Raw genomic sequence first — 443801 nt, forward strand, 5'->3', positions numbered from 1 at the left:
AAGAAAAGTAAAGGAATTAAGCTAAGAGATTCCTAATTAGATAATGTTATTTTTGTTACATATATAACTATATTAGTTAAAAAAACTATAAATAACCCTTTTTTTAAGAAAATAAGAATGGTAAACTTTAAGTAGTGTTATTCAGTTTGATTGATTTGGAAACGATTACTTTTAAATTTCAAACAAAAAAAGCGCCGAAACAGCGCCACTTTACAGTTGATTACGGTTGAAACCTTATTTTAACTTGCTATGTTGTTTAGAATAGTCCCAAAAGAACTTAACTAAATTATAGCATAGAATAAAAATCATTCAAGTAGTAATTTAAAAAAAGGAGTGGAAATAAAATGAAGAAAGATTACGTTATTGGTCTGGATATAGGAACTAATTCTGTCGGCTGGGCAGTTATGACAGAAGACTATCAGTTGGTGAAGAAAAAAATGCCTATTTATGGAAATACTGAAAAAAAGAAAATCAAGAAAAATTTTTGGGGTGTGCGTTTATTTGAAGAAGGGCATACAGCCGAAGATCGCCGATTAAAAAGAACAGCACGACGAAGAATTAGTCGTCGACGGAATCGTTTACGCTACTTACAAGCTTTTTTTGAAGAAGCGATGACAGCTTTGGATGAAAACTTTTTTGCTCGTTTACAAGAGAGTTTTTTAGTGCCTGAAGATAAGAAGTGGCACAGACATCCGATTTTTGCTAAGTTGGAAGATGAAGTAGCTTACCATGAAACGTATCCGACAATCTACCATTTACGTAAAAAATTAGCAGATTCATCTGAGCAAGCAGATTTACGACTAATTTATTTGGCGTTGGCCCATATTGTCAAATATCGTGGACATTTTTTAATTGAAGGAAAATTAAGTACAGAAAATATTTCTGTTAAAGACCAATTTCAACAATTTATGGTCATTTATAACCAAACCTTTGTGAATGGGGAGAGTCGCTTAGTTAGTGCGCCTTTACCTGAATCTGTCTTGATTGAGGAAGAGTTGACTGAAAAAGCTTCTCGGACTAAAAAATCTGAAAAAGTCTTACAACAATTTCCTCAAGAAAAAGCTAATGGCTTATTTGGTCAGTTCTTAAAGCTAATGGTAGGGAATAAAGCTGACTTTAAAAAAGTTTTTGGTTTGGAAGAAGAAGCCAAAATAACTTACGCTAGTGAAAGCTATGAAGAAGATTTAGAAGGCATTTTAGCAAAGGTTGGGGATGAATATAGTGACGTGTTTTTAGCTGCTAAAAATGTGTACGATGCAGTTGAATTATCAACGATTTTAGCAGATTCGGATAAAAAAAGTCACGCGAAATTATCTTCTAGCATGATTGTCCGTTTTACAGAACATCAAGAAGATTTAAAAAATTTCAAACGATTTATTCGTGAAAATTGTCCAGACGAATATGATAATCTCTTTAAAAATGAACAGAAAGACGGCTATGCAGGCTACATTGCACACGCGGGTAAGGTTTCACAGCTTAAATTTTACCAGTATGTTAAGAAAATCATTCAAGATATTGCTGGAGCAGAATATTTTTTAGAAAAAATTGCGCAAGAAAACTTTTTAAGAAAGCAACGGACCTTTGATAATGGGGTGATTCCTCATCAAATTCATTTGGCTGAGTTACAAGCAATCATTCATCGTCAAGCGGCCTATTATCCATTTTTAAAAGAAAATCAAAAAAAAATTGAACAACTGGTTACATTTCGAATTCCTTATTATGTCGGACCATTATCAAAAGGAGATGCAAGTACCTTCGCTTGGTTAAAACGTCAAAGTGAGGAACCAATTCGTCCTTGGAACCTTCAAGAAACCGTTGATTTGGACCAATCAGCGACAGCCTTTATTGAACGAATGACCAATTTTGATACGTATTTACCTTCTGAAAAAGTTTTACCGAAACATAGTTTGTTATATGAAAAGTTTATGGTATTTAATGAATTGACCAAGATTTCTTATACGGATGATCGAGGAATCAAAGCCAATTTTTCAGGTAAGGAAAAAGAAAAAATCTTTGATTATCTGTTTAAGACGCGTCGAAAAGTTAAGAAAAAGGATATAATTCAATTCTATCGAAACGAATATAATACGGAGATTGTCACGCTTAGTGGACTTGAAGAAGACCAATTTAATGCTAGTTTTAGCACGTATCAGGATTTACTGAAATGTGGTTTGACAAGAGCAGAATTAGACCACCCAGATAATGCCGAAAAATTGGAAGATATCATAAAAATTTTAACTATTTTTGAAGATCGGCAACGAATTCGGACTCAACTTTCCACATTCAAAGGGCAGTTCTCAGCAGAAGTACTAAAAAAATTAGAACGCAAGCACTACACTGGCTGGGGAAGATTGTCGAAGAAATTAATCAATGGTATCTACGATAAAGAATCGGGTAAAACAATTTTGGACTATTTAATTAAAGATGACGGGGTCTCAAAACACTATAATCGCAATTTTATGCAACTGATTAATGATTCACAATTATCTTTTAAAAATGCGATTCAAAAAGCACAGTCCAGTGAACATGAAGAAACATTAAGTGAAACTGTCAATGAATTAGCTGGTAGCCCAGCAATAAAAAAAGGAATTTATCAAAGTTTAAAAATTGTCGATGAACTAGTCGCGATTATGGGTTATGCGCCTAAGCGGATTGTTGTCGAAATGGCACGTGAAAATCAAACGACTAGCACTGGCAAAAGAAGATCCATCCAACGCTTGAAAATAGTTGAAAAAGCAATGGCCGAAATCGGCAGCAATTTATTAAAAGAACAACCAACGACTAATGAACAGTTACGAGATACCCGTCTTTTCCTTTACTATATGCAAAATGGTAAAGATATGTACACGGGAGATGAATTATCGCTTCATCGTTTATCTCACTATGATATTGATCATATTATCCCACAAAGTTTTATGAAAGACGATTCATTGGATAACCTAGTTTTAGTGGGCTCTACTGAAAATCGAGGGAAATCCGATGATGTACCTAGCAAGGAAGTTGTTAAGAAGATGAAAGCTTATTGGGAGAAATTATATGCTGCTGGCTTAATTAGTCAACGGAAATTCCAACGTCTGACCAAGGGGGAGCAAGGTGGCTTGACTCTCGAAGACAAAGCGCATTTTATCCAACGACAATTAGTAGAAACTCGTCAAATTACCAAAAATGTTGCAGGGATCTTAGATCAACGCTACAATGCCAAGTCAAAAGAGAAAAAAGTCCAAATCATCACCTTGAAAGCTAGTTTAACGAGCCAATTTCGTTCGATTTTTGGCTTGTATAAAGTTCGTGAAGTGAATGATTATCACCATGGACAAGATGCTTATTTAAACTGTGTGGTCGCAACCACGTTATTAAAAGTTTACCCTAATTTAGCACCAGAATTTGTTTATGGAGAATATCCTAAGTTCCAGGCCTTTAAAGAAAATAAAGCCATGGCGAAGGCTATAATTTATACAAATTTGCTGCGCTTTTTCACGGAAGATGAACCACGGTTCACGAAGGATGGCGAAATTCTTTGGAGTAACAGTTATTTGAAAACTATCAAAAAAGAATTAAATTACCATCAAATGAATATTGTCAAAAAAGTAGAAGTGCAAAAAGGCGGTTTTTCAAAAGAGTCGATTAAACCCAAAGGACCATCGAATAAATTGATTCCTGTCAAAAATGGTTTGGATCCCCAAAAATATGGCGGTTTTGATAGTCCTGTGGTTGCTTATACAGTGTTATTCACGCATGAAAAAGGTAAAAAACCTCTTATTAAACAGGAGATACTGGGCATTACGATTATGGAAAAAACAAGGTTTGAACAAAATCCTATTCTTTTTTTAGAGGAGAAAGGCTTCCTGCGGCCTCGTGTATTAATGAAATTGCCTAAGTATACACTGTATGAATTTCCAGAGGGGCGCCGGCGCTTATTAGCTAGCGCTAAAGAAGCGCAAAAAGGGAACCAGATGGTTTTACCTGAACGTTTACTTACATTACTGTACCATGCGAAACAATGTTTATTACCAAATCAATCAGAAAGTTTGGCTTATGTAGAACAACATCAACCAGAATTTCAAGAGATTTTAGAGAGAGTGGTTGACTTTGCTGAAGTGCATACATTAGCCAAGTCAAAAGTCCAGCAAATTGTGAAACTTTTTGAAGCAAATCAAACAGCAGATGTGAAAGAGATTGCGGCATCCTTTATCCAACTTATGCAGTTTAATGCGATGGGCGCACCAAGTACGTTTAAATTTTTCCAAAAAGATATTGAGCGAGCACGCTACACGTCAATCAAAGAAATTTTTGATGCCACTATCATTTACCAATCGACTACGGGCCTGTATGAAACACGCAGAAAGGTTGTCGACTAGATGGGCTGGCGAACGGTAGTGGTTAATAAGCATTCAAAATTATCCTATAAAAACAATCATCTTGTTTTTAAAGCAATTGATCACCAAGAATTAATTCATTTGTCTGAAATTGATGTTTTGTTGTTGGAAACAACGGACATTTCGTTAACCACGATGCTATTAAAACGATTAATTGATGAAAAAATATTAGTGTTATTTTGCGATGATAAGCGTTTGCCAATTGGTAAAATTTTGCCCTTTTATGGACGGCATGATAGTAGCTTGCAATTGACACGTCAGTTGGCTTGGACGGAAGAACGAAAAGGTCAAGTTTGGACAGCGATTATTGCACAAAAAATCACCAATCAGAGTTTACACTTAGTGCAACGAGACTATAGCCAAAAGGCTGCTGCTTTGTTAGCTATGCGCGCTGAATTACGTCTGTTTGATCCAGCCAATCGAGAAGGTCATGCAGCTCGAAGTTACTTTAATACTCTCTTCGGCAATGATTTTACACGTGAACAAGAAAATGACATTAATGCTGGTTTAAACTATGGTTATACGTTGTTATTAAGTATTTTTGCTCGAGAGTTAGTCCAGACAGGTTGTTTTACACAACTAGGACTAAAACATGCCAACCAATTTAATGACTTTAACTTAGCAAGTGATCTTATGGAGCCTTTTCGTCCATTGGTAGATCAAATCATTTATGAGAATAGAAAAGAAGCCTTTCCGATAATGAAACGTAAGTTATTTGCTTTGTTTATGAATACGTATATGTACAAGAAAAAACAAATGTTTTTAACCAATATTGCTACCGATTATACAAAACATGTAGTAAAAGTTCTGAATCAAGAGGAGGAAGGAGTTCCAGAGTTTGGGATATGAGTTATCGATATATGCGTCTATTATTAATGTTTGATATGCCAACGGACACAGCCAGTGACCGGAAAGCGTATCGGAAGTTCCGGAAATTTTTGATTAATGAAGGATTTATTATGCATCAATTTTCGGTTTACAGCAAAATTTTGTTGAATGATACTGCTAATAAAGCAATGTTGGCTCGCTTAAAGCAGAATAATCCGCAAAGAGGACTAATTACACTATTAAATGTAACAGAAAAACAATTTTCTCGAATGATTTATTTGCATGGAGAACAAGACAATCGAGTTGCTAATTCAGATGAACGGATTGTCTTTTTAGGAGAAGAATAGATGAGAGTTAATTTTTCTTTATTGGAAGAACCCATTGAAATTGAAAAAGCCACCTTTTTAACGATTAAAGACGTTCAAACCTTTGCTCATCTAGTGAAGTTAATTTATCAATATGATGGGGAAAATGAGTTGAAACTATTTGATGCGCAACAAAAAGGGCTGAAACCAACAGAATTATTTGTTGTTACGGATATTTTAGGCTATGACGTTAATTCGGCTGCCACGCTGAAATTAATCTATGGGGATTTAGAAGCACAATTAAATGATAAACCAGAAGTCAAATCAATGATTGAGAAGTTAACTGGAACAATTAGTCAATTAATTGGCTATGAATTGTTGGAACATGAAATGGATTTGGAAGAAGATGGCATCACTGTGCAGGAACTTTTCAAAGCTCTTGGAATCAAAATCGAAACAACGAGTGATACGATTTTTGAAAAAGTTATGGAAATTACACAAGTACATCGTTATTTATCAAAGAAAAAATTATTGATTTTTATTAATGCGTGTACGTATTTAACAGAGGATGAAGTGCAACAAGTGGTAGAATATATCTCTTTAAATAATGTGGATGTCCTGTTTTTAGAACAAAGGGTGGTCCAGAACAGATTCCAATATATTTTGGACGAAAACTTTTATTTGAGTTATGAAAAAGCTTAAATTGTTATTGATTAGTGGTTCATTCTAAACTGAAATCTAGCTATGGATAAGTGATGCGAGTACGGAACTTTGGAGAAAAAATAATTCTCCGAGGTTTTAGAGTCATGTTGTTTAGAATGGTACCAAAACATCATCTTCTGCAAACACTTGTTCATATTCGTTTTAGAGTCATGTTGTTTAGAATGGTACCAAAACAAATGGTAGAATTTTAAGCATTCCTCATTTGTTTTAGAGTCATGTTGTTTAGAATGGTACCAAAACCTTGCAAGCTGATGCATCCCTTTATTAGTTGTTTTAGAGTCATGTTGTTTAGAATGGTACCAAAACTGGATCACCTAGTTTGTATTCGCCAGTTTAGTTTTAGAGTCATGTTGTTTAGAATGGTACCAAAACTGTTGCTCGTGTCACTACGCAAAATGCAAAGTTTTAGAGTCATGTTGTTTAGAATGGTACCAAAACCTAGCCGAATCCACACTGGATAGCAATACTGTTTTAGAGTCATGTTGTTTAGAATGGTACCAAAACCTTGCTGCTAGATGTCGTGTTGGCCAGCCAGTTTTAGAGTCATGTTGTTTAGAATGGTACCAAAACTTGCGGTATTATTCGTAGGTTTGCTTTTTTGTTTTAGAATCATGTTGTTTAGTTTTCGCAAATACGATATGATTGATGTAAAAATATCGTTAATATGTATAAATGTGATTGTTATATAAAAAATATAAGTAATAAATTGAAGCTTTGCTAGAGCAAGTGATGCGATTACGAAATTATTTAATTTTAGAGTCACGTTATTTATTACTTTACGAATAGAGAGTACGATTAGTTAAATATTTAGTTTTACAGCTATGTTGTTATTATATGTGTTGAACGAAGTTATTGATTTTAAAAGTAGTTGTTCCTCCTTTTTTTATATGCTACAATTTTTCTATATTAATCATTAGTTAAATATTTAAGGAGGTGATTATAATAAGAAGGAAAGGATTTAACAAAATAAAAAAAGAAATGGAATATGTTAAAGTAGTTACGAATTTACTAATGGTATCAAAATTTTTTACGCTACAGTCCGATGAAGATTTACATACATTAACTCTGTTTGGAACATTACTTATTTATATTTATAGACGCTTTTTAATGAATGCGCTTTCTACGAAACTGGATAATAAAAATTGGCATTTTTCAAATGCTACTTTATGTAGTTTACTTTTTTATAGTGGCTATATATGTTCGCATTTATTTCTTTTGAATAAAAATCACTTATCTATAAATCAAGAATTAATCCCCAATTTATTGAAAATGACACTCCCTGTTTTATTAATATTTCATGCTTTTGTTGTACTATTTGATGATACAAAAAAGTAAAACTGAGGACCCAATTAAAGTCAAGTTAACCACATTGAAAGATAAACCTTTCAATGTGGTTAAAGATGCTTAATGAGATTCATGAAACATAGAAAGCGGATTAATTTTCTATGCTCTTTATTTGTATATTTTCTTGGGAATCATTATTGATTGTGGATTAAAAAGATAATCCGCTCCCCGTTTCACCACAGGCATATTCGTAATAGCTAAAATGAAGAGGGCTAAGAAGAAAAGTGCCAGGATTCGGAAAGTAAACCATTCTTTAAAGAGTGTGTCTAATTGTAAACCACTTTCCAACAGAATAATTAAGGGCATATGCAAGAGATAAGGGTAAAGGGTATCTTTTCCGAGGGCGCTTAAAGGTAACTTTCGTTTCGGCAATAATGCAAACCAAGAAAGAGACACCAATGCTGCAGCAACGTAAAAGAACAGCTGAATGAAACTACTGTATTCAAAGGCCGGACTAATTTCAGCGTAGGAAGCCCAACCAGTTAAGAAGCCCCAAAATTTCGTTGCCAATGACCATTGACTATTTACAAATAAAAAGGAGCTTAAAATTACACCTATCGCTGCCCATTTGACTTTGCGATGATCTAAAAAGGTTTGCAGCTTTTGAATATCCATTAAGTAGCCACAATAGAAGAAAGGGAAGAAGCCCAGAGTCCGTCCTAAAGACAAGAAACCTTCCACAGGTAAATAGCCTGAGGCGCAGCCGATAACAACGATAATTGGCAACATGATTTTCGGCTGAACGCGCTGAAGAAAGATGGTAATTAAGTAGAAACTTGCTAAGGAAAGTAAGTACCAAGGAACGCCCGTTTCGTTCAGTAAATCAAAATTCATTTTATTTGCAAAGGCGAAATTAGCAAGCGTAATCAACAACTTCGCTAAGAGATAAAGCCAAACAAAGGAAAGTAAACGGAGATATTTTCGTTGTTTAATGGCATGTTTACTGAAGAGTCCAGAGACAAAAATAAAGGCTGGCATATGGAATGAATAGATCCAAAAGTTGATCGTTTCCATGAGTCGTGAAGGAGAAGCTTCACGATCTAAAATATGCCCAAAAATCACTAAGAAAATTAAAAAAAGTTTCACGTTGTCCCATTTATAAATTCGCTTGTCGTTTTCCATAACGATCACTCCTTTTAGTAGAAAACAGTTCACTTTTGTTTAAGGCAGAAGAGGACAATTTTTCCATTCATTGAGTAGATAATTGTAGATACGAACCGGCAGCCGTTAAATGAGCCCCACATACTTGCGCTTAAAACAAAAAATTAGGCAGGATGTTAGTCTTAAATTATACTGAAAGAGTGACGATCCTCCAAAGATTTTGTTTATTAAGAAGTGAAAGATGCGGTGAAAATAAATGATAAAATTTCAAAATGTTTCAAAAGTATATCAAGAAAATGCTGTTTTGTCCGATGTGAATTTAACAATCCAACAAGGCGAATTTTTTGTATTAGTAGGGCCGAGTGGTAGTGGAAAAACGACGACTTTGAAAATGATTAATCGGCTCATTGAGCCAACGACAGGTGAAGTGGCTCTCAATGAACAAGCGGTAACCAATTATCCTTTACGTGAATTACGACTAAAAATTGGCTATGTTCTTCAGCAAATTGCCTTATTTCCTAACTTAACCGTGGCGGAAAATATTGAGTTGATTCCTGAAATGAAAAAATGGCCCAAAGAGCAACGCAGAGAGCGAACCATTGAACTATTGAAAAAAGTTCAGCTGGATCCTGAGGAATATCTGCATCGTAAGCCAGCAGCGCTTTCAGGAGGCGAACAACAACGTATCGGGATTTTACGCGCCATTGCAGCCGAACCAGAAGTGATTTTAATGGATGAACCTTTTAGCGCGCTAGATCCGATTTCAAGACATCATCTTCAACGTTTGGTGAAAGAACTTCATCAGGAATTAGCGAGTACCATTGTTTTTGTAACCCATGATATGAATGAAGCTTTATTGTTAGGGGAGCGCATCTGTATTATGGACGCTGGTAAAATTATTCAAGTCGATACGCCAGAAGCCATTCAAAAACATCCGAAAAATAACTTTGTCGGTCAATTTTTCAAACAATCTTCGCCAGAACTAGCGAACTATTGTGGCGCTGACTTGACTGCATTTTTAGAAGCCGCAGATGAGACGATTGAGCCAGTGCCGACTGTTTTCATGGAAACCAATTTAAAAGAGATTGTCCAACTCATTAATGCGCAAGAGAAAGCAAATTTAGTAGAAAAACAACAAGTTTTAGGGTGTATCACCTCAAAAACGATTACTCGTTTTATGGAACAGCTGTTGGAAAGCGAGGGACAGTAGATGCAAGCACTGATTGAAACTTTTTTCGCTCGAAAAGAAGAATATCTGCAAGCGTTAATCGAGCATATGCAATTGTCCTTTATTTCGTTATTATTCGCTGCATTGATTGCAATTCCTTTAGCCATTTATTTAACGAGTCATCGCAAGTTAGCGGAAAGTCTGTTACAAGTGACTGGGATTTTCCAAACCATCCCTTCTTTAGCCTTGCTAGGCTTACTGATTCCGTTAATTGGTATTGGTCGACCACCGGCAATTGTTGCGCTAGTGATTTATGCCTTATTCCCAATTTTACAAAACACCTATACTGGTTTGACGGAAATTGATCCTTCGTTAGAAGAAGCCGCAGAAGCATTTGGTATGAGTAAAAAAGAAAAATTGTTTAAGTTTGAGATACAAATGGCGTTACCATTTATTATTTCTGGGATTCGAACGGCTACCGTTTTAATTATTGGTACGGCCACATTGGCAGCGTTAATTGGAGCAGGCGGTTTAGGGACCTTCATTTTATTAGGAATTGATCGAAATAATTTATCGTTGATTTTTATTGGAGCTCTTTCATCAGCTGCACTAGCAGTCTTATTTAATTATGGAATTCATTGGTTGGAAAAAGCGAATGGGCGGCGACTAATCATTGGCGGTACTATTTTAGGCCTTTTGTTAGGTGGTTCATTTTTCTGGAATCAACAAACTTCTTCAAAGGAAAAACAGCTGACAATTGCTGGCAAATTAGGAGCGGAACCAGATATTATTATTAATATGTATAAAGCCTTAATTGAAGAAAATAGCGACATTCAGGTGACGTTAAAGCCAAACTTTGGCAAGACTACTTTTTTATATAATGCCTTGAAATCAGATGAAATCGATCTTTATCCAGAATTTACAGGAACAGTGATCGAGACCTTTTTAAAAAATCCTCCTCAGCTAGACAATCAACCTCAAGTAGTCTATGAAGCGGCACGCGCTGGCTTGAAAAAACAAGAAAACCTTACTTTGCTGAAACCGATGCGCTATGAAAATACGTATGCCGTCGCAGTTAAGCGCTCATTTGCAAAAGCGCATCAATTAAAAACGATTAGTGATTTACAGAAAATTAGCAATCAGTTGAAAGCAGGTTTTACGTTAGAATTTATTGATCGGCAAGATGGTTATAAGGGATTACAAGAAAAATATCATTTAAATCTGAATGTCCAATCGATGGAACCGGCGTTACGCTATCAAGCGATTAATAATGGTGAGGTAAATGTGATTGATGCCTATTCAACGGATAGTGAATTGAGACAATACGATTTAGTAACGTTAGAAGATGATCAAGCGCTATTTCCGCCTTATCAAGGAGCACCACTTATTAAAACAGCAACGTTGGAAAAATATCCAGAATTAGCAGAAATATTGAATAAATTGGCAGGAAAAATTAGCGAAGAAGAAATGAGTGAAATGAATTATCAAGTCAATGTGGAGGGGCAAGACCCTAGCATAGTGGCGAAAGACTATTTAAAAGAAAAGAATCTTCTTAAATAAGTATTTTTTACTGAAAAAGACTGGTATATAAACATTTATCCAGTCTTTTTCAGATAAATAAAGAGTTTAATGTGAAAAGTACCTGTATTTTTGCTCATTTTTGGATATAATAAAAGAAATGAATGGAGAGGAGTGGTCTATATGAAAAAAGCAGAACGTCAACGTTTGATTAAACAATTAATTATGCAACAAGAAATTGAAACACAAGATGAATTAATCACTCGTTTGGAAGAACTTGGCGTCCGAGCCACTCAAGCGACTGTTTCAAGAGATATCCGTGAAATGAGTATTGTTAAAACACATGGTGCAGATGGTCGTGTCAAATATGCAATTTTTTCTCAAGCACAAGGCACAAGCAGTGAAGAGAAATTACGAGAATCAGTAAAAGATTCAGTTGTTCGAATGGAGCGAGTACAATTTATTGTCATCTTGCATACAGAGATGGGAAATGCCGATGTGGTGAGTAACTTTTTAGATGAAGTAGCTTATCCAGAAGTGGCTGGTACAGTGGCTGGTGCGGATACGATTATTGTGATTACACGTTCAGAAGAGGATGCGGAACACTTTATCGAACGCATCGAAAATATGATTTTTTAAAATTGAAAGCATCAATAGAAGGGAGTTTTTTTCTTGGTAGAATTGAAAGCGCTACAAAATGGTTCGGATATTCGGGGAATTGCTTTGGATACGGAAGAGCAAACTGCAACATTAACCGCAACAGCAGTAGCCGAGATTGCGGTGGGCGTGGTTCGTTGGTTACAGGACAAAAAACAGCTGCCACGAAAGGCACAACAGCGCCTGACAATTGCAATCGGACATGATAGTCGTCTAACGGCGGAGCCGATTAAGCAAGCATTAGTAGATACGTTTCTTTCATTAGGTATTCAGGTGATTGACGTTGGTTTAGCTACGACGCCTGCTATGTTTATGGCTACTCAATTTCCAACGCTTCAATGTGATGCAGCGATTATGATTACAGCTAGCCATTTGCCTTATTACTTTAATGGCTTGAAGTTCTTCACAGCAGAAGGTGGAGCAGAGAAAGAAGATATTCGGTATATTTTATCTCATACTGATCCGCTGACGGCCAATGAAAATGGCACACTGATGAAGCAAGAGTTACTGCCAATTTATGCGGAGCATTTGGTGGAAAAAATCCGCCAAGGAATTCATTCGCCAGAAGAGAAACCTTTACAGGGCTTTCGAATTATCGTTGATGCGGGTAATGGGGCTGGGGGCTTCTTTGCGGAGCAGGTTCTTCAAGTTTTGGGCGCTGATACGACGGGATCACAGTTTTTAGAACCAGATGGGCATTTTCCTAATCATGTACCTAATCCAGATAATTCTGAAGCAATGAAAAGTATTCAAACAGCTGTTTTAGCTAATCAGGCAGATTTGGGCATTATTTTTGATACAGATGTAGATCGTTCGGCTGTGGTGGACCAATCAGGTGAGGTACTAAACCGAAATAATTTAATTGCTGTTTTAGCGGCAATTGTTTTAAAAGAAGCGCCTGGTAGTTATATTGTGACAAATTCGCCAACCTCAAGTCATTTAAAAACATTTATTGAAGAAAAAGGCGGCCAACAGATTCGTTATATTTCTGGTTACCGAAATGTCATTAATAAAATGATTGAATTGAATCATGGGGGCTTTCAGACACCGTTAGCCATTGAAACCAGTGGTCATGCAGCGTTTCAAGAAAACTACAATCTGGATGATGGTGCATATGTCGTGGCAAAAATTTTAATGTTGTTACCAGAATTGAAACAAAACAATCAAACGTTAGGTGATCTGATTGCTACATTGAAGCAACCGGCAGAAACCAACGAATTTCGCTTCAAAATTACTGCGGAGGATGTTACTTGTTATGGGCAACAAGTCTTGCGAGACTTTGAATTGTTTGTAGAAAATCAAGCAGACTTTGCTGTGGACCGTGAAAACCAAGAAGGTGTTCGGGGAAACGTGTCTGGTCAATATGGCAGTGGTTGGTTTTTGCTACGCTTAAGTCTGCATGAACCGTTGCTTGTTCTTCAGGTAGAGAATGACCAAAGCGATAAAAATGCGTGTGTCATCGAAAAAATTGCCACTTTTTTACAAAAATATGAGGAAATAGATAGTCAGCAAATAGAAAAATAATCTAGGAAATTAAAGGTGTTCTTATGGAAAATGTCTTAAAAGGAAAACACATTGGCTTTTCTCATTTTAGAGAAGAATATATCGAACATATTGCAAAACAGCAATGGGATAATGAATTGCTTCGGCATTTGAGCTGGGATGCTTTACATCCGTGGGGGCTTGAAGAATGGAAAGATTTCACGATTAATAAAGGAGAAGATGATCGATTTCTATTTGCTATTTTAGAAAATACGACAGAGAAATTTATTGGTTGGGTCTCGTTGTCTGATGTACAGTTGAAAAATAGAGGGGCCAATTTAGGGATTGCTATTTTACAAAAAGAGCAATGAGGTCAAGGATATGGCTTTGAGGCGGTGTCTTTAATTTGTAAATTTGCTTTTTATGAATTGGGCTTGCACAAAATCAGATTAGCTGTCAATAGTAACAATCAAAAAGCGATTCATGTTTATGAAAAAGTAGGCTTCAAAAAAGAAGGAATTGATAGAGAAGCGTTATTTCAAGATGGCCAATGGCTGGATATCTACAATTACGGAATTTTACAAAAAGAGTGGCTACAAATGATTAAGGCTGAGAGTTAGCTCAGGAACTGTTTAACACCAAGACACTGAGCAAACGCAGATATACCGTTCTCAGCAGTGAATGTGCGGTAAAATAAAAAAAACAGAAGAAATCGGCGGTTACCGTCCGATTTCTTCTGTTTTTTTTACCATAGGCCAGGCGCTGCAGTCACAACGATTTGTTTTTTTGTAAACGGATGGAGTAAATGAAGTTGTGAAGCATGGAGCATTAAACGAGCTGCCTGCGATTTTGGGTTGTATAACGGATCACCAATAATTGGATGCCCTTCGCTAGCTAAATGGACCCGAATTTGGTGCGTCCGACCTGTTTCTAAAACACAGGTAACTGCGGTTTGATTATTAGAAAGAGCTTTGACCACTTGGACATGTGTAATCGCTGAATCCCCTTTTTGAGGATCAATCCGTCGTTTCCGGCGATCATGCCGATCACGACCAATCGGCTGATTGATTGTCTGCTCTTTTTGGTTAAAGTGACCAGCTACAATCGCTTGATATTGGCGGTAAATTTGTTTTGTTTCTAATAAACGCCCTAAAATAGGTAAGACAAAAGGATTTTTAGCAAAGACAATCGCACCACTGGTTTCTTTATCTAATCGATGAACGACATAAGGGACCTGATTTTTCTCAGCTAAATAGGCAGCAACATGATTTAACAAGGTGTTTGTTTCCTGTGGCTGATTTGGATGGGTTTTAATGCCATAAGGTTTATTTACAATCATTAAATGTTCGTCTTCATATAAAACCTTCACACGCGTTGCGTCACCCAAATGAATAGTGGGACGCACATAATCGGTTTCTTCAAACGTTAAGGTGACACAATCGCCAGCTTGGACTGGAAAATGAAAAGCAGCTGTTTCTCCGTTGATTTTGACATTTTTTCGCGTGCGTAAAAAATGGCGCACTTTTCGAGGGACTAGCCACTCATTTTCTAATAGTTCTTTTACAGTCATTGTTGAAAAATTTTCAGGTAATCTCATTGAATATTCCACCAAATCCCACCTTTCACTGATTCGCTATTTAGTGTAACAAAGCTACTCAAAAGGTCAAGTCAGAACGGAAAAAAAGCTGAAATTTGTTAGAAAGGCAGTTCCTTGAGAGATTCTTAAACAAATTTACATAAAAAACGAAGAAAAGCATGATAGAATAGAGGCTAAATAAAGACTCGTTTCTAAGCGTAAGCAATTATTTACCTCTAGTGAAGGCCATATTTCCTTTGCTACAGCGAAAAGACCATTGAAATTGTTTTTCAAGAATTTTTCATGCTTTAGACCTAGGTCGTACCCACAAGAATATGGTAGACTTAGCCAAGAAACGTAAACAGAGGGAGTACTATGGATAATCTTAAACAATTTTTTAGTAAAGTCGGTGTCGGATTACGTCATTTTTGGACGTGGATAAAGCCTTATTTAATACAATTCCATCAAGCCAGAAAGCGGATTTGGAAAAAGTATCAAATCAATAAAATTTTCTTGTTAATTGGTTTGGTAGTCGCTTTAGGTGCCAGTATTTATTTATTTTACTTAGCCAAGTCCGCAAACGTTGAGACCCTAAAATCGGGGCTAAGTGAATCAACACGCGTTTATGATGAATCAGGAAAAGAAGTCGGAAAATTATTCGGACAAAAAGGGACTTTTGTGGAACTGGATAATATTTCTCCTTATATTCAAGATGCGGTTATTTCAACTGAAGATCGCGGGTTTTATCAACATAAAGGGTATTCCATTAAAGGGATTGCTCGTGCGGTTGTTGGAAAATTGACCTTCGGGAAAATCGGTGGCGGTGGTGGCGGAAGTACAATTACGCAACAATTAGCCAAAAATGCTTACTTAACGCAAGAGCAAACGTTAGATAGGAAAGCCAGAGAATTATTTTTAGCGATTGAAATCGAAAAGAAATATTCGAAAAAAGATATCTTAGCAATGTATTTAAATAATTCTTATTTTGGTAATGGTGTCTGGGGCGTGCAAGATGCAGCTCGTAAATATTTTGGCGTGGATGCGTCCCAAGTTACAGTGGGGGAAGCCGCAACGCTAGCGGGCATGTTAAAAGGGCCAGGAATCTATAACCCAATTGATTACATTGACAATGCCACAGCGCGACGGAATACCGTTTTACAACTTATGGTCGACAATAAAAAACTGTCTCAAGAAGAAGCCAATCAAGAAGCGAGTGTTAACTTAGCGAGTCTATTAAATGACACCTATGTTGGCGACGAAAATAGTTACAAATATCCATATTATTTTGATGCGGTAATTGATGAAGCGGTCAATCGTTATAAATTTAAAGAAGAAGATATTTTAAATAAAGGCTACAAGATTTACACTTCTTTAAATCAGGGGTATCAAGATGCGATGGATGCAACTTATAAAAATGATGCACTATTTCCACCCAATGCAGAAGATGGTGCCATGGTTCAAAGTGGCTCTGTAGCCATTGATCCGAAAACCGGCGGCGTGCAAGCACTGGTGGGCGGTCGAGGGGAACACGTTTATCGAGGCTTTAACTTTGCAACGCAAACAAAACGTTCACCAGGCTCGTCCTTAAAACCAATTTCTGTCTATACACCAGCTTTAGAGGCTGGCTATAAACCAGACTCTGTTTTAGAAGATAAACCACAAGATTATTATCCAGCGCAAAACTATAGCCGCACGTACAGTGGAGAAGTTCCTATGTACCAAGCCTTAGGAGAAAGCTTAAATTTACCAGCGGTATGGTTATTACATCAAATTGGTTTAGATAAAGGCTATGAAAAAACAGAGAAATTTGGCATTCCATTATCAGAAAAAGATCGGTACTATGGTTTAGCCCTTGGGGGATTACAAACGGGTGTTTCGCCACTAACTATGGCGGGAGCTTATAGTGCCTTTGCCAATGAAGGCTATAAAACTGAAACGCATTTAATTACAAAAATCGTCGACTCAACTGGCGCAATTGTAGTTGATAATACTAAAGTCAAGAAAGAACAAGTCATTACCAAAGATGTTGCAGACGGGATTACAAGTATGCTGCTAGGGGTCTTTAGTTCTGGAAGCGGGGTCAACGCACAACCAGCAGGCTACGTAATGGCTGGTAAAACAGGTACGACAGAAACCAACTTCGATAGTAGTAAAACGAACGATCAGTGGGTGATTGGTTATACACCAGAAGTTGTCATTGCTACTTGGCTAGGCTTCCAAGAAACCAGTAAAACCCATTATCTGGAAGGTAGTAGCGCCACATATGCTTCTCAGGTGTTCAACAGTCAAGCCAGTGGCATCTTGCCACAAGTCAAACAAGCACAATTTCCTGTCGCGGATGCTTATGCCACAGGTGGGAAAGTTGTTGATAGCAACGATAGTTTAACTGGTGGTGCCAATTCTAATTGGCGGGATAACTTAAAAGACTTTGGAAATTCTGTTCAAGACGGCGCTAGCAATTTCGGAGATACATTGAATGAAGTTGGGGGACAAATTAAAGACGGCGCGAAAAAAGTCAAAGACAAGATTGAAGGAATTTTCGGAGGCTTATTAGGAAATTAGTTGGGAAAACCTAAGAGAAATGGTACAATAAAGATGAAACTATTGAGAAAAGAGGGATTCCATTGAGTAACATTTATGATACAGCCAATCAGATTGAACGTGAACTACGTGAGTTAGACGAATTTAAAGCATTACAAGCAGCGTATGAAGAAGTAAAAGCAGACGAAGCAGCTTACACATTGTTTAAAGAATTCCAAGGATTCCAACAAGGACTTCAAGAAAAACAAATGCGCGGCGAAGAATTCACGGATGAAGATGCTGAAAAAGCACAAAGCATTGCAACGAAAGTGCAAGAAACAGCAGTTATCAACGAATTAATGCAAAAAGAACAAGCGTTTAGCTTAGTTGTCAATGATTTAAACCGAATTATCATGACTCCTGTGCGTGATATGTATAACGATTAATAATAAACCCCCAGATAAGCAAGTGCTTCTCTGGGGGTTTATTATTATTTAATTTTGTGAATAGCTAGCTACTCTTGGTAATTTTGAATCGATAATTCTATAAAGTTTGTTAGCCAGTTTCCAAAATTTAAAATGTAAGCATGAGGGCCAATTAAGGTAATTCTAACAAGGTTTCTAGGCAAAAGCTGATATTCAAAACTTTTGTTTTGCTGATTACTACCGTAAACAGAGTTGAAATGTTTTAGTATTTTATTTTTAACGAATTCAATATCACTTTCTGTGTTAAGTGAGAAAGTCAATGTTACAAGGCCTTCATTGTTTTGTGGAACATCTTTTACATAAGATTCGATAGCGGTGTTCTTTACAATGATATCATCTGATTTTCCTAAAAAATCATAAATATCTCGTTCTGAGAAACGCCATTGTCCACCAATTTTTGTTCCTTTTATTTTTCCTTCTTTCAAATAATTTCGAATGGTTCTTGTGGTCACATTTAATTCTTGGGCTAATTGTTCTACAGACAACATATTTAGAAGTCTCCTTTAAATATTTATAATTTTATTAGCGTATTGACTATTTTTTTTATCGTGAGAGGTAAAGATGAATATTTTATCTTTGACACATTCTAATAATGTTTCAAAGATTGCTTGACTGGATTCTTCATCAATATTACTGGTACTCTCGTCTAAAATATAAACATCGGCATCCGCTAAAATAAGTCTTGCGACTGCAATTCTTTGTTTTTCTCCACCAGATAAATTACTACCGTTTTCAGTTAAAACAGTTTCCCAGTCCTTAGTTTTCAAAATAGGATTAAGAATGCCTGTATTTAAAATAAGTTGTTTTTGTTCATAGGATAGAGGCGTTCCCATACCAATATTTTTTTCTAAAGTTTCTGTGAGTATTGTTGGTTCTTGTGCCAAATAGGCAATTTTGTTTCTCAAACTTTTATTATTTATTGCATTGATTGGTAAATCGTTAATCATAATTCCTGCTGATTCTCGAAACTTTAGTAATAGTTTTAATAAAGATGATTTACCACTTCCAGATTTTCCCGTTAAATAAACTCGATCCCCATTTTGTAGGTTTTCTTGGATCCTGTATTGAAATTGGTTGCCGTCTATCTCGAATGTTGGAAAAAATAACTGGATGCTTGCAATAGCATCTATATCTATGTCACCATCTCTTTCTATATTTTTGTCTAAACTATCTTTTATAAATGTATTTGCTGTTGTTAAAGTATTTAAATCGATAGTAACTTTAGATAATTCACTCAAAGAGGAAAAAAACAAAGGCAAAAGGATACTTAATATAATTAGACTGGAAATGGGCAAGTTATCTGCCGCAATTAACATACTTGTTCGAATATAAACAAAAGTTTGGAAACTTTGATTAATAAAAGCAACAATACTACTAGTGCTTTGAGCGAATTTATTAGTACTAGCTACGGATTGATACATTAAATTGATTTTTTCGTAGAGTAAATTTTCTAATATTTCAGCTGAAATACCGGCTTTAACAGCATCTTGATTTGATAACGTAGAAATTAAATTTTTGTTTGCAACAGCTGCATTTTTTTGCATGTTTTCCATTCGAACTTTTAATTTTTTATTTATATACTTAAATCCAAAATAGTTTAAAGGAATCAATAAAACCATGAATAAAACAATTTCAATAGAAAGATAACTGACCATAAGTAAAGATAAAAGGATAGTGAAAATTGATTTAATTGTCACACTGAAGCTAGATATCAAAAATAAATAAAGTGCATCCACAGCACTAAAAATACGATTAATCAAATAGGTTGGCTCAAGAGTAATGTAAGAGTCATACTTAAGGTGTATCATTTTATTAATTAGAGTAAATAAGTAATTGGAATTGAATCTTGCAGCAAAATTTTCTTTATAAACCATGATAACTAATTGTATTACTAAAGACAATAACATGGCTAAGAAAATATAGATCATTGCCTGTGAATTAAGGTTTTTTTTATTTGTTAGATATTGAATGATAATTGGTGCAATTAAAGAGGTTAATGTGGTGACTATAGCAGTCAAACTAACTAGAAAAACAAATTTTTTATTTTTTTTCATAATCTTTTCCATGATTTGCAACTCCCCTTTCGTACTTAAACACATTGTATATAATTTCATAATAGATATCAATATTTTCGCTTTTTTTCCTAAATTATATTGAATAAAGAGGAAAATATTTGACCTTATGAGGAAAAGCATGTATTATTTGAAATATATTTAAGGAGCTGATTATTTAGGAGAGGAGGAATTTTCTATGAAATTTAATAAACCAGAATTGAAAAAAATTGGCAAAACAATTCAATTAGGCTGTATGTGTGGAATCCTTGTAGGTACTGGAACTTAAAAAACAATTTTGAATAAAGAAATGTAACTTAATCAAATTTTTCATTTAATATTACGAAACGATAAATCTTAGCTCCTTAAATTTTCTATCTTTAATTAATAATGTACGCTTAAGTTTAAATGCTCTCAGGTATACAAAGAAGGGAAGGATAATTTTTGTTAAAATTTTATTTTTATAGAAACAAGGTTATAGTACATAATCCAATTATTAGTAGTTGGATTGGTATAGAAGAAAATGAACTTCCTATTCTCGAAAAATATCTAAAAACTAGAGATAGACATGATATCTCAAAAGACTTATTAAGAAAAATAGAATTGTATAGAATCTTTGATTTCACTGACTTGGAAGTAGAGGAGAATTTTCATAAATTAATAGAAAATTTCTCTATTCCACGCACGGTATATATTGTTGTAACCGAAGAATGTAATTTAAAATGTACCTATTGTTATGCTGAAGCAGGTCCAGGTAAAAAGCTACGTAGAGAATTAGATTACGAAGAGTATGATAAGATTTTTAAACAGTTAAAGGTAGCTGGAGTAAAAAAAATTGTTTTTACAGGTGGAGAAGTTGGTTTAAAAAAGAACTTCTATAAGATATTAGATAATGCATATAAAAAAGGATTTATCTGCAACTTAATATCCAATGGTAGAGTAGCCTATAACATCAAACAAGCTAAGTTTTTATCTGAACGTTGTTACAAAATTACAATCAGTTTAGACTCTTTAAATGAAAATAACAATGATGACAATAGAGGAAGAGGATGCTTTAAAGTTGCTACAAAGGCTTTAGAGAATCTAATAAAACTTAACTTTAAAAATTTAGCCATTAATCAAACAATTACTAAAAATAATATTGCTGACATTGATACAATGGTTACCTTTGCAAAATCTCATAAAATAAACTTAAATATTGGAACTTTTTGTAAATTGGGTAGAGGATTTGACGATATTTCTCTTACAAAAGATGAAAGAAAAGAGATTGATCGGATTGCGATGAAATACAAGAAAGCTTTAAATCCATTTACAATTAAAGTTCATTGTGGTCAAGGTATCGGAGAATTTTCAATTGATCCCATGGGAAATGTCTATACTTGTAAGTTATTGGATCAAAAAGATTTTTACTTAGGGAATGTTAGAGTCGAACCGCTAGACTATATTTTTAAGAATAAAAAAATTGATCACTTCTCTTATTCGTCCCTTGGTATGGAGCCGTGTAAAAATTGTTCATTCAAACTGCTTTGTGGAGGCTCGTGTAGAGCAAATCATTATTATTCAAAGTCAAAGGATGATTCTTCGAATGTAATCAATAATGAGGAATGCAAAATAATCAAAGGAATGATTTTGGAACAAATGTATCAATTTGTATATGGAGGTAAAGAGCATGCTTAGTATTAATGAAAAAATTAATTATGAAGACAAAGGAGAGTTTTTAGTTATATCATTAAATGAGGATGGCTTTATGCTTGAAGATAAAACTTCAATATTTATTTTTCATAGAATCGAAGCTAAAAAATTTAAGAATATTGATGAAGCTGTGTCTAGGTTATCTAAAGAATTTGATACAGATAATCAAAATATGTATATAGTAAGAGAACAAATTAAGGCATTTATAGAAGAGCTATTGAAATATGATGTGGTGGTGATGAGGCAATGAGGTTTGTTGCAGAAGGAGTATCTATGTTGCCAACATATAAAGAGGGAGATATTTTAGTAGCACAATGTAGTAACTTTGAAATAAGTACAGGTAAAATTGTTGTAATAAAAAGTCTATACAACAACTTTTTTGCACATAGAGTAGTCAGTATAGGAGAAGGTCTAGCCATATGTAAAGGAGATAATTTTAAATATTTTGATCCCCCTGTAAGAACTAATTCAATTGTAGGCGTGATAGAGGATCAGGCAGATGACAGCTATGTGAAAGAGAAGATAAAAATAAGAGCAATATATAGTAATGAAAAAATTAGTGACAATTTTAATATCTTGGTTCTTTCTAAAAATCTATTGAGAGAGATACATTTAGAAAATTTGGTGAACTTTGAGGTACCTGTTGATTCAGAAGAATTCTGTATTTATTATAGATATTTAAGCAATAATTTACCTAAAAACCAAAATGATTTTTTTAATAAATTTGATTCAATATTCAGTATTTGAACTTATAGAAAGGACTACTTTAGTACCTGTTTTTAGAGTAATCCTAAATTTGAAATCATTTATAAAAATTTTCACTTATTATTCTTACCAATTATAGCTATTTTACTTTTATAAATATAAGAAGAAACGGACAATCTAAATACTTGCTTTTTCGACAGAATCAGTTAACCTGATTCTTTTTTTATTGAAAAAACGAACAAATTTTCGTATGTTTTTACTGACCAAGCTGGCAGAAAATGATATGATAAAGGAAGGAGAAAAGGAGGGGAAACGATGAAACTATTGCATACAGCTGATTTACACATGGATCGGTCTTTTGAAGGGTTAACTGGGATCCCGACAGCCTTAGCGAAGCGCTTAAGAGAAGCTAATCAACAATTGTTAATGAATATCGTAACAGTTGCTATTCGAGAAGCGGTGGACTTGGTTATTTTTGCAGGAGATACGTTTCATCAAAGTCAGACCTCTATTTCAATGCAAGCCCAATTGATGGCTGCATTAGAACAGTTGAAACAAGCAGAAATCCCTGTGATTCTAACATTTGGGAATCATGATTACTATAAAAAAGACCGCTATTGGTTTTCTTTTCCAGACAATGTTTTTTTATTTGAAAAAGAAATAGTTGAGACACTGTATTTTGAAACGAAAGCGGGCGAACAAGTGGCTGTTTCAGGGTTTAGTTATGAGCATCCCTGGATTGATGAAAATAAAGCACTAGAATTTCCTATCAAACAAGCAGAATCTGACATTCATATTGGGATTTATCATGGAGACACCAGTCGGAAAGCGCAACAAAATTATGCTCCGTTTACATGGAAGGATTTAAAAGCCACTGGCTATAATTATTGGGCATTGGGCCACATTCATCAGCCGCAAATTGTTAGTGAACAACCGCTAATTGTTTATCCTGGAACACCTCAAGGACACACGAAAAAAGAACAGTCTTTACAAGGTGTTGCAGTGGTCACACTTTCCCAAAATCAAGCGACTGTTCAATTTGAAAAAGTCGCAGAAATAGATTGGACGAATGAAGAAGTATCTCTGGCGCAATGCCGTGACACCCAAAGCGTTTTGTCTTATCTTGAAACCAGTTTGCTGACGAAGTGGCATGCGCATCAGCAACAGCAATTGATGGCGTTGACACTGAAAGAAACGCAACATTTGGATGTGACCGTGGTGCAAGCCATTGTCAATGGTGAACTATTAAGCTACTTACAGCAGCAGCTTTTACAAAAAACGCAAGGTGATTTTTTTGTTTATCGCCTAATATTGCAAGCAGAGGAACCAACGAAAGAACCAATCTATTTAGCCGCTAGTCCCAACTTATTAACGGCATTAGAAAAAACATACTTAGATCCAGTTATTTTTGAAGATACCACCAAGGAATTGTTACGTTATCCAGAATTTGCTGGAATTTTTTCAATGGATGAGCAGTGGCGATTAGAGAGCTTGCGCCTAGCACATGAGCAAATTAATAAAGACTTTACTATTCAGGAGGACCCACTATGAAATTACTCGCAGTAGAGATTGTGGGCTTTGGAAAATGGCAACAACAGAAAATTACATTTGAATCTGGTAATCAATTGCTGTACGGCGCAAATGAAGTTGGCAAGTCCACATTGTATCAATTCATTCAAGCAATGCTGTTTGGGTTTCCCACAAAGGGCAAAAGAAAACGCGATTACGCACCTAAAAATGGTGGCTCGTATGGTGGTCGTTTGTGGTTGGCACATCCTGTGTTTGGGGAAGTTCAAGTCGAGCGTTTTAAAGAAAAAAATAAAGGGCAAGCAATCATTTATTATCAACAACAAATGGGGGATGAAAAAACCTTACAGCAAATGTTACATCCGCTAACGAAAAAGTTATTTCAAGAGGTTTTTACTTTCCAACAAGAACAATTAATTACGAGTGACAAGTTGACAGAAGAGGAACTGCAAACATCCTTGTTAGCCATTGGTGTTTCTGGTAGTCAACAACTTTTGACTTACCGAAATGCGTACTTTAAAGAAGCACAAAAAATCTTTAAAGGCAAAGGGCAGCAGCCATTACTCAATCAGAAGTTGGCGGCTTATCAAGAACTAAAAGAGCAAATTCAAGAGAAAGAAGCGCAGCAACAAACTTTTCAACAATTAGAAGAAACGATTCGCGAAACAGAACAACAGCGAGTGACACTGCAACAGCAATTAAAAGAAACGCAACAGGACTTGTTACAGGTTGCGGAACAGCAACGTCACTTTCCCTTGTACGAAGAATGGCAGTCGCTACCTGAAGAAACAGAGAACGTTGTTTTAGTAAAAGAAGACCAAGTTCAATTAGAAGAAACCTTTCAAGAATATATGTACCTAGACAAAGAACGACAACGTTTGACCAAAGAGTTATCTCTTCAGTCAGAAGCGCTCGATGTTCCAGAAGGCTATGCTTTTTACCTAGAACAAGAAGCATTGATTCAACAATTGTTGAATCAACGCTATAATATGCAACAATTGATGACGGAATCGGAATGGATGACCCAAACCTTTGATCAAAATCGTCAAGAAATGGTCCTTTTAGAGAACGAATGGTCATGGTCGCCTGAACGACCACCACAGCTTTTTTATGACAACGAAACCGTTCAAAAGTGGCGCCAACAACAAGTTGCGTATACGCAAGCTCTTCAAAAAGGACAAGAACAGAAAGCATTCTTGGCTTCTCAAATTGAAAATCTGGAAGACCAGTTAACGGATTTTGAAAAAGCGCATGCCGCATTTTTTGGTGAAGCGACGCGTGCCCAAAAAGCGCAGAAAACAAGTCAACCACTTTGGTTATTGCTAGGAAGTATCCTTGCATTACTCGGTTTCTTTTTGCCAAGCCCTTTAAAATGGGGCCTAGTTCTCGTGGGAGTTAGTCTTATCGCAAAAGAAGTGCTTAGCTACGCCACTAGAAAAGAAGCGTCCTCAGATGAAGTGAAAGAAGAATGGCAGACGAAACTTTCGCAACTAGATTATTTAAATGAACAGTTCCAACAAGCGTTGAATCAAGAACGTGAGGCACAACTGCAAGTGGAACAACTTGAACAAGCAGTAGCGGAGCAAGCCCAACTTCATCAATTAGGAAAAATGAATCAAATTGATACTTTAATGAATCAGCGGGAATTGATTACGCGCTATTTATTGCTTGTTCAAACAAATGAAGAACTCATGAGTCAATTGAAGGAAAATCAACAAAAACGCCAAGTATTTGAAGAACAAATCTTCCCATTGATGACGCATTTACCCTTGCAAGGAAAGAGCCTTTCCGAAAAGTTACACTTTTTAGAAGGATTTGCTGAAGAAATGGAGAAAGTTCGCTTTGCTCAAGAGTATCAAGCAGATGGCTATCTCAAACAGCAGTTACGAGAGTTGAAAACTAAACAGCAAGAAGCGTTAACACGAATTCAGCCTTTACTAATTCGTTATCGGATTCTATCAATCACTGATGTTCCAAGTAGAATTCAACAGCTGACCACTCAGCAAGCTCAAGTTGGTCGTGGGCAAGAATTAGCGACACAATTAGGCAATCTGTTTCCAGAAGCGGTAACAGAGGCAACGTTAAAAGACCGTTCTTTACAACTGGCGCAGCAACAAGCACTGGAAGAAAGCAAGTTAGATAAAATACAAGAACAGTATCAAGCGCTGATTTATGAAAAACAACAATTAATGACGGATGGTACCTTAGATGAGTTGTATCAACGCCAAGCAATTTTAAAAGCGGAAATCAAAGAACTAGCTCAACGTTGGTCTGGGTATCAACTGGCGGGGCAACTGTTAATGGACCTATTAACAGAGCTTTCGGAACAACAATTGCCCAGCTTATTACAGTATGCATCAAGCTACTTTGCACTTTTAACAAATCAGCGTTATCAATCAATCCAAGTAGCCGAAGGTCAACTAGTTGCGGTGACGAAAGAACAAGAAATGTTTTATTTACATGAATTATCAACTGGCACTAAAGATCAATTGATGATGGCTGTTCGTTTTGCCTTTTTAGCAGTCCAAGGCGAGCAACTGATTTGTCCAATTATCATTGATGATGGCTGGTTACACTATGATCATCAAAGAAAAGCCCAATTAGCTGAATTATTTACTAAGTTTGGTCAAAAACAGCAAGTCATTTGTTTTTCTTCTGACCAAGAAATGGTAAGCTATTATCAGGACTTACAACAAAGAGTAATTGCGTTAGAAGGAGGAAGCGTCAAGTGAAAAAATTACGTGAATTAACAGTAGAAGAACTTTTTGAATCATTTGTTCTAATTAAAAATGCCGATGTACGTGTAGCTAAAAATGGGAAAAAGTTTATTGCCTTTACCTTTCAAGACACATCTGGCACGATTGACGGAAAATATTGGGACGCCTCTGAGGATGAAATTACACGATTTACTGCGGGAAACGTTGTTTTACTGAATGGGAAACGAGAAGTTTATCAAAATAAACCCCAAGTAAAAATTTTACACATGCGTTTAGCGACAGCAGAGGAACCAAGCCAGCCAAGTTTATATATGGAACGAGCGCCTTTGAAAAAAGAAGAGATGGTTGAGGAAATCAATCAAGTGATTTTTGAAATTACCAATGCTCATTGGAATCGTATTGTGCGCTATCTCATGACGAAATACCAACAAGAATTTTATGAATTTCCTGCAGCCAAACGGAACCATCATGCTTTTGCGAATGGCTTAGCTTACCATACTGTCTCAATGTTGCGCCTAGGCAAAGCAATTGCTAAGGAATATCCTGAAATTAACACGTCACTATTATATGCGGGGATTATTTTACATGACTTAGGAAAAGTTTTAGAGTTATCTGGCGCTATTACGACAGAATATACGGTGGCAGGGAACTTAATTGGTCATTTAGTTTTGGTGGATGAGGAAATTACCAAGGCGTGTTTCGCTTTGAAAATTGATGATCGAGAAGAAGACGTTGTCGTTCTTCGGCACATGGTCTTAGCCCACCATGGACTGTTGGAATATGGCTCACCTGTGCGACCAAGAATTATGGAAGCGGAAATCTTACATCAAATTGATACCATGGATGCGTCCATTCAAATGATGCTAGGGGCCATTCGTCAAACACAGCCTGGGGAGTATACGGAACGAATCTTTGGTTTAGATAACCGCAGTTTCTATGTTCCAAAAGATAAATAAAAAAAGGGAGTGGTCAATCGACCACTCTCTTTTTTATGCTTATTTAGAAGAAGATTCTGTTGTTTTGCTTGAAGAATCTGTTGCTTTTTCAGAGTCGCTTGTTTTGGTATCGCTTGTTTTAGAATCACTTGATTTTGATTCTTTTTTCTCTGAAGAAGCGCTTGAAGATTCAGTTTGCATGTAGCCTGCTAAAGCGTTCTTGAAGGCATCATCTTTAATTTTCACATTGGCCGCTTTTAATTCGTCACTAATGACTTTCGAAACAAATGTTTGATCGGCTAATTTTGTTTCTTCAGCAATTTTCTTGATCTCTTTTTCATAAGGTTTCATGTCATTGCCTTTTGCTTTGTTTTTCGTCATTTTCACTACATAGTAGGTTGTTTGGTAGGTTTGCATATTTGTTGCAGCAATTGGTTCTGACACTTCGCCATCTTTTAATTTGAAGGCAGCTTCTTTAACTTCGGCAGGAACAGTTGTTGCTTGTGAATCAAATTTAATTTTACCGCCATCTTTTTTCGTAGCAGCATCTGTTGATTTTTCTTTAGCAATTTTTGTGAAATCGCCGCCGTCAGTGATTTCTTTCTTGACAGCTTTGGCATCATCTTCTGAAGCAACTTGGATAATTTGTGCTTCTACTTCTGGATGGAAACTTGCCCAAGCTGTTTTTAAGTCTTCATCTGTAATTTTTAAGTGGGCTTTTAGACCTGCATCATAGGCTGCTCTTTGTTTTAACTGTTTCTTGAATGTTTTTTCAGTTAAACCAGCTTGTTTTAATGCATCAGAGAACTTTCCGCCTTGTGCTTCTACTTGTTCTTTGGCTTCGTCAAAGTTTTTTTGAATATCTTTGTCAGTTACTTTGTCGCCATATTTTTCTTCAAAGACTTTATAAATAACCATTTGGCTAAACGCTTGTTGGCTAGTGCTTTGTTCTTTAATTTGGTTATAAAAATCATCAACAGTAATTGTTGAACCTTTCATTGTTGCGATATCTTTTGAACCGCTTGAACACGCTGCTAAACTAAAAACGGCCATTGCGCCCGCTGCAGCTAAGATTAGTTTTTTCTTCATTCTCTTATGCACTCCTGTTTTTTTTAGTTTTATTTCTGTTATAACTATACCATACCTCATTTTGAAAAAGAAAGAGTCTCAGGCATAGTTTCAAACAAAATTCGTATTTACGTCACACTTTTTATTTTTTTAATAACAAAAGAAATAATTAACATCAAAGACTTTACTTTTGCTTGTTAGTTTGTGTGTCAGGTAATTCAGCCGTGATTTTAGCAATTTGTTCTTTAATTTGAGCAATCCGAGGTTCCGCTTGGAATTTGAAATCAGTGATTTCTTGTTGCAGGTCTTTTGAAAATTCAGTTGCCAGTGGAACGTTTTCTTCGACAACTACCAAATTTCGTTGCACCTGATCCCAGTCATTCGTGACTTGATTTTTCAGTGAACGATAGTCCTCTAGCTCATTGATTAAATGTTGGCGTGTTTCTTTCCCGCTTCTTGGAGCAGCCAACAAGCCGCCAATGGTACCGGCAGCTGCGCCAAAAAAGAGACCTTTAATAAATTTTTTCATTTAGTTCACCTGCTTTGCAATGGTCTCAGCAATTTCTTGCATCGCTTCGGCGGAATAGTCCTCTTGATGGTTGCCAAAATGAATAGAGAAATCATCTTCTTTTGAATAACGGGGAATCAAATGAACGTGGGAATGGAAAACGGATTGATAAGCCACTTCCTTATTGTTATTTAAAATGTTTAATCCTTCCATTTCTGGAAAAGCTTTTTCTAATGCTCGTGCTACTTTAGGAATACGAGCAAAGACGTCACTTGCTAAAACGTCATTATATTCAAAAATATCAGCAACGTGTTGTTTTGGAATCATTAAGGTATGTCCTTTGGTCACTTGTGTGATGTCTAAAAACGCGTAGACTTTCTCGTCTTCATAGACTTTATAACTTGGGATTTCGCCGTTGATAATTTTACAAAAAATACAATCATTCATGAAAAATTCCTCTTTTCTCTAGGTTCTTTCCTTTACTTTACCACAAGTTGATTTCTCTGTGGATGAAAAAGTACGTGAGTTCGCTAAAAAGTTCGTTTCATTTCGTGTATAATAAGAGAAAGAAAAAAATCCATTTAATTAAGGGAGTAATTTTTGAATTCTTGGTTCGCTTAGGGTTTAATAATGGTAGAGAGAAAAGGTTGGAGGCAAAAGAAATGAGCTTAACAATTGAACATTTAACAGGAGGTTACGGCCATATTCCTGTCTTAAAAGATATTAATTTTGACGTCAAGTCTGGTGAAATGGTTGGTTTAATCGGCTTGAATGGTGCGGGGAAAAGTACCACCATCAAAAATATTATTGGGTTACTTACGCCGCAAAAAGGCAAAATTATGATTGACGGGGAAACATTGCAACAAGCCCCTGAAGAATATCGTAAAAAAATCGGGTATATTCCGGAAACACCTTCTTTATATGAAGAATTAACATTGAAAGAGCATATCGAAGTAACGGCCTTGGCTTATGATATTCCATTAGAAGAAGCATTCAAACGAGCAGAACCATTACTAAAAACGTTCCGTTTAGACAATAAATTGGAATGGTTTCCTGCTAATTTTTCAAAAGGCATGAAACAAAAAGTCATGGTACTTTGTGCATTCTTAATTGAACCGAGTTTATATATTATTGATGAACCTTTTCTAGGCTTAGATCCTTTAGCAATTCATGCTTTATTAGAATTAATGGATACGATGCGTAAGCAAGGGGCAGCGATTTTAATGTCCACGCATATTTTAGCAACAGCTGAAAAATATTGTGATCGTTTTGTGGTACTACACGAAGGGAAATTACGGGCAAACGGTACAATGGCTGAATTACGTGCAGAATTTAATTTACCAGAGTCTTCTTTAGATGATATTTATCTTGCCTTGACGAAGGAAGAAAAGGTGGGGTAACATGGGCGAATTTTTTAGTCAACGTTTGTCACGGCATTTCAAAAAAATGTCCAAGTACTTGCGCTATATTTTAAATGATCATTTTGTTTTAGTCTGTATGTTTTTATTAGGCGGATTAGGTCTGTACTATTCCCAGTTGTTAAAAGAATTACCTCGTGATTTTGTTTGGGGCAGACCGTTAATTCTATTGGGCTGGCTGCTACTCATTCAAGTTGGTAAGTTGGCTACTTTGACAGAAGAGCCAGACAAGGTTTTTTTATTACCAAAAGAAAAACAATTCGCTGCTTATCTGAAACGGGCGCTGCGCTACTCTTTAATTTTACCGATTGTGGTCAGCTTTCTAGGAAGTGGCCTATTGATGCCGTTGATTGTAGTCACAACAGGTTGGTCGTTTCAAACCTTCTTTTTATTTTTGGTCATGCTAGTTTGTATGATTTATACACATCTTAGTTTACAAAGCTATGGGCTCTATCATCTTTCGTCAACCACTTACCGTAGTTGGTGGTTCGTTTGGTTGATCAGTAGTCTCTTGATTATGACGGGAGCCATTTACTGGACGCCTTGGGTTGGTGTGATTGGTGGTATCATTCTGGCCGTTTGTTTATCGAGTATTTGGCAAAATAAGATGAAAAAGAGTTTCTTGGATTGGGAAAAAATGATCCAAAAAGAACAAAACAGAATGCATAGAATTTATAAATTCATTCAGCTGTTTACAGATATTCCTGAAGTGAGTAGTACAGTAAAACGTCGTAAATACTTAGATCCTCTCCTCGGAGTAGTCAAAAAAACATCTGAGAACACGTATGCTTACTTATTCATTCGGAGCTTTTTACGAGGTAGCGAATATAGCGGCTTATTGTTTCGTTTGATTTTGGTTGGTGGCGTGCTACTCTTCTTTTTACAAGAATTCTGGATTGCGTTGGTAGTTGCTTTATTGTTTGTTTATTTAATCGGGTTCCAGTTGATTCCCATGTACACGCAATTTGATTATATGGTGATGACACAGCTATATCCAATTTCAATAGAAAAAAAACAAGCAGCAATTCGCCGGTTAATTGGCGGCGCATTGTCTGTTGCGGCCATTATTTTTGGTGGGATTGTCTGCCTTCGTTTAGGCAGTTTGCAAAATAGCTTGCTCATTCTGGGTGCCTTAATTGTAGAAGTTGTGATTTTCACTAAAATGTATGTTCCAATGCGCTTGAATAAGTTATAAAGATGAGAAAACCCAGCAAAATTTACAAAAGAACCACATAGAAGCTTGACGAAGCAAGGTTTGGCGACTAAAATGGTAATTGCTGTAAAAATTGCAATAAAATTGTGTTGAGATAGGAGATAATTTCCATGGAATTTCAGTTGGATAAAGACTGGCGTCTGCAGCCGATAAAGGGCGCAACTGGTCAAACATACATGGGAATAAAAGAAACAGAGAAAGTGTTCATTAAACGAAACACTTCTCCACTTCTTGCAGCATTGTCTAAAGAAGGGTTAGCCCCGAAGATGATTTGGACAAAGCGGACAGCGAATGGCGACGTACTAACAGCCCAAGAATGGCTGGAAGGACGTTTATTACATGCGGACGAAATTGGCAAACGCAATGACGTGATTGACGTGTTATACCAATTGCATCATTCCAATTTGCTGAAAGACATGTTGAAAAAAATTGGTGGCGAAGTTTGTACCCCGCTAACAATGTTGAAAGAGTATAAGCGTCAACTACCTAAAGAATTAAAACGAAACAGTTATTTAAAAGAAGTAATCACTTATTTATATAATCATTTACCAGAATATCCAGAGACTAGTTATGTAGCTGTCCACGGCGATGTGAATCATCGGAATTGGTTAGTCTCGAATAATTATCTCTATTTAGTAGATTGGGATTCTGTGATGGTCGCGGACCCAGCGGTAGATTTAGGAATGATTTTGAGTCATTATGTGCCTCGTTCCGGTTGGAATCAATGGTTACTATCTTATGGTTTAATCCCAAATGAAAGTACAGTTCAACGAATTTATTGGTATGGTTTATTTAGCTTTTTACAAGAGATTGTTCGTCATCACCAAGAAGGCGAAAGAAGAGCAATGACTGCAGAAATTTTACAATTAAAACGAATGTTTAGTAGTTAAACTAATTCATTTAACATCCACACAGGCTGGCGAATTTCACCAGTCTGTTTTTAAAAGAAAGGAATTTTAAATATGCGTGTAAGAAATAGACCCGGAGCAGCAGAATATATGGCAAAATATCCACAATATGTGGTAGAAGGTCCTGAAAAATGGCAAGGGAAATGGCAAGAACGTTTTGGCAATAATCATCCCATCCACATTGAAATTGGTTCAGGTAAAGGTCGTTTTATTTATGAAATGGCTAAAGCACATCCTGAAATTAATTATATTGGTATCGATATGCAATTAAGTATTTTATCGATTGCATTAGATAAGCTAGTGGCCGATCCGTTACCTAATCTACAGTTATTGCGAGTAGACGGCGAAGCATTAACAGAATATTTTGCTGAAAATGAAGTAGATTTAATCTATTTAAATTTTTCAGATCCTTGGCCAAAGAAAAAACATGAAAAACGTCGTTTAACGTATAAAAACTTTTTAGCAACAGATGAAATTATTTTAAAACCAAATGGAGAAATTCATTTTAAAACGGATAATCAAGGGCTCTTCGAATACTCATTAAGTAGCTTTTCTAAATATGGCATGATTATTGAACGTGTATGGCTAGATTTGCATAATAGCGAGTTTGAAGGCAACATTATGACAGAATACGAAGAAAAATTTTCTAGTCGTGGTCAACGAATTTATCGAGTAGAAGCACGTTTTGTTGCAAAATAAAAACAAGCATTCCTTTATTTTAAGTGAAGGAATGCTTGTTTTTTATTATTTAAGAAAGCCTAAGTTGTCGTTCTTAAAGCATAGGCGTCCAATAAAATTCTGGCCAGAATGGATAATGGTAACCGTGAACGCACTTCATAATCGGGGAAAAAGGAGCCTTCTGATTTGAAGCCTACGAACGGAATTTCAATGTATTTCATTAAACTAGAGTGTTTGCTTGCAGTTAAAAGGATAGTCCCAATTTCTGAGTCGTAACAGTTTTTACCAGCGACAACTAATTCTTGGGTTTCTCCGTTTAAAGAAACAAAAAGAGCCACATCTTTTTTTGATAACTTTTTACTAATATTTTTAATAATTTCTGGGTCCGTATGCAGTTCACAGTATTTGCCAGCCAATTGAAACTTAACCATCATTTCCTGAGCAATTAATTCTGAAAAACCTCTAGCAAAGATAATAATCCGTCGAGAAGCTTTGATTTTTTGGATTGCATCTTCTATATTACCAATTTCAATCATGTTAATCGTGCGAGTTACTTCTTCTTCATTCTTTAAAATGGCCGTCCGAATTCCTCGGTCTACTTTTTCTAATGCTGAAAAATTTATATTTTGGTTTTCTTTATCTTTCAAGTGATGCTTGAAGGATGTGAAACCTTCATAGCCTTTCTTTTTCATGGTTCTTACAATCGTCGCAGTTGATACGTTGGCTCGTTCGCTTAATTTTACAATGGAATAATCAGGGATTTCTAAAATATGTGTTTCGATAAAATGCCAGAGATATTGCTCTGACTCACTCAATTTTTGTTCCATAATGGCCAGCCCTTCTTTCTTTCGCTAAAAAACATTTATAAGCCTATTTTTAATGAAAAAAAATAAAAAAGCTAGAGAAATTATGAAATTGTAAATGTTTTCTATACTTTTGCGAAAGAATGAAAACCTTTACATGGTATTTTGAGACATAATAAAGAGGAGAAAGGAGGAACTACAGTGACTATTTATACATGTACATTAAATTTAGCCATTGATTTATTTATCGAAACAGAAGTGCTAGTTCCTTTTGTCGTGAATCGCACGAAGGAAGATGATATTCAAGCAAACGGGAAAGGAGTCAATGTTTCCCTAATTTTAAAGATGTTAGGGATTGATAATACCGCTTTGGGAGTCAAAGCTGGTTTCACTGGGAACTATGTCGAGGATTATTTAAAAGAAAAAGAGATAACCACTGATTTTATCGAAGTCGCTGGCACAACGAGAATTAATGTGTTTACAAAAGTTACCCAAGATCAAAAGGAATACAAATTAGTCAATAAGGGACCAAAATTATCTGAAGAACATGTACAACGTTTTTTGAAAAAAATTTCAGAGTTACGTAAAGGGGATTATTTGTGCGTATCAGGAAGTTTACCACAAGGGGTTTCGCCAAGTATTTTGATTGAAATTAGCCGAATTTGTTTTGAAAAGCAGGTGTTCTTAATTTTAGACAGTAGTTATGAAGAAATTTTAGATTGTTTGCCTTATCAACCATTTTTATTGAAACCAAATGAAGAAGAACTTCAAGAGTGGTTTCATACAGAAGTGCAGACTAAGGACGATTACATTTTTTATGGACAAGAATTACTGAAGCGGGGAGCCAAAAATATTTTACTTTCTTTAGGTAGTGAAGGGGCTTTATTTATGAACAATGAAAAGGTTCTTTCAGGTAATTCACCAACTGGAATGGTTGTAAATACAGCTTGTTCAGGGGATGCAATGTTAGGTACCTTTTTAGCTGGCTGGCATCAAGGACTTTCATTGGAAAAAAATTTAAAAAGAAGTATTGCAGCAGGTAGTTCAACAGCATTTCGCAAAGGATTGACAGATTTTTCAGATGTTCAGGAGTTAGAGCAACAAATAAAGATTCAAGAGGAGGAATAAACAGATGGCTACGTATCAATTAATAGCTGCTACAGGTTGTCCGACGGGAATAGCGCACACGTATATGGCACAGGAGGCATTGGAACAAGCTGCAAAACGTAAAGGTATTACGATTAAGGTTGAAACACATGGTCAGATTGGCATAGAAAACGAGTTAACACCTGCAGAAATCCAAGGAGCGGAGGCAGTCATTATTGCCGCCGACAAAGACGTTCAAGCAGAACGTTTTGCTGGGAAACGAATCATTGATGTCCCTGTCAGTGTGGGGATTAAAGAAGCAGATCGCTTAATTGAAGAAGCACTCGCAGGCAAAGGATCGATTGCAGCCGAAAACCAAGCAGTGGACGAACTTGAACAGGAGACACAAATTTCTTCAGGAAATGTTGGACATAGTATTTATAAAAACTTAATGAATGGCGTCTCTCACATGTTGCCGTTTGTAGTAGCAGGCGGCGTTTTAATTGCTCTTTCTTTTGCTATTTGGGGCATTTATTCATTTGATCCAGAAAGTAGTCAGTATAATGCTACCGCTGCTATGTTAAAAAGTATTGGTGATGCCTCAATGGGCATGATGGTGCCAATCTTATCTGCGTATATCGCAGAGGGGATTGCCAAACGACCTGGTTTGGTTGTGGGCTTTGTCGGTGGTTTGATTGCTAACACTGGTGGTACTGGCTTTTTAGGAGGGATATTATCTGGTTTCCTTGCTGGGTATTTCATTCTTTTATTACAAAGAGTATTTAAAGGTTTGCCTAAATCATTAGATGGTTTAAAAGCAATTTTCCTTTATCCAGTCATTGGCGTTGCAGTTATTGGTATCACTATGTCTTTACTAGCAGATCCGATGAAAGCTGTTAACGAAGGAATGATGAGCTTTTTAGCTAGTTTCCAAAACTCCAGTCCGTTGGTTTTAGGAATTATTGTGGGTTGTATGTGTGCCTTTGATATGGGAGGTCCAGTTAATAAAGCGGCCTATGTTACTGGGACGGCACTCTTAGCTCAAGGAAATACTTCTTTTATGGCAGGAGTTTCTGCTGCTTGCATAGCGCCACCTTTAATTACAGGCTTTGCTACATTATTCTTTGGAAAATACTTTGACACAAATGAACGCAATGCGGGGCTAGTGAACTTTATTTTAGGCTCCACACATATTACAGAAGGCGCTATTCCGTTTGCGGCAAAAGACCCATTAAAGGTTTTACCAATTATGATGCTCGGATCTTCAATTGCGGCAGTCCTAACGTATATGTTTGGGGTACAAGTGCCAGCACCTCATGGAGGATTTCTTGTTTTACCAGTTGTTACTCACGCTGTTCAATGGGTTCTGGCAATTTTAGCTGGTTCATTGGTAGGCGGTTTATTGCTAGGTTTTGTACAAAAAAGTAGAATCGCCAAACAAGAGCAATCGTTATCAAAAAAATGAAATAACAGGAATTAGGAGTGGATGGAATGGCTTTTATTAAAGAAAATCATATTTTTTTAAATCAACAGTTACAAACGCAAGAGGATGTTTTTCACTTTTTAGCAAAAAAATCAACAGAATTGGAAGTTGCTCAGGACGCACAGGAAGTTTTCGATAAACTGAACGAGCGAGAACAAGAAGGAACAACGGGGATGATGAATGGATTTGCGATACCTCATGCAAAAGCAGCAACGATTCAACAAGCGGCCATTATCATCGTTACCTTGGACCAAGGTGTTGAGTGGCAGAGCCTTGACAACCAATTAACGGAGTTTGTGATTGCGCTGTTTATTCCAGATGCCGAAGCTGGCACGACACATTTGAAATTACTCTCTTCCGTTGCGCGCCTCCTATTAAGAGAAGAAGTTACTTCTGGACTGAAACAAGCAAGTTCGCCAGCTGAAATTGCTACGTTACTAAATAATCAATTAAGTGAGGGAACAGAATGAAAAAAATTAGTGAACAAAAACGTAAACATTTAGAAAATCTGGTAGATGATCAAGGGATTATTGGCGCACTAGCCATTGATCAACGTGGGGCCTTAAAACGCATGATGGGAAAATACAAAGAGGTGACTGCGCAAGAAATCAGTGACTTTAAAGTATTAGTATCTCGTTGCTTAACACCAGAGACTTCAGCAATTTTGTTGGATCCAGAATATGGCCTAGCTGCTGCTGAAAATCGAGCACAGACTTCAGGTTTGTTACTTGCGTATGAAAAAACGGGCTACGATGCTTCGACACCAGGACGGTTACCCGATAGTCTTGATGTTTGGTCGGTTAAGCGTTTAAAAGAAGCGGGCGCAGACGCGTGTAAATTTTTACTTTATTACGATGTTGACGAAAGTGAAGCAATCAATGAACGAAAGAAAGCTTATATAGAACGGATTGGTTCAGAGTGTTTAGCCGAAGAAATTCCATTCTTTTTAGAAATTGTCTCTTATGATGCAAACAATTCGGATAGTGCTTCAAAAGAATACGCTAAAGTAAAACCGCACAAAGTAATTGAAGCGATGAAAGAATTTTCAAAGGATCGCTATAATGTTGATGTTTTAAAAGTAGAAGTCCCTGTGAATATGAATTTTGTAGAAGGTTTTGGCACTGAAAGTCTTTATAGCCAAGATGAAGCGCAGGCTTTTTTCAACATGCAAAGTGAAGCAACACAACTTCCATTTATTTTCTTGAGTGCAGGGGTTAGTGCTACGATGTTTCAGGAAACATTGAAATTTGCAAAAAAAGCAGGTTCCTCGTTTAATGGAGTCTTATGTGGTCGCGCAACTTGGGCAGACGGCGTGCTTCCATTTGTTCAACAAGGTGCTGAAGCAGCCGTTGCGTGGCTTGAAACAACTGGTAAAACAAATGTTGACGAATTAAATCAGGTTTTAAGAGAGAGCGCAGTATCAGTCTTTGAAAAAATCCAGTAATTAAGCTGAAAATACTTACTGAATTTGAACTAATTGGTCATCTGAATTAAATTTTTTCAGAAATCGTCTTCTTTAAGTGAACTCAATGTACGCAAACTCAAAAGATATGATATAATTATTTCGATATCGATGTATGAACACCCAAAAAGTAACAGTGCTTTACTTTATTTGGGGAAAGTTGGGGGGATTATGGGAATTCCTAAAGAAGGCGAGTTTGTAACCATTCAGAGTTATAAACATGACGGACATTTACATCGAACGTGGCGTGATACGATGGTACTAAAAACGAGCGAGTATTCTTTAATTGGTGTGAACGATCACACGTTAGTAACGGAATCCGACGGACGTCGGTGGGTGACTCGTGAACCAGCCATTGTTTATTTTCACAAGAAATATTGGTTCAATATAATAGCAATGATTAGAGAAAAGGGGGTTTCGTATTACTGCAATCTGGCTTCGCCATATGTTTTAGATGACGAAGCGTTGAAGTATATTGATTATGATTTAGATATCAAGGTTTTTCCAGATGGTGAAAAACGTTTACTAGACGTTGATGAATATGAATTTCATAGCAAACTAATGGATTATCCAGAAGATATTGACTTCATTTTAAAAGAAAATGTCAAGACTTTAGTGGATTGGATTAATAACGAAAAAGGCCCCTTCTCGCCCGAATATGTAGATATCTGGTATCAACGTTATCAACAGCTATCCAAAAAATAGCCGATGTAAACAGCCCACAAAAGGAGCTTGGAGCATTAGCCAAAATGGCTAATGCTCCAAGCTCTAAATTTTCCGATTTAATTGGTGTTATAGTTCTTTATTCATTTCGTAGTGTTCAATGCCAGCATCCATAAAAGGTGCTCCTGTTTTTTGATAACCTAAACGTTCATAGAAGCCTACAGCGGTGACTTGTGCTCCTAGAGTAATCTTGTGGTAGCCTTGTTCTTTGGCAAAATTTTCCGCCGCTTCCATAATCACTCGTCCATAGTCGGCGCCACGGTAAGCTTTTTCAACGGCCATTCGTTGTAATTTCATAACGCCATTTTCTAGTGGAAGCAAGCGACAAGTTGCGACAGCTACATGATCCGTGTACAAAACAAAGTGAATACAATGTGCTTCATATTCATCGATTTCCATCTCTTCTGGTACCCCTTGTTCCGCTACGAATACGCGTTGACGAAGCCGGACAGCATCTAAATAAAGATCACTCATGGTATCTTTTGTTTGAGCTACATGCATAGAAAAACCCCCAAGTTCAGAATCTGTTTCTATTTTATTATACCACGAAAAAGTTCTAGCAATGAAGTATTCTCAATGACTGAGGGGGGAAGGTGTGATAAAATAAAACAGCAACAATTGAATAAAAATAAAGGAGGAGCCGCTGTGATTAATCGATTTAAAGAATCGAAATTATTTTTCTGGTCAGTTGAATTACTTGTCGTGGCCATGCTATTATTTATTGCTTCGAAAATTAATTTCTTATTTGCACCGATTGGGACATTCTTTTCAACGTTGTTTGCCCCAGTCTTAGTAGCAGGCTTTTTGTATTATTTACTAAATCCTGTGGTCAATCTACTAATGAAGACGAAAATGAAACGAATTTATGCCGTCTTACTGGTATTTTTATTACTAATCATCGCATTAGTTCTGATCTTATTAACAATTATCCCTAAGTTGGCAGATCAGCTAGCTAGTTTAGCATCAAGTATGCCGGATTTCTTTAAACAAGTGGAGACCTGGATTTATGAGATTGCGGAGTTACCTATTTTTAAACAAATTGATTTAACAAGCTATATTGAAAAAATGGATATTTCTTATGCAAATATTATCCAACAATTTTTAAGTAGTTTATCAAGTAGCTTAGGTTCAATCGTATCAACGGTGGCGTCAACCACCATTGTTTTGGTCACTGCGCCATTTATTTTATTTTATATGTTAAAAGATGGAGACAAGCTAGTACCAGCGATTCAACGTTTTTTACCTGAGAAAAGAAAAGATGATATTGTGGATCTTTTAGGACAATTGAACCAAACCTTATCCAGTTATATTAGTGGACAAGCGATTGAATGTTTATTTGTCGGTACATTTACGATTATTGGGTATTCATTGCTTGGCGTTCGTTATGCCTTTTTATTTGGTGTCATTGCCGGCTTTACGAATTTAATTCCCTATCTAGGCCCTTATCTAGGATTAGCGCCTGCTGTCTTAGTGACCATCTTTAATGAACCCGTTAAAGCAGCCTTATGTTGTTTAGTGGTGCTAGTGGTTCAACAATTGGACGGAAATATTATTTATCCAAACGTTATCGGAAAATCTCTAAAAATCCATCCATTAACGATTATTTTAATTTTATTGGTAGCAGGAAATTTAGCAGGTTTGCTAGGTATTTTCCTCGGCGTCCCATTTTACGCAATCTGCCGGACCATTATCTACTATGTTATTGATATGGTCAAAGCGGGTCGTAGTGAAAAAGTTACCAATGCCGTTCTTTTAGGGAATGAAACAAATACGAAAGAAAATAACGGTTAATGATTGAATCCGCTAATCTTTCGTGCTATGATTTTATGGATTAGGATAGAAAATAACCTGTCATAATACTGATTGTGTCTGTTTCTAAGCCTAACCATAAAAAGAGGAAGAACGTTAAAAGAGTACGAAAGTACAGCCTCGGAATTATCAACAATTAAGGAGAGAGAGAACATTATGAATAATGCTGACCCTGAGAGTCAGTCGCTAATTGCGCAACTTCTATTATTAGTCGTGTTGACGTTTATCAATGCCTTTTTGGCAGCGGCGGAAATTGCAGTCGTATCTGTTAACAAGAATCGTGTGGAACAAAAAGCGGAAGACGGCGACGCAAAAGCTCAAAAATTGCTTAAGGTATTGCAAGACCCCAATAACTTTTTATCCACAATCCAAGTAGGAATTACTTTGGTTAATATCCTATCTGGTGCTTCATTAGCAGAGACTTTATCTAGTCGTTTGGCCCCTGTATTAGGTGGCGGCGCCGCAGCTAAGAGTCTTGCCAGTATCATTATCTTAGCATTGTTAACGTACGTTTCTATTGTATTTGGTGAATTATACCCTAAACGAATTGCTATGAATAAATCAGAAGAAGTCGCTCAATTGACTTCTGGTGCAGTTCGCTTTTTAGGAGTTATCGCGCGTCCCTTCGTTTGGTTGCTATCGGCTTCGACCGATTTATTATCCAAAATCACACCAATGACTTTCGATGATGCTGATTCGAAGATGACACGAGATGAAATGCGCTATATGCTTGAAACAGAAGGTGTTTTGGAAAACGAAGAACTAGAAATGCTACAAGGTGTCTTTTCATTAGATACAAAAGTGGCACGAGAAGTAATGGTTCCTCGGACAGACGCATTCATGGTTGACATCCAAGATGATGTCCAAGAAAACATCAATTTAATTTTAGGAGAAAATTATTCTCGGATTCCTGTTTATAGTGAAGACAAAGATAAAATTGTTGGTATTTTACATACCAAAACGTTACTAAAAGCTGCACGTAATTTAGGCTTTGAAAACATTGAATTAGGCGCGATTATCCAAGAACCATTATTTGTCCCAGAAACCATTTTTATTGATGATTTACTTTATGAGTTAAAACGAACACAAAACCAAATGGCGATTTTACTAGATGAATATGGCGGTGTTGTCGGTTTAGCAACACTGGAAGATTTACTAGAAGAAATCGTTGGTGAAATTGACGATGAAACAGATGAAGTAGAAAATTTATATACACAAGTGGCTGACAATGAATATTTGGTTCAAGGACGCATGTTAATTGACGAATTTAATGAAGTATTTGAAACAGATTTACACATGAGCGATGTTGATACAATGGCAGGTTACTTAATTACAGCATTAGGAACCATTCCTGATGAAGGGGAAAAACCTTCTTTTGAAGTGGGCAATATTAAGTTAACTGCTGAAGAAATGGAAGGCACACGTTTGCTAGTCTTACGCGTTCATTTCTACGATGAAGAAACTGTCGATGAAGAACCAGAAGAAAATCGTCGTTTTTTCCGTAAAGAAATGGAAGATGACGAACCAAGACGTTAAAAATAACCTGTGACATCAGTCGTTTTGACTAATGTCGCAGGTTTTCCTTTTAAAAAACAGCTAACAGCAGCTCTTTATTCTCAAGGCTTGACATGATATACTAGCAAAGGTTAATCAAAAATTATGCTGAAGAAAATAAATAAATAAACATCACAAGTGATAAGGAGATTTTTATGACGATCAATCAAAAAGAAGCAGTCGATAGTCGCCGTACGTTTGCGATTATTTCCCATCCGGATGCTGGGAAAACAACGATTACTGAACAATTATTATTATTTGGGGGCGCCATCCGCCAAGCTGGAACCGTCAAAGGGAAAAAAACAGGGAACTTTGCCAAATCTGACTGGATGGAAATTGAAAAACAACGGGGAATTTCGGTAACGAGTTCTGTGATGCAATTTGACTATCAAGATAAACGGATTAATATCTTGGACACCCCAGGGCATGAGGATTTCTCAGAGGATACGTATCGGACATTGATGGCCGTAGATAGTGCTGTGATGGTTATTGACAGTGCCAAAGGGATTGAAGCACAAACGAAAAAACTTTTCCAAGTTGTTAAAAAACGTGGTATTCCAATTTTTACTTTTATTAACAAATTGGACCGTGACGGACGGGAACCATTGGAACTTTTAGAAGAATTGGAAGAACTATTGGATATTGAATCTTATCCAATGAACTGGCCAATTGGTATGGGAAAAGGCCTAGAAGGTCTATACGATATTTATAATGAACGTGTGGAATTATATCGTCCAGAAAATAATGGCGGGGAGCGTTTTATTCCTTTAAAAGATGGCGATATCCCAAGCGATTTACCATTGCACAATAACAGCGTTTATCAACAAGTGTTGGAAGATGTTGAGTTATTGGTAGAAGCAGGCGATGAATTTAGCGAGGAAAAAATCGCTCGTGGTGATCAAACGCCAGTCTTCTTCGGTTCTGCTTTGACAAACTTTGGGGTTCAAACATTTTTAGAAACCTTCTTACAATTCGCGCCTGCGCCACATGCGCATAAAACAGAAGAGGGTGGCGAAGTAAGTCCTTATGAAAAAGAATTTTCAGGCTTTGTCTTTAAAATTCAAGCGAATATGAACCCAGCCCATCGTGATCGAATTGCCTTTGTTCGAATTTGTTCAGGTGTTTTTGAAAGAGGCATGGACGTGACCTTAGGTAGAACAGGTAAAAAAGTCAAATTAAGCAACGTGACACAATTTATGGCGGATGCCCGCGAAAACGTCACAGAAGCTGTTGCAGGCGATATTATCGGCGTGTATGACACAGGAAATTACCAAATTGGCGATACTTTGTATGAAGGGAAAATGAATGTTCAATACGAAGAGTTGCCGTCATTTACCCCTGAATTATTCATGAAAGTGACTGCCAAAAACGTGATGAAACAAAAATCTTTCCATAAAGGAATTTACCAACTGGTTCAAGAAGGAGCCATTCAATTATATAAAACATATTTAACAGAAGAATATATCATTGGCGCCGTAGGTCAATTGCAGTTTGAAGTTTTCCAATACCGAATGTCCAATGAATACAATGCTGAAGTAGTAATGACGCCAATGGGTTCTAAAATTGCCCGCTGGATTAATCCAGAAGATTTAGATGAACGCATGAGCTCTAGCCGAAACATTTTGGCACGGGACCGTTTCGACCAACCATTGTTCTTATTTGAAAACCAATTTGCGGAACGCTGGTTTGCGGATAAGTATCCAGATGTTGAACTGAAAAGTTTGATGTAAAATTAATTTGTAATCAATTAGTAGCTGAATCTTTAGAAGATTGAAGCTCGGCGCAGTCATTCTCAAGATGATTGCGCTGAGCTTTTCTTGTTATAAGGTATTAAAGCAGGCGTGATTGTTTTTTTTGAGATAGAATACTTACTATAACGAACCTATCAAGGAGTGGACAAGAACATGAATTTTTATGGCATCGAGTATTTAAAAAGCCAATCTAATTTAAATGATTACTTAAAGTATTTTTTTATTTTTGCTTTGTTAATCGGGCTAGTCATTGTGTTTAGTTTTTATGTGCGACATCAAATTCAAACGAAATATCGTGAATTAAGTATTATTATTTTTTTATCATTATTATTTGTTTTAGGGGTTCAATATTCCAATTATCAACTGAACCAAAATCAGCATTCACAATCTTCACAAATGGTACATTTTGTCGAACAAGTGGCACAGGAAAAAAAGGTTTCTCCAGAAAAAGTTTATGTCAATGGTACACAATTGGCTGACGGAACCATAGTTAAAATTGACGAAGTCTTTTATAAAATGAGTTTAAGTACGGATCAGCAGTCTTATACGTTACAAGAAACGTATTTATTAACACCAACGATTGAAATCATAAAGTAAAGTGAGGGAAAATTAATGCAGTTTTATAGTCCAATTATTATTAAATTTGCTTTAGGTATTATTTGTTTAATTGTCCAAATTAATTTGATGGGAAAAGGCAATTTGGCGCCCACATCGGCCATGGACCAAGTGCAAAACTATGTATTGGGGGGCATTATTGGTGGTGTTATTTATAATGATTCAATTACGGTGCTCCAATTTGTATTAGTGTTAATTTTGTGGACATTATTAGTCTTAATTTTAAAATTTGCAAAAGAACACAATCGCTATGTGAAGCAAATTGTGGATGGTAAACCCATTACTTTAATCAAGGATGGACAGGTTGTGGTGAAGGAATGTTTGAAAAATGGTATTTCTGCAAATGATCTGATGTTTAAATTACGAGCAAATGGTATTTATGAAGTCCAGCTTGTTAAACGGGCGGTTTTAGAACAAAATGGTCAATTAACAATCGTCGAATATGGCGATGAAAGTATTCGTTATCCGATTATTGTGGACGGTCAAGCCAACATGGATGTCCTAGAGTTAATCAAAAAAGATGAGCACTGGCTGTTAACGCAAATCCAAGAACAAGGCTTCCAAAGATTACAGGAAATCTATCTAGGTGAGTATTTATCTGGACAGTTAAGTTTATCGCCATATGAAGAAAAAACGATTTCTTAGCTATACTTTTCATCCTACTTATATTAAAATTAAATGGTAATTCAATGAGTTTCAAAAGGAGGAAAAATGAAAACTAAAAAGATAGTTGTCGGGTTATTTTGTTCAATGATTATTTTAATGGGGTGCCAACCAGATCAACGAACTGAAAAAATGAAAGAAAGTACTGAAGCAGAAGCAGTCCAAGTAACGAGTGGTGCCTCGGCAGCCACTAATGCCACTTCTGTAAAGCAGGAGGAGCAGACAAACACGAATGATCAACCGAAGGAGAGTGCTGCCAAAGTGAGTTATGAGCGTAATGGACATACCTTTGAAGTTGATGCTGTTTCTGGCGCTACAGTAGAAGCTAATAATGGACAATCAGGAATTAGTCCAGAAGAAAAAGCCCAGAAGATGTATTGGTCAGGTCGTCCAGAAATCGGAGAAGTTCAAGGGGATTATTATCATCATGAAGTCGTGTTTGATGGCGGCTATACGGCTTTAATTGATGTCGTTGTTAAGGATCAACAAATTCAGTTAGTGGAATTTGATGAACGTGGACCTAAAAACTATTATTCTGAAGAATGGGCAGGAGTGACAAAACGTTTATCCGGCTATGCAAATTTTCAAGCGAACAACGCCCGAACTAATCAATCGTTAGTGACCGTTGTTAATACGATGACTTTTCTAGAAAATCAAATGGTTGCTGAAAATCGCCTAGATGGCGCATTCCAGACAGCCAAAGGTCAATCCAATAGCGCTAATAATGGTTATCTTCCTGCTGCTAGGGCTTTAGCCAAGGAAATCAAAGAACCTTCAAAAGAACATTATACAAGTCTAACAGAAGATTTTGGAGAGGGGCTTTCTGGACGTTTAACGGTTATTACGTTAAAAGATTCAGGAAAAATAACCGATCTTCGTTATGATGAATATTTTGCAGATACAGAAGAAGAGATTAAAGATGCGAAACTGAAGGCTTATTCTCGCCAATCAAAATATTTTTCTAAAGATTATGCTCAAAAATCGGGGGAAAATTTCAAAAAAGAAGTAGATGACTTAAGAAAAAAAGCAATCGAGGAAAATAAATTAGTCAGTCCGACAAATGAGGAAGCCTGGTCGGAAAATTATCAAAGGCTTGTAAAAAAAATAACGTCACAATAAATTAAAAAAACTGCCGAAGTGGGGAAACTTCGGCAGTTTTTTTAGTTTTCCATGAGGGAAACTTTTAATGGAACAGACACTTCGGTCACATGGTTTAACTCAATGATAGAAATTTCATCTGGGTCATAAGCCTCTTTAGGTAATCGTTTTAACAGTTTTGCTAAAATTTCTTTTACTTCTGTCGGACGAATGCGACGATTTTTATTCATAATCAGAACTTCCACATGGTGAGCTGCTTCTGAATAGACAGCGGTCGTGTTTCCTGCTGAGTAGACTTTTACAAAGTAAGCATCCGTGTTTTCCAATTGTTTATTTACTAATTGTTTGTAGCTATTGGTCACATTCACTAATTTCATTTTATCACCTCATTATAGTTGTGTGCTGCAAAAGAGCGTTTCCAATTATGTACAGGAGTTCCAGATTGAATTTTTTCTATGAGGAACAAGTATACGAATATCTTTCTTCTATTATAGTTTTTTTTGATGAAAATAAAAAGTGAAAAGCATAAAAAAATCCGCACGCATTGTTATTAATGCGTGTGGATTTTTGATTATTCTGCTTGGTCAGATGTTGAAGTTTCTGTTTTAGTCACTTCTTGTGCGCCAGTTACGATAATTTTACCTTCGTTATCTAACGCTGCGACTAATTGATGATTTTCAGGATGATCTAGATAGTATTCAGCAATGCCGTCTTCAATTTGTTCTTGAATTGTTCGACGTAAAGGACGAGCGCCCATTGCAGGATCATAACCTAAATCAACGAGTTTCTCTTTGACTTCTGTTGGAACCTCAATGTGTAATTTTTGTTTAGCTAATAAGCCATTTACTTCTTCTAACATCAAGCTGACAATGTTCATCAGGTTTTCTTTGCTTAATGCTTTGAATTCGATAATACCATCGAAACGGTTAAGGAATTCGGGGGTGAAGAAGTTGTTCAATTGACCTAAAACAGATTTAGTCACACCTTCACGGGCAGCGCCAAAGCCAACGTTGGCTTCCACAGCTCCTGTTCCAGCATTACTTGTCATGATAATGATGGTGTCTTTAAAGCTGACCGTACGACCTTGTGCATCTGTTAAACGACCATCGTCGAGAATTTGTAAAAACATGTGTAAAACATCAGGATGCGCTTTTTCAATTTCATCCAATAAAATTAAACTATAAGGATTACGACGGACTTTTTCTGTGAGTTGTCCAGCTTCGTCATACCCAACATAGCCTGGAGGAGAACCAATCAGTTTAGAAACACTGTGTTTTTCCATATACTCACTCATATCAAAACGAACCATCGAATCTTCTGAACCGAATAGCTCAAAGGCTAATTGTTTTGCTAATTCTGTTTTACCAACGCCTGTTGGCCCTACAAATAAGAAGGAACCAATTGGGCGGTTTTGTTTGCCTAGGCCTACACGATTGCGACGAATCGCTTTAGCTACTTTATCGACGGCATCATCTTGTCCGACAACATGAGCTTTTAAGTCAACAGCTAAATTTTTCAATTGGGTTTGTTCTTTTTCTTTTAAGTCACCGACAGGAATGCCAGTTTTTTGTTCCACAATGGCTTCAATATCTTTTTCAGTGATGACGGGTGTTTCTTCATCGCTGATTTGTTTTTCTTTCATTGCTTGTAATTTATTGATTTGATCACGATAATAAGCCGCTTTTTCAAAATCTTCTTCTGCGGAAGCTTGTTGTTTTTGTTGTTCCGCTTCTGCTAATTTTTTATCAATTGTTTTTGGATCGACGAGTTGGATAGTTAGATTCATTTTTGAACCAGATTCATCTAACAAGTCAATCGCTTTATCTGGTAAAAAGCGATCTTGAATGTAACGATTGGATAAGTTTGCTGCTGCGTTAATCGCTTCATCTGTATATTTAACATGATGATAATCTTCATAACGTTTTTGCAAACCATGTAAAATCGTTATGGTTTCGTCAACGGTTGGCTCATCTACTTGGACTGGTTGCATCCGACGTTCTAAGGCAGCATCTTTTTCAATAATACGGTACTCATTTAAAGTTGTGGCACCGACTAATTGTAATTCACCACGTGCTAAGGCTGGTTTTAAAATATTGCCAGCATCCATATTGCCATCACCAGCAGCACCAGCACCCACAATTTCATGGACTTCATCAATAAATAAAATGACATTTTCAGCTTCAGTGATTTCTTCAATCAATTTTTGCATCCGTTCTTCAAATTGTCCGCGAATACCAGTTCCTTGAACAAGTGAAACCACATCTAAACGAATGACTTCTTTGTCCAATAATTTTTGGGGCACATCGCCATCGACAATTTTTTGGGCTAAACCTTCGACAACGGCTGTTTTACCAACACCTGGTTCACCGATTAAAACGGGGTTGTTTTTTGTGCGGCGATTTAAGATTTCAATGACACGCTTAATTTCTTGGTCACGTCCTACCACAGGATCGATATCTCCTTGGCGTGCCGCTTCGGTGATGTTAATCCCATACTCGCCTAGTAAACCTTGACCAGCGCCAGCGCCTCCGCGAGGGGGTTGACCTCCATTACCACCATCACCAAATTGAGTGGGTGGTGTTTGTTGTTCATAAGGATTACCTTGTTGCATTTGGCGAGAAAGAGAACGATATAAATCGTCTAAACTCCCAAAGCCAAAAGGGTCTTGTCCCATATTTTGAGGGGAATTATTTGCTTGATTTTTTAATTTTTGATAGCAGCTTTGGCAATAGTCCAGTTGTTTTCTTTGACCATTCACATTTGCATATAAATGAATTGTTGCTTCATTTTGTTGACAATTTTGACAAATCATTGAATGAAACACATCCTTTCAAAATAACTGAGGCCAGAAAAATAGCTGTTTGCTCTATTATTTCTAGTAAACAGACCATTTTTCCTCAAACCAGCCAAGTACTAGATAGCAAGAATAAATTCTGTCTATAAAACCACTTGACCATTTTTGACCTTTGAGGTTATTATAGCATTTTTTGTAAGAGAATCAAGTAAAAGACCTTGTTTAAAAAAAGGCAAAGATTCGATTTTTTTACAGACAATTGCGCCATTTTCAAGTAAACTATAAGAGTTGATATTTAAGAGAAAGAGTGGTGAAATCAATGGCTGAAAATCCTTTTGTAGAAAAAATTGCTTCATTAAAAGCTGGAGAAATCTCTGAATTAATCGTGGAGCAAAATGAATTTTTCCAATTTCGTGATGCTTGGATTTCTTTGCCTGACCGCGCGGAAATTGTTGGAGAAGCGGGGTTAAATGGACGAATCATTTATCGTTACCAAAAAGAGGAAGAATAGTCAGTGCAAAACATCACGAAATTTAAGCAAAAAGTGTTGTGTAAGATAGAAAAAAATGGTAATCTTAGAAACTGAAAGGGTCTTTTTTCGAGTAGACGTTTGATTTTAGCGTATCAAGAAAGGAAAACCCTAACATAAAAATTTTTTATTTACGAAGGAGACCGATTTATATGGAAAAGAAAGAATTTCACATTGTAGCAGAAACAGGAATTCACGCACGTCCAGCTACTTTATTAGTACAAACTGCAAGCAAATTTAACTCAGATATTAACTTAGAATACAAAGGTAAATCTGTTAACTTAAAATCAATCATGGGCGTTATGTCTTTAGGCGTTGGTCAAGGTTCTGACGTAACAATCACTGTTGATGGTGCTGACGAAGCTGAAGGAATGGCAGCAATCGTTGAAACATTACAAAAAGAAGGATTGGCTGAATAATGTCTGAGATGCTAAAAGGGATTGCCGCAAGTGATGGCGTTGCTGTTGCTAAAGCTTACCTGCTAGTTCAACCTGACTTGTCTTTCAACAAAACTTCCGTAGAAGATACTGATGCAGAAGCAACTCGCTTAGACGATGCTTTAGCAAAATCTACTGAAGAGTTGCAAGCAATTCGCGACAAAGCAGCTCAAAGCCTTGGTGAAGCAGAAGCGCAAGTTTTCGATGCTCATTTAATGGTTTTATCTGACCCAGAAATGGTTGGTCAAATCAAACAAAATATCCAAGACAACAAAGTCAATGCAGAAGCTGCCTTGAAAGAAGTTACGGATATGTATATTGGTATGTTTGAAGCAATGGACGATAATGCTTACATGCAAGAGCGTGCAGCAGATATTCGTGACGTTGCCAAACGTATCTTAGCACATTTATTAGGTGTGACTCTTCCAAATCCTTCAATGATTAACGAAGAAGTAATCGTGGTTGCCCACGACTTAACACCTAGTGATACTGCACAATTAGACCGTACGTATGTTAAAGCCTTTGTGACAGACATCGGCGGACGTACTTCTCACTCAGCAATCATGGCTCGTTCGTTAGAAATCCCTGCAATCGTTGGTACAAAAGAAATTACTGACAAAGTAAAAGCAGGCGATATTTTAGCAGTGAACGGAATCATTGGGGATGTTATTATTGACCCAACAGATGCTGAAAAATCTGAATTTGAAGCAGAAGCAAAAGCTTATGCAGATCAAAAAGCAGAATGGGATAAACTAAAAAATGCAGAAACAGTGACAGCTGACGGCAAACATGTTGAGTTAGCTGCAAACATTGGTACACCAAAAGATTTAGAAGGCGTACACAAAAACGGCGGCGAAGCTGTTGGTTTATATCGTACAGAATTCTTATACATGGATTCATCTGACTTTCCAACTGAAGAGGACCAATACCAAGCGTATAAAGCAGTTCTTGAAGGAATGGAAGGAAAACCCGTTGTGGTTCGTACAATGGATATTGGTGGGGACAAAGAGCTTCCTTACCTAACATTACCACACGAAATGAACCCATTCTTAGGTTACCGTGCATTACGTATTAGCTTATCAGAACTAGGTGACGGCATGTTCCGTACACAAATGCGTGCATTATTACGCGCGTCTGTTCATGGTAACTTACGTATCATGTTCCCAATGGTTGCTACTTTGAAAGAATTTAGAGCAGCGAAAGCAATCTTTGAAGACGAAAAACAAAAATTAGTCAACGAAGGTGTTGAAGTTTCAAACGATATCCAAGTAGGTATTATGATTGAAATTCCAGCAGCTGCCGTATTAGCTGATAAATTTGCCAAAGAAGTAGACTTCTTTAGTGTTGGAACCAACGACTTAATCCAATACACAATGGCTGCAGACCGTATGAACGAACGCGTTTCTTACTTATACCAACCATACAACCCATCAATCTTACGTTTAATTAAAAATGTAATTGATGCAGCACACGCTGAAGGTAAATGGGCTGGTATGTGTGGTGAAATGGCGGGCGATCAAACAGCTGTTCCATTACTATTGGGTATGGGCTTAGATGAGTTCTCAATGAGTGCTACATCTATCCTTAAAACACGTAGCTTGATGAAACGTCTAGACACAATTAAAATGGCTGAACTTGCTGACCGCGCATTAAAAGAATGCGACACGATGGAAGAAGTCGTTGCATTAGTTGAAGAATATACAAAATAATTAAGCAACTGCAAAAAAACACCTCAATCTTTGATTGAGGTGTTTTTTAATACCTATTATAAGAAAATTGAATTTTTATTTTTTGATTAAATATATTTGGTTTCAAATATATTTAATCATTTTTTTACTGAATACTTGGGAAGAAAATAGCTGTTTTAAAAGCTATTTTAAAAATGGTTTTTTTTAGAAAAATTATTTTATTTAGATGGGTGTTATTATTAAGTTACTTTATCCTGTTGAATATTTTATTTTATAAAAAAAATATTTACAGATAAATTTAAAACAAGTATAATTGCTTTAAGGTTAAAGAAAGGAGTGTTTATGATGAAGAAAAAATTAGTTTTGTTGTTTGTTGCAGGAATGTTTTTGATCGGAAGTGCTTCAGCACTAGCAATGTCCTATAATACATTTTTTGGTGGAGTAACAGGAATGCCTGGTCGAGGAACGACCTATGCTCAATATTTACCAAGAGGTAAGCGAGCGTATGTTACAGCTTCTGGTAAAACTAAACTTACTCGTTATGCATATTCTGGAGGCAACGCTTCTGCAACAGTCTCTAGAGCATTTAGTGGCAATAAAGCATGGTGGGGCGTTTGGTAGTTTGATTGTAGGTTAATTTAATGAAAGTAGCTAAGGAAGCTTAGCTACTTTCATTTATTTGAAAAGGATAAACTAATGAAAAAAATATATAGGATACTTTTAATTATTTCTACTGTTTGCTTTTTATATACGTTATCAACTTTTATGATAGAAACGATTGATTTGGTTGTTCCAGATACAAAAACTACTGTTATAGTAGAAAACTGGGATAAAAAACGTACCTCCAATAAGATTTTTAAAGAGATAAAAAGCTATGCTCAGCAAAACCAGATTGATATTCATAAAATTAATTTTAGTGTCAATAACAAAGGTCAAACAGAGAAAAATATTTTTACGTTCTCACAAGGAAAAACAACTGAATTTTATTATGATAGTCAGCGTTTTCCTACCAAAACAAATTTTTATGATAGTAGCAAATTAACGAATGAAAATGTGTTAGGAATATATGTTTTAACAAGCATACCGCCTATTTCTATTAATCAGACCTTTGAAGAACTAGGCTTAGATGTTTCTATAGAACAATCTAATACAATCAAACTTTTATTTGGGATTTTAACAGATAACATAGGAATATTGTCCAGTGTTTTATTTTTATGTACAGCTTTATCAATTTTGGTTTATTATATCACTCAAATGAAAAAGGCAGGAATTTATCTGATTCATGGGCAAAGTATGTGGAAACATTTATTGAACAATTATTTTGTGGATATAGTTCTGACCACTATTGTCGTGAGTTTGTTTGTGATTCTTTATAACGTTCTATGGAAGTACTATTTGTTTGTTTGGCTTTTTATAGCATTGTTTTTATTTTTTATTTTGCTATTTGGCCATCTGTTTATTCAGACATCGTCGACTATTATGGAAAAATTAAAGGGAAAAAAACCATATCATTTGTTGTTAAATAGTAATTATATTTTAAAATTTTTACTTGTCTGTTTATTTGTAATATTGTTATTTACTTTGTTAAATGAACGAGAAACAGTAAAAGAACTACAAACAAGTTTGTCTAGATGGACACAAGTTGATGACTATTATACATTGACGATTGGAGCAGATAGTGACCTTTTACCAGGTAAACTGTTAACGCCAGAAAAGCAAAAACGTAAATCTCAAGAAATTAATCGACGAATGAAGCCTTTTATTGATTTTCTGGAAAATCATCAGGCTATTTTAGTTAATAATAATGAATGGCTACTGAAAGAAGGTTCGGGTGGTTCAGATTTATATCTAGATAAGGTTCCTTTTTTAGTGGTGAATAGTCATTTTCTAGATGTTGTAGAAGTAAAAGGTGACAAACATCAGCCAATTCAAAAATTATCTCAGGATAAAAATTATTTACTTGTCCCAGAGAACAGGAAGAATGAATTAGCTGTGATTCAATCAGAAGCAAAGGAACGAGTAGCTTTTTATCAAAACAAGAAGGTAGATTCGCTAAATGAAATAACAATCGAACAGCTCTTTTTGGCGAATAATCAAAAACTATTTAATTTTAATAGCTTAGAGCCTGAAGATACGTTATCTAAAAATCCAATTATTTTAGTTTTATCGCTTAAACAGTTAGGAGATGAATTGGATGTACTAATTTCGGAAATTTCGCAAGGACATTATCTATTTAAAGAACCTAAGTTAGTGAATCAAGAAATTAATTATCAAGGATTAACAAATGAATTTTCAGGTATTATTGCTTCTAAGGACACGGGCTTAGAAAAATTACAAAAGACTCAGTCGCAGATGCAGATTTTATCACTTTCATTAATAATACTAAGTATAGTCTTTGTTATTGTTGTTTTTTATACAAGTTTTACTTATCTAGAAGTAAATAAAAAGAAATTATTCTTACAGTACATTTTTGGGAAGTCTTTTGTTGAAAGGCATGGGCTTTATTTATTGGGGATGATATTAATTTCTTTTATTGCAATGATGATGATTACTTTTACTAATTTTCAAGTAATAAAAATTATTCCTTTCGTTTTATTTTTTGAATTGCTTTTTTTATTTCTTATTATTACAAGTGTCGAAAAAACAATTCGTCTAACGATTATAAAAAAGGAGAATTAATTTATGGAAATTCAAGCAACTAATATTAGTAAAAGATACAATCAATCTTGGGTTTTTGAATCGTTATCCTTTACAATATTTTCAGGTGAGATGGTCGCAATTGTTGGAGAAAGTGGTAGTGGAAAAACAACATTATTAAATTGTTTAGGTCAACTTGAAGAACTTTCTACCGGTGAACTATTAATTAATCGTGGAAAATTAACTAAGAAAAAGCGCCGTTATTTTTTTCAAAAGGATGCTGGTTTTTTATTTCAAAATTTTGCACTTATTGATAATGAAACAGTAAAAGAAAATTTGTATTTAGTGACGCAAGATGATGTAGCTATCGAAGAAGCATTAGAACAATTTAATATTGCTTCTTTACTCAATGAAAAAGTGTACACACTTAGTGGTGGTGAACAACAGAGAGTGGCTTTGGTTCGCCTTTTATTGAAACAACCTAAGATTATTTTTGCTGATGAACCAACAGCATCTTTAGATAAAGAGAATGGTATTTTAGTGATGAAAGCTTTAAAAGAGTTGAATAAACAAGGTAAGACAGTAATTGTTGTAACCCATGATCAAAATTTGCTAACTTATTTTGATCGTGTCCTTTATTTAACAGAATTAAAAAAACTTTGAGTTAGAAAATTTCAACTTTCAGCGCTTCTTCCCGCCTTAAATATTTACTTTTCCCCACAGATAGTGTACTATTTAAAGGTATGCATAAATAAAGTTTGATGTATAAAATTAAATGTTATTCGGAGGGAAACAAATGTCTGCGAAATGGGAAAAAAAAGGCACTAATGATGGTGTATTAACTTTTTCAATCGAACAAGCAGTAATCGAAAAAGGATTAACGCAAGCGTTCAATAAAGTGAAAAAAAACTTAAACGTACCTGGTTTCCGTAAAGGAAAAGTATCACGTACTGTTTTTAACCGTATGTATGGAGAAGAAGCGTTATACGAAGATGCGTTAAACGCTGTTTTACCAGAAGCATATGAAGCGGCTGTATTAGAAGCAGGAATTGAACCAGTAGCACAACCAAAAATTGATGTTGAAAGCATGAATAAAGGGGAAGACTGGGTTATCACTGCTGAAGTAACTGTAAAACCTGAAGTAAAATTAGGCGAATACAAAAACTTAACAGTGTCTAAACAAGACCGTGAAGTAACAGATGCAGACGTGGAAGCACGTTTGAAACGCGAACAAGAATCTCAAGCTGAATTAGTAATCAAAGAAGATGCCGCTGCTGAAAATGGCGACACTGTAGTTATCGACTTTGAAGGCTTCTTAGGCGACGAAGCATTTGAAGGCGGCAAAGGCGAAAATTACTCATTAGAATTAGGTTCTAATTCATTTATTCCAGGCTTTGAAGACCAATTAGTTGGCAAAAAAGCTGGCGAAGAAGTAGAAGTAAACGTTACTTTCCCTGAAGATTACCAAGCAGAAGATTTAGCTGGTAAAGAAGCAGTCTTCAAAGTAACTGTTCATGAAGTAAAAGCAAAAGAATTACCAGAATTGGATGATGAATTTGCAAAAGACGTTGACGATTCAGTAGAATCATTAGACGAATTAAAAGAAAAATTCCGTAAAGAATTGACAGAAGCAAAAGAAGCAGCAGCTGAAGAAGCAAAAGACGAAGAAGCAATTCGTTTAGCTGTTGAAAATGCTGAAATCGTTGAATTACCACACGTAATGGTTCACGACGAAGTTCACCGTTCAATGGATGAATTCTTAAACAACATGCAACGCCAAGGAATTTCTCCTGAAATGTACTACCAATTAACTGGTTCTACAGAAGAAGATTTACACAAACAATTTGAAGGCGAAGCAGAAACACGCACAAAAACAAACTTAGTGATTGAAGCAGTTGCCAAAGCTGAAAACATCGAAGTAACACAAGAAGACATCGATGCTGAAGTGAAAGATTTAGCAGAACAATACAACATGCCTGAAGCGCAAGTACGTAAAGTATTAAACAACGACATGTTAGAACACGATATTCGTATGAAACGTGCTGTTGAAACAATTACTGAAACAGCTGTTGAAAAATAAACATTTTTAATAAGCTCTTCATTCGATAGAGTTTTCTAAAACTGTAGATGGAAGGTGTCTTTCATCTACAGTTTTTTTCATATAAAATAACTTTTGAAAGGGTGTGTCAAAATGGATAAAAATTATTCGAAAATTAAATATGGATTAGTGGTGTTTGGCATCTTATGCTTGACGTACAATCTCTGGGAATTTTTTACGGCTAAGTATTCAACAAAACAAGGTGTGACGTTTGTTATCGAATGTTTACTTGGAATTGGGCTGATCTTTTTACCGGATCTTGTCAATAAATTTTTAAAAATTATTATGCCACCGACTATCGTTTATTTTTACTGGTTTTTCTTGTTTATTTCAGTATTCCTAGGAACCTCGTTGCATATGATTTCAATCATTTCGTTCTGGGATAAAATTTTACACTTTGTTAGTCCGATGCTGTTAACTGCTGTGGGTTATGGTATTGCTGGTTTCCTATTGAAGAAAACGAAGTACGCCGATGTTTCCCCGTGGTTGTTTTTATTATTTGGGTTTGCATTTGCAGGGCTTTGTGGCGTCTTCTGGGAATTCTGGGAATTTATCTGCGATTCACTAGGGAACATGAACTTACAACGCTATAATATGTCCAACGGCCAACCATTTATTGGGCGTGCTGCTTTGATGGATACGATGGGGGATTTATTTACCAATACCCTTGGGGCCTTTGTGATGGGCGTGTACACGTATATCAGAAGCAAAGGAAATCCTGAGTATTTAGAAAATTATGCGATAAAGAGAAAATAATATAGGGAAGTAAAAAAACAAGTTCTTTTAAAAGAGCTTGTTTTTTTGTATTAAATTATTAAGAATATGCGAATTTGCATTTTTAACTAATAAAATAGTTTGGTAAAATTAGAATATAATGGTTATGTAATGATTTTTTTATGTGGATGCACCCCAGTGATATGTTCTAAATACTTATCAAAAGAACAAGTAACTAGAAAGATCAATACTTTGATGACTTATTATTCTTTAATACTATAAAATTGGAAGGGAGGAAGATTAGGGAAAATAACTGCCAAAGACAACGCAACGGGGAAGTGATAAAAAAACAAAATTGGTGTATTTAAGAAAGTGAAAAAAGCATCGTCTTATGAAAAATTGTATCTTAAAAATAATCTATTTGATTACATATACTTTTAATTTTTCAATGAGATACTTTACGAAAAAAAGAAGTGGAGTGTAGGTTGTATATGAAAGAAACTGTGAAAAAAGCAAAACAAGAAATGAAAGATAGAAGTAGACCGTATCAGATGTATGGGTTTTATTTAGCAATTCCAATAATCCTTATGGTCATTTTTATTTTTGGATTTTTAGGAGTTGAAACCAATAAATCGTGGGGCTCGGTCTTATTTGTTACTACACTTATTGCGAACATGGGAGTGAGCAAGTTAGAAAAATTACCTAAAAGAAAATATGTTGCACCTGTACTAGTCTATGTAACGGAGGCAATAGCTGTATTCCTTTTACTTGTTTTCTTTGGTGCAATTATAGCTGGAGGGGCAAATTTTGTGATAATTGAATTAATTTTGTATGTTGTATTAGTATTAAGGATTATTACAATCATTTTTTTCTTTATTACTGCTAATGATATAAGAAAAGTTTATCCAACCATGAAACAAGAGGCCAAAGATTCACGAGCAGAATATCTAAGAGTAAAGAAGTTAGCTCAAAAAAGAATATAGTATAGTTAGTAATTCTATAATAAAAAGCGATTCAACCATGGTTGAATCGCTTTTTTGCTGTTTTTTTAAGCAGGTACTTCGACAGGTTTTTTCAAAAGTCCGTAGACAATTCCTGAAATAATCGCCCCAATTAAGATGAACAATAGATATAGTAATGGATTACTTAATAGGAAGACGACGAAGATTCCTCCATGTGGTGCCAATAATTTGATACCAAACGCACCAACCAACGCACCAGTAAAGGCAGAACCTACCACGAAACTTGGAATCACACGTAATGGGTCAGCTGCTGCAAAAGGAATTGCCCCTTCAGTGACAAAAGAAAGGCCCATTACAATATTGGTTAAGCCGGCATCTTGTTGATCTTTTGTAAATTTATTTTTAAATAAACGAGTTGCTACGAAAATTGCTAATGGAGGAACCATTCCGCCAGCCATTACAGAAGCCATGACCACGCTGCCACCTTCTGCAACAGTACTTGCTAGCGTAGCTGTACCGAAAACATAAGCAGCTTTGTTAACTGGTCCACCTAAGTCGATGGCCATCATACCAGCTAATAAAGCACCAAGTAAAGCTGCATTTGTGCCATCTAAGCCAAGTAGGAAATGATTTAACGCATCATTAATTGCTTTCATTGGGATGTTAATGACTAACATTAATAAGCCCGTAATAATCAAACCAAAAACTGGATAGAATAAAATGGTTTTAATTCCATCTAATGATTTTGGCAAGCCTTTGAAGACTTTACGTAAAAGAACCACTACATAACCAGCTAAGAAACCACCGATTAGGGCCCCAAGGAACCCAGCGCCTCCAGCGTTTGCTAACGCACCAGCGGCGAAACCAGCAACTAAGCCTGGACGATCCCCAATACTAGAAGCAATAAAACCAGCTAAGACAGGTAACATAAAGCCAAATGCTGCGCCACCAATTTGGTTAAACCAGCTAGCTACGTCATTGTAATTCCCTAAATTGGCTAATTGATCTTGAGGAACTCCGATAAATTGATCAATCATAAAGGAAAGAGCAATGGCAATTCCGCCACCAATAACGAAAGGTAACATATGAGAAACACCATTCATTAAATCTTTATAGATACGAGAACCGATTGAACCTTCCGCTGAATCCTCTTGGTCGCTTGCAGCCGAGTCACTGCCATGGAAAGTAGGAGCTTCACCACTAATGGCTAAGTTAATTAGTTCTTCGGTTTTACGAATTCCATCACTGACGGGACGATTGACTAATTTTTTACCATCAAAACGATTCATTTCTACTTTTTTATCGGCTGCGACAATTACGCCATCAGCACGAGCAATATCTTCAGCAGTCAAACGATTTTTAATTCCTTCTGAACCGTTTGTTTCTACTTTAATGTCTACGCCCATTTCTTTTGCTTTTTTCTTCAGTGCATCTTCAGCCATGTAAGTGTGAGCAATTCCTGTAGGACAAGCAGTCACAGCAATAATATATTTACGATTGCTTTCTGGTGCTGGCGTTGTTTGTTCTTGTTCTGCTTTTTCTTCCGCTTCTTTTTGATCTTCTGCTGCTTGGAAAAGAGCTTGGACTGCTTCTGGAGTTTCCGCTTCTTTCAATTTGCCAACAAAGTCTGGATCGATAAGTAATCGAGAAAGGGCCGCAAGTGCTTGGAGATGTGTATCATTGGCGCCTTCTGGAGCAGCAATCATGAAGAATAGATAAGTAGGTTGTCCATCTAGTGCTTCATAATCAACCCCTTTTTTACTTTTAGCGAAAAGAACTGTCGGTTCTTTTACGGCACTATTTTTTGCGTGAGGCATAGCGATGCCGTCGCCTAAACCAGTCGATGTTTGTGCTTCGCGTTTTAAAATTCCTTCTTTGTAAGTGTCAATGTCAGAGATGCGGCCACCATCGTATAATTTTTGGACCATTTCATCAATCGCGCCTTTTTTATCAGTAGCTTGTAAATCCATAATCATGACATCTTTTATTAATAAATCATTAATGTTCACTCTATTTTCCTCCCTTAGTGGATTTATTCTGAAATTTTTTCAATTGTTACTTCGTGAATAAGTTCTTGGATAAAATCTTCTGAGGCTAAATCATCAGAAAATGCGGTCGCGCTACCGCAAGCGACACCCCATTTGAAAGCCTCTAAAGGATCTTGTGTTTTTGAAAAGTTGCCAATAAAACCAGCAATCATTGAGTCGCCAGCGCCGACAGAATTTTTCAGTGGACGTTTTAAAACGTTGGAACGATAAACACCTTCTGTTGTGAAAAGTAATGCACCATCACCAGCCATTGAGATAATTACGTGTTGCGCTCCTTCTTCTAGTAACCGATGTCCATAAGGTAAAATGTCTTCAACACTTGTAAAGGTTGTATGATATAATTCTGCCAACTCATGATTATTTGGCTTGACCAATAAAGGCTTTTGTGACAAAGCGTTCATTAAATCTTCACCTGTTGTATCAATAACAAATTCTGCGCCTTTTTCCTTCACAATTTGGATTAACTCTTCGTAAAATCCTTTGCGTAGAGAAGCAGGTGTACTTCCTGAAAGAACAACAATATCACCAGCCTGAACACGACTAACTGCTTGTTTTAGTTCTTGAATTTCTTCGTTTGTTAGAGCAGGTCCTAAGCCGTTAATTTCTGTTTCAGTATCTGATTTCAATTTAATGTTGATTCGTGTATCAGCAGACACGGGAGTGAAATTCGTTTGGATTTCTTCTTTTTTCAACCAATCAGCAATGAATGAGCCTGTAAAACCACCTAAAAAACCTAAGGCAGTGGATTCTGTCTCCATACGTTTTAAAATACGTGAAACGTTGATTCCTTTGCCGCCAGGTAATTTAAAATCATTCGTCATCCGATTTAAATCACCAATTTGTAGATGATCGACATGAACGATAAAGTCGATAGAAGGGTTTAAAGTCACTGTGTAAATCATTTGTTTGCCTCCATTAAAATAGTTTTTTGCTGGAATCCTTGAAGTGATTCAGCAGGGCAGTAGTCAGTTAGTAAAGTAACTGACTCTAATTCTTCCACTTTGGTAAACGTTACTTCATTAAATTTTGTATGATCCAGTAAAACATAGGCTGTTTCTGCTTGATGAATAGCCAAGGCTTTTAGCGCTGCTTCTTCGGGATCAGGCGTCGTTAAACCAAACTCTAAATGTGCGCCGTTAGTTCCTAAAAAAGCTTTGTTAAAACGAAAATGTTGTAGCTGTTCCATACTAGTGGCACCAATGATTGCTTTAGTGGAGAGCTTCAAAGTACCACCAAGCATAATAGTGGGAATTTCCATATCGCTAAGTTTTGCAGCATGATGTACGGAATTCGTCACTACATGGATTTGTTTCCCAACTAAAAAAGGGATCATTTCTAACGTGGTTGAACCAGCATCTAAATAGATCATATCGCCATCTTGTACACAACTAGCGGCTAAAGAAGCAATCTTTTGCTTTTCGTGCGTGTTTTTGATTGATTTTTCCGTCATGTTTTGTTCAAAGCCTAAATTAAGAATACGCTTAGCGCCGCCGTGAATGCGTTCTAACAAATTGGCGTCTTCTAATTCTTGTAAATCGCGGCGGATTGTGGATTCTGAAGCATTGAACAAGCTAGCAAGTTCTTGCGATTTGACGACTGATTTTTGATCTAACAATTGTAAAATTTTTTGATGTCGTTCTTCCGTAAGCATTTTCATCCCTCATTTCATGGATATAATAGCACAAATGAAAACGCTAATCAATCTAAAACGGTCAAAAACATTCAAAAAAATTAAAAAACAGTCATAAGAAAAAAAGAAAGCTGCTGAACTCAGGTTCAGCAGCTTTCTTTAATTCACTAAATCATTCGGTAAAGTTTTTTGATAAATCTCTTTTTTGACTTGGTAAGCGAGTTTTTCATCGGTCAAAATAATGAGCACATCGCCAACATGCATAACAGTATCACCATGTGTTAAAATTTCCGATTCACCACGGCGAATGGAAGTGAGCAACATTTGTTTAGGCCAGACAAAATCACGTACCATCGTATCATCTAAGGAACTTTCTGCAGTGATAGGTAATTCAATAATCGTTTTGTGGCCACGAATATTACTTACTTTAGAAGGAACCAAACGTTCTAATAAGCTTTCATAAATTGGCTTGCCGCCAAGACTATCGATGGTAATATAACTAACTAAAGCGACAACCCCTAAAGACATTAAATGAGAAAAATTGCCGACCATTTCTGTTACTAAAATAATTGCTGTTAACGGTGCTTTACCAATCGCAGTAAAATAACCAGCCATGGCAAAAATTAAAAAGTTTTTCACAAAAATTGGATCCATCCCTACGTATTGGACAAGTAGACTGCCATACAATGTTCCGATAATGGCACCTAAAGTTAGAATAGGCAAGAAAATACCACCAGGGAGATTCGAACCGTAAGAAACCATTGAAAAAACAAAACGTAAAACCAGTAAGCCGACTAAAGCCCAAATCGTGGCCGGTTGATTGCCTAAAGCTAAAACAATTTGATTCCCACCGCCAAGTAAATGTGGAAAGAAATAACCAATCGGTAAAATCAAAATAAAAGGAATAAAACCATAATAATTAGAAGAAAGGCCTTTGATTTTTCCATATACTTTTGGTAAGGACAACAATGTTTTTTGATATATCCAACCTAATAATCCTAGCAAAACGCCCAGCAGGACTAATGTCCAATAGTACTCTAAAGGCAAAGATTTAACGGGACCAATATAAAGAACTGGCTGCAATCCGAAGAAATGCAAAGAAACAAAGTTAGCGGAAATGGCCGCAGAAAAAGAGGTTAACCAAACTAAAGGTGAAAAGGAATGGTGAACCTCTTCTAGAACAAATAAAAGTCCTGCGATTGGTGCATTAAAAGCGGCGGCTAAACCAGCACTGGCACCACTACTGATTAAAATTTTTTCTTCAGACTTGGTGCTTTGCCGCCATTGACTATAGCCTTGTCCAACCACTGCACCTAGTTGAATTGAAGGACCTTCACGTCCCAAAAATAGCCCAGGACTAATCGCTAAGATCCCACCGATAAATTTTTTCCAAAGCACTGGAAACCAATGAATTTCTAATTGACCTTGAAGTTGTCCCTCCACTTGGGGAATGCCACTGCCTTTAATTGCTGGTTCGCTTTTGATCAGTCGTCCTAATAAATAAGCAAGCACGAGAGAAAATAAGAACCAAGGAATCATCCAAAAGGGTTTTTCGTGAAACGTTTGATACAGATGCACGACTTGTTCGCCAATTTTTTCAATGCCTAAGCGAAATAAGCTGACAACAAAGCCGACCAAAATTCCGACGACGATGCCTTTAAGGATAAAGCCGATTCGGGTACCATCTAATTGTTTAATTTCATGTACATCATTATTCATTTCATTTTTAGCCTCCATCACTACTTACTAATGTACTGCGGTTTGACTTGATTTACAAGAAAATTTCATATAAAAAGAAAAAGATTTTTTGTTCTTTTCTAAAGAACTTCAAAGGGATTTTTGGTATACTGTATAAGATTGAAAAAAGAGAGAGGACGTTTAATATGACACAAAAACATGCCTTGGTTCAGGGAATGAATCCTCGACAAGAAGAAGCCGTTTTGCATACAGAAGGACCACTGTTAGTCATGGCTGGTGCTGGTAGTGGAAAAACGCGGGTTTTAACACATCGAATTGCCTATCTAATTGAGGAAAAAGAAGTAAATCCATGGAATATTTTGGCGATTACGTTTACCAATAAAGCTGCTAAAGAAATGAAAGAGCGTGTAAATAAATTACTGGAAACGGGTGGCGAAGATGTATGGGTCTCCACTTTTCACTCCATGTGTGTAAGAATTTTACGTCGTGATGTGGATCAGATTGGTTACAACCGTAATTTTACAATCATTGACCCATCGGAACAAAAAACATTAATGAAACGCATCTTAAATGACTTAAATATTGATTCAAAAAAATATGATCCTCGCTCAATTTTAGGTACGATTAGCAATGCTAAAAATGAATTACAAACGCCTGAAAAAGTTGCTGAAATGCAAGGTTCCTTATATGAAGAAATTGTCGCAAAATGCTATGAAGCCTATCAAAAAGAATTACGCAAAAACCAATGTATGGATTTTGATGATTTGATTATGAATACGATTCGTTTATTCAATGAACAACCAGATACGTTAGCTTTCTACCAAAATAAATTTCACTATATTCATGTGGATGAATACCAAGATACCAATCATGCACAATATACCTTAGTCAATTTATTGGCTGCACGTTTCAAAAATCTGTGTGTCGTAGGTGATGCCGACCAAAGTATCTATGGTTGGCGCGGGGCGGATATGCAAAATATCTTGGATTTTGAAAAAGATTATCCAGATGCCAGTGTAATTTTGCTAGAACAAAATTATCGATCCACCAAAAACATTTTGGCGGCTGCGAATGATGTCATCAAAAATAACCGTAACCGCCGCGAGAAAGAACTGTGGACAGAAAATATAGACGGTGAAAAGATTGTCTATTATCGTGGAGACACAGAACGGGATGAAACACAATTTATTGTGAGCCAAATCCAAAAAGAAATGCGGGAAAATGACCGAATTTATGGTGATTTTGCGGTATTATATCGGACCAATGCCCAATCCCGTGTAGTGGAAGAAATGCTCTTGAAATCTAATATTCCGTATACCATGGTGGGCGGACATAAATTCTACGACCGTAAAGAAATTAAAGATATTTTGGCTTATTTAAGTTTGATTGCCAATCCAGATGATTCGATTAGTTTTGAACGAATTGTCAATGAACCAAAACGAGGAATCGGTAAAAGTTCAATTGAAAAATTACGACTATTTGCGGATACGCATGGTTGGGCTTTGCTGGAAGCTGCCCAAAATGTTGATTTGGCAAATATTTCAGGAAAAGCGGGTAAAGAGCTTGGTAATTTTGGCATGATGATTCAAGACTTAACGAAAACAGTGCCCTATTTAACGATTACAGAATTGGTGAAAGAAACTTTACAACGTAGTGGTTATCGGGAAGCTTTGATGGCGCAAAATAATTTAGAGTCTCAAGCTCGCTTAGAAAACTTGGACGAATTTTTATCTGTGACACAAGAATTTGATAAACGTTTTGAAGCGCAAAACAACGACGATCCAAATGGCGAAGAAACAAAATTGGCGGATTTTTTAACAGATTTAGCCTTGGTTTCTGATTTAGATAATTTAGAAGAGAGCTCTTCGCAGGTAACCTTAATGACGTTGCATGCGGCCAAAGGGCTGGAATTTCCAGTGGTCTTTTTAATGGGCTTAGAAGAAGGGGTTTTCCCATTATCACGTGCCATGCTAGAAGAAAGTGAACTGGAAGAAGAACGGCGCTTGGCTTATGTTGGTATCACCCGAGCGGAAGAAGCCCTGTTTTTAACGAATGCTTATTCGAGAACATTATATGGTCGCACGCAATATAATCGACCAAGTCGCTTTTTAGAAGAAATTGAGGCGGAGCGTTTAATGAAACAAGGGGCGGCGGCCAATTTACAGAAAGCTCCAGCGCGCACCTTTGATCCTAAAGTATTTAAGCCCAGCGCAAGTAAACCAGCTTATACACAACCAGCTACAAAATCAGTTAGCAACAAAGTGGCAAGTGGTGGCGAAAAAGTTTCTTGGCAAGCAGGTGATAAGGTCCAACATAAAGCATGGGGCGTTGGTACAGTCGTTCGTGTAGGCGGTTCGGCCAAAGACTTAGAGTTGGACATTGCTTTCCCAGAAAAAGGCATAAAACGGTTGTTAGCGGCATTTGCACCAATTGAAAAAATTTAACATGCAAAATAGGTCAGTGATTTAATGAGAAATCATCATTAGATAAATTCTTTTTATTTTCTATCTTAGTGTAAATGTGTTAAAAAGACGATAAGAGCATTACACTTATGAGGAGGAGTTCTACGATGGAACAACAACCATTAACATTAACGGCGGCGACAACTCGTGCGCAAGAATTAAGAAAACAACTCAATCAATATTCCCATGAATATTATGTCAAAGATCAACCATCCGTAGAAGATTATGTTTACGATCGTTTGTATAAAGAGTTAGTCGATATTGAAACGGAGTTTCCTGATTTAATCACGCCAGATTCGCCGACACAACGTGTAGGTGGCAAAGTTTTATCTGGTTTTGAAAAAGCTCCGCATGACATTCCAATGTATAGTTTAAATGATGGGTTTAGCAAGGAAGACATTTTTGCTTTTGATGAACGTGTTCGTAAGGCGATTGGTAAACCCGTTGCTTACTGTTGCGAGTTAAAAATTGATGGGTTAGCAATTTCATTACGTTATGAAAACGGGGTGTTTGTACGCGGAGCAACACGAGGCGATGGAACGGTTGGTGAAAACATTACAGAGAACTTACGAACGGTTCGCTCTGTACCGATGCGTTTAACGGAGCCCATTTCAGTGGAAGTTCGTGGCGAGTGCTACATGCCTAAACAATCCTTTGTCGCATTGAATGAAGAACGTGAAGAAAATGGCCAAGATATTTTTGCCAATCCTCGGAATGCAGCGGCGGGAAGCTTGCGCCAATTAGATACAAAAATTGTGGCGAAACGGAACTTAAATACGTTTTTATACACAGTTGCTGACTTTGGACCAATGAAAGCGAAGACGCAGTTTGAGGCATTAGAAGAGCTTTCTGCAATTGGTTTTAGAACCAATCCTGAACGTCAATTATGTCAGTCAATCGATGAAGTTTGGGCCTACATTGAAGAATACCATGAAAAGCGGAGCACTTTGCCATACGAAATCGATGGAATTGTGATTAAAGTGAACGAATTTGCGTTGCAAGATGAATTAGGTTTCACTGTCAAAGCACCTCGCTGGGCGATTGCCTACAAATTTCCACCAGAAGAAGCAGAAACAGTAGTGGAAGATATTGAATGGACAATTGGGCGCACGGGGGTGGTCACTCCTACTGCGGTCATGGCTCCTGTACGAGTCGCGGGAACCACGGTTAGTCGGGCAAGTTTGCATAATGCAGATTTTATTCAAATGAAAGATATCCGTTTAAATGATCATGTTATTATTTACAAAGCCGGCGATATTATCCCAGAAGTAGCGCAAGTCCTAGTTGAAAAACGTGCAGCCGATAGTCAGCCTTATGAAATGCCGACACATTGTCCAATTTGTCATAGTGAGTTGGTGCATTTAGATGAGGAAGTGGCGTTACGTTGTATTAATCCAAAATGCCCTGCGCAAATTAAAGAAGGGCTGAATCACTTTGTCTCACGAAACGCAATGAACATTGATGGCTTGGGGCCAAGAGTGTTAGCACAAATGTATGACAAAGGATTAGTGAAAGACGTAGCGGATCTGTATTTCTTAACAGAAGAACAATTAATGACTTTGGATAAAATCAAAGAAAAATCAGCAAACAACATTTATACTGCCATTCAAGGGAGTAAAGAAAACTCTGTAGAGCGTTTGATTTTTGGCTTAGGGATTCGCCATGTGGGTGCGAAAGCGGCGAAAATTTTAGCGGAGCATTTTGGTGATTTATCAACCTTAAGTCGAGCAACTGCGGAAGAAATTGTGGCTTTGGATTCAATTGGCGAAACAATCGCAGACAGCGTTGTGACGTATTTTGAAAATGAGGAAGTTCATGAATTAATGGCTGAACTGGAAAAAGCCCAAGTGAACTTGACATATAAAGGTCTCCGGACAGAACAATTAGCAGAAGTGGAGTCACCTTTCAAAGACAAAACAGTTGTTTTAACAGGAAAATTAACGCAGTACACTCGCGAAGAAGCCAAAGAAAAAATTGAAAATCTTGGTGGAAAAGTTACAGGGAGTGTTTCGAAAAAAACTGACATTGTGGTTGCTGGCGAAGATGCTGGCAGTAAATTAACCAAAGCTGAAAGCTTAGGCGTGACCGTTTGGAATGAACAAGAAATGGTCGATGCGTTAGATGCAAGTCATTTTTAAGAAGAAAAATTAACGTTGTCAGATTTTATGTAGTAATTTGATGGTATGCTTATTTTAGTCATAAAAGTTATATGAACGAGGACTTTCTGAGTTGAGAAAGGAGGTTGATGCTTATGCGCAATTCTTCTTACTTTAACGAAAGGAGCAATGTTTTTGTCCGTTGAAGCAGCGCTAGGACTGATGATTGGTTTTGCAACACTTGTTGTGACCATTATCTTCGGTATCTTAGCGCTTGTCTTAGACAACAAAAATAACCGTTCATAAGCTTTGAGGAGCTGAACGGTTAAGCGTTTGAAATAAAACCAATAACTCAGTAAGCCGCTAGTTCTTATAACTAGTAGTGGCTACTAGAGAGGTATGTTCCTGCATATCTCTCTTTTCATTTTCATAATAACATGTTTCCATCATTTTTGCGAGCGACAAATTATCAATGAAATTCAAGGTTTCATCTAAAATATCCGACCATTTTATGGTAGAATAGGAACAGAGTGAACAGCTGTGCTAAGCTGTTTAAAGAAATACAATCCAATTGATTAATCTGAAAATGAAAATTTCAGTAAATGATAGAAAGAAGGGTATCTATGGCAATTACAGAAGAACAAGTCAAACATGTCGCTAAATTATCAAAATTATCTTTCTCCGAAGAAGAATTAGCGGACTTTACCAATCAACTAGATAAAATTATTGATATGGTGGAATTACTAGAAGAAGTAGATACAACAGGGGTTCCTTTTACTTCAAATGTGAATGAATCAATCAATGTCATGCGTGAAGACGTAGCGACACCAGGAATGGACCGTAAAGAATTAATGCGGAATGTTCCGGAATCAGAGAATGGTTACATTAAAGTGCCTGCAATTATGGATAACGGGGAGGCAGGAGCCTAATGGAAAAATTATACGACAAATCGTTAACAGAGTTACATGATTTATTGGTTTCAAAAGAAATCACAGCAGTTGATTTAACCGAAGAAACATTAAATCGTATTCAAGATACAGAAGAACAACTAGGTTCTTTTATCACAGTTAGTGAAGAAAAAGCAATGGCATTAGCCAAAGCGATTGACTTAAAAGGCATCACTGAAAGTAATCCATTAGCTGGGATTCCAATTGGGATTAAAGACAACATTGTCACAAAAGATATTTTAACAACAGCTGGCTCAAAAATGTTACACAATTTTGACCCAATTTATGATGCGACCGTGATGGATAAAGTCTATCAAGCAGATATGATTCCAGTCGGAAAATTGAACATGGATGAATTTGCCATGGGCGGAAGTACGGAAACGTCTTACTTCAAGAAAACAAAAAATGCTTGGGATCAAACCAAAGTTCCTGGCGGTTCTTCTGGTGGTTCAGCTTCTGCTGTCGCAGCCGGACAAGTCCCAGTTTCTTTAGGGAGCGATACAGGTGGTAGTATCCGCCAACCAGCCGCATTCAATGGTATTGTGGGCTTGAAACCAACGTATGGACGTGTGTCTCGTTTTGGTTTGATTGCTTTTGCTTCAAGTTTAGACCAAATTGGTCCATTGACACGAAATGTTAAAGACAATGCCTTAGCTTTAAATGCAATTAGTGGTTATGACGAAAAAGACGGTACTTCTGCAGGTGTTTCTGTTCCTGATTTTACGGCAGATTTAACTGGCGACATCAAAGGCATGAAAATTGCTTTGCCAAAAGAATACTTAGGTGAAGGGGTACAACCGGATGTTCGTGAAGCGGTATTAAAAGCAGCAGAAACATTTAAATCTTTAGGAGCAACGGTGGAAGAAGTTAGTTTGCCACATTCTAAGTACGGCGTAGCGGTTTATTATATTATTGCCTCTTCAGAAGCAAGTTCAAACTTACAACGCTTTGATGGCATTCGTTACGGGTACCGTTCAGACAATGTACAAAACTTAGAAGATGTCTATGTTAATTCACGTTCTGAAGGTTTCGGAACAGAAGTTAAACGTCGGATTATGTTAGGAACCTTCTCTTTAAGTGCTGGTTATTATGATGCGCACTTTAAAAAGGCTGGTCAAGTCCGTACACTAATCAAACAAGATTTTGAGAATGTCTTTGCGGATTATGACTTAATCATTGGCCCATCCACACCAACAGTTGCCTTTGGTCTAGGGGAAAACATCAATGATCCAATCACAATGTATATGAATGATATTTTAACCATTCCTGTCAACTTAGCAGGACTACCAGGCATGTCCATTCCAGCAGGCTTCTCAGAAGGCTTGCCAGTTGGTTTACAAATTATTGGAAAACATTTTGACGAACATACAATGTATAAAGCAGCCTATGCTTTTGAACAAGCGACAGATTTCCATACGAAAAAACCAGTCATTTTAGGGGGGAACGATTAATGAACTTTGAAACTGTCATTGGATTAGAAGTCCACGTAGAATTGAAAACCAACTCTAAAATTTTCTCCTCTGCGCCAGCGCATTTCGGAGCAGAACCAAACAGCAACACAAATGTGGTTGACTGGAGTTACCCAGGTGTTTTGCCTGTCATGAATAAAGGTGCCTTAGAATTTGGCATGAAAGCAGCACTTGCCTTGAACTGTGAAATTTCAAAAGAAACTCATTTTGATCGTAAAAACTATTTTTACCCAGATAACCCGAAAGCATACCAAATTTCTCAATTTGATCAACCAATCGGACATGATGGTTGGATTGAAATTGAAGTCGAAGGCAAAAAGAAAAAAATTCGCATTGAACGTGTACATTTAGAAGAAGATGCTGGGAAAAATATTCACGGCACAGATGGCTATTCTTATGTAGACTTGAATCGTCAAGGCACGCCTTTAATTGAAATCGTTTCTGAAGCAGACATGCGTTCACCAGAAGAAGCGTATGCTTATTTAGAAGCGTTGCGTTCAATTATCCAATTTACAGAAGTTTCTGATGTGAAAATGGAAGAAGGTTCTATGCGTTGTGATGCCAATATTTCTTTACGTCCGTATGGTCAAGAAGAATTTGGTACTAAAGCGGAATTAAAGAACTTGAACTCTATGAACTTTGTAAAAAAAGGTTTAGCTTATGAAGAAAAACGCCAAGCCAAAGTCCTATTATCTGGTGGCGAAATTCAACAAGAAACACGCCGCTTTGATGAAGCAACTAGTACAACGTTGCTTATGCGTGTTAAAGAAGGCTCAAGTGACTACCGTTACTTCCCAGAGCCAGATGTTCCTCGTTTTTCAATTGATGATGAATGGATTGAAAAAGTTCGCGCTAGTTTGCCAGAAATGCCAGCCTCACGTCGTGCCCGTTATATCAGTGAATTAGGGTTACCTGAATACGACGCAATGGTCTTGACTTTAACGAAAGAAATGTCAGATTTCTTTGAAGCAACTTTAGCAAACGGTGCAGATGCGAAACAAGCATCAAACTGGTTAATGGGCGAAGTTTCTGCTTACTTAAACAGTGAAAAAGTTGAATTAGCCGATACTAAACTGACACCAGAAAATCTAGCGGGTATGATTACTTTGATTAACGATGGCACAATCAGCTCGAAAATTGCGAAGAAAGTGTTCAAAGAGTTAATTGAAAACGGTGGAGATGCTAAAGAAGTTGTCGAAGCAAAAGGCCTTGTTCAATTATCTGATCCAGCGCAATTATTACCAATGATTAACGAAGTATTAGACAACAACCAACAATCAATTGATGACTTTAAAAACGGAAAAGACCGTGCAGTTGGTTTCCTTGTTGGACAAATTATGAAAGCAACTCGTGGACAAGCAAACCCAGGTGTGGTTAACAAGTTATTGCAAGAAGAGCTTTCAAAACGATAAGAAAGTAGCAGGCAAACCATGAAAAAAGCTAGAGTGATTTATAATCCAACGTCAGGAAAAGAGTTAATCAAAAAGAACTTAGCCGATATTTTATCTATTTTAGAAGAATGTGGTTATGAAGCCAGTGCATTTGCGACCACACCAGAAGAAAATTCAGCACGCAATGAAGCACATCGTGCTGCGCGTGCAGGATTTGATTTACTAGTAGCAGCAGGTGGAGATGGGACCATTAATGAAGTCGTGAATGGGATTGCTCCGTTGAAGTGGCGCCCTAAAATGGCCATTATTCCTGCTGGAACGACGAATGACTATGCACGGGCATTGAAGATTCCTCGTGATAATATCGTTAAGGCAGCAGAAGTGATTAAAAAAAATCAAACTGTCAAAATGGATATTGGCCAAGCCGGCAAAAATTACTTTATCAATATTGCGGCGGGTGGTCATTTAACGGAACTGACTTATGAAGTTCCATCAGAGTTGAAAAGTATTTTTGGTTACTTAGCGTACTTAGCCAAAGGAGCCGAAATGTTGCCGCGAGTGAAGCCGATTAAAATGCGCATGACGTATGATGAAGGTGTGTACGAAGGCAACGCATCAATGTTTTTCCTAGGGCTGACTAACTCGGTGGGTGGTTTCGAGCAAATCGTACCAGACGCTAAATTAGATGATGGTAAGTTTTCATTAATCATTGTAAAAACAGCCAATATTTTTGAGATTCTTCATTTAGTTGCGTTAATGTTAAATGGTGGAAAGCATGTTGAAGATCATCGACTAATCTATACAAAGACCAGCTATTTACATGCAGAAACGTTAGAAAAGAACAATAAAATGATGATTAATTTAGATGGTGAATATGGAGGCGATGCTCCAATGACCTTTAAAAATATGCATCAACACATTGAAATTTTTGCAAATGGTGATGCACTGCCGTCCAATGCAATTATGGGTTCTGTCTTAACTGGTAGCGATGAGATTGTCGTAGAATCAGAAGACGAAGAGGAAGAAGCATATAACGAAGCTAGCAAAGAATTTGTCAAAGAAGTTGAACGACTAACAGACGAAGATATTGATGGCGATGGAAAGATTGCCGAAAAAGAAAAGCACTAGGTAGTCCGTGAATAGCTAATGAAAGATTTAGTTGATAAGATCTTTCATTGGCTATTTTTTGACTAAGGGAAAGGGTCTCATTCTTTTATTTACCTAAAAAGTTTAAACGGAATTGCTAAATCGCCATGAAAATTCGTTGTTGCTTTTCTTAGGTATTTTCATTAGAATGAGTGAAGTGTATAAAAAGAAGGAGCGACTTATGAAAAATTATCCAGTAAAGAAAAATGACGTCATTGAAGTAGAAATCATTGACTTGACGCATGAAGGTTTAGGCGTGGCAAAAGTGGACCATTATCCATTGTTTATTGAAAATGCCTTACCAGGTGAAAAACTTGAAATCAAAGTCTTAAAAACAGGCAAAAGTTTTGGTTATGGGAAAGTATTGACTGTCCTAAAAAGCAGTGAACAGCGTGTTCCCGTGAAAGATGAAAACTTTACAAAAGTCGGGATTAGTCCGTTGCAACATTTGGCGTACGGCGCCCAACTATCATTTAAAACGCAACAAGTCGAAAATGTTATGCAACGTGTCGCTAAATTGCCAGAAGTCCCTGTTTTACCAACAATTGGGATGAACGATCCGTGGCATTACCGGAACAAAGCACAAATTCCCGTGCGTAAAATTGACAACCAACTACAAACAGGTTTTTTCCGGAAAAATAGCCATGATTTAATTCCAATGGAACATTTTTATATTCAAGACCCAGAAATTGATACAGCAATTGTTAAAATCCGTGACATTATGCGTAAATATAGCGTAAAACCTTATAACGAATCTGATAATACAGGGAACTTACGCCATATTGTCGTTCGTCGTGGCTACCATACTGGGGAGATGATGGTTGTTCTAATTACGAGAACACCGAAATTATTCCCAATTAGTAAAATTGTGCCAGATATTTTGGAAGCTATTCCGGAAGTAGTCAGCATTGTACAAAATGTAAATCCAAAACGAACCAATGTCATTTTTGGCGACGAAACCATCTTATTACATGGGTCTGAAAAAATTACAGATACTATTTTTGATTTGAAATTTGAAATTTCCGCGCGTTCATTTTATCAAGTAAATCCACAACAAACAGAAGTGATGTATCAAAAAGTTAAAGAGTATGCGGCTTTAACAGGCAATGAAATTGTGGTGGATGCCTATTGCGGGATTGGAACGATTGGCTTAACTTTAGCCCAAGATGCAAAGCAAGTTTACGGTATTGAAGTAATTGAAGAAGCGGTCAAAGATGCAGAAAATAATGCTAAATTAAACAACATTGAGAATGCCACTTTCACGGCTGGTTTAGCGGAAGAATTATTGCCAAAATTAGTTGAAAATGGCTTGCAACCAGATGTTGTGGTGGTGGATCCACCACGGAAAGGGTTAGACGGTCAATTAGTAAACACATTAATTGAAACGCAACCTGAACGAATTGTTTATGTCAGCTGTAATCCAGCCACACTCGCTCGCGACATTGCATTATTAACAGAAGGTGGCTATGAAGCAAAAGAAATTCAACCGGTGGATAATTTCCCACAAACGACCCACATTGAATCTGTCACGTTATTAACAAAGGCGGTGGATTAAATGAATGAAAAAGAAAAAATGTTAGAATTAATTAAAAAGAAACAAGGTGGTGGCCGTTCTAAAAAAATGGAAACTCCCAAAAATGATCGTAAAAACATGCGCAAAGGGCCTAAAATTTTTAATAAATAAGCGGTTATCAGTAAAAAGTTGTCTCCCATTAATGAAATGGGCGACAACTTTTTTGTTAAAGCATTCCTAGCCAAACAAATAAGTTGTTATTTTGCTAGTAAATCTGTTATTTTAGACAAAAGACAAGGAGGGCTATTCAGTGGAATATGTAACAACATTAGAAGAATTAGAAGAAAAAATTACAGACAATCGTCTACAAGCCGTCTTTTTGACAGCAAAAAATTGTAGTGTTTGTACAGTTGATAAACCGATTGTCGAAAAAATTGCAACAAAATATGAATTTCCTACATACATTGCAGAAGCTGATAAAAGTCCAGAAATAATTGGACAATTAAATGCTTTTTCTGCACCGACCATTATCTTATACTATGAAGGAAAAGAAATTCATCGCCAAGCTAAAATTATTAACTTTCAAGAAATTGAAAAGCGAGTTCGACAAGTACAAGAAAATAGTTAATCAAAAAGGAAGCCACCGATCACGGAGACTTCCTTTTTAATTATCTCGCTAAATGTTCAGTTTGTTGTTGAGAAAAAAGTTGATAACTGACAAAAACTTCTGCTCTTTTGTTTACTTCTAATTTAACGAAAATATTGTGGATATGTGTTTTTACTGTCCCGATTGATAGGAATAGTTCGTTGGCTATATCTTGATTTGTTTTGCACTCTAAAAGTAACGAAAGCACTTCTCGTTCTCGCTGCGTTAATTGATAGGCATCACAAAAAGGCGCCAAAAGTACGGGTTCATCTGATTGATTTTCTTCCAATTTAGCAGCGTCTTTTTCAAGAACCGACAGAGGAAAATCACGATTACAGAAGTAGATAATGGCGATCGAGAGAATGATTGTATAAATATCTTCAGAAACGTTTCGGTTGTTAATTTTAAAGACAATATCAGAATATTGGTCAATGTTAAAAATAACGAAGGTATCTTCCAAAAGAATCGCCACACCGAAACCAATGCTTAGCCAACCAATAAAACGAAGATATTTTTTCGCAAGGGCTGATAAAGGATCTGTTCGTAATTGATAGAGCGCATAGAAACCAAGGTAAATTAAAAATAACTGATTGGGTAAATAGTACAACCAAACTTTTAAGGCGGAATTTTGTGAAAATGGAATAGCTAGCATCCATAAACCAATTAAAAATAACCAGACAAATTGATAATTTTTAAAAGGACGCCCACTAATAGTATTGATAATAGCCAGATAGGCAAAATTACAACAAATAAAAATGATGGTCTTTAAAAAAGGTGCGGTCATAAAGATCTGATTATATTCGGTTGCAAACGAATTAATGAACTCAGTCATATAAACAATCACATTGTCACAAATAAAAATAACCATTAAAAAGAGAAGCAATAAAAAAATCGGTTGTTTATTTTTCAAGTAAAGATTTAAGGTAAAGGTTGAAGTAAACGAATATAAAATAATCAACAAGATGTTATAAATAAAAACAAATGTCACGATTGGAAACCCCTTTCATCTTTTATTTTAAGTGAATGATTTTTCAAAATAATTATACCATTTTCAAATCTATGATTGGTCAGAAATTAGAGAGAAATCCGCCTAAACTTTTATAAACCCCTGGTGTACCAACGGTTTATAACCATAAATAAACTTTTTTTAATGAAAAATCACGCCAAAAAAGAAAGCGTTTTCTAACTTTTGGCGGATAGTAAACTCTTCGCTAAACTTGGTAAAGTCAATGTGTAAACAAAAACAACTTTAGGAGGAACACATCATGAAAAGAGATTACGTTACAACAGAAACATATACGAAAGAGGAAATGCATTACTTAGTCGATTTATCATTAAAAATTAAAGAAGCGATTAAAAATGGGTATTATCCGCAACTGTTAAAAAACAAATCTTTAGGAATGATTTTCCAACAATCTTCAACTCGAACACGAGTATCTTTTGAAACTGCAATGGAACAATTAGGTGGACATGGCGAATATTTAGCACCTGGTCAAATTCAATTAGGGGGACATGAAACGATTGAAGATACCAGCCGCGTATTGTCACGTTTAGTAGATATTTTGATGGCTCGTGTGGAACGTCACCATAGTATTGTTGATTTAGCTAATTGTGCTACCATCCCAGTCATTAACGGTATGTCTGATTACAATCATCCAACCCAAGAATTAGGTGATTTGTGTACCATGGTTGAGCATTTACCAGAAGGCAAAAAATTAGAAGATTGTAAAGTTGTCTTTGTCGGAGATGCGACACAAGTTTGTTTTTCTTTAGGATTAATCACAACAAAAATGGGCATGAATTTTGTTCACTTCGGTCCAGAAGGTTTCCAATTAAATGAAGAGCATCAAGCGAAATTAGCAAAAAATTGTGAAGTTTCAGGCGGTAGCTTTTTGGTCACAGATGATGCAAGTTCTGTTGAAGGCGCTGATTTCTTGTACACGGATGTTTGGTATGGCTTGTACGAAGCGGAATTATCTGAAGAAGAACGTATGAAGGTTTTCTATCCAAAATATCAAGTGAATCAAGAAATGATGGATCGGGCAGGTGCCAATTGTAAATTCATGCACTGTTTACCAGCAACACGTGGGGAAGAAGTAACTGATGAAGTGATTGACGGTAAAAATTCTATTTGTTTCGATGAAGCAGAAAACCGTTTAACATCTATTCGTGGCTTATTAGTATATCTTATGAATGATTATGAAGCAAAAAATCCTTATGATTTAATCAAGCAAGCAGAAGCGAAAAAAGAACTAGAAGTTTTCTTAGACACTCAAAGCATTTAACGGCCAACTGTCCACTGATTGAAAAAATGAATCAGTGGACAGTTTATAAAGAGAGGAAGAGTCTTCATGGAGGGGAAAAAGAAATTTAGTTTAACGAGTGCCATTTTATCAGTCATCTGTGTGGTTTTCGTTGCTGAAGCAGCGGCGCCTGTTGCTGCAATTGGTAATTCTCAGTTTTTTTGGTGGATTTTCTTATTAATTGCATTCCTATTGCCATATGGGTTAATTTCATCAGAATTAGGAACAACTTATATTGGTGAAGGGGGCATCTATGATTGGGTGACCAAAGCATATGGTCATCGTTGGGGTGCCAGAGTTTCTTGGTATTATTGGATTAATTATCCATTGTGGCTAGCTTCATTAGCCGTTATGACGCCAGAACTATTAACGACAATTACAGGTATTAAGTTTTCAACACCGATGATGATTATTGTTGAATTAATTTTTACTTGGATTGTGGTTTGGATTAGTTTTTATCCAGTCAGCGACAGTATCTGGATTCTAAATGGAGCTGCCGTAATCAAGATGGTTTTAGCTGTCTTAATTGGTGGGCTAGGATTGTATGTAGCCTTGACGAAAGGTGTTGCCAATGAATTTACCTTGAAATCAATGCTGCCAACGTTTGACTTAAGGAGTTTATCTTTTATTTCTGTAATCATTTTTAATTTGTTAGGGTTTGAAGTCATCTGTACGTTTGCAGATGATATGGAAAATCCTAAGAAGCAAATTCCACAAGCTATTGTAGCAGCGGGGTTAGTCATTGCGGCCATTTATATTTTTTCAGCCTTTGGAATTGGGGTAGCGATTCCCACCGATCAAATTAGTACCGGCAGTGGTATGATGGATAGCTTTAAACTATTGACAGGCTCGACAGAAGGTTGGTTCATTATGTTGATGGCTTTCCTATTCCTTCTTACGTTGTTCGGCAACATGATTTCTTGGTCATTAGGAGTCAATAATACAGCTTGTTATGCTGCTGAAAATGATGACATGCCTAAATTTTTTGAAAAACGTAGTAAGAAAAATGACATGCCAATTGGGGCTGCTTTGATGAATGGCATTGTGGCATCGGTGGTCATTGTATTAGCACCAATTTTACCTAATCAAGATTTATTCTGGGCCTTTTTCTCCTTGAATGTCGTCCTATTCTTGTTATCGTATATCCCAGTTTTCCCAGCTTTTTATAAGCTTAGAAAAATTGATCCCGATACACCACGTCCGTTTAAAGTTAACGGAAAACCAGGATTTTTAAAAGTTTTAGTGGTTTTACCAATGATTATGATTATTATTTCACTGATTTTCACAGCAGTACCTTTAGATTTTAGTCCCGCAGCATTAAATGAAAAATTACCAATCACAATTGGGGCAATCATTTTTATTCTGTTTGGTGAAGTAATTATTTACGTGAAAAAAATTAAGAAGGGAACGAAAGAAAATGGCTAAACGAATTGTAGGAAGTACCCCTAAACAAGATGGCTTTAGAATGCCAGGAGAATTTGAACCACAAGAGAAAGTTTGGATGATTTGGCCAGAAAGACCGGATAATTGGCGTGATGGTGGTAAACCTGTCCAAGAAGCTTTTACTAATGTGGCCAAAGCAATTAGTCAGTTTACACCGATGAATGTGGTGGTTTCTCAACAACAATTTCAAAATTGCCGTCGCCAATTGCCGCCAGAAATTACGGTTTACGAAATGTCAAACAATGATGCCTGGGTCCGTGATTGTGGACCATCATTTGTCATTAACGACCATGGAGAAATCCGTGGTGTGGATTGGACATTCAATGCTTGGGGGGGATTAGTAGATGGATTATATTTCCCTTGGGATCAAGACGATTTGGTTGCACAAAAAATTTGTGAAATTGAGCATGTAGATTCTTATCGTACAGATGATTTTGTTTTAGAAGGCGGTTCATTCCACGTAGATGGACAAGGAACAGTCTTGACTACAGAAATGTGCTTATTAAGTGAAGGTCGAAATCCACAACTTTCAAAAGAAGCAATCGAACAAAAATTATGCGACTATTTAAATGTTGAAAAAGTTCTTTGGCTAGGTGATGGAATTGACCCAGAAGAAACCAATGGTCACGTGGATGATGTAGCTTGTTTTATTGCACCTGGTGAAGTGGCTTGTATTTACACCGAAAATCAAAATAGCCCATTTTATGAAGCGGCACAAGATGCGTATCAACGTTTGCTTAAAATGACTGATGCTAAAGGACGCCAATTAAAAGTCCACAAATTATGCTGTCCTGTCAAAAATGTAACCATTCAAGGCTCCTTCAAAATTGATTTCGTGGAAGGAACCATGCCACGAGAAGACGGCGATATTTGTATCGCATCCTATATGAACTTTTTAATTACAAATGATGGCGTGATTGTGCCACAGTATGGTGATGAAAATGATCGTTTGGCTTTAGAGCAAGTTCAAACGATGTTCCCAGATAAAAAAATTGTCGGCGTTAATACGGTAGAAGTTGTTTATGGGGGCGGCAATATTCACTGTATCACACAACAAGAACCAAAGCGCTAGGAGGGAAACAGATGTCAAAAATAGTGATTGCATTAGGTGGAAATGCGTTAGGAAATTCTTCGAAAGAACAATTGGTAAAAGCACAAACCGCTGCAAAATCCATTGTTGATTTAATTGAACAAGGCCATCAAGTGGTGATTGCTCATGGCAACGGGCCACAAGTTGGCAAAATTCGCTTAGCTTTTGAGGAAACGAGTCAATCTCCAGAAGATGTCGTGCCGTTTCCTGAATGCACAGCAATGAGCCAAGGCTATATTGGCTATCATTTACAACAAGCAATTGATGAAGAACTAGTAGCCAGAAATTTAGGGGAACAACCAGTTGTTACGTTAATTACACAAGTCGTGGTGGATCCAAAAGACCCAGCGTTTACAAAACCAACAAAACCAATTGGTGGTTATTATGACGAAGAAACAGCCAAGCAGTTGATGGCGAAAACTGGGAACGTCTATCAAGAAGATGCGGGTCGAGGCTGGCGACGGGTAGTTCCTTCGCCAAAACCAGTTGATATTTACGAAAAAGTTAGCTTGCGAACACTTGTTGATGCAGGACAAATCGTAATTGCTTGTGGTGGTGGCGGGGTTCCTATTGCCTATGATGGTCCAGTCTATCATGGTGTAGATGCAGTCATTGATAAAGACTTTGCGGCAGCAAAAATGGCTGAACTCATTGAAGCAGATGTTTTTGTGGTATTAACTGCAGTGGAACATGTTTTTGTTAACTTTGGTCAAGCAAATCAACAAGCTTTGACCGATGTTACGGTTACGGCAATGCAACAATATATAGAAGAAAATCAATTTGCGCCAGGTAGTATGTTACCTAAGGTGGAAGCGGCCATCAGTTTTGCAGAAAGTAAACCAAACCGCCAGGCGATTATCGGGCTTTTAGAATTAGCTTCGGAAGCAATCAAAGGAGAAAGTGGTACACGAATTACACAATAAATTCTCAGTATTTAACTTTCACAAAAGACTAAAACATACGCATTTAGCGGACTAACTTAATCGTTAGAGAGTAGGACATCGGTCGTTTTGACGGATGTCCTACTCTCTATTTTGTCTTTTTAACGAACAAAACTGTTAGTTGTCATGCAAAAATAAACATAGTAAGATAATCTTTAAATGGTATAGGAGGATAAAAATGTCTAAATTTTTTAAAGTAATCGGAATAATTGCTGTTTTGTTAGTCATAATAGGCGCTGCAGCGTATTGGTTTATACTCAAAAAGTTCACTCCTGAGGCAGAAACCCCAGCAATGTACAATCAAGAGAGAATCGTTAAAACGATTGAAGACCAATTAAAAGAAACAGATGTACAAAAAGCTCGTACCAAAGCACCGTTGATTATTGAAAAAAATATCACTGAATTACAGCAAGCGATTGCCAACGGAACATTGACCTATGAAGAACTTACGGCGTTTTATTTGGACCGTATTTTACAGTTCGATCAAATAGATAATGGTATGAACAGCATCTCTGAAATCAATCCGCAAGCAATTAAGGAAGCAAAGGCATTTGACCAGCAAACCTCTCAAACACCGAAGAAGCCTTTGTATGGTATTCCTGTGACTTTGAAAGAAAATATAAATACGACCAACATGATTTCAAGTGCAGGAGCTTATGCCTTACGTACGTTCAAGCCTAAGGAAGATGCGGAAGTAGTTAAGAAGTTAACAGAGGCGCAAGCTTTGATTTTAGGAAAAGTAAACTTATCTGAACTAGCGAATTATATGTCAATGAAAGCACCAAGTGGCTATAGTTCCAAACATGGACAAACACTTAATCCTTATGGGCCACTCAAAATAACACCTTCAGGTTCAAGTTCTGGGAGTGCGGCCAGTGTGACGATGAATATCGGCGCCTTCTCTTTAGGCACTGAGACGATGGGATCGATTGTTTCCCCCGCTTCTCATCAATCAGTGGTTGGTTTTAAACCGACCCACAGTTCAGTAAGTGGCGAAGGTGTTTTGCCATTGGCACCGTCATTAGATACAGTTGGCCCGATTGCCCGAAGTGTCGTTGATGCTGCGCAAGGCTATAATGCGTTTAAGAAAGACACGGTTCCGAGGATTGATTCAACGAAATTTACTAAAAATAACTTACAAGGTCAACGCATTGGGTTGCTAGAAATGCCAAGTGCTGAAGAAGAATTTACGGCTGCTAAAAAGGCCCTCCAAAAAGCTGGAGCAGAAGTGATTCCGGTAACACCAGACATGGAAGGGATTGATGGCGGGAAAGTTATTTCCAATGAATTTAAGTTTGCATTGGAAGAATTTGCGAAACGGTATGACTTACCATTTAAAACACTGGAGGAACTAATTGCGTATAATCAACAAGATAAAAAGGTTCGTGCCAAGTATGGGCAAGATTTATTAGAAGCAGATGTTAAAAAGAAACAACTAGATAAAGAAATCATTCAAACAACCATTAAAAAAGCACAGCAAACGTTTGATGCGTTGCTAAAAAAACAACAATTAGACGGATATGCCTTTATTGATTCTGAAGGTACGGGTTTAAGTGCTGTGGCAGAATATCCTGAATTGACTGTTCCTTTGGCGAAAAACAGTGAAGGACAACCTTATGGGCTGACTTTTACACAAACTGCCAATAAAGAGCAAACGTTATTTGAGCAAGCTTACAGCTTTGAACAAAGTACCAAAGGACGGATAGTGCTTTCAGACAACGAGCTATTGGCAAACAGTAAAAAAATAAGTAGTGATGAGCAGTAAAGGGAAACTAGGAATGGCGAAACATCCGTATCAAACCTAATAAAGATAATCGACCTACAAATGAAAGGAATTGTTTGTAGGTCGATTATTTAGGTTAGTCGTTTTTTTTTTGCTTTTTTAGGCGAATGTTTTCATGTAATAAGTTAATAAGTGGCCAGATTCGAGAAATAAGGCCATCAATTTTTAAGCATTTCAATAAAAAGAGTGAACGATGGCTGTGTTTGAAGCATGAATATGTGTGGTTGCTTCCGCTTTCGCAACATTAATTTGGAGCGCTACCGTCGTAAAGGGTTCTGCCGCAGGAATCATTAGATGGAAACAAATCCATGAATACATAGAAGATTAAAGCAAGATGAAGAAAATATTGTGGCAATAAAGGATATCAGAAAGCTTGCGAAATAACTATATGTAGTATTTTATTATTTTACTAATCAATATATAGTATTAAAATCTTCTTTTTATTCCGAAATCTGATTGACTTGTTTTTTAAAACGGAGTACTCTTATTGAGACGTCAACAGATAAAAGTTTGGTTTTAGGAAGGTCGGAAATTTGTTGTGAATAAGAATTTTTTGGTGAATGATTTTAAAGGTTGGGAAACGAGAAGTTACTTGTTTTTAGCTTTGATGGTGGGGGTACAGTTGATTGCATTTGCTATCAATCCATCGAATTGGATTACGTTAGTAGGTGGTTTAGCCGGCATCATTTGTGTGAATTTAATTGCCCAAGGAAAAGTCAGCAATTACATTTTTGGGTTAATCAGTGCAGTGATTATTGGCTATTTTGGGTTAGTGACACGGGTATATGCCGAAGTTCTTTTACAAAGCTTCTATATTATTATGGACATTACAGGGCTTTATGCTTGGCTTCGGGCTAGCGAGGATGGCTCGGGTCAAGTAACCGACGTAAAAGTTTTAAAAGGTATTCAGTGGTTGTATGCCTTTTTCACGTGGCTGCTCATTGGCGTAGCTGCATATATTTTGTTAGGTTTTGTAAATGATGCGCAACAAACATTAGATGCAATCACGTTCAGTGTTTCAGCGACAGGGATGTTATTGATGATTAAACGTTATCAATCGCAATTCGTGTTTTGGCTACTAGGAAATATTTTTTCAATTTTGTTATGGTTCCGAGCAGGGACGCACGCTGGTGGTGATTATGCGATATTTGTTATGTATTGTATGTATACTTTTAACTCAATTTTTGGTATGTTTAATTGGTTGAAGATAAAAAATAAAATGGAAAAAAATAGGTAGGGAGTTCGATGGCAGTGATTGTTTTAGCAGGTACGATTGGCGCTGGTAAATCTAGTTTAACAGCTTTAATTGCAAACCGTTTAGGTTCAGAAGCCTTTTACGAATCAGTTGATGATAATGAGGTATTACCTTTATTTTATGCGGAACCGGAAAAGTACGCATTTTTATTACAAATTTATTTTTTAAATAAACGTTTTGATAGTATTAAACAAGCATTAACGCATGAAAATAATGTATTGGATCGCTCGATTTATGAAGATTCATTACTTTTTCATTTAAATGCAGATTTAGGTCGTGCCAACGAAACAGAGGTCAAAGTGTACGATGACTTATTACAAAACATGCTCCAAGAATTGCCTTATGCTGCGCATAAAAAAAGACCTGATTTGTTAGTTCACATTCGTATTTCATTTCCCAAAATGTTAGAACGCATCAAAAAACGTGGCCGTCCTTATGAACAAATTGAGACAGATCCAACGTTGTATGATTACTATCAAATGTTGAACGAGCGTTATGATCAATGGTACGAAGACTATGATGAAAGTCCTAAAATTCAAATTGATGGCGATAAATATGATTTTGTCGAAGATCCTGAAGCGTGTCAATATGTCTTGGCATTAATTGAGAAGAAAATTGAAGAATTAGAAAGATAAATAAAAAGAAGCAAGTCCGGACTTGCTTCTTTTTGACTTAAAATGTGGATAGATAGGCTAAAGTTGCTACTAAATAAAGGAGTGTAGTGCTAAATTATAGAATCGGATTTTAACCTTCCCCTAAGTTAAAATCGGATAATCTATCTATCGACAGTTTAAGTTTGTATAAAATAGCGGTAGCTATTATCAACGAAGTCATTCATCGGTTGACCTGACTTCTCTAGAAGTATACCATCGAAAATAACCGACAGTTGTTCAAAATTTGGACTTAGTAAGTGTAAATTTTGATTGAAAGTTTCTGTAAATCAATCATTTATTCAAAAAATAATGCTCGAAAGAAGGAAGATAAATGAGCCAAATTTGGTTTGAACGCATTCTACGTTGGCGCAAAAAAGCGCAACGATTTTTACAAGGACGTTATGCCCGGTTCGATGAATTGAATCGAACGCTGTTGCTAACAAGTGTCGTGCTGGCGCTCATCAATATTTTTACTGGCTATCTTTGGGTTCGATTATTGATTTTAATCACAGTCGCCTACGTGTATTATCGCTTTTTTTCAAAACATATTCACCCGCGATTGAATGAAAATCAACGGTTTATTCTTCGAAAACAACGCCTAATGCAAAAGGTTCATGCTTTTCGCAAGCGACACATGACTCAGAAAGGATATCGTTATTTTAAATGTCCAAAATGTCAGCAGTCATTACGTGCGCCGAAAGGACGAGGAACAATCAAAGTCACTTGTTCAAAATGCCAAAATCAATTTATCAAAAAAGTCTGATCTTCTGTGTTTTTTGGTCTAGGCAACTTTTGGACTTGTGGTATACTTGAGAAAAGAAACCATTGGATATTCTAAAAGGGGAATATCTTGTTAAAAAAGGAGAGAAAAAACAATGGAAATTAAACGCCAACAAGAAATTGTTGAAGCGTATCACTATGATATGCGAGTACCTGATTCAGAAGTAGAGACAGATTTACGTGTCAGTTTTTCACCAATTGAAGTAGAAGAAGAAAATTATCCAGAAAATAGCTCAGCACTTGTTGCTCGCTTAGAATTTCGAATTGTCTTTGACGAATTTGTTTTATCAGGGGCGATTAGTCAAATTAATCACATTATTGATCGTAAAATTGAAAAACAAGAAGATATTTCGCAAGAAGAAGTCGATGAACTTGTGCGTCCTTTATTTAGCATCGTCGAACGTTTATCTTATGAAGTAACTGAAATTGCTCTGGATCGTCCAGGTGTTCAATTGAATTTTCAACAATCAGAAGAAGCTTAACCTTTAAAAACAGCGTTTGTAACGGATTCCGTTACAAACGCTGTTTTTATTCTTGTGAAGATTTAGCAACCAAAGCTTTTTTAAACTGTTCATAATTTTTTGTAGCGATATCTACATAAGCAATCGGCTGACCAACTTTGGTTATTTTTTCGGGAAGATAGGGAGCGAGCATTTCATTGTACAAAATGAACGCAGCTTCTGGTACTTCCTCTGAAAGAACATCATAACTGATAAAGTCAATTTCATAGGTTGGTTGAAAAAAGGCTTTGATGTTTTGCTGCTCTTTATTTGAAAAGAGCCAAGGACCCGCATTTGCAGGGCTTCCCACGAATAACGTCGCTCCATCACGGTTGACAGAAAGGATCCAACAAATTTTTTGCATACGCTTACACCTCCTAGAACTAAGTATACCACGTCAGCTTAAAAGAAAGAGGACAAAAAACAAATTATTTTTACAGTGACTAGTAAAACAACGCTTGGTGATAGTTTTAAACTATCGCAACGGTTATTTTCTATCAAAAAGTAAGCAAATTATCCCACTATTTGCTATAAAATAAGGTACAATAGAACTATCACTGGAAACAGTCTGCTGTTTTCAGGGTATTTACTGGAGAGTGAGTACCGGGAACCTTTACTTCCTTTGATGTACTTGTCATTAAAAACATAGGGAGGAACTAAAATGACAACATTCATCACTGTATTAGTGATCCTTGCATTTATTGCTGTGTTATTCGGTTTCTACCAAATGCAAAAGAAACATTTAAAATTCTCAACACGTGTCTTTTCAGCATTGGGCGTGGGGATTGTTTTAGGTGCAATTATTCAATTTGCTTTTGGTACAGACAGTAAAATTACTACGCAATCAATGGAATGGATCGGAATTGTAGGTAATGGTTATGTAGCGTTTCTACAAATGCTCGTAATTCCGTTAGTATTTGTATCTATCGTAGGTGCATTTACAAAAATGAAAGAATCCAATAAATTAGGAAAAATTAGCTTTAATGTGTTAGCCACCTTACTAGGAACAACAGCAGTAGCTGCCTTGGTGGGGATTGGAACAACCTTAGCGTTTGGCCTTCAAGGGGCAAAATTCACGCAAGGTGCTGCAGAAACGTCAAGAATTGCCGAGTTAGCGACGCGTCAAGATGCGATTCAAGATTTGACAATTCCCCAACAAATCGTTTCATTTATTCCTAAAAATGTCTTTGCTGACTTTGCGGGAACACGACCAATGAGTACCATTGGGGTGGTAATCTTTGCTGCGTTTGTTGGTGTCGCTTATTTAGGCGTTCGTCGTAAAGCGCCAAAAGAAGCTGAATTTTTTGCAAATTTAATTGATAGTTTATATAAAATTACCATGCGAATTGTTACCTTAGTTTTACGCTTAACCCCTTATGGCGTGTTAGCGTTAATGATTAATGTTGTAGCAACAAGTGATTTTGTTGCGATTATTAACTTAGGTAAATTTGTGTTGGCATCGTATGTGGCCTTAATTATTGTTTTTGCCATTCATATGTTGATTTTAATTACTTTAAAAGTCAATCCAGTTACGTATCTAAAAAAAGTTTTTCCAGTCTTGAGCTTTGCTTTTACTTCTCGTTCAAGTGCAGGAGCTTTACCATTAAATATTGAAACACAAACCAAAGCACTAGGTGTCGATGATGCCACAGCAAACTTTGCTGGTAGTTTCGGTTTATCTATTGGACAAAATGGTTGTGCCGGCGTTTATCCAGCTATGTTAGCAACCATCGTTGCACCAACTGTTGGAATTGATGTCTTTAGTTTACAATTTATTTTAATGTTAGTAGCAGTTGTCACAATCAGTTCATTTGGCGTAGCCGGTGTCGGCGGCGGAGCAACCTTTGCTTCTCTAATCGTTTTAGGCGCAATGAACTTGCCAGTTGCAATTGTTGGTTTGGTAATTTCGGTTGAACCACTTATTGACATGGCGCGGACAGCTGTTAACGTTAACGATAGTATGGTTGCAGGTGTGTTAACAAGTGCTCGTATTCATGAGTTAGATCGTGATGTCTTAAATGATCGCGACGTTGTCTTAGATGCAAATATCTAAATCAATAAAACGAAAAGTGTTTGAGCAATGTCTTGCTCAAACACTTTTTTTGGATTTTAAGCGAAAGTGCAGTAATTATTTAAAAGAACGTATATAATAAGTTGTTAACTAAATTCAAAAGGACGTGAAGGAATGTTTTCAAACCAAGTAAAGATTATGTTATATGTGAATAATGTTGAGGAATCTAGTCAATTTTGGCAAACGTTTGGCTTTGTTGAAAAGGAAAGAGAGGAAGTTGACGGCACATTGGTGGTAGAAATTGCACCAAGTGAATCAGCAGAAGCGATTATTGTTTTATATGATTTGGCCTTTATTCAAAAGCATTCACCAGAAGTGGCGGGGAATACCCCTTCTCTAATGTTTGCTAGCGATGATATCATTGGTCTCTATAAAAAAATGCAAGAGGCTGGGGTTACTGTTGGTGAAATGGTTCAATTGCCAACAGGCTTAGTTTTTAATTTTGCAGATAACGATGATAATTACTTTGCTGTGATGGGGCAAGAAAGTAAATAAAAAACAGCTTGGCACCAGAATCAATCTAGATTCTGGTGCCAAGCTGTTTTTTATAAAAGTTGAAAGTTTTATAAATTTTACTAAAATCTGTAATTTTCATGAAAATATAGCGTATGATAATGCTGTTAATAGAATAGGCGGAGGTAAGCGGTATGCGTAAACGACATGCAAAGAAAAGACATGGAGGAGTGAATTGGCTTTTTATAGTATGTTTGTTGGTGGTGATTGGTGGTAGTGGTTATTTAATAAAAACGTTCTTTTTCACTAGAGATTCACAAGTTAGTCAAGAATCGAAAGTGGTCTTGGAAGAAGATCGCCGAAGTGATAATTATGCGAATTTAACGAAAGAAATAGTTGCACCAGATAGTGGCGAACTTGATCAAAAAATTCAAGAAACAAATTATATTGGTTCGGCTTTGATCATTAAAGATGATCAGGTTTTAGTAAATAAAGGATATGGCTTTGCCAATTTTGAAAAGCAACAAGCCAATACGCCAAACACAAGGTTTCAGATTGGCTCAATTCAAAAATCTTTTACCACAACCTTGATCTTAAAAGCGATTGAAGAAGGTAAACTTACATTAGATACAAAACTCGCTACGTTTTATCCGCAAGTACAAGGTGCTGAGGACATTACGATTAGCGATATGTTGAATATGACAAGCGGTTTAAAGTTATCAGCAATGCCTAATAATATCGTTACCGATGAAGAAATTATTCAATTTGTTAAACAAAATACCATTCAAGTCAATAAAGGAAAATACAATTATTCCCCAGTAAATTTTGTCCTTTTAGCAGGAATGTTAGAGAAAATGTATCAACGTACCTATCAAGAATTATTTAATAATCTTTATCACAAAACGGCTGGTTTAAAGAATTTTGGCTTCTATGAAACCTTATTGGAACAACCCAATAATTCAACAAGTTATAAATGGACAGAAGACAATTCGTATAATCAAGTGCTCTCAATTCCCGCAGCTAGTTTTGCCCATGAATTTGGGACTGGGAATGTGGATATGACGACAGGTGATTTGTATTGGTACTTACATCAATTAATGAGTGGACACTTAGTTTCCACCGCACTTTTGCAAAAATTATGGACGTCTTCTCAGCAAAGTTCTTATCATGGCGGCATCTATGTTCATGATAATTATTTACGCTTACACGGCGTTGAAGCGGGTCAACAAGCCCTGGTTTTATTTTCAAAAGATATGAAAACCGGGGTCATATTGCTAACTAATTGTGTGAATCCAGCGAAATACAAAGAATTAATTGGTTCGTTGTTCCATGATGTAACCAATTTAACTGTTAAATTTTAAAGCAGAAGCAACAACGATCACTCCCAAAGCCTTTTTAGGTTTCTTCTGAGAGACTTTATATTAAAATAAAGGGAAAAACAATCAAAGGGAGTGACGAAGATGAAGCGATCAAAAAATAAACAAGTTGTTATTGGTGAATCAACGAAAAAAAACATTTATCTTCAAGATATAGAACAGGAAACGCAAGCTTTTATTCTCCAAAACAATCCACAATTGACAGCTGAATCGATGATTACATTGGCGGAGTTACTTAATTATCGTTTGGATTACATGAAACAATTGGTCGCAAATGATTCTGAAAAAATCCAACAACTGAATGAATTGGTGGTTCAACATATCAAAGAAGATAAGCTGATTTCCAATAATATGAATGAAAAGATGGAAAAGAAATTAACCTTTGGCCAACGAGCAGCGGATACCATTGCTAAATTTGGCGGTAGCTGGGTGTTTATTGGCTTCTTTTGCTTCGTGTTGATTGCTTGGATCGTGATTAACTCTACCACTTTATTGGGACAACCATTTGACAAATATCCTTATATTTTGCTAAATCTCGCCTTATCTTGTTTAGCAGCTATCCAAGCACCGATTATTATGATGAGTCAAAACAGACAAGAAGCCCGTGATAGAGAACAAGCGAATAATGATTATAAAATTAACTTAAAAGCAGAAGTAGAAATTAATTTATTACATGAGAAAATGGATTATATTATCAATAATCAACTAGAAAATTTGGTAAAAATCCAAAATATTCAAATTGAACTTTTAGGTGAATTGCAAGAACAACTCGCCGCGACTTCTGAAAAGGAGTAGTATAAAAAAGTAGCTCGTTGTTGCGTAATAATTATTACGCAACAACGAGCTACTTTTTTATTGTGTGTAAATACACAAGCAAAATAATCGCTTTCCCTTTTTTATTCACCGTATAATGGGATAGAATGACTTTATACAAAAGGGGAAAACAAGATGAAATACCAAGTATTACTTTATTACAAATATACAACAATTGAAGATCCAGAAGCTTTTGCGAAAGAGCATCTAGCTTTTTGCAAATCATTAAATTTAAAAGGCCGTATTTTAGTAGCGACAGAAGGGATTAACGGAACGTTATCTGGTACTGTCGAAGAAACAGAAAAGTACATGGAAGCAATGCAAGCAGATGAGCGCTTTAAGGATACATTCTTTAAAATTGATCCAGCAGAAGAAATGGCGTTCCGCAAAATGTTTGTTCGCCCACGTTCTGAATTAGTGGCGTTGAACTTAGAAGAAGACGTTGATCCATTAGAAACGACGGGGAAATATTTGGAACCTGCAGAATTTAAAGAAGCCTTACTAGACGAAGACACTGTTGTAATCGATGCTCGTAACGATTATGAATATGATTTAGGTCATTTCCGTGGTGCCGTGCGCCCAGATATCCGTAGCTTCCGTGAGTTACCACAATGGATTCGCGAGAACAAAGAACAATTTATGGATAAAAAAATTGTTACCTATTGTACTGGCGGGATTCGCTGTGAAAAATTTTCTGGCTGGTTATTAAAAGAAGGATTTGAAGATGTTGCTCAATTGCATGGTGGTATCGCCAACTATGGAAAAAATCCAGAAACACGTGGCGAACTTTGGGACGGCAAAATGTATGTCTTTGATGACCGAATCAGTGTCGAAATTAATCATGTTGATAAAAAAGTTATTGGGAAAGACTGGTTTGATGGGACACCTTGCGAACGCTACATTAACTGTGCAAACCCAGAATGTAATCGTCAAATCTTAACTTCAGAAGAAAATGAACATAAACATTTAGGCGGCTGCTCATTAGAATGTAGCCAGCATCCTGCCAACCGTTATGTAAAAAAATATAATTTAACAGAAGCAGAAGTTGCTGAACGTTTAGCTTTGTTAGAAGCGGTTGAAGTATAAAAATAATAAAAAAATAAACAAAAAAACTTCGAAAATTATTTTTTGAAGTTTTTTTGTTTATTTTTTTGTCTTTAAAAGTGTTGATTTTAAAGCTTTCTTAGCTGAAACCATTTTATTTTTTAAAAGCGTCTGAAAAAAATAAAAAAATCTAATAAATATTTCTTTTATATAATGTTTATTGGCTGGGCCAGTCAATGTTGAAAATGGGGAAGGAGGAATTCAGATGAAAATCATAAAAAGGTTTAGTTTGGTATGTTTAGGGCTATTGATCATTGGGTTGCAAACAAAAAGCGTTATGGCTGAAGAAAATAATTATGAATCAAATGGTCAAGCAAGCTTCTATGGCACCTACGTTTATGAGAATGAAAAAGAGTCAAATGACATAGCGGATACCCAACAATCAGAAGAACAGGGAAGAAACAATTTAACTGCTTCTGGACAAGCAGTTTTACCTAAAACAGGCGAGTCTGAAAATCCGCTGTATTCCTTGATAGGAGTTAATTTGTTGGGGGGAGTCATTTATTTAATTAATAAAATGAAACGAGAGAAGGAGCTTATTTAATGAAAAAAACTGTTTTACTTACATCGGCAACCATACTTTTAGGCGTAGGGTTTCAAGCAATAAACGCATCAGCAGCAGAAACTTTTCCGAAAGAATACAATACGGAAGGCACAATTACTTTTGAAGCAGGCGATAACGAAATCACACCGCCAGTTGATCCAGAAAATCCCGATCCTACTGATCCAGTAGACCCAATTGATCCTCCAGGGCCAGGAACGGGTGGTGCCTTATCAATTGATTATGGGTCAAAATTTAAATTTGGTACACAAAAGATTTCTACGGCAGATCAAACGTATTATGCTGCGCCAGATGAAATGAAAGATGGTTCAAAAAAACCAACCTATGTACAAGTAACTGATAAAAGAGGAACGTTAGCAGGATGGAAACTAACGCTTTCCCAACCTGAACAATTTAAAACAGCTACTGGAGAGGAACTAGTCGGCGCTCAATTAACGTTTACAAAGGCAGAAGCTGCCTCAATGGTGGATGAAAAATATAAACCTACTGAAGTCAGTAGTACTATTTCCTTAACACCTGGTGTAAATAATAATCTAGCGATGAACGCTAAAAAAGAAACAGGTGTTGGGACTTGGGTTTATCGCTTTGGTTCAAATGAAGCAACAAATAAAGAAGCTGTCCAATTATTCGTTCCCGGAAAATCTGTAAAGCTTGCACAACAATATTCAACGAAGTTAGTTTGGGCATTAGAAGATACTCCCGTTAATAATTAAATAAAGGAGAAAAGCAATGAAAAAACAATTCACAGGAATCGTTCTATGCAGTACATTTGCAGTTGCTGGTTGGTCCTTACAAGCGAAGGCAGAGGAGCCAAAAGAGTATCGTTCGAATGGTTTAGTAGAATTTATTCCGAACGTAGATCCGACAGAGCCGGTTGATCCAGAAAATCCCGATCCAGAAAAGCCAGTCAAACCAATTGATCCAACAGACCCAGAAGGTCCCAATCCTGGTACCCAAGGACCACTGTCTATTGATTATGCTTCAAGTTTTGACTTTGGGAAAAATCGTATTTCGAATAAAGACCAAGTATATTTTGCAAGAGCACAGCAATATCAAGAAAATCAAAAAGAAACACCAAATTTTGTGCAAATTTCTGATAATAGAGGAACCAATAGTGGTTGGTCTTTAACGGTTACGCAAAAGGAGCAATTTAAAGCAACAAAGGCGACTTTAAATAGTCAGTTGACAGGTGCGCAAATTTCTTTAGCTAACCCGACTGTTAATAGTAATGCGCAAAATGTTGTGAAACCAGAGGCAACAAATAAGATTGCCCTTGTTCCAGGGACCGCATCGCTAGTGGCAGCTGCGAAGCAAGGAACCGGTGCAGGAACTTGGGCTACTTATTGGGGCAAAGTAGAAGTGGTTGCAGAACGCGATGAAACCAATACGGTACACAATGTTAATGTTACAAAAGATGTTGCGCTATCAGTACCAGGGTCAACCCCTAAAGATGCCGTGAAATATCAAACAAAATTATTGTGGACGTTGACGGATGTACCAGGAATTTAAAAAGTAGAGGTGAAGAGAGATGCGAAACAAACAAAGCCTAGTCTTTTTGGCAAGTAGTTTATTCTTACTACTCCTTGCGCCTATTACTAGCGAAGCGATTAGTAATCCTTCGACAAATATCAACGAAGTCAATCGGGAAATAGTGGAGGAATCGGCCAATGATCAGGCAACTAGCGCTCCTTCTCACTCGGAAACATTAGAGCAAGAACCTTCCCTAGAAACGACAACAACAACCGATAATCATCCAGCAGAAACAGACCAATCAACGGCTACTTTAGAACCTAGCGAACAACAAAAGGATGACGATAACAGTGCAACGGAATCGGCGATAGTTGAACCACAGCCGCGCATGTTGGCTGCGCCATACGCTACTTCATTGCCGGATGATCCTAATATCATTCCAATCGACAAGGTGTTTCAAGAGCCAATTGGAAATGCAACAAGTATTTTAGAAGGTGGGAAGTTATTACAACTAAACCCAGCTGTTAAATCACAAAAAGGCGCTATTTGGTCAAAAAAACCAATCAGTTTATTGTCGGATTTTACCTTTAAAAGTTATTTGTATTTAGGAAACGAGTATGCAAATGCTGGTGATGGTATGACCTTTACCTTAACGAATGATCCTAGAATGTCCACAACGCCTCAAGAAGTCATTGGTTCACCTGGGATGGGAATCGGTGCATACTCCACGAAAGCTGGTCAACCTTATGTTAGAAATGCCTTATCGATTGAGTTTGATACCTATAAAAATACTGGTAGTTCCAACCGAATGGACCGAGAAATTTCACAAGATAAGGGAAATGGGCATTTAGCTTTTGTCACTCCGAAAGCTAATAACAACAGCTATACAGGGGAGCATTCAGGCGTCACCGTTGCGCCAACCTATCTATCTAATGGAACCTGGCGCATGTTGACTGTTCATTGGAATGCCGCAGCCAAAGCATTAACATATGATTTAGAAGGTGTGGGCACGAATACGTATGTAGTTTCAGATTTAAATGCACAATTTGGCGCAACAACGGTTTATTGGGGCTTTACATCTTCCACAGGTGGCAAATACCAAGAGAATGCTTTAGCAATGACACAAATTCCTACCAACGTTACGTCACAAGCAGCCCTTAGCGTGAACGGTCAGGAGTTTAGCTCAGCTGTTGAAGCAGTGAAAAATGATCAGGTGATACTACGGAATACATTGAATATTGACAATGACTTTATCGAAGATCGTCAACCGCAAGTAAGCATTGACTTACCTGATGAATTAGCATATGAAGAAAATTCATTAACGATTGATGGTAAAAAGGTAGCAGCCAAAGATCTGACACAAACAGGGAATCACTTAACAGTTGCTTTAAATGACTACCTAGTTTTAAAGAAGGACATGATGATTGAATTAAAAACAACCCTTCAAGATAATACGCCCGAAAAAGTTTTAACTATGAACTTTGACTATTATGAAGAAGGAACCTTACTGCAAAAGTCAAATAATGTAACGATTACTATTCCTAAACCAACAGAAAAAACAGTAACCGTTTTTTATAAAGACGCGGAAGGTAAAGATATTGCTCCACCTAAAAGTGTAACAGGGAAAATTGGTGCACCCTATCAAGAAAAACCCCTAGATATTTCTGGCTATGTTTTTACAAAAGACTCAGGCAATGCGGAAGGAACAATGACAGAGGAAACAAAAGATATTTATTTTTACTATCGTTTAGGGGAACTATATTTTAAAGAGGCACCAAAACAGATTACTTTTGGTACGGAAAAGATACGTAATCAACCACTAATTAAACTTGGGCATCCCACCGAAGGACTCAAAGTCGTGGATGAACGTAACGCAAATAATTGGCGCTTGCAACTAAAGCAAACGCAACCGTTAACAAATGATTCAATTGTAATGCCAGATGTTTTTTCTTTCGTTTCAACTGCTGGAAGCTCTCAGATTACAAATGAGGCAATTACGCTTTTAGAAAGTAATCAGAAAGGTGAAACAGATTTAACAGCATTACTTGATGAATCAAAACAACAAGGAATTCAAATCAATGTTCCTGTAGCTTATCAAAGAGTTGGAACATTTAAAGCTCGTTTATCTTGGGCGTTAGAAGACGTACCAGGAAATTAAAGAAAAGAATGGAGAAAAGAAAATGAAAAAAGTAACAACAGTATGTTTATCCACATTTATTTTAGGGAGCTTAGGCATGACTTCTCAAGCCTTTGCAGAAGATGGCGGTAGTTATACATCTAATGGTATCGTAGAATTTACACCAAGTGAAGATCCAACTAATCCGGTTGACCCAACGGATCCAACTAATCCAGTTGATCCTATTGACCCAACAGATCCTGAAGGTCCTAATCCAGGAACAAACGGTCCGTTGTCAATTGATTATGCGTCAAGTCTAGACTTCGGTGTTCAAAAAATCACGTCGAAGGATCAGACTTATTTTGCTGCTACCCAAAAATACAAGACGGTAGGCGCAACCGATGAAGTCAAAGAAGGGCCTAACTATGTCCAAGTAACAGATAACCGTGGAACCGAAGCTGGCTGGTCATTAAAAGTGAAACAAGAAGGACAATTTAAATCAACTTCTGGTAAAGAATTGACTGGGGCAGCTATCACGTTTAAAAACGGAAATGTAGTGACTGCTTCAGATTCAGGCAAACCAACAGGCCCAGCCACAATCACGCTAAATTCAGATGGTAGTCAATCAGATGTAATGAGTGCAGCGAAAGGAAACGGTGCAGGAACTTATTTATTTGATTGGGGAACCGATGCAACTACAGCTGCTAAAAGTATTGAGTTAACTGTTCCAGGTTCTACAACCAAATACGCTGAAAAATACGCCACAAAATTAACATGGACGTTGACAGACGCTCCAGGAAATTAAACGAGTTTTAAAAGAAGAATAGCGGGGAACATGGTTACCTGCTATTCACTACATATAGAAAAGGAGTAAATAATTTGAACAGAAAAAAACAACGATTTCTTTTTTTTCCGATACTACTAATTCTTTTAGCGTTAGTACCTAGCAATGGTTTTGCCAGTGAATTTAATTTTGCGGTTACGCCTATTCCATCAGAAAAACAAGTAGATAAAGAAAAAACTTACTTTGATTTATTACTAGAACCAAATGAAGAAACTGAGTTGAAAGTGAACTTACGCAATGATACAGATAAAGAAGTAAAGGTAGGTATTTCCATCAATAGTGCCATTACCAATTCAAATGTAATCGTGGAGTATGGTGAAAATAAGGGAAAAAAAGATCAAAGTTTAGCGTTTGATATAAAAGACTATGTTCAATACCCTAGCTCAGTTCGTTTAAAACCGAAAAGTGAACAAACGGTTTCTATTAACGTCAAAATGCCTAATACACCCTTTGATGGAGTGTTAGCTAGTGGTATCACTTTTAAAGAAGAAATGTCGGATGAAGGCAAACGTCAAGACGATAAAAGTCAGGGGTTATCCATTAAAAATGAGTATTCGTATGTCGTCGCATTATTGATGCAACAAAACAAAAAAAAGGTTGAGCCAAATTTACTTTTGAAAAAAGTCTCACCAGGACAGATTAATGCTAGAAATGTGATTTTAGTCAATCTACAAAATGATCAAAAAACATATATTAACCAAGTTGCCTTTTCGGCAGAGATTACCAAAAAGGGGCATGAAGAAGTTTTATATAAAGAGGAAAAAGCAAACATGCAAATTGCACCAAATACCAATTTTTCTGTTCCCATTGCGCTAAAAGGGCAACCGCTTAAGCCAGGAGATTATCATTTGTCTATGACCGTTGTTGGGAATAAAGATGCTGCAGGCTCATTTAAAAAATCAATAAACAATGAATCGATATCTTTTAGAAATCAATGGCAATTTGAAAAAGACTTTACAATTAATGGCGAAGTTGCCAAAGAATTAAATGAAAAAGATGTGACCTTAAAAGAAAATCATTCAAATTTATATTTGCTGATTGGCTTACTACTATTATTGATAGTGATTTTAATCATTGCCTGGTTGATTTGGCGAAAAAAGAAACAGGAAAAAAACGAAAGAGAAATATAAAGAGTAGTTAATTTTTGATTTGATTATCGGCAACGTTTTTGTTTGTTTTTGCTTATCAAACATGCAGTTTATTCAACAAACCTAACTCAAAAAAAGAAATAATAAGAAGGAGTATTGTTAAATATCGTCTGATACCACTTTACTAGTTATATTTTTTGTTTTGTTATGTAGCTAAAGTATTTGGCAATATATGTGAGAAAAATGGATAAATACAAACATTTACTATTATGGAGTACATTGTTACTCTCGTTTTTTCAAGTAACCACTGTGCAAGCAGCAGAAGAACGGAATCCAATTTATAATCCGACCAATCCAACAGAAGAAATTTATCCGATTGAGAATACTGGCACACCAGAAAAAATGGAAGAAACAAATGAAAGTACTATTACTAGCGAAACGCAAGCGGAAGAAAGTAGCGAAGACGTTAGTAAAAAAGAAGTGACAACCAATAATCCAAAAACAAATGAAGAAAGGCCTTCTTCCAAGAAAAGTCAGCATCAAGTATTTTTCACGGATGAATTATTTGATGCTAGCCATATCACCATTGTACCAAATAGCACAGGCGGTGCTGGAACGGAGGGGCAAAACACTTTTTACTTGAATTTCATACGGGAATTAGTAGGAACGGCTATTTATGGGAGAAAGAACTGATAAATGATGAATTATGAAATTTTTTTAAATAAAGAAGATCAACGAAGTTATTCCTTGCTAAGGCATTTAGAAGAAAGTCCCACGCTATCAGGTACTTTTATTGCACTTCGCGAAGAATTATCAATGTCGAATTTTTTAGTCAAAAAAACATTAGAAAAATTAAAAGCAGATATTGACAATCTAAAGTTAAGCGACAGCTTAACTTTAGTCGTTTCTGATGTAGATGTTACACTTGAAATTGATGGAAACTATTCAAGTAAACTTTTGCTCACGAAATACTTAACAGAATCGCTCTCTTTTAAATTAGTGTTGTCTTACTTTAGAGGGAATTATAGTTTGACAAAGTTTGCTGAATGTAATCATGTCAGCACCTCTGTGGCGTATAGTACCTTACAGCGGCTAAAAAAAGCCTTAAAGGAGTATCAGATCTATTTTAGTAAGCGGGAAATTGTCGGCAATCAAAAAGCAATTTCATTTTTTTTGTATAAATTGTTCACGCTTTCCAATCAACCAATTTCCGAACTATATTCGGTAAAAGTTTATAATGAAGCGAAACGTGTATTACAGTCTGTTGAGTTAAACTATACTTTCACCACCTATGAGCGACGCAATTTTTTCCATTATTTAGCTATTATGATTAACAACGAAGGACGTGCGGTGGAAGGGATCGATACGCGTGCACTGAATACATTTTCAGAGGAACTAATAAAAAAATCGCAAGTGGCATGGGCATTGGCCTCAAAATCATTAACGTATACGATTGTTTTTTTCTTATATTTGCATGGCAAACTAGAGAAAAAATATGTCATTCACGAAGATCCTACGATTGAAAGCCTAACTCGTGTTTTCATTGGAAGTTTTGAAAAAGCATTTAATTGTTTAGAGGAGTCAACAAGGAATACTCTAGAAGAAGGGTTAGCAATTATTCATTTCAATGTTATTTACTTTCCGATTAATATGTTTGACGATTTTGAAATGGATTTACAGTTTTTTAAGCAAACATATCCGGAATTTTATTTTTATTTAATTGAATATATTCGTTGGTTAACAGCAAAACATAAAAAAATTGCGAAAGCCAATCACTGTTTGTTTTTTAACTATCTATTGTTGCTAATTAATCATGTTCCGGTTCATTTAATTGCAGAGCCAGCCAAGGTCCTAATTGATTTTTCTTATGGAAAAGAGTATAACCAATTCATCAAAAAAAATTTATCCGTCTATGTGAATTTGAATGTAGAAATTATTGACCCGTTATCAGATACCTTACCAGATGTGGTGATTACCAATTTAAATAACTTGTATCAAGAAGAACAGAGTAAAGTTATGGTTTGGCTGGATCCACCTCGTTCGATTGATTGGGTCAATTTAACGCAATCATTATTGACTATTCAAGAAGAAAAATATCAACAACAAAAAGAATCGACAAAGACAAGCGGTGATCCTATTGAATAGAATCATCGCTTGTCTTTGTGTTTAAGTCTTTACAAAACCACCCAAGTGTTTTATAATATGAATATACATTCATATGAATAGAAAAACATTAATGAGGAGGCGCATAACAATGTCAAAACAAACAGGTGCACACACACATGAAGAAAAAGGTAAAAACGTTCCAGTTATTCTCTTTTTTACAGGATTGGCTCTTTTCTTTATCGGTTTATTTTTAGGGAACATGCTCTTAATGAAAAATATTCTTTTCTCATTAGCTGCTATTTTAGCTGGTTATCATATTATTGGGGAAGGCTTTGGAGATACGTATCGGGATACGAAAAACAATCGAAAGTTTTCGCCTAATATTCATTTGTTAATGACCTTAGCTGCAGTTGGTTCAGCATTAATGGGAAGTTTTGAAGAATCAGCATTGTTGATTTTGATTTTTGCGGCGGCGCATTTCCTTGAAGATTATGCCCAAGGCAAAAGTCAACGTGAAATTACAAAACTATTAAATTTAAATCCAACAGAAGCTCGCCTGATAACAGACGACGGCTCAATTCAAACTGTGTCAGTTGAACAATTGAAGATTGGTGACCGCGTGCAAGTCCTCAATGGTGCGCAAATTCCGACAGATGGCGTCGTGATTGAAGGAAGTACCGCTGTGGATGAATCATCTATTAATGGGGAAAGTATTCCCAAAGAAAAAAATAGTGGGGACCCAGTTTTTGGTAGTACCATGAACGGTTCAGGCACAATTGTTGTTGAAGTAACGAAAGATAGTTCAGAAACAGTTTTTGCGAAAATCGTACAGCTCGTGAACCAATCACAAGAAAATCAATCGGAAATTGCAAGCAAAATTAAACGATTTGAACCAAAATATGTCACACTAGTTTTAGCAGTTTTTCCACTAATTGTTTTAGGTGGCGCATTACTTTTCCAATTGACTTGGGCTGAAAGTTTTTACAGAGGCTTGGTCTTCTTAATTGCTGCCTCCCCTTGTGCTTTAGCAGCGAGTGCCGTTCCGGCAACTTTATCAGGAATTTCCAATTTAGCGAAACAAGGCGTTTTGTTTAAAGGTGGCTCATTCTTATCAAATTTAGCTGAAGTGAAAGCACTCGCTTTTGATAAAACAGGCACACTAACAAAAGGCAAACCTGAGGTCACAGATTATCTTTTTGTTGATGGCTTAGAAGCTCGCCAAGACGAATTAGTAGCTGTTTTAACAAATATGGAGAAAAAATCCAATCATCCATTGGCGACGGCGATTGTTAATCGCTTTGAAGCAGAAACAACGGCTTTAAATTTAGAAGTAGAAAATATTGTCGGGGTGGGTTTAGTAACGACCATTGCAGACACAACTTTTAGAATTGGTAAACCATCTAGTTTCGAACAAGTACCAACAATCATTGAGAAACAAACAACGAAATTAGCGAGTGAAGGCAAAACGGTAGTGTACTTTGCCGAAAATGAACAAGTGATTGGTTTAGTGGCATTGATGGATGTTCCTAATGAAGAAGCAATGAACGCCATTCACTATTTCAAGTCACAAAATATTGAAACAACAATGATTACAGGAGATGCAAAACTTACTGGTGAAGCAGTTGGTCGCTTAGTAGGCGTGGACCAAGTTTTTGCTAATGTTTTACCTGAGGAAAAATCAGCGATTGTTGATCAATTAAAACGCGAAGTAGGAATGACAGGGATGGTTGGTGATGGCATTAACGATGCGCCCGCTTTAGTGAATGCTGACATCGGAGTGGCGATGGGGGATGGTACAGACATTGCTATCGATGTTGCAGACGTGGTAGTGATGAAAAATGATCTTTCTAAATTAGGCTATGCTCACCGTGTCTCAAAACGCTTGAATAAAATTGTGCAGCAAAATATTATTTTTTCAATGTTAGTGGTAGCAACGTTAATTATCTTGAACTTTTTAGGTATTGCGAATATCGCATTTAGCGTACTTATTCATGAAGGAAGTACCTTAGTGGTCATTTTTAATGGCTTGCGTTTATTAGTTAATACAAAATAAGTCAAATAGTCATTTGCAAGAAAGGAGAGAAAGCGATGAATTCTTTAAAAATGATTGAACTTTCTCTCACCGACGTTGTCATTCGGATGGCTCTAGCCGTGGTTTTTGGAGCTTTGATTGGGTTAGAAAGAAGTATTAAAAGAAAAGGCTTCGGTATCAGTAGTAATGCCATTTTATGTTTGGCCTCCTGTACGATTTCCATTTTACAGATTCAATCGGTGGATATTTTAGTCGATGTGGTGAAACAAAATAGCCCCTTGGCGTCCATTATTTCTATGGATATTACACGATATGGCGCCCAAGTGATTAGTGGTGTAGGCTTTCTCGGTGCGGGGATTATCGTTTTTAGAGAAAGGAAAGTTTCTGGGTTAACGACAGCAGTAATGATGTGGAATGTTACTATTATTGGTTTAGTCATTGGGATGGGCTTTTTAACCATTGCGTTTATCAATCTCGTGGCGACTTTGCTAGTATTAGCTCTGGCCCATTTTAAACGAAAAACTCCTTTAAAAAGATTGCAGCTTATCGTAAAAATGAAGGAACCCATGATTAAAGAAAGCCGACTGCATGAACAACTTCAAGCTTCTTTAGAAAAAGGGGAGCGCTTAGTAGAATTGACTTTGGAATCAGAACAAGAGGCAGTGACAGCAAAGATTTCTTATGTAGGCAAAGAAGATTTCTGGCATTCCAACTTGCACCATCTCTTAAAAGAAAAAGGGCACGTTCAATCTGTCTCTGTCACGGAAACAATTTAACCATAAAATAAAGCACTTGGGCGCTAGCGCGCGCCAAGTGCTTTTGTTTAAATATTTAATACTTTATCTAAGAAATCTTTTGTTCGAGGGTTTTGAGGATTTTCAAAGACTTGCTCTGGCGAACCATCTTCTAGGAAGTTACCGCCATCAATGAACATTACTCGGTTAGCCACTTCTTTTGCAAAGCCCATTTCGTGAGTAACGATGACCATTGTCATTCCTTGTTTTGCTAAATCTTTCATTACACCAAGAACGTCGCCAACCATTTCTGGATCAAGGGCTGATGTTGGCTCATCGAAAAGCATAATATCAGGATTCATCGCTAACGCACGTGCAATTGCGACACGTTGTTTTTGACCACCAGATAAAGAATCTGGATAGGCATCTTTTTTATCTGCCAACCCAACACGTTCTAAAAGTTCTAACGCTTTTTTCTCCGCTTCGTCTTTTGACAAGCGACCTAAATCGGTTGGTGCTAAAACAATATTTTCTAAAATAGATAAATGTGGAAACAAATTGAAATGTTGGAAAACCATGCCGATATGTTGACGGACTTGGTTGATGTCCGTATTTTTATCTGTCAAGTTCGCACCATCAATAATAATGTCTCCGCTAGAAGCTTCTTCTAATTGATTCAAGCAACGTAAAAAAGTACTTTTACCAGAACCAGAAGGACCGATGACGCAGACTACGTCGCCTTCGTTAATAGAAACATTAATGTCGTTTAAGACCGTGTTGTCACCATATTTTTTTACTAAATGTTCAACTAAGATTTTTTCAGTCATATTAGTTCACCTTCTTTTCAAGGTTTTTCGCTAATTTAGTTAAGCTAGTAATTAAAATTAAGTAGATTAACGCAATAACGAAGTAAACCATTGTACTTTGTAATGTCCGAGCAACAATAATTTTTCCTGTTTGTAGTAGTTCGATTAAGCCAATTGCTGAAAGGATAGTTGTATCTTTCAATGAAATAACAAATTGGTTAATGAATGAAGGAATCATAATGCGAATCGCTTGTGGTAAAATAATTTTTTGCATTGTCCGATTATAGGAAAGACCTAAACTTCTTGAAGCTTCCATTTGGCCAACTGGAACAGCTTTGATTCCGCCGCGCACAATTTCAGAAATATAGGCACTGGCATTTAAAGTTAATGTGATAATCCCAGCAATGAAGACCGGGATATTAAAGCCCAGCACACCAGGTAATCCGAAATAGATGAAGAACGCTAAGACCATTAAAGGAATTCCACGAATTAAATCAACATAAATGGTTGAAAGTACACGTAATGCTTTGATTGGTGAAACGCTGAATAATCCGAAAATAACGCCGACAATTAAAGCAAGTACGAAGGAAATCAACGTTAATAGAATCGTCATCCATAAACCGTGTAACAATTGTTTCCAGTTGTTTTGCATGAAGCCAACAAACGTAGATTCGTCAGCTGTTTCTTCTTTGGCTTCGTTGCCATCTTTCACGTAAGTGCCGATAATTTTATCGTATTCACCTGTACGTTTCATTTCTTTTAAGCCTTCGTTAAACATTTCAAGTAGTTCAGGATTTTGCCCTTTTTTGACAGCAAAACCGTAAGAACCACCTTTTTCACGAGGAATTGGTGTCGCTAGTGGTTGATTTTGCGCAACCCCGTAGCCAATGACAGGATAATCATCCATCATGGCATCAACTTCGCCAATTTCTAATGCACTGTATAATGCATCAGTTGTGTCTAAATACTTAATTGAGTAATCATATTTCTTTTTATTTTTTTCTAAGAAATCAGCACTTTCAGTACCAATTTTTACGCCGACTTTTTTGCCTTTTAAATCATCATACGATTTAATTTTGTCATTGCCTTTTTTGACCGCAATTTGAATACCGCTATCAAAGTAAGGAACAGAGAAGTCGAAGGCTTTTTTACGATCATCCGTAATCGTCATGCCTGCAACCATCCCATCTGCTTGACCAGATTCAACAGCTTGGACAGCAGAACTAAAACCAATAAATTTAAATTCAACAGTAAAACCTTGCAATTCAGCTGCACGTTTGACTAAATCTACATCAATTCCGACATAATCGCCTTGGGCATTTTGAAACTCAAACGGAGCAAATGTAGAATCACTAGCAATCACATATTTCTCTTTTTTAGGAGTGATTTTTTTCATCTGTTCGCCAGCGTCTTGTGTGTTTGTTTCATCGCCTGTCGCTAAGTAGTTGTTTAAAATTTTATCATAAGTACCATTGTCTTTAAGATTTTTCAAACCAGCGTTGAACTTTTTGATTAATTCAGGGTTTTGACCTTTTTTCACTGCGAAACCATAAGAACTGCCTGTTTCTTTATCGCCAACTAATTGCAATTTTTGGCCATTTTTCACTGCGTAGCCCAATACAGGATAATCATCAACGATTGCATCTGCTTCACCGTTTTCTAAGGCTTTATAAAGACCCGTTGCATCGTCAAAATTTTTGATGGTATAGTCATATTTCTCTTTATTTTTTTCAAGGAAATTGGCACTTTCAGTTCCAACTTTAGCCGCAACCGTTTTGCCTTTTAAATCATCATATGATTTAATTTTGTCGTTTCCTTTTTTAACCGCTAATTGTAAACCGCTATCGAAGTATGGATCTGAAAAATCAAAGGATTTTTTTCGCTCATCCGTAATACTCATTCCAGCAATCATGCCATCAATTTGTTTAGACTGAATCGCTTGGACTGCACTATCGAAGCCTAATGGTTTTAAATCCACTTCAAAACCTTGATCTTTGGCAATCGCATCTAATAAATCAACGTCAATACCAATGTATTTTCCTTTTGAGTCTTGGAATTCAAAAGGGGCGAATGTTAAATCCGTTCCAATTGTATATTTCTTTCCTTCTGCATGTGCTGAAGTGCCACTAATGAATGTTAGCAGAGTTACCATCATCACAAAGAAAGAAAGTAAAAAGTGTTTCCTTTTCATAAAATACCTCCTAGTTTTGCATATTGAATAATTATATAGTAAGAAATAGGAAGCTGACAAGTATTTGAACGCTAAAAAGAGAAAAAAACTCTAATTTCCTTACATTACATGTTATAAAATGTGACATAGAAATTAAGAACAAAAGATTAAGATCAGTTGAAGTTCGAAACAGCAAAAGTGGCGAAAATATGTTCGGTATGTTAAACTAATAAGTGGACATTCTGCCAGAATGGGCCGATAATTTAAGAGAAATTAGACACTTTGAGGGGGAGTTATAAATGATCGAAAGAGAAACTTCCAATACCTTTCATTTGGCTTCTAAATATGAGCCTGCCGGAGATCAGCCAGCCGCTATTGCTGAACTAGTTGACGGTGTCAAAGGTGGAGAAAAAGCTCAAATTTTACTTGGAGCGACCGGAACAGGTAAAACATTTACAATCTCTAATGTGATTCAAGAAGTGAACAAACCAACATTAGTGATTGCACATAATAAAACACTAGCTGGACAATTATACGGGGAATTTAAAGAATTTTTCCCAGATAATGCGGTCGAGTATTTCGTCAGTTACTATGATTATTATCAACCAGAAGCATATGTACCCTCAAGTGATACATATATTGAAAAAGATTCCAGTATTAATGATGAAATTGATAAACTACGCCATTCAGCGACAAGTTCTTTATTGGAACGAAACGATGTCATCGTGGTAGCATCAGTTTCTTGTATTTTTGGTTTAGGGGATCCGCGGGAATACAGCCAACAAGTTGTTTCATTACGTGTGGGAATGGAAATGGATCGTAATGAGTTACTAAAAAGTTTAGTCGATATTCAATTCGAACGAAATGATATTGATTTTCAACGGGGGCGTTTTCGTGTCCGCGGTGATGTGGTTGAGATATTCCCAGCTTCACGGGATGAGCATGCGCTACGTGTTGAATTTTTCGGAGACGAAATTGATCGAATTCGTGAAGTAGATGCGTTAACTGGTGAAATTGTCGGCGAAACAGAGCATGTCGCTATTTTTCCGGCAACACACTTTGTGACGAACGAAGAACATATGGAACATGCCATATCGCAGATCCAAGAAGAATTAGAAGCACGTTTGAAAGTGCTTCGCAGTGAAAACAAATTATTGGAAGCCCAACGTTTGGAACAGCGAACCAACTATGATATTGAGATGATGAGAGAGATGGGCTATACGTCAGGGATTGAGAATTACTCTCGACATATGGATGGTCGCCAAGAAGGGGAGCCGCCATATACGCTGTTGGACTTTTTCCCAGATGACTTCTTACTTGTAATCGATGAGTCTCATGTAACAATGCCGCAAATTAGAGGAATGTATAATGGCGACCGAGCACGGAAACAAATGTTAGTGGACTATGGTTTCCGTTTACCAAGTGCACTTGATAACCGACCGCTTCGTTTAGAAGAATTTGAACAACATGTAAACCAAATTGTTTATGTATCGGCAACACCAGGCCCTTATGAAATGGAACAAACAGAGACGGTTGTTCAACAAATCATTCGACCAACAGGTTTACTAGATCCAGAAGTAGAAATCCGCCCAATTATGGGTCAAATTGATGACTTGGTGGGCGAAATTCATGAACGGATCGAAAAAGATCAGCGGGTGTTTGTCACAACCTTAACGAAGAAAATGGCCGAAGATTTAACCGACTATTTCAAAGAATTAGGCTTAAAAGTTAAATATTTGCATAGTGATATAAAAACACTGGAAAGAACGGAGATCATTCGCGATTTACGATTAGGCGAATTTGATATTCTAATAGGTATTAACTTATTACGTGAAGGAATCGATGTGCCAGAAGTTTCCTTAATTGCGATTCTAGATGCGGATAAAGAAGGCTTCTTACGTAGTGAACGCTCGTTAGTGCAAACGATGGGACGGGCTGCCCGGAACGCCGAAGGAAAAGTCATTATGTATGCAGATAAAATCACCGATTCGATGCAACGAGCTATGGATGAAACGGCACGACGTCGGGCAATCCAAGAAGCATATAATGAAGAACATGGCATTGAACCAAAAACAATTATTAAAGAAATTCGTGATTTGATTTCTATTTCCAAAACAGCTGATAAAGATGAAACAGTGGTTCAATTGGATAAATCATATGAAGATTTATCAAGACAAGAAAAAGCTGATTTATTAATGAAACTTGAAAGAGAAATGAAAGATGCGGCCAAAGCATTAGACTTCGAAACTGCAGCCACATTACGAGATACCATTCTTGAATTGAAAGCTGCCAAATAAGTCAACCAACGGATTAAGTAAAAGATACGATGAACCATCGTATCTTTTACTAATCTTTTCTCTATAGAATGACTTGAAATGATTTGACGTAAGAGATTTAGTAAAAGGAGAACATATATGGCAAATGATAAAATTGTGATTCATGGTGCACGCGCCCATAACTTAAAAAATATTGATGTCACGATTCCTCGTGACAAAATGGTTGTTGTAACTGGACTATCTGGTTCTGGTAAAAGTTCATTAGCATTTGATACGCTTTACGCAGAAGGGCAACGACGTTATGTAGAGAGTCTCTCTGCTTATGCGCGACAATTTTTGGGACAGATGGATAAACCAGATGTTGACAGCATCGATGGTTTAAGTCCAGCTATTTCAATTGATCAAAAGACGACAAGTAAGAACCCACGCTCAACAGTAGGGACGGTCACAGAAATCAATGATTATTTACGATTGTTATTTGCTCGGGTAGGTCATCCAATTTGTCCTAACGATCATATTGAAATTACCAGTCAGTCTGTTGAACAGATGGTTGATAAAGTCTTAGAGCTACCAGAGCGAACAAAAATTCAAATTTTGGCGCCTGTTGTGGTCAAGAAAAAAGGCCAACATAAAAAAGTGTTTGAAATGATCCAACGTGAAGGGTATGTCAGAATGCGGGTGGATGGTGAAACCTATGATGTTAGTGAGGCACCAGAACTTGAAAAAAATAAAAAACATGATATTGCGATTGTGATTGACCGTATCGTTGTGAAAGAAGGCATTCGCTCTCGCTTGTTTGATTCGTTTGAAGCGGCTTTGCGTTTAGCTGAAGGTTACGCAATTGTTGATGTGATTGGTCAAGAAGAAATGTTGTTTAGTGAACATTATGCTTGTCCTTATTGTGGGTTTACAGTCGGTGAATTGGAACCGCGCTTGTTTTCATTTAATGCACCATTTGGCGCTTGTCCCGATTGTGATGGTTTAGGTGTTAAATTAGAAGTGGACAAAGACTTAGTGATTCCAGATCCTACTAAAACCTTGAGAGAAGGAGCCATCGTTCCGTGGAACCCTATTAGTTCCCAATATTATCCACAAATGTTGGAGCAAGCAGCCACCAGTTTTGGGATTGATATGGATACGCCGTTTGAAGAATTACCTGCAGACCAACAAGAAATTATTTTAAATGGTTCTGGCGAGAAAAACTTTCATTTTCATTATGAAAATGACTTTGGTGGTGTTCGTGATGTGGAAGTGCCATTTGAAGGGATTTTAAAAAATATTAAACGACGTTATCATGAAACAAATAGCGATTTTACACGAGATCAAATGCGGTTATACATGACAGAATTGACTTGTCGAAGCTGTCAAGGGTATCGTTTGAATCCACAAGCTTTAGCTGTAAAAATCAATGGCACGCACATTGGTGAAGTCAGTGAATTAGCAATAAAAAATGCGGTCCAATTTTTTGAAGGTGTGTCTTTATCTGAACAAGAAACAACGATTGCTCGGCCAATTTTAAAAGAAGTCGAAGATCGGTTAACCTTCTTAAAAAATGTCGGGTTAGATTACTTAACCTTAAGTCGAGCTGCTGGTACACTTTCTGGCGGAGAAGCACAAAGAATTCGCTTAGCAACACAAATTGGATCAAACTTATCAGGCGTCCTTTACATTTTAGATGAACCATCAATTGGTTTGCATCAACGAGATAACGACCGCTTGATTGACTCATTGAAAAAAATGCGGGACTTAGGCAATACATTAATTGTGGTGGAACACGATGAAGATACAATGATGGCTTCGGATTACTTGATTGATGTGGGACCTGGCGCTGGACATCTGGGCGGTGAAATTGTAGCCGCTGGTACGCCGGAAGAGGTTGCTAAAAATCCGCATTCATTGACCGGACAATATCTTTCTGGGAAAAAAGTGATTCCTGTACCAAAAGAACGTCGCAAAGGTAATGGCAAAGCGATCAAAGTCACTGGTGCCAGTGAAAATAATTTAAAAAATGTCAGTGTTGAATTTCCGCTAGGTGAATTTGTTGCTGTCACAGGTGTTTCAGGTTCAGGGAAAAGTACTTTAGTCAATCAAATTTTGAAAAAAGCGCTGGCCCAAAAATTAAATCGTAATTCCAATAAACCTGGGAAACACAAAAGTATCACTGGTTATGAAGCCATTGAAAAGATTGTTGACATTGATCAAAGTCCGATTGGTCGAACACCAAGAAGTAATCCAGCGACTTATACTAGTGTTTTTGATGACATTCGCGATTTGTTTGCCCAAACAAATGAAGCCAAGGTTCGTGGTTATAAAAAAGGCCGCTTTAGTTTTAACGTCAAAGGTGGCCGTTGTGAAGCTTGTCGCGGGGATGGTATCATCAAAATTGAAATGCACTTTTTACCTGATGTCTATGTGCCTTGCGAAGTTTGTCATGGCAAACGTTATAATTCTGAGACGTTAGAAGTTCATTATAAAGGCAAAAACATTTCTGATATTTTAGATATGACGGTGGAAGATGCCGTAGAATTTTTCAAACATATCCCTAAAATTCATCGTAAATTGCAAACAATTGTGGATGTAGGCTTAGGCTATGTGACATTGGGGCAGCCAGCAACTACTTTATCTGGTGGAGAAGCACAGCGGATGAAGCTAGCGAGTGAACTTCATAAAAATTCTAATGGGAAAAACTTTTATATTCTGGATGAACCAACAACAGGCTTGCATACCGATGATATTGCGCGATTGCTTCTAGTATTAGAGCGTTTAGTGGAAGCGGGCAATACCGTTTTAGTGATTGAACATAACTTGGATGTCATCAAATCTGCGGATCATGTGATTGATCTAGGGCCAGAAGGTGGCGACGGTGGTGGGACGATCGTGGCGACAGGAACACCAGAAGAAGTTGCTAAAGTCAAAGACAGTTACACAGGATATTATTTAAAACGTGTTCTGAAATAAACATTAATGATTAGATAAAGAACCTTGTTTTTATGGGAAACAAGGTTCTTTTATTATAAAATAACAAATATTTTTTAATTAAAATTAAAAATAAATGTTGACTTAATGTGTAATTAAAAGATATACTATGTTTGTTAACAAAATAACAATGAACACGAAGGGAAGTCTTAAATGAAAAACAAAAAAATAACAACAAGTTTATTAACAGCAGGAATGGTCTTAGCTATCGGAATCACACCTTTTGTACATAGTAACACAATGGAAGCAGCTACTTTAATTTCACAATCAGACCATGAAAAAGTAATGAGTTTTACCAAGAAAGACTTAAAAGAAGCAACGGGCATTCAATTGGAGCCGGCGACAGTACAAGCCGTTCATCAGGAATTAAAGCAACAAATCACCTGGGAAACATTAGGCTATTCCACAATTGATGCGCAAAATATTGCGACACGTTTTACACAAAATACATATCAGGCTCTGGGGATTTTAACAGATATCGCCAACCATTCAGACCTTCAATTGAAAGTCATTACCATTAATAATCCATATCTAGCAACAGCTAAAATTGGTACCTTTAAGTGGGAAACCGTAACTCCTGAAGTTGGCGGGGACCATGAAACAGCAGACAATGAACTAACCACACCGACACCGACTGTTGCCAGTCTTCAAGAGATTGACGTAGAAATCGAATACGATGAAAATGAAATTGAGTTCACCTATGAAATAAAATCGAACGGAACAATTGAAGCAACGTATGAAGATGAATTTGCTGATTTAGAATTAGAAGGTAAGGCAGCACAAGACAAAATCATGACTCTTTTAGATGGATTGTCAATCAAAACAGCTACAAATGAACAAATTAAAGAACACATTACGAAAAAGTTAGCCGTGAATGAACAAGTAAAACAATTTGATTTTGAAGCTAATTTTACTGATAAAACAGAAATTGAGTTTGTATTAAAATAACACAGAATTATATAGTATAATTCAGCAATTAAAACAGCATTGACAAAAATGTCAATGCTGTTTTTCTATGAAAGAATAGAAATCTTTATAAGAATGATTGAAAAGCTTTCTTTGATACGCCCGGGGTGTTATAATATAGTGATGCAAGTGAAGGGAGTGTTGAATATGCCAGAAAATTTACAACTGGTTATTATTACAGGAATGAGTGGCGCTGGAAAAACAGTCGCTGTTCAAAGCTTTGAAGACATGGGCTATTTCTGTATCGACAATTTACCACCAAGCTTAATCCCAAAATTTTGGGAATTAATTAAAGAATCTGGAAAAGTTACCAAGATTGCGTTAGTGATCGATTTACGTTCACGGACCTTCTTTAGAGAAATTCAGGATATGTTAGTCGAACTTGAAAATACTAATTTTATTGATACAACGATTTTATTTTTAGATGCCACCGATGAAGAGTTGGTTTCTCGTTATAAAGAGACCCGGCGTGCGCATCCAATGGCGATGGATGGTTTAGTGACAGAAGGTATTCGTAAAGAACGTGCAATGCTGGAAGAAATCAAGGCGGATGCTCAGTTGGTCATTGACACCACGGACTTGTCCCCTCGTCAATTGCGGGAACGTTTGAATAAAGAACTAGCAACGAGAGAGACACACGAATTTCGAGTGGAAATGGTGTCCTTCGGCTTTAAATATGGGTTGCCGATTGATGCAGATATCGTTATGGATGTTCGCTTTTTACCTAACCCCCATTATATTGATGAACTACGACCGTTAACTGGAATGGATCAACCTGTTTATGATTATGTGATGGGCTTCCCAGAAACAGATGAATTTTATACCAAATTTATCGATTTACTGCGAACAGTCTTACCTGGATATAAAAAAGAAGGTAAAAGTAGCGTCACCATTGCAATTGGCTGTACTGGCGGACAACATCGCTCTGTTGCATTGACAGAACGTGTTGGTGCTGAATTAAAAGAGGAAGATTACCATGTAAATATTACCCACCGCGACCGCTTAAAAAGAAAAGAAACGGTTAATCGCTCTTAATGAAAACCTATCGAATTCGTAAACCGAAGATCGTGGTTGTTGGTGGTGGAACAGGCTTGCCAGTAATTTTGAAAAGTTTAAGAAATCAAAGTGTTGATATTACTGCCGTCGTAACGGTCGCTGATGATGGCGGTAGTAGTGGCGAGCTTCGTTCCTCTATTAATAACATGACACCTCCGGGAGATTTAAGAAATGTTTTAGTGGCATTGTCAGATATGCCACAATTATATGAAGATATTTTTCAATATCGTTTTGATAAATCAGATAGTCATTTTGCCAATCATGCAATCGGTAATTTAATCATTGCTGCTGTCTCAGAAATGAGAGGAAGTACGTATGAAGCGATTCAATTGCTTTCAAAAATGATGCATGTTGATGGACGGATTTATCCATCATCAGAACGGCCATTAACGTTACATGCCGTATTTAAGGATGGCTCAGTGGCGGTGGGAGAATCAAAAATTGCACTGGATCGCAAGACGATTGACCATGTGTTTGTAACAAATACACACGGAGAAGAACAGCCAAGAGCTGCGCGTAAAGTCGTCAAAGCAATTGAAGAAGCAGACATGGTCGTGTTAGGGCCAGGGAGTCTTTTTACAAGTATTTTACCTAATTTAGTTATTACAGAAATTGGTGAAGCCATCAAACAAACGGCAGCCGAAGTAGTCTATATTTGTAACATCATGACCCAAAAAGGGGAAACGGAACATTTTACGGATGCCGATCATGTTCGTGTCTTAAACGAGCATCTACAAGCGCAGTTTGTTGATACAGTACTGGTTAACACAGAAAAAGTACCAGAAAATTACATGGATCCTGAAATTTATGATGAATATTTAGTTCAAGTAAAGCATGATTTTCAAGGATTACGTGAAGAAGGATGCCGAGTCATTTCGACAGACTTTTTAGAATTAAGAGATGGCGGAGTTTTTCATGATGGGGAAAAAGTTGTTGAAGAACTTTTCCGTATCGTATTTGGAACGAAATATTAATTAATCAAAAGAATCAAGAGAGGAGGAGCTTAGATGTCTTTTGCCTCGGATGTCAAAAAAGAGTTAACTGGTTTAGAAGTCCATCGAGAACACGCGAAAGCAGAATTAGCAGCATTAATTCGGATGAACGGCTCACTTAGCTTAGTTAATCAACAGTTTGTCTTGAATGTACAAACGGAAAATGCTGCAATTGCTCGTCGAATGTATTCATTGCTGAAAGATCATTACCATGCACAAGCAGAATTATTAGTTCGTAAAAAAATGAAACTAAAGAAAAATAATGTTTACATTGTGCGTCTAAAACAAGATACACAAAAAATTCTAGCTGATTTGGATATTATGGATGGGGTCGTTTTTAATGGCAATGTGTCAAATGAAATCATGGGTAACGCGCAAAAAATGCGTTCCTATTTACGCGGGGCCTTTATGGCTTCTGGCTCAGTTAATAATCCGGAAACAAGTCGCTATCATTTAGAAATTTTTTCAATTTATGAAGAACACAATAATGATATTTGTAAGATGTTGAATTACTATGACTTAAACGCTCGAACATTGGGACGCCGAAATGGATATATTTGTTATTTAAAAGGTGCTGAAAAAATTGCCGACTTTTTAACGTTAATTGGTGCCACGAACTCTATGTTGAAATTTGAAGATGTCCGGATTGTCCGTGATATGCGGAATTCAGTAAATCGTTTAGTGAATTGCGAAACAGCGAATTTAAATAAAACTATTGATGCGGCTTCAAAACAAATTGAAAATATTCAATTTATTGAAAGTACAGTAGGGCTGACGTCATTACCGGAGAAACTTCAGGAAATCGCAGAATTACGGTTAGAGTATCCGGAAGTTAGTCTCAAAGAACTAGGGGAAATGATTCCTTCAGGAGCTATTTCTAAGTCAGGTATTAATCATCGTATTCGAAAAATTAATGAATTTGCAGAAAAATTACGAGAAAAAAGTGCGTAACTTTTCTGCTCCAGAAGTGAAGAATAACATTTCCGTTTGAAGTGCTATCCTTCACTTTTTCTTTAAGCGTGTAAAAAAAATTAAAGTGTGCAAAAAGTGTGTAGCACTGAAATGTAGTGTTGACCTGTGGTTTAAAGAAACGACGTTGGCACGAATGTTGCATGTAATAAAATGCAAGCGATTACTTATTGCTGTTTTTAACTAAAAGATTAAAAACTATTGGAGGGGTCAAAATGGTTCAACGATTAATTAGTGCAAATGCATCAGAAATCAAACGGATGTCAAAAGAAGAGCTGTTTCAGAGTATTAAAGCGAGCGAAGGGCGCGTAATTTTATCGGAAAATGTGGTAGTTCATCCATCCGTAGCAGGTGATATCACTTGTGCGGAAATGTCAAAAGCATATGGCGCAGACATGATTTTATTGAATGTTTTCGATGTTAATCAACCGATTGTAGTAGCCGCTTATGAAGGGCAATATACTGCGGAAACATGTGTCCCTAATGATGAGGTTGTTCATCGTTTGAAAGAACTAGTCGGTTTACCGATTGGCATGAATGTCGAACCTGTTGATGAAAATTTAGACTTAGCTTCAACGAGAGTTTCGATTGAACCAGGTAGAAAAGCATCAGCAGCTACTTTCAAAAAAGCCAATGAACTGGGTTTGGATTTTATCTTATTGACAGGTAATCCAGGAACTGGCGTGACCAACGACTTGATTGCTGAGAACGTGGCCTTAGCCAAAAAACATTTTGATGGCATCATTATTGCCGGAAAAATGCACAGTTCAGGCGTAGATGAACCAGTGGTCAGTTTAAAATCAGCTGAACAATTTATTGAAGCGGGCGCTGATATTGTCTTAGTCCCAGCAGTCGGCACGGTTTGGGGCATTGATGATCAACAAGTCAAAGAAGTTGTGGATTTTGCACATTCAAAAGGAAAATTAGTTATGAGTGCCATTGGAACTTCACAAGAAAGTGCTCAACCTGAAGTTATCCAAGCAATCGGCATTAGAAATAAAATTTTAGGCGTAGATATTCAACATATTGGCGATGCCAATATGGGCTTAGTTGGTATTGAAAATATTAAAGAGCTTTCTGATGCGATACGTGGGAAAAGACATACTGTTGCTAGAATGGCTCGTTCGATTAATCGTTAAAAAAGTGAACAGAGGCACGAATTCAGAAAATTTGAATTCGTGTCTTATGATTTTTTTATTGAAAAACGGTATACTAAAAGAGAAATAAAGGTTTGAAAGGATGAGGTTTTTTATGGATATTTCAGTAATTGATGCAACAAAAGTTAACACAGAAACAGGGCTTCATATTGGTGAGCGCAATGCCCCTGTCAAAATGATAGAATTTATCAATGTTCGCTGTCCTTATTGCAGAAAATGGTTTGAAGAGTCTGAGGAACTGTTAGCACAATTTGTCAAAAGTGGTAAAGTTGAACGTATCATTAAGCTGTTTGATAAAGAAAAAGAAAGTTTACAACGCGGCAATGTGATGCATCACTACATTGACTATTCAGCGCCTGAACAAGCACTGTCAGCATTGCATAAAATGTTTGCTACGCAAGATGAATGGGGAAACTTAACCTTAGAAGAAGTAGCGACGTATGCTGAAAAAAATCTGGGCTTAAAAGAACAAACAGATGCAACGCTTGTTTCCGCCGTGATTGCTGAAGCCAATGCGGCGCACATTCAATTTGTACCAACGATCATCATTGGTGAGCATATCTTTGACGAAAGTGTCACTGAAGAAGAATTACGAGGATACATTGAAAAATAAAAAAATGGAAACAGCGACCGTCGCTGTTTCCATTTTTTATTTTTAATTTAAGGCGCTACTATTTTCCATTACTTCATCGATTAAACCATATTCTTTTGCTTGTTCGGCAGTCATATAGTTATCACGATCGGTATCACGTTCAATCACTTCAATTGGTTGGCCAGTTCGTTCAGCTAAAATTGAATTTAAACGTTGACGAGTGTCTAAAATGTGACGAGCAGCAATTTCAATTTCTGTTGCTTGCCCTTGAGCGCCACCAAGTGGTTGGTGAATCATGATTTCCGCATTTGGTAAAGCGAAACGTTTGCCTTTTTGACCAGCTGTTAATAAGAAGCTACCCATAGAAGCCGCCATTCCTAATACGATCGTTTGGACATCCGCTTTAACGAAATTCATGGTATCGAAAATCGCTAAACCTGCAGAAACGCTACCACCAGGAGAGTTAATGTACAAGTAAATGTCTTTTTCTGAATCTTGGGCATCTAAGAATAATAACTGTGCAATCACTGAGTTTGCCACGTTATCATCGATAGGGCCGCTTAGCATAATGATGCGGTCTTTTAATAAACGAGAATAAATGTCATAAGCACGTTCACCGCGAGATGATTGTTCAATAACTGTTGGAATTAAATTCATAAGTAAATCCTCCTATATAAAGAAACTTTTAAAGTCATTCTATCACAAAGCACTTTGAATGCCTATGAAAAGTATACCTCTTTGGTCAATAAAGGTCAACGAAGTCGCTTGAAAAATTTTGTATCATTTTTTATCCGAAACTTTTGGATTATGTTATACTAAAATGGAAAATTAGAAAAGAGCGAGGGGAAAAATATGTTTGTTTTTATCGCCGGAATGGTAGGTGTAATCGTCGGTGCGCTAATAGTCACAGCAAGTGCCGCCTTACATTCATCTTACAAAGAGCGAAAAGAAGTACGTTATCGTGAACTAGAACATTTGGTTAAAGAAATTGAATCATTGAATTTATTAAATAAAAAAGTCAAAGAAATTTTACAAAAGCGTGAATTATATATAGACAGATCAATTGAATACTTATCGATGGATGATTGTTTCATCAGCATCGATGATTTTATTTATTTGGAATCATTTTCTGCTCAAAATAATTTTTACTTACCGACGTACTTAATTGAAGAATTTTTCAAAAAAATTGCGCATCGTAAAGTCATTTTGACGGCCAGCGAAGTTGCTGAAATGGGTGGTCACACCTATAAAGGCGGCCGTGTTATTTTAGAAAATTTTTCAGACGAGATTTTAGCAATTATTGAAGATAAAAAACGTAAAATGCAGCGTTTGTCTAACGAACCACTTCATTATTTTAAAGCGATTAAATAAAAAAAGAACCAGCGTACCCGCTAATTTTTTGGGGTATCTGGTTCTTTTTCTTGTTGTTCCATATCGGTCATAGTGTCTTCAATTTCTTTATGTAAGAAATAAGAAATAACTGTACGGATGATCACCAAGGTTGCCAATTTCAAAATATCTTGAAAAGTTGGTTTGACAATGGATTCAATAATATCAGCAGCAATTAAAATTTCTAAACTTAACAGAATGTAGCTGCCAAGGAAGTTTTTGATGAACGTATTCATTTTGGTTAAGGTAAAGCGGCTTTGATTTTGTCGTTCACTTTTAATGAAGTCTTTTCCTGCTAAACAAACACCCCAAACTAAAACAATAATCGAAAAAACATTCAGTCCTAAAATACATAGCTCAAAAAGTGGGGTTAAAAGCGTCATTAACTGATGGGGCCACTCATTCATCGTATTCACTCCTACCAAAAAGCCTTTTCTTTAACTATAACGAAACGGCTGACTAACGTCAAATATTGTTGAAATAAACGGGCTAAACTATTTAGCTTATAGAACAAAACTAAGAAAATTATGAATAGCATCTAACAATTAAGTAAAAGGACTGTAAAGGTTCTTTTACTTTTTTTGTGTAAAAAAAGACTTTTAAAAGGAATCAGGTGTCAAAAAGTAAGTGAAAACCAACTTTGTCAGTGGATAGTCTTTTCATTAATTTTTAAAAGACAAATTTTACGTTTTCAAGAGCCGAATACTGCCAAGTTTTAGCCTATAAAGGTGATAGAATCAGAAATTGAGTAAGAGATGTGTCACAAAAACAAGGGGACACATCGACTTGATGAAAGATTTAAGGAGCTGTAGTTGAAGTAAAGAGAAGCAAGTGTCCCAAACACTAGCGAAAGAAAATAGGGAGGATTAAAATGTTTAAGAAAGCAACGAAATTATTATCGACAATGGTGATTGTCGCTGGAACAGTTGTGGGAAATTTCAGTCCCACAATGGCTTTAGCCGAAGGAGTGGTTAAAGCAGGAGATACAGAAGGAATGACCAATACGGTGAAAGTGAAAGACGACAGTCTAGCTGATTGTAAACGGATATTGGAGGGACAAGCTACTTTCCCAGTTCAAGCGGGTGAAACGGAACCGGTTGATTTAGTGGTTGTTGAAGATGCCAGTGGTAGTTTTTCAGATAATTTTCCACATGTAAGACAAGCGATTGATGAAGTGGTTCAAGGATTATCTGATCAAGACCGCGTGATGCTGGCTTCGTATCGTGGCGGAAAACAATTTATATTTCCTGATGGAAAAGTAAAAATTAATTCAGCTGATTATGATATGAATGTGCGTGTTGATACTCAATTAACCCATGATAAAAGCCAATTTGTTTCTGGCTTTGGAGATGTTCGGACGTATGGTGGTACACCAACTGCCTCAGGATTGAAACTTGCTTTAGATACGTACAATCAAACACACGGAGATTTAACGAATCGAAAAACATATTTCTTATTAGTGACAGATGGGGTCGCTAATACACGTTTAGATGGTTACTTGCATAAAACCAACACCAATGATTCAATCAATGAATATCCAGATCCAAGACATCCTTTTCAAGTTTCGGTTGAGTATAGTAATGACTATCAAGGTGCAGCAGCAGAAGTTTTAGCGTTAAACCAAGAAATTACTAACCAAGGCTATGAAATGATTAATGCGTATTGGGAAAGTGTTGAATCTTTAAGTTCAGTAAATTCATATTTTGATAAATATAAAACAGAAGTGGGTCCTTTTGTAAAACAAGAGTTGCAACAAGGATCTAGCACACCAGAAGATTTTATTACAAGCCAATCTATTGATGATTTTACAACCCAATTAAAACAAATTGTCAAAGATCGTCTGGCGCAATCGACACCAGCAACAGCTTCATTAACAATTGCTGATCAATTTGACATTCAATCGGCGACCGCTACGGACGATGCTGGAAATGATGTGCCTGTTCAAATTAACGGACAAACCATTTCAGCAACTAGTACAGAAGGTTACGTAGGAAACATCACGATTCACTACGAAGTCAAAGAAAATACAGCGATTGATGCAGCAACCCTTGTAAGTAGTGGGACAATGAATCAAGGAACAATTGCTAAGGAATTTCCAGAAGCGACGATTCCTAAAAATGACAATGCGCATGCGTGTGACGTGACGCCAGAAGATCCAACGATTACAAAAGATATCGAAAATCAAGAGCACTTAGATTTAACCAATCGTGAAGATAGTTTCGATTGGCATGTCAAAACAGCCTTTGGTAACGAAACAAGTACTTGGCAACAAGCCAGTTTAGTGGATAACGTCAACCAATTATTAGATATCCAAAAAGTCGTTGTTACTGATGAAAATGGCAAAGATGTTACAGCCAATGGCACAGTAACACAAGCAAATAACAAAGTAACTTTTGAAATGAACAAACAAGCAGACAGCTATGACTATTTGAGTGGTCATACGTACACAATGACTATTACCACAACAATCAAAGCTAGCGCAACGGACGAAGAATTAGCGCCTTATATTGAACAAGGTGGAATTCCTAATCAAGCCGACTTGAACTTTGGTAACGAAGGGGACGTGTTGCATTCCAACAAGCCAACAGTGACACCGCCGCCAGTAGATCCAAACATCACTAAAGACGTAGAAGGTCAAGAACATTTAGATTTAACCAACCGCGATCAAGAATTTAAATGGAACGTCAAAACAGCTTTCGGTAACGAAACAAGCACTTGGACCCAAGCCAGCATGGTGGATGACATTAATAAAGTGTTAGACATCACAGACGTGAAAGTCACAGATGAAAATGGCAAAGATGTTACAGCTAACGGCACAGTAACACAAGAAAATAACAAAGTAACTTTTGAAATGAACAAAAAAGATGACAGCTATGACTATTTAAGTGGTCATACGTATACAATGACTATCACCACTAAAATTAAAGCTGACGCAACGGACGAAGAATTAGCGCCTTATATTGAACAAGGCGGGATTCCCAACCAAGCGGACTTGAACTTTGGCAACGAAGGGGACGTGTTACATTCCAACAAGCCAACCGTAACACCGCCTGCACCAACGCCAGAAGATCCAACGATTACAAAAGATATCGAAGGCCAAGAACATTTAGATTTAACCAACCGTGACCAAGAATTTAAATGGAATGTTAAAACAGCCTTTGGTAACGAAACAAGCACTTGGACCCAAGCTAGTTTAGTGGATAACGTCAACCAATTATTAGATATCCAAAAAGTCGTTATCACTGATGAAAATGGTAAAGATGTTACAGCTAACGGCACAGTAACACAAGAAAATAACAAAGTAACTTTTGAAATGAACAAACAAGCAGACAGCTACTCATACTTAGCTGGACATACGTACACAATGACTATTACCACTAAAATTAAAGACGGCGCAACCGATGAAGAATTAGCACCTTATATTGAACAAGGTGGCATTCCCAACCAAGCCGACTTAAACTTTGGCAATGAAGGTGACGTGTTACATTCCAACAAACCAACCGTAACACCGCCACCTGTAGATCCAAACATCACTAAAGACGTAGAAGGTCAAGAACATTTAGATTTAACCAACCGCGACCAAGAATTTAAATGGAACGTCAAAACAGCTTTCGGTAACGAAACAAGCACTTGGACCCAAGCTAGCATGGTGGATGACATTAATAAAGTGTTAGACATCACAGACGTGAAAGTCACAGATGAAAATGGCAAAGATGTTACAGCTAACGGCACAGTAACACAAGAAAATAACAAAGTAACTTTTGAAATGAACAAAAAAGATGACAGCTATGACTATTTAAGTGGTCATACGTATACAATGACTATCACCACTAAAATTAAAGCTGACGCAACGGACGAAGAATTAGCGCCTTATATTGAACAAGGCGGGATTCCCAACCAAGCGGACTTGAACTTTGGCAACGAAGGGGACGTGTTACATTCCAACAAGCCAACCGTAACACCGCCTGCACCAACGCCAGAAGATCCAACGATTACAAAAGATATCGAAGGCCAAGAACATTTAGATTTAACCAACCGTGACCAAGAATTTAAATGGAATGTTAAAACAGCCTTTGGTAACGAAACAAGCACTTGGACCCAAGCTAGTTTAGTGGATAACGTCAACCAATTATTAGATATCCAAAAAGTCGTTATCACTGATGAAAATGGTAAAGATGTTACAGCTAACGGCACAGTAACACAAGAAAATAACAAAGTAACCTTTACTATGAACAAAAAAGATGACAGCTACTCTTACTTAGCTGGTCATACATACACAATGACTATTACCACTAAAATTAAAGACGGCGCAACCGATGAAGAATTAGCACCTTATATTGAACAAGGCGGCATTCCCAACCAAGCGGACTTAAACTTTGGCAACGAAGGGGACGTGTTGCATTCCAACAAGCCAACCGTAACACCGCCTGCACCAACGCCAGAAGATCCAAAAAAACCTGAACCTAAACAACCGCTAAAACCGAAAAAACCGTTGACGCCTACAAATCATCAAGCACCAACGAACCCAGTCAATTTTGGGAAATCAGCAAGTAAAGGAATTCATTTACCAATGACTAATACAACAGTAAATCCACTTTACATGATCGCAGGTTTAATTATCCTTATAGTGGCTATTAGCTTTGGTATAACAAAAAATAAAAAAAGAAAAAATTAGACAAACTAAAAAGGAAGAAAAAACATGAATAAAAAAATTTCGTTCAGTCTGTTAATTTTGTTACTTAGTTTGTTGGTAGGTTTTACATTTATTCCGCATAAAAAGGAATTAAGTTTCAATGAGTATCAAGAAAAAAAACACTCTGGCGAAACATTTTATGTTGTTTTAAAAAAGAAAAACTGTTCAGATTGTCAGGATTTCGAGAAACTATTACAAGCACCTAAACAGGTTTACTATGTAGAATTAACCAACAAAGAGACCATGAAGGAATGGTCAACATTTATCCGAGAAAATAAAGTTTTACATGTGCCATCTATGTTTAAAATAGATAACGGCCATCTCAAGAAAATTGATGGAGAAGGAGATGCGAATCAATTATTCGCAAACTATCAAAAAATAACGAAGTAAAAAGAATAAAAAGACAAGACAAGTTTCCTAAATAAAGGAAACTTGTCTTGTCTTTTTTCTAGTAATAGTCGTTTATTAAATAACATGTGAAATGTTTTACAAATCCATTTTGGTTTGATAAAATAAACGCGAACATATGAATTTGTTTTCATTTGTTTTGGAAGGAGGAACGAATGATTGAATTGATTTTACTTTTGTCGGTGATTCTTTTAGGTTTATTGATTGGAAATAAAAGAGTTGATAAGTGGCTTTTTCTTAAGGCATTACTTTTGTTTTCTGTTATGCTAAGTGTGAGCATCTTAATTTCGGTAGCTATGTATTTATTATTAACAATAGGCGTTGCAAAAGTAATAGGAGAGCAGTTAGAGTCGTTATTTCTTTTAGGGATAGTCGTTATCATCAGTACGAGTCTTTTATTATATTTTTTATTGAATTTAACGACGAAAAAAATTGTTTTACCCATCGCTTTAATGAAAATAATTGAATATTATATTCAATGGGTATTGATTTATGTTACTATTTATCAAGTGATTTTTGATCAGTTTATTGTTTCTTCAGAAGTAAAAAATACGTTACAAGGGACTATTGATGAGCCAGTCGCAATCATTATTGTTATTTTGCCATCATTTATTTCAATTTGGATTGCCGTTGTTTTATTTAGGATTCGTATGGAAGAACTTTAATCAGATACTTTTAGAATGGAGGAGTTTGTATGTCTGCTTGGCAAACATTTAAAAATGGAACAAGGCAATTTTTTAAAGACATCTTGCAGTACTTATGGTTATTTTTTACTTTAAATGTTTTATTATTATTGGTGGGTGGGGCTTTTAGTTGGGCTACTTCCAACGCACTAAAAACTCAAGGTATTCCTTATCTTTCGTTTAATAACCTGAATTTATTGTTAGAAAAGCCGCTTGCTCTGGTGTTATTAATTCTCTTGTTGTTACTTTTTTTAGGTGCAGTTTTTTATCAGTTTACCTTTTTATTATTAGGGATTTTTCAAATACGGCAAGACCATCGCTTTCATTTTAAAGGAGTTACCAAGGCATCTTTTAAGGTTCTTAAAAAGCAAGGTGCCCGTTCGTGGTTATTCTTTTTCGGTTATTTTGTTGTCATTGTCCCTTTTGGTAACCTGATTTTCCAAAGTAATCTATTGACGAAATTTGTGATTCCAGATTTTATTGTTGAATTTTTGTCCCAACGAATTCCTTACTTGGTTGGGTTACTGGCCTTTGGGTTATTAGTCTGGTATTTAGCTATTCGTTTCATTTACACGCTTCCATTAATGATTCTGGAGAGAAAAAAAGCGGGCGAGGCAGTTAAGGCTAGTTGGTCAATGACAAACAAACGATTATGGTTCATTATTCGTAATATTGCATTTGTGACGATCGCGGTATTTGTTTCAACGTATGTTATTTATGTGTTACTTTATCTTCTACAGTTGAAGTTAGATACCTTGAGCGATACCATTAGCTTGCTAGGTGGGATTTTAAATTTAACGGTTGTCCAATTTTTACAGTTTGTCTCTAATGCTTGGCTTTCAGTATTACTGATTAATTTCTTATATACACAATTAAATGTTCAAGCAGAAACGACGAAAAAAGTTGCCTTTGACAAAGAAACGAAACGTAATAAATTAGTGACTATCGGAATGGGCCTAGGACTATTCACCATTTTTGGCGGCTATATAATTTTCAATGCTGTTTACTTAACAGGGCTATTAGAATCAAAACCTTTGATTATTTCGCATCGAGGGGTCACCAATAGTAATGGCGTACAAAATACCATTCCTGCTATGGAAAGAACCATTAAATTTAAACCAGATTATATTGAAATTGATGTTCAAGAAACCAAAGACCATCAATTTGTTGTGATGCATGATGCAAACCTTCAAGAACTCGCCGGCGTTGATGGCACGCCGCAAGAATTTACGTTGGCTGAATTAACAAAAATGACCGTTAAAGAAAATGGCCAAGAAGCACCAATTGCCAGTTTTGATGATTATTTAGCGAAAGCAAACCAAGTCAAACAAAAATTACTAGTAGAAATTAAAACGTCTAAACAAGATAGTCAAGGTGCGCTTTCTAACTTTATTGAAAAATATGAACATCCTCTGATAAAGAATAACCATCAGGTTCAATCTCTCGACTACAATGTGATCAAAGCGTTTAAAAAAGCCAAATCAAAAGTAAAAGTTAGTTTTATTTTGCCTTATAATTTCACTTTTCCAGAAACACAAGCTGATTTGTATACAATGGAAGCTACCACGTTGAACGATACCTTCATTTTAAAAGCTGACCAACAGAAAAAAGCAGTTTATGCTTGGACAGTTAATGACTCAGAGGTATTAAGTAAAATGCTCTTTATGGACGTTGCTGGAGTGATTACCGATGATTTGGAGTTAGTCAATGAAGAAGTCAATGACTTTGAAAAAAATCCATCGTACGCGGATCGTATTTTGCATTATATTTTTATGCTGCCAAGTGTGGCTTCTCAATAAAAAATGAAGAAGAGGGTTAAACGAAATGAAAAAAGAATTTTCGCGAGTACTTCTTAAAAATCAATCAGATGAAATTCTTATTTTAAAAGATCGGCCAGACACTTGGAATTTCCCTGGCGGAAAACAAGAACTTGGCGAATCAGCGCTGGAATGTGCGATTCGTGAAATGAAAGAAGAATTAGCAGTGGAAATTACTGAACTTGAAGAAATTTTTACTGGACCACTCGTTTTTGATTCAATCGTTTGGCAAGGACATTTTTATTTTGCTAAACAAGCCCAAGGAAAAGTTACGCTGAACGAACCAAATAAAATTAAAGGCGTACAATTTATTAAGCGGTTTGAGGAAGTAAATTTTTCACCAGGATTAGCTCCGCTATTTGATTATTTGGCGCGTAGCGATTATTTAAAGTTAAACAAAACTAACTGGAAATAGAAAGAATAGGAGTGTTTTTTGCTAGGGCTTTGTCAAGCGCATCTTTGATTATTTTAGAAAGTCCAAGGAAAAGTCGTGGGCATTGTTTATTTCTAATAAATATGTTATAGTAATTAAGTAATCAATTTTGATAAGTAATTTGAGTTATATATTTAAAAACTATACTTCTCCTTTTGCCACTCAACATTTTTTGCAATAACTTGCATATTTTTATGCACTAGGAGGAAATATATATGAACAACGGTACAGTAAAATGGTTTAACGCAGACAAAGGTTTTGGATTTATTACAGGTGAAGATGGCAATGATGTATTTGCACATTTTTCAGCTATTCAATCAGATGGATTTAAAACTTTAGACGAAGGCCAAGCAGTAACTTTTGATACTGAAGAAGGTCCACGCGGCTTACAAGCAACGAACATCGTAAAAGCTTAATAATGAATGAAAACGGACCACGTGTTGGTCCGTTTTTTTGATAGCTGTTGTCTGATCTCGCCATTAATTACATAGCAAAACAAAGCAGAGGCCATTTAAAGGAGGAGAATCTGAAAATGACCTTAACTGAACTGTTACTTGTAAGTGGATTATTTTGGCTAGTAATCATAATTGGTGTGATTGCGGGTAGCATATTTCTAATTAAGTATTTTAGAGGTCGGAGCTGAACGGTTCTGTTCCCGCCAATTATCAGGTTTTAAGCCTGGGACAAAAATCCAAAGTGATTTTTGCCCCAGGTTCTTTATTTAATTAGGGTATCAAGTTTTAGGTAAAATAATTAACAAATTAAAAGCAATTTACTATATAATCAGAAAGGGATCTTTAAGAGAGAAGCAGGTGTTTACTTGTCGTAATACTTTGTTTAGCAGATAGAAAAAGGAAACGTTATGCGTTACAATAGGAACGGAGGAATTTTAACCTTATTGGATTTGTAGCTGAAGCAGAACAAATGTTGTCGCGTTAAGTGCGATTGAGCTTGCCACAAGCAACATTTGAAAAAACTACGGATAGAAAAATCATTCCTAAACAAGAAAAAAACACTCTTTAGATAATAAAGAGTGTCCAGAAACGTTGATAAATCAACATATTTAAATAACGCGCCCTGAGGGAATCGAACCCCCGTCTCAAGAACCGGAATCTTACGTGATATCCACTACACTAAGGGCGCGGCACGAATACTAGTTTAGCTGATATTGACAAAAATTACAAGAGGGAGGACGAAAATAATGAAATTTGAGCAACGAATGTCCCAACAACAAAAACAAGTCCAGAAGTTGGCCATGACTCAACAGCTTCAACAATCTATTCAAATTTTACAATTTAATACGGAAGAACTCGCTGCCTTTGTTGAAGCGAAAGCACTAGAGAATCCATTAATTGATTTACAAGTAGACACGCAGTACACCACAGATTTTCCGATAACTAGTCGTTCTTACACCAACCAAGACGAAGAAAATAATTATATGAATCAAATTCCAGACTATCATTTATCATTATTTGAGTCTTTAATTGATCAAATTCATTTGAATTACCGCGATACATACTTGCGAACATTGGTATTGTTTTTAGTAGAATATATAGACGTGAATGGTTATTTAACGATTTCGTTAGAAGAAGCGGCAGAGAAAACCGAAGCAAGCGCCATTCAAATGCTAGATGCATTAACTTTGTTACAACAGCTAGATCCAGCAGGTGTGGGGGCACGCAATTTACAAGAATGCTTGATGCTACAAACAGAACGAGACGATACCGCGCCTAATTTAGCGTATATTTTATTGGAGGAAGAGTTTGATGCCTTAGTGAGTCGTAAATGGGGCCCGTTAGCTAAAAAATTTGGGATTGAATTAGCAGAAATTCAATTGATTTTTGATTATATACAAACGTTATCGCCAGCGCCAGGGAATATTTTTGATGCGACCGAGGAATTGTATATTCGACCAGATTTAACTGTCCGAATCAAGGAAGATCGAATAGTGGTGATTTCCAACAAAGCTGGTCGACCGACATTAAATTTTCAAGAAAATTATTTCAAACGAATGCAAGAGACTGACGACAAAGAAGTCCAAGAATATATTAAGGATAAGAAAAACGAATTTGAATGGTTAGAGCGCGCAGTGAATCAGCGGGGGGATACAATTTTACGTGTAGGGCAAGAAATTGTGCGCCGTCAAGAAGCCTTCTTTTTAGAAGCAGATCGGCCATTAAAACCAATGACTTTAAAAGAAATTGCGGATGCTTTGTCTATTCATGAATCGACAGTTAGTCGTGCGGTCAATGGAAAATATCTAGAAACCACGTTTGGTGTCTTTGAATTGCGCTCATTCTTCTCCACAAGTATTCTTTCATCAGAAGAAGATGGCGAGGATGTCTCAACAACGATGGTTAAAAAGCAACTACAAAAATTAATTGATCAAGAAGTAAAAAGTAAACCGTTATCTGATCAAAAATTAGTCGAGCGATTAAAAGATTCAGGCATGGAAATATCCCGGCGAACGGTGGCAAAATATCGTGAAGCCCTAGGGATTCCATCTTCATCTAAACGAAAACGATATGAGTAAACAACCAAAGCTTATGAGTGATTTTCATAAGCTTTGGTTGTTTTTTTGTGATTTAAAAAATGTTGGTTTTTTGAATTGTAAAAAAAGCCTAAAGGAGGCAAAGTTTGCTTGCCATTTCCTAGGAAAAAACGTATATTAAAGTTACTTGCTTCTTTAAATAAAGGAAAAGAATAATTTTATAGAAAAGTTGGAAAGCACAAATGAATCAGACAGCAAATAGCAAGAAAAAACGCTATATTACAGGTTTTGATGGCATTCGAACAATCGCTGTAATTGGCGTGATTTTGTATCACCTTTTTCCCCAAGTCATGCGAGGTGGCTACTTAGGTGTTCCGATTTTCTTTGTTGTTTCAGGTTATCTTATTAACGACTTGTTGCGGCAAGAATGGGCAGAAAATCAGACCATTGATTTAAAAGGATTTTATGTGCGAAGGATGAAACGGCTGTATCCAGCATTAATTGTGATGCTTTTAAGTGCAGTTAGTTATATTACACTCTTTCAGCAGGATTTATTAAACAATATTCGCAGCGTTGTCGCTAGTAGTGTTTTTTATTACAACAACTGGTGGCAAATTTTTAAAGGGTTTTCTTATTTTGATGGATTTGCGACACAATCGCCATTTGTACATATTTGGTCATTGGCAGTTGAAGCGCAAAATTATTTAATTTGGCCATTACTTTTTATTCTTCTGGAACGCTTTGTTCGTAAACGCGGTCGAATTTTCAGTTTAGTTTTAATCGGCGCCTTAATTTCGGTGACGCTGATGGCCGTTTTATATGTTCCTGGCGCAGATCCTACACGTGTCTATTATGGAACAGACACACGTGTTTTTTCTATTTTACTAGGTAGTGCATTGGCGTATGTTTGGCCAAGCACACGTTTGAAAGAAGAAATTCCAGAAGCCTCTAAAAAAATCTTAAATGGCGCTGGGTTAAGTGCCTTAGTTCTTTTAGTATTAGCCTTTTTAACATTATCAGATCATACAAATTTTGTTTATTATGGCGGCATGTTTTTAATCAGTTTGGCAGCCACTGTCTTAGTGGCCGTCACTGCACATCCAGGGGCAGATATGAATCGTTGGTTAACAAATCCAGTCTTTACGTGGATAGGTAAACGGAGTTATGGCATTTACTTGTATCAATTCCCCATCATGATTTTTTATGAGGCCAAAATTAAGACCTTATCGGACCATGTTTTTCTACATTCATTGGTTGAAATAGCATTAATTTTAGTAGTGAGCGAATTGTCTTATCGTTTTATCGAACATCCACTGACACGATTGTCTTATAAGGATGTCTGGACTCAATTCACTGAGTTCTTACGGAAACCGTGGGACCTTCGTGAAAAAGGGACAATGGCCTTTATGACAGTGATTAGCGTGATTGCAGTATTCGGTTTAATTGTGGCCCCAGCAAACGCTAAAAGTGCGCAACAAGAGCAACTAGAAAAAAATATTGCGAAAAATCAGCAAAAAATTGAAGAACGTAAAAAAGAAGTTCAAGAAAGTGGCACGAAAAATAGTAGCACGTCCACAGAAAGTAGTACAAAACCGAGTGAAAGCCAAGACGTTCTACCCACACAACTCACACCAGAGCAAGTAAAAAAAGCGCAGAATTTAGAAATCACAACTATTGGTGATTCTGTTATTCTAGATGGTGCTAGCGGGTTACAAGATATTTTCCCTAAAATGATTATCGATGGGGAAGTGGGCCGTCAATTGTATAGTAGCATTTCACTAATTGGTGAACTAGACAAAAAGAAAATGCTCAAAGATACTGTTTTAGTGAGTTTAGGTACGAATGGTCCTTTTACAGAGGCACAATTTGATGAATTTATGAAAGCGTTAGGTAATCGAAAAGTTTATTGGATTAATGTTCGCGTCCCAACTAGAAGATGGCAAAATCAAGTGAATAGTTTACTTAGTCAAATGGACAAAAAATACGATAACTTAACGGTCATTGACTGGTTTAATTATAGTAACGCCCATGATGATTGGTTTTATGATGACCGAGTTCATCCAAATGTGGCAGGTGGCGAGCAATATACACACTTTATAGCAGAGAAAATTTTACAGTAGCAAGAAACTTCCAGCTCAGATGAAAGGGGCTGGAAGTTTTTTGTTATAGGAAAAGCAAATATAGGTAATTTAATGATTTTCTTGAAAACCTAAGCTTTTTTTTTAGATATCTGGTATACTGTTTTTGTTACAAGTTCCCGAAAGGATTTAGCAAGTAATTGTCGTTACTTACTAAAGATGCCTTGTAACCGAAACTATTTAGGGGGAATAACATTATGACAGAAAGACATTTATTTACATCAGAATCCGTTTCAGAAGGACATCCAGATAAGGTAGCTGACCAAGTCAGTGATGCAATTTTAGATGCGATTTTGGAGAAAGATCCGATGGCCCGCGTGGCATGTGAAACATCCGTAACAACTGGTTTAGTCCTAGTATTTGGAGAAATTTCTACAACAGCTTATGTAGATATCCAAAAAATTGTTCGTCAAACTGTGAAAGATATTGGTTATACACGAGCAAAATATGGATTTGATGGAGAGACTGTCGCAGTTCTTGTAGCAATCGATGAGCAATCACCTGATATCGCTCAAGGGGTTGACGCAGCCTTAGAAGTGCGTGATCAAGATGAAAAAGACGATATTGGCGCTGGTGACCAAGGCTTAATGTTTGGTTTTGCCGTTGACGAAACACCGGAATTAATGCCATTACCGATCGCGTTAAGTCATCGTTTGGTTCGCCGTTTAGCAGAATTGCGGAAGGAAAAAGTCTTACCTTACTTACGTCCTGATGCAAAATCTCAAGTAACAGTGGAATATGATGATCAAGGTCAACCACAACGTGTGGATACGATCGTCATCAGTACACAACATGATGATGAAACAACCTTAGAACAAATCGAAAAAGACATTAAAGAACAAGTAATCAATGAGGTGATTCCTCATGAACTTTTAGATGATGAAACAAAATACTTTATCAACCCAACTGGTCGCTTTGTAATCGGTGGCCCTCAAGGAGATGCCGGCTTAACTGGTCGTAAAATTATCGTTGATACTTATGGCGGTTATGCTCGTCATGGCGGCGGTGCTTTTTCTGGAAAAGATGCAACCAAAGTTGACCGCTCTGCTAGTTATGCTGCGCGTTATATCGCGAAAAACATTGTTGCTGCTGGTTTGGCGAAAAAAGTAGAAGTCCAATTAGCTTATGCAATTGGTGTGGCGCAACCAGTGTCTATTTCTATTAATACGTTTGGTACGAGTGATCTTCCAGAAAGTAAATTAATCGAAGCAGTTCGTAAAAACTTTGATTTACGTCCAGCAGGTATTATTGAAATGCTAGATTTACGTCGCCCAATTTATAAACAAACTGCGGCTTATGGTCATTTTGGTCGAACAGATATTGATTTACCTTGGGAACAAACAGATAAAGTTGAAGCGTTAAAAGCTAGTTTAGCTGAATAATTAAATAAAAAAAACAAGAAGTCAGCCAAGTATTGGCTGACTTCTTGTTTTTTTTGCAATAATTTTTTTATGAAAAAGCATTTTTTTAAGACATTTTGTTCTTTTTTGTATAGAATAGCTATGGAGCAATTTAGAAAATTGACAATTGAATAGAAAAGGATGTGAACAAATGGCAAAAGAAACAAATGTTAAGTTAGTCACGGTGAGTGTTTTTGTGGCAACATTTATGACAGCCATTGAAGGGACCATTGTGTCTACTGCGATGCCAACGATTGTCGGCTCGTTACATGGCATGGAAATTATGAACTGGGTATTTTCAATTTATTTATTAACGAATGCGATGTTAACACCGATTTATGGGAAACTTGCGGATAAAATTGGTCGTAAACCTGTCTTCATGATTGGCATTATCATTTTTATTTTGGGCTCCTCGTTGTGTGGCTTTGCTCAAGATATGTTGACCTTAATTATTGCCCGCGCAATTCAAGGTGTGGGGGCAGGCGCAATTTTACCAGTTGCGTTAACGATTATTGCCGATATGTATTCATTGGACAAGCGAGCGAAAATTTTAGGTTTAAACAGTGCCGCCTGGGGAATTGCTAGTATTTTTGGTCCGTTAGCAGGTGGTTTTATTGTAGATACAGTCGGTTGGCATTGGATTTTCTTCATTAATGTTCCTATTGGACTTGTTTTATTGGGCTTGATTAGTATTTTCTTAGTTGAACCAAAGCGGGAACGGACCAAGATGCCAATGGATATTTTGGGCAGCGTTACTTTGATGGCCGTGTTGCTAACGTTATTGCTAGGTTTTCAAATGATTAGCGATAATGGTTTTACACTAGTAACATTTGGTTGTTTGAGTTTAAGTGTGCTCTTTTTTGTAGCGTTTGTGATGATAGAAAAACGCGCGCAAGACCCAGTGATTGATTTGCATTTATTTAATCAACCAACGTTTGTTTTAGTAAATCTTATTGCGGCGCTTATTAGCGGTTTCTTAATGGGGATTGATGTCTATATTCCGATGTGGATGCAAGGTGTCTTAGGAAAAAGTGCAGGAATTGGTGGCTTAGTTTTAGCGCCTATGTCGTTACTTTGGATGGCTGGATCATTTATAGCAAGTAGCTTTATGGAAAAATATGCTATGAAAAAAGTCTTAACGATTGGGTTATCGATTCTATTAGTCGGGGCCATCTTTTTAGTGGTAATGCCAATGGCCGTTCCGTTTTGGCTTTTCTTTGTAGTGTCTTCTGTCTTAGGAGTTGGTTTTGGGATTACTATCACAACGACTACGGTGACAGCACAAAGTACAGTGGATCCTGAAAAAATGGGGGTTGCAACATCGTTTAATACGTTGGTGCGTACAATTGGGCAGACTGTGATGGTGTCAATTTTTGGTGTGATTTTAAATGCAGGAATGTTTGCGAAATTGGAAGCGAGCGCGTTAAACGTCGATGCAGATGTCATGAATCAATTAGTGAATCCACATACTGCAAATTTAATTCCAGCTGCGTTGTTAAAACCATTACGCGGTATCCTCTATGCAGGTCTGCATAATGTTTACTTAGTCGGTGCGGGCTTAGTTGTTGTCGCTCTTTTGTTAAATATTTTCGCAAAAGCGCAACGAGCGAAGGTTTAGTGGTACACTAATAGAAAGAGTATTGGAGGGAAAAGTAGATGGCCTTTTTACAAGCAAATATTTATTCAAATGTATTGGAAATGGAAGTGAATGTGAACGTAATTTTACCACAAGAAACGGTAAAAAAAGTGGGCACAAGTACCCAAGCAGCATTGACAGATATTCCCGTGTTGTATTTATTACATGGGATGGGAGGGAATCACAGCGTCTGGGCTCGCAGAACCTCTATTGAGCGGTATGTCGCTGATTTGGGGATTGCTGTCATTATGCCGTCCACGGATTTAGCTTGGTATACGGACACGCAATACGATATGAACTATTGGACGTTTATCTCAGAAGAATTACCGAAAATTTGTCATCAACTCTTTCCACAGTTAAGTACAAAACGAGAAAAAACCTTTGCCGCTGGTTTGTCAATGGGTGGTTATGGCGCCTTGAAATTAGGATTAGCGAAACCAGAATCTTTTGCAGCCGTTGCTTCTTTGTCTGGGGCAGTCAGTTTATCATCCACTAGTTTTGGGGAATTATTAAAAGTCCGTAAGCGAAGCTATTGGGAAGGTATTTTTGGCCCGTTAGATCAAATTGAAGGTTCTATTCACGATCCGCTGTATTTACTACAACAATTAGTAGAAAGCCAAACAGAAATGCCCCAATTTTACCTTTGTTGTGGGGAGCAAGATATGTTACTTTCTGCTAATCAACAGATGGCTCAAGCGTTGGAACAGGCACAGGCAAGTTACACTTTTGAAACTGGACCAGGAGAACATGACTGGGTGTTCTGGGATGAATGGATTCAAAAAGCCTTGGCTTGGCTACCAATACCAAAATAGAGAAAGTAGTTTTCAATATTTATTTTAAAAGTTAACCCTTGGTCCGTCAGTCGAAATGACTGACGGACCAAGGGCTTTTTTTATTTAGATGAAGATGTGTTGTCTGCTTGCAACCCATCTAAGTAGGTTTTAACGGCTTGAATAAAGGCGGATTTTTGGTGGATGGAGCGCCGAAATTGAATGCTTTCTTCCATGTATGTTAACTCATTGTCAGAGACATATTGTTTCATGTGCAGCACTTGTTCTTTTAAATAGTCATCTCCGTTCAACACTTGCGAAACGAGCTGTTTTTCCTCCGTTGCGTCCATAATCATCCCAAACAAAAGATGTTGTAAAGACGTTACTGCTAAATGAGTCATTTCTGGTGAAAAACCTGCTTCTCTTAAAATGCCCATCATTTGATTCAAATGGCGTAATCGTTGGGGATAGGCAGGAACGGTTTGGATTTCGATGGCTACGGCACAGGGAAATTGTTGATAGAGATCATAATAGTTTTCCATGAAGGCCAGTAAGTCAGAATACCATTCACCACATAATACAGGTTCTTGAAAGTGCTCTTCAATCGCTTCAGCCATACTTTGAAGTAAGGCTTGCTTATTTTTAAAATACCAATAAATTGCAGGCGCCTGTACACCAAGCTGTTTGGCGACTTTACGCATAGAAAGTTGTTCTAAAGTAGGACTTTTTTCTAACAAAGAAAATGCGGCTGCAATAATCGTGTCTTTTGATAATTTCGGTTCCATGATTTTAGCTCCTATTAAACGTTATCTTCGTAAGTTTATCAAAAAGAAGGTACACTTTATGATAGGAAAAACTTGTGAAAAATTAACTTGTTCGCTTGTATTTTACCACTAAAAATGGTAAATTATGAATCGGCCTTATTTTACAGTGTTAAATTGGTGAAGTCAATGAGCAAATTGATTTTTTTGTAATGGGGAAGAATTCGCAGACCAACACTGAAGAAGCAGGGAACTATTTTAAGAAAGTAGGGATAAGATGGACCTTATTATTCAACACGCCAAAAAATACAAAGGCTCGGTAGTTATTGCCTTGTTGGCGGTGATCGTAATGGTTGTCTCAGCACTTTGGCAACCAAAATTGTTACAACAAGTGTTGGAAGCAATTATGAATGACGATAGCGACAAAATGAAAAACTTAGGGATTCAATTAATTGCCATTGCAGGATTAGGACTCGTTGCAGGGGTTATTAATACAATTTTTTCTGCCAAAGTTGCCCAAGGTGTCAGTGCTGACATTCGTGAAGCAACTTTCCGCAAAATCCAAACCTTTTCATTTGGCAATATCGAAAAATTTTCAGCAGGTAACTTAGTTGTTCGTTTAACAAATGACGTTACTCAAATTCAAAATGTCATTATGATTGCGTTGCAGACACTTTTTAGAATTCCTTTTTTATTTATCGGGAGTTTTATTTTAGCGATGCTAACCTTGCCACAACTATGGTGGGTGATTGTTGCACTTGTCATCGCAGTTATTTTGATTTCTATGCTGTCCTTTTCGCAAATGGGCAAGCATTTCATGATTATTCAAAACTTGATTGATAAGATTAATGGTATTGCAAAAGAAAATTTGTTAGGCATTCGTGTCGTCAAATCATTTGTTCAAGAAAAAAATCAATTGTCACGTTTTACAAAAGTGAGTGAAGAATTAACCACCCATAACTTAATCGTAGGTAGCTTATTTGCTGTGATGATTCCAGCGTTTATGTTGGTGGCGAACTTAGCCGTTGTAGGCTCGATTTTCTTTGTGAGTAACTTAGTCAAGGATGATCCAACTTTAATCGGTGGTGTCGCTTCCTTTATGAACTATTTAATGCAAATCATGATGGCGATTATTATCGGCGGAATGATGATGATGATGACTTCTCGTGCCGCTGTTTCCATTAAGCGGATTAAAGAAGTGATGGAAACAGAACCAGATGTTACCTACAAAAAAGTCCCAGAACAAGAGTTAATTGGTAGTGTTGAGTTTGATCACGTATCTTTCCGTTATCCTGGGGATGAAGAAGATACCTTGAAAGACATCTCTTTCTCTATTCAGCCAGGTGAAATGATTGGGATTGTGGGCGCAACTGGTGCTGGTAAATCTACGTTGGCACAATTAATTCCACGTTTGTTTGATCCGACAGAAGGAAAGATTGAAGTTGGTGGTGTCGATTTACGAGAAGTGAACGAACACAGTTTACGAAAAACAGTTTCCTTTGTGTTGCAAAAAGCAATCCTGTTCTCTGGAACGATTGCGCAAAATCTACGCCATGGTAAACGTGACGCTTCTGAAGCGGACATGGAACGGGCTTCAGGCATCGCCCAAGCCAAGGAATTTATTGAAAAATTGGCTGAAGGTTATGATGCACCCGTCGAAGAACGAAGTAATAACTTTTCTGGTGGACAAAAACAACGGTTATCAATTACTAGAGGTGTGATTGGTGAACCTAAAATTTTGATTTTAGATGATAGCACCAGCGCGTTGGATGCTCGTTCGGAGCGGTTAGTCCGAGAAGCGTTGGATAAAGAGTTAAAAGAGACTACCACGATCGTTATTGCCCAAAAAATTTCTTCTGTTGTCCATGCAGATCGTATTTTAGTATTGGATAATGGACGTTTAGTCGGGGAAGGCACGCATGAAGAATTAGCAGCTACGAACCCCGTGTATCAAGAAATTTATGAAACTCAAAAAGGAAAGGAGGAAGCTTAATGACTGATTTAATAAAAGCTAGTAAATTTTTCTATCATTATTTAAAACGTTACAAAGTTTCTTTCCTCTTTATTTTCTTAGCAATTTTCGCAGCGACTTATTTACAAGTCAAAGCGCCGCAATTCGTTGGGGAAGCTATTCAGGAATTAGCGAAATATGCGGTTAATGTGATGCAAGGAAAAGACGATAAAAGTGCGTTCGTTTCTGTCATTTGGAAACTGCTCATTTTTTATGTCTTAACTAGTGCCGCTAGTTTCATTTATAGTATTCTCTTTACACAAGTCGTGGGAAAATCGACAAACCGCATGCGGATTGGTTTGTTTAATAAATTAGAAAAATTGACGATTCGTTTCTTTGATTCTCATCAAGATGGTGAAATTTTAAGTCGTTTTACTAGTGACTTAGACAACATCCAAAACAGTTTAAACCAAGCGTTGCTACAAGTATTAACCAATATTGCCTTATTGGTTGGTGTCTTAATCATGATGTTCCGTCAAAATGTGGAACTGGCATGGGCCACAATTGCTTCTACGCCGATTGCGATTTTAATTGCGGTCTTTGTGATTAGCAAGGCGCGCAAATATGTCGATTTACAGCAAGATGAAGTGGGTAAATTAAATGGCTATATGGATGAAAAAATTAGTGGGCAACGTGTGATCATCACTAATGGCTTACAAGAAGAAACCATTGACGGCTTTTTAGAGCAAAATGAAAAAGTCCGTGCAGCTACGTATAAAGGTCAAGTGTATTCAGGATTACTTTTCCCAATGATGCAAGGAATGTCATTAGTCAATACGGCAATTGTTATTTTCTTTGGTGGTTGGTTAGCAATCAATGGCTCTGTTGATCGTGCCGCTGCGTTAGGTTTAGTCGTTATGTTTGTCCAATATTCTCAACAATATTATCAACCATTAATGCAAATTTCTTCAGGTTATAGCATGATTCAATTAGCTGTTACAGGCGCTCGTCGTTTAAATGAGATGTTTGATGAACCAGATGAAATTCGTCCCGAAAATGGCGAAAAATTAGAAGAGATTAACAAAGCTGTGGCTTTAAATCATGTTGTTTTTGGCTATAATCCAGAAACGCCTGTGTTGAAAGATGTTTCTATTCATGTGGATAAAGGTGAAATGGTCGCTTTAGTCGGACCGACAGGCTCAGGAAAAACAACGATTATGAATTTAATGAATCGCTTTTATGATGTGAATGAAGGCGCCGTGACGTTTGATGGTGTGGACATTCGTGAAATGGATTTAGATAGCTTGCGTTCACATGTAGGCATTGTTTTGCAAGAGTCCGTTCTATTTTCAGGAACAATTCGTGAGAATATTGCTTTTGGTAAGCCAGAGGCCACGGATGAAGAAATTGTTCAAGCAGCGAAACAAGCGAATATCCATGAATTTATTGTAAATCTTGAGCAAGGCTACGATACTGAGATTACGGAAGAGAATAACCTTTTCAGTACGGGGCAAAAGCAATTAGTAAGTATTGCACGAACGATTATTACCAATCCAGAATTATTAATTTTGGATGAAGCAACAAGTAATGTTGATACAGTAACAGAAGCTAAAATCCAAAAAGCGATGGACGAAGCAATTAAAGGGCGCACCAGTTTTGTGATTGCCCATCGTTTGAAAACGATTCTAAATGCGGATCGGATTATTGTTTTACGAGACGGTGAAGTCATTGAAGAAGGCAACCACCATGAACTAGTTGAACAAGATGGATTCTATGCGGAACTTTATAAAAATCAATTTGTTTTTGAATAAGTTGAAAAAGAAGCAAAATGAGTCATTCTCATTTGCTTCTTTTTTTGCTATGCTAAATAGAAAAAGGAGAAATGTCAATGGAAAAAATGAGGAATGTACGGCAATTACGGCGCACGTTTTTGGTGCTAAATACTTTATTTGTACTGAGTGTATTCAGAGAGAATCGATGGATAAAATCGGCACTACTTTTTTGGTTGTTGGCTAATAGTTTTTTATCTGGAATGCAGTGGTTGATTTATCTTGGGGGCGAAAAAGGCTGGTTGACACATTTGCAGCGGTGGTATTATTGCGCGATTCTTCTCCAAATAGCAGGCACATTGATTGTATATTTTTCGTTTTTTGTATAAAGGTCTCTCGTTTCTTGCCGGAGAATATGCTAAAATAAAAAGCAGCAGGGGGCGAGAAAACCATGGAAAAGCCAAATAAACGCAAAGCTGATTTAGAACGTACACGGCAAATTATTTTGTCTGTCGCTTCTGAATTATTCATGACAAAGGGGTTCAAAAATACCTCCACTCGTGAAATTGCTTTAAAAGCGAACATTACCCAACCGAATCTCTATCACCATTTTAAAAATAAAAAAGAACTGTATTTAGCTGTGATTGAAGAATTAACGTCCCGTGTTCAGGAAGAATTAGTCCCAATTGTTTCTGGAAATGCATCAGTAGAAGAAAAACTTTATCAATTAATCAAAGTTTTGTTAGATGAACATCCGACCAATCTTTTCTTAATGTTGAACGACATGTTTCAAGAAATGGGCCCTGATTACAATCGTACGCTGTATCAAATTTTCAAAAAAACCTATATCAATAATATTGCGGCTATTTTTGAAAGTGAACCTGAAACCAATTGCTTACAAGAGGGCATCAGTGTAGATGATGCAACTCGGTTTATTTTATATAACGTTAGTGCATTATTAAGTATTGAAAAAACGTACCAGCGAAAAACAGTGGATGACGATGTCAAAAAATTTATTCAATTTATGCTACATGGCGTTTTGAAAAGTCACAAATAAAAAATAGAGAAGCCCTGTTGAAAAACAGACTTCTCTATTTTTTTGTAAAATTCACTTATCAATCGATAAATAATTATTGATTTATCGATTGATAAGTGATATAGTTTATTTCGAAAAGAAGAAAGAGGTGAACCATTCATGTTTTTAGGATTTAATGAAATGAAGTATTCAAAAGGACGGTACGTCCTTGTAGTCTTAGTAATGGTCTTGATTGCTTGGTTAATTTTTATTTTGTCAGGTTTAGCGAACGGTTTAGCTCAAGGAAATCGTTTAGCGGTAGATCAATGGCAAGCGAATCAAGTGGTTTTATCAAAAGAGGCCAATAGTAATTTAAATGTATCAGTGTTAGATGAAAACGTGAAAGAAACGATTTCAGGAGGCAAAATTGCACCGATTGGTCAACAGTCGTTAGCTATCCGCCCAGCAGATGACAAAAAGGCTGAATTAACGAATGTTAGCTTATTTGGGATTGAAAAAGAAAGTTTTTTAATGCCAAAAGTGATTGAAGGAAACGCATTTACTGATAAAAATCAAGTGATTGCTTCAGAAACATTGAAAAATCAAGGATTTAAAATTGGCGACAAATTAACTGCAGGGAAATATGATGAGCAATTAGAAATTGCCGGCTTTATTTCTAAAAGTAGCTATAACATTGTGCCGGTTATTTACACTTCTCTGGATACTTGGCGGTCAATTAAATATGGTGACAATCCAGCAATGGCCAAAATGGTTAATGGTTTCATTGTTCGCAGCAAGGACAACGCGGAAGTTAAAACGACTAATAAAGACAGCCAAGTTCTTTCAATTTCAGATTTTATTGAAAAACTGCCAGGATACAGCGCTCAAAACTTGACCTTGGATGGCATGATTTATTTCTTGATTGTGATTGCAGCGTTCATTATCGGTATTTTTATCTTTGTGATGACTTTACAGAAAACAGCAATGTTCGGTGTCTTAAAAGTTCAAGGGGTGCCGACTAGTTTCTTAGCAAAGGCAGTCATGCTACAAACCGCTTTATTGGCTGTTCTAGGAGTGGCGATTGGTCTTGCTTTAACGGGAATTACCGTGCTCTTTTTACCAGAAGCGATGCCTTATGCAACTAATGGACCACGCATGATTTTGTTTAGTGTACTATTGATTTTATCTGCATTAATTGGCGGGGCATTTTCAATTCGAACGATTGCTAAAATTGATCCGTTAATCGCGATTGGAGGTTAGAGACATGGCAAATGTTTTAGAAATGAAAAATATTTATAAAAAATATGGTGAAAAACATACAGAAGTGATCGCGTTAAAAGAATTATCTTTTGCGGTTCAGCCAGGTGAATTTGTCGCAGTAATTGGTCCTTCTGGTTCTGGTAAAAGTACCTTTTTAACGATTGCAGCTGGCTTACAGGCACCGACAAGTGGTGAAGTCATTGTTGGCGGGCAATCACTAAATAAGTTAACGAAAAAGCAACGTTTGGCGCAACGTTTTCAAAAAATCGGCTTTATTTTACAAAGCTCTAATTTGGTGCCATTTTTAACAGTGGAAGATCAATTTCACTTAATTGAAAAAGTTGATAAGTCACGTAAAAATAGTGAATTAAAAGAGCAATTGTTAGAGACGTTGGGGTTAAAAGAATTACGAAATAGTTATCCTCGTGATCTCTCTGGTGGGGAAAGACAACGGGTAGCCATTGCGTGTGCATTGTATCATGAGCCAGACGTAATTTTGGCAGATGAACCTACGGCTAGTTTAGATACAGAAAAGGCGTTTGATGTTGTCCAATTACTAGCGAAAGAGGCTAAAGAGAAAGATAAAGGAATTATCATGGTGACACATGATGAGCGTTTGTTGAAATACTGTGATCGAGTGGTTCGTATTCGTGATGGTGAATTGACAGAGTAACAAAACAAATAAAAGAGAACATGGTCGGATTGCTAGAGACAATCCGATCATGTTCTCTTATTTCTTTTCAATACAGAAAAGAACAGGTGGCTGATTTTTTTGATTGATAAACTCATAACGTAAGACACTGTATACATCTTGTGGTAAGGCTTGCGTGTAATTCGTGACCAAATCAAGTTCCTCTGAACCACCTTCGTGGCCATAATAAACGACTAAAATAATGCGACTTCCTTTTACCAAATGAGGCAGTAACCCATCTAACGCCTGTTTAGTCGTAGCGGGTTTTGTAATAATTTCCTTATTACTTTTAGGTAAATAGCCTAAGTTAAAAATAGCGGCAGTGATTTCTGTTTCTTCATCTAGGACAGCATGAAGATGTTCATGTCCTAATGGAAATAACGTAGTTTGTGGGAGTAAATTAAGTTCTGTTAACTTTTGTTCTGTATTGATCAACGCTTCTTTTTGGATATCAAAGGCGAAAACTTCACCAGAAGGGCCAACCAGCTCTGCTAAGAATGCTGTATCATGACCATTTCCCATTGTTGCATCAATGACGAAGTCGCCAGGTTCCACCACTTCTTTTAAAAGTTGGTGACTAAAATGTAGGGCTGTTTGTAGCATTAATTGAAAACTTCCTTTCCTGAAATGACAGTATATTTTCCTTGATAACTGTTGCGGCGTTTCATTTCCGCATCAATCGCATTGAGAACTTCCCATTTTTTCAAGCTCCACATCGGTCCGATAATTGTTTCAAAGGGAGCATCGCCTGTCAAGCGATGAATAACAATTTCGGGTGGAATCATTTCTAACTGATCACAAATCACTGAAACATAGGCTTCTTTGCTCATCAATTGTAAGCGTCCTTCATTATAATCCCGCATCATTTTGGTATTTGTCATTAAATGAAGTAAGTGCAGTTTAATCCCTTGGATATCTGAATCCTGAATAGTTCGCCGCACATTTTCGCGCATCATGGCAGGTGTTTCCCCAGGTAGCCCGTTAATTAAATGTGTACAGACCCGAATCCCGTGTTTCCGTAATTTAGCCACACCATCTAGATATGTTTGATAATCATGAGCACGATTAATGGCAGCGCTAGTTTCCTCAAACGTGGTTTGCAAACCCAACTCTACCCATAAATAAAAGCGTTCATTTAATTCGGCTAAATAGTTCACTACCTCATCAGGCAAACAATCAGGACGGGTACCAATGGATAAACCAACGACACCTTTTTCATTGACTACTTGTTCAAACCGATGACGAATAACGTCAACGGGCGCATGTGTATTGGTGAAATTTTGGAAGTAAACAATGTATTGATCGACAGTTGGCCATTTTTGATGCATCAATTGGATTTCTTTTTGAAATTGAAGCGGCAGGGGATCGCTAGGTGCAACAATCATGTCGCCTGAGCCAGAAACACTACAGAACGTACAACCACCTTTGGCAACCGTCCCATCACGATTGGGGCAATCAAAGCCACCATCAATTGGCACTTTAAAAATCTTTTCACCAAACTGTTGACGAAGTGCATAGTTCCAAGTGTGATAGCGTTTATTTGGATCATCTGAATAAGGAAAAATTTGCATAATCAAGACTTCTTTCTAGCGTTGTTTGCTTTGAAATCGCCAAACAAAGCGTTTTTCTAAATAAATAGGGTAACTTAATAACAACCAAGCTAAACCAAGACAAAAACCACCTAAGATATCGCTAGGGAAATGGACACCTAAATAGATTCGACTAACCCCAATCATGAAAATCCCAATACCTAGTAAAATTTGCACACAAAGGCGGACCGTTTTATTTTTAATGAAAATTGGCAGAATCAATAAAATAGTGCCGTAGAACAAGGTACTTCCTACAGCATGTCCGCTAGGAAAACTATACGTATGTTCAGTTACTAAATGCTCCAAAGTAGGACGTTGGCGCATAAAGAATAATTTTAATAAAGAATTACCTACGCCAGCAATTAAGGCAGTATTAATAAAGAGCCATAATGCTTCAGCATAATATTTCCAAACAATAAACAGAGCAATGACAACGATTGCTAAGATGATAATCGTCAATGAATTGGCAAATTTGGTGTACCAAATAAAAAAGTTATTTAGCTGTGGAAAAGGACGACGAACAAAGGAAGTAATCGTTTGATCAAAGCCTTTGAGCCAGGTTGGATAAAAACGAACAACGTAGCCTAAAAACATAAATACTAAAAGAAAACAACTACCTGCAAATTGATAATAAAGTTTGTTTTTCATAAAAAATCCTTTCAAAATTTAATCGCAACAATCCGTATTATACCATCAAAAGGGTAAAAAATTAAAAGATAATTTCATTGCCTGATTTGGAGGGGATACAGATATTAAAAAAGTTCTGGCAGCACAATCTCTCATTGTGGTGCCAGAACTTTTTTAAATGGCCATGTTTATTGATTATCATCATCAGGAGTATCAACGGTAATATCGCCGAATTCGCTAGAAAGGTTAAACTCTGTATCCGCACGACCATTCTTATAAGATGTTCGCTCTTTGTTTAAAAGTTGAACATCGCCTAATTTTGATTCCCCTTTGATTGAAATGTTACGCAAAATTTCTCCAGAATTTACATAAATATCTCCATGGACAAGAGCGACAGTTAATTTTTTAGGCACAGCAGGCATGTCTAAAGAAAAATCACCATTTTCACTTGAAAAGTTAGCTTCTCCTTTGAAATCATAGACGCTAATATCGCCATCTGTCGTTGTTGCTTGGATGTTTCCACGAGCATTTTGCACTCGAATATCACCAGAAATAGTAGTATTTTTGATTTCATCGAAATAGGCTGAATCCAACGTTATATCGCCGTCAGTGGTTTCAACTGTTGCTTTTTTAGCGGAAGTATCCGCTGAAAGGTAGATACCATCTGAAGAGTTAAGCGTCATTTTTTTGGCTTTAACACCCGATAGACTAACATAAGAATTTGGTAGATTAGTTGTTAATTCGTCTACGTTAAAAGCATTCAATGAAACTTGTGAATGGGTTGAGCCATCAATTACTAACTTTTTCACATTATTAGGAATCTGGACACTCACGTTCGGTGTGAAGTCACTAAAAATACCAATATTAAAGAATGACAATTCGGGTTGGTTTTGTGTGCGAGTGGTATTGATGGTTGCTGTTATTTTATTTTTTTCTTCTTTGACATCTAAGGTGCCTTCAGCTTTTGAATAAAAGGCATTATTCGGTGATCGTAATCCCATTTTGTTACTATCAGTTTTATAAATGGTATAAGGGCCTTTGCCTTTTAAGGATAAGTGAAGTTCTTCGCCTGCTTGTTTATTTTTTAGTGTATAACTTTCTTTTAGCGGTGTGACTGATTTTTCCGCTTGCTTGTAATAATAGACGGCGCCAGATCCACCAATTAGCATCGCTAAGACAGCAATGGATAAGAGAATCCCTGTTGTTTTTTTCATTAGATATCACCTCGTAAAACAGCAATGTTCCATTGGAAATAACGCTTAAAGACATGTGCTGAAAATTTTAAAATTGGTAGAAACAGTAACCAACCAATGATTGATGCACCAAATAAAAAGAGACTCATAGATAATTGGAAAAAGGAAGCGGCATTTGCTTGGGTAATAACACTATAAATACCATAAATTGGTGAAAATAAAGTTGCAGCTCCGGCAATACCACAACCGACGTACATTAAGGCAATCCCTAAAATAACCCAAAACATGAAGAAAAAATTTAAACAGAAAATACCAAGCACTTGGAAAAATCGGGTTAGTGGCCGATGCTGTGGTCGTTGATAGTATGGAGAATCATTATCATAGTAAAATTCAGATTCTTCTTCATAGGGATGATCATAAGCAGGTGTAGACGCTGGAATTTCTTGCCAGCCATTATTTTCAATTTTTCGTTCCGTCAATTCGATGCCTTGTTCTTTTAAAATTTCTTCTGCGATAACCCGTGGTTTCCCCAATGATTTTGCCACTTGTTCTTCTGTTTCGCCTTCCGCAACACGAGCATCAAATAACGCCTTGTATTTCGCAAGAATAATAGCTTGATCTTTTGGATTTAATGCTTTTAAATAAATTTTCAGCTCAATAATAAAATGTTCTTTATTCATTCCGCTCCCTCTTTCTACACGATTCATTTCTCATCTTAAACTATAATTTCTTTTTGAGCGAATAACAAGAGGAATTAAAAAAATCAGACTAAGGTAAAGAAGCGTCTACAACTAAAGTCGCAGTTTTTTTCCGAGTAGTAACAAGAGAGGAAATCCATGTTAAAAAACATTACTTCTTTACAATCTAGTTACAGTAATATGAAATTTTGTTGAAGTGTTTTTAATTCGCCAGAAAAAAAGGTATACTTGTTATAATAACAAAACTAAAAAATTACATTTACATATAAGTTAAAAAAGGAAAGTTGGGGACGTATCAATGAAGAAAGAATCAATGTCACGTATCGAAAGAAGGAAAGCACAACAAAGAAAGAAAACGCCAGTACAATGGAAGAAGAGCACTACTTTATTCAGCTCGGCGTTAATTGTTTCATCTGTAGGAACGCCCGTTGCGTTACTACCAGTGACTGCTGAGGCAACAGAAGAGCAGCCAACAAATGCGGAAGTTGCCCAAGCACCTACTACGGAAACTGGCTTAGTAGAGACACCAACAACAGAAACTACGCCAGGAACTACGGAACAACCGACAACGGATTCGTCAACAACGACTGAATCGACAACTGAATCATCAAAAGAAACACCAACAACACCAAGTACCGAGCAACCAACAGCTGATTCAACTACACCTGTGGAATCAGGAACGACTGATTCTTCAGTAGCAGAAATTACGCCAGTAGCTCCTTCAGCAACCGAGTCTGAAGCAGCGCCTGCGGTTACACCCGATGATGAAGTAAAAGTACCAGAAGCTAGAGTAGCTTCTGCGCAAACTTTTTCAGCGTTATCACCGACGCAAAGTCCTTCAGAATTTATTGCCGAGTTAGCTCGTTGTGCACAACCTATTGCGCAAGCCAATGATTTATATGCATCAGTGATGATGGCTCAAGCAATCGTTGAAAGTGGTTGGGGAGCAAGTACGCTATCTAAGGCACCAAACTATAACTTATTTGGGATTAAAGGCAGCTACAATGGACAATCTGTCTATATGGATACATGGGAATATTTAAACGGTAAATGGTTAGTGAAAAAAGAACCTTTCCGTAAATATCCTTCTTACATGGAATCATTCCAAGATAATGCGCACGTGCTAAAAACAACTTCTTTCCAAGCGGGCGTTTACTATTATGCTGGGGCTTGGAAAAGCAATACAAGTTCGTACCGCGATGCAACTGCTTGGTTAACAGGTCGTTATGCGACAGATCCTAGCTACAATGCTAAATTAAATAATGTCATTACCGCATATAACTTAACTCAATATGATACACCATCTTCTGGTGGAAATACTGGGGGCGGAACAGTTAATCCAGGAACAGGCGGCTCGAACAATCAATCAGGAACGAACACGTACTATACTGTAAAATCAGGAGATACCTTGAATAAAATTGCCGCGCAATATGGTGTGAGCGTTGCTAATTTACGCTCATGGAATGGCATCTCTGGCGATTTAATTTTCGTTGGTCAAAAGCTCATCGTGAAAAAAGGTGCTTCAGGTAACACTGGTGGCTCAGGCAACGGTGGTTCTAACAATAATCAATCAGGAACGAACACGTACTATACTGTAAAATCAGGGGATACCTTGAATAAAATTGCCGCGCAATATGGCGTGAGCGTTGCTAATTTACGCTCATGGAATGGCATCTCTGGCGATTTAATTTTCGTTGGTCAAAAGCTCATCGTGAAAAAAGGTGCTTCAGGTAACACTGGTGGCTCAGGCAGCGGTGGTTCTAACAATAATCAATCAGGAACGAATACGTATTACACAATTAAATCAGGCGATACCTTGAACAAAATTGCCGCGCAATATGGTGTGAGCGTTGCTAATTTACGTTCATGGAACGGCATCTCTGGCGATTTAATCTTCGCTGGTCAAAAAATTATTGTGAAAAAAGGTACTTCAGGTAACACCGGCGGCTCAAGCAATGGTGGTTCTAACAATAATCAATCAGGAACGAATACGTACTACACGATTAAATCAGGGGATACCTTGAACAAAATTTCTGCACAATTCGGTGTTAGTGTGGCTAACTTACAAGCCTGGAATAACATCAGCGGTAGTTTGATTTTTGCTGGTCAAAAGATTATCGTGAAAAAAGGCGCTAACTCAGGTTCAACGAATACGAACAAGCCTACGAATAATGGTGGCGGTGCGACAACATCTTACACGATTAAATCAGGCGATACGTTGAATAAAATTTCTGCACAGTTTGGCGTGAGTGTTGCTAATCTACGTTCATGGAACGGGATCAAAGGCGATTTAATTTTTGCTGGTCAAACAATCATCGTGAAAAAAGGCGCTTCTGCAGGTGGCAATGCTTCTTCAACAAATAGTGCATCAGGCAAACGCCATACAGTTAAAAGCGGTGATTCACTTTGGGGCTTATCAATGCAATACGGAATCAGCATCCAAAAAATCAAACAATTAAATGGCTTAAGCGGGGATACAATTTATATTGGTCAAACTTTAAAAGTTGGTTAATTTAAGATTGAAAAAAATAGCTATCTTTGGTAACATGAGTCTTGTAATAGAAAAAAACAATGAGAAGGAATAGTAGAAAGAACCATGTGATAGAGAGCGTATGGCTGGTGGAAATACGTACAGAAGCTTTTGAACTCGCCTTTAAGTTACTTTTTTGAACAAACCAAGTAGGAAAAGTCGGTGACGATCGTTAAGACGTTTGAGGTTAAGGTGACGGTGACTGACCGTTTCTTTGACGAATTTAGGTGGTACCACGTTGCATTTGTATGTTCACGTCCTATAGGAATTTTTCCTATAGGACTTTTTTTTATCACTAAGTGGCTAGTTTAAGTCAGAATAGTGACAATGGCTGCAGGTGGCAAATTTTAAGAATGAAAAATTTTATATTACTAGGAGGAATAACATGAGCTACAATCACAAAGAGATTGAGAAAAAATGGCAAAAATATTGGGCTAAGAACAATTGTTTCAATACATTGGACGACCCAAATAAAGAAAAATTTTATGCACTAGATATGTTTCCCTATCCATCTGGACAAGGCTTACACGTAGGTCACCCGGAAGGCTATACAGCAACCGATATTCTTTCACGTATGAAACGTGCGCAAGGCTATAATGTTTTGCATCCAATGGGCTGGGATGCGTTTGGTTTGCCAGCAGAGCAATATGCGTTAGACACAGGGAATGACCCAGCTGAATTTACTAAGAAAAATATCGAAACATTCCGTCGCCAAATTAATTCACTAGGATTCAGCTATGATTGGAATCGTGAAATTAATACCACTGACCCTGAATATTACAAATGGACACAATGGATATTTACAAAATTATATGAAAAAGGGTTAGCTTATGAAGCAGAAGTTGCGGTTAACTGGGTACCTGAACTAGGAACTGTTATTTCAAATGAAGAAGTCATTGATGGAAAAAGTGAACGTGGCGGTTATGACGTGGTTCGCCGACCAATGCGTCAATGGATGCTGAAAATTACTGCTTATGCAGATCGCTTATTAGAAGATTTAGAGCTTGTTGATTGGCCAGAAAGTATTAAAGATATGCAACGAAATTGGATTGGACGTTCTGAAGGAGCCAATGTGACCTTTAAAGTCGCTGGTACAGAAGAAAGTTTCACGGTGTTTACAACCCGTCCTGATACCTTGTTCGGTGCAACCTATACTGTTCTAGCTCCTGAACTAGAACTAGTGAAAAAAATTACGACACCTGAACAAACAGCAGCTGTAGAAGCATATATTGAAGAAACCTCAAAAAAATCTGATCTAAATAGAACGGATTTAGCAAAAGAAAAAACAGGTATTTTCACAGGTGCGTATGCTATAAACCCGGTCAATGGCCAAGAAATTCCAATTTGGATTGGCGATTATGTTTTAGCAAGCTATGGCACAGGCGCAATCATGGCGGTCCCAGCGCATGATGAACGGGATTACGAATTTGCGAAAACATTTGGCATTGATATCCTACCAGTAATCGCAGGTGGCGACATTACAACAGAAGCCTATACAGGGGATGGACCGCATATCAATTCTGATTTCTTAAATGGATTAAACAAAGCAGAAGCCATCGCTAAAATGAATGAGTGGCTAGAAGAAAATCACGTAGGGAAAAAAGAAGTATCTTATCGTTTACGTGACTGGTTATTCTCTCGTCAACGCTACTGGGGTGAACCAATTCCTGTGATCCATTGGGAAGATGGAACAACCACAACGGTTCCTGAATCTGAGTTACCTCTACGTTTACCAGTAACATCGGATATTCGCCCAAGTGGAACTGGGGAATCGCCATTAGCAAACATTGATGAATGGGTCAATGTCGTCGACCCTGAAACTGGTATGAAGGGAAAACGTGAAACGAATACTATGCCACAATGGGCTGGAAGCTCTTGGTATTACTTACGATTCATTGATCCTCATAATAAAAATGAAATTGCTGATTTTGAAAAATTAAAACGTTGGTTACCAGTTGATATCTATATTGGTGGTGCCGAACATGCGGTGTTGCATTTACTTTATGCTCGTTTTTGGCATAAATTCTTATATGATATTGGTGTGGTTCCTACCAAAGAACCTTTCCAAAAATTATACAACCAAGGTATGATTTTAGGAGAAAACAACGAAAAAATGTCTAAATCACGTGGCAATGTTGTAAATCCCGATGATGTGGTGGCTAAATATGGTGCGGATACGTTACGTCTTTATGAAATGTTCATGGGCCCATTAGATGCTTCCATTGCTTGGAATGAAAATGGCTTAGAAGGAAGTCGTAAATTCTTAGATCGCGTTTGGCGTCTGATTGTTGATGAAGAAGGCAAAATGCGTGACCGAATTACCACAATTAATGATGGCCGTTTAACGAAAGTTTATCACCAAACGGTTAAAAAAGTGACAGAAGATATGGCAAACTTGCACTTTAATACAGCGATTTCTCAATTAATGGTTTTTGTGAATGAAGCCAATAAAGTGGATGCCTTACCTTATGAATATGTGGAAGGATTTGTCCAATTACTTGCGCCAATCGCGCCACATATTGGTGAAGAACTATGGCAAATTTTAGGTAACGAGGAAAGTTTAACTTATGTCCCTTGGCCAACCTATGATGAAGCAGCCTTAGTAGAAGATGAAGTGGAAGTAGTTTTCCAAGTGAACGGAAAATTACGTGGCAAACAAAATGTCGCTCGTGGGTTAAGCAAAGAAGAATTAGAACAAATTGCAATGAACCATGAAGCTGTTAAAGAATTTATTGAAGGAAAAACAGTGCGCAAAGTGATTGCTGTTCCAGATAAATTAGTAAATATTGTTGCAAATTAAGTTATATGTTTTTATTAAAAAAAGAGCCGGACGTATCAAAACGTCAGGCTCTTTTTAAGGTTGTTTTGTTTTACCTTTTTGATTCATATGTTCTTTACATGTGATTGTTATAACCGAAAGCAAGGCGATGAAGAGAAAAAAGTAACCAAGCGGCGTACAGAAAAAGGCGGGTTCTTTTAAAAGTCCATCGCTAGATAATGTTGATCCAACTAAAATAGAGATCATAAATAATAAAAGACTAATCAAGCCAAGAAATAAGCTAATACGATATTTTTTCAACTTCAGTTCCTCCTTTAATGAACTATCACTAAGATAAATCAAAAAGGTTAACTTTTTTTTAGGCAACTGTTAAAACTTAGATAAGAAATCTATTTTCTAAGTTTGTCGTTGTTGGTAATTGGTTAAGATCATACGTGAAAAGGGACCGACAATCAGCAATTGATAAGGAAGGGCAACAATAAAGTTCAGGCCCCAAGCTTGGAAATACGCACTTAGTGACAACGTCTGGCCTTCCATTAATAAGCCAAATAAAGACATACAAGTCACCATGCCGATAATCATGAAACTCGAAATGGTCAAAATAAGTAATAGCCGTTTTTCTTTATTAAAGGGTAAAGAAAAAGCGATTTTCTTAGCTAAGACACCAACGATGAAAACGTCTAAAATAAAAGCAACGATAAATCCAGGAAGCAAACCTTTTGATAAGGCGTACAATGAAAATTCTCCATGCAATAATAAATTATAGGTGCTCATTCCGAAAACCATCAGAAAGCACATTAACGTAGTAAAAAGCATTCCTTCTTTTTTATTAGTAGGCATTTTTTTCTCCTTTCATTTATTGAGAGTAATGATTGTTCTAGGCAGAAAAGGACAAATTCTCTCGACTTTTACTAGTGTAGCAAAAATAAAAGTTCTTCATAAGTTAGAATTTGCTAAGAATTTGATTCAAATAAAAAGGTGTACTAAGTCAGCAGTACACCTTTTTATTCGTTATTTAGTTTATTTTTGTGTTATTTGTAACGTCCTCTCCAAACCATTTTTGAGAAATTTTACTAAGGGTGCCATCTTTTCGTAACGTTTCAAAGGCAGTATTGATTTTTTTGACTAATTGATTGTCTGATTTGCGGACGCCCACAGCAAAATCTTCATTGTCATAGCCGACATGAGAAATAGTATAGTTTTTTAAATTATCTTCGTGGGAAAGATAGTAGTTGGCGTAGACGCGATCAATTAGGAGCCCATCAATTCGGCCAGATTTTAAATCTAAGAAAGCTTCATTAAACCCGTCATATAAAATAGGCGTTTGGTCTTTAACAAATTTTTTCAAAACGTCAGGCTGACTTTCGAAGCCATCATAGCCAGAAGAGCCATTTTGAACCCCTAAAATTTTGCCTTGCATGTCGCTCGCTGTTGCAATGTTTTTTTCTTTTAAAGAAACAAGTACTTGGTCGTTCGTCATGTAAGGTTGTGTGAATTGAACTTTTTCGGCCCGTTCGCTCGTTTTAGTGTAGCCATTCCAAATAAGATCAATGGTTTGATTTTGTAATTCTGTTTCTTTCATAGACCAATCAATCGGTTGGAAGTCAACGGAAATGCCATAAAGTTTAAAAACCGCTTTGGCTAAGTCGACATCAAAGCCGACAATTTTGCCTGATTTATCTTGAAAACCCATGGGCACAAAGGAGTCATCTAAGCCAATAATAATCCGTTTTTCTTCGTTAATCCGTGTCCATTGATCTTCGTTGCTTTTTCTTTTACCACAACCTGCAAATAGGAGTAAACTACAACAGATAACCAGCAAGGCTAAAGAATATTTCTTTTTCATCATAAACTCCTTTCTATTGGACGGGGGCAACCGTCAAAAGATTGTCTGCAATTTTTTCAGCGAAAGCCATATCGTGGGTCACGACAATCTGTGTCATGCCTTGTTTCCGTAAATCTAAAATAACTTCTTCCACTTGTTGGCGTAAAGCTGGATCTAGCGCGCTCGTTGGTTCATCGTACCCAAGAACTTTTGGCTTCATTGCTAAGGCACGAGCAAGTGCAACTCGTTGTTTTTGTCCACCGGAAAGTTGATATGGATAGAGTTTTTCTTTACCAGCCAAGCCCAATTTTTCCAGTAATTCTAAAGCTTCTTGCTGACTTTTTGCTTTTTCTTCTTTTAGTACTAATGTAGGTGCTAAGGTAATGTTTTCTAAAACTGATAAGTGAGGGAAAAGTTGGAAGTCCTGGAAAACGACCCCAACCACTTGATCGGCATTGTCCATTTCAGCAGGATTGAAAGGAACACCATCCAACAAAAGCTCACCAGAATCAATGGTTTCTAAACCAGCCAAACAACGAAGTAAAGTGGTTTTTCCGCCGCCTGAAGGACCAACAATCGTTAAAATTTTACCATCTGGAATTTCTAAATTTAAGTGATCAATGATGGTCCGGTTATCAAAATGTTTGGTTAAATTTTTAATAGTTAACATGGTAGAGTCCTCCTATTTATAATATTGATAGAATTTTTCAATTTTCTTAGAAGCAACAGTCAAAATTGCCGTAAAGAGTAAATAAATCACTCCCACTAAAGCTAATGGCACTAATGTAACATCGCGGCTCATCGCAATTTTACCAGCACGTAAAAGATCGCCTAAGCCAAGAACATAAATAAGAGAAGTATCCTTGACCAAATTGATAATTTCATTTCCTACGGAAGGCAGCACGATTTTAACAACTTGTGGCAAAATAATCCGCGTGACTGTTTGAAAACGTGTTAAACGTAAAACCTTAGCAGCTTCATATTGACCTTGGGGAATTGCTTGAATCCCCCCGCGGAAAATTTCAGCAAAGTACGCAGCATAATTTAAAATAAATGCGAATAAGGCCGCATCGTAACGTTCAAAGACAATACCAATTAATGGTAAGCCGTAAAAAACAAAAATTAATTGTAACAATAGCGGAGTGCCGCGCATTAACCAAATGTAGAGGTTAATTAAGTAACGTAAAGGTTTAAACGAACTTTGTAAAATAAAGGCAATGATAATCCCCAGTGGAATCGAGCCAAGGAGCGTAAAGAAAAAGACTTTCAGTGTCATGCCAGCTCCGCTAACTAAAGCAGGTAAAATTTCTAAAATATAATCCATCATTTTTTCCTCCAACAATTTTTATTAAAAAACAAAAAAGCCTCTTGGCTGTGAGCCAAGAGGACGAATCGCATTCGTGGTGCCACCTCAATTTACTTATCTTTCACAAGATAAGCCTTATGTAGTTGCGTTGACAACTACTCTCTGTTAACGATAGAGTCACCGGTTTTTCTTACTAAAGGATTCAGAAAAACATCTTTTAGGTGTGAGTAAAGAAGAATCCATCTTTTTCTTTCAGCCAATGAAAAAGTCTCTGTAAAGGAAGAGCTAAATTACTATGTCCTAAGCCTTGATTGTAAGTATGAAATTGTTCGAACGGAACAGAAAACCTGTTGCTTTTCTAGCTTATCCCATTAAGGATATGGAAAAGAGGACAACAGACTTGAGCAGTTGAGGCACTCTCTCAGGTTGAAAAGCGCATCTAAAAAACAAAAAAGTCCTTTGGCTGAATAGCCAAAGGACGAATAATCAATTATCGTGGTTCCACCTTAGTTTATTCGTGTTTCGCAACACGAACCTTATGAAGTTCATAACTTCGCCTGTTAACGAGTGGTCCCGGACTTTCCTACTAAGGGTTCAAAAAGTCAACTCCCAGATGTGGTTCGCTGTTTCTTTACGTCTTTTTCCACCAACCAAAGACTCTCTTCACTAAAGGAAACAGTTACTCTTCTGTTCTCTGTTTTTCAATACTGTACCACCAGAAAAAATATCTGTCAACTCTTATTCTTAAAAAAATATTTTTCTTTCAAAAAGTAAGTGCTGAAAAAGGACAAATGTATGGAAAATCATGTAAAATGTAGGTAAGTTGTTTGAACAGAAGGAGGAGTTTTGGTATGAAACAGAAAAAGTGGTTAATCGGACTTGTTGCACTGGGCTTGGTTTTAGCAGCATGTGGAAGTGGCGGTTCGAAAACAACCTCGAACGAACCAATTACACAGAAAATTAACGTCGCATCTGGTGGTGAACTCTCGACATTAGACAGCGCTCATTATACAGATGTCTATAGTTCCGATATGATTGGTCAAGTAGTTGAAGGCTTGTATCGACAAGATAAAAACGGAGATCCTGAGCTAGCTATGGCGAAAGCAGAGCCACAAGTTAGTGAAGACGGGTTAGTCTATACATTCAAGTTACGAGAAGCAAAATGGACAAACGGGGATCCAGTTAAAGCAGGGGATTTTGTAGTTGCGTTTAGAAACGTGGTCGATCCAGCGTATGGTTCAAGTAGCAGTAATCAAATGGATATTTTTAAAAATGGGCGTGCGGTGCGGGAAGGACAAGCCACGATGGAAGAATTTGGTGTCAAAGCAATCGATGACCAGACACTAGAACTAACATTAGAAAATCCAATTCCTTATTTAGCCCAAGTCTTAGTTGGAACACCTTTTATGCCTAAAAATGAAGCCTTTGCCAAAGAAAAAGGTACTGCCTATGGGACTTCTGCAGATAATTTTGTTGGCAATGGACCGTTTGTAATTTCAGGCTGGGATGGCAATTCCGAAACTTGGAAATTGAAGAAGAATGATCATTATTGGGATAAAGAACACGTAAAATTGAATGAAATTGATGTTCAAGTAGTGAAAGAAATTGGCACAGGAGCCAATCTTTTTGATAATGGCGATTTAGATTACACTGTTTTAGCAGATACTTATGCACTTCAGTATAAAGAGTCAAAACAAGCGCATTTTGTTCCTAAAGCCATGGTGGGTTATTTAAGCCCAAATCATCGCCGTGAAATTACCGGCAACGAACATGTTCGAAAAGCTTTTTTACAAGCGATTGACAAAGAAACTTTTGCAAAAGAAATTTTAGGAGATGGCTCGACAGCTTTAAATGGTTTTGTACCAGCTAATTTTGCAAAAAATCCAGACACAGGTGAAGATTTCCGCAAAGAAAATGGTGATTTGTTGCCATATAATATTAAAGAAGCCCAAGCTAACTGGACCAAAGCGAAAGAAGAGTTGGGCAAAGATAAAATTGAATTGGAACTAATCTCAGCGGACTCAGCGATTGCCAAGAAAACCATTGAATTTGTTCAAGGGCAATTGCAACAAAATTTACCAGGTTTAACAATCAAATTAAAATCATTGCCTTTGCAAAATCGTTTGGATTTACAAACAGCAGGTAATTACGATTTAGCCTTTGGAACATGGACACCTGACTATGCTGATCCCATTAATTTTTTAGAATTTTATGACTCGAAAAGTGGCTTGAATACTTCTGGTTATAACGATTCGGCGTATGATGCGGGTCTCCAAAAAGTTAGAAAAGATTACGCTAATGAACCTGAAAAACGCTGGAATGAATTACTAAGTTTAGAAAAAACATTAATTGAAAAAGATGCCGGTGTTTTACCATTATTCCAAGGAGCCATTGGTTACTTGAAATCAGATCGATTACAAGGCTTGCAAGTATTTTCTTTTGGTCGCACAGTATCCTATCGTTTAGCTTATGTAGAAGAATAAATTGACTTCTGAAAAGTCCTATCTTTTGAAAAAGTCTGCTTTCTGTTTTATCCTTAAAGTAGGAAAATTAACTAAAAAAATCAACTATGAAAGGTAGGTTTTTCAAATGTTTAGCTTTCTATGGGCATTAATTGTCGGAGGAATTATTGGCGCAATTGCTGGCGCAATTTTAGGAAAAGACGTGCCAGGTGGCATTATTGGAAATATTATCGTGGGCTTTTTAGGAAGTTGGGTAGCATCACTCTTGTTGCCTTCTTTAGGACCAGTCATCGGCGGTTTTCCAATTATCTCAGCGTTGCTAGGAGCGATTATCTGTATCGCTATTTACTCTTTTATTGTAAACCGCAAGGCGTAAAATTGTATCAAAATGATATCTTGAAAAGCATCATAAAACTTGTGAAGGTTAATCAGACCATTACTTTTGATGTCTTTTCTCTCATATTTTAAGTCTATGACAAAAATCTCTTTGGATTTTTGTCATAGACTCTTTTTTTTAAAATATTTATTATGAGAATTTCCTGCGTTAGACTGCTTATTTTTCATTTATTATTCATTTTTGATAAAGGAAGTTTTGTTGGATAAAGTGAATAGCTCAAGGCTCAACAAAAATAAAGAAAAAATTAATATGTTAAGTTTGGGGAAGGTGAAATGCTGCTCTCATAATATGCCGTTTTATTCATTAAACGATAGTTGAAAAAAATAAGTGCCCTTGTTATTCTTTGAATTAAACTAATGGAGGCGAAAAGCATGGAATCGTTAAAAAGTAATCTTTTTTTGACCAGAGAAGCATATTTGGAAGCTTTTGAAACAATCATGACACCTTTAAAAACGGCTATTTTAACATCAGAAAAACCTGGTGTAAATTTTGGGTCCAGTGGTGCTGTCTATGATCAGCAACATGCTGAAATGGAAGCGCTCATTCGACCATTATGGGGAATTGGACCGTATTGGGTTGCTTGTAAAGATGATGTTTTAAGAGATGCTTATGTGGAAAAATTAATCGCAGGAACTGATCCGTCATCCCCAGATTATTGGGGCGATATTGTTGATTATGATCAATATATTGTGGAAGCAGCAGCATTATCTTTAACTTTATTGCTTCATAAGACATATTTTTGGTCCTGTTTTTCTGAGAAACAGCAAGAAAATATCATGGTTTGGTTAAATAAAGCACTTGGGTGTAAAATTCCTAAAAATAATTGGACGTTTTTCAAAGTGCTCATTCGTTTGGCACTCGAGGGATGTGGACAAGTGATTAACCAAGCGGAACTAGAGGAAGAATTGGCGTTGATTGAACGCATGTATTTAGGTGATGGTTGGTATATGGATGGTAAAACTACGCAAAGAGATTATTATATTTCGTTTGCTTTTCATTATTATAGTTTGATTTGTGTCAAATTTATGCGAGAAAGAGATCCTATTCGTGCGAAACGTTTTACAGAACGAGCCGTTATGTTTGCTCAGGACTATCTGTACTATTTTGATGAGGAGGGCGAAGCGTTACCTTACGGACGTAGTCAAACGTATCGGTTTGCTCAAGGAGCGTTTTTCGCAGCTTTGATATTTGCAGAAGTAGAGGCGTTACCTTGGGGACAAATAAAAACGCTGTTAGCAAAACATTTACACTGTTGGATGCAACAGACTATTTTCACTTATGATGGTCGGTTGTCCATTGGCTATCATTACGAAAATTTAGTAATGGCAGAAGGTTATAACGCACCAGGCTCTCCGTATTGGGCTTTTAAAACATTTTTGTTGCTCGCAGTGGATCAAGACCATCCGTTTTGGCGTGCTGAACCGCTGGCTATAAAACGAGAAGAAAAGCGTTTGATAGAAAAGGGAAACATGTTATTAATCCATCCTAAAATGAAAACGCATGTCCTCGGCTATCCTGCAGGACTATGGCTTGAAAATCAAGCACATGCTGCGGCTAAATATAGTAAATTTGTCTATTCTAGCCGCTTTGGTTTTAGCGTTCCCAAAGCTGGCGCGTGTTATGAGGAGGGAGCTTTTGATAACGTATTGGCTGTTTCTCGTGATGGTGAATATTTTCGTGTTAAAGGGAAAATTCATGATTTTTATTTAACAGAGGAGCAAGTTTATTATAAATGGCTACCTTTTCAAGAAGTAGAAATTGAAACAACCATTTATCCTTTTGGAGAATGGCATGTTAGAGTACATGAAATAGTGACATCGGTTCCATTAAAAGTGCGCGAAGGAGGATTCAGTCTACCGTTACTTGGAAAATTTTCAGAAAAAGAACTTGGTAAAGAGTGGGCTAGAGTCGATTCAGGAGAATTGTGTTCGCAAATAGTTGCAATTGAAGGGTATGACCACGCAGGTATTCTTCAACCTGAACCCAATACATCGTTGTTTTTCCCAAGAACAAGTTTACCTTATTTGCAAAAAGAGCTACCAATAGGAACGCATCGCCTGATTTGTTTGGTAGGTGGTGTGACAAGGGAGGAATAAAAAATGATAAAAATCGAATTGAAAAATAAAGACAATCAGATTATTACTGGCCGAATCGATCACGAGAAGCCAGAAGCGCCATTCATGGCGGAGGGAGACACGTTAGCGGTATTAGCAATTAAACAGTACCTTTATCAAGTTGGCGATAAAATTGTAGTGACTTATACAGGGGCTACCCCTTATTTGATGGTTCAATTAGATGAAACTTTGGCTCCTTCATTGATTTATTTGAAAGAAAAAGTTTGGGAATATCAAATTCCATTAGAAGAATCTGCTCGAAAAGCTTTTGTTGAGACGGCCTTTCATTCAGCAAGGCACCAAATAATGGTTCGACAAGCGCACACGTTTGAAAAAGACAATTATCAAAATCTTTCTATGAATACACATGACCAAAAAGAATATTCAGGAGCCTATCCTCATGCGTATGCAAACGTTGAAACGAGAGACGATGCTGTTTTCTTTGCGAAAAATGCTATTGATTCTAAGTTTGGTAACCTTTCTCATGGCTCGTATCCATTTGCTTCTTGGGGAATTAACCAACAAAAGGAGGCACAGTTAACGATTGACTTTGGCAGGCCTGTAGAAACGGACTGGATCCGCTTGTTATTTCGGGCGGATTACCCACATGATAGCTATTGGGAGGAAGTCACTTTAGCCTTTTCAGATGGAGAGGAACGAGTAGTTGCCACAACGAATACCGCCTGTTTTCAAGAAATAAAGTTCCCAATGAAAACAACACAAACTTTGACATTAAAATGCTTACGAAAAGCGCTGGACTCTTCTCCGTTTCCAGCGTTGACCCAAATTGAAGTATTCGGTCGGAATAAATAACAAGAGGTCGGGACAGAACCGTTTAGCTCCGAGAAATAAGAAGAAATTTCCGAAAATTGATCTTTGATTTTTGGAGAATTTCGGCTTATTTCCGAAGGAGTTGGTTCTGTTCCCGCCGTTTATCAGTTTTTGAGCGTGGAGCAAAAATCCAAAGTGATTTTTGTCCCACGCTCTTGTTTTTAAGAGAAATAATCAAGAAAGGTCGCTTTTTATTTTCTTTTACGTTATAATACAATAAGTTAATATGTTAACAAGTTAAGGAGTGATGGAGATGTGTAGTCAAGAAAATAAACAAAGACTGATCTCTCTAGGAGAAAATGTCACAGATGAATGGATTCAAACGCAATTAAATGAATGCGTTTCAAAAATTGCTAAAAATATGCAGCGTTTCGGAACACAGTTTCCTTCAGCTTGTGCTACGAATGGTCGATATCGTCTCAAAGCTAACGATGATTGGACCAATGGCTTTTGGACAGGCATGCTTTGGCTGGCATATGAGTGGTCTCACCAAGAAAAATTTCGTTTACTGGCAATGGAAAATATTGACAGCTTTCAACAACGATTAGAAGAGCATTTTGTTTTGGACCACCATGACATTGGTTTTTTATATAGTCTATCGGCGGGTGCTGGGTATAAAATTACCGGTGATGAGCGCTGTAAACAAGAAGTGATAGCTGCCGCTGAAGTATTGTCAGCACGATTCCAAGAAAATGGCTCCTTCATCCAAGCGTGGGGCCATTATGGTGATCCCAAAGAATATCGATTAATTATCGACTCATTAATGAATTTACCGCTTTTATTTGAAGCAACTAAATTATCTGGAAATAGGTTTTATGAGGAAATTGCCTCACGTCACTATCATACGTTAATGAAAACGGTGATTAAATCCGATGCGACAACTTATCATACCTATTATTTTGATCCAGAAACAGGCAAACCAAAACATGGAGCTACGCATCAAGGACATAGTGATACTTCCATTTGGGCACGAGGCCAAAGTTGGGCAATTTTAGGGATTCCCCTAAACGAAACATTTCTCCATTCCCAACCATTTCCAGAAATTTATCCACAAATAGTGGAGGTTTTTCTAGCTCATTTGCCAGCAGATTTAATTCCCTATTGGGATTTTGATTTTAATGACCAAATGCCATCTGACAAAGATAGCTCGGCGCTGGCAATTGCGGCATGTGGTTTATTGGAAGCAGACAAACTACAGGCTTTTCCTCAAGCGAAAGAGCTTGCCAAAGGAATGATTTATCAATTAGGAGAATATTATCGTACGCAAAATGATTCCGAAAATGAAGGACTGCTACTCCATGGTGTTTACGCACATGCAGAAGGAAAAGGGATTGATGAACCCAATTTATGGGGCGATTATTTTTACATGGAAGCCTTAATGCGTTTAGCAAAACCATCATGGCAAAGATACTGGTAAAGGGGAAAAAAGATGCAAACGTTTGAGATTAAAGAAGACTTTTTATTAAATGGACAACCAATAAAAATTATTAGCGGGGCGATTCATTACTTTCGAATGACACCTAGCCAATGGGAAGATAGCCTCTATAATCTGAAAGCTTTAGGAGCTAATACAGTAGAAACCTACATTCCTTGGAATATTCATGAACCAGAAGAAGGCGTATACGATTTTGAAGGAATGAAAAACATTGAAGCATTTGTCCGCTTGGCAGAAAAACTGAATTTACTAGTTATTCTGCGTCCTTCGGCTTATATTTGTGCAGAATGGGAGTTTGGTGGCTTACCCGCATGGCTTTTGAAAGAAAAAGGCGTGCGATTACGTTCGACAGATCCTATTTTTATGACTAAAGTTCGTAACTATTTTCAAGTATTATTGCCTAAACTAGCACCACTGCAGATAACACAAGGTGGACCAGTGATCATGATGCAGGTTGAAAATGAATATGGGTCCTATGGCATGGAGAAAGCGTACTTGCGACAAACCAAGCAGATAATGGAAGAACTGGGGATTGAGGTTCCTCTTTTTACATCTGATGGCGCTTGGGAAGCGGTTTTGGATGCGGGGACGTTAATTGAAGAGGATGTTTTTGTGACAGGAAATTTTGGTAGTCATTCGAAAGAAAATGCTGCCGTTTTGAAAAAATTTATGACTCGTCATGGTAAAAAATGGCCGTTGATGTGCATGGAATACTGGGATGGGTGGTTCAATCGTTGGGGTGAACCAGTGATTCAGCGAGAAGGTACCGACTTGGCGAAGGAAGTAAAAGATATGCTGGCAGTGGGTTCTTTAAATCTCTATATGTTTCATGGAGGAACAAATTTCGGCTTTTATAATGGGTGTTCGGCGCGAGGTGCAAAAGATTTACCTCAAGTCACTAGCTATGATTATGATGCTTTATTAACAGAAGCAGGAGAACCAACAGAAAAATATTATGCCGTTCAAAAAGCAATTAAAGAAGTATGTCCAGAAGTTTGGCAAGCACAACCACGCACGAAAAAACTGGGGAATTTAGGAAGCTTTCCAGTAACTGCTAGCGTATCCTTATTCGCAGTAAAAGATCAAATGATGACACCGAAGACCACCGCGTATCCATTAAGTATGGAAGAAGCTGGCTCAGGCTATGGCTACTTGCTTTATTCGTTTGATTTAAAAAATTATCATCATGAAAATAAACTAAAAGTGGTCGAGGCCAGTGATCGTTTACACATTTATGTAGATGAAGATTTAGCTGCTACCCAATATCAAGAGACAGTGGGAGAAGAGCTACTCGTTTCAGGACAAACTGAAAAAGACACACTTGCGTTAGATATCTTAGTGGAAAACTTAGGTCGCGTTAATTATGGCTTTAAATTAAATAATCCCACACAAAGTAAAGGAATTCGAGGTGGAGTGATGCAAGACATTCATTTTCACCAAGGCTATCAACACTATCCCTTAACTTTTTCACAAGAGCAATTAGCCAAGATTGATTACACAGCTGGAAAAAATCCATTGCAGCCTTCGTTTTATCAAGTAACATTTGAATTAGAACAGCTAGCAGACACGTATATTGACTGTCGAGGCTACGGCAAAGGATTCGTTGTGGTCAATGGCCATCATCTAGGTCGTTATTGGGAAATAGGACCCATTCATTCGCTGTATTGTCCCAAAGAATTTTTACAGCAAGGACAAAATGAAGTAGTAATTTTTGAAACAGAAGGAATTAACATTGAGTACTTGAAATTTACGAATCAAGTAATCATAGACTAAAATAATAGAAGTAGAAGCTGAAATTTATTCGGCTTCTACTTCTATTTTGGTTTTGAAATATTTCCAATGTTTATAACTAATAATATATTCAGCAACACTACCATCTGCGAGATAGGAATGTTTAACTTGTTTAACAGCGGGTTCACGAAAACTTAATTGAAGTAAATTCAATAACTCAGCATCTTCGGGAAAGACAATTTCATTTGTTTCTACAGAAGCCAACGAGAAGAGGTCTACTGAAAAATCTTTACGGACTCGTTCATACACACTTGCATAAGCTGTGAGGTCCTTTGAGAGCGGCTCTTTAACAAGCTTTTTGGGAAGATGTGTGATATGTACGAGAAAGGGTGTATCTTCAGAATAGCGTACACGCTTGATTCTATAATAAGAAGCGTTAGCTGGTAAGCCTAATTCCTTTAAAATTTCGGCTTGATTTTCTTCTTCAATTGAAAGGACTTTAACTTTTTCAGAGTCTAAAGAATGCAACTCGATATCAGAAAATTTTACATTTTGAGAAACTTTTGATTTCGAAACAAAGGTCCCTTTTCCTTGGATACGATACAAGTAACCTGCACTGGTTAGCTCATTCAGTGCTTTGACAGCTGTGATAGAACTAACAGCATATTTTCGTTTAATATCGGCTTCAGAATAAAATTTATCACCAGGAATAAAGGTATGATTTTTTATTTCACGTAAAAGGTCTTGTTTAATTTGTTCATATTTAGGTAACATGCGATTGCCTCCATTCTAGTAATCGAATGAATTAAGCATAACATGTTAACTAGCCTTTAGCAAACACTTTGAAAAAGAGGAAAGACAATTTTTATTTAAAGAATTCAAAAAAATAAATTCAATATATTAAGATATTAGGTTTACGGATAACTTAGTATGTGTTATAGTAAGTTCGTAGAGAACATAACATGTTAAGTAGGGTCACCTACATCTAGGGAGGGAAACTCGTGGAAAACATTGTACTAATTAGTCATGGTAGCATGGCTGAAGGCGTCAAAGTTAGCTTAGAAATGATTGTTGGTCGGCAAGAACACGTGCATACAGTCTCATTACGACCAGATAGTGACAATCTTCAATTTGAGAAAGAGCTAAATGAAAAAATGAAAGCCCTTAACGGTACGACACTGATTATTGCTGATTTACTAGGAGGAACGCCATGTAACGTGGCAACAAAGAATTATTTGAACGTTGACGGAGTGGAAATTATTGCAGGGATGACGCTCTCTGTTGTGATTGAAGCAGTGGTTAATCAACAGGCTTCGATTAAAGAATTAGTTTGTTTAGCACAAGAAAATATTGTTGATGTAAAGGCTGGAATGAATCAAGCAGAACAAGAGATTTCAGAAGCCAGCAAAGAAAAAGAATTAAGTAACTATAGTCAATATGTTGGAAAAGAAAATATTGTAAACACACGGATTGATGAACGGTTAATTCATGGACAAGTAGCGGGAATTTGGTCGACAAGTCTTAGTACACAGCGAATAATTGTAGCCAATGATGAGGCGGCTACAGATCCTTTACAAAAATCATCTTTGAGAATGGCAGCGCCTTCTTCGATGCGTTTATCTGTTCTTGGAGTAGAGGCTGCCGCTAAAAATATTCAATCAGGAAAATATGGTAAACAGCGTTTATTTTTATTATTTAAAAATCCGAAAGATGTGCTCCGCTTTATCGAAGCGCAAGGACCTATCAAAACTGTAAATGTTGGGAATATGAGTTACAAAGAAGGAGCACGCGAAGTAACAAAAAGTATTCAAGTTTTACCAGAAGAAGAACAAATTTTTGAAACAATCGCTTCAAAAGGCGTCACTGTGACAGCCCAATTAGTTCCAAACGATCCAGTCGTTGATTTTATGAAAAAATTACGCGGCTAAAACAGTCAGACTAAGAAAGAATATTTTTAAATTTAGGAGGAAATTTCAATGCATTTAGCAGCGTATCAAATTATTTTAATTACTATTTATGCGTTTATTGCTATTAATGACTCACTTATTTCAAATACGTTGACGCAACCAGCTATTGCTGGAATGATTTCTGGAATGATTATGGGAGATTTAAAAACTGGTTTAATGGTTGGCGGCACTCTTCAATTAATGCGTTTAGGAATTGCTGCTTTTGGTGGAGCATCGGTACCTGATTATTTCACAGGGGCTGTTTTAGGAACCGCTTTCGCTGTAATCTCTGGAAAAGGAGCGGAGTATGGCATTGGTTTAGCTGTTCCTGTTTCTCTGTTGATGTTGCAACTAGATGTAGTGGCCCGTTTTTGTAATGTCTTTTTACTTCATAGTGTCGATAAAGCGATTGATAAGATGCAAGTAAAACGGATTCCACGTTTAGTTTTATCTGGTTCTGTTCTATGGGGACTGTCTCGTGCCATTCCGATTTTATTAATGTTATTAGCGGGGGATGCTGTAGTAACAACGATTACCGATAACATGCCAGAATGGCTAATGACGGGCTTAAAAACAGCTGGAGGAGTATTACCTGTTGTCGGTGTAGGGATTTTATTACGTTACTTGCCAACGAAGCAATATATCCCCTATTTACTATTAGGCTTTTTCTTAGCGGCTTATTTAAAAGTTCCAATGTTAGGTGTTTCGATAGTTGGGATGGTAGCAGCGATGCTTGTATTTAAACGTGATGGGGCAAAAAGCACGACACAAGCAACAACAGGAAATGGTGATTTTGAAGGAGGATATGACGGCGATGAGTAAGCATAAACTGACAAAAAAAGAATTAAATGCAATTAGCTGGCGTTATATTTTAGGAAGCCAATTAAACTGGAACTATGAACGTATGATGAGTTCAGGATATTTATACGGCATCTTACCTGTTTTAAAAAAATTCTATGGTCATGATGAAGCACAATTTCAAGATATGATGCGCACACACAATCAATTTTTTAACACCAATGCTATTTTTGGGAATTTAATTATGGGGATTGATGTTGCGATTGAAGAGCAAGATGGCTATAAAGCGAAAGAAACAATTATTGCGCTAAAAACAGCTCTGATGGGTTCTTTGGCAGGCGTGGGTGACTCTTTATTCCACGTTATTTGGGGGACGATTTTCGGCTCTGTTGCAGGGACACTGGCTCAAAATGGTTCGGTGGTGGGCTGTGTTATTTGGATTATTGCAAATATTGCACTATTGTTTGGTCGGGCCGCGCTCTTACCACTTGGTTATAAGCAAGGGGTCAAACTAGTGACGACCTTAAAAGACAAGTTATCTGCCTTTACGAATGCAGCAACTGTTCTTGGTGTGACTGTGATTGGTGCCTTAATTCCTTCAGTTATCAAGGCGACAGTTCCTTTTGTTTATAAAAAGAACGGGGTCGAATTAGTTATTCAAGATACGTTAGATGCGATTTTGCCTTCCTTAGTTCCAATCTTACTTGTTCTTTTAACTTATTGGATGTTAGGTCAAAAGAAATTAAATTCCACACGAGTGATTTGGATTATTTTAATTTTATCGATTGTTTTGAGTGCCTTTGGTATTTTGGCGTAAAAAGTATATTAAGTGATTTTCAGAGAGTCGGAGAGTGTAGAAAGTATTTTTCTTCACTCTTTTTCTCTAATTCGGATGTAAGCGTTTTACGATAATTTTTTAGGAGGAGAAAGAATGAAAAACAGGAAAATATGGGTAATGCTGGTCGGACTGTTTACTGCTTTGACGAGTGGATTTATGGGAACCACCCTTACTTTTGCAGAAGAAAACGAAGCGAGCCAAACGATTGAGCAACCCTCTTACATTTCAGATTTCCCCAATCAAGTTGGGCATTGGCAAGATTTGGTGGGAACAGCAGAAAAAAAGAATGATTCTGCTGGTTTATGGATCGCAAACACGAAGCAAGGGACAAACCTAGAATCTGTCTCTATCAATCTTGATGCACGCGAACAATCTTCAGGAGATCTTGAACTAACCTTTTTATATGAAGGACAAAGTAACTTCGGATTGGTTTTTCGCGGAGATAAACAAAAGACGAGTCAATGGCAATCTTTTGCTTATAATCGTGACGGCCGCTGGCAATTAGGACAACCAGGCGGTAAATGGCTAACTAATATTCCGGGACCAACATTACTAAGTGGCCAACAATATAAACTGCTGGTTCGCTATGACGGGAAAAAAATTCAAACATTCCTGAATGATCAATTATTTTATGAAAATGAAGAGGTTCATTATCCTGATGGTACGTCCATTAATGATGACTGGACGGGCGCTATAGGAATTAGACTATTTGGTAATCTATCAAAGCTGAATATCATTTCTATGAAAAGTGGCTCCGTTGGTAGCATTCCTGTTATCGATTCATCTGCAGAATACCGAGAATTAAAAGAAAAATGGCGAAATCAGCTTGTTTCAAAAGAATATGATTCAACTAACCAAGCGCTTGTAGACTACGTCCAAAAAATCTCCAATGAAGCAACAGAACTCGATCAAACGATGAATAAAGAGCCGAACCGCAGCTATTTATGGCCACTAGAGCCTGGCAATACGCCATCGGCTGATTTAACGACTCAATTTACCAAATTGCAAAAATTAGCGTTAGCCTATGGAACGAAGGGGAGTACGCTTTACCAAGATGACAAATTGGCAGCAACCATTATTGATGGCTTAGATTTTATGGTAACGCAAAAAGGGTATGATGGGAAAAAGTACCACGGAAATTGGTGGGACTGGCAAATTGGTGTGCCACAGAAGTTTCTTAATATTCTAATGATTTTAGAGGATAAAGTTTCTCCAGAAAAGCAACAAATCTATACAAATGCGCTGAGCAGTTATGTCCCAGATCCGTTTAAACAGTTGTATACAAAACCACAAGGAACGTTTGTGGATTTAGCTTTTATCCCAAATTTTGTGACATCAGGAGCGAACCGCACGGACTTAGCTTTAACTGTTTTGGGGTTAGGAATTTTACAAAAGGATAGCGGGAAAATTAACCAAGCATCCAGTAGTATCGTCGATGTATTTAAATTAGTCACAAAAGGTGATGGTTTTTACCAAGATGGTTCTTTTATCCAGCACAATAACATTCCTTATACAGGTTCGTATGGCAATGTTTTGGTGAAAGGGGTTGGACAAATTTTGGCCATTACAGCAGATTCATCTTTTCAAATGGATGCAACTCTTGTGACAGAATTTGTTGAAAATGTTGATCGTGCCTTTCTTCCTTTGATTTATAAAGGTGAAATGCTACCAACTGTGAATGGCCGTTCCATCTCAAGAGCCCCAGCAGTTGGAAAAACAGGCTATGGCTCAACTACCATGTATAATTTATTAATTGTGGCTAAATTTGCTCCTAATAATTATCAAAAGAAATTTCAAGAAGCCGTTAAATATTGGATGAAGGAGAACCCAGATTATTATTTGACAAATGCTCGTGATTTTAATGATTTACAGATGACTATGCAACTTTTAACTAATCCAGAAATTACGGGAGGGCAACTTCCTTTTACAGGCACGAAACTTTATGCTTCGATGGATCGATTTGTCCAACGCACACCTAGTTATATGTTTGGGCTAGGCTTGTATTCAAAGCGCACTGCATCTTTTGAAGCAGGGAATAAAGAAAATAAACGTGGCTGGCACACTGGTGACGGAATGATGTACGTATATAATGATGACGAGGTTCAATTTAATTCCAGCTATTGGCCAACTGTAGATCCCTATCGACTACCAGGAACAACTGTAGATACCATTTCTTTGGCAGATGAAGTTTCAGCATTTACAACAATCACATCGAAAGAGCAATGGGTTGGTGGAGTAACGTCAGAAAATCAGGCAGTAGTAGGGATGGCTCTTAATAAAGACGGGACCAAAAATAATGGGAAACTTTTACCTATGAACCTACAAGCTAAAAAATCTTGGTTTGTATTAAATGGGCAAATTATCGCATTAGGCGCAGGAATTAAAGGGGATACAGAAGCTTCGATTGAGACAGTTGTTGATAATCGTTTGTTAAATGATGCCTATCAGTATCAAGTGCTATCAAATATTGGGGAGATTCATGAGAAAAATGAAACGAGTAAAAAACAATGGTTATTACTAAAGTCGGATCATTCCAATGCTAATATGGGTTATTATTTTCCAGAAGAAACAACGGTAAATGTTAAAAGTGAAACTAGAAAAGGAACCTATAAAGCAATTAATGAAGCATTTCCAAGTGATAAAGAATATGTAGGTGATTATCGAACATTTACGATTCAACATGGTCAACACCCAACGAACGAGCATTATGCTTATGTAGTTTTACCAGGAATCGATGAAACTGATTTAAAAACATATGCTGCCAAAAAAACAGTAGAAGTTCTCTCAAATACAGAAGAAATTCAAGCAGTTAAGCAAGAAGAAGAAGGCTATCTTGGGGTTAACATTTGGTCAGAAACTGGCGGTACAATAGCAGGGATTACCTCAAATAAAGCTATTTCTTTAATGAGAAAGACACAACAACACCAAAAAACGTATACTTTCTCTGATCCCACACAAACAACTAAGACACTGACTTTAAAAATACCAAAAGATTACAGCACAGTAATTAGTCAAAGTGACGGAATCACTTATGATGATGCAACAGAAACCTTTACTATTAATTTTGAAAATGCTGCAGGAAGTAGTAAACAAATTATTGTAGAATAACTAAAAGAAATTAAAGTAGCCTCAAATTCCAGTTTAATCGGAATTTGAGGCTACTTTGTTGAAATTATTTAAGATTCTAACATTTCTGCAGGTAATAAAATCGTTTCACGATGGCCATCATCAAAAGCAAAAATTCGCGACGGATATGCCGTAGAATAACTAAATGGTAAGTCGATGGCCATTTCTACTGAACTATTTTCTTGAGAAAAATGGACAGTCACTTTGCCATTATTGTTCAACAAATCAAAGTGAAGTAAGTCGTTTAAAGGGATAACCCCTTTTAGATTTAAGTCAATAATCAACCAAATACTATCAATTAAGCCACTAGGTAAGCTGGAAACAACACCTAATGAAGCATAGCGGCTACGGTCACTATCAAAACGTTCAAACATATGGATGACCTCCTTTTTGTTTACTTACTTTTAGTATACTGCAAATTTAAAAAAAAGAAATTGTTTCGTTTGAAAATATTGCGTAGATTAGCAAAAATTTAATATTCCTCTGTAGCTTCCTAGCTTTGCAGGTGTCATCATTTATGTGAAGAAATCAAGACATGCAGTAAAAAGAAAATGGGACGTACGTTGTTTCAACGTACATCCCATTTCTAAAACTTAAGAGAATCAGCTGAACAAAAGTGTACTCTTTATTCGGCTAATTCTGGTTCAGTCGTTTCAGCAGCTGTTCCTTCTTCTTCTTCAGGAGCAGTTTGTGCTTCAACAATAGCAACTAGTTGTTCTTCTGGATCAGTTAAAATTTCATAGTCTTTGTGTTCAGGTAAATCAGCGATTGTAAGAGCATCACCAATTTCTAAGTTTGTAATATCTACTTCAATTGATTCTGGCAATTTATCTGGTGTGGCTGCCACTAAAACAGTGTACAAGTTTTGAGCTAAGGTACCCCCAGCTTTCACACCTGCAGATTCACCAATTAATTGAACTTCTGCTTCGACTTCTGTTGTTTCTTTCATATTTACAGATAAGAATTCAACATGAAGCATTTGACCAGTAAAGGTATCTAATTGTGCTTTCGACATTAATGTGTTGATGTTTTTGCCATCAACTGTCATTTTAATAACGGTGTTAGCACCATGTTCGCGTAAAATTTTTGATAAGTCTTTTTCTTCAAAATAGATTGGTGTACTTTCAATTTGGTAACCGTAAACAATGGCAGGTACTTTCCCTTCGTGACGTAGCTGATTTCTTAGTGAACGTGGACGGATAGCTCTTTCTTTAACTTCTAATTGTACTGACATAACCTAATTCCTCCTTGAAATAATGAGTGATTTGGTTAAACTCAGAAACAAAACATAATGGAAAAAAGAAACTCTTTTTTCAGTTGTTCTTGTCTAGAAAAATGCTAACAATAATCAAAAAATCCCCACAAATATTGCCAGGCAACACTCATGGGAATGGTTCATTGTTATCGTTGTTCTCTCCCAGGTCATTACGCTGTTTTTGAGAAACCTTTATTTACTTTACTTATTAACCGTAACACTTATATTTTTATACGTCAAGGAATTACCTTTTTCCACTTTTCATCTTTAACGGATTCCACTATACTAATACCAGAATGGAGCGGAACAATGCGATTAGATAAATTACTAGAAGAACTTCAGTTTGGATCACGCAAAACGGTGAAACGATTAATTAAAGGCAAGCAGGTCACTGTGGATGGCATCGTGACTTTAAATGAAAGCCAAAATGTCGATGCGCAATTACAAATGATTAAAGTAAAAGGACAATTAATTTCGCATAAGACCCATGTGTACTACATGTTGAATAAGCCAAAAGGTGTGGTTAGCGCTGTCTCAGATGCATCTAAGAAAACAGTCATTGATTTGATTGCGCCGCAAGACAGACGCCCTGGTCTTTATCCAGTGGGCAGACTCGATGGCGATACGGAAGGGTTACTTCTATTAACAGATAATGGACAATTAGGGTATCAATTAATTCGGCCAAATAAAGAAGTAGCGAAATGTTATGAAGTGAAAGTCAATGGTTTGGTCTCTGCAGAAGATTGTGCTAAATTTAAAGATGGGATTGTTTTGCAAGGAGGCATTCAATGTAAGCCAGCAAAAATAACTGTTCTTGCAGCGACTGAAACGGAGAGTCATGTTTTCCTGACTATTCAAGAAGGAAAATTTCACCAAGTGAAAAAAATGTTTTTATCTGTGGGGAAAAAAGTGACTGCTTTAAAACGCCAAACTATGGGGCCGTTGCGGCTAGATCCGCAATTACCTTTAGGTGCTTATCGTTCATTAACAAGAGAAGAGTTACAATTGCTATTGCCTTATTTTTTTATTGAAAAACAACAAACAAGCAAAGCGTTACCGAGTAATTTGAAAAGAGAAGAGGAACGGAAATGAAAACATTGCTTTTTGATGTTGATGATACATTGTTAGATTTTAAATTGGCTGAAAAGAAGGCGCTCCATGCCTTATTTGAAGAAGAAAATGTACCATTTACATCTGAAGTCGAGTCAACATACCACCGAATTAATCAAGGATTATGGCGTTCATTTGAAGAAGGAAAAATAACAAAAGATGTTCTCCTTGATACACGGTTTGGTTTATTATTTGACGCGTTTAATCGAGAAGTTGATAGCGTTAAAATGGGAGAAAACTACCGAGAATATTTAAGTCAAGGACATGACTTGCTTGGCAATAGTCAACGTATCTTGGAAAAATTAGCACCCCATTATGATTTATATATTGTGACAAATGGAGTGGCAAAAACACAGTATCGTCGGTTGGAAGATTCGAAATTAATGCCTTATTTTAAAGATATTTTTGTTTCAGAAGAAGTGGGTTATCAAAAACCAATGAAAGAGTATTTTGATTTTGTTTTTGAACGGATTCCTAATTTTAGTCGAGAAAAAACAATGATTATTGGCGATTCTTTGCATTCAGATATTCAAGGAGGCCAACAAGCGAAAATTCAAACTGTTTGGCTCAATCCGACCTCCGCTCCAGCAACACCAACCATTCAACCCAATTATACGATTCAACAGCTAGATGAGTTGTTACCAATTCTTGGGCATTAAAAAGAGCGTGGGACAAAAATCACTTTGGATTTTTGCTCCACGCTCAAAAACTGATAAACGGCGGGAACAGAACCAACTCCTTCGGAAATAAGCCGAAATTCTCCAAAAATTAAAGAGCAATTTTCGGAAATTTCTTCTTATTTCTCGGAGCTAAACGGTTCTGTCCCGACCTCTTTTTAACTTAAATGTAACCGTAAGCGAACCATATCCTTTAAAGGCAAGCCGTTTTCTATAATAGGCTCATCATAATGATGGATAAAAAAATCTGGTTCAATATGTGTCATTCGAAAACCGACTTTTTGGTAGAGATATAGCTGTTGAAAGCCTGTGCTCCCAGTCCCAATCTCCAAGGAATCATACTTTTCTTTTTTGGCAAAATCAATGGCAAAATGTAATAATTCTTGCCCGATGCCCCGCCCTCGGCTTTCTTCTGAGACAGCGATGTTTACGATTTCCAATGTCCGTGGGTGAGTCGGCAACAGGACTAAAATTCCTTGAAGTTCTTCAGTCTGATAGTCAAAGCAAATGCCGCGGGTAATGTAATCTGCCACCATTTTTTTTGAGGGATCTGCCTCATAAAGAAGAGCGTAATGCGCCGTTGTAAGTGCTTCTTTTTTGACTTTTTTAATCATAGGTAGGATTCTCCTTTTATTGATAAGTATACTGTAATTGAAAGAAGTGTGGGCAGATTTTTCATAAGAAGATAAAAATCACATGAAAAGTCTTGGAAAAGGTCTGGCATTCTTCAGAGTTTTCATTATAATAGTAAAAGACAATGAAGTTTTTGAAAAGAAAGAGGTTTATACATGAAAGATAGTCAGCCAATTATCATTGGTGTTACTGGCGGATCAGGAAGCGGAAAAACCAGTGTTAGCCGTGCGATTTTTAATAATTTTCCCGATCATTCAATTATGATGTTAGAACAGGATTCTTATTATAAAGATCAGAGCCATTTGAGTTTTGAAGAACGTTTAAATACCAATTATGATCATCCTTTTGCGTTTGATACAGATTTATTGATTCAACATGTTGAACAACTGTTAAACTATCAAGCCATTGAAAAGCCAGTTTATGACTACGTTGCGCATACAAGAAGTACAGAAACGGTGATCCAAGAACCGAAAGAAGTAATTATTCTTGAAGGGATTTTAATTTTAGAAGATCGCCGCTTAAGGGATTTAATGGATATTAAAGTGTATGTGGATACAGATGATGACATCCGCATTATTCGTCGAATCAAGCGTGATATGGAAGAACGTGGCCGTACTTTGGATTCTGTGATTGAACAATATTTGACAGTCGTCAAGCCCATGTATCACCAATTTATTGAACCTACGAAACGTTATGCAGATATCATTGTGCCAGAAGGTGGCGAAAACCACGTTGCTATTGATTTAATTAATACAAAAGTGGATAGTATTTTAACAAAAATGTAATAGTTAGCTTAAATAGCCGTCTCTATATCAGAGTCGACTGTTTAAGCTTTTTTTGACTTTTAAAGGGTGGTTTTATCAAATATTTTAAGGGATAGCTAAAAAGTTGAAAATATTGCAAGAAACAATATGCTATAATTTTTTAAAGGAAAAGGAGGGAAGGGAATCTGAATGATAAAAAGAGGTGAGGTTTTTTATGCGAATCTCTCACCAGTTGTTGGTTCTGAACAAGGTGGGATTCGACCTGTCCTGATTATTCAAAATAACAAAGGCAACTTATTTAGTCCAACGTTGATTGTTGCACCGATTACCCGTAACGTAAGCAAGCGGCTGCAACCAACGCAAGTCCTCATCGAAATTCCCCATAACGAGTGCAGGACGCCATCACTTATTTTGTTAGAACAAATTCGAACATTGGATAAAGAACGAATGCTACACAAGGTTTGTCAACTTTCTCGTGAAGAGATGGAACAGGTCAATCAAGCTTTAAAAGTTAGCGTTGGTATCCGTTAATTTACATATAAAGAAATCGTTTTGGGGAAACGGTTTCTTTTTTTTTGTTGAAATGGTTTCCAAATATTTGTTTTTCTCGTATAGTGAAAGAGGAGGCGATCACATGGATAAAATTCGTTATGGAATTATGAGTACTGCCCAAATTGTCCCAAGATTTGTAGCAGGGCTTCGAGAAAGCGCGCAAGCTGAAGTGCGCGGGATTGCATCAAGGCGTTTAGAGAATGCTCAAAAAATGGCTAAAGAATTAGCGATTCCGGTGGCTTATGGCAGTTATGAAGAGTTATGTAAGGATGAAACAATTGATATTATTTATATTCCCACCTACAATCAAGGACATTACTCAGCAGCTAAGCTTGCGTTATCACAAGGAAAACCCGTCCTACTGGAAAAACCATTTACATTAAATGCTGCTGAAGCAGAAGAACTCTTCGCAATCGCACAGGAGCAAGGGGTTTTTCTAATGGAAGCTCAGAAGTCTGTCTTTTTACCAATTACCCAAAAAGTAAAGGCGACAATTCAAGAAGGGAGATTGGGAGAGATTTTATGGGTTCAGTCAGTTACTGCCTATCCCAATGTGGACCATATTCCCTGGTTTTACTCGAGAGAAGCGGGTGGTGGAGCGCTTCATGGCTCAGGAAGTTATCCATTACAATACTTACAATACGTACTAGGGAAAGAGATTCAAGAGGTTACGGGAACCGCAACGTATCAGCAAGGGGCGACGGATAGTCAATGTAATTTAGCTTTGAAATTTGCTGAAGGGACGCTGGGCAATATTTTTATTAATGTTGGTTTAAAGATACCTAGTGAAATGACCATTTGTGGGACAAAAGGGCAAATCGTTATTCCTAATTTCTGGAAAACAGATTGTGCTTATTATACAGATGCTCACGGCAACACTGTCAAATGGTCTGAACAATTCACTAGTGAATTTACCTATGAAATCAATCATGTGAATCAATGTTTACAAGACAAAAAGTTAACTAGCCCCGTAATGACGAAAGAATTAACGATAGCAACCGTTAAAATTGTTGAAAGTTTTTATCAAGAATGGTTTGATAACGAATAATTACCCCCACTTGCTATCCAAACTATTCTGTGTTAAAGTGTGTTTTATGCGACGAGTTGACTCAATCAGATAGCTTCGGCTATTCCGTTTTGACGGCTAGTGATTGTCAAACACAACGACACCAGATAGTACGGCTATCAGTTACCGGATTTGTAACGTGTCGGACAGAATACTTTTGTGGAGAAGGTTTCTGTCTATTTATGCAAATAAATAGTGTGGTATCCCTTAACAGTTACTACTGTTAAGGGATTTTTTTGTATGAAAAGAGAAGTGTTGCACTTTTATAAGTGCAACTTTTTTGTGTTGTGGAACAGATAAAATAACGCTATAGTTTTAAGTGTAAAGGGAAAAGAAAAGAGGTGACAAGGCATGACCGTGTTGTTGTCCAAAAGAGCGATAAATATTTTATTGATGCTTTTGGATTTGGAAGGGAGCATTACCACGCAAGAATTAGCTGAGAACTTTACTGTCAGCGTTCGAACAATTAAGTATGATTTAGAAGATATTCGTGCTTGGTTTGAACAGCACGATGAGACACTTTATTCAAAACGAAATAAGGGAATATGGCTAGATTTACCTGACTCTAAACGCTTACTGTTAAAAAATGAAATTATCGATGTCGATCGATTTGAAACCTATCCTGATCAAAAAAGACGAGTCAATGTATTGATTTTTCAATTATTGTCAGTCAAAGGGTACTTAACGGCACAGCAGCTAGCAGATGAATTATTAGTGAGTCGAAACACAATTGTCAGTGATTTGGAACAGGTCGAACGGTTGCTGCAAGCATATGATTTAACCTTAATTCGCCAAGCACGGCAAGGATTTACAATTAGTGGTGAAGAAAGCAATGTACGCTTACTGATGGAATTTATCACTCAAAAAGAACTTACAGAATACGATATTTACCAAATTATGAACTATGTGACAAAGACAAAAGGGGCTGAAAAGATCCCTAAAATTAAATTTGGGTCAGGGACATTGTTTCAAGGTTGTTATCGTAGTGCATTGAAAAAAATGCGAAATTTAATTAATCCACTCGATCAAAATCAATTTGATTATGCCGAAATATTATCTATTACGTTGAGAGTGGCAATTGCCGCAGCACGTATGCAGATGGCACATACAATTGGGACTTACCGAGTGTTATCGCAAAAAACACGCTTTGAACAACGGAACGAAGTACCACTTTTACTTTTACAAGAGGTGTTTGAAAGGTATGACTTGCCTTTATTAGCGGATGAATATTTTTATATTTATAGTGATTTATTCGGAACCCATCAACGGCAAGATATGGTTCAATTAACAAAGCAAGTGATTGAAAGCGTTTCAAAAGAGCTGAATTATCCTTTTGTAAATGATCGCCAATTATTTACGAACTTGTTTGCACACCTTTCCTTACGTTTTACAAAGAAACATTTATTTATTAATGAATACAATCCGTTTTCTGAAGAAATCAAAGGAAAACACCCAGCGTTATTTTTAGCTATTCAAAGTGCCTGTAAACAATTAATTCAACGTTCTGTTTTGTTAGTCAACGATTCTTTCTGCGCATATATTGCGTTGCATTTTTTGGCAGCTCAGGAACGACAACAGCAGGAAGCTAAAGTTGTTAGGATTGTGTATGTTTGCTCGACGGGCTTAGGTGTGACCAGTTTAATTGAACAAAAAATTTTAGAGGAAGTACCAAACGTTGAACTCGCAGGATTTGCTTCTGTTTTAAATGCAACTGAAGTGATTCAAGCAGAAAAGCCCGATTTGGTATTGAGTATTTTCCCAATTGAAGAAATGACATACCCATTTATTAAAGTTAGTCCATTGTTGACGGACACAGACTTAAGTTTGATTCGGGAAGAGGTCGATAAAATTTTATTAGGGAAACGTCAAGGAAAAGGTACTGCTCGCTCCACGAAATCTGATGTAATTGAAAAAAATGAACGGATACAAAGCCAAGATTTATTAGTAAAAGCGTATATTATTTATGAAGAGTTAAAACGAATGTTTCAAACAAAGTTACTGAGCGAATATCAAGAAGCCTTTTTACTTCACGTTTTATTAATGACACATCGGATTACGTTTAATAAACAATACGAAGAGATTCCTTGTAATAGAGAAGTATCTCATGAACGGCAAGAAGAAATTCGGCAAATTGAATGTTTATTTGCTAAAAATGAGTTACCTGTCAATCATGCTGAAATTTCAGCATTACTTAATTATTTAGAACAACCAAAGGAGGAAGAGGATGGAACTAGCAATGGAAGCACAGGAGATCATTCGACAAAGTGCTGAACCAGAAAAGCTACAATCGATTATCAAACAAACCAGTGCGCGATTAGCAGAAGCACAAATTGAACCAACGGAATTACAGTGGACGATTTTGATTAACCATCTCAATGAGATGCTGAATCGTTCAAGAGAAGGAACGACATTAGCTGGTGTTGATCGGACGTTATTTACGGAACTAACACCAGAAACGTTGAAAATTGCACAAGAAACAACAGAAGCAATTGGTCAGTTATCAGAAGATGAATGGTATGTTTTAGCTGTTCATTTTGAAGTTGCTAAACAAAACAATTAATAGGAGGAAAAGTTATGATTACAGTAGTTATCGCAGATCGTTTAGGAAAAGGACAAAATGTTGCAAAAGGAGTGGAGCAAGCCGGTGGTCGCGCGGTTGTTGTTCCAGGAATGGGCGCTGATATGCGTTTAGGAGATGTGATGCAACAAGAAAAGGCAGATTTAGGCATTTCTTTCTGTGGCAGTGGTGGTGCAGGGGCGTTAACGGCTGCTACTAAATACGGGTATCCCGAAAGACATGGCATGCGATCAATCGAAGAAGGGGTAACAGCAATTAACGATGGGAAAACTGTTCTTGGATTTGGTTTTATGGATCAGGAAGAACTTGGTAAACGAGTAACTGAAGCATTTATTAAGAAACACGGAGCATAGAAAGTAGTAACTTAGAAAGGAGCGGTAATTATGGATGCCACAAAACGGTCAACACAAACCGTGATTGTTTCTGGAAAAGGTAATAAGAAGAATGAAGCTTTTGCAAGTGCGTTGAATGATGTTTCAAAAAAAGTATTAAAAGAAACAACAGAGGTCCTCATCCGGATTGAACCGAAAGAAGTAACTATTCGTCAGGCAAAAGAACAAGTTTATACAGAAAAATTTCTGTTCTTCTTCTTTCCTAGAAAGAGAGTGATTTATCATGTCGAACTAGCTGTAGAAGTGGAAATCCAAGCCATTGCAGTCGAAGAAGTTGATTTTTTAACGGAAACAATTAAAGAACCGAACGCAGTAGTAGTTCCGTTTCTTTCAAAAAGAGGCGTATAAAGGGAGGAAGAAGGAATGGAATTTGTAATCATTTTGCTGAAGTCATTGCTTATTGGTGGTTTACTAGGTTTTGCAGCTGGCGCAGGCGCTGCTCGGATGTTTCATGCACCGCAAACGCAAGGGTTAGGGGCATTTAGAACATTAGGAGAAATGAACGCGGCACAAGGAGATCCAGCATCACACTTTTCTTTTGGTTTAGGTTTTTTCTTTAATGCTTGGGCTTCGGCCGTGGGAGCAGGGGCCTTTACACAAGATGTGACCCACCGGATTGTGCCTAACTGGGCTGCAGCAATTTTATTGGTAAAGGATAAAGATGTCACTAAAACGATGCATAATCCCAAAAAAATGGGGATTGTCGGGGCCTTTGTAGGAATGGCGACTGTGGCTTTCTTAAATAGTACAGCTGCAGCAATTCCAGAATCGCTACAAGTAACAGCAGTTGCGGTGTTGGTACCTGCAGCAACGATTTTAATCAATACTGTGATGCCCGTTTTATTCTGGCTAGCGGCTTTAGATGCAGGAAAACGGACGGGTTTTTGGGGAACGTTATTTGGCGGATTATCTCAATTAGTCATGGGCAATGCTGTCCCAGGAGTTGTATTAGGGATCTTAATCGGTAAAGGTGTCGATGATTTAGGTTGGACCCGAATGACACGCGGCATGCTTGGTGCCATTATCTTATTATTTATTTTAAGTGGCTTCTTCCGAGGGTTCGACTTAGAAATGATCGAAAGTTTCCGCTTGTCTATTCCTCAATGGTTAAATAATTTACACAATGTCTTCACCGTTAAATAGAAAAAAGGAGGTCTCATAGATGGAACAGCAAGAAAAAAATGAATGGGCACAACAAGAACAAGAAATTCAAGAAGGTTTAAAAGGCAAAAGTTTTTGGTATGCTGATTGGGGCTTTCCCATTTTAGTCGGGATTATGTCAGCGGCAATTTTTGCAGGAACACATATGTATGTAGTTTATGGTGTGGGCGCCTTTAATGAAGTTTCAATTGTTGCGATGCTAAAAGCTGGTTTAGATGGTGGTTCTTATGGCGCTGCCGCAGCATTTGGTGCAAGTTTCCTGTTTGCACGAATTTTAGAAGGTTCTTTAGTCGGGATTTTAGATTTAGGTGGCTCAATTTTAACGGGGATTGGGATTGGCGTACCTGCAATTTTCCTCAGCATGGGTATTAAAGCACCTGTAGAAAACTTTGGCTTAGCACTTTTAACAGGTGCGCTACTAGGGTTAGCAGTTGGTGGCGTAATTGTGTTGATTCGGAAATTTACTATCAATCAAGGAAATTCCACTTTTGGTGCGGATGTGATGATGGGGGCTGGTAATGCCTCAGGACGTTTCTTAGGCCCATTAATTATTTTGAGTGCGGCGGGAGCTTCGATTCCTATTGGGATTGGTGCCACATTAGGAGCTTTAGGCTTTTACATTTGGAAAAAACCAATCGCTGGGGGCGCAATTTTAGGCGCAATGATTTTTGGTGCAATATTCCCGGTTTCTTTATAATCAGAAAAAGCCTTTTGTTTTGCACTTTCTCTGTCACAAATAAGAATAAGCGTTTACATTATAATGTTACTATGTTATTATAAATGCGAAATAATTATTATTTTTATTAGTTGAACGGAGGAATTAACAAATGAATGGTTTTGTACAGTGGATGGAAGTTAAGTTAATGCCGATTGCGAATAAATTTGGTTCGCAACGCCATATGACAGCGATTAGAAAAGGATTAATTGCAACGATGCCTTTAACAATTGTGGGCTCATTCTTTACAATTTTTCAAAATATTCCAATTGAGGCATACACAAAATTGATTGAACCTTATCAAGCAATTTTAGATATTCCTTCCCGCTATACGATGGGGTTACTTGCACTTTATGCAACATTTGGGATTGCTTCATCATTGGCCAAAAGTTATAAGCTTGACTCTTTGACGTGCGGAATTTTAGCATTAATGGCCTTTTTAGTAACAGCGGCACCACCAACACGTGTCTTTGAAGATGTTGACAACGTCATTACAGCAGGGCGCTATATTAATTTAGCAAATTTAGGTTCAGCTTCTTTATTTGGTGCGATTGTAACAGCGCTGTTATCTGTTGAAATTTATCGCTTCTTTATTGAAAAAGATATTATGATTAAGATGCCAGATGGCGTACCGCCTGAAGTGTCAAATTCATTTATTGCGTTAATTCCAGGAGCAGTTATTCTTTTATTATTCTGGGTTATTCGCCACGTAATTGGTTTTGATTTGAATGGTTTCTTGAGTACGTTATTAATGCCACTTAAAGGTATCCTTGCTGGTAACAGTTTATTTGGCGGCTTACTAACAGTCTTCTTAATCTGTTTCTTCTGGGTTTTAGGGATTCATGGTCCAGCGATTATGGGCCCAGTTATTCGTCCTTTCTGGGATATGTCGATTGCAGAAAACCTTGAAGCTTTTACCAATGGTGCAAACGTTCATCAGTTACCTAATATTTTTACAGAACAGTTTTTACAATGGTTTATCTGGATTGGTGGCGCTGGAACTACGCTTTCTTTAGTTGTTTTAATGATGTTTTCTAAATCAACGTATCTGAAAAGTCTTGGCCGTTTATCGTTCTTACCAGGCTTGTTTAATATTAATGAACCAGTTATTTTCGGAACGCCGATCGTAATGAATCCTATTTTAGGTATTCCGTTTATCGTGGCACCGTTAATTACCACAACGTTATCTTATTTCTTAACAGTCGCTAATATAATTCCGATGATGGCTGCACGCTTAGCGTTTGCAATTCCAGCACCAATTGCTGCTTGGATGAGTACCAATTGGAGTTTCTCGGCCGCAGTATTAGTGATTGTTAACTTCTTAATTACAATGGCTATCTACTATCCATTTTTCAAAGTTTATGAAAAACAGCAATTGGATAAAGAAGCAGAAGAATTAGCAGCTGAACAAGCAGCAAAAAATTAAAAAATGTTAGGGCGGGTGTTCTGATATGAATATCCTGCCCCTTCTAAGTCAGAGAAGAAAGTCAGGAGCGTATAAGATGATTATTTGGTTCATTTTCTTTTTTATCGTTAGTCAAATTATTATAGAAAAAGGGCAGTTGCCTACTGTTGTTTATCAACTTGGTTTAGTAAAGACGTTGGTTTTTACGGCAGTTTGTATTACTCTTTCCATGATAATTGACGGATTTCTAAATCAACCAGTATTGCTCGTTGGCTCTACAACAATCCTGTGTAGCTCGGTGATTGCTTGGAAATTTCGAAATAAATTTGAAAATAGCGGAGTGTGAGAACGAAGATGAAAAGAGCATTAGGTGTATCAGTTTATCCAGATCATAGTGATATCAATCAAGATAAAGCGTATTTAAAAAAAGCCAGCGAATGTGGGTTTACTCGAATTTTTATGAGTATGTTAGAAGTGACCGATGGCAAAGAAGCGGTTCAGAAAAAATTTAAAGAATTAATTAGTTATGCGAAAAATTTAGGATTTGAAACAATTTTAGATGTCGTTCCAAGTATCTTTGATGAATTGGAAATTTCATATGATGATTTGACTTTTTTCAGCGAATTAGGAGCTGATGGGATTCGATTGGATACAGGGTTTGATGGAAATAAAGAAGCCATGTTGACGTTTAATCCATTCGGCGTGGCTATTGAGTTGAATATGAGTAATGATGTCGCTTATCTTGATAACATTTTGACGTATGAAGCAAATCGACCTTTCTTATATGGTTGTCATAACTTTTATCCACAAGCGGGAACTGCATTGCCGTATGATTTCTTTGAAAAATGTAGCATCCGTTTTAAAAAGGAAGGTATTCGGACAGCTACTTTTATTTCATCACAGGTAGGTGAAATTGGTCCTTGGGATGTGAATGATGGGCTACCTACTTTAGAAATGCATAGACAGTTGCCAGTCACTGTTCAAGCTAAACATTTATTTGCAACAAATTTAATTGATGATGTTGTTATTGGAAATGCTTATGCTTCCAACGAAGAATTAGAAGCATTGGGTCAGTTGAATCGTTATCAAACAGAATTGACCATTGTTTTTGAAGAAGCGACTTCTGAAATTGAAAAAGAAATCGTAACAAAAAATCAACATTTTCGCCGTGGAGATATCACTCAGCAGATGATTCGTTCCACAGAAGTGCGTAAAAAATATAAAAATGAAGCTAATCCCCCACATGATAATCAAGCAATGCTACAACCTGGAGATGTTGTTGTGGGAAATGATGCATTTGGAAAATACAAAAATGAATTACAAGTCGTTTTAGAACCACATCAAGACTCACGCAAAAATCGAGTAGGGCGTATTATAGAAGAAGAACTTGTATTATTAGAATTCATTAAGCCTTGGACAAAATTTAGATTTATAGAAAAGTAGGGAAGAATATGGACTACGATTTACTTATAAAAAATGGACAGACAGTAGATGGTATGCCTGTTGAAATTGCAATTAAAGAGAAAAAAATAGCTGCTGTTGCAGCAACTATTTCAGGTTCTGCAAAAGAAACTATCCACTTAGAACCAGGTACTTATGTATCCGCAGGCTGGATAGATGATCACGTTCATTGTTTTGAAAAAATGGCTCTTTATTATGATTATCCAGATGAAATTGGGGTCAAAAAGGGTGTTACGACAGTGATTGATGCTGGGACAACAGGTGCTGAAAACATTCATGAATTTTATGACTTAGCGCAACAAGCAAAAACAAATGTTTTTGGATTAGTCAATATTTCTAAATGGGGCATCGTTGCTCAGGACGAACTCGCAGATTTAAGTAAAGTACAAGCGAGTTTAGTCAAAAAAGCGATCCAAGAATTACCAGATTTTGTTGTAGGGATTAAAGCCCGTATGAGTAGGACCGTTATTGGCGATAACGGCATTACGCCTTTAGAATTGGCCAAACAGATTCAGCAAGAAAACCAAGAAATTCCCTTAATGGTTCACATTGGATCAGCACCACCTCATCTAGATGAAATTTTAGCCTTGATGGAAAAAGGGGATGTCCTAACCCATTGTTTTAATGGGAAAGAAAATGGCATCTTAGACCAAGCAACGGATAAAATAAAAGACTTCGCTTGGCAAGCGTACAACAAAGGGGTCGTATTTGATATCGGGCATGGTACGGATAGTTTCAATTTTCACGTAGCTGAAACAGCGTTGCGCGAGGGAATGAAAGCTGCATCAATTAGCACAGATATTTACATTCGTAACCGAGAAAATGGTCCTGTTTATGATTTAGCCACAACGATGGAAAAACTCCGTGTGGTCGGCTATGATTGGCCAGAAATTATTGAAAAGGTAACCAAGGCTCCTGCTGAGAATTTCCATTTAACGCAAAAAGGCACGTTGGAAATAGGTAAAGATGCTGATTTAACGATTTTCACGATTCAAGCAGAAGAAAAAACATTGACTGATTCTAATGGATTGACACGAGTAGCCAAAGAGCAAATTCGCCCAATCAAAACAATTATTGGAGGACAAATCTATGACAATTAGTTACGAAAAATTCCACTTAAAAGAAGTCATTAATGCTTCTGGCAAAATGACCATTCTAGGTGTCTCCAAAGTTTCGGAGGCAGTCCTCGCGGCTCAACGATTCGGCGGCGAACATTTCTTTGAAATGAGTGAACTTAGTGTGCAAACAGGGGCCTTTTTAGCCAACTTGTTGAAGGTAGAAGATGCCCAAATCGTTTCCTCGGCTTCGGCGGGGATTGCCCAATCGGTGGCTGCCTTGATTGGAAAAGGCAGCTTGTACCACGCGTATCATCCCTATACAGAAAAGATCGAACAGCGAGAGATTGTTTTACCTAAAGGGCACAACGTGGACTACGGCACGCCTGTAGAAGTCATGGTAGCACAAGGCGGCGGCCAAGTGGTGGAAGCTGGCTACGCCAACATGTGCAGTCCAGAACACGTGGAAATGATGATTTCTGAAAAAACAGCGGCCATTCTATACATCAAAAGCCATCATACCGTGCAAAAAAGTATGCTGACGGTGGCCGAAGCGGCCAAAGTGGCGCAACGCCACAAGGTGCCGCTAATTGTTGACGCGGCAGCAGAAGAAGATCTTTTCAAATACACTGAAGCAGGCGCTGATTTGGTGATTTACAGCGGCGCCAAAGCCATTGAAGGGCCAAGTGCCGGTTTAGTGGTCGGGAAAAAAGAATACATTGACTGGGTGCGCCTACAAGGTAAAGGCATTGGTCGAGCAATGAAAATTGGCAAAGACAATATCCTGGGCTTTACGCAAGCAGTGGAAGAATACTTGGCGCATGGCAGTGAATCAGGGGCTTCGATGCAAGAACGCTTAAAACCGTTTGTTGAAGCCATCAACAACTTGTCAGATTTAACCGCTAAAATCGTCCAAGATGGCGCTGGACGAGACATTTATCGCGCCAGTGTCAAAGTAGACGGCAGAAAAACCGCTAAGGAAGTCATCCAAGCATTAAAAGCAGAAAGTCCAGCCATTTATACGCGTGAATATCAAGCCAACAATGGCATCATTGAATTTGACATTCGTTCTGTCAATCAAGAAGAAATGAACAAAATCGTGCAACGATTACAAGAAATTATGGACACAAAGGAGAAATAAGTCATGTCATTAAAACCTAATTATTTAGAAGAACGCATTTGTTTAAACGTCTTAGCCAATTCAGTAGAAAATGCCCAAGCCTGTTATGAAGCAGCAGAAGGGCATGTTGTGTTAGGCGTCCTTTCAAAAAACTATGAAACCGATGAAGCAGCCATTGACGATATGAAAAAATACCAAGCAGCAACCAACAACGCTTTATCTGTCGGCTTAGGGGCTGGCGATCCTAATCAAAGTCAAATGGTGGCTCGCTTATCAGAAGTTTTACAACCGCAACACGTGAACCAAGTCTTCACAGGTGTCGGCGCTTCGCGGGCCTTACTTCGTCAAGACGAAACAGTGATTAATGGCTTGGTTTCACCCACAGGCAAAGTTGGCTATGTCAACATTGCGACAGGTCCGTTAAGCTCTGGTGCGCCAGCGGCGGAAGTACCTATCGAAACCGCCATCAAATTGTTGAAAGACATGGGGGGCAGTTCCATTAAATATTTCCCGATGAAAGGCTTGGCTCACAAAGAAGAATACCAAGCAGTAGCAGCAGCTTGTGCCAAGTATGACTTTTATTTAGAGCCAACAGGGGGCATTGATTTAGAAAACTTTGAAGAAATTGTTCAAATTGCGGTGGATGCCGGCGTTAAAAAAATCATTCCTCATGTTTACAGCTCAATTATCGATCAAGAAACAGGGGACACTAGAACAGAAGACGTGAAAACGTTACTAACTATGATGAAAAACACATTGAATAAGTAGGTGGCAAAGATGAAAATTGCTGCGTTTGGTGAAGTCATGCTTCGTTTCACTCCGCCAGAGTATCTAATGTTAGAACAAACAGAGCAGTTAAGAATGAACTTTGTAGGGACTGGCGTAAATCTCTTAGCAAATTTGGCTCATTTTCAACTAGAAACAGCATTGATTACGAAATTACCTGCCAATCGTCTTGGTGAAGCTGGCAAAGCAGCGTTAAGGAAGTTAGGAATTTCAGATCAATGGGTAGGAGAAAAGGGCGATCATATTGGTAGTTTTTTTGCAGAAATGGGTTATGGAATCCGACCCACACAAGTAACTTATCAAAATCGCCATCAGAGTGCTTTTGGCATCAGCGAGGCGAAGGACTACGATTTTGAGGCCTTTTTAGCGGAAGTAGATATGGTGCATATTTGTGGTATTTCGTTAAGTTTAACTGAAAAAACTCGTGATGCTGCTTTGATACTTGCTCAAAAGGCGCATGCCTGTCAAAAGAAAGTTTGTTTTGACTTTAATTATCGACCTAGTTTGAATACAGCAAATAGCGCACTCTTTATGCGTCAACAGTACGAACGCATTTTACCTTATTGTGATATTGTTTTTGGCAGTCGTCGTGATTTGGTCGAGCTATTAGGTTTCATTCCGCGAGAAGATTTAGAAGGTGAGGCACAAGAAACTGAACTGATTCAGCGTTTCATGTCTCAATACAATTTGGAATGGTTTGCTGGGACAACGAGAAGTCATTCCCAAAATCAAAACTACTTAAGTGGGTATTTATATACCCAAAATGAGTACCAACAGAGTGAAAAAAGACCGCTTCTTAATCTTGATCGAATTGGCGCTGGCGATGCTTATGCGGCGGGAATTTTATATGGCTATAGCCAAAATTGGTCGTTAGAAAAGGCAGTTACCTTTGCCACAGTCAATGGGGTCCTTGCACATACGATTCAAGGAGATATTCCTTTGACAACGGTCAAACAAGTGAATCACGTTCTTGAGCATCCGAATATTGATTTAATTCGTTAAAGAAGAAAACCAGAAGAAAAGTCGTGTGTGGCTTTTCTTCTGGTCTTTTTTTCATTATAATTAAAAGAAACAGATTGCAAAGGAGGCAGCAGGATGAGTGTTGCACATCTTTTAACAGTTTTAGAAAATGATGAATTTATTGAACGGATTCAAAAACGACCAGAAGCGTTCATTGGAACGACTGGCTTAGTCGGCTTAGAGAATTTACTTGTTCAGACAATTAACGGTTTATTAGAGTTTTTCATTGAAAAGAATCAAGGGAAAATTGCTATACAGTTATCACGTCAACAAATCTCTTTTCAGGTATCTTCCACACGACCGCTTGTTTTTGAACAAAAGCAAGTCGATTTAGAACCACCTTTTCTGTATTTATCTGTTTTACAAGCCTTCTCAAAACAAGTAGGAATCAGTATCGATCAAGAAAAACAGCGGACTATTTTTATTTACCATCAAGGGCAATTGAAAAAACGATTATTATTACCTATTGAAGAAACCCAGGAACGAATTGAAGTCTTGTTTTGGCCAGATACGCAAATTTTTGGTACAGAATCGCTTTCTTATATGCGTGTTTTACAACAATGTCAACAGATTGCCATGTTGAATCCAGGCTTAAAGATTCTCTTAACACAAGAAGAGGAACAAAAAAATCTTTGTTATTACCCTAAAGGTTTAAGTAATTATTTATTTGAAAAAGATAACCCATTAACTAGAAAAGCTGCACCGATTATTCAAGCCAAGCAAACAGAATTGGCCCTTGTTCAATTTATTTTGAGTAAAAATCATGCGCCGCAAGTGCAAAAAACATTTGTTAATGGGCATTATCCCAGTCTTGGTGGAACCCACTATGAGGGTTTTCTTGCTGGCGTAGTGGCCGCCTTTAATCAATTTTTAGAGGAGCAACATTACTCATTATCTGTGACAGCAGATAGTTTTTTAGCAGAATTTGATTTTGTTTTAGCCATTACGATACCAAAGCCCCGCTACACGGATGCAACGAAAACCATTTTAAGAAATACAGAGTTATATGAAGTGGTTAAAGAAGTCGTTTTTGACGAATTACAACACTACTTTCAACGTCATCCCAAATGGTTAGAGCAAGGAAGAATCGAGGGAAATGAATGAAAATTTTTGTCGATGGCGATGGTTCACCTGTGAAAGAGACGGTTATTGAAGTCGCTGTAGAGAAAGCTTTGGATGTGGTGATTGTTACTAGTGTAGATCATTATTCCTTAAAAGATTATCCAGAAAATGTCTCTTTTGTGTATGTTGATAAAGGAGCGGATGCTGCTGATTTTAAAATTGTGCAGTTAATAAAAAAAGGGGATCTTTTAATTACACAAGATTATGGCTTAGCTTCCTTGGTCTTGCCAAAGGGAGTGTCAGTTTTACATCAACTGGGTTATCAATATACGAAAGAAAATATTGATGGATTGTTAGAACAACGCTATTTTAGTGGCCAAATTCGGCGAAAAGGTGGCCGAACGAAAGGACCTAAACCTTTTACAGACCAAGATAGAATAACGTTTAAACAAGCCCTTATTGAGCTGGTGGAACGGAGTCTTTAGCAAGGAAAAGGCAAGCAAAGAATTTTGCCTTCACTAAATTTGCTTCTATTATGAAACTGGGTTTTATGCTAAAATAAGTAAGGATAATTTGAAAAATAATTTTTTCTAAAAGACAGGAAAGAAACTAGGAGGACAAGCATTTGAAGATTATTTTGTTGTATGGCGGCAGAAGTGAAGAGCACGATGTGTCTGTTTTGTCTGCATATTCCGTTTTAAATGCAATCTATTATAAATATTATCAAGTACAGTTAGTCTTTATTAGTAAAGATGGTCAATGGGTAAAAGGCCCTCTCTTATCTGAACGACCACAAAATAAAGAAGTTTTACATTTAACTTGGGCACAAACACCTGAAGAAACAGGCGAATTTTCAGGAAAACGAATCAGTCCTTCGGAAATTTATGAAGAAGAAGCGATTGTTTTCCCTGTTTTACATGGGCCAAATGGCGAAGATGGAACAATTCAAGGATTCATGGAAACCATTAATATGCCTTATGTGGGCGCAGGTGTCTTAGCTAGTGCTAACGCAATGGACAAAATCATGACGAAATATCTTTTACAAACTGTTGGCATTCCACAAGTACCATTCGTGCCAGTTTTAAGAAGTGACTGGAAAGGAAATCCAAAAGAAGTCTTTGAAAAATGTGAAGGTTCTTTAATCTATCCGGTCTTTGTTAAACCTGCCAATATGGGTTCTAGTGTCGGAATTAGCAAAGCGGAAAATCGTGAAGAATTGCAAGAAGCATTGGAAGAAGCTTTCCGTTATGATGCCCGAGCAATTGTTGAACAAGGGATTGAAGCACGTGAAATTGAAGTAGCCATTTTAGGAAATGAAGATGTCCGTACGACTTTACCTGGTGAAGTGGTGAAAGATGTCGCTTTCTATGATTATGATGCAAAATACATCAATAACACGATTGAAATGCAAATCCCAGCGCATGTTCCAGAAGAAGTAGCCCATCAAGCGCAAGAATATGCTAAAAAAGCGTATATTATGTTAGATGGAAGTGGCTTAAGTCGCTGTGATTTCTTCTTAACAAGCAAAAACGAATTATTCCTGAATGAATTGAACACCATGCCTGGTTTTACTGACTTTAGTATGTACCCTTTACTATGGGAAAATATGGGCTTGAAATACAGTGATTTAATTGAGGAATTGATTCAGTTAGCTTTGAATCGTTTTAAACAACGCCAAGAATTTTATAATAACTAAGAAGAAAAAATCACACAAGACTGGGACATGACAAGACTTTGGCATGTCCCAGTCCCTGTGTCAGAGGAGCAAAACATAATGAAATTAACCTTCTGGGAAGTAGCGCAAGCGGTTGAAGCCAGTAATGATTGGCAACAATGGCCTGATTTTCCTTTAACAGGCATTGAATTTGATAGTCGTAAAATTGTGAAAGGAAATCTCTTTGTTCCTTTACAAGGTGAAAATGATGGTCATCGTTTTATTGAGAGTGCCATGGCTAATGGCTGTCAGGCCGCTTTTTGGGGACAGGATTTAGTCGATGCACCGCAACAATTGCCTGTTTTGCATGTTACTGATCCACTGGTGGCTATGCAAAAATTAGCTACCTATTATTTAAATAAAATGCAACCGAATGTCATCGCTGTGACTGGCAGTAATGGAAAAACCACCACTAAAGATTTAATTGCTGCTGTGTTATCTGAAAAGTTTGTGACTTACAAAACGCAAGGCAATTACAATAATCAAATTGGCTTACCCTATACTATTTTACACATGCCTGATGAAACAGAAAAACTGATTTTAGAAATGGGTATGGATCACGCTCAGGAAATTTCTTTCCTTTCCAATCTGGCTCAGCCAGAAGTTGCCGCCATCACAATGATTGGCGAAGCCCATGTGGAAAATTTAGGCTCACGAGCAGGCATTGCACAAGCAAAAATGGAAATCGTAGATGGTTTAGCCAAAGACGGTAGTTTATTTGTGCCAAGCGATGAACCTTTGCTAGAACCATTGGTGGAAAAAGTCACGCAACAAGTGATTACTTTTGGTTTTAGCCAGGAAAGTCAACTTCAAGGAATCGTCACAAATGAAGCCAAAGAGCAAACCTCATTCAAAATCAGTGATACACAAATGACGTTTACGATTCCAGTGCCAGGAACCTATAATGTCACCAATGCATTAATCGCAATTGGCATTGGTCGGTATTTCCAATTAACGGATAGTGAGATTCAAAAAGGGTTGGCTACAGCGGAACTAACAAAGAATCGGACAGAATGGCTGAAAGCAGCGAATGGTGCCGAAATTTTAAGTGACGTGTACAATGCCAATCCGACAGCTATGGGTCTTGTTCTGGACAGTTTTAGCAAAATGTCCAAAGTAGGAAAACGAATTGCTGTTTTAGGAGACATGCTGGAATTAGGTCCTGATTCTGCTGCCATGCATCAAGCAATGGCGCAGCATTTAGCCCCAGATGCGATTGAAGAAGTCTTTTTATATGGTTCTGAAATGGCTTATTTAGCTGATAAATTGCAAGAAACCTATGCACCAGCTAACATTCATTCTTTTAAAAAAGAAGAAAAAAATGAGTTGATTGAAGCTGTCAAAAAAGTTTTACAGCCAGAAGACATGGTGGTTTTAAAGGGAAGTAACGGGATGGGACTTCGTGAAGTCATCGATGCACTTTTGGAAAAGTAAATAAGTTTCATAAAACTTGCTGAAAATGGGATTCTATGATAGAATGACCTATTGCCGGAAGATGACGAGAAAAATTGAATCGTAGTAAATAAAATAGATCTATTTCTATGTTTAATAATAAATGTGAAGCTGAACGACCACGTTTGGCTTTTCTAATGCCATAAGGTGAATTTTTCGGTGAAATCAGGAAAGAAGAAATAGTTGGCACACTATAATGGATTTCTTTTTAACAACTGAAAGTGAAGACACCTGAAACTAGGAAGAAATCGTTCTTTCCGAAACAAAATCTAGGAGGATATCATTTGAAATTTAAAGAACTTGGTTTAGCGCCAGAATTATTATCAGCGGTAGAACGCGCAGGCTTCGAGGAAGCAACCCCTATTCAATCAGAAACAATTCCGTTAGCGTTAGCAGGAAAAGACGTAATCGGACAAGCACAAACAGGAACAGGGAAAACCGCTGCTTTTGGCTTACCAATGCTTAACAAAATTGACGCAGACAACCGCGTTATTCAAGGATTAGTCATTGCACCAACCCGTGAGTTGGCTATCCAAACACAAGAAGAGTTATTCCGTTTAGGCCGCGATAAAAAGATTCGCGTCCAAGCCGTTTACGGTGGGGCTGATATCGGTCGCCAAATCCGTGGACTAAAAGATCGTCCACATATCGTTGTAGGTACACCAGGACGTTTACTAGACCATATTAACCGTCGTACCTTGAAATTAGAAACTGTTGAAACATTAGTTTTAGACGAAGCAGATGAAATGTTAAACATGGGCTTCTTGGAAGACATTGAAAAAATCATCTCACAAGTGCCAGAACAACGTCAAACACTTCTATTTTCAGCAACTATGCCGCCAGCAATCAAGAATATTGGCGTGAAATTCATGAAACAACCAGAACATGTGAAGATTAAAGCCAAAGAAATGACGGCTGATTTAATTGATCAATATTATGTACGTTCAAAAGACTTTGAAAAATTTGACATTATGACACGTTTACTAGACGTGCAAACCCCAGAATTGACCATTGTCTTTGGTCGGACAAAACGCCGTGTTGATGAACTTGCCCGCGGGTTAGAAGCGCGTGGTTACAAAGCAGAAGGCATCCATGGCGACCTATCACAACAAAAACGGATGAGCGTTTTACGTTCATTCAAAAATGGTAACTTAGATATCTTAGTGGCAACAGATGTAGCAGCACGTGGGTTAGATATTTCAGGTGTCACCCATGTCTATAACTACGATATTCCACAAGATCCAGAAAGTTATGTTCACCGTATTGGTCGGACAGGTCGTGCTGGTAAAGGCGGTATGTCTGTGACGTTTGTAACACCAAACGAAATGGGTTACTTACATGTCATCGAAAACCTAACGAAAAAACGGATGACACCATTACGTCCACCAACCGAAAAAGAAGCATTTAAAGGACAATTAAGTGCAGCTGTTGAAACCATCGAAAGTGATCTAGAAGAAAATGGTTTAGACAAATATCTAGAATCTGCTGAAGCGTTATTAGAAAAATATTCAGCGACAGACTTAGCTGCGTTATTATTAAAAACAGTAGCGAAAGATCCAGCAGATGCGGTTCCTGTAAAAATTACCCCAGAACGTCCATTGCCTTCAAATAAAAAAGGCTTTAACAAAAATGGCCGTGGTGGTGGCGGTGGGAACAACCGTAATCGCAACCGTGGTGGCAATGGTAAAGGTGGCAGCTATCGTGGCAACAAAAACCATAAAGATGGCGACCGTAATTACAAAAATAGCGACCGCAAAAATAAAGATCAACGTGGCGGCAAACGTCATAACGATAAAAAACGTGGTTTCGTCATTCGCGAAAACGCTAAATAATCAGAAGAGCGAGTGTTCCGTCTATGAACGGAACACTCGCTCTTTTTTGGTAGATAATCGTTAAATAGAAAAACTTAAAAAAAGTAAAAAAGGCATCAAAATGATATAGAAAAAGAAAAACGCCAAAATTATCCAAGTTTTCAACGAGGAAGTTAGATTGAAGAGTTTCAGTTTTTGTTGTAGCAAATGAATGGTTATAATCCAAACCAGTTGCAAGAAAAAAAATAGGCTGGGATTTTTAAAGAAGATTGGAAATATGTAGAGCAACAAAGTAAAAATAAACAGGGCGCAACGAAGTAACTTTTTTTGCCGAGAAGTTAAAGTCATACGTTTTTCTCCTTTTTCTTTTTATTCTCCCATAAGTAGCCAAAATTTGCTATAAAATATTAAAACATCCGCTTAGTTTCCTGATTTTTTTCCGATACTTCTTAGTTGTTGTCTTACTTTTATAAAAATTCAGAAAAATTTTATAAAAATGTAAATAGGAAGAAAACGTATGGTACTTCAATTTGTGTGAGATCTTGTAAAACATTCTTTATTTTTTTAGCGAATCAGTGGAAAAATTTTGAAATTTTGTTAAAATGAAAGGTAATTCGGAGTAACTATATTAAATAGGAAGTAAGGCGGAAAATGATAAAGGGAATTGGTATTGACGCAGTAGAATTAAGTCGGATAAAACCGATTGTTGAAAAACAAGGATCATTTATTCAACGGGTTTTAACACCTAACGAATTGACCCTTTTTGAAAAGTTATCTACAAAACGTCAAATAGAATTTTTAGCTGGTCGTTTTGCTTGTAAAGAAGCGTTCTCTAAAGCATGGGGCACAGGGATTGGTAAAGTTGGTTTACAAGATATTGAGGTGCTGACTGAAAAAACAGGTGCACCATACGTAGCAAACTCGCCCCATAATGGTAAAGTGTTTGTCTCGATTACGCACACAGATACTATGGCGATTGCACAAATTGTTTTAGAAAGCGAATAATAGAAGCAACGAAGAAAGAAGGATGTACAATGGTCGTTGGATGGCATCGTCCTACACGGTTACATATCGATACGCAAGCAATTACTGAAAATGTCCAAAAGGAATGTCAACGTTTGCCAGAAGGAACCGCTTTATTTGCGGTTGTAAAAGCGAACGGCTATGGGCATGGCGCCGTAGAATCCGCTAAAGCGGCGAAAAAAGGTGGCGCGACAGGTTTTTGTGTCGCCTTATTGGATGAAGCAATTGAATTGAGAGAAGCAGGTGTTCAGGACCCCATTTTAATTTTGAGTGTGGTAGACTTAGCTTATGTGCCTTTGTTGATTCAATATGATTTATCTGTAACGGTAGCTACACAAGAATGGTTAGAAGCTGCTCTTCAACAACTAACGCCTGAGAGTAACACGCCATTACGTGTTCACTTAAAAGTCGATACTGGCATGGGACGGATTGGCTTTTTAACCCCAGAAGAGACTAAGCAAGCAGTGCGGTTTGTTCAATCCCACAAAGAATTTTTATGGGAAGGGATTTTCACTCATTTTTCAACAGCTGATGAAATCGATACAAGCTATTTTGAAAAACAAGCAGGGCGTTTTAAGGCTGTTCTAGCAGTTTTAGAAGAGTTACCTCGGTATGTCCATGTTAGCAATAGTGCGACAGCGTTATGGCATCCTGATGTGTCAGGAAACATGATTCGCTATGGTGTAGCCATGTATGGTTTGAACCCTTCAGGTAATAAGCTGGCCCCAAGCTATGCGTTAAAGCCGGCCTTGCGGTTGACCAGTGAACTCATCCATGTAAAACGCTTAGCGGCTGGCGAAGGAATTGGCTATGGCGAAACCTACGTGACTGAATCCGAAGAGTGGATTGGGACAGTGCCAATCGGCTATGCAGATGGCTGGTTGCGTCATCTCCAAGGATTTACAGTGCTCGTGAATGGTAAGCGTTGCGAAATCGTCGGACGAGTGTGTATGGATCAATGTATGATTCGTTTAGCAGAAGAAGTTCCTGTCGGCTCAGTCGTTACATTAGTTGGAAAAGATGGCAATGAAGAAAATACGTTACAAATGGTAGCCGAAAAATTAGAAACCATTCATTATGAAGTTGCATGTACTTTCTCACAAAGAATCCCCAGAGAATATAACTAGATAGGAGGTTCCACTATGGTCAAACGCGGAGATATTTATTTTGCAGACCTTTCCCCAGTAGTGGGCTCGGAACAAGGTGGCGTCAGACCTGTCCTTGTTGTCCAAAATAACTTAGGTAATCATTTTAGCCCAACGATTATCGTTGCGGCGATCACAGCCAAAATGGCAAAGCCAAAATTGCCAACACATATCGGGATTAATTCTGATGAAACGGGCATTGAAAAAGATTCAGTGATTCTTTTAGAGCAGATTCGAACAATCGATAAGGGTCGCTTGAAAGAAAAAGTTTGTCATTTGAGACTTGATATTATGGAAGAAGTTGATCGTGCCTTAGGCATCAGTGTTGGACTTAGTAGCGATTCAGCCCCAGCAAAAGCAAATTCAGCTACATAAAGAACGATAGCTACTATGAAATCAACAAAGACTAATTGGATTTTTTTAAAAGCGACTGATCTAGTTCGGTTCGTTAAACATAGTTTGAGTAAAAGCGAGAGAGATAGCCAAGTGGCATCTCTCTTGTTTTTTTGTTTTGTATTTAAAAAATTAAAATATAAATATAAAATTCAAATTTTTATCATCTTATTTTAAATAAAGTTGTTGGCAAGGCTCAAACGGAATGTTACAATCAATACTATATAGAGTTTTTAAAGAGCGTAACAGGTGATTTTACAAGTTTTGATTGTCGAGTGATGACATAAAGGAGATTATATTTGTATGATGATTGTTGTACTTTTAATGAGTAGTTGCTTATTTTTATTTGTAAGCTATCAATTGTATTTGCGATTACTTGTCGAAAAACTGGATTCAGAGGACCGGACATTAAAGAGGAAAATAAATTTCTATAAGTATCAGAAAAATAGCCGTTTAATGATTTATTTATTGTTTAGTGTTTGTCTACTTAGCGTATTATTGTTAGGAATTGTTTATACATATTATCAATTAAATCAACGAAATATCCGCATGGAACAGCGGATCGAGCGTTTGGCACAAGGCCAAGCTGCTCAAGGTGACAAAATAAAAAAACAAGCGATTAAAAAAACAGCCTTAAATCAGTTTCCCTGGAAGCAAGCTGTTTCGGCAGAATCGGCCGCTGTCTTGACGAATTATGAATTACAATTAGCGCGTGAATGGCGTCCTTACCTCGGAGAGACGAGTATCACAATGATTAGAAGTGAAAAAACACAAACCTTGACACTGTCTGTTTTTTCAGTTGGCTTAAGTTACCATGAATTTCAAACAGGTCAAGACAATATTGTAGCACTGATTGCAGCGTTGAATTCAGTTAAAGAAATTACCATGATTGATTTTAATTTTACTTATCGAGATCAAGAGCAAACCCTTGTCAAATCCATTGATACGTATGCTCGTGAGACGTTGGAAACAAATTTGGAGCCTGTCGTGATTAGTTAAAAGGACGAGAGAAAGGACATATAGATGACAAAAAGACGTTTAATCAAAAAAATTAAAGATATTTCGGATGATACGCTTGAAAAAGAAGTCTTTTTTCAGCCAGGATTCGAACCAGAAAAAATAATTAGCGGAATCAAACCAGAACAACAGGAAAAAGAAATGGCGACGTTAAGAGAAAGGCTCACCTACTATCAGAAAAAAGAAACAGCCTTTAAAAAACTTCAAGAAGAAAATGAGCAATTAAAGAACCAACAAGAAACGGAAAAACAAGCATTAGAAGAAAAAAACCAGTCATTACTTGAAATACTAAATCAAAAAGAACATGAAATTTTTGAATTGGAAGAGCAACTGGAAACGAACAGTGAAACCACGACAGAGGCTACCACTCTTCAAACAAATCTGCAAAACGCAGAAAAACAATTAACCACTGTACATAATCAAATGGAACGTTTAGAAAGTGAATTAACGCAGCAAGTGGCAGAATTAGAAAAAGAATCGGCTGAACAGCAACAACATATCCAGACATTACACAACCAGTTAGCAGAAGAAAAAGGAAAGTTGGAGAAAAAAGGGGATATTACAGGAATGGAAAAGCAAGTAGAAACGTTAACGACAGAATTAGAAGAAAGCACAACGACTCAACAAGCATTGCAGGAACAAATTGAAAAACTAACTGTACAATTACAAAAAGTAGAAGCCGAAAAACAAGCCTTACAAGAGGCTGTCCAACAAGAAGTGATTGTGAAACAACGCATGGAGGAGTTAAAGAATGAGCTTCAAAATAGTTTACAGCAAAAAAATGAAGCAGAAGTAAAATTAGGGCGACTGCAAGGTGTCAATGACAAACATCTTGCTGAAAAGCAAGTTTACGAAGGGGAATTAGCTGCTCTAAGAAAAGAAGTAGAGGCCAAAGAAGACAATTTAGAACAAGTTCAAAAAGAATTGAAGACACTACAAGCCGTTTCAAAAAATATTGAACCGAGTAGTGAGCAGTTAACAGAACTGCTACGCGCAAAACAGCAAATTAACGATTTATTAATGAAAAATCAGCAATTACAAGAAGAGGCTTTAAAATCGCAACAAGAAATTGGCGAAGTGATGGTTTCTGCCAAAAAAGAAGCCAATCGGATTGTTAATGAAGCGAAAGTAGAAGCAAAACACCTAATCAATTCTGCAGAATTAGAAATGTTAAATATTGGTAATCGAGCGAAAAGTATTTCGAATGAAGTCGAAGCGTCAAAAGTAGAAGTACTTGAGATTTATCGCGAATTAGAGGAACGCTTAACTAAACTGACACGTCTTGAACAAGATAACTATTAATAAAATGGTCAGTAAAAAGTTAACGGGAGCAAGGAAACTACATTGTCTTGGGGTCCTTTTTTTAGCTGTTACACTAAGTGGCTCTGCAGAACGATTACAGGCTGCTGTTGTCTCAAAGAAAGAGCAGCCGCTAAGGCAACCGCTTATCAGGAAAAACATAGTAACAGAGAAGAGCGAATATCTTGTAGAAGCAAATCAAAGTATCTGGGAGCTGGCACAAGATGCGCAGAAACCACTGAATCAGTTTATGAAGGAGAACCAGTTACGTAGTAGTTATATAAAAAAAGGAACGCAATTAGTCAAATAGAAAAAAGGAGTAAAGAAAGGAAAAGTTTATTTAAGGAGCTTTTCCTTTTAAGAAAACGATGGAAGAATGGATAAAGCCAGTTATGCGAACAATTCGCCACATTAAGCGCGCCTTCTTGAAGCAAAAGTTGCCTGCGACATATCAGCTAAAAAAGCAAAAGGCTAACACAGCAATGGAATATTTGCTTGAGCAAACAGATAACCATCGATCAATAAGAGGCCCACAAAGAAAAATGACCGCTGAAGAGATTAAAAAAAAGCGGCAAGCCTACCAAAAGAAACAACGCATCCAAGTCGTTAAATTTTTTATGCCAGCTATTCTTTTCGCCATTTTTGTGTTCTTTTTTGTGTTAAAGACATCTAGCTACCCAATTGCTGGGCAATCCATGAAGCCGACACTTAACGCAGGGGAACGAGTCTTAGTACAACGGACGAAGCAAGTAACAAGGTACGATGTGATTGCATTTAAAGCACCGCTAGCTAGCAAAGGTACGTACGTCAAGCGAATTATCGGGGTTCCTGGTGATCGAATTTGGGTAAATGAGGGAAAACTTTATCTTTCAGAAGAACCTATAGCAAGCGATAATGAGGCACTGCCTGAGAATGCCAGTCGTTTTGACTTATCAGAAGAAGCGGCAGCCCAACTTCGCCTGTTTCAGAAGATTCCAGCTGGTCATTACTTTGTCTTAGGGGACAATCGTACGCATTCAAGTGATAGTCGTACGTTCGGCTTTGTCGAGATACAAGCGATTGAAGGAATCGTGGTGTTTAAAATGGCGCCGTTTAAGGAAATAGGGAAAGTAAAATAAAAAGCTTAAGTCAGCCATTTAAGAGTAGGGCACTTAAGCTTTTCTTTTTAGAGATTATTTGCCCAATAACAATTGAATGATTTTTTCAATTGATTGTAGGTCGTAACGATTACTAATATCCGAAAAAATATAGTAATGGTCATACTGGGCAACGAGCTGTTCATTATTGGTATTCATTAAAAGCAAATCATAATGGTTTTCTACGTTGTAAGGCTCAATTTTCAGCGGATATTTTCCAGCGATACTCTGTTGTATTTTTTGTGCTACCAACTCGCTATAGGCACTGCTCAGTGAGTGATAAACGCCAATGGTGATTTTTTTTTCATTCAATTCAGCAATGTGATTCAAAATAAGCGTATAATTAATTTCAGTAAATTGATTTTGGTACTTAGAAGTAGTGGCTTCTGTGGCAAAGTTCGTTGTAGCAATTTCCACTAATTCGTAAACTTCACTTTCACTAAAAGGATGACGTAAGACTTTCAAAAGTGACTGAATCGTCCAATAATCAAAGGGTAAAATAAATCCTGAAAAATAGTAGAGTTGCGCATGTAATTGGAAAAGTAAATTTTCAATATAAAGTAGCCGAATAGGCAGCACGTAATGGGATAAATAACCACGTGCTTTAAGGTACGTTAAAATGACCCGGTTCATTTCGTTAAGATACGTTTTTTCAATTCGTTGTTGTTTTGCTAAACGAAAGGCGAAAGCAGCATTCGCAGAATAATTATGCATGGAACAAAAAAAGTCATAAAACATATAGGCTTCATTGATTGTATATGGACGGTCGATTCTTTTCATATATGTATGTATAGATAATTTAATTTCTTCAAATAAAGGTCGATCGAGTTGGACATCATGTGGACTAATCGTTGGCAGGGGTTCTAAAACCATGCGACGAAAAGAAATTTTCATCCAAAGTTTAATTTGGAGAATTTCTGTATGGTCAAAGGTAATTCTGGGGATTTCTTGTAATATCTCGATTAATCCTAGGTATTGATTGGCCAGTTCTTTTTCTAAATCTGTTTTTTCTTCAAAGATAAACCAGAAAAAATTAAAAAAGAAAAAGCGAATTTGTTTTTCTTCGCCGATAAGTTTTCCTCGTTTGATACATAAATTAAACTCATTGAGTAAGTCATTTAATTCAACAATTTTTCGATAATAGGTAGCAGAGCTGATGGCATAATTCTGTTGAAAATACCCGCCATTTATTTTATTTTTATGAAAGAGTTGCTGAACCATGTGAAACTTAATAGATTTATTCAAGAACAACATGATCATTGCTTTCATGGAAAAGGTTGGCGCTTTATTTAGATAAAGGGTATCACCTAGTACAGTCATGGTGAGGCTTTCTTGGAGTTGCTCTTCTTTCAAAAATTGTTCTAAAAAAGAAAGATATTCATTCAATGTTGGTAAACTAATATTGAAAAAATCTACTAATTCATTTCGTGTCGCTTGGCCTTTATTATTATATAGGAACAATAGAATATCATTCATATAATCATACGGTTTTTCTAAAAAATCTCGTTTTAACATCGTTGCTCACCTCTCTTTTAAGAATACTGCATCTATGATAAAATGGCAATAAACAACTGATAAAAAGATTGTTTTTTGAAGTGTTTTTTATTATCATTGAGAAAAAGAAATAAAAAGAAAAAACAAAGTATTTAAATGACAACAAAATAATTAAAATGAAGGAGCGACAGAATATGAACAGCGTAGTGAATTTTAGAGATATCGGAGGATTTCCAACGCAACAAGGCACATCCGTCAAGACAGGGCATTTTTTTCGGAGTGGGGAACTCGTTAATGTTGCACAAGAGGATCAACAGATGCTAGTAGAGGATTATCAAATTAAACGGATTTATGATTTTAGAAGTGCAGCAGAAACGCAAGAACGACCAGATGATTCAATTCAAGGAACCAACTATTTACATATAGATATTTTGGCCGATATTCAGGCACAGACCGCTTCATTAGAAGGAATGCTTAAAACGGTTGGTTCACCCGATGCAGCAATGGACATGGCTTATAAAGAGATGGTTCTTTCCAATTCGGGCCGCAAAGGTTACCAAACATTTTTTGAAAACTTTTTAAGTTATCCACAGGAAGCTATTTTATTTCATTGTTTCGCAGGAAAAGATCGAACAGGAATCGGCGCAGCCTTGATATTAAGTGCTTTAGGTGTGGAACATTCTTATATTTTAGAAGATTATTTAAAGACGAACGAGCAAAGAAAAGCTGCTAACGAGCAAATTATTGCACAGTACCAAGCAAATGGAACACCTCCAGCAGAAATTCAACAATTAGAAACGCTGCTTTATGTGAAAAAAGAGTACTTAGCGACCGCTTTACAGGCGATTGAAAAAGAATTTGGTTCGGTAGAGGGCTATTTAAAAGAGGGACTCGGCTTACCTTTATCCGCCAAAAAAGACATGCTAAGTCTGTATACAAAATCATAGATCCTAAAAAAAGGACTATCCTTTCTAAAAAAGAAGTTTTATAATAGAAAAGAATCTGTTTGTAAGGAGGGATAGGGAATGAAAGAAGGACAAGAACAATTCTTAACGTTCATACTAGATCGAACAAAAGAAGATAAAAAAGAAAAAATGCAAGCGCTACTTGCAGAAATGTTTGAACGCCAACAAACAGGCAAATTAGATAAAATGTACTTGATGACAAAAGCACCAAAACTTTTGGCTTATTTAAAACCAGAAGCCATTGATGAAGTTAAACAAGTCGTTTCGGAATTTTCTAAAAATATGAAATAAACAAACTTAGCTTGAACTTACGACATTTTAAAAATGTGTCGTAACATTCAAGCTTTTGTTTGTTATTCTCTTGTATTTTATGCTAAAGTTATTCAGGCACAAAAAAAAGCAGGTGATTTTATGAAACATATAAAAAATACATGGGAACTATTTATTTTAGATTGGAAAAGAATTTTTAAAAACCCAGTAGCAACATTTTTGATTGTTGCCTTAATGATTATTCCATCATTATATGCATGGTTTAACATTAAAGCACTATGGGATCCGTATTCAAATACAGGAGAGTTACCAATAGCGGTCTATAGTGATGACCAAACAGCAACTTTTCAAGATAAATCGGTCAATATTGGTGATGAAGTCTTGAAAAACTTGAAGAAAAACAAGCAATTAGGTTGGCGTTTTGTTGATTCGAAAAAGGAATTAGACAAAGGGGTCCAATCAGGAAAATATTTTGCCGGGATTTATTTACCTAAAGATTTTTCCAAGGATTTGCTAAGTTTTACTTCTGGTGATATCAATAAACCTAAAATTGAATACTCAATTAACGAAAAAATTAATGCAATTGCGCCGAAAATTACGTCAAAAGGCGCTTCTTCCATTCAGTCACAAATTTCGGAAGAATTCATTAAAACGGCAAGTAGTACGTTAATCAAAACATTCAATGATATTGGCTATGATATTGATAAAAACATGGTCAGCATTCAAAAAGTTAAGAGCATGATTTTAGATACAGATGCCAACATTGGAACCATTGATACGTATGCAAAACAAGTCACAGACTTACATGGTAAGATGCCAGAGCTAAAAGAAAAATTAGCGAAAGCCAACGATGCGATGAAATATTTACCTGAAGTTGATGCTTTAGGAGAGAAGATTGTTGAGCTAAATGGCAAAATGCCAAGCATCAAAGAACAAGCTAGTGTTATTTTGACGTTACAAGAAAAAATTCCAGAAATTCAAAACGCTGGCCGACAAATTGCTATGATTGATGAAGACTTTGCCTCTGTGGAACAAACAATGAGCGAAGGAATCCAAGAAGCAAAACAAGGATTAGAAATCATTCAACAAGTCCAAACGGCGTTACCAGATATTCGTAAACTAGGTGATCAAGCCAATGATTTAGGGAATGTCACATTAGATGGCGCCAATAAATTGCAAGAGGCGTTACCCAGCATTACGAATAGCGTTGAAGTGACTTTGAAATCTATCCAGCAAGTTGCTACAACAACAACTTCTGTAGTCGCGACTATTCGTCAAGCGTTAGATGATGGACAGTTAACGCCAGAAGAAAAACAACATATTAATGAAGTAGTACAAGATTTCACAACTAATATCCAACGGCAACAGCAAGCAATTAGTAATCTTATAGAATTTATGCAAAAGATTCAAGAAAATGCCGGTAATCATGACTTAGATGAGACTATTCGTCAACTTACTAATTTAAGTACTTTATTAGGAGATTTTAGTAATCGATTAAATGAACTAAATAACTATGTACAGAATAATGATTTACAAAGTGCAAAGAAATTGCTAGACGAAATTGATGCAGCAGCGAAAAATATTGCTGGGATAGCTGGAGCAATTAAAGCAGATGAAATTAGTAACACTGTTAATACAGTCACAAGTAAATTAATTGCTACCATCCAAAACGCTCAAGGTCAACTAAACAAAGCGCAACAAATTGACTTTGAAGGGTTATTGAGCTCAACAAGTCAAACGGTCACTAATGCGATTTCTTTATTAGAAAAATATCAAGCTGAAATGCCAGCAATTAAACAAGAAATTCATGATGCGAATACGATGTTGAATGGCAATATGGAAACCATTGTCAATGGCATTAATCGTGGTGCTGATTTGTATAAAAACGATTTACCAGTCATTCAAGACAAAGTCAGCAAAGCGGCAGCCTTTATGCAAAATGACTATCCAGGTATCCGAAAAGATTTAACGAATACCTTGAAAACAGTCAATGAGAAAATGCCAGATGTTGAAGCGGCCTTAGACAAAGCCAACGAACTAATTATTAATGATTGGCCAAATATCAAAACAGGATTACACAAAGCAGCGAATGCAATCCGTAAAGGTGAAAAAGAAGTTGATTTAGGTGAAATTCTTAAATTACTAAAATTAGATGCCAATAAAGAAAGTGACTTCTTTACGCAACCAGTTGAAGTCAAAGAACATGCTGTTTATCCGATTGCTAATAATGGTTCGGCAAGTACCCCATTCTATACAGCTTTGTGTTTATGGGTTGGTGCTGTATTATTCTCAAGTGTTGCGACAACGGATGTTTATCTTGAAGGAAAAGATAAAAAACGCTTCTCTAAACGGGAACAATTTTCAGCGCGGATGTTTACCTTCATTGTCATGGGGGTTGGTCAAGCACTGATTGTAACCTTAGGTAATTACTTTGCGTTAGGCGTAGATGTTCGTAATCCAGCGTATAGTGTCTGGTTTGCGGTATTGATTGCCATTACGTTTATGATAATGGTTTATGTGCTCGTTGCTCTCTTTGGCAATGTAGGGAAAGGAATTGCGATAATAATCTTGGTACTATCCATCTCTGGTGGGGGTGGGAACTACCCAATTCAAGTCTCAGGTAAATTCTTCCAAATGATTAATCCGTTCTTGCCGTTTACGCATGCCGTGAACTTGCTAAGGGAATCAGCAGGAGGCATTTACTGGCCAAATGCTTGGTTTGCCATTTGGATTATGGTGGGGATTTCAGTCGTCTTTAGTATTGGCGGTGCAATTCTTTATCCACATCTGGAACACAGATCGAAAAAATTTGCGGCTTTAGCACAAAAGAGCCATTTATTCCATTAAAAAACAAAAAGCTGAAAACGTCTCTAGCGTTTTCGGCTTTTTGTTTTTCTTTATTTTCAAGGCAACCCTAACAAAGAAGTTTTGGGGGCTCTTGCTTTTGACTTTTTGGCAATGCTAAATAATAAAATCTCCCTCAGAAAGTGAGGTTTTTTGTGTACAAATGTATAAAAAGGTTTTATAGTATTTTTTTAAGAAATAAAAAGTGGGTAGGGGTTGTAAAATGATTCAAGCATTGCTTCAACGATATGAGAAAAAAATTGAACGTCGTAAATTGGAAAAACGAACAGCATTCGGTGCTTTTGCCGGGCGGATTGGGCTTGTTTCTAATTTATTTTTATTCGTTAGTAAATTTATGATTGGCTTGCTTTCAGGTAGTGTTTCAATCATGGCAGATGCCATTAATAGCTTGTCCGATACTATTTCTTCAGTTTTAACATTAGTCGGTTTTTATATTGCTGGTAAGCCAGCGGATAAAGAACATCCCTATGGCCATGAACGTTTTGAATATATTAGTGGAATGCTTGTATCATTAGTGATTACGTTTATTGGGTTTGAGTTTCTAACGACCTCCGTGGATCGCATCCTGCATCCAGAATCAATCAAGGTGACACCCATTTTATTTGCTGTTTTAGCTTTATCAATTGGGATTAAAATTTGGCAAGGGCTGTTTTACAAAAAAGTATCAGCAAAAATTGATTCTCAAGCATTAGTTGCTTCTGCTAAGGACAGCTTCAATGATGTTTATACTACATTAGCTGTTTTGGTTTCTGCATTTATTGAAGGCGTCACTGGTTTGCGAATTGATGGATATATTGGTTTTTTAATTGCTGCATATATTATTTATAGTGGCTTGCAGTTAATTCGCGAATTTATTAATGAGTTGATGGGCATGCGTCCGAGCCAAACAGAAATTGATGAAATGAAAAATGTCTTATCAAAAATGGAAACAATCGTAGGATATCACGATTTACTGATTCATAATTATGGTCCCAGCCAAACGTTTGCGTCTGTTCACATTGAAATTGATGATCGCTGGGATTTAAATAAGGCCCATCAGACAATCGATGCGATTGAAGCGAAGTTTAAAGAAGAGTTGGATGTTAATCTTGTTTGTCATATTGATCCAGTGAATTTATATGACCCAACACAACAATTTGTTCATCAAACAATCAAAAAGATTATTCGTTCTTTTGATGCGTCTTTAAAAGTCCATGATATCCGCTTAGTTACCCATGGTGAAGAGCCGAAGATTTTGTTCGACTTGGTTTTGCCTACAGAATCAAAATTATCTGAATTTGAACTGGGTGTGGAAATTCAGCGGCAAGTTTATGAAAAAATTGGTCGTTATAAAGTGGAAATTACTTTCGATCATACGTACTTGTTACAATAAAAGGGAATAATTACCTAAGTTTTTAAGCGTGAGCCAAAAGGTCAAATAGACTTTTAGCTCTCGCTTTTTTGTTTAGAAAATGCAAATTCTTTTGTTATCTGGATTCTCTTGATAAGATAAAGAAAGCGGGGGACTGTAAATGAGTGTCTGATTAAAAAAAGATGGTGATTTTTTTATCTTTTTCAGTAACAAAAATCAATTGACTTTTCATTGTGAGAAGCGTAGCATATGGATTTGTTTGATAAAAAATAATGAAAAAAGTGAGCGGGTCACTCTAGAGAAAAGGAGTAGAAAAAAATGGCGGATTTAAAACGACTGTTCATTGGGAAACCATTGAAATCAGCCGAAAATGATGAACATAAATTAAGCAGATTTGCAGCGCTTGCGTTGTTATCTTCTGATGCACTTTCATCCATTGCGTATGGTACAGAACAAATAGTGGTGGTTCTGGTTACTTTGTCGGCGGCTGCGATTTGGTATTCATTGCCAATTGCTGCATTTGTTATTATTTTACTTATTTCTTTAACATTGTCGTACCGACAAATTATTCATGCATATCCGCATGGCGGCGGCGCATACGTTGTTAGTAGTGAAAACCTCGGCAGAAATGCCGGTTTATTGGCTGGTGGTTCGTTGTTAGTCGATTATATGCTAACAGTAGCCGTTTCAGTTTCAGCGGGCGCAGAGGCGATTATATCGGCGATTCCAGCGTTATATGGTCATCAAGTAGCAATTTCTATTGGGATTGTGATATTGATCACCTTAATGAACTTGAGAGGCCTGCGAGAATCTGCCTCGTTCTTAATGTTGCCAGTGTATAGTTTTATCGCAATTATTACCTTACTGATTGTTGTTGGGCTATTTAAAATTGTGACTGGCGCACAGCCATTGAATGCGACAGCTTTACCAGGAGCCGTGGTTCCAGGAATTTCTATTGCTTTGGTTTTACGGGCGTTTTCATCTGGTTCTTCTTCCTTAACAGGGGTTGAAGCAATCAGTAATGCAGTGCCATTCTTTAAGAAACCACGAGCAAAAAATGCTGCTGGGACGTTAGCGTTAATGGCAACGATTTTAGGGTTCTTCTTCGTGGGGATTACGTTTATTAACTATTGGTATGGGATTGTGCCAAAAGAAGAAGTGACAGTTCTTTCACAAATTGGGAAAGCGGTCTTTGGTCAAAATATTTTATATTATTTATTACAGTTTGCGACAGCCTTAATTTTAGCGGTTGCCGCTAACACAGGATTCTCAGCCTTTCCAGTTTTGGCTTATAACTTAGCCAAAGATAAGTTTATGCCGCATATGTATATGGATCGTGGCGACCGTTTAGGCTATTCAAATGGTATTTTAACTTTAGCTGCTGGTTCGATTGTTTTATTATTGATTTTCCAAGGTTCCACAGAACGTTTAATCCCATTGTATTCCATTGGTGTGTTTATTCCGTTTGCTTTGTCTCAATCGGGCATGGTTGTAAAATGGCGAAAAGAAACTAAAAATTGGTTGCCAAAATCAATTGCTAACATTGTCGGCGCCTTTATCTCTTTCGCGATTATCGCCATTTTGTTTATTTATCGATTAGGGGACATCTGGCCGTTCTTTATTATTATGCCGGTGTTGATTTATGCATTTTATCGAGTCAATACTCACTATAAGAATGTGGCGGAACAGCTACGTTTAGAAGATGGGGCACAGTTGCATGAGTTTGATGGGAATACAGTTATTGTTCTAGTAGGGAACGTAACCAAGGCAAATGTCGGCGCCTTGAACTATGCGCGTTCCATTGGTGATTATGTTGTTGCCATGCATGTCTCAATGGATGAAAACGTTGAGAAGGAAAAAGAAATCCAGGAAGAGTTTAAAAAACACTTCCCGGACGTTCGTCTATCAATTGTCCATTCTTCGTATCGCTCACTGCAAAACCCTATCTTACGTTATGTTGATTTGGTTAGTAAAAATGCCACGAAGCATAACTACAGTACAACGGTTTTAGTACCACAATTTGTACCAAATAAACGTTGGCAAAATATTTTGCATAACCAAACAAGTTTACGTTTGCGGATTCGTTTAGCGTGGCGGGAAAATATTATTGTGGCTACCTATAGTTATCACTTGAAAAAATAAATAAAAAAATCTGCCATCTTTTGATGGCAGATTTTTTTATTGACGTAATTGTTTTTGATAAATTCTAGCGCAAGACTGCTCTTCAGTGGTTACCATTGTCAAAAATTCCCAGTTATATCTTTCATAAAAAGTAGTATGGTCTGTGAGCAAATAAAGCTTTTTAAATCCAGAATTAGCAAGAAAATCACCAACTGTTGTTAAAAGAATTCCTGCTAAGCCTTGGTGACGAAATGTTGGTTCGACATACAATGCACAAAGGTTTGGCGTAAGGTCTGCACGATTGTGGAAGTCATTATCAATTACGCCCACGCCTGCAACGATGTCCTGCTGTTTATTCAAGCAGACCCACCAATGTGGTACGTGGTTTTCGCTAGTTAGCATTTCCTGCATACTTGCTTGATACGCTTCAGCGGGGATTTGCCACTTTTGGCTAAACCATTGAGCAGCTGACGGAATTAAGTGTGGTTGTTGGTTTAAATCGATAATAGTATAGTTAGACATTATTAATCTCCTAGATAAAAGAACAGATCCCATTGAAAAGAAACAATGTTGGATCTGCTCTGCATTTTTTATTAATTGGAATGTTTGCTAGCTGGGTCTAAACGCCGTTCAATAATCCCTAGAACCCAATCTGTGATAATCGCCATAAAGGCCGTTGGTAAGGCACCGACTAAAATGATAGAAGCACCATCTGTGGCATTGGTTCCACGAATAATAATATCCCCTAAACCACCAGCACCAACGAAAGCACCAATCGCAGTAATCCCGATTGCGACGACTAACGCATTTCGAATACCTGCCATGATTACTGAAACAGATAAAGGTAACTCGACCATATAAAGAAGTTGTACTTTTGTCATACCCATTCCTTTACCAACATCTAAAATATTGCGATCCACTTGAATCATGCCAGTGTACGTATTCTTGATAATTGGTAGGAGAGAATAAAGGAAGACTGTTACAACCACCGTGTTGACACCTAAGCCCATCCCCAACATTAAAATCGAAAGCATTGCCAAAGCTGGTACTGTTTGGATAATGTTCGCTAAACGGATAATCCAGTTGGCTAAGCTACGTTTACGTGAAATCATAATCCCGATAGGAATCCCGACAATTGCAGCAAAGATTACGCCATAAATCGAAATTAAAAAGTGACGTAAAAATTGTTGAAAGACGTAGCCGCCATTTTGTTGGAAATAGTAGATAAATTGTTGGAATAAATTCATATTATTCATCTGTTACTCCCCCTCAAAATAGTTATTTTCTTTTAAGAAACGTTCGGCTACGACTGCAGGTTCAATTAAATCATTATCTGCTTGATAGTTCAATTCTTGCATTTTTTTGGTAGAAATTTTACCATCTAAGCGATTTAAGACATCTTTAATTTCCGGCGTTTCTTTTAATAATTTGTCACTAACCACAGGAGCGGCATCATAAGGCGGGAAGAAGCGCTTGTCATCTTTTAACATGACTAAATCGTAACTACCAATCCGGCCATCTGTTGAGTAACCTAAGATGACGTCCATTTTTCCAGCGTTGACTGCATCGTACACCAAGCCAATTTGCATTGGTAAAATAGATTTAAATTGGAAGTTGTATTCCTTTTTAAAGCCTTCATAACCGTCGCCTTCACGTGTGATCCACGCAGTATCGACACCAGCAACTAATTTGTCTGCGACTTTCCCTAAATCACTGACTGTTTTTAAATTGTATTTCTCAGCCGTTTCTTTTGTAACTAAGAATACATAAGTATTTTCAAATCCATATGAAGGGAACCAAGTTTGTTGATAACGTTTTTCAAATTCTGATTGAACTAGATTGAATGCTTTTTTAGGGTCTTTTTCCGCTGGCAAACCAAGCGTAGTAGTCACGTCAGTACCAGTATAACGAGCAGCAGAAATTGAGGCATCTCCGTTTATCATTGCTTGGTGATTGATGGTAGTAGTGGCTAAGTTGTTAATCACATTTGTTTTTTTATCTGTGTAATGCTCAACCATATCCGCTACAATGCTCCCTAAAATCTGCGCTTCTGAAGTAATCCCACCTGTAATGGCAACAGTGTTATCATCAGAAGTTGAAGCGAGACCAGGTAAAGAACAACCTGCCAATAAAAGTAAACTGCTTAAGAAGAGTAAGCTTAACTTGAGTTTCTTTTTCATCATTATTCGCCCTCCCTTAAAGCTTTTGGCGTTAAACGATTTTCTAATAATCCAAGAAGAACATCTGCTAAAAGTGCTAAAATAGTTACTGGAATAGTCCCGCCAAAGATTAATTCTGGCTGATAGTTATTTAATCCACTGAAAATCATATCACCAAGACCACCTGCACCAATATAAGAAGCCAGTGTAGCCCAAGCAATGACATAGACAGCAGCTAAACGAATGCCGGCCATAATTGTTGGCATGGCAATGGGTAATTCAACACTAAAAATAGACTGTAAATTGGTCATGCCCATGCCTTTAGCAACATCTCGGTAATTTTCATCGACATTTTTCATTCCGATATACGTGTTTCTTAAAATAGGTAAAAGGGAATAGATGAATAGCGCGATAATAGCGGGTGTTTTACCGACACCAAAAATTGGAATCATCAAAGCTAATAAAGCTAACGAAGGAACCGTTTGTAAGGCACTTGTTAAACCAATGACAATATTGGCTACTTTGGGCAAACGTGTTAACCAAACGCCAACGGGCACAGCGATAGCGACCCCTAATAAAAGTGCAAAGAATGAAATATAAATATGTTCAATACTTTTTGAAATCATTTCTGATCCATATTCTTGAAAGAAGCTACTCATTGCTTACGCCTCCTCTTTATCAGTTTCGGACTCGCTTTGTTTTGCTTCTACAGCTTCACTAATCGTTGTTTCATCGCCCCAGATAACATCATAAACAATGTCAACAAGGGAAGCACGTGTTAAGATGCCCACCACTCGTTTTTGTTCATCAACGACTGGCACATATTTTAAGCCGCGTTTTAAGATTCTTTGTAAAGCATCACGTAAAAGAGCGGTTTTTTGAACAAAGAAGACATTTTTATTCAAGATATCACCGACACTAGAAGCTTTGCCACGTTGCTGATCTAATGTTTCAACATCGATAAAGCCTTTAAGCACATGGGAATTATCAACAACTAATAAGGTATCAACCCGTTTTTCACGCATCAATTTAATCGCTTCTTGTAAAGATTTTTCCGGCGTGATAGTAATAGCTGAATTTAACATGACTTCATCAACAGTGGTGAAATCAGGTTTGGCTTGTAATAAGCGATCTTCTCCGATGAGTTCTTCTACAAATTCATTGGCTGGATGACGTAAAATATTATCTGGTGTGTCAAATTGAATTACTTTGCCTTCGCTCATAATGGCAATTTTATTTGCTAATTTCAACGCTTCATCCATATCATGAGTAACAAAGACGATAGTTTTTCCTAAACGTTCTTGCAAATCTTTCACTAAATCTTGTAATGAATCACGGGTGATAGGATCTAAAGCACCAAAAGGTTCATCCATTAGAATAATATCTTGATTGGCAGCTAAAGCCCGCACAACGCCGATTCTTTGTTGTTGTCCCCCAGAAAGTTCATTGGGATAGCGGTCCAACATTTCTCGTGGTAACTCAACCAAATCAATCATTTTTTCGGCTATCTTATTGCGTTCTTCCACAGGTACTTTTAATAATTTAGGCACTAAAACGATATTTTCACGAATGGTCATGTGAGGCATCAAGCCGATATTTTGAATGACATAGCCAATTTGGCGACGTAGCTCTACAGGATTGATTTTTTGAATATCTTGGCCATCAATTAAAATTTTTCCTTTTGAAGGGTCGGTCATGCGGTTAAGCATCCGCATTGATGTTGTTTTTCCACTACCACTTGTTCCGATGAAGCAGATAAATTCACCTTTATCGAAAGACAAATTAATGTCATCAACGGCGACTTTTCCACCTTTATAAAATTTTGATACATGCTGAAATTCTATCAACTTACTCACCTCAACTAAATATTTTGAAAATGTATCTTATTACTAGTATGCTATAAAAATGCGATTTCGACAAATGTAATCTATTTTTAATGGGAAAAAGAAGGCGGTAAATTTTTTTTAATTCGTTCTAAAAAAAAGAAAAGATAACTATTGTTTAGTAAAAGTTATCTGAACGAAACAAGATGTTAAAAAGAGTATTCTGAGAAGGGGGGAAAGCCGCTATAACAAAGAAAAGTGTCCTTTGTAGCAAGTTGACGGGAGCTGAGTTTTTCATTAGAATGGAAAGAGAACAAGGGAATAAAATAAAAAAAGGCGCTTCATGATTTAGCGGCAACTAAATCACGAAGCCTTGAATAGTCACCTGTGCAAGTGGACCATCAAGTTGCCCGTTCAATCAATGGAAACCATTGATCACTTTTATTTTACTGAATTTTTGAAAAAATTACCAGTTTTTTTAAGAAGTAAGAAGTGGAAGAACGAAGGATGCTTTTTATGGAATGTGCAATGACGTTCAGAAAAATCTGAAGGTCATTTTTTATTCTCTTGTTCAAACATTCAAACATAGGGGAAGAGAGACGGACGTAATTTTGTCACCGATTATTACGTCCGTCTTCCGTTGTTTTCTAAAGCGTTGGTTACATGTCTTTGTAGAGGTTGGCTTCAATTGCAGTCCGTTTTGGTTCTAAAAAAGGCGGTAAAGCCAATGTTTCCCCTAAATGTTCCAGAGGCTCATCCAATGTAAAGCCAGGAGTCAAAGTAGCAAATTCAACCCGATTCCCGCCTGGTTCACGAATGTATAAACTTTTAAAATATCCACGACTTACATACATTTCAATTTCCCAGCCTTGTGCTAAAGCGCGCGTGTGTAGTTCTTGTAATGCTTCATCATCAGCCACAGAAAAAGCAATATGATCCATACTGCCACGCCCCATTCGGCTTGTTTTATCCGACGTTGTTTGATGAACAGAAAAGCTTTCCGTCTCACTTAAAATAATCGTATTGCCAACTGCTTGCCAACCAAGAAATGTTTCAAAAAAGGCCAAGGTTTTTTCAGAATCTGGCACATGAAATTCAGTAGAGGCCAAACCGATAATTTGAACCGCTGCTGGAATGTCGTTAGAAACAACGAGTGTTTCTTTTAATGGATTTTCAGGAACTTCTGTCAGGATAATATGCGTATCATCTGGATCACTGAAATGTAGGCTCTTTTCTTTTTTGTTAAATGGAATTTTGTTTTCTGTTAAACGTTGTTCCCAAAAGGAAAGGCTATTTTGGGGAATTTTTAAGCCAATCGTGGCTAAATAATTTTTTTCTTCATAGCGGTTGCCTAATAAGGGCACGATAAAAAAAGTTACTAAGCTTCCCGGTGTGCCTTGATAATCGCCATAAAAATAATGAGGCATGCGATTGTTGTCTTGATTTACGGTATTTTTGACAAAACGTAAGCCTAACAATTTTGTATAGAATGATTGGTTTTCTTGACCATGACGCGCTAATAGTGAAACATGATGAAATTGAGCATGCATTTTGAGTTCCTCCTTTAAATAACTATGTATACTTACTTAAAGTAAGTATAGTGCTTCTGACATTTTTTGACAACTATTTAGTTTGATTTAGAAGGCTGACATAGCCAGAAACAAGAAAAAGTGTTAGAATAACCAAGATAAAAACTAGTAGAAAGAGTGACGGAAATGCTAAGTACAGAAGATTTTGATTTTGATTTACCAGAAGAATTAATTGCTCAAACCCCACTAAAAGATCGCGCTAGTTCACGATTATTAGTTGTAAATAAAGAAACAGGGGACATGGAGGATAAACATTTCCATGATATTCTTGATGAATTACAGCCTGGGGATGCATTAGTCATGAATAATACACGGGTACTGCCGGCCCGTTTATATGGAGAAAAAACTGAAACAGGCGGTCATTTGGAAGTTTTACTTTTAACAAATACAGAAGGCGATACATGGGAAACCTTGATTAAACCCGCGAAACGTGCAAAAGTCGGCACGGAAATTCAATTTGGCGATGGTCGCCTAAAAGCGGTGGTTAAAGAAGAGTTGGAACATGGTGGTCGAATCATTGAATTTAAATATGATGGTATTTTCTTAGAAATTTTAGAATCGTTAGGAGAAATGCCATTGCCGCCATATATCAAAGAACGTCTAGATGACCCAGATCGTTATCAAACGGTTTATGCTGAAGAAAATGGTTCAGCTGCAGCACCAACAGCGGGTTTGCATTTTACAAAAGAACTATTAGAAGAGATCAAAGCAAAAGGTGTTCATCTCGTTTATTTAACTTTACATGTCGGTTTAGGAACATTCCGTCCCGTGAGCGTTGATAATATAGAAGAACATCATATGCATAGCGAATTCTATCGTTTAACTGAAGAAGCGGCTAAGCAATTAAATGAAGTACGCCAAGCAGGCGGTCGGATTGTTGCGGTTGGAACAACTTCTATTCGTACGTTGGAAACAATTGGCACAAAATTTAATGGTGAAATCCAGGCTGACAGTGGCTGGACCGATATTTTTATCACACCAGGGTATCAATTTAAAGTCGTAGAGGCTTTTTCAACGAACTTCCATTTACCAAAATCTACGTTAGTGATGCTTGTGAGTGCCTTTGCAGGAAAAGACTTAACATTGGCTGCTTACCAACATGCAATTGAGGAAAAATATCGTTTCTTTAGTTTTGGCGATGCAATGTTTATTAAATAAGCGACACTTTGTGAGCAGAATACTTGGGATTGAAACAAAAATATATTATGATAAACACGTGATTTTTGGAATCACAGTAAAGGTGTGCTTTATTTTTTCTTCCCCTGTAAATAATAAAGTTAGAAACCAAAACGCTACTAGAGTAAAAATGCTTAGTAGACAATCTTAGAATAAAAAGAACGACGCAACCAAGGTTGCGCCGTTCTTTTTTTATGTAAGAAAAGATTAATTATTGAAACAACAATACGAAGAAGTGCTTTCTTCGTATTGCCGGTACTAAGTTGTACCTCGGCAACTCCAAGTACAATCAGAAAAATTGTCTTGTTAAGTACAGCTTATACTGTTTAGGCTTCTTGTTCTACATCGTCATTCAGTGTTTCTTTGAAGGTGAACACATCATCAATGGTTACGCCAAAGACGTTCGCGATGTCATGCGCAAGAAGTAATGAAGGATTGTACTTGTTTCGTTCCAGTTGAATAATTGTTTGTCGAGAGACACCGACTCGATTGGCCAAATCTTGCTGGGTCATACGAGCCATAGCACGATAAACATGAATTGAACTTTCAAACGAAGATTTTTTCTTTTTTCGCATAGCATTCCCTCCTTTAAAAGAAGATAAAATAGAATGTGCACCTTGAATATAACACATATGATTATTTGATACAAATATATTTTATTGCCTGAAAGAAAAAACCGAGCTTAAATTTAAGCTCGGCCTTGTTAACGGGAAGACATCAATTGGTTGAATAAGTGTTTACATTTCGCGATACATGTAAAGCAAAAGGTGAACGTGATGTGGTGAAACTAAAACCTTGTTTTCATACAGTTTCGACGCTTGGATGGTGGATAACTTGCGTTAGGTGATAACAGATAGGGTAAATGCTTTATAGAAACTCCATCCTTCTATAACCTTTCCCTATTTTCCGATACGAGTTATCACTAACAATTACTCTACACGTATTGTTTACAGGTGAATCTTGCAATTCTAACAACTTTGAGTTTACCGATTTTTATCTACTGAGAAAATCTTCAACCAATTGATTTGCATGTCCTCCTTACACTTAAATAATAGCACCTTTTGGAAGCGCTTGCAAGTTATAACGCTTATTAATAAGATTAAATATAATATTTTTCTGGTTATTTTATAACATGTAAAATAAATAATCGTGCGAACCAAATAACATTGTATTTTTTGTTGTTTTTGTGTTGAATATATAGAAATAAACTATTTTTTTATCAGACAAAATGAAAAAAATGTCCATTGCTTTTTGGCTGAATTCGTTTCTTTTTTCATAAAATTCCCATAATCAAATAGAAACATTGCTGTAGCAACAACGAAAATACCAGTTTTTTCTGGACATATGAGAGAACGCTAAGCCAAAGATGAAAAAAGTTGCGTGTTCAAAAAAAATCATGTTATATTTAATAGAGACACTATTATATAGGAAGAAAAAATTAGAGGGGGAATAGGATGGAAGCTTACAAGCAAACTGTCGATACTGTCACAAAAGAAGTTTCAGTCAATACTGAAACTGGTTTAACACAACAAGAGGCCCAACAACGGCTGAAAGAAAATGGCCGCAATCAATTTGAAGAGGCTAAGAAGGATTCTGTGTTAAAGAAATTTATTCACAGTTTATCTGATTTTACAACGATTATTTTATTAGTTGCTGCGGCAATTTCGTTTTATACAGCAATCGTAACAGAACATGGCGAATATTTTGAAGGAATCTTAATTATTGCAATTGTGATTATCAATGCTGTTTTGGCCATTGTTCAAGAAGGAAATGCTGAAAAATCTCTGGCGGCTTTACAAGACATGAACAAGCAAAGTAGTGCAGTCTTACGAGATGGCAAGGTAATCGAAGTCGATGCTGAAGAACTAGTAGTAGGAGATGTTCTAGTTCTTGAAGCTGGTTCAATGATTACAGCCGATGCACGACTTATTCAAGCTTCTCAAATGCGCGTAGAAGAGTCAGCACTAACAGGTGAAAGTGAACCTGTTGAAAAAGATCCTACATACGTGGGGCATGACGATGATGGCTTAGGAGATCAAATAAATATGATTTTCAAAGGCTGTACCGTTGTGAATGGCCGCGGACGAGCAGTAGTAACTGCAACAGGAATGAATACGGAAATGGGTAAAATTGCTGGGTTACTGAATAACAGCGATCAGCAAAAAACACCATTACAAAAACGCTTGAATCAATTAGGCAAACGTATTAGTTTGTTAGCCTTAGGGGCTGCGGCAATTGTTTTCATTATTGGTGAACTGCAAGGAGAACCGCTTCTTGAAATGTTTATGACAGCCGTTTCCTTAGCGGTGGCAGCTGTACCAGAAACACTAACCGTGATTGTAACGTTAACCTTAGCATATGGTGTTCAAAAAATGGCTAAGAAACATGCGATTATTCGTCGATTGCCAGCAGTAGAAACGCTAGGAACTGCGAATGTTATCTGTTCTGATAAGACAGGAACACTGACACAAAATAAAATGCGCGTCCGCCGAGTATGGCATCGTGGTGATGAAGTAACGGATACGGAAGATGCCATGACCGATGAAGCCATGGAAGTATTGAAAATGGCTGCTTTATGTACAGATGTCATTGTGGAAAAAGAAGGCGATGAACTAACTGTTACAGGGAATCCGACAGAAGCGGCAATTGTTCGTGCTGTCGAAGAAAATTATCATACTAAAGAAGAACTTGAAGAAAAATATCCTCGTATTGGTGAAATTCCCTTTGATTCAGAACGAAAAATGATGACTACGGTCCATCAATGGGGGAAAAAGTACATCTCAATTACTAAAGGAGCCTTTGATGTGTTACTACCACGTTTTGGTTTCGGAGATGTCGATCAAGCGGCTATTGTTAATGATCGTTTCGGAAAACGAGCGTTACGAGTTATTGCTGTCGGTTATGCCGTATATGATGAACCACCCAAGGAAATTACATCAGAGGCTTTAGAAAAAAATCTTCGCTTGTTAGGCTTAATTGGCATGATTGATCCACCACGTCCAGAAAGTAAGGGCGCCATTGCTCGTGCGAAAAAAGCTGGAATTAAAACAGTCATGATTACTGGTGATCACGTGGTAACAGCCAGTGCAATTGCTAAAGAATTAGGAATTTTAAAAGATAAAAGTGAAGCCTTATCTGGTTCAGAACTGAAAAAAATGAGTGATGAAGAATTAGATAAACGTGTTAAAGATTTATCCGTTTATGCACGTGTAACCCCTGAAGATAAAATTCGAATTGTTCAATCATGGCAACGTTCTGGCGCTGTTGTAGCAATGACCGGAGATGGCGTGAATGATGCGCCAGCCTTGAAAGCTAGTGATGTCGGTTGCGCAATGGGGATTACTGGAACAGATGTGGCCCAAGGCGCTTCAGATATGATTTTGACGGACGATAACTTTGCAACTATTGTTGATGCGGTTGCACAAGGACGTGCCGTGTACCGAAATATTCGTAAAGCCATTAACTTCTTGTTAAGCTGTAATATTTCTGAGATTTTTATTGTTTTAATTGCCATGTTACTTGGTTGGGGTGCGCCATTTACTGCAGTTCAACTGTTGTTTGTTAACGTGGTCGCAGATGGGTTACCTGGTTTTGCATTAGGAAAAGAACCAGCGGAAAAAGGAATTATGGATGAGGCACCAATCCCTAAAAACGAAGGGATTTTTGCACGAGGCTTATGGCAAAAGATTGGGATTAATGCAGCAGTGTTCACAGTCATTACTTTGTTTGGTTTTTACCTAGGTGCTTTTGTACCAGGTGTTTCAGCCTATGTTTCAAACAGCTATGAAGTTGGACAAACAGTGGCATTTTTAATCTTAGCTTATTCCTCTATCTTACATGTCTTTAATGTTCGTAGTGCGAACTCTGTTTTCCGTGTAAAATTATCAAGCAACAAGTCGCTCTTTGAAATGGTCGTTTTAGCATTACTAATTACCACAACCATTGCTTTATTACCATTCACACAAGAACTATTTGGATTAGTGCATATTAGTTTAAATCATTGGATGTTAGCAATTTTCCTATCCTTTGTGCCAATTTTCGTCAATGAAATGATTAAGTTCCATTTCTCTGAAGTTGAAGAGGAAGAAGAAGTGATTTAAATTTAACAGGAATAAAAGAAGCTACTTTTGTTCAGAAAATTATCTTAATAGTTAGCAAGTGGGGCAGCAGTCGTTTCGACTGCTGCCCCACTTATTTTTGATTTTCCTTTTTTCAAAATAGGTGGGTTTCTTATCTAAGATGAACATTCTCTAATAAAAAGACTTGCTAAACGATTTAAAACGTATTATAGTGAGTAGCATCGTTAGTCAAAAAGCGCTTTTTGACTAATGAAAAAGATATATAAAACGTTATATAATAAAGAGTTTTAAAAGTTTTTATGGAGCTGTTGGTTAAACTAAACGAAGTCATTTCTTTTGTAGGAGGAAAGTATTGTGTTACACAAAGCAGAGGGGTTTGATCGTCGGAAATTTACGATGGCAGGGATCTTAGTTGCCATGGGCGTTGTCTATGGAGATATTGGAACGAGCCCTTTATATGTAATGAAAGCCATTGTAGGAGATAATGGTGGCTTGGCACGGGTTTCTGAATCGTTTATTTTAGGTTCGGTCTCGTTAATTTTTTGGACATTGACTATCTTAACCACGATTAAATATGTTGTTATTGCTTTAAATGCTGATAACCATGGAGAAGGTGGGATTTTCTCTCTTTATACATTGGTTCGTAAAAAAAGTAAGTATTTGATTATTCCCGCAATGATTGGCGGCGCCGCTTTACTGGCTGATGGCGTTTTGACCCCGGCTGTGACAGTGACGACAGCGATTGAAGGCTTACGGGGGATTCCAGCATTTTTTGAACGTTTTGGCAATGACCAAACGATTATAGTGGTTATTACGTTGACGATTATTTTAATTCTTTTTTCTGTTCAACGATTTGGAACAGAATTGGTCGGGAAAGCTTTTGGGCCGATTATGTTCTTGTGGTTTACTTTTTTAGGCATCATTGGTTTAATGAATTTTAGCCAAGATTGGACGGTTATTCGTGCATTAAATCCATATTATGCTTTGCAATTACTAGTCAGTCCAGAAAATAAATTAGGTCTATTTATTTTAGGGAATATTTTCTTGGCTACAACTGGTGCTGAAGCTTTATATTCTGATTTAGGGCATGTAGGAAAAATGAATATCCGCATTAGCTGGCCGTATATTAAGATTTGTTTGATTCTTAATTATTTAGGGCAAGCTGCGTGGTTGTTAACGGTCAAAGAAAACCCTGAAATGCAGGCATTAGCTGAAATTAACCCATTTTTCCAAATGATTCCACGAGGTATTCTCGTATTTGGCGTTGTTTTTGCAACAATCGCCGCAGTGATTGCTTCGCAAGCGTTAATATCAGGTTCGTATACTTTAGTTTCTGAAGCGATTAAATTGAAGTTATTACCAAGACTTAAAATTATTTATCCTGGGAGCAATATCGGTCAAATGTATATTCCAGCGGTAAATTTAATTTTGTGGTTAGCTTGTTCAGCAATCGTGCTGGCTTTTAGAACATCGACACACATGGAAGCTGCGTATGGTCTATCGATTACGATTACGATGTTAATGACAACCATTTTATTGTTGTTTTATCTTTTGGATAAAATTCCAGCTTGGTCTGCGTATCTAATTTCCTTGTTCTTTGCTGCCATTGAAGTTGTCTTTTTCTTTTCAAGTGCTGCGAAGTTTTTCCATGGTGGATATGTTGCTGTGGGAATGGCAGTCTTCTTGTTATGCATCATGATTATTTGGGAACGCGGCAACGAGATTAAAGAAGCAACGGCGGAACAAGTGTCGTTGGAAAAATATGTACCACAACTTAAAGCTTTGAAAGAAGATACATCTGTACCAATGTATCAAACCAACGTGGTCTTTTTAACCTCCGATCGAGTGGATGGCGAAATTAATCGTAATATTATTTATTCGATTTTGGACAAACAACCAAAACGAGCGAATGTTTATTGGTTTGTTAATGTTCAGGTAACAGATGAACCCTTTACTCAAGAATATTCTGTTGATATGTTAGGGACTGATTTTATTGTGCAAGTTCAGCTATATTTAGGCTTCCATATTTCTCAAGAAGTGAATGTATATTTAAGACAAATTGTTCATGACTTGATGAAAACAGGCCGCTTGCCAAAACAGCCACAACGTTATTCATTAACGCCAGGAAGAGAAGTTGGCGATTTCCAATTTGTATTAATTCAAGAAGAATTATCTAACGTTTCTGAACTGAAAAAATGGGATCGACAAATTATGCAGGCAAAATTAGCTATCAAAAACTTAACTACCTCTCCTGAAAGTTGGTTTGGCTTGGAATACAGTGAAGTCAAATATGAATCCGTTCCTTTAATCATTGGTCCACAACGGAAAACGCACTTAGTTGAACGAAAGAATCGTTCATAAATAGAAGAAATTTAACTAAAAGATTGAGCCTAAGTCCTTGAGATACATGGCTCAATCTTTTTTGTAGAATCAGAGTAAATACTGTAATTCCACAAAGAATTCATTTAAAAGTGTTTGGTCTTTAAAGGAATTCATTCGCTTAAAGATGGCCAGTAAGACTTCTTTTTGTGGTTCAGTTAATTGATCTACTTTTAACAAAGGAAGAAAAGCGATAATCAGAGAATAATCCAATTCTGGATTTTGAGAATGTGTAAATAATTCATGGAGTTCTGACAAAATAAACGGATGATAATAAGATTGGTCAGACTGTTCTTCTGCAGTTGTTGGTTCATAAATAGAAATACTCTCTTGGGAATGAGAGGGGGCTTCTACTGTTAAAGGAAAAGCATAAAAGGACTGCTGTAACTTTTGCGCTTGAATCATAATTTTTAATGAATCGTGATAGGATAGATGTTCTTCAGATAAACGTACCATCAACTGAGTAAAAAAAGGTGGTTTTAGTAGTTGTTTATTTTGAAAATTTTCTTTTAATAGCTGGCGCACAAATCGATCAAAATCACCATAAAGTAGCCAATCTACTGTTGTGTCACAGGCTTTAGCGATTTTTTTTAAGTATCGTTTATTGGGTAAATTCAAACCTAATTCCCAGTTACTAATTGTACTTCCACTAGATAAACCAATTTTATTGGCTAAATAACGTAAAGTGTACTTCTTCTTTTTTCGAGCTTCACGCATGCGTGCCCCGACTTGCTTTGTAGTAATTTTCATTGAAACACTCCTTTTGTAATAAATATGAGGATAAGGTGTTCTTAAAATATACATACGCAAAATTCAGCTCTTTTTTTTTCTAAACTAAAAAAAGTAATTATTTCTAACAATTTTCATCTTGTGCTATGCTTAAGATGAAAATACTTAAGAAGAGAAGGGATCATATGTCAGCAAAACATAATCATGAACAACATCAGGAAAAACAGCCAACAATGTCCCACGATAAAATGAATCACATGAATCATGACATGGCGCATGAACAAATGGCTATGTCACACCAACATGAAGGAATGAAGGGAATGGACCATTCAATGCATATGGGGAATTTTAAACAAAAATTCTGGCTGTCATTGATTTTAGCTATTCCGATTATTGTTCTTTCACCAATGATGGGTTTTCAATTACCTTTTCAATTTACTTTTCCAGGTTCTGATTGGTTGGTCTTAATTTTAGCAACTGTGCTATTTTTTTATGGTGGACAACCATTTTTAAGTGGCGCTAAAATGGAATTACAGCAAAAGAGTCCAGCAATGATGACGTTAATTGCGATGGGGATTTCGGTATCATATTTTTACAGCTTATATGCGTTTTACATGAATCATTTTACGAATCAGGCCCACGTGATGGACTTTTTCTGGGAATTAGCCACTCTGATTGTTATTATGCTTTTAGGTCATTGGATTGAAATGAATGCTATTTCTAATGCTGGTGATGCCTTGAAAAAAATGGCTGAACTGTTGCCTGACACAGTCAAGCGAATGACTGAACATGGGGAAGAAGAAATTCCTTTGCAAGATGTCCAAGAAGGCGATCGCTTGATTGTTCGTTCGGGAGATAAAATTCCGACAGATGGTAAAATTTTGAAAGGAAGTACAACAGTCGACGAATCGATGGTTACAGGGGAATCAAAAACAGTAGAAAAAAACATTGGTGACTCCGTGATTGGTGGAGCTGTCAATGGCAACGGAATGATTGAAATTTCGGTAACTGGCACGGGTGAAAATAGTTACCTGTCAAAAGTTATGGAGATGGTTAAACAAGCGCAATCGGAAAAATCAAAACTAGAATCCATTTCAGACCGTGTAGCCAAGTGGTTATTCTATATTGCCTTATTCGTAGGTGTGTTAGCATTTATCGGTTGGTTACTCGTAACGAAAGATTTGTCTCTAGCATTTGAACGAATGGTTACAGTTTTTATTATTGCCTGTCCCCATGCGTTAGGCTTAGCAATTCCTTTAGTGATTGCTAGAAGTACCTCCATTGCTGCTAAAAATGGCTTACTTTTAAAAAATCGGAATTCATTAGAACAAGCCAATAAGGTTGAATATGTGTTGCTGGATAAAACTGGAACTTTAACAGAAGGACAATTTACAGTTACTGGCTTAGAATTAATGAGTAAGCAGTTTACTAGAGAAGAAGCACTTAAATATATTGGGGCATTGGAAAAAAATGCAAATCATCCGTTGGCAATTGGAATCATGAACTATTTAAATAAACAAGCCGTTCAACCTTATGAAGCCCATAATCTGCAAGCTTTATCAGGCGTAGGACTGGTTGCTACTGTTCAAAACCAAGAAGTCAAAATAGTCAATGAAAAAGAAGTTGCACGGTTACAGTTAACCTTCGATGAAACAATTAAAACAAACTATCAAGAGCAAGGAAATACCTTGAGCTATTTAATCATCGCTGGTCAATTAGTCGCACTGCTTGCTTTAGGAGATAAAGTCAAACCAGAAGCTAAAACATTTATTGCAGAGTTACAAGCGCAAGGAATTACGCCAGTCATGTTAACAGGGGATAATCAAACAGCTGCCAGTGCAGTTGCTAATTATTTAGGAATGAAGGAATACTACGCAGAGCTCTTACCAGAAGATAAAGAAAAAATTGTGCAACAGTATCTTACTGAGGGGCATCAGGTCATGATGGTAGGAGACGGTATTAACGATGCACCAAGTTTAGCCCGTGCTTCAATCGGCATTGCGATAGGCGCTGGTACAGATGTAGCGATTGATTCGGCAGATGTTGTACTGACGGATAGTGATCCTAAAGATATTTTAAGGTTCTTAGATTTAGCCAAACAAACACGACGTAAAATGATCCAAAATCTTTGGTGGGGAGCTGGGTACAATATTGTCGCCATTCCTTTAGCGGCTGGGGTTCTTGCACCAATTGGGATTGTTTTAAATCCAGCTGTAGGTGCTGTCTTGATGTCATTAAGTACAATTATTGTAGCAGCAAATGCTATGACACTGCATATTTCAAAAAAATAATTCGATATAATTGTAGAGAGCGGAAAGTAATCAATACTTTTTGTTCTCTATTTTTTTCTTCTTAAAAAAATTTTTGCCTTATTTGACGTATTCTTATAACAAGGGAGTGAAAGGGGACGATATATGGATTTCAAGGAATTATTGTCTTTTGAACATAAAAATATGTTGGAATTGTTGGATTTACTGCAACAAGAGCAGACATTTTCTGTTTTGATGGCTGCAGAAAAACTAAAGGTGAGCGACAAAACCATCCATTGTTACATTCAACGTTTTGAAAAAAAGCAGGAAACGTTTAAGATAGAAGGGCTTTGTAAGATTTATACAACGACCAAAGGAATTGTAAAATATCGTGAATTATGCGTTTGTGGCTTGGCTCGATTTAGACAAAAATTTTGTTATTTTATTCCCGAATTTTATATTTTACGTTGTCTAATTGAAGAGCGAATCAATTATGCGCAATTGACCCAGGTATTGGGATTACAGGAATCAACTCTTCGGAAGAAACTTTCTAATATTCGACGTTGGCTAGTTAATTTTGATATTATTGTACGTCAAAAACATTACGATTTAACTGGCAATGAATGGCAAATTCGACAGTTAATCCTTTGTTTTTATTTGTTTTTTCAAGAAAGCTGTCTGGAAGAAAACAGAGAAATGACTCGGAAAATCATTACCTTTTTTGAGTTGGATTTAAATGTAGCACAACAGAATCATCTTAGTTGGCTAATTTATATTTGGGAGAAACGATATAGAGGCGGGCATGAAATTTCAGTGCCAAATGCTAATTTATTTCAACAAACAAGTGCTTTTTTTTATTTATTTCGTGTGGAAGTGTTGAGCACTTCTTTTATGTCTCTTAAAGAACAAAAAGCGTTATTTGTGATTCTTGAAGCACATTTTGGTGGTTGTTTTGGCAAGAGAGCGCGAAAGTATTTTATTCATGAGCAAATGAAAATAGAAAGTTTATGCTTAAAAACAGCTATTTTTATTATGAAAGAAATTAGGAGAAATTTTACACAACATCATTTTAATTATCAAGAAATTCATTTATGTCGATTTTTAAGTACGCATATGAATAGTTTATTAGACGGACAAGCATGGTTGCCAGCTCATAAACAGGAACAAACACTTGCTGCTCGTTATCAACAAACCTGGCACAGATTACAAAAACTTATTAGGCTTTTAAAACGCCTATATCCAGTCTTTACTTCAGTAAAAGAACGGGAATTGACGAGTTGCTATTTTTATCACATCCTAGATTTATTTGACCCGATTTTATATGAAAAAAAATATATTATTTGCCTATTGACGGACTTTCCTCCAGAAAAGGAACAAGCGTTGGGACAATCTATAAAAAGCTATTTCAGTGAAAAAAAGAATATTACAATTATTTATGGAAAACCAACGTATCAACTTCACCAAGCACATCTAGTAATCGTCAATCATTTGTTTCAGATGAACGTAGCGCTTTCTTCTGAGACAGTTGTTTATTTGCCAGAGGAATTATCTCCTGCTTTTTTTGAAAAAGTCGAAGCGAATCTATCGTAAGAAGTCCAATTTTGTCTAAATAGTGTTAAAATGAAGAAGTAAGAGGAATGGATGAGGAGGATATTAAAATGAAACAACTGCAATTTGGTACAAGTGACGAAACAGTTTCTTCGGTTATCTTAGGATGTATGCGCTTAAATGGTGCTGAAAATCCTCAACAGGTAATTGAAACTGCTTATGATCATGGCATTACATTTTTTGATCACGCCGACATTTATGGTGGCGGCGACTGCGAAACCATTTTTGGTAAGGCCTTAAAAGAAAGTACCATTCGTCGTGAAGATATTTTTATACAAACAAAATGTGGGATTCGTCAAGGCTTTTTTGACTTTTCAAAAGCTCATATTTTAGAAGCGGTCGAAGGGAGTTTACAGCGTTTAGGTGTAGATTCAGTCGATGCATTATTATTGCATCGTCCAGATACTTTAGTGGAACCAGAAGAAGTAGCTGAGGCTTTTCATTTATTAGAAAAACAAGGGAAAGTTCGCTATTTTGGTGTAAGTAACCAAACGCCAGGACAAATTGAACTTTTAAAAACAGCTGTTAAACAACCATTATTAGCCAATCAATTACAATTTGGCATCAAGCATACTGGCATGGTGGATCAAGGCTTACAAACAAATATGGAAATATCAGGAAGCATTGATTATGATCATGGTATTTTAGATTATTCACGGTTGAAACAAATGACTATTCAAGCATGGTCACCGTACCAATATGGTTATTTTGAAGGTGTCTTTATTGGAAATGAAAAATTCCCTGAGTTAAATCAAAAATTAAGCGAATTGGCTGAAAAATATCAAACAACGCCAACTGGCTTAGCCACCAGCTGGATTCTGCGCCACCCTGCTAATATGCAAGTCATCGCAGGAAGTATGAATCTTGGTAGAATTGAAGAAATTGCTAAAGCAGCAGACATTGTGATTAGTCGCGAAGATTGGTACGATATTTATCGTGCAGCGGGAAATGTTTTGCCGTAAAAAAGATTCTCATACTTGTGAAGATCCAGCGTGTATTGCTGATTGATTTTGGTATTTGATATAGTTGTCACTAAGGAACTATGTCAAATACCTTTTTCTTTCATTCTGCAATCGCCGTCTACTGCAAATTCTGTAGTTTTTTGTTAAAATAGAAAGGAAACTAGTTTGCTAAAGATGAGGGGAAAAAAATGACCAAAAAAAAATTATTACTCGTTGATGGAAACAGTGTAGCCTTTCGTGCATTTTTTGCGCTACATAACTCATTAGAACGATTCAAAAATAAGAACGGCTTGCATACAAATGCTATTTATGCATTTAACAATATGTTTGAAAATGTAATGCAAAAAGAAATGCCTACTCATGTTTTAGTCGCTTTTGATGCAGGGAAAACCACATTCAGAACAGAATTTTATTCAGAATATAAAGCCGGACGTTCAAAAACACCGGGGGAATTTAAAGAACAAATGCCGTATATTCGTGAACTTTTAGAAGGTTTAGGCGTAAAATATTATGAACTACCTAACTATGAAGCAGATGATATTATTGGTACATTAGCCAACAAAGTTGATAAAGATGAATTTGATGTTGTCGTGTTATCAGGGGACCGAGATTTGACACAATTAGCGACGGACACTGTCAAAGTAGATATCACTGTTAAAGGAGTTAGCGATATTGAATCATATACGCCTGAGCATATTGCTGAAAAATATGATGGGTTAACGCCTAAGCAAATTATTGATATGAAAGGGTTGGCTGGCGACACGTCGGATAACATTCCAGGTGTAACGAAAATCGGTGAGAAAACCGCGATTAAGCTGTTAAAACAATATGGCTCAGTTGAAGGGGTTTATGAGAATATCGATGAAATGAAAAAAAGCAAAATGAAAGAAAACTTGATTAATGATAAAGAGCAAGCCTTTCTTTCTAAACGTTTAGCGACAATTGAAGTCAATGCACCAGTCGAAGTCAATGTGGAAGACTTGGCATATGAAGGGAAGAACTTAGAAAAATTGGTTCCTTTTTATAAAGAAATGGACTTTAAACAATTTTTAGCTAAGTTGGACATTACAGAAGAACCTGTTGAAATGGAAGATATTTTATTTGAAGTAGTTGAAGATCAGTTAACCAATGAAATGTTTACAGACGATATGGCTCTTTATGTTGAGATGATGGCAGATAACTATCATACGTCACCGATTGTCGGCCTTGCTTGGGGCAATAACAAGAAGATTTATACCACGAATAATTTAGCTGTTTTTGAAAGTCAGCCATTTATCGACTGGTTGATGGATGAGACACGTAAAAAAAATGTCTATGATGCAAAACGGACGTACGTTGCACTAAATCGCTATGTAGGAAAAATGACAGGAATTGCCTTTGATGTTTTATTGGCTGCTTATTTACTTGATACCAATGACAATAACGCTGATATTGAAGGCGTAGCACAACATTACGGATATGATGCGATTCAATCTGATGAAGCGATTTATGGAAAAGGGGCCAAAAAAGGCTTGCCAGAGGACGAAGAAGTTTTCTTTGGTCATTTAGCACGTAAGATTAAAGCAATTCAATTTTTAACAAGCAAATTAGATAGCGAATTAACAGAAAAGAATCAAGCTGATTTATTCTATAAAATGGAATTACCACTTTCTCGTATTTTAGGCGATATGGAAATAACTGGTATCCGTGTTGATGCCACGCGCTTAAAAGAAATGCAAGTAGAATTTTCAGAACGTCTGAAAGAAATCGAAGAAAAAATCTATGCAGAAGCTGGCGAAGAATTTAATTTGAATTCACCTAAACAATTAGGCGTTATTTTATTTGAAAAAATGGGCTTACCTGTGATCAAAAAGACGAAAACCGGCTATTCAACAGCGGTAGATGTTTTAGAACAACTAAAAGAACAAGCACCAATTGTGGCAGATATTTTAACTTATCGTCAAATTGCCAAAATTCAATCGACCTATGTTGAAGGACTCTTAAAAGTAATTCAGCCAGATAATAAAATTCATACTCGGTATGTACAAACACTGACACAAACAGGACGATTAAGCTCAGTAGATCCCAATTTACAAAACATTCCTATCCGTTTAGAAGAAGGCCGGAAAATTAGAGAAGCCTTCGTACCAAGAGAGGATAATTGGTTGATTTTCTCTTCTGATTACTCTCAAATTGAGTTACGTGTGCTCGCACATATTTCTAATGATGAGCATTTAAAAGAAGCGTTTGTGGAAGGACAAGATATCCATGCCAGCACTGCAATGCGAGTTTTCGGTGTTGAAAAAGCAGAAGATGTCACACCTAACATGCGTCGTCAAGCTAAAGCAGTGAATTTTGGAATTGTCTATGGTATCAGTGATTATGGCTTGTCCCAAAACTTAGGCATTACTAGGAAGCAAGCACAACAATATATTGACACCTATTTTGAAAAATATCCAGGCGTGAAGCAGTATATGGAAGAGATAGTCCGCGATGCCAAAGACAAAGGCTATGTGGAAACATTGTATCATCGCCGTCGTTATTTAAGTGATATTAATTCAAGAAACTTTAATCTACGTTCGTTCGCTGAACGTACAGCGATTAATACACCGATTCAGGGAAGTGCCGCAGATATTTTAAAAATTGCGATGATTGAAATGGCGCGTCGTTTAAAAGAAGAAAAATTACAAGCGACAATGTTATTACAAGTGCACGATGAATTAGTTTTTGAAGTACCAGAATCAGAATTAGAACAATTAAATCAACTCGTCAAAGAAGTGATGGAGCACGCAGTTTCCTTACATGTGCCACTTATCACCGATAGCAGTTGGGGAAAAACATGGTATGAAGCAAAATAATAGCTTACCCATTAAGAACGATGAATAAAATAAGGATAAGTAGGATCTGGACGTTGATATCTAAGCGTTCAGACCTCTTTATATAAAGGAGCAAAAATAATGCCAGAATTACCAGAAGTAGAAACAGTGCGAAAAGGACTTGAAAAACTTGTTGTAGGAAAAACCATTCAAGAAGTCATTGTTTTTTGGCCAAGAATTATTGAATCACCAGAAGTTGATGTATTTCAAGGTCAATTAGCTGGTCAAACGATTGAAGGGATTGAGCGAAGAGGAAAATTTCTGATTTTTAAATTGTCTGATAATGATATGATTTCTCACTTACGGATGGAAGGAAAATATGAGTTTCATCAGGCTGATGATGAAATTGCCAAACATACCCATGTAATGTTTACTTTTACAGATGGCACGCAATTACGTTATTTAGATGTACGGAAATTTGGCCGTATGACATTGGTTCCTAAGAATCAAGGTCATCAATATAAAGGGATTTTAGCTTTGGGCCCAGAGCCAACACCAGACGTTTTCCAATTAGCTACTTTTCAACAAGGCTTGAAAAAGCATCATAAAGCAATTAAGCCATTGCTGTTAGATCAAAAGCTAGTGACGGGCTTGGGGAATATTTATGTAGATGAAGCACTTTGGCAAGCGCAAATCCATCCAGAACAACCAGCAGATTCCTTAAAACCTGCGGAAGTTGCTACGTTGTATCAAGCAATCATTGACGTCTTGGCACGCGCTGTTGAAGCAGGTGGAACCACCATCCGCACCTATCTAAACGCGTTAGGAGAAGCAGGGACTTTTCAAGTAGCGTTGAATGTCTATGGGCAAACAGGCTTACCTTGCAATCGTTGTGGTACGCCAATTGTTAAAACAAAAGTGGCACAACGTGGTACGCATTATTGTCCACAATGCCAACAATTGAAAGGTCGTCGATTGAAATGACAAAAGTTTTAGGCATTACAGGAGGGATTGCGACAGGTAAAAGTACGGTTGTTGCTCTTTTTAAAAAAGCGGGTTATCCAATTGTTGACGGCGACATTATCGCCCGAGAAATTGTTGCAAAAGGGCAACCAGCCTTAGCCGCAATCGTTGAAACTTTCGGACCAGAAATAGTATTAACAACTGGTGAATTGGATCGGAAAAAGTTAGGACAATTAATTTTCGCTAGTCCTCAAAAAAGAGAGCTGTTAAATGAAACGCTGAAACCTTTTTTAAGAAAAGAAATTTTACGTCAAATTGAAGAAGCTAAAAAGAAAGCCGCCCTGGTTATTGTTGATATTCCTCTGCTTTATGAAGCTCATTATGAGGCGATCATGGATCAAGTTGCTGTGGTATATGTACCAGAAAAGATTCAAAAAGAGCGTCTGATGGCCCGAAACCAATTAACAGAAGAAGAAGCGCAACAACGAATTGCTAGCCAATGGCCGATTGAAATGAAAAAAGAACGAGCAGATATCGTGTTTGATAACCAAGGAACTAGAGAAGAAACGGAACAGCAAGTGAAGAAGTGGCTAGAGAAACAAACTGGAAAGAAGTGAATATTTTTTAAATGGCGTAAAATGTTTTGAAAATTTCAGAAAAAACAGTGAAAGTCTTTGTTTTTATTAAAGAATGGCAAAGATTCAACTAAGAACCAGTTCTAAAGACCTAGTAATAGCGCAATTTCATGTTATAATATAGGCAACAAAAATTATACAGAATAGAAGAGGTGAACGTTATGCGTTGTCCAAGATGTCATCATAATAATTCCCGTGTTATTGATAGCCGTCAAGCAGATGATGGACGTGCAATTCGCCGTCGTCGTGAATGTGAAAATTGCAGTTATCGGTTCACTACATTTGAAAGAATTGAAGCGGCGCCATTACTTGTAATCAAGAAAAATGGGGATCGTGAAGAATTTAATCGTGATAAAATTTTGCGTGGGCTCATTCGCTCTGCGGAAAAAAGACCTGTTGCTATGGAACAAATGGTTCAAATTGTCGATAATGTTGAAAATCGAGTGCGTAGTTTAGGGGAAAATGAAGTCTCTACAACGCTTATCGGTGAATATGTGATGGAAGATTTAGTCAATCTAGATGAAATTGCCTACATCCGCTTTGCGAGTGTTTATCGACAATTCAAAGATATGAGCGTGTTTTTGAAAGAGTTACAGGACATTGTCGACAAAGCAAAATCTTCTTCTCCTGACTCAGAAAATTAAAAAGGAGGTCTTTCTTTGAAAGGAAATCGGCAAAGAATCCAACCAAAAAATATTTTTCAAGCGGTTATTGATTCACCGCTTTCTGATCAAGAGAAAGAGGTTTTAACCTTTTTATATCAACCAATTGTCGGCGCCAATGCGTTTAGTTTATATTGGCTTTTGTTATCTGAAACAACAGATTCAGAGGAGAATGGCTCGCTGTTTCATGCAGATTTAATTAGTTTGCTGGACTTGAGTTGTCAACAATTAGAAGAAGCTTGCTACAAATTAGAAGGCATTGGGTTGCTAGAAACGTATAAAAAAACAGATCGGGAATTAGGAGATTGTTATTTATATTATTTAAAAGCACCTGAAACAGCCGCTCGTTTTTTTAAAGATGAAGTGTTAGCTTTAGTGTTATTTAATCGGGTTGGACAACGGAAATTTGATCAATTAGTGCAAAAGTTCCAACCGCATCCTACCAAAACAGAGGGCTATCAAAATGTTTCCGCTAGCTTTCAAGAGGTTTATGCCTTTAAAGAAGAACAAATTGTTTCCGAAGCGAACCGATTGACAACGATTCAAGAAACTTTTTCTCAACAAGAAAAAGCGAAGAAAATTTCTGTATCAACAGATTCTTTTGATTGGCACTATTTTGTGGAAGGTTTGCACCGCTTAGGTTTACAATTGCCTGAAGATGAGGCTAGTTTTCAAGAAGAAGTCTATGTTTTTCATCAATTATATGGCATCAATGAGTTAGATATGGTAGACTTTGCTTCGAAATCATTTGACTATTATACAAGTCGAATTTTGCCTAAGGAATTAGTGCGAACGATTCATCAAGCGTTTGATCCTGATAAAAAACCACAACCAACAAACATAGTGACAAACAAGCAAGTACAATTGACGGTGGAAGAGCAACAAACGTATCGATATAACGCATTAAAAATGAATGGTTTTTCTGAACTGGATATTCAAATGATTATGGATAGTGAAAAGAATCCGCCTATTCAATATTTAGAAGCTTTAAAAAATAGTCGAGGCGGCTATACGACACCACAAGAACGTTCATTAGTGAAATATTTGGTTGCTAAATCAGGCTTACCGACTAGTGTGATTAATATTTTGATTAACTATGTTTACAATATTCAACAACAACCGACTTTAAAAGCGGAGTATGTGAATCGAATTGCGAATGAATGGGGACAAAGTGGCATTCATTCACCAGAAAAAGCAATTGAACATGTCAGAGAATTGGCTAAACAAAGCCAAAACAAACAAAAACAGCGACAACAAAATTATTCAGGGAAACGCCAAACTGTTCGACAAGAGCGATTGCCAGAATGGGCCGATCAGCCAAACGATGAAACAAAACTTTCCCCAGAAGAACAAGCCGAGTTAGATCGACAAATTCAAGAATTTTTAAACCAAGGAGGTGACCAATGATGGAAGACGTAGGAAAAGAAATGTCAAAAATTATCCAGAAGCGTGACATCAATGAACGATATGAAGAGCTAGTTAACGAAGTATTGAAAGATCAAGATGTTCAAGCCTTTATACAAGCAAACCGAGAGCGTTTAACCGATGAAGATATTCGTAAAAGTTATGCTAAGCTGTATGAATTTGTTCAAGAAAAAAAGAAATTTCAATTAAACGATCCGGCAATGATTGCCCCCGGCTATGAGCCAAGATTAATGTTGAATTTTCATTACATTGATGTAACATATGTCCCAACGGCTGATTTAATCGCCCGTCAGAAGGAAGAAGAAATTCGTAATCGAGTAAGGGCAATGGACATGCCAAAAGATGTCCGAGAAGCAAATTTACGAGATTTCGATCCATCTTCTCAAGGTCGAGCCAAAGCGTTAGCAGAAGCAATGCAATTTTTAAGAGAATATCCTGCGACACCAAAAGAATTTCATAAAGGGCTCTATTTACAAGGCCCCTTCGGTGTAGGAAAATCTTTCTTATTAGGTGCGATGGCTAATGCTTTAGCAGAACGTGGATTTACTACGACAATTGTTCATTTTCCAACATTTACAGTAGAAATGAAGCAAGCCATTGGTCGCGATCAAGTTGGTGAAAAGCTCGATGCAGTAAAAAAATCCCCTATATTAATGATTGATGACATTGGTGCGGAATCCATGACTAGTTGGATTCGTGACGACGTTTTAAGCGTAATCTTGCAATACCGAATGCAAGAACAATTAGTTACTTTTTTCTCTTCCAATCTAGATTTAAAAGCTTTAGAAGAGCATTTAACCGTGACGCAACGAGGAGAACAAGAGCCGCTAAAAGCCAGACGAATTATGGAACGTGTGCGTTATCTGTCAAAAGAGATTACGATGACAGGAAATGATCGACGAAACGGTTAAAGCAATCCTTTTATTTTTATGGATTGCTTTTTTTCTTGCGCTTGAAGAGGTAGCGTAAGTTTCGCAAAAACAAGTACTTTTGTGTACACTGACAATAAAGAAGTGAGGAAAAGAGGCGTAACAATGAAGAGAAAACTTTGGATTTTTATTGGGGTATTCGTGGTGCTTCTGGGAGGATATTTTCTTTTGTTTAGAGAAAAATCCTATAAAGTAGAGGTGGAAAAAGTGAATCCAAAAATTCAACGCTTAATGTCGACAGACAAACAACATTTTTTAACAAAACATGAATTTCACACAAAAGAAACCGCTGAACGCAAAGATTTGTTGAAGTTTTTTATTGAAACCCGGCTCAAAACAGACGGCGGCTTTTTAACCAATTATTTACCAGATGCTGAACGCAAAGATGTCGCCACAGGACATGAGTTGCTAAGTGAGTCTTCGGGTCTATATTTGCGTAATTTAGCTTTTGATACGCAGGGACGTTTTGATAATTTTTACAAGCAGACGAAAGACACCTTTTACGACGGCGTCCAATTTAGTTACCGAATTGACGAGCAAGGCAATAAATACAGTGTCAATGCCTCGATTGATGATTTACGGATCATTCGTTCATTAATTGAAGCAGGGGGGCATTTTAAAACAGATCAGTATGATCAAGAAATTAAAAAATTAGGCAAGAGTTTTATGGAAACCTCTATGAAAGATAATATTCTAATTGATTTTTACGATAGTAAATCAAAACAACAGTCTTCAGAAACTTCTTTGTTTTATATTGACTTAATTACGCTGGGTTATCTATACAAAGAATTTGGGATTTCAGCAGACTACTTGCAGTATCATTACCAATTAATAGACGATGGCTATATTTCTGATGATTTACCTCTTTATCAAACGAAGTTTAATCATCAAACAAATAAATACGAAAACAACGGAACACTTAATATTATTGAATCTTTATTAACGATTGTCCATTTAAGTGAAGTGGGTATGGCGAAGCAGACTAGTATTGATTTTGTGCGAAAACAAGTTCAGCAAGGAACGCTTTTTAACTCGTATGATTTAAATGGATCGCCCGTGGATAAAAATCAATCTGCAGCTAGTTATGCGATAGCGGCTTTAATTGGTGTTGCCGAAAATGACAAAGAGTTGTATCGTGCGGCAATTACAGTACTTAATAATTTTCAAATTATGGATTCAAGCAGTCCGATTTATGGAGGATTTGGTGATAAAGTTACGAAACAAGTCTATTCCTATAATAACTTAATGGCTCTTTTGGCCTATGATTTCTAGATGAGGTGAAAGCATGGAAAAGATCAAAAAACACATGAACTCGGCTTTTAAATGGTTGAGTCGTTATATTTCTCCAAGTCTTTTGGCCGTTTTAGGGATTGGGTTAGTGACAAGCATTTTGTTATTTGTTTATCCGATTAATGGCTTGGGAGATAATGGCGAGTATTTTCGTGTGTTAAATTCAAATAGTCTTTATCGTGTCAATGGTGATAGCTACGACAATGTGGCCTATTTTGTTAAAGACTTTTCAATTATGCGTTATTTTAATGAAACAACGACGCACTTTGTTTCCACTCAACAATTTTTCATCACCATTGCCATTTGGCTTAATAAACTTTTTTATAGTCAAACACTTTTCGATATTCGTTTCTTAGGTTTCGTTTATCTTAGTTGTTTTTTAGTGTCAATTTATATTCTGGTACGAGGCTTAACCGAAGGCGTATCTTTGAAAAAAAGTTATCTTATCTCCTTGTTGGTTATTTTCATCTTGGGGGATACCTCCTATACGATTTATTTTAATTCCTTTTATACAGAAGCGACGAGTTTTTTACTTTCTGTGAGTGTCTTAGCATTTTCAGTCTATTTTTATCGGGTGACGAAACCACGAACTTGGCTTAGAAGAATAGTTTTAGTTATCTTGGCACAAGCAGTAGTACTTTTAATAGGGACAACACGCCAAGAATATTTGCTGATTATTGGCGTAATTATTGCTGGATTAGGATTTTTTGTCTACTTGTCACAACGTTACCAACGATTGTCAATGACGGCCTTTTTAATTGCGTTGATTGGTTTTACAACGTTAGCAGCTTTTATCGTTCCTAACGATATCTATGAACGTGATGTCTACCACAGTATGACGCGCGGTGTAATGAAGGATAGTAAGGTTCCAGATAAACGGATGTCAGAGGGCGGAATCAACCCGCAATATGGGTTGCAAAAGGGACGTTCCTACTTTGAAGAATACAGTCCTGTATCACCAACTTCTGAACAAATGAAAAAAGATTTTTTTGATAAAACGAGTTTTGGATGGGTGTTATTGAATTATTTAAATTATCCATCTGAATTATGGCAAGGACTGAATTCAGCGGTCCCAAATGTTTACTTAGTAAAGCCGAATAATGTGGGGAATTTTGAGAAAACGACGGGGCGTGCACCGCTGGAACAATCTAAATTTTTTATGGTGTATAACCGTATTAAAGCCAGTTTTTTTCCTAAAAACTTTGCTTTCTATCTGTTATTAGGCGTGATTCTGTTTGGTTTATATGGCGTTGGTTTATACAGAGGACTCAAGAGAAACGAACCCAGATTAGTTTTTCGCTTCTTTTTAATGACAGGAATTTATCTAAATTTATTAGTTGTTTTCATTTCAACAATTATTATTGATGGGGATAGTGACTTAGTACGTCATTTGTTTTTAGTCTCAGTATTTTTAGATTTTCTCTTGTTACAAATTGTTTCTGATGTTATTGGTAAACGAATGTGGCAAGATACAGCACCACAAGTCATTGGGGAGGTAGAGGGAATTGAAAAATAAACAATATCTTATTGGCTGGGTGTGTTTCTTACTCTTTTTCGTTTTTTGTGGCTTTGCCAAACCGACGCTGGCTGCACCAAGTAAACATGTCTTACTTGTCTATGACAGCTTGAATATTGCTGGGAAAAAAGAAAATGATGTGGATGCTTTACAACGAGTGTTGACGAGTTTTGGAGTAGAAGTTCAGAGTGTGGCGGTATCAGATTATGTGCCTGGCGAATTGCTAAATGATGGCTATGACAGTTTGATTTCTATGGTGAATTGGCCTGAACAAGCCGGCGTTATTGCCTCTGATTTTCTAGCAGATCGAGTTCATTTTAAAGGTAAACAATTACACATTGGTCGAAACATGCGTGACGATGAAAAACAATATTTTAGCGGTACATGGAAAGAATTAAGTCATCGTCAATATCGGTTAGAAGATGAAAAAAACCGCTTTTCTCAAGTATTGCCTTTTCAAGATCAATCAGTTGTGCTGGAAAATACGCAAGGTCAGACAGTTGGTCGATTAAAAACACAAGAATTAGCACCAGAAGAATATCCATTTGGTGTAATTGAGAATGGGCATGCTTTTCTCCCAATGTTTGAACGCAAAGGCGCTGTTTTTTTAGAAAGCTTGGACGTAATTAGTCAATGGCTGGAAAGTGAAAAAATGTCACGGCCGTTTTTGACGATTTCTGATTTTAACCCGTTAAGAGATATGTCCGTCGCAACCTATTTGCAAGAAGAATTAGTTAAAACCACGTATCCTTATATTTTATCCAGTACGAGCGTTTCACAAAACAATACGATTTTACCTTATAAACTATTTACGAATGCGTTACGTGCGTTTGCTTCGACGGGGGTTATTTTCTTAGAAACACCGGTCGTTAACAATGTTGATTTAAATGACCAACGTGCTTTGAAACAATTGATGGAGCAGCAGATTAGTTTATTGGTCGACAGACATGTCTATCCAGTAGGCATTTCTGCTCCAGGATACTGGAATCAAGACCTTCAATACCAAGAGGATGGTCTAGCAATTAGTGATACAGTGATTCTAAGAGAAAATCCGCCGATTGAACGCGTTTTTTATCGAAACCAAACGGGAGAATCAATCACTTATAAGAATGCTTTGTTTGATTTACCCTATGATTATTTATCGGGGATTGAATGGACGGATAAAGATAATCCGAATGACTATCGATTTCCAATGCCGACCACCATTAGTTTTTCATTTCCAAATTCTAAAAAAGAAGTGGATCATCTAATTCAAGAAGTCAAGGAAGCACCAATAGTGTTTAGTGTTTCAGAAGCGGATCAACATTTCACTGTTCAAACACAAACGCAGAAAATCGAATTTCGGAATAATCGGTTCTTCTTAAACAATCAAATTGTCAATGGTTTGGCTGATACAGGGGCCTCAACAGTTGAAAAACAACGATTTACAGGCTTATTTTCATTCTTTTTCAGTATTACAAACAATATTTTGATTGGCGTTGTCACGCTGACTTTAATCATCCTGATTATTTTGTTTATGATTGGACGAAAGAATTATCGGTCGAAATATATTAATAAGGAGGAAGACAAATGACCATTGCTGACATTGTAATGTTAACAGCAACTATCATTATTTGGAGTCTACTAATTGTAAATATTCTCTTAGTTATTTTTGGCTATGTTTATTATTTAAAAACAGATCCTGTCGCACCGCCACCTGTAGAGGACGAAGACGCGCCGTTTGTTTCAATTATGGTGCCGGCCCATAATGAAGGAATTGTCATTGTGCGGACAGTTGAAGCGTTATTGAATTTTAATTATCCGCAAGATCGCTATGAAATTATTGTGATTAATGACAACTCAAGTGATAATAGTGCTGAGCTTTTAGCGAATGTCCAAAAAAAGGCGATTAATCGAAATTTGCAGATTATTAATACAGACAATATAACAGGTGGGAAAGGTAAGTCTAATGCCTTAAACATTGGTTTCAAGCAAGCCAAGGGGGACGTGATTGCCATTTATGATGCAGACAATACACCTGAACCGAATGCACTCCGTTATTTAGTTGGAGAGTTAATCGCTAGTGAGGAATACGGCGCGGTTATTGGTAAATTTAGAACGAGAAATCGCAATGCAAGCCTGTTGACACGCTTTATTAATATCGAAACACTGGCCTTTCAATGGATGGCACAAGCCGGTCGTTTTCAATTATTTAAGTTATGCACGATTCCTGGCACAAATTTCATTGTTCGTCGCAGTATTATTGAAGCCATTGGCGGCTGGGATGACAAAGCGTTAGCCGAAGATACAGAAATCAGCTTTCGCATCTATATGATGGGCTATAAAATTAAGTTTCAACCAAAAGCAGTGACGTGGGAGCAAGAGCCGCAAACTTTGTCAGTTTGGTTCCGACAACGGACGCGATGGGTTAAAGGCAATATTTATGTCATTGTTAAAAATGCTAAATTATTGTTTAATCCTAAAGCGAGTCGGATCCGTTTTGATATTTTATATTTCTTGTCCATTTATTTTCTCTTAATGACATCGCTCGTTTTGTCAGACATCATGTTAGTTTTATCAATGTCTGGTTACTTAACAACGACCCTGCAAGGATTTAGCAATTCCTTATGGTTGTTAGCGATTTTGTTATTTATTTTCAGTACTTTTGTCAGTATTACGACCGAAAAAGGCGAAATGACTTTAGAGAATATCTTAATTATTGCCTTGATGTATATTACATACAGTCAGATGTGGCTAGTAGTCGCCGCTTATGGCATGGTGATGTATATTAAAGAAAATGTTTTTCATAAACAAACACAAACAAAATGGTACAAAACTGAACGATTTAAATAAGGAGGAAACGTGCAATGAAACAAAAAACAGTCACTTTAATAGGGTTGTTCTTTCTGGCAATTCTGATTGGTGTCGCAAGTCCGACCGTATACGCCGAAAACAAAGAACAAGACAACCATACCTTTACACAACCTTTTCAAAATAAAACAATCTCTTTAACAGGTACTTCTGTCCGTAGCACCATGTATTTTACAAAAATTGATTATTGGGACGTAAAAAAAGCATCATTCAATATGACCTACCAAATCACACAATTAAAAAATAATCAGACCTCAGATTTAACTGTGGCAGTTAATGGTGTGAAGTTTTATTCTTGGCGTCCTGAAAATACGACTGGTATTCAACAAAAGACGATTGAAATCCCTTTGGAACTGATTAAAGAGACAAATACATTGACTGTTGAGGGCCAAATTATTAATCAGGCAGGAAACGACATGTATAATTTAATTGAAACTCCGGCAAATTGGTTAACGATGTATGAAGGATCTAACGTAAACTTCCAATACGATTTACAATTACCAGAGAATACAATTCATTCTTTTTATAATCATTTTGTGGGAGCAGACACGATTGCGAATAAACACAGTGTTATTTTGACACCAGAAAATGCATCGGAAAAAGAATTAGCTGCAGCGACCCATGCGTTAGCTGGTGCTGCTCGTTTGATTACTACCTCAGAAGAATTGTTGCCAATGGCTTCTTTGAACAAAGAACAGTCAGCACCCTATCAGTTGATTATTGCCAGCTATGATAAATTACCAGATCAGTATAAAAGTCAAATTGATAGCAAACGCGTGGAGGACCAGGCTGTCTTAAAATTTTTCAATCAACCAGATAAGCATGTTTTAGTAGCTACTTCTAAAGATGAGGACTTACTTGTTCGTGCGGGACGTTATTTAGCCAATTATGAATTAATGACCCAAACAGATAAAGAAGAGACAACAGTTGATGAGAATACCGATACATTTAGTTCAACTTTAGAATTTGATGGTAATTATCCATTAACCTCAACGGGGGACAAGCTAGAAGGGGCCTATCACCAAGAACAAACGTACTTTGTCAATTTACCAGTGGATCGAAACAATGCCAATGGCAGTCGCGTGCATTTACATTTTAAATACGCTGAAAACTTAGATTTTGATTCTTCTTTAGTGACGGTTTACGCCAATGATAAACCAATTGGCAGCAAGAAATTAACCGCTGCTCGTGCGAACGGTGATGAATTAAATCTCGAATTTCCAAAGAACTTAGAAATTGCTGATAGTTTTGTTTTAAAAGTTGCTTTTGATTTGAATGTTAAATCACCAGAAGTTTTACGAAATGGTCAGACTCCATGGGCCTTTATTGAAAATAATTCGAATGCATTTATTCAAACAGAAGAACTGAATGACATATTATTTAACAACTATCCGAACATTTTTATCAGAAGCCGTTCTTTTGCTGATTTAGCGATTTTATTACCAGAAAAAATGGACGACAACTATTTTAAAGTGTTGACCAATTTATTTAACTTAATTGGTAATTATGCCGAAAGTAATGTCGGTGAGATTACGTATTATAAAAAAGCGCCTAAAAATGCGGCATTAGAAAATCATAACTTGATTATTTTTGGTACGCCTAAGGATAATCCGATGATTCGTAAGTTAAACGATCAGTTGTATTTCCATTATGATAAGGACTTCACACGTTTTGTTTCAAACGAGAAACTGAGTATCGAAAAAGATTATGGTAAACAAATCGGTACGGCGCAGCTAATGTTTTCTCCATATAATGCGAAAGCCGCGGCGTTAATCTTAACAGGAGCTAAATCACAAGGTGTCTTTTTAGCCTCTACACAAGTGAATACAGAGAAGAATACTTCTATGTACAAAGGAGATGCCATTGTGGTCGATCCGAACTATCGTCGCTATGATTATCGTTTCAAAAAACGTGTAAGCAACGTTAGCAACGAATCATTAGGTAAACGAATTGTCAATAATCATAAATTAATGATTTATCTATTTGTCTTCTTAATTGGTATGACCATTATTGGATTAAGTGCGTTCTTCATCGTGAAGAAGAATTTGAAAGGTGGGGAATAGAGTGAATCAAAAACGAGTGACCTTACTTTTGGATTTAACTTTGTTGGTAGGAATTGTTTTGGTTGTCGGCACAACCATCTTTATGGCCTTAGGAACGAATGATTTCTTTGTGGACTTAAGTTGTCTATTAATTTCAGTTATCTTAATTATTGTTACCTATTTTGTAGGAATTACAGCGGGGTTAACATTTTCGCTTATATTTATTTTTCTACAATTGACTTATGTTGTATATCAGTATGTCTATCATGATTTGTTTAGCTATGGCTCATTATTTTGGCTAATCATGCCGCCACTCTACTGTTTAACAATCTATGCAGTGACTTATCAAATTCGTACGATTGAAGAAGAAAATATTCGCTTACGTAAAGAAACTTCACGGTTAAATGCGTTAGATGCAGTAACTAATTTAAGAACAGCAAAAATGTACGAGGAAGGATTCGATTTATTTTCTGATATTTCTACACGTTATGAAGCGCCGTTATATTTAGTCGTAATCCGAGTGGCCTATTGGGAAAGTATTCGTAACTTATTAAGTCCTGAACAAAAGAATGAATTGCTACAAATCGTGACAGCGGCGATTAAAGAGACAACGGATGATCGCTTCTTACCATACTTTATCGACGGCACACCGCCGACTTGGGCGTTATTAATTTTCCGCGATGGGGATGACGGATACACTACTAGAAAAGAATTCAAACAACAAGCTCAAGAGAAATTTGCCCATTCTGAAACCTTAAGAAATATTACTTTGACATTACAAGTTTCCTATACCAAATATGATCCTGCCGAATTTAACAACGCTTCAGAATTTTTAGGGGATGGAATTAATTCTCTTCAATATGATGTTTAAAAAGGAGGCAAACAAATGACTGAAAAAATTGCTGTTTTTACAGGGAAATTAGCAGAGGCTGGTGTGTTAAATGAGACGCAGCCATTGTCAATGCGATTACATTTAGAAAATATCCAAGCAGAAAGTGATCCAGAATCCATTGTTCCCTTATTTTCTCATGGGGTAATTTTAAACATACTTGTTGAACAGTTAGAGGAAAGTATCCCACTGTCTCACTTGAAAAAAGGAACCAAAGTCCGTTTCACAGTCGTGGGCTTGCCACCGATGACTATGTCGATTCCACCGCATGTTGGTGGGCAAGCGATTGAATTGATAGAAGAAATCTAAAAAGCTTCTGCATTAGCTATGATTATTAGCTAATGCAGAAGCTTTTTTATTCAAAGGTCATTCTTTCAATTCGATCGAACGCTTCCTTTAATAAATCTAAATTTTGTGTTGCGGCTAAGCGAATGTACTCATCGCCCGTTGTTTCACCAAATGCTTTTCCAGGAATCACTAATACCTGTGTCTCTTTTAAAAGCTTTTCCACAAAAGGGACGGAAGTTAGTCCAGTTTTTTGAATATTAATGAAGGCGTAAATACTTCCTTTGACTGGATGAAGCGAAAGGAAAGGGATCTTTGCTACTCGTTGGGCCACATACTCTAAACGTGTTTGGAACACTTCAACGATTGGGTCTACAAATTCGTCAAAATGTTGTAACGCATAGATTCCTGCTTGCTGTGACAACGTAGGCGCAGAATACGTAACGCCTTCATTAATTAATTTGGCTACTTCGTTAATATAGTCTGGGGCAATCATATAACCAATACGCCAACCAGTCATTGCAAAGGCTTTTGAAAAGCTACCAAAAGTGATAGTATTTTCTGGAGCAAACGTAGCCATGGGAGTAAACGTTTCTTGGAAACAAAAGGCTTCATAAACTTCATCTGAAAGAATGTATAAGTTGTGTTCAATCGCTACCTGTGCAATTTCTCTGAAAGTTTCTTCAGAGAAAACAGCGCCTGTCGGGTTATTCGGTGAATTAAGAATAATCGCTTTGGTTTTAGGCGTGATTTTTTCTTTCAAAAGAGCTACATCAATTTGGAAACCATCTTCTTCATAGGTTGGCAAAAAGACCGTAACGCCATCTGCTAAAAGAACTTGGTCTTTATAAGGAGAGAAGTAAGGTTCATGAATAATCACTTCATCTCCAGGATTTAGAATCACTTGTAAGGCAAGGTACATTCCATGCAGAGCGCCAACTGTGGCCCGGACTTGATTCGGTTGAAAAGATAATTGATAATGTGACTGATAAAACTGAATGACCGCCTCAATGAATGCCTCGCTACCATCAGAAGCGGTATATTTTGTATGCCCGTTTTTGGCATCGTTAGCTGCTTGTTCGATAATCCGCTCATCGGTAATTAAGTCAGGGTCGCCAATCGATAAATCGATTAAATTTGGGGTCTTTTTCGCCAATGTTGCAATATCCATGAGTAAATTTTCAGTAGGTTGTTGGTAACGTGTTGCGATATTCTTGCGATCCATACCAGGTGCTCCTTTTTATAAAACTTTTCTTAGAAAATCTTGTGTTCTTGGGTTTTGTGGCGCATCAAAAATTTCTTCAGGTGTGCCTTCTTCTTGAATAATTCCTGCATCCATAAAAATGACACGGTCCGCGACTTCTTTTGCGAAACCCATTTCGTGGGTAACCACTACCATTGTCATCCCTTCAATAGCTAAATTTTTCATAACGGATAGCACTTCGCCCACCATTTCAGGGTCTAAGGCAGAAGTTGGTTCATCGAACAGCATCACGTCAGGGCGCATGGCTAAAGCACGAGCAATCGCTACCCGTTGTTGTTGCCCACCAGAAAGTTGAGCGGGATAATTTTCTTTTTTATCTGATAAACCAACTTGTTCCAGTAAAGAAAGAGCATGTTCTGTGGCTTCAGCAGCGGCTTCTTTTTTTACTTTAACAGGACTAATCGTTAAGTTTTCCAAGACATTTTTATGCGGGAAAAGATTGAAATTTTGGAATACCATTCCCATTTTTTGACGAAGTTGATCAATGTTGGTATTTTTATCTAATAAATTTTTTCCTTCAAATTCAACGCTGCCACCAGTTGGTGTTTCTAATAAGTTCAAGCAACGTAAAAAAGTACTTTTACCACTGCCAGAAGGGCCAATAATTACGACAACTTCACCAGCTTCAATTTCTAAGTCAATTCCTTTAAGTACTTCATTTTTTCCGAATGTTTTCTGTAAGTTTTTAATGTTAATCACTAGTACTCATTCTCCTTTCAGCAACACCTAATAGACGTGAGATAGTAAAGGTTAGGACGAAATAAATCAACGATACAATTAAGTAAGGTAGGAAGGGTTTAAAACTTGCTCCTTGAACGTTGCCAGCTTGGAAAATTAGTTCTGAAACACCAATGACTGAAACAACGGAAGATTCTTTAATTACTGTAACAAATTCATTGCCTAACGCTGGTAAAATATTTTTAATAGCTTGTGGGAAAATGATGTATCGCATTGCTTGGTTTTGATTCATTCCCAAAGAACGAGCAGCTTCCAATTGTCCTTTATTAACCGCCTGAATACCAGCACGAATAATTTCTGCTACATATGCACCACTGTTTAAAGAAAGAGCAATACAACCAGCTGCTACTTTTGATAAGTCTAAACCAAGAACGCCTGTCCCGAAATAGACAATAAAAATTTGAACAAGCAAAGGAGTGCCACGAACATATTCAATATAAGCAATGGCAATGCCACGTAAAATTTTGGAATTGGCTAACTTCATTAAGGCAAGTAATGCCCCTAAAATGGCACCAAACAAAACACCAATGAAAGCTAGGAAAATGGTATAGCCCGCACCGTTAAGGTAGAACTTTCCATACTTTTGTAAAAAGCTTTGATCTTTTTGGAACATTAATTGATTGGCTTCTTTTTTATAACCGTCCATTAATTTTTGATCATTAATTTGTTTAATAGAGGCATTTACTTTCTCCGTCAAAACGGGCGCATCTTTAGGAAAAGCAACGGCAGTATCTTTTGAGCCTTTTTCAAAGGTAACATCAGCAAAAGATAAATCCTCATTTTGAGAAACATAGGCTTCGCCAACCGGTTCTTCCATAACGACTGCATCTAATTTATTATTTTTTAGATTCATAATTAAATCTGGAATTTTTTGAAGAGAAGTAGGGACAGCACCGGTTAATTCGGTTTTAATTAATTCTTCTTGTGTCGTTTGCTTTTGGGCACCTGCACGAATGCCTTCGAAATCTTTAGTGGAATGAAATTTATCTTTGTCTTCTTTCCGAACAATGACTCTTTGTTGAACGTTCATATATGGTTGAGAAAAAGCTACTTCTTTTAATCGTTCAGGCGTTGGCGACATGCCAGAGATGACCATGTCAATCTTGCCAGTTTTTAAGGCCCCTAACAGAGCATCGAAGCCTAGTTCTTCGATTTTTAATTTAACGCCTAAATCGTCGGCAATTTTTTGAGCAATAGAAATATCAAAACCAACAATTTTATCTTCACCATCTACTTTTGCATGAAATTCATAAGGGGCATAGTCTGCGGATAAGCCGACAACTAGTTCTCCCTTTTGGATGATTTTGTCATAGACTGGATCGGTTTCGGCTGCAAAAGTTTCTTTAATAGGTAATAATGAGAGCAACAAGAATAAAATTGGTAAAATCGTCTGTAGCCATTTTTTACATTTGGTCATTTGCGTAAACTCCTTTTTGTATTATTTTTATAAATATTCAAAAAAAGCGAATAAATGTATAAAAATTTATTGTGTTATGATGTGGTTTATCATATCATAGAATATGTAAAAGGAAAAGTAGTAGAGTTGAAAAAATACAACTTTTTCAAAAAAATTTTCAAAAGTCAAAAATGAAGGGGATTTTCAAGATGGAACAATCATTAATTGTGAGAGGGACACCACAAGAGTATCTTTGCGAAATTGGTTCGTGGGAATTATTAGAAGGACAACTATTATGCAGAAATATTCATCGTGTATTCATTTTACACGGGACTGAGTCATGGCAAGCGGCAAAACCGTATTTTCCGACGTTTCAAAAAGTAACAGCTGTTTTTGAAAACTATGGAGGTGTTTGTACAGATCAACGTGTGCAAGAGTTAGAAGCGCAAGTGCTGGACAATCATTTAGAGGCCATCGTCGCTGTTGGTGGAGGAAAAGTGGCCGACTTGGGCAAAGCCTTAGCACACAAAATGGCATTACCGGTAATTATTTTACCCACTTTAGCAGCTACTTGTGCGCCGTGCACGCCATTGAGTGTAATGTATCGAGAAGATGGAGCAATGGAACGGTATGACGTTTTTCCGCAAGCAAACGCTTTGGTGTTGGTAGAACCAAGAGTGTTATTGCATTCGCCTCGGTCCTTAATGGTGGCAGGTATTGGGGATACATTAGCTAAATGGTACGAAGCAGATGCGATTATTTCGCAGTTAGATGTCCAAGTGTTACCTATTCAAGTTTCTCATTTTGCCGCGGAAAAATGTCGCGATATTTTGTTAAATGAAAGTATCAATGCTTTAAAAGCGATGGAAGAGCAGCAATTAAATCAATCGTTTATTGATGTCATCGAAACGAATTTAATTATTGGTGGAATGGTGGGTGGCTTTGGCGATGATTATGGTCGGACAGCGGGTGCCCATTCCATTCATGATGCACTAACTTTGCTGCCAGCTAGCCATCAACAATTGCATGGAAACAAAGTGGCGTATGGTGTGTTTGTTCAATTAGCCATTGAAGAGAAATGGCAAGAAATCGATGAATTAATTCCTTTCTATCACCAACTAGGTTTGCCTATTTCTTTAAAAGAAATGGAGATGGACTTAACTGAAGCCGAGTATCAAGAAGTAGCAGAACGTGCTTGTATAGAAGGCGAAACGATTCATTATATGAAACAAAAAATTACCCCTGAAATTGTGAAAACAGCGATGCAAGATTTAGAAAAATATACAGCGACAAAATAAGTGCCAAACAGCAACTAGCTCATTTGAATTATTTGAACTAGTTGCTGTTTTTTAAGGATCCTTTTTTGAAAAAAGAAACCTTGAGAAATCCTTGCAAATTCAATAAAAAAAAAGTATGATGATGGGAGGACAAATTATAGTAGAAAGTAGGGAAATGAATGACGGAACCAGCCATTCGTTATCGTTTAATCAAAAAAGATAAACACACAGGTGCGCGTTTAGGTGAATTAATTACTCCTCACGGCACATTTCCAACACCAATGTTTATGCCGGTAGGTACACTTGCGACAGTTAAAACAATGTCACCAGAAGAATTAAAAGAAATGGGTGCCGGTGTTATTTTAAGTAATACTTACCATTTATGGTTACGCCCAGGTGAAGATTTAGTCGAAGAAGCAGGCGGTTTACACAAATTTATGAACTGGGATCAACCTATTTTAACTGATTCAGGTGGCTTCCAAGTCTTCTCATTAAGTGATATGCGGAAAATCGAAGAAGAAGGTGTGCATTTTAGAAATCATTTAAATGGTTCAAAAATGTTCCTTTCTCCAGAAAAAGCGATCAATATTCAAAATAAATTAGGATCAGATATTATGATGAGCTTTGATGAATGTCCACCATTTGATGAAAGCTATGAGTATGTCAAACGCTCGATTGAACGGACTTCTCGTTGGGCTGAGCGTGGCTTAAAAGCCCATGCGAATCCTGATAGACAGGGATTATTCGGTATTGTTCAAGGTGCGGGATTTGAAGATTTACGTCGTCAAAGTGCCAAAGATTTAGTGAGTATGGATTTTCCTGGCTATTCGATTGGTGGCTTATCTGTTGGTGAGTCTAAGGAAGAAATGAACCGAGTCTTAGACTTTACGACACCGTTAATTCCTGAAAATAAACCACGTTACTTAATGGGTGTGGGTGCCCCTGATTCATTAATTGATGGAGTGATTCGTGGGATTGACATGTTTGATTGTGTGCTACCAACACGTATTGCGCGCAATGGTACTTGTATGACTTCACAAGGTCGCTTGGTTGTTAAAAATGCCCAATATGCAAGAGATTTTCGTCCGCTTGATGAAAAATGTGATTGTTATGTTTGTCGTAATTATACGCGGGCCTATATTCGTCATTTGATTAAATGTGATGAAACATTCGGAATCCGTTTAACATCGTATCATAATTTATACTTCTTGTTAGACTTAATGAAAAATGTCCGTCAAGCAATTATGGACGACAATTTATTAGAATTCCGACAAGCGTTTTTTGAAGAATATGGCTTTAATAAAGCGAATGCAAAAAGTTTCTAAAAATTAGAGGAAAAAACTAGTTCTTCAAGCATTTTTTTGATACAGTTAGTAGTGTGAATAATGCAGAGTGAGGTGAAACAAATGGGTGGCGGATTTACAATGATTTTTACATTAGTCCTTTTAGGAGGAATGATGTTTTTCATGACACGTTCTCAAAAGAAACAACAACAAGAACGTCAAAAACAACTAAACGCAATGAAAACTGGCGATAGTGTTGTCACAATTGGTGGTTTACATGGTGTTTTAAGTGAAATCAACGAAAAAACAGTTTTAATCGATTGCGAAGGTATTGTCTTAGAATTTGACCGTGCAGCAATTCGAACTGTAACACCTGGAACTGCTGTTACAAATGATTCAGCAGTAACTAGTGTACCAGTCACAGAAGTTGAAGAGACAGTCACAGAAGAAGTAACTGAAGTTCCTGAAACATCAGATCCTTCAAAAGAAAAGAAAGACTAAACGGTTCAACTAATTCATTTAATGGTTAGAGAGAGCGGAACAGGCTTTTCAAAGGCGAAACTGTGACCAGTAGTCACACGAGAAAGCCAATAAGAAGAGATAATTCCTATTCCGCTCGTGTCGTTTATCTTAAAATGTAGGACTAGGAAGGTAGGTCATTTGGACTTACGTCCTAAGTCCTTTTTAACTATTAAGTTTACAAAAAAGGTTCCTTTTTATAGTGTTGGAAGATAGTTAAAAAGTGAGCAATCTTTCGCTTGGTTGGAAGGAGAAGAGCCCATGACAAAGGAAAAATTAAGTTGGTTACAACAAAAAATGCTCAATAAAAGTATTAAAAAGAAGTGCCAAAATTTTCGTGAACTAGGTTATTCTTCCATCAACGAAGAAGATTTATTGACTTATTTACTCACCTATCGTTGGAAAAAACAAACCCATTTATCTGTCAAAGACTGTCGTAAAGACATTCAGAAGGTTAAGCCAAATGAATTTTTTGACTATCAACAATTATTGGCACAGACATCAAAAAATCCTTTAAGGGACTGGCATGATATTGAAGACTTATTCTAGAAAAAAGAATAGGTCTTTTTTTTTGAGATAAAAAAAATTATAAATAGTTGTGAAAAATATCACAAAAACTATTTACAAGATTCGTTTTATGTTGTATGATGTGAATGTGAAATAGTTAACAAAGTTTTTTTAAAATGAAACTCTTAGGAGGATGAACATGGTTAAAACAGTAAAAAAAGAAAAGACAGAAACGGTTGATGTTTCATCAATGATTGATGAATTAGCAACAAAAGCGAATGTCGCTTTAAAAGCAATGGAAGATTTTACACAAGAACAAGTAGATCACATTGTCCATCAAATGGCGATGGCGGCGTTAGACCAACATATGCCTTTAGCAAAAATGGCTGTCGAAGAAACTGGCCGTGGAATCTATGAAGATAAAGCAATCAAAAATATGTATGCATCTGAATACATTTGGAATAATATTAAACATGATAAAACAGTGGGTGTAATTAACAAAGACGAACAAACCGGTTTAATGGAAATTGCTGAGCCAGTTGGCGTGGTATGTGGGGTCACACCAACAACAAACCCAACGTCAACAACTATTTTTAAATCACTAATTGCCTTAAAAACAAGAAATCCAATTGTTTTTGCTTTCCATCCTAGCGCACAAAAATGTTCGGCAGAAGCGGCACGTATTGTACGGGATGCGGCGATTGCAGCAGGTGCACCAGAAAATTGTATTCAATGGATTGAACAACCATCGATTGATGCAACATCTGCTTTGATGAATCATCCAGGGATTGCCATTGTTTTAGCAACTGGTGGCGCAGGCATGGTAAAATCTGCGTACTCAACAGGTAAACCAGCACTAGGCGTTGGTCCTGGGAACGTACCAGCTTATATTGAAAAAACGGCTAAAGTAAAACGTGCGGTTAATGATTTAATTGTTTCAAAATCATTTGATAATGGAATGATTTGTGCTTCTGAGCAAGCGATCATTGTGGATAAAGAAATTTATGCTTCTGTCAAAGCTGAGTTTGAAGCACACAATGTTTACTTCGTGAAACCGAATGAATTACAAAAACTAGAAGATGCAGTGATGAATGAAGGTAAATACGCAGTAAATCCAGCGATTGTCGGTAACTCTGCAGAAAAAATTGCTGAATTAGCAGGAATTAGCGTACCAAAAGGCACAAAAATTTTAGTCGCTGAATTAGAAGGTGCAGGTCCAGAATATCCATTATCAAGAGAAAAATTATCGCCAGTTTTAGCAATGATGAAATCAAACAATGCAGAGCATGCTTTTGAACTATGTGAAGCGATGTTAAACTTAGGTGGTTTAGGACATACAGCAGTAATTCATACAGAAGATGAAGAGTTACAAGTTGCTTTTGGTTTACGTATGAAAGCTTGTCGTATTTTAGTGAATACTCCATCAGCAGAAGGCGGTATCGGTAACATTTATAACGAAATGATTCCATCCTTAACACTTGGTTGTGGTTCATACGGGAAAAACTCTGTTTCTAAAAACGTATCAGCCATTAACTTAATTAATATTAAAACGGTAGCGAAACGGAGAAATAATATGCAATGGTTTAAATTACCTCCAAAAATTTTCTTTGAAAAAAATTCTTTACAATATCTACAAAAAATGGAAAATGTTGAACGTGTCATGTTAGTTTGTGACCCAGGTATGGTTCAATTTGGCTATGCAGATATCGTACGTAAAGAGCTACAAAAACGTAAAAATGATGTGAAAATCGAAGTATTTTCTGATGTTGAACCAAACCCATCAACAAATACTGTTTATGCAGGTACCAAAATGATGGTTGATTTCCAACCAGATACAGTGATTGCCTTGGGTGGCGGTTCTGCAATGGATGCGGCGAAAGGCATGTGGATGTTCTATGAACACCCAGATACAGAGTTCTTTGGTGCAAAACAAAAATTCTTAGATATCCGCAAACGGACATATAAAATTGCCAAACCAGAAAAAACACAATTTGTTTGTATCCCAACTACTTCAGGAACTGGTTCAGAAGTTACACCATTTGCCGTTATTACTGATAGTGAAACACACGTGAAATATCCGTTAGCAGACTATGCGTTAACACCAGATGTAGCGATTGTTGATCCACAGTTCGTAATGTCTGTGCCAGCTTCAGTCACTGCAGATACAGGTATGGATGTTTTAACACATGCTATTGAATCTTATGTTTCCGTGATGGCTTCAGATTACACACGTGGTTTAAGTTTACAAGCAATCAAGTTAGTTTTCGATCATTTAGAAAATTCAGTGAAACGTCCAGATATGGAATCTCGCGAAAAAATGCATAATGCATCAACCATGGCAGGGATGGCATTTGCTAATGCATTCTTAGGTATTTGTCACTCTATTGCTCACAAAATTGGTGGGGAATATGGCATTCCACATGGTCGTACAAATGCGATTTTATTACCACATATTATTCGTTACAATGCGAAAGATCCATCAAAACACGCAATGTTCCCTAAATATGATTACTTCCGCGCCGATACTGATTATGCAGATATTGCAAAATTCTTAGGCTTAAAAGGAAATACTACCGCAGAATTAGTAGAAGCTTTAGCAACAGCAGTAGCAGACTTAGGTAAATCAGTCGGAATTGACATGAACTTGAAAGCCCAAGGTGTCTCACAAGAAACATTAGACACAACGGTTGATCGTATGGCAGAACTTGCATATGAAGACCAATGTACAACTGCAAATCCGAAAGAACCATTAATTAGTGAACTAAAACAAATTATCTTAGATGCTTATGTAGGATAAAAGAACTCAAATAAAGAGACCAGAACATTAATGTTCTGGTCTCTTTAACGTTTTGCGAAAACAGTGCTGTCGATACCACGGTTATGACACCAATTAACTAAAACTGGATCGAGGATAAGTGCGGTACTCGTCAATTCTTCTGTCGTCTTTTTTCCTAAAAGAGTATAAAGCATTTTCACTTCTTCTTGCCATTGCTGTACAAGGGCTAGGGTATTTTCTAAACCATTTTTACTCATAAGGGAAGCTAAGATAGTCCCAGCAACTCCCATGCTTTTGGCACCTAAAGCGAGTCCTTTGACAATATCAAGAGAGTTACGCACACCGCCAGAACCGAGAATAGTTAGTTTCTTTTGCCAATTTTGTGATTCCAGAAGAGAGATGACCGTTGATTGCCCCCAATCATCTAAGAAAGAAAGTTCTCGTTTCTTCCGCCGGGCATTTTCAATTTGTGTAAAACTCGTTCCGCCTTGGCCGCTCACATCCGCTGCTTGAACGCCGATAGAGGTGAGTTTTTCTAAGGTTTCTTGGCTCATGCCAAAGCCAACCTCTTTGACAATGACAGGCACTTCTACGGCCTGTACGATAGCTTCAATTTTGGTTAGCCAATTAGTGAAATCACGATCTCCTTCAGGCATGACCAATTCTTGGGGCACATTTACATGGATTTGTAAGGCATTCGCTTGAAATAAATCAAGCGCTCGCTTTGCTTCTTCCACACCCAAGCCTGCACCAATATTGGCAAAAATGAGTCCATCTGGGTTTTCTTTTCGCATAATTTGATACGTATCCGCTAAACTAGCATCTTTTAACGCTGCCGAGACAGATCCTGTCGCAACTAAAAGGCCAGTTTCTTTGGCAATAATGCCTAATTGCTGATTAATTTCTTTTGCACGCTGACTACCACCTGTCATTGCATTGACATAAAAAGGTTGGGGAAGCTGAAAAGAAAGAAACGAAGTGGAAATATCCACTTCGTTAACAGCGGATTCAGCAAACGATTGGTGAACAAAACGCACACGATCAAAGTCATTACTTTTTTCTTTGTGGAACGCTTTAGCTAATGATAGATGTTCATCTTTTCGATTCATGCTTCTCCTTACACTCCTTTTGACCATAGGTATAGACGTGAAGTGGCAGTGGGGTAATTCCGTCTTTTTCCCAAGCAGTCATTAATGGTAAAATCCCGGATTTTTGGCGGAAAATTACAATCCCACAATCGCCCCCGCCAGCGCCAGAAGATTTCGCAGCTCCTGTATAAGATTCAGCCAAATCACAAAGATTTTTCAAGGCTTCTGTTTCGATTACCACACCAGTCAGTGAAGATAATTCGGCAAGCAATTGGCGATTTTTAGTAATTTGTTTTTGAATAACAGAAATTTTTCCTGTGTTAAAGCCATTAATCATTGTTTCGACACAAAGCCGACTTTTCATTAAGAACTGCTCATAAGCCGCTTGTTTTTCTTCTTTTGATTGATGGACTCGATCAACTAAGTCTGAAGTGGACGCAGGGCTACCTGTCCAACCAATTAGTAAACGTAGTTGTTTCGGTACTTTTAACGGAAAAATCATTAATTCAGGCCAGTCCATTGCTAACAAATCAGTTAATGTTTCAGTGGCTACTTTTTGATTGACCCAATCATGATCGAAGGTTGAAAAGGCAATCCAGCCCCCGTAACAGCTGGCGGCGATATCTCCGCAAGAACCATTTCCTTGAACGGCTAAGTGAGCTAATGCTGATAATTTGAAAATTTCCTCATTTTCCAAACCTAAATCATAAAAAATATTCAAGGCTTTGACAGTTCCAACGGTTACCGCACCGCTTGAACCAAGACCGTATTTTCGTCCATTTGAACTATCTAATTCACTCGTCACTTTTAAATGATAAAATGACAATTCTTTGTTTTGCTCTTGCGCATATTTTTCAGTTAGATGAATCGCCGCTAAAACATAATGAAAAGGATTTTCGCGAATATCTAATACAAGCTCACCATTTCGGCGTGTCCAACGAATAGGTAAAGAGCTGTATTGTGCAGATTGAATACTGCCTTCATCTGTTGTTTCTTCGACAGTTACAGTTACGAATTGATCCACAGCAACGATAATGGCAGGGTGGCCAGGTTCAACAACGGCATATTCTCCTGCAATAAATAACTTTCCTGGCGTAGTAACTTCAATCATGCTTATTTATCCATTCCTTTCGTTTCAAACAATTCAATTCCGGGACCAGCAAAAGCTGGGACTAACTGCTCTTTTGAAAAATGTTCACTTAAAAATGTTTTTAATGCTTCTAAGTTTTTCTTTTCGACTAAGACCTTGACATTCGGACCTGCATCCATTGTAAAGTAGCAAGGAATTCCTTTGGCCCGTGCTTGGCGAACTAAAGCCATCGCTTGTAAGCTGCCTGGGGACCAGTAAGTAAATGGAGGGACAGCGCCTAAGGTTGTTCCATGCATCCTTAACCCATTGGCTTCAATGATTTCTCCTAAACGAGGGAAGTCTTTTGTTTTAATTGCTTCATGAACTTGGGATAAATCTTTTTCCACATTGTCCAACCAACCTTGATAAAAGCTAGAAGTTTCTACTGTTCGTTTCATTCCATCACGGCTGGAAACATCTTTTTCGCCATCATTAATTAAGATAAAGAGCATGGCCAATTCGTTTTCCCAATTATTGGCTGGAATATTTTCAGCAAACGACGTTTCATCAGAGTGGCCTTTGTTCCATTGAGCAAAACCACCAAAAATACTACGACAAGCAGAACCTGAACCACGTCGCGCTAAACGGGATAAGTCTTTTGCTGAAAGATTTAATCCTAAGGCTACGTTACAGGCCCCAGCTAAAGCAGCTAGACCACTCGCTGAAGAAGCCAAACCAGCTGCAGTAGGCACAAAATTTTGACTTTCCACTTTTGCAAACCAAGTACAATCGGCTTGTTGACGAACAAGGTTCAAAAATTCTTTGACTTTTTTTGTTTGTTTTTCGTTTTGCAAGGTACCATCTAAAATAAATACATCTTCTGAATAATGGGCATCAAATGTCACAGTTGTTTCTGTGTAAAAGGCATCTAATGTTAATGATAAACTACTATTCATTGGTAAAATGTATTCTTCATTGGCTTTTCCCCAATATTTAATCAGAGCAATATTTGTATGCGCTCGTGCTTTTCCTGAAAGCATTACTTTTTCACCTCTAATGATTGAATCCATGTAGCAACAGCTCCATTTTCTTCTAAAGTCTGTGCAATGGTTTGTGCGGTCTTTTTATTATCTGTTAAGGCAATCATACAGCCACCGCGACCGCCGCCGGTTAATTTTGCTCCTAGAGCGCCATGTTCTAGAGAGAGAGCCACTAGTCGATCCAGCATATCGTTGCTGACGGTTAATTGCTGGAGTTGCTCTTGCGCTAACGTCATTAGCTGACCTAATTTTTGTTTATCATCTTGTAAAATTGCCTGCTTCGCTTCTTTAGTAAAAGAACCTAATTGTTTCATTGTTTCAGCGATTGCTGTGGGATTATTTTGAGCTAGCTGCGCAATGTCTTTCACTGCTTCACGTGTTTGACCTTTAATTCCCGTATCAGCTACTACTAAGTAGGCATTAGATAAATTCATCGAGAAATGTGTGGGCGGAAATCCTCTAGTAAAAAATAAGGGATCAGCGCCGCTTGTTGCTGCGGCATCGATACCACTAGGATTGCCATGAGCAATTTTCTCACTTAAGGAAACAAGCTCAAACAATTCTTGATATGTATAAGCGTAATCAAAATAATCAAAAAGGCTTCGAACGATGGCCACAGCGGTTGCTGCGCTTGAGCCCATTCCTCGTTCAGCGGGAATCGTACTTGTTAAGGTCAAAGTGCCTTTAACTGTATCTTCCTTTAAAAAATGTAAGGTTTGCTGAACAACTTCCTTGATATTTGCTAGCTCTTGGGGCACGTCTTCAAGCAATCCTGTAAAATATGCACAATCAATCTGCATAGTTTTTGCCGGGGTAAAGACGGCTGTGATTTCTGTCGCTTGAAAAGGAAAGGCGATTGCTGGTTCGCCGTAAACAACGGCGTGTTCCCCCATTAAAATGATTTTTCCCGTCGCTTGACCGAGGCCTTGTTTTTTTATATTCATTCACTGACATTCCTTTTGAGTAGAATCGAGTATAGGACAAAAGACGTTCTTGGATTAGAAGAACGTTTGTCATAATCTCTTCATGATTTATAGGAAATGATTCCAAAAGTTTCTCTTGTTCCAAAAAAAGAGATTGCTTAACCTAAGATAGTTTACCTAAAAATAAGGCACAAGTAAAATGGTTCCGTTGGTTTTTCCAAAAAATTAATAACAATTTAATAAGAAAGAACCGACAGAACCAGTTATTCGGCTATTTTTTTAAAATTTTCTTAGGTAATCACCAAACCAAGGGCACTTGCCAAATAAATGGCTTGTTCAGGGGTGACTTTAAGACCTGATAAATAGTTTGGTGAGAAAGTCAAGCGTTCAAAGGTGTTTTGGGAAAAATCCAATCCTTTTAAAGAAGTATTTAACCAATTACTTTCGGTTAAATCGCAAGCTTCTAGAAGGAGTTTCTTCCAGGTGACCTCGAAAAATTCACTTTCGACTAAACGTGTCTGATTAAAGTGAACAAGATTAAAATTTGCAAAACGAAAAGAAGCATAATCGGCTTTGCAATCCTCAAACAGACAATCTTTTAAATAGCTATCTGCAAAATTCGTTCCTGTCAAATTGCAACGAAGGAAAGTCACTCGATGAAAACTGCCAGACAGCCATTCGACGTTAGAAAAATCGCAAGCTTCAAAACGCACATTACTACAATCAAAAGAAGCAAACTGGCCATTTGCTAATGAAAGATGATCGAAAACAGCATCCCGAAAGACTAAGTTACGAACTTCTTGATTCGGTAAATCAATCTGCTGATACAAATGATTTTCTAAGATTGCCTCATCTTCTAATTGACAGTTCGTTAATAGAGGAAGTTGTTCTGGCAAATTTGGTGGCAAGGGATAAGTTATTTTCATAAAACGCCTCTTTCTTCTTGTTGATTTTCAAAGGTTTCATCAATTGAGTAGGCCCGATTATAGAAACGTAGCGCAGTTGTGAAAACATAAGCGCCGGCAAAACCAAGTAAACTACCTAACACAATCCCGACTAATCGATAGTTTAAAAGATTACTAATGACTTGCTGTCGTGCAAGATTTGATAATAATAAGGACATCGGGGTAATAAAAAAGCTGGCAATCGCATAGTTTCTGTTAATGAATCCTTCAAAAGCTGCATATAGAATACTAATGATACCGATTGTTTGTAAAGGTGTAAAGGGAATCATTAATAAAATTGCAGAAAGCAACAAACCAAGACTCGTACCTAGAATCCGTTGCACATTTCGCTGCATCACAGAATGTAAATTTTCCCCTTGTAAAATGGCTGCGCAAGTAAACGTCATCCAATAGGCATTGACTAAATGAAGCGATTGACTTAAATAAGCCGCTAAAAATAAAATGGCCGCATAATGCAAAGCATCTAATAAAGAAGCGGGATCGATATAAAGTCGTTCTTGAAGAGACATCCGTTTTTGAAAAACGTAGGGGCGCTTGTCGATGAAATGAAGCACAATGCCCATGATAATGCCGGTCACTACTCCTAAAAGAACAAAACTGGCCATGATGGGAATCTTATGTAAAGGAAAATTGTTGCTTGTTCCCATTGCGGTTGACATGATAACTAACAAAGCACCAGGCTTCTCAATGCCATACAATCTAAAAAGTAAGCGTGCAAGAAAAGCGACGATGGCAATTGTAATGGGAATCAACCAAGGTACATGGTGACTTAGCATTCCTAAGCTGTTGCCCAGAACAATAAAAAAGCCAACAATATTCAGTCTGCGCAATAATTGGGGCAAAGGAAGCGGCTGATAATAAATAAACGTATAAATGCCCATCGAGCCAAAGGTCCCAATGAGTAAATTATTGGAAAAATAACCAATTAATAATGGAATTGCCATACAAATTGCGACACCAACTAACCGAAATAATTCGTCATTTGCTTTATCAATAGCAAACAAATCCTTTAAAAACGTAGAATTTTTCATATTTTGTCACTCCTTTACTTCCTAATTTACCATAATGTTTAGAAAACTGACAAAAGAATTGCAATAAAAGACAGGAAGAAAAAGAGTGGTTTCTGATAGGAAGAGAAGAAAAATTAAAAAAAGTTAACATTTTGACTTGCAATTTTAATATGAAAAATGTAAGATATATTCCATAGCAATAAATAATTATTAAATTCTGATTTTTCAGAAAATACAGATTGTATTATTTTAGGAGGCAACACTATGAAATTGAAAAAGTCATTAACATTCGGTGTGATTACATTATTTAGCGTAACAACTTTAGCGGCTTGTGGAGGCGGCGGAACGTCAGATAGCTCAAGCGCGTCTGGTGGCGGTAAGGCAAGTGGCGAACAAGTTTTACGTGTCACAGAACAACAAGAAATGCCAACAGCTGATTTATCACTAGCAACAGACAGAATTAGTTTTATTGCATTAAATAATGTATATGAAGGAATTTATCGTTTAGACAAAGATAACAAAGTCCAACCTGCAGGTGCAGCGGAAAAAGCAGAAGTTTCTGAAGATGGACTAACATACAAAATTAAATTAAATAAAGATGCAAAATGGTCAGACGGTAAACCAGTGACTGCTAATGACTATGTTTACGGATGGCAACGAACAGTTGATCCAGCGACAGCTTCTGAATATGCTTATCTGTATGCCTCTGTAAAAAATGGTGATGCCATTGCTAAAGGGGAAAAAGATAAATCAGAATTAGGAATTAAAGCAGTCAGTGATACAGAATTAGAAATCACTTTAGAAAAAGCAACACCATACTTTGATTACTTATTAGCTTTCCCATCATTCTTCCCGCAACGTCAAGATATTGTGGAAAAATATGGTAAAAATTATGCATCAAACAGCGAAAGTGCTGTCTACAATGGTCCATTCGTCTTAGACGGCTTTGATGGTCCTGGTACAGATACAAAATGGTCATTCAAGAAAAACGATCAATATTGGGATAAAGACACAGTGAAACTGGACTCAGTAGATGTGAATGTTGTGAAAGAATCACCAACCGCGTTGAACTTGTTCCAAGATGGACAAACAGACGATGTCGTTCTTTCTGGTGAATTAGCTCAACAAATGGCCAATGACCCAGCTTTTGTTAGTCAAAAAGAAGCATCAACACAATATATGGAACTAAATCAACGTGATGAAAAATCACCATTTAGAAATGCGAACTTACGTAAAGCAATTTCTTACTCAATCGACCGTAAAGCGTTAGTTGAATCAATCTTAGGGGATGGTTCTATCGAGCCAAACGGTTTAGTACCAGCAGATATGGCAAAAGACCCAAGTGGCGGCAAAGACTTTGCTAAAGAAGCAGGTAGTCAAATTGAATATGATACGAAAAAAGCTAAAGAATACTGGGAAAAAGCGAAAAAAGAATTGGGGATTTCAACCTTAACAATGGATATTCTTTCTTCAGATGCAGATTCTTCTAAGAAAACAGTTGAATTTGTTCAAGGGTCAATTCAAGATGCTTTAGATGGTGTGAAGGTAACGGTTAGTCCGGTTCCATTCTCCGTTCGTTTAGATCGTTCAAACAAAGGCGACTTTGATGCAGTAATCGGTGGTTGGAGTGCTGACTATGCTGATCCAAGTAGTTTCTTAGACTTATTTGCTTCAGATAACTCATATAACCGTGGACGTTATAACAATCCAGAGTTTGACAAGTTAGTGAAAGCTGCAAGTAGTGCAGATGCGACAAATCCTGAAAAACGTTGGGATGATATGTTAAATGCAGAGAAAACGATTATGGGAGACATGGGTGTGGTACCATTATTCCAAAAATCAGAAGCGCATTTACGTGCTGAAAAAGTCAAAGATGTCGCAGTTCATCCTGCTGGCGCAACGTATGACTACAAATGGGCATACATTTCAGAATAACCTGACAAAAGATCGATAGCAAACAAAAAAGGACCTTTGCCATGGAATAAAAGGCAACGGTCCTCTTGCTATCTTGTCTTAGACCAAGTAAAATAGTAGAAAGCCTAAAGACAGAATCAGTAAGATGCCCCCAGTTTTTAGCCAGAAAGAGCGATGTGCATCGCCAATGACTGAAAGCGGGATAAACTCTTTCGGTTCATTTTTCTTTTTAAAACGAAACGCGTTTTTCATTGAGCGCTGAAAGTTATCGAAAAAGCCAGAGGACATAATCCATAAAGCAATGCCGATAATTAAAAAGAAAAGCGAAACGATAAAGAAGGTATCTGATAATGAGGAGGTAGTGATAGGTTCTTTACTTATTAATAAGTAAAGAAAAATGCCGATACTGGAAATAACGGCTGTAATAATTGGCCATTTAAAAGTTTTCATGTGTTCACCCTATCTATTATTGTGGTCTATCTAGTCATTACTTTAACGAAAATAACTGAGGAAGTCAAAAAAATCTCGGAGGTGTCATTATTGAATAGTTTTGGAAAATATTTTCTTAAACGGATCTTTTTCATGATTATCACTTTGTGGTTAATCGCAACGATTACGTTTTTCTTAATGCAATTATTACCAGGTACGCCTTATACCAACCAAGAAAAACTTAGTCCAGAAACAATCGCTATGTTGAATAAACAATCTGGCTTAGATAAACCAGTGATTGTTCAATACGGAATTTACTTAAAGAACCTGGTAACAGGAGACTTTGGTATTTCATTCCAATTTAAAAACCAACCTGTTGCTAAGTTATTAGCTGGTCGAATTGGGCCATCCCTTCAACTGGGAGGACAAGCGATTATCTTTGGTACGTTAGTCGGTATTTTATTGGGGATTATCGCAGCGATGCGTCAAAATACTTGGGTAGATACGTTGGCAACATTGTTAGCCATTTTAGGTCGTTCTATTCCAAACTTTGTTTTCGCGGTATTATTACAATACATTTTTGCAATGAAATTAAGAATCTTACCAATTGCTATGTGGAATGGTTTTGCCTACACAATTTTACCAACTATTGCCTTGGCAATGAGTCCAATGGCCGATTCGGCTAGGTTTATTCGAACCGAGATGGTAGAGGTCTTGCATAGTGATTATGTCGAATTAGCCAAAGCAAAAGGCTTGAGTCGCTGGCAAGTTGCATTCCGCCACGGGTTAAGAAACAGTTTAATTCCATTGATTACCTTATTAGGACCTTTAGCCGTTGGTTTAATGACAGGTTCTTTAGTAGTAGAAAATATTTTTGCCATCCCTGGAATTGGGGAACAGTTTGTAAAATCAATTATGACAAACGACTATCCAACAATTATGGCAGTAACTATTTTGTATTCAACAATGTTAGTTGTTGTAATTCTGATTGTTGACTTACTTTATGGTTTAATTGATCCAAGAATTCGCGTATCAGGAGGTGCAAAAGGCTAATGGAAACAGTCAATAAAAATAATCTACCACAAGCGATTAAAGATATTCCGGCAGATGAGTTTCAGCCTCTAAACACTTCAACTCTAAAAGAAAGAGAGCGTATTGCCACACCGTCTTTAAGTTTCTTACAAGACTCATGGCGTCGTTTGAAAAAGAATAAAGCTGCAGTTATCTCAATGAGTTTCTTAGCAGTTATTATCTTTATCTCTATTATTACCATTTGGGTTTCACCACATAACCCAACGAAACAAAATGTTTCTTACATTAACTTACCACCACGAATTCCTGGCTTGGAAAGCGTGAATGGTTTAAATGGTAAAACAACAGTTGCTGGTCAATTAGTTGATAAATATGCACAAGCAAACGTTCCAGATAACGTAAACTTTTATCTAGGAACAGATGGTTTAGGTCGTGATGTCCTAAGTCGTTTATTTATGGGAACACGTATTTCCTTATTAATTGCGTTTATCGCGGCAATTCTAGATATTACGATTGGGGTAACGTATGGACTGATTTCCGGGTTAGTCGGCGGTCGTGTCGATACAGTAATGCAACGTATTTTAGAAGTTCTTTCTGGTATTCCTAACTTAGTTGTTATGATCTTGATGCTAACAGTCTTTGATCCAGGGATTGTTTCGATTGTTTTGGCCATGGTTATTACAAACTGGATATCAATGGCCAGGATTGTGCGAGCCCAGACCATGAAACTAAAAGATCAAGAGTTTGTCATGGCAGCAGAAACATTGGGCGAATCTCGTTGGAAAATTGCTATTAAACATATTTTACCGAATATCTCAAGTGTCATTATTGTCCAAATGATGTTCAGTATCCCATCGGCAATTTTCTTTGAAGCGTTCCTAAGTTTTATTGGGTTAGGCTTACGTCCACCAACCGCATCTTTAGGAACCTTGTTAAACGAAGGATACAAAACTTTCCGTTTCCTTCCATATTTAATGTGGATTCCAGCGGCAACACTTTCAGTTATCATGATTTGTTTCAACTTGTTAGCTGATGGTTTACGTGATGCATTTGATCCTAAGATGAAAGAGTAAGAGTGGTGAATGACTATGGAAAAAGTATTAGAAGTTAAAGACTTAAGAATCTCCTTTGATACATTTGCAGGTAAAGTCAACGCCATTCGTGGTGTGAGTTTTGATCTTTATAAAGGTGAAACGTTAGCCATCGTAGGTGAATCAGGGAGTGGTAAATCTGTTACAACCCGCAGTATTATGCGTTTGTTGAGCAGTAATGCCAATATTGATAACGGGGAAATTTTGTTTAAAGGACAAGATATTGTTCATAAAACAGAAAAACAAATGCAAGCCATTCGTGGTAAAGAAATCGCAATGATTTTCCAAGATCCGATGACTTCATTAGACCCAACGATGCCAATTGGCAAACAAGTGGCGGAATCATTAATCAAACATAATAAAGTCTCAAAAAAAGAAGGCTTAGCGCAAGCATTAGAATTACTAAAATTAGTCGGCATTCCTAATGCTGAAAAACGTTTGAAAAACTATCCACACCAATTTTCTGGTGGGCAACGTCAACGGATTGTCATTGCAATTGCTTTAATTTGTTATCCCGAAGTTCTAATTGCAGATGAACCAACTACAGCGTTGGATGTAACCATCCAAGCACAAATTTTAGAGTTATTAAAAGATTTACAAGAAAAAATTAGCACTTCGATTATTTTCATTACCCATGATTTAGGGGTAGTAGCGAACGTGGCTGACCGTGTCGCTGTCATGTACGGTGGACGTCTGGTTGAAGTGGGAACAGCAGAAGAAATTTTCTATAATCCACAACATCCATATACTTGGGGACTTTTAGGGTCAATGCCAACGATGGAAGGAACAGAAGACAAACTTTATGCGATTCCAGGTTCACCTCCAGATTTATTAGATCCACCAACTGGAGATGCCTTCTATCCACGGAATGAGTTTGCTTTAAAAATTGATACAGAAAAAGAACCACCTTATTTTGAAGTATCACCGACACACAAAGCAGCAACGTGGTTATTAGCACCACAAGCACCAAAAGTTACGCCTCCAGCAGAGATTGTTCGTCGTTGGGCAATTTATGCAGAGCGTCAAAAAAATCCAGGAGGTAGTAATTAATGGCAGAAGAGAAAAAAGTCCTATTAGAAGTCACTGGTTTGAAACAGTATTTCAATGTTGGTCGTAAAGACGAAGTAAAAGCCATTGATGACATTAGTTTTCATATTTATGAAGGCGAAACCTTTGGATTAGTTGGCGAATCAGGAAGTGGAAAATCAACAACTGGTCGCAGTGTCATTCGTTTATATGATCCAACTGCTGGTGAAATTCTTTTCGATGGAAAAGACATTAGCAAAATTAAATCAAAAGCGGACATGCAAGCATTCCGCCGCGATGTTCAAATGATCTTCCAAGATCCATATGCTTCATTGAACCCAAGAATGAAAGTCAATGATATTATTGCTGAAGGAATCGATGTCAATGGATTAGCTAAAACACCAAAAGAGCGGGAAGAAAAAGTCAATGAACTTTTAAAAACGGTGGGCTTAAATCCAAGTCACAGTACGCGTTATCCTCATGAGTTTTCTGGTGGGCAACGTCAACGGATCGGGATTGCCCGTGCTTTAGCGGTTAATCCACGTTTCATTATCTGTGATGAGCCGATTTCGGCTTTGGATGTGTCGATTCAAGCTCAAGTAGTAAACTTATTACAAGATTTACAAAAAGAACAAGGCTTAACTTACTTGTTTATCGCACATGACTTATCGATGGTAAAACATATCAGTGACCGAATTGGCGTAATGCACAGTGGGAAATTATTGGAAATGGGCACAAGTGATGATGTCTATAATTTCGGCGTTCATCCTTATACAGAAAGTTTACTTTCTGCGATTCCATTACCAGATCCAGACTATGAACGCACACGTAAACGGATCGTTTACCAGCCTGCAGCGGCAGATGGGAAAGATCGTGAGCTCCGTGAAATTCTCAATGGACACTATGTTTATTGTGCTGAAGACGAAGTTGCAATGTACCGTGAAAAAATTGAAGAGAAGAAAAGAAAAGCTGGTTTATAACCAGCTTCTTTTCTAACTATCTTGGTAGGGTGGTTATGAGATGAAGGCTCTGAAAGCTTATAAATACAGACTTTATCCAACCTCAAAACAAAAACAGTTTATTCAAAAAACATTTTCTTGTGTTCGCTTGGTGTATAATTTAATGTTACAAGACCGGATTGATATCTACAAAGAGATGCGAAAAAATCCTCAACAAACGTTTAAAATGCCAACGCCAGCTAAATATAAGAAACAATACCCTGTCCTCAGAGAAGTTGATAGTTTAGCCTTGGCAAATGCACAAGTTTATTTGGATCGAGCCTTTAAAAATTTTTATCGGGAAAAAGGGATGGGCTTTCCAAAAAAGAAAAAGAAAGAAACGGTGCATTCCTACACTACGAACAATCAACATGGCACGGTCAAAATTTTGGATAATCGTTATTTGAAAGTACCTAAATTGAAATCTTTAATTAAAATGAAGGTACACCGCCAACCGCTGGGGGAGATAAAATCTGTAACTATTTCTATGAGTGCGAGTCACAATTATTATGTTTCCATTTTGTGTGAAGCGCCGATTGAAACGAAAACAAAGCAACAAAAAATGGTGGGAATTTGTAGCAGTAGGGAAAAATTTGCGCTGCTTTCGAATGGTGAAAGCTTCGAAAAAAGCTATTGTTCAAAGCATTTAAAGCAAAAACTACGTCAAGAAGAACGAAAATTAAACAAGCGTAAAATGATTGCTTTGGAAAAAGGTGTCGATCTTTCGCAAGCAAAAAATTATCAAAAACAAAAAATAAAAGTCGCAAAAATTCGCGAAAAAATAGCCAACCAACGAATGGATATTTTAAACAAAATTACAACGGAATTGGTTTCAAGTTACGATGTTATTTGTATTGAAAAAGCCCATCACAGTAATGAACGGCCGCCAAAACATGATCGTTCTGAACTGGCTTGGTCTTTATTTTTAGCTAAACTGTTGTATAAAGCACAATGGTATGGCAAAGAACTCATTTGTATTGAGTCAGAGGAGATCGAAACAGAGTTGTCTTTTTCTGAAAGTACAGAAAATTCAGAGTATCTTAGAAGTCAAAAAATCTTAGAACGCGGCTTGTCTAAACGAGAAACCATATAAATAGAAGAACTGTAGGGACTACAGGGATCGCCTAGGGGATAGAAAATGTACACCATGTGTTGAACCATTTGTTTCTAGGAAGTCACATTGGGACAGTCCACTAATTATTAATAATCAAAATACGAGTTCAAACGAATCTAGTGCTAGATTCGTTTTTTTTTGAGGAAATATATTGACAACTAGGATAAACTAAGGTAAACTAGTGAAGTTGAGAAATGAAAGCAGAAGCACCCGCTTCTCGCCTTAGTTGAGTATATCGCTGGGCTAGATAAAGTATTCCTTATTTTTTAAGTAAGGCAGACTGTTGGCGGGTTCTGGATAGGAACCTGTTTTTTATTGCATTTAGCAAACAAAGCAGACTTCCGTTAGGATTTTCTCTTAAAAATTTTGGAGGTGAATGACCATAGCAAAGGATATGATGGTTAACGACGGCATTCGTGCACGCGAGTTACGTTTGATCGGACAAGATGGTGAACAATTAGGTGTAAAAACCAAAGCAGAAGCATTACAAATCGCTGAATCTGCAAACTTGGATTTAGTACTTGTAGCGCCAGGAGCGAAACCACCAGTTGCGCGAATTATGGATTATGGAAAATTCCGTTTCGAACAACAAAAGAAAGAGCGTGAAGCTCGCAAGAAACAAAAAGTGATCAACGTCAAAGAAGTTCGTTTAAGTCCAACAATTGACGTAAATGACTTCAATACAAAACTTCGTAATGCGCGTAAGTTCTTAGAAAAAGGAGACAAAGTGAAAGCTTCTATCCGTTTCAAAGGCCGTGCCATTACCCATAAAGAGATTGGTCAGAAAGTTCTTGATCGCTTAGCTGAAGAAACTGCGGACATCGCCACAGTGGAACAAAAAGCGAAAATGGACGGACGCAGCATGTTTCTAACGCTGGCACCGAAAAACGACAAGTAAACGAAGAGACCGAGCATTCGGACTTTTGGTAATTTCTACAAGAAGGATATTCGACAGTTGTGACTGTTAGAGTCTTTCACTTGAAGCAAAGATTTTGAGGAGGAAAATTAGTCATGCCAAAACAAAAAACACACCGCGGATTAGCAAAACGTGTAAAACGTACTGGTGGAGGCGGCTTAAAACGTGGCCGTGCCTTTACATCTCACCGTTTCCACGGTAAAACTAAAAAACAACGCCGTCAATTGCGTAAAGCAAGCATGGTTGCAAAAGGCGATTACAAACGTATCCGCCAACAATTAGCAAGAATGAAATAAAACAACTCGGTGACTTTTAGATTACCGTCAAGAGAAACAAGATATTAGGAGGAATTCAACATGGCACGTGTTAAAGGTGGAACAGTAACCCGTAAACGTCGTAAAAAAGTCCTTAAGTTAGCGAAAGGCTACTACGGATCAAAACATACTTTATTTAAATCAGCAAAAGAACAAGTAATGAACTCTTATTACTATGCATTCAGAGACCGTCGTCAAAAGAAACGTGACTTCCGTAAATTATGGATTGCACGTATCAACGCGGCAGCTCGCATGAATGGCTTAAGCTATTCTAAATTAATGCACGGTTTGAAATTGGCAGAGATTGATATCAACCGCAAAATGTTAGCTGACTTAGCCGTTAACGATGCAGCAGCATTTACAGCGTTAGCTGAACAAGCAAAAGACGCTTTAAGCAAATAAGCTTAAACAATCTTTCACACCCTACTCCTTGAGTAGGGTGTTTTTTTTTAATAACTCCGTTGGTAACTTTCATCTATAAATGAAAAAACTTGTGAGAGCGGAATTTCTTCAGAAAGACTTAACCAATGCTCTTTATTCATATGATAGGCAGGAAAATAGCCAGGTTGGTTCTTTAATAAGGCAATCAATTCAGGCGCAAGTTTAACGGTTAAAATAGTGAGCTGCTTATTCTCGGTAGCGCCGAGCAGTTGTGCATCCAGTGGCATAATTAAAGCAAACCATTTCGCATTTCTAGGATGACGAAAGACGAGATAGTCTGGATGTTTTTTAAAAGGAAAATCGGGCGTTATCTGATAACGTTCTTGGATATAGGCGCTAATAGTTTCTTGAAAAGTCATAGGTTTCTTCCTTTCGTTAAGGCTAGGCATATCTATTTACATCATAGCAAAAATTACATAAAATTACTTCGTTCAAAGGAATGGGAGGAGGGAGCAGATGACATTAATTTCAACAATTTTAGTAACCTTGGTGGCTGTAGAATTTTTCTACATTATGTATTTAGAAACGATTGTACCAACATCTGAGACAACAAGCCGTGTTTTTAAAATGGATAAGCAAGAGTTACAAAGAAAATCAGTGACTACATTGTTTAAAAATCAAGGAATCTATAATGGACTAATCGGTGCAGGACTTATTTATAGTGTCTATTTTGCGCAAGCAACGATGGAGATGACAAAATTTTTATTGATTTATATTATTTTAGTGGCGGCGTACGGTAGCTTAACTAGTGATAAAAAAATCATTTTAACACAAGGCGGTTTAGCTATCGTGGCTTTGATTAGTTTACTCGTTTAGCCATCAGAGTTAATAGAGAGAGACAGTCAAATCGACAGAAAAAACACGGTTGATTTGACTATTTTTTATGGAATTGAGAGAGACAAAATGTGGTATACTTTGTTTATTAGATAGGGAGGAATTAAAAATGCTGAACCAAAAAGAAGTAAAAAAAACCGACTATCCTCAATTAATTTCTCTATGGCGTTCTTCAGTAGAAGCTACCCATTTGTTTTTGAGTCAGGCAGATATTGATAAAATCGAAGTGGTTTTACCTGATTATTTTCAACAAGTTCAATTAAGTATGTGGTTAAATGAAGAACAGAAATGCGTGGGCTTTAGTGGAACAAATCAACAAACGTTGGAAATGTTATTTATTGACCCAGTCTATTTTCGTAAAGGCTATGGTGGAGAAATTATCAAAAAGTTAATAGAGCAAGAATCAATTGTCTTTGTTGATGCCAATAAACAAAATGAAGGGGCTGTGAAGTTCTATCAATCTCAAGGGTTTCAAGTAATTGGTGAATCAAAGGAAGATCCTCAAGGAAATCCGTTTCCTATTTTACATATGAAACGGATATAGAAAAGAGGGAAGAAATCATGCGGGTAATCGTTACTGAATACCAACCAGCCTGGGTGGAACAGTTTGAAGAAGAAGCCCAAGCGTTGAAACAGATTCTAAAGGAAAATTGTCTTAAAGTTGAACATATCGGTAGCACATCTGTGCCTAATTTAGCAGCCAAACCAATTATTGATTTTTTGGTCATTGTTGAAGAAATTGAAAAAGTAGACCTGTTACAAGGGGAATTTGAAAGAATCGGTTATGAATATATGGGGGAATTTGGGCTATCAGGACGTCGTTATTTACGAAAAGGCCCGATAAAAAGAACACATCATGTGCATATTTATCAGTTTGACAATACGCAAGAAATTTTGCGCCATCTTGCTTTTCGAAATTATTTACGAGAAAATCCGGCAATTGCTACAACCTATGGTACATTAAAAAAGCAATTGGCCCAAGCACACCCCGATAGCATTGATAAATATATGGATGGCAAAGATGCGTTCATTAAGAAAATAGAAAAAGAAGCGTTGAAGAAATATTGGGAAAAATAAAAAAAGTTGCTAAAGCTAGCAACTTTTTTTTGGTTCTTTTTTGAAAAAATGATAAAGAAGACCACTTAAAAGAACACCTAGAATAATTCCAATAGCTAAATTATGCGTATAGACGATCACACCCACTGTCACGAGTAAAATAACAATTTCAGTAACTTCAAAAGTTCGGAAAAGCTGCAAACTTTCCCAATCAAAGGTGTCGACTGCCACCGTCATCATGATCCCAATCAATGCAGCTGTAGGAATGGCTACCATCACGGATTTAAAAACAAAAATGAATAGAAGGAGGGTAATACCTGAAATCAAAGTAGAAAGCCGTTTTCGTCCTCCAGATTTAACATTAATGACCGCTTGCCCGATCATCGCACAGCCAGCTTGGCCACCAAAAAAGCCGGTAATTATATTAGCGAATCCTTGCGCCTTAACTTCTCGTTGGCTATCACTTTGGCTCGCTGTCATTTTGTCCACAATGGGGATCGTCAATAAAGATTCAATTAACCCGACCATTGCTAAGGCAACAGAGCTAGGTAAAATAATCCACAACGTTTCTAAGTTGACGGGTACATTAGGCCAACGGATCGCTGGATGAAACTGACTCATTTCACCAAGATCACCTACCGTTTGTAAATGACCTTTTAAAAAATAGGACAGGATAGTCATGAATAAAATAACAATTAAAGCAGGAGGCACAATTGTAATAAACTTAGGTAATAGATAAATAAGTAAGATACTACAGATAATCATGCCGTAGGACCACAGTGTTTGATGAGGCAATTGTTGTACTTGCGCCATGAAAATTAAAATGGCTAACGCATTGACGAATCCGTACATCACTGTCTTGGGAATAAAGCGCATTAATTTATGGATACCTAAATAACCTAAAATAAATTGTAGAAAGCCTGTTAAAATAGTCGCAGCAAGCATGTATGACAAACCGTGTGCTTGAATTAAGCCTGCAAGGACTAAGGCCATTGAACCAGCAGACGCCGAGACCATTGCCGGACGGCCGCCCGTAAAAGTAATCACAAGTAAAGTAACAGCTGAAGCAAACACTGCAGAAAGCGGGTGAACACCAGCAATAATCGCAAACCCGATTACTTCTGGTAAAATGGCGACAGAAGAAACGAGACCGGCAAATAGATCATTTCGTTCATTGCCTAACCATTCGCTTTTTTTAATACTAAATAACATCGAAAAACTCCTTTAAGTTAATAAAACCTTTAAGTTAATAAAACCTTATTCATAATAGCATGAATAAGCTGAAATAAAAAAGTTTGACGTGTTAACGTCAAACTTTTTTATTAGAACTGTAGCAGTGCCAACAACAAAATGGCTAGGACGACTTGAACAGTTCCTACTGATAAACCATAGATTAAGAAACGTTTGCCTTCTTGGAAAAACTTTTTAAAATCGAGTCGTAACCCGATTGCTGCCAAGGCAGTAATTTCAAACCAAGAACTAAAGAAATGAGCAGTCTCACTGATCACGACGGGGAAATGAATCAAACTATTAAAGACACAGGCAATGAAAAAGCCAACTACATACCAAGGTAGGGCGCTGCTTTTTTTGGTGACTTCTACCAACTCAGCCTCTGATTCTGTCGTCTTACTTTGCTTGAAACGTCCAAATAAATAGACAACTGCTACGAGTAGGACAATCCGCATAATTTTAAAGAGCATCGCAAGTTGAACTGCGTTCTCATTGACCATATTGGCACTGGCGACAACCTGACCAACTGATTGTAAAGTCCCTCCGATTAGTGCGCTACGAGCCAACAAATTGGTACCATAGAGAATCCCACTTAAAATGGGTAAGGTCAACATTAAAACGGTTCCTAATAAGTTTACTAAAGTAATGATTTGGCCTTTTTCTTCCTCATCTGCTTGAATTGCTGGAGCAATCGAAGCAATAGCAGAAGACCCACAAACGGCATTACCACCAGCCATCAATAAAGACATATTATCAGAAAAAGCCAGTTTTTTACCGATCAAATAGGCAAAAATAATGGTCAGCGACATTTGAATGAGAATAAATGCGACACCTTGTAAGCCAATTTGGGCAATCGTTTGAAAGGTCACGGTGGTTCCCAATAAAACAACAGAAAATTCTAGTAATTTACTTTCGGCTACTTTGGTTCCGCGATTTAAATTGGCACCGCGAACAAAGGTATTTCCCAAAAAGATTCCTAGTAAAATAGCTATCGTTGCGGCGCCTAAGCTAGGTAACCAGATGGCAAGAAACTTGCTAAGGCAGGCGACAAGGAAAGCTGTTAGCAAGCCGGGAAGAATTTGGAATAAAGATTGGATATAATCATTTTCTGAATTTTTCATTGAAAAAATCTCTCTTTCTTGTTCATTACTTCCAGTATAACGAAATTTTTTACATTTGAGAAATAAATAGTTAAAATAATATTTATAATAGAAAGTTATCGAAAGGATGCTTATGTTTAAATTATTAAAGACTTTTCAAATTGTGTATGAGCAAATGAACTTTTCCAAAGCAGCTACCTGCTTATATATCTCACAACCAGCCGTTTCTAATCAAATCAAACAATTAGAAGAAGAATTAGGCTGTTCATTGTTTTTAAGAAATGGTCGACAAGATGTAGTCCCTACTAGGCAAGCAGAAGTCTTGTATAATCGTTTGCTAAATTTAGCTGATGATTGGCAAGAAACATTAACAGCTCTTCATCAGGCGAGATTACCTAAAGAAACTTGCCGAATTGCTGCGTCTAATACTTTTGCAGTTTATTATTTGCCGCAACTGATGCAGCATTTACAGACACAGTATGCAACGATCAATTTTGTTTTAGAAATGAACAATTCAGAAGAAGTAGTGGAAAAAGTTGAAAAACATCAAGTTGATTTTGGCTTTATCGAAAAACCATTAATTACGAAAGGCGCCTCTCGTGAAGAAATTATTCAGGATCAATTGGTTTTAGCTGGGGACCCTGCCAATCAGAATTGGTTGGTACGTGAAAAGGATTCTGGGGTCTTTCATTATACCCAACAGTATTTAGAAGAAAGTAATCAAAGCCCAACACTCATGACGGTTAAAAATAATGAAATGATTGTTAAAATGTTGGAATTGGGCATGGGGCAATCGTTGCTTTCAAGAAAGGCGATTACTGAAAAAATCCCCTTCCAAACGTTAGGTGAAAATTACTGGCGTTCCTTTTATTTTTTGACACGGGGACATTTAAAATCCTCCTTGCTTCAAGAAGTAAAACAAGCAATTTATCGATTCTATCAGACGGAAATGAATAAATACTAAAACGTTCTCTTTGTTTATTTATCAATCTTTGACTACACTAAAGAAAACGAAGGAGGGAACCACAATGCCTAAATTTTCACCATGTTTATGGTTTGACACACAAGCGGAAGAAGCTGCTAACTTCTATACAACAATCTTTGAAAAAGGTGCGATTCTAAGTAAAACGAACTACGTTAATGAGGAGCATCAACCTCAAGGAACATCATTAATGACCATTGAATTTACCTTGGCGAACCAAACAATCATTGGTTTAAATGGCGGACCAGAATTTTCCTTTACACCAGCTAGTTCATTTTTTGTTGAATGTAAAACGTTATCACAAACAGAAACGTTGTGGAAAAATTTAACAGCAGACGGACAGATTTTGATGCCTTTTGGGGAATATCCTTTTAGTCCTTTATATGGTTGGGTAGTGGACAAATTTGGTGTCTCTTGGCAAGTGTCTTTTTCAGGAAAAGAACAAACAATTGTACCAACCTTTATGTTTGCTAATGAAAAATATGGCGAAGCAGCCAAAGCTCTATCAGAATGGTTGGCGATTTTCGGTCCAGGCGAAATAATTGAAAAAGTTGAATATGAAGATGGGAACATTGCGCAAGCACTTTTCACATTACAGGAGCAACCGTTTCGAGTAATGGATGCACGAGATAAACATGACTTTGATTTTACCATGGCTTTCTCCATTTATATTGATTGTGAAAATCAGGAGGAAATAGATCGACTATGGCAACAAGTGACTGCTAAAGGGAAAGAATGGCCGTGTGGCTGGATGGAAGATCAATTTGGAGTCAGTTGGCAAACAGGCAATCCTGAACTGAAACGTTATTTATCTGACTCAAATCCAGCTAGAGCAAATGAAGTGACCAAAAAATTGTACCAAATGAAAAAAATAGATTTAAACCAGTTAAAAGAAGTGTATGACAAATATAATCATTAGAAAAACTGAGGTTGTCTGATCCACTACACTTTGGTACGTTGGTATCAATTCCAATACATGGAACATACTAGAGTTGAAGGACTTGTCTTTTAAGGATCAAGACCTTCAACTTTTAAAAAAAGCTCGATTCTTGCGAGTTCCAAAGAGGCTACTTCTATTTTGTTGTTTATCTTAAGGGTTAGGACTCTGCCGATTTTTTTATAAGATTATGCTATAATTAAGAGTAGTAAATTATTGAAGGAAAAATGAAAAGTCCAAAATAGGAAGTGGTAAAATGATTGAGTTAATTGTGTTGTTAACAGTTTTTACTTATGGAACAAACTTTGTTTTATATCTTATTTTGAAAAATAAAAAGTCCATGCCAATTGTCGAAAAAGCTTCTATTGTATTAGGAATTAATATGTCTGTGTTATTATTAGATGGTATTTTTGCTTTTGTTGGTAAATTCATCATGTTATCAGAATGGGAATTATTAGCGCCTATTTTTGAAATAGTGTAAAAATCATCATAAAGTCCTATATCCAAAAAGAATGAAGTTTGTTAGGATAAGAAAGATGAAAATTTAGAAATAAAAGAGGTGGGATTGCATGGCTAAAATCATGATTGTCGAAGATGAAACAACCATTCGAGAATTAATTAGCGAGGAATTACAAAAATGGCAATTTGAAACGATTGGAACAACCGATTTTAATGATGTATTGGATGATTTTCAAGAGGAGAATCCTCAATTAGTCTTGATGGATATTAATTTACCTGTGTACGACGGGTACTATTGGTGTCAAAAAATTCGTGAAGTTTCTAAAGTACCAATTATTTTTATTTCGAGTCGTAGTACCAATATGGATATGATTATGGCGATGAACATGGGCGCGGATGATTTTGTTACAAAACCGTTCCAGATAGATGTTTTAATTGCTAAAATCAATGCTTTGTTGCGCCGCTCTTATAACTATTCCGATACGGATAGTGAAGTGCTTTCACATAATGGCATTACTTTAAATGTGGACAATGGACGAATGGAAATCAAAGGCGAAATGATCGATTTAAGTAAAAATGAATACCGATTACTGTATCTTTTAATGAAAAAGCACGGAAAAATTTTAACACGTGAAAAACTATTGCGCGCTTTATGGGATGATGAACGTTTTGTGGATGACAATACGTTGACGGTAAATATCAATCGTTTACGAAAAAAAATTGAGCAAGCAGGGATTGCTGGCTATATTGAAACCAAAGTGGGCGTCGGTTATATGGTGCCCTAGATAGGAGTAGACAATGACCATTCTAAAGTATTTAAAAGATCGCTGGTTATTACTAATTGGTTGGTTATTTTTTCTGTTCTTAACTTGTTTTATTTTATGGTTGGCTCCTAATGTCCGCTTAGATTGGACAGTGGTTGGCTATATCTTTTTACTGCAAAGTGTTTTTTTATCGCTATTTTTAACAATTGATTATTATTTAAAACGTAAGTGGTGGCTTTCGTTGGCAACGGAAAAAGAGCCGCCTTCTTTACAAGAATATTTGAATACAGCAGAAAAAGAAGAAGAACTACTTGTCCAAACGTATATTAACGGTTTATTGCAAGAGCACCAACAAACCATGCAGCAAGCAATTAACAACCAACAGGACCAAAAAGATTACATTGACTCTTGGGTTCATGAAATCAAAGTCCCCCTAGCGGCTATCACGTTACTGGTACAATCCGTCGAAGATGATATTCCAGAGAAAAAATATTATCTATTGGAAAATGAGTTAGGGAAAATTGATGAATATGTCGAGCAAGTCCTATATTATGCTAGACTGGACAGCTTTTCTCGAGATTATTTACTCCAAGAATATTCTTTAAAAGAAATTGTGCAATCTGTTGTTCGTACGCAAGCAAATTATTTTATCCAAAAAAGATTGCAATTCTCAATTGAAGGGGAAGATGAAGCGGTTTTAACCGACCGAAAATGGGTCATTTTTATTTTCCGCCAATTATTAAGTAATGCAGTCAAGTATACGCCAGAAGGCGGCACGATTACGGTCCTAATTTCCAAAAATAAACAAGGTATTTATTTATCTTTAAAAGATTCTGGGATTGGCATTCCGACACAAGATCAACGACGCATTTTCGATAAAGGATTTACTGGTGAAAACGGGCGAAAAAGCGAACAGCATTCGACTGGTCTTGGCCTGTATTTGGCCCATAGCTTAGCGAAAAAGTTAGGTCATGATTTAACAGTCGAATCGACAGAAGGGCAAGGTACGACGATGACATTGTTTTTCCCTTCCCTCAGTTATTATAATGAAGTGAAATAAAAAGTAGGTCTATCAGCAAACTAAAGAGGTGATAGGCCTTTTTTTATTTATTAAAACTTTCTTGCTAACTTCTCTTACTCTTCTTAGTTGTTTAGAAAACGTTTTTATTGTTAGAATGAAATGAAATAAATTTGTTAGGAGAATATTATGAGTTTACTTATCGCTTTAGTGCCCATGATTGCGTGGGGCAGTATTGGTTTAGTCAGCGGTAAAATTGGTGGAAGCGCCAATCAACAAACGTTAGGTATGACAATCGGCGCATTACTATTTTCAATTGTTGTCTTTTTTGTTATCCAGCCTACGTTGACGACAGCCACATTAATTGTTGGATTTATATCTGGTTTATTCTGGAGTTTGGGACAGAATCAACAATTTCATAGCATGAAATATATGGGCGTTTCAGTTGGCTTACCAATTTCAACTGGGATGCAGTTAGTTGTTAATACCGTTGCAGGGGCTGTTTTTTTCCATGAATGGACAAAAACAAAAGACTTTGTTGTGGGCTTTATCGCTTTAGCCTTTTTAGTTTTTGGGGTGTATTTAACAGCTCGACAAGATGATGATAGTCAACCGAAAACCTCAAACAGTATGTTAGATTTTAATAAAGGGATTCGGGCGTTGATTTTCTCAACAGTTGGGTATGGTGTCTATACCATCATTATTAATGCCACTGGTTTAGATCCGTGGGGAATTATTTTTCCACAAAGTATTGGTATGTTGGTGGGGGCTAGTTTCTTTGCCTTCAAAAAAGTCAAAGTTGATCGTTTTGTTTGGATGAATATGACGACGGGTCTGCTTTGGGGCTTAGGAAATATTTGTATGTTATTAACCATGCGTGAAATTGGCTTAGCTATTAGCTTCTCTTTATCACAAATGGGGATTATTATTTCGACTCTTGGGGGCATCTTCCTTTTAGGCGAAAGAAAATCAAAAAAAGAAATGTTTTATGTTATTTTTGGTTGCATTTTTGTTATTCTAGGTGGTATTCTTTTAGGGTATATGAAAGCGTAAATAGTTTATTTACGCTTATTTTTTTTACGGGGGTAAACACATGTCTATTTTCAGAAAAAAAGAAATCACTGTGCCTGTCAATGACAGTGGTGGGATGAAAAAAAATCTTAAGACGATGGACTTAATTTTTCTAGGAATTGGGGCTGTAGTAGGAACAGGGATTTTTGTTGTGACAGGTGTCGCAGCGGAACGCTATGCAGGTCCAGGGCTCGTCTTATCATTTCTGGTAGCAGCAGCCGCGATTATTTTATCTGGTTTATGCTATGCAGAATTTGCATCACGTATTCCGGTCATTGGTGGGCCGTATGCCTACATGTATGTGGTCTTTGGAGAAATTGTGGCTTGGATGACTGGTTGGATGATTATTTGTGAGTTTTTCTTGGCGGTTTCATCCGTTGCTTCAGGTTGGTCAGGCTATGTCCATGGCTTTTTGGATAGCTTAGGTTTTTCTTTGCCGCAAGCGTTAAGTGGCGCTTATAATCCAACAAATGGTACATATATTGATTTGATTGCCATGTTGGTCGTTGTAGCCGTAACTTTTTGGGTATCTTTAGAAGCGAAAACAGCGTTACGTTTAAATAACTTAATGGTTTTCGTGAAGTTTGGGATTATTTTATTATTTGTTCTCGTGGGAATCTTTTATGTGAAACCAACGAACTGGCAACCATTTATTCCTTATGGTTTTTCAGGCGTTTTCAGTGGTGCTGCTTTAGTTTTCTTTGCCTTTCTAGGGTTTGATGCGGTTAGCATGGCCGCGGAGGAAGTGAAGAATCCGAAAAAAGATATTCCAAAAGGGATTATTGGTTCCATTATTATTTCAACATTGTTATATATTGTTGTTACGTTAGTTTTAACTGGAATTGTTCCATTTACGGATTTAGGGGTCAAGGATCCGGTGGCTTTTGCGATGCGTTTCATTAATCATGGCGCAATTGCGACAATCATTTCAGTTGGTGCTATTTTAACCTTATTAACAGTGACGATTGCGATGATGTACAGTTTAGCCCGTGTGATTTATGCGATTAGTAAAGATGGATTATTGCCGCAGTTTATGAGCAAAATCGATGAGAAACGGCACACACCTAAGAATGCAACCTATGTAGCTGGATTTTTAGCAATGGTTTTTGCTGGTGTTGTTCCAATGGAGATGTTGGCTGAACTTACAAATATCGTGACACTCTTTTATCTGATGTTTCTCGCTTTAGGAATTATCAAATTACGGACAATGAAAGGAGAACCGCAAGCAGGTGAATTTAAAGTACCACTTGTGCCGGTTCTACCATTAATTTCAATCGTGGTTTGCGCGGCTTTGATGTTCCAATTGTCTTTAGCTACTTGGCAAGTATTTGGCGTAGCCGTAGTGATTGGTTTGGCTATTTATTTCTTTTATGGACGACACCATAGTATCGTTCGTTTCGAGACAAAAGAATAAAAGTGAACGAAAAAAGAGAGGAATACTTGTCAAATAGACAGGTGTTTCTCTCTTTTCTTTCTGGCATTTTCTTCATTTTCAAGAGAAAACCGACAAGAAATATAGTTTAATAATGTCTAATTATGGTATACTGTTTAGGAGTAAATCCTGAGGGTTTAGGAAAATGACTAAAGGAGGTTTTTTCTGTATGTCACAGAAAGAAACATTTTATATTACCACCCCAATTTATTACCCAAGTGGGAAGTTACATATTGGGAATTCATATACAACAATCGCCTGCGATGCAATGGCCCGTTACAAGCGTTTAATGGGTTTTGATGTATTTTATTTAACAGGTGTGGATGAACATGGCCAAAAAATTGAAAAAAAAGCTGCTGAGTTGAATGTGACACCAAAAGAGTACGTTGATAAAATGGCAGCAGATGTTCAAAAATTATGGAAAACATTAGATATCAGCTATGATAAATTTATTCGGACAACGGATGATTATCACATGGCAGCCGTGCAACGAATTTTTGATCGTTTAGTAGAACAAGGAGATATCTACCTTGGAGAATATGAAGGTTGGTATTCAGTTTCTGATGAAGAATTTTTCACTGAAACACAATTAGCTGAAGTATATCGTGACGATGAAGGCAATGTCATTGGTGGGAAAGCACCAAGTGGTCACGAAGTCGAATTAGTTAAAGAAGAATCCTATTTCTTCCGCATGAGTAAATATGCGGATCGCTTGGTACAATATTACGAAGAACATCCAGAATTTATTCAACCAGAATCTCGTAAAAATGAGATGCTAAATAACTTCATCAAACCAGGATTAGAAGATTTAGCCGTTTCAAGAACGACTTTCTCTTGGGGAATTCCATTAAAAAATGATCCAAAACATGTGGTTTACGTATGGATTGATGCGTTATCAAACTATATTACAGCACTAGGTTACGGTTCAGAAGATGATTCATTATTCCAAAAATATTGGCCTGCGAACGTGCAAATGGTTGGGAAAGAAATCGTGCGTTTCCATACGATTTATTGGCCAATTATGTTAATGGCCTTGGATTTACCATTACCGAAAAAAGTCTTTGGACATGGTTGGTTATTGATGAAAGACGGAAAAATGTCTAAATCTAAAGGAAATGTTGTTTACCCTGAAATGTTAGTAGAACGCTACGGTCTAGATGCGTTACGTTATTATTTATTACGAGCAATTCCATTTGGTAGTGACGGCGTCTTTACACCAGAAGATTTCGTTTCTCGCTTAAATTATGATTTAGCTAATGACTTAGGAAACTTGTTGAATCGAACAATTGCGATGATTAATAAATATTGTGATGGCAAAGTACCAGCCTATGCTTCAAAAGTTACCCCATTTGATAGTGAACTATCGACAACTGCGGCGAATGTTATTGGAAAATATCATGAAGCAATGGAAAAAATGGAATTTAACACGGCCATTGCAGAAATCTGGACGCTAGTTTCTCGTGCCAATAAATATATTGATGAAACAGCGCCTTGGGTATTGGCTAAAGAAGAAGAGAAACGCAACGAATTAGAAAGTGTCATGATCCATTTAGCGGAAAGCTTACGAATTGTGGCAATCTTATTGCAACCAGTCATGACAGAAACACCAGGGAAAATTTTCGAACAATTAGGCTTAGATCCAGAAACAATGAACATGGAAAATATTCATTTTGGTGAGTTCCCAACAGACGTAACAGTAACAAGTAAAGGAACACCTATTTTCCCACGTTTAGAAATTGAAACAGAAGTAACGTATATTCAAAAGAAAATGTCCCAAAGCGAAAGTGCTACAGAAGAGGATATTAAATGGAATCCAGAAGAAACAACGTTAGTTTCAACGAAAGAAAAACAAATTAAGTACGATGATTTCGATAAAGTGGAATTAAAAGTTGCCGAAGTTATTGACTGTAAAAAAGTCAAAGGAGCAGATAAATTATTGCAATTCCGTTTAGATGCTGGAGATGAAAACCATCGTCAAATTCTTTCAGGTATTGCTGAATTTTATCCAGATCCAGCTGCGCTAATTGGCAAAAAAGTAGTCATTGTGGCTAACTTAAAACCAAGAAAAATGCGTGGTCAAATTAGCCAAGGAATGATTCTTTCAGCTGAATCACCAGAAGGGAAACTTCAAATTGTTGAAGCACCAAAAGAAATGCCAAATGGTGCAGGAATCGCATAAAAGCATAAGTAGTAAAGATAAAAGGTGAATTATAACCTTTTATATTTACTACTTTTTTTGTATACTAGAAGAAAAGTGATTTGATGTGGGGGAAGTTTGATGGCTTATCATAAATTTAAGTTTTATGAGCAACGAAAAAATGATCCTAAATGGCGTCCGTATTATTTAGAAGCTATGAGAGTAAGGGAACAAGCACGGCTAACAGTTCAACGTAGAAAAAGAAGGGCAAGAATTAGAACCTTTTTAGTGGTTGCGATACTGGTTATTTTAGTTTTTCTGTTATTGGCTCATTGGACATATTCACAAACAAATGAACTCTCTTTCTCCAGTTTTATCGACGTCCTAAAATCGAAAATCAACGAATTTTTAAATTAAAAGAATCGAAGAAAAGCCTAGAAAAAATCATTTGCGATTTTTCCTAGGCTTTTCTATTTTAGAGTTTCACTTTTTTAGGTATTCGTTTTTTACCAAAACGGCCTTTCGTTAGACGACTTGGTAAAATGATCAGTAAGAGTGAAAAAGGGACACTAATAATTTGCCACGTGAGTAAACGGCCTAAGCTATTATTTTTATAGAGCCACTCTAATATAAAATGCAGCCCTAAAATACTTAACAAAGCCAAGCCTGTCAGGAAATAAGGCGTTGATACCCAGTCGGTCGTTTTCAAGAGACTAAAACCTAAAGGAATTAGATAAAAGTAAGCACTTGTTAAAGTAATACGCCAACTTTTCATAACGGTGCCTAAATTAATTATAAAAAAAAGTAAAGATAGGACTAAAGCAAAAGGTGGAAACAAAGCCACTAACGCCGAATAGATGGTTCCCCAGACGAGCATTAAGGGACCTTTAACAATAGCGGCAATAAGTGTAAACAAGCCAATTAGGAGTAACTGCTGTGTCAGTGAGCCAAAGGTTAGCAAGCCAAATAAAATAAGTAGTAGCCAGTGCCAAATGGTTTGGTTTTGTTGTTTTCGCTCAATAGTTACATTTTTTTGGATAGAGGTTTTTAAAAAATTTTCTAAATCAGGTGATTGTTTCACCTTATCACGCTCCTCTCAACTTAAGAGACAACAAACGAGTAGGTCTGCTAATTAAAAAGCAGTACCTACTCGTCTATTATAAGTGGTTTTTCTAAAAATAAAATCCGCCTTAAGTCTCAGTTACCGGGCTGCCAAGTAAGGTGTAAACCATTCAGAAAGTGTGCCGGTATAAGGTAAAATGACCCGTTTCATTCCACGAGAAATAGCAGTATACAGGATTTTTTTATCTCGTTTATTGTCGGAATAACGATTAACATTTGGGTTATGAAGAATTACATTATCAAATTCTAGACCTTTTGCCATATCAATTGATAAAACTTGCAGTGACGGATGTTCTTCCAATGAAAGAGAAGCACTAAGTTCTTTTGTTAATTGTTCTTTTTCTGCAAAAGTTTTAGTAATAATGGCGGTGCTTTCTTTCGGATCAAAAGTTGCAATGGAAGTGACGATTGCTTTAAGATAGTCAGACGCAGAGTCACAAGGAATAAATGTCGGCTTTTCTCCATCATGCCGGATGGGCACAATGGTTAATTGCTCTGGTTGAGTGCCTAATGTTTGGAAGAGTCGTGTAATTTCTTTACTTGAACGATAGCTGTTTAATAATTGATAGGTTCCAACAGAACGGCTGGTTTCGTTAACCAATAAATCATGGGCTTCAGAAAATTCAATGGCTGTATTAAAAATGGCTTGATTTTCATCACCAGCTAAAGTAAAACTAGCTTTAGGGAAAAGTGTCAGCAGTAATAATAATTGGGCTTCTGTATAATCTTGGACTTCATCGACTAGGATAAAAGCCATTTGCTGGTTGGCGAGGTTTTCAATAAATGCATGTTTCACCAAAATAAGGGCCACAATTTCATCGGCTGTGAAAACAGCTGTCTCTTTTTGATACGATTTTTCAGTGAATAAAGAATAAAACGTTTCAAAAAAGGCCCATTGATCTAGCCAAGCATCATTTTTAATAGCGGCAGTGATAGAGCGATATTTTTTCTTCAAACGTTTTAAAGCAAAATCAGCCAGATGTTTTTCATTATCTTCGGTAATCACTGTGCCAAAATAACGAACTTGTTCAGCTTCTGTTAAATCTTGGAATTGATCCAACATTTTTTTAGAATGGGCTTGTTTTAATAAGTACCGTGTCCAAAGACTGGTTAACTTTTCTTTTGTGGCTGAAATTCGTTGGCGAATACTCAAGTCAGCTGGTGTTTCTTGATAAAGTTTAAAAATTGTTTCTGAAGTAAATAAGGTCTGCTTTTTAAAAGTTAAAGGACGGAAAAAATGTGGCTGCACAACCGCTTTTTCAGGATTGCTTAAAAGAAACGTTGCAAATTCTTTTGAACGAATAACGTGCTCTTGCTCCGTTGCCTCAGAGCGAGTAATGCGTTCGAAATAGTCCGTTTCTTCTTCCATTGGCCATGCTTCTTTGGTAGTGAAGCGCAAAAATTGTAAAAGAGTCAAATTCAAGGGATTTCGTTCGCCTAAATTCGGTAAAACTTGAGAAATATAATCAATAAATGTTGAATTTGGTGAAAGTAATAAAATATTATCCGCTGTAATTTCTGCTCGATGTTGATAAAGTAAATAAGCAATCCGTTGCATAATCGCAGACGTTTTCCCACTACCAGCAATCCCGTTGACTAGTAGGAGTGGCTGCGTTTCGTCACGAATTATTTGATTTTGTTCTTGTTGAATGGTTGTCGTAATGTCCTTCATGTAAGGAGAAGCATCTTCTTCTAAAGAATGCAATAACACATCATCTTGAATCGCAATGGTTGTGTCAAAATAGTTGATTAATTGATCTTTTTCAATAATTAACTGTCTTTTCAAATCAAGTTGTACAGGAATGGTTTGTTGATGTGCCATGTAGGCTGTTTTCCCTAAAACATTGTCATAAAATAACGAAGCAATCGGTGAGCGCCAATCGTGAATGCGCGTTTCTTCTTCTAAAGAAGTAAAATCGTTTACGCCAATATAAAAGTTTTCTGGCTCTTCAGGGCTGTCTTCAAAAGTCACGCCAATTTTACCAAAATAAGGAACTTGTAATAGGCGTTTCACTTTGTCTAAATTTTTAGCCGTTGCTTCATTTTTTAAGTTCCACTGATCAATTTCACGGTTCTTCATTTCCAACATGGCAAACGTTTCTAGATTATCGGCATAACTATCAAAATTCAGCTTAGAATCGCGACCAAATTCCTCTAGCATATGTTTGCCATCTTTCATTGTGTTCGCCAATTGCTCTTCGTAAACTTTTTTAGCCGCTTGCAGCTCATGATAAACCGTTGTTAAATGCTGTTGTTCATAAATTTTTTCATCGGTCATGGAGATTCCTCCTTTTAATAACATGACTGAATAGTATACGTTACTTTTAGCATAAATGCAAGCGCTGTTTATGAGGAAATGGCGAATCTTGTCGCCTAGTCATTCAGATTTTTCAAGAAATATGATAAAGTAGAGAGGAGATAAAGGAGGCAATCATAATGATTTTTGATACACATACACATTTGAATGCAGAACAATTTAATGATGATATTCCAGAAACGATTGCACATGCCCAAGAATTGGGTGTTACAGAGATGGCCGTGGTCGGTTTTGATGAACCAACGATTGAAAAATCTCTTTTACTTAGTCAGGAATATGCCAATATTTATAGTATTATTGGTTGGCATCCAACAGAAGCGGGTAGCTATACGCCAGAGGTTGAACGACGATTACAAGAACAATTAACGTTGCCAAAAATTGTCGCATTAGGTGAAATCGGTCTTGATTATTACTGGATGGAGGATCCTAAAGAGGTGCAAGAAAAAGTCTTTCGCCGTCAAATTGCGATTGCTCGGGAAATGAATTTACCGTTTAGTGTGCATACGAGAGAGGCATTAGAAGATACCTATCGAATTTTAAAAGATGAAAAAATTTCAGATATTGGTGGAATCATGCATAGTTTCAGTGGCGATGCTGAGTGGATGAAGAAATTTTTAGATTTAGGTTTGCATATTTCTATTAGTGGAGTCGTAACGTTTAAAAAGGCATTGGATGTTCAAGAAGCGGCGATGGCGGTACCACTCGAACGAATGTTGGTGGAAACAGATGCACCCTATTTAGCTCCCGTTCCTTATCGTGGTAAACGGAATGAACCAGGCTATACACGATACGTAGTGGAAAAAATTGCTGAATTACGACAACTAACCTTTGAAGAAGTGGCAGAACAAACGAGAGTCAACGCTCATCGCTTGTTTCGGATAGATAAATGAAGGAAAAAATGAAAGTTGCAGAAATCATTGTCGTTGAAGGAAAAGACGACACACGCCGCATTCAAGAGGTAGTTGCAGCGGATACGATTGAAACGATTGGTTCTGCTATCAATGATGAAATTTTGACACAAATTGAACACGCACAAGAAACGAGAGGCGTGATTATTTTTACAGATCCAGACTATTCGGGCGAAAAAATTCGTAAAACAATAATGGAAGTCGTTCCTGATGCAAAGCATGCTTTTTTATCAAGAAAAGTTGCAGTGCCTAAAAAAAATGGCGGTAGCCTAGGGGTTGAACATGCTAGTGATGAAGCAATTATTGAAGCCTTAAAAAAAGTCGTAACACCTGTTCAAGCTGATGAAGACTATCAAGAAATTCCTAGACAAACACTAGTTGAATATGGTTTAATAGCGGGAGCAAATGCCAAAAAATACCGTGAATTATTAGGAGATGACCTAAGAATTGGCTATACAAATAGCAAACAGTTAGTCAAACGGTTAAGCATGTTTCGGATTACAGAAGCAGAATTGAAAGAAAGCATGACACGTATTTTAAAAGAACTTGCAAACGAAGAATAACTACATGGAGGAACAAGCGTGACGGACTATAAAGAAATTGCCACACCATCCAGAACCAAAGAAATACTAAAAAAACATGGATTTTCATTTAAAAAGAGTTTAGGTCAAAATTTTTTGACAGAGCCTAATATTTTAAGAAAAATTGTAGAAACAGCGGGAATTAATCAGCAGACAAATGTTGTCGAAGTCGGGCCTGGAATTGGTGCATTAACAGAGCAATTAGCGATGAACGCAGCACAAGTTGTGGCTTTTGAGATTGATGATCGCTTGATTCCTGTCTTAGCGGATACCTTAAGTCGCTATGATAATGTGACAGTGGTTCATCAGGATGTTTTAAAAGCTGATTTGGTCGAGACAACCAACCAAGTTTTTCAAGAGAAGTATCCGATTAAAGTGGTAGCTAACCTACCTTACTATATTACTACGCCAATTATGATGCATTTTTTAGAATCTTCTTTAGATGTAGCCGAAATGGTTGTGATGATGCAAAAAGAGGTCGCTGATCGAATTGCTGCTAAACCAGGAACGAAAGCTTATGGCTCATTATCAATTGCTGTCCAATATTTTATGGAAGCAAGTGTCGCCTTTATTGTGCCAAAAACAGTTTTTGTGCCGCAACCCAATGTTGACTCGGCGATTATTAAATTGACGCGCCGTGCTACACCAGCGGTGACAGTGACCAATGAAAAAGAATTTTTCAAATTAACCAAAGCCAGTTTCCAATTAAGACGCAAAACATTGTGGAATAACTTAACGCATTTTTATGGGAAAGATGAACAAACGGTAGCTTGGCTAAAAGAGAGCCTAGCTGAAGCAGAAATTGATCCTTCTAGACGTGGTGAAACATTGTCTTTAGAAGAATTCGCTCGTCTAAGTAATGCTTTAGAAAAAAATAAACCAGTATAAAAAAGAACTTTCTGTTATTTATGAGAAATAACAGAAAGTTCTTTTATGTGTCTTGACACATTGCGGCTGTTCAGCTACACTTGAGAAAAACAAAAGGTGTCATGACACCTTCAGGAGGCAGTTTTAATGAAAACAAACTCAGTAAAACGTTTAACAATTTCAGCACTTTTAATTGCAATGGGGATTATCATTCCAATGGTTATGCCAAGAATTACCATTGGTCCAGCCAGTTTTACGTTAGCAAGTCACGTCCCAGTTTTTATTGCCATGTTTATTTCTCCAGTGGTGGCAATTGCGGTTAGTCTAGGAACAGGTTTTGGTTTTTTCTTATCCGCAACACCGATTATTGCTTTGCGGGCCTTATCTCATTTGATTTTTGCAGTCATTGGCGCAGTGATTTTACAAAAGCATCCAGAAATTTTAATCAATAAAGAGGGGAAATTCACTTTGTTAAATGGGAAATTACAGTTGTTTAACGTGGGAATTGGAGTGATTCATTCCGCTGCCGAGCTAGTGGTTGTTTCTGTATTTTACACAATGGGCAACTTGCCAGGAACCTATTATACAGCCGGCTTCATGTATTCTATTTTTCTTTTGATGGGCGTTGGTGGATTAATTCATAGTTTGGTGGATTTCAGTATTGCCTACTTTTTAGCAAGTACCTTAAGTAAACATGTAGATATTCCAACTTTTACAGAAGCAAAACAACCCAAAGTGATAAAGAAGAAGGTTAAATTAGCATAAAGAGAAACAATCGAGGCATCCGTCATTGCGACGGATGCCTCGAGATTTTTTTATTTAATGACTTCTTCTGTTTGAGGGTCGAAGAAATGTCCTTTGTTAATATCAAAAGCTAAGTCAATCATTTCACCAGGATGGTGGAAGTCACGAGCATCTACTTTTGAGATAAACTCTGTATCACCAATTTTTGTATAAAGCATGGATTCAGCCCCTAATAATTCAGAAACAACGACTTCAGATTTAATCACCGCATCTTTCATTGCCGTTAAAGCCACTTGTTCGCTATGAATATCTTCTGGACGAATACCGAAAATTAATTCTTTGCCTTCATAACCATGTTCAACAAGCTCTTTGTTTCTTCCTTCAGGAATTGCTAGTTTTAAGCCATGTTGGTTAGAAATAACCCCATTGTTTAAGGTAACTTTGAAGAAATTCATGGCAGGTGAGCCGATGAACCCAGCTACGAACATATTTTTTGGTGTATTGTAAACTTCTTTTGGTGAACCAATTTGTTGAATAAAGCCATCTTTCATAATTACGATTCGATCAGCCATGGTCATCGCTTCGGTTTGGTCATGTGTCACATAAATTGTCGTAGTTTCTAAACGTTGGTGTAGTTTAGCGATTTCAGCACGCATGGCTACACGTAATTTTGCATCCAAGTTTGATAAAGGTTCATCCATTAAAAAGACTTTGGCATCACGGACAATTGCCCGGCCAAGTGCAACACGTTGGCGTTGTCCACCAGAAAGCGCCGCAGGTTTACGTTGTAAGTACTCTGTTAAGCCCAGAATATCCGCAGCATTTTCCACCCGTTTTTTAATTTCAGCTTTATCATATTTTCTTAGTTTTAAACCAAAAGCCATGTTATCAAAAACAGTCATATGCGGATAAAGCGCATAGTTTTGGAAAACCATGGCAATATCACGATCTTTCGGTGCAACGTCATTCATGACTTTGTCCCCAATTGATAATTCACCTTCAGTAATATCTTCTAAGCCAGCAATCATTCGCAATGTTGTTGATTTACCGCAACCAGAAGGTCCGACAAAGACGATAAATTCACGGTCTGTAATTTCTAAGTTAAAATCTGTAACAGAATAATGTTCTGCATTGTCATATTTTTTATACACATTTCTAAGCGCCATTTCCACCATTTGATACGTCACTCTTTTCTTTTTGATTTGTTACTCATAGTTTAAATGAAAACGCTATCTTTCAGCAAGGGAGAGTTGCACAAGAAAAAGAAGACTTTTTCGTCAAGGTGACAAAGGGCAAACACTCTCAGCGGATTTATCGATAAACTTTTGTTATAATATAACAAAGACAGGAGTTGGATAACATGAAAATCGCTTTAATCGCTCATGATCGTAAAAAAACATTAATGATCAAACTAGCAACCGCTTATAAACATATTTTAGAAAAACATGAATTGTATGCAACGGGAACGACAGGCATGAAAGTGATGGAAGCAACTGGCTTACCCGTGCATTGCTTTAAATCGGGGCCATTAGGTGGGGATCAACAGATTGGCGCAATGATATCAGAAGACAACATTGATTTAGTTATTTTTTTAAGAGATCCTCTTTCCGCGCAACCGCATGAACCAGACGTGACGGCTTTGATTCGTCTAAGTGATGTCTATGAAATTCCTTTAGCGACCAATATCGGCAGTGCTGAAATTCTTTTGAGAGGTGTCGAGGCGGGGTTTGCGGACTTCCGTGAGGTTATCCATGAAGGGGACCGTCGACCGTTAGCTTTTTAGAGAACCTTAATGGTTATTTTGACTATTTTGTGGTATATTTTATGAGGACTTTTGTCCAAATAAAATAACAGAGTAGGAGACAAAGCGTTAAGTGCTAAAAGGATGGGATGTTGCCTTTTGGACGAAGAACATAAACAGTGTGTTGCTAGAAAGCAAAGGTTCTTACTTTGCTTATCATCAGAACAACACGTTCAGCTTTTTAATGTTCGCGGTTTTGTTTTCGCATTCGCTGCATGGTTCGTCATGTAGCAGCTCTTAGAGGAGATGCTAAAAATGACAAAGAAAAAATTTGGCACAAAATCCATTGCGTTAATGGGCGTACTCATTGCGGTGGTCGTTGTCTTTTCACGCTTTTTTGCGTATGAAACAACGTTTTTAAAAATCAGTTTCACGTTTATCCCAGAATCATTGATTGGGATGATTTTCGGACCTTTTTGGGCTGGAATCGGCACGGCGGTGGCTGATGTGGTAGGAATGTTGCTTTTTCCAAAGGCAGGCTATTTTCCTGGGTTTACTTTAAATGCCTTTTTGGCTGGTGCTATTTATGGTTATTTCTATTATAAGAAAGAAATGACATGGCAACGAGTGATTTTGGCGACATTGTTGGTCACCGTTTTAATTAATATCATTTTAACTCCTTTGTGGTTAAGTTTAATGTATGGCGTCAATCTAGCAAATTTTGCTTGGTGGGTACCACGCTTAATTAAAACAGTTATTTTCTTTCCTATTCAAGTAATTGCCACTTATTATTTAGGCAATAAAATTCCCTTTAAACGTTTATTTGGAAAACCATTATCTGAATTAGATCAATAAATTTAAAATTAAAAGAGTCACTTTTCATCATCCCAGAAAAGTGACTCTTTTTTATTGTGCTTTTTGATTAAACTGCGCTTCGTAAAGGTCACGATAATAACCCTGTTCTTTTTGCAATAATTCGTCATGGGTGCCAATTTCAACCACTTGACCATTATCCATAACTAGAATTTTTTCAGCACTTTTGATTGTTGCTAAGCGATGGGCAATAACAAAACTGGTCCGGCCAGTCATCATTTGTAAAAAAGCATCCTGAATTTTTTGTTCGGTCAATGTATCAACTGAACTGGTCGCTTCATCTAAAATAAGCATCGGCGGATTACTAATCATCGTGCGTGCAATGGTCATTAATTGTCGTTGTCCTTCAGAAATTTTAACGCCTTGGGAACCAATCTCGGTATCTAGTCCTTGAGGTAAACGCATGACGAAATCAAAAATATGGGCTTTTTTCATGGCTTCTATAATTTCTTCGTCAGAGGCTTCAGGATTCCCGTACGTTAAATTTTCCCGAATGGAACTATCGAATAGCCAAGTATCTTGGAGAACCATACCAAAACTTTTTCGTAAGCTGTCCCGAGTAATTTGAGTAATGTCGTGAGTATCGACCGTAATTTGGCCACGGTCGACCTCGTAAAAGCGCATTAACAAATTCACTAATGTTGATTTACCCGCACCAGTTCGCCCAACAATGGCAATTGTTTCTCCTGGTTCAGCAATTAAATTAAAGTTTTCGATTAAAGGTCGCGTCGGCGTGTAAGAAAAATCAACGTCTTTAAATTCAACACGGCCTCGCGCTTCTTTCAAAACAATTGCGTTCGGGGCATCAGGACGTTCAACTGGTTGATCCATCATATCAAAGGTACGTTCCAATCCAGCTAAGGCGGCTTGGATTTGGTTGGTGATTCCTGAGAGTTCAATAAAAGGTTTAGAAAATTGACTAGAGTAAATAGTGAAACTGGAAATAACACCAACTGTGACTAAAGGATTGCCACTTAAAACTAACAAGCCACCGACTAATCCAATCGATAAGTAAGATAAATGGTCGATAAATCGAGAAAGTGGGTTGGTTAAGGAGGAAGAAAACTGAGCCTTCTGTCCTTTTTCATACAACGTTTGATTCAATGCTTCAAATGTTTCTTGCGTAGCTTGTTCTTGTTGAAAGGCTTTAACAATTTTTTGGTTGCCAACCATTTCTGAAACGAAGCCGGAAATTTCACCAACAATCGTTTGTTGTGCAGCAAAGTTTTTTTGTGAAGCTTTTGCAACAAGCCAGTTTACAATAAAAATAATCGGCGTACTGATAAGAACCACTAATGTGAGCAGGGGACTTAGCCGAATCATAAAGAGCAAAGCAACAACGACGGTGGCCATGCCAGAAAATAATTGGTTGAAGACAGCCGAGCAAGCCATTGAAATATTGTCAATATCGTTGGTAAAGCGACTGACGATATTTCCGTGTGACGTTTGGTCATAATAACTTAACGGTAATTGATTTAAATGGGCAAAGGCGTCTTTTCTCAGCTGTGTGGTCGATAAATAAGACACGCGATTACCGAGACGTTGAATCAGCCATTGACTTAGAACGGTTACGAGTAAAATCCCTGCTAATAAACCTAAAATTTTGATGAGTTGCGCAGCATTGACTTGTCCTTTACCAACCATTGTATCAACGGATTTACCTATATAATAAGTCATGAGGACAGTCGAAAAACCACTGAGAATTCCTAGAATTAAGGCGCCGATAATTTCTTTTGGATAGCGTAGTAAATACGGCTTAAAACGTGAGAAGGCACCAAAATGAATTTTTTTAGTTTGCATGGGTATCCTCCTCCTGTGACGCAACGATTTCTTGATACTCTTTAGAAGAAGTAAGTAATTCTTCGTGGGTGCCAAGGCCAGCGACTTTTCCACTATCTAGGACTAAAATTTGATTCGCCGTTGCAATCGAACTCACGCGTTGTGAAATTAAAATAACGGTTGTCTCTGCTCGTTCTTTTTGTAAAGCACGGCGCAGATTCAAATCTGTTTGATAGTCGAGGGCACTCAAGGAATCATCTAAAATAAGTAAATGCGGTTTCCTAATCAAGGCACGGGCAATGGTCAACCGTTGTCTTTGTCCACCAGAAAAGTTTTTTCCGCCTTCGTTAACAGGCGTGTCTAACCCTTGGTCTAATTGTTCAACAAATTCTTTACATTGGGCGATAGCTAATGCTTCCCAACAGTCTTCATCAGTTGCATTTGGTTTGCCCCATTGTAAGTTTTCTCGAATAGTCCCTGTAAATAAGACGGCAGTTTGTGGAACACTTGCAACTTGTTGGCGTAAAGTAAAGAGCGGCCAATCGCGCACATTTACACCATTAATAAAAAGGTTTCCTGCACTCACATCATAAAATCTGGGAATGAGTTGGGTTAAGGTACTTTTCCCGCTGCCGGTAGGTCCCGTGATGCCGAGAATTGAGCCTTTAGGAATCGTAAAATTGATATTTTCCAAAGCCAAACCGGCCTCTGGTTCATAGCGAAAATCTACATGGTCAAAGGTAATATCACCAAATTGTGGAGATGTTTTTGCTGATTCTGGTGTATCTGTTAACTGGCTTTCTACAGTTAAAACCTCATTGACACGGTTTGCGGAAGCGGCGGCTCGCGTAAAAATTACCACGAGATTAGAAGCAACAATTAAAGCGAGCATCATTTGATTCATATAATTGATCAATGCTAAAACTTCCCCTTGTTGCAAGGAACCAAAAGAAACTTTTAAGCCACTAAAATAAAGTAAAAATAAAATTCCAACATTCATAATCAAAGTGGTTAAAGGCGTTAATAAAGCAGAGACATTCGATACACGAATGTAAATATCGCCTAAATCATCTGAAGCTTTATCAATATGTCGTTGCTCTGTTTCCTTTCTAGCAAACGCACGGATTACACGGACACCGCTTAAATTTTGACTAATTTGACGGTTTAACCGATCCAAATATTCTTGGACTTTTTGATATAAAGGCACAGTCACTTTAATGATAATAAAGAGAATAAGGCTAAAAATTGGTAAAAGTAATAGGAAAAGAAAGCCCATCTGCACATCAATGTAAAAAGCCATGACCACAGAACCGATACTTAAAAAAGGTGTCCGAATGACCAACCGAATAAACATCGCTAAAGCCAATTGAAGCTGGTTGATATCGTTTGTGATCCGGGTGATGAGGGTATCTGTACCAAAACTATTCAATTCTTTGTGTGAAAGCTGATTAATTTTCTTCATTAATTGATTTCTTAGCTCCGTCCCAAAACCTTGCGAAGCGACTGAAGCATAGTATTGACAAATCATGACAAAAAATAAACCAACTAACGACATAACAAGCATCCAGAGGGCCATTTCTATGACAGTCTGTCGGTCGTTTTGACGAATACCGACATCGACTAAGTGAGCCATGAATAAGGGCAAGACTAACTCGAAACAAGCTTCTAAAAATTTGAAGACTGGACCGAGGATAATTTGTTTTCGATAATTTTTTGCGTATTTCAATAAACCAAACATAAGATTCCTCCCTTTGCTGCTCTCATTGTAGCCTAATCTTTCAATGAAAGAAAGTTGTTCGCTACATTTTCTCAACTTCTGTTAAAATAGAAGAAAAGCGCAAAGAAGTGGAGTGTGACAGAAACGTGGAAAAAATGAGTCAGGTTATTTTGTTGTTTTTTATTTATTCCTTTATCGGCTGGTTATGGGAAACAGTGTATTGTTCATTAAAAGCCAAAAAATTTGTTTATCGAGGATTTTTGGTAGGGCCCTATTGTCCTATTTATGGATTTGGGGTCTTAAGCGTTCTCTATTTTGTGGAACCCTTCGAGAACAATCTCTTGGTATTGTATGTCGGATCGGCTGTTTTAGTGACGATTTTAGAATATGTCACTAGTTATGGCTTGGAAAAACTGTTCCATGCCTCTTGGTGGGATTATCATGATGTACCTTTTAATTTAAACGGTCGTGTGGCTTTACCGGTTTCTCTTTTTTGGGGATTGGGGTGTGTCTTGATTGTCAAAGTTATTCAACCAGAAATCGCCAAAGTTGTCAGCTTTTTACAAGCAACCTTTGGCAACTACTTAGCCCTTTGCATAGTGATTGTAATGGGGCTTGACTTAATTTATACGTTGCTGAACATGCAAGGTTTCAAAAAACTTATTACCGAGATGGGCCAAACGTTGGAAACGAACCAACAAGAATTTAAGCAACGGTTGAACACAAAAATGGAAATCGCTACAGCTGATTGGCAGAAGTTAAAAGAACGAACCAAAAAAGAGCATTTCCAAAATCGGTTAAATTTCCAACAACGTCGTTTTATTAACAATTACCCAAAACTAACTTTAAAAAACATTAAAAATTCCAAAGAAGTTCGGCATCTCTTAGAAGATTTGAAGAAAAAGGGCCAATAATTAACAAAAAATATTACAAAATATTTCAATCAATGGTCTAATGAGATGAAAAAAAGAAAAATCGTCAAAAGCTAGTTTTTAAGGCGTCTTAAGAAATTCTTAAAGAATTGAGATAGAAATGGACTAATGAATAAACGCAGGATAAAAAAAGAGTTGCATTTAAATTGTAATAAATTGTAACATGATTGAAATAAAACAAGCCCTCCTGACTAGTATAATGAGTAGGTGTTTTAGATAAGTTAGGAAAGGTGTTGGATTTAGTGAAGGTTAAAAAGTTGATACCATTTTTAACAACAATGATGCTTATCAATTTTGGACTTCCAGTCGCTGCTGCAGCAGAATCACTTGATTCATTGCAAGAAAAAGAAGCGCAAGCGAAACAATCTGGGGAGTTAATTAGTAAAGAAATCAATTCAGCCTTAGACGATGTAAATGCTAAATATGCGGAAATCGAACGTTTAAAAACGCAAATTTCAAAAGCGGAAGATACGTTGAAAACTTCGAAAGAGGAAATAGAAAAAACAGAAAAAAATATTTCTCGTCGTAAAGAAGCTGTTGGCGATCGTATGAAGGATATTCAATTAAATGGCGACCAACGTACTTGGCAAGCCTTATTAGATGCAGAAAATTTATCAGATTTCTTTAATCGGGCCTACGCCATGACCGTTTTACAAAACTTTGAACGGGAAAAGATTGAAAGCTTAACTAGCGAAAAAGAAAAGTTAGCTGCATTACAAGAAAAAGTTGAAAATACGCAAACAACTTTAAAGCAAAATGAAGAGAAATTACAAGTTGAAGCTTCTTCAATGAATAATAAAGTCTCTGAGTTAAAAGAAAAAATGGCGAATAATGAAGAATTATTGGCTCAAATTTCGACAGACAAACAGAAAGAGCAACAACGCTTAGTCAGCGAAAAAGCAGCAGCTGAGGCACAGAAAAAACGTGCGGCAGAAACTGCCAAAGCAGAAGCAGCGAAGAAACAAGCAGCTGCCGACAAACAAGCGCAAGCAGATGCGGCGGCTAAACTAGAAGCCAAAGCTGCTGAAGAGTCAAGCAGTCAAGCATCAAGCTCTTCTACAAGTACGGAAAGCAGTAGCACTGAATCTTCAAGTTCTGCTAGTTCATCCGAATCGTCATCAACGCCAGAATCATCGACAGGCGAATCATCAACACCAGGAACTGGCTCTGGTCGTGTGCTTCAGATGGAATCAACTGCTTATTCTTGGCGCGAAGCTGGTGCAAGTAATCTAAGTGCTACTGGTATTGACTTAAGTAAAGAAAGCAATGTAGTTGCAGTCGATCCAAGTGTAATTCCTCTAGGTTCATTAGTGAAAGTCTCTGGTTATGGCTTTGCTATTGCTGGAGATACAGGTGGCGCTATTCAAGGAAATATTATTGATGTTCATTTTGATTCAGTAGACCAATGCCGTCTTTGGGGACGACGTCAGGTTACAGTAGAAATTCAATAATAAATTTGTTATACTAAAGACAAGATAAAAGGAATTGGCTAAGTCAGTAATGATAGTAGCCAGTTCTTTTTTAGTTAAATGTAAAGGAGAATTACAATGATTCGCTCGGCAACAAAAGAAGACGGTCAAGCGATTGCTCGGCTGGTCTTAGTCATTTTAAAAGATATGGAGTTACCAATTTTAGAAGAAGTCTCAGAAGAACAAATGATTGACCTATTAGCAGAGGCAACGGCGTATCCAACCTATCGCTATGGCTATCAACGAATTTTAGTTTATGAACATGCAGGTGAAGTTGCAGGGATTGCTGTCGGCTATCCTGCGGAAGATGAAAAGATTATTGATGAACCTTTAAGAGAAGTCTTTAAAAAACATGGCTTAGCAGAAGATGTTCGGCTATTTATTGAAGAAGAAACCTTGCCTAATGAATGGTATTTAGACACGATTTCTGTGGATGAACGTTTCCGCGGAATGGGCATTGGTTCTAAGTTATTAGATGCTTTACCTGAAGTAGCCAAAGCTAGCGGGAAGCAAGCCTTGGGTCTAAATGTTGACTTTGACAATCCTGGGGCGAGAAAGTTATACGCAAGCAAAGGCTTTAAAGATGTCACAACAATGACTATTAGTGGTCACTTATACAATCATATGCAAAAAGAAGTGTAAAAATAACGAAGCTAAAGTCAATCACTTTAGCTTCGTTATTTTTCATTAATCCGTTAAAGGATCAAAATCTAATCCAAAATCATCGGAAGTTTTTTGTTTTTTCTTATTATATAACCAGTAGTCAAGGACAGCTGCTATACAGATGCACAACGGTGCGTCCTCATCATTGGCAACAGTTAAAACAAAATAGTCGCCTGTACAAAGCATGGTTTTATCCATTGACATGATTTTTTTATGGACTTGATAAATTGAATATTGGTGCGCTTTGATATCCCCAACAACTGCCCAGTGAAGGCCTTGAACATAATAGAAATCAGCATTCAAATTGAACAGTTTCCGTAGAGTACCCACTTTTTCAAAACGCTGATATAACTCAAATCGTGTACCAAAAGTCCAAGAAACTTGTTTAATACTGGCTAAAATTTCTCCGTTCATTGCATATAAAGAAAGCGCATCTCCTCGTGTGCCCCAGCGCCCCACCAATAGAAAAAGTGAACGGCCTGCTTGGTCTTTCACGATGGTTCGCGTAACTTTTCCTAACTGTTGTTCTTGAATAAAAAATTCAGACACGACACGATCTCCTTTCTATATATAAATGAGTGCTGTAACTGGTAGTGCTTATTACAAATCTTCTCTTATTGCACGCAGGATGGCTTCGCCAACACCATTTTCTAAATTAGTGGCTGTTTCATATTTAGCGTATTCTTTTAATTCCAGTTCGGCATTGCCCATTGCAAAACTTACCCCAGCCCATTGAATCATGCTGACGTCATTTAAATTATCACCAATAGTCATGACTTGTTCAGCGGGAATCCCACGTTCTTTAGCGACGCGCGCAACCGCAATCCCTTTTTGTGCTAGGCGGTGGTTAATTTCAATATTATTAAGCGCAGAAGAGGTAACAACCAAATCATCTAGTTCTTCTACTTCCATCCCAGCAGGACCTAATACTTTCGGCCCATCCATACTGAAGCCAATAATTTTAAGGACTTCAATCGAATCATCTTTTAAAATGTCGTCTAAACGATCAACATAGGTAATATGCAATAAAGATAGGTGTGCTGAAGCCATGGCGATCGCCACTTTATAAGTTAAATGGGGCATGGATTCTGCAATATGAGCGGCAAAGTTTTCAATTCTTTTTTCTTGATGTTCAGAAAAAATACCTTTATTTGTAGAGATTTCATAGTAAACATTGTGTTGACTCAAAATAGTTAGTACTTCTGTTACTGTTTCTTTTTCGATCCCAGCCGTGAAAAGTGAGTGTCCATCTTTGTCGAACACTTGGGCGCCGTTTAAAGTAATCATAGCGCAGTCAATTCCAGCTTCTTCTAACGCGGGTTTCGCTTCGGTATATGCGCGGCCAGTAGCAACCATAAATTCGATTCCTAAACGTTCCGCTTCGCGAATTGCTGAAGCGTTATCATTTGTGATGCTCATTTTTGCATCTAAAAGTGTTCCATCCATATCTGAAGCAATTAATTTAATCATCGATTCTCTACACCTCATTATCTATTTAAAGCTTACCTATAGTTTACCACGTTTTTCCAAGAGAAAGTACCCAGAAATTTCTTGTCAGGTTTGGAGAAATTCGTTATGCTTAGAGAGCGAAGGAGTGAGCATTATGAAAGAAATTATTCACAATAGTTGGCAAACCGTTTTATCTGCTGAATTTGAAAAACCGTATTATCAAGAATTGCGGGAATTTTTGAAAAAAGAATATCAGACACAAACGATTTATCCAGATATGTATCATTTATTTTCAGCGTTAGAACTAACCCCTTTTGAAGAAGTAAAAGTAGTAATTTTGGGACAAGACCCATATCATGGACCCAATCAAGCACACGGACTAAGTTTCTCTGTCCAGCCAGGTGTGAAAGTGCCGCCATCTCTTGCGAATATTTACAAAGAATTACAAGCTGATTTAGGGTACCAACCCGTCAACCATGGCTTTTTAGAAAGCTGGGCCAAACAAGGCGTGTTATTATTAAATACTGTGTTGACCGTTCGGGCAGGTCAAGCCTATTCCCATCGAGGTAAAGGGTGGGAGCAACTGACAGATGTCATTATCGAAAAGTTGAATGAGCGTGAAAAACCCGTTGTTTTCATTTTATGGGGACGTCCAGCTCAAGAAAAAATTAAAATGATTGATACGACTCGGCATGTGATTATCAAATCGCCACATCCAAGTCCATTGTCAGCGCATCGTGGTTTTTTTGGCTCACGTCCGTTTTCTCAAGCGAATGCTGCTCTAGAACGTTTAGGGGAAACGCCGATTGATTGGCAACTTCCTGAAACAGTGTAGTGTAACAGTGTATGCTGTTATAGTGTAGAAGAGTTAGTTTGTGAAAAGTTTATCGGATTATTGGTTTTTTTGACTAATACAGCTAGAAAAAACTGTTATTTTCTTTGAGAATAGTGTATGATGGATTTTGTAAATATAAAACTGGAGGGTTTATCGTGGAATTATTCGATAGCTTAAAATTTAAAGTCGTACGCCGTAATATCAAAATTGTTTTCCCTGAAGCAACAGATCCTAGAATCTTAGGTGCTGCTGCCCGCTTAAAATCTGATGAATTAGTAGAACCAATCTTAATTGGTGATCCAACAGATATCGCAAATGCTGCTATGGCTCGTGGAATCAACACATCAAACTTTATTATTATCAACCCAAATGATTATGAAAAATGGGATGAAATGGTCGAAGCATTTGTTGAACGCCGTAATGGAAAAGCTACTAAAGAAGATGCTGAAAAAATTTTAAAAGATGTCAACTATTTCGGTACTATGTTAACTTACATGGGTATTGCTGATGGTATGGTTAGTGGTGCTATCCACTCAACAGGTGATACAGTTCGTCCTGCGTTACAAATCATTAAAACAAAACCAGGCGTAAGCCGTACAAGTGGTGCCTTCTTAATGATTCGTGGTCGTGACCAAGAAAGATATTTATTCTCAGACTGCGCGATTAACGTGAACCCAACTGCACAAGAATTAGCTGAAATTGCTGTTGATAGTGCCAAAACAGCTGAATTATTTGACATTGAACCAAAAGTTTCATTGTTAAGTTTTTCAACAAAAGGTTCTGCAAAAGCACCAGAAGTAACAAAAGTTGCTGAAGCTACAAAAATTGCGCAAGAATTAGCACCTGAATATGCGATTGATGGTGAATTACAATTTGATGCTTCTTATGTATCTTCTGTTGCACAATTAAAAGCGCCCAACTCAAAAGTTGCTGGAGAAGCAACAGTCTTTGTATTCCCAGATTTACAATCAGGAAATATTGGCTACAAAATTGCTCAACGTTTAGGTAACTTTGAAGCAATTGGCCCAATCTTACAAGGATTGAACAAACCAGTTTCTGATTTATCACGTGGTGCAAACGAAGAAGATGTTTATAAATTATCAATCATTACAGCTGCTCAAACATTAATGAACGACTAATTAACTATGTCGAAGCATGATAAATAAGCAAAGTAGAAGTTGAGGTTCCCAGGACACTTGGGCCTCAACTTTATTTTTTTGAAGCTGCCACTAGTCAACTTATTGAATTTTCGGTATACTTTCATACATAGATTCTTGCAGATGGGAGGCAAAAAAATGAACATTGTCCTGAACAATCCATTGGAAACAGAAGCAATTGCTAAAATCATTGGACAAAAGGCACAAGCTGGTGATGTAATTGTCCTGACTGGTGATTTAGGGGCCGGTAAGACGACAATGACGAAAGGGATTGCTTTAGGATTAGGCATTTCCCAAATGATTAAAAGTCCCACCTATACGATTATCCGCGAATATCCACAAGGACGACTTCCGTTATACCATATGGATGTTTACCGTGTTGAAGAGGGTGCGGATGAATTAGGGTTAGATGAGTATTTTGAAGGAGATGGGCTATCCGTTGTAGAATGGGGCAGCTTGATTGAAGAAGAATTGCCAGAAGATTATTTAGAAATTATTTTAAATAAAGATTCTCAAGAAGCTGACAAGAGAGTTCTTGAATTCCGTGGAACTGGTCCATTGGCAGAAGAAAGAATAGCAGAGATTCTGAAAACGTGGGAGGCTCGCGAATATGACTGAACAAACATTTTCTATTCGAGAAGCAGTGCCTACTGATGCGGATCAATTACTATCTGTGATGTCAAAAATTGGGAGTGAAACGCCCTATTTGGTAATGGATGAGCGAGGAATGGCCATGTCGACAACAGAATTGGCTGAAAATCTAGCAACACTCTATGAATCACCAAATAATGTTTTATTGGTGGCATTAGCGGGAAAAGCGATCATTGGGACCGCTTCTGTGTCTGCTTCTTCTAAAAAGCGGATGGAGCATATTGGTGAAATTGGCATTAGTATTTTAAAAGAGTACTGGGGCTATGGACTGGGCAGTATCCTGATGGAAGAACTTATTCGCTGGGCGCATGAAAGTCATGTTATTCGTCGCTTGGAATTAACGGTACAGGATCGCAATCAACGAGCGATTCACGTCTATAAAAAATTAGGGTTTGAAACAGAAGCAATTATGCCTCGAGGCGCCAAAACAGACCAAGGTGAATTTTTAGATGTTCATTTAATGCGTTTGCTGATTGATTAATTATTGGTTAATAATTTTAATTTCTTAAATAATCGAACGATAATTGCATGAAAAAACAAAATTTTCGCAATTATCGTTTGTTTCATATTTATTTTTCTGATATTTTTGTTATAATTATAGAAGAATTTAACGAAAAAATGAAAATTTATTTTGGGAAGGAATGTAAGAAATGGCGAAGGCAACGAAAATGAATGTTAACTATCGAGAGTCGATCTTGGATCGTGCGTATCGTTTAGAGCTAATAAAAAAAGACGAATATGTAAAACATCAAGAAAAATTATCATTATTAAATGAAAAATTGTCTGACGGGGAACCAGCTCAATTTGATGCAAAAGAAGAAACGTTTTGGAAAAAAATTTCGCAAAAAGTTATTTTATAAAAGTAATACATACGAATAAGAGCGTACACATAGAAAGAAGCGTAAGCAGTTTAACACTGCTTACGCTTCTTTTTTAATGAATAGGAATAACTGTTTCACGCTTAATTAATTTGTGAGGAATAACGAGACGGACACCATTCGTCAATTCTTCGTGGATTAATTCATATAATTTTTTCATCGCCATTCGACCTAATTCTGACGTGTCGATGTCAATGCTTGTTAGATAAGGATGTGTCAATGTTGAAAAGATTGAGTTGTTAAAACTAATAATGGATAACGTTTCAGGAACTTGATAACCATAGATTTGCGCAAGTTGCATCGTCCGCAAAGCAAAGATATCATCAATCACCACCAACGCCGTGGCATTATTTTGATGAAGGATATCATCGAAAGCCATGTAATCTTCAGGTTTTTCTAACGCAACGCTTGGTAAAACAGTTAATCCTTGCATCATCATTGCTTTTTGATAACCAAAGTAACGTTCAAAGTACAAACTTTCATGCGTTGTATTGGTCACAAATAAAATATTTTTATGGCCGTTTTCAATTAAAAATTCCGTCGCTTGTTTCCCTAATAATTGATTATCATTATCCACGTAAACTATTTCCGTTTCATGTTGGTAAGGTTGACCAATTAAAGTAAAGGGAATGTTATTTTCATATAAGTAATCAATGACGGGGTCCTTACTATCTGAATACACAAGAATAAAACCGTCCACTTGCTTTTGAAGATGCATTCTTTTAACGTTTTCCAATAGTACATCAAAACTTTTGGCAGTTGCAATAGCAGTAGTCATATCATAAAGACGGGCTTCCTCGTTGATGGCTTCCATAATTTCTAAATAAAATGGATTCCCTAACCGTTCTTTCGAATCTAAAGGAGGTAAAATTACGCCAATGGCACTTGAAATTCGTTTACCCAAATTCCGTGCCGTCATATTTGGCACATAGCCTAAGTCATCCATGACTTTTCGCACTTTCTTTTTTGTCGATTCAGAAATACTTGGATGATCGTTAATGACACGCGAAACGGTTGAAGTTGCAACCCCCGCTTTCTTAGCGACATCTTTTACTGTAATTGCCATTTTTGCCACGCCTTTCTTAGTGATTATAGAAGGTTAAATTGATAAACCGTTTGGTAGGTTTGCTTTTTATTAGCTGGTAATAAAATAGAGCCCCACTGAGGATGATGAACAATGTCTGGATACTCTTGTGGTTCAATTGCTAAGCCATAGTTTGAATGCATCGCTTGTCCATTAATAGAAAAAGGAGCCTCAAAACCAGTCGTAGAAAATAATACCATACTTTGGTTCGTTGTTGCTATCGTCATTTTTCTTCCAGAAGTAGGTTCTTGTAAGCATAATTGTGGCTGTCTTAAGTCAGAGCCAACTAAGGGGAAAACATCATCTAACCCAGTTGGATAGCGTTGGAGGATTGTTTCGATAGGTGTCAGTTCATTAAAACGTATGGATAGTTCAGAAGCTGGTAAAATCCGTCCAGTAGGCAGCTTATTATCGTCTAATTCTAACATACCTTGACAGTTCAAAGATAGCAAATGTGACAGAATGTCTAACTTTCCGTCGCCAGATAAATTAAAGTAGGCGTGGTTTGTAGGATTAAAAAGTGTTTCCTGTTTACTCCGTCCAGTACTGATCATTCGTAAATGATTATCCTCTAGCTGGTAGGTGATGGTGGCCTTAATTGGTCCAGGATAGCCAGAAATGGTGTCGGTTAAATGAAAGGAAACGCCAATGATATCCTTTTTTTCAAAGGGCTCGACTGTCCAATATTGAAAAGACCACCCCTTTGAGCCACCATGGATATGATGACCGTCGCTGTTTTGTTCTAATATTCCATTTTGCCAATGGCCATTACGTATGCGTCCAGCAACTGGTCCAACAGTGGCGCCAAAAAAGCTTTGATCCTTTAATACATCTTGATACGAATCATACGATAAAAGGATATTTTCCCAATGATTATTTTTGTTTGGCATCAAAAGTTGATGGAGGCGCGCGCCATAATTGAGAAGAACGACTTCTAAAAAGTCGTTCTTCAAAGTAATTTTTTTTAAGTTTGTGTTTGGAATATCGGTTACGGTGATACGATTATCCTTCATGATCAAGCCACACTTTTTTTAAGTAATCAAACGTTAAAGCGCTCGTCTCTGGCACGATGGGCACCCCTTCGCCTAACTCTTCTTTGCGGCCAACGCCAACAGGTTGCGCTCCGCTAGCAAGAATCGCTTGAATCCCAGCTTTGGCATCTTCAATGCCAAGACATTCTGCTGGTGTCAAATCAATTTCTTTCGCAGCTAAAATGAAAATATCTGGAGCGGGTTTGCCTGCCTGAACGTCTGCTGGGTTAGCAATGGCATCAAAAAGGGGCGTCAATTGCATTTTTTCTAAAAGGAAAGGCCCATTTTTACTTGCAGAAGCCAAGGCGATTTTAATATTGGCCGCACGTAATTCCGTTAATAAAGAAAGAATTCCTGGGTAGACATCTTCAGGCGTAATCGCTTGGATCATTTCCAAGTAATAATCGTTTTTCCGTTGCGCTAACTGGGCAAATTCTTCAGAAGAAAACGTGCCTTCTTTTTTTCCGTATTTTAACAGTAACTGCAGAGAATCTTCACGGCTTACACCTTTCAATTGTTCGTTGAAAACACGGTCAATGGAAATTCCAATTTCGTTCCCTAATTTTTTCCAAGCGTGGTAATGAAATTCTGCTGTATCAGTAATAACGCCATCTAAATCAAACAAAACGCCTTTAAACATGAACTTCTTCCTTTCTGATCGGTAAAACTAATCGATCTTTTAATGTGTATTCTTGATTGTAAACAGTTAATGGAATTGCAGGGCCGTCGAGTAAAGTGAAGGCCACTTGGTCTGCTGCAACTTCAACAAATAGTAAACGATTCCGATAATTAATGTGGAATGAGTAGGCTGTCCATGTCGCTGGTAAAAAGGGTGCAAATTTTAGTTGTTGATGGTCCGTTTTCATTTGGGCAAAACCTTGCACAATCGCTAGCCAACTACCAGTCATTGAGGTAATGTGTAAGCCATCTTCTGTATCATTATTGTAATTATCTAAGTCAAGGCGCGCTGTTCGTTGATACATTTCCACTGCTTTTTCTTCCATGCCTAATTCAGCAGCTAATACAGCATGAATGCTTGGTGAAAGGGAAGATTCATGGACAGTCATTGGTTCGTAAAAATTAAAGTTCCGGCGTTTTTCTTCTAAAGAAAAGGCGTCATTGAAGAAATAAATTCCTTGAAGAACATCGGCTTGTTTAATGAAACAAGACCGCAAAATTTTATCCCATGACCAATGTTGGTTTAAAGGCAGCTCACTAAGTGGTAAATCAGAAACTGGCATTAAATCTTTATCTAAGAAAGTGTCATGTTGTACAAAAATGCCTAATTCGTTATCCACTGGGAAGTACATATTTTCTACAATGTCTGCCCATTTAGCTAATTCGTCGTCTGCAATTTTGAGCGTTGTTTCTTCTTGGAATTTTAAATAAGACTCACGGGTGTAACGTAGAACCCACGCAGCGATGGTATTGGTATACCAGTTATTGTTGATATTATTTTCATATTCATTTGGCCCCGTTACGCCATGAATCATATATTGTTTATGACGTTGGGAGAAGTGGACCCGATCTGCCCAAAAACGAGCGATTGCTATAAGTACTTCTAGACCAGCATCTTTTAGATAATCTTCGTCTCCTGTATAGTTGACATAATTATAAATCGCATAAGCAATCGCACCATTTCTGTGAATCTCTTCAAAAGTGATTTCCCACTCATTATGACATTCGACACCAGTAAAAGTAACCATTGGGTAAAGCGCACCCTTTAACCCTTGTTGTTGGGCATTATGAATGGCTTGAGGCAATTGATTGTGGCGATATTTCAGTAGATTTTTAGTAACTTCGGGCTTAGCCAACGCCAAGTAAAGTGGGACAGCATATGCTTCAGTATCCCAATATGTGGCACCACCATATTTTTCGCCAGTAAAGCCTTTTGGTCCGATATTTAAACGATCGTCTTCGCCATAGTAGGTTGAGAAAAGTTGGAAAAGATTAAAACGGATGCCTTGTTGGGCTTCGTCATCTCCTTCAATAACAACATCAGCTAATTGCCAACGTTTTGCCCAAGCGGCAGCTTGCCCAGCTTTTGCTTCAGGGTACAAGGTGGTCATTTCTGAAAATAATTCGTTTACTCGTGTGATTTGTTGCGTTTCTGGCACATCACGACTGGTAACGACAAGCACTTCTTTTGTGATGGCGGTCGTTTCGCCTTCGTTTAAAGACACTGTCAATTCTGCGGTTAAGGCCAAGGGCTGTTGTGTATATGTAGGCACAACAGAGGCTCCATCGATGAAATGGCGCATACCTGCAGTCACTGTAAAACGCTCTATTTCAAAATTGTTAGGAATGGTCTTAGTCGTAACAAAGCCAAGTGTTTCTTGTGTTTCAATAGCTCTTTCTTCCCAAAAATGTTCTTCATAATTGCTGTCTTCATTTTGAACATCGCCATCCAATTTTGAGTGAAGAGTGATTGTGCCTGTACCTTCCAGCATTTCAATTGTTAAGTGGATGTAAGCTGCTTCTTTTTTTTCTAAGCTTAAAAAACGTTCAAAAGAGAAGCGCACTTTGTTCTTCGGTGTTTGGATGGTGAATTGCCGAGAAAGGACCCCATTTTGCATGTCTAATTCTAAAGAAAAATCTTCGTAAGGTGTAGTGGCTAAATCAATTGTTTGTCCATCAATTTGTAAGTCCATTGCGATGAAATTAATTGCGTTAATCACTTTGCCAAAATATTCAGGATAACCATTTTTCCACCAACCAACACGTGTTTTGTCTGGATACCAAACACCTGCTAAATAGGTTCCTTGATGGTGGTCGCCAGAATAGTGTTCTTCAAAATTTCCCCGCATCCCCATATAGCCATTGCCAATGCTCGTTAATGATTCTTGTAAACGTAAATTTTCTTTATCTAAGTGTGTAGTACGGATTTTCCAAGGATCAATTTGGAATAAACGTTTGATTTGTTTCATGAGAATCCCCCTCAGTGATTTTATTGATAGGTCTATCATAAACGCAACCGATTGCATTAGTCAATAGTCAATGCTTAAAAAGTGTAATCTTATGAATAAAAGCTGAAACAAAGGTAGGATAGAAGGAGCTTTATTTGCTTTATTAAAAGACGAAATAAAAAGGGATTAAGTAGTAGAGAGTTGTTTTCCACAATATTTTTGAAATTAAAGCATTTACAAAAAGGAAACAGGAGTATATAATGGCAACATAACGAAACCGATTGCGTAAGGAGTGGCAGGAATGAAAAAAATGTTTAGTTTTGAGTTTTGGCAAAAATTCGGGAAAGCTTTAATGGTCGTTGTGGCAGTAATGCCCGCAGCGGGTTTAATGATTAGTATTGGGAAATCGCTTCCCTTAATCGATCCTAATTTAGGTTTGTTAGTAACAACAGGCGGAGTTCTGGAGAGTATCGGTTGGGCAATTATTGGCAACTTACATTTACTATTTGCGTTAGCAATAGGTGGCAGTTGGGCCAAAGATCGTGCAGGTGGCGCATTTGCAGCGGGGATTTCTTTTGTTTTAATCAATCGTATTACTGGAGCCATTTTTGGTGTAACAAATGAAATGTTGGCAGATGAACAAGCTTTCACGCATACCTTATTTGGCACCAAGATTATGGTGAAGGGATTCTTTACAAGTGTCTTAGAAGCTCCGGCATTAAATATGGGTGTTTTTGTAGGGATTATTGCTGGTTTTGTCGGTGCGATGGCTTACAACAAGTATTACAATTATCGGAAATTACCAGATGCGCTATCATTTTTTAATGGTAAACGGTTTGTCCCATTTGTCGTTATTTTGTGGTCTACAATTGTCTCAATTGCATTAGCACTTATTTGGCCAAATATTCAAGCGGGAATTAATAATTTTGGGTTATGGATTGCGCAATCTCAAGATAGTGCACCTATTTTAGCGCCATTCTTATATGGAACGTTGGAACGTTTGTTATTACCTTTTGGGTTACATCATATGTTGACGATTCCAATCAACTATACACAATTAGGTGGAACGTATGAAATTTTATCTGGCGCACAAGCTGGAACCCAAGTTTTTGGTCAAGATCCTTTATGGTTGGCTTGGGCAACAGACTTAGTGAATCTTAAAGGCGCTGGTGATATGAGCAAGTATCAGTTTGTCTTAGAAAATTGGACACCAGCTCGATTCAAAGTAGGCCAAATGATTGGTTCTTCAGGGATTTTAATGGGGATGGCTTTGGCGATGTATCGTAATGTCGATGCAGATAAAAAAGCTAAATATAAATCAATGTATTTTTCTGCTGCCTTAGCTGTTTTCTTAACTGGTGTGACAGAGCCGTTAGAATTCATGTTTATGTTTGCTGCAGTGCCGCTTTATGTGATTTATGCCGTAATCCAAGGTGCTGCTTTTGCAATGGCTGATATTTTACCATTGCGTGTGCATTCGTTTGGAAATATTGAATTGTTAACAAGAACACCGCTAGCAATAAAAGCTGGTTTAGGTGGCGATTTAATCAATTTTGTTTTAATGGTCATCATTTTTGGTGTTGTCACTTATTTCTTAGCGAATTTCTTAATTAAAAAATTTAATTACGCAACACCTGGAAGAAATGGAAACTATGACAATGATAACGGCGAAGAAATCGCATCTGGCGCGGCTGGTTCAGGCGTCGTCGATCAGCAAATCGCGCAAATTGTCTACTTACTTGGCGGTAAACAAAATATCAAAGAAGTTGATGCGTGTATGACACGCTTACGTGTCAGTGTAAAGGATCGAGAAAAAGTCGGTTCGGAAGAGGCGTGGAAACGGGCAGGTGCAATGGGCTTGATTGTGAAAGATAATGGCGTTCAAGCCGTTTATGGACCAAAAGCCGATGTTTTAAAATCCGATATTGAAGATTTACTAGCTTCCGGCGTTGACATTCCAGAACCAGTTATAGCAGAAAGTACAACAGGAGTGCCAACAACGAATTTCTTAGGCAAGAAAAAAGATTTCGTGGCTGTGGCGACAGGGGAAGTTATTCCAATGGCGCAAGTCAATGATCCTGTCTTTTCACAAAAAATGATGGGGGATGGATTTGCGGTTAAGCCTCTAGAAGGAGAAGTGGTGGCACCAATTTCGGGGAAAGTTCTAAGTGTTTTCCCAAGCAAACATGCGATTGGGCTACAAACAGAAGAAGGTATTGAAGTACTTGTCCATATGGGGATTGATACAGTCGAAATGGCAACACCTGCTTTTGAATCTTTTGTTAAAGAAGGACAATCATTGAAAGCTGGGACGAAACTAGCTAAAATGAACTTGGATGTGATTGAACAAGCTGGCAAAGAAACAACGATTATTGTCGCTTTTACAAACAGCGACAAAGTGGAACAAGTAGTTATTAATCAACTAGGAACCGCCACTGCGGGAACTGTGATCGGACAGATTGAAATTTAAATGATTAGGTATGAGGTCGGGACAGAACCGTTTAACTCCGAGAAATAAGAAGGAATTTCCGGAAATTGCTTTTTAATTTTTGGATAATTTCGGCTTATTTCCGAAGGAGTTGGTTCTGTTCCCGCCGTTTATCAGGTTTTGCGCGTGAAGCAAAAATCCAAAGTGATTTTTGTCCCACTCACAGACCTAATCACATGTAAGAGAAGGTGAAAAGATGAATCTTTTAACAATCAATACTCATAGCTGGTTAGAAGAAGAACCATTAAAAAAATTAGAGGAGATTGCCAAGGTGATTTTATCTTCTGAAAGTGAAATAATTGCCTTACAAGAAGTGAATCAGAAAGTCGCTTCCAAGAAAGTGCCGTTAGAACAGTTAACTACTTTTTGTCCCGTAGCGACCCAAACACCGGTCCATGAAGATAATTTTGCATATCTAATCGTTCAATATCTAGCTGAAAAAGGCCAACACTATTATTGGAGTTGGGAAATGAGCCACATTGGTTATGCTATTTATGAAGAAGGGAACGCACTACTTTCGAAATGTCCGTTGACTAGTGAAGCTCTCCTTATTTCAGAAAGCCAAGAACCAACGAATTATCGAACAAGAAAAATCTTAGTAGCGGAGACAGAGAGTTCAAAAGGTACGCTTACTGTTGTCTCTGGTCACTTTTCTTGGTGGGAAACACCCTGTACAGGTTTTGCCTATGAATGGCTACAATTAGAGAAATACTTAGCGACGGGGCAACAACCGTTAGTCATTTTAGGCGATTTAAACAACCCAGCTGGTACAGCTGGCTATCAATTAGTGGAAAATAGTTACTTGCCGATTCAAGATGCATTTGTTGTAGCGGAAGAAACAAGCGGTGAAGCGACAGTAGAGAAAAAAATAGATGGCTGGGAAGAAAATGAAGCAGCCTTGCGGATTGACTACGCATTTGTTCCAAAACAGTGGCACGTACGAAAATATGAAGTAATTTTTGATGGTAGGAAAACACCGATAGTCAGTGATCATTTTGGCTTACTCATTCAACTAAAATAAGAAAAAGCGCTGAATTTTCAGCGCTTTTTCTTATTTATTCGCTCATGTAACTATTCTTCTCAGTCTTGTTTGGCTAATTCTTGATCCCGAAGGATGGTGGCCTCAATCCCTTTGATGACTGTTGAAATAAACGCATTGTTTTCTAATTCGACAATCCCAGCAACCGTGGTTCCACCAGGAGAACTGACTTGGTCGATTAAAGTCCAAGGATTCTCTGTGCTATTTGCCAAAGTTTGAGCGCTGCCTAGTACAGCTTGTGTGGCAATTTCTAAGGCTAACTCTTTGTTCATACCATTTTTAACGGCTGCTCGGGCAATCGAATCAATAAATAAGAAAGCATACGCAGGAGTGCTACCTGCAATAGCAGTAAAAATCGAAAAATACTGTTCCTCTAATTCCCAGGCTTGGCCAACTGCTCGAAACAACGATAAAACAGTCTGGATGTCTTCAGGGGATGCAAAAGCGTTGCCACAAACAGCTGCTGCACCTGCGCCAATCAATGCATTCATATTGGGCATCACACGAACGAGACGGAGCGGTTGGGTAGTCTCAAACAGTTGATACAATTCTGCAATAGTCGTACCTGCTGCAATGGAAACAATTAACGGTTGCTTGTCTAAAATTGCTTCTTTCGCTTCAAGTAAAGCTGCTTGAACGAATTGCGGTTTCACCGCTAAAATAACTAAGTCAGCTACTGTAATAGCTTCTTGAGGCGAAGCAACCGCATGTGCACCAATTTCTTGTGCAAAAGCGGCGGTTTTTTTGACTTGAATATCATAAAAATAAAGGTTTTCTGCGGCAATAAATTGCTTTTTTAGCGCACCTTTGGCAATGGCGGATGCCATATTTCCAGCACCGATAAAACTAATTTTCATAAAAAATTCCTCCTAAAAACTGTTGAATCTCTTTTTTCGTGTTACCATGTATCTAGTATAGAAGGAAACGCCAAAGAAAAAAATAGAGGGAGTAAAGTAAAAAGTGTTGTATTATGAGGTGATTAATTGGCAAGCAAAGAAGAACAATATGCAGCATTTTATCAGTTTTTAGAGACCTTAGATTGTTATTTAACCACTACCAATTCTCTTGAGAATGAAGTAGCGCAATTTAAGGAAAATTCGCATCGAGAAATTGCGGGCTTTATGCTGGCATCTTCGGAAACCATTGACGTTCCGAAAGGATTTATTCGGATGCTCTATTGTTTAGAGCAAGATGGCAATGCTTATTTGGATCAACAAAGGTGTTCGTTTTCGGCTGGCCAAGTCATGATTGTCAATGAGGCCACCTCGGTTAGCTATCAGGGGCAAGGGATGTCTATGATTATATTTTATTTTAAAAAGCACTATTTTCTTGATACGCTCTTAAATCAGCTGGCGGAAGAACCAGTCATGTATCGTTTTTTTACAGAAATTGCTAGCAGTGAATTTGAAAACATTCCTCGATATTTCGTTTTTGCCAGCCAGCCAAATTCGGATGTTCACGTCTATTCGCTATTATTACTGAAACAAATTGTGAAAATGGCCTATTTTAATAATAAAGTGACCAAAGCGGCCTTTGTTTTGCTAGTGGTGGAACTAGGTCAACTGCCTAGAGAAGCTTTAAAGATGCAAGATAATTATTTGTCGAATCATCAACGTGTTGAGGTGATTTTAGCGTATATTGAGCAACAGATTGCGCATGTCACTTTAGCAGAAGTCGCCGCTAAATTTCATTTTCATCCGAATTACTTATCGAATTTTTTAAAAGACAAAACAAACAAAACGTTTACGGAAATTGTCTTAGCCTACCGAATCCAATTGGCGAAAAACTACTTGAAGCAAACAGATTTATCGATTCAAACGATTGTTGAACGAATCGGCTATCAAGACAAAGCCTTTTTTTATAAACGTTTTAAAGAAGAAATGGGCATGACCCCAAAACAATATCGACAGAAAGAGGGAATGACAGATGTACGAAGAAGTCTTTGAAGAATTTCAGTTAACTGTAGTAGAATTACCAATCGAATTTGTTGATGATTTGCCTGTCTATCGCGGACACTTAAAAGAATTAACGTTTCTTTCAGCGGAAGCCTCTTCACGAAAAAAACTTTACCAACAGCTTTTACAGGCTTATTTATTGTATAGAGAAGAGAATCAAGCAGTTGTTGAAGAGGAAAAAATAACTTCCTCATTATTGTCTACAGAACAGTTATTAAAATACTATGATGGTGAAACGTTCGATGGGTTTCAGTTGCCATCAAATGAATAAGAAAGCAGGGGAACAGATGGATATAATGGAAAAAATTAATCAATTTCGTGATGAAAGAAATTGGCGCCCCCACCATAATGAAAAAGATTTGGCGCTCTCAATTTGTTTAGAAGCGGCAGAATTGTTAGAACTTTTTCAATGGAAAACAGCAGAAGAAGGCATCAAACAAGAAGAACGAATCAAAGAAGAATTGGCTGATGTTCTCATTTACTCCTACATGATGGCTGATAATTTAGGGTTTGATTTGGACGAAATTATCGAAGAAAAGTTGAAGAAAAATGCGGTGAAATATCCAGTGCCACAACGAGATACAAACAGGACTTCAAAAAAATAAGTTGTGACCGATTTTTTGGAACGGAAACAGTGTTTAGTTTCAAGAAATTGGGATTTATGTTAATTAATACTAGTCGAGCTTTTGAATTGAACTAGTCTCGCTGTCTATCTTGATCCTTAGAGCTAGTAAGTTAAGGCATTTCGAATTTTATCCAGTTATAGCAATTGCTAAGTGAACTAATTTGTATTTATATAGAAACTTTTTCATTGACTTTCACATGGTGTCAAGGTTTATGATAAGAATATCAATTGAATGAAAAGGAGACTCTATGTATCAAATTGGGCAATTTGCCAAGTTAATGGATATTTCCCCACGGATGCTGCGTCATTATGAAAAAGCAGGAATTTTTGTTCCAAATGAAATTGATAAAAAAACAGGATATCGCTATTATAGTGCACATCAAATTCCTTTATTGAAACAAATTTTACTGTTAAGAGATTCAGGGTTTAAAGTTGAAGAGATGGCGGAAACTTTGAGAAAACTTAAGGATGCTTCTTTTTTGGAAACTATTTTGTTAAGAAAACGAGATCAATCGCGACATTTAATTCAAATGGAGGAGCAAAAGATTAAAAAAATTAATCAACAGTTAGTAGCTTTGAAGGAGGAAAAACAAATGATTAAAGGGACAGAAATCGATTTTATTGTTAGTGATAGCCTTAAGGCGCTTGCCTTATATAAAAAGGTGTTTGAAATAGAGGTAGTGGAAGCAACCGAATACCCTATCGGAATGAATGAAGCGGTTTTTCAACTTTATGGCACGAGGTTTCACATGTTAGATGCCAATGAAGAATATGGGTTAAAAGCACCAACCCAAGAACATCCCAATACTATCTGGTTTAATATAACAGTAGAAAATATTGAAGAGACACATCAACTGGCAATGGAAAACGGTTGTCAAGAAGTACAGCCTATTACTGAAATGATGGAAGGAGCGCTCAAAAATTCATTGTTTGTTGATCCGTATGGGTACATGTGGATGCTCCATCAAATCTATCAAGAGTTGAGTTTTGATGAGCGGATTGAGATTTTGGAAAACGAGCTGTAAAAATCACTATTCTTGTGTTTGTTTAACTAGTTATCTGAAAAGAACGTAACGCTTATCAACTAAGCGTTACGTTCTTTTTTTGCGTGTTAACAGAAGTTTAGTTAAAAAGATAAAGATTTGAACGTCTATATTCGGTATACTAACTATTAAGAAAATAAATTTTTAATACAAAAAAATTTATTTAGCTCTGTGGAAAATCAGAGCTAGAATATTCGGTAGGAGTGGAAGGGAGAAAAAATCAGTGTATGGGAAAAATAAAGTAGGGATAAAATTACAAATGAGCGTGGGGGAGTATCGAAAAACAAAAGTAAAAAGTATTATAATGAAGAATTTAGTTTATCTAGCTGTTCTTTTAATAGGGATCTATTTGGGAATGAGTTTCTTAAAACGATTTGAAAGGACTTATTCAGCTCCAACAGACGATGTCGTAGTAAAAATTAATCAAAATCATCTTTTTGTTTCAGATAATGCACAAATTTTGAACGAAGAAGTCATTAATAATGTACAAAAAATTAATCAAGAACTTAGTAAGACGGAAACGAAACCACAACTAATGGTTATCACAGTTGAGCAAGTTCCTGAAAACGAAACGATTGAAAGCTTTACTAATCAAATAGGTAATAAATTAGGTATCGGAAATAAACTTTATAATAATGGAGTGATTTACTTAGTATCTGTCAAAGACAGGCAAGCAAGACTTGAAGTAGGCTATGGGCTTGAAGAGATAATCCCAGATAGTTTAACCGATGAAATAACAGATAGTACCGTGAAAGATTTTTATAAATTAAAGGATTTTAATGCAGGAATACATATTGTCACCACTCGGATTAAGGAACTACTTACTACTGATACTATGTCTAAAACGACCTCGCTACCTAAGATTAGTTTTTTGCAGAAAATTTGGTTATATTTATTAGGAATAGGAAGGTCGTTAAAGCCTTGGCTAATTATAGTTTTTATTATTGTTATGTTGTATTTTTTATGGGAATTACGTAATGCGGGGAAAGAACTTAGTGCCCGCTTGGCTCTAGTTGACATGGCAAATCGCTATAAGGAAGATGTAGCTATGTTTTATAATGGCGGTATTTCCTCTAAGGCAATTGTTTTAGGAGAACAATCAGTTGAATTTAAAGCTGCCAAGGCGCGTTTGGAGAAAAATATTTTATATCCTGAAAATTCGAAAAAAGAGATAATAATTCCCGCATACTATGATATGGATTTTGCATTTGGCGAGGTGACACCAAAGAAATTTATTTATAATTATGTTGCACAGTGGAAAGATTTAAGAAGCTCTTCTATGTGTGCTTGTTTTTGGAAGGTGAATCAACCATGGATCTACTTACCGCGTTTTTGGATAGGTGAAGTGTATTGGGAAAAAGTTCCAGAAACGAAACTGCCTGCGTGTCGGATTAGTGGAATTAATGATAACTTAATACCTGCTTACCTAAAAATTATTTTGTTTCCTCTTTCGATTTTATTAAAACATCCTTTTTTGGTATCGGTGACTCTGATTATTTATGTTCAAGTTAGTTTATCAGAGCAGTCGTTTCCTTCGACAGTTTTCACACTAATCACAGAGATTCTGACATTTTTAGAAGACGAAGACTCTTTAGTACCCATGGTTAGTCTGGTCTATTTTTTGATTCCGGTCTTTTTCTTATTTGGTTATATAAAATCAATAGGTGTTGGCTTACAAAATAGATTGCACCTGGATTCTATGATCCGTAGGTTTTTAAAAGATATCCAGCAAGTAAGTTCAGAAAAATCAAAATCATTAAAACAATTAGCAAACGATTTAGACAACCAGCACTATAAAATTGAAAAAAAATTATTGCGGAAAAAAATTAGAGAGAAAAAGATTACCAACAAAAAAGCTTCAAACTCCTTCTATCCGATAAGATTTATTAAAACTACGTATCCTGAATACTATGATATGCGTTTTGCTTATGGAAATGTGTCTATTGCTAAATTTCTAGCAAGTTCACGTTCTGACAGGCAACTAAAAAAGACCAGTATGTATGTGAATCGTCATGATTGGTGGGTTACAAGCAACGAGGGTTCTTCTGATGATGGCTCCGGTGACAGTTTCGGAGGTGGTAGTTTTGGCGGAGGTGGAGGTACTTCAAGTTGGTAGAAAGTTAAACTAGTTTAGGATGAACTTGGGATAACAAAAGCGCCTCTTAGAAACAAGGGTTTCTAAGAGGCGCTTTTGTTATCGTTACGTCACAGGAGGGATTCGAACCCCCGACCGTCCGCTTAGAAGGCGGATGCTCTATCCTGCTGAGCTACTATGACAATAGTTGTAACACAACAAAGCTAATTATAATGGAAGTAGTGTTAGAAAGTCAATCGGAAATTTAAATAACAGAAGAAGTTTTTTTGGAGAGAGAAAGTGAAGAAAATAGAGAGTTTATATTGACGAGGTTTTCTGGTTCTGTTATTATAGTTAGTGTTGTAATTGTGGTCTCCACAGCTACAACCGCACAGAACAAGTTTTTAAGCATGAGCAATCATCACTTGGGATGGCGAGTCTAAGTCTAGAAGAAGGAGGTGCTGTATAGCATGTACGCAATTATCAAAACTGGTGGTAAACAAGTGAAAGTTGAAGTAGGTCAAGCAATCTACGTTGAAAAATTAAACGTTGAGGCTGGCGAGAAAGTTGTTTTTGACGAAGTTATCTTAGTAGGTGGCGAATCTACAAAAGTTGGTGCGCCAACTGTTGCAGGCGCAACTGTTGAAGGAACTGTTGAAAAACACGGCAAACAAAAGAAAGTCGTGACTTTCCAATACAAACCTAAAAAACACTCTCACCGTAAACAAGGTCACCGTCAACCATATACAAAAGTTATGATCGAAGCAATCAACGCTTAATCTCTCTTGTTGACAGGAAAGAAGGCCTATCAATGATTAAAGGTTCTTTTAAACGAACAGGCTCCGGCCGAATCGTTTCATTCGAATTAACCGGGCATGCTGAAGCGGGTCCTTATGGTAGCGATGTGGTTTGCGCGGCAGTTTCTGCCTTAGCAATCAGCACAGTCAATGGGATTGATGCCTTAGCAGGTTTTGAACCGATTGTGGAAGTTGACGATGTAGAAGGTGGCTACCTTTATGTCGAGATGTTAACAACTGTCAATCAGGAACAAAAAAATATTGCCCAAATTCTATTAGAAAATCTTTTATTAGGTTTACAATCAATAGAGAACGAAAATACTGAATTTATTCAAATAAAAACAATCACTGAGAAATAGGAGGTGCAGACTATGTTATTGACTATGAATTTACAATTATTTGCCCATAAAAAAGGTGGCGGTTCTACATCAAACGGCCGTGACTCTGAATCTAAACGATTAGGCGCTAAAAGTGCTGATGGCCAAACAGTTACAGGTGGTTCAATTTTATACCGTCAACGCGGAACTAAAATTTATCCAGGTGTGAACGTTGGAATCGGTGGCGACGATACGTTATTTGCAAAAGTTGACGGTGTGGTACGTTTCGAACGTAAAGGCCGCGACAAAAAACAAGTATCAGTTTATCCAGTAGCTAACTAGTGTAATAGCTCAAGTCTTTGTTTATCAAAGGTTTGGGCTTTTTTTGTTGGTTTGAAAAATATTTGACCATACTTTTGACCATACTAGTTAAAAGCCGATGTATTTTGATAGTTTTTCGGTAGTTTTTTCTTTTCCATCATTTGTTAGATGTGTATAAGTATCTAAAGTTGTTTTTATGTTTGCATGTCCTAATCGTTCCTGAACTTCTTTATGATCTGCACCAGCATAGTATAATAAAGATGCATGCGTGTGTCTAAATCCGTGAAGCCCAATGTTTGGTAAGTTAGCCTTTTTACGATAAATATTGTATCTATCTGTGATAGCTTGATTTATTGTAAATTCATTTTCTTCATTGGTGAAAATACGTGAGGGTTGTGTATAACCAAGTTTAAGAAGATATTTTTTTTGCTCTAATTTCCATTTTTTTAAGATAGTTATTGTTTTTGCATCTAATATTAGTGTTCTGTTTGATTTTTTTGTTTTTGGAGTATTTGATACATAATAATGGTCAGATTTAGCAATTGTTTTGTTGATTTGTAGTTCACCAGTTTTAGTGTTTAAATCGTCCCAAGTAAGAGCTAACAACTCCCCTATCCTACATCCACTAAAAGCTAATAATCTGAATAATGTATAATCTCTTATTGTAATGTAGGTACTTTCGCTTTGTTCAATACTTTTTAAAAATAATTGAAGTTGATCTTTTGTATAGAATTTAATTTTCTTTTCTGATGTAATAATATCTTGATTTTTAGGAACTATTACATTAATCACTGGGTTTTGATTGGTAACTCCTATGTTAATAGCAAATTTGAAGACTTGATTAATATAATTTATAAAAAGGGGATATTGTTTTGAACTACCTTTGGAATGCCATGTATTCACGATTTTCTGACAATAAGCAGTTGAAATTTTTGATATTTCAATTTTTCCAAATGAAGGTAGTATGTGTTTTCTGAAGATTATTTCTGTTCGAGAGTAGCTACTTTCTTTTACGGTATTTTTATAATTTTCTAGCCACATAAATGCTACTTCTTGGAATATTATATTAGTGGAAGAGGGAATGCCATTTTTTTGAATTTCCATTTCTAACCTTGCTAATGCAATTTTAGCCTCTTTTTGAGTGCGAAATCCTCTCTTAGTTGTATACTTCTTTTTTCCAGTTAGCGGATCGGTACCAAGATATGTTTTGAAGTACCATGCTTTTTCACCATTTTTCTTTTGATATTGTTTTATCATTGCCATTTATAAAACCTCTTTTCGAGAACGTGTGTTCGTTTTTTGTTTTTTAAGAAAAGCCCGGAGGCTAGTCTTTATATTTTTTCCATTGTTCCGTTATTCATATCCCATTGGGCATGAACAGAATTAAGATTTGCACCAGCAGAACTCATTATTCCAGTGAATTTTACCTTATCACCAGTTTTAAAATCTTTTGTATTATTTAGGTCTTTTACAAATATTACATAAGAAGCTAAAGGGCTAGAAGAAATTGAATTAGTCCATGTTTCATTAGAAAATTTATTATTGGCAATAACGGCAACTCTTTTACCCATAGGTTCAATTACGGTACCTGTGAATGTAAAAGATTTTCCTTTAATTAATTCTGAAAATACTTTCGATTGGTCTGTAGTTGGAGTAATTGAATAATACTGATCCACAAAGCTTTCAAAATCTTGTGGATTTGTTTGAAGGTACTCCTGGAATTTTGTAATATTGGTATTATTAATATTCGAGCTACTAGTATGTTTTTCTTTTATAGTTGCTTCTTTTTTTACAGAACTTATTTTAGTAGATGAGCTACTAGAATTTTTTTCCTCTTCTTTGTTTCCAGAACATGCAGTAAGAAGTAATAATGATAAAAATACTAAAGAAACTTTTTTCATTTAATAATTCCTCATTTCTTAAAAATATTTATATAAAAATCATCTACAAAACTGATTTTTATTATTTATAAATATATTTCCATTTCTAATGGTAATCCATAGTAATTTAAAATATCCAACTTAGTAGGATAGCATAATTCGTTTAAATGTGAACCATCTATTAAAAGGTGTGTTGCTCCGCAATTTGCTTGAGCTTCTATTTTAGAAGTAGAAGAAAAACTGTCTGCAGTCATTCGTGCCGTATTATCATTTGGATGGAAAATAGCATGAGACAGTTCATGACCACAAACAAAAAGCATTTTTTGATAAGGTAATTCTGCATTTAAATGGATAAATTTACATCGATGATTTTTGGTGTAAAAACCATATACTTCCTCACCAAAATAGCCATATAGAATAGTAATACCTCTCTTTTCAGCTATTTTGAATGGATCATTAGTCCCATATTGTTTTTTTAGTTTCTCAATTTCATACGGCACTTCTGATAAAAGCATATGACAATTCCTCCTATTTGTTACTGTTGATTACCACGATATTTTTTAGGAGTGAACTTCTTCTTGGCAAGAGCTTTTCCGATACGTAAAGATTCTTCAATAGAAGAAAGAATTGCAGCACGTGCTTCGGGAGAAAGTTCTTCTGTATCTTTAGAGAAAGCAATTGCTTCAGAATTTTTCATATTTTCGATAATCAATTCTAATTCTCTTTGGATGTCTTTTTCATCTTTTTCAGTTAAATCGTAATATCGGCGTTTATCTGTACGACCTAAAAGATAATCTGCGCTGACATCAAAAAAATCAGCTACTTTTTGCAATCTTTCGCTAGAAGGAGATTGTTTTGACCACTTACTTATACTTCCCTGTGCAAAATTTAATTTTCTTTCTAACTCGGCAACGGTCATTTTTTTCTCGTTTGCCAATAACTTAACTCTATCTAATAGCATGATATCAGACCTTTCGGCTTTAAAACAAAGAAATTGACAATTGTACAAATAATCCATTGACAAATTGATAATAGTCAATTATACTATGTTTTGTAAGCAAGTAATTTATGGCATACAAAAAGCGAAACAAAAACTGAATTGTCTCCCCAGACATAAGTAAAGCTCACTTTTTGTGTGCTGTATTTCTTATGCTTACATTATGTACTATTGTCAATTAGCTGTCAATAGATTTGACAAAAATAATTGAATATTATCAATTGAGTAGTAGGAGGAGGTGGCTACTAATGACTTTAAAACAACAAGTACAAATTGCCCTTATTGAAAAGAAATGGAGCCAACGAGAATTGGCACGTCGAATGAAAATTTCAATGGCTTATCTACAAGATATTTTAAATGAACATCGTAAACCGATTGAAAGATTAAAACAAATTGAAGAGATTTTGGGTATTAATTTAGAAATAGAAAAGTAACAAATCAACTAGCTTAGGAGATGTAACTTATGCAGCTAAACATTCCTGATGAAATGGTTCAAAACGAATTAGCAAATAACATTACTTTCATAGTATTAAAAGAAATTGAAAATCGTTTGAATTTATTGACTAAAACCATTGAATTACCGCCATATCCTAACAAATCGCAAGTAAGAAAGATTTTAGAGATTGGCGATGAAAAATTGAATAATTGGATTTCAAAAGGTTTAAAAATTCAACAATGGAGTAATCAGGATATTCGGATTGAACGATCTGAATTACAAAGATTTCTAAAAGAAACTTTTGAAATTTAAAGGGGGAAAGAAGATGGAGAATCTAGTAATTATGAAAAACCAACAAGCAGTAACAACTAGTTTACAAGTTGCTGAAGTATTTGAAAAACAACATAAGCATGTTATTGAAGCAATAGAGGCTAAAATTCAATCGGCCGAAAATTCGGCTCATTACCAAAACATGTTTGCTGAAGGAGAATACAAAGATTCAAGAGGTAGAAAACAAAGATTGTACTACATGAATCGAAATGGCTTTTCTTTTATTGCATTTGGATTCACTGGGAAAAAAGCAGATTCATTCAAACTGAAATACATTGAAGCTTTTAACCAAATGGAGGAACTGCTTAAAACTCAATCAAACTTACCGATTAATAACACAGAATTGTTATTAGAAGCTGCGTTAAAACATGAACGTGGATTGACTCTTGTAAATCAACGTTTAGATAAGCTAGAAACAGAAACTACAATTAATAGAAGCCAACAACGAAAGATACAAGGTCTAGTTTCATCAACTGTTATCAAAGTATTAGGTGGCAAAAAAACATTGGCTTATCAGGATTCAAGTATTAAGCAATCAGCCTTTAGTAATTGTTATAAACAATTGAAAGCATTATTCGATGTAGCATCTTATGTAGACATTCCAAAAGTTCGATATGAAGAGGCTGTAGCTCTAATTCCTAGATGGAAGCCTAACTTAGAATTACAAGCAAGAATTGATATGGCTAATGATAATGGAGATATGTTTAAAGAAATAGGATAGTAATGATAAAAGGATAAGCCTTAACTTATCCCCAGTTAAAAGTAGTGTCAACAATAATAGCTTTTTGATCCATATCACTTTTGATGGATTCAATAATTTCTAAAACAGAAGATTTATAGTAATAAGTCTTGCTTGATGCGATTACTTCATTTTCTTCGGTTTTAATTACAAAATAGTATTTTTTATTAGAAGCTTTCTTTATTACAAAAAACATTTTGACACCCCGCTTTCAACTGAATTATATCAAAAAAATTATAGGAGGGTAAATATGAAAGCAATACGTGAAGCACGATTGATAGGCGCATTATTATTGATGATTGCGCTAGGTGTGTTATTGAAAAGCCACTTTTCAGTTCCAGTGTTGGCAACAATAAGTGTACCTCTTTTTATCCGTTGGTTTTTCAACTGGGATGAAGCGGAGTATCAGCATTTTCAAAAAAGACAAAATAAAAAGCCCCAATCGTCTGCCAACGATTAGGACACATACAAAATGAACTAAGGAGAGTATATCAAAATGAACGATAAAATTCAAAAATTAATTAAAAAACTAGCAAAAGAATGCCAGAAAGAAGATGTAGGTTTATCTTTGGCAGCTATCGATTTAAAAGGAGAGATGGCAATATCTCAAGTTGGAAAAGGCACGATAGTAGCCATTGCTGCACATAGCCAATATACACTAACAAAAGAAAAACTGGAACAATCAGATTGTGATTGTCCAAAACATCGTTTATTAAAGGAGATGTACGGTATTGCAACAGAAACTACGACTAAAAATACACATACTTTTGTCACAGATAATCCAAACGATTTGATGGATATATTATCGAAGGTTTTTCGAGGTGAGTTGAAATGACTAGAAAAGAAAAGTTAAACCAAGCAAAAAGATTAGCTGATTTATGGTACAAGCAACAAAAAAGTCAATTATACATTGCGCAACAAAAAGAGCGCAGGGGGATTGCATGATGAAAAAAGCGACTACGCCGCCAAGCAAATAGTCGCATACAAAATTATACTAGAAAAATTGTAACACAGAAAAGAGGTTTTGTGAATGAATCGTAGAGAAGCAAATACACTAGATAGATATTTAACAGAGCCGACTGAAAAACTATATAAGGAAACCTATGAAGATGATCCAGTGGACACTACTGATTGTTTTGGAAATGAAATTGCTGATGAAGACGGTGTGTTTGAGCTAACTTTTGCAATGAAATGTCTTTATACAGGACAACCAGTACTCACTTGTAAAAAAATTGCTACACAAGATACAATCGTTGATTTGATAGAAGAATTAGGCGAAGAAAACGTGTATTTAATTGAATATGTGAGTTCAGGAAAAAAGATATAAGGAGGGCTTATTGAATGGCTGAAGCAACCAAAACAGATTTTTCTGAGTTGAATGTTTATCAAAAATTAGCGTATGTGAGACAAAAAGCACCATATATTCAAAAAAGTAAACGTGGCCAGCAGTACAGCTATGTGGGGTCAAGCGATGTACTATCCGCATTAAATACAGTCATAAATCAAGTTGGATTAATTTTGAAGCCAGAAATTGTTGCTCATCAAGTTCGGGAATCACAAGATGAGGTATGGAAAGCGGATAAAGTAAAGAAAGAGCCTGTAGCCAAAAAACGTACAACGTATTTTACAGAGCTAGAGTTAATGATGACATGGATTAATATTCATAATCCTTCTGAGATTGTTGCTTGTTCATGGTATAGCCAAGGAGTAGATATTGAAGGAGAAAAGGGGGTAGGAAAAGCACTAACGTATGCGGAAAAATATTTTTTATTGAAATTTTTTAATATTGCAACAGATGATGACGATCCTGATAAATACCAAAAAGAACAGCTAAAAAATACTACAATTACTGAACGGCAAATTGATATGTTGAACGCATCAATTAGTAGAGTAGCCGAGCTGGCAGGGCAAGAATTTGAAGCTGTGAAATCGTTAGCTATAAATGATTCTGATTTGAATCCTAAAAAAGCATTTGAAGAATATAGTGCTTATGATTATGGTGTTATTTCTAAATTGCTTGCGAAGTGGATAAATTTTTATGAATCTAGGCAGAAGGTTCAAGAAGATAAGAAGTGATTGAATGATTGGAAAAATCATAAAACACAAAGGAAATAAATTGGCGATTGAGTTTGAGGATGAGATCAACTCGAATTTCCTCAAACTCCTAGCTAACAACGATGACAATTTAGTAAAAGTTGAACTATTAGATAATCGACAAATGTCTCAAAAACAGAATGCACTTTCTCACGTTTTAATAGCTGATATAGCTCGTTGGAGTTATGACGAACCCAAATGGATAGAGGAAGTTTTAAAGTATTACTACGAAGCTAAAAGTGGTGTGTATTTTGAACATAGTAAGGCTACACGACATGAAGCAACAGAATGGATTAGTTTTTTAATCGAATTCATTTTGAAAAATGATGTACCACTAGAAAAGAGATACCAATACTTGCTAGAAAATAACAAATGGTTTTATTACTGCCTTAAATACCGTAAGTGTTGTATTTGTGGGAAACATGCCGATGTTTGTCATATCGAGGTAGTCGGTATGGGGCGAAATCGTCAAAAGATTAATCACGAAACATTTACTTTTTACGCTGGTTGTCGTCAACATCATCAAGAAGAACATCAGATAGGTACTAAGAACTTTTTAAACAAGTATCAAATTAAACCAGTAAAACTAAACGTTGAAGAACGTAAGAAGTTGAATATCGGAGGCTAACAGTTTGGTAGAGGAATTACTTGAAAAATACAGGCAATTAACATCGAGTCAAAAACTATTTTTTGAACTATTAGTATTTGTCTATATCGGTTCAAGAAATGGTAAAGGAATAGCTATTGAAGCACAAACAATAAAAAAAGTCGTTAACGGAGAAATTAAGCATAAATATGTTTATACGGTCGTTGTTGATGAGGAGGATAACTAGTGAATGAACATAGAGGATATTACGCCATTATCCCAGCGATTGTTCGCTATGATAACCACTTAAATGGGAATGCAAAATTATTGTATGGAGAGCTAACGGCATTAGCAAATGAAAAAGGCTATTGTTGGGCAACGAATCAATATTTTGCAAATCTGTATAACGTTAGCAAGCGAACAATTATTTCATGGCTGAAACAGTTAGAAGAAAGAAACTATATAAAAATGCAAATTTTTTATAAGCCAAACAGCAAAATGGTAGATCGGAGACATATCTATATCTTACCGTATCCAACTGATACAGAATTTTACACCCCTAGTGAAGAAAATTTCATCACCTATGGAAAAAATCATCAGGAGGGGGATGAAGAAAATTTCACTACCCCTAGTGAAGAAAACTTCACAGAGAATAATACATTAAATAATAATACAAAGAATAATACAAAGAATATATATAGTGTTGAACAAAGTTCAACCATGTCTGAATTATTTGAAAAAGTTTGGAAAACATATCCGAAGAAAACCAATAAGAAAAAAGCCAAAGAGCAATTCTTAAAGAAAATTAAGTCAGATGAAGATTTCGAACGGTTTAAAACAGGATACAAAGATTATCTTAAGTATATCAAATTAAACGACTGGTATTATCCACAAGAATTGTTCCGCTGGATACGTGATGAACGTTTTAACGATGAATACGACTTGTCTGAAACGACAACGCAAGCAAGATATACGAATCCTCCAGTTAGACAAGAGCAATTACCAGATTGGGTAAATGAACCAAAACAAGAAGAGGAAAAACTATCACCAGAAAAGCAAGCTGAACTTGATAGGCAAATAAAAGAATTTTTGGAGGGCAAGTCATGATTGAAATGAGAGTACTTGATTATCGAATTACTAGTGATGATAAGCAAGTAATCGTAAATAAAGCGAGACGAAACGAACACGGAGAGTTAACCATTTTGACTGATAAAGACGGTACACAAAAAGAATCACTCGCTTTGATTGGTTATTATGGCAATTTAAGTAAGGCTCTCGTCGCAATAGAACGCGATTATGTGCTTTCTAGTGGTAAAACAATACAAACAGTCAAAGAATACAAAAAAGAGCTAGAATCGATTCACAGCAAGCTAAAACGTGAATTAGATTTCGGGGAGGAATTTTAGATGAATGAATTAGTTAAATTAGTGGAAGAATGGGCAAAAGAAAAGCGTTTAGATAAAGCGGAACCTGAAAAGCAAATGCTAAAAGTGATTGAGGAAGTCGGAGAAGTTGGCGCTGCATTGGCAAGAAACAACGAAAACGACTTAAGAGATGGTATCGGGGATATGGTTGTGACGTTAATTATTCTCGCTATGCAAAATAACATGGATTTATACGAATGCTTAAATCAAGCATATAGCGAAATTAAAAACCGCCAAGGAAAAATGGTAAACGGAGTATTCGTCAAAGAAGCCGATTTGTAAGGTTCGAGGTGGAAGAGATGCGAATTATTCTACCGATTGAGCCCAAGCCACAAAGTCGCCCGAGATTTGCAAGGCGTGGAAATTATGTTCAAACTTACGAAGATCGAGCGATGAAAGAATACAAAAATCAAGTAAAGAATTATTTTCGTAAATCAAGAGCAAAGTTGATTGAAAAAGGGCCAATTTCCGCACATGTGACGTTTTACATCCATCCGCCTAAATCTGCCTTAAGTAATAAACAGAAACGCTTAGAAGTGGAATTAGAGCGAAAATATTGCGATAAGAAACCTGACTTGGACAACTATTTCAAAGCAGTCACTGATGCTGCCGAAGGTATTTTATATAAAAACGATGGTCAAATTGCTGTGATGGTTTGCCAAAAGTTGTACAGTATGCGACCACGAACAGAACTAGAAATTACAAGTTTGGAGGAACAAGTGTAGTGGGTAAAACGGGTAAACAGATCAAAGAGAATTATTCGGTTAGAAAGCGAGTAAAGAAGATGATTAAATTTAAAGAATTTAATATTCAATTATTCGACGTTCACATTTATATAAAAAGGCTAAGTAGTTTTAAAACCAACAAAAATAGTATAAAAAAACTAACTAGTTTCCGCTAGCTAGTTATAGATACATTTTCATCTCAGATAGAGACAATTAATAATACATTACTATGAAATTTAAGGCAACAAAAAAAGCCAGCTGACCACTAGCTGACTTATGTGGTAGAAACAACTGTTTTCCGCCAGTTGTTCTTTAGGTGTGAGTTAGCACTTTCCCCAAATAAAGTGCTATTAAATAGCCGATTAAAAATCGACAATAAATCTCTTGTAGAGACGTGTACTACTATTAACTGTTTACCAGAAGTTAATGTAGAAAAGGAGGAAATTTATTTCATAAATAAAATCCCCAAGAAAGTTAAAGTGATTATACCATTGAAAAATAGATTTGAAAATACTTTCTATGCCAAAAATATTTATTAGATGGAAAATATCAAATGAATAAAGATGATGTGAAAGATGACGAATGGAAGATTGTAAAATACTGTAGAATTATTATTGTTTTCTTTATAGTCAACCAATAATTTGTTGACTACAAACATGTATGAGTGATGAATATTTTGATAAATAAATAGCCAGTCGGTTTCCGCCGACTGGCTGAGAAGTGAATAGCTATTGGAATAGTATTCTTAGTATAATTTATATCATATAGAGTCGCTGAAGAGCAAAGGATAAGCATTACTTATATATATTTGGATAAATAAAAAAAGCTACTTAGTTTCCGCTAAGCAACTCTTAAATGATGATATGTTTATTATAAATTATTATACCACAAAAGGAGCGATTTCACTTGATTAAATTGCTAAGAGAAGTAGATTTTCGACAAACAAAAGCGAATGCCAGAAATGTGTTGAAGAACTTTAGACGTTTAGAGCGAATAGCTGGTCGCTCTTTGATAGATTTAAAATCACCAATTATTACAGATATGCCTAAAAGCCAAAGTCACGGGAATAAAGCAGAAGATGCGCTAGTACAATTAGCAGATGCAGAAGCAGAAAGAGACGCAATTTTATCTGCGCTTATGGCATTGAGCCTAACTAGCAGACAAATTTTGCATTATAGTTTCTGTGTGCAGGATCATTACTCTAATTACAAGATAGCTAGGGAAGTTGGATATTCCGAAAGAAGTATTCAACGAATGAAATCAGAGGCTTTAATTGAATTTGCCGAAGCGTATCGAAATGGAAAAATAATTGCATATAAATAAAATTTTTGGCGGTTTTTTGGCGGAAAGTTGGCGGTTTTTATCAATATTTAGGTGTTATTATGGTAGTGTCGAAAGATAAGGAGACGAGGGTAAGGCATGCATTACCTATCTTAGCTCCGTTTCGCTTATCTTTTGAGGCTATCTATAAAAAAATAAAGAATAAGGATGTGGAAAGTCCAGTTCTTTCTGTCTCGTTTAGTCTAGGTAGCAAATATTGCAATAAACTTGGCATGAAGCTTACACGTAGACGTACGCCGAAAGCACTTGTCAAGATAGCGCTATGTAGTTTGCAATGATCACTCACAAATCAGACGTTCTCAAACTAAAGAAATGGGGTGTGATTCCTCTCTCTTTTTCTACAGATTTGTGAGTGATAATCCATTTGACAGAACATTAGTTCGTATTTATAATAAGAAGTATAATCCTTATGATTATATCTATTAGAAAGAAGTAAGAAAAATGCTTGTTTTTCTTACTTCTTTTTGATTTAATTATCGTAGTAGGTATAATTATATAAGGAGTGTTACAAATGAACATAGGTGATTTGAGAAATTTTATTTCAAGTGTTGAATCAGATAATTATGACAGTGTTGAAATGAAAATGATTCAAAAGATGGGAAACGGGATAGTGAGTCATACGCCACAGTTGACCATAGAGATGAGGAAAGAATTAAAAAGCTTTTACACTTCAATCCTCAATAATAATTTTTTTGATTTAGAACAAAGGGAGTATAATCCTAACATAGCAATCGAAGGTTCATTACAAGTTTCAGATTTGACAAATGCTCACATCAATGAAGTATTAGCTGAAATAGATCTTGAAGAAAACTGTAATGACGATATGGGAGAAATAGATTTAAATAAAATAAATTATTACAGATTTAAATTTAAATATAATGGAAAAACTCTTTATATTTTTAGACGTTTCACTAAAATGAAAAAAATTAGAAATGGTATTTTAGGTCGTTTTCAAGATAATACATTTAGAAAAATAGAGACTGATAATTTTTTTGGAATAGATCGTGATATTGATATTTTATTATTTGATAATGAGGCACTAATAGTCAATCGCTTTGCATTACAGACTATTTTTAAGCTTAATGATTATTTTACAGATAGAGCGACAACGGCGTTAAAAAAACTAGATGAAGAAAAAGTATTAGTAAATTTTGAAGACTTTAAAAATGATTGCTTAAATGATAAACTGGCAGCAAGAAGAATGACAAAAATCATTAATACCGAAGGTCGTTTGGAAGGTTTTTTACAGAATACTAGACATTTACCAGAGGTAATTGAACATTTTGATTTAGAAATAGAATTGAATGATAATAATCAAATCATATATAACGGAAGTAAAGAAGCGCGAAGTCAGATTTTATTTTGCATATCAGATGCATATTATCAATCGTTTATACTCCAAAGATTAGGTGAAGATCCTTCTTAAATACAGGAAAAGAGGTGAGGAGAATGAGGACGATACAGAAAACATTATTCTATATGTCTTCTTTTATACCACTTTATCTGTTATTGATTGTTCAAAACTTCAAGTTCAGAAATAAATCAGGAGAATTTTCTTGGCAAACGGTATTTGAACAATTTAATTTTTCAAATAAAATTATTACATTGTTTTGGATTGGCTTAATAGTTATGATTATTCTATCGTTATTTGGATGTGTTATCTTTTTTAAGATTTATGGTGCAAAAGAAGGTAGAATTGGTAGTATATCAGATGCGGAATTTGTTAGGGAAGACACTACGGGGTATATAGTGACATATATAATTCCATTGTTGTCCATGGACATAACAAGTTTGAGAAGCTTAGTTGTTAATTTGCTGTTATTTATCATTATAGGTACTTTTTATGTTAAGAACGATCAGATATTTATGAATCCATTATATAATTTGTTTGGGTATAATATATTTTCTGCTGAAAGTGGAATTTATATCACTAAAATATCCAAGCAAAAGTTGAAATTGTTTGCTAAAAGAGATGTAGAAGTTAAAAAGATAAATATAATGGGAGATATATACGTATTGAAAGAAAATGAATAAATTAGTAGCCATCGCTTATGCGGTGGCTTTTTATGATGAATAATTTTTTTAATATAAGCGTGTAGCTTAATTGGTGAGAGTGGTTGTTGTTTAATCAATGGTGCAGGTTCGATTCCTGTCACGCCAATAGGTAGCTTTGCTACTTAAATAAAAGAATCGTCAATAGATGTTTCTGCTACATTTACGATGAGGCACTAGCTTAAAAGTGCCTCTTTTTGTTTGGAGGTATTATTATGTTTAAGTTATTTGAAATCATTAAGCAAGAAGATGCAAAAAAACTAAATCGTTTGAAAAAAGAATTAAAGCAGACTACTCAACGTAAATGAGTGGTCTTTTTTTCGTACATAAAAAAACCACTAGACTATGGGATCTAGTGGCTAGGTAGCATTCGTGCAAAATTTTTGTTGGTTGCTATTTACAAAAAGGAGTTGCTACCTAAAAAAATTATATCAAATAAGAATAAAGAATAAAAGAGCGTTTATTCACATCAAAACTTATTTTTTGTACAAAAAAAGCCACTAGAAATGGGATCTAGTGGCTAGGTAGCGTTAGTGAAAATCTCGTGTCACTTGTAGTTTATGAACTTTAGCTATTATGAAAGAGTGCTACCTAAAACAAGTGTAACACAGCTGTCAAGTTTTGTCGGATATTTGGATTGTTTTCACATGAAGAACCACCAGATAAAATATCTAGTGGCCAGACAGCAGATTATGTTTTGAAATAACTGGAAGTGTTACATGAAGCAAAAAGGAGTTGCTGTCTTTCAGTGAGTATAACAGGAATTAAAGTGTTTGTCTTACAATAAACAAATATACATAAAAACAATTAGGAGAGAGAACATGAAAAGCTATTGGTATGTATCGTTAACACATAAATATCCACAGCCGAACCGTTCAACTGATTCAGTACGTGTTGTAATGTCTGTGCAGATAAAGAAAAATGCATCCATTGTCGAAATGACAAGAGAAGCCACGCCGAAAGAAATTGATGCGTGTAAGCTTGTTTATTGTGGGTATGGCAGTTGGAAAGATAAGCATATACAAGAGAATGTAGAGAGGTATGTGAGGTAAATAATATAAGGGAAGGGGAGGGGAACAGATTGAAAAGCAAAACCTTACGTGATTATGTTGAAGATGGCAGATATACAATAGTTGCTTCTTCTTGTAGTACTGCAAAAGAAATACAACGGCTGTATCCTAAAGCAATTGTTACACATGGTAGAGCTGATGGGATAGGAGGGAAAAAAATATTAATAGATACATCTGTATCTAAACAACCAACTGTATTAGGTGCTTTGCCACAATTTAAAACAGAAGATATTGCAATTGAAACTTTTACGTATGATTTCATTCATAACATTATTGATACAGAAATAAGCGAATCAAAAGAGATAGACAATGAACACTTCTATAGAAATAAAAAGTGGATAAAGAAAAAGAATAGAATCCTGAGACAATATCAATATGAATGTCAAGAAAGTAAAAGATATGGTTTAAGTGTAAAAGCTGAAATGGTCCATCACATCTACCCAAGAAAAGAATATCCTGAACTAGCATATGTTGATTGGAATCTATTACCTTTAACGCATCAAAGGCATAATACTTTTCACGATAGAGAAAACAACAAAATTATCGGAGAAGGGTTGTATTGGCAAAGAAAACGAAGGAAAGAATTTGAAAAATGGAAAAGTGAACGCTTGAAGCCCCCCTCCTTTTGAAAAATGAAAAAGAGCTTAGGGAAAACGGTTATGGGAACTTTTTCCAATAGCGAGATGATTTTGAAAAAATTTTTTCCTGAATAAAAAATGTTTAAATATCAATGCTTAGCGTTATTTTTAGTCGTCAAAACCGTGCAGAAAAAAGCCTTTTTTTTCGCAGTAATATATCTTAGTTTGAGGAGGTGACAACTTGGCTAAAAAAATTCCAAAACGAGAAAGCATTAAAAAACGTACAATCAAGTATATGAAAGAATTAGGAACGTATAAGCCACAATACAATCAAATTATTGAGGTTTATGCAGATATGGTTTATCAATATAACTATTTAAGCCGTGAATTTGAAGAACAAGGGTATGAAATTATTTTGGAAACAGAAAAAAGTGGTGGGAAGAAGTCACCTATTTTAGCAAGTTTAGAAAACCTCAGAAAAGATATAGGTACGTATTCAGATCGGTTGATGTTAAACGCTAGAACCTATCAAGCTGAAGTAGAAGTGCCGAAAAAAGAAAAATCAGCTTTTGCTAAACTTTTAGAGCAACAAAAGATGTGATTTGATGGATTTATCGAAAATTACATCTAAGCATTTTGAAACAGCTTTAAATTATGCACGGGCAATTGTTGATTGTAAAATATTAGCAAATTTAGATAGAAGGCTAGCCTGCGAAAGGTTTTTGAAAGACTTAACACGAACAGATATTGATTTTAGGCAAGAACAATTTGATTTTGTCATTAATTTAATTGAAGGAACGATTCATCACGTCCAAGGAGAAGATAGAAATGGTATAAGTTATAAAGGACAACCATTATTGTTAACAGACTGGCAAAAATTTGTCTGTGTGAATCTATTTGGTTTTTTTGAAAAAGATTCAGATATTCGGCGGTTTAAAGAAGCGCTTATTTTTTTGCCTCGAAAACAAGGGAAAACAGCATTTAGTGCGGCGCTAACTGAAGCAAAGAGTATTTTAGATAGACGTTCTGGTTCAAAAGCTTATATTGTCGCAAATTCAGTTAAACAAACACTAGAGTGTTTTAATTTTTTAGTGGATAATGTGAACGAATTGAAAGAGGATGTCGAGAAATTACGAATACGTGATAACAATCAAGAACATTCGATTTCAATTAATTTTGGAGATGGGACAAGTGACATCTATGCAATTGCTAACCAAGAAGATAAATTGGACTCTTTAAACTGTAATTGTTTGGTATTAGATGAATTGCATTCTTGGAAAAGAGCAGGAGCTAAAAAGTACACGTTGATGAAAAATGCGATGAAAGCTTATCGTAATAAATTATTGATAGGTATTTCAACGGCAGGCGATATTCCTGATGGATTTTTAGCCAATCGTTTAAAAACTTTACAGAAGGTATTGAATGGGTCAATTACTGATTCTGCGTATGACTCTTATTTCATTTTTATTTGCAAAGCAGATCAAGATGAAGAAGGGAATATTTTAAATAGTAAAGGAGAAATTACCACAATTAATGATCCTGAAGTTTTAGAAATGTGTACACCGTCCATTAATGTCACAGTTACTTTAGAAGAGTTATTGGATGATGCTTCACAAGCAATGAATGAACCACAATTAAAAACAGAGTTTTTAAATAAAACGCTGAATGTCTTTACGAATGCAATGGATGCCTATTTCGATATTAATGAGTTTAGAAGTTCGGATATGCAATACGATTGGACATTAGATGATTTAGCAAGATTACCTATTGTTTGGTACGGCGGTGCGGACTTATCAAAACTACATGATTTAACGGCAGGTGCTTTATACGGCTCATATAAAGGAATAGATATTTGTATTACGCATGCCTTTTTCCCGAAATTAGCAGCAGTAAAGAAAGCAGAAGAAGATGGTATTCCTTTATTTGGTTGGAAAGAAGATGGTTGGTTAACGATGAGTAACACGCCTACCGTTTTACATGATGATATTGTTAATTGGTTTATTTCTATGAAACAAAAAGGCTTCAAAATTAAACTTGTTGGTTTTGATAAAAAGTTTGGTCGAGAGTTCTTTTTTAAAATGAAAAAAGCAGGATTTAAAATTAAAGATCAACCACAATACTTTTATAAGAAATCAGAAGGCTTCCGTCATATCGAGGTGAAAGTCAAAAATAAACAGTTCTATTACTTACATTCCGATGCCTACGAATATTGTGTTCAGAATGTGCGAGCGATTGAAAAAACTGATGATATGATTCAGTACGATAAACTAGATGGTGATGGTGGGGTACAACGTATCGATTTATTCGATGCGAGTGTATTTAGCTGTTGCCAGATGTTGGAAGATATGGCTTATGGAAATGTCGGAACAGAGTGGTTAAATCGTAAATATTAAATAGTAAAGGATGATTATTGTGGCAAAAAAGAGAAAAAAAGCAAATAAAATACGTTCAGAACCAAAAATTCCCCAACCATCAGGCTCAAGTGATCCTACGGTTGGTTTTTTTTTGTCTGATATTTCTCGAGAAATATTAGTACCAGGCTATACAAGACTTTCAGATAATCCAGAAGTAAAAACTGCTTGTCAAAAAATAGCCGATTTGGTATCGGGAATGACCATTCATTTAATGGAAAATTCAAAAAATGGCGATGTTCGTGTGAAAAATGAACTATCTAGAAAAATTGATATTGAACCTTATTCATATATGACTAGAAAAAATTGGGTCTATAACATTGTTTATTCTATGTTATTGCCTGGCGATGGAAATGCTATTGTCTTTCCCGAAATGAAAGATGGTTTTATTCATGAATTAAGACCCTTGAAACCATCTAAAGTTAGCTTTATTGAACTTGAAGATGGCTATTCTGTGAAATATGGTTCAACGACTTATTCACCAGATGAAGTCTTACATTTTGCAATTAATCCTGATCCAGAACAACCATGGAAAGGAACGGGTTATCGAATCCCTTTAAGGGATATTACCTATAATTTACGACAAGCAAATGCAACAAAAAAATCATTTATGAGTGGGCAATATATGCCGAATGTTATTGTGAAAGTAGATGCAATGAATGAAAATCTTGCAAGTGAAGCAGGAAGAAATCAAATTAAAGAAAAATATTTAGGAGAATCTAGACCAGGTGAACCTTGGGTTATTCCAGCAGAACTATTAGATGTCCAACAAGTAAAGCCATTATCTTTAAAAGATATTGCGATTAATGAATCAGTGGAAATAGACAAAAAAACAGTAGCAGCTTTATTAGATGTTCCAGCATTTATTTTGGGCGTTGGTTCATTTGATAAAGATGAGTATAACAATTTTGTTCGTACAAGAATTAAAGCTATTGCAGATATTTTTCAACAGACGTTAACGAAGGGCTTGCTTGAAAATCCGAATTGGTATTTTAAATGCAATTCTAAGAGTTTATTGGCTTATGACACGAAAGAATTAGCGGAAATTGGGATGAATTTGTATATTCGAGGAATCTATACAGGGAATGATGTCTTGAATATGATAGGAGATTCACCTAAGCCTGGTTTAGATGAGCTAATTATTTTAGAAAACTTTATTCCTCAAGGAATGATTGGAGAACAAAGTAAACTTAAAGGAGGTGACTCTGATTGACAAAAGAAAATCAAACACGCTCTATGGCAACGAATTTTTCTACCAGAGAAGAAACTTCAGGGGAAAAAATCATTGAAGGCTATTTCGCTGTTTTTAATCAAGAAACAGAGCTTTGGCCAGGTGCTTTTGAAGAAATTTCACCAGAAGCATTTAACGGCTCTTTGAGCAATGATATACGAGCGTTGACCAATCATGAAACCACTTTGGTTTTAGGTAGAAACAAATCAGGAACATTAAAGTTAAGTGTTGATTCTAGAGGCTTGTGGGGCCAAATTACTATTAATGAAAATGATTCAGATGCCTTAAATCTTTATGAACGTGTAAAACGAGGAGACGTTGATCAATGCTCGTTTGGCTTTAATATTCTGAATGAAGAAACAGATTGGAAAGAAGATGGCACGGTTAAATGGCTATTAAAAGAAATCGATCTTCACGAAGTTTCAGTCGTAACGTTTCCTGCATATGAAAATACAGGTGTACAAGCTAGACATACACAATTAGAACAATACCGTGAAAAACAAACAAAACAATGGCGTAAAAAATTATTGAGCCAATTAAAAAACAGGGGGAATTAATCATGGCATTAAGACAAATTATGTTACAAAGAAAGATTACTAGTAAAACAGAATTACTTCGATCATTAGAAGAAAAAGATGCTGAATTTGAAACACGAGAAAAGAATTTAGAGGCTGCCATTGAAGAAGCAGAAACGGAAGAAGAACAACAAACAGTTGAAGATGAAGTGAATAAATTTAATGAAGAAAAAGAGCCTCATGATCAGCAAAAAAAAGAATTAGAGGAAGAAATCCGTTCCTTACAAGAAGAATTAGACGGATTAAATGAAAAGAAACCAACAGGTAAAGGAGAAGAAAGAAAAATGGGAGATAAAAAAGAAACTCGAAACAAAAACCTTATGGATTATCATGAACGTTCAGATGTAAAAGAATTTTATAATGAATTACGTGAAAGATTACAAATGCGTGCAAACGGTCAAGTATTGCCTGATGGACCAAGCGGCGCAGAATTGATTATTCCAGATATTATTGTTAATCGTATTCGTGAGCGCATTGGTGATTTTACCACTCTTTATCCATTAGTAGATAAAGTGATTGCCAAAGGACGTGTGAAATTAATTTTAGATGTAGATACTAGCGAAGCTACTTGGTTAGAAATGCGAGGCGCATTACCAGAAGAGGATGATTCTAAATTAACAGCAGTTGAATTTGATGGATTCAAAATTGGTCGAATTGTCTATATTGATAATTCTCTGTTAGAGGATTCTGTTATTAATTTAGATGATTATTTAACGAAACGAATTGCACGCTCTATCGCAAAAGGATTAGATAAAGCAATTGTTACAGGAACAGGGAAAGATGATAAACAACCAGATGGTATTCTTCCTAAAATTCCTGGTAAAAATAAAGTAACGAAAAAACCAACGTATGAAGAATTGATTCCAGTATTGGGCTTAATTGATACAGGGGAAGATGCCACAGGAGAAATCGTTGCAGTAATGCATCGACAAACTTATTATAATCGAATTGCAACGTTAACATTACATGTAAATTCTAATGGGGTAGATGTTGTTCAATTACCAAACTTGGCTGAACCTAATTTCTTAGGATTAAAAGTAGTTTTCAATAATTACTTACCACAAGATAAAATTTTGTTTGGTGTATTTGATAAATATACTTTAGTAGAACGTGAATCTGTTCGAGTTGATATGTCAGGTCACTATAAATTCAGAGAGGATCAAACGGCTGTTCGAGGATTAGGACGTTATGACGGTAAACCAGTTCTTCCAGAAGCGTTTGTAGAAGTAACATTAGATCCAGCGGGGGAGTAACAATGCCAGAGTCAAGACTGGCAGAAACTTCATTAAGTAAACTGACTATTCCTGAATTAAAAACTATTCTTGACGAAAAAGGCATCGAGTATAAAAACAATGTTAGCAAAAAAGAGTTACTAAAATTATTAGAGGGAACAGAATAGTTCCCTCTTTTTATTAGGTGATAAATATGAGTGATCAAACACTAGAGTTATTAAAAGTAAATTTAGGAATTATGTCAAAAAATCGTGATACTTATTTATCAACGATTATTGAAAGTATCGTCAACGAATTGCAAACAGAACAAGGAGTATCCATTGATTTAGATAATGAACTTCATGTGATGTTTATTGTGGATTATTCTGCTTGGCGTTATCGCTCCAGAGGAGAAGGTATTCTTCCTAGAAATTTACAATTTCGTTTGCATAATCTAGTACTTTCTGAAAAGGAGAATAAAAATGGATAGAACATGGGATTTAGATATTGTTCTTCTAGAAAATGATGGCTTTACAAGTGATGATATAGGCAATCAGATACCAAAGTATAAGCGTACTCCTGTCATGGCTTGTAAAGAAAACGTCAGTAGAGGAGAATTTTATCAAGCTGGCCAAAATGGAATAGAAAATATTCATTTATTTATTATTCATCCTTATGAATATTCTGGAGAAAACTATCTTGAATTTGAAGAGAAAAAATACAAAATTATTCGCACGTACCAAAAGAGTTACGAAGAACTTGAAGTGGTTTGTCGTTTGAGCTTAGGTGATGCTAATGGCTAAGGCAATCCATATTAGTGAACTTTCTAAAGAAATCAGTAAGATGGTTCGAGAATACACGGAAGAAGTTGAAACCAACGTAGGAGAAGCTACTGAAATAGTAGCGAAAGAAACGCTTCAAGAATTGAAGCAAAATAGTCCAAAACGTTCAGGAAAATATGCACGGAATTGGCGAAAGAAAAAACAAGGGCCAACAAAACAAGTAATTTATCAAAATGATCCAACCTATCGTTTGACTCATTTATTAGAAAATGGGCATGCATTAAAGAGGGGTGGTCGAAAAGTCGGCCAGGTAGTCGCTAAACCGCATATAGAAGCTGCGGAAGAAAAGGCTATCGCTTCTTTAGAAAAAGAATTGGTTAGGAGATTGACGTAACAATGACTTTAAAAGAATTGAAACAGTTATTAGACAAAATGGAATTACCAATTTCATATCGTGAATGGCAACCTGGGCAAGTTCCAGAGCTGCCCTATTTACTTTATTACGAAAATACAAGTACTAATTTTTTTGCAGACAATGCAGTCTATTGTAAAAAAACAGAGATTGTCATTGAACTATATACGAACACGAAAAATATTCGTGAAGAAAATAAATTAGAGGAATTGCTGAACACAGCAAAAATTCCATTTGATACTTACGAAACGTATCTAGCATCTGAACAGATGTATTTAAAAGCATATGAAATTACAATTTAATAAGAGGTGAAGAAAAATGGCACAAAAAGAAAGAGTAGGAAGTCCTGAAAAAAATCGTGTAGAGTTTGGCTTAGAAAACGTATATTATGCAAAAGCAATGTTAAATCCAGAAACAGGGGAAATTACTTATGGTACACCTGTTCGTTTTCCTGGGGCGGTTGAATTGTCTATTGAGCCTTCAGGAGATTTAATCAAATTTAAAGCAGATAATGTAGATTACTATACTTCTCCAAACAATCAAGGATATGACGGAACATATACATGCGCTAGAATCCCTGAAGATTTTGCAGTGGAAATTTTAGGAGAAAAAGTAGATGATGCGGATAAAGTTCAAACAGAGTATGCAAATGCTGAAACCTCTCCTTTTGCGTTAATGTTCCAATTTGAAGGAGATAAAACAGCAACTCGCCATGTGTTATATTATTGCACTGCAAACAGACCAACTATTGGCTCTACAACAAAAGATTCTGGCGATCCAAACACTTCTGAGCTAACGTTTAGTGCTGGTCCACGTCCTTCAGATAAAGCCGTAAAAACTAAAACACGACCTGATACTCCATCAAGTGTTTATGATAAATGGTTTACAAAAGTTTATGAAAAAGGAGCAGCTGCTTAATCATGGAAAAAACTATTGAAATTGGCACGACTAAAATCAGGTTGGCTTCTAATGCAGCTACTCCTTTACGGTATAAAATGCAGTTTGGGAGCGATTTTTTTGCTGATTTATTAACTTTGGCAAAAGCATTAGACAATCAAAATGAGGATGGGGAGTTTGAATTAACGAATATCTCATATGATGATTTAAAACGAGTTGAGTTAACTTTGTTGTATAATTTTGTATGGACATTTGCCAAAGCAGCAGATTCAAGTATTCCAGATCCAATTACTTGGTTAGAAAGTTTAGATTCTTTACCTTTGTCAGATTTTGCCAATGAACTTCAAGAATTGATTTCACATAGTATTCAATCAAAAAAAAAGTAAATGATGAAATGGCTTCTAGTGATGAAGTACTCACCACGGAGTCATTTCTTTTTATTTGTAAACAAGTAGGATTATCTAACGAGGAAATGCAATTAATGGAAATAGGTGCATGTTTAGATTTTGTTCAAGAATGGATAAATAATCATCAGGAAAAATCAGAACCAAAAATTAAAACAAGAAAAGCAACTCAGGCAGATTTTGATGCATTTTAGAAAGGAGGAGAATTTATGGCGAAGAAAAAAATCTCAGGTATTACAATTGCGCTTGATGCGGATACAAAAGGCGTTACAAGTGGTTTGAAAAGTATTATTGATCAATCGGTAAATGTATCAAAGGAATTAAAAGATGTCGAGCGGCTTTTAAAATTAAATCCAAATAATGTAGAACTATTATCGCAAAAACAAGAATTGCTTTCTCGACAAATAGAATTAACCACGAATAAGCTAGATGCTTTGAAAGGTGCTCAAGCAGATGTTGAACGGCAATTTAAATCTGGAGAAATTGGTGAAGAGCAGTATCGGAAGTTTAAACGAGAAATCGAGGCAACTGAAGGTGCTTTAAACGGGTATAAAGGCCAATTATCAAGTATGAAAGTGGAACAAGAAAAACTAGCTCAAAATACGCAACGCTTATCTACATTTTTTGAAGCTACAGGAACGGATATAAATGATTTTTCGGATGTTTTAGGTACTCGCTTAGTAGCCGCAATTAAAGAAGGAAAAGCCAATTCTTCTCAACTAGAAAATGCATTAAATAAAATCGGCAGGGCTGCATTAGGTCAAACTGCAGATATTAATAAAATGAAACAAACGTTAGATTCCATTGATGATGGGAACTCTGTACAAAAAATTTCTTCTGATTTGAACGGTTTAAAAAGTGATGCAAATAAAGCAGATGATGCTTTAGATAAAATTGGTGATACTTTAGAAGAAATCGATGACAAAATAGGTAAAGGAAATTTGTTAGATGCAGGAGAAGCTTTAAGCGGTATGTCTGATAAAGCCAAAGATATGGCTGGAAAAACAATTGAAGCTTTTACAGAAGTAGAAGATGCTCAAAAGAAATTAAACGCTTCTATGGGGGTAGCAGGCACGGCATCTGCTAAAAAATACGAACAAGCATTAACAGATGTTTTTCGTAGTGGTTTATTTGAGGATATGTCAGAAGCAGCAGATGCTGTTGCTTTAGTGTCTAAAAATCTTGGGGATATGAGCAATCAAGATTTAAGTCAGTTAGTTCAAGATGCCAAAGTGTTAGAAAATACTTTTGAAGTAGATTTAAAAGAAACAATTCGTGGTGTTGCAGCAATGCAAGAAAACTATGGAATTACTGGAAAGCATGCCTTAGACATGATTACAGTAGCACTTCAAAGAAATGGAAGTACATGGGCAGATGAAGTTGGCGATAATATGGCAGAGTATTCTCAATTATGGGCTCAAATGGGCTTCACTGCTTCTGAAACTTTCCAAATTTTAGAAAATGGTACTCGAAATGGAGCATACAACTTAGATAAAGTAAATGATGTTGTTAAGGAAATAGGAATTTCTTTAACAGATGGGAGAATTGAAGAAAATATTGATTCATTCTCTCAAAAATCAAAAGAATTGTTTGAATCATTTAAAAATGGTGGAGCTTCTCAAGCAGAAGTTATCCAGTCACTTCTTACTGATTTAGGTGAGATGGAGAATAAAACTGAGGCATTATCTTTAGCTTCCACTGTCTGGAGTGCTCTAGGAGAAGATAATAGTCTAAAAGTATTAACTTCTCTAATGAGTGTTAAAGGTGGTTATGAGGATGTTCAAGGAGCAGCAGATAAATTAAATGAAGATACGACAACGACTAGTCAAAAAATGCAAGGTGCATGGAATGATTTAAAGCTAGCATTAGTACCAATAGGAGAAGAGTTAGCTCTTGCATTGCAACCATTATTATTAGGATTAACAGAAATTCTTAAAAGCTTTCAAAATTTACCAGGGCCAGTTAAAACTTTTATAGCGGCTTTTTTAGGTGTAGGAACAATAGTAGGAATTTTAGCTGGAGTTGCAGGTGCATTAACTGCTTTAGTAGGAATATTAGGCGGACCAGTCACTTTAGCACTTATTGCTGTAACAGGAATTATTGCAGGAGTAATTGCTGTGATAAAAAATTGGGGTTCAATAACAGAATGGTTCTCAAAACAATGGGATAGGCTACAGAAATGGTGGACTGAATTTTGGGCACGTTTTTCAGATCCTGCTGATTCGGCATTTAAAATCTTATCTTCTTCAGTTAAGACAGTTACTAGCTTTTTATTTGCTTCTTTCGAGGACAAAGTAAATGCTGTAAAAAATATTTTTAAATCTTTAAGATTAAAATTTCCAAAAATTGAACTACCACCAATGCCTCATTTTGATTTGAAATGGAGTTCGAAAAAGATATTTGGTAAAAATATTTCTTATCCATCAGGTATTGATGTGAAATGGTTTGCTGATGGAGGGATTTTAACTAAGCCAACAATCTTTGGCGCTTCTGGAAATAAGTTGTTAGGTGGCGGTGAAGCTGGAAAAGAAGCTGTCGCACCGTTAGATAAGTTAATGGGCTATATCCAAACAGCGGTAGATAAAAGTTTATCTAAACAACAAGCAAGTGATGAAATTCATTTACATTTAACAGCTTACGGGAATTTACCAAAAGAGACATTGGATCAAATTGCAGAATATTTGACCTATAAATTTGTTGATTTAAAAAATAAAGAAGTATTTGGTGGGTGATAATATGTTAGATGGTTGGTTTAAATTAGGAAATCATTGGAGCAAAGAGTTTAATGCATTTATTACTGAAAGACCAAAAAAGAAAAAAGCAAAAAGAGTGTTTACTCTTGAAGAAGTTTCAGGATTAAATAAACTAGCTGTCAATGATAGTGGTTACTATACCAATGTAGAACAAACCTTGGAGTGTTTTTATTTATCACCTACTATGGATCGTATTCAGCATTATGAAGATTTAATCACTGAAGCACTAGATACCAAAGGCGAGTATGTAGATTTTGTAGCTTATTGGGACCCTAGTTATATTTACCAAGCAATTGTAATAAATGAACCTAATTTTGAAGGGACTTCTCAGACATTAAGAGGAGTTCCTTTTTCGTTTGATCTGAGTATTGCTCCATTTAAGAAAAATGTTTTCGGTATGCATCCAATTTATCTTGATAAGCAAGGTTCTATTTTTAATCCAGAACGTTATATTTCTTATCCTAAGATTAAAATATATGGCTCTGGCAATATAACTATTTCAATTAACGGAAGAGAAACAAAATTTTCTAACGTTACATCAGATATTATTATTGATTCTGATCCTGATGTGATGGAAACATACCGAGAAGTAGATGGAATCTTAGTAAATGAACATAAAAAGTTATTGAGCAATCAAATGTATCCTTATTTAGATGCAGGAGAAAACCATATTACTTGGAGTAGTAATGTAAAAAAGATTAGTTTAGAACCGAGGTGGCAAACAAAGATATGAAGCCTATTTTATATAGTCCAACAGATACCGATTTTGAAGCGGGAGGAATTGGCGTTCTTGTTGATTGTAAAAAGTGTTTGGTGACAGAAGAAGGAAATGGAGCTTATACTGCTGAATTAGCTTTTCCAATTAATGCTAAGTATTCAGAGCAATTAGAAGATCATAATTATCAAATAAAATGTAAGCCTAATGCAGAAGATAATTACCATATTTTTTATATCTATAATCATTACAAAGATATGGCTACAGGCGTTTTATATGTTTATGCAAAATCTCGAACAATGAAATTAGGAAATCGTGCGGTTAAAAAATTAACGTTTGAACGAGCCACATGTGAAGAAGCAATGGAACGTTTAGAAAAAGCAATGGACCAACAAAGTGATATTCGATTATTTAGTGATATTACTCGTGTTGGCTCTACAAAAATTGAAGTGACAAATCCTTTGCAGTGCATAAAAGGGATAGATGGTTCTTTCAACCAAATTTATGGCGGCGAAATGAAACATGAACCATTTAAACTTTCTTTATTGAATAGACGAGGAAAAGACCATGTTACAACGTTTAGATATAGAAAAAATCTGTCAGGATTAAAAGTAGATATTAATTTTGATGGTTTGTTAACAAGAGTTTTTCCATATGCAGATGTTCAGAATAACGAAGGGCAAACCGAAAGAATATACGGGAATAAAGTGGATTCTCCCTATATTAATCATTATGATGGAGAGATTTATTCAGAATATGTGCAATTTACAGAAGAACAAGGAGTTACGAATCAAACTAGTTTAAACAACGTTGCAAAAAAATATTTCTCTTCACTAAATCCTAATTGTGACAAACCTAAAGTATCCATTGAATTAAATATAAGAAAAATGGAAGATTCAGCTTTAGCAAAACGATTTAAATCGTTTCGAACAATTGGTTTATTTGATACGTTTGATGTTTTTCATGAAAGATATAATATAAAAATCACTGCACAAGTAACAAAAATTGTTTATGATTCTTTAGCTGAAAGAGTAGAATCCTTAGAAGCAGGAGATACAAAATACACGTTTTTTGAGAAACAAAAGCAAGAAATTGCTGAAACATTAAAAGGTTACACAGGTAAACAATATGCAAGTAATTTTATTGATGTTGTGACAAATATTATTTCAGGAAATGATGGTGGTCACGTGATTTGGTGGCCAAAAAACAGACCTACAGATTTATTTTTCTGTGATAATGCTAAATTAGAAAAAGCAAAATTAGTACTAAGAATTAATAAAAGTGGTATAGGTTTTTCTTCTAAAGGCTGGCAAGGTCCCTTTTCTACAGCATGGACTTTAGATGGTAAGTTTAATGCGAACTTTATTAAAACAGGAATTATCGATGCAAATGTATTTCAGAACTCTTTTAACAAAACAGGCGATGTATTGAGATTAGTAAATGGTTTGTTAGAAATCAGAAATAACAGTAAAAAAATTATGCAGTTAACCAAAAAAGGAATGGAGTTTTGGAATGGGGCTAATCACGTTGGTTCAATGGGAACAAAGGGAAATCCTTTTCCTGATTTAAGAGATGAAAACGGAAATCCAGTTATAAAAGATGGTAATTCTCTTCTCATAATAGGTGATGATCCAAAGACAAATATTATCGGTTTTTCTAATCGAAAAGGTACTGGAATAGCGCTTGCGGGAGGACAGCAATATCATTTAGGAAATGATTTTTATTTTGTCGGTAAGGATAGTTCTTCTACGATATATGTGGATAAAATAATTTTAAAAGGTCAAGAACTTATTCCAGGAAGCGGTACTGGTGGCGGTGGCGGTACACCTCCAGAATTGTCTACTGAAAAAGAGAAAAACGCTTGGGCGGTTTGGCAGTTCTTAAAATCTAAAGGTTATAGCGAACAAGCAACTGCAGGTATTTTAGGAAATATGGAACAAGAATCAGGTATTATGCCAGACATTGACGAAGGTGGTGGCGGTCCTGGCTATGGTTTAGTTCAGTGGACATCACCTGTAGCTGGTGAAAGTGGTCGTGCATATGTTCAACGTTTATTAGCACAAGCTGGTATTAGTGGTGACTATCGAAACATTAATACGCAACTTCAATTACTGGACTGGCATATTCACAACGGTCAGTATATTCCTACTTCTGCTTATCCATATTCCGTTGCACAATTTAAAGCATTAACAGATATAGGAACAGCTACGATGGCGTTTGAAGCCAACTTTGAGCGACCAGCAGTTACACATCCAGAACGGATTGATATGGCGATTTACTGGTATAACAAATTGCATGGGTTGCAACCTAGCAATCCAACGTGGATGAACCCTGTACGATCTAGCTATACGATTACACAAGAATGGGATCAAATTGGCTGGGGAACGAACGTTATTCATGGTGGAATTGATATTGCTTCAGTTCCTGCTGGAAGTACGCCACCTGTTTATGTGGCACGTAGCGGCACAGTTGAAACCGTCACTTATGATGGAACTGGAGGAAATTATGTTGTCATTAAACACGATGATGGTTATTGGACCTATTACGGTCACTTAAATTCTGTTGATTTAGCTATAGGCGATAAAGTAACGACCAATTCACGTGTTGGAATAATGGGTTCCACTGGGCTTGCTAAAGGTATTCATCTTCATTTTGAAGTGTGGAAAGGCGCACAGTGGCAACGAATCAATCCACGTGATGTAATTAATTTTTAAAAAGGAGTGCACAAATGGTTAAATGGCAAGCAACGCTAAGTACAACCGAACCATACAACTATGTCGGTATTATTAATGTACGGCAAGGGAATAAGAACACAGAAGTCTTAGAAGTAAATATTGTAGAAAATGCTTTGCCGTTAGACTTAAGTCTCTGCAAAGTTTTTTTAGAGTCAGTTATTAATAATAAATTCCCGATTCAACGTTTAGCAAAAATTATAGATGCTAAAAAGGGGATTATTCAGTATACCTTTGATGAATATTCTATGCAGTCGTTACACAGACAAGAAGCTTATTTTAGTATTTACAAAGGCGATAATTTAATCGGCACAACGCAGAATTTTTCTTATTTCGTAATAAATGCTGCTTCTAAAACAGAAGGTGAAATGGGTTCTTATTGGCAGTCCATTGAAGATTTAATCGCAGACATGACCGCTTTTATCAACGAAAACAAAGGCGATTTTACTGATTGGATGAATGCTAGAAAAGAAGAGTTTGAAGCATGGCGAGATGCGCAAAAAACAGATTTCACTTCATGGTTTGAATCAATCAAAGATATTTTAAAAACTGTTGATCCAGGCGGAACAATGTTAGCCGAACTAATGGATGCACGTATCGATATTCAAGGAGTGCGCCATAATTCAATTTCTGAACGTTTATTGGCAGATATGGAATATTTGTATCAGAAATTAGAAAAACGTTTGTATATGTTAGAATATGGCGAAATAAGTGACTTGATTATTTTACAAGATGATGCTTTCTCGCTGAATCATGAAACAGAAATTGTTGGAACAGTTGATTATTCTGTGACGGATGGGGCATTGGTTATCGCAACAGTTGATGATACAAAACAGAACACTTATGTGTTTGAAAAAGTGGGTGAAATAAGTGGTTAAAGCAAAACGCATGATGGAAACCGAAGAAAATGGTGTGGAACGTCAGTTTTATCCTATAACACATGTATCTGCTGTTCGAGGATTAGAAAAAATTATTGCGGGTCAATCAAAAGTATTATCTGTTAATGGATACACTGGGGCAGTAATTATCACTAAAGCAGATCTAGGCTTAGAAAATGCACTGACAGAACTTCCTTACGCAACAGAAGAAACAGACGGTATTATCACTTCTGAAATGTTTCAACGATTGTCAAATGGCGAGGGAGGCGTGTATATTCTTCCAATCGCTACTACAGACGAATTGGGCGGAATAAAGGTTGGCCAACTGTTAGAAATTACAGAAGACGGCACGTTGTCTGCGGTAAAACAAACAGATCAAAATTTTACCACTGAACTAAAATCGAAACTGGAAGAGTTGAAAGGTTATACTGCTGGAGCGAATATTTCTATTTCAGAAGATGGTGTGATTTCAGCAACTGGTGGTGGCGATGGTGGCGGAGTGAATCAACAATATGTCGACCAAAAAGTCCAAGAAGCCATTGACAGAATACCTGATATTACGTTTGAGAAAGTAGGCGAAGTGCAATGACAGACATTGTTAAAGTAAAACAAGGAGGAACACAGGTATTTCCTCAAACACATTGGAATGCCGTGGAAGGGAAACCAGAAGTATTAAAAGGTGAAAAGGGAGACCCAGGGCCACAAGGTCCAAAAGGAGATAAAGGAGACGTTGGTCCGCAAGGTCCAGCAGGGCAAAACGCAACAACGACAGACGTTGCAACCTCAATAAAAAATGGCTTGATGTCTAAAGAAGATAAAACAAAGCTAGATGGATTGCCAGCAATTACGTTTGAAAAGGTAGGGGAAGTGTAATGACAACAACAGATATTGTTCAATTAAAAGAAAAAGGAAAACCAATTTATCTTAAAACACATACTGCCGCAATTGATGGGCTTGAATCGTATCTAAAGAAAATAGATGCGGACAAAGCATATCAAAAAATCACCAAAAAAGAACCGTTGTGGACAGGCGCATGGTATGGCGGAGCTGCAGGAAACGGTCAAGTGCCATCTAAGCCGCTTTCACAGTGCGAGAATGGTTGGATTTTGCAGTGGCAAGAATACACAAAAGAAGGAACTTTGAACGGCGCATGTTATCACTTTTTCGTTATTCCTAAACAGCATGCACAGAACCCAGGTTCTGGAGGCGTTATTTTCCTATTACATGGATACTATACTAATTTAGTACGGAAATATTTATATATTAAGGATACTAAAATTACAGGTAATGATATGAATGCCTCTTCTAGTGATACGGCTGGTTCAGGCAGTAAAATGTTTGCGTTAAGTGCGATTTATGAATACTAGGAGGAAAGAGAACATGAAAATTTGGATTGATGATATTCAAGGTTATCTAGATGGATATTCCACAATGAAACAACCGAATAAGATTGAACTTGAAGTAGAAAAAGAACCAACAGATTTCTTTAATTATCGTTGGGACGGAACAAGCTTAATATATGATCCTGACAATGTGCCAGAACCAGAGCCAGCACCACCAACCGACATTGAAGTATTACAAGCAGAAAATGTGGAATTAAAACAATTGAATTCAAAACTTATGATTAATGACATGAATTTAAAAAAAGAGCTTTCTGAAGTAACGAAGAAAGCAGATAATTTTGCGCAAATTAGTGCAAAATCAATGCTTGCGATTAATCAATTAACCAATCAAGTAAAAGAAATTAACGAAAAATTAGCAGAAGGAGTGGAATAAAATGTTTACATTTGATGATATTAAAATGATGTATGATTGGGGCTGTTTTACAGATGAACAAGTAATGGAGTTTGTCCCACTTTGCATTACAGAAAAAGAAGCGAAAGAAATCGTTGGAAAGTAGGGAAGTAGGTTTGGCGGTATTTGATTTTTTAGAACGTTTCGTAGTAGATCAAGAGCATAAAGCGGTATATGTTTTAATGTTGATTTGCATTGCAATGACTATTGATTTTATTAGTGGTACTATCGCAGCCAAGATAAATCCAGAAATTGAGTTTAAAAGTAAAATAGGAATCAACGGAATATTAAGGAAAGTAGCAAGTATTGTCTTGCTACTTTTTTTCATTCCCTTAGCACCGTTAGTACCTGGTGGCGCTGGTGTGGGGCTATTATATGTTCTGTATGTTGGCTATCTGATGATGGAAATTAAATCGATATTTGAGAACTATCAGAAGATGGGAGTAGTTACGGAGCTATTTGAAGATTTCATAAAAAATTTAAAAAATAAAAAATAGGAAGGTGTCTTTATGAAAAAAATTGTAACGTTGATTATTATAGCGTTGGTAGCAGTTACTCCTTTAAATGTATTCGCTGCAAAAGGAGACCAAGGCGTTGATTTGTCTATTTGGAATGGGTATCAAGCAACATTTGGTTATACACATGATAAATTCTCAATTTCACAAATTGGTGGGCAAAACAACTATGGGATTTATGATCAAGTTACTTATTCTAGTCAAGTAGCTAGTACGATTGCTCAAGGTAAACGAGCGCATACGTATGTATGGTGGCAAAACGTCCTTACCTATGAAAATGCAAAGCAAGTATTAGATTACTTTTTACCTAAAGTTCAAACACCAAAGGGATCAATTGTCGCCTTAGATGCGGAAGACGGCGTTCAATCGACGGATGTAACGCTATGGGCGTTAGACTATATCAAAGAGGCTGGATATACACCGATGCTTTACGGATACAAAGGGTATCTTACTTCATCTTATGATTTATCACGAATTGCAAAGAAGTATCAATTATGGATGGCAGAATATCCAGATTATGAAGTGACACCTTATCCAAATTACAATTATTTTCCTTCATTTGAAAATATCGGTATTTTTCAGTTCACGTCAACCTACGTTGCAGGAGGGCTAGATGGTAACGTTGATTTAACAGGTATTACTGATAATGGTTATACAAAGAATAACCAACCAGCAACAAACACACCAGCTATTGAGGAAGGTAAAAAAGTAGAAAATACGCCAAGTTCCGATGTTAAAGTGGGCGACACTGTTAAAGTGAAATTTAGTGTTGATGCTTGGGCAACTGGCGAAGCTATTCCGCAATGGGTAAAAGGAAACAGCTATAAAGTACAAGAAGTAACTGAGAGCAGAGTATTGCTTGAAGGTATCTTGTCATGGATCAGCAAAGGCGATATTGAATTATTGCCAGATGCGGTAACTGTTCCTGATAAACAACCAGAAGCGACTCATGTGGTACAATACGGCGAAACATTATCAAGCATTGCTTATCAATACGGAACAAACTATCAAACATTGGCTGCATTAAATGGATTGACAAATCCAAATCTTATTTACCCTGGCCAAATTTTGAAAGTAAATGGATCAGTAGTAAGCAACATTTACACAGTTCAATACGGTGATAATTTATCAAGTATTGCAGCTAAGCTTGGTACGACTTATCAAACCTTAGCTGCATTAAACGGATTAGCAAATCCTAACTTGATTTATCCTGGTCAAACATTGAGCTATTGATTTTTTGCAAAATCAGTTGAAATTTAGAGGTACCTCATTTACAATAGAGTTACCTTTTCATATTATGACTCTTTTCGATTTAGAAAAGAGGTGCTCCTATCTTATGACAAGTTCTTAGGTAGGAGCATTTTAATTTTACTAATAAGTAGCTTAGTTTAAAGCTATTGTATTACATAAGAAAACACCTACCACAGATGCACGTACTTCCCCAAGCAGTTGACTGTGCGGTAGGTGTTTTTTTTAGATTTTACTTGTTAATCATAACCGATTTTCTTTTTTTATAACAAGGTTAAGCTTGAATTTATGAAAAGGATAATGTGTACGGAATTTATCCTAATAAAAATAGAATTAGACTATTTCTAAGCTACTATTACTTGAGAACAGTTTCCTTTTAAATAAGTGGAAAAGTGTAGTATAGCTACTTTAGCGATATTCCTTAATATCCCAGTTCTAATTTAAAGCCAAACACAATTTTGTTAATAAGTCGTGAATGATTTTATTGGTTGAATTAACAAAACTAATTTGCTAGAATAATAAAGCAATTACTTGTAGTAAAAGACTACAGGCCCCTTGTATCATAATTGTGCAAGGGGGTTTTTGTATCGTATATTTATATTTCATGTCTAGAGTAGATGGATTATAACCTTTTTATAGTATTGGTCCATCATGTTTTAATACACTCATTTGCTTTATAGGAAATAGTATGGTATTATAAATAAGTAATCAATTTTGACATGTAACGAGAGCGCTATACATAAGACTATAATTCTCCTTTTGCTTATCAAACATTTTTTGCAACAAATCGCATACAGGGTATGCACAAGGAGGAAACATATATGAACAACGGTACAGTAAAGTGGTTTAACTCAGACAAAGGTTTTGGATTTATTACAGGTGAAGATGGCAATGATGTATTTGCACATTTTTCAGCAATTCAAGCGGATGGTTTTAAGTCATTAGAAGAAGGACAAGCAGTAACTTTTGATATTGAAGAAGGACAGCGCGGTATGCAAGCTGTTAATATTTTTAAAGCATAATAAAGGTTTTGGTAAAACGTTCCAATTTAATTGGAACGTTTTTTTTATAAGATTAAATTGATAGGCTCTGAATGTTGAAAGCGAAAGGAGATCATCATATGGGATTTGGAAAATGGAAAGAAATTATACCATCAGATAAAAGTAAACAGTTTGAAGAAGGACAGAAAGTATCATTTATTTACAGAAAAGAAATTAGAAGTGGTATAATAGCTGTTTTATTAATTAATTCAGCAGTAATTAATATTATAGACAGTTCTAAGCCAAAAAACAAAAAAGAAAAAACAGTAATTAGTTATGAGAAACTATTATCGATGTATCAATAAAAAGACCCTAGTTTAGATTAGGTAGGGTCTTTGTGTTAAACTTAAGACAAGGATTTATGGCATACTCTTTTTTCTAAACAGATTCTTTACTTGTTAAAGGATCTGTTATTTTTATTTAAAAATTGTTAGCTAGTTAGAGCAAATGGTTCGTAATCATTCAGTTGATTGTTCGAATTTATCATAGTAGTTAAAACGAAATTATCTTGTGTATATAGAAAACACCTACTGAAGACGCACAATACTTCCCCAAGTTGTGTATGTTTAGTAGGTGTTTATTTATAATTGTATATTCGAATTATAAATAAAATACAATTGTTTTGTAAAATGAAAACTTGAAATTTAAAAAAGAAAGCGGTAAAATACCTTTACCAAACAATTTTATTTTTCATTTTATTACTACCTCTTGTCGCCTTACCCCAATGAGGCGGCTTTTTTTACATAAAAATATTGAACTCAAAAAACAGATATTGTAAAATATTTATACATATTTAAACTCTTATTTTTTCACGCAGACCGCCTTTTCTCAATAAGGTGGTCGTTTTTTATTGTTTATAGTTTATGATTTATAATTAAGTTGATTTACCTGTTTGTAATTAAAAATTATATTTTATACTGTAATGGATGTATGTTATAAATATAGATTGACATAAAAATTATTTGTTCGTATCCTTTTAATAGGGGGAGGTGAATCAAAGTGGAAATTTCAATTTATATTGATGATTCAGGTCAATTACATTCTAATTACTATTCTGATTATTTTGTTTATGGGGGTTTTTGGTGTTTAGACTCGGAGGAAGCAAAAGTAAAATCGGCCTTTTCTAAAACGAAGCGTCAACTTTTTCATACTAGTAGAGAAATTAAAACTAGCAATATGGAACACTGGCAGAAGAAACGACTGCTAAAGAAAGTTGTTAGAGAAGATATACATCCGATTTACGTAGTTTCGAAAGTGTCGATGCTAACTGTAGATTTCTCTGATCGGGAGGCAGTTCAATTACACAAAAATTATATATTGAGAAGATTAGTAGAAGACTGTTTAAAACAAATGGAAAAACTTGGATATGGAAACATCAAAAAAGTTAATTTGTATATTGATAATCAAAGCCAGACCAACGTAGCTAATCGAGATAGTTTTAAAAATTATATCAATAAAGTTTTTAAGAAAAAATATAAAAATTGCGAATACTTTTTAGAATCAGATGTAGATTTCAAAGTAGAATATATGGATTCTAAAATGGAACCTTTAATCCAAGTTGCTGATTTATTAGCTAACTGCAAGTTTCAACGTTTCGAATACAAATCGAAAGATTTAAAAATACTCTTGGACAAGAAACCAGATACATGTTGTCGGAAACACCCTAAACATTTTTCGAGTCAATGTATTGCGTAATGAAATTTCATATGGTATTATGTTATTGCAGTAAGTTATTACTGATAAACAAGATTATAGAGCTATAATTAGTAAGTGGCATGTGTTGTCACCTCTTTCTTGTTGGCCGCCTAGTGCGGTTTTTTTTATTTTCAGGACCATTAGCTCAGCTGGTTAGAGCAAACGGCTCATAACCGTTCGGTCACAGGTTCGAGTCCTGTGTGGTCCATATATATTTATTTGCAAATAAAATAATAGAAGAGTAGACTTAAAGTATCAAATACTTAAGGAGTGTTATCTATTATGTCAAACTATGAAGAAAAAGAAGCAAAAGCATTAGTAAAAATTGCAGATGTTTTGAACAAACTGGATTCAAATTTAGAAGAATTAGATTCTCTAAATGAAGATGCAAAAAAACATAGTATGAAAAAATGGCTTGTTGAGAAAAGAGCCATGCATGAAATTAAAAAGATTGCACATGAAGCTGGTAAGTATGATAAGTACGATGAAAAAGAATTACAAAAAGAAATTGAACATGTAGAACAATATATGTAAAAATAAAAACTATTCCTTGTTTAAGGAATAGTTTTTTTTTATTTCCGCACACACATTTTCACTACAACTAGTTGCCTTTTTTGATTATACCTACCATAAACAGCAAGCTCTGTGCCATCAAGTAACATGAGTAATTCATCCGCCAATTCTTTTTTAGAAATAATGCAGTTGATAGTCTCTTTTGGAGTCTGTAAAGAAAAACGGACTAACATTTCTGGATAAGTGGTTAATACCTTGATTTTATGAATTGTTCCTACATAATTTGGTTTCATAGAAATCAACTCCTTGCTAGTAGTTAACTATATTATATTAAGATTGTTTTTATTCGTCTAGGTATGAAATGACCATACTTTGACCATACTCTTTAAGAAAATATAGAAACTATCAGAACATAGAATTTAATACAAACGCCTATTTTATAAGTGTTGAAGAAAATTAGAAATTATTAGAAAAAATAAATCTTAAAGTATCAGTTTATCCAGTAGCTAACTAATACGATTAAAAAGCTGAATCTGCGGATTCAGCTTTTTTTGTCTTGTTAAAGGGTTAGACGGAAATAGAGGAAGATCTTAAAATAAAAAAAATCTCACATTGGGTTTAACTGCTTGTCTGACAAGGTTAATTGATGATATATTTAATGTAATAACAAGCATGTTATAAAATAATTGAGTCAAAAGAAAGAAGGGTATTATGCAGAAGAATTTTAGTGTAGTAAAGAAGTACGTGAATTTGATTTTGGATATTGTATTAGGGATTTTAGGAGTTTTCTTATTAGTATTTATGGCTAGTTATTTAGTTGACCTCGCTACATATCTCATGAAGCCAATGACGCCGGATAATTTTTCAGTTATCATGCAAGAAATTATTTCATTCTTTATGTTATTTGAGTTTATTATGATGATTCTTCGCTATATTCAAGAAGGACACCATATTCCGATTCGTTATTTGATTTTAATTTGTTTAACCGCAATTTTACGTCAATTAATGGTTGCGCATGGCGATGGCTTGCAGACCTTATTGTTATCTTTATCAATTCTTTTACTAGTGGTTGTGCTATTTATTCTCGGGTTAAATGGCAGCAAATTTTATACGCTAGGAAAAGCGAAAGTAGAAGAAGATCACGAGCAAGATTTTCATCATTAATCGAACATAATCAAAGACCGTCCAACGTGAGAAGTTTTCTCTAACGTGGGGCGGTCTTTTTAATGCGTAGTTAAATAGTTAACTCAATCAGTTCAATTGTTGGTAAGACACCAAAGCGTGCGCTGATTTTAGTGGTTCCGATTCCTGGGTGAACAATTAGCGGCGTTTCATCTTCTAAATGATAAAGCCCATGTGTATATTTTTTGGCAAGCTGATTTTTGTAAGTGAAAAAAGGCAAGCGAATCTGTCCGCCGTGACTATGTCCTGCTAAAATGAGGTCAATGTTTTTGTTGACTGCTGAGTCTGCGACATCTGGCTCATGGGTTAGTAGCAGAGTGGGCGTTCCAGTAGGGCGGTTGACTAAAGCCGCAGCTAAGTCGGTTTGTCCATATAACGAATCTTCTAAACCAGCGACGTACAAGGAGATACGGTGTGAGACAGGCAGTAATTTGCCCGTGTTTTTTAGTACGGTAAAGTCGGCAGCTTCTAAGATTGTTTCGTAAAAATTGGTATCTAACCCGCTATACTCGTGGTTGCCATAAATAGCGAATTTGCCATAAGGGGCGTTAATTTTACGGAAAAGTTGACTCACTTCATCCTGAATTTCGATACCGAAACGGGCATAATCGTCGAACAAGTCTCCTGTAAAAACGACTATGTCTGGTTGTAATGTATTTGTTTTTTCAACAATCTGTTTTAAGGCTTTCACAGAATAATTCTTTTTTAAATGAATATCAGAGAGTTGAACAATCCGTAAGGTTTTCCCTGATTCTGTTACTTTAATTTGATTTTTGTGTATGACTAAGCAGTTAGGTTCAATAAAAAAACTATAGCTTAAAATGCCGATAATAATGAAAAATAGTGCCAGAAATAAATAAACGTTCATAATTTCCTCCTTGAAGTCGCTAAATTAGTTTACTACAAAAGTGTTAAGCAAAAAATAAGGAAAGGTAAAATTTTCAGTAAACTTTCTCGATGAAGTTTTTTGGTGATTCATGCTTTTCTGAAGTAAATTTGCTATAATGAAAAATGAGAAAAAAGAAAGAAGGTCGAACCAATGATGGCAAGAGTCGAAAAGCTACGGGAGTTAATGAAAGAAAATAATTTACAAGGATTTTTAGTGACAAGTCCGTATAATTTACGTTATTTAACCAATTTTACTGGGACAACAGGCTTGGCAATGATTACATTAGATAAAGCTTTTTTTGTAACGGATTTTCGTTATACGGAACAAGCTGCGGAACAAGCAACTGGTTTTACTATCGTTAAAAACACAGGACATATTTTTGACGAAGTAGCAGATTTAGCTGAACGGTTGCAATTAGATAATTTAGCTTTTGAAGAAACGCAAGTTAGTTTCGCTGATTATAGCTTATTGGAAGAAATTTTACCATGTGAATTAGTTCCTGTAATGGGTTTGATTGAAGAATTAAGAGAAGTGAAAGATGAAGAAGAAGTAGCGATTATTGAAAAAGCGTGTGCCATCGCGGATCAAGGATTTGCCTTTGTCTTAGAGATGATTAAACCTGGAATGACAGAGATTGAAGTGGCTAATCAATTAGATTTCTTCATGCGTTCAAAAGGAGCCAGTGGTGTTTCTTTTGAGACAATTGTGGCGAGCGGTCTACGTTCGGCGATGCCACATGGCGTTGCTAGCCATAAAGTCATCGAAAAAGGTGAGTTAATCACTTTAGATTTCGGTTGTTATTATGAAGGCTATGTTTCTGATATGACACGTACATTTGCCATTGGTAGTATTCAGCCAAAACTAAAAGAAATTTATGACATTGTTTTAGAAGCACAATTAAAAGTGTTAGCAGAAGCTAAACCTGGGTTGACGGGCATTCAATTAGATGCGATTGCACGGGATCATATTGCTTCCTATGGCTATGGCGATGCGTTTGGTCACAGCACTGGTCATGGCATTGGGTTAGAAATTCATGAAGGACCAAATGTTTCATTCCGAGCAGATAAACAGTTTGTACCAGGGAATGTGATTACGGACGAACCTGGAATTTATTTGCCAGGAATTGGTGGCGTGCGTATTGAGGACGATTTATTGATTACTGCTGAAGGTAATCGTGTATTAACACATGCGCCAAAAGAATTAATCATTTTATAAAGGTTGGGAGAACATGGATATCCAAGAGTATCAGCGGTTTATTAGCGCGTTTTATAAAAAACGTAACTGGTATCAATATGATCCGTTTATTCGTTCCAACTTTTTAACAGAAGAAGTCGGCGAAGTTTGTCGGGCCATTCGGACAATTGAAATTGGCCGTGATCGACCGGATGAAACAGTTTTGGCGGATGAAGAGAATCTGGAAAATTTAACGGAAGAGTTAGGCGATGTGTTGGATAATTTATTTATTTTAGCCGATAAATATGACATCTCTTTAGAAATGATTATGCAAAAGCATCGGACGAAACTAATGGAACGTTATCCTGAAGAATAAAGACGCAAAAATAAGAAAGCCAAAATTACTTGGTCTTTCTTATTTTTACGTCTAAAGGCTTGGATTAGAAATTTATGACAAGAAATTATCTGTTCTTTTAGTCAGAACTTAGCTTTTCTGGTAGCGAAATAGGCTAATTAATGATAAACTAAGAACGAGTATTGATAAGCAAAATTTGGACGTTCTTTCACAACTAACTGAAGAAACCAGTGTTGTTTTAATTTTTAAGAATCATCCGTTGCTTAAAAGAGAATCCTTAAGAGACTTAGTGATTCATCAAATAAATCGTTTATTTAACGATTTTGTGCGTAATAGATAAGGAGGACAACCAAATGTCAGAAGAAAAAAATCTTGTAATCAATGCAAACGATTCTTTAGGAGAAATCGTGATTGCTCCTGAAGTCATTGAAGTAATTATCGGAATCGCTGCTTCAAAAGTAGAGGGCGTTTATGGGATGCGTGGCACGTTCGCCAATAATGTGAATGAATTATTAGGCCGTGCAGCACACGGCAAAGGTGTATATTTACGAACAGAAGAAGAAGGCTTAAAAGTCGATATCTATTGTTACTTGAACTACGGTGTTTCTGTGCCAAAAGTTGCGTTAGAAATGCAAGACCGTGTGAAACAACAAGTCTTATTTATGACAGATATTGATTTAGTTGAAGTGAATATTCATGTTGTAGCGGTAGTACCTGAAAAAATCCCTCAACCAGACTTAAATGAATTATTCCCAGAAGATGAAGATGGAGAAGAGAATGAGTAAAACAGAATTAACCCGTCACGAGATTCGTGAAAAAGCGCTCCAAGCCCTTTTTCCTTTAGATTTTAATGCTGATTTAACCAAACAAGATGCCATTGATTATGCATTGGCTTATGATAATCGGGAAATCGTCAGTGAAGATGGCGAAGACCTAGTTCCTACGTATTTAGATTTACTTGTCGGTGGTGTGTGTAGCCGCAAAGCAGAATTAGATGAAGTAATTACGAACCATTTAGGTAATAACTGGTCTATGCAACGCTTAGCAAAAATAGATATTGTTATTTTACGCTTAGCTATTTTTGAAATGCTATACGTTTCAGATGTGCCAAACATTGTGGCATTAAATGAAGCCGTTGAGTTAAGTAAAAAATACAGCGACGACCGTTCACGTAAATTTGTTAATGGTGTGTTATCAAATGTAATGAAAGAAATTGATTCAGAGGCGTAAGCTCTGAATCTTTTTTTACTATCTAACTGGTGTTAAGATACTGGGTTATATGCTAAAATAAATACTATTAAAGAAGTAAAGAAACAATAGAGGGAGCGAAGGAATGAGTACAGTAATTAACGGTCGTGAATTAGCAGATCAAATGCAAGCAGAGATTCAAAAAGATGTAGAAAAGATGACACAACAAGGCATCCAACCAGGATTAGTTGTTTTATTAGTTGGGGAAAATCCTGCCAGCCAAACGTATGTGAGAAATAAAGAACGTGCAGCAGCCAAAATTGGCATTCTGTCAAAGGTCGAAAAACTGCCAGAAACTATTTCAGAAGAAGAATTATTGGCTGAGATTGACAAATATAATCAAGATTCACGCTTTCATGGCATTCTTGTACAACTACCTTTGCCAAAACATATTGATGAAGAAAAGATTTTATTAGCAATTGATCCCAAAAAAGATGTAGATGGGTTCCATCCAATGAATTTAGGCCGTTTGTTTGTAGGCAAACCTGAAATGATTCCTTGCACGCCGTATGGAATTATGAAGATGTTTGAAGCCTATGATATTGATTTAACAGGTAAACGTGCGGTGGTTATTGGTCGAAGTAATATTGTTGGCAAGCCAATGGCACAATTATTGTTAATGAAAAATGCGACCGTGACGATTGCCCATTCTAAAACTGAACATTTAGCAGAAGTTGCAAAAGAAGCGGATATTTTAGTTGTAGCAATTGGACGCGGGCATTTTGTCACCAAAGAGTTCGTGAAACCAGGTGCGGTAGTGATTGATGTGGGTATGAATCGCAATCAAGAAGGAAAACTGATTGGTGATGTAGCATTCGATGAAGTTTCTGAAATTGCAAGCTATATCACGCCGGTTCCCAAAGGTGTTGGCCCAATGACGATTACCATGTTAATGTATCAAACAGTCGAGGCAGCAAAAAAACAAAAGTAAGGTGAAAAAATGACGCAACAGTATTTAACAGTAACAGCCTTAACGAAGTATTTAAAACGTAAATTTGATGCAGACCCTTACTTAGGACGTGTCTATTTAACAGGTGAAATTTCGAACTTTCGTTTCCGAGCGAACGCGCATCAGTACTTCAGTTTAAAAGATGACCATGCGAAGATTTCTGCAATTATGTTTAAATCAGCCTTTCAAAAATTGAAGTTTCAACCAAAAGAAGGCATGAAAGTCATGGTAGTGGGGCGGATTTCGCTTTATGAAAACAGCGGCTCCTATCAAATTTATATTGAACATATGGAACCAGATGGTGTAGGTGCACTTTATCAAGCATTGGCAGAATTAAGAGAAAAACTAGGAAAAGAAGGACTTTTTGAAGGGCCTAAACAACAGTTGCCTCGTTATCCCAAACGAATCGCTGTGGTTACAAGTCCTAGTGGTGCTGTTATTCGGGATATCATTACGACAGTCAAAAGACGGTATCCGATTGCACAACTGGTCCTTTTTCCCACCTTGGTCCAAGGCGAGCAGGCGGCGGATGACATTGTGCGGAACATTCAGCGAGCCGATGCGCAAGGCGATTTTGATACGATGATCATCGGCCGTGGCGGTGGTTCAATCGAGGATTTATGGCCGTTTAATGAAGAAAAGGTGGCTCGAGCCATTCATGCTGCCACCACACCGATTATTTCATCGGTTGGTCACGAAACAGATGTGACAATTGCCGATATGGTAGCAGATGTTCGTGCAGCAACGCCAACGGCAGCAGCGGAACTAGCGGTACCAGTTTTAAATGAAGAACTATTAAGAATTAGTGAACGGCGTAGTCGTTTAGAACAAAGCTTTTTATATCTCTTGCAACAACGAACAGAACGTTTCCAACGACTACAAAACTCTTATGTGTTTAAGCAACCTGAGCGACTTTATGAAGGTCAAACGATTAAATTAGATCGAATGACGCAACGTCTTTTCCAAGCAATGACAACGATTCATCACCAAAAACAACGTCAAGCCCAAGGAATTATCGCTCAATTGCAACAACAGACACCAAAGGGACAATTAAGAGAAAGTCAGCAACAATTGGCATTTTTACAACGAAACTTGCAAACACAAATGACACAATTGTTCCTAAACAAACAAAAGCAATTCACGTCTGCTGTTCAACAATTAGACTTACTCAGCCCACTCAAAATTATGGGTCGAGGATATAGTTATACTACAAAAGGGGACCGTGTCGTTAAAACTGTTACCGAGTTACAGCCAGCAGATCAATTAACGATTCATTATGCTGACGGTACAGTTCAAGCAAACGTCGAAACAATAACAGCGAAAAAAGAGGAGTTTTAACATGCCAGCAAAAGAAAAAACGTTTGAAGAATCATTAAATGCCTTAGAAGAAATCGTTCAGCGCTTAGAACGAGGAGATGTTCCTTTGGAAGAAGCCTTAGCTGCCTTTCAAGAGGGCATGGCATTAAGTAAACAATGTCAAGATACATTGGAAAAAGCGGAAAAAACTTTAACGAAAATGATGACAGAAAACAATGAAGAAATTGTTTTTGAAGAGAGCGAGGAAGCGTAATGACGAATTTTAGTCAACAGCATTTACCGTTGGTTGAAAAAGTCATGGTCGATTTTATCGCAGAATATACTGAAAATGAGCGTTTGAAAGAAGCAATGCTCTACTCGATACACGCAGGTGGCAAACGATTACGCCCGCTATTAGTGCTAACAACAGTGGCCGCTTTTCAAAAAGAGATGGAAACACAAGACTATCAAGTGGCTGCCTCTTTAGAGATGATTCATACGTATTCATTAATTCATGATGATTTACCAGCAATGGATGATGATGATTTACGTCGTGGCAAACCAACCAATCACAAAGTGTTTGGTGAAGCGACTGCCATTTTAGCAGGGGATGGCTTATTAACAGGCGCATTTCAGTTACTTTCTTTGAGCCAATTAGGCTTAAGTGAAAAAGTTTTACTGATGCAACAACTGGCAAAGGCAGCGGGGAATCAAGGCATGGTTGCCGGCCAAATGGGTGATATTGAAGGAGAAAAAGTCAGCTTGACTTTAGAAGAGTTAGCGGCTGTTCATGAAAAGAAAACCGGAGCGCTAATTGAATTCGCCTTAATTGCTGGGGGCGTATTAGCCAATCAAACAGAAGAAGTCATTGGTTTACTGACACAGTTTGCGCATCACTATGGCTTGGCTTTTCAAATTCGTGATGACTTATTAGATGCCACAAGTACAGAAGCAGATTTAGGTAAAAAAGTAGGCCGAGATGAAGCGTTGAATAAAAGTACGTATCCAGCTCTTCTAGGGATTGCTGGCGCGAAAGATGCGCTAACACATCAATTAGCAGAAGGCAGCGCTGTTTTAGAAAAAATCAAAGCAAATGTTCCCAATTTTTCAGAAGAACATTTAGCAAACTTGTTAACTCAGTTACAATTGAGATAGAAAGAAGGCACTTATGAAAAAAGAACGCGTCGATGTCTTGGCGTTTAATCAAGGACTATTTGAAACACGAGAAAAAGCAAAACGCAGCGTGATGGCTGGTTTGGTTTACAATGATAAAAATGAACGTTTAGATAAACCAGGGGAAAAAATTTCTGTGGAGACACCCTTACATACTAAGGGCCAAGTAATGCCTTATGTTTCTCGTGGGGGCTTAAAACTAGAGAAGGCACTAAATGTTTTTGCAATCAACGTTCAAGGTAAAACAATGCTAGATATTGGTTCCTCCACAGGTGGTTTTACCGATGTTGCTTTACAAAATGGGGCTCGTTTGAGTTACGCTTTAGATGTTGGCTATAACCAACTAGCATGGAAAATTCGGCAAGATGAACGCGTGGTGGTAATGGAACGTACCAATTTTCGCTATAGTAAACCTGAAGATTTCACTGAAGGGGTGCCGGATATTGCAACGATTGATGTTTCCTTTATTTCATTACGCTTAATTTTGCCACCTCTTCATGATATTTTGAAAAAAGGTGGTAGTGTGGTGGCGTTAATTAAGCCACAATTCGAAGCTGGCAAAGAGTTTGTTGGGAAAAAAGGAATCGTGCGTGATCCAGAAACCCATCAAATGGTTGTGGAGGAAATTACACGCTTTGCCATGAATAACGGTTATGATGTGAAAAACTTAGATTTTTCACCAATCACTGGTGGCGAAGGAAACATTGAATTTTTGGCACATTTAGTTTCTGTTGAAGGGGAAGGATCCTATCAAGCGCCAGAATCCATTGAAGAAGTTGTCGCGCATGCGCATCAAAAATTAGCGGAATGATGAGAAAAGTTAGAAGAAAGAAGTGGACGCCTATAGGTGAAAGCTTCTTTTTTGTATAAATCTAGTAATTCATCTTTTAAAATGCATAAAAATAAGCTATGATGAGGGCAAGAGTAAACTGAAAAGGAGAGCGGCGCCATGAGAAAGCAAGATAGACACCGTTTAATTACACGTTTATTGACTGAAAAAAATATTCAAAAGCAAGAAGATTTTGTCAACTATTTACAAGAAAAGGGCGTAGCTGTTACACAAGCAACGATTTCTCGCGACATTAAAGATATGAAACTGATTAAAGTTCCTTCTGCAGAAGGGGGTTATCGATATAGCCTTCCATTAGAGACACAAGCTAATACGAGTGCTAAACTTGCAAAGCTTTTAAAAGATGCCTTTGTAGCTGCAGAACAAATGGAAAAATATGTCGTATTACGAACCATTCCTGGCAATGCAGCGGCGTGTGGTAGTTTAATCGAAAAGAATTACCAAGAGAAACTTTTTGCCGTCATCAACGATGATGATAGTGTTCTCATGATTGCACGAACTGAGGAGGCGGCAGAAAAACTTCATAAAGAGCTGTTAAGCTATCTATAAAGAATGAGGTGAACAAGATGTTACAAGAACTTTCCGTGAAAAATTTTGCGATTATCTCTTCGTTACAATTAGAGTTTCAAATGGGTATGACTGTTTTAACGGGAGAAACGGGTGCGGGGAAATCCATCATTATTGATGCAATGGGATTACTCACAGGCGGACGCGGCTCCAGTGACTATATTCGTCAAGGAGCAAATAAATGCACCTTAGAAGGACTTTTTTCAATGCCGAAAAGTCAAGAATTAAAGCAATTATTAGAAGAATTAGGTATTGAAACAGAAGAAGATTCTTTAGTGATTCAACGAGATATTTCCGCTTCTGGTAAAAATGTTTGCCGTGTCAACGGACGAATTGTCAACATTACTAATTTAAAAAGAATTGGGGAATATTTAGTAGATATTCATGGCCAAAACGAACATCAAGAATTGATGCAAAGTGAACGCCATATTGATATGTTGGATGAATTTGGTGGGAAAAAACTTTTAGCAGTCAAAGAAAAATATACACAGGCGTATCAAGAGTATCGCGCACTCGAAGCCAAAGTCAGAAAGCGACAAAAAAATGAAAAAGAATTTGCCCAAAGAATGGACATGCTTCATTTTCAAAGTGATGAAATTGCTAGTGCACAGTTAGTGGCTGGCGAAGAAGAACAATTGCTAGAAGAACGCAATAAACTGAACAATTTTCAAAAGATTGCTGATGCACTGACGATTAGTTATGCCGCACTAAATGGTGAAGACGATAGTAGTTTGGATAAAATCGGAACAAGTATGAATGAACTCGCTTCGATTGAATCCCTTGATTCAGAATATAAAACATTGTCAGATACTGTTCAAAATGCTTACTACTTACTACAAGAAGCCAGTGGAGATCTTTCTAGGTTGATTGATGGCTTAGAACTAGACGAAGGCCGCTTGAATGAAGTAGAAAATCGTTTGGAATTAATCCGTCAAATGAAACGTAAATATGGTGATTCGATCGAAACGATTTTATCTTACTATGAAGAAATTACCAAAGAGTTAGCAGAGGCTGATTTTTTGGAAGGTGGTACAGGCGACTTAGAAGCGTTGCTTGCAGAGAAACAACAAGCGGCTCATCAACAAGCGTTAGCTTTACGAAAAGAACGAAAGCGCCTAGCAAAAGAGCTCGAACAACAAATTTTAACCGAATTAAAAGAACTGTATTTGGAGCGAACGGAATTTGAAGTCCGCTTTACAGAACTTGAGCATTTACAAGAAAATGGCTTAGACGGAGTAGAATTTTATATTACTACTAACCCAGGGGAACCATTAAAACCGTTAGTTCGGGTGGCTTCTGGCGGAGAACTTTCGCGAGTGATGCTAGCTATGAAAACAATCTTTTCTCAAACGCAAGGGATCACTAGTATTGTTTTTGATGAAGTGGATACAGGAGTCAGTGGCCGTGTAGCACAGGCGATTGCCGATAAAATTTATCAAATTTCAGAAAATTCGCAGGTGTTGTGTATCACGCACTTGCCACAAGTGGCGGCCGTTGCCGATGAACATTATTTTATTGAAAAAGAAATTGTGGCGGGTCGGACAGAAACAAGCGTCCGAATTTTATCTGAAAAAGAGCGAGTAAACGAAATTGCGCGTATGCTCGCAGGAAGTGAAATTACGAAATTAACCATTGAACATGCACAAGAGCTGTTGGCGATGGCGAAAAAATAGCCGCTCTATTTGAGCAAGTAAAAAAACAGCCCCTTCTATCAATTGAAGGGGCTGTTTTTTTACTTTTAATGTGTGAAAAAGTTCTCCAGTTTAAAGACTAAGAATTGCTGTTAAAACAGTTGAACCTACAATTGCGATCAGCATTAGCCAAACCACGACTTTCGTGATTTTTGAAAAGCGACTTTGTTCTTTGTCGTTCATAAATGACACGTCCTTTTTAATTTCTGCTAATAGTGTACAACCTTTTCCTGAAAACAGCAACCTAAAGTTATAAGAGATTCTTTTTCTTTAAAATTCGAATACTAATTACGCAGATTAAGGTAGTGATAGCAAAAATAATCCAAAAAGAATATTCATGCTCTGCAAAAGGGAGTTTCACATTCATGCCGTAGATTCCCCCGATGATGGTCGGGATGGTTAGGACAATTGTTAAGGATGTTAAAATTTTCATGACATTATTTAAGTTATTTGAGACGATTGCTGAAAAAGTATTACTAATGTTATCAACTAATTTTAGTTGTATTTTAGTCGTATTTAGTCCTTGTTCTAGTTCAATCAAAATATCCCTTAAAAATGGCAAATGTTTTTCTGGATGATTAAAAATTTCAGCGCTATATAAACGTTTTAATACTTTTAAATTATCCGTTAAAGCTGCTTCGAAATAAACTAGACTTTTTTGAATGTCCATAATCTGATACAATTGACTATTTTCTGTGGCTACTTGGAGCTCTCCTTCAAGTTTGTTGGTTTGTTGGATAAGTGCTTGTAAGTTTTTATTGAAGGAAAGGGCCATCTTCCATGAAAGGGCTAAAATTAAGGCCTTTTCAATAGAAAGATCTTGATGCGTGAACGCCTCTTTTTGAATCCCATGAACGATGTCGTTAGGCCCATTGCTAACAGTAATTAGTTTGTTATCGACGGTTGCGATTAAAGCAATCGGCACCGTTTCTACTTGCAGATAGCCACTAGGACTGATACTAGCTTTGGGATAACGAAATAAAAGTAACGTAGGCGTTTGTAATTTTTCGTGGCGGAAACCTTCCACTCGAGCATTTTCTTCATCATCTAAAACGCCGGTAAGATAATCTGTTGGTAAGTGGTATTGATTGACGAGACGCTCGATTTCTTCTTCTGTAGGAGATTCTACCGAAATCCAACTTAGGGCTTCATCGTCTGGTGAACAAGGTTCAAAATAGTCATTTTTCAATAATAAATAATTAATCAAAAGATTCACCCCGAATCAACATTTTTTGTTCTAAATCCATTATAATAGAAGTATGACACAATACGAGAAGAAAAGCTTATAAAAAACATTCAAAAATAAGTGGCCGCGATAGGTGAGGCCTCGTTTTGAAAATGGTTTGATAAGTAATCCGTTTTTTATATGAAAAAGCAAGCAAAAAGGGCTTTTAGCACATATATTTAAACGAAATGAAACATCTGTGTAACGTTGATGAAGTATAGTTATAGCAGGTGGAATGAAAGGATTTGTTGAGAGAATGGTGTCGTTTTCGGCAATAATGTTATTTTGGTATATTTTTCCGGTAATTGTGCTCTTTGCGTGCAATTTTCTCGTGTCCACTTTTTCCCTAACGGAACGTTGGAAAATAAAAGCACCGGATTTGGCCATTCCGTTTTTATTCATAGGGATCCATGAGTTATCCAAAGATAGTTATGATGAATCGATTATGCCGTATTTTGTGATTTCTATTTTGTTATTAGGAGTCGCTGTTGCCCTGTTTCAAGCTTATTATTATGGAGAGATTTTATATAGACGATATTTCAAGATGTTTTGGCGGTTGACGTTTTTACTAACGTTTGTGTTGTATGTGTTGCTTATCTTGCTAAATATCAGTCATTATCTACTGTAATAAAGCGTGGAGACAATAGGGGAAATACGCTGTGGGAAAATGTCCCCCACAACTCCCCACTCCGTGGGGTTTTTTTGTTATTTTGGGGGTTATTTTATAAAAAACATAGTAAAAACCTTGTTATAATAACATTTTTTGTTGGGTGAAGCTTGTTACATAAAACCCTGTAAATATTACAGAAATTTTAAATAACAGTTAAAAAATAGAAGTTTTTAGATTTATAGTGGTAGAAAGTGGTGGGATGTGGTAGACTTGTTCTATCAAGTGGAAAAGCGGGTGTATTGGCTATGCTTATGGGTGAATACCAACATAATATCGATGCCAAAGGCCGCCTAATCGTTCCATCAAAGTTTCGTGAGGAACTTGGTGAAAAATTTGTGGTAACGAGAGGGATGGATGGCTGTTTATTTGGTTATCCTTTAAATGAATGGTCACAACTTGAAGCAAAACTTCAAGAAATGCCCTTAGCTAAGAAAGATGCACGTACCTTTGTGCGATTCTTTTATTCCGCTGCAACAGAATGTGAGATTGATAAGCAAGGTCGTATCAATATTCCAGCGAATTTACGAACACATGCCAGTTTAGAAAAAGGCTGTGTTGTTATCGGCGTCTCTAACCGAATTGAAATTTGGAGTGACGAACGTTGGCATGCATTCTCTGATGAAGCTGAAGAAAACTTTGATGAATTAGCAGAAACAATGATTGATTTTGGATTTTAGGAATGAGGCAAATGATGACTGAAGAATTTCGCCATTACACTGTTCTTTTAAAAGAAACAGTGGATGGATTACAAGTGAAGCCGGATGGCGTATACGTAGATTGCACACTCGGTGGTGCCGGACATAGTGAATACTTACTGACACAATTGAATGAGCACGGTCATTTATATGCCTTTGATCAAGATCAAAAAGCGTTGGCACATGCTAAGACTCGTTTGCAGAAATATGTAGACAAAGGTCAAGTGACCTTCATCAAATCAAATTTTAGAAATATTAAAGAAGAATTGGCAGAACATGGGGTGTTCCACGTTGATGGGATTCTATACGATCTAGGTGTTTCTTCACCACAATTAGATGAAGCAGAACGTGGTTTTAGCTATCATCAAGACGCGCCCTTAGATATGCGCATGGATCAAGACGCACCCTTGACGGCTCGCGAAGTGGTGAATACGTATAGTTATAGTGAGTTAGTAAAAATTTTCTTTCGTTATGGGGAAGAGAAATTTTCGAAACAGATTGCTCGAGAAATTGAACGTGTTCGTGAAAAGCAGCCAATTGAAACAACAGGTGAACTCGTTGAGATTATTAAGACGGCGATTCCAGCTCCAGCAAGACGCAAAGGTGGACATCCTGCAAAACGAATTTTCCAAGCAATTCGCATTGCCGTTAATGATGAATTAGGGGCAGTTGAAGAGTCGCTAGAACAAGCAATTGATTTGCTAGCGAAAAATGGCAGAATCAGTGTGATTACGTTCCATTCGTTAGAAGATCGTATTGTTAAAACAATGTTTAAAGAATACAGTACGGTACAAGATTTGCCACCAGGCATTCCAGTGGTGCCAGAAGAATTTCAACCAGAATTAAAAGTAATTACCAGAAAACCAATTTTACCAAGTGACAGTGAGTTATCTGAGAATAATCGTTCACGAAGTGCGAAGTTACGCATTGCCGAAAAAATAAAATCTAGATAGAGAGAGGGGTAGACACATGGCTGAATTGAAGAAAGTAAATGATTTCCATTATGAAGCACCAGAAATGGATCAGCCAACTGTGGCAACAGAGCAAGACAGAAAAATGCAAGAGGAAACACTACCTGTCCCCGCTCTATTACCCAAAAAGAAACTAAAAAATGTCTCTTTACTAGAAAAATTAATCGGTGTTGTATTAGTTTGTGCAACGATTGGTATTGCAATTGCGACAATTCAAGTAAGAACGACAATTGTCCAAACCATGAACGATATTACAGAAACACAAGCAGTCATTAAAGAAAAGGAAGATAACGCTTTGAAATTGGAACAAGAAAGAAGCGAACTTTCTAAATCAGATCGAATCAAAGATGTCGCTAAAAAACAAGGACTAGAAAATAACGGCGACAATGTTAGGACTGTTAAATAATGAGTAAAAGACATAAATTTAAACAATTCATGAAAAAGAAAAACTTAAATCCGATGAACAATCGTAAAAAAGTAGGCATCATTTTATTCGCTACGAGTATTGGATTGTTCTTTTTATTTGCCTTTAGAACGACATACATTGTGGCAACAGGCAAAGTAGCCGGTGTCTCACTAAAGGAAAAAACAGCTTCTTTATATGAAGGAAGCCAAGTGGTAAAAGCTAAGCGAGGATCAATTTTAGATCGATATGGTAATCCAATCGCAGAAGATGCTACTTCCTATTCGTTATATGTCGTATTATCAAAAAAATATACGGGACAAAATAATGAAAAGCTATATGCGGAGAAAAAAGACTTCGATGATATTGCTGAAATTTTAGCGAAATATACCAAACTAGACAAAAAAACAGCATTGAAATACTTGAATAATGGGATCCATGAAGATGGGTCAACACAATATCAAGTGGAATTTGGTACAGGTGGTCAAAACATCACCTTGGAAACACGCCAAAAAATTGAAGCAGATTTGAAAAAGAAAAAAATCTCAGGTGTTTATTTCAATGAACATCCAGCCAGATTATATCCCAATGGGCAGTTTGCTTCTCACTTTATTGGCTATACAAAAGCAGCCAATCCAGATGATGATAAAGAAGGCTTAGTAGGTGCGATGGGACTAGAACAGACCTATAATGATATTTTAAGCGGAACCGATGGCCGTGTGTATTTTGAAAAAGATATTTACGGTAATGCCTTACCAGGAACTGTGGCGGAAGAGAAAAAAGCAGTGGATGGTCAAGATATTTACACAACGCTGGATAGTCGCTTGCAAAATACCTTAGAAGATTTAATGACGCAAGTTAATGAAAAATATGAACCAGTTTCTATGACTGCCATGTTAATGGAAGCAAAAACAGGCGAAATTGTTGCCATGTCTCAACGGCCAACATTTAATCCTGAAACGAAACAAGGGTTAGACGATAATGGTACGTGGCAGAACCTATTAGTTGAAAGTCCTTATGAACCAGGCTCAACAATCAAATTATTTACAACAGCTGCTTCTATGGAACAAGGACAGTTTAATCCTAATGAATTATTCAATCGTGTTGGTGGAATTCAAGTTGGGGATGTAACTGTGAATGACCATGACTACACTCGGTTGAACGGGAAAGAATATTTGAATTATCGTCAAGCCATTTCTTGGTCTAGTAATATTGGTATGGTAAAACTAGAACAAAAAATGGGTGATGAAAAATGGATGGAATATTTGAAAAAATTTGGTTTTGGTACGAGCACGCATTCAGGTTTAAGTGGTGAATCTGCTGGTAAATTGCCAGGAACAAACTTTGTAGATAGAGCAATGTCGGCATTTGGTCAAGCAATTACAGTTACTAATTTCCAAATGATGAAAGGTTTCTCAGCTATTGCAAATGACGGTTCAATGTTGCAACCTCATTACATCAGCAAAATTGTTGACAAAAATACAGGAAAAGAAACGATTACGGAACCACAAATCGTAGGAACCCCAATCAAAGCGCAAACAGCTCAACAGATCCGTACGTACATGATTGATACTGTTGAAGACCCGACTTACGGGATTGCGTATGATATTTATAAAGTACCAGGCTATCATGTTGCTGCCAAAACAGGAACTGCCCAGATTTCAGATGGTAAAGGGTACGTTGATGGAGCAAGTCAAGTCTTGTCTTCTGTAGTGGAAATGGTCCCAGCGGATAATCCTGAATATGTTTTGTATATTACACTTAGACAAGCAAAAACAGGTTCGCCTTCAGAAGCAATGGCGGCAATTGCAAACCCATTAATGAAATTAGCGTTAGACATTAAAGAGACAGATCCGGAAACAACGAAAGTAGCTTCTGATAAAGTCACAGTTGCTGATTATAAAAACATGACGCCAGCGGAAGCGTTGGCCAATGCCAAAGTGAACGGGGTGGATCCTGTGATTATCGGTGATGGTGAAAAAATCAAGAAACAATCAACGCCGTCTGGTCAAACATTAATGCCTAATCAGAAATTGATTTTGATCACAAATGGAACGAACTATATGCCTGATTTAACCGGCTGGTCCAAGAGCGATGTTACCAAGTTTGGTGATTTATTAGGTTTGACTGTCGAGTTTAAAGGTGAAGGCTATGTGACGAAACAAAGTATCGCTGCTGAAACTGAAATTACGGAGAAAAAATTAACCGTGACTTTAGAAGGCACAGAATAATAACGTAGAATAATTAGGAGAGATAACATGGAGTGGACACAGATTTTTATTCCCATAGTGGTGAGTTTTGCCATTACAGTGAGCGTAATGCCACTATTCATTGGCTATTTTCAAATGAAAAAACAAGGGCAGGTTACTCGTGAAGATGGCCCAACTTGGCATAGCGTGAAAACAGGTACCCCTACAATGGGTGGAGTCGTTTTCCTTGTAGCCAGCTTGATTACTTCGCTAGCAATGGGGTTATTTTTCCACCAATTTACGCCGTCTCTACTAATTATTCTATTTATTTTAGTATTATACGGTTTGTTAGGTTATTTAGATGATTTCATTAAAGTCTTTAAAAAACGGAACATGGGCTTGAATTCTCGTCAAAAATTAATTGGTCAAATTTTTGGTGGGTTGGTTTTCTACTTTGTTTATCGAAGTGAAGGCTTTTCAGACACCTTAGATTTGTTTGGAGTAGCAGAAGTTCCGTTAGGTATTTTTTATGGTGTGTTTATTATTTTTTGGTTAGTCGGTTTTTCTAATGCCGTGAATTTGACAGATGGGATTGATGGCTTAGTTGCTGGTTTAGGAACAATTTCATTTGGTACTTATGCAATTATTGCCTGGAAACAACAACAATTTGATGTTGTGATTATCTGCCTAAGTGTGATTGGTGGGCTGATCGGCTTTTTCCCTTATAATAGAAAACCAGCAAAAATCTTCATGGGTGATGTTGGTTCATTAGCATTAGGTGGATTGTTAGCAGCAATTTCAATTATTTTGCATCAAGAATGGACGCTACTTTTAATTGGACTTGTCTACGTTTGTGAAACAGCAAGTGTTATTTTACAAGTTGCTTCATTTAAATTATTTGGTCGACGGATTTTTAAAATGTCACCAATTCATCACCATTTTGAAATGTGTGGTTGGTCTGAATGGAAAATTGATTTTGTCTTTTGGTCTGTCGGTTTAATCTGTTCAGGAATCACATTATGGATTCTTTTCTAATCTATCAAAGGGGAAATTGACAATGAAAAAAATAACAACCTATCAAAACAAAAAAGTGTTGGTTTTAGGACTAGCTAAAAGTGGTGTCAGCGCAGCGAAACTCTTACATGAGTTAGGTGCGCTCGTTACCGTTAATGACGCAAAACAATTTGATCAAAACCCTGACGCCCAAGATTTATTAACCTTGGGTATTCGTGTTGTTACAGGGGGGCATCCAATTGAATTGTTGGATGAAGAATTTGAACTAATCGTTAAAAATCCTGGTATTCCTTATACAAATCCACTTGTGGCAGAAGCACTAACTCGGAAAATTCCTATCATAACTGAGGTGGAATTAGCAGGTCAAATTGCCGAATGTCCAATTGTCGGCATTACGGGCACCAATGGTAAAACAACCACGACCACGATGATTGGTTTACTGCTAAATGCTGACAGAACGGCTGGTGAGGCACGTTTGGCGGGAAATATTGGTTTTCCAGCGAGTACGGTGGCTCAAGAAGCAACAGCCAAGGATGATCTTGTGATGGAACTTTCTAGTTTTCAGTTAATGGGAATTGAGACGTTTCACCCACAAATTGCAGTAATTACAAATATTTTTGAAGCACACTTGGATTATCATGGTTCGCGGAAAGAATATGTTGCTGCAAAATGGGCCATTCAAAAAAACATGACCGCAGATGACACCTTGATTTTAAATTGGAATCAAGTAGAGCTTCAAACGTTAGCCGAAACCACAGCTGCCAACGTATTGCCTTTTTCAACGAAAGAAGCAGTAGAAGGGGCTTATCTTTTAGATGGGAAATTATATTTCAATGAAGAATATATTATGCCCGCCGATGAGCTAGGGATTCCTGGCAGTCACAATATTGAAAATGCACTCGCAGCGATTTGTGTAGCTAAATTAAAAAATGTATCGAATGCTCAGATTAGACAAACTTTGACAAACTTTTCAGGCGTTCCCCATCGAACGCAATTTGTTGGCGAAGTTCGGCAAAGACGTTTTTATAACGATTCAAAAGCAACCAATATTTTAGCTACAGAGATGGCGTTAAGTGGGTTTGACAACCAAAAGCTACTTTTACTTGCGGGTGGCTTGGATCGCGGTAACTCATTTGATGAATTAGTTCCTGCCCTGTTGGGACTCAAAGCAATTGTTTTGTTTGGAGAAACCAAAGAAAAATTGGCGGAAGCTGCTAAAAAAGCGAACATTGAAACAATTTTATTTGCTGAAAATGTTCAAACGGCGGTTACCATTGCCTTTGATTATTCGGAAAAAGATGATACTATTTTACTATCACCTGCTTGCGCAAGTTGGGACCAATACCCGAATTTTGAAGTACGCGGGGAAGCCTTTATGCAAGCTGTTCAACAATTAAAAGAAAGTGAAATGTGAGAAAATGAAGATACTAGTAACTGGTGGTGGCACAGGTGGGCATATCTATCCTGCGTTATCCTTCGTCGAACACGTCAAAAAAGAAGCACCTGCAACAGAATTCTTGTATGTGGGAACAGAAAATGGTCTAGAAAGTCAAATTGTGCCAAAGGCGAAAATTCCATTTAAAACGATTAAAATTCAAGGATTTAAGCGTTCGCTGAGTCCTCAAAATTTTAAAACAATTTATTTATTTTTAACAAGCATTAATAAAGCAAAAAAAATTATTCGTGAATTTCAACCAGATGTGGTCATTGGTACAGGCGGTTATGTTTCTGGTGCAGTAGTTTATGCGGCCCACCAATTAAAAATACCGACAATTATTCATGAACAAAATAGTATCCCTGGAATGACAAATAAATTTTTAAGTCGTTATGTGGATAAAATTGCGATTTGTTTTCCAGATGTCGCTAGTTTTTTCCCGAAAGAAAAAACAATTTTAACAGGGAACCCGCGGGGACAAGAAGTCGTAACGGTGGAAAAGTCAGCTATTTTATCAGAGTTTGGCTTGGATCCAGCAAAGAAAACGGTGGTTTTATTTGGCGGAAGTCGTGGCGCCTTGAAAATCAATCAAGCGTTTGAACAGGCCTTTCCTTTGTTTGAAGAGAGAGAGTATCAAGTTTTATACGCTTCAGGAGAAAGATATTATCAGGAACTTCAAGAAAGTCTAAAGCTTTCTGAAAAGAAATTGACAAACATAAGTGTGCAACCGTATATTGATAAAATGGTTGAAGTGATGGCTAATACCGATTTAATGGTGGGACGTGCAGGAGCAACCTCAATTGCGGAGTTCACCGCATTAGGATTACCAGCAATTTTAATTCCGAGTCCTTACGTCACGAATGATCATCAAACGAAAAACGCGCAAAGCTTAGTAAAAGTTGGTGCTGTTGAAATGATTCCAGATGCAGAATTGACCGGCGCTCGTTTAGTTGCGGCAATTGATGATATTTTATTAAACAATGAAAAAAGACAACAGATGGCAACGGCGTCCAAAGGGGAAGGCATCCCAGATGCAAGTGATCGTTTGTATCAAGTTGTGAAAACGTTAGTCTGAGATAGGAGGTGTGGAAGATTAGTAACGAGAACGATATATTCAAAAAAAGGAAACCATTACCTCCAAAAAAATCGGAAGAGTCTCAACCTGAACTGACACCTTGGCAAAAACAAAACCAAGAATATTTGAAGAAGCAAGCGGAAGAAGCTGCTTCAAAAGGTGAAAACGAACAAGCAGAAGTCACCATCACTTTACAAGAACAAAGTCAAGAAGAGCCTCAACAACATCTTCCACAAGAAACAGTGGAAGAAGAGGAGCATTTTGCAGATCGTTTACCGAACGTTAAGAAAACACGGAACAAGCGCTTATATAGGCGTTTAGCCTTTATTTTAACTTGTTTAGGGACAGCCATTTTAGTGGCATTGTATTTTGTTTCGCCTCTTAGTCGATTGAGTGAAGTAACAGTTTCAGGCAACAAAAGTGTGGAGAGTCAAGCGATTATTCAGCAGTCAAAACTTGAAACGGGCAGTGGCTTATGGGAGCAGTATTCAAATAGAAATTATTTTTCTGCAAATATTCAGAAAAAGTTTCCAATTATAAAAAAGGCGAACATTAAGTTAAATGGTATTAATTCATTTAAAATTGATATTCAAGAGTATCAAATTGTCGCTCTTGCTGCGACTAAAGGCGGCTATCATCCGATTTTAGAGAATGGTAAAACTTTGGCGGAAACCACCAAAGCTGCTGAAAGTGGCAAACCAATTTTTGAGAATTTCAAAGAGGATAAATTAATCCCTGAATTAATGGCCTCTTACAACAAATTACCTCAAGAAATTAAACAAGGAATTTCAGAAATTAAATATGCACCATCCAAAACCAATAAAGACTTGATTAATGTCTATATGAATGATGGAAACCGAGTGATTGTTAATATTTCTGATTTAAGTGAAAAAATGGCTTATTATTCACAAGTAGCCGAGCAAATGGACAAACCTGGAATCGTTGATATGGAAGTCGGCATTTTTTCTTATCCGTATGAAAAAGAAAGTGAAGAAACGGGCAGTGAAGTTTCCGAAGATTCAGCGGTTGAAAATCAAGAAGTTGCGGACCCAAATGCAGGCGTAGCAACGGATGAAGCGAATAACGGTACGCCGACAAATGGAGAAAATCAAGAAGTGCAACAAGCAGAATAAGTTTTTTACAAAAATGTTTCAAAAATTAACGAACAAATTCGTATAATCTGCTTTCTAAAACCCCCATTTTTATGGTAAAATTGGAAGAAGTGAATAATACTAAAAAAGAGATAGTTAAACGGACGCCTTTGTCCGCTTAGATATTGGAATTAATAGGAGGAGGAATTCCGTTCATGGCAAAAACAGGAATGTATGTAGGCCTCGATATTGGTACAACTTCTGTCAAAGTAGTTGTCGCTGAATATATTGAAGGTCAAATGAACATCATCGGCGTTGGAAATGCAAAATCAGACGGTTTGAATCGAGGGATTGTCGTCGATATTGATCAAACAGTTCAAGCAATCCAACGGGCCGTTCGACAAGCCGAAGAAAAAGCCGGCATTCAAATTAAAAGCGTAAATGTTGGATTACCAGCGAATTTATTAGAAGTAGAAAGCTGTCAAGGAATGATAGCTGTTAGCAGTGAATCAAAAGAAATTACAGATGAGGATGTGCGCAACGTCGCATCTGCAGCTTTGGTTCGTTCAACTCCTCCTGAACGTCAAATTGTTGCAATCTTACCGCAAGACTTTACCGTCGACGGCTTTGAAGGCATCAAAGACCCACGTGGAATGCTTGGCGTTCGCATGGAGATGTTTGGCGTTGTCTATACTGGACCAAAAACAATCATCCATAACATCCGTAAATGTGTTGAAAAAGCTGGCTTAGGAATTAACGAATTAGTGATTACACCGCTTGCTTTAACGGAAACAATTTTAACAGATGGCGAAAAAGACTTTGGAACAATTGTCATTGATATGGGTGGCGGTCAAACAACGACATCTGTTATCCACGACAAACAATTGAAATTTACTCATGTTAACCAAGAAGGCGGCGAGTTCATCACGAAAGATATCTCAATCGTATTGAATACTTCTTTTAACAACGCCGAAGCCTTAAAAATTAATTATGGGGATGCTTATCCAGAAAGAACTTCAGCAAACGAAGAGTTTCCTGTTGATGTTATCGGTAAGTCAGAGCCTGTAAGAGTGGACGAACGTTACCTTTCAGAAATTATTGAAGCGCGTGTGGAACAAATTTTGAGAAAATCAAAAGAAGTTCTGGATGAAATTGATGCGTTTGAATTACCTGGAGGCGTTGTATTAACTGGTGGCGCCGCTAGTATGCCAGGTATTGTCGATTTGGCGCAAGAGATTTTTGAAGCCAACGTAAAACTATACGTACCAAATCACATGGGCTTACGTAACCCAGTCTTTGCTAATGTCATTAGCATTGTGGAATATTCAGCGCAACTAAACGATATTTATCACATTGCCAAATATGCAATCCCTGGTGAAAAATCGAAACCAGCACAATCAGTCGCTGTCCAACAAGAAGTTCGCTATGACACATATGCTGAACAGCCTCAAGAAGAATACGAAGAATTCAACGAACGTGAGTCTGGTGAAAAAGTGACAGGCAAAATCAAAGACTTCTTCTCGAACATTTTCGACTAATCACATAAACAGGAGGATACGATATCATGGAATTTTCATTAGACAATAACATTAACAACGGTGCAGTCATTAAAGTTATCGGTGTAGGTGGCGGCGGCGGAAACGCTGTAAACCGTATGATCGAAGAAAACGTTAAAGGCGTGGAATTTATCACAGCCAATACAGACGTTCAAGCATTAAAACATTCAAAAGCAGAAACAGTGATTCAATTAGGCCCTAAATACACTCGTGGTTTAGGTGCTGGTTCACAACCTGAAGTTGGCCAAAAAGCTGCAGAAGAAAGTGAACAAGTGATTTCAGAATCATTACAAGGCGCGGATATGATTTTCATTACTGCTGGTATGGGTGGCGGAACTGGTACAGGTGCTGCCCCAGTAGTTGCAAAAATCGCTAAAGAATTAGGCGCTTTAACAGTTGGTGTAGTAACTCGTCCATTTAGTTTTGAAGGTCCAAAACGTGGTCGTTTTGCCGCTGAAGGAATTGCCTTATTAAAAGAAAACGTTGATACACTATTAATTATCTCAAACAACCGCTTATTAGAAGTCGTTGACAAGAAAACGCCAATGCTTGAAGCATTTAGAGAAGCTGATAATGTATTACGTCAAGGTGTTCAAGGGATTTCAGATTTAATCACTGCACCAGGTTACGTAAACTTGGACTTTGCTGACGTGAAAACAGTGATGGAAAACCAAGGAACAGCTTTAATGGGGATTGGTGTAGCGAGCGGCGAAGAACGCGTAATTGAAGCAACGAAAAAAGCTATTTCTTCACCATTGTTAGAAACATCAATCGATGGTGCGGAACAAGTCTTATTAAACATTACTGGTGGCTTAGATATGACCTTGTTTGAAGCGCAAGATGCTTCAGATATCGTTACAAATGCTGCTTCAGGTGATGTGAACATCATCCTAGGTACATCAATCAATGAAGATTTAGGCGACGAAATTCGTGTAACAGTAATCGCTACAGGTATTGATGAATCAAAAAAGGATAGAAAACCGCACCGTCAAACAAGACAAGCGGTTCAACCAATGCAACAAACAACTCAATCTGTGGAAATGGATCAACCAAAATCACAAGAAGAAGCAAGTGCTTTTGGCGATTGGGATATTCGCAGAGAACAAAATACACGTCCAAAAGTTGATGAATCTTCATTAGAACAAGTAGACAAAAAAGAATTTGACACATTCCACCGTGAAGAACCAAATCACAATGATGACGAATTAAGTACGCCACCATTTTTCCGCAGAAAACGATAAGGAGCATCGATTAGAAATGATAGCTGAAAACTTAACAAATATTAATAATCAACTTCAGCTAGCATGCAAAAGCTCACAGCGCTCTGTTGCTGATGTGACAATGATTGGCGTCACTAAATCAGTAGGAATTGAGGAAGCAGCAGAGCTTGTTCAGCTTGGTGTCCAGAATTTAGCTGAAAACCGAGTAGATAAGTTACTAGAAAAGAAAGCTGGATTGGAAAAATTTAATGATATTCAGTGGCATTTAATTGGTAATTTACAACGTAGGAAGGTAAAATTAATTATTAATGAGATAGATTATTTTCATGCATTAGATAGTCTGAGTCTAGCCAAAGAAATTCAAAAAAGAGCAACGAAAGTTATTCGTTGTTTTGTTGAAGTGAATATAACTGGGGAAGAAAGCAAGCACGGCTTTCGTAAAGAAGACGTCTTACCTTTCATTCAAGAACTTGCTGATTTGGACAAAATTCAAATCGTCGGTCTAATGACTATGGCACCTTTTGGGGCAAGTGAAGAAGTATTACATGCAACATTTAGAGAATTAAAAGAGCTGCAAATGACCGTAAATGAGAAACATTTATCTTTTGCTCCTTGTACAGAACTTAGCATGGGAATGAGTAACGATTTCCCAATCGCAGTTGAAGAAGGTGCAACTTTTATACGAATCGGAACAGCGTTATTCAGAGATGCGTAAAGGAGAGGAATTTATGTCAATTTTTAACAAGGATGCGTTATCGAGCTTTTTTGGCTTATCTGGCGAAGAAGATGATTATTATGATAACTACGAAGAATATGAAGAGCGCAAAGCAGTTAATGAACCACCGCGTCGTGCAGCTCGGCCTAAACCACAACGCCCTGTTCAACAACAGGAAAGTTACAGTCAGCCAGCTTATACACAACAAAGTGAGCCTGTAGTTGAAAAACCTTCTGCACGCTATCGTTCTGCTGAAACGCATCAAGAAAGAGACACACAACAAGCTGCTTACACAGAGAAAAAAGTGGTTTCTATGCGTAGTTCTAATCAATCAGCGACTACGAATACAAGACGAGCACAAGAAAGCACCGCCAATGCAAAAACACATAAAATTACTATTATTGAACCACGTGTGTATTCAGAAGCAATGAGCATTGCGAAACATTTATTTGCTGAAGAAGCTGTGCTAGTTAATTTTACATTAGTAGAAGAAGACCAAGCACGACGCATCGTTGATTTCTTAACTGGTACTGTGTATGCTTTAGACGGAGATATTCAGCGCGTTGGCAATGAAATCTTCTTATGCACACCAGCGAATATGGAAATTGATAGTGCGACAGCACAATCTTTAGCCAACAAACAATTCTTTGATTTCTAAGCCTTAGGGAGGTGTTATTATCGCAACACTGATTACTCTATTATACAAAGGCGTTCAAATCTATTCAGGATTACTAGTGATTTACGCGCTACTTTCATGGTTTCCAGGAGCATATGATTCTGCTTTCGGGCGTTTGCTCTCTAGAATTTGTGAACCATACTTAAGTTTGTTTGACCGTTTGAATTTAAGGATTGGAATGGTTGGATTTAACGTAATGGTAGGGATTATTGTCCTTAACCTAGCAGCGGGTGGCTTAGCAGTCATTTTACGAGCTATTGTTTATTAATAACTTTTAGAAAGGATGATTTATCTATGAACGCAAATGTGTATCAACATTTCCGCAAAGATGAACATCCTTTTATTGACACTGTTGGGGATTGGCTAGAGCAAGTGGAGATGCAATACGCGCCTTATTTGACAGACTTTCTTGATCCTAGACAGGCGTATATTTTGGAAACGTTGATTCGACAAAACAGTGATTTATCGTTTACTTTTTATGGTGGTTATGAGCAAGCAGAACGAAAACGCTGCTTGATTTATCCAGCGTATTACATACCAGAAGAGACAGATTTTGGTGTTGTATTATTTGAAATTATTTATCCATCTAAATTTGCGACATTATCTCATGGGAAAATTTTAGGCACCTTGATGAATGTTGGGGTTCGTAGGGAAGCCTTTGGAGATATTATTTCCGATGGTGATAAGTGGCAGGTTTTTATAGCACAAGAAGTAGCTGGCTTCGTTGTTAACCAAGTCGACAAAATTGGTAAAATTACTGTTCGCTTAGAAGAGCGGGATTATACACAAATTTTGATACCGAAGGATGGTTGGCAAGAAGAGCGAACGACTATGAGCTCTTTGCGGCTGGATAGTGTGATTTCCGCCGTATTTAATATTTCAAGGCAGCGATCAAAACAATTGATCGAATCTGGTAAAGTAAAAGTCAATTGGACAGAAACGACACGACCAGATTTTGCTTTAGACTTATTAGATATTGTTTCGATACGGGGATTTGGGCGCCTTCAGATTCAAGAATTAGAAGGAAAAACAAAGAAAGAAAAATTTCGCATCCTCTTAGGGGTATTGAGAAAATAATCTCGAACTTTTGTTTAAGAAAACCATTTTGGCTGTTCATTCAGACGAAGTTGTGTATAATAAAAAAAGTAAGATATTTGCTAATTCAGGATTAGTATGAGAATGTGTTCATAAGGGGTTTTACAAAAATAATCCAAAGAGGTGAAGGAATATGGCATTAACTCCATTAGATATTCAAAACAAAGACTTCTCAACAAAAATGAGAGGCTATAACCAAGACGATGTAGATGACTTTTTAGATCAAGTCACACGTGATTATGAAGATGCATTACAAAAAAATCGTGAACTTGAGAAATCATTAAAACACGCAGAAGAAAAATTACAATACTTCAATGAATTGAAAGATGCATTGAACCAATCAATTATTGTTGCACAAGATACCGCTGATAAAGTGAAATCAAGTGCCAATAAAGAATCAGAAATGATTATCACTTCGGCAGATAACCAAGCCAAAGAAACCTTGGTAGAAGCTGAACGTAAATCAAATGCAATGATTGCAGATGCTGAAGCGAAATCAACACAAATCTTAGCAGAAGCAATTGAACGTGCCCGTCAATTAGCTGGGGAAACAGAAGACTTGAAGAAGAAAACACGTGTCTTCCATCAACGCTTAAGCTTAATGCTTGAAACTCAATTAGAGCAAGTGAAGAGTGAAGAGTGGGAAGAGATTTTAAAGCCTTTTTCTAGTTATGTCGGAGACAAACATACAGCAGTTAAGGAAATTCTTGATGAACAAGACCTTGACAACGAAAATGAAACTGTTGTAAACTCTGAAGAGAACACAGATGCTGTAGTAGAAAAAAAGCCTGTAATTGAAGTAACTGAAGAAACAATTGAAGAAGAATCAAAATAGATAGAACAGAACGTTTAATGTTTATTCTTAGCAGCGAGTCAATGATAGTGAAAGTTTGACAGACACTGGCATTAAACAGATCCTCTATCCTAGATGCAGTTCTGAACACTTGAGTAGGAACTGCCGGATAATTACCGTTATCAATTTCAGAGAAAGTAGGGGCAACTCTACTTTGAATTTGGGTGGTAACACGAGTACTTCGTCCCTTGGGATGGAGTACTCTTTTTTTATCTACTTTTATCAGCTATCGTTCATCTTTAGTATGAACTAACACAATTAAATCGATAAAATGAAAGCGAGGCAAATGCATATGAAAATGAAAGAAACATTGCAATTAGGAAAAACAGCTTTTCCAATGCGTGGGAACTTGCCAAACCGTGAAGCAGAATGGCAAAAAGACTGGGAAGAAAAAGGCTTATATGAACAACGTCAAAAATTAAACGAAGGAAAACCAACCTTTGTTTTACATGATGGCCCTCCGTATGCAAACGGAAATATTCATTTAGGACATTCTTTGAATAAAATCAGTAAAGATATTATTATTCGTTCAAAATCAATGTCTGGTTTCCGTTCTCCTTATGTGCCTGGTTGGGATACCCATGGTTTACCAATTGAGCAAGTGTTAACCAATAAAGGGGTTAAACGTAAAGAAATGACTGTCGCTGAGTATCGCGAAAAATGTAAAGAGTATGCCTTATCACAAGTCGATAAACAACGTAACGATTTTAAACGTTTAGGTGTGTCAGGCGATTGGGAACATCCATACATTACGTTAGATCCAGAGTATGAAGCAGCAGAAATTCGTGTTTTTGGTAAGATGGCAGAAAAAGGCTATATTTATAAAGGCTTAAAACCAATTTATTGGTCTCCTTCAAGTGAATCTTCTTTAGCAGAAGCAGAAATTGAATACAAAGATGTAAAATCACCTTCTATTTACGTAGCTTTTAATGTGGTCGATGGTAAAGGTCTTTTAGATAACGAGACAGCCTTCGTCATCTGGACGACAACCCCTTGGACATTACCAGCCAACTTAGGTATTTCAGTTAATCCTGATTTTACGTATGTTGAAGTGAAGGCAGACGGTCGTAAATTTGTAATTGCTAAAGATTTATTAGCAACAGTTAAAGAAGCGATTGGTTGGGAAGAAGTAGAAGTCTTGCGAGAATTTTCTGGTGAAAAATTAGATCGTATGACAGCTCAACATCCATTCTATGATCGAACATCACTTGTTATGCTAGGCGACCACGTGACGCTAGATGCCGGGACTGGCTTAGTTCATACCGCACCAGGACATGGTGAAGATGACTATATCGTTAGCCGTAAATATGATTTACCTGTTATTTCTCCTGTTGACAGCCGTGGGGTCTTTACAGATGAAGCACCTGGTTTTGAAGGAATTTTCTATGACAAAGCGAATCCAATGATTACTGAGTTATTAGAAGAAAAAGGCGCATTATTAAAATTAGATTTCTTTACGCATAGTTATCCACATGACTGGCGTACCAAAAAACCAGTTATCTACCGTGCAACGCCACAATGGTTTGCTTCAATCTCTAAATTCCGTCAAGATATTTTAGATGAAGTTGAGAAAGTTGACTGGCTAATTCCTTGGGGAAAAACACGTTTGTATAATATGATTCGTGACCGTGGTGATTGGGTAATCTCTCGCCAAAGAGCGTGGGGTGTACCATTACCGATCTTCTATGCTGAAAATGGAGAAGCCATCATTACGCCAGAAACAATTGAACATGTAGCGAATTTATTTGCAGAACATGGATCAAATATCTGGTTTATGCGTGAAGCAAAAGAGTTACTACCAGCAGGCTTTACACATCCAGGTTCACCAAATGGCGAGTTTACCAAAGAAACAGATATCATGGACGTTTGGTTTGACTCAGGTTCTTCACATGAAGGAGTTTTACGAGAAAGAGAAGAGTTAACTTTCCCAGCAGATATGTATTTAGAAGGTTCTGACCAATATCGTGGTTGGTTTAACTCAAGTATTACAACAAGTGTTGCTATCAATGGGGTAGCGCCTTATAAATCAATCATTTCTCAAGGGATGGTTCTCGATGGCGAAGGCCGTAAGATGAGTAAATCGTTAGGCAATACTATCTTACCTGAAAAAGTTATCAATCAAATGGGTGCAGATATCTTACGCTTGTGGGTAAGTAGTGTTGACGCGGAAGCCGATGTGCGTGTCTCAATGGATATCTTAAACCAAGTATCTGAAGTGTACCGGAAAATCCGTAATACTATGCGTTTCTTGTTAGCGAATACGAGTGATTTTAATCCAGCTGAGCATACCGTAGCTTATGCTGATTTACGTTCTGTAGATAAATACATGACGGTTCGTTTAAATCAAGTCATTCAAGAAATCCGTGAAAATGGTTATGAAAAATATAATTTCATGCATATTTATCGGACAGTTATGAACTTCTTAACTGTAGATTTATCTTCTTTCTATTTAGACTTTGCGAAAGATGTCGTTTATATTGAAGCAGAAAACGATTATCAACGTCGTTGTATGCAGACTGTTTTCTATCAAACATTGGTTTCATTAACAAAATTATTGACACCAATTATTCCACATACAGCGGAAGAAATTTGGAGTTTCTTACAAGAAGAAGAAGAGTATGTGCAATTAGCTGAATTCCCAGGTTACGAAACGTTTACTAATGAAGAAGAATTGATGGATACATGGGCAGCCTTTATGGATTTCCGTGACAATGTCTTAAAAGCGTTGGAAGAAGCTCGTCATTCTAAATTAATCGGTAAATCGTTAGAAGCCAAAGTGACCGTTTATCCAAATGAACAAATTCGTCAATTAATGACAGCTGTTGATGCAGATATTGCTCAATTACTAATTGTTTCCGACTTTGAAGTATCAAAAGAAGTAGCACCTAGTGAAGCTGTTCAATTTGAAGACATGGCTATTTTAGTTGAAAAAGCAGAAGGCGAAACGTGTGACCGTTGTCGTTCCGTTCGTCAAGATGTCGGCTCAGATGAAAAATTACCAACACTTTGTGGCCGTTGTGCACACATTGTTGAAGAAAATTATCCAGAAGCGGTTGCTGAAGGATTCGAATAAACAAGAAAAAAGATCCGCTAGTCGTTAACTAGCGGATCTTTTTTGGCTTATTTATTGATCAAGTTGACCGCGGTCACGGTACCAGTTATCTGGTTGCCATTCCCAAGTAAAGCCATCTTTTTCTAATAAGTCGAAGGCAGCTTGCGGGCCCATTGTGCCAGCGGCATAATTAGGGAAAGAAACGTCTGTTTTATCCCAAGCATGTCGAATAATGTCAACAATGCGCCAAGATTGGGCAACTTCGTCCCAATGAGAGAAGTTTGTACTATCGCCATTTAGGCAGTCTAATAGAAGTTTTTCGTATGCTTCTGGACTATTTTCAGTCATTTCAGCACTTTGACGGAAATCAAGTTTCACTGGAGTTGTATTGAACCCTTGACCGATTTCTTTTCCATTTAAGGTTAATGAAAATCCTTCAGTTGGTTGGATATAGATAGTTAAAACATTCGGTGGTAAATCGGTTTTATCGCATTCTTCACACGTATCATCTTTGAAGACATTAATAGGTACTTGTTTAAAGACGATGTTAATGCGTGTGCCTTTTTCAGTTAATCGTTTACCTGTGCGAACATAGAAAGGGACGCCAGACCAACGGAAATTATCAATTAAAAATTTACCAGCAACAAAAGTTTCAGTGGATGAAGTTTCTGCCACATTCGGTTCATCACGATAGGCTGCAAATGTTTGATCAGCTAGCTGACCTTCGCCGTATTGGCCACGCACGAAATTTTGAAGGGCTTCTTCTTCAGAATAAAGGCGGATGGCACGTAAAGCTTTTACTTTTTCAGTCCGAATTTCTTTTTCAGAAAAGGCAACAGGAGGCTCCATCGAAAGCAATGCAACGACTTGTAAAATATGATTTTGAACCATATCTTTTAGTGCGCCACTGTGGTCGTAATAGCCGCCACGATCCTCGACACCTAAGCTTTCAGCGAAGGTGATTTGGACATTATCAATGTAACGATTGTTCCATTGTGATTCAAAAATATTATTGGCAAAACGAATGGCTGAAATATTTTGGATCATTTCTTTGCCTAAGTAATGGTCAATTCGGAAAATATCTTGTTCAGGAAATGCAGCACGAATTTCTTCATTTAATTCGTAGGCAGATTCATAATCAGAACCAAATGGCTTTTCGATAATTAGACGATCAAAGCCTTCTTCCGAAATAATATGTTGTGATTTCAAGTGATTAACAATGGTTCCAAAGAATTGAGGGGCCATAGCTAAATAGTAAACATGATTGCCTTCTAAGTGGTATTGTTCATTTAGGCGATCAGATAATTCTTTTAAGGTATTATAATGTTCCGTATCATTCACATTATGTGATTGGTAATAGAAATGACTAGAAAATTCAATTGCCTCTTCGGCCGTAGGATTTAAGTCTTGAATGGTTTCACGAACGATTTCACGATAGTATTCGTCTGTCCATTCCCGACGTGCGGTACCAATCACCGCAAAACGCTCAGCTAATAATCCTTTTTTATATAAGCGGAACAGGGAAGGATACAATTTGCGTTTGGCAAGATCACCTGTCCCCCCGAAAATAGTAAATAATGCTACTTTTTCATTCATTAGTTTTCCTCACTTTCTCTAATCAACGGCTCAACAAAAATTGTGTTTGCTGCTTTAAAGCTGACGGATAATTCTTTGTTTTCATTATAAATGGTGATCGGTCCTTCATATGCAGCAATTTCTTTAATCGTATATTCTTCTTGAATATTTAAATCAATGGAAACTAAATAATCCAGTAATTCTTTTTCGTCTAAGACACGTGCAATCCGAACTTTTGTGCCAACAGGGTAGTCTGTTAACGTTTGGCGTTTCTCCTCATGAATGGGTTGATTATCTTCGGGAATAACACCACCGTGTGGACAAAATTCTGGATGATTTAAATAATCCGCTAAACGGTTCACAAGCGTCTGTGAAGTAACATGTTCTAAAACTTCTGCCTCTTCGTGCACATCATTCCAAGTGTAATTTAAGTGCTCTACTAAAAAGACTTCCCAGATTCGGTGTTTGCGAATTAACGTACTCGCTTTTTTTAAGCCTTTTTCAGTTAATTGTACCCCTTGATAAGGAGAATGCTCAACCAAATCTTCTTTTACTAACTTTGAAATCATCTCACTAACCGAAGCTGCCGAAACATCGAGTCCAGAAACAATTTGTTTATTATTCACTTTAACTTCGTCGCCACCTAATTCAAAAATTAATTTTAAATAGTCTTCGCGATTTGGTGTCATAGGGGCTCATCCTTTCAAAAAAACATCATCCTAAGTTTATCAGAAAAAGGCGCATTTGACTATTTAATAATATTCAAGTTGTAAGAAAACTTTCTGAATGCTTTTGCAAGGGATGTAAAAAATAAATCACCCACCGCACATACTTCGTTTTATGTGTCGTGGGTGATTTATTAATTGTAAATGGCCCGTTCTAGTGTGTAGGTTTCATCGTCGGCTTCATCGTAAAGCGTCGCAGGGACACCATTTTCACATTGAATGATTAAATGGTAACCTAACTTATCTAAGATAACTAAGCGTTTAGGGGTTAATTCAACAAGCAAGGCATGCGTTTGTTTGCCATCAATGAAAACATTGAAAGATGAGGTGATTTCTAAGGTGTGTTGCGTGGCTTTCTTCACGTCCACAAACCACCAATGCCCAGTATAGTTGTGTTGAAGCTCCTGTGGGGAAGGGAGCTGTTTATTTTTTTTCCAGAGGATAGAGCCTGCTAATCCAGTAAGTAAAGATGCACCAACCAAGAAAGTCCAATGTTTTTTCAAAGAAATTCCTCCTAACCTTCATTTTCATTTATTCGTCTTCGTTACCTTTATTATATAGAACTTGTCTAAAATATTCGACTAAATCGCTGAGAATTGACAAATATTTAATGATTGACACAAGATAGTAAAATTGTTGGTTTTGGTCTATACTTTTCCTTGTTTTTTTATGGTATAGTGTGTAAGAAAGGAAGTCTGTGTATGAAGTACCCGAATGTCCAGCTTGCTTATTTTATCGAACGACCCAATCGGTTTATTGCACACTGTCGTTTAATGGAAACGAATGAAGAAGTAATCACACATGTCAAAAATACTGGCAGAGGGAAAGAAGTTTTTTTACCAGGTGCCGTTGTGGCGCTTAGTTATCAACCATCGCCTAAAAGAAAAACAGATTACGATTTGATTGCAGTAAAAAAAGGTTCTTTTTGGATTAATATTGATAGCCAAGTACCGAATACATTAGTCAATGAAGCGTTAAAAAATGGTCAAATTGTGCTTCCTGGTTTAGTTGGTACGATCCAAACTGTTAAACGTGAGCAACGATTTGCACATTCAAAATTTGATTTTCTAGTGGAAACGGATGCGGACGAACAAGCTTTTGTCGAAGTGAAAGGCATGACTTTAGAAAATAAAGGCATCGGTGCTTTTCCTGACGCGCCAACACTTCGTGGCTTGAAGCATGTCACTGAACTAATGGCTGCAACTAAAGCGGGTTACCGCTGTTACATTTTGTTTGTGGTCCAATTTGAAGAAATTAAGCAGGCAACGATTCACCAAGAGATGCAACCCGCCTTTGCTGAAAATCTGGGTGCTGCAATTGATCAAGGTGTGCAAGTCCTTGCTTACAATTGCCACGTAACACCAGCAACGATTGAACTTAAGTCACAGGTAACCTTTGATTTATTACAGGCATTTGATGATCCTAATAAATAACTTGAAGAACTCCTAGCGCTTTAAGTCAGGGTAATTACGTGACTTTTGTACGAGAGATTACTATTATAAAGAGAGTAAATAAACAAAAAATGGAGGTTTTTGATTATGATACATTTAGGCGTAATTGGTACCAATTGGATTAGTCATCAATTTGTTGCAGCAGCTTTAGAAACGGGTGCGTACGATTTAACGGCTGTTTATTCTCGGAAACTAGCAACGGCACAAGAATTTGGTTCTCGCTATGGGGATGTGGAATATGCAATTGATTTAGAGACGTTTTTTGGTATTGCACATATGGATACGGTTTATATTGCCTCACCAAATTCATTACATTTTGAACAAGCGAAACAAGCAATTTTAGCGAAAAAAAATGTAATTGTTGAAAAACCAGCTTTTTCAACACCTGATGAGATGGCAGAAATTATTGAATTAGCGAATAAAAATCGTGTGTATTTCTTTGAAGCGGCCCGTAATATTCATGAGCAAAGTTTCCAAAAAATTGCTGAATTATTGCCATTAAAAAACCAAATTTTAGGTGCGAATTTTACGTATATGAAATATTCTTCTCGCTATGATCAAGTATTAGAAGGCAAAGAGCCAAATATTTTTTCTCCTCATTTTTCTGGGGGAGCCTTAGCAGATTTAGGCGTTTATTTAGTTTATGCAGCCTTGGGCTGGTTTGGCGTACCAAACGAAAGCCATTATTTTGCTAGTAAAATTGCGACAGGTGTCGATGGCTTAGGAACAATTATTTTACGATATGATCAGTTTGACGTGACGTTAAACACTGGGAAAATTAGTGATTCTTTTGCGCCATCCGAAATTTACTTTGAAAACGGGACCTTGATTTTAGATAGTGTCAATGCTATTTCTTCGGCTGAGTACCATGATCGCGCACATGAAGAACGTGATGTCTTAGATATTCAAGTAGCCGATAATCCAATGATTGAAGAAGCCCGTGATTTTGCAGCAGTTTTAAATAACCCAACAGATAAGTATTGGGGCACCAAGTATGAAGAATGGGTTGAGCTTGCTCGAAATGTCAATAAAGTAGTCACTGATTTACGTCATAGTGCCGGCATTATTTTTGATGCTGATAAATAAGAATTAAGCGATAGGAAAGGAACAATATGAGATTTTTAGAACAACTTCCAGAGGCTTGGCAAGAACAGTGGCAAGCTTCTGGCTTTAACGAACCATCAACAATTCAAGAAAAAAGTTTTACGCCCCTTCGCGAAGGAGAAAATGTTTTAGGAATTTCGCCGACAGGAACTGGAAAAACACTTGCTTATATGCTGCCTTTACTCTTAACTGTTGAAAAAGGACAGGGAAATCAATTGTTGATTATTGCTCCGTCTCAAGAATTAGCTATGCAAATTGCTGAAGTTGCTCGGACTTGGGCTAAGCCACTTCAATTAACGGTTCAAACGTTAATCGGCGGGGCAAATGTTTCACGCCAGATTGACAAGTTAAAAAAACGTCCTGAAGTGTTAATCGGAACACCAGGTCGGATTTTAGAGTTAATGAAGAATAAAAAAGTCAAAGCTCAGTTGTTAAAAACAATTGTAATGGATGAAGTTGATCAACTTTTCCAAGAGGAAGAGCTAAGTTTAACCAAGCAAATTTTGACACACACACCAACCGAATACCAACTTGTTTTTTATTCAGCGACTGCTGATCGTGTCGTGAATCAAGCGCAATCTTTAAGCCAAAAATTACAGGTGATTGATGTGACGGAAGAAGATACTTCAGCAGGTCAAGTCGCCCACTACTTTATTCGGTTAGCACCAAGAAAAAAAGCTGATTACTTACGTCGTTTGGTCCATACAGAAGCATTCAGAAGCATGGTCTTTTTCAATCAAGTTGCTGATTTAGGTGCAGCAGAAGAAAAATTAGTTTATGAGAATGTGCCGGCTATTGGTCTGGCTTCAGATCAAAGTAAACAGTTGCGTAAATTGGCGATTGATCAATTTAAAGCAGAACGAGTGAAGTTGTTATTAACCACGGATATTGCGGCACGGGGCTTAGATTTCACTGGGGTCCCTTACGTCGTAAACGTAGATGTTCCTTTAACCGAAGAGAGCTATATTCATCGTTCTGGTCGCGTTGGCCGGATGGGTGCACAAGGGGCAGTGATTACGTTTATCAACGATGGCACCAAAAGGGATTATCAACGTTTGATGAAACAATTGGCCATTCCCTATCAGGAAATCTTTTTATATGATGGTGCACTTCATGAACAGCCAAAAGCCAAAGATGAACTAGAAAAAAAGAACGTAGTCAAAGATACGTATTCAGAAAAAAAGAGTACGAAAGAAAGAAAACCAGAAACAGTAAATTCTGTTGTCAAAGAACCACAAGAAACACGCAAAAAGAAGAAAAACAAAAAGAAAAACACGAAAAACAAAGGAGCTCGTAAAGCGAAGAAATAACGCTTTACGAGCTTCAAGCAGAACGTTGTATCGAGGAGGATTCCATGAAATCTCGGAAGGAAGAAATCTTAGCGTTACTTCAAAAAAATGAAACTGGCTTAACGGCAGGAGCGGTAGCAGAACAGTTAATGATTGATCGCAGTAATGCCAGCCGTTATTTAAATGAATTATTCAAAGAAAAGAAAATTACTAGAAGTACTGGACGTCCTGTTATCTATTCAGTGCCAACAATCAATGAAGGAGAACAAGTCCATGTAGATGAGTCCACCTCTGTTAGTTTTGACACATTAGTAGGTGCCAATGATTCTTTAAAAGTGAGTATTCAGCAGGCCAAGGCTGCTATTTTATATCCACCAAGAGGTTTGCATACGATTATTTTTGGGAAAACAGGAACAGGGAAATCTCTTTTTGCTGAATGTATGTACCGTTTTGCCATTGATTCAAAAACCTTAGATGAAGATGCCCCTTTTGTCTCTTTTAATTGTGCTGATTATGCACAAAACCCACAATTATTATTTGGTCATATCTTTGGCGTAAAAAAAGGCGCCTATACTGGTGCGAATGAAGATAGTCCAGGCTTAATGGCAAAAGCAGATGGCGGGATTCTCTTTTTAGATGAAATTCATCGCTTACCGCCAGAAGGTCAAGAAATGCTCTTTACGTTTATTGATAAAGGCGTGTACCGTCCATTAGGCGAAAGTGGTCAAACCTATGAAGCCTCTGTTCAAATTATTGGTGCGACAACGGAATCCTCAGAAAACTTTTTAACCACTTTCAATCGGCGGATTCCGATGTCGATTACATTGCCATCTTTAGATGCACGGACGCTAGATGAGCGTTATGCCATCATTTCGTTATTTATTCAGCAAGAGGCAACACGTTTGGGCCAGCAAATTGATATCGAACGCGAAGCAGTTTTGGCGTTCATGTTATACGATGCAGAAGGAAATATTGGTCAGGTGAAGCGGGACTTAAAATTAGTTTGTGCTAAGTCATTTCTTTATTATCGGACGCACAATTTAGAACATTTGGTTATCCGTAAACGGGATTTGTCGTTACCTGTCCAAAAAGGATTATTAAAAATTAAAGAAGTACCTGAGCGCTTGGATCAATTTGTCGATAGTAAAAGTAATTATTTATCTTTCCAGCCAGGTACCAACAAAATTGTTTGGTCGCAAGATCCAGCTAGAGACATGCAAGTTTACAATGAAATCGAAGAAAAAGTCGCTGACTTGTCTGAAGCTGACTTAGAAAATGTTGATTTAGAAGAATTGATTTCTAAAGATATGAATGCGTATTTTAAAAATTATGTCGAAGAATTAACCCAACATTCTTTACATAAGGAGTTATTACCAGAAGCTATTTGGGACTTAACGAATCGTCTTTATGATATCGCAGAAGAGCGTTTGGAACACACGTACAACGAAACAGCACGCTTTGCCTTTGCGCTTCATTTACAAAGTACGATTGAACGTGTCAAAGAAGGTCACGTGATTGTCCATCCTGATTTAAATAATGTCCGTAAAAATATGAAAAAGGAATTTCAAGTAGCCTTAGATTTATCTTCTATTATTGAAGAAGAGAACAACATAGAGATTCCTTTCGATGAAATTGGCTTTATTAGTATGTTTTTATCTATTAATGTCGGTAAAGAAGAAAGAACTCCAGAAAATAATGTTGGTGTGTTCGTCTTAATGCATGGGGATTCTACTGCCTCAAGTATGTTGAAAACCGCCCAAGAACTTTTAGGAACGTCAATCGGAACAGCGATGAATATGCCGTTAACGATGGAAGTTCAAACAATGTATGAACAATTACGAAACCAAGTAATTACGCAAAAAGAATCGTTAAATAATGGGATTTTATTACTGACCGATATGGGTTCATTAAATTCGTTTGGAAATATGTTGTTTGAAGAAACAGGTATCCGAACGAAGGCGATTACAATGACGAGCACAATGATTGTCTTAGAAGCTATTCGAATGGCAAGCGTGGGACGAAGTTTAGAGGACATTTACCAAAATATTCAACTTTCTTTTGAAAGCGTTGTGAGAGAACAATTTCGCTCTAGTCTGCAAAAACGTCAAAACGTAAAAAAAGCAGTAATCGTGACGTGCTTTACAGGAGAAGGGGTCGCCGCAAAACTATACCAACGAATCTTACCCGTTATTGATGAAACAAAAGTAGAACTGATTCAAATGCAATTTATTGAACGAGAAACGTTTAAAAAGCATATCGACAACTTGATGGAAGAATATGAAATTAAGGCCATTGCGGGAACTGTGGATGTTGAATATCAAAATATTCCCTTCTTTTCCGTCTATGATATTTTTGATGATGAAAAATTAAATGTATTGAAACGGATTGCTAGTGATGAAGTGGCAATTGATACAATTGTTCATTCACTAAGTGGCGTCATTACTTCTGTGGACTCCTTACAAAAATTAATTCTCATGTTACAAAAAACAGTTCATCAAATACAAACAGACATGCATATTATTGTTGAACCAGGGGTGGATGCCGGAATCATGATTCATTTGGCTTTTCTGGTAGATGCTTTAATTAAAGGAGAAGAAACAAGAAATTTTCCAAACTTAGCGGAATATGTTAAAACACATCGTTTAGAAATCGATGTCGTACGCACGAATTTTATGTTAATTGAACGGGCGTATCGTGTGACGATTCCAGAAGCGGAAGTTGCGCATGTTACCCAAATGTTTTTAGAAAATGAAATTAAAAGTAAACAATAATAAATAAAAAAACATCAAGAAATGAGAAAACGCTCTCTTTTTTCTTGATGTTTTCTTTTTGTAAGTTACACACAATTTCATGTGTGTAAGCGTTTTCTTTTAGTGTGTGCACGCTTTTTTTGATGGTGAAAGCTGTTATATCAGTATTTTAATGAGGAAAAAACTTGGCACAATTATTGCTATAAATAAAGTGTATAACGTCATAATTTTTAAGGAGATGAAGAAAAAATGGCAAAAAAAACAATTATGTTAGTTTGTTCCGCAGGAATGAGCACGAGTTTATTAGTAACAAAAATGCAAAAAGCAGCAGAAGATCGTGGCATGGAAGCAGACATCTTTGCAGTATCGGCTTCTGAAGCAGATACAAACTTGGAAAATAAAGAGGTGAATGTTTTACTTTTAGGTCCACAAGTTCGTTTCATGAAAGGGCAATTTGAACAAAAATTACAACCAAAAGGGATTCCTTTAGATGTAATTAACATGGCAGATTATGGCATGATGAATGGCGAAAAAGTTTTAGATCAAGCAATCTCATTAATGGGATAAGGAATTAAAACGTTTAGGAAAAGTGAATAGCAAATAAGGATAGTGCATGTTACCAAAGGTTTTGTTTTGTACGCTCGATTCATTCGTTTAATGAGGCTACTGCCTTTTTAATAAATATAAATGGATACAGGAGGAATAAAAATGAACGGATTAATGGCATGGATGGAAAAATATATCTTACCAACTGCCGCAAAAATTGGTGCACAGAAACATCTGGTGGCACTAAGGGATGCTTTTATTGGTACATTACCTGCGACAATGGCTGGATCAGTCGCCGTAATGATTAACGCAATTATTCGAGATCTTCCCCAAGAGTTTGTCTCAACTTATGCGGCAAGTTTGGAAGCAGACAAAGGTATTTTTGCAGTATTGAATGTCATCATTGGGATTAATGGTTTTGTTTGGAATGGTACATTGGCTATCGCTGGTTTGATTTTCGCTTTTTCTTGGGGCTATAACTTAGCGAAAGCATACAATGTGAATGAGCTAGCTGGTGGGATTGTCAGTTTAGCTACCTTAATTTCAGGTGTTGCTTTTGCACCGAATAACACAGCTGAATTAGCTGTAAAAGTGCCAGAAAAGATTGCCAACGCAATTAATGGGGCAGAAATTGGTGCGTCAATTGCTAATAATCAATTGACTGTCAATCCATGGGGTTGGTTAAATCTCAACCATCTAAATGGTAACGCTTTCTTTACGGTGATGATTATGGGCGCTTTATCAACCATTATTTTTTGTAAATTAATGCAAGCGGATTTAACAATAAAAATGCCTGATTCTGTTCCGCCAGCAGTTTCAAAAGCGTTTGCGGCAATTTTACCAGCAACAATCGCGTTGTATGTCGTAGCGATTATTAACTTTACGGTGTCAAAACTTTCAGGCGGTCAATTATTAATTGACTTAATTCAAAAATATATCGCGGAACCGTTCCTTGGGTTATCACAAGGACTAGGAGCTGTGTTAATCGTAACAGTTTTTGTTCAAATTTTCTGGTTCTTTGGTATTCATGGGCCAAACGTTTTGGCACCAGTTCTTGAAGGAATTTGGGGACAAGCACAATTAATCAATATTGATATTTTCCAAAAAGGTTATGAAGGAAAAACAGGAACAGCTGCGGTTTTAGCCGCTATTGACGACGGTAAAGCCTACATGTGGGTCCGTGGTTCGTTTGATGCTTTTGCTTGGTTTGGTGGTTCAGGCGGTACAATCGTCCTAATTATTGCAATCTTGTTATTCTCCAAACGAGCAGATTATTTAACAGTCGGTAAATTATCATTAGGACCTGGGATCTTTAATATCAATGAACCGATTATGTTTGGTTTACCAGTTGTTCTGAATCCAATTATGTTTATTCCATTTGTAATTGCGCCATTAGTTGCTACTACAATTGGCTGGGTTGCAACGTATCTTGGGCTAGTCGCCCCAGTTTCTCAACAAGTCGCATGGGTGACACCGCCGTTGCTATTATCTTTCTTAGCGACAGGTGCCGACTGGCGCGCACCAATCGTAGCGTTGGTATGTATGGTAGTCACTTTCTTGATTTGGACACCGTTTGTTATCGCTGCTAACAAAATGGATCCTGCATTAGGCGAAAGTGAGCAATAGGCAATAAAAACAGCAATTACTTGTATAGAAAGGAGCGAGCGGCATGATTTCGATTGCAAGTGCAATGAAGCAAGAGGAAATTATTACTTTACTAGAGGCATATCAAGGGGAAAATGAAACATTTACTTTTAAAGAAAAGAATGGTATTAAGTTATTTTTTGAAGTTGAAGGAGACCCTGAAACTGCTGCACAAGTTGCAAAACAGCTGATTAAGGAACAACCTTGGGGTGGCGTTTTATACTTCCAAGCAACGGTAGTCTAAAAAGATAGGATGGATGAAAATGATTAGAAATGGATTATTTTTATGTAGTATTGGCTTCTTGATTGTTTTGTATTCGTTGAATCCCAGCTCCTTAAACTATGATTTATTAAGTCTGACAACGGGGATTTTTTTCATTGGACTTGGTGGTTACCTGTTTTTTAAAGGAAAAAAAGTTGCTGAAGAAGAGGCGACAAAGGATGAGGTGAAACGGTAATGGAAATTACGAAAACATTAACTATTTCAGCAGATGAATTTTACACGCAATTAATGAATTCTGTTATTTTTGATATCCGTAAGCAAACAGGCAAAACTCTTACAAGAAAGCAGTTGCATAAGTTTGAATATATCAAAGAATATAGTAAAAATAGTCGCGCGAAAATAGTTATTGAAGAAGCTGTAGAAAATAAGACCTATCAATTTCGAACATCCACAACTAAAAATGATTTCTTGGTGCGGTATGAGCTCCAGCCAATTGATGAAAAAAGCTGTGAACTGCGTTATACAGAAACAATGGTTTCTTATGGGGCGTTACAAAAACTGAATGATGCAGTATTAGGTATCTTTTTAAGTTATTTTAAAAAGAAACAGTTTTATAAAATGCTTAAAATGATGGAAACTGCTTAAAGGGAAAAAGCGGCTTTTGTCCAGTTGATTCTCTTCAGCTTTAGAAAGTGAGCGATGAGTCGTTTCGACTTATCGCTCACTTTTTTTTGTTGCCCTATTATTTTGGAAACGCACACAAAAAAGCTGTGTGTAATCGTTTTATTTTTAGTGTGTACACGCTTTCTATGTTGAAAAACGTTGTCATATCAAGGTTTTAAATGTGTTGAAACTTGGCACGCTTCTTGCTTATATAAAGGTGTAAAGCAAAACAAAGAGAATTTAGGAGATGAAGGAAAATGGCAAAAAAAACAATTATGTTAGTTTGTTCCGCAGGAATGAGCACAAGTTTATTAGTAACAAAAATGCAAAAAGCAGCAGAAGATCGTGGCATGGAAGCAGACATCTTTGCAGTATCGGCTTCTGAAGCAGATACAAACTTGGAAAATAAAGAGGTAAATGTTTTATTATTAGGCCCACAAGTTCGTTTCATGAAAGGACAATTTGAACAAAAATTACAACCAAAAGGAATTCCTTTAGATGTAATTAACATGGCAGACTATGGCATGATGAATGGCGAAAAAGTTTTAGATCAAGCAATTTCATTAATGGGATCATCAAACTAGAGCAGAAAATGGGGTAGAGGTAATGGACGGACAACAGAACTTAGAAGCAATCATGGGTTTAATCATGTATGGCGGAAATGCTAAAAGCGATGCAATGGAAGCGATTGCCGCAGCAAAATCGGGGGATTTTGAATTAGCAGACAAAAAAATTGCAGATGCAGAAGAATCACTTGTACATGCACATCATTCGCAAACAGGAATGTTAACAGAAGAAGCAAAAGGCAATAACATGCAAGTAACATTGTTAACAGTGCACAGTCAAGATCATTTAATGACTGCGATTGCATTTACAGATTTAGCAAAAGAAATTATCGATCTTTATCGCCGTATTGATAACGAGTAATCTCGTTGTCAATACGTCTTATAAGAAAAACGCGCTTGAGAAAGCGTTAATTAGGAGGAATAACAATGGACGGATTTGTTCAATGGATGGAGAAACACTTTATGCCGAAAGCGTCAGTAATCGCAGCGCAACGGCACTTGGTAGCAATTCGTGACGCGTTTGTCGTAACGATGCCATTAATGATTTTAGGGGCTTTGGCGGTATTAATTAATAATATTCCAATTCCAGGATATGAGGACTTTTTAAACAAAATTTTCCCAATGATGTATAACGATGCACCAATTTGGAAAAGCTTTGGTGGCAACATTTGGAACGGTACATTCGCAATCTTTGCCGTTTTAGTAGCCTTTTTAGTAGCACACAATTTAGTTAAATCTTATGGAAAAGACGGCATTGCAGCCGGTACAGTTTCTGTAGCTTCATTCTTCGCAGTTGGCGGCTTAGAAGGCATGGGCGCAACTGGATTATTTATTGCTTTAATTATTGCACTTATTTCAGGAGAACTATTCCAACGTTTATCTGGCAATCCTAAATTAGTTATCAAAATGCCTGATGGTGTACCACCAGCAGTAGCAAAATCATTTGCGGCATTATTACCAGCAATGATTACAATCAGTTTATTTAGTTTAATTACATCAATTCTATTTGCTTTAGGAATTGACAATATCGTTATTTCATTCTACGAAGCAGTTCAACAACCATTTATGGGACTTGCAAACAGCTACCCATCAGCATTATTGTTAGCTTTCATTACACCATTCTTATGGTTCTTTGGTTTACATGGTGCCAACATGGTTGACCCATTAATGCAAACAATCAACGTACCAGCGATTGATGCGAACATTAAAGCTTTAGAAGCAGGTAAAGCAATTCCTTATATTGTAAACAAACCTTTCTTTGATTCATTTGTAAACTTAGGTGGAACAGGAGCAACATTAGGTCTGTTAATTGCTATCTTTATCGTAGGTCGTCGTAACAAACCATACAAAGTCATTACAAACTTAAGTTTAGCACCAGGACTATTTAATATTAATGAACCAGTCATGTTCGGTTTACCAATTGTTTTAAACCCAATTATGTTTATCCCATTCATTTTAGTCCCAATGGTTCTTGTAACTGTTGCGTATGTGGCGACAGCAACTGGTTTAGTACCAGCTGCAACCTTTATGCCACCTTGGGTAACACCACCAATTATTGGCGGATTTTTAGCAACGAAGAGTATCGCCGGCGGAGTTTTAGCAGCTGTTAACTTATTGATTTCTATTTTGATCTACATGCCTTTCGTAAAAGTAGCAACAGATCAATACTTGAAACAAGAAGCAGCCGCAGAAGCAGCTGAGTAAAAAATCGAAGGATTGAATCGTCCGGACTCTTACGGAGGGTTCAATCCTTTTTTTAATGATTAAATCGTAAAGGAGCAAACAACATGAAATATCAATTTCCAGAAAATTTTTGGTGGGGTTCTGCAGCCAGCGGTCCTCAAACAGAAGGCGTTTTTGAAGGTGATGGTAAAGGTCAAAATATTTGGGATTTTTGGTATCAAGAAGCGCCAGAAAAATTTTTTCAACAAGTCGGTCCAGATAAGACCTCACAATTTTATAAAAAATATCAAGAAGATATTCAGTTAATGAAAGAAACGGGACATAACTCTTTTCGAACATCCATTCAATGGAGCCGTTTAATTCCAGATCCTACAACAGGAAAAGTCAATCAAACAGCAGTTGATTTTTATAATCAAGTCATTGATGATTTATTAGAACACGGGATTGAGCCCTTTATGAACTTGTATCATTTTGATATGCCGATGGTACTTCAAGAAAAAGGCGGTTGGGAAAGCCGTGAAGTGGTTGATTTGTATGTCGACTTTGCCAAAACCTGTTTTGAATTGTTTGGCGATCGCGTGAAAAAATGGTTTACGCACAATGAACCAATTGTACCAGTTGAAGGTGGTTATCTCTATGGCTGGCATTATCCTGATAAAGTGAATCTAAAAGAAGGGATTCAAGTACTCTATCATGAAGCTTTAGCTAGTGCCAAAGCGATTGCTGTTTATCATTCTATGAACTTATCAGGTGAAATTGGCATTATTTTAAACTTAACGCCGACTTATCCTCGTGATGAGCACAACGAAGCCGATGTAAATGCGGCTAAATTTGTCGATGGTTTCTTTAACCGTTCGTTTTTAGACCCGGCTGTTAAAGGTCATTTTCCAGAAGATATGGTTGCCTGGGCGAAAGCAAATGACTTGTTGCCAGAAACAACACCAGAAGATTTAGCAATAATTGCTGAAAATACTGTGGACTTATTAGGAGTAAACTACTATCAACCACGTCGTGCCAAAGCAAAAGAAACACCTGTTGAAACACGACCAGAAGGCTTACTTCCAGAAGATTTTTATGATGTCTACGATATGCCTGGCAAAAAAATGAATCCTTACCGTGGCTGGGAAATCTACGAAAAAGGTATTTATGATACATTAATGAATTTAAAAGAAAATTATGGCAACATTCGCTGCTACATTTCAGAAAATGGCATGGGCGTAGAAGGAGAAGAACGCTTTGTCAATGAACAAGGAGTCATTGAAGATGATTATCGGATTGAATTCGTGCAGGATCACTTGAAATGGGTGCATCAAGCGATTCAAGAAGGTAGTAATGTTCAAGGATATCATATGTGGACGTGTATGGATAACTGGTCTTGGCTTAATGCCTATAAAAATCGTTACGGCTTCATTGCTGTGGATTTAGATGATGATGCGAAACGGACCATTAAGAAAAGCGGTCGTTGGTTCAAAGAAATGACAGCAAATAACGGCTTTTAGAAAGAGAACCGTTTCTGTGATAAAATGAATTGATACAATGTGCGAGGAGGAAAGAAAATGACAACTAAAAGAGTCAAAAAAATGGGCAAAGAAGAAATGAAAGAGATGTTTGATCTTGTCATCTATGCTTTTAATCAGGAACCCACGGCGGAACGCCAAGAACGTTTTGAAAAATTGTTGTCACATACGCAAAGCTATGGCTTCCTAATTGATGAGCAATTAACAAGTCAAGTGATGGCGACACCTTTTCAAGTGAATTTCCATGGTGTCCGCTATCCCATGGCTGGAATTGGCTATGTGGCTTCTTATCCAGAATATCGTGGTGAAGGCGGCATCTCTGCTATTATGAAAGAAATGTTGGCTGATTTAGCGAAACAAAAGGTTGCCCTTTCTTACTTAGCACCGTTTTCATATCCATTTTATCGTCAATATGGCTATGAACAAACATTTGAACAAGCAGAGTATACAATTAAAACGGAAGATTGGCCACGTGTTAAACGAGTTCCGGGTACCATTAAACGAGTTTCTTGGGCTGACGGTAAAGAGGTCATTAAAGACGTATACCTTGAAAATCAAAGAGCGCACTCTGGTGGTGTGATCCGTGAAACTTGGTGGCTGGATTATACGCTGAATCGTGCAAGTAAACCAAATAATCAAGCGATTTATTATTCGTCAGAAGGGAAAGCGGAAGGCTATGTGATTTATCGGATAGCTGCTGGCACCTTTGAAATCGTAGAATGGAACTATTTAACTAATACAGCTTTTAAAGCTTTAGCTGGGTTTATTGGCTCACATAGTGGTTCCGTTCAATCGTTCCATTGGATTAATGGTTTTGCTGGAAAAGATTTAAATGATTTAATGCCAACGCCAGCAGCTTCTGTAAAAATTTTACCTTACATGATGGCACGAATCGTTGAGTTACAAACATTTCTGGAAAAGTATCCATTTCAATCAGGAGAAAAAGAAACGTATTCTTTAGAGATTGAAGATTCCTATGGGCCATGGAATGAAGGTATTTGGACAATCACAATTGACGAACAAGGAAAAGCGACAGTGACTAAAGGTGCTGTGGAAAAAGAAGGAACTGCTGCTTTGAAAGCAGATATCCAAACGTGGACGCAACTATTCTTGGGCTATCGTTCAGCAGAGACGTTATCTTTTTATGAACGCTTGCAAGGAGACGCAACGACAGCTCAACGTTTAGGCCAACGTTTAGTCAAAGGCATGCCAATTTTAGAAGATTATTTTTAAAAGTGTGTTTATTCGCAAAAAATGACAGAACCTACTATAATAAAAATGTAAAAAGAATTATTTTAGAAAGGTGATGGGGACAATGGCGAAAACGAAACAAGAAAAAGTTGCACGCAATAATAAAATTGGGCAATATATAGCTATTGCGACAGGACTTTATTATTTAGGAAAAATGATTCTTGATCGGCGGCAAAAAAAATAATAGATAAAAGAACGACGTGTTTCACTGAAAGAAAGTATCTCGCATAATTGTTTATGCGGGATACTTTCTTTTTGTCTATTGACAGATGTAGTGAAGACTTCTAAAATTAAAACAGATTGTTCTCGTAGCTCAGTAGGATAGAGCAACCGCCTCCTAAGCGGTAGGTCGCTGGTTCAATTCCAGTCGGGAACGTAAAAAGGCAAGTAAATTTAGGGGGGGAAGACAGATGGCGATTACTATAAATATTTATTATAGTGGGACAAATGGAGGTGCAAGAGAATTTGCCAAAGAAATGATTGCCAGCGGAATTGTAGAGGCGATTCGTGCAGAAAAAGGGAATAGTCGCTATGAATACTTTTTTCCAATGGACGATGAAGAAACAGTTCTGCTAATTGATAGTTGGACAGATCAGGAAGCATTAGACAAACACCACGCTTCTCCAATGATGACCCGTATTACGGAACTTAGAGAAAAATATGATTTGCATATGAAAGTAGAAAGATATGTATCAGATGTAACAGACCCCTTGACAAAAGATGCTGCGTTTATAAGAAAATAACCAGAGTGCAATCATTGATCTTAAAATTTAGTGCTAGGAACATCAATCGTTTCGACTGATGTTCCTAGCACTTTTTATCTTGTAAGGATGAATCATTTGTTACACACGTTAAATTAAAGAAGGACCATTTGTTCTTCAGTCACAGCCGGTTCGGTTAAAATTTTGGCTTGGGCAGCTGCGAGTTTCGCAATAGGTACCCGATAAGGTGAGCAAGAGATGTAGTTTAGGCCAAGTGTTTGGAAAAACGTGATGGATTGCGGATCACCACCGACTTCTCCACATACGCCAATACTCATGTTTGGTTTAGTGCGACGCGCTTTCTCTACAGCTAATTGAATCAATTGACCAACACCTGTTTGATCTAATGATTGAAACGGATCTTGGGTAATGATTTTCTTTTCCCGATACGTATTAATGAATTTACCGATATCATCACGAGAAAAGCCATAGGTCATTTGTGTTAAATCATTTGTTCCAAAGCTGAAAAAGTCTGCTTCTTCTGCTAACTGATCCGCAATCAGACAAGCTCTAGGTAGTTCAATCATTGTCCCGATTTCGTAAGGGAAAGGAGTCATTTTATGTTCTTCAAAGAGACCGTCAATCGTTTCTTTTAAAATGCGTTTGAGATAGAGAAGTTCTTCTTTTTCGGCGATTAGAGGAATCATCACTTCTGGATAAACAGTAATTCCTTCTTTGACTAATCGAATGGCACTAGTAAATAAGGCTGTAACTTGCATTTTGTATATTTGTGGTTGGGTCACACCTAAGCGACAACCACGATGGCCCAACATTGGATTGGTTTCTTGTAACCGTTCAATTTGTTTGGCGATGGTCACTGGGAACCGTTGTAGTTGCTTCGCCAATAATTGAATATCATTCTTTTCATGAGGTAAAAACTCATGCATCGGCGGATCTAACAAGCGGACCACCATGGGCTTGTCTTGAACTACTTTCAGCATTTGATAAAAGTCTTCCTGTTGAAAATGAAGAAGTTGCTCCAACGCATAGGCTGCTTCCTTTTCAGACTCTGCTAAAATCAGGCGACGCATTTCCAAGACACGCTCTTCCCCGAAAAACATATGCTCTGTTCGCGCTAAACCAATCCCCGCTGCGCCAAAACGGATAGCAGTCTCTAAATCTTGTGTAGTTTCTGCATTGGCACGAACAGTTAAATCAGCGTACGCATCTGCCCAAGACAAGAGCTCTTGAAGGTCATCGTTATTATCAGCAGAAATTGTGGGAATTTCGCCAAGATAAATTTCCCCCGTTGAGCCATCGACGGAAATGATTGTTCCTTCTAAGATGACTTGTGGCCCGCAGTGTAGTTGTTTGGCTTCTTCATTGACGGTTAAACTTTCACAACCAGTCACACAGCAAGTTCCCATTCCTCGTGCGACCACAGCGGCATGAGAAGTCATTCCGCCACGACTGGTCACAATTGCTTCGCTTACAACCATGCCTTCAATATCTTCTGGCGAAGTTTCTTGACGAACAAGAATGACTTTCTTTCCTAGATTGGTCAGTTCTTTGGCTTTTTCTGCTGTAAAAACAATTTGGCCACTTGCTGCACCAGGACTAGCAGGAAGACCCATAGCTAAGCGTTCCATGTGTTGTCGTTTCTCTTGATCAAACACGGGATGAATTAATTGATCAATCGTATCAGGTGTCACACGCAACAGTGCTTCTTGTTTAGTAATGCGATTTTCTTTGGCTAAGTCTAAAGCAATTTTAACCGTAGCTGCGGCGGTTCGTTTCCCGTTTCTTGTTTGTAAAATATATAATTTTTCATTTTCAATGGTAAATTCAATATCTTGCATGTCACGATAATGATATTCTAAAAGTTCTGCGTAATGGCGAAAATCTTGATAAACTTTTGGCATAGTCAAACGTAAACGACGAATGGGTTCTGGCGTCCGAATACCAGCCACTACATCTTCTCCTTGCGCGTTCAAAAGAAACTCTCCAAACAGTTGATTTTCCCCTGTGACCGGATTTCTAGTGAAAACAACGCCAGTGCCACTGTCTAGTCCACGATTGCCGAAAACCATTTCTTGAATGTTGACAGCTGTACCTAAATCATGTGCAATATGATGTAAGTTTCGATAAACCACCGCACGTTGATTATTCCATGAATCAAAAACAGCTTTGATTGCTTCAAAAAGTTGTGCGACAGGGTCTTGCGGGAAGACCACCTGATGTTGTTCAAAAACTTCTTGGTAGCGGACAATCAAGGCGAAATGATCTTCTTCTTGAAAAGCGGTAATTTTTTTGTTGAGCTCTTGTTCCAAGCGCTCTTTTTGTTGGTCAAATAATTCTTTGGGAATGTGATAGACGACGTCTCCAAACATTTGAATAAGTCGGCGATAACAATCAAAAGCAAAACCAGGAGAGGTTAAGGTCGCAAATTTTTTCACACGTTGATCATTTAAACCCAAATTTAAAATAGTATCCATCATACCAGGCATCGAGAAGGCAGCACCACTGCGAACAGAAACTAAGAGAATCTCATTATCCGCGGTAAAAGATTTGCCTGTTTCAGTTTCTAAGTTTTTAACCGCTTTCAAAATTTCTGATTGTAAGTATTCTTCAAAGAAAGTAGCATCTGCCAAATAGTCCATACAGCAACGGGTTGTAATCGTGAATCCTTGCGGAATCGGCAAACCTAAACGTGTCATTTCTGCCAAGTTCGCCCCTTTACCACCAAGAGTCTCTTTACCTTCATTGTGTGTTTCGTTAAAAGAATAAATAAACTTTTTCATGCGTGACCTCCGTTTAATATGTGTCTTATATGTTCAATAAACATCATAATAGACGGAAATAAGTTTGTCAATAGAAAAAGTTTCTTGTCAATATGTTGAAAAAACAATAAATATGTGTATAATTGTAAGCGAATGCACAATTTGTTTAAGAGGAATTGAGGAGGAAATGATGAAATTAAGTAAACGACAAGAGCAAATTATCGCTGTTGTAAAAGAGCATCAGCCAGTTAGTGGTGAACGCATTTCGGACATACTAGCCGTTTCGCGTGCGACATTGCGTTCTGATTTGTCTTTTTTAACACTTTCAGGAATTTTAAAAGCAAGTCCGAAAGTTGGTTATACTTACGAAAGTGATAATATGGAGGCTTTTTTCTTTTTTGATGTTTTTCAAACAAAAGTTCAGGAGATCATGAGTCCACCATTGATGGTTGCCCAAGACACCTCAATTCGAGATGCGATTACCAACTTATTTATGTATGATGTCGGCTCTCTTTATGTCATGGATGAAGCAAAAGAATTATTAGGGGTTTTGTCACGAAAAGATTTATTACGAGCCTCTTTAAATACAAATATTGATGGCACACCTGTTGCTGTTTGTATGACAAGAGTGCCACATGTGAAAACCTGCACACCAGAATTTACTATTCTTGAAGCTGCTGACACTTTGCAAAAATACGAAGTGGATTCTTTGCCAGTCGTTGAAAAAGAAAATCCTAAAAAAGTTATTGGAAAAATTACGAAAACGAAAATTTTAACCTATATTACGCAACAAGCGAAAGAAGCCGCACAAAATAGATAAGGGAGCTTAATTATGAAAAAAGAGATCATTGTTTATACTATTTCCGATTCACTTGGAGAAACATCACAAAAATTGTTAGCTGCAGCAAGCGCACAATATCCAGATATTTCTTTTCTTAATCGATACAATTTTTCTTTTGTCACAACAGAAGAAGAATTATTGGAGATTTTAAAAGATGCCTTAAAAGATAAAGCCTTAGTTGTCAGTACATTAGTCAGTAAACAACTAATCACAGCGGCGAAAGAATTTAGTGAACGAACAGGGTTGTTATATTTAGATTTAATGGCGCCATTTTTTGAATTAATTCAAGCGAAAGCCGGAGTAGATCCTATTGAAGAGCCTGGACGACGCCACCAACTAGATCGTGCCTATTTTGATAAAATCTCAGCGATTGAATTTGCTGTAAAATATGATGATGGCAAAAATCCTCAAGGGTTTCTTGATTCTGATATATTGTTGTTAGGCGTTTCGCGGACCTCAAAGACGCCAGTCAGTATGTATTTAGCAAATCAAGGCTACCGCGTTTCTAACTTACCATTAATTCCAGAAGTTCCATTGCCGCCAATTTTGGAAGAAATGGATCCACAAAAAATGATTGGTTTAGTTTGTTCGCCAGAAACATTAGGTCAGATTCGTAGCAGTCGGTTGGCTTCTTTAGGTTTAGGTAATGAGACCAGTTATACCAATGTTGAACGGATTGAACAAGAATTAGCTTATGCCGAAGAAATTTTTGCGAAGTATGGTATCCCAGTGATTGATGTAACCGCAAAATCTGTCGAAGAAACAGCCTTTTTGATTAAAGAAAAACTAGATGAAAGAAATTAAAAAGCTTGGCAACCTCACTAAATTTCAGTGAAGTTGCCAAGCTTTTTATACTTAATTGGGCTTCTTTTTATTAGTCAATATTTTTTTGATCGACAATGAGTAAAGCAATCATCACGTAGACAATCCAACTACTTTTAGAATAAAGTGTATAGCGGGGTTGCCATTTGCTAGCAAATTTTTCCTTGTATTCGCGTAATCCTTGGAAGGAGTAAATTTCTGAACCAAATTCATAAATTAACGCAGCAATCCGTTCTTGAATAAAACTTTTTCTTGATTGACCAACGTTGGCTAACGGAGCCATCCCTAAATTGAAATAATGAATATTTTCTGTTTTCATATATTCAAATAAATGAATAAATAGGAAATCCATACTTCCAGAAGGGGCTTTTTCTTTATGGTGACGCATCAAGTCAATGGTACCAACTTCATTTGTGTAACTAGGAATGATATTAGCGAAAGAGACCATTTCTCCTTCAGCATTTCGGACAACAGCAATTGGGTTTCTTTGAAGATACGCTTCATCGAAAAATCCCAGTGAAAAGCCTTTTTCTTTTCGATTGTCTAACCAACTATCTGAAATAGCTTTTAATTCGTGCATTTGTTCGGCACTAAAAGGAGGTTGGAGTACGTCAAATGAATAGCCGGCTTTGGTAATTTTATTAAACACTGCTCGGGTGCCTTTGAATTTTTTCCCAGACATCGTAAATGTTTCTAGATTAACTAAGGCTTCTTCGCCCATTTTGATAAATTCGTAGCCATATTCGTGTAGTAACATCACGCTGTCCTCATTGGTTTCGTAAAAGACGGGGACATAGCCGAAACGATCTGTTTCTTTAAGGAATGCATCAATCGCCGCAGGAAAATCTTCTTTGTTCCCCGAAGGATTGCCCATCACAACGCATTTATTATTAATGGTGTTGAATTGTAAAAAGACAGTCGGTTCTTCTTTGGGATATAAGAAAACCTGTTTATCATGAAGAAAGACAAGTTCACTGTCAATATTCCCGCCATAAGTTGTTAAGATATTATGCAAGATACTATCTTCTGGAAACTCACCCACTTGGTGTTTTTTCCCTTGGAGGTAGCGAACAAATAGAAAGTTAAAACTCATAACTAAGAGGATAGCGATAAATCCTGACAACCAGATCCGTTCGGAAGGGAACAAGAAAAATTCCACAAAATGATGACGATGGTGTGGGAAGTTCGGTAAATTATAAACACCAATTACCAGGTATAACAAAGTCAACAAGCCAAAGATAAACCCATCAATCGTCATCCACTCCCAAGAGTAAACCAGTTGTTCACGGTATAATTCTGATTTTGAAAAAATAACGATAAATAATAAAATAGCTAAATAGAAAATGGAAAACATACTAAAGTCAACAACAAATGAATACAAGATAGCACCAATTAATAAAATAATCGTTGGATAATAGGCTCTTTTAACACGATCAGCAATCCCACGTCCCATAATTAATAATGCAAAGCCTAAAACAATACTCGGAATTTGAATAATAATATGTGAACGGAAGGGGTTAATATCTCTTAACCAATGCACTTGAGTGAAGGCTTCTGGAATAGTGGCTAGGAGCACCATCATAATTCCTGAAAAATAAAGTAAAACCACTTCTAATTTGTGGGCAATTTCCAAAGTAATTTGTTTCAGTAATTGTCGATAATGAGTATCCAATTTTTGGCTTAAGTGTTTTGTAAAGAACAAACAGCCAATTAAGAAAGGAATAATATAATAGAATAAACGATAGAGCAATAACCACAAAACAATAATTTCACGATCGACACCTAAGTTGCTCAGTCCTAAAATCATCATGACATCAAAACTACCTAAAGCCCCTGGAATCATCGAAGCAATCCCAATAATCGAAGCTGCTACATATAAAGGAACAATATCAATTAAAGGAATCGGTACATCTAATAAGTAACCAATACTGATAAAGGTAATTAAAACACCTGTCCATTCTAAAAACGAAGAAACAACTAAAGATAAGCGATTTTTTGCATCGAGGTTACCAAAGGAACTATTTTTTTGGAAATGTAAAATAAGATAAAGTAATGGGAAATAAAGACCGCCACCTAATAACCAAATCCAATATTGCTGTAAATAAGCCATCTTTGGATCAAACTGAACAAGGAAAAAGCAAAGAATACTATAAATAGATAGACCGGATAACACAAAAAGTAAAATATGGGTTAACGCAGGTAAAATTTTCTTTTCCTCTGTTTTATTTCCATAAAATTCAGAACGAAGTCCCATGCTGACCAAACCACCGAATCCACCAATATTATTGATTGTATTGACAATCCAGCTAGATTCAAGGAGTTCCCGTTTTGAGACTTTCAAGTTTAAAATGCGATTTAATGTTAAGTCATAATTTAGCATCGGAGTAACGGAAACTAAACCGATAACCATCATCAATAACAATTTCCATAGCGGAATCTCATCAAAAATCTGTTTTAACTGTTCAAATGAGATCGTTTTACCAATTGATAAAAGTTGGGCAACAACAATAATTGAGACCGCAATAACAAACAGTGTTTTTAGTAATCCTGTATGCGTTTTGATCCAATGAATAATTTGTTTCATTTAGACACCTTCATTTCCTTTAAGAATTTTTCGATTGTTTTATTAAAAATATCTGGTGAGTTTTTGGCAAATAAATGACCTTGTTTATTTACCAAGACCAATTTGCCAGCAGGAATGGCATCAGCAATCGCCCGTGAATGGGAAAGCGCAATTAAATCTCGGCTGCCAGTAATAACAAGAGTAGGACAGGGGATGTGTTCTAAATCTTGTTTTGTCAGTCCAGTATCTTCAAATAACAGAGCCACGATAGGGAGCCGTGCGCGCAATTTTTTTGAAAAAAAGGCGCCAATACGACAAAACCAATATTGAAAATAAGTGGCAATCGTTACATATTTTTTCAGACCAGACATGGTGACATTTCCAGAATTTAAGACGAGTTTGTTGACGAAATCAGGATATAAATGGGTAAAAACCATGGCAATATTTGCTCCGTCACTAAAGCCCAATAAATTAATTTTTGTTAAGTGTTCTTGTTGAATAATACCAGCTAAATCTTCTGCCAAAAGCGGAAAAGTTAATTGATTTTGTGTATTGGTGGAACGTCCATGTCCGCGGGTATCCACCGCAATAACTTGATACTCCTTGGAGAAATAAGAAATTTGATAATTAAAAAAAGTATGATCATTGCCATTACCATGAAGTAACACAAGGGGGTAATTTGTTTCTTTGCCAAAAATTTGATAAAAAATTTGACTGCCATCTATTGTTTGAAAATATTTTTCTATTGCCATTCTCCGTCACCTATCTCATCTATAATCAATCGAGTCCTCTCTCATTATAGAGTCTTTTGTCTTTTTTTTGTAATAAAAAACAGAAAATTTTCCGAACAGTTTTGTAAGGTGTTGTAATATAGTGTGATATAGTAGAAGATAGCCACCTAAAAATTAGACTAGAGGAGGGAAAGTTGATGTCTTTAATCGTTTTAATTGGTGCCCAAGCTGTCGGGAAAATGACCGTTGGCAAGGCTTTAGAAAAGCAGTTAGATGCTAAATTACTATTTAATCATCAAACCATTGACTTATTTGCAAACTATCTTGGGTATACGGAACGTGCGTTTCAATTGTCTGATTCCGTTAGAAAGGAACTTTTTCATGCCTTTGTAGAAAATCCAGCCACAAATACAACAAAAAACATTATTTTTACAGTGGTGATTGCTTTTGATCAAGAACAGGATTTTCAATTTTTAGAAGAAATATCAGAAATTTTTCTTAGTAAACATGAGTCCGTTTATTTCGTCGAACTCGTCTCTTCAACAGAAATCCGCCTAGAACGGAATGTTCATCCAGAGCGGCTAGAGGCAAAACCTTCAAAACGCGATGTCGACTTTTCTCGAAAAGAATTACTCAATACCTTCAAAGAACATCGGTTAGTAAGCCACGAAGGCGAACTAGAAAGTACATTTCCAAATGTAAAAATAACGAAAATAAATAATTCAAACATGACACCAGAAGAAGTAGCAACGAAGATAATTGCTACTTTTGGTTTGACATAATGTGAAAGGAACATCGGAATCAATGAAAAAGTTTTTTAAATATCTCGGTAGCTTGATGGTCCTTCTTCTAAGCATAGCTTTAATTTTGATAGGATATTTAACCTTCCGAGAGTTTCGACCACGAGCGGTTGAACCAGTTGCTATAAATAAACAATTTTCAGAGCAAACCATCGAAAAAAAGCAATCCATTTCTTTAGTCACGTATAACATAGGCTATGCCGGCCTAGGACAAACAGAAGATTTTTTTATGGACGGTGGCAAAACTGTCCAACCAGTTAATAAGGCAATGGTCCAACAGAATTTAACAGGCATTGAAGAAACCTTAAAAGAATTACCAGCGATGATTTACTTATTCCAAGAAGTCGATCGTCGCTCGCAACGTTCTTATGAAGTCAATCAAGAGGAAGAATTACAAAAACAGCTACAGCTGAACAGCGCATTTGCTTATAATTTTAAGGTAGATTATGTGCCCATTCCTTGGCCGCCGATTGGACGAGTAGAAAGTGGTTTATTAACATTATCAAATGAAAAAATAACAGAGGCTAAACGCATTGCTTTACCCAATCCCTTTCGTTGGCCCGTTAGCATTAGTAACTTAAAACGAGCACTTCTAGAAACGCGCTTTCCAATTAAAGGCACAGACAAAGAATTAGTGGTTTTTAACTTACATTTGGAAGCCTATGACAATGGGGAAGGGAAGATTGCTCAAAGCAAAAAGTTAGCTGACGTATTATCCCAAGAATACGCTAAAGGAAACTATGTAATTGCTGGAGGTGACTTTAATCAAGTTTTCAAAGGCAGTCATCGATATCCTGACTTAGGGGAAGCTGGTTGGGTACCAGGAGAAATTGATCCTGCAGACTTACCTAAACATTTTTCACTTGCTTATGATGATCAACAGCCGACTGTGCGGGTGCTTAATAAGCCTTACACTGGCTCTTATGAAACATCCCAAGTGTATGTAATTGATGGTTTTATTGTTTCTGATAATGTGGCTGTTCATAGCGTGAAAACAAAGGACGAACAATTTAAATATACAGATCACCAACCTGTGAAGATGGAAGTGGGGTTGAAATAGAAAAAGTACAAACGGTGCTCATTGCTTGCACCGTTTGTACTTTTTATTTTATAGATAGCCTTTAGTAATAGAATGAGTGGAATTTAACATATTTGCTGGCGTTCCTGTAAAAAGAAGCTGTCCGCCATTTTCTCCACCTTCGGGACCTAGTTCAATCAACCAGTCGGCACTTTTAATCACGTCAATGTGATGTTCTAATAAAATTAAGCTGTTTCCTTCTTCTACCATTCGATTGAAAAGTTGAAGACTTTGTTGGATATCAATTAAGTGTAAACCATCTGTAGGTTCATCCATTAAATAGATAGCTTTTTTTTGGTGAAGTGTGTCTGCTAATTTTACCCTTTGCAATTCGCCACCAGATAATGTTGAGAGCGATTGATTGAGTTTAAGATAGCTTAAGCCAACTTCTAGTAAATTTTTTAATGAAAGAGCAAAAGGCTGGTCTTTGAAAAAATCATAGCCATCTTTAACGCTTAAAGCTAGTACTTCAACGATATTTTTTCCGTTATACAGATAATGAAGCACCTCTTCTTTGTAACGCGTTCCGTGACAGGTTTCGCAAACACTAGTAACATCCTCCATAAAAGACATATCGGAGACAATTATTCCTTTCCCCTTGCAAGTAGGACAGGCGCCTTTGGAATTATAGCTAAATAAAGCTGGACTAACATGATTTTCTTCCGCAAACAGTTTGCGGACCTTGTCAAAAATATTGAGATAGGTCATTGGTGTGGATCGTAAATTTGCGGTAATGCTTTTTTGTGAAAGATGAATAATTTCTTGGTTATCAGCTTGGGCTTTTTGATAAATTTCTTCCGCTAATGATGATTTACCTGAACCAGCGACCCCACAAATAACAGTCAAAACTCCTAACGGAACTTCGACAGATAGATTGTTTAAATTATGCAGTGTCGCATGTTCGATTGTTAAAGACTTCCTTGCTTTTCTTGGTTGGTCGTTTAAAGGGAGCGGCTCTTGAAGGGCTTGACTAGTCAAGGTTTTGGAGGCTAAAAATGCGTCATACGTTCCTGAAAACTGGACATGGCCACCATTTTCGCCTGCGAAAGGTCCTATATCGATGATAAAATCAGCTTCTCTAATTAATTGTGGATTGTGTTCCACCAGAACCACGGTGTTTCCTTTATTTTTTAAATTGAGCAATGCACGACTGATCCGTTCGATGTCCTTTGGATGTAAGCCAGCACTTGGTTCATCTAAAATATACATAATATCGTTTAAGGCGCTGTTTACATACTTAGCAATTTTAATCCGCTGTGCTTCACCACCAGAAAGTGTTTCAGTTGCTCGTCCTAATGTGAGGTAGGAGAGACCGATATTAATTAATGCTTCTAGACGTACAAGTAGCTCTTCTTGAATATTTTTTATTAAGGAAAGATCCATCGAACGAATAAAAGAATGTAATTCAGTGAGTGGCATGTCAACAGCATCAGCAATACTTTTCTGATTAATTTTGCAGCTACGAACACGTTCATTGACTCTACTTCCTAAACAATCAGGACATCTTTTTACGGTAACAAAGTGATTAAGGTATTTTTGATGACGTTTGCCTTCGTCTGTATGCAATATGCTACGTTGCATGCGCGGGACGATTCCTTCATACAAAGCTGTATGAGGCCATTCTTTGGGTGGATTAGCCAGTTTTTGTTGTGGAGCATATAAAAATAATGCTAACTCTTCAGGAGAATAGTCCTTGATTTTTTTATCCAAATCAAATAGACCACTATGGGCATAACGCTTCCACCGCCAGTTGCCAACTGTAAATGTGGGGAAATCGATAGGCCCTTCGTTTAATGATTTGTCATAATCAACTAGCTGATGAAGATTGATTTCGGTAATCTTTCCTAAGCCATCGCATGTTGGACATTTTCCATCCGGATGATTAAACGAAAAAGTATCTGAATAACCAACAAATGGAGAACCTGCTCGTGAAAACAGCAAACGTAAAAACGTATAAATATCTGTATACGTTCCCACTGTCGAACGAGAATTACCTGCTACTTTTTTCTGGTCAATGACAATTGCAACAGGAAGATTCTCGATTTTTTCAACTTCTGGACGACCATATTTGGGTAAGTAATTTTGAACAAACGAACTAAATGTATCATTTAGTTCACGACGTGATTCAGCGGCTAATGTGTCAAATACTAAGGAGGACTTTCCTGAACCCGAAAGTCCAGTAACAACAGTTAGTTGCTTTTTAGGGATATTGACAGAGATATTCTTCAAATTATTTTGTGTTGCGTGCTTAATTTCAATCCATTCCATTAAAAAACCTCCGTTTCTATTCTATTTTAGCATATAAAAAGAACCTAGCCTAAAAGTTGAACATGGGAATTTTCAAGAGAACTTTACTTTTTAATCGCTTTCATTTATGCTATAAGTAATACAGATTTTTTAACTGTATTAATAGATAAAGGATGTGACTTATGAAGAAGTCGATTTTGTTCAAAAAGTTAGGGATTATTTTATTAATTAGCCAAACACTGGTAGGGGTACCAATGTTGGCACAAGAAAGTATACTAGAAACAACCGTTCAAACAGAGACGGAATCAGTAACAACAGAAACCAGTCAGACTGTAACTAACTTGGAATCTGAAACTACTAGCCAAACGGTGATGCAGGAAAAAGAATCCTCTTCGGCAATCGCCGAAAGCAGTAGCCGAAATGTGGTTGCAGTAACCACTGAAACCACAAATGAGATACAAAATAGTGATACAGATGGAAAAGCTGTTTCTGCAGAGAATGCTTTTTCAGAAGCAGATTATAAACAAGCAACTGCACTGGAGTTAGCAACTTTAGTAAGAGAAAAAAAGGTGACGAGCGAAGAATTAGTAAAAATTGCGTTGGCCATCACTAAACGTGAAAATCCTACATTAAATGCGGTCATTACTTTACGAGAAGAAGCGGCCTTGACAGAAGCAAAAGCTTTACAAGATACAGGTCAACCATTTCTAGGTGTGCCGCTCTTACTAAAAGGGTTAGGACAATCCTTGAAAGGTGAAAGCAACACGAACGGTTTTGGTTTTCTCCAAGATCAAGTAGCTGGTGGGACATCGACCTTTGTCAAAGCACTACAAAATGCTGGATTCATAATCATTGGTCAAACGAATTATCCAGAATTAGGTTGGAAGAATATTTCAGATTCAAAGTTATATGGCGTTTCCGTCAATCCATGGAATCCTAACCATTATTCAGGTGGTTCTTCAGGCGGAGCGGGTGCTAGTGTCGCCGCGGCATTTGTTCCTATTGCCTCTGGAAGTGATGCTGGTGGCTCTATCCGCATCCCTGCTTCTTGGACAGGCACCGTAGGCTTGAAACCTTCTAGAGGAGTAATCATTGGCAATTCTAATAGTGTAAAAGGTCAAACTGTTCACTTTGGTTTAAGTCGAACTGTGGCGGATACAAATGCATTATTTGAAACCTTATTAACCAAAAAAGATCTTCCTGCGGGACATTTAAGTCAAGCGCAACCCATTGCTTATACAACAGAATCCCCTGCCGGAACGCCTGTAAGTGCCGAAGCAAAAGAGGCGGTCGCTGAAGCTGTTACTTTTTTAAAAGACCAAGGGTACACATTGGTTGAAGTGAAGCACCCTGTTGATGGGGAACGTCTAATGAAAAATTATTATACTGTAGCTGCTGGCTCAGCTGGGATTGCCGATTTTATGGTGCGGCAGAAATTGAAAAGACCGCTTGAACGAAATGATGTAGAACTGTTAACATGGGCGCTTTTTCAAACAGGAAAAAATATAACGAGTGAAGAGACAACTGCGGCTTGGACAGATATTGCTTTACAAGCACAAGCGATGGACGAATTTTATCAACAGTATCCTATCTTATTAACACCAACGACAGCTGCCACGGCACCTAGTATTGATAATCCGTTACTAAAACCAGAACATGCAGCACAGATGGAAAAAATTGATCAATTGTCACCAGCAGAACAAAAACAATTGATTTATGACCAATGGCTGACGGCGTTCACATATACACCGTTTACACAACAAGCAAATTTATTTGGACATCCAGCATTAAGTGTACCAACTTACGTTTCAAAAGAAGGACTGCCTTTGGGGATTCAATTTAATAGTGCATTAAATGAAGACCGAACGTTGCTACAATTAGGTGCTTTATTTGAAAATAACCACAAGATAAATCAACCACATGTAGAAGAACCAGAAAAAGACAAAGAGCCAGATGCAAGTGGCGAACCAGAAAAAGACAAAGAGCCAGATGCAAGTGGCGAACCAGAAAAAGACAAAGAGCCAGATGCAAGTGGCGAACCAGAAAAAGACAAAGAGCCAGATGCAAGTGGCGAACCAGAAAAAGACAAAGAGCCAGATGCAAGTGGCGAACCAGAAAAAGACAAAGAGCCAAATGCAAGTGGCGAACCAGAAAAAGACAAAGAGCCAGATGCAAGTGGCGAAGCAGACAAAGACAAAGAACCAGATGCAAGTGGCGAACCAGAAAAAGACAAAGACTCAGATGCAAGTGGCAAACCAGATAAAGACAAAGAAACAAAAACAAGTGAAGAACCAATCGAAGGAAAAAACCAAAACCCAGACAAAGCTGGAAAAACTACTAGTGAGTCATCCTTAGATAATTCGCTGAATTCATCAGCAAATCAGGGAACAAAATCAACAGAAAGTACGCATGCTTTTTCTAATAAAAGTATGATTGGGAAACAAGAACAGCTTCCCAAAAAAGTATTACCAAAAGCAGGTGCAGAAGTACCTAGTACTTTCTGGATTGTTTTAGGAGGAGCTTTCTTAGTAACAAGTGGAACGATTTATATAAGGAAAACTAGAAAACGATAACCAGTGACGAGGTCGGGACAGAAGTGTTTAACTCCGAGAAATAAGAAGGAATTTCCGAAAATTGTTCTTTAATTTTTGGAGAATTTCGGCTTATTTCCGAAGGAGTTGCTTCTGTTCCCGCCGTTTATCAATTTTTAAGCCTGGAACAAAAATTCAAAGTGATTTTTGTCCCAGGCTCGCCTTTTTTCTTTGGTATACTAAAACCAATAGGGAAATGGAGGCGAAAGTAATGAGGGCGTTTGAGAAGATTCCAGCGTTTCAGCAATGGCAAAAAGTTGAAGCTATTCACCGTGGTTGGTCAACTGATTTAAAGTTTAAAGTTACTAAAAATCAAGAAACCTTTTTATTGCGAATTTTTCAACAAGAAGAGTTATTAGCTAAACAACAAGAATATCAATTTATCAAAAAAGTAGCGGCGTTAGGATTTCCCAGTTCTAAACCTTTTTTATGTGCACCTATTCCTGAAAGTGAACAAGGATACATGTTATTAACGTATCTAGAAGGTGAAGACTTAAGCGATGTTTTACCCGCTCTTTCTCCCAAAAGACAACTGAACTTAGGCGTAGAGGCGGGCCGCTATTTAAACAAAATCCATAAGCTTTTGTTGCCTGAAAGGATTAGTCAAAGAGAGATTGCGCGAAATTTATACGAAAAAAAGCAGAGCCAACTAAATAAGTATAAGGAATCTCAATTTTGTATGCCGTACCAGCAGCCAATAATTTCATATTTAGAAAAACAATTACCGTTATTGCAACAACGGCCTGTGGTTTATCAGCATGGAGATTTCCATGTGGGAAATTTTATTTACTTGCCAACTAGGCAGGTCGGTGTGATTGATTTTAATCGATGGGATTTTGGGGATCCTTATGAAGAATTTTACAAGTTACAATTTTTTTCAAGAAATGTTTCGCCATTGTTTGCTTATGGTCAATTACAAGGTTATTTTGCTGGGAAAGTTCCTACCTTATTTTGGCAGTTTCAAAAGCTTTATACTTTTCACGCAGGACTCTATTCTTTAGTTTGGGCACTGAGCTTTGGTGAAAAAGAAATCAGGACTATGGAACAGCAATACCAACAATTACTAGAGGACTATAATTGTGGAGAATTACTAGTTCCTAAATGGTTTTCAACTATCCAAAGAAAGGGATTGAGATTTTAGGTTTATTTCGATAGAATAAAAATAAAAACAGGAGTTTAAGGAATGAAACTAAACGGGATTATTATGATAGCGGTTGTTGGAAGCGTTTTATCTGGCTGTGGTTGGCAAAAATCGAAAGAGGAATCACAGAAAGTGCGAACCGTACAAACAAACAATGTAAATACTGAAGAAACAAGAGCAATTTCAGCAACCGAAGTTAGTCAAACCACGGCGTTGGAATTAGAGCAAACAACGCAAACACAAGAATTAACTGAATTAGTTACAGAAGAAGGGACGATTTGGAATCAGCAAAAAGCAAAACAGTTAGGACAATACATGGAAACCTGGGGTCAAGAACGCAATCAGAACTATCAAGCGTACCAACCAGGTCACTCTGTAGCTTTTTACACGATTCAAGTGCCTGATGATTTATTGAGTTATGAACCTAAAATACAACCAGCTATTGGGAACAATCCCATTTGGTTAAATTGGTCAGAAACAGGTAGCGAAGGCGGTTATTGTCTGGTGGCAGTATACTCTGACAGTGCGACACAAGTTGCCCAGAAGCATGTCTATTTATTTACTTTAGTGAATGGTGAAGCCAAAGTTTATGTGAGTAAAGAACAGCCAGTAGAGGAGCAACCTTATTTGTTTTTAAAAGAAACAAGCAATACAGAACTGAAAGAACAATTCACAAACCTTGTGAATAATCTTTAATTTTTTATTTAATCAAAAGGAAAAGAAAATTTATCATTGACAAAGTATCCGCTTTCATTTTATTCTGTAGCTACCCCTTGGGAAAGGGCAAAAGGAAGTTTTGAAAGGGATGGAAAAAATGAAGGAAACAAGTTTAGTAATTATTAAGCCAGATGGCGTTGAACGAAAGTTAGTTGGCAAAATCATTCAACGTTTTGAAGATAAAGGTATTGACTTATTGCACCTTAAATTCGAACGACTAACAGTAGAAACAGTGAAGGAACATTATGAGCATTTAAAAGATGAACTATTTTTCCCTGAATTATTAGCCTATATGACAAGTGGCCCAGTGGTTGTGATGGTCGTTGTAGGGGACAATGTGGTTAAAAAAGTGCGTAAATTAGTTGGAGCAACGAATCCGTTAGATGCTGAAAGTGGCACCTTACGAGCGGATTATGGGTTGTCTGTCACCAAAAATTTAATCCATGCTTCTGATTCTGTCCAATCAGCAAAAATTGAGATGCAACGGTTCTTTGGTTAATCAGCGAAAAAGAAGCAATCCTTTATTTTTTATAAAGGATTGTTTCTTTTTTATTAATTGTCAGAATATTCCGCTTAAATGGTTGACATCTGGAGGTAGAAGAGTAGTATAGACTACATACTAAATACTAAATGACTGCGTGTGCTTCAGGAGGATAAAATGATAACAAGTGATGAATTGACAGAAAACCTTAGTCCGTTTGAATTAAGTCTATTTTTAGAGAAGAAATTACATGAAGAAAATCATAATTTAGAAACATTGTTAAATGCAGGGCGAGGCAATCCTAATTGGACGGCGCCAACACCAAGGGAAGCCTTTTTTTTATTAGGTCAATTTGCTACAAAAGAAACGTTAAGAGAGGGGAGCGAACAAACGGCTGGTATGATTCAGCCAAGTTTTGGTAGAACGCAACGCTTCTTAAACTTTTTAGCAGAAAATCCTAGCAAAGGGGCAACCTTCTTACAAGAAATTTGGACAGCAGAGCATAACTATTTTGGGATGGATAAGGAAATGTGGTTAGATGCCATGTTAGACTATGTGATTGGGGATAATTATCCGAATCCTGTTCGTTGCTTGAAGGCGTGTGAACAACCGATTAAAGCCTATTTAAATCAAGAATTATTTTCCAGCGAAGCACAACCGTTTGATATTTTTGCCGTTGAAGGTGGTACAGCAGGGATTTGTTACTTGTTTGATACGTTGGCAAATAATTATTTACTAGAAAAAGGTGATCGTATTGCGTTGTTATTACCAACGTTTGCTCCTTATCTAGAAATTCCAGAACTACCACGTTATGATTTTGACGTGGTTAAAATCAAAGCAGAGCAAATGATTATTGATGGAAAAACGACGTATCAATACTCAAACAAGGAAATTGATAAACTAAAAGACCCGTCCATCAAAGCGGTTTTTGTCGTAAATCCCAGCAATCCAACTGCTAATGCTATGGGAAAACCTACCATTGAACAAATCAAACAAATCGTTGCAGTGGATAACCCTAAGTTAATGATTTTAACAGATGACGTTTACGGAACCTTTGTGCCAGCTTTCCGTTCACTATTTACGGAGTTACCTTACAATACAGCCTGTATCTATTCTTATTCTAAATACTTTGGCGCTACCGGTTGGCGTGTGGGGACTATTGCGGTTAGTCAAGAGAACATCTTTGATCAATTATTAAAAGAATTGCCAGTGGCTCGAAAAATGGAATTACAGGCACGTTATGCTACATTGAATGCAGACACAAGCCAAATTAACTTTATCAGCCGCTTAGTCGCAGACAGCCGCGATATTGCGTTGAACCATGCAGCGGGACTTTCTTCTATTCAGCAAGCGATGATGGCTTTATTTAGTTTGTATGCTTTGTTAAAAGACGGTCAAGCATATAAAGACGAAGTGATGGATATTTGTCATACGCGTGAAAAGCTCTTGTTCCGCACCTTAGGCATTGAAGAGCCTTTAGCAAGTTTAAATACAGCATATTATTGTGAAATTAACTTTAGAGATTGGACAGAAAAACGTTATGGCCCAGAATTTTCAAGCTATTTAACGAAATCGTGGACGATCACAAAAGTATTAACCTCTTTAGCAGAAAAAGAAAAATTAATGCTTTTAAAAGCGGATGCTTTCGGGAGTGACAAATGGTCAGTTCGAATTTCTTTAGCCAATTTAGCTACTAACCAATATAGTGAAGTTGGTAAACGAATGATTCGCCTATCTGAACACATTAAAGAAGAGTGGTTGCGCCAAAAGCGCCAAGCAATTAAATAAAAAAACGCTAAGTCTCTTAAGCTGCAGGAGACTTAGCGTTTTTGTTTATTATTTATTCATTTTTCCGTCAGTTTTGGTTTATAAATGTTTGCTACACTGGAGATAAGAGGAAATTAAGCGTTTATAAAAAGGAGAGAAGTGAATGAAATATATTAAAGGAATGGTGGTTTTTATCGGATTATTTATTTTGGTTGGTTGTGCGCCAGATCAAGAGCCAACGAAACAAACAACAAGTGGTCCGCAAGAGACAAAGCAAGTGAAGCAAGTTACCGTCACCAATCAAACGACTTCTGCGGCGGAAAAACAAGCGCCGACTAAAAATGACGAACTGATTGCTAATCAATTGACTTTTGATTCTCATGAATACACGTACGAAGTGGTTACAGGGGCCACACAAACGACATTTGGGACAACCCCACCAGCAAAATATACACCAGAAGAAAAAAAGGAAAAAATGTTTTGGTCCAATCAACCGCCTTTGGGATTAATGACGGGTAACTATTATAAAAATGAAGGTGTATTTACTGGCGGAAATTACGGCATTGTAGAGATTATTACGGAACCTGAAACGCAACGGATTCTGAATGTTGAGTTTACAGAGTTTGCTAGTGACCCTTATTATGATACACGCTATTCGGGTGTCAACAAACGCCTGTCAGATTATCCTGAATTTCAAGCAAGCAACACGCGTACAGACGATACGTTAGTCACCGTTGTTAATGGTATTACTTATGTAGAAAAACAAATGCGTGACGAAAATCGTGTCACAGGTAATTTTTATACGGTACGCGGTTCATCAACTTCTGCGCGTGAAGGTTTAATGCCTTTAGCAGCAGAGATGGACACTTGGCTAAAAGAGCCATCGAAAGAAACGTATATCGGTTACGCAGAAGATTTAGGCAATGGCCTAATCGCTCGACTTCAAGTGATAACAGAAGAGCAGAAAATAAAACATGTCAGCTATGATGAATACTTTTCAGATGAACAGGAAAAAATCACAGAAACAGCCCTGCGGCCTTTTTATCGTCAATCGAAATATTATTCACCAGGATACAATAAACAAACCAACAATTCTTTTATTCATTTTGTAGATGCCCTAACAAAGGCCATTACGACACAACAAACTTTATCCGTTAACGAAGAACAAGAGCTAAAGCATCCGTCTTTTACTACTTATCAAAGATTGGCTGAAAAAATCAGTACGTTTCAAAATTCATTGAAGGAATAAAAAAACGAAAGTAGGGCATAAGTCGAAACGACTTATGCCCTACTTTCGTAATCTTAAGATTATCAGCTAAACCAACGTGAGTTCTTTTTAAGAAATACTTTTATTTTAGCCTTTTATAGATCTAAATAATTTTCTAAGTAATCTGCTAAACCATCTTGATCATTTGTTTTTTCAGTGACATCGTTGGCTACGGATTTAATTTTATCCGTGGCATTGTTCATAGCAACACCCCAACCAGCATAACTTAACATTTCTTCGTCATTATGTTCATCGCCAAAAGCAATGATATCAGCTGGTTTGACAGATAAAAAGTTCGCCACTTGATCAACGCCATGGGCTTTTTGAATTCCTTTTGCGACCATTTCTAAAATAGGCATTGGACCGCCCCAAGTGCGGACATCAATATAATCACCATATTGTTTTGTCAATGTATCAGCAACTTTTTCAGCTTGGTTTGGTGTGGTCCGAACCATCATTGAGGTAGGATTTGTTCGTAAATTTTTAGCAGTAAGTAAATTATCTAAGGTTGCTTTGGAAGCAAAAAATTTCGGATCGAACCCATCTAACGTATCGATATAAAATGTTTCTTTGTTTTCAGCAGCAACAAAATCTAATTGTAATTCTTTTTTCTGTGCCAAAATGTCAAAGACTAGGTCACGCTCAATATTGGCTTCGCTTTCCAAGTCCCATTTTTTCTCTGGAATGTGAACTAAAGCGCCGTTAAAGTTAACCATAGGGGTCGTTAGGCCAAGTTGTTGGTAAAATTGATGACTCATTCTATAGGGACGTCCAGTGGCAATACTGACGTAATGACCGTTGTCAATCGCTTTTTTTAGTGTTTGTTCGGTTTTTGGACTGATTAAAGACTGTGCATTTAATGTTGTGCCGTCTAAATCAATAGCAATTAATTTTTTCAAGTAAAAATTCCTCCTAAATGCCTTTTACTCAGTCTAGCATAAAACCGAAGATTATCAAGGGGAGAAGCATGTTCATTTATAAGGTTTAAAAAAAAGCTTAAGAAGTATGCTACACTAAAATAAACCGTTTGAAAAAGGAGCGCAGAGCATCTTGAAAAATTCTAGAATTTATTTACGAGTGATCACCTTAATCTATTGTATCTATACGTGGTTATTTGCTACGCATTTTCATTTTATGGCGTTGAACGTGTTGTTAGCCTATATTCCAATTGAACTTAGTTATCTTTTAAACGCAGAAAAACGTAAAAGGGATTGGTTGATAGGTTTTGCTTGGTTAATTTTTTATCCTAATGCACCGTACCTATTTACGGATTTTTTTCATTTAGAAACGCTATCTATTTATCGAGGCTTTAATACGATTTTTGCAAACCAAATTGGTGATTGGTGGGCGTTTGTTTGCTTAACTAGCGGGATTGTTATATATGGGCTTTTAGGGATGAAAACAGTAACAACTGTTAGCCAGAAATTGCAAAGTTATTGCGGCTATAGAACAATTGTAGTCTTTCAAGCCAGCCTTCATTTCTTGTCTGCTTTGGCGATTTATGTTGGACGTTTTGATCGATTACACAGTGTCTATCTTTTTATGAGTCCAATTGAAACAGTGAAAATTATCTTTTTTGACTGGTCCCTTCAAAAATTAATGTTTATTTTATTAATGATGTTTCTACAGATGCTGTTGTTTGGGCTAATCCAATTATTAGGAAAAGAAGAAGCAATGTAAAGCTTTTTCTTTTTTTATATCAGCAAAACACGAACGTTATATAGAAAAATATATATAATAGTTAATATTTTGTTGTAAAAAGATAGCGATTCTCTTATAATCAAAGAGTAATTATTCGAAAACATGGATTTTAAGGGAGAGAAGTGCAATTATGAATACGTTTTTCAAATTAAAGGAAAACAAGACAACGGTATCAACTGAAATAATGGCGGGGGTTACGACCTTTTTTGCAATGAGTTATATTTTATTTGTTAATCCGTCCATTCTTTCAGAAACAGGGATGCCTTTTCAGGCTGTTTTTTTAGCGACCATTATTGCTTCAATCATCGGTACATTAATTATGGGGCTGTTTGCTAATGTACCTTACGCTCAAGCACCGGGGATGGGACTCAATGCTTTCTTCACGTTTACGGTCGTTTTTGGGATGGGGTATACTTGGCAACAAGCATTAGCAATGGTTTTTATTTGTGGTTTGATTAATATTTTGATTACAGTGACAAAAATTCGCAAAATGATTATTAAAGCAATTCCAGAGAGTTTACAACATGCTATTGGTGGTGGGATTGGAATTTTTGTCGCTTATGTAGGGTTGAAAAATGCTGGCTTACTAAGTTTCACAGTACAAGCAGAACCTCAAAATGGTGTTGTGAATGGTTCGAGTATCGTGCCCGCTTTAGGAAATTTTGATAATCCAGCCATTATTTTGGCGGTAATTGGGTTAGTTTTAACAACGATTTTAGTTGTCACGAATGTTCGTGGGGCTATTTTAATTGGCATTGTAGTTACTACGTTAGTCGCAATTCCAATGGGGGTGGTAGACACTGCTTCGGTTGATTGGCATGCTAATTCGTTGGGCAATTCATTTAAAGAATTAGGTACAACTTTTGGCGCTGCTTTTGGTGCTAAGGGCTTACAGTCATTGTTTAGCGATTCTTCAAAAATTCCTCAAGTTTTAATGACCATTATTGCCTTCAGTTTATCAGATACGTTTGATACAATTGGAACATTTATCGGTACGGGACGTCGAACAGGAATTTTCTCTAAAGAAGATGAATTAGCTTTAGAAGATAGTAAGGGCTTCAGCACTAAAATGGACAAAGCTCTATTTGCAGATGCTATTGCAACATCTATCGGTGCGATTTTTGGTACATCGAATACGACAACTTATGTAGAAAGTGCAGCAGGAATCGGTGCGGGTGGTCGAACAGGTTTGACATCGGTAGTGGTAGCAATTCTATTTGCCCTAAGTAGTCTTTTTTCACCACTTATTGCTATTGTGCCAGCACAAGCTACGGCTCCAGCGTTAATTTTAGTGGGAATTATGATGTTAGCTTCTTTCAAAGACATCAATTGGACGGATTTAGAAGATGCGATTCCAGCATTTTTTGCTTCAATTTTCATGGGATTATGTTATAGCATCTCTTATGGGATTGCTGCTGGGTTCATCTTTTATGCAGTGGTGAAAGTAGTCAAAGGAAAAGCCAAAGAAGTTTCACCAATTATTTGGATCATTGATGCGTTGTTTATCTTAAACTTTGTAATCTTAGCTATTTTATAGTAAATAGAAGTGAGGCTGAGATAACAGCGGTTAGCTTTGAAGGTGTTGCATTTATTCAGCTGTTTATCTTAAGCCCAAGTGTTAAGAAGTCTGGCAGATTGGTCGTTTTGACCGGTCTGTCAGACTTTTTTTTAAAAAGAATTTTCTTTTGAGAGATTCACTCTTTTAGAGTATAGTGGTAGGTGAAGAGGTGATAAGGTGGATAAAAGTATGAAAATAAAATGGAAGCAGAATTTATTAGTCGCATGGATTGGTTGCTTTTTTACAGGGGCGAGTATTAGCTTAGTTATGCCGTTTATTCCAGTATATGTTGAACAATTAGGGACGCCTAAGAGTCAAGTAGAGTTGTTTTCTGGATTGGCAATTTCTGTCACGGCGTTTGCTGCTGCGATTGTTGCACCGATTTGGGGAAATTTAGCTGATCGAAAAGGTCGGAAAATTATGATGATTCGGGCTGCAGCAGGAATGACGATCACAATGGGGGCGTTAGCATTTGTCCCTAATGTATACTGGCTGTTGATTATGCGTTTTATGAACGGGATTTTATCCGGCTATATTCCTAACGCAACAGCGATGATTGCGTCGCAGGCGCCAAAAGAGAAAAATGGCTGGGCTCTAGGGACATTATCAACAGGTGCAATTGCTGGGACGTTAATTGCGCCATCGATTGGCGGTGCGTTGGCACAGTGGTTTGGAATGGAAAATGTCTTTATTATTACCGGCGTTATTTTATTCATTACAACGTTGTTGACTATCTTTTTAGTTAAAGAAGATTTTCAACCAGTTGAGAAAAAGGATTTATTAACGACGAAAGAAATTTTTAGTAAGATGGATCATGTTTCAGTATTGATTGGTTTGTTTGTGACTACGTTAATTTTACAATTAGGAATTACAAGTATCAGCCCAATCTTAACGCTATATATTCGATCTTTAAGTGGCGATACAGAGAATGTATTATTTGTTAGTGGTTTGATTGTTTCGATTGCCGGCGTTTCAGCAATTATTTCTTCTCCAACTTTGGGAAAAATTGGGGACCGCATTGGGAACCAAAAAGTTTTATTAGGCGGATTAATTCTTTCTTTTATTTGTTACATTCCCATGGCGTTTGTGCAAACACCTTTTCAGTTAGGTGTTTTACGATTCCTTTTAGGTTTTTCAACAGGCGCATTAATGCCATCGATTAATACGTTAATTAGTAAAATAACGCCAACGGAGGGCGTAAGTAGAGTTTATAGTTACAATCAGATGTGTAGTAATTTCGGTCAAGTTTTAGGACCGATGGTAGGGTCGACTGTTGCCCATGGTTTTGGCTATTCTTCTGTTTTTCTGGTAACCGCTTGTTTCGTTTTAGGAAACATTGGGCTGTCCTTCTTTAATTTCCGAAAAGTTTTAAATAAAAAGCTCTAAACAGTTGAAAAGATAAAAAAACCAGTTACAATAACTTTAGTAACTGGTTTTTTCTTATTTAACAGGTTTGGTTTCTTTCGGTACTGCAAAGTGTGCAATTAATAAAATAATAACGGCTGTTGCCAACGATAGAATCGTTGTCATTTTAAAGTCGTATGAACCACCAGATAATGCACCGCCGATATATCCAACGACTTGGCCTAATGCGAAGGTCCAGAAAAATACAACAAGATAACGCATATGAGCACCTCTTTTCTAGCTCTTAGTTTAGCATATTTTCTTTAAAAGTAAAGAATCCGCGATAGGAAAATAAGAGAAGAGGCAAAAAATAGCAAGGATTCAAAAAGGAGCTGTCCAATGTCATTTCCACAATTACATACCGTTACTTCCTATTCGCTTTTATCTAGTACGGTTAGGATTCGTTCCTATGTAAAACAAGCGAAAGCGTTAGGTTATCAAACATTAGCGATTACCGATATCAATGTCTTGCATGGGGTGGTTGAATTTTATGAAGCATGCCAAGAAGCGGGAATTCAACCAATTATCGGTTTAAGATTAGAATATACCCCAGTAGAAAAAGAAGGGCATTCCGAGTTGCTTTTATTTGCTAAAAATTTAAAAGGGTATCAGCAATTAATGCAACTATCTAGCAGCAAAATGACGACAGAGGGTCCCTTTTACTTAGCGGAACATCAATCCTTATTAAGTGATTTATTTGCCGTGACTTTGTCAGCTAAAGGAGAAGTCGCCCAAACATTTTTTGAAGATGAACAACAAGCGGTTCACGCTTTCCAACAACTTGCTTCATATTTTGATCCCCAGTCGTTATTTGTTGAACATTCTTTTTCAATGAATCAACAACGCAATCCAGCGCTCTTTTCTTTTTACCAAAGAGAACAATTACCTGGCGTGGCTTTGCAAGAGGTACGTCATTTAACAAGGGAAGAAGGCTTTGCCGTTACTGTTCTTGAGAGCATCAAAGAAAATAATCAATTGAATATTACAAGCCAAACACCGGAAATAGAAGGTCTGAATTACTTGCGCGAAGCAGAGACGACGATGGAACAAATGCTTCAAATAGCTGGTGCAGAAGTGGTCCAGAATACGATTCAGCTAGCTGAAAATTGCCGAGTTGACATTCCTTTACATCAAAAATTATTACCGCATTTTCCTGTGCCTGATAATCAAACGGCTGGTTCTTATTTACGCACATTGTGTTTAGAAAAATTACCAGAAAGAGTGCCTCATCTAAATGAAGTTTACCAAAAACGATTAGAAAAAGAGTTAACCATCATTCACAATATGGGCTTTGATGATTACTTTTTAATCGTTTGGGATGTGATGGACTTCTGTCATAACAATCAAATTGTTACAGGCGCTGGCCGAGGTTCAGCTGCAGGCTCTTTAGTGTCCTATGTGTTATCAATTACAGATGTAGATCCAATCAAATATGATTTGCTTTTTGAACGTTTTTTGAATCCAGAACGCTACACGATGCCCGATATTGATTTAGATATTCCTGATAATCGGCGGGAGGAAGTTTTAGCTTATGTCAGTCAAAAATATGGTCATTATCACATGGCGCAAATTGCCACGTTTGGTACGATGGCTGCGAAAATGGTTTTACGGGACGTTGCACGTGTTTTCGGGTTGTCCCAGAGTGAAGCGAATCGTTGGTCGGCAGCTGTCCCAAACAAGCTGAAAATTACGTTAGAAGAAGCGTACCAAGAGTCGAAACGGATGCAAGAATTGGTCAATTTTTCGCCAAATAATCAATTGCTCTATAAAACAGCTGTTCAGCTAGAAGGATTGCCTCGCCATGTTTCTACGCACGCAGCAGGTGTGGTAATTAGTGATGAAAATCTTTTGAATTTGGTTCCGTTACAACCAGGATCGAATGAAATTTTATTGACCCAATTTACTATGAATGATGTTGAAAAAATTGGTCTTCTGAAAATGGATTTCTTGGGCTTAAGAAATTTATCTATCATTGATGATACCCTTACAGCTGTTAAACGCGTCTATAATCGAACCATTCGTTTAAATCAGATTCCATTAGATGACGAAACAACGCTGGCTTTATTTAGAAAAGGGGAAACAAGTGGCGTTTTCCAGTTTGAATCTGCTGGAATTCGGAATGTATTAAGAAAATTAGGGCCAACTAGCATTGAAGATATTGCTGCTGTCAATGCCCTGTATCGTCCTGGTCCGATGCAAAATATTGATGTTTTCATCCGCCGGAAAAAAGGCTTGGAACAAATTAGTTATCCAGAGCCTAGTCTCGCCCCCATTTTAGAAAATACGTACGGAATTATTGTTTACCAAGAGCAGATTATGCAAGTTGCTGCGAAAATGGCTGGCTTCTCTTTAGGGCAAGCTGACATTTTACGTCGAGCCATTAGTAAAAAGAAAAAAGATGTGCTAGATGAAGAACGGAATCATTTTGTTAATGGTGCGTTACAACAAGGCTATCCCAAAGAAACAGCTAACCAAGTGTACGATTATATTGAGCGCTTTGCTAATTATGGCTTTAACCGCTCGCATGCATTTGCCTATTCCTTTATTGGTTTTCAAATGGCTTACTTGAAGGTTCATTATCCGAGTGCTTTTTATGTCGCATTGTTGCATTCTGTTCGTCATAATCCAACAAAAATTAAAGAATATATTGGCGAAGCTAGAAAAAACAAGCAGACGATTTTGCAGCCGTCAATTAACCAAAGTCACTACAGCTTTTACCTAAATCAGCAACAGCAAATTTTATTTGGTTTTAGTTCTTTAAAAGGAATCCGCCGAGACTTCATTCAAAATATTTTAAATGAACGCCGAGAAAATGGACCGTACAAAACGTTCGATGAGTTTCTTTTGCGAATTGACCGTAAGTGGTTGAAAGTTGAAAATATCGAACCATTGATTGCCATCGGTGCATTTGACGAAATTGCACCCAATCGCCGTCAATTAGCGGTAGGTTTAGAGAGTAATATCCAAAGTATTCTTCTCAGCGGTGGTAGTATGGATTTGTTAGAAACGTTGAAGCCAAAGGAAGAAGAAATTGCCGATTATCCGCTAGAAGAGCGACTAGAACAAGAAGAACAATATTTAGGGGTCTATTTATCAGGACATCCGACAGAAGAGTTCAAAAAAACACGCTTAGCCAAGCAAACGCAACTTGTTCATGAACTTGTTGAAAATCAGCCCACGAAATTATTGATTTATGTCAAAAACATTCGGACGATTCGGACCAAAAAGGGAGAACAAATGGCCTTTGTTGATGGGGATGATACAACAGGAAGTATTTCACTAACGTTGTTCCCAACTGTTTTTCGCCAGTTAAGACAGAGTGTCGAGAAAGGGCAAGTTTATTATGTGGAAGGAAAAGTGGAACGCAGTACGTACAATCAAGAATTGCAAATATTGGTTCAACGAATAGAAAAAGCGCAACAAGTAGAAACATCAATTAGTGACGAAACGTGTTTTATCAGAATTACAAAAGATGTCGAACAAACGGACGTTTTTCAGAAAATGAAAGAGGTACTCAGTCGTCATGCTGGACACATTCCAGTGATTGTCTATTTTGAAAAAACAGGAAAGAAAATAGTATTAAATGAAGAAAACTGGGTCGCTCATACAAGCGCTAGTCAGCAACAATTAGCTTACGTTTTAGGCGAGCAAAACGTCATTTTCAAATGATTTACGGTAAAAAATACTAGTTGTTTTCAACTTTTTTCATTTTTTTCTTCTTAACTCAAGACATTTTGGTTCTTTAATGGTAAAATGAATGACGTAATATTTTTGTATATCAATTTTTGCGAAAAGGTTTCTTTTGGCAGTTGAAAGTATATTATATGAGGTGAAATAGCGAATGAAACGCATTGGTATTTTAACCAGCGGGGGAGATGCCCCTGGAATGAACGCTGCAATTCGTGCAGTCGTACGCAAAAGTATTTTTGATGGAATCGAAGTTTACGGTATTAACTATGGATTTGCCGGTTTAGTCGCAGGCGACATCCGTCGTTTAGATGTTGCTGACGTTGGCGATAAGATTCAACGTGGTGGAACATTCTTGTACTCTGCTCGTTATCCTGAATTTGCTACTGAAGAAGGGCAATTAAAAGGAATCGAACAATTGAAAAAATTCGGTATTGAAGGCTTAGTTGTTATTGGTGGAGACGGTTCTTATCATGGCGCAATGGCTTTGACAAAACGTGGTTTCCCCGCTGTTGGAATTCCTGGAACAATTGATAATGATATTCCTGGAACAGATTTCACAATCGGTTTTGATACAGCAATTAACACTGTTTTGGAATCAATTGACCGAATTCGTGATACAGCGACTTCTCATGTTCGTACATTCGTTATCGAAGTAATGGGACGTAACGCTGGTGATATCGCATTGTGGTCAGGCGTGGCAGGCGGAGCAGATGAAATCATTATTCCTGAACATGATTTTGATATGAAAAACGTTGCCAAACGTATTCAAGAAGGCCGCGACCGCGGGAAAAAACATTGCTTAATCATTTTAGCAGAAGGCGTAATGGGCGGAAATGAATTTGCTGATAAACTTTCTGAATACGGTGATTTCCATACGCGTGTATCAATTTTAGGACACGTGGTTCGTGGGGGCTCGCCAAGTGCTCGTGACCGTGTATTAGCAAGTAAATTTGGGTCATATGCTGTTGAACTTCTAAAAGAAGGCAAAGGCGGTTTATGTATCGGTATGTTAGATAACCAAGTAGTTGCAGCTGATATTATTGACACGTTAGAAAACAATAAACACAAACCAGATTTATCTCTTTATGAGTTAAATCATGAAATTTCTTTTTAATCTTGTATATTAGCTAATCTTATTAGCTTTGTATAAACAAATTTGGAATAGGAGCGTTTTAGTAATGAAAAAAACGAAAATCGTATGTACGATTGGACCAGCTAGTGAATCCGTTGATATGCTAGTAAACTTAATTAATGCAGGTATGAATGTTTGCCGTTTGAACTTTTCACATGGTGACTACGAAGAGCATGGTGCTCGTATTAAAAACATTCGTGAAGCTGTAAAAATTACAGGGAAACGCGTAGCGATCTTACTAGATACAAAAGGTCCTGAAATCCGCACAAATGACATGGAAAATGGCGCAATCACAATGAAAATTGGTGACTCAGTACGTATTTCTATGACAGAAGTTTTAGGAACAAATGAAAAATTCTCAATCACTTATCCAGAATTAATCAATGATGTAAACGTAGGTTCACACATTCTTTTAGATGATGGTTTAATCGATTTAGAAGTAACTGATATCGACCGTGATGCAAACGAAATCGTAACAGTTGTTAAAAACGAAGGCGTCTTGAAAAACAAAAAAGGCGTTAACGTACCAGGCGTTTCTGTAAACTTACCAGGGATCACTGAAAAAGATGCTAACGATATCCGTTTCGGAATTGGTCAAGGAATTGACTTTATCGCAGCTAGCTTCGTTCGTCGTGCTTCTGACGTTTTAGAAATCACTAAAATTTTAGAAGAAGAAAACGCAACACACATCCAAATCATTCCTAAAATCGAAAACCAAGAAGGTATCGATAATATCGATGAAATCTTAAAAGTTTCTGATGGTTTAATGGTTGCTCGTGGTGACATGGGTGTTGAAATTCCAACAGAAGATGTTCCAGTTGTCCAAAAAGCTTTAATTAAAAAATGTAATGCTTTAGGTAAACCAGTTATCACTGCAACACAAATGTTAGATTCAATGCAACGTAACCCACGTCCAACACGTGCGGAAGCAAATGACGTAGCAAACGCAATCTACGATGGAACAGATGCAGTAATGTTATCAGGCGAAACTGCAGCAGGGGATTACCCATTAGAAGCTGTTCAAACAATGGCTCGTATTGCAGTTCGTACAGAAGAAACATTAGTTAACCAAGATTCATTCGCATTGAAATTATATAGCAAAACAGATATGACTGAAGCAATCGGACAATCTGTTGGCCATACAGCACGTAACTTGGGTATCCAAACAATCGTTGCGGCAACAGAATCAGGCCATACAGCACGTATGATCTCTAAATACCGTCCAAAAGCACATATCGTTGCAATTACGTTCTCAGAACAAAAAGCACGTAGCTTATCATTATCATGGGGTGTTTACGCAACAGTTGCTGACAAACCATCAAGCACAGATGAAATGTTTAATTTAGCTTCAAAAGTATCACAAGAAGAAGGTTATGCTTCAGAAGGTGATTTAATCATTATCACTGCTGGTGTTCCAGTTGGCGAAAAAGGCACAACAAACTTAATGAAAATTCAAATGATCGGTTCTAAATTAGTTCAAGGTCAAGGTGTCGGCGAAGAAGCAATTATTGCAAAAGCCGTTGTTGCAGGAACTGCTGAAGAAGCAGTTGCTAAAGCGACTGAAGGAGCTATTTTAGTTACAAAAACAACAGATAAAGAATACATGCCTGCAATTGAAAAAGCATCAGCATTAGTTGTTGAAGAAGGTGGTTTAACTTCTCATGCAGCTGTTGTAGCGATTGCGCAAAATATTCCAGTTATCGTAGGTGCTGCAGATGCAACATCATTAATTAATAATGACGAAGTGATTACTGTTGATCCTCGTCGTGGTATTGTTTACCGCGGAGCAACAACAGCTATCTAAATCTAATTAATTCAATCATTTGATTTTAAGCAATATGTACTCGGACGCAAAGCTGGGACAAACCGATTCGTCAGTTTGTCTCAGCTTTTTTTACAAAGAAGACAGTAGTACGAAATGTTCAGAAAACATGTATTCATTAAATAAAGAGTTGGGCGTAAATAGTAAAATTATGTCTTAGTTTTAAATTATTTATGTTATTTCACACAAAAATTTTGTTATTTAATTAAATAAGCGCTAAGTTATCTTCAACAGAAAAACAATTATAAAAAAAACGAAAGAAAAACAGGAAATAAGAAAGGGCTGTCAAGAAAATTTCATTGACAAAGCTTTCATACCCCTGTATAATAGCTTTTGTTGCTTAGGAGTGATAATTATGAAGTGGTCTTTGTTAGAATTAAATAAATACAAAGAAGAGCCGCTAGTGTTTTCAGAAACATTGCATCTTAAAGAAGAGCTTCTTCAACGAGATGATACCTTGTTGGATGTAAGTCCAATCAAAGTAGAAGGCTTATTAGCAGTCAATAAATCAGAATATTTACTTCATTACACTATTCAGGTAACTGTAACCGTTCCTTCATCCCGTTCTTTAGAACCTGTGGCTTTGCCAATGCAAATCACGGTCGATGAAGTCTTTATGACAAAAGAACAAATGGATACAAGAGATGAACGATTTGCAGCTGAAGAGATTATTTTATTGGACAAGCCAACAATTGATTTAGATGAATCTGTCGAAGACAACATTCTATTGTCCATTCCAATTCAAGTGCTTACAGAAGAAGAACAAAACAGTCAAGAAATGCCAAGTGGCAATGACTGGGAAGTGATTTCAGAAGAAGCATATTTGGAAAGTAAGCAGAAAGCAGCAGAACAAACAGTGGATCCTCGTCTGGCTAAACTATCAGAATTACTCAGCGATAATGCTGAAGAGGAAGATAACAGCTAGGTTGGAATATATTGTGTATGTAAATACACGCATCTTTACAAGGAGGTGGAACAACAATGGCAGTACCAGCTAGAAGAACTTCTAAAGCGAAAAAAGCAAAACGTCGCACACACTACAAATTAACAATCAAAGGCTTAAATGCATGCTCAAACTGTGGTGAAATGAAAAAAAGCCATCACGTATGTCCAGCATGTGGTCACTACGATGGAAAAGACGTAATGTCTAAAGAAGCATAAGCATAAAAACATTTTTTGAAATGTTGAATCCCCTAGGCTAACCATGGAGCCTAGGGGATTTGTATTTTTTTAAGAAAATATGAAGAAATTGGAAATTTATTGGCACTATATTGTTTTCATATGAAAGATAGTGCGTTATAATAGTGAGGATTATAAGAGAATGCTCATAGAATTTTCGTTGATTATAATATAGGAGGTCATAAAATGACAAAACAACAATTTGGCGTAGTCGGCATGGCTGTCATGGGAAAAAATCTTGCTTTAAACATTGAAAGCAGAGGCTATACAGTTGCGCTGTATAACCGTACAGGATCAAAAACAACAGAAGTGGTTGAAGAACATCCTGACAAAAACTTTCAAGCAACATACTCAATTGAGGAATTTGTGAATGCAATTGAAAAACCTCGTCGAATTATGTTGATGGTTAAAGCTGGACCTGCAACAGATGCGACAATCCAAGAATTGTTACCACACCTTGATAAAGGCGACATCTTAATTGATGGCGGTAATACGTTCTTCAAAGACACAATGCGACGTAATGAAGAACTAGCAAACTCAGGAATTAACTTTATTGGTACTGGCGTTTCTGGCGGAGAAGAAGGAGCCTTGAAAGGACCATCTATCATGCCTGGCGGACAAAAAGAAGCATATGAGTTAGTTGCGCCAATTCTTGAAAAAATTTCAGCTAAAGCAGAAGACGGTGAACCATGTGTGACTTACATTGGCCCAAATGGTGCTGGACATTATGTAAAAATGGTTCATAATGGGATTGAATATGGGGACATGCAATTAATTGCTGAATCCTACGATTTAATGAAACAAATCTTAGGTTTATCTGTTGATGAAATGGCAGAGATTTTCAAAGAATGGAACGAAGGCGAATTAGACAGTTACCTTATCGAGATCACGGCTGACATTTTGACACGTAAAGATGATGAAGGAACCGACCAACCAATCGTTGATGTTATTCTTGATGCAGCAGGCAACAAAGGAACAGGTAAATGGACAAGCCAAAGTGCGTTAGATCTTGGTGTACCATTACCATTAATTACAGAATCAGTATTTGCACGTTTTATTTCGGCTTACAAAGAAGAACGCGTAAAAGCAAGTGGCATTTTATCAAAACCTGCAGCCTTTAACTTTGCAGGCGATAAAAAAGAATTGATTGAAAAAATTCGCGAAGCATTATACTTTAGTAAATTAATGAGTTATGCGCAAGGTTTTGCACAACTCCGTGCAGCTTCTGAAGAATACGGATGGGATTTACCATTTGGTGAAATTGCAAAAATCTGGCGAGCAGGTTGTATTATCCGTGCACAATTCTTACAAAAAATTACCGATGCATATGAAAAAAATCCAGCACTTGAAAACTTGTTGTTAGATGAATACTTCGTAGAAATTACGAAAAAATATCAACAAGCCGTTCGTGAAGTTGTTGCGATTGCTGTTCAAGCAGGTGTTCCTGTACCAACATTCTCATCTGCAATTGCTTATTACGATTCTTATCGTTCAGATCGCTTACCAGCGAATTTAATTCAAGCACAACGTGATTACTTCGGTGCTCATACGTACGAACGCACAGACAAAGAAGGAATCTACCATTACAGCTGGTACAACGAAGAATAAACATGCTGGAGACCATGAGTGTGGCTCACCATGCTCATGGTTTTACTGTGGCTTAAAAAAGAACCAGACAGATTGAGTAGTAATTCTCTAATAAGTAGTAAGGAATAAAAAGGTTGAGCTTGAGTATAGCTTTTAAAGAGAAAGGACAATTAATCAAATGAGCAACATTTTAATTATTGAAGATGAAAAGAACTTAGCGAGATTCGTTGAGCTTGAATTAAAACATGAGGGGTATACGACAGAAGTACACTACAATGGTCGTACAGGATTGGAAGCCGCTCTTAACAACGAATGGGATGCTATCCTTCTTGATTTGATGTTACCAGAATTAAATGGATTAGAAGTATGTCGCCGTGTTCGCCAAGTGAAAAATACACCAATTATTATGATGACTGCGCGTGATTCAGTAATTGACCGTGTTTCTGGTTTAGACCATGGAGCGGATGATTATATTGTTAAACCATTTGCAATTGAAGAATTGTTAGCTCGTTTACGTGCGTTACTTCGTCGTATTGATATTGAGGGCGATAAAAACGTTGCAAAACAAACAACGATTACATATCGTGACTTAACAATTGAAAAAGAAAATCGTGTCGTTCGTCGTAATTCTGAAATGATTGAATTAACAAAACGCGAATACGAATTACTATTAACGCTAATGGAAAACGTGAACGTTGTCTTGGCACGTGATGTGTTACTAAATAAAGTTTGGGGCTATGAAACAGAAGTAGAAACAAACGTTGTGGATGTATATATCCGCTACTTGCGAAATAAAATTGACGTACCTGGAGAAGAAAGCTACATCCAAACTGTCCGTGGAACTGGCTACGTTATGCGTTCGTGAGAACTAATTAATGAAAAGAACGATTAAAAAAGAACTGGAAGGCCCATCTTTAACTATAAAGTGGGCTTTCGCAAGTTCTTTCTTTATATTTGTAGTTTTTACCATTTTTGCGGTGATTACCTATAAGTCTTCTGTCAGTCTTATTGTTGCCAAAGAAAAGGAAAATGTCGAAGCAACGATTGCAGAAGTAACAAATCGATTAGCTAATGCCAATGAAAATTTAACGGTAACAGACGTTTTTGACTATTTAAAAACGCCGAGTGAAAGAGATGAAAACTACTATAATAAGCATACAGCAGTAGAAGGTTCGTTTATGGAAATGGACAGTTTCATATCTGAACTAGGACAACCAGAACTTTATTTATCTGTGTATGACACAAACCAAAAGCTAGTTTTTAAAACACAAAATGAATATGATAAGTTATTACAATTGGATCGACAATTACCTGTTGTTCGAACCGTTTTTGATAAAACCGGTTTTTATTCCGTGGAACCTATTTTTTCAAAAGAAACACGAGAAAAAATTGGCTATATTCAAGCGTTTTATGAACTTTCTTCTTTTTATGAAATTCGTAATCATTTATTATTAACACTTGTAGTTTTAGAAGTGATTTCTCTGATTGTAAGTAGTGTCTTAGGCTTTATCCTCTCTTCTTATTTCTTAAAACCATTAAAAGTATTGAGAGACACGATGGATACAATCCGCAAAGACCCGCAATCAGATGTCCACATGCCGGAGATTAATACGAGAGATGAGTTAGCAGATATCTCGGAAATCTTTAATGAAATGTTAGATCGTATGAGACGCTATATCGAACAACAAGAGCAGTTTGTTGAAGATGTTTCCCATGAATTAAGAACGCCCGTTGCGATTATGGAAGGCCATTTAAACCTTTTAAATCGTTGGGGGAAAGACGATCCTGAAATTTTAGATGAATCATTAAAGGCCAGTTTACAAGAAATTAGTCGTATGAAGAGCTTGGTCCAAGAAATGCTTGACCTTTCACGCGCTGAACAAGTGGACACCCAATATGCAAATGAACGAACAGATGCTAAACAAGTAGTCTACCAAGTATTTAATAACTTCCAATTGGTTTATCCTGAGTTTCATATCACATTAGATGACGATTTACCAACCGAAGTTGAACTGAAAATCTATCGTAATCACTTTGAACAATTGCTAATTATTCTATTAGATAATGCGATTAAATATTCAACAGATCGAAAAGAAGTGCATATTTCCATTTCTCGAACGATGAATGAATTTGAAATAGCTGTGCAAGATTTTGGTGAAGGAATCACTGAAGAAGACTTGGAGAAAATATTTGATCGATTCTATCGAGTAGATAAAGCCCGTGCAAGAAATAAAGGCGGTAATGGCTTAGGACTATCGATTGCAAAACAATTAGTCGAAAACTATAAAGGACGTATTGATGCAGAAAGCGTATTGCATCAAGGAACGATCTTTAGAATTTTTATTCCAATCGCTGGAATAAAAGAAGAGAGCAACGTACAATAAAGTACGTTGCTTTTTTTTACGAATGATTAACGAACATTTCAGTAAGAGAAAAGGGATTATAAGATAAAGAAACGAATGTTTTCTTTGCAGAAAATATTCATCGTTCGAAATTGAAAAAAATGTTATTTTTCTGCAAAATAATAGTTGCGTTTTAGAAAAATCCTTGGTATATTAATATCTGTTCTGACAAACAGTTCGTTAAGAAAAAAGTTTTAAAAAGTTAAAAATTTTTCTTGACGAAAAGATAAATAACATGTTAGAATAACAAAGTCGTTAAAGAGGTTGCTTTTAAATCAATCATTTGATCAAAAAAACTTGTTATAAAATAACAAAAAAGTTTTAAAAAGTTGTTGACAAACAACTGAGATAATGATAAGATATAGAAGTTGTCACAACAGACGGCAACGACCGAGCAAAACAACTTAAAAAACTTTTTCAAAAAAGTTCTTGACATTCGAACGAAAGTTTGTTATGATATAAAAGTTGCTGCGAGGTAACGTAGACCTTTGAAAACTGAACAAAGAATAGACGAACCAAATGTGTAGGGCGTCTTGATTCAATTCAAGACAACAAACATTTTTAACAAGCAAGCAATATGCTAGCAAACAAATTGAGCTTAACAATCGTAAGATTGTTCTAACTTTTATTATGAGAGTTTGATCCTGGCTCAGGACGAACGCTGGCGGCGTGCCTAATACATGCAAGTCGAACGCTTCTTTCCTCCCGAGTGCTTGCACTCAATTGGAAAGAGGAGTGGCGGACGGGTGAGTAACACGTGGGTAACCTACCCATCAGAGGGGGATAACACTTGGAAACAGGTGCTAATACCGCATAACAGTTTATGCCGCATGGCATAAGAGTGAAAGGCGCTTTCGGGTGTCGCTGATGGATGGACCCGCGGTGCATTAGCTAGTTGGTGAGGTAACGGCTCACCAAGGCCACGATGCATAGCCGACCTGAGAGGGTGATCGGCCACACTGGGACTGAGACACGGCCCAGACTCCTACGGGAGGCAGCAGTAGGGAATCTTCGGCAATGGACGAAAGTCTGACCGAGCAACGCCGCGTGAGTGAAGAAGGTTTTCGGATCGTAAAACTCTGTTGTTAGAGAAGAACAAGGACGTTAGTAACTGAACGTCCCCTGACGGTATCTAACCAGAAAGCCACGGCTAACTACGTGCCAGCAGCCGCGGTAATACGTAGGTGGCAAGCGTTGTCCGGATTTATTGGGCGTAAAGCGAGCGCAGGCGGTTTCTTAAGTCTGATGTGAAAGCCCCCGGCTCAACCGGGGAGGGTCATTGGAAACTGGGAGACTTGAGTGCAGAAGAGGAGAGTGGAATTCCATGTGTAGCGGTGAAATGCGTAGATATATGGAGGAACACCAGTGGCGAAGGCGGCTCTCTGGTCTGTAACTGACGCTGAGGCTCGAAAGCGTGGGGAGCAAACAGGATTAGATACCCTGGTAGTCCACGCCGTAAACGATGAGTGCTAAGTGTTGGAGGGTTTCCGCCCTTCAGTGCTGCAGCAAACGCATTAAGCACTCCGCCTGGGGAGTACGACCGCAAGGTTGAAACTCAAAGGAATTGACGGGGGCCCGCACAAGCGGTGGAGCATGTGGTTTAATTCGAAGCAACGCGAAGAACCTTACCAGGTCTTGACATCCTTTGACCACTCTAGAGATAGAGCTTTCCCTTCGGGGGCAAAGTGACAGGTGGTGCATGGTTGTCGTCAGCTCGTGTCGTGAGATGTTGGGTTAAGTCCCGCAACGAGCGCAACCCTTATTGTTAGTTGCCATCATTTAGTTGGGCACTCTAGCGAGACTGCCGGTGACAAACCGGAGGAAGGTGGGGATGACGTCAAATCATCATGCCCCTTATGACCTGGGCTACACACGTGCTACAATGGGAAGTACAACGAGTCGCTAGACCGCGAGGTCATGCAAATCTCTTAAAGCTTCTCTCAGTTCGGATTGCAGGCTGCAACTCGCCTGCATGAAGCCGGAATCGCTAGTAATCGCGGATCAGCACGCCGCGGTGAATACGTTCCCGGGCCTTGTACACACCGCCCGTCACACCACGAGAGTTTGTAACACCCGAAGTCGGTGAGGTAACCTTTTTGGAGCCAGCCGCCTAAGGTGGGATAGATGATTGGGGTGAAGTCGTAACAAGGTAGCCGTATCGGAAGGTGCGGCTGGATCACCTCCTTTCTAAGGAATATTACGGAAATACACATTTCGTCTTTACTTTGTTCAGTTTTGAGAGGTCTACTCTCAATCAAATAAGTTCGGGGCCTTAGCTCAGCTGGGAGAGCGCCTGCTTTGCACGCAGGAGGTCAGCGGTTCGATCCCGCTAGGCTCCATTGATAGCTTTTGCTATCAGATTCGTTCATTGAAAACTGGATATTGAAGTAAAAAGAATCAAAACAAACCGAGAACACCGCGTTGAATGAGTTTTTTAATAAGTTCAATTGCTTATTTATTGATTAACCTTCTATCGCTAGAAGAAGTGATCAAGACCCAACCGTAAGGTTGATAAGGTTAAGTGAATAAGGGCGCACGGTGGATGCCTTGGCACTAGGAGCCGATGAAGGACGGGACTAACACCGATATGCTTTGGGGAGCTGTAAGTAAGCTATGATCCAGAGATTTCCGAATGGGGGAACCCAATATCTTTTATAGGATATTACTTTTCAGTGAATACATAGCTGATTAGAGGTAGACGCAGAGAACTGAAACATCTTAGTACCTGCAGGAAGAGAAAGAAAATTCGATTCCCTGAGTAGCGGCGAGCGAAACGGGAAGAGCCCAAACCAACAAGCTTGCTTGTTGGGGTTGTAGGACTCCAATATGGTAGTCTGTTAGTATAGTTGAAGGATTTGGAAAATTCCGCTAAAGAGGGTGAAAGCCCCGTAGACGAAATGCTAACAACACCTAGGAGGATCCTGAGTACGGCGGAACACGAGAAATTCCGTCGGAATCCGCGGGGACCATCCCGCAAGGCTAAATACTCCCTAGTGACCGATAGTGAACCAGTACCGTGAGGGAAAGGTGAAAAGCACCCCGGAAGGGGAGTGAAATAGATCCTGAAACCGTGTGCCTACAACAAGTCAAAGCTCGTTAATGAGTGATGGCGTGCCTTTTGTAGAATGAACCGGCGAGTTACGATTGCATGCGAGGTTAAGTCGAAGAGACGGAGCCGCAGCGAAAGCGAGTCTGAATAGGGCGAATGAGTATGTAGTCGTAGACCCGAAACCATGTGATCTACCCATGTCCAGGTTGAAGGTGCGGTAAAACGCACTGGAGGACCGAACCCACGTACGTTGAAAAGTGCGGGGATGAGGTGTGGGTAGCGGAGAAATTCCAAACGAACTTGGAGATAGCTGGTTCTCTCCGAAATAGCTTTAGGGCTAGCCTCGGAATTGAGAATGATGGAGGTAGAGCACTGTTTGGACTAGGGGCCCATCTCGGGTTACCGAATTCAGATAAACTCCGAATGCCATTCATTTATATCCGGGAGTCAGACTGCGAGTGATAAGATCCGTAGTCGAAAGGGAAACAGCCCAGACCACCAGCTAAGGTCCCAAAATATA

415 protein-coding genes, 6 tRNA genes, 2 rRNA genes, 2 pseudogenes, 1 CRISPR repeat array, 2 riboswitches and 4 other annotated features (1 of these 432 cut by a window edge) are annotated in these 443801 nt (G+C 37.0%); of the genes and pseudogenes, 334 read left to right on the forward strand and 91 right to left on the reverse strand.

Annotation, left to right across the window (positions count from 1 at the left end; genetic code table 11):
- Positions 1–344: 344 nt before the first annotated feature.
- From cas9 to csn2, 4 genes are read left to right on the forward strand one after another with little or no spacing between them, the layout of a single operon-like run.
- Complete coding sequence (gene cas9 / locus IGM09_RS02055; RefSeq protein ID WP_033624816.1) at positions 345–4358, forward strand: type II CRISPR RNA-guided endonuclease Cas9; 4014 nt, start codon at positions 345–347, stop codon at positions 4356–4358.
- Positions 4359–5225: a type II CRISPR-associated endonuclease Cas1 gene (gene cas1, locus IGM09_RS02060; protein WP_033624817.1), complete on the forward strand. Its 867-nt coding sequence runs from the start codon at positions 4359–4361 to the stop codon at positions 5223–5225.
- Entirely contained in the window at positions 5222–5551 is a 330-nt protein-coding gene (gene cas2 / locus IGM09_RS02065; RefSeq protein ID WP_002364833.1) for a CRISPR-associated endonuclease Cas2, read from the forward strand. Before cas1 ends, cas2 begins: the two co-directional genes overlap by 4 nt.
- Positions 5552–6211 (forward strand): type II-A CRISPR-associated protein Csn2, encoded by a 660-nt coding sequence (gene csn2, locus IGM09_RS02070; protein ID WP_002364832.1) that lies wholly within the window; start codon positions 5552–5554, stop codon positions 6209–6211.
- Positions 6212–6304: 93 nt separating this feature from the next.
- Positions 6305–6802: a CRISPR direct-repeat array (repeat unit 36 nt; unit sequence GTTTTAGAGTCATGTTGTTTAGAATGGTACCAAAAC).
- Between the two features lie 882 nt (positions 6803–7684).
- Here csn2 and IGM09_RS02075 read toward each other — a convergent pair.
- Positions 7685–8698: an acyltransferase family protein gene (locus IGM09_RS02075; protein WP_010713903.1), complete on the reverse strand. Its 1014-nt coding sequence runs from the start codon at positions 8696–8698 to the stop codon at positions 7685–7687.
- Between the two features lie 235 nt (positions 8699–8933).
- Between IGM09_RS02075 and IGM09_RS02080 the strand changes: the two genes are divergently transcribed.
- From IGM09_RS02080 to IGM09_RS02100, 5 genes and pseudogenes are all read left to right on the forward strand, one after another.
- Positions 8934–9887, forward strand: a complete 954-nt coding sequence (locus IGM09_RS02080) for an ABC transporter ATP-binding protein (RefSeq protein WP_002363150.1) — start codon at positions 8934–8936, stop codon at positions 9885–9887.
- The gene (locus tag IGM09_RS02085) at positions 9888–11405 is read left to right on the forward strand and encodes an ABC transporter permease/substrate-binding protein (RefSeq protein WP_010713901.1); all 1518 of its coding nucleotides are present in this window, start codon (positions 9888–9890) and stop codon (positions 11403–11405) included.
- A gap of 141 nt (positions 11406–11546) precedes the next feature.
- Positions 11547–12002 (forward strand): arginine repressor, encoded by a 456-nt coding sequence (gene argR / locus IGM09_RS02090; protein ID WP_002355509.1) that lies wholly within the window; start codon positions 11547–11549, stop codon positions 12000–12002.
- Positions 12003–12035: 33 nt separating this feature from the next.
- Positions 12036–13544, forward strand: coding sequence for a phosphoglucomutase (locus IGM09_RS02095; protein WP_002398142.1), 1509 nt, complete (start codon positions 12036–12038; stop codon positions 13542–13544).
- 23 nt (positions 13545–13567) lie between these two features.
- A pseudogene (locus IGM09_RS02100) lies at positions 13568–14122 on the forward strand (GNAT family N-acetyltransferase).
- Between the two features lie 125 nt (positions 14123–14247).
- Here IGM09_RS02100 and IGM09_RS02105 read toward each other — a convergent pair.
- Positions 14248–15111 carry an RluA family pseudouridine synthase gene (locus tag IGM09_RS02105; protein WP_033624821.1) on the reverse strand — a complete coding sequence of 288 codons (864 nt, stop codon included), beginning with the start codon at positions 15109–15111 and terminating at the stop codon, positions 14248–14250.
- Between the two features lie 342 nt (positions 15112–15453).
- Here IGM09_RS02105 and IGM09_RS02110 point away from each other — a divergent pair, with 342 nt between their 5' ends.
- Both IGM09_RS02110 and IGM09_RS02115 read left to right on the forward strand, forming a co-directional pair.
- A complete protein-coding gene (locus tag IGM09_RS02110) occupies positions 15454–17640 on the forward strand; it encodes a PBP1A family penicillin-binding protein (RefSeq protein ID WP_002366159.1) in 2187 nt (728 codons plus the stop codon).
- 62 nt (positions 17641–17702) lie between these two features.
- Positions 17703–18044 (forward strand): YlbF family regulator, encoded by a 342-nt coding sequence (locus IGM09_RS02115; protein WP_002355518.1) that lies wholly within the window; start codon positions 17703–17705, stop codon positions 18042–18044.
- A 68-nt stretch (positions 18045–18112) separates the two neighbouring features.
- Here IGM09_RS02115 and IGM09_RS02120 read toward each other — a convergent pair whose 3' ends face one another.
- Both IGM09_RS02120 and IGM09_RS02125 read right to left on the reverse strand, forming a co-directional pair.
- Positions 18113–18571 carry a helix-turn-helix domain-containing protein gene (locus IGM09_RS02120; RefSeq protein ID WP_002368000.1) on the reverse strand — a complete coding sequence of 153 codons (459 nt, stop codon included), beginning with the start codon at positions 18569–18571 and terminating at the stop codon, positions 18113–18115.
- Positions 18572–18586: 15 nt separating this feature from the next.
- Complete coding sequence (locus IGM09_RS02125; RefSeq protein WP_010713899.1) at positions 18587–20149, reverse strand: ATP-binding cassette domain-containing protein; 1563 nt, start codon at positions 20147–20149, stop codon at positions 18587–18589.
- Positions 20150–20578: 429 nt separating this feature from the next.
- On the opposite strand from IGM09_RS02125, the gene IGM09_RS02130 reads away from it, so the two are divergent.
- The 6 genes from IGM09_RS02130 to IGM09_RS02155 all read left to right on the forward strand — a co-directional run bounded on the left by IGM09_RS02130 (position 20579) and on the right by IGM09_RS02155 (position 27731).
- Positions 20579–21811: a radical SAM/SPASM domain-containing protein gene (locus IGM09_RS02130; protein WP_010713897.1), complete on the forward strand. Its 1233-nt coding sequence runs from the start codon at positions 20579–20581 to the stop codon at positions 21809–21811.
- The gene (locus IGM09_RS02135) at positions 21804–22076 is read left to right on the forward strand and encodes a hypothetical protein (protein WP_002368006.1); all 273 of its coding nucleotides are present in this window, start codon (positions 21804–21806) and stop codon (positions 22074–22076) included. The genes IGM09_RS02130 and IGM09_RS02135 overlap by 8 nt, the downstream gene beginning before the upstream one ends.
- Positions 22073–22573: a S24/S26 family peptidase gene (locus IGM09_RS02140; protein ID WP_002419975.1), complete on the forward strand. Its 501-nt coding sequence runs from the start codon at positions 22073–22075 to the stop codon at positions 22571–22573. The genes IGM09_RS02135 and IGM09_RS02140 overlap by 4 nt, the downstream gene beginning before the upstream one ends.
- Positions 22574–22846: 273 nt before the next feature.
- The gene (locus IGM09_RS02145) at positions 22847–24082 is read left to right on the forward strand and encodes a DNA repair exonuclease (RefSeq protein ID WP_010713895.1); all 1236 of its coding nucleotides are present in this window, start codon (positions 22847–22849) and stop codon (positions 24080–24082) included.
- Positions 24079–26790: an ATP-binding protein gene (locus IGM09_RS02150; protein WP_010713894.1), complete on the forward strand. Its 2712-nt coding sequence runs from the start codon at positions 24079–24081 to the stop codon at positions 26788–26790. The genes IGM09_RS02145 and IGM09_RS02150 overlap by 4 nt, the downstream gene beginning before the upstream one ends.
- Entirely contained in the window at positions 26787–27731 is a 945-nt protein-coding gene (locus tag IGM09_RS02155) for a 3'-5' exoribonuclease YhaM family protein (RefSeq protein WP_033624824.1), read from the forward strand. The genes IGM09_RS02150 and IGM09_RS02155 overlap by 4 nt, the downstream gene beginning before the upstream one ends.
- Positions 27732–27770: 39 nt before the next feature.
- Here the strand turns inward: IGM09_RS02155 and IGM09_RS02160 are convergent, their stop codons facing one another.
- The 3 genes from IGM09_RS02160 to IGM09_RS02170 all read right to left on the reverse strand — a co-directional run bounded on the left by IGM09_RS02160 (position 27771) and on the right by IGM09_RS02170 (position 29733).
- Positions 27771–28799: a peptidylprolyl isomerase gene (locus tag IGM09_RS02160; RefSeq protein ID WP_002355524.1), complete on the reverse strand. Its 1029-nt coding sequence runs from the start codon at positions 28797–28799 to the stop codon at positions 27771–27773.
- 163 nt (positions 28800–28962) lie between these two features.
- On the reverse strand, positions 28963–29307 hold the full coding sequence (locus IGM09_RS02165; RefSeq protein ID WP_010713892.1) for a YtxH domain-containing protein: 345 nt from the start codon (positions 29305–29307) through the stop codon (positions 28963–28965).
- Positions 29308–29733 carry an HIT family protein gene (locus IGM09_RS02170; RefSeq protein ID WP_002355527.1) on the reverse strand — a complete coding sequence of 142 codons (426 nt, stop codon included), beginning with the start codon at positions 29731–29733 and terminating at the stop codon, positions 29308–29310.
- A gap of 215 nt (positions 29734–29948) precedes the next feature.
- Here IGM09_RS02170 and IGM09_RS02175 point away from each other — a divergent pair, with 215 nt between their 5' ends.
- From IGM09_RS02175 to trmB, 4 genes are all read left to right on the forward strand, one after another.
- Positions 29949–30686, forward strand: a complete 738-nt coding sequence (locus IGM09_RS02175; RefSeq protein WP_002363160.1) for an ABC transporter ATP-binding protein — start codon at positions 29949–29951, stop codon at positions 30684–30686.
- Between the two features lies 1 nt (position 30687).
- Entirely contained in the window at positions 30688–31899 is a 1212-nt protein-coding gene (locus IGM09_RS02180) for an ABC transporter permease (RefSeq protein WP_033624825.1), read from the forward strand.
- Positions 31900–32027: 128 nt separating this feature from the next.
- Complete coding sequence (locus IGM09_RS02185; RefSeq protein WP_002355531.1) at positions 32028–32807, forward strand: phosphotransferase family protein; 780 nt, start codon at positions 32028–32030, stop codon at positions 32805–32807.
- 72 nt (positions 32808–32879) lie between these two features.
- Positions 32880–33524 carry a tRNA (guanosine(46)-N7)-methyltransferase TrmB gene (trmB, locus tag IGM09_RS02190; RefSeq protein WP_002371476.1) on the forward strand — a complete coding sequence of 215 codons (645 nt, stop codon included), beginning with the start codon at positions 32880–32882 and terminating at the stop codon, positions 33522–33524.
- A 59-nt stretch (positions 33525–33583) separates the two neighbouring features.
- Here the strand turns inward: trmB and IGM09_RS02195 are convergent, their stop codons facing one another.
- A complete protein-coding gene (locus IGM09_RS02195; protein ID WP_002363162.1) occupies positions 33584–34330 on the reverse strand; it encodes a MurR/RpiR family transcriptional regulator in 747 nt (248 codons plus the stop codon).
- A gap of 177 nt (positions 34331–34507) precedes the next feature.
- On the opposite strand from IGM09_RS02195, the gene pfkB (IGM09_RS02200) reads away from it, so the two are divergent.
- The 5 genes from pfkB (IGM09_RS02200) (at position 34508) to bph (ending at position 39042) form a co-directional block, all read left to right on the forward strand.
- Positions 34508–35434, forward strand: coding sequence for a 1-phosphofructokinase (gene pfkB / locus IGM09_RS02200; RefSeq protein ID WP_025193921.1), 927 nt, complete (start codon positions 34508–34510; stop codon positions 35432–35434).
- Positions 35435–35438: 4 nt separating this feature from the next.
- On the forward strand, positions 35439–36857 hold the full coding sequence (locus tag IGM09_RS02205) for a PTS fructose transporter subunit IIC (RefSeq protein ID WP_002355535.1): 1419 nt from the start codon (positions 35439–35441) through the stop codon (positions 36855–36857).
- A 26-nt stretch (positions 36858–36883) separates the two neighbouring features.
- Positions 36884–37345 carry a fructose PTS transporter subunit IIA gene (locus IGM09_RS02210; protein WP_010713890.1) on the forward strand — a complete coding sequence of 154 codons (462 nt, stop codon included), beginning with the start codon at positions 36884–36886 and terminating at the stop codon, positions 37343–37345.
- Positions 37342–38319 carry a tagatose-bisphosphate aldolase gene (lacD, locus tag IGM09_RS02215; RefSeq protein ID WP_002375930.1) on the forward strand — a complete coding sequence of 326 codons (978 nt, stop codon included), beginning with the start codon at positions 37342–37344 and terminating at the stop codon, positions 38317–38319. The genes IGM09_RS02210 and lacD overlap by 4 nt, the downstream gene beginning before the upstream one ends.
- Positions 38320–38508: 189 nt before the next feature.
- Entirely contained in the window at positions 38509–39042 is a 534-nt protein-coding gene (bph, locus tag IGM09_RS02220) for a biofilm phosphatase Bph (RefSeq protein ID WP_002355538.1), read from the forward strand.
- 87 nt (positions 39043–39129) lie between these two features.
- Here the strand turns inward: bph and IGM09_RS02225 are convergent, their stop codons facing one another.
- Complete coding sequence (locus tag IGM09_RS02225; RefSeq protein WP_002373345.1) at positions 39130–39561, reverse strand: GNAT family N-acetyltransferase; 432 nt, start codon at positions 39559–39561, stop codon at positions 39130–39132.
- Between the two features lie 75 nt (positions 39562–39636).
- Here IGM09_RS02225 and IGM09_RS02230 point away from each other — a divergent pair, with 75 nt between their 5' ends.
- The 6 genes from IGM09_RS02230 to IGM09_RS02255 all read left to right on the forward strand — a co-directional run bounded on the left by IGM09_RS02230 (position 39637) and on the right by IGM09_RS02255 (position 46571).
- Positions 39637–40851: an AI-2E family transporter gene (locus IGM09_RS02230; RefSeq protein WP_002384914.1), complete on the forward strand. Its 1215-nt coding sequence runs from the start codon at positions 39637–39639 to the stop codon at positions 40849–40851.
- Between the two features lie 174 nt (positions 40852–41025).
- Entirely contained in the window at positions 41026–42405 is a 1380-nt protein-coding gene (locus IGM09_RS02235; protein WP_002363168.1) for a hemolysin family protein, read from the forward strand.
- Positions 42406–42578: 173 nt separating this feature from the next.
- On the forward strand, positions 42579–44153 hold the full coding sequence (locus IGM09_RS02240; protein ID WP_002355543.1) for a peptide chain release factor 3: 1575 nt from the start codon (positions 42579–42581) through the stop codon (positions 44151–44153).
- A gap of 174 nt (positions 44154–44327) precedes the next feature.
- The gene (locus tag IGM09_RS02245) at positions 44328–44771 is read left to right on the forward strand and encodes a DUF3290 domain-containing protein (protein ID WP_002355544.1); all 444 of its coding nucleotides are present in this window, start codon (positions 44328–44330) and stop codon (positions 44769–44771) included.
- A 15-nt stretch (positions 44772–44786) separates the two neighbouring features.
- Entirely contained in the window at positions 44787–45434 is a 648-nt protein-coding gene (locus tag IGM09_RS02250; RefSeq protein WP_002355545.1) for a DUF421 domain-containing protein, read from the forward strand.
- A gap of 66 nt (positions 45435–45500) precedes the next feature.
- Entirely contained in the window at positions 45501–46571 is a 1071-nt protein-coding gene (locus IGM09_RS02255) for a hypothetical protein (RefSeq protein WP_033624826.1), read from the forward strand.
- A gap of 41 nt (positions 46572–46612) precedes the next feature.
- Here IGM09_RS02255 and IGM09_RS02260 read toward each other — a convergent pair whose 3' ends face one another.
- Positions 46613–46927, reverse strand: coding sequence for a DUF1827 family protein (locus tag IGM09_RS02260; RefSeq protein WP_002355547.1), 315 nt, complete (start codon positions 46925–46927; stop codon positions 46613–46615).
- Positions 46928–47121: 194 nt separating this feature from the next.
- Positions 47122–49362 carry an ATP-dependent Clp protease ATP-binding subunit gene (locus tag IGM09_RS02265; RefSeq protein ID WP_002375936.1) on the reverse strand — a complete coding sequence of 747 codons (2241 nt, stop codon included), beginning with the start codon at positions 49360–49362 and terminating at the stop codon, positions 47122–47124.
- 301 nt (positions 49363–49663) lie between these two features.
- On the opposite strand from IGM09_RS02265, the gene IGM09_RS02270 reads away from it, so the two are divergent.
- The 9 genes from IGM09_RS02270 (at position 49664) to IGM09_RS02310 (ending at position 58430) form a co-directional block, all read left to right on the forward strand.
- The gene (locus tag IGM09_RS02270; protein WP_002366170.1) at positions 49664–49855 is read left to right on the forward strand and encodes a hypothetical protein; all 192 of its coding nucleotides are present in this window, start codon (positions 49664–49666) and stop codon (positions 49853–49855) included.
- A gap of 170 nt (positions 49856–50025) precedes the next feature.
- The gene (locus tag IGM09_RS02275) at positions 50026–50292 is read left to right on the forward strand and encodes a phosphocarrier protein HPr (RefSeq protein WP_002355551.1); all 267 of its coding nucleotides are present in this window, start codon (positions 50026–50028) and stop codon (positions 50290–50292) included.
- Positions 50292–52019 carry a phosphoenolpyruvate--protein phosphotransferase gene (gene ptsP / locus IGM09_RS02280; protein ID WP_033624827.1) on the forward strand — a complete coding sequence of 576 codons (1728 nt, stop codon included), beginning with the start codon at positions 50292–50294 and terminating at the stop codon, positions 52017–52019. Before IGM09_RS02275 ends, ptsP begins: the two co-directional genes overlap by 1 nt.
- A gap of 324 nt (positions 52020–52343) precedes the next feature.
- Positions 52344–52619, forward strand: a complete 276-nt coding sequence (locus tag IGM09_RS02285) for a hypothetical protein (RefSeq protein WP_025187913.1) — start codon at positions 52344–52346, stop codon at positions 52617–52619.
- 75 nt (positions 52620–52694) lie between these two features.
- On the forward strand, positions 52695–54677 hold the full coding sequence (locus IGM09_RS02290) for a DUF1430 domain-containing protein (protein ID WP_010713886.1): 1983 nt from the start codon (positions 52695–52697) through the stop codon (positions 54675–54677).
- A 3-nt stretch (positions 54678–54680) separates the two neighbouring features.
- Positions 54681–55298 (forward strand): ABC transporter ATP-binding protein, encoded by a 618-nt coding sequence (locus tag IGM09_RS02295; protein WP_002396972.1) that lies wholly within the window; start codon positions 54681–54683, stop codon positions 55296–55298.
- 133 nt (positions 55299–55431) lie between these two features.
- A complete protein-coding gene (tig, locus tag IGM09_RS02300) occupies positions 55432–56715 on the forward strand; it encodes a trigger factor (RefSeq protein WP_033624828.1) in 1284 nt (427 codons plus the stop codon).
- A 111-nt stretch (positions 56716–56826) separates the two neighbouring features.
- Entirely contained in the window at positions 56827–57489 is a 663-nt protein-coding gene (locus tag IGM09_RS02305) for a hypothetical protein (protein WP_002366175.1), read from the forward strand.
- 449 nt (positions 57490–57938) lie between these two features.
- Complete coding sequence (locus tag IGM09_RS02310; protein ID WP_025191303.1) at positions 57939–58430, forward strand: hypothetical protein; 492 nt, start codon at positions 57939–57941, stop codon at positions 58428–58430.
- A gap of 65 nt (positions 58431–58495) precedes the next feature.
- Here the strand turns inward: IGM09_RS02310 and IGM09_RS02315 are convergent, their stop codons facing one another.
- From IGM09_RS02315 to IGM09_RS02330, 4 genes are all read right to left on the reverse strand, one after another.
- The gene (locus tag IGM09_RS02315) at positions 58496–60418 is read right to left on the reverse strand and encodes a PTS fructose transporter subunit IIABC (RefSeq protein ID WP_002382993.1); all 1923 of its coding nucleotides are present in this window, start codon (positions 60416–60418) and stop codon (positions 58496–58498) included.
- Positions 60419–60441: 23 nt separating this feature from the next.
- Complete coding sequence (pfkB, locus tag IGM09_RS02320) at positions 60442–61359, reverse strand: 1-phosphofructokinase (protein ID WP_002363177.1); 918 nt, start codon at positions 61357–61359, stop codon at positions 60442–60444.
- Entirely contained in the window at positions 61356–62108 is a 753-nt protein-coding gene (locus IGM09_RS02325; protein WP_002381250.1) for a DeoR/GlpR family DNA-binding transcription regulator, read from the reverse strand. The genes pfkB (IGM09_RS02320) and IGM09_RS02325 overlap by 4 nt, the downstream gene beginning before the upstream one ends.
- A gap of 138 nt (positions 62109–62246) precedes the next feature.
- On the reverse strand, positions 62247–63806 hold the full coding sequence (locus IGM09_RS02330; protein ID WP_002368023.1) for a ClC family H(+)/Cl(-) exchange transporter: 1560 nt from the start codon (positions 63804–63806) through the stop codon (positions 62247–62249).
- Between the two features lie 164 nt (positions 63807–63970).
- Here IGM09_RS02330 and pcrA point away from each other — a divergent pair, with 164 nt between their 5' ends.
- Complete coding sequence (gene pcrA / locus IGM09_RS02335; RefSeq protein ID WP_002363179.1) at positions 63971–66229, forward strand: DNA helicase PcrA; 2259 nt, start codon at positions 63971–63973, stop codon at positions 66227–66229.
- 125 nt (positions 66230–66354) lie between these two features.
- On the forward strand, positions 66355–68385 hold the full coding sequence (gene ligA / locus IGM09_RS02340) for an NAD-dependent DNA ligase LigA (RefSeq protein ID WP_002375948.1): 2031 nt from the start codon (positions 66355–66357) through the stop codon (positions 68383–68385).
- On the opposite strand, the gene IGM09_RS02345 is transcribed toward ligA, so the two are convergent.
- Positions 68382–68597 carry a hypothetical protein gene (locus tag IGM09_RS02345; RefSeq protein WP_002382998.1) on the reverse strand — a complete coding sequence of 72 codons (216 nt, stop codon included), beginning with the start codon at positions 68595–68597 and terminating at the stop codon, positions 68382–68384. The two genes, ligA and IGM09_RS02345, sit on opposite strands and share 4 nt — an antisense overlap.
- Between IGM09_RS02345 and IGM09_RS02350 the strand changes: the two genes are divergently transcribed.
- The 8 genes from IGM09_RS02350 to IGM09_RS02385 all read left to right on the forward strand — a co-directional run bounded on the left by IGM09_RS02350 (position 68563) and on the right by IGM09_RS02385 (position 75437).
- Entirely contained in the window at positions 68563–68649 is an 87-nt protein-coding gene (locus tag IGM09_RS02350; RefSeq protein ID WP_306173767.1) for a hypothetical protein, read from the forward strand. The two genes, IGM09_RS02345 and IGM09_RS02350, sit on opposite strands and share 35 nt — an antisense overlap.
- Positions 68650–68966: 317 nt before the next feature.
- Positions 68967–69272, forward strand: a complete 306-nt coding sequence (gatC, locus tag IGM09_RS02355; RefSeq protein WP_002355569.1) for an Asp-tRNA(Asn)/Glu-tRNA(Gln) amidotransferase subunit GatC — start codon at positions 68967–68969, stop codon at positions 69270–69272.
- The gene (gene gatA, locus IGM09_RS02360) at positions 69272–70741 is read left to right on the forward strand and encodes an Asp-tRNA(Asn)/Glu-tRNA(Gln) amidotransferase subunit GatA (RefSeq protein ID WP_002358701.1); all 1470 of its coding nucleotides are present in this window, start codon (positions 69272–69274) and stop codon (positions 70739–70741) included. Before gatC ends, gatA begins: the two co-directional genes overlap by 1 nt.
- Positions 70741–72171 (forward strand): Asp-tRNA(Asn)/Glu-tRNA(Gln) amidotransferase subunit GatB, encoded by a 1431-nt coding sequence (gene gatB / locus IGM09_RS02365; RefSeq protein ID WP_002358703.1) that lies wholly within the window; start codon positions 70741–70743, stop codon positions 72169–72171. Before gatA ends, gatB begins: the two co-directional genes overlap by 1 nt.
- A gap of 18 nt (positions 72172–72189) precedes the next feature.
- The gene (locus tag IGM09_RS02370; RefSeq protein WP_010713881.1) at positions 72190–73278 is read left to right on the forward strand and encodes a diacylglycerol kinase; all 1089 of its coding nucleotides are present in this window, start codon (positions 72190–72192) and stop codon (positions 73276–73278) included.
- 199 nt (positions 73279–73477) lie between these two features.
- Complete coding sequence (rlmD, locus tag IGM09_RS02375; protein ID WP_010712012.1) at positions 73478–74851, forward strand: 23S rRNA (uracil(1939)-C(5))-methyltransferase RlmD; 1374 nt, start codon at positions 73478–73480, stop codon at positions 74849–74851.
- Positions 74852–74980 carry a hypothetical protein gene (locus IGM09_RS02380; protein ID WP_002355577.1) on the forward strand — a complete coding sequence of 43 codons (129 nt, stop codon included), beginning with the start codon at positions 74852–74854 and terminating at the stop codon, positions 74978–74980.
- Positions 74981–75119: 139 nt separating this feature from the next.
- Positions 75120–75437, forward strand: a complete 318-nt coding sequence (locus IGM09_RS02385) for a thioredoxin family protein (protein WP_002355583.1) — start codon at positions 75120–75122, stop codon at positions 75435–75437.
- Positions 75438–75477: 40 nt separating this feature from the next.
- Here the strand turns inward: IGM09_RS02385 and IGM09_RS02390 are convergent, their stop codons facing one another.
- Positions 75478–76323 (reverse strand): helix-turn-helix domain-containing protein, encoded by an 846-nt coding sequence (locus IGM09_RS02390; protein ID WP_050588858.1) that lies wholly within the window; start codon positions 76321–76323, stop codon positions 75478–75480.
- A gap of 397 nt (positions 76324–76720) precedes the next feature.
- On the opposite strand from IGM09_RS02390, the gene ptcA reads away from it, so the two are divergent.
- The 9 genes from ptcA to IGM09_RS02435 all read left to right on the forward strand — a co-directional run bounded on the left by ptcA (position 76721) and on the right by IGM09_RS02435 (position 86185).
- Positions 76721–77740: a putrescine carbamoyltransferase gene (gene ptcA / locus IGM09_RS02395; RefSeq protein ID WP_002355587.1), complete on the forward strand. Its 1020-nt coding sequence runs from the start codon at positions 76721–76723 to the stop codon at positions 77738–77740.
- Positions 77741–77806: 66 nt separating this feature from the next.
- Positions 77807–79183 carry an APC family permease gene (locus IGM09_RS02400; protein WP_033624830.1) on the forward strand — a complete coding sequence of 459 codons (1377 nt, stop codon included), beginning with the start codon at positions 77807–77809 and terminating at the stop codon, positions 79181–79183.
- Positions 79176–80273, forward strand: coding sequence for an agmatine deiminase (gene aguA / locus IGM09_RS02405; protein ID WP_033624831.1), 1098 nt, complete (start codon positions 79176–79178; stop codon positions 80271–80273). Before IGM09_RS02400 ends, aguA begins: the two co-directional genes overlap by 8 nt.
- A gap of 11 nt (positions 80274–80284) precedes the next feature.
- Entirely contained in the window at positions 80285–81214 is a 930-nt protein-coding gene (gene arcC, locus IGM09_RS02410; protein WP_033624832.1) for a carbamate kinase, read from the forward strand.
- A gap of 196 nt (positions 81215–81410) precedes the next feature.
- Entirely contained in the window at positions 81411–82997 is a 1587-nt protein-coding gene (locus tag IGM09_RS02415) for an amidase family protein (RefSeq protein WP_033624833.1), read from the forward strand.
- 556 nt (positions 82998–83553) lie between these two features.
- Positions 83554–84252 (forward strand): nicotinamide riboside transporter PnuC, encoded by a 699-nt coding sequence (gene pnuC, locus IGM09_RS02420; protein ID WP_002408018.1) that lies wholly within the window; start codon positions 83554–83556, stop codon positions 84250–84252.
- Between the two features lie 8 nt (positions 84253–84260).
- Complete coding sequence (locus IGM09_RS02425) at positions 84261–84905, forward strand: deoxynucleoside kinase (RefSeq protein WP_002355594.1); 645 nt, start codon at positions 84261–84263, stop codon at positions 84903–84905.
- 349 nt (positions 84906–85254) lie between these two features.
- Positions 85255–85686, forward strand: coding sequence for a hypothetical protein (locus IGM09_RS02430; RefSeq protein WP_033624834.1), 432 nt, complete (start codon positions 85255–85257; stop codon positions 85684–85686).
- A 112-nt stretch (positions 85687–85798) separates the two neighbouring features.
- Positions 85799–86185 carry a DUF1149 family protein gene (locus IGM09_RS02435; protein ID WP_002358717.1) on the forward strand — a complete coding sequence of 129 codons (387 nt, stop codon included), beginning with the start codon at positions 85799–85801 and terminating at the stop codon, positions 86183–86185.
- A 46-nt stretch (positions 86186–86231) separates the two neighbouring features.
- On the opposite strand, the gene IGM09_RS02440 is transcribed toward IGM09_RS02435, so the two are convergent.
- Positions 86232–86567, reverse strand: a complete 336-nt coding sequence (locus tag IGM09_RS02440) for a hypothetical protein (protein WP_002366186.1) — start codon at positions 86565–86567, stop codon at positions 86232–86234.
- 297 nt (positions 86568–86864) lie between these two features.
- Here IGM09_RS02440 and IGM09_RS02445 point away from each other — a divergent pair, with 297 nt between their 5' ends.
- From IGM09_RS02445 to IGM09_RS02515, 15 genes are all read left to right on the forward strand, one after another.
- Positions 86865–88256, forward strand: coding sequence for an L-cystine transporter (locus IGM09_RS02445; protein WP_002355598.1), 1392 nt, complete (start codon positions 86865–86867; stop codon positions 88254–88256).
- Positions 88257–88388: 132 nt separating this feature from the next.
- Positions 88389–88769, forward strand: coding sequence for a VOC family protein (locus tag IGM09_RS02450; RefSeq protein WP_002358720.1), 381 nt, complete (start codon positions 88389–88391; stop codon positions 88767–88769).
- A gap of 152 nt (positions 88770–88921) precedes the next feature.
- A complete protein-coding gene (locus tag IGM09_RS02455; protein WP_002398113.1) occupies positions 88922–90088 on the forward strand; it encodes a serine hydrolase domain-containing protein in 1167 nt (388 codons plus the stop codon).
- A gap of 99 nt (positions 90089–90187) precedes the next feature.
- Positions 90188–90898, forward strand: coding sequence for a DUF1003 domain-containing protein (locus tag IGM09_RS02460; protein ID WP_010713876.1), 711 nt, complete (start codon positions 90188–90190; stop codon positions 90896–90898).
- 153 nt (positions 90899–91051) lie between these two features.
- The gene (locus IGM09_RS02465) at positions 91052–92002 is read left to right on the forward strand and encodes a rhodanese-related sulfurtransferase (protein ID WP_002358723.1); all 951 of its coding nucleotides are present in this window, start codon (positions 91052–91054) and stop codon (positions 92000–92002) included.
- 178 nt (positions 92003–92180) lie between these two features.
- Positions 92181–92564, forward strand: a complete 384-nt coding sequence (locus IGM09_RS02470) for an LPXTG cell wall anchor domain-containing protein (RefSeq protein ID WP_033624835.1) — start codon at positions 92181–92183, stop codon at positions 92562–92564.
- Entirely contained in the window at positions 92564–93295 is a 732-nt protein-coding gene (locus tag IGM09_RS02475) for a WxL domain-containing protein (RefSeq protein ID WP_010713875.1), read from the forward strand. Before IGM09_RS02470 ends, IGM09_RS02475 begins: the two co-directional genes overlap by 1 nt.
- 16 nt (positions 93296–93311) lie before the next feature.
- A complete protein-coding gene (locus IGM09_RS02480) occupies positions 93312–94091 on the forward strand; it encodes a WxL domain-containing protein (protein WP_002355607.1) in 780 nt (259 codons plus the stop codon).
- A gap of 19 nt (positions 94092–94110) precedes the next feature.
- Entirely contained in the window at positions 94111–96210 is a 2100-nt protein-coding gene (locus IGM09_RS02485) for a lectin-like domain-containing protein (protein WP_033624836.1), read from the forward strand.
- A gap of 22 nt (positions 96211–96232) precedes the next feature.
- Positions 96233–96973 carry a WxL domain-containing protein gene (locus IGM09_RS02490; RefSeq protein WP_002375974.1) on the forward strand — a complete coding sequence of 247 codons (741 nt, stop codon included), beginning with the start codon at positions 96233–96235 and terminating at the stop codon, positions 96971–96973.
- 74 nt (positions 96974–97047) lie between these two features.
- Positions 97048–98142, forward strand: a complete 1095-nt coding sequence (locus tag IGM09_RS02495; RefSeq protein ID WP_033624837.1) for a DUF916 and DUF3324 domain-containing protein — start codon at positions 97048–97050, stop codon at positions 98140–98142.
- Positions 98143–98343: 201 nt separating this feature from the next.
- Entirely contained in the window at positions 98344–98793 is a 450-nt protein-coding gene (locus tag IGM09_RS02500) for a hypothetical protein (protein WP_010775629.1), read from the forward strand.
- Between the two features lie 3 nt (positions 98794–98796).
- On the forward strand, positions 98797–100245 hold the full coding sequence (locus IGM09_RS02505) for a helix-turn-helix domain-containing protein (protein ID WP_002358731.1): 1449 nt from the start codon (positions 98797–98799) through the stop codon (positions 100243–100245).
- 109 nt (positions 100246–100354) lie between these two features.
- A complete protein-coding gene (locus tag IGM09_RS02510; protein ID WP_010775630.1) occupies positions 100355–102259 on the forward strand; it encodes a heavy metal translocating P-type ATPase in 1905 nt (634 codons plus the stop codon).
- Positions 102260–102294: 35 nt separating this feature from the next.
- Positions 102295–103014: an MgtC/SapB family protein gene (locus tag IGM09_RS02515; protein ID WP_025193933.1), complete on the forward strand. Its 720-nt coding sequence runs from the start codon at positions 102295–102297 to the stop codon at positions 103012–103014.
- Positions 103015–103061: 47 nt separating this feature from the next.
- Here the strand turns inward: IGM09_RS02515 and IGM09_RS02520 are convergent, their stop codons facing one another.
- Both IGM09_RS02520 and IGM09_RS02525 read right to left on the reverse strand, forming a co-directional pair.
- Positions 103062–103799 carry an amino acid ABC transporter ATP-binding protein gene (locus IGM09_RS02520; protein WP_002355616.1) on the reverse strand — a complete coding sequence of 246 codons (738 nt, stop codon included), beginning with the start codon at positions 103797–103799 and terminating at the stop codon, positions 103062–103064.
- Between the two features lies 1 nt (position 103800).
- Positions 103801–105969, reverse strand: coding sequence for an amino acid ABC transporter substrate-binding protein/permease (locus tag IGM09_RS02525; RefSeq protein ID WP_002355617.1), 2169 nt, complete (start codon positions 105967–105969; stop codon positions 103801–103803).
- Between the two features lie 278 nt (positions 105970–106247).
- On the opposite strand from IGM09_RS02525, the gene uvrB reads away from it, so the two are divergent.
- From uvrB to IGM09_RS02565, 8 genes are all read left to right on the forward strand, one after another.
- The gene (uvrB, locus tag IGM09_RS02530) at positions 106248–108245 is read left to right on the forward strand and encodes an excinuclease ABC subunit UvrB (RefSeq protein ID WP_002355618.1); all 1998 of its coding nucleotides are present in this window, start codon (positions 106248–106250) and stop codon (positions 108243–108245) included.
- Between the two features lie 117 nt (positions 108246–108362).
- Positions 108363–111182 carry an excinuclease ABC subunit UvrA gene (gene uvrA, locus IGM09_RS02535; RefSeq protein ID WP_002361280.1) on the forward strand — a complete coding sequence of 940 codons (2820 nt, stop codon included), beginning with the start codon at positions 108363–108365 and terminating at the stop codon, positions 111180–111182.
- A gap of 171 nt (positions 111183–111353) precedes the next feature.
- On the forward strand, positions 111354–112148 hold the full coding sequence (locus IGM09_RS02540) for a YusW family protein (RefSeq protein ID WP_010775632.1): 795 nt from the start codon (positions 111354–111356) through the stop codon (positions 112146–112148).
- Positions 112149–112313: 165 nt separating this feature from the next.
- The gene (gene rapZ / locus IGM09_RS02545; RefSeq protein ID WP_002355625.1) at positions 112314–113201 is read left to right on the forward strand and encodes an RNase adapter RapZ; all 888 of its coding nucleotides are present in this window, start codon (positions 112314–112316) and stop codon (positions 113199–113201) included.
- On the forward strand, positions 113201–114196 hold the full coding sequence (locus IGM09_RS02550) for a gluconeogenesis factor YvcK family protein (protein WP_002355627.1): 996 nt from the start codon (positions 113201–113203) through the stop codon (positions 114194–114196). Before rapZ ends, IGM09_RS02550 begins: the two co-directional genes overlap by 1 nt.
- A 33-nt stretch (positions 114197–114229) precedes the next feature.
- On the forward strand, positions 114230–115165 hold the full coding sequence (gene whiA, locus IGM09_RS02555; RefSeq protein ID WP_002358736.1) for a DNA-binding protein WhiA: 936 nt from the start codon (positions 114230–114232) through the stop codon (positions 115163–115165).
- 233 nt (positions 115166–115398) lie between these two features.
- Positions 115399–116322, forward strand: a complete 924-nt coding sequence (locus tag IGM09_RS02560; RefSeq protein WP_002366202.1) for a PEP phosphonomutase — start codon at positions 115399–115401, stop codon at positions 116320–116322.
- Between the two features lie 112 nt (positions 116323–116434).
- A complete protein-coding gene (locus tag IGM09_RS02565) occupies positions 116435–116953 on the forward strand; it encodes a DsbA family protein (RefSeq protein ID WP_010775633.1) in 519 nt (172 codons plus the stop codon).
- A 42-nt stretch (positions 116954–116995) separates the two neighbouring features.
- On the opposite strand, the gene clpP is transcribed toward IGM09_RS02565, so the two are convergent.
- Positions 116996–117589 carry an ATP-dependent Clp endopeptidase proteolytic subunit ClpP gene (gene clpP, locus IGM09_RS02570; protein ID WP_002355633.1) on the reverse strand — a complete coding sequence of 198 codons (594 nt, stop codon included), beginning with the start codon at positions 117587–117589 and terminating at the stop codon, positions 116996–116998.
- A gap of 195 nt (positions 117590–117784) precedes the next feature.
- On the opposite strand from clpP, the gene IGM09_RS02575 reads away from it, so the two are divergent.
- On the forward strand, positions 117785–118303 hold the full coding sequence (locus IGM09_RS02575) for a hypothetical protein (protein ID WP_002355635.1): 519 nt from the start codon (positions 117785–117787) through the stop codon (positions 118301–118303).
- 20 nt (positions 118304–118323) lie between these two features.
- Here IGM09_RS02575 and IGM09_RS02580 read toward each other — a convergent pair whose 3' ends face one another.
- Entirely contained in the window at positions 118324–118728 is a 405-nt protein-coding gene (locus IGM09_RS02580) for a DUF1622 domain-containing protein (RefSeq protein WP_002383026.1), read from the reverse strand.
- Between the two features lie 464 nt (positions 118729–119192).
- Between IGM09_RS02580 and IGM09_RS02585 the strand changes: the two genes are divergently transcribed.
- From IGM09_RS02585 to IGM09_RS02610, 6 genes are all read left to right on the forward strand, one after another.
- The gene (locus tag IGM09_RS02585) at positions 119193–122996 is read left to right on the forward strand and encodes an isopeptide-forming domain-containing fimbrial protein (protein WP_033624839.1); all 3804 of its coding nucleotides are present in this window, start codon (positions 119193–119195) and stop codon (positions 122994–122996) included.
- 24 nt (positions 122997–123020) lie between these two features.
- Positions 123021–123404, forward strand: a complete 384-nt coding sequence (locus IGM09_RS02590; RefSeq protein WP_002358745.1) for a bacteriocin — start codon at positions 123021–123023, stop codon at positions 123402–123404.
- A gap of 173 nt (positions 123405–123577) precedes the next feature.
- On the forward strand, positions 123578–124087 hold the full coding sequence (locus IGM09_RS02595) for an SA1002 family membrane protein (RefSeq protein ID WP_033624840.1): 510 nt from the start codon (positions 123578–123580) through the stop codon (positions 124085–124087).
- A 29-nt stretch (positions 124088–124116) separates the two neighbouring features.
- Entirely contained in the window at positions 124117–125904 is a 1788-nt protein-coding gene (locus IGM09_RS02600; protein ID WP_033624841.1) for a glycerophosphoryl diester phosphodiesterase membrane domain-containing protein, read from the forward strand.
- A 25-nt stretch (positions 125905–125929) separates the two neighbouring features.
- The gene (locus IGM09_RS02605; protein ID WP_002361287.1) at positions 125930–126337 is read left to right on the forward strand and encodes an NUDIX hydrolase; all 408 of its coding nucleotides are present in this window, start codon (positions 125930–125932) and stop codon (positions 126335–126337) included.
- 233 nt (positions 126338–126570) lie between these two features.
- A complete protein-coding gene (locus IGM09_RS02610; RefSeq protein WP_002355647.1) occupies positions 126571–126771 on the forward strand; it encodes a cold-shock protein in 201 nt (66 codons plus the stop codon).
- A gap of 655 nt (positions 126772–127426) precedes the next feature.
- Here IGM09_RS02610 and IGM09_RS02615 read toward each other — a convergent pair.
- Positions 127427–127498 (reverse strand) — tRNA-Arg (locus IGM09_RS02615).
- 58 nt (positions 127499–127556) lie between these two features.
- Between IGM09_RS02615 and rpoN the strand changes: the two genes are divergently transcribed.
- The 5 genes from rpoN (at position 127557) to IGM09_RS02640 (ending at position 134832) form a co-directional block, all read left to right on the forward strand.
- Positions 127557–128888, forward strand: a complete 1332-nt coding sequence (gene rpoN / locus IGM09_RS02620) for an RNA polymerase factor sigma-54 (protein ID WP_002361288.1) — start codon at positions 127557–127559, stop codon at positions 128886–128888.
- Positions 128889–129088: 200 nt separating this feature from the next.
- Positions 129089–130966 (forward strand): acyltransferase family protein, encoded by a 1878-nt coding sequence (locus IGM09_RS02625; protein WP_002373449.1) that lies wholly within the window; start codon positions 129089–129091, stop codon positions 130964–130966.
- Between the two features lie 122 nt (positions 130967–131088).
- Positions 131089–131184, forward strand: a riboswitch (SMK box riboswitch).
- On the forward strand, positions 131182–132366 hold the full coding sequence (metK, locus tag IGM09_RS02630) for a methionine adenosyltransferase (protein ID WP_002355656.1): 1185 nt from the start codon (positions 131182–131184) through the stop codon (positions 132364–132366). Its footprint overlaps the riboswitch before it by 3 nt.
- 169 nt (positions 132367–132535) lie before the next feature.
- Positions 132536–134002, forward strand: coding sequence for an MDR family MFS transporter (locus IGM09_RS02635; protein WP_002407996.1), 1467 nt, complete (start codon positions 132536–132538; stop codon positions 134000–134002).
- 38 nt (positions 134003–134040) lie between these two features.
- Complete coding sequence (locus tag IGM09_RS02640; protein WP_002355660.1) at positions 134041–134832, forward strand: alpha/beta hydrolase; 792 nt, start codon at positions 134041–134043, stop codon at positions 134830–134832.
- 80 nt (positions 134833–134912) lie between these two features.
- Here IGM09_RS02640 and IGM09_RS02645 read toward each other — a convergent pair whose 3' ends face one another.
- Positions 134913–135575 carry a TetR/AcrR family transcriptional regulator gene (locus tag IGM09_RS02645; protein WP_033624843.1) on the reverse strand — a complete coding sequence of 221 codons (663 nt, stop codon included), beginning with the start codon at positions 135573–135575 and terminating at the stop codon, positions 134913–134915.
- A gap of 253 nt (positions 135576–135828) precedes the next feature.
- Here IGM09_RS02645 and erfC point away from each other — a divergent pair, with 253 nt between their 5' ends.
- From erfC to IGM09_RS02670, 5 genes are all read left to right on the forward strand, one after another.
- Entirely contained in the window at positions 135829–137544 is a 1716-nt protein-coding gene (gene erfC, locus IGM09_RS02650; RefSeq protein ID WP_002355662.1) for a multidrug ABC transporter ATP-binding protein/permease ErfC, read from the forward strand.
- On the forward strand, positions 137544–139313 hold the full coding sequence (gene erfD, locus IGM09_RS02655) for a multidrug ABC transporter ATP-binding protein/permease ErfD (protein ID WP_002358756.1): 1770 nt from the start codon (positions 137544–137546) through the stop codon (positions 139311–139313). The genes erfC and erfD overlap by 1 nt, the downstream gene beginning before the upstream one ends.
- A gap of 409 nt (positions 139314–139722) precedes the next feature.
- Positions 139723–140328, forward strand: a complete 606-nt coding sequence (locus tag IGM09_RS02660) for a TetR/AcrR family transcriptional regulator (RefSeq protein ID WP_002355664.1) — start codon at positions 139723–139725, stop codon at positions 140326–140328.
- A 138-nt stretch (positions 140329–140466) separates the two neighbouring features.
- Positions 140467–141546: an ABC transporter permease gene (locus IGM09_RS02665; RefSeq protein ID WP_010707811.1), complete on the forward strand. Its 1080-nt coding sequence runs from the start codon at positions 140467–140469 to the stop codon at positions 141544–141546.
- A 4-nt stretch (positions 141547–141550) separates the two neighbouring features.
- Positions 141551–142219 (forward strand): ABC transporter ATP-binding protein, encoded by a 669-nt coding sequence (locus IGM09_RS02670; protein WP_002363221.1) that lies wholly within the window; start codon positions 141551–141553, stop codon positions 142217–142219.
- A 57-nt stretch (positions 142220–142276) separates the two neighbouring features.
- Here the strand turns inward: IGM09_RS02670 and IGM09_RS02675 are convergent, their stop codons facing one another.
- The 5 genes from IGM09_RS02675 to IGM09_RS02695 form a co-directional block, all read right to left on the reverse strand.
- Positions 142277–142840 (reverse strand): class I SAM-dependent methyltransferase, encoded by a 564-nt coding sequence (locus IGM09_RS02675; RefSeq protein WP_002355667.1) that lies wholly within the window; start codon positions 142838–142840, stop codon positions 142277–142279.
- On the reverse strand, positions 142840–143808 hold the full coding sequence (locus IGM09_RS02680; RefSeq protein ID WP_002355668.1) for a TIGR01212 family radical SAM protein: 969 nt from the start codon (positions 143806–143808) through the stop codon (positions 142840–142842). The genes IGM09_RS02675 and IGM09_RS02680 overlap by 1 nt, the downstream gene beginning before the upstream one ends.
- 15 nt (positions 143809–143823) lie before the next feature.
- Positions 143824–144474: a phosphatase PAP2 family protein gene (locus IGM09_RS02685; protein ID WP_002355669.1), complete on the reverse strand. Its 651-nt coding sequence runs from the start codon at positions 144472–144474 to the stop codon at positions 143824–143826.
- A gap of 167 nt (positions 144475–144641) precedes the next feature.
- Positions 144642–145667 (reverse strand): DUF4097 family beta strand repeat-containing protein, encoded by a 1026-nt coding sequence (locus IGM09_RS02690; RefSeq protein WP_002366219.1) that lies wholly within the window; start codon positions 145665–145667, stop codon positions 144642–144644.
- Positions 145667–146326, reverse strand: coding sequence for a DUF1700 domain-containing protein (locus IGM09_RS02695; RefSeq protein ID WP_078126840.1), 660 nt, complete (start codon positions 146324–146326; stop codon positions 145667–145669). The genes IGM09_RS02690 and IGM09_RS02695 overlap by 1 nt, the downstream gene beginning before the upstream one ends.
- A 316-nt stretch (positions 146327–146642) precedes the next feature.
- Between IGM09_RS02695 and IGM09_RS02700 the strand changes: the two genes are divergently transcribed.
- Both IGM09_RS02700 and leuS read left to right on the forward strand, forming a co-directional pair.
- Positions 146643–148856, forward strand: coding sequence for an autolysin (locus IGM09_RS02700; protein WP_048947686.1), 2214 nt, complete (start codon positions 146643–146645; stop codon positions 148854–148856).
- Between the two features lie 50 nt (positions 148857–148906).
- Positions 148907–149139, forward strand: a binding site (T-box leader).
- A 120-nt stretch (positions 149140–149259) separates the two neighbouring features.
- Positions 149260–151674 carry a leucine--tRNA ligase gene (gene leuS / locus IGM09_RS02705; RefSeq protein ID WP_025193340.1) on the forward strand — a complete coding sequence of 805 codons (2415 nt, stop codon included), beginning with the start codon at positions 149260–149262 and terminating at the stop codon, positions 151672–151674.
- 54 nt (positions 151675–151728) lie between these two features.
- Here leuS and IGM09_RS02710 read toward each other — a convergent pair whose 3' ends face one another.
- The 5 genes from IGM09_RS02710 to IGM09_RS02730 form a co-directional block, all read right to left on the reverse strand.
- Positions 151729–151953, reverse strand: coding sequence for a DUF3955 domain-containing protein (locus tag IGM09_RS02710; protein ID WP_002383054.1), 225 nt, complete (start codon positions 151951–151953; stop codon positions 151729–151731).
- Between the two features lie 96 nt (positions 151954–152049).
- Entirely contained in the window at positions 152050–152493 is a 444-nt protein-coding gene (locus tag IGM09_RS02715) for a hypothetical protein (RefSeq protein WP_033596830.1), read from the reverse strand.
- A 175-nt stretch (positions 152494–152668) separates the two neighbouring features.
- Entirely contained in the window at positions 152669–153502 is an 834-nt protein-coding gene (locus IGM09_RS02720) for an amino acid ABC transporter substrate-binding protein (protein ID WP_161797705.1), read from the reverse strand.
- 10 nt (positions 153503–153512) lie between these two features.
- The gene (locus IGM09_RS02725; protein WP_002358764.1) at positions 153513–154148 is read right to left on the reverse strand and encodes an amino acid ABC transporter ATP-binding protein; all 636 of its coding nucleotides are present in this window, start codon (positions 154146–154148) and stop codon (positions 153513–153515) included.
- Positions 154149–154160: 12 nt separating this feature from the next.
- Entirely contained in the window at positions 154161–154805 is a 645-nt protein-coding gene (locus tag IGM09_RS02730) for an amino acid ABC transporter permease (protein ID WP_002383057.1), read from the reverse strand.
- A 53-nt stretch (positions 154806–154858) separates the two neighbouring features.
- Positions 154859–155101, reverse strand: a binding site (T-box leader).
- Positions 155102–155255: 154 nt separating this feature from the next.
- Positions 155256–155488, reverse strand: a binding site (T-box leader).
- Positions 155489–155635: 147 nt separating this feature from the next.
- Between IGM09_RS02730 and IGM09_RS02735 the strand changes: the two genes are divergently transcribed.
- From IGM09_RS02735 to IGM09_RS02760, 6 genes are all read left to right on the forward strand, one after another.
- Positions 155636–157267 (forward strand): peptide ABC transporter substrate-binding protein, encoded by a 1632-nt coding sequence (locus IGM09_RS02735; protein WP_010707804.1) that lies wholly within the window; start codon positions 155636–155638, stop codon positions 157265–157267.
- Positions 157268–157373: 106 nt separating this feature from the next.
- Positions 157374–157622, forward strand: coding sequence for a GlsB/YeaQ/YmgE family stress response membrane protein (locus IGM09_RS02740; protein WP_002355684.1), 249 nt, complete (start codon positions 157374–157376; stop codon positions 157620–157622).
- Positions 157623–157999: 377 nt separating this feature from the next.
- The gene (locus IGM09_RS02745; protein ID WP_050588841.1) at positions 158000–159739 is read left to right on the forward strand and encodes a DUF2264 domain-containing protein; all 1740 of its coding nucleotides are present in this window, start codon (positions 158000–158002) and stop codon (positions 159737–159739) included.
- Positions 159740–159742: 3 nt separating this feature from the next.
- Positions 159743–160570: a hypothetical protein gene (locus IGM09_RS02750; RefSeq protein ID WP_033624847.1), complete on the forward strand. Its 828-nt coding sequence runs from the start codon at positions 159743–159745 to the stop codon at positions 160568–160570.
- Between the two features lie 271 nt (positions 160571–160841).
- On the forward strand, positions 160842–162005 hold the full coding sequence (locus IGM09_RS02755) for a glycoside hydrolase family 88 protein (protein ID WP_010707802.1): 1164 nt from the start codon (positions 160842–160844) through the stop codon (positions 162003–162005).
- A gap of 12 nt (positions 162006–162017) precedes the next feature.
- Entirely contained in the window at positions 162018–163796 is a 1779-nt protein-coding gene (locus tag IGM09_RS02760; RefSeq protein ID WP_113826098.1) for a glycoside hydrolase family 35 protein, read from the forward strand.
- 24 nt (positions 163797–163820) lie between these two features.
- Here the strand turns inward: IGM09_RS02760 and IGM09_RS02765 are convergent, their stop codons facing one another.
- On the reverse strand, positions 163821–164528 hold the full coding sequence (locus IGM09_RS02765; protein WP_002366233.1) for a GntR family transcriptional regulator: 708 nt from the start codon (positions 164526–164528) through the stop codon (positions 163821–163823).
- Positions 164529–164788: 260 nt separating this feature from the next.
- Here IGM09_RS02765 and IGM09_RS02770 point away from each other — a divergent pair, with 260 nt between their 5' ends.
- The 4 genes from IGM09_RS02770 to IGM09_RS02785 all read left to right on the forward strand — a co-directional run bounded on the left by IGM09_RS02770 (position 164789) and on the right by IGM09_RS02785 (position 170444).
- On the forward strand, positions 164789–165682 hold the full coding sequence (locus IGM09_RS02770) for a PTS mannose/fructose/sorbose transporter subunit IIAB (RefSeq protein WP_002407978.1): 894 nt from the start codon (positions 164789–164791) through the stop codon (positions 165680–165682).
- Between the two features lie 48 nt (positions 165683–165730).
- Entirely contained in the window at positions 165731–166522 is a 792-nt protein-coding gene (locus IGM09_RS02775) for a PTS mannose/fructose/sorbose/N-acetylgalactosamine transporter subunit IIC (protein ID WP_002358771.1), read from the forward strand.
- Positions 166515–167315 (forward strand): PTS system mannose/fructose/sorbose family transporter subunit IID, encoded by an 801-nt coding sequence (locus tag IGM09_RS02780; protein WP_002383066.1) that lies wholly within the window; start codon positions 166515–166517, stop codon positions 167313–167315. The genes IGM09_RS02775 and IGM09_RS02780 overlap by 8 nt, the downstream gene beginning before the upstream one ends.
- A 114-nt stretch (positions 167316–167429) precedes the next feature.
- The gene (locus IGM09_RS02785) at positions 167430–170444 is read left to right on the forward strand and encodes a polysaccharide lyase 8 family protein (protein ID WP_033624850.1); all 3015 of its coding nucleotides are present in this window, start codon (positions 167430–167432) and stop codon (positions 170442–170444) included.
- A gap of 68 nt (positions 170445–170512) precedes the next feature.
- Here IGM09_RS02785 and IGM09_RS02790 read toward each other — a convergent pair whose 3' ends face one another.
- Positions 170513–170836, reverse strand: a complete 324-nt coding sequence (locus IGM09_RS02790) for a DUF960 domain-containing protein (protein WP_002355697.1) — start codon at positions 170834–170836, stop codon at positions 170513–170515.
- 251 nt (positions 170837–171087) lie between these two features.
- Positions 171088–171696 (reverse strand): 50S ribosomal protein L25/general stress protein Ctc, encoded by a 609-nt coding sequence (locus IGM09_RS02795; protein WP_002358773.1) that lies wholly within the window; start codon positions 171694–171696, stop codon positions 171088–171090.
- A gap of 330 nt (positions 171697–172026) precedes the next feature.
- Here IGM09_RS02795 and IGM09_RS02800 point away from each other — a divergent pair, with 330 nt between their 5' ends.
- Together IGM09_RS02800 and IGM09_RS02805 are read left to right on the forward strand one after the other, a co-directional pair.
- Positions 172027–172809, forward strand: a complete 783-nt coding sequence (locus IGM09_RS02800; RefSeq protein ID WP_002361308.1) for a pseudouridine synthase — start codon at positions 172027–172029, stop codon at positions 172807–172809.
- The gene (locus tag IGM09_RS02805) at positions 172806–173486 is read left to right on the forward strand and encodes a YjjG family noncanonical pyrimidine nucleotidase (protein WP_002355700.1); all 681 of its coding nucleotides are present in this window, start codon (positions 172806–172808) and stop codon (positions 173484–173486) included. Before IGM09_RS02800 ends, IGM09_RS02805 begins: the two co-directional genes overlap by 4 nt.
- A 176-nt stretch (positions 173487–173662) precedes the next feature.
- On the opposite strand, the gene IGM09_RS02810 is transcribed toward IGM09_RS02805, so the two are convergent.
- A complete protein-coding gene (locus IGM09_RS02810; RefSeq protein WP_002386989.1) occupies positions 173663–174118 on the reverse strand; it encodes a GNAT family N-acetyltransferase in 456 nt (151 codons plus the stop codon).
- A 174-nt stretch (positions 174119–174292) separates the two neighbouring features.
- Between IGM09_RS02810 and udk the strand changes: the two genes are divergently transcribed.
- The 28 genes from udk to lepB all read left to right on the forward strand — a co-directional run bounded on the left by udk (position 174293) and on the right by lepB (position 200246).
- Complete coding sequence (gene udk / locus IGM09_RS02815; RefSeq protein ID WP_002355702.1) at positions 174293–174922, forward strand: uridine kinase; 630 nt, start codon at positions 174293–174295, stop codon at positions 174920–174922.
- A 168-nt stretch (positions 174923–175090) separates the two neighbouring features.
- Positions 175091–175432 carry a type II toxin-antitoxin system PemK/MazF family toxin gene (locus IGM09_RS02820; RefSeq protein ID WP_002355703.1) on the forward strand — a complete coding sequence of 114 codons (342 nt, stop codon included), beginning with the start codon at positions 175091–175093 and terminating at the stop codon, positions 175430–175432.
- A gap of 103 nt (positions 175433–175535) precedes the next feature.
- A complete protein-coding gene (locus IGM09_RS02825) occupies positions 175536–176501 on the forward strand; it encodes a Gfo/Idh/MocA family protein (protein ID WP_033624851.1) in 966 nt (321 codons plus the stop codon).
- Positions 176502–176870: 369 nt separating this feature from the next.
- Positions 176871–178790: a BglG family transcription antiterminator gene (locus IGM09_RS02830; RefSeq protein ID WP_002388793.1), complete on the forward strand. Its 1920-nt coding sequence runs from the start codon at positions 176871–176873 to the stop codon at positions 178788–178790.
- On the forward strand, positions 178756–179079 hold the full coding sequence (locus IGM09_RS02835; protein WP_002386165.1) for a PRD domain-containing protein: 324 nt from the start codon (positions 178756–178758) through the stop codon (positions 179077–179079). The genes IGM09_RS02830 and IGM09_RS02835 overlap by 35 nt, the downstream gene beginning before the upstream one ends.
- Before the next feature lie 14 nt (positions 179080–179093).
- On the forward strand, positions 179094–179450 hold the full coding sequence (locus IGM09_RS02840) for a glycine-rich SFCGS family protein (RefSeq protein ID WP_002355707.1): 357 nt from the start codon (positions 179094–179096) through the stop codon (positions 179448–179450).
- 30 nt (positions 179451–179480) lie between these two features.
- Complete coding sequence (locus tag IGM09_RS02845) at positions 179481–179837, forward strand: DUF4312 family protein (protein WP_002355708.1); 357 nt, start codon at positions 179481–179483, stop codon at positions 179835–179837.
- Between the two features lie 15 nt (positions 179838–179852).
- Positions 179853–180632 (forward strand): DUF4311 domain-containing protein, encoded by a 780-nt coding sequence (locus IGM09_RS02850; RefSeq protein ID WP_002355709.1) that lies wholly within the window; start codon positions 179853–179855, stop codon positions 180630–180632.
- 19 nt (positions 180633–180651) lie between these two features.
- Positions 180652–181347: a DUF4310 family protein gene (locus IGM09_RS02855; protein WP_002361314.1), complete on the forward strand. Its 696-nt coding sequence runs from the start codon at positions 180652–180654 to the stop codon at positions 181345–181347.
- 130 nt (positions 181348–181477) lie between these two features.
- Positions 181478–182791, forward strand: coding sequence for a PTS sugar transporter subunit IIC (locus IGM09_RS02860; protein WP_002358780.1), 1314 nt, complete (start codon positions 181478–181480; stop codon positions 182789–182791).
- Positions 182792–182816: 25 nt separating this feature from the next.
- Complete coding sequence (locus IGM09_RS02865; RefSeq protein ID WP_033624852.1) at positions 182817–183116, forward strand: hypothetical protein; 300 nt, start codon at positions 182817–182819, stop codon at positions 183114–183116.
- Between the two features lie 8 nt (positions 183117–183124).
- Positions 183125–184213: a DUF871 domain-containing protein gene (locus IGM09_RS02870; protein ID WP_033624853.1), complete on the forward strand. Its 1089-nt coding sequence runs from the start codon at positions 183125–183127 to the stop codon at positions 184211–184213.
- A gap of 8 nt (positions 184214–184221) precedes the next feature.
- Positions 184222–185331, forward strand: a complete 1110-nt coding sequence (locus IGM09_RS02875) for an amidohydrolase/deacetylase family metallohydrolase (RefSeq protein WP_002381282.1) — start codon at positions 184222–184224, stop codon at positions 185329–185331.
- Positions 185321–186427: a DgaE family pyridoxal phosphate-dependent ammonia lyase gene (locus tag IGM09_RS02880; RefSeq protein ID WP_010707792.1), complete on the forward strand. Its 1107-nt coding sequence runs from the start codon at positions 185321–185323 to the stop codon at positions 186425–186427. Before IGM09_RS02875 ends, IGM09_RS02880 begins: the two co-directional genes overlap by 11 nt.
- Positions 186428–186430: 3 nt before the next feature.
- The gene (gene dagF / locus IGM09_RS02885; RefSeq protein ID WP_002361094.1) at positions 186431–187174 is read left to right on the forward strand and encodes a 2-dehydro-3-deoxy-phosphogluconate aldolase; all 744 of its coding nucleotides are present in this window, start codon (positions 186431–186433) and stop codon (positions 187172–187174) included.
- A gap of 9 nt (positions 187175–187183) precedes the next feature.
- Positions 187184–188194, forward strand: coding sequence for a sugar kinase (locus IGM09_RS02890; RefSeq protein WP_002415894.1), 1011 nt, complete (start codon positions 187184–187186; stop codon positions 188192–188194).
- A 93-nt stretch (positions 188195–188287) separates the two neighbouring features.
- Positions 188288–189316 carry a hypothetical protein gene (locus IGM09_RS02895; RefSeq protein WP_010713844.1) on the forward strand — a complete coding sequence of 343 codons (1029 nt, stop codon included), beginning with the start codon at positions 188288–188290 and terminating at the stop codon, positions 189314–189316.
- Positions 189313–189759 (forward strand): YaiI/YqxD family protein, encoded by a 447-nt coding sequence (locus IGM09_RS02900; RefSeq protein WP_002361319.1) that lies wholly within the window; start codon positions 189313–189315, stop codon positions 189757–189759. Before IGM09_RS02895 ends, IGM09_RS02900 begins: the two co-directional genes overlap by 4 nt.
- A 140-nt stretch (positions 189760–189899) precedes the next feature.
- The gene (locus IGM09_RS02905) at positions 189900–190970 is read left to right on the forward strand and encodes a D-alanine--D-alanine ligase (RefSeq protein WP_002355721.1); all 1071 of its coding nucleotides are present in this window, start codon (positions 189900–189902) and stop codon (positions 190968–190970) included.
- Between the two features lie 78 nt (positions 190971–191048).
- A complete protein-coding gene (locus IGM09_RS02910; RefSeq protein WP_002355722.1) occupies positions 191049–192422 on the forward strand; it encodes a UDP-N-acetylmuramoyl-tripeptide--D-alanyl-D-alanine ligase in 1374 nt (457 codons plus the stop codon).
- Positions 192423–192724: 302 nt separating this feature from the next.
- On the forward strand, positions 192725–194272 hold the full coding sequence (gene cshA / locus IGM09_RS02915) for a degradosome RNA helicase CshA (protein ID WP_002355724.1): 1548 nt from the start codon (positions 192725–192727) through the stop codon (positions 194270–194272).
- A 630-nt stretch (positions 194273–194902) separates the two neighbouring features.
- Complete coding sequence (gene acpS, locus IGM09_RS02920; protein ID WP_002355727.1) at positions 194903–195256, forward strand: holo-ACP synthase; 354 nt, start codon at positions 194903–194905, stop codon at positions 195254–195256.
- A gap of 29 nt (positions 195257–195285) precedes the next feature.
- Entirely contained in the window at positions 195286–196401 is a 1116-nt protein-coding gene (gene alr, locus IGM09_RS02925; protein ID WP_016616511.1) for an alanine racemase, read from the forward strand.
- A 15-nt stretch (positions 196402–196416) separates the two neighbouring features.
- Positions 196417–196794, forward strand: a complete 378-nt coding sequence (locus tag IGM09_RS02930; protein WP_002355729.1) for a type II toxin-antitoxin system PemK/MazF family toxin — start codon at positions 196417–196419, stop codon at positions 196792–196794.
- 321 nt (positions 196795–197115) lie between these two features.
- Complete coding sequence (locus tag IGM09_RS02935) at positions 197116–197811, forward strand: hypothetical protein (RefSeq protein WP_010713841.1); 696 nt, start codon at positions 197116–197118, stop codon at positions 197809–197811.
- Between the two features lie 24 nt (positions 197812–197835).
- Positions 197836–199131, forward strand: coding sequence for a hypothetical protein (locus IGM09_RS02940; RefSeq protein ID WP_010819795.1), 1296 nt, complete (start codon positions 197836–197838; stop codon positions 199129–199131).
- Positions 199112–199438 (forward strand): hypothetical protein, encoded by a 327-nt coding sequence (locus tag IGM09_RS02945; RefSeq protein ID WP_016616509.1) that lies wholly within the window; start codon positions 199112–199114, stop codon positions 199436–199438. The genes IGM09_RS02940 and IGM09_RS02945 overlap by 20 nt, the downstream gene beginning before the upstream one ends.
- Before the next feature lie 58 nt (positions 199439–199496).
- Complete coding sequence (lepB, locus tag IGM09_RS02950; protein WP_016616508.1) at positions 199497–200246, forward strand: signal peptidase I; 750 nt, start codon at positions 199497–199499, stop codon at positions 200244–200246.
- Positions 200247–200300: 54 nt separating this feature from the next.
- On the opposite strand, the gene IGM09_RS02955 is transcribed toward lepB, so the two are convergent.
- The gene (locus tag IGM09_RS02955; RefSeq protein ID WP_016616507.1) at positions 200301–201779 is read right to left on the reverse strand and encodes a helix-turn-helix domain-containing protein; all 1479 of its coding nucleotides are present in this window, start codon (positions 201777–201779) and stop codon (positions 200301–200303) included.
- A 173-nt stretch (positions 201780–201952) separates the two neighbouring features.
- Here IGM09_RS02955 and IGM09_RS02960 point away from each other — a divergent pair, with 173 nt between their 5' ends.
- The 5 genes from IGM09_RS02960 (at position 201953) to IGM09_RS02980 (ending at position 209351) form a co-directional block, all read left to right on the forward strand.
- Complete coding sequence (locus IGM09_RS02960) at positions 201953–202705, forward strand: tyrosine-protein phosphatase (RefSeq protein WP_025193953.1); 753 nt, start codon at positions 201953–201955, stop codon at positions 202703–202705.
- A 78-nt stretch (positions 202706–202783) separates the two neighbouring features.
- Entirely contained in the window at positions 202784–203014 is a 231-nt protein-coding gene (locus IGM09_RS02965; protein ID WP_002355737.1) for a hypothetical protein, read from the forward strand.
- 120 nt (positions 203015–203134) lie between these two features.
- A complete protein-coding gene (locus tag IGM09_RS02970) occupies positions 203135–205840 on the forward strand; it encodes a YhgE/Pip domain-containing protein (protein WP_080120674.1) in 2706 nt (901 codons plus the stop codon).
- Between the two features lie 220 nt (positions 205841–206060).
- Complete coding sequence (locus IGM09_RS02975; RefSeq protein ID WP_002391646.1) at positions 206061–207230, forward strand: cation diffusion facilitator family transporter; 1170 nt, start codon at positions 206061–206063, stop codon at positions 207228–207230.
- A gap of 297 nt (positions 207231–207527) precedes the next feature.
- A complete protein-coding gene (locus tag IGM09_RS02980) occupies positions 207528–209351 on the forward strand; it encodes an APC family permease (RefSeq protein WP_002379167.1) in 1824 nt (607 codons plus the stop codon).
- Between the two features lie 36 nt (positions 209352–209387).
- On the opposite strand, the gene IGM09_RS02985 is transcribed toward IGM09_RS02980, so the two are convergent.
- The 6 genes from IGM09_RS02985 to IGM09_RS03010 all read right to left on the reverse strand — a co-directional run bounded on the left by IGM09_RS02985 (position 209388) and on the right by IGM09_RS03010 (position 214862).
- The gene (locus IGM09_RS02985) at positions 209388–209852 is read right to left on the reverse strand and encodes a GNAT family N-acetyltransferase (protein WP_033624854.1); all 465 of its coding nucleotides are present in this window, start codon (positions 209850–209852) and stop codon (positions 209388–209390) included.
- Positions 209853–209923: 71 nt separating this feature from the next.
- On the reverse strand, positions 209924–210586 hold the full coding sequence (locus IGM09_RS02990; protein ID WP_002363261.1) for an ABC transporter permease: 663 nt from the start codon (positions 210584–210586) through the stop codon (positions 209924–209926).
- Positions 210587–210589: 3 nt separating this feature from the next.
- Positions 210590–211510, reverse strand: a complete 921-nt coding sequence (locus IGM09_RS02995) for an osmoprotectant ABC transporter substrate-binding protein (protein WP_033625275.1) — start codon at positions 211508–211510, stop codon at positions 210590–210592.
- 2 nt (positions 211511–211512) lie between these two features.
- Entirely contained in the window at positions 211513–212148 is a 636-nt protein-coding gene (locus IGM09_RS03000) for an ABC transporter permease (RefSeq protein ID WP_002355744.1), read from the reverse strand.
- A 3-nt stretch (positions 212149–212151) separates the two neighbouring features.
- Positions 212152–213345, reverse strand: a complete 1194-nt coding sequence (locus IGM09_RS03005) for a betaine/proline/choline family ABC transporter ATP-binding protein (protein ID WP_080270523.1) — start codon at positions 213343–213345, stop codon at positions 212152–212154.
- 626 nt (positions 213346–213971) lie between these two features.
- A complete protein-coding gene (locus IGM09_RS03010; protein WP_002355746.1) occupies positions 213972–214862 on the reverse strand; it encodes a ring-cleaving dioxygenase in 891 nt (296 codons plus the stop codon).
- A 165-nt stretch (positions 214863–215027) separates the two neighbouring features.
- Here IGM09_RS03010 and queA point away from each other — a divergent pair, with 165 nt between their 5' ends.
- Positions 215028–216059, forward strand: a complete 1032-nt coding sequence (gene queA / locus IGM09_RS03015; RefSeq protein WP_033624856.1) for a tRNA preQ1(34) S-adenosylmethionine ribosyltransferase-isomerase QueA — start codon at positions 215028–215030, stop codon at positions 216057–216059.
- A 344-nt stretch (positions 216060–216403) separates the two neighbouring features.
- On the opposite strand, the gene IGM09_RS03020 is transcribed toward queA, so the two are convergent.
- Positions 216404–216709, reverse strand: coding sequence for a helix-turn-helix transcriptional regulator (locus IGM09_RS03020; protein WP_002355748.1), 306 nt, complete (start codon positions 216707–216709; stop codon positions 216404–216406).
- A gap of 822 nt (positions 216710–217531) precedes the next feature.
- On the opposite strand from IGM09_RS03020, the gene IGM09_RS03025 reads away from it, so the two are divergent.
- Positions 217532–220177: a calcium-translocating P-type ATPase, PMCA-type gene (locus IGM09_RS03025; RefSeq protein ID WP_002358801.1), complete on the forward strand. Its 2646-nt coding sequence runs from the start codon at positions 217532–217534 to the stop codon at positions 220175–220177.
- 333 nt (positions 220178–220510) lie between these two features.
- On the forward strand, positions 220511–222517 hold the full coding sequence (locus IGM09_RS03030; protein ID WP_002381294.1) for a KUP/HAK/KT family potassium transporter: 2007 nt from the start codon (positions 220511–220513) through the stop codon (positions 222515–222517).
- Between the two features lie 69 nt (positions 222518–222586).
- Here IGM09_RS03030 and IGM09_RS03035 read toward each other — a convergent pair whose 3' ends face one another.
- Entirely contained in the window at positions 222587–223285 is a 699-nt protein-coding gene (locus IGM09_RS03035; RefSeq protein ID WP_010828600.1) for a helix-turn-helix domain-containing protein, read from the reverse strand.
- A gap of 125 nt (positions 223286–223410) precedes the next feature.
- Here IGM09_RS03035 and IGM09_RS03040 point away from each other — a divergent pair, with 125 nt between their 5' ends.
- From IGM09_RS03040 to IGM09_RS03115, 16 genes are all read left to right on the forward strand, one after another.
- A complete protein-coding gene (locus IGM09_RS03040) occupies positions 223411–225555 on the forward strand; it encodes a heavy metal translocating P-type ATPase (RefSeq protein WP_162782973.1) in 2145 nt (714 codons plus the stop codon).
- 123 nt (positions 225556–225678) lie between these two features.
- Positions 225679–227103 (forward strand): helix-turn-helix domain-containing protein, encoded by a 1425-nt coding sequence (locus tag IGM09_RS03045; RefSeq protein ID WP_016618009.1) that lies wholly within the window; start codon positions 225679–225681, stop codon positions 227101–227103.
- 68 nt (positions 227104–227171) lie between these two features.
- Positions 227172–228083: an aldo/keto reductase gene (locus IGM09_RS03050; RefSeq protein ID WP_033624857.1), complete on the forward strand. Its 912-nt coding sequence runs from the start codon at positions 227172–227174 to the stop codon at positions 228081–228083.
- 188 nt (positions 228084–228271) lie between these two features.
- Positions 228272–230920: a DNA polymerase I gene (gene polA, locus IGM09_RS03055; protein ID WP_010828604.1), complete on the forward strand. Its 2649-nt coding sequence runs from the start codon at positions 228272–228274 to the stop codon at positions 230918–230920.
- 99 nt (positions 230921–231019) lie between these two features.
- On the forward strand, positions 231020–231862 hold the full coding sequence (mutM, locus tag IGM09_RS03060) for a DNA-formamidopyrimidine glycosylase (protein ID WP_002355756.1): 843 nt from the start codon (positions 231020–231022) through the stop codon (positions 231860–231862).
- Complete coding sequence (gene coaE, locus IGM09_RS03065) at positions 231859–232458, forward strand: dephospho-CoA kinase (RefSeq protein WP_010713834.1); 600 nt, start codon at positions 231859–231861, stop codon at positions 232456–232458. Before mutM ends, coaE begins: the two co-directional genes overlap by 4 nt.
- A gap of 179 nt (positions 232459–232637) precedes the next feature.
- Positions 232638–233120, forward strand: coding sequence for a transcriptional regulator NrdR (gene nrdR / locus IGM09_RS03070; RefSeq protein WP_002381296.1), 483 nt, complete (start codon positions 232638–232640; stop codon positions 233118–233120).
- A gap of 15 nt (positions 233121–233135) precedes the next feature.
- Positions 233136–234545: a replication initiation and membrane attachment family protein gene (locus tag IGM09_RS03075; protein ID WP_010713833.1), complete on the forward strand. Its 1410-nt coding sequence runs from the start codon at positions 233136–233138 to the stop codon at positions 234543–234545.
- Entirely contained in the window at positions 234545–235474 is a 930-nt protein-coding gene (gene dnaI / locus IGM09_RS03080; protein ID WP_002355760.1) for a primosomal protein DnaI, read from the forward strand. The genes IGM09_RS03075 and dnaI overlap by 1 nt, the downstream gene beginning before the upstream one ends.
- 81 nt (positions 235475–235555) lie before the next feature.
- Entirely contained in the window at positions 235556–236764 is a 1209-nt protein-coding gene (locus tag IGM09_RS03085) for a hypothetical protein (RefSeq protein WP_033624858.1), read from the forward strand.
- 13 nt (positions 236765–236777) lie between these two features.
- Positions 236778–238298 carry a hypothetical protein gene (locus tag IGM09_RS03090; RefSeq protein WP_016616499.1) on the forward strand — a complete coding sequence of 507 codons (1521 nt, stop codon included), beginning with the start codon at positions 236778–236780 and terminating at the stop codon, positions 238296–238298.
- Positions 238288–239871, forward strand: coding sequence for a hypothetical protein (locus IGM09_RS03095; protein WP_010828607.1), 1584 nt, complete (start codon positions 238288–238290; stop codon positions 239869–239871). Before IGM09_RS03090 ends, IGM09_RS03095 begins: the two co-directional genes overlap by 11 nt.
- Complete coding sequence (locus IGM09_RS03100; protein WP_033624859.1) at positions 239868–241130, forward strand: glycosyltransferase; 1263 nt, start codon at positions 239868–239870, stop codon at positions 241128–241130. Before IGM09_RS03095 ends, IGM09_RS03100 begins: the two co-directional genes overlap by 4 nt.
- A gap of 14 nt (positions 241131–241144) precedes the next feature.
- Positions 241145–243211 carry a cellulose biosynthesis cyclic di-GMP-binding regulatory protein BcsB gene (locus IGM09_RS03105; RefSeq protein WP_002373524.1) on the forward strand — a complete coding sequence of 689 codons (2067 nt, stop codon included), beginning with the start codon at positions 241145–241147 and terminating at the stop codon, positions 243209–243211.
- Positions 243201–244061: a hypothetical protein gene (locus IGM09_RS03110; protein ID WP_002385041.1), complete on the forward strand. Its 861-nt coding sequence runs from the start codon at positions 243201–243203 to the stop codon at positions 244059–244061. Before IGM09_RS03105 ends, IGM09_RS03110 begins: the two co-directional genes overlap by 11 nt.
- A 15-nt stretch (positions 244062–244076) precedes the next feature.
- The gene (locus tag IGM09_RS03115; protein WP_002366283.1) at positions 244077–244388 is read left to right on the forward strand and encodes a hypothetical protein; all 312 of its coding nucleotides are present in this window, start codon (positions 244077–244079) and stop codon (positions 244386–244388) included.
- 46 nt (positions 244389–244434) lie between these two features.
- On the opposite strand, the gene IGM09_RS03120 is transcribed toward IGM09_RS03115, so the two are convergent.
- Genes IGM09_RS03120 through IGM09_RS03130 form a run of 3 tightly spaced genes read right to left on the reverse strand, consistent with a single transcriptional unit; the run spans position 244435 to position 247783 of the window.
- Positions 244435–245589, reverse strand: coding sequence for a pyridoxal phosphate-dependent aminotransferase (locus IGM09_RS03120; RefSeq protein WP_113826100.1), 1155 nt, complete (start codon positions 245587–245589; stop codon positions 244435–244437).
- A 15-nt stretch (positions 245590–245604) separates the two neighbouring features.
- On the reverse strand, positions 245605–246327 hold the full coding sequence (locus tag IGM09_RS03125; RefSeq protein WP_002355769.1) for an amino acid ABC transporter ATP-binding protein: 723 nt from the start codon (positions 246325–246327) through the stop codon (positions 245605–245607).
- The gene (locus tag IGM09_RS03130) at positions 246320–247783 is read right to left on the reverse strand and encodes an ABC transporter permease subunit (RefSeq protein WP_016617483.1); all 1464 of its coding nucleotides are present in this window, start codon (positions 247781–247783) and stop codon (positions 246320–246322) included. The genes IGM09_RS03125 and IGM09_RS03130 overlap by 8 nt, the downstream gene beginning before the upstream one ends.
- Positions 247784–247953: 170 nt before the next feature.
- Here IGM09_RS03130 and IGM09_RS03135 point away from each other — a divergent pair, with 170 nt between their 5' ends.
- From IGM09_RS03135 to adhE, 5 genes are all read left to right on the forward strand, one after another.
- Entirely contained in the window at positions 247954–249060 is a 1107-nt protein-coding gene (locus IGM09_RS03135; protein WP_016617482.1) for an iron-containing alcohol dehydrogenase family protein, read from the forward strand.
- Positions 249061–249218: 158 nt separating this feature from the next.
- Complete coding sequence (tgt, locus tag IGM09_RS03140) at positions 249219–250364, forward strand: tRNA guanosine(34) transglycosylase Tgt (protein WP_002355772.1); 1146 nt, start codon at positions 249219–249221, stop codon at positions 250362–250364.
- A 60-nt stretch (positions 250365–250424) separates the two neighbouring features.
- Positions 250425–250823, forward strand: a complete 399-nt coding sequence (gene yajC / locus IGM09_RS03145; RefSeq protein WP_002383336.1) for a preprotein translocase subunit YajC — start codon at positions 250425–250427, stop codon at positions 250821–250823.
- A 261-nt stretch (positions 250824–251084) separates the two neighbouring features.
- Positions 251085–251390 (forward strand): post-transcriptional regulator, encoded by a 306-nt coding sequence (locus tag IGM09_RS03150; protein ID WP_002355774.1) that lies wholly within the window; start codon positions 251085–251087, stop codon positions 251388–251390.
- A gap of 157 nt (positions 251391–251547) precedes the next feature.
- The gene (adhE, locus tag IGM09_RS03155) at positions 251548–254145 is read left to right on the forward strand and encodes a bifunctional acetaldehyde-CoA/alcohol dehydrogenase (protein WP_010774536.1); all 2598 of its coding nucleotides are present in this window, start codon (positions 251548–251550) and stop codon (positions 254143–254145) included.
- Between the two features lie 44 nt (positions 254146–254189).
- On the opposite strand, the gene fni is transcribed toward adhE, so the two are convergent.
- The 6 genes from fni to IGM09_RS03185 form a co-directional block, all read right to left on the reverse strand.
- The gene (gene fni, locus IGM09_RS03160; protein ID WP_002381302.1) at positions 254190–255233 is read right to left on the reverse strand and encodes a type 2 isopentenyl-diphosphate Delta-isomerase; all 1044 of its coding nucleotides are present in this window, start codon (positions 255231–255233) and stop codon (positions 254190–254192) included.
- The gene (locus tag IGM09_RS03165; protein WP_002355777.1) at positions 255217–256323 is read right to left on the reverse strand and encodes a phosphomevalonate kinase; all 1107 of its coding nucleotides are present in this window, start codon (positions 256321–256323) and stop codon (positions 255217–255219) included. Before IGM09_RS03165 ends, fni begins: the two co-directional genes overlap by 17 nt.
- 2 nt (positions 256324–256325) lie before the next feature.
- Positions 256326–257321 (reverse strand): diphosphomevalonate decarboxylase, encoded by a 996-nt coding sequence (gene mvaD / locus IGM09_RS03170; protein ID WP_002358822.1) that lies wholly within the window; start codon positions 257319–257321, stop codon positions 256326–256328.
- Positions 257321–258265, reverse strand: coding sequence for a mevalonate kinase (gene mvk, locus IGM09_RS03175; RefSeq protein ID WP_010828617.1), 945 nt, complete (start codon positions 258263–258265; stop codon positions 257321–257323). The genes mvaD and mvk overlap by 1 nt, the downstream gene beginning before the upstream one ends.
- A gap of 269 nt (positions 258266–258534) precedes the next feature.
- Positions 258535–259170 (reverse strand): pentapeptide repeat-containing protein, encoded by a 636-nt coding sequence (locus IGM09_RS03180; protein ID WP_002355781.1) that lies wholly within the window; start codon positions 259168–259170, stop codon positions 258535–258537.
- A complete protein-coding gene (locus IGM09_RS03185) occupies positions 259167–260240 on the reverse strand; it encodes an FUSC family protein (RefSeq protein WP_002355782.1) in 1074 nt (357 codons plus the stop codon). The genes IGM09_RS03180 and IGM09_RS03185 overlap by 4 nt, the downstream gene beginning before the upstream one ends.
- Before the next feature lie 243 nt (positions 260241–260483).
- Here IGM09_RS03185 and opp1A point away from each other — a divergent pair, with 243 nt between their 5' ends.
- Complete coding sequence (opp1A, locus tag IGM09_RS03190; RefSeq protein WP_010816372.1) at positions 260484–262154, forward strand: oligopeptide ABC transporter substrate-binding protein Opp1A; 1671 nt, start codon at positions 260484–260486, stop codon at positions 262152–262154.
- A 78-nt stretch (positions 262155–262232) separates the two neighbouring features.
- Here opp1A and IGM09_RS03195 read toward each other — a convergent pair whose 3' ends face one another.
- Positions 262233–262583: a DUF3899 domain-containing protein gene (locus tag IGM09_RS03195; RefSeq protein ID WP_002355784.1), complete on the reverse strand. Its 351-nt coding sequence runs from the start codon at positions 262581–262583 to the stop codon at positions 262233–262235.
- A 90-nt stretch (positions 262584–262673) separates the two neighbouring features.
- Here IGM09_RS03195 and opp1B point away from each other — a divergent pair, with 90 nt between their 5' ends.
- From opp1B to rplT, 8 genes are all read left to right on the forward strand, one after another.
- Positions 262674–263615, forward strand: a complete 942-nt coding sequence (gene opp1B / locus IGM09_RS03200; RefSeq protein WP_002381304.1) for an oligopeptide ABC transporter permease Opp1B — start codon at positions 262674–262676, stop codon at positions 263613–263615.
- Entirely contained in the window at positions 263615–264667 is a 1053-nt protein-coding gene (opp1C, locus tag IGM09_RS03205) for an oligopeptide ABC transporter permease Opp1C (protein ID WP_002355787.1), read from the forward strand. The genes opp1B and opp1C overlap by 1 nt, the downstream gene beginning before the upstream one ends.
- A 9-nt stretch (positions 264668–264676) precedes the next feature.
- On the forward strand, positions 264677–265735 hold the full coding sequence (gene opp1D, locus IGM09_RS03210; RefSeq protein WP_002355794.1) for an oligopeptide ABC transporter ATP-binding protein Opp1D: 1059 nt from the start codon (positions 264677–264679) through the stop codon (positions 265733–265735).
- The gene (gene opp1F / locus IGM09_RS03215) at positions 265735–266691 is read left to right on the forward strand and encodes an oligopeptide ABC transporter ATP-binding protein Opp1F (protein WP_002355795.1); all 957 of its coding nucleotides are present in this window, start codon (positions 265735–265737) and stop codon (positions 266689–266691) included. The genes opp1D and opp1F overlap by 1 nt, the downstream gene beginning before the upstream one ends.
- 40 nt (positions 266692–266731) lie before the next feature.
- Entirely contained in the window at positions 266732–267802 is a 1071-nt protein-coding gene (locus IGM09_RS03220; protein ID WP_033624860.1) for an RNA-guided endonuclease TnpB family protein, read from the forward strand.
- A 397-nt stretch (positions 267803–268199) separates the two neighbouring features.
- Entirely contained in the window at positions 268200–268721 is a 522-nt protein-coding gene (gene infC, locus IGM09_RS03225) for a translation initiation factor IF-3 (protein WP_002355797.1), read from the forward strand.
- A gap of 113 nt (positions 268722–268834) precedes the next feature.
- Entirely contained in the window at positions 268835–269035 is a 201-nt protein-coding gene (gene rpmI, locus IGM09_RS03230; RefSeq protein ID WP_002355798.1) for a 50S ribosomal protein L35, read from the forward strand.
- 60 nt (positions 269036–269095) lie between these two features.
- A complete protein-coding gene (gene rplT, locus IGM09_RS03235) occupies positions 269096–269455 on the forward strand; it encodes a 50S ribosomal protein L20 (protein WP_002355799.1) in 360 nt (119 codons plus the stop codon).
- Positions 269456–269502: 47 nt separating this feature from the next.
- On the opposite strand, the gene IGM09_RS03240 is transcribed toward rplT, so the two are convergent.
- Complete coding sequence (locus tag IGM09_RS03240) at positions 269503–269883, reverse strand: MmcQ/YjbR family DNA-binding protein (RefSeq protein ID WP_002385048.1); 381 nt, start codon at positions 269881–269883, stop codon at positions 269503–269505.
- A gap of 67 nt (positions 269884–269950) precedes the next feature.
- On the opposite strand from IGM09_RS03240, the gene IGM09_RS03245 reads away from it, so the two are divergent.
- The 3 genes from IGM09_RS03245 (at position 269951) to IGM09_RS03255 (ending at position 271405) form a co-directional block, all read left to right on the forward strand.
- Positions 269951–270310: a DUF1304 domain-containing protein gene (locus tag IGM09_RS03245; protein WP_002358829.1), complete on the forward strand. Its 360-nt coding sequence runs from the start codon at positions 269951–269953 to the stop codon at positions 270308–270310.
- A gap of 67 nt (positions 270311–270377) precedes the next feature.
- Positions 270378–270872, forward strand: a complete 495-nt coding sequence (locus IGM09_RS03250; RefSeq protein ID WP_002368164.1) for a GNAT family N-acetyltransferase — start codon at positions 270378–270380, stop codon at positions 270870–270872.
- A 17-nt stretch (positions 270873–270889) separates the two neighbouring features.
- Positions 270890–271405 (forward strand): GrpB family protein, encoded by a 516-nt coding sequence (locus IGM09_RS03255; protein ID WP_002361365.1) that lies wholly within the window; start codon positions 270890–270892, stop codon positions 271403–271405.
- Between the two features lie 15 nt (positions 271406–271420).
- Here IGM09_RS03255 and IGM09_RS03260 read toward each other — a convergent pair whose 3' ends face one another.
- Both IGM09_RS03260 and IGM09_RS03265 read right to left on the reverse strand, forming a co-directional pair.
- On the reverse strand, positions 271421–272596 hold the full coding sequence (locus tag IGM09_RS03260) for a SulP family inorganic anion transporter (protein WP_010775669.1): 1176 nt from the start codon (positions 272594–272596) through the stop codon (positions 271421–271423).
- Between the two features lie 110 nt (positions 272597–272706).
- A complete protein-coding gene (locus tag IGM09_RS03265) occupies positions 272707–273735 on the reverse strand; it encodes a YeiH family protein (RefSeq protein WP_010775670.1) in 1029 nt (342 codons plus the stop codon).
- Positions 273736–273847: 112 nt separating this feature from the next.
- Between IGM09_RS03265 and IGM09_RS03270 the strand changes: the two genes are divergently transcribed.
- The 9 genes from IGM09_RS03270 to IGM09_RS03310 all read left to right on the forward strand — a co-directional run bounded on the left by IGM09_RS03270 (position 273848) and on the right by IGM09_RS03310 (position 282931).
- The gene (locus IGM09_RS03270; protein ID WP_033624861.1) at positions 273848–274678 is read left to right on the forward strand and encodes a LysR family transcriptional regulator; all 831 of its coding nucleotides are present in this window, start codon (positions 273848–273850) and stop codon (positions 274676–274678) included.
- Between the two features lie 64 nt (positions 274679–274742).
- Entirely contained in the window at positions 274743–275615 is an 873-nt protein-coding gene (locus IGM09_RS03275) for a VOC family protein (protein ID WP_002355807.1), read from the forward strand.
- 274 nt (positions 275616–275889) lie between these two features.
- On the forward strand, positions 275890–276114 hold the full coding sequence (locus tag IGM09_RS03280; protein WP_002355808.1) for a hypothetical protein: 225 nt from the start codon (positions 275890–275892) through the stop codon (positions 276112–276114).
- Between the two features lie 88 nt (positions 276115–276202).
- A complete protein-coding gene (sapR, locus tag IGM09_RS03285) occupies positions 276203–276877 on the forward strand; it encodes a two-component system response regulator SapR (protein ID WP_002355809.1) in 675 nt (224 codons plus the stop codon).
- 13 nt (positions 276878–276890) lie between these two features.
- Positions 276891–277916: a two-component system sensor histidine kinase SapS gene (gene sapS / locus IGM09_RS03290; protein WP_002361370.1), complete on the forward strand. Its 1026-nt coding sequence runs from the start codon at positions 276891–276893 to the stop codon at positions 277914–277916.
- Positions 277917–278063: 147 nt separating this feature from the next.
- Entirely contained in the window at positions 278064–278927 is an 864-nt protein-coding gene (locus tag IGM09_RS03295) for a GRP family sugar transporter (protein ID WP_033624864.1), read from the forward strand.
- Between the two features lie 40 nt (positions 278928–278967).
- Positions 278968–280359 (forward strand): amino acid permease, encoded by a 1392-nt coding sequence (locus tag IGM09_RS03300; RefSeq protein WP_002361373.1) that lies wholly within the window; start codon positions 278968–278970, stop codon positions 280357–280359.
- A 187-nt stretch (positions 280360–280546) separates the two neighbouring features.
- A complete protein-coding gene (gene metG, locus IGM09_RS03305) occupies positions 280547–282556 on the forward strand; it encodes a methionine--tRNA ligase (RefSeq protein ID WP_002366303.1) in 2010 nt (669 codons plus the stop codon).
- Positions 282557–282655: 99 nt separating this feature from the next.
- The gene (locus IGM09_RS03310; protein WP_002361374.1) at positions 282656–282931 is read left to right on the forward strand and encodes a hypothetical protein; all 276 of its coding nucleotides are present in this window, start codon (positions 282656–282658) and stop codon (positions 282929–282931) included.
- A 58-nt stretch (positions 282932–282989) separates the two neighbouring features.
- On the opposite strand, the gene IGM09_RS03315 is transcribed toward IGM09_RS03310, so the two are convergent.
- Positions 282990–283595: a hypothetical protein gene (locus IGM09_RS03315; RefSeq protein WP_002383359.1), complete on the reverse strand. Its 606-nt coding sequence runs from the start codon at positions 283593–283595 to the stop codon at positions 282990–282992.
- A 120-nt stretch (positions 283596–283715) separates the two neighbouring features.
- The gene (locus tag IGM09_RS03320; protein ID WP_033624865.1) at positions 283716–285938 is read right to left on the reverse strand and encodes a HelD family protein; all 2223 of its coding nucleotides are present in this window, start codon (positions 285936–285938) and stop codon (positions 283716–283718) included.
- A 134-nt stretch (positions 285939–286072) separates the two neighbouring features.
- Between IGM09_RS03320 and IGM09_RS03325 the strand changes: the two genes are divergently transcribed.
- From IGM09_RS03325 to IGM09_RS03340, 4 genes are all read left to right on the forward strand, one after another.
- On the forward strand, positions 286073–286843 hold the full coding sequence (locus IGM09_RS03325; protein ID WP_033624866.1) for a TatD family hydrolase: 771 nt from the start codon (positions 286073–286075) through the stop codon (positions 286841–286843).
- Positions 286840–287424: a ribonuclease M5 gene (rnmV, locus tag IGM09_RS03330; RefSeq protein WP_002358848.1), complete on the forward strand. Its 585-nt coding sequence runs from the start codon at positions 286840–286842 to the stop codon at positions 287422–287424. Before IGM09_RS03325 ends, rnmV begins: the two co-directional genes overlap by 4 nt.
- Positions 287425–287442: 18 nt before the next feature.
- A complete protein-coding gene (gene rsmA, locus IGM09_RS03335) occupies positions 287443–288330 on the forward strand; it encodes a 16S rRNA (adenine(1518)-N(6)/adenine(1519)-N(6))-dimethyltransferase RsmA (RefSeq protein ID WP_002358849.1) in 888 nt (295 codons plus the stop codon).
- A 126-nt stretch (positions 288331–288456) separates the two neighbouring features.
- On the forward strand, positions 288457–289074 hold the full coding sequence (locus IGM09_RS03340; RefSeq protein WP_002355821.1) for a hypothetical protein: 618 nt from the start codon (positions 288457–288459) through the stop codon (positions 289072–289074).
- Positions 289075–289124: 50 nt separating this feature from the next.
- On the opposite strand, the gene IGM09_RS03345 is transcribed toward IGM09_RS03340, so the two are convergent.
- Complete coding sequence (locus IGM09_RS03345) at positions 289125–290228, reverse strand: ABC transporter ATP-binding protein (RefSeq protein ID WP_002355822.1); 1104 nt, start codon at positions 290226–290228, stop codon at positions 289125–289127.
- 185 nt (positions 290229–290413) lie between these two features.
- On the opposite strand from IGM09_RS03345, the gene mgsA reads away from it, so the two are divergent.
- Both mgsA and IGM09_RS03355 read left to right on the forward strand, forming a co-directional pair.
- Complete coding sequence (mgsA, locus tag IGM09_RS03350; RefSeq protein ID WP_002355823.1) at positions 290414–290836, forward strand: methylglyoxal synthase; 423 nt, start codon at positions 290414–290416, stop codon at positions 290834–290836.
- A gap of 66 nt (positions 290837–290902) precedes the next feature.
- A riboswitch (THF riboswitch) is annotated at positions 290903–291070 on the forward strand.
- 30 nt (positions 291071–291100) lie between these two features.
- Positions 291101–291649 carry a folate family ECF transporter S component gene (locus IGM09_RS03355; RefSeq protein WP_002385065.1) on the forward strand — a complete coding sequence of 183 codons (549 nt, stop codon included), beginning with the start codon at positions 291101–291103 and terminating at the stop codon, positions 291647–291649.
- A gap of 51 nt (positions 291650–291700) precedes the next feature.
- On the opposite strand, the gene IGM09_RS03360 is transcribed toward IGM09_RS03355, so the two are convergent.
- Positions 291701–293467, reverse strand: a complete 1767-nt coding sequence (locus IGM09_RS03360) for an ABC transporter ATP-binding protein (protein WP_002355825.1) — start codon at positions 293465–293467, stop codon at positions 291701–291703.
- Positions 293457–295184, reverse strand: coding sequence for an ABC transporter ATP-binding protein (locus IGM09_RS03365; protein ID WP_033624867.1), 1728 nt, complete (start codon positions 295182–295184; stop codon positions 293457–293459). Before IGM09_RS03365 ends, IGM09_RS03360 begins: the two co-directional genes overlap by 11 nt.
- A gap of 125 nt (positions 295185–295309) precedes the next feature.
- Here IGM09_RS03365 and IGM09_RS03370 point away from each other — a divergent pair, with 125 nt between their 5' ends.
- The 3 genes from IGM09_RS03370 to IGM09_RS03380 all read left to right on the forward strand — a co-directional run bounded on the left by IGM09_RS03370 (position 295310) and on the right by IGM09_RS03380 (position 298206).
- Positions 295310–296077: a putative ABC transporter permease gene (locus IGM09_RS03370; protein WP_002387023.1), complete on the forward strand. Its 768-nt coding sequence runs from the start codon at positions 295310–295312 to the stop codon at positions 296075–296077.
- A 248-nt stretch (positions 296078–296325) separates the two neighbouring features.
- Positions 296326–297546, forward strand: coding sequence for a 3D domain-containing protein (locus IGM09_RS03375; protein ID WP_002397936.1), 1221 nt, complete (start codon positions 296326–296328; stop codon positions 297544–297546).
- A gap of 96 nt (positions 297547–297642) precedes the next feature.
- Entirely contained in the window at positions 297643–298206 is a 564-nt protein-coding gene (locus tag IGM09_RS03380) for a GNAT family N-acetyltransferase (RefSeq protein ID WP_002355832.1), read from the forward strand.
- A 45-nt stretch (positions 298207–298251) separates the two neighbouring features.
- Here IGM09_RS03380 and IGM09_RS03385 read toward each other — a convergent pair whose 3' ends face one another.
- The gene (locus IGM09_RS03385; RefSeq protein ID WP_002355833.1) at positions 298252–298776 is read right to left on the reverse strand and encodes an LURP-one-related/scramblase family protein; all 525 of its coding nucleotides are present in this window, start codon (positions 298774–298776) and stop codon (positions 298252–298254) included.
- 51 nt (positions 298777–298827) lie between these two features.
- Positions 298828–299697, reverse strand: a complete 870-nt coding sequence (locus tag IGM09_RS03390; protein WP_002383369.1) for a Cof-type HAD-IIB family hydrolase — start codon at positions 299695–299697, stop codon at positions 298828–298830.
- A 133-nt stretch (positions 299698–299830) separates the two neighbouring features.
- On the opposite strand from IGM09_RS03390, the gene IGM09_RS03395 reads away from it, so the two are divergent.
- From IGM09_RS03395 to IGM09_RS03415, 5 genes are all read left to right on the forward strand, one after another.
- On the forward strand, positions 299831–300511 hold the full coding sequence (locus tag IGM09_RS03395) for a uracil-DNA glycosylase (RefSeq protein WP_002363309.1): 681 nt from the start codon (positions 299831–299833) through the stop codon (positions 300509–300511).
- Between the two features lie 155 nt (positions 300512–300666).
- The gene (pta, locus tag IGM09_RS03400; RefSeq protein WP_002355836.1) at positions 300667–301650 is read left to right on the forward strand and encodes a phosphate acetyltransferase; all 984 of its coding nucleotides are present in this window, start codon (positions 300667–300669) and stop codon (positions 301648–301650) included.
- A gap of 141 nt (positions 301651–301791) precedes the next feature.
- A complete protein-coding gene (tsaE, locus tag IGM09_RS03405) occupies positions 301792–302286 on the forward strand; it encodes a tRNA (adenosine(37)-N6)-threonylcarbamoyltransferase complex ATPase subunit type 1 TsaE (RefSeq protein ID WP_002387026.1) in 495 nt (164 codons plus the stop codon).
- On the forward strand, positions 302279–302800 hold the full coding sequence (locus IGM09_RS03410; protein WP_002383374.1) for a GNAT family N-acetyltransferase: 522 nt from the start codon (positions 302279–302281) through the stop codon (positions 302798–302800). Before tsaE ends, IGM09_RS03410 begins: the two co-directional genes overlap by 8 nt.
- Before the next feature lie 169 nt (positions 302801–302969).
- Entirely contained in the window at positions 302970–303179 is a 210-nt protein-coding gene (locus IGM09_RS03415) for a hypothetical protein (RefSeq protein ID WP_002368185.1), read from the forward strand.
- A gap of 73 nt (positions 303180–303252) precedes the next feature.
- Here the strand turns inward: IGM09_RS03415 and bopD are convergent, their stop codons facing one another.
- From bopD to IGM09_RS03435, 4 genes are read right to left on the reverse strand one after another with little or no spacing between them, the layout of a single operon-like run.
- On the reverse strand, positions 303253–304263 hold the full coding sequence (bopD, locus tag IGM09_RS03420; RefSeq protein ID WP_002358859.1) for a LacI family transcriptional regulator BopD: 1011 nt from the start codon (positions 304261–304263) through the stop codon (positions 303253–303255).
- Between the two features lie 23 nt (positions 304264–304286).
- Positions 304287–305294, reverse strand: a complete 1008-nt coding sequence (locus IGM09_RS03425; protein WP_033624868.1) for an aldose epimerase family protein — start codon at positions 305292–305294, stop codon at positions 304287–304289.
- Positions 305284–305952, reverse strand: coding sequence for a beta-phosphoglucomutase (gene pgmB / locus IGM09_RS03430; protein WP_033624869.1), 669 nt, complete (start codon positions 305950–305952; stop codon positions 305284–305286). Before pgmB ends, IGM09_RS03425 begins: the two co-directional genes overlap by 11 nt.
- Positions 305945–308239 (reverse strand): glycoside hydrolase family 65 protein, encoded by a 2295-nt coding sequence (locus IGM09_RS03435; RefSeq protein ID WP_033624870.1) that lies wholly within the window; start codon positions 308237–308239, stop codon positions 305945–305947. The genes pgmB and IGM09_RS03435 overlap by 8 nt, the downstream gene beginning before the upstream one ends.
- A 280-nt stretch (positions 308240–308519) precedes the next feature.
- Between IGM09_RS03435 and IGM09_RS03440 the strand changes: the two genes are divergently transcribed.
- The gene (locus IGM09_RS03440; RefSeq protein ID WP_002383378.1) at positions 308520–310688 is read left to right on the forward strand and encodes a PTS transporter subunit IIBC; all 2169 of its coding nucleotides are present in this window, start codon (positions 308520–308522) and stop codon (positions 310686–310688) included.
- A 214-nt stretch (positions 310689–310902) separates the two neighbouring features.
- Positions 310903–311727 (forward strand): maltose 6'-phosphate phosphatase, encoded by an 825-nt coding sequence (gene mapP / locus IGM09_RS03445; RefSeq protein WP_033624871.1) that lies wholly within the window; start codon positions 310903–310905, stop codon positions 311725–311727.
- A 59-nt stretch (positions 311728–311786) separates the two neighbouring features.
- Here mapP and proC read toward each other — a convergent pair whose 3' ends face one another.
- Positions 311787–312602: a pyrroline-5-carboxylate reductase gene (proC, locus tag IGM09_RS03450; RefSeq protein ID WP_033624872.1), complete on the reverse strand. Its 816-nt coding sequence runs from the start codon at positions 312600–312602 to the stop codon at positions 311787–311789.
- 126 nt (positions 312603–312728) lie between these two features.
- Here proC and IGM09_RS03455 point away from each other — a divergent pair, with 126 nt between their 5' ends.
- The 6 genes and pseudogenes from IGM09_RS03455 to IGM09_RS03480 all read left to right on the forward strand — a co-directional run bounded on the left by IGM09_RS03455 (position 312729) and on the right by IGM09_RS03480 (position 317484).
- A complete protein-coding gene (locus tag IGM09_RS03455; RefSeq protein WP_033624873.1) occupies positions 312729–313691 on the forward strand; it encodes a helix-turn-helix domain-containing protein in 963 nt (320 codons plus the stop codon).
- Positions 313672–313971, forward strand: a complete 300-nt coding sequence (locus tag IGM09_RS03460; RefSeq protein ID WP_010816380.1) for a hypothetical protein — start codon at positions 313672–313674, stop codon at positions 313969–313971. Before IGM09_RS03455 ends, IGM09_RS03460 begins: the two co-directional genes overlap by 20 nt.
- Positions 313964–314305: a nucleotide pyrophosphohydrolase gene (locus IGM09_RS03465; protein ID WP_033624874.1), complete on the forward strand. Its 342-nt coding sequence runs from the start codon at positions 313964–313966 to the stop codon at positions 314303–314305. Before IGM09_RS03460 ends, IGM09_RS03465 begins: the two co-directional genes overlap by 8 nt.
- A gap of 268 nt (positions 314306–314573) precedes the next feature.
- Positions 314574–314774, forward strand: a pseudogene (locus IGM09_RS03470) (MerR family transcriptional regulator); the annotation flags it as partial.
- A 144-nt stretch (positions 314775–314918) separates the two neighbouring features.
- Entirely contained in the window at positions 314919–315350 is a 432-nt protein-coding gene (locus IGM09_RS03475) for a VOC family protein (RefSeq protein ID WP_025187508.1), read from the forward strand.
- A 241-nt stretch (positions 315351–315591) separates the two neighbouring features.
- Positions 315592–317484, forward strand: a complete 1893-nt coding sequence (locus IGM09_RS03480) for a TPM domain-containing protein (RefSeq protein WP_002419353.1) — start codon at positions 315592–315594, stop codon at positions 317482–317484.
- A gap of 87 nt (positions 317485–317571) precedes the next feature.
- Here IGM09_RS03480 and IGM09_RS03485 read toward each other — a convergent pair.
- A tRNA-Arg gene (locus IGM09_RS03485) sits at positions 317572–317645 on the reverse strand.
- A gap of 172 nt (positions 317646–317817) precedes the next feature.
- Positions 317818–317893 (forward strand) — a sequence feature (ribosomal protein L21 leader region).
- 19 nt (positions 317894–317912) lie between these two features.
- Here IGM09_RS03485 and rplU point away from each other — a divergent pair.
- The 3 genes from rplU to rpmA are packed head-to-tail and all read left to right on the forward strand — an operon-like array spanning position 317913 to position 318898.
- On the forward strand, positions 317913–318221 hold the full coding sequence (gene rplU / locus IGM09_RS03490; RefSeq protein WP_002355866.1) for a 50S ribosomal protein L21: 309 nt from the start codon (positions 317913–317915) through the stop codon (positions 318219–318221).
- A gap of 32 nt (positions 318222–318253) precedes the next feature.
- Complete coding sequence (locus IGM09_RS03495) at positions 318254–318598, forward strand: ribosomal-processing cysteine protease Prp (protein ID WP_002355867.1); 345 nt, start codon at positions 318254–318256, stop codon at positions 318596–318598.
- Positions 318599–318610: 12 nt separating this feature from the next.
- Complete coding sequence (gene rpmA, locus IGM09_RS03500; RefSeq protein ID WP_002355868.1) at positions 318611–318898, forward strand: 50S ribosomal protein L27; 288 nt, start codon at positions 318611–318613, stop codon at positions 318896–318898.
- An 87-nt stretch (positions 318899–318985) separates the two neighbouring features.
- On the opposite strand, the gene IGM09_RS03505 is transcribed toward rpmA, so the two are convergent.
- The 4 genes from IGM09_RS03505 to IGM09_RS03520 form a co-directional block, all read right to left on the reverse strand.
- Positions 318986–320140 (reverse strand): site-specific integrase, encoded by a 1155-nt coding sequence (locus IGM09_RS03505; protein WP_113826101.1) that lies wholly within the window; start codon positions 320138–320140, stop codon positions 318986–318988.
- 68 nt (positions 320141–320208) lie between these two features.
- On the reverse strand, positions 320209–320778 hold the full coding sequence (locus tag IGM09_RS03510; RefSeq protein WP_002403734.1) for a DUF3221 domain-containing protein: 570 nt from the start codon (positions 320776–320778) through the stop codon (positions 320209–320211).
- Positions 320779–320843: 65 nt separating this feature from the next.
- Positions 320844–321272 carry an ImmA/IrrE family metallo-endopeptidase gene (locus IGM09_RS03515; RefSeq protein WP_016619058.1) on the reverse strand — a complete coding sequence of 143 codons (429 nt, stop codon included), beginning with the start codon at positions 321270–321272 and terminating at the stop codon, positions 320844–320846.
- Between the two features lie 20 nt (positions 321273–321292).
- Positions 321293–321718, reverse strand: coding sequence for a helix-turn-helix domain-containing protein (locus IGM09_RS03520; RefSeq protein ID WP_016619057.1), 426 nt, complete (start codon positions 321716–321718; stop codon positions 321293–321295).
- A gap of 284 nt (positions 321719–322002) precedes the next feature.
- Here IGM09_RS03520 and IGM09_RS03525 point away from each other — a divergent pair, with 284 nt between their 5' ends.
- Genes IGM09_RS03525 through IGM09_RS03535 form a run of 3 tightly spaced genes read left to right on the forward strand, consistent with a single transcriptional unit; the run spans position 322003 to position 323241 of the window.
- Positions 322003–322188 (forward strand): helix-turn-helix domain-containing protein, encoded by a 186-nt coding sequence (locus tag IGM09_RS03525; protein ID WP_016619056.1) that lies wholly within the window; start codon positions 322003–322005, stop codon positions 322186–322188.
- Between the two features lie 29 nt (positions 322189–322217).
- On the forward strand, positions 322218–322502 hold the full coding sequence (locus IGM09_RS03530) for a hypothetical protein (protein WP_016619055.1): 285 nt from the start codon (positions 322218–322220) through the stop codon (positions 322500–322502).
- Between the two features lie 13 nt (positions 322503–322515).
- Positions 322516–323241, forward strand: a complete 726-nt coding sequence (locus IGM09_RS03535; protein ID WP_113826102.1) for an ORF6C domain-containing protein — start codon at positions 322516–322518, stop codon at positions 323239–323241.
- A gap of 25 nt (positions 323242–323266) precedes the next feature.
- Here the strand turns inward: IGM09_RS03535 and IGM09_RS03540 are convergent, their stop codons facing one another.
- Entirely contained in the window at positions 323267–323455 is a 189-nt protein-coding gene (locus tag IGM09_RS03540; protein ID WP_002357001.1) for a YegP family protein, read from the reverse strand.
- Positions 323456–323509: 54 nt separating this feature from the next.
- On the opposite strand from IGM09_RS03540, the gene IGM09_RS03545 reads away from it, so the two are divergent.
- The 45 genes from IGM09_RS03545 to IGM09_RS03765 all read left to right on the forward strand — a co-directional run bounded on the left by IGM09_RS03545 (position 323510) and on the right by IGM09_RS03765 (position 354956).
- Positions 323510–323719 carry a hypothetical protein gene (locus IGM09_RS03545; RefSeq protein ID WP_002378465.1) on the forward strand — a complete coding sequence of 70 codons (210 nt, stop codon included), beginning with the start codon at positions 323510–323512 and terminating at the stop codon, positions 323717–323719.
- A gap of 36 nt (positions 323720–323755) precedes the next feature.
- Positions 323756–324094 (forward strand): hypothetical protein, encoded by a 339-nt coding sequence (locus tag IGM09_RS03550; protein ID WP_002402484.1) that lies wholly within the window; start codon positions 323756–323758, stop codon positions 324092–324094.
- 195 nt (positions 324095–324289) lie between these two features.
- Positions 324290–324586 carry a hypothetical protein gene (locus tag IGM09_RS03555; protein ID WP_240185869.1) on the forward strand — a complete coding sequence of 99 codons (297 nt, stop codon included), beginning with the start codon at positions 324290–324292 and terminating at the stop codon, positions 324584–324586.
- A 14-nt stretch (positions 324587–324600) separates the two neighbouring features.
- On the forward strand, positions 324601–325335 hold the full coding sequence (locus tag IGM09_RS03560) for an ERF family protein (RefSeq protein ID WP_108355527.1): 735 nt from the start codon (positions 324601–324603) through the stop codon (positions 325333–325335).
- Positions 325336–325339: 4 nt separating this feature from the next.
- Positions 325340–325981 (forward strand): putative HNHc nuclease, encoded by a 642-nt coding sequence (locus tag IGM09_RS03565; protein WP_002364344.1) that lies wholly within the window; start codon positions 325340–325342, stop codon positions 325979–325981.
- 4 nt (positions 325982–325985) lie between these two features.
- A complete protein-coding gene (locus IGM09_RS03570) occupies positions 325986–326186 on the forward strand; it encodes a hypothetical protein (RefSeq protein WP_108355526.1) in 201 nt (66 codons plus the stop codon).
- The gene (locus tag IGM09_RS03575; RefSeq protein WP_113826103.1) at positions 326186–327046 is read left to right on the forward strand and encodes a helix-turn-helix domain-containing protein; all 861 of its coding nucleotides are present in this window, start codon (positions 326186–326188) and stop codon (positions 327044–327046) included. The genes IGM09_RS03570 and IGM09_RS03575 overlap by 1 nt, the downstream gene beginning before the upstream one ends.
- Positions 327043–327345: a hypothetical protein gene (locus IGM09_RS03580; RefSeq protein ID WP_002368214.1), complete on the forward strand. Its 303-nt coding sequence runs from the start codon at positions 327043–327045 to the stop codon at positions 327343–327345. Before IGM09_RS03575 ends, IGM09_RS03580 begins: the two co-directional genes overlap by 4 nt.
- Positions 327346–327645: a MazG-like family protein gene (locus IGM09_RS03585; RefSeq protein WP_002372047.1), complete on the forward strand. Its 300-nt coding sequence runs from the start codon at positions 327346–327348 to the stop codon at positions 327643–327645. It abuts the gene before it with no gap.
- 8 nt (positions 327646–327653) lie between these two features.
- The gene (locus IGM09_RS03590) at positions 327654–328088 is read left to right on the forward strand and encodes a RusA family crossover junction endodeoxyribonuclease (RefSeq protein WP_002402491.1); all 435 of its coding nucleotides are present in this window, start codon (positions 327654–327656) and stop codon (positions 328086–328088) included.
- A 906-nt stretch (positions 328089–328994) separates the two neighbouring features.
- The gene (locus tag IGM09_RS03595) at positions 328995–329411 is read left to right on the forward strand and encodes an ArpU family phage packaging/lysis transcriptional regulator (protein ID WP_002372045.1); all 417 of its coding nucleotides are present in this window, start codon (positions 328995–328997) and stop codon (positions 329409–329411) included.
- A 529-nt stretch (positions 329412–329940) separates the two neighbouring features.
- Positions 329941–330855 carry a Kiwa anti-phage protein KwaB-like domain-containing protein gene (locus IGM09_RS03600; RefSeq protein ID WP_113826105.1) on the forward strand — a complete coding sequence of 305 codons (915 nt, stop codon included), beginning with the start codon at positions 329941–329943 and terminating at the stop codon, positions 330853–330855.
- A 23-nt stretch (positions 330856–330878) separates the two neighbouring features.
- Positions 330879–331463 carry a hypothetical protein gene (locus tag IGM09_RS03605; protein WP_113826106.1) on the forward strand — a complete coding sequence of 195 codons (585 nt, stop codon included), beginning with the start codon at positions 330879–330881 and terminating at the stop codon, positions 331461–331463.
- 55 nt (positions 331464–331518) lie between these two features.
- Positions 331519–331587, forward strand: a tRNA-Lys gene (locus tag IGM09_RS03610).
- Positions 331588–332302: 715 nt separating this feature from the next.
- A complete protein-coding gene (locus IGM09_RS03615) occupies positions 332303–332533 on the forward strand; it encodes a hypothetical protein (protein WP_113826107.1) in 231 nt (76 codons plus the stop codon).
- Between the two features lie 320 nt (positions 332534–332853).
- The gene (locus IGM09_RS03620; protein ID WP_010708334.1) at positions 332854–333180 is read left to right on the forward strand and encodes a hypothetical protein; all 327 of its coding nucleotides are present in this window, start codon (positions 332854–332856) and stop codon (positions 333178–333180) included.
- Positions 333181–333370: 190 nt separating this feature from the next.
- The gene (locus IGM09_RS03625; protein ID WP_010708335.1) at positions 333371–333730 is read left to right on the forward strand and encodes a P27 family phage terminase small subunit; all 360 of its coding nucleotides are present in this window, start codon (positions 333371–333373) and stop codon (positions 333728–333730) included.
- A 4-nt stretch (positions 333731–333734) separates the two neighbouring features.
- Complete coding sequence (locus IGM09_RS03630; protein ID WP_113826108.1) at positions 333735–335522, forward strand: terminase large subunit; 1788 nt, start codon at positions 333735–333737, stop codon at positions 335520–335522.
- 10 nt (positions 335523–335532) lie between these two features.
- Positions 335533–336753, forward strand: coding sequence for a phage portal protein (locus IGM09_RS03635; RefSeq protein ID WP_156248562.1), 1221 nt, complete (start codon positions 335533–335535; stop codon positions 336751–336753).
- Between the two features lie 23 nt (positions 336754–336776).
- Positions 336777–337328, forward strand: coding sequence for an HK97 family phage prohead protease (locus IGM09_RS03640; protein WP_113826124.1), 552 nt, complete (start codon positions 336777–336779; stop codon positions 337326–337328).
- A 2-nt stretch (positions 337329–337330) separates the two neighbouring features.
- Positions 337331–338599: a phage major capsid protein gene (locus IGM09_RS03645; protein WP_113826110.1), complete on the forward strand. Its 1269-nt coding sequence runs from the start codon at positions 337331–337333 to the stop codon at positions 338597–338599.
- 2 nt (positions 338600–338601) lie between these two features.
- Positions 338602–338745 (forward strand): HeH/LEM domain-containing protein, encoded by a 144-nt coding sequence (locus IGM09_RS03650; RefSeq protein WP_010708340.1) that lies wholly within the window; start codon positions 338602–338604, stop codon positions 338743–338745.
- Between the two features lie 26 nt (positions 338746–338771).
- The gene (locus IGM09_RS03655; protein ID WP_113826111.1) at positions 338772–339047 is read left to right on the forward strand and encodes a hypothetical protein; all 276 of its coding nucleotides are present in this window, start codon (positions 338772–338774) and stop codon (positions 339045–339047) included.
- A complete protein-coding gene (locus IGM09_RS03660; RefSeq protein WP_010708342.1) occupies positions 339040–339360 on the forward strand; it encodes a phage head closure protein in 321 nt (106 codons plus the stop codon). Before IGM09_RS03655 ends, IGM09_RS03660 begins: the two co-directional genes overlap by 8 nt.
- Positions 339353–339733: an HK97 gp10 family phage protein gene (locus tag IGM09_RS03665; RefSeq protein ID WP_010815464.1), complete on the forward strand. Its 381-nt coding sequence runs from the start codon at positions 339353–339355 to the stop codon at positions 339731–339733. The genes IGM09_RS03660 and IGM09_RS03665 overlap by 8 nt, the downstream gene beginning before the upstream one ends.
- 2 nt (positions 339734–339735) lie before the next feature.
- Positions 339736–340053, forward strand: coding sequence for a hypothetical protein (locus tag IGM09_RS03670; protein WP_010815465.1), 318 nt, complete (start codon positions 339736–339738; stop codon positions 340051–340053).
- A gap of 16 nt (positions 340054–340069) precedes the next feature.
- Positions 340070–340669 (forward strand): major tail protein, encoded by a 600-nt coding sequence (locus IGM09_RS03675; protein WP_010708345.1) that lies wholly within the window; start codon positions 340070–340072, stop codon positions 340667–340669.
- 2 nt (positions 340670–340671) lie between these two features.
- On the forward strand, positions 340672–341034 hold the full coding sequence (locus IGM09_RS03680; RefSeq protein ID WP_010708346.1) for a hypothetical protein: 363 nt from the start codon (positions 340672–340674) through the stop codon (positions 341032–341034).
- 8 nt (positions 341035–341042) lie between these two features.
- Positions 341043–341246 (forward strand): hypothetical protein, encoded by a 204-nt coding sequence (locus IGM09_RS03685; protein WP_010710715.1) that lies wholly within the window; start codon positions 341043–341045, stop codon positions 341244–341246.
- A gap of 15 nt (positions 341247–341261) precedes the next feature.
- The gene (locus IGM09_RS03690) at positions 341262–343784 is read left to right on the forward strand and encodes a phage tail tape measure protein (RefSeq protein ID WP_113826112.1); all 2523 of its coding nucleotides are present in this window, start codon (positions 341262–341264) and stop codon (positions 343782–343784) included.
- A gap of 4 nt (positions 343785–343788) precedes the next feature.
- Positions 343789–344538: a phage tail protein gene (locus IGM09_RS03695; RefSeq protein ID WP_113826113.1), complete on the forward strand. Its 750-nt coding sequence runs from the start codon at positions 343789–343791 to the stop codon at positions 344536–344538.
- Positions 344535–347234, forward strand: a complete 2700-nt coding sequence (locus IGM09_RS03700) for a phage tail spike protein (protein WP_113826114.1) — start codon at positions 344535–344537, stop codon at positions 347232–347234. The genes IGM09_RS03695 and IGM09_RS03700 overlap by 4 nt, the downstream gene beginning before the upstream one ends.
- A gap of 14 nt (positions 347235–347248) precedes the next feature.
- Positions 347249–348130, forward strand: coding sequence for a phage baseplate upper protein (locus IGM09_RS03705; RefSeq protein ID WP_113826115.1), 882 nt, complete (start codon positions 347249–347251; stop codon positions 348128–348130).
- On the forward strand, positions 348123–348719 hold the full coding sequence (locus IGM09_RS03710) for a hypothetical protein (protein ID WP_113826116.1): 597 nt from the start codon (positions 348123–348125) through the stop codon (positions 348717–348719). Before IGM09_RS03705 ends, IGM09_RS03710 begins: the two co-directional genes overlap by 8 nt.
- Positions 348716–349003: a collagen-like protein gene (locus IGM09_RS03715; RefSeq protein ID WP_002357046.1), complete on the forward strand. Its 288-nt coding sequence runs from the start codon at positions 348716–348718 to the stop codon at positions 349001–349003. The genes IGM09_RS03710 and IGM09_RS03715 overlap by 4 nt, the downstream gene beginning before the upstream one ends.
- Positions 349003–349497 carry a hypothetical protein gene (locus IGM09_RS03720; protein ID WP_113826117.1) on the forward strand — a complete coding sequence of 165 codons (495 nt, stop codon included), beginning with the start codon at positions 349003–349005 and terminating at the stop codon, positions 349495–349497. The genes IGM09_RS03715 and IGM09_RS03720 overlap by 1 nt, the downstream gene beginning before the upstream one ends.
- Positions 349487–349906, forward strand: a complete 420-nt coding sequence (locus IGM09_RS03725; protein ID WP_162782975.1) for a hypothetical protein — start codon at positions 349487–349489, stop codon at positions 349904–349906. The genes IGM09_RS03720 and IGM09_RS03725 overlap by 11 nt, the downstream gene beginning before the upstream one ends.
- Position 349907: 1 nt before the next feature.
- Positions 349908–350030: an XkdX family protein gene (locus tag IGM09_RS03730; RefSeq protein ID WP_002368228.1), complete on the forward strand. Its 123-nt coding sequence runs from the start codon at positions 349908–349910 to the stop codon at positions 350028–350030.
- Positions 350031–350040: 10 nt separating this feature from the next.
- The gene (locus IGM09_RS03735) at positions 350041–350421 is read left to right on the forward strand and encodes a phage holin family protein (RefSeq protein WP_010706839.1); all 381 of its coding nucleotides are present in this window, start codon (positions 350041–350043) and stop codon (positions 350419–350421) included.
- 12 nt (positions 350422–350433) lie between these two features.
- A complete protein-coding gene (locus IGM09_RS03740) occupies positions 350434–351672 on the forward strand; it encodes a LysM peptidoglycan-binding domain-containing protein (RefSeq protein WP_113826119.1) in 1239 nt (412 codons plus the stop codon).
- An 836-nt stretch (positions 351673–352508) separates the two neighbouring features.
- Positions 352509–352709 carry a cold-shock protein gene (locus IGM09_RS03745; protein ID WP_002357053.1) on the forward strand — a complete coding sequence of 67 codons (201 nt, stop codon included), beginning with the start codon at positions 352509–352511 and terminating at the stop codon, positions 352707–352709.
- 71 nt (positions 352710–352780) lie between these two features.
- Positions 352781–353032, forward strand: a complete 252-nt coding sequence (locus IGM09_RS03750) for a hypothetical protein (RefSeq protein WP_002357054.1) — start codon at positions 352781–352783, stop codon at positions 353030–353032.
- Positions 353033–353726: 694 nt separating this feature from the next.
- On the forward strand, positions 353727–354422 hold the full coding sequence (locus IGM09_RS03755; protein WP_089201984.1) for a DUF3800 domain-containing protein: 696 nt from the start codon (positions 353727–353729) through the stop codon (positions 354420–354422).
- 134 nt (positions 354423–354556) lie between these two features.
- Positions 354557–354630: transfer RNA gene (locus IGM09_RS03760), tRNA-Ile, on the forward strand.
- Between the two features lie 74 nt (positions 354631–354704).
- Complete coding sequence (locus IGM09_RS03765; protein ID WP_002403783.1) at positions 354705–354956, forward strand: hypothetical protein; 252 nt, start codon at positions 354705–354707, stop codon at positions 354954–354956.
- A 38-nt stretch (positions 354957–354994) separates the two neighbouring features.
- Here the strand turns inward: IGM09_RS03765 and IGM09_RS03770 are convergent, their stop codons facing one another.
- Positions 354995–355228 (reverse strand): hypothetical protein, encoded by a 234-nt coding sequence (locus tag IGM09_RS03770; RefSeq protein WP_048953770.1) that lies wholly within the window; start codon positions 355226–355228, stop codon positions 354995–354997.
- A gap of 418 nt (positions 355229–355646) precedes the next feature.
- Here IGM09_RS03770 and psiE point away from each other — a divergent pair, with 418 nt between their 5' ends.
- Positions 355647–356099: a phosphate-starvation-inducible protein PsiE gene (gene psiE, locus IGM09_RS03775; RefSeq protein WP_002355869.1), complete on the forward strand. Its 453-nt coding sequence runs from the start codon at positions 355647–355649 to the stop codon at positions 356097–356099.
- Positions 356100–356169: 70 nt separating this feature from the next.
- On the opposite strand, the gene IGM09_RS03780 is transcribed toward psiE, so the two are convergent.
- The gene (locus IGM09_RS03780; RefSeq protein WP_002355870.1) at positions 356170–356985 is read right to left on the reverse strand and encodes a metallophosphoesterase; all 816 of its coding nucleotides are present in this window, start codon (positions 356983–356985) and stop codon (positions 356170–356172) included.
- Positions 356986–357156: 171 nt separating this feature from the next.
- Here IGM09_RS03780 and IGM09_RS03785 point away from each other — a divergent pair, with 171 nt between their 5' ends.
- The 11 genes from IGM09_RS03785 to recN all read left to right on the forward strand — a co-directional run bounded on the left by IGM09_RS03785 (position 357157) and on the right by recN (position 366290).
- Positions 357157–358221 carry a M24 family metallopeptidase gene (locus tag IGM09_RS03785; RefSeq protein ID WP_002391500.1) on the forward strand — a complete coding sequence of 355 codons (1065 nt, stop codon included), beginning with the start codon at positions 357157–357159 and terminating at the stop codon, positions 358219–358221.
- 13 nt (positions 358222–358234) lie between these two features.
- Complete coding sequence (locus IGM09_RS03790) at positions 358235–358555, forward strand: MazG nucleotide pyrophosphohydrolase domain-containing protein (protein ID WP_002355872.1); 321 nt, start codon at positions 358235–358237, stop codon at positions 358553–358555.
- 332 nt (positions 358556–358887) lie between these two features.
- Positions 358888–359319 (forward strand): Asp23/Gls24 family envelope stress response protein, encoded by a 432-nt coding sequence (locus IGM09_RS03795; RefSeq protein ID WP_002355874.1) that lies wholly within the window; start codon positions 358888–358890, stop codon positions 359317–359319.
- Positions 359312–359764, forward strand: a complete 453-nt coding sequence (nusB, locus tag IGM09_RS03800; RefSeq protein WP_002355875.1) for a transcription antitermination factor NusB — start codon at positions 359312–359314, stop codon at positions 359762–359764. The genes IGM09_RS03795 and nusB overlap by 8 nt, the downstream gene beginning before the upstream one ends.
- Before the next feature lie 103 nt (positions 359765–359867).
- Entirely contained in the window at positions 359868–360713 is an 846-nt protein-coding gene (locus IGM09_RS03805) for a bifunctional methylenetetrahydrofolate dehydrogenase/methenyltetrahydrofolate cyclohydrolase (RefSeq protein ID WP_002355876.1), read from the forward strand.
- 9 nt (positions 360714–360722) lie between these two features.
- Complete coding sequence (gene xseA, locus IGM09_RS03810) at positions 360723–362069, forward strand: exodeoxyribonuclease VII large subunit (RefSeq protein ID WP_104662297.1); 1347 nt, start codon at positions 360723–360725, stop codon at positions 362067–362069.
- Position 362070: 1 nt separating this feature from the next.
- Positions 362071–362301, forward strand: coding sequence for an exodeoxyribonuclease VII small subunit (locus IGM09_RS03815; RefSeq protein ID WP_002355878.1), 231 nt, complete (start codon positions 362071–362073; stop codon positions 362299–362301).
- Positions 362301–363182 (forward strand): polyprenyl synthetase family protein, encoded by an 882-nt coding sequence (locus tag IGM09_RS03820; protein ID WP_002355879.1) that lies wholly within the window; start codon positions 362301–362303, stop codon positions 363180–363182. Before IGM09_RS03815 ends, IGM09_RS03820 begins: the two co-directional genes overlap by 1 nt.
- 13 nt (positions 363183–363195) lie before the next feature.
- Positions 363196–364011, forward strand: a complete 816-nt coding sequence (locus IGM09_RS03825) for a TlyA family rRNA (cytidine-2'-O)-methyltransferase (protein ID WP_002364633.1) — start codon at positions 363196–363198, stop codon at positions 364009–364011.
- Between the two features lie 138 nt (positions 364012–364149).
- The gene (locus IGM09_RS03830) at positions 364150–364599 is read left to right on the forward strand and encodes an arginine repressor (RefSeq protein WP_002358881.1); all 450 of its coding nucleotides are present in this window, start codon (positions 364150–364152) and stop codon (positions 364597–364599) included.
- Between the two features lie 17 nt (positions 364600–364616).
- Positions 364617–366290, forward strand: coding sequence for a DNA repair protein RecN (gene recN, locus IGM09_RS03835; protein ID WP_002397924.1), 1674 nt, complete (start codon positions 364617–364619; stop codon positions 366288–366290).
- A gap of 90 nt (positions 366291–366380) precedes the next feature.
- Here the strand turns inward: recN and IGM09_RS03840 are convergent, their stop codons facing one another.
- Both IGM09_RS03840 and IGM09_RS03845 read right to left on the reverse strand, forming a co-directional pair.
- Entirely contained in the window at positions 366381–366491 is a 111-nt protein-coding gene (locus IGM09_RS03840; protein ID WP_002383399.1) for a DUF4044 domain-containing protein, read from the reverse strand.
- 67 nt (positions 366492–366558) lie between these two features.
- A complete protein-coding gene (locus tag IGM09_RS03845; protein ID WP_002383400.1) occupies positions 366559–367524 on the reverse strand; it encodes a magnesium transporter CorA family protein in 966 nt (321 codons plus the stop codon).
- A 244-nt stretch (positions 367525–367768) separates the two neighbouring features.
- On the opposite strand from IGM09_RS03845, the gene IGM09_RS03850 reads away from it, so the two are divergent.
- The 17 genes from IGM09_RS03850 to ileS all read left to right on the forward strand — a co-directional run bounded on the left by IGM09_RS03850 (position 367769) and on the right by ileS (position 386264).
- Positions 367769–368161 carry a DUF3397 domain-containing protein gene (locus IGM09_RS03850; protein ID WP_002383401.1) on the forward strand — a complete coding sequence of 131 codons (393 nt, stop codon included), beginning with the start codon at positions 367769–367771 and terminating at the stop codon, positions 368159–368161.
- Positions 368162–368394: 233 nt separating this feature from the next.
- Complete coding sequence (gene mraZ, locus IGM09_RS03855) at positions 368395–368880, forward strand: division/cell wall cluster transcriptional repressor MraZ (protein WP_002383402.1); 486 nt, start codon at positions 368395–368397, stop codon at positions 368878–368880.
- A 14-nt stretch (positions 368881–368894) separates the two neighbouring features.
- Positions 368895–369851: a 16S rRNA (cytosine(1402)-N(4))-methyltransferase RsmH gene (gene rsmH / locus IGM09_RS03860; RefSeq protein WP_002355891.1), complete on the forward strand. Its 957-nt coding sequence runs from the start codon at positions 368895–368897 to the stop codon at positions 369849–369851.
- A 16-nt stretch (positions 369852–369867) separates the two neighbouring features.
- Positions 369868–370275 (forward strand): cell division protein FtsL, encoded by a 408-nt coding sequence (ftsL, locus tag IGM09_RS03865; RefSeq protein WP_002385090.1) that lies wholly within the window; start codon positions 369868–369870, stop codon positions 370273–370275.
- Positions 370275–372503 (forward strand): penicillin-binding protein, encoded by a 2229-nt coding sequence (locus IGM09_RS03870; protein WP_010713809.1) that lies wholly within the window; start codon positions 370275–370277, stop codon positions 372501–372503. The genes ftsL and IGM09_RS03870 overlap by 1 nt, the downstream gene beginning before the upstream one ends.
- 27 nt (positions 372504–372530) lie before the next feature.
- Positions 372531–373496, forward strand: coding sequence for a phospho-N-acetylmuramoyl-pentapeptide-transferase (gene mraY, locus IGM09_RS03875; protein WP_002355894.1), 966 nt, complete (start codon positions 372531–372533; stop codon positions 373494–373496).
- 22 nt (positions 373497–373518) lie between these two features.
- The gene (gene murD / locus IGM09_RS03880) at positions 373519–374889 is read left to right on the forward strand and encodes a UDP-N-acetylmuramoyl-L-alanine--D-glutamate ligase (protein ID WP_010713808.1); all 1371 of its coding nucleotides are present in this window, start codon (positions 373519–373521) and stop codon (positions 374887–374889) included.
- Positions 374890–374893: 4 nt separating this feature from the next.
- Positions 374894–375985 carry an undecaprenyldiphospho-muramoylpentapeptide beta-N-acetylglucosaminyltransferase gene (gene murG, locus IGM09_RS03885; RefSeq protein WP_002355896.1) on the forward strand — a complete coding sequence of 364 codons (1092 nt, stop codon included), beginning with the start codon at positions 374894–374896 and terminating at the stop codon, positions 375983–375985.
- 8 nt (positions 375986–375993) lie between these two features.
- Positions 375994–377118 (forward strand): cell division protein FtsQ/DivIB, encoded by a 1125-nt coding sequence (locus tag IGM09_RS03890; protein ID WP_002419338.1) that lies wholly within the window; start codon positions 375994–375996, stop codon positions 377116–377118.
- A gap of 173 nt (positions 377119–377291) precedes the next feature.
- Complete coding sequence (gene ftsA, locus IGM09_RS03895) at positions 377292–378614, forward strand: cell division protein FtsA (RefSeq protein WP_002355898.1); 1323 nt, start codon at positions 377292–377294, stop codon at positions 378612–378614.
- 26 nt (positions 378615–378640) lie between these two features.
- Positions 378641–379873 carry a cell division protein FtsZ gene (gene ftsZ / locus IGM09_RS03900; protein ID WP_002355899.1) on the forward strand — a complete coding sequence of 411 codons (1233 nt, stop codon included), beginning with the start codon at positions 378641–378643 and terminating at the stop codon, positions 379871–379873.
- Between the two features lie 16 nt (positions 379874–379889).
- A complete protein-coding gene (locus tag IGM09_RS03905) occupies positions 379890–380567 on the forward strand; it encodes a YggS family pyridoxal phosphate-dependent enzyme (protein WP_002358890.1) in 678 nt (225 codons plus the stop codon).
- 13 nt (positions 380568–380580) lie between these two features.
- Positions 380581–381225, forward strand: a complete 645-nt coding sequence (locus IGM09_RS03910; RefSeq protein WP_010713807.1) for a cell division protein SepF — start codon at positions 380581–380583, stop codon at positions 381223–381225.
- Positions 381226–381253: 28 nt separating this feature from the next.
- A complete protein-coding gene (locus tag IGM09_RS03915; protein ID WP_002355902.1) occupies positions 381254–381511 on the forward strand; it encodes a YggT family protein in 258 nt (85 codons plus the stop codon).
- Positions 381512–381537: 26 nt separating this feature from the next.
- Positions 381538–382320: an RNA-binding protein gene (locus tag IGM09_RS03920; RefSeq protein WP_033624877.1), complete on the forward strand. Its 783-nt coding sequence runs from the start codon at positions 381538–381540 to the stop codon at positions 382318–382320.
- A 151-nt stretch (positions 382321–382471) separates the two neighbouring features.
- On the forward strand, positions 382472–383173 hold the full coding sequence (gene divIVA / locus IGM09_RS03925) for a cell division protein DivIVA (RefSeq protein WP_002355904.1): 702 nt from the start codon (positions 382472–382474) through the stop codon (positions 383171–383173).
- Positions 383174–383483: 310 nt separating this feature from the next.
- Entirely contained in the window at positions 383484–386264 is a 2781-nt protein-coding gene (gene ileS / locus IGM09_RS03930; RefSeq protein ID WP_010713806.1) for an isoleucine--tRNA ligase, read from the forward strand.
- Positions 386265–386315: 51 nt separating this feature from the next.
- Here the strand turns inward: ileS and zwf are convergent, their stop codons facing one another.
- The 3 genes from zwf to IGM09_RS03945 all read right to left on the reverse strand — a co-directional run bounded on the left by zwf (position 386316) and on the right by IGM09_RS03945 (position 389046).
- Positions 386316–387839: a glucose-6-phosphate dehydrogenase gene (gene zwf, locus IGM09_RS03935; protein WP_002366392.1), complete on the reverse strand. Its 1524-nt coding sequence runs from the start codon at positions 387837–387839 to the stop codon at positions 386316–386318.
- A complete protein-coding gene (locus IGM09_RS03940; protein ID WP_002355907.1) occupies positions 387839–388507 on the reverse strand; it encodes a metal-dependent transcriptional regulator in 669 nt (222 codons plus the stop codon). Before IGM09_RS03940 ends, zwf begins: the two co-directional genes overlap by 1 nt.
- A 170-nt stretch (positions 388508–388677) precedes the next feature.
- A complete protein-coding gene (locus IGM09_RS03945; RefSeq protein WP_002355908.1) occupies positions 388678–389046 on the reverse strand; it encodes a DUF4828 domain-containing protein in 369 nt (122 codons plus the stop codon).
- A gap of 198 nt (positions 389047–389244) precedes the next feature.
- On the opposite strand from IGM09_RS03945, the gene sfsA reads away from it, so the two are divergent.
- From sfsA to IGM09_RS04025, 16 genes are all read left to right on the forward strand, one after another.
- The gene (gene sfsA, locus IGM09_RS03950; protein ID WP_002397918.1) at positions 389245–389976 is read left to right on the forward strand and encodes a DNA/RNA nuclease SfsA; all 732 of its coding nucleotides are present in this window, start codon (positions 389245–389247) and stop codon (positions 389974–389976) included.
- 105 nt (positions 389977–390081) lie between these two features.
- Positions 390082–391080: a Gfo/Idh/MocA family protein gene (locus IGM09_RS03955; protein WP_002355910.1), complete on the forward strand. Its 999-nt coding sequence runs from the start codon at positions 390082–390084 to the stop codon at positions 391078–391080.
- A gap of 26 nt (positions 391081–391106) precedes the next feature.
- On the forward strand, positions 391107–392408 hold the full coding sequence (locus tag IGM09_RS03960; RefSeq protein WP_033624878.1) for a DEAD/DEAH box helicase: 1302 nt from the start codon (positions 391107–391109) through the stop codon (positions 392406–392408).
- Between the two features lie 44 nt (positions 392409–392452).
- Positions 392453–395158, forward strand: coding sequence for a sigma 54-interacting transcriptional regulator (locus IGM09_RS03965; RefSeq protein ID WP_002373633.1), 2706 nt, complete (start codon positions 392453–392455; stop codon positions 395156–395158).
- Between the two features lie 228 nt (positions 395159–395386).
- Positions 395387–395704 (forward strand): PTS sugar transporter subunit IIB, encoded by a 318-nt coding sequence (locus tag IGM09_RS03970; protein WP_002355913.1) that lies wholly within the window; start codon positions 395387–395389, stop codon positions 395702–395704.
- A 141-nt stretch (positions 395705–395845) separates the two neighbouring features.
- Positions 395846–397309 carry a PTS sugar transporter subunit IIC gene (locus IGM09_RS03975; protein WP_002364646.1) on the forward strand — a complete coding sequence of 488 codons (1464 nt, stop codon included), beginning with the start codon at positions 395846–395848 and terminating at the stop codon, positions 397307–397309.
- A 43-nt stretch (positions 397310–397352) separates the two neighbouring features.
- Complete coding sequence (locus IGM09_RS03980) at positions 397353–397571, forward strand: hypothetical protein (protein ID WP_002355915.1); 219 nt, start codon at positions 397353–397355, stop codon at positions 397569–397571.
- 13 nt (positions 397572–397584) lie between these two features.
- Complete coding sequence (locus tag IGM09_RS03985) at positions 397585–397785, forward strand: DUF3188 domain-containing protein (RefSeq protein ID WP_002355916.1); 201 nt, start codon at positions 397585–397587, stop codon at positions 397783–397785.
- A complete protein-coding gene (locus IGM09_RS03990; RefSeq protein WP_113826120.1) occupies positions 397785–398195 on the forward strand; it encodes a DUF3284 domain-containing protein in 411 nt (136 codons plus the stop codon). The genes IGM09_RS03985 and IGM09_RS03990 overlap by 1 nt, the downstream gene beginning before the upstream one ends.
- A gap of 275 nt (positions 398196–398470) precedes the next feature.
- Positions 398471–398797: a PTS sugar transporter subunit IIB gene (locus IGM09_RS03995; protein WP_002355918.1), complete on the forward strand. Its 327-nt coding sequence runs from the start codon at positions 398471–398473 to the stop codon at positions 398795–398797.
- Positions 398798–398819: 22 nt separating this feature from the next.
- Positions 398820–399140 (forward strand): PTS lactose/cellobiose transporter subunit IIA, encoded by a 321-nt coding sequence (locus tag IGM09_RS04000; protein ID WP_002355919.1) that lies wholly within the window; start codon positions 398820–398822, stop codon positions 399138–399140.
- A gap of 65 nt (positions 399141–399205) precedes the next feature.
- Positions 399206–400483 (forward strand): PTS sugar transporter subunit IIC, encoded by a 1278-nt coding sequence (locus IGM09_RS04005; protein WP_002355920.1) that lies wholly within the window; start codon positions 399206–399208, stop codon positions 400481–400483.
- An 83-nt stretch (positions 400484–400566) separates the two neighbouring features.
- Positions 400567–401961, forward strand: a complete 1395-nt coding sequence (locus IGM09_RS04010; RefSeq protein WP_002355921.1) for a glycoside hydrolase family 1 protein — start codon at positions 400567–400569, stop codon at positions 401959–401961.
- Between the two features lie 57 nt (positions 401962–402018).
- Positions 402019–403212 (forward strand): GNAT family N-acetyltransferase, encoded by a 1194-nt coding sequence (locus tag IGM09_RS04015; RefSeq protein WP_010775683.1) that lies wholly within the window; start codon positions 402019–402021, stop codon positions 403210–403212.
- Between the two features lie 320 nt (positions 403213–403532).
- Positions 403533–403606 (forward strand) — tRNA-Arg (locus tag IGM09_RS04020).
- Positions 403607–403640: 34 nt separating this feature from the next.
- Entirely contained in the window at positions 403641–403973 is a 333-nt protein-coding gene (locus IGM09_RS04025) for a putative quinol monooxygenase (protein WP_002355924.1), read from the forward strand.
- 113 nt (positions 403974–404086) lie between these two features.
- Here IGM09_RS04025 and ppdK read toward each other — a convergent pair whose 3' ends face one another.
- Positions 404087–406732 (reverse strand): pyruvate, phosphate dikinase, encoded by a 2646-nt coding sequence (gene ppdK, locus IGM09_RS04030; protein ID WP_033624880.1) that lies wholly within the window; start codon positions 406730–406732, stop codon positions 404087–404089.
- Between the two features lie 169 nt (positions 406733–406901).
- On the opposite strand from ppdK, the gene IGM09_RS04035 reads away from it, so the two are divergent.
- Together IGM09_RS04035 and IGM09_RS04040 are read left to right on the forward strand one after the other, a co-directional pair.
- Positions 406902–407531 (forward strand): helix-turn-helix transcriptional regulator, encoded by a 630-nt coding sequence (locus IGM09_RS04035; protein WP_002355926.1) that lies wholly within the window; start codon positions 406902–406904, stop codon positions 407529–407531.
- 12 nt (positions 407532–407543) lie between these two features.
- A complete protein-coding gene (locus IGM09_RS04040) occupies positions 407544–408356 on the forward strand; it encodes a pyruvate, water dikinase regulatory protein (RefSeq protein WP_002355927.1) in 813 nt (270 codons plus the stop codon).
- 70 nt (positions 408357–408426) lie between these two features.
- Here the strand turns inward: IGM09_RS04040 and mprF are convergent, their stop codons facing one another.
- Positions 408427–410958 carry a bifunctional lysylphosphatidylglycerol flippase/synthetase MprF gene (gene mprF, locus IGM09_RS04045; RefSeq protein ID WP_002358907.1) on the reverse strand — a complete coding sequence of 844 codons (2532 nt, stop codon included), beginning with the start codon at positions 410956–410958 and terminating at the stop codon, positions 408427–408429.
- Positions 410955–411689 (reverse strand): alpha/beta fold hydrolase, encoded by a 735-nt coding sequence (locus IGM09_RS04050; protein ID WP_033624881.1) that lies wholly within the window; start codon positions 411687–411689, stop codon positions 410955–410957. The genes mprF and IGM09_RS04050 overlap by 4 nt, the downstream gene beginning before the upstream one ends.
- Before the next feature lie 176 nt (positions 411690–411865).
- Between IGM09_RS04050 and IGM09_RS04055 the strand changes: the two genes are divergently transcribed.
- The gene (locus IGM09_RS04055) at positions 411866–412450 is read left to right on the forward strand and encodes an AAA family ATPase (RefSeq protein ID WP_002364651.1); all 585 of its coding nucleotides are present in this window, start codon (positions 411866–411868) and stop codon (positions 412448–412450) included.
- A gap of 22 nt (positions 412451–412472) precedes the next feature.
- Positions 412473–413528 (forward strand): endonuclease/exonuclease/phosphatase family protein, encoded by a 1056-nt coding sequence (locus tag IGM09_RS04060; RefSeq protein WP_002387048.1) that lies wholly within the window; start codon positions 412473–412475, stop codon positions 413526–413528.
- Between the two features lie 48 nt (positions 413529–413576).
- Here IGM09_RS04060 and IGM09_RS04065 read toward each other — a convergent pair whose 3' ends face one another.
- Entirely contained in the window at positions 413577–415814 is a 2238-nt protein-coding gene (locus IGM09_RS04065) for an ATP-binding cassette domain-containing protein (RefSeq protein ID WP_033624882.1), read from the reverse strand.
- A 161-nt stretch (positions 415815–415975) separates the two neighbouring features.
- Between IGM09_RS04065 and IGM09_RS04070 the strand changes: the two genes are divergently transcribed.
- From IGM09_RS04070 to IGM09_RS04095, 6 genes are all read left to right on the forward strand, one after another.
- The gene (locus tag IGM09_RS04070) at positions 415976–418366 is read left to right on the forward strand and encodes an amidase family protein (protein WP_137685742.1); all 2391 of its coding nucleotides are present in this window, start codon (positions 415976–415978) and stop codon (positions 418364–418366) included.
- Between the two features lie 214 nt (positions 418367–418580).
- The gene (locus IGM09_RS04075; protein ID WP_002393453.1) at positions 418581–419525 is read left to right on the forward strand and encodes an aminoglycoside phosphotransferase family protein; all 945 of its coding nucleotides are present in this window, start codon (positions 418581–418583) and stop codon (positions 419523–419525) included.
- Positions 419526–419567: 42 nt separating this feature from the next.
- Positions 419568–420221, forward strand: coding sequence for a DUF4767 domain-containing protein (locus IGM09_RS04080; RefSeq protein WP_033624885.1), 654 nt, complete (start codon positions 419568–419570; stop codon positions 420219–420221).
- 109 nt (positions 420222–420330) lie between these two features.
- Complete coding sequence (gene ndk, locus IGM09_RS04085) at positions 420331–420741, forward strand: nucleoside-diphosphate kinase (RefSeq protein WP_002381321.1); 411 nt, start codon at positions 420331–420333, stop codon at positions 420739–420741.
- 159 nt (positions 420742–420900) lie between these two features.
- Positions 420901–422511: an aspartate 4-decarboxylase gene (aspD, locus tag IGM09_RS04090; RefSeq protein WP_002355939.1), complete on the forward strand. Its 1611-nt coding sequence runs from the start codon at positions 420901–420903 to the stop codon at positions 422509–422511.
- 142 nt (positions 422512–422653) lie between these two features.
- Positions 422654–423739 carry a hypothetical protein gene (locus IGM09_RS04095; protein ID WP_010775687.1) on the forward strand — a complete coding sequence of 362 codons (1086 nt, stop codon included), beginning with the start codon at positions 422654–422656 and terminating at the stop codon, positions 423737–423739.
- Positions 423740–423852: 113 nt separating this feature from the next.
- Here the strand turns inward: IGM09_RS04095 and IGM09_RS04100 are convergent, their stop codons facing one another.
- Positions 423853–424656 carry a Cof-type HAD-IIB family hydrolase gene (locus IGM09_RS04100; protein ID WP_002355941.1) on the reverse strand — a complete coding sequence of 268 codons (804 nt, stop codon included), beginning with the start codon at positions 424654–424656 and terminating at the stop codon, positions 423853–423855.
- A gap of 151 nt (positions 424657–424807) precedes the next feature.
- Here IGM09_RS04100 and IGM09_RS04105 point away from each other — a divergent pair, with 151 nt between their 5' ends.
- From IGM09_RS04105 to IGM09_RS04115, 3 genes are all read left to right on the forward strand, one after another.
- On the forward strand, positions 424808–425437 hold the full coding sequence (locus tag IGM09_RS04105) for a DUF1361 domain-containing protein (RefSeq protein ID WP_080270524.1): 630 nt from the start codon (positions 424808–424810) through the stop codon (positions 425435–425437).
- Positions 425438–425588: 151 nt separating this feature from the next.
- Positions 425589–426995 (forward strand): NCS2 family permease, encoded by a 1407-nt coding sequence (locus IGM09_RS04110; RefSeq protein WP_113826122.1) that lies wholly within the window; start codon positions 425589–425591, stop codon positions 426993–426995.
- Between the two features lie 210 nt (positions 426996–427205).
- Complete coding sequence (locus IGM09_RS04115) at positions 427206–428402, forward strand: multidrug efflux MFS transporter (RefSeq protein WP_002381323.1); 1197 nt, start codon at positions 427206–427208, stop codon at positions 428400–428402.
- A gap of 54 nt (positions 428403–428456) precedes the next feature.
- On the opposite strand, the gene IGM09_RS04120 is transcribed toward IGM09_RS04115, so the two are convergent.
- Positions 428457–428642 carry a YjzD family protein gene (locus IGM09_RS04120; protein ID WP_002355945.1) on the reverse strand — a complete coding sequence of 62 codons (186 nt, stop codon included), beginning with the start codon at positions 428640–428642 and terminating at the stop codon, positions 428457–428459.
- A gap of 117 nt (positions 428643–428759) precedes the next feature.
- On the opposite strand from IGM09_RS04120, the gene dnaE reads away from it, so the two are divergent.
- The 11 genes from dnaE to IGM09_RS04175 form a co-directional block, all read left to right on the forward strand.
- The gene (gene dnaE / locus IGM09_RS04125; protein ID WP_010775690.1) at positions 428760–432089 is read left to right on the forward strand and encodes a DNA polymerase III subunit alpha; all 3330 of its coding nucleotides are present in this window, start codon (positions 428760–428762) and stop codon (positions 432087–432089) included.
- 172 nt (positions 432090–432261) lie between these two features.
- Entirely contained in the window at positions 432262–433224 is a 963-nt protein-coding gene (pfkA, locus tag IGM09_RS04130; protein WP_002355947.1) for a 6-phosphofructokinase, read from the forward strand.
- Positions 433225–433288: 64 nt separating this feature from the next.
- Positions 433289–435046 (forward strand): pyruvate kinase, encoded by a 1758-nt coding sequence (gene pyk, locus IGM09_RS04135; RefSeq protein ID WP_002355949.1) that lies wholly within the window; start codon positions 433289–433291, stop codon positions 435044–435046.
- A gap of 373 nt (positions 435047–435419) precedes the next feature.
- Complete coding sequence (locus IGM09_RS04140; protein ID WP_002363429.1) at positions 435420–435989, forward strand: YceD family protein; 570 nt, start codon at positions 435420–435422, stop codon at positions 435987–435989.
- Between the two features lie 56 nt (positions 435990–436045).
- Positions 436046–436225 (forward strand): 50S ribosomal protein L32, encoded by a 180-nt coding sequence (rpmF, locus tag IGM09_RS04145; protein WP_002355952.1) that lies wholly within the window; start codon positions 436046–436048, stop codon positions 436223–436225.
- Between the two features lie 204 nt (positions 436226–436429).
- Positions 436430–437851 (forward strand): NADP-dependent phosphogluconate dehydrogenase, encoded by a 1422-nt coding sequence (gene gndA, locus IGM09_RS04150; RefSeq protein ID WP_002355953.1) that lies wholly within the window; start codon positions 436430–436432, stop codon positions 437849–437851.
- Between the two features lie 157 nt (positions 437852–438008).
- On the forward strand, positions 438009–438695 hold the full coding sequence (locus tag IGM09_RS04155) for a response regulator transcription factor (RefSeq protein ID WP_002355954.1): 687 nt from the start codon (positions 438009–438011) through the stop codon (positions 438693–438695).
- Positions 438696–438705: 10 nt separating this feature from the next.
- A complete protein-coding gene (locus tag IGM09_RS04160; RefSeq protein WP_002363430.1) occupies positions 438706–440214 on the forward strand; it encodes a HAMP domain-containing sensor histidine kinase in 1509 nt (502 codons plus the stop codon).
- 644 nt (positions 440215–440858) lie between these two features.
- Positions 440859–442419 (forward strand): 16S ribosomal RNA (locus IGM09_RS04165).
- A gap of 79 nt (positions 442420–442498) precedes the next feature.
- Positions 442499–442571: transfer RNA gene (locus IGM09_RS04170), tRNA-Ala, on the forward strand.
- Positions 442572–442747: 176 nt separating this feature from the next.
- Positions 442748–443801, forward strand: a 23S ribosomal RNA gene (locus tag IGM09_RS04175); it runs 1859 nt beyond the window's last position.
- Together the 16S and 23S rRNA genes with 1 tRNA gene alongside form the textbook arrangement of a ribosomal RNA operon.

Origin of the sequence: Enterococcus sp. DIV0167 (assembly GCF_050541555.1) — a bacterium.
Classification (GTDB): domain Bacteria; phylum Bacillota; class Bacilli; order Lactobacillales; family Enterococcaceae; genus Enterococcus; species Enterococcus faecalis.

What these genes read in the sequence shown, in the direction of transcription:
- cas9 (WP_033624816.1), top strand. Translation starts at nt 345, where the DNA reads ATGAAGAAAGATTACGTTATTGGTCTGGATATAGGAACTAATTCTGTC.
- cas1 (WP_033624817.1), top strand. Translation starts at nt 4,359, where the DNA reads ATGGGCTGGCGAACGGTAGTGGTTAATAAGCATTCAAAATTATCCTAT.
- cas2 (WP_002364833.1), top strand. Translation starts at nt 5,222, where the DNA reads ATGAGTTATCGATATATGCGTCTATTATTAATGTTTGATATGCCAACG.
- csn2 (WP_002364832.1), top strand. Translation starts at nt 5,552, where the DNA reads ATGAGAGTTAATTTTTCTTTATTGGAAGAACCCATTGAAATTGAAAAA.
- IGM09_RS02075 (WP_010713903.1), bottom strand. Translation starts at nt 8,698, where the DNA reads ATGGAAAACGACAAGCGAATTTATAAATGGGACAACGTGAAACTTTTT.
- IGM09_RS02080 (WP_002363150.1), top strand. Translation starts at nt 8,934, where the DNA reads ATGATAAAATTTCAAAATGTTTCAAAAGTATATCAAGAAAATGCTGTT.
- IGM09_RS02085 (WP_010713901.1), top strand. Translation starts at nt 9,888, where the DNA reads ATGCAAGCACTGATTGAAACTTTTTTCGCTCGAAAAGAAGAATATCTG.
- argR (WP_002355509.1), top strand. Translation starts at nt 11,547, where the DNA reads ATGAAAAAAGCAGAACGTCAACGTTTGATTAAACAATTAATTATGCAA.
- IGM09_RS02110 (WP_002366159.1), top strand. Translation starts at nt 15,454, where the DNA reads ATGGATAATCTTAAACAATTTTTTAGTAAAGTCGGTGTCGGATTACGT.
- IGM09_RS02120 (WP_002368000.1), bottom strand. Translation starts at nt 18,571, where the DNA reads ATGTTGTCTGTAGAACAATTAGCCCAAGAATTAAATGTGACCACAAGA.
- IGM09_RS02125 (WP_010713899.1), bottom strand. Translation starts at nt 20,149, where the DNA reads ATGGAAAAGATTATGAAAAAAAATAAAAAATTTGTTTTTCTAGTTAGT.
- IGM09_RS02135 (WP_002368006.1), top strand. Translation starts at nt 21,804, where the DNA reads ATGCTTAGTATTAATGAAAAAATTAATTATGAAGACAAAGGAGAGTTT.
- IGM09_RS02140 (WP_002419975.1), top strand. Translation starts at nt 22,073, where the DNA reads ATGAGGTTTGTTGCAGAAGGAGTATCTATGTTGCCAACATATAAAGAG.
- IGM09_RS02145 (WP_010713895.1), top strand. Translation starts at nt 22,847, where the DNA reads ATGAAACTATTGCATACAGCTGATTTACACATGGATCGGTCTTTTGAA.
- IGM09_RS02150 (WP_010713894.1), top strand. Translation starts at nt 24,079, where the DNA reads ATGAAATTACTCGCAGTAGAGATTGTGGGCTTTGGAAAATGGCAACAA.
- IGM09_RS02160 (WP_002355524.1), bottom strand. Translation starts at nt 28,799, where the DNA reads ATGAAGAAAAAACTAATCTTAGCTGCAGCGGGCGCAATGGCCGTTTTT.
- IGM09_RS02165 (WP_010713892.1), bottom strand. Translation starts at nt 29,307, where the DNA reads ATGAAAAAATTTATTAAAGGTCTCTTTTTTGGCGCAGCTGCCGGTACC.
- IGM09_RS02170 (WP_002355527.1), bottom strand. Translation starts at nt 29,733, where the DNA reads ATGAATGATTGTATTTTTTGTAAAATTATCAACGGCGAAATCCCAAGT.
- IGM09_RS02175 (WP_002363160.1), top strand. Translation starts at nt 29,949, where the DNA reads ATGAGCTTAACAATTGAACATTTAACAGGAGGTTACGGCCATATTCCT.
- IGM09_RS02180 (WP_033624825.1), top strand. Translation starts at nt 30,688, where the DNA reads ATGGGCGAATTTTTTAGTCAACGTTTGTCACGGCATTTCAAAAAAATG.
- IGM09_RS02185 (WP_002355531.1), top strand. Translation starts at nt 32,028, where the DNA reads ATGGAATTTCAGTTGGATAAAGACTGGCGTCTGCAGCCGATAAAGGGC.
- trmB (WP_002371476.1), top strand. Translation starts at nt 32,880, where the DNA reads ATGCGTGTAAGAAATAGACCCGGAGCAGCAGAATATATGGCAAAATAT.
- IGM09_RS02195 (WP_002363162.1), bottom strand. Translation starts at nt 34,330, where the DNA reads ATGGAACAAAAATTGAGTGAGTCAGAGCAATATCTCTGGCATTTTATC.
- IGM09_RS02205 (WP_002355535.1), top strand. Translation starts at nt 35,439, where the DNA reads ATGGCTACGTATCAATTAATAGCTGCTACAGGTTGTCCGACGGGAATA.
- IGM09_RS02210 (WP_010713890.1), top strand. Translation starts at nt 36,884, where the DNA reads ATGGCTTTTATTAAAGAAAATCATATTTTTTTAAATCAACAGTTACAA.
- lacD (WP_002375930.1), top strand. Translation starts at nt 37,342, where the DNA reads ATGAAAAAAATTAGTGAACAAAAACGTAAACATTTAGAAAATCTGGTA.
- bph (WP_002355538.1), top strand. Translation starts at nt 38,509, where the DNA reads ATGGGAATTCCTAAAGAAGGCGAGTTTGTAACCATTCAGAGTTATAAA.
- IGM09_RS02225 (WP_002373345.1), bottom strand. Translation starts at nt 39,561, where the DNA reads ATGCATGTAGCTCAAACAAAAGATACCATGAGTGATCTTTATTTAGAT.
- IGM09_RS02230 (WP_002384914.1), top strand. Translation starts at nt 39,637, where the DNA reads ATGACTGAGGGGGGAAGGTGTGATAAAATAAAACAGCAACAATTGAAT.
- IGM09_RS02235 (WP_002363168.1), top strand. Translation starts at nt 41,026, where the DNA reads ATGAATAATGCTGACCCTGAGAGTCAGTCGCTAATTGCGCAACTTCTA.
- IGM09_RS02240 (WP_002355543.1), top strand. Translation starts at nt 42,579, where the DNA reads ATGACGATCAATCAAAAAGAAGCAGTCGATAGTCGCCGTACGTTTGCG.
- IGM09_RS02245 (WP_002355544.1), top strand. Translation starts at nt 44,328, where the DNA reads ATGAATTTTTATGGCATCGAGTATTTAAAAAGCCAATCTAATTTAAAT.
- IGM09_RS02250 (WP_002355545.1), top strand. Translation starts at nt 44,787, where the DNA reads ATGCAGTTTTATAGTCCAATTATTATTAAATTTGCTTTAGGTATTATT.
- IGM09_RS02255 (WP_033624826.1), top strand. Translation starts at nt 45,501, where the DNA reads ATGAAAACTAAAAAGATAGTTGTCGGGTTATTTTGTTCAATGATTATT.
- IGM09_RS02260 (WP_002355547.1), bottom strand. Translation starts at nt 46,927, where the DNA reads ATGAAATTAGTGAATGTGACCAATAGCTACAAACAATTAGTAAATAAA.
- IGM09_RS02265 (WP_002375936.1), bottom strand. Translation starts at nt 49,362, where the DNA reads ATGATTTGTCAAAATTGTCAACAAAATGAAGCAACAATTCATTTATAT.
- IGM09_RS02270 (WP_002366170.1), top strand. Translation starts at nt 49,664, where the DNA reads ATGGCTGAAAATCCTTTTGTAGAAAAAATTGCTTCATTAAAAGCTGGA.
- IGM09_RS02275 (WP_002355551.1), top strand. Translation starts at nt 50,026, where the DNA reads ATGGAAAAGAAAGAATTTCACATTGTAGCAGAAACAGGAATTCACGCA.
- ptsP (WP_033624827.1), top strand. Translation starts at nt 50,292, where the DNA reads ATGTCTGAGATGCTAAAAGGGATTGCCGCAAGTGATGGCGTTGCTGTT.
- IGM09_RS02285 (WP_025187913.1), top strand. Translation starts at nt 52,344, where the DNA reads ATGAAGAAAAAATTAGTTTTGTTGTTTGTTGCAGGAATGTTTTTGATC.
- IGM09_RS02290 (WP_010713886.1), top strand. Translation starts at nt 52,695, where the DNA reads ATGAAAAAAATATATAGGATACTTTTAATTATTTCTACTGTTTGCTTT.
- IGM09_RS02295 (WP_002396972.1), top strand. Translation starts at nt 54,681, where the DNA reads ATGGAAATTCAAGCAACTAATATTAGTAAAAGATACAATCAATCTTGG.
- tig (WP_033624828.1), top strand. Translation starts at nt 55,432, where the DNA reads ATGTCTGCGAAATGGGAAAAAAAAGGCACTAATGATGGTGTATTAACT.
- IGM09_RS02305 (WP_002366175.1), top strand. Translation starts at nt 56,827, where the DNA reads ATGGATAAAAATTATTCGAAAATTAAATATGGATTAGTGGTGTTTGGC.
- IGM09_RS02310 (WP_025191303.1), top strand. Translation starts at nt 57,939, where the DNA reads ATGAAAGAAACTGTGAAAAAAGCAAAACAAGAAATGAAAGATAGAAGT.
- pfkB (WP_002363177.1), bottom strand. Translation starts at nt 61,359, where the DNA reads ATGATTTACACAGTGACTTTAAACCCTTCTATCGACTTTATCGTTCAT.
- IGM09_RS02325 (WP_002381250.1), bottom strand. Translation starts at nt 62,108, where the DNA reads ATGCTTACGGAAGAACGACATCAAAAAATTTTACAATTGTTAGATCAA.
- IGM09_RS02330 (WP_002368023.1), bottom strand. Translation starts at nt 63,806, where the DNA reads ATGAATAATGATGTACATGAAATTAAACAATTAGATGGTACCCGAATC.
- pcrA (WP_002363179.1), top strand. Translation starts at nt 63,971, where the DNA reads ATGACACAAAAACATGCCTTGGTTCAGGGAATGAATCCTCGACAAGAA.
- ligA (WP_002375948.1), top strand. Translation starts at nt 66,355, where the DNA reads ATGGAACAACAACCATTAACATTAACGGCGGCGACAACTCGTGCGCAA.
- IGM09_RS02345 (WP_002382998.1), bottom strand. Translation starts at nt 68,597, where the DNA reads ATGGTCACAACAAGTGTTGCAAAACCAATCATCAGTCCTAGCGCTGCT.
- gatC (WP_002355569.1), top strand. Translation starts at nt 68,967, where the DNA reads ATGGCAATTACAGAAGAACAAGTCAAACATGTCGCTAAATTATCAAAA.
- gatA (WP_002358701.1), top strand. Translation starts at nt 69,272, where the DNA reads ATGGAAAAATTATACGACAAATCGTTAACAGAGTTACATGATTTATTG.
- gatB (WP_002358703.1), top strand. Translation starts at nt 70,741, where the DNA reads ATGAACTTTGAAACTGTCATTGGATTAGAAGTCCACGTAGAATTGAAA.
- IGM09_RS02370 (WP_010713881.1), top strand. Translation starts at nt 72,190, where the DNA reads ATGAAAAAAGCTAGAGTGATTTATAATCCAACGTCAGGAAAAGAGTTA.
- rlmD (WP_010712012.1), top strand. Translation starts at nt 73,478, where the DNA reads ATGAAAAATTATCCAGTAAAGAAAAATGACGTCATTGAAGTAGAAATC.
- IGM09_RS02380 (WP_002355577.1), top strand. Translation starts at nt 74,852, where the DNA reads ATGAATGAAAAAGAAAAAATGTTAGAATTAATTAAAAAGAAACAAGGT.
- IGM09_RS02390 (WP_050588858.1), bottom strand. Translation starts at nt 76,323, where the DNA reads ATGGTTATTTTTATTTGTGACAATGTGATTGTTTATATGACTGAGTTC.
- ptcA (WP_002355587.1), top strand. Translation starts at nt 76,721, where the DNA reads ATGAAAAGAGATTACGTTACAACAGAAACATATACGAAAGAGGAAATG.
- IGM09_RS02400 (WP_033624830.1), top strand. Translation starts at nt 77,807, where the DNA reads ATGGAGGGGAAAAAGAAATTTAGTTTAACGAGTGCCATTTTATCAGTC.
- aguA (WP_033624831.1), top strand. Translation starts at nt 79,176, where the DNA reads ATGGCTAAACGAATTGTAGGAAGTACCCCTAAACAAGATGGCTTTAGA.
- arcC (WP_033624832.1), top strand. Translation starts at nt 80,285, where the DNA reads ATGTCAAAAATAGTGATTGCATTAGGTGGAAATGCGTTAGGAAATTCT.
- IGM09_RS02415 (WP_033624833.1), top strand. Translation starts at nt 81,411, where the DNA reads ATGTCTAAATTTTTTAAAGTAATCGGAATAATTGCTGTTTTGTTAGTC.
- IGM09_RS02425 (WP_002355594.1), top strand. Translation starts at nt 84,261, where the DNA reads ATGGCAGTGATTGTTTTAGCAGGTACGATTGGCGCTGGTAAATCTAGT.
- IGM09_RS02430 (WP_033624834.1), top strand. Translation starts at nt 85,255, where the DNA reads ATGAGCCAAATTTGGTTTGAACGCATTCTACGTTGGCGCAAAAAAGCG.
- IGM09_RS02435 (WP_002358717.1), top strand. Translation starts at nt 85,799, where the DNA reads ATGGAAATTAAACGCCAACAAGAAATTGTTGAAGCGTATCACTATGAT.
- IGM09_RS02440 (WP_002366186.1), bottom strand. Translation starts at nt 86,567, where the DNA reads ATGCAAAAAATTTGTTGGATCCTTTCTGTCAACCGTGATGGAGCGACG.
- IGM09_RS02445 (WP_002355598.1), top strand. Translation starts at nt 86,865, where the DNA reads ATGACAACATTCATCACTGTATTAGTGATCCTTGCATTTATTGCTGTG.
- IGM09_RS02450 (WP_002358720.1), top strand. Translation starts at nt 88,389, where the DNA reads ATGTTTTCAAACCAAGTAAAGATTATGTTATATGTGAATAATGTTGAG.
- IGM09_RS02455 (WP_002398113.1), top strand. Translation starts at nt 88,922, where the DNA reads ATGCGTAAACGACATGCAAAGAAAAGACATGGAGGAGTGAATTGGCTT.
- IGM09_RS02460 (WP_010713876.1), top strand. Translation starts at nt 90,188, where the DNA reads ATGAAGCGATCAAAAAATAAACAAGTTGTTATTGGTGAATCAACGAAA.
- IGM09_RS02465 (WP_002358723.1), top strand. Translation starts at nt 91,052, where the DNA reads ATGAAATACCAAGTATTACTTTATTACAAATATACAACAATTGAAGAT.
- IGM09_RS02475 (WP_010713875.1), top strand. Translation starts at nt 92,564, where the DNA reads ATGAAAAAAACTGTTTTACTTACATCGGCAACCATACTTTTAGGCGTA.
- IGM09_RS02480 (WP_002355607.1), top strand. Translation starts at nt 93,312, where the DNA reads ATGAAAAAACAATTCACAGGAATCGTTCTATGCAGTACATTTGCAGTT.
- IGM09_RS02485 (WP_033624836.1), top strand. Translation starts at nt 94,111, where the DNA reads ATGCGAAACAAACAAAGCCTAGTCTTTTTGGCAAGTAGTTTATTCTTA.
- IGM09_RS02490 (WP_002375974.1), top strand. Translation starts at nt 96,233, where the DNA reads ATGAAAAAAGTAACAACAGTATGTTTATCCACATTTATTTTAGGGAGC.
- IGM09_RS02500 (WP_010775629.1), top strand. Translation starts at nt 98,344, where the DNA reads ATGGATAAATACAAACATTTACTATTATGGAGTACATTGTTACTCTCG.
- IGM09_RS02505 (WP_002358731.1), top strand. Translation starts at nt 98,797, where the DNA reads ATGATGAATTATGAAATTTTTTTAAATAAAGAAGATCAACGAAGTTAT.
- IGM09_RS02510 (WP_010775630.1), top strand. Translation starts at nt 100,355, where the DNA reads ATGTCAAAACAAACAGGTGCACACACACATGAAGAAAAAGGTAAAAAC.
- IGM09_RS02515 (WP_025193933.1), top strand. Translation starts at nt 102,295, where the DNA reads ATGAATTCTTTAAAAATGATTGAACTTTCTCTCACCGACGTTGTCATT.
- IGM09_RS02520 (WP_002355616.1), bottom strand. Translation starts at nt 103,799, where the DNA reads ATGACTGAAAAAATCTTAGTTGAACATTTAGTAAAAAAATATGGTGAC.
- IGM09_RS02525 (WP_002355617.1), bottom strand. Translation starts at nt 105,969, where the DNA reads ATGAAAAGGAAACACTTTTTACTTTCTTTCTTTGTGATGATGGTAACT.
- uvrB (WP_002355618.1), top strand. Translation starts at nt 106,248, where the DNA reads ATGATCGAAAGAGAAACTTCCAATACCTTTCATTTGGCTTCTAAATAT.
- uvrA (WP_002361280.1), top strand. Translation starts at nt 108,363, where the DNA reads ATGGCAAATGATAAAATTGTGATTCATGGTGCACGCGCCCATAACTTA.
- IGM09_RS02540 (WP_010775632.1), top strand. Translation starts at nt 111,354, where the DNA reads ATGAAAAACAAAAAAATAACAACAAGTTTATTAACAGCAGGAATGGTC.
- rapZ (WP_002355625.1), top strand. Translation starts at nt 112,314, where the DNA reads ATGCCAGAAAATTTACAACTGGTTATTATTACAGGAATGAGTGGCGCT.
- IGM09_RS02550 (WP_002355627.1), top strand. Translation starts at nt 113,201, where the DNA reads ATGAAAACCTATCGAATTCGTAAACCGAAGATCGTGGTTGTTGGTGGT.
- whiA (WP_002358736.1), top strand. Translation starts at nt 114,230, where the DNA reads ATGTCTTTTGCCTCGGATGTCAAAAAAGAGTTAACTGGTTTAGAAGTC.
- IGM09_RS02560 (WP_002366202.1), top strand. Translation starts at nt 115,399, where the DNA reads ATGGTTCAACGATTAATTAGTGCAAATGCATCAGAAATCAAACGGATG.
- IGM09_RS02565 (WP_010775633.1), top strand. Translation starts at nt 116,435, where the DNA reads ATGGATATTTCAGTAATTGATGCAACAAAAGTTAACACAGAAACAGGG.
- clpP (WP_002355633.1), bottom strand. Translation starts at nt 117,589, where the DNA reads ATGAATTTAATTCCAACAGTTATTGAACAATCATCTCGCGGTGAACGT.
- IGM09_RS02575 (WP_002355635.1), top strand. Translation starts at nt 117,785, where the DNA reads ATGTTTGTTTTTATCGCCGGAATGGTAGGTGTAATCGTCGGTGCGCTA.
- IGM09_RS02580 (WP_002383026.1), bottom strand. Translation starts at nt 118,728, where the DNA reads ATGAATGAGTGGCCCCATCAGTTAATGACGCTTTTAACCCCACTTTTT.
- IGM09_RS02585 (WP_033624839.1), top strand. Translation starts at nt 119,193, where the DNA reads ATGTTTAAGAAAGCAACGAAATTATTATCGACAATGGTGATTGTCGCT.
- IGM09_RS02590 (WP_002358745.1), top strand. Translation starts at nt 123,021, where the DNA reads ATGAATAAAAAAATTTCGTTCAGTCTGTTAATTTTGTTACTTAGTTTG.
- IGM09_RS02595 (WP_033624840.1), top strand. Translation starts at nt 123,578, where the DNA reads ATGATTGAATTGATTTTACTTTTGTCGGTGATTCTTTTAGGTTTATTG.
- IGM09_RS02600 (WP_033624841.1), top strand. Translation starts at nt 124,117, where the DNA reads ATGTCTGCTTGGCAAACATTTAAAAATGGAACAAGGCAATTTTTTAAA.
- IGM09_RS02605 (WP_002361287.1), top strand. Translation starts at nt 125,930, where the DNA reads ATGAAAAAAGAATTTTCGCGAGTACTTCTTAAAAATCAATCAGATGAA.
- IGM09_RS02610 (WP_002355647.1), top strand. Translation starts at nt 126,571, where the DNA reads ATGAACAACGGTACAGTAAAATGGTTTAACGCAGACAAAGGTTTTGGA.
- rpoN (WP_002361288.1), top strand. Translation starts at nt 127,557, where the DNA reads ATGAAATTTGAGCAACGAATGTCCCAACAACAAAAACAAGTCCAGAAG.
- IGM09_RS02625 (WP_002373449.1), top strand. Translation starts at nt 129,089, where the DNA reads ATGAATCAGACAGCAAATAGCAAGAAAAAACGCTATATTACAGGTTTT.
- metK (WP_002355656.1), top strand. Translation starts at nt 131,182, where the DNA reads ATGACAGAAAGACATTTATTTACATCAGAATCCGTTTCAGAAGGACAT.
- IGM09_RS02635 (WP_002407996.1), top strand. Translation starts at nt 132,536, where the DNA reads ATGGCAAAAGAAACAAATGTTAAGTTAGTCACGGTGAGTGTTTTTGTG.
- IGM09_RS02640 (WP_002355660.1), top strand. Translation starts at nt 134,041, where the DNA reads ATGGCCTTTTTACAAGCAAATATTTATTCAAATGTATTGGAAATGGAA.
- IGM09_RS02645 (WP_033624843.1), bottom strand. Translation starts at nt 135,575, where the DNA reads ATGGAACCGAAATTATCAAAAGACACGATTATTGCAGCCGCATTTTCT.
- erfC (WP_002355662.1), top strand. Translation starts at nt 135,829, where the DNA reads ATGGACCTTATTATTCAACACGCCAAAAAATACAAAGGCTCGGTAGTT.
- erfD (WP_002358756.1), top strand. Translation starts at nt 137,544, where the DNA reads ATGACTGATTTAATAAAAGCTAGTAAATTTTTCTATCATTATTTAAAA.
- IGM09_RS02660 (WP_002355664.1), top strand. Translation starts at nt 139,723, where the DNA reads ATGGAAAAGCCAAATAAACGCAAAGCTGATTTAGAACGTACACGGCAA.
- IGM09_RS02665 (WP_010707811.1), top strand. Translation starts at nt 140,467, where the DNA reads ATGTTTTTAGGATTTAATGAAATGAAGTATTCAAAAGGACGGTACGTC.
- IGM09_RS02670 (WP_002363221.1), top strand. Translation starts at nt 141,551, where the DNA reads ATGGCAAATGTTTTAGAAATGAAAAATATTTATAAAAAATATGGTGAA.
- IGM09_RS02675 (WP_002355667.1), bottom strand. Translation starts at nt 142,840, where the DNA reads ATGCTACAAACAGCCCTACATTTTAGTCACCAACTTTTAAAAGAAGTG.
- IGM09_RS02680 (WP_002355668.1), bottom strand. Translation starts at nt 143,808, where the DNA reads ATGCAAATTTTTCCTTATTCAGATGATCCAAATAAACGCTATCACACT.
- IGM09_RS02685 (WP_002355669.1), bottom strand. Translation starts at nt 144,474, where the DNA reads ATGAAAAACAAACTTTATTATCAATTTGCAGGTAGTTGTTTTCTTTTA.
- IGM09_RS02690 (WP_002366219.1), bottom strand. Translation starts at nt 145,667, where the DNA reads ATGAAAAAAACAACAGGGATTCTCTTATCCATTGCTGTCTTAGCGATG.
- IGM09_RS02695 (WP_078126840.1), bottom strand. Translation starts at nt 146,326, where the DNA reads ATGAATAAAGAACATTTTATTATTGAGCTGAAAATTTATTTAAAAGCA.
- IGM09_RS02700 (WP_048947686.1), top strand. Translation starts at nt 146,643, where the DNA reads ATGAAGAAAGAATCAATGTCACGTATCGAAAGAAGGAAAGCACAACAA.
- leuS (WP_025193340.1), top strand. Translation starts at nt 149,260, where the DNA reads ATGAGCTACAATCACAAAGAGATTGAGAAAAAATGGCAAAAATATTGG.
- IGM09_RS02715 (WP_033596830.1), bottom strand. Translation starts at nt 152,493, where the DNA reads ATGCCTACTAATAAAAAAGAAGGAATGCTTTTTACTACGTTAATGTGC.
- IGM09_RS02720 (WP_161797705.1), bottom strand. Translation starts at nt 153,502, where the DNA reads ATGATGAAAAAGAAATATTCTTTAGCCTTGCTGGTTATCTGTTGTAGT.
- IGM09_RS02725 (WP_002358764.1), bottom strand. Translation starts at nt 154,148, where the DNA reads ATGTTAACTATTAAAAATTTAACCAAACATTTTGATAACCGGACCATC.
- IGM09_RS02730 (WP_002383057.1), bottom strand. Translation starts at nt 154,805, where the DNA reads ATGATGGATTATATTTTAGAAATTTTACCTGCTTTAGTTAGCGGAGCT.
- IGM09_RS02735 (WP_010707804.1), top strand. Translation starts at nt 155,636, where the DNA reads ATGAAACAGAAAAAGTGGTTAATCGGACTTGTTGCACTGGGCTTGGTT.
- IGM09_RS02740 (WP_002355684.1), top strand. Translation starts at nt 157,374, where the DNA reads ATGTTTAGCTTTCTATGGGCATTAATTGTCGGAGGAATTATTGGCGCA.
- IGM09_RS02745 (WP_050588841.1), top strand. Translation starts at nt 158,000, where the DNA reads ATGGAGGCGAAAAGCATGGAATCGTTAAAAAGTAATCTTTTTTTGACC.
- IGM09_RS02750 (WP_033624847.1), top strand. Translation starts at nt 159,743, where the DNA reads ATGATAAAAATCGAATTGAAAAATAAAGACAATCAGATTATTACTGGC.
- IGM09_RS02755 (WP_010707802.1), top strand. Translation starts at nt 160,842, where the DNA reads ATGTGTAGTCAAGAAAATAAACAAAGACTGATCTCTCTAGGAGAAAAT.
- IGM09_RS02760 (WP_113826098.1), top strand. Translation starts at nt 162,018, where the DNA reads ATGCAAACGTTTGAGATTAAAGAAGACTTTTTATTAAATGGACAACCA.
- IGM09_RS02765 (WP_002366233.1), bottom strand. Translation starts at nt 164,528, where the DNA reads ATGTTACCTAAATATGAACAAATTAAACAAGACCTTTTACGTGAAATA.
- IGM09_RS02770 (WP_002407978.1), top strand. Translation starts at nt 164,789, where the DNA reads ATGGCTGAAGGCGTCAAAGTTAGCTTAGAAATGATTGTTGGTCGGCAA.
- IGM09_RS02775 (WP_002358771.1), top strand. Translation starts at nt 165,731, where the DNA reads ATGCATTTAGCAGCGTATCAAATTATTTTAATTACTATTTATGCGTTT.
- IGM09_RS02780 (WP_002383066.1), top strand. Translation starts at nt 166,515, where the DNA reads ATGAGTAAGCATAAACTGACAAAAAAAGAATTAAATGCAATTAGCTGG.
- IGM09_RS02785 (WP_033624850.1), top strand. Translation starts at nt 167,430, where the DNA reads ATGAAAAACAGGAAAATATGGGTAATGCTGGTCGGACTGTTTACTGCT.
- IGM09_RS02790 (WP_002355697.1), bottom strand. Translation starts at nt 170,836, where the DNA reads ATGTTTGAACGTTTTGATAGTGACCGTAGCCGCTATGCTTCATTAGGT.
- IGM09_RS02795 (WP_002358773.1), bottom strand. Translation starts at nt 171,696, where the DNA reads ATGTCAGTACAATTAGAAGTTAAAGAAAGAGCTATCCGTCCACGTTCA.
- IGM09_RS02800 (WP_002361308.1), top strand. Translation starts at nt 172,027, where the DNA reads ATGCGATTAGATAAATTACTAGAAGAACTTCAGTTTGGATCACGCAAA.
- IGM09_RS02805 (WP_002355700.1), top strand. Translation starts at nt 172,806, where the DNA reads ATGAAAACATTGCTTTTTGATGTTGATGATACATTGTTAGATTTTAAA.
- IGM09_RS02810 (WP_002386989.1), bottom strand. Translation starts at nt 174,118, where the DNA reads ATGATTAAAAAAGTCAAAAAAGAAGCACTTACAACGGCGCATTACGCT.
- udk (WP_002355702.1), top strand. Translation starts at nt 174,293, where the DNA reads ATGAAAGATAGTCAGCCAATTATCATTGGTGTTACTGGCGGATCAGGA.
- IGM09_RS02820 (WP_002355703.1), top strand. Translation starts at nt 175,091, where the DNA reads ATGATAAAAAGAGGTGAGGTTTTTTATGCGAATCTCTCACCAGTTGTT.
- IGM09_RS02825 (WP_033624851.1), top strand. Translation starts at nt 175,536, where the DNA reads ATGGATAAAATTCGTTATGGAATTATGAGTACTGCCCAAATTGTCCCA.
- IGM09_RS02830 (WP_002388793.1), top strand. Translation starts at nt 176,871, where the DNA reads ATGACCGTGTTGTTGTCCAAAAGAGCGATAAATATTTTATTGATGCTT.
- IGM09_RS02835 (WP_002386165.1), top strand. Translation starts at nt 178,756, where the DNA reads ATGGAAGCACAGGAGATCATTCGACAAAGTGCTGAACCAGAAAAGCTA.
- IGM09_RS02840 (WP_002355707.1), top strand. Translation starts at nt 179,094, where the DNA reads ATGATTACAGTAGTTATCGCAGATCGTTTAGGAAAAGGACAAAATGTT.
- IGM09_RS02845 (WP_002355708.1), top strand. Translation starts at nt 179,481, where the DNA reads ATGGATGCCACAAAACGGTCAACACAAACCGTGATTGTTTCTGGAAAA.
- IGM09_RS02850 (WP_002355709.1), top strand. Translation starts at nt 179,853, where the DNA reads ATGGAATTTGTAATCATTTTGCTGAAGTCATTGCTTATTGGTGGTTTA.
- IGM09_RS02855 (WP_002361314.1), top strand. Translation starts at nt 180,652, where the DNA reads ATGGAACAGCAAGAAAAAAATGAATGGGCACAACAAGAACAAGAAATT.
- IGM09_RS02860 (WP_002358780.1), top strand. Translation starts at nt 181,478, where the DNA reads ATGAATGGTTTTGTACAGTGGATGGAAGTTAAGTTAATGCCGATTGCG.
- IGM09_RS02865 (WP_033624852.1), top strand. Translation starts at nt 182,817, where the DNA reads ATGAATATCCTGCCCCTTCTAAGTCAGAGAAGAAAGTCAGGAGCGTAT.
- IGM09_RS02870 (WP_033624853.1), top strand. Translation starts at nt 183,125, where the DNA reads ATGAAAAGAGCATTAGGTGTATCAGTTTATCCAGATCATAGTGATATC.
- IGM09_RS02875 (WP_002381282.1), top strand. Translation starts at nt 184,222, where the DNA reads ATGGACTACGATTTACTTATAAAAAATGGACAGACAGTAGATGGTATG.
- IGM09_RS02880 (WP_010707792.1), top strand. Translation starts at nt 185,321, where the DNA reads ATGACAATTAGTTACGAAAAATTCCACTTAAAAGAAGTCATTAATGCT.
- dagF (WP_002361094.1), top strand. Translation starts at nt 186,431, where the DNA reads ATGTCATTAAAACCTAATTATTTAGAAGAACGCATTTGTTTAAACGTC.
- IGM09_RS02890 (WP_002415894.1), top strand. Translation starts at nt 187,184, where the DNA reads ATGAAAATTGCTGCGTTTGGTGAAGTCATGCTTCGTTTCACTCCGCCA.
- IGM09_RS02895 (WP_010713844.1), top strand. Translation starts at nt 188,288, where the DNA reads ATGAGTGTTGCACATCTTTTAACAGTTTTAGAAAATGATGAATTTATT.
- IGM09_RS02900 (WP_002361319.1), top strand. Translation starts at nt 189,313, where the DNA reads ATGAAAATTTTTGTCGATGGCGATGGTTCACCTGTGAAAGAGACGGTT.
- IGM09_RS02910 (WP_002355722.1), top strand. Translation starts at nt 191,049, where the DNA reads ATGAAATTAACCTTCTGGGAAGTAGCGCAAGCGGTTGAAGCCAGTAAT.
- acpS (WP_002355727.1), top strand. Translation starts at nt 194,903, where the DNA reads ATGATAAAGGGAATTGGTATTGACGCAGTAGAATTAAGTCGGATAAAA.
- alr (WP_016616511.1), top strand. Translation starts at nt 195,286, where the DNA reads ATGGTCGTTGGATGGCATCGTCCTACACGGTTACATATCGATACGCAA.
- IGM09_RS02930 (WP_002355729.1), top strand. Translation starts at nt 196,417, where the DNA reads ATGGTCAAACGCGGAGATATTTATTTTGCAGACCTTTCCCCAGTAGTG.
- IGM09_RS02935 (WP_010713841.1), top strand. Translation starts at nt 197,116, where the DNA reads ATGATGATTGTTGTACTTTTAATGAGTAGTTGCTTATTTTTATTTGTA.
- IGM09_RS02940 (WP_010819795.1), top strand. Translation starts at nt 197,836, where the DNA reads ATGACAAAAAGACGTTTAATCAAAAAAATTAAAGATATTTCGGATGAT.
- lepB (WP_016616508.1), top strand. Translation starts at nt 199,497, where the DNA reads ATGGAAGAATGGATAAAGCCAGTTATGCGAACAATTCGCCACATTAAG.
- IGM09_RS02955 (WP_016616507.1), bottom strand. Translation starts at nt 201,779, where the DNA reads ATGTTAAAACGAGATTTTTTAGAAAAACCGTATGATTATATGAATGAT.
- IGM09_RS02960 (WP_025193953.1), top strand. Translation starts at nt 201,953, where the DNA reads ATGAACAGCGTAGTGAATTTTAGAGATATCGGAGGATTTCCAACGCAA.
- IGM09_RS02965 (WP_002355737.1), top strand. Translation starts at nt 202,784, where the DNA reads ATGAAAGAAGGACAAGAACAATTCTTAACGTTCATACTAGATCGAACA.
- IGM09_RS02970 (WP_080120674.1), top strand. Translation starts at nt 203,135, where the DNA reads ATGAAACATATAAAAAATACATGGGAACTATTTATTTTAGATTGGAAA.
- IGM09_RS02975 (WP_002391646.1), top strand. Translation starts at nt 206,061, where the DNA reads ATGATTCAAGCATTGCTTCAACGATATGAGAAAAAAATTGAACGTCGT.
- IGM09_RS02980 (WP_002379167.1), top strand. Translation starts at nt 207,528, where the DNA reads ATGGCGGATTTAAAACGACTGTTCATTGGGAAACCATTGAAATCAGCC.
- IGM09_RS02985 (WP_033624854.1), bottom strand. Translation starts at nt 209,852, where the DNA reads ATGTCTAACTATACTATTATCGATTTAAACCAACAACCACACTTAATT.
- IGM09_RS02990 (WP_002363261.1), bottom strand. Translation starts at nt 210,586, where the DNA reads ATGAATAATATGAATTTATTCCAACAATTTATCTACTATTTCCAACAA.
- IGM09_RS02995 (WP_033625275.1), bottom strand. Translation starts at nt 211,510, where the DNA reads ATGAAAAAGAAACTCAAGTTAAGCTTACTCTTCTTAAGCAGTTTACTT.
- IGM09_RS03000 (WP_002355744.1), bottom strand. Translation starts at nt 212,148, where the DNA reads ATGAGTAGCTTCTTTCAAGAATATGGATCAGAAATGATTTCAAAAAGT.
- IGM09_RS03010 (WP_002355746.1), bottom strand. Translation starts at nt 214,862, where the DNA reads ATGCATGCTCAATTTCATCATGTTTCACTATTAGCGCGTCATGGTCAA.
- queA (WP_033624856.1), top strand. Translation starts at nt 215,028, where the DNA reads ATGCTAAGTACAGAAGATTTTGATTTTGATTTACCAGAAGAATTAATT.
- IGM09_RS03020 (WP_002355748.1), bottom strand. Translation starts at nt 216,709, where the DNA reads ATGTGTTATATTCAAGGTGCACATTCTATTTTATCTTCTTTTAAAGGA.
- IGM09_RS03025 (WP_002358801.1), top strand. Translation starts at nt 217,532, where the DNA reads ATGGAAGCTTACAAGCAAACTGTCGATACTGTCACAAAAGAAGTTTCA.
- IGM09_RS03035 (WP_010828600.1), bottom strand. Translation starts at nt 223,285, where the DNA reads ATGAAAATTACTACAAAGCAAGTCGGGGCACGCATGCGTGAAGCTCGA.
- IGM09_RS03040 (WP_162782973.1), top strand. Translation starts at nt 223,411, where the DNA reads ATGCTTAAGATGAAAATACTTAAGAAGAGAAGGGATCATATGTCAGCA.
- IGM09_RS03045 (WP_016618009.1), top strand. Translation starts at nt 225,679, where the DNA reads ATGGATTTCAAGGAATTATTGTCTTTTGAACATAAAAATATGTTGGAA.
- IGM09_RS03050 (WP_033624857.1), top strand. Translation starts at nt 227,172, where the DNA reads ATGAAACAACTGCAATTTGGTACAAGTGACGAAACAGTTTCTTCGGTT.
- polA (WP_010828604.1), top strand. Translation starts at nt 228,272, where the DNA reads ATGACCAAAAAAAAATTATTACTCGTTGATGGAAACAGTGTAGCCTTT.
- mutM (WP_002355756.1), top strand. Translation starts at nt 231,020, where the DNA reads ATGCCAGAATTACCAGAAGTAGAAACAGTGCGAAAAGGACTTGAAAAA.
- coaE (WP_010713834.1), top strand. Translation starts at nt 231,859, where the DNA reads ATGACAAAAGTTTTAGGCATTACAGGAGGGATTGCGACAGGTAAAAGT.
- nrdR (WP_002381296.1), top strand. Translation starts at nt 232,638, where the DNA reads ATGCGTTGTCCAAGATGTCATCATAATAATTCCCGTGTTATTGATAGC.
- dnaI (WP_002355760.1), top strand. Translation starts at nt 234,545, where the DNA reads ATGGAAGACGTAGGAAAAGAAATGTCAAAAATTATCCAGAAGCGTGAC.
- IGM09_RS03090 (WP_016616499.1), top strand. Translation starts at nt 236,778, where the DNA reads ATGGAAAAGATCAAAAAACACATGAACTCGGCTTTTAAATGGTTGAGT.
- IGM09_RS03100 (WP_033624859.1), top strand. Translation starts at nt 239,868, where the DNA reads ATGACCATTGCTGACATTGTAATGTTAACAGCAACTATCATTATTTGG.
- IGM09_RS03105 (WP_002373524.1), top strand. Translation starts at nt 241,145, where the DNA reads ATGAAACAAAAAACAGTCACTTTAATAGGGTTGTTCTTTCTGGCAATT.
- IGM09_RS03115 (WP_002366283.1), top strand. Translation starts at nt 244,077, where the DNA reads ATGACTGAAAAAATTGCTGTTTTTACAGGGAAATTAGCAGAGGCTGGT.
- IGM09_RS03120 (WP_113826100.1), bottom strand. Translation starts at nt 245,589, where the DNA reads ATGGATCGCAAGAATATCGCAACACGTTACCAACAACCTACTGAAAAT.
- IGM09_RS03130 (WP_016617483.1), bottom strand. Translation starts at nt 247,783, where the DNA reads ATGACCAAATGTAAAAAATGGCTACAGACGATTTTACCAATTTTATTC.
- IGM09_RS03135 (WP_016617482.1), top strand. Translation starts at nt 247,954, where the DNA reads ATGAAGGGGATTTTCAAGATGGAACAATCATTAATTGTGAGAGGGACA.
- tgt (WP_002355772.1), top strand. Translation starts at nt 249,219, where the DNA reads ATGACGGAACCAGCCATTCGTTATCGTTTAATCAAAAAAGATAAACAC.
- yajC (WP_002383336.1), top strand. Translation starts at nt 250,425, where the DNA reads ATGCAGAGTGAGGTGAAACAAATGGGTGGCGGATTTACAATGATTTTT.
- adhE (WP_010774536.1), top strand. Translation starts at nt 251,548, where the DNA reads ATGGTTAAAACAGTAAAAAAAGAAAAGACAGAAACGGTTGATGTTTCA.
- fni (WP_002381302.1), bottom strand. Translation starts at nt 255,233, where the DNA reads ATGAATCGAAAAGATGAACATCTATCATTAGCTAAAGCGTTCCACAAA.
- IGM09_RS03165 (WP_002355777.1), bottom strand. Translation starts at nt 256,323, where the DNA reads ATGATTGAAGTTACTACGCCAGGAAAGTTATTTATTGCAGGAGAATAT.
- mvaD (WP_002358822.1), bottom strand. Translation starts at nt 257,321, where the DNA reads ATGCTTTCAGGAAAAGCACGAGCGCATACAAATATTGCTCTGATTAAA.
- mvk (WP_010828617.1), bottom strand. Translation starts at nt 258,265, where the DNA reads ATGAATATAAAAAAACAAGGCCTCGGTCAAGCGACGGGAAAAATCATT.
- IGM09_RS03180 (WP_002355781.1), bottom strand. Translation starts at nt 259,170, where the DNA reads ATGAAAATAACTTATCCCTTGCCACCAAATTTGCCAGAACAACTTCCT.
- IGM09_RS03185 (WP_002355782.1), bottom strand. Translation starts at nt 260,240, where the DNA reads ATGAAAAATTCTACGTTTTTAAAGGATTTGTTTGCTATTGATAAAGCA.
- opp1A (WP_010816372.1), top strand. Translation starts at nt 260,484, where the DNA reads ATGAAATTGAAAAAGTCATTAACATTCGGTGTGATTACATTATTTAGC.
- IGM09_RS03195 (WP_002355784.1), bottom strand. Translation starts at nt 262,583, where the DNA reads ATGAAAACTTTTAAATGGCCAATTATTACAGCCGTTATTTCCAGTATC.
- opp1C (WP_002355787.1), top strand. Translation starts at nt 263,615, where the DNA reads ATGGAAACAGTCAATAAAAATAATCTACCACAAGCGATTAAAGATATT.
- opp1D (WP_002355794.1), top strand. Translation starts at nt 264,677, where the DNA reads ATGACTATGGAAAAAGTATTAGAAGTTAAAGACTTAAGAATCTCCTTT.
- opp1F (WP_002355795.1), top strand. Translation starts at nt 265,735, where the DNA reads ATGGCAGAAGAGAAAAAAGTCCTATTAGAAGTCACTGGTTTGAAACAG.
- IGM09_RS03220 (WP_033624860.1), top strand. Translation starts at nt 266,732, where the DNA reads ATGAAGGCTCTGAAAGCTTATAAATACAGACTTTATCCAACCTCAAAA.
- infC (WP_002355797.1), top strand. Translation starts at nt 268,200, where the DNA reads ATGACCATAGCAAAGGATATGATGGTTAACGACGGCATTCGTGCACGC.
- rpmI (WP_002355798.1), top strand. Translation starts at nt 268,835, where the DNA reads ATGCCAAAACAAAAAACACACCGCGGATTAGCAAAACGTGTAAAACGT.
- rplT (WP_002355799.1), top strand. Translation starts at nt 269,096, where the DNA reads ATGGCACGTGTTAAAGGTGGAACAGTAACCCGTAAACGTCGTAAAAAA.
- IGM09_RS03240 (WP_002385048.1), bottom strand. Translation starts at nt 269,883, where the DNA reads ATGCCTAGCCTTAACGAAAGGAAGAAACCTATGACTTTTCAAGAAACT.
- IGM09_RS03245 (WP_002358829.1), top strand. Translation starts at nt 269,951, where the DNA reads ATGACATTAATTTCAACAATTTTAGTAACCTTGGTGGCTGTAGAATTT.
- IGM09_RS03250 (WP_002368164.1), top strand. Translation starts at nt 270,378, where the DNA reads ATGGAATTGAGAGAGACAAAATGTGGTATACTTTGTTTATTAGATAGG.
- IGM09_RS03255 (WP_002361365.1), top strand. Translation starts at nt 270,890, where the DNA reads ATGCGGGTAATCGTTACTGAATACCAACCAGCCTGGGTGGAACAGTTT.
- IGM09_RS03260 (WP_010775669.1), bottom strand. Translation starts at nt 272,596, where the DNA reads ATGTTATTTAGTATTAAAAAAAGCGAATGGTTAGGCAATGAACGAAAT.
- IGM09_RS03265 (WP_010775670.1), bottom strand. Translation starts at nt 273,735, where the DNA reads ATGAAAAATTCAGAAAATGATTATATCCAATCTTTATTCCAAATTCTT.
- IGM09_RS03270 (WP_033624861.1), top strand. Translation starts at nt 273,848, where the DNA reads ATGTTTAAATTATTAAAGACTTTTCAAATTGTGTATGAGCAAATGAAC.
- IGM09_RS03275 (WP_002355807.1), top strand. Translation starts at nt 274,743, where the DNA reads ATGCCTAAATTTTCACCATGTTTATGGTTTGACACACAAGCGGAAGAA.
- IGM09_RS03280 (WP_002355808.1), top strand. Translation starts at nt 275,890, where the DNA reads ATGATTGAGTTAATTGTGTTGTTAACAGTTTTTACTTATGGAACAAAC.
- sapR (WP_002355809.1), top strand. Translation starts at nt 276,203, where the DNA reads ATGGCTAAAATCATGATTGTCGAAGATGAAACAACCATTCGAGAATTA.
- sapS (WP_002361370.1), top strand. Translation starts at nt 276,891, where the DNA reads ATGACCATTCTAAAGTATTTAAAAGATCGCTGGTTATTACTAATTGGT.
- IGM09_RS03295 (WP_033624864.1), top strand. Translation starts at nt 278,064, where the DNA reads ATGAGTTTACTTATCGCTTTAGTGCCCATGATTGCGTGGGGCAGTATT.
- IGM09_RS03300 (WP_002361373.1), top strand. Translation starts at nt 278,968, where the DNA reads ATGTCTATTTTCAGAAAAAAAGAAATCACTGTGCCTGTCAATGACAGT.
- metG (WP_002366303.1), top strand. Translation starts at nt 280,547, where the DNA reads ATGTCACAGAAAGAAACATTTTATATTACCACCCCAATTTATTACCCA.
- IGM09_RS03310 (WP_002361374.1), top strand. Translation starts at nt 282,656, where the DNA reads ATGGCTTATCATAAATTTAAGTTTTATGAGCAACGAAAAAATGATCCT.
- IGM09_RS03320 (WP_033624865.1), bottom strand. Translation starts at nt 285,938, where the DNA reads ATGTTATTAAAAGGAGGAATCTCCATGACCGATGAAAAAATTTATGAA.
- IGM09_RS03325 (WP_033624866.1), top strand. Translation starts at nt 286,073, where the DNA reads ATGATTTTTGATACACATACACATTTGAATGCAGAACAATTTAATGAT.
- rnmV (WP_002358848.1), top strand. Translation starts at nt 286,840, where the DNA reads ATGAAGGAAAAAATGAAAGTTGCAGAAATCATTGTCGTTGAAGGAAAA.
- IGM09_RS03340 (WP_002355821.1), top strand. Translation starts at nt 288,457, where the DNA reads ATGAAAACAAACTCAGTAAAACGTTTAACAATTTCAGCACTTTTAATT.
- IGM09_RS03345 (WP_002355822.1), bottom strand. Translation starts at nt 290,228, where the DNA reads ATGGTGGAAATGGCGCTTAGAAATGTGTATAAAAAATATGACAATGCA.
- mgsA (WP_002355823.1), top strand. Translation starts at nt 290,414, where the DNA reads ATGAAAATCGCTTTAATCGCTCATGATCGTAAAAAAACATTAATGATC.
- IGM09_RS03355 (WP_002385065.1), top strand. Translation starts at nt 291,101, where the DNA reads ATGCTAAAAATGACAAAGAAAAAATTTGGCACAAAATCCATTGCGTTA.
- IGM09_RS03360 (WP_002355825.1), bottom strand. Translation starts at nt 293,467, where the DNA reads ATGCAAACTAAAAAAATTCATTTTGGTGCCTTCTCACGTTTTAAGCCG.
- IGM09_RS03365 (WP_033624867.1), bottom strand. Translation starts at nt 295,184, where the DNA reads ATGTTTGGTTTATTGAAATACGCAAAAAATTATCGAAAACAAATTATC.
- IGM09_RS03380 (WP_002355832.1), top strand. Translation starts at nt 297,643, where the DNA reads ATGATTCGCTCGGCAACAAAAGAAGACGGTCAAGCGATTGCTCGGCTG.
- IGM09_RS03390 (WP_002383369.1), bottom strand. Translation starts at nt 299,697, where the DNA reads ATGATTAAATTAATTGCTTCAGATATGGATGGAACACTTTTAGATGCA.
- IGM09_RS03395 (WP_002363309.1), top strand. Translation starts at nt 299,831, where the DNA reads ATGAAAGAAATTATTCACAATAGTTGGCAAACCGTTTTATCTGCTGAA.
- tsaE (WP_002387026.1), top strand. Translation starts at nt 301,792, where the DNA reads ATGGGAGGCAAAAAAATGAACATTGTCCTGAACAATCCATTGGAAACA.
- IGM09_RS03410 (WP_002383374.1), top strand. Translation starts at nt 302,279, where the DNA reads ATGACTGAACAAACATTTTCTATTCGAGAAGCAGTGCCTACTGATGCG.
- IGM09_RS03415 (WP_002368185.1), top strand. Translation starts at nt 302,970, where the DNA reads ATGGCGAAGGCAACGAAAATGAATGTTAACTATCGAGAGTCGATCTTG.
- bopD (WP_002358859.1), bottom strand. Translation starts at nt 304,263, where the DNA reads ATGGCAATTACAGTAAAAGATGTCGCTAAGAAAGCGGGGGTTGCAACT.
- IGM09_RS03425 (WP_033624868.1), bottom strand. Translation starts at nt 305,294, where the DNA reads ATGAAGGATAATCGTATCACCGTAACCGATATTCCAAACACAAACTTA.
- pgmB (WP_033624869.1), bottom strand. Translation starts at nt 305,952, where the DNA reads ATGTTTAAAGGCGTTTTGTTTGATTTAGATGGCGTTATTACTGATACA.
- IGM09_RS03435 (WP_033624870.1), bottom strand. Translation starts at nt 308,239, where the DNA reads ATGAAACAAATCAAACGTTTATTCCAAATTGATCCTTGGAAAATCCGT.
- IGM09_RS03440 (WP_002383378.1), top strand. Translation starts at nt 308,520, where the DNA reads ATGAAAAAAATGTTTAGTTTTGAGTTTTGGCAAAAATTCGGGAAAGCT.
- mapP (WP_033624871.1), top strand. Translation starts at nt 310,903, where the DNA reads ATGAATCTTTTAACAATCAATACTCATAGCTGGTTAGAAGAAGAACCA.
- proC (WP_033624872.1), bottom strand. Translation starts at nt 312,602, where the DNA reads ATGAAAATTAGTTTTATCGGTGCTGGAAATATGGCATCCGCCATTGCC.
- IGM09_RS03460 (WP_010816380.1), top strand. Translation starts at nt 313,672, where the DNA reads ATGTACGAAGAAGTCTTTGAAGAATTTCAGTTAACTGTAGTAGAATTA.
- IGM09_RS03465 (WP_033624874.1), top strand. Translation starts at nt 313,964, where the DNA reads ATGAATAAGAAAGCAGGGGAACAGATGGATATAATGGAAAAAATTAAT.
- IGM09_RS03475 (WP_025187508.1), top strand. Translation starts at nt 314,919, where the DNA reads ATGATTAAAGGGACAGAAATCGATTTTATTGTTAGTGATAGCCTTAAG.
- rplU (WP_002355866.1), top strand. Translation starts at nt 317,913, where the DNA reads ATGTACGCAATTATCAAAACTGGTGGTAAACAAGTGAAAGTTGAAGTA.
- IGM09_RS03495 (WP_002355867.1), top strand. Translation starts at nt 318,254, where the DNA reads ATGATTAAAGGTTCTTTTAAACGAACAGGCTCCGGCCGAATCGTTTCA.
- rpmA (WP_002355868.1), top strand. Translation starts at nt 318,611, where the DNA reads ATGTTATTGACTATGAATTTACAATTATTTGCCCATAAAAAAGGTGGC.
- IGM09_RS03505 (WP_113826101.1), bottom strand. Translation starts at nt 320,140, where the DNA reads ATGGCAATGATAAAACAATATCAAAAGAAAAATGGTGAAAAAGCATGG.
- IGM09_RS03510 (WP_002403734.1), bottom strand. Translation starts at nt 320,778, where the DNA reads ATGAAAAAAGTTTCTTTAGTATTTTTATCATTATTACTTCTTACTGCA.
- IGM09_RS03515 (WP_016619058.1), bottom strand. Translation starts at nt 321,272, where the DNA reads ATGCTTTTATCAGAAGTGCCGTATGAAATTGAGAAACTAAAAAAACAA.
- IGM09_RS03520 (WP_016619057.1), bottom strand. Translation starts at nt 321,718, where the DNA reads ATGCTATTAGATAGAGTTAAGTTATTGGCAAACGAGAAAAAAATGACC.
- IGM09_RS03525 (WP_016619056.1), top strand. Translation starts at nt 322,003, where the DNA reads ATGACTTTAAAACAACAAGTACAAATTGCCCTTATTGAAAAGAAATGG.
- IGM09_RS03530 (WP_016619055.1), top strand. Translation starts at nt 322,218, where the DNA reads ATGCAGCTAAACATTCCTGATGAAATGGTTCAAAACGAATTAGCAAAT.
- IGM09_RS03535 (WP_113826102.1), top strand. Translation starts at nt 322,516, where the DNA reads ATGGAGAATCTAGTAATTATGAAAAACCAACAAGCAGTAACAACTAGT.
- IGM09_RS03540 (WP_002357001.1), bottom strand. Translation starts at nt 323,455, where the DNA reads ATGTTTTTTGTAATAAAGAAAGCTTCTAATAAAAAATACTATTTTGTA.
- IGM09_RS03545 (WP_002378465.1), top strand. Translation starts at nt 323,510, where the DNA reads ATGAAAGCAATACGTGAAGCACGATTGATAGGCGCATTATTATTGATG.
- IGM09_RS03550 (WP_002402484.1), top strand. Translation starts at nt 323,756, where the DNA reads ATGAACGATAAAATTCAAAAATTAATTAAAAAACTAGCAAAAGAATGC.
- IGM09_RS03555 (WP_240185869.1), top strand. Translation starts at nt 324,290, where the DNA reads ATGAATCGTAGAGAAGCAAATACACTAGATAGATATTTAACAGAGCCG.
- IGM09_RS03560 (WP_108355527.1), top strand. Translation starts at nt 324,601, where the DNA reads ATGGCTGAAGCAACCAAAACAGATTTTTCTGAGTTGAATGTTTATCAA.
- IGM09_RS03565 (WP_002364344.1), top strand. Translation starts at nt 325,340, where the DNA reads ATGATTGGAAAAATCATAAAACACAAAGGAAATAAATTGGCGATTGAG.
- IGM09_RS03580 (WP_002368214.1), top strand. Translation starts at nt 327,043, where the DNA reads ATGATTGAAATGAGAGTACTTGATTATCGAATTACTAGTGATGATAAG.
- IGM09_RS03585 (WP_002372047.1), top strand. Translation starts at nt 327,346, where the DNA reads ATGAATGAATTAGTTAAATTAGTGGAAGAATGGGCAAAAGAAAAGCGT.
- IGM09_RS03600 (WP_113826105.1), top strand. Translation starts at nt 329,941, where the DNA reads ATGAACATAGGTGATTTGAGAAATTTTATTTCAAGTGTTGAATCAGAT.
- IGM09_RS03605 (WP_113826106.1), top strand. Translation starts at nt 330,879, where the DNA reads ATGAGGACGATACAGAAAACATTATTCTATATGTCTTCTTTTATACCA.
- IGM09_RS03615 (WP_113826107.1), top strand. Translation starts at nt 332,303, where the DNA reads ATGAAAAGCTATTGGTATGTATCGTTAACACATAAATATCCACAGCCG.
- IGM09_RS03630 (WP_113826108.1), top strand. Translation starts at nt 333,735, where the DNA reads ATGGATTTATCGAAAATTACATCTAAGCATTTTGAAACAGCTTTAAAT.
- IGM09_RS03635 (WP_156248562.1), top strand. Translation starts at nt 335,533, where the DNA reads ATGATTATTGTGGCAAAAAAGAGAAAAAAAGCAAATAAAATACGTTCA.
- IGM09_RS03640 (WP_113826124.1), top strand. Translation starts at nt 336,777, where the DNA reads ATGGCAACGAATTTTTCTACCAGAGAAGAAACTTCAGGGGAAAAAATC.
- IGM09_RS03645 (WP_113826110.1), top strand. Translation starts at nt 337,331, where the DNA reads ATGGCATTAAGACAAATTATGTTACAAAGAAAGATTACTAGTAAAACA.
- IGM09_RS03650 (WP_010708340.1), top strand. Translation starts at nt 338,602, where the DNA reads ATGCCAGAGTCAAGACTGGCAGAAACTTCATTAAGTAAACTGACTATT.
- IGM09_RS03655 (WP_113826111.1), top strand. Translation starts at nt 338,772, where the DNA reads ATGAGTGATCAAACACTAGAGTTATTAAAAGTAAATTTAGGAATTATG.
- IGM09_RS03660 (WP_010708342.1), top strand. Translation starts at nt 339,040, where the DNA reads ATGGATAGAACATGGGATTTAGATATTGTTCTTCTAGAAAATGATGGC.
- IGM09_RS03665 (WP_010815464.1), top strand. Translation starts at nt 339,353, where the DNA reads ATGGCTAAGGCAATCCATATTAGTGAACTTTCTAAAGAAATCAGTAAG.
- IGM09_RS03670 (WP_010815465.1), top strand. Translation starts at nt 339,736, where the DNA reads ATGACTTTAAAAGAATTGAAACAGTTATTAGACAAAATGGAATTACCA.
- IGM09_RS03675 (WP_010708345.1), top strand. Translation starts at nt 340,070, where the DNA reads ATGGCACAAAAAGAAAGAGTAGGAAGTCCTGAAAAAAATCGTGTAGAG.
- IGM09_RS03680 (WP_010708346.1), top strand. Translation starts at nt 340,672, where the DNA reads ATGGAAAAAACTATTGAAATTGGCACGACTAAAATCAGGTTGGCTTCT.
- IGM09_RS03685 (WP_010710715.1), top strand. Translation starts at nt 341,043, where the DNA reads ATGGCTTCTAGTGATGAAGTACTCACCACGGAGTCATTTCTTTTTATT.
- IGM09_RS03690 (WP_113826112.1), top strand. Translation starts at nt 341,262, where the DNA reads ATGGCGAAGAAAAAAATCTCAGGTATTACAATTGCGCTTGATGCGGAT.
- IGM09_RS03695 (WP_113826113.1), top strand. Translation starts at nt 343,789, where the DNA reads ATGTTAGATGGTTGGTTTAAATTAGGAAATCATTGGAGCAAAGAGTTT.
- IGM09_RS03700 (WP_113826114.1), top strand. Translation starts at nt 344,535, where the DNA reads ATGAAGCCTATTTTATATAGTCCAACAGATACCGATTTTGAAGCGGGA.
- IGM09_RS03705 (WP_113826115.1), top strand. Translation starts at nt 347,249, where the DNA reads ATGGTTAAATGGCAAGCAACGCTAAGTACAACCGAACCATACAACTAT.
- IGM09_RS03715 (WP_002357046.1), top strand. Translation starts at nt 348,716, where the DNA reads ATGACAGACATTGTTAAAGTAAAACAAGGAGGAACACAGGTATTTCCT.
- IGM09_RS03720 (WP_113826117.1), top strand. Translation starts at nt 349,003, where the DNA reads ATGACAACAACAGATATTGTTCAATTAAAAGAAAAAGGAAAACCAATT.
- IGM09_RS03725 (WP_162782975.1), top strand. Translation starts at nt 349,487, where the DNA reads ATGAATACTAGGAGGAAAGAGAACATGAAAATTTGGATTGATGATATT.
- IGM09_RS03730 (WP_002368228.1), top strand. Translation starts at nt 349,908, where the DNA reads ATGTTTACATTTGATGATATTAAAATGATGTATGATTGGGGCTGTTTT.
- IGM09_RS03740 (WP_113826119.1), top strand. Translation starts at nt 350,434, where the DNA reads ATGAAAAAAATTGTAACGTTGATTATTATAGCGTTGGTAGCAGTTACT.
- IGM09_RS03745 (WP_002357053.1), top strand. Translation starts at nt 352,509, where the DNA reads ATGAACAACGGTACAGTAAAGTGGTTTAACTCAGACAAAGGTTTTGGA.
- IGM09_RS03750 (WP_002357054.1), top strand. Translation starts at nt 352,781, where the DNA reads ATGTTGAAAGCGAAAGGAGATCATCATATGGGATTTGGAAAATGGAAA.
- IGM09_RS03765 (WP_002403783.1), top strand. Translation starts at nt 354,705, where the DNA reads ATGTCAAACTATGAAGAAAAAGAAGCAAAAGCATTAGTAAAAATTGCA.
- IGM09_RS03770 (WP_048953770.1), bottom strand. Translation starts at nt 355,228, where the DNA reads ATGAAACCAAATTATGTAGGAACAATTCATAAAATCAAGGTATTAACC.
- psiE (WP_002355869.1), top strand. Translation starts at nt 355,647, where the DNA reads ATGCAGAAGAATTTTAGTGTAGTAAAGAAGTACGTGAATTTGATTTTG.
- IGM09_RS03780 (WP_002355870.1), bottom strand. Translation starts at nt 356,985, where the DNA reads ATGAACGTTTATTTATTTCTGGCACTATTTTTCATTATTATCGGCATT.
- IGM09_RS03785 (WP_002391500.1), top strand. Translation starts at nt 357,157, where the DNA reads ATGATGGCAAGAGTCGAAAAGCTACGGGAGTTAATGAAAGAAAATAAT.
- IGM09_RS03790 (WP_002355872.1), top strand. Translation starts at nt 358,235, where the DNA reads ATGGATATCCAAGAGTATCAGCGGTTTATTAGCGCGTTTTATAAAAAA.
- IGM09_RS03795 (WP_002355874.1), top strand. Translation starts at nt 358,888, where the DNA reads ATGTCAGAAGAAAAAAATCTTGTAATCAATGCAAACGATTCTTTAGGA.
- nusB (WP_002355875.1), top strand. Translation starts at nt 359,312, where the DNA reads ATGAGTAAAACAGAATTAACCCGTCACGAGATTCGTGAAAAAGCGCTC.
- IGM09_RS03805 (WP_002355876.1), top strand. Translation starts at nt 359,868, where the DNA reads ATGAGTACAGTAATTAACGGTCGTGAATTAGCAGATCAAATGCAAGCA.
- xseA (WP_104662297.1), top strand. Translation starts at nt 360,723, where the DNA reads ATGACGCAACAGTATTTAACAGTAACAGCCTTAACGAAGTATTTAAAA.
- IGM09_RS03815 (WP_002355878.1), top strand. Translation starts at nt 362,071, where the DNA reads ATGCCAGCAAAAGAAAAAACGTTTGAAGAATCATTAAATGCCTTAGAA.
- IGM09_RS03820 (WP_002355879.1), top strand. Translation starts at nt 362,301, where the DNA reads ATGACGAATTTTAGTCAACAGCATTTACCGTTGGTTGAAAAAGTCATG.
- IGM09_RS03825 (WP_002364633.1), top strand. Translation starts at nt 363,196, where the DNA reads ATGAAAAAAGAACGCGTCGATGTCTTGGCGTTTAATCAAGGACTATTT.
- IGM09_RS03830 (WP_002358881.1), top strand. Translation starts at nt 364,150, where the DNA reads ATGAGAAAGCAAGATAGACACCGTTTAATTACACGTTTATTGACTGAA.
- recN (WP_002397924.1), top strand. Translation starts at nt 364,617, where the DNA reads ATGTTACAAGAACTTTCCGTGAAAAATTTTGCGATTATCTCTTCGTTA.
- IGM09_RS03840 (WP_002383399.1), bottom strand. Translation starts at nt 366,491, where the DNA reads ATGAACGACAAAGAACAAAGTCGCTTTTCAAAAATCACGAAAGTCGTG.
- IGM09_RS03850 (WP_002383401.1), top strand. Translation starts at nt 367,769, where the DNA reads ATGAAAGGATTTGTTGAGAGAATGGTGTCGTTTTCGGCAATAATGTTA.
- rsmH (WP_002355891.1), top strand. Translation starts at nt 368,895, where the DNA reads ATGACTGAAGAATTTCGCCATTACACTGTTCTTTTAAAAGAAACAGTG.
- ftsL (WP_002385090.1), top strand. Translation starts at nt 369,868, where the DNA reads ATGGCTGAATTGAAGAAAGTAAATGATTTCCATTATGAAGCACCAGAA.
- IGM09_RS03870 (WP_010713809.1), top strand. Translation starts at nt 370,275, where the DNA reads ATGAGTAAAAGACATAAATTTAAACAATTCATGAAAAAGAAAAACTTA.
- mraY (WP_002355894.1), top strand. Translation starts at nt 372,531, where the DNA reads ATGGAGTGGACACAGATTTTTATTCCCATAGTGGTGAGTTTTGCCATT.
- murD (WP_010713808.1), top strand. Translation starts at nt 373,519, where the DNA reads ATGAAAAAAATAACAACCTATCAAAACAAAAAAGTGTTGGTTTTAGGA.
- murG (WP_002355896.1), top strand. Translation starts at nt 374,894, where the DNA reads ATGAAGATACTAGTAACTGGTGGTGGCACAGGTGGGCATATCTATCCT.
- ftsA (WP_002355898.1), top strand. Translation starts at nt 377,292, where the DNA reads ATGGCAAAAACAGGAATGTATGTAGGCCTCGATATTGGTACAACTTCT.
- ftsZ (WP_002355899.1), top strand. Translation starts at nt 378,641, where the DNA reads ATGGAATTTTCATTAGACAATAACATTAACAACGGTGCAGTCATTAAA.
- IGM09_RS03905 (WP_002358890.1), top strand. Translation starts at nt 379,890, where the DNA reads ATGATAGCTGAAAACTTAACAAATATTAATAATCAACTTCAGCTAGCA.
- IGM09_RS03910 (WP_010713807.1), top strand. Translation starts at nt 380,581, where the DNA reads ATGTCAATTTTTAACAAGGATGCGTTATCGAGCTTTTTTGGCTTATCT.
- IGM09_RS03920 (WP_033624877.1), top strand. Translation starts at nt 381,538, where the DNA reads ATGAACGCAAATGTGTATCAACATTTCCGCAAAGATGAACATCCTTTT.
- divIVA (WP_002355904.1), top strand. Translation starts at nt 382,472, where the DNA reads ATGGCATTAACTCCATTAGATATTCAAAACAAAGACTTCTCAACAAAA.
- ileS (WP_010713806.1), top strand. Translation starts at nt 383,484, where the DNA reads ATGAAAATGAAAGAAACATTGCAATTAGGAAAAACAGCTTTTCCAATG.
- zwf (WP_002366392.1), bottom strand. Translation starts at nt 387,839, where the DNA reads ATGAATGAAAAAGTAGCATTATTTACTATTTTCGGGGGGACAGGTGAT.
- IGM09_RS03940 (WP_002355907.1), bottom strand. Translation starts at nt 388,507, where the DNA reads ATGACACCAAATCGCGAAGACTATTTAAAATTAATTTTTGAATTAGGT.
- sfsA (WP_002397918.1), top strand. Translation starts at nt 389,245, where the DNA reads ATGAAGTACCCGAATGTCCAGCTTGCTTATTTTATCGAACGACCCAAT.
- IGM09_RS03955 (WP_002355910.1), top strand. Translation starts at nt 390,082, where the DNA reads ATGATACATTTAGGCGTAATTGGTACCAATTGGATTAGTCATCAATTT.
- IGM09_RS03960 (WP_033624878.1), top strand. Translation starts at nt 391,107, where the DNA reads ATGAGATTTTTAGAACAACTTCCAGAGGCTTGGCAAGAACAGTGGCAA.
- IGM09_RS03965 (WP_002373633.1), top strand. Translation starts at nt 392,453, where the DNA reads ATGAAATCTCGGAAGGAAGAAATCTTAGCGTTACTTCAAAAAAATGAA.
- IGM09_RS03970 (WP_002355913.1), top strand. Translation starts at nt 395,387, where the DNA reads ATGGCAAAAAAAACAATTATGTTAGTTTGTTCCGCAGGAATGAGCACG.
- IGM09_RS03975 (WP_002364646.1), top strand. Translation starts at nt 395,846, where the DNA reads ATGAACGGATTAATGGCATGGATGGAAAAATATATCTTACCAACTGCC.
- IGM09_RS03980 (WP_002355915.1), top strand. Translation starts at nt 397,353, where the DNA reads ATGATTTCGATTGCAAGTGCAATGAAGCAAGAGGAAATTATTACTTTA.
- IGM09_RS03985 (WP_002355916.1), top strand. Translation starts at nt 397,585, where the DNA reads ATGAAAATGATTAGAAATGGATTATTTTTATGTAGTATTGGCTTCTTG.
- IGM09_RS03990 (WP_113826120.1), top strand. Translation starts at nt 397,785, where the DNA reads ATGGAAATTACGAAAACATTAACTATTTCAGCAGATGAATTTTACACG.
- IGM09_RS03995 (WP_002355918.1), top strand. Translation starts at nt 398,471, where the DNA reads ATGGCAAAAAAAACAATTATGTTAGTTTGTTCCGCAGGAATGAGCACA.
- IGM09_RS04000 (WP_002355919.1), top strand. Translation starts at nt 398,820, where the DNA reads ATGGACGGACAACAGAACTTAGAAGCAATCATGGGTTTAATCATGTAT.
- IGM09_RS04005 (WP_002355920.1), top strand. Translation starts at nt 399,206, where the DNA reads ATGGACGGATTTGTTCAATGGATGGAGAAACACTTTATGCCGAAAGCG.
- IGM09_RS04010 (WP_002355921.1), top strand. Translation starts at nt 400,567, where the DNA reads ATGAAATATCAATTTCCAGAAAATTTTTGGTGGGGTTCTGCAGCCAGC.
- IGM09_RS04015 (WP_010775683.1), top strand. Translation starts at nt 402,019, where the DNA reads ATGACAACTAAAAGAGTCAAAAAAATGGGCAAAGAAGAAATGAAAGAG.
- IGM09_RS04025 (WP_002355924.1), top strand. Translation starts at nt 403,641, where the DNA reads ATGGCGATTACTATAAATATTTATTATAGTGGGACAAATGGAGGTGCA.
- ppdK (WP_033624880.1), bottom strand. Translation starts at nt 406,732, where the DNA reads ATGAAAAAGTTTATTTATTCTTTTAACGAAACACACAATGAAGGTAAA.
- IGM09_RS04035 (WP_002355926.1), top strand. Translation starts at nt 406,902, where the DNA reads ATGAAATTAAGTAAACGACAAGAGCAAATTATCGCTGTTGTAAAAGAG.
- IGM09_RS04040 (WP_002355927.1), top strand. Translation starts at nt 407,544, where the DNA reads ATGAAAAAAGAGATCATTGTTTATACTATTTCCGATTCACTTGGAGAA.
- mprF (WP_002358907.1), bottom strand. Translation starts at nt 410,958, where the DNA reads ATGAAACAAATTATTCATTGGATCAAAACGCATACAGGATTACTAAAA.
- IGM09_RS04050 (WP_033624881.1), bottom strand. Translation starts at nt 411,689, where the DNA reads ATGGCAATAGAAAAATATTTTCAAACAATAGATGGCAGTCAAATTTTT.
- IGM09_RS04055 (WP_002364651.1), top strand. Translation starts at nt 411,866, where the DNA reads ATGTCTTTAATCGTTTTAATTGGTGCCCAAGCTGTCGGGAAAATGACC.
- IGM09_RS04060 (WP_002387048.1), top strand. Translation starts at nt 412,473, where the DNA reads ATGAAAAAGTTTTTTAAATATCTCGGTAGCTTGATGGTCCTTCTTCTA.
- IGM09_RS04065 (WP_033624882.1), bottom strand. Translation starts at nt 415,814, where the DNA reads ATGGAATGGATTGAAATTAAGCACGCAACACAAAATAATTTGAAGAAT.
- IGM09_RS04070 (WP_137685742.1), top strand. Translation starts at nt 415,976, where the DNA reads ATGAAGAAGTCGATTTTGTTCAAAAAGTTAGGGATTATTTTATTAATT.
- IGM09_RS04075 (WP_002393453.1), top strand. Translation starts at nt 418,581, where the DNA reads ATGGAGGCGAAAGTAATGAGGGCGTTTGAGAAGATTCCAGCGTTTCAG.
- IGM09_RS04080 (WP_033624885.1), top strand. Translation starts at nt 419,568, where the DNA reads ATGAAACTAAACGGGATTATTATGATAGCGGTTGTTGGAAGCGTTTTA.
- ndk (WP_002381321.1), top strand. Translation starts at nt 420,331, where the DNA reads ATGGAAAAAATGAAGGAAACAAGTTTAGTAATTATTAAGCCAGATGGC.
- aspD (WP_002355939.1), top strand. Translation starts at nt 420,901, where the DNA reads ATGATAACAAGTGATGAATTGACAGAAAACCTTAGTCCGTTTGAATTA.
- IGM09_RS04095 (WP_010775687.1), top strand. Translation starts at nt 422,654, where the DNA reads ATGAAATATATTAAAGGAATGGTGGTTTTTATCGGATTATTTATTTTG.
- IGM09_RS04110 (WP_113826122.1), top strand. Translation starts at nt 425,589, where the DNA reads ATGAATACGTTTTTCAAATTAAAGGAAAACAAGACAACGGTATCAACT.
- IGM09_RS04115 (WP_002381323.1), top strand. Translation starts at nt 427,206, where the DNA reads ATGAAAATAAAATGGAAGCAGAATTTATTAGTCGCATGGATTGGTTGC.
- IGM09_RS04120 (WP_002355945.1), bottom strand. Translation starts at nt 428,642, where the DNA reads ATGCGTTATCTTGTTGTATTTTTCTGGACCTTCGCATTAGGCCAAGTC.
- dnaE (WP_010775690.1), top strand. Translation starts at nt 428,760, where the DNA reads ATGTCATTTCCACAATTACATACCGTTACTTCCTATTCGCTTTTATCT.
- pfkA (WP_002355947.1), top strand. Translation starts at nt 432,262, where the DNA reads ATGAAACGCATTGGTATTTTAACCAGCGGGGGAGATGCCCCTGGAATG.
- pyk (WP_002355949.1), top strand. Translation starts at nt 433,289, where the DNA reads ATGAAAAAAACGAAAATCGTATGTACGATTGGACCAGCTAGTGAATCC.
- IGM09_RS04140 (WP_002363429.1), top strand. Translation starts at nt 435,420, where the DNA reads ATGAAGTGGTCTTTGTTAGAATTAAATAAATACAAAGAAGAGCCGCTA.
- rpmF (WP_002355952.1), top strand. Translation starts at nt 436,046, where the DNA reads ATGGCAGTACCAGCTAGAAGAACTTCTAAAGCGAAAAAAGCAAAACGT.
- gndA (WP_002355953.1), top strand. Translation starts at nt 436,430, where the DNA reads ATGACAAAACAACAATTTGGCGTAGTCGGCATGGCTGTCATGGGAAAA.
- IGM09_RS04155 (WP_002355954.1), top strand. Translation starts at nt 438,009, where the DNA reads ATGAGCAACATTTTAATTATTGAAGATGAAAAGAACTTAGCGAGATTC.
- IGM09_RS04160 (WP_002363430.1), top strand. Translation starts at nt 438,706, where the DNA reads ATGAAAAGAACGATTAAAAAAGAACTGGAAGGCCCATCTTTAACTATA.